Source organism: Aeromonas jandaei, from assembly GCF_037890695.1.
GTDB lineage: Bacteria > Pseudomonadota > Gammaproteobacteria > Enterobacterales > Aeromonadaceae > Aeromonas > Aeromonas jandaei.
In genome coordinates this window covers 2,671,428-3,132,800 of the sequence record NZ_CP149571.1, presented here as the reverse complement: position 1 = coordinate 3,132,800, position 461,373 = coordinate 2,671,428, and the positions used below count along the sequence as shown (strand labels likewise).

Annotated in this window: 380 protein-coding genes, 16 tRNA genes, 14 pseudogenes and 1 riboswitch (1 of these 411 cut by a window edge); of the genes and pseudogenes, 202 read left to right on the top strand and 208 right to left on the bottom strand. The window is 58.9% G+C overall.

Going from position 1 to position 461,373, the window contains the following annotated elements; all coding sequences use genetic code 11:
- Positions 1 to 598, top strand: the 3' portion of a protein-coding gene (locus tag WE862_RS14790) for an HAD-IA family hydrolase (protein WP_042030946.1). The gene continues 65 nt to the left of window position 1, outside the view; only the last 598 of its 663 coding nucleotides appear in the window; its start codon lies off the left edge, out of view; it ends in the stop codon at positions 596 to 598.
- 94 nt (positions 599 to 692) lie between these two features.
- On the opposite strand, the gene WE862_RS14785 is transcribed toward WE862_RS14790, so the two are convergent.
- Positions 693 to 1,274 (bottom strand): Maf family protein, encoded by a 582-nt coding sequence (locus WE862_RS14785; protein ID WP_042031060.1) that lies wholly within the window; start codon positions 1,272 to 1,274, stop codon positions 693 to 695.
- A 119-nt stretch (positions 1,275 to 1,393) separates the two neighbouring features.
- Here WE862_RS14785 and yceD point away from each other — a divergent pair, with 119 nt between their 5' ends.
- The 15 genes and pseudogenes from yceD (at position 1,394) to WE862_RS14710 (ending at position 13,582) form a co-directional block, all read left to right on the top strand.
- Positions 1,394 to 1,915 carry a 23S rRNA accumulation protein YceD gene (gene yceD, locus WE862_RS14780; RefSeq protein ID WP_041207910.1) on the top strand — a complete coding sequence of 174 codons (522 nt, stop codon included), beginning with the start codon at positions 1,394 to 1,396 and terminating at the stop codon, positions 1,913 to 1,915.
- A 19-nt stretch (positions 1,916 to 1,934) separates the two neighbouring features.
- Positions 1,935 to 2,102 carry a 50S ribosomal protein L32 gene (rpmF, locus tag WE862_RS14775; protein WP_005300935.1) on the top strand — a complete coding sequence of 56 codons (168 nt, stop codon included), beginning with the start codon at positions 1,935 to 1,937 and terminating at the stop codon, positions 2,100 to 2,102.
- Between the two features lie 9 nt (positions 2,103 to 2,111).
- Positions 2,112 to 3,131 carry a phosphate acyltransferase PlsX gene (plsX, locus tag WE862_RS14770; RefSeq protein ID WP_041207723.1) on the top strand — a complete coding sequence of 340 codons (1,020 nt, stop codon included), beginning with the start codon at positions 2,112 to 2,114 and terminating at the stop codon, positions 3,129 to 3,131.
- Between the two features lie 7 nt (positions 3,132 to 3,138).
- Entirely contained in the window at positions 3,139 to 4,098 is a 960-nt protein-coding gene (locus WE862_RS14765) for a beta-ketoacyl-ACP synthase III (RefSeq protein WP_042030948.1), read from the top strand.
- A gap of 71 nt (positions 4,099 to 4,169) precedes the next feature.
- Positions 4,170 to 5,105 (top strand): annotated as a pseudogene (fabD, locus tag WE862_RS14760) (ACP S-malonyltransferase).
- A 13-nt stretch (positions 5,106 to 5,118) separates the two neighbouring features.
- Complete coding sequence (fabG, locus tag WE862_RS14755; RefSeq protein ID WP_042030949.1) at positions 5,119 to 5,853, top strand: 3-oxoacyl-ACP reductase FabG; 735 nt, start codon at positions 5,119 to 5,121, stop codon at positions 5,851 to 5,853.
- Between the two features lie 157 nt (positions 5,854 to 6,010).
- On the top strand, positions 6,011 to 6,247 hold the full coding sequence (gene acpP / locus WE862_RS14750; RefSeq protein ID WP_005300909.1) for an acyl carrier protein: 237 nt from the start codon (positions 6,011 to 6,013) through the stop codon (positions 6,245 to 6,247).
- Positions 6,248 to 6,329: 82 nt separating this feature from the next.
- Positions 6,330 to 7,571 (top strand): beta-ketoacyl-ACP synthase II, encoded by a 1,242-nt coding sequence (gene fabF, locus WE862_RS14745; protein ID WP_042030950.1) that lies wholly within the window; start codon positions 6,330 to 6,332, stop codon positions 7,569 to 7,571.
- Between the two features lie 67 nt (positions 7,572 to 7,638).
- On the top strand, positions 7,639 to 8,445 hold the full coding sequence (pabC, locus tag WE862_RS14740) for an aminodeoxychorismate lyase (protein ID WP_225628392.1): 807 nt from the start codon (positions 7,639 to 7,641) through the stop codon (positions 8,443 to 8,445).
- On the top strand, positions 8,435 to 9,436 hold the full coding sequence (gene mltG, locus WE862_RS14735; RefSeq protein WP_042030953.1) for an endolytic transglycosylase MltG: 1,002 nt from the start codon (positions 8,435 to 8,437) through the stop codon (positions 9,434 to 9,436). The genes pabC and mltG overlap by 11 nt, the downstream gene beginning before the upstream one ends.
- Positions 9,436 to 10,062 carry a dTMP kinase gene (tmk, locus tag WE862_RS14730; RefSeq protein WP_042030954.1) on the top strand — a complete coding sequence of 209 codons (627 nt, stop codon included), beginning with the start codon at positions 9,436 to 9,438 and terminating at the stop codon, positions 10,060 to 10,062. Before mltG ends, tmk begins: the two co-directional genes overlap by 1 nt.
- Entirely contained in the window at positions 10,047 to 10,994 is a 948-nt protein-coding gene (gene holB, locus WE862_RS14725; RefSeq protein WP_042030955.1) for a DNA polymerase III subunit delta', read from the top strand. Before tmk ends, holB begins: the two co-directional genes overlap by 16 nt.
- A gap of 26 nt (positions 10,995 to 11,020) precedes the next feature.
- Positions 11,021 to 11,800 (top strand): TatD family hydrolase, encoded by a 780-nt coding sequence (locus tag WE862_RS14720; RefSeq protein ID WP_042030956.1) that lies wholly within the window; start codon positions 11,021 to 11,023, stop codon positions 11,798 to 11,800.
- 296 nt (positions 11,801 to 12,096) lie between these two features.
- Positions 12,097 to 13,125 (top strand): site-specific integrase, encoded by a 1,029-nt coding sequence (locus WE862_RS14715; protein WP_156128702.1) that lies wholly within the window; start codon positions 12,097 to 12,099, stop codon positions 13,123 to 13,125.
- A 172-nt stretch (positions 13,126 to 13,297) separates the two neighbouring features.
- A complete protein-coding gene (locus tag WE862_RS14710) occupies positions 13,298 to 13,582 on the top strand; it encodes a hypothetical protein (protein WP_042030958.1) in 285 nt (94 codons plus the stop codon).
- Positions 13,583 to 13,810: 228 nt separating this feature from the next.
- Here WE862_RS14710 and rsmF read toward each other — a convergent pair whose 3' ends face one another.
- From rsmF to WE862_RS14690, 4 genes are all read right to left on the bottom strand, one after another.
- A complete protein-coding gene (rsmF, locus tag WE862_RS14705) occupies positions 13,811 to 15,238 on the bottom strand; it encodes a 16S rRNA (cytosine(1407)-C(5))-methyltransferase RsmF (RefSeq protein WP_042030959.1) in 1,428 nt (475 codons plus the stop codon).
- A 132-nt stretch (positions 15,239 to 15,370) separates the two neighbouring features.
- Positions 15,371 to 17,923, bottom strand: a complete 2,553-nt coding sequence (locus WE862_RS14700) for an MlaD family protein (protein WP_042030960.1) — start codon at positions 17,921 to 17,923, stop codon at positions 15,371 to 15,373.
- Positions 17,924 to 17,978: 55 nt separating this feature from the next.
- Positions 17,979 to 18,581 (bottom strand): paraquat-inducible protein A, encoded by a 603-nt coding sequence (locus WE862_RS14695; RefSeq protein WP_033113812.1) that lies wholly within the window; start codon positions 18,579 to 18,581, stop codon positions 17,979 to 17,981.
- A complete protein-coding gene (locus tag WE862_RS14690; protein ID WP_042030961.1) occupies positions 18,565 to 19,191 on the bottom strand; it encodes a paraquat-inducible protein A in 627 nt (208 codons plus the stop codon). The genes WE862_RS14695 and WE862_RS14690 overlap by 17 nt, the downstream gene beginning before the upstream one ends.
- Before the next feature lie 147 nt (positions 19,192 to 19,338).
- Between WE862_RS14690 and prpB the strand changes: the two genes are divergently transcribed.
- From prpB to WE862_RS14675, 3 genes are read left to right on the top strand one after another with little or no spacing between them, the layout of a single operon-like run.
- The gene (gene prpB / locus WE862_RS14685; RefSeq protein WP_042030962.1) at positions 19,339 to 20,226 is read left to right on the top strand and encodes a methylisocitrate lyase; all 888 of its coding nucleotides are present in this window, start codon (positions 19,339 to 19,341) and stop codon (positions 20,224 to 20,226) included.
- A 10-nt stretch (positions 20,227 to 20,236) separates the two neighbouring features.
- On the top strand, positions 20,237 to 21,364 hold the full coding sequence (prpC, locus tag WE862_RS14680; protein ID WP_042030963.1) for a bifunctional 2-methylcitrate synthase/citrate synthase: 1,128 nt from the start codon (positions 20,237 to 20,239) through the stop codon (positions 21,362 to 21,364).
- Positions 21,365 to 21,374: 10 nt separating this feature from the next.
- Positions 21,375 to 22,820 (top strand): bifunctional 2-methylcitrate dehydratase/aconitate hydratase, encoded by a 1,446-nt coding sequence (locus tag WE862_RS14675; RefSeq protein ID WP_042030964.1) that lies wholly within the window; start codon positions 21,375 to 21,377, stop codon positions 22,818 to 22,820.
- Positions 22,821 to 23,070: 250 nt separating this feature from the next.
- Here WE862_RS14675 and WE862_RS14670 read toward each other — a convergent pair whose 3' ends face one another.
- A complete protein-coding gene (locus WE862_RS14670; RefSeq protein WP_042030965.1) occupies positions 23,071 to 23,799 on the bottom strand; it encodes an FFLEELY motif protein in 729 nt (242 codons plus the stop codon).
- A gap of 258 nt (positions 23,800 to 24,057) precedes the next feature.
- Between WE862_RS14670 and WE862_RS14665 the strand changes: the two genes are divergently transcribed.
- Both WE862_RS14665 and WE862_RS14660 read left to right on the top strand, forming a co-directional pair.
- On the top strand, positions 24,058 to 24,393 hold the full coding sequence (locus WE862_RS14665) for a polyhydroxyalkanoic acid system family protein (RefSeq protein ID WP_042030967.1): 336 nt from the start codon (positions 24,058 to 24,060) through the stop codon (positions 24,391 to 24,393).
- Positions 24,394 to 24,654: 261 nt separating this feature from the next.
- Positions 24,655 to 26,085: a wax ester/triacylglycerol synthase family O-acyltransferase gene (locus WE862_RS14660; protein WP_042030968.1), complete on the top strand. Its 1,431-nt coding sequence runs from the start codon at positions 24,655 to 24,657 to the stop codon at positions 26,083 to 26,085.
- A gap of 92 nt (positions 26,086 to 26,177) precedes the next feature.
- Here the strand turns inward: WE862_RS14660 and WE862_RS14655 are convergent, their stop codons facing one another.
- From WE862_RS14655 to WE862_RS14640, 4 genes are all read right to left on the bottom strand, one after another.
- On the bottom strand, positions 26,178 to 26,966 hold the full coding sequence (locus WE862_RS14655; RefSeq protein WP_042030969.1) for a hypothetical protein: 789 nt from the start codon (positions 26,964 to 26,966) through the stop codon (positions 26,178 to 26,180).
- A 25-nt stretch (positions 26,967 to 26,991) separates the two neighbouring features.
- On the bottom strand, positions 26,992 to 27,633 hold the full coding sequence (locus WE862_RS14650) for a TetR/AcrR family transcriptional regulator (RefSeq protein ID WP_041207755.1): 642 nt from the start codon (positions 27,631 to 27,633) through the stop codon (positions 26,992 to 26,994).
- Position 27,634: 1 nt separating this feature from the next.
- Positions 27,635 to 28,822 (bottom strand): patatin-like phospholipase family protein, encoded by a 1,188-nt coding sequence (locus tag WE862_RS14645; RefSeq protein WP_042030970.1) that lies wholly within the window; start codon positions 28,820 to 28,822, stop codon positions 27,635 to 27,637.
- A gap of 81 nt (positions 28,823 to 28,903) precedes the next feature.
- The gene (locus tag WE862_RS14640) at positions 28,904 to 29,476 is read right to left on the bottom strand and encodes a phasin family protein (RefSeq protein ID WP_042030972.1); all 573 of its coding nucleotides are present in this window, start codon (positions 29,474 to 29,476) and stop codon (positions 28,904 to 28,906) included.
- A 248-nt stretch (positions 29,477 to 29,724) separates the two neighbouring features.
- Here WE862_RS14640 and WE862_RS14635 point away from each other — a divergent pair, with 248 nt between their 5' ends.
- Positions 29,725 to 31,698: an SDR family oxidoreductase gene (locus WE862_RS14635; RefSeq protein ID WP_042030973.1), complete on the top strand. Its 1,974-nt coding sequence runs from the start codon at positions 29,725 to 29,727 to the stop codon at positions 31,696 to 31,698.
- 85 nt (positions 31,699 to 31,783) lie between these two features.
- On the opposite strand, the gene WE862_RS14630 is transcribed toward WE862_RS14635, so the two are convergent.
- Complete coding sequence (locus tag WE862_RS14630) at positions 31,784 to 32,659, bottom strand: esterase/lipase family protein (RefSeq protein WP_042030975.1); 876 nt, start codon at positions 32,657 to 32,659, stop codon at positions 31,784 to 31,786.
- 168 nt (positions 32,660 to 32,827) lie between these two features.
- On the opposite strand from WE862_RS14630, the gene WE862_RS14625 reads away from it, so the two are divergent.
- The 5 genes and pseudogenes from WE862_RS14625 (at position 32,828) to WE862_RS14605 (ending at position 37,510) form a co-directional block, all read left to right on the top strand.
- Positions 32,828 to 33,130, top strand: coding sequence for a YebG family protein (locus tag WE862_RS14625; protein WP_042030978.1), 303 nt, complete (start codon positions 32,828 to 32,830; stop codon positions 33,128 to 33,130).
- 291 nt (positions 33,131 to 33,421) lie between these two features.
- A pseudogene (locus tag WE862_RS14620) lies at positions 33,422 to 34,670 on the top strand (tyrosine-type recombinase/integrase).
- Between the two features lie 572 nt (positions 34,671 to 35,242).
- Positions 35,243 to 35,623, top strand: a complete 381-nt coding sequence (locus tag WE862_RS14615; RefSeq protein ID WP_156128703.1) for a DUF6979 family protein — start codon at positions 35,243 to 35,245, stop codon at positions 35,621 to 35,623.
- 134 nt (positions 35,624 to 35,757) lie between these two features.
- Positions 35,758 to 36,108 (top strand): DUF3653 domain-containing protein, encoded by a 351-nt coding sequence (locus tag WE862_RS14610; protein ID WP_042030980.1) that lies wholly within the window; start codon positions 35,758 to 35,760, stop codon positions 36,106 to 36,108.
- A 442-nt stretch (positions 36,109 to 36,550) separates the two neighbouring features.
- Positions 36,551 to 37,510 carry a DUF2971 domain-containing protein gene (locus tag WE862_RS14605; RefSeq protein ID WP_082035445.1) on the top strand — a complete coding sequence of 320 codons (960 nt, stop codon included), beginning with the start codon at positions 36,551 to 36,553 and terminating at the stop codon, positions 37,508 to 37,510.
- Positions 37,511 to 37,748: 238 nt separating this feature from the next.
- Here the strand turns inward: WE862_RS14605 and WE862_RS14600 are convergent, their stop codons facing one another.
- The 7 genes from WE862_RS14600 to WE862_RS14570 form a co-directional block, all read right to left on the bottom strand.
- Positions 37,749 to 38,951 (bottom strand): zonular occludens toxin family protein, encoded by a 1,203-nt coding sequence (locus WE862_RS14600; protein WP_042030982.1) that lies wholly within the window; start codon positions 38,949 to 38,951, stop codon positions 37,749 to 37,751.
- Complete coding sequence (locus tag WE862_RS14595; RefSeq protein WP_042030983.1) at positions 38,952 to 39,266, bottom strand: DUF2523 family protein; 315 nt, start codon at positions 39,264 to 39,266, stop codon at positions 38,952 to 38,954.
- 6 nt (positions 39,267 to 39,272) lie between these two features.
- Positions 39,273 to 40,433, bottom strand: a complete 1,161-nt coding sequence (locus WE862_RS14590; RefSeq protein WP_167335498.1) for a hypothetical protein — start codon at positions 40,431 to 40,433, stop codon at positions 39,273 to 39,275.
- 282 nt (positions 40,434 to 40,715) lie between these two features.
- Entirely contained in the window at positions 40,716 to 40,937 is a 222-nt protein-coding gene (locus WE862_RS14585) for a hypothetical protein (protein ID WP_042030984.1), read from the bottom strand.
- 298 nt (positions 40,938 to 41,235) lie between these two features.
- On the bottom strand, positions 41,236 to 41,556 hold the full coding sequence (locus WE862_RS14580) for a hypothetical protein (protein ID WP_031227589.1): 321 nt from the start codon (positions 41,554 to 41,556) through the stop codon (positions 41,236 to 41,238).
- A gap of 27 nt (positions 41,557 to 41,583) precedes the next feature.
- Complete coding sequence (locus WE862_RS14575) at positions 41,584 to 43,092, bottom strand: replication initiation factor domain-containing protein (protein WP_225628394.1); 1,509 nt, start codon at positions 43,090 to 43,092, stop codon at positions 41,584 to 41,586.
- A 30-nt stretch (positions 43,093 to 43,122) separates the two neighbouring features.
- On the bottom strand, positions 43,123 to 43,374 hold the full coding sequence (locus tag WE862_RS14570; RefSeq protein WP_042030985.1) for a hypothetical protein: 252 nt from the start codon (positions 43,372 to 43,374) through the stop codon (positions 43,123 to 43,125).
- Positions 43,375 to 43,498: 124 nt separating this feature from the next.
- Here WE862_RS14570 and WE862_RS14565 point away from each other — a divergent pair, with 124 nt between their 5' ends.
- The 3 genes from WE862_RS14565 (at position 43,499) to fabA (ending at position 46,554) form a co-directional block, all read left to right on the top strand.
- Positions 43,499 to 43,891: a helix-turn-helix domain-containing protein gene (locus WE862_RS14565; RefSeq protein WP_042030986.1), complete on the top strand. Its 393-nt coding sequence runs from the start codon at positions 43,499 to 43,501 to the stop codon at positions 43,889 to 43,891.
- A gap of 49 nt (positions 43,892 to 43,940) precedes the next feature.
- The gene (locus WE862_RS14560) at positions 43,941 to 45,917 is read left to right on the top strand and encodes a Lon protease family protein (RefSeq protein WP_042030987.1); all 1,977 of its coding nucleotides are present in this window, start codon (positions 43,941 to 43,943) and stop codon (positions 45,915 to 45,917) included.
- 76 nt (positions 45,918 to 45,993) lie between these two features.
- The gene (gene fabA, locus WE862_RS14555; protein WP_033113552.1) at positions 45,994 to 46,554 is read left to right on the top strand and encodes a 3-hydroxyacyl-[acyl-carrier-protein] dehydratase FabA; all 561 of its coding nucleotides are present in this window, start codon (positions 45,994 to 45,996) and stop codon (positions 46,552 to 46,554) included.
- Between the two features lie 87 nt (positions 46,555 to 46,641).
- On the opposite strand, the gene rmf is transcribed toward fabA, so the two are convergent.
- The 4 genes from rmf to rlmKL all read right to left on the bottom strand — a co-directional run bounded on the left by rmf (position 46,642) and on the right by rlmKL (position 51,371).
- The gene (rmf, locus tag WE862_RS14550) at positions 46,642 to 46,821 is read right to left on the bottom strand and encodes a ribosome modulation factor (protein WP_005315693.1); all 180 of its coding nucleotides are present in this window, start codon (positions 46,819 to 46,821) and stop codon (positions 46,642 to 46,644) included.
- A 158-nt stretch (positions 46,822 to 46,979) separates the two neighbouring features.
- Complete coding sequence (locus WE862_RS14545; RefSeq protein ID WP_042030988.1) at positions 46,980 to 48,890, bottom strand: ATP-binding cassette ATPase Uup; 1,911 nt, start codon at positions 48,888 to 48,890, stop codon at positions 46,980 to 46,982.
- Between the two features lie 73 nt (positions 48,891 to 48,963).
- Positions 48,964 to 49,194 (bottom strand): glutaredoxin family protein, encoded by a 231-nt coding sequence (locus WE862_RS14540; RefSeq protein WP_042030990.1) that lies wholly within the window; start codon positions 49,192 to 49,194, stop codon positions 48,964 to 48,966.
- Complete coding sequence (gene rlmKL, locus WE862_RS14535; protein ID WP_042030991.1) at positions 49,194 to 51,371, bottom strand: bifunctional 23S rRNA (guanine(2069)-N(7))-methyltransferase RlmK/23S rRNA (guanine(2445)-N(2))-methyltransferase RlmL; 2,178 nt, start codon at positions 51,369 to 51,371, stop codon at positions 49,194 to 49,196. Before rlmKL ends, WE862_RS14540 begins: the two co-directional genes overlap by 1 nt.
- A 249-nt stretch (positions 51,372 to 51,620) precedes the next feature.
- Here rlmKL and WE862_RS14530 point away from each other — a divergent pair, with 249 nt between their 5' ends.
- The 11 genes from WE862_RS14530 to WE862_RS14480 all read left to right on the top strand — a co-directional run bounded on the left by WE862_RS14530 (position 51,621) and on the right by WE862_RS14480 (position 62,951).
- The gene (locus WE862_RS14530) at positions 51,621 to 51,989 is read left to right on the top strand and encodes a response regulator (protein ID WP_042030992.1); all 369 of its coding nucleotides are present in this window, start codon (positions 51,621 to 51,623) and stop codon (positions 51,987 to 51,989) included.
- A gap of 16 nt (positions 51,990 to 52,005) precedes the next feature.
- Positions 52,006 to 52,326, top strand: coding sequence for an STAS domain-containing protein (locus WE862_RS14525; protein ID WP_042030994.1), 321 nt, complete (start codon positions 52,006 to 52,008; stop codon positions 52,324 to 52,326).
- A complete protein-coding gene (locus tag WE862_RS14520; RefSeq protein WP_042030995.1) occupies positions 52,313 to 54,517 on the top strand; it encodes a chemotaxis protein CheA in 2,205 nt (734 codons plus the stop codon). Before WE862_RS14525 ends, WE862_RS14520 begins: the two co-directional genes overlap by 14 nt.
- A gap of 13 nt (positions 54,518 to 54,530) precedes the next feature.
- Entirely contained in the window at positions 54,531 to 56,207 is a 1,677-nt protein-coding gene (locus tag WE862_RS14515; RefSeq protein WP_042030996.1) for a methyl-accepting chemotaxis protein, read from the top strand.
- Between the two features lie 10 nt (positions 56,208 to 56,217).
- Positions 56,218 to 56,751 (top strand): chemotaxis protein CheW, encoded by a 534-nt coding sequence (locus WE862_RS14510; protein ID WP_042030997.1) that lies wholly within the window; start codon positions 56,218 to 56,220, stop codon positions 56,749 to 56,751.
- Complete coding sequence (locus tag WE862_RS14505; RefSeq protein ID WP_052448107.1) at positions 56,751 to 57,614, top strand: CheR family methyltransferase; 864 nt, start codon at positions 56,751 to 56,753, stop codon at positions 57,612 to 57,614. Before WE862_RS14510 ends, WE862_RS14505 begins: the two co-directional genes overlap by 1 nt.
- Positions 57,611 to 58,681, top strand: a complete 1,071-nt coding sequence (locus WE862_RS14500) for a protein-glutamate methylesterase/protein-glutamine glutaminase (RefSeq protein ID WP_042030998.1) — start codon at positions 57,611 to 57,613, stop codon at positions 58,679 to 58,681. The genes WE862_RS14505 and WE862_RS14500 overlap by 4 nt, the downstream gene beginning before the upstream one ends.
- 11 nt (positions 58,682 to 58,692) lie before the next feature.
- Entirely contained in the window at positions 58,693 to 59,922 is a 1,230-nt protein-coding gene (locus WE862_RS14495) for an EAL domain-containing response regulator (RefSeq protein WP_042030999.1), read from the top strand.
- Positions 59,923 to 59,997: 75 nt separating this feature from the next.
- A complete protein-coding gene (locus WE862_RS14490) occupies positions 59,998 to 61,629 on the top strand; it encodes a methyl-accepting chemotaxis protein (protein ID WP_042031065.1) in 1,632 nt (543 codons plus the stop codon).
- 413 nt (positions 61,630 to 62,042) lie between these two features.
- On the top strand, positions 62,043 to 62,369 hold the full coding sequence (locus WE862_RS14485; RefSeq protein WP_042031000.1) for a Bor/Iss family lipoprotein: 327 nt from the start codon (positions 62,043 to 62,045) through the stop codon (positions 62,367 to 62,369).
- Between the two features lie 42 nt (positions 62,370 to 62,411).
- The gene (locus tag WE862_RS14480) at positions 62,412 to 62,951 is read left to right on the top strand and encodes a hypothetical protein (protein ID WP_042031001.1); all 540 of its coding nucleotides are present in this window, start codon (positions 62,412 to 62,414) and stop codon (positions 62,949 to 62,951) included.
- Between the two features lie 114 nt (positions 62,952 to 63,065).
- On the opposite strand, the gene WE862_RS14475 is transcribed toward WE862_RS14480, so the two are convergent.
- The 9 genes from WE862_RS14475 to WE862_RS14435 all read right to left on the bottom strand — a co-directional run bounded on the left by WE862_RS14475 (position 63,066) and on the right by WE862_RS14435 (position 76,749).
- Positions 63,066 to 63,602: a cell division protein ZapC gene (locus WE862_RS14475; protein WP_041207787.1), complete on the bottom strand. Its 537-nt coding sequence runs from the start codon at positions 63,600 to 63,602 to the stop codon at positions 63,066 to 63,068.
- Between the two features lie 89 nt (positions 63,603 to 63,691).
- Positions 63,692 to 64,702 (bottom strand): quinone-dependent dihydroorotate dehydrogenase, encoded by a 1,011-nt coding sequence (gene pyrD / locus WE862_RS14470; RefSeq protein ID WP_033113539.1) that lies wholly within the window; start codon positions 64,700 to 64,702, stop codon positions 63,692 to 63,694.
- A 74-nt stretch (positions 64,703 to 64,776) separates the two neighbouring features.
- The gene (locus WE862_RS14465) at positions 64,777 to 69,615 is read right to left on the bottom strand and encodes an NAD-glutamate dehydrogenase (RefSeq protein ID WP_042031002.1); all 4,839 of its coding nucleotides are present in this window, start codon (positions 69,613 to 69,615) and stop codon (positions 64,777 to 64,779) included.
- Positions 69,616 to 69,893: 278 nt separating this feature from the next.
- Entirely contained in the window at positions 69,894 to 70,115 is a 222-nt protein-coding gene (locus tag WE862_RS14460) for a DUF2835 domain-containing protein (protein ID WP_042031003.1), read from the bottom strand.
- Between the two features lie 93 nt (positions 70,116 to 70,208).
- Complete coding sequence (gene pepN, locus WE862_RS14455; RefSeq protein ID WP_042031004.1) at positions 70,209 to 72,833, bottom strand: aminopeptidase N; 2,625 nt, start codon at positions 72,831 to 72,833, stop codon at positions 70,209 to 70,211.
- Between the two features lie 129 nt (positions 72,834 to 72,962).
- A complete protein-coding gene (gene prc / locus WE862_RS14450; protein ID WP_033113535.1) occupies positions 72,963 to 74,978 on the bottom strand; it encodes a carboxy terminal-processing peptidase in 2,016 nt (671 codons plus the stop codon).
- Between the two features lie 8 nt (positions 74,979 to 74,986).
- Positions 74,987 to 75,625 (bottom strand): RNA chaperone ProQ, encoded by a 639-nt coding sequence (proQ, locus tag WE862_RS14445; RefSeq protein ID WP_042031005.1) that lies wholly within the window; start codon positions 75,623 to 75,625, stop codon positions 74,987 to 74,989.
- 101 nt (positions 75,626 to 75,726) lie between these two features.
- The gene (locus WE862_RS14440) at positions 75,727 to 76,185 is read right to left on the bottom strand and encodes a GAF domain-containing protein (protein WP_042031006.1); all 459 of its coding nucleotides are present in this window, start codon (positions 76,183 to 76,185) and stop codon (positions 75,727 to 75,729) included.
- Between the two features lie 102 nt (positions 76,186 to 76,287).
- Positions 76,288 to 76,749 carry a hypothetical protein gene (locus tag WE862_RS14435; RefSeq protein ID WP_042031007.1) on the bottom strand — a complete coding sequence of 154 codons (462 nt, stop codon included), beginning with the start codon at positions 76,747 to 76,749 and terminating at the stop codon, positions 76,288 to 76,290.
- Positions 76,750 to 77,032: 283 nt separating this feature from the next.
- Between WE862_RS14435 and ccoN the strand changes: the two genes are divergently transcribed.
- The 11 genes from ccoN (at position 77,033) to ttcA (ending at position 87,285) form a co-directional block, all read left to right on the top strand.
- Positions 77,033 to 78,457, top strand: coding sequence for a cytochrome-c oxidase, cbb3-type subunit I (ccoN, locus tag WE862_RS14430; protein ID WP_339058639.1), 1,425 nt, complete (start codon positions 77,033 to 77,035; stop codon positions 78,455 to 78,457).
- 16 nt (positions 78,458 to 78,473) lie between these two features.
- Entirely contained in the window at positions 78,474 to 79,088 is a 615-nt protein-coding gene (ccoO, locus tag WE862_RS14425) for a cytochrome-c oxidase, cbb3-type subunit II (protein WP_041207796.1), read from the top strand.
- 10 nt (positions 79,089 to 79,098) lie between these two features.
- Positions 79,099 to 79,281 carry a CcoQ/FixQ family Cbb3-type cytochrome c oxidase assembly chaperone gene (locus WE862_RS14420; RefSeq protein ID WP_041207797.1) on the top strand — a complete coding sequence of 61 codons (183 nt, stop codon included), beginning with the start codon at positions 79,099 to 79,101 and terminating at the stop codon, positions 79,279 to 79,281.
- A complete protein-coding gene (ccoP, locus tag WE862_RS14415) occupies positions 79,278 to 80,258 on the top strand; it encodes a cytochrome-c oxidase, cbb3-type subunit III (protein ID WP_042031009.1) in 981 nt (326 codons plus the stop codon). The genes WE862_RS14420 and ccoP overlap by 4 nt, the downstream gene beginning before the upstream one ends.
- Positions 80,259 to 80,398: 140 nt before the next feature.
- Positions 80,399 to 80,899 carry a FixH family protein gene (locus WE862_RS14410; RefSeq protein ID WP_033113527.1) on the top strand — a complete coding sequence of 167 codons (501 nt, stop codon included), beginning with the start codon at positions 80,399 to 80,401 and terminating at the stop codon, positions 80,897 to 80,899.
- A gap of 86 nt (positions 80,900 to 80,985) precedes the next feature.
- Positions 80,986 to 83,382: a heavy metal translocating P-type ATPase gene (locus tag WE862_RS14405; protein WP_042031010.1), complete on the top strand. Its 2,397-nt coding sequence runs from the start codon at positions 80,986 to 80,988 to the stop codon at positions 83,380 to 83,382.
- Between the two features lie 138 nt (positions 83,383 to 83,520).
- Positions 83,521 to 83,709: a cbb3-type cytochrome oxidase assembly protein CcoS gene (ccoS, locus tag WE862_RS14400; protein ID WP_042031066.1), complete on the top strand. Its 189-nt coding sequence runs from the start codon at positions 83,521 to 83,523 to the stop codon at positions 83,707 to 83,709.
- Positions 83,693 to 84,379, top strand: coding sequence for a sulfite exporter TauE/SafE family protein (locus WE862_RS14395; protein ID WP_042031011.1), 687 nt, complete (start codon positions 83,693 to 83,695; stop codon positions 84,377 to 84,379). Before ccoS ends, WE862_RS14395 begins: the two co-directional genes overlap by 17 nt.
- A gap of 68 nt (positions 84,380 to 84,447) precedes the next feature.
- Positions 84,448 to 85,203: an FNR family transcription factor gene (locus WE862_RS14390; RefSeq protein WP_033113524.1), complete on the top strand. Its 756-nt coding sequence runs from the start codon at positions 84,448 to 84,450 to the stop codon at positions 85,201 to 85,203.
- A gap of 151 nt (positions 85,204 to 85,354) precedes the next feature.
- A complete protein-coding gene (gene uspE / locus WE862_RS14385; RefSeq protein ID WP_042031012.1) occupies positions 85,355 to 86,302 on the top strand; it encodes a universal stress protein UspE in 948 nt (315 codons plus the stop codon).
- A gap of 74 nt (positions 86,303 to 86,376) precedes the next feature.
- Positions 86,377 to 87,285 carry a tRNA 2-thiocytidine(32) synthetase TtcA gene (gene ttcA, locus WE862_RS14380; protein WP_005336634.1) on the top strand — a complete coding sequence of 303 codons (909 nt, stop codon included), beginning with the start codon at positions 86,377 to 86,379 and terminating at the stop codon, positions 87,283 to 87,285.
- Positions 87,286 to 87,388: 103 nt separating this feature from the next.
- On the opposite strand, the gene WE862_RS14375 is transcribed toward ttcA, so the two are convergent.
- Both WE862_RS14375 and WE862_RS14370 read right to left on the bottom strand, forming a co-directional pair.
- Complete coding sequence (locus tag WE862_RS14375; protein WP_042031013.1) at positions 87,389 to 88,078, bottom strand: DUF2987 domain-containing protein; 690 nt, start codon at positions 88,076 to 88,078, stop codon at positions 87,389 to 87,391.
- Between the two features lie 16 nt (positions 88,079 to 88,094).
- Positions 88,095 to 88,833 (bottom strand): annotated as a pseudogene (locus WE862_RS14370) (hypothetical protein).
- A 191-nt stretch (positions 88,834 to 89,024) separates the two neighbouring features.
- On the opposite strand from WE862_RS14370, the gene potA reads away from it, so the two are divergent.
- The 4 genes from potA (at position 89,025) to WE862_RS14350 (ending at position 92,918) form a co-directional block, all read left to right on the top strand.
- Positions 89,025 to 90,128 (top strand): spermidine/putrescine ABC transporter ATP-binding protein PotA, encoded by a 1,104-nt coding sequence (gene potA / locus WE862_RS14365; RefSeq protein WP_082035446.1) that lies wholly within the window; start codon positions 89,025 to 89,027, stop codon positions 90,126 to 90,128.
- Entirely contained in the window at positions 90,115 to 91,002 is an 888-nt protein-coding gene (gene potB, locus WE862_RS14360; protein WP_042031015.1) for a spermidine/putrescine ABC transporter permease PotB, read from the top strand. The genes potA and potB overlap by 14 nt, the downstream gene beginning before the upstream one ends.
- Positions 90,999 to 91,769, top strand: a complete 771-nt coding sequence (gene potC / locus WE862_RS14355; protein ID WP_005336644.1) for a spermidine/putrescine ABC transporter permease PotC — start codon at positions 90,999 to 91,001, stop codon at positions 91,767 to 91,769. Before potB ends, potC begins: the two co-directional genes overlap by 4 nt.
- A gap of 81 nt (positions 91,770 to 91,850) precedes the next feature.
- Positions 91,851 to 92,918, top strand: coding sequence for an extracellular solute-binding protein (locus tag WE862_RS14350; protein WP_005345409.1), 1,068 nt, complete (start codon positions 91,851 to 91,853; stop codon positions 92,916 to 92,918).
- Positions 92,919 to 93,226: 308 nt separating this feature from the next.
- On the opposite strand, the gene WE862_RS14345 is transcribed toward WE862_RS14350, so the two are convergent.
- Positions 93,227 to 94,045: a hypothetical protein gene (locus WE862_RS14345; protein ID WP_156128706.1), complete on the bottom strand. Its 819-nt coding sequence runs from the start codon at positions 94,043 to 94,045 to the stop codon at positions 93,227 to 93,229.
- Positions 94,046 to 94,452: 407 nt separating this feature from the next.
- Between WE862_RS14345 and WE862_RS14340 the strand changes: the two genes are divergently transcribed.
- The 7 genes from WE862_RS14340 to WE862_RS14310 all read left to right on the top strand — a co-directional run bounded on the left by WE862_RS14340 (position 94,453) and on the right by WE862_RS14310 (position 101,196).
- Complete coding sequence (locus tag WE862_RS14340) at positions 94,453 to 95,070, top strand: glutathione S-transferase family protein (RefSeq protein WP_042031017.1); 618 nt, start codon at positions 94,453 to 94,455, stop codon at positions 95,068 to 95,070.
- A gap of 207 nt (positions 95,071 to 95,277) precedes the next feature.
- On the top strand, positions 95,278 to 95,697 hold the full coding sequence (gene rbsD / locus WE862_RS14335; RefSeq protein WP_042031018.1) for a D-ribose pyranase: 420 nt from the start codon (positions 95,278 to 95,280) through the stop codon (positions 95,695 to 95,697).
- A gap of 36 nt (positions 95,698 to 95,733) precedes the next feature.
- A complete protein-coding gene (gene rbsA / locus WE862_RS14330) occupies positions 95,734 to 97,263 on the top strand; it encodes a ribose ABC transporter ATP-binding protein RbsA (protein WP_042031020.1) in 1,530 nt (509 codons plus the stop codon).
- Positions 97,260 to 98,228: a ribose ABC transporter permease gene (gene rbsC / locus WE862_RS14325; RefSeq protein WP_041207818.1), complete on the top strand. Its 969-nt coding sequence runs from the start codon at positions 97,260 to 97,262 to the stop codon at positions 98,226 to 98,228. The genes rbsA and rbsC overlap by 4 nt, the downstream gene beginning before the upstream one ends.
- 35 nt (positions 98,229 to 98,263) lie before the next feature.
- Entirely contained in the window at positions 98,264 to 99,139 is an 876-nt protein-coding gene (gene rbsB / locus WE862_RS14320; protein WP_041207819.1) for a ribose ABC transporter substrate-binding protein RbsB, read from the top strand.
- A 108-nt stretch (positions 99,140 to 99,247) separates the two neighbouring features.
- Complete coding sequence (gene rbsK, locus WE862_RS14315; protein WP_042031021.1) at positions 99,248 to 100,180, top strand: ribokinase; 933 nt, start codon at positions 99,248 to 99,250, stop codon at positions 100,178 to 100,180.
- The gene (locus WE862_RS14310) at positions 100,180 to 101,196 is read left to right on the top strand and encodes a substrate-binding domain-containing protein (RefSeq protein WP_042031022.1); all 1,017 of its coding nucleotides are present in this window, start codon (positions 100,180 to 100,182) and stop codon (positions 101,194 to 101,196) included. The genes rbsK and WE862_RS14310 overlap by 1 nt, the downstream gene beginning before the upstream one ends.
- A gap of 50 nt (positions 101,197 to 101,246) precedes the next feature.
- Here WE862_RS14310 and cobB read toward each other — a convergent pair whose 3' ends face one another.
- From cobB to WE862_RS14245, 13 genes and pseudogenes are all read right to left on the bottom strand, one after another.
- Entirely contained in the window at positions 101,247 to 102,020 is a 774-nt protein-coding gene (cobB, locus tag WE862_RS14305; RefSeq protein ID WP_033113634.1) for a Sir2 family NAD+-dependent deacetylase, read from the bottom strand.
- A 60-nt stretch (positions 102,021 to 102,080) separates the two neighbouring features.
- Positions 102,081 to 102,725 (bottom strand): GNAT family N-acetyltransferase, encoded by a 645-nt coding sequence (locus tag WE862_RS14300; RefSeq protein WP_042031023.1) that lies wholly within the window; start codon positions 102,723 to 102,725, stop codon positions 102,081 to 102,083.
- A gap of 3 nt (positions 102,726 to 102,728) precedes the next feature.
- Complete coding sequence (locus WE862_RS14295; protein ID WP_042031024.1) at positions 102,729 to 103,973, bottom strand: response regulator; 1,245 nt, start codon at positions 103,971 to 103,973, stop codon at positions 102,729 to 102,731.
- Complete coding sequence (locus tag WE862_RS14290) at positions 103,960 to 107,931, bottom strand: response regulator (protein WP_082035447.1); 3,972 nt, start codon at positions 107,929 to 107,931, stop codon at positions 103,960 to 103,962. The genes WE862_RS14295 and WE862_RS14290 overlap by 14 nt, the downstream gene beginning before the upstream one ends.
- Positions 107,932 to 107,946: 15 nt before the next feature.
- The gene (ihfA, locus tag WE862_RS14285; RefSeq protein WP_005300715.1) at positions 107,947 to 108,243 is read right to left on the bottom strand and encodes an integration host factor subunit alpha; all 297 of its coding nucleotides are present in this window, start codon (positions 108,241 to 108,243) and stop codon (positions 107,947 to 107,949) included.
- Between the two features lie 3 nt (positions 108,244 to 108,246).
- A pseudogene (pheT, locus tag WE862_RS14280) lies at positions 108,247 to 110,635 on the bottom strand (phenylalanine--tRNA ligase subunit beta).
- 12 nt (positions 110,636 to 110,647) lie between these two features.
- Positions 110,648 to 111,631: a phenylalanine--tRNA ligase subunit alpha gene (gene pheS / locus WE862_RS14275; RefSeq protein ID WP_011706167.1), complete on the bottom strand. Its 984-nt coding sequence runs from the start codon at positions 111,629 to 111,631 to the stop codon at positions 110,648 to 110,650.
- Between the two features lie 684 nt (positions 111,632 to 112,315).
- Entirely contained in the window at positions 112,316 to 112,924 is a 609-nt protein-coding gene (locus tag WE862_RS14270) for a thiol:disulfide interchange protein DsbA/DsbL (protein ID WP_042031028.1), read from the bottom strand.
- A 529-nt stretch (positions 112,925 to 113,453) separates the two neighbouring features.
- Positions 113,454 to 113,810, bottom strand: coding sequence for a 50S ribosomal protein L20 (gene rplT / locus WE862_RS14265; protein ID WP_005300683.1), 357 nt, complete (start codon positions 113,808 to 113,810; stop codon positions 113,454 to 113,456).
- Between the two features lie 15 nt (positions 113,811 to 113,825).
- Positions 113,826 to 114,023 (bottom strand): 50S ribosomal protein L35, encoded by a 198-nt coding sequence (rpmI, locus tag WE862_RS14260; protein WP_005300673.1) that lies wholly within the window; start codon positions 114,021 to 114,023, stop codon positions 113,826 to 113,828.
- 86 nt (positions 114,024 to 114,109) lie between these two features.
- Positions 114,110 to 114,640 carry a translation initiation factor IF-3 gene (gene infC, locus WE862_RS14255; protein WP_156852818.1) on the bottom strand — a complete coding sequence of 177 codons (531 nt, stop codon included), beginning with the start codon at positions 114,638 to 114,640 and terminating at the stop codon, positions 114,110 to 114,112.
- 21 nt (positions 114,641 to 114,661) lie between these two features.
- Positions 114,662 to 116,590 carry a threonine--tRNA ligase gene (gene thrS, locus WE862_RS14250; protein ID WP_339058637.1) on the bottom strand — a complete coding sequence of 643 codons (1,929 nt, stop codon included), beginning with the start codon at positions 116,588 to 116,590 and terminating at the stop codon, positions 114,662 to 114,664.
- 232 nt (positions 116,591 to 116,822) lie between these two features.
- Positions 116,823 to 117,410: a tetratricopeptide repeat protein gene (locus WE862_RS14245; RefSeq protein ID WP_042031030.1), complete on the bottom strand. Its 588-nt coding sequence runs from the start codon at positions 117,408 to 117,410 to the stop codon at positions 116,823 to 116,825.
- A 174-nt stretch (positions 117,411 to 117,584) separates the two neighbouring features.
- On the opposite strand from WE862_RS14245, the gene WE862_RS14240 reads away from it, so the two are divergent.
- Positions 117,585 to 118,640: a PA0069 family radical SAM protein gene (locus WE862_RS14240; protein WP_042031031.1), complete on the top strand. Its 1,056-nt coding sequence runs from the start codon at positions 117,585 to 117,587 to the stop codon at positions 118,638 to 118,640.
- A gap of 33 nt (positions 118,641 to 118,673) precedes the next feature.
- Here WE862_RS14240 and WE862_RS14235 read toward each other — a convergent pair whose 3' ends face one another.
- Entirely contained in the window at positions 118,674 to 118,829 is a 156-nt protein-coding gene (locus WE862_RS14235; protein WP_167335499.1) for a hypothetical protein, read from the bottom strand.
- 297 nt (positions 118,830 to 119,126) lie between these two features.
- Here WE862_RS14235 and WE862_RS14230 point away from each other — a divergent pair, with 297 nt between their 5' ends.
- Positions 119,127 to 120,524 (top strand): alpha-amylase family protein, encoded by a 1,398-nt coding sequence (locus WE862_RS14230; protein ID WP_042031032.1) that lies wholly within the window; start codon positions 119,127 to 119,129, stop codon positions 120,522 to 120,524.
- Positions 120,525 to 120,634: 110 nt separating this feature from the next.
- On the opposite strand, the gene gyrA is transcribed toward WE862_RS14230, so the two are convergent.
- Positions 120,635 to 123,382 (bottom strand): DNA topoisomerase (ATP-hydrolyzing) subunit A, encoded by a 2,748-nt coding sequence (gene gyrA, locus WE862_RS14225; protein ID WP_042031033.1) that lies wholly within the window; start codon positions 123,380 to 123,382, stop codon positions 120,635 to 120,637.
- Positions 123,383 to 123,570: 188 nt separating this feature from the next.
- On the opposite strand from gyrA, the gene ubiG reads away from it, so the two are divergent.
- The 5 genes from ubiG to yfaE all read left to right on the top strand — a co-directional run bounded on the left by ubiG (position 123,571) and on the right by yfaE (position 129,397).
- The gene (gene ubiG, locus WE862_RS14220) at positions 123,571 to 124,287 is read left to right on the top strand and encodes a bifunctional 2-polyprenyl-6-hydroxyphenol methylase/3-demethylubiquinol 3-O-methyltransferase UbiG (RefSeq protein WP_041207838.1); all 717 of its coding nucleotides are present in this window, start codon (positions 123,571 to 123,573) and stop codon (positions 124,285 to 124,287) included.
- Entirely contained in the window at positions 124,287 to 124,973 is a 687-nt protein-coding gene (locus WE862_RS14215; RefSeq protein WP_042031034.1) for an HAD family hydrolase, read from the top strand. The genes ubiG and WE862_RS14215 overlap by 1 nt, the downstream gene beginning before the upstream one ends.
- 625 nt (positions 124,974 to 125,598) lie before the next feature.
- Positions 125,599 to 127,866: a class 1a ribonucleoside-diphosphate reductase subunit alpha gene (gene nrdA / locus WE862_RS14210; protein ID WP_042031035.1), complete on the top strand. Its 2,268-nt coding sequence runs from the start codon at positions 125,599 to 125,601 to the stop codon at positions 127,864 to 127,866.
- An 80-nt stretch (positions 127,867 to 127,946) separates the two neighbouring features.
- Positions 127,947 to 129,080 carry a class Ia ribonucleoside-diphosphate reductase subunit beta gene (gene nrdB, locus WE862_RS14205; RefSeq protein ID WP_042031036.1) on the top strand — a complete coding sequence of 378 codons (1,134 nt, stop codon included), beginning with the start codon at positions 127,947 to 127,949 and terminating at the stop codon, positions 129,078 to 129,080.
- Complete coding sequence (gene yfaE / locus WE862_RS14200) at positions 129,077 to 129,397, top strand: class I ribonucleotide reductase maintenance protein YfaE (protein ID WP_042031037.1); 321 nt, start codon at positions 129,077 to 129,079, stop codon at positions 129,395 to 129,397. The genes nrdB and yfaE overlap by 4 nt, the downstream gene beginning before the upstream one ends.
- 144 nt (positions 129,398 to 129,541) lie before the next feature.
- Here the strand turns inward: yfaE and mltA are convergent.
- Positions 129,542 to 130,693: pseudogene (mltA, locus tag WE862_RS14195) on the bottom strand (murein transglycosylase A).
- 149 nt (positions 130,694 to 130,842) lie between these two features.
- Between mltA and WE862_RS14190 the strand changes: the two are divergent.
- Positions 130,843 to 131,094 carry a DUF1289 domain-containing protein gene (locus tag WE862_RS14190; RefSeq protein ID WP_041207843.1) on the top strand — a complete coding sequence of 84 codons (252 nt, stop codon included), beginning with the start codon at positions 130,843 to 130,845 and terminating at the stop codon, positions 131,092 to 131,094.
- Positions 131,095 to 131,199: 105 nt separating this feature from the next.
- Here the strand turns inward: WE862_RS14190 and fruA are convergent, their stop codons facing one another.
- Genes fruA through fruB form a run of 3 tightly spaced genes read right to left on the bottom strand, consistent with a single transcriptional unit; the run spans position 131,200 to position 135,037 of the window.
- Positions 131,200 to 132,936: a PTS fructose transporter subunit IIBC gene (gene fruA, locus WE862_RS14185; RefSeq protein ID WP_042031039.1), complete on the bottom strand. Its 1,737-nt coding sequence runs from the start codon at positions 132,934 to 132,936 to the stop codon at positions 131,200 to 131,202.
- Positions 132,933 to 133,922: a 1-phosphofructokinase gene (gene pfkB / locus WE862_RS14180; RefSeq protein ID WP_042031040.1), complete on the bottom strand. Its 990-nt coding sequence runs from the start codon at positions 133,920 to 133,922 to the stop codon at positions 132,933 to 132,935. The genes fruA and pfkB overlap by 4 nt, the downstream gene beginning before the upstream one ends.
- Entirely contained in the window at positions 133,922 to 135,037 is a 1,116-nt protein-coding gene (gene fruB, locus WE862_RS14175; RefSeq protein WP_042031041.1) for a fused PTS fructose transporter subunit IIA/HPr protein, read from the bottom strand. Before fruB ends, pfkB begins: the two co-directional genes overlap by 1 nt.
- Positions 135,038 to 135,344: 307 nt before the next feature.
- Here fruB and cra point away from each other — a divergent pair, with 307 nt between their 5' ends.
- Positions 135,345 to 136,331 (top strand): catabolite repressor/activator, encoded by a 987-nt coding sequence (cra, locus tag WE862_RS14170; RefSeq protein ID WP_042031043.1) that lies wholly within the window; start codon positions 135,345 to 135,347, stop codon positions 136,329 to 136,331.
- Between the two features lie 637 nt (positions 136,332 to 136,968).
- Positions 136,969 to 138,162, top strand: a complete 1,194-nt coding sequence (locus WE862_RS14165) for an aromatic amino acid transport family protein (RefSeq protein ID WP_041207855.1) — start codon at positions 136,969 to 136,971, stop codon at positions 138,160 to 138,162.
- 206 nt (positions 138,163 to 138,368) lie between these two features.
- On the opposite strand, the gene WE862_RS14160 is transcribed toward WE862_RS14165, so the two are convergent.
- Positions 138,369 to 138,836 carry a hypothetical protein gene (locus WE862_RS14160; protein WP_042031044.1) on the bottom strand — a complete coding sequence of 156 codons (468 nt, stop codon included), beginning with the start codon at positions 138,834 to 138,836 and terminating at the stop codon, positions 138,369 to 138,371.
- A 128-nt stretch (positions 138,837 to 138,964) separates the two neighbouring features.
- Positions 138,965 to 139,834, bottom strand: a complete 870-nt coding sequence (locus tag WE862_RS14155) for a DUF4238 domain-containing protein (RefSeq protein ID WP_082035448.1) — start codon at positions 139,832 to 139,834, stop codon at positions 138,965 to 138,967.
- A gap of 334 nt (positions 139,835 to 140,168) precedes the next feature.
- Between WE862_RS14155 and WE862_RS14150 the strand changes: the two genes are divergently transcribed.
- The 3 genes from WE862_RS14150 to WE862_RS14140 all read left to right on the top strand — a co-directional run bounded on the left by WE862_RS14150 (position 140,169) and on the right by WE862_RS14140 (position 142,115).
- Entirely contained in the window at positions 140,169 to 140,834 is a 666-nt protein-coding gene (locus WE862_RS14150) for a hypothetical protein (RefSeq protein WP_042031045.1), read from the top strand.
- Positions 140,835 to 140,978: 144 nt separating this feature from the next.
- Positions 140,979 to 141,536, top strand: a complete 558-nt coding sequence (locus WE862_RS14145; protein WP_041207857.1) for a hypothetical protein — start codon at positions 140,979 to 140,981, stop codon at positions 141,534 to 141,536.
- Positions 141,537 to 141,728: 192 nt separating this feature from the next.
- On the top strand, positions 141,729 to 142,115 hold the full coding sequence (locus WE862_RS14140) for an MAPEG family protein (protein WP_042031046.1): 387 nt from the start codon (positions 141,729 to 141,731) through the stop codon (positions 142,113 to 142,115).
- 113 nt (positions 142,116 to 142,228) lie between these two features.
- Here the strand turns inward: WE862_RS14140 and WE862_RS14135 are convergent, their stop codons facing one another.
- Positions 142,229 to 143,632 carry a DEAD/DEAH box helicase gene (locus WE862_RS14135; protein ID WP_042031047.1) on the bottom strand — a complete coding sequence of 468 codons (1,404 nt, stop codon included), beginning with the start codon at positions 143,630 to 143,632 and terminating at the stop codon, positions 142,229 to 142,231.
- A gap of 364 nt (positions 143,633 to 143,996) precedes the next feature.
- On the opposite strand from WE862_RS14135, the gene WE862_RS14130 reads away from it, so the two are divergent.
- Entirely contained in the window at positions 143,997 to 144,788 is a 792-nt protein-coding gene (locus WE862_RS14130) for a substrate-binding periplasmic protein (protein WP_042031048.1), read from the top strand.
- A 91-nt stretch (positions 144,789 to 144,879) separates the two neighbouring features.
- Here WE862_RS14130 and aroC read toward each other — a convergent pair whose 3' ends face one another.
- Positions 144,880 to 145,968, bottom strand: coding sequence for a chorismate synthase (gene aroC / locus WE862_RS14125; protein ID WP_041207860.1), 1,089 nt, complete (start codon positions 145,966 to 145,968; stop codon positions 144,880 to 144,882).
- A 12-nt stretch (positions 145,969 to 145,980) separates the two neighbouring features.
- On the bottom strand, positions 145,981 to 146,916 hold the full coding sequence (prmB, locus tag WE862_RS14120; protein WP_042031069.1) for a 50S ribosomal protein L3 N(5)-glutamine methyltransferase: 936 nt from the start codon (positions 146,914 to 146,916) through the stop codon (positions 145,981 to 145,983).
- 65 nt (positions 146,917 to 146,981) lie between these two features.
- On the opposite strand from prmB, the gene smrB reads away from it, so the two are divergent.
- Together smrB and WE862_RS14110 are read left to right on the top strand one after the other, a co-directional pair.
- Positions 146,982 to 147,506, top strand: a complete 525-nt coding sequence (gene smrB, locus WE862_RS14115) for an endonuclease SmrB (protein ID WP_041207861.1) — start codon at positions 146,982 to 146,984, stop codon at positions 147,504 to 147,506.
- A gap of 57 nt (positions 147,507 to 147,563) precedes the next feature.
- A complete protein-coding gene (locus WE862_RS14110; RefSeq protein WP_042031050.1) occupies positions 147,564 to 148,859 on the top strand; it encodes a sensor domain-containing diguanylate cyclase in 1,296 nt (431 codons plus the stop codon).
- 361 nt (positions 148,860 to 149,220) lie between these two features.
- Here WE862_RS14110 and WE862_RS14105 read toward each other — a convergent pair whose 3' ends face one another.
- The 4 genes and pseudogenes from WE862_RS14105 to WE862_RS14090 all read right to left on the bottom strand — a co-directional run.
- A complete protein-coding gene (locus WE862_RS14105; protein WP_042031051.1) occupies positions 149,221 to 149,838 on the bottom strand; it encodes a histidine phosphatase family protein in 618 nt (205 codons plus the stop codon).
- Between the two features lie 31 nt (positions 149,839 to 149,869).
- Entirely contained in the window at positions 149,870 to 150,256 is a 387-nt protein-coding gene (locus WE862_RS14100) for a GFA family protein (RefSeq protein WP_082035449.1), read from the bottom strand.
- A gap of 468 nt (positions 150,257 to 150,724) precedes the next feature.
- Positions 150,725 to 152,188, bottom strand: a complete 1,464-nt coding sequence (locus tag WE862_RS14095) for a chitinase (protein WP_082035450.1) — start codon at positions 152,186 to 152,188, stop codon at positions 150,725 to 150,727.
- A 348-nt stretch (positions 152,189 to 152,536) separates the two neighbouring features.
- A pseudogene (locus WE862_RS14090) lies at positions 152,537 to 153,068 on the bottom strand (IS5 family transposase); the annotation flags it as partial.
- Between the two features lie 328 nt (positions 153,069 to 153,396).
- Between WE862_RS14090 and WE862_RS14085 the strand changes: the two are divergent.
- Positions 153,397 to 154,023 carry an ATP-dependent Clp protease proteolytic subunit gene (locus WE862_RS14085; protein WP_198493503.1) on the top strand — a complete coding sequence of 209 codons (627 nt, stop codon included), beginning with the start codon at positions 153,397 to 153,399 and terminating at the stop codon, positions 154,021 to 154,023.
- Positions 154,024 to 154,230: 207 nt separating this feature from the next.
- Here the strand turns inward: WE862_RS14085 and WE862_RS14080 are convergent, their stop codons facing one another.
- The gene (locus tag WE862_RS14080) at positions 154,231 to 155,271 is read right to left on the bottom strand and encodes an IS481 family transposase (protein ID WP_198493504.1); all 1,041 of its coding nucleotides are present in this window, start codon (positions 155,269 to 155,271) and stop codon (positions 154,231 to 154,233) included.
- A 152-nt stretch (positions 155,272 to 155,423) separates the two neighbouring features.
- A complete protein-coding gene (locus tag WE862_RS14075) occupies positions 155,424 to 156,638 on the bottom strand; it encodes a methyltransferase (protein WP_042030586.1) in 1,215 nt (404 codons plus the stop codon).
- A gap of 192 nt (positions 156,639 to 156,830) precedes the next feature.
- On the opposite strand from WE862_RS14075, the gene WE862_RS14070 reads away from it, so the two are divergent.
- Positions 156,831 to 157,409 (top strand): PhnA domain-containing protein, encoded by a 579-nt coding sequence (locus WE862_RS14070; RefSeq protein ID WP_042030587.1) that lies wholly within the window; start codon positions 156,831 to 156,833, stop codon positions 157,407 to 157,409.
- An 894-nt stretch (positions 157,410 to 158,303) separates the two neighbouring features.
- Here the strand turns inward: WE862_RS14070 and WE862_RS14065 are convergent.
- Positions 158,304 to 158,582, bottom strand: a complete 279-nt coding sequence (locus WE862_RS14065; protein WP_042030588.1) for a YcgL domain-containing protein — start codon at positions 158,580 to 158,582, stop codon at positions 158,304 to 158,306.
- A 107-nt stretch (positions 158,583 to 158,689) separates the two neighbouring features.
- Here WE862_RS14065 and minC point away from each other — a divergent pair, with 107 nt between their 5' ends.
- The 6 genes from minC to WE862_RS14035 all read left to right on the top strand — a co-directional run bounded on the left by minC (position 158,690) and on the right by WE862_RS14035 (position 162,420).
- The gene (gene minC, locus WE862_RS14060) at positions 158,690 to 159,415 is read left to right on the top strand and encodes a septum site-determining protein MinC (RefSeq protein ID WP_033112498.1); all 726 of its coding nucleotides are present in this window, start codon (positions 158,690 to 158,692) and stop codon (positions 159,413 to 159,415) included.
- 18 nt (positions 159,416 to 159,433) lie between these two features.
- The gene (minD, locus tag WE862_RS14055) at positions 159,434 to 160,246 is read left to right on the top strand and encodes a septum site-determining protein MinD (protein WP_339058636.1); all 813 of its coding nucleotides are present in this window, start codon (positions 159,434 to 159,436) and stop codon (positions 160,244 to 160,246) included.
- Between the two features lie 2 nt (positions 160,247 to 160,248).
- Entirely contained in the window at positions 160,249 to 160,518 is a 270-nt protein-coding gene (minE, locus tag WE862_RS14050; protein WP_033112500.1) for a cell division topological specificity factor MinE, read from the top strand.
- A 191-nt stretch (positions 160,519 to 160,709) separates the two neighbouring features.
- Positions 160,710 to 161,036 carry an HI1450 family dsDNA-mimic protein gene (locus WE862_RS14045; RefSeq protein WP_033112501.1) on the top strand — a complete coding sequence of 109 codons (327 nt, stop codon included), beginning with the start codon at positions 160,710 to 160,712 and terminating at the stop codon, positions 161,034 to 161,036.
- The gene (gene mtgA / locus WE862_RS14040; protein ID WP_042030590.1) at positions 161,021 to 161,818 is read left to right on the top strand and encodes a monofunctional biosynthetic peptidoglycan transglycosylase; all 798 of its coding nucleotides are present in this window, start codon (positions 161,021 to 161,023) and stop codon (positions 161,816 to 161,818) included. The genes WE862_RS14045 and mtgA overlap by 16 nt, the downstream gene beginning before the upstream one ends.
- 278 nt (positions 161,819 to 162,096) lie before the next feature.
- A complete protein-coding gene (locus WE862_RS14035; RefSeq protein ID WP_041207870.1) occupies positions 162,097 to 162,420 on the top strand; it encodes an HI1450 family dsDNA-mimic protein in 324 nt (107 codons plus the stop codon).
- Between the two features lie 43 nt (positions 162,421 to 162,463).
- Here WE862_RS14035 and WE862_RS14030 read toward each other — a convergent pair whose 3' ends face one another.
- Together WE862_RS14030 and WE862_RS14025 are read right to left on the bottom strand one after the other, a co-directional pair.
- Positions 162,464 to 162,775, bottom strand: coding sequence for a DUF1289 domain-containing protein (locus WE862_RS14030; RefSeq protein WP_042030592.1), 312 nt, complete (start codon positions 162,773 to 162,775; stop codon positions 162,464 to 162,466).
- Positions 162,776 to 163,657 (bottom strand): CvfB family protein, encoded by an 882-nt coding sequence (locus WE862_RS14025; RefSeq protein ID WP_042030593.1) that lies wholly within the window; start codon positions 163,655 to 163,657, stop codon positions 162,776 to 162,778.
- 193 nt (positions 163,658 to 163,850) lie between these two features.
- Between WE862_RS14025 and WE862_RS14020 the strand changes: the two genes are divergently transcribed.
- The 4 genes from WE862_RS14020 to WE862_RS14005 all read left to right on the top strand — a co-directional run bounded on the left by WE862_RS14020 (position 163,851) and on the right by WE862_RS14005 (position 166,218).
- Positions 163,851 to 165,065 (top strand): UPF0149 family protein, encoded by a 1,215-nt coding sequence (locus WE862_RS14020; protein ID WP_042030595.1) that lies wholly within the window; start codon positions 163,851 to 163,853, stop codon positions 165,063 to 165,065.
- 170 nt (positions 165,066 to 165,235) lie between these two features.
- A complete protein-coding gene (locus WE862_RS14015) occupies positions 165,236 to 165,700 on the top strand; it encodes a MarR family winged helix-turn-helix transcriptional regulator (protein ID WP_033112507.1) in 465 nt (154 codons plus the stop codon).
- 1 nt (position 165,701) lies between these two features.
- A complete protein-coding gene (locus WE862_RS14010; RefSeq protein WP_041207874.1) occupies positions 165,702 to 165,890 on the top strand; it encodes a DUF4250 domain-containing protein in 189 nt (62 codons plus the stop codon).
- A gap of 151 nt (positions 165,891 to 166,041) precedes the next feature.
- Entirely contained in the window at positions 166,042 to 166,218 is a 177-nt protein-coding gene (locus tag WE862_RS14005) for a hypothetical protein (protein WP_164536729.1), read from the top strand.
- A 111-nt stretch (positions 166,219 to 166,329) separates the two neighbouring features.
- Here the strand turns inward: WE862_RS14005 and WE862_RS14000 are convergent, their stop codons facing one another.
- On the bottom strand, positions 166,330 to 166,917 hold the full coding sequence (locus WE862_RS14000; protein WP_042030597.1) for an FMN-dependent NADH-azoreductase: 588 nt from the start codon (positions 166,915 to 166,917) through the stop codon (positions 166,330 to 166,332).
- A 213-nt stretch (positions 166,918 to 167,130) separates the two neighbouring features.
- Here WE862_RS14000 and WE862_RS13995 point away from each other — a divergent pair, with 213 nt between their 5' ends.
- The 4 genes from WE862_RS13995 to WE862_RS13975 all read left to right on the top strand — a co-directional run bounded on the left by WE862_RS13995 (position 167,131) and on the right by WE862_RS13975 (position 170,829).
- Positions 167,131 to 168,021, top strand: a complete 891-nt coding sequence (locus WE862_RS13995) for a DMT family transporter (protein WP_042030652.1) — start codon at positions 167,131 to 167,133, stop codon at positions 168,019 to 168,021.
- An 85-nt stretch (positions 168,022 to 168,106) separates the two neighbouring features.
- Complete coding sequence (gene purT, locus WE862_RS13990) at positions 168,107 to 169,285, top strand: formate-dependent phosphoribosylglycinamide formyltransferase (protein ID WP_339058635.1); 1,179 nt, start codon at positions 168,107 to 168,109, stop codon at positions 169,283 to 169,285.
- A 129-nt stretch (positions 169,286 to 169,414) separates the two neighbouring features.
- A complete protein-coding gene (gene hxpB, locus WE862_RS13985; RefSeq protein ID WP_042030599.1) occupies positions 169,415 to 170,074 on the top strand; it encodes a hexitol phosphatase HxpB in 660 nt (219 codons plus the stop codon).
- Between the two features lie 551 nt (positions 170,075 to 170,625).
- On the top strand, positions 170,626 to 170,829 hold the full coding sequence (locus tag WE862_RS13975) for a CPXCG motif-containing cysteine-rich protein (protein WP_033112514.1): 204 nt from the start codon (positions 170,626 to 170,628) through the stop codon (positions 170,827 to 170,829).
- Positions 170,830 to 170,890: 61 nt separating this feature from the next.
- On the opposite strand, the gene WE862_RS13970 is transcribed toward WE862_RS13975, so the two are convergent.
- The 3 genes from WE862_RS13970 to WE862_RS13960 all read right to left on the bottom strand — a co-directional run bounded on the left by WE862_RS13970 (position 170,891) and on the right by WE862_RS13960 (position 172,913).
- Entirely contained in the window at positions 170,891 to 171,274 is a 384-nt protein-coding gene (locus WE862_RS13970) for a VOC family protein (protein ID WP_042030604.1), read from the bottom strand.
- 18 nt (positions 171,275 to 171,292) lie between these two features.
- Positions 171,293 to 171,907 (bottom strand): riboflavin synthase, encoded by a 615-nt coding sequence (locus WE862_RS13965; protein WP_041207881.1) that lies wholly within the window; start codon positions 171,905 to 171,907, stop codon positions 171,293 to 171,295.
- 103 nt (positions 171,908 to 172,010) lie between these two features.
- On the bottom strand, positions 172,011 to 172,913 hold the full coding sequence (locus WE862_RS13960) for a DMT family transporter (protein WP_042030606.1): 903 nt from the start codon (positions 172,911 to 172,913) through the stop codon (positions 172,011 to 172,013).
- A 130-nt stretch (positions 172,914 to 173,043) separates the two neighbouring features.
- On the opposite strand from WE862_RS13960, the gene WE862_RS13955 reads away from it, so the two are divergent.
- The 7 genes from WE862_RS13955 to WE862_RS13925 all read left to right on the top strand — a co-directional run bounded on the left by WE862_RS13955 (position 173,044) and on the right by WE862_RS13925 (position 175,471).
- Positions 173,044 to 173,250, top strand: a complete 207-nt coding sequence (locus WE862_RS13955; protein WP_005352334.1) for a YaeP family protein — start codon at positions 173,044 to 173,046, stop codon at positions 173,248 to 173,250.
- 147 nt (positions 173,251 to 173,397) lie between these two features.
- Complete coding sequence (locus WE862_RS13950) at positions 173,398 to 174,777, top strand: MATE family efflux transporter (RefSeq protein WP_042030607.1); 1,380 nt, start codon at positions 173,398 to 173,400, stop codon at positions 174,775 to 174,777.
- Between the two features lie 218 nt (positions 174,778 to 174,995).
- A tRNA-Val gene (locus tag WE862_RS13945) sits at positions 174,996 to 175,072 on the top strand.
- A 12-nt stretch (positions 175,073 to 175,084) separates the two neighbouring features.
- Positions 175,085 to 175,161: transfer RNA gene (locus WE862_RS13940), tRNA-Val, on the top strand.
- Between the two features lie 17 nt (positions 175,162 to 175,178).
- Positions 175,179 to 175,255, top strand: a tRNA-Val gene (locus WE862_RS13935).
- Positions 175,256 to 175,281: 26 nt separating this feature from the next.
- Positions 175,282 to 175,358 (top strand) — tRNA-Val (locus WE862_RS13930).
- 36 nt (positions 175,359 to 175,394) lie between these two features.
- Positions 175,395 to 175,471 (top strand) — tRNA-Val (locus tag WE862_RS13925).
- Positions 175,472 to 175,605: 134 nt separating this feature from the next.
- Here WE862_RS13925 and WE862_RS13920 read toward each other — a convergent pair.
- The 5 genes from WE862_RS13920 to fadR form a co-directional block, all read right to left on the bottom strand.
- Positions 175,606 to 177,447, bottom strand: coding sequence for a sigma 54-interacting transcriptional regulator (locus WE862_RS13920; RefSeq protein WP_042030608.1), 1,842 nt, complete (start codon positions 177,445 to 177,447; stop codon positions 175,606 to 175,608).
- Positions 177,448 to 177,633: 186 nt separating this feature from the next.
- Positions 177,634 to 178,518, bottom strand: coding sequence for an AEC family transporter (locus WE862_RS13915; RefSeq protein WP_042030610.1), 885 nt, complete (start codon positions 178,516 to 178,518; stop codon positions 177,634 to 177,636).
- A 12-nt stretch (positions 178,519 to 178,530) separates the two neighbouring features.
- The gene (locus tag WE862_RS13910) at positions 178,531 to 179,088 is read right to left on the bottom strand and encodes a YaeQ family protein (protein ID WP_042030612.1); all 558 of its coding nucleotides are present in this window, start codon (positions 179,086 to 179,088) and stop codon (positions 178,531 to 178,533) included.
- Positions 179,089 to 179,263: 175 nt separating this feature from the next.
- Positions 179,264 to 179,404, bottom strand: a complete 141-nt coding sequence (locus WE862_RS13905) for a TIGR02808 family protein (RefSeq protein WP_071909966.1) — start codon at positions 179,402 to 179,404, stop codon at positions 179,264 to 179,266.
- A 303-nt stretch (positions 179,405 to 179,707) separates the two neighbouring features.
- Positions 179,708 to 180,421 carry a fatty acid metabolism transcriptional regulator FadR gene (gene fadR, locus WE862_RS13900; RefSeq protein ID WP_033115828.1) on the bottom strand — a complete coding sequence of 238 codons (714 nt, stop codon included), beginning with the start codon at positions 180,419 to 180,421 and terminating at the stop codon, positions 179,708 to 179,710.
- Between the two features lie 334 nt (positions 180,422 to 180,755).
- Between fadR and nhaB the strand changes: the two genes are divergently transcribed.
- On the top strand, positions 180,756 to 182,336 hold the full coding sequence (gene nhaB / locus WE862_RS13895; protein ID WP_041210759.1) for a sodium/proton antiporter NhaB: 1,581 nt from the start codon (positions 180,756 to 180,758) through the stop codon (positions 182,334 to 182,336).
- A 100-nt stretch (positions 182,337 to 182,436) separates the two neighbouring features.
- On the top strand, positions 182,437 to 182,958 hold the full coding sequence (dsbB, locus tag WE862_RS13890) for a disulfide bond formation protein DsbB (protein WP_033115823.1): 522 nt from the start codon (positions 182,437 to 182,439) through the stop codon (positions 182,956 to 182,958).
- Between the two features lie 83 nt (positions 182,959 to 183,041).
- On the opposite strand, the gene WE862_RS13885 is transcribed toward dsbB, so the two are convergent.
- The 3 genes from WE862_RS13885 to uvrB form a co-directional block, all read right to left on the bottom strand.
- Positions 183,042 to 183,689 carry a DedA family protein gene (locus tag WE862_RS13885; RefSeq protein ID WP_033115822.1) on the bottom strand — a complete coding sequence of 216 codons (648 nt, stop codon included), beginning with the start codon at positions 183,687 to 183,689 and terminating at the stop codon, positions 183,042 to 183,044.
- A 179-nt stretch (positions 183,690 to 183,868) separates the two neighbouring features.
- Positions 183,869 to 184,126, bottom strand: coding sequence for a YkvA family protein (locus WE862_RS13880; protein ID WP_042030614.1), 258 nt, complete (start codon positions 184,124 to 184,126; stop codon positions 183,869 to 183,871).
- On the bottom strand, positions 184,123 to 186,135 hold the full coding sequence (gene uvrB / locus WE862_RS13875; protein ID WP_042030616.1) for an excinuclease ABC subunit UvrB: 2,013 nt from the start codon (positions 186,133 to 186,135) through the stop codon (positions 184,123 to 184,125). The genes WE862_RS13880 and uvrB overlap by 4 nt, the downstream gene beginning before the upstream one ends.
- 133 nt (positions 186,136 to 186,268) lie before the next feature.
- Here uvrB and WE862_RS13870 point away from each other — a divergent pair.
- Together WE862_RS13870 and WE862_RS13865 are read left to right on the top strand one after the other, a co-directional pair.
- Positions 186,269 to 186,344: transfer RNA gene (locus WE862_RS13870), tRNA-Asn, on the top strand.
- A 761-nt stretch (positions 186,345 to 187,105) separates the two neighbouring features.
- Entirely contained in the window at positions 187,106 to 188,791 is a 1,686-nt protein-coding gene (locus WE862_RS13865) for an aspartate:alanine antiporter (RefSeq protein ID WP_033115819.1), read from the top strand.
- A gap of 320 nt (positions 188,792 to 189,111) precedes the next feature.
- Here WE862_RS13865 and fabB read toward each other — a convergent pair whose 3' ends face one another.
- A complete protein-coding gene (fabB, locus tag WE862_RS13860) occupies positions 189,112 to 190,323 on the bottom strand; it encodes a beta-ketoacyl-ACP synthase I (protein ID WP_042030619.1) in 1,212 nt (403 codons plus the stop codon).
- 90 nt (positions 190,324 to 190,413) lie between these two features.
- Between fabB and mnmC the strand changes: the two genes are divergently transcribed.
- Positions 190,414 to 192,432 (top strand): bifunctional tRNA (5-methylaminomethyl-2-thiouridine)(34)-methyltransferase MnmD/FAD-dependent 5-carboxymethylaminomethyl-2-thiouridine(34) oxidoreductase MnmC, encoded by a 2,019-nt coding sequence (mnmC, locus tag WE862_RS13855; protein WP_198493505.1) that lies wholly within the window; start codon positions 190,414 to 190,416, stop codon positions 192,430 to 192,432.
- Between the two features lie 72 nt (positions 192,433 to 192,504).
- On the opposite strand, the gene WE862_RS13850 is transcribed toward mnmC, so the two are convergent.
- Both WE862_RS13850 and WE862_RS13845 read right to left on the bottom strand, forming a co-directional pair.
- A complete protein-coding gene (locus WE862_RS13850) occupies positions 192,505 to 193,125 on the bottom strand; it encodes a DUF922 domain-containing protein (protein WP_042030622.1) in 621 nt (206 codons plus the stop codon).
- 182 nt (positions 193,126 to 193,307) lie between these two features.
- A complete protein-coding gene (locus WE862_RS13845) occupies positions 193,308 to 193,691 on the bottom strand; it encodes a hypothetical protein (RefSeq protein WP_225628399.1) in 384 nt (127 codons plus the stop codon).
- Between the two features lie 277 nt (positions 193,692 to 193,968).
- Here WE862_RS13845 and dcuC point away from each other — a divergent pair, with 277 nt between their 5' ends.
- The 5 genes and pseudogenes from dcuC (at position 193,969) to WE862_RS13820 (ending at position 200,392) form a co-directional block, all read left to right on the top strand.
- Entirely contained in the window at positions 193,969 to 195,321 is a 1,353-nt protein-coding gene (gene dcuC, locus WE862_RS13840) for an anaerobic C4-dicarboxylate transporter DcuC (RefSeq protein WP_033115719.1), read from the top strand.
- A gap of 89 nt (positions 195,322 to 195,410) precedes the next feature.
- Positions 195,411 to 197,057, top strand: a complete 1,647-nt coding sequence (locus WE862_RS13835; RefSeq protein ID WP_042030625.1) for a bifunctional metallophosphatase/5'-nucleotidase — start codon at positions 195,411 to 195,413, stop codon at positions 197,055 to 197,057.
- A gap of 174 nt (positions 197,058 to 197,231) precedes the next feature.
- Positions 197,232 to 198,876, top strand: a pseudogene (locus WE862_RS13830) (hypothetical protein).
- A gap of 125 nt (positions 198,877 to 199,001) precedes the next feature.
- Positions 199,002 to 199,505, top strand: coding sequence for a M48 family metallopeptidase (locus WE862_RS13825; protein WP_042030627.1), 504 nt, complete (start codon positions 199,002 to 199,004; stop codon positions 199,503 to 199,505).
- Between the two features lie 26 nt (positions 199,506 to 199,531).
- The gene (locus WE862_RS13820; protein ID WP_042030629.1) at positions 199,532 to 200,392 is read left to right on the top strand and encodes a DUF2927 domain-containing protein; all 861 of its coding nucleotides are present in this window, start codon (positions 199,532 to 199,534) and stop codon (positions 200,390 to 200,392) included.
- 127 nt (positions 200,393 to 200,519) lie between these two features.
- On the opposite strand, the gene WE862_RS13815 is transcribed toward WE862_RS13820, so the two are convergent.
- Positions 200,520 to 200,771, bottom strand: a complete 252-nt coding sequence (locus tag WE862_RS13815; RefSeq protein ID WP_033115714.1) for a DinI family protein — start codon at positions 200,769 to 200,771, stop codon at positions 200,520 to 200,522.
- 87 nt (positions 200,772 to 200,858) lie between these two features.
- The gene (locus tag WE862_RS13810) at positions 200,859 to 203,297 is read right to left on the bottom strand and encodes a DNA polymerase II (protein ID WP_404801008.1); all 2,439 of its coding nucleotides are present in this window, start codon (positions 203,295 to 203,297) and stop codon (positions 200,859 to 200,861) included.
- Between the two features lie 201 nt (positions 203,298 to 203,498).
- Here WE862_RS13810 and WE862_RS13805 point away from each other — a divergent pair, with 201 nt between their 5' ends.
- Both WE862_RS13805 and WE862_RS13800 read left to right on the top strand, forming a co-directional pair.
- On the top strand, positions 203,499 to 203,996 hold the full coding sequence (locus WE862_RS13805) for a prolyl-tRNA synthetase associated domain-containing protein (protein ID WP_198493506.1): 498 nt from the start codon (positions 203,499 to 203,501) through the stop codon (positions 203,994 to 203,996).
- Positions 203,997 to 204,566: a GNAT family N-acetyltransferase gene (locus WE862_RS13800; protein WP_042030630.1), complete on the top strand. Its 570-nt coding sequence runs from the start codon at positions 203,997 to 203,999 to the stop codon at positions 204,564 to 204,566.
- Positions 204,567 to 204,626: 60 nt separating this feature from the next.
- Here the strand turns inward: WE862_RS13800 and WE862_RS13795 are convergent, their stop codons facing one another.
- The 4 genes from WE862_RS13795 to WE862_RS13780 form a co-directional block, all read right to left on the bottom strand.
- The gene (locus tag WE862_RS13795; RefSeq protein ID WP_042030632.1) at positions 204,627 to 205,487 is read right to left on the bottom strand and encodes a PA4780 family RIO1-like protein kinase; all 861 of its coding nucleotides are present in this window, start codon (positions 205,485 to 205,487) and stop codon (positions 204,627 to 204,629) included.
- Between the two features lie 183 nt (positions 205,488 to 205,670).
- Positions 205,671 to 206,666, bottom strand: a complete 996-nt coding sequence (locus tag WE862_RS13790) for a lipid A biosynthesis acyltransferase (RefSeq protein ID WP_042030634.1) — start codon at positions 206,664 to 206,666, stop codon at positions 205,671 to 205,673.
- A gap of 172 nt (positions 206,667 to 206,838) precedes the next feature.
- The gene (gene lpxM, locus WE862_RS13785) at positions 206,839 to 207,828 is read right to left on the bottom strand and encodes a lauroyl-Kdo(2)-lipid IV(A) myristoyltransferase (protein ID WP_042030636.1); all 990 of its coding nucleotides are present in this window, start codon (positions 207,826 to 207,828) and stop codon (positions 206,839 to 206,841) included.
- Between the two features lie 196 nt (positions 207,829 to 208,024).
- Positions 208,025 to 209,017, bottom strand: coding sequence for a TDT family transporter (locus WE862_RS13780; protein ID WP_042030638.1), 993 nt, complete (start codon positions 209,015 to 209,017; stop codon positions 208,025 to 208,027).
- Positions 209,018 to 209,119: 102 nt separating this feature from the next.
- Between WE862_RS13780 and WE862_RS13775 the strand changes: the two genes are divergently transcribed.
- A complete protein-coding gene (locus WE862_RS13775) occupies positions 209,120 to 210,025 on the top strand; it encodes a LysR substrate-binding domain-containing protein (protein WP_042030640.1) in 906 nt (301 codons plus the stop codon).
- A 101-nt stretch (positions 210,026 to 210,126) separates the two neighbouring features.
- Here WE862_RS13775 and nfo read toward each other — a convergent pair whose 3' ends face one another.
- Both nfo and WE862_RS13765 read right to left on the bottom strand, forming a co-directional pair.
- The gene (gene nfo / locus WE862_RS13770) at positions 210,127 to 210,969 is read right to left on the bottom strand and encodes a deoxyribonuclease IV (protein WP_339058634.1); all 843 of its coding nucleotides are present in this window, start codon (positions 210,967 to 210,969) and stop codon (positions 210,127 to 210,129) included.
- A gap of 132 nt (positions 210,970 to 211,101) precedes the next feature.
- Positions 211,102 to 212,064 carry a GlxA family transcriptional regulator gene (locus WE862_RS13765; RefSeq protein ID WP_042030644.1) on the bottom strand — a complete coding sequence of 321 codons (963 nt, stop codon included), beginning with the start codon at positions 212,062 to 212,064 and terminating at the stop codon, positions 211,102 to 211,104.
- Positions 212,065 to 212,206: 142 nt separating this feature from the next.
- On the opposite strand from WE862_RS13765, the gene WE862_RS13760 reads away from it, so the two are divergent.
- The gene (locus tag WE862_RS13760) at positions 212,207 to 213,208 is read left to right on the top strand and encodes an SLAC1 anion channel family protein (RefSeq protein ID WP_042030645.1); all 1,002 of its coding nucleotides are present in this window, start codon (positions 212,207 to 212,209) and stop codon (positions 213,206 to 213,208) included.
- 160 nt (positions 213,209 to 213,368) lie between these two features.
- Here the strand turns inward: WE862_RS13760 and WE862_RS13755 are convergent, their stop codons facing one another.
- The 4 genes from WE862_RS13755 to WE862_RS13740 all read right to left on the bottom strand — a co-directional run bounded on the left by WE862_RS13755 (position 213,369) and on the right by WE862_RS13740 (position 217,634).
- Entirely contained in the window at positions 213,369 to 213,698 is a 330-nt protein-coding gene (locus WE862_RS13755) for a YbaB/EbfC family nucleoid-associated protein (RefSeq protein ID WP_041210739.1), read from the bottom strand.
- Positions 213,699 to 213,812: 114 nt separating this feature from the next.
- Positions 213,813 to 216,404, bottom strand: a complete 2,592-nt coding sequence (gene dnaX / locus WE862_RS13750; RefSeq protein ID WP_042030647.1) for a DNA polymerase III subunit gamma/tau — start codon at positions 216,402 to 216,404, stop codon at positions 213,813 to 213,815.
- 173 nt (positions 216,405 to 216,577) lie between these two features.
- Complete coding sequence (gene apt, locus WE862_RS13745; protein WP_033113563.1) at positions 216,578 to 217,123, bottom strand: adenine phosphoribosyltransferase; 546 nt, start codon at positions 217,121 to 217,123, stop codon at positions 216,578 to 216,580.
- A gap of 133 nt (positions 217,124 to 217,256) precedes the next feature.
- Positions 217,257 to 217,634 carry a YbaN family protein gene (locus WE862_RS13740; protein WP_041210737.1) on the bottom strand — a complete coding sequence of 126 codons (378 nt, stop codon included), beginning with the start codon at positions 217,632 to 217,634 and terminating at the stop codon, positions 217,257 to 217,259.
- Positions 217,635 to 217,757: 123 nt separating this feature from the next.
- On the opposite strand from WE862_RS13740, the gene dusC reads away from it, so the two are divergent.
- From dusC to WE862_RS13725, 3 genes are all read left to right on the top strand, one after another.
- On the top strand, positions 217,758 to 218,702 hold the full coding sequence (dusC, locus tag WE862_RS13735) for a tRNA dihydrouridine(16) synthase DusC (RefSeq protein ID WP_042030648.1): 945 nt from the start codon (positions 217,758 to 217,760) through the stop codon (positions 218,700 to 218,702).
- A gap of 97 nt (positions 218,703 to 218,799) precedes the next feature.
- Positions 218,800 to 219,168, top strand: coding sequence for a TraR/DksA family transcriptional regulator (locus tag WE862_RS13730; RefSeq protein ID WP_041210735.1), 369 nt, complete (start codon positions 218,800 to 218,802; stop codon positions 219,166 to 219,168).
- 158 nt (positions 219,169 to 219,326) lie between these two features.
- A complete protein-coding gene (locus WE862_RS13725; RefSeq protein WP_225628401.1) occupies positions 219,327 to 220,034 on the top strand; it encodes a substrate-binding periplasmic protein in 708 nt (235 codons plus the stop codon).
- 77 nt (positions 220,035 to 220,111) lie between these two features.
- Here WE862_RS13725 and yjjG read toward each other — a convergent pair whose 3' ends face one another.
- The 9 genes from yjjG to WE862_RS13680 all read right to left on the bottom strand — a co-directional run bounded on the left by yjjG (position 220,112) and on the right by WE862_RS13680 (position 223,559).
- Positions 220,112 to 220,792: a pyrimidine 5'-nucleotidase gene (gene yjjG / locus WE862_RS13720; RefSeq protein WP_042030651.1), complete on the bottom strand. Its 681-nt coding sequence runs from the start codon at positions 220,790 to 220,792 to the stop codon at positions 220,112 to 220,114.
- A gap of 14 nt (positions 220,793 to 220,806) precedes the next feature.
- Positions 220,807 to 222,306 carry a M17 family metallopeptidase gene (locus WE862_RS13715; protein WP_042030655.1) on the bottom strand — a complete coding sequence of 500 codons (1,500 nt, stop codon included), beginning with the start codon at positions 222,304 to 222,306 and terminating at the stop codon, positions 220,807 to 220,809.
- Between the two features lie 198 nt (positions 222,307 to 222,504).
- A tRNA-Met gene (locus WE862_RS13710) sits at positions 222,505 to 222,581 on the bottom strand.
- Between the two features lie 86 nt (positions 222,582 to 222,667).
- A tRNA-Met gene (locus WE862_RS13705) sits at positions 222,668 to 222,744 on the bottom strand.
- Positions 222,745 to 222,830: 86 nt separating this feature from the next.
- A tRNA-Met gene (locus WE862_RS13700) sits at positions 222,831 to 222,907 on the bottom strand.
- An 87-nt stretch (positions 222,908 to 222,994) separates the two neighbouring features.
- Positions 222,995 to 223,071, bottom strand: a tRNA-Met gene (locus WE862_RS13695).
- Between the two features lie 86 nt (positions 223,072 to 223,157).
- Positions 223,158 to 223,234, bottom strand: a tRNA-Met gene (locus tag WE862_RS13690).
- 85 nt (positions 223,235 to 223,319) lie between these two features.
- Positions 223,320 to 223,396: transfer RNA gene (locus WE862_RS13685), tRNA-Met, on the bottom strand.
- Positions 223,397 to 223,482: 86 nt separating this feature from the next.
- Positions 223,483 to 223,559: transfer RNA gene (locus WE862_RS13680), tRNA-Met, on the bottom strand.
- A 196-nt stretch (positions 223,560 to 223,755) separates the two neighbouring features.
- Here WE862_RS13680 and glgX point away from each other — a divergent pair.
- Positions 223,756 to 225,819: a glycogen debranching protein GlgX gene (gene glgX / locus WE862_RS13675; protein ID WP_042032106.1), complete on the top strand. Its 2,064-nt coding sequence runs from the start codon at positions 223,756 to 223,758 to the stop codon at positions 225,817 to 225,819.
- 78 nt (positions 225,820 to 225,897) lie between these two features.
- Here glgX and WE862_RS13670 read toward each other — a convergent pair whose 3' ends face one another.
- The 4 genes from WE862_RS13670 to WE862_RS13655 all read right to left on the bottom strand — a co-directional run bounded on the left by WE862_RS13670 (position 225,898) and on the right by WE862_RS13655 (position 229,514).
- On the bottom strand, positions 225,898 to 226,617 hold the full coding sequence (locus WE862_RS13670) for a hypothetical protein (RefSeq protein WP_042032105.1): 720 nt from the start codon (positions 226,615 to 226,617) through the stop codon (positions 225,898 to 225,900).
- 108 nt (positions 226,618 to 226,725) lie between these two features.
- Positions 226,726 to 228,363, bottom strand: a complete 1,638-nt coding sequence (locus WE862_RS13665; protein WP_041210275.1) for an ATP-dependent endonuclease — start codon at positions 228,361 to 228,363, stop codon at positions 226,726 to 226,728.
- A 77-nt stretch (positions 228,364 to 228,440) separates the two neighbouring features.
- On the bottom strand, positions 228,441 to 228,563 hold the full coding sequence (locus WE862_RS13660) for a hypothetical protein (RefSeq protein ID WP_255933577.1): 123 nt from the start codon (positions 228,561 to 228,563) through the stop codon (positions 228,441 to 228,443).
- Between the two features lie 72 nt (positions 228,564 to 228,635).
- Complete coding sequence (locus tag WE862_RS13655; RefSeq protein ID WP_156128762.1) at positions 228,636 to 229,514, bottom strand: helix-turn-helix domain-containing protein; 879 nt, start codon at positions 229,512 to 229,514, stop codon at positions 228,636 to 228,638.
- Between the two features lie 174 nt (positions 229,515 to 229,688).
- Between WE862_RS13655 and WE862_RS13650 the strand changes: the two genes are divergently transcribed.
- Together WE862_RS13650 and WE862_RS13645 are read left to right on the top strand one after the other, a co-directional pair.
- Positions 229,689 to 230,606 carry a DMT family transporter gene (locus tag WE862_RS13650; RefSeq protein WP_042032103.1) on the top strand — a complete coding sequence of 306 codons (918 nt, stop codon included), beginning with the start codon at positions 229,689 to 229,691 and terminating at the stop codon, positions 230,604 to 230,606.
- 55 nt (positions 230,607 to 230,661) lie between these two features.
- Positions 230,662 to 231,528, top strand: a complete 867-nt coding sequence (locus tag WE862_RS13645; protein WP_042032102.1) for a LysR family transcriptional regulator — start codon at positions 230,662 to 230,664, stop codon at positions 231,526 to 231,528.
- A 76-nt stretch (positions 231,529 to 231,604) separates the two neighbouring features.
- Here the strand turns inward: WE862_RS13645 and WE862_RS13640 are convergent, their stop codons facing one another.
- The 4 genes from WE862_RS13640 to WE862_RS13625 form a co-directional block, all read right to left on the bottom strand.
- A complete protein-coding gene (locus tag WE862_RS13640; protein ID WP_042032101.1) occupies positions 231,605 to 232,381 on the bottom strand; it encodes a TSUP family transporter in 777 nt (258 codons plus the stop codon).
- Between the two features lie 190 nt (positions 232,382 to 232,571).
- The gene (locus WE862_RS13635) at positions 232,572 to 233,339 is read right to left on the bottom strand and encodes a tRNA-uridine aminocarboxypropyltransferase (RefSeq protein WP_042032100.1); all 768 of its coding nucleotides are present in this window, start codon (positions 233,337 to 233,339) and stop codon (positions 232,572 to 232,574) included.
- Between the two features lie 146 nt (positions 233,340 to 233,485).
- Positions 233,486 to 234,697 carry an ROK family transcriptional regulator gene (locus WE862_RS13630; protein ID WP_042032099.1) on the bottom strand — a complete coding sequence of 404 codons (1,212 nt, stop codon included), beginning with the start codon at positions 234,695 to 234,697 and terminating at the stop codon, positions 233,486 to 233,488.
- A gap of 130 nt (positions 234,698 to 234,827) precedes the next feature.
- Positions 234,828 to 236,495, bottom strand: a complete 1,668-nt coding sequence (locus WE862_RS13625; RefSeq protein WP_033116114.1) for a methyl-accepting chemotaxis protein — start codon at positions 236,493 to 236,495, stop codon at positions 234,828 to 234,830.
- 124 nt (positions 236,496 to 236,619) lie between these two features.
- Here WE862_RS13625 and WE862_RS13620 point away from each other — a divergent pair, with 124 nt between their 5' ends.
- From WE862_RS13620 to glpC, 5 genes and pseudogenes are all read left to right on the top strand, one after another.
- Complete coding sequence (locus tag WE862_RS13620; RefSeq protein WP_082035487.1) at positions 236,620 to 237,078, top strand: YchJ family protein; 459 nt, start codon at positions 236,620 to 236,622, stop codon at positions 237,076 to 237,078.
- Positions 237,079 to 237,129: 51 nt separating this feature from the next.
- The gene (locus WE862_RS13615; RefSeq protein WP_042032097.1) at positions 237,130 to 237,915 is read left to right on the top strand and encodes a PilZ domain-containing protein; all 786 of its coding nucleotides are present in this window, start codon (positions 237,130 to 237,132) and stop codon (positions 237,913 to 237,915) included.
- A 151-nt stretch (positions 237,916 to 238,066) separates the two neighbouring features.
- Positions 238,067 to 239,753, top strand: a pseudogene (gene glpA / locus WE862_RS13610) (anaerobic glycerol-3-phosphate dehydrogenase subunit A).
- Complete coding sequence (gene glpB / locus WE862_RS13605) at positions 239,743 to 241,008, top strand: glycerol-3-phosphate dehydrogenase subunit GlpB (RefSeq protein WP_042032095.1); 1,266 nt, start codon at positions 239,743 to 239,745, stop codon at positions 241,006 to 241,008. The pseudogene glpA and the gene glpB overlap by 11 nt, the downstream one beginning before the upstream one ends.
- Positions 241,009 to 241,059: 51 nt before the next feature.
- Positions 241,060 to 242,262, top strand: a complete 1,203-nt coding sequence (gene glpC / locus WE862_RS13600; protein WP_042032094.1) for an anaerobic glycerol-3-phosphate dehydrogenase subunit GlpC — start codon at positions 241,060 to 241,062, stop codon at positions 242,260 to 242,262.
- Between the two features lie 86 nt (positions 242,263 to 242,348).
- Here the strand turns inward: glpC and WE862_RS13595 are convergent, their stop codons facing one another.
- The gene (locus WE862_RS13595) at positions 242,349 to 255,632 is read right to left on the bottom strand and encodes a retention module-containing protein (RefSeq protein ID WP_225628403.1); all 13,284 of its coding nucleotides are present in this window, start codon (positions 255,630 to 255,632) and stop codon (positions 242,349 to 242,351) included.
- 747 nt (positions 255,633 to 256,379) lie between these two features.
- On the opposite strand from WE862_RS13595, the gene nrfA reads away from it, so the two are divergent.
- The 7 genes from nrfA to nrfF all read left to right on the top strand — a co-directional run bounded on the left by nrfA (position 256,380) and on the right by nrfF (position 263,988).
- Positions 256,380 to 257,825 (top strand): ammonia-forming nitrite reductase cytochrome c552 subunit, encoded by a 1,446-nt coding sequence (nrfA, locus tag WE862_RS13590; RefSeq protein ID WP_339058633.1) that lies wholly within the window; start codon positions 256,380 to 256,382, stop codon positions 257,823 to 257,825.
- Positions 257,826 to 257,876: 51 nt separating this feature from the next.
- On the top strand, positions 257,877 to 258,473 hold the full coding sequence (gene nrfB, locus WE862_RS13585; protein WP_042032092.1) for a cytochrome c nitrite reductase pentaheme subunit: 597 nt from the start codon (positions 257,877 to 257,879) through the stop codon (positions 258,471 to 258,473).
- Positions 258,470 to 259,162: a cytochrome c nitrite reductase Fe-S protein gene (gene nrfC, locus WE862_RS13580; protein ID WP_042032091.1), complete on the top strand. Its 693-nt coding sequence runs from the start codon at positions 258,470 to 258,472 to the stop codon at positions 259,160 to 259,162. The genes nrfB and nrfC overlap by 4 nt, the downstream gene beginning before the upstream one ends.
- On the top strand, positions 259,159 to 260,115 hold the full coding sequence (nrfD, locus tag WE862_RS13575; protein WP_042032090.1) for a cytochrome c nitrite reductase subunit NrfD: 957 nt from the start codon (positions 259,159 to 259,161) through the stop codon (positions 260,113 to 260,115). The genes nrfC and nrfD overlap by 4 nt, the downstream gene beginning before the upstream one ends.
- 149 nt (positions 260,116 to 260,264) lie before the next feature.
- Entirely contained in the window at positions 260,265 to 262,229 is a 1,965-nt protein-coding gene (gene nrfE, locus WE862_RS13570) for a heme lyase NrfEFG subunit NrfE (protein ID WP_042032089.1), read from the top strand.
- The gene (locus WE862_RS13565; RefSeq protein ID WP_042032088.1) at positions 262,226 to 262,801 is read left to right on the top strand and encodes a DsbE family thiol:disulfide interchange protein; all 576 of its coding nucleotides are present in this window, start codon (positions 262,226 to 262,228) and stop codon (positions 262,799 to 262,801) included. Before nrfE ends, WE862_RS13565 begins: the two co-directional genes overlap by 4 nt.
- Positions 262,798 to 263,988 (top strand): heme lyase NrfEFG subunit NrfF, encoded by a 1,191-nt coding sequence (nrfF, locus tag WE862_RS13560; protein WP_042032087.1) that lies wholly within the window; start codon positions 262,798 to 262,800, stop codon positions 263,986 to 263,988. Before WE862_RS13565 ends, nrfF begins: the two co-directional genes overlap by 4 nt.
- A gap of 138 nt (positions 263,989 to 264,126) precedes the next feature.
- Here nrfF and phnX read toward each other — a convergent pair whose 3' ends face one another.
- Genes phnX through phnW form a run of 3 tightly spaced genes read right to left on the bottom strand, consistent with a single transcriptional unit; the run spans position 264,127 to position 267,537 of the window.
- Positions 264,127 to 264,966 (bottom strand): phosphonoacetaldehyde hydrolase, encoded by an 840-nt coding sequence (gene phnX / locus WE862_RS13555; protein ID WP_042032086.1) that lies wholly within the window; start codon positions 264,964 to 264,966, stop codon positions 264,127 to 264,129.
- Positions 264,959 to 266,398, bottom strand: coding sequence for an aspartate aminotransferase family protein (locus tag WE862_RS13550; protein WP_042032085.1), 1,440 nt, complete (start codon positions 266,396 to 266,398; stop codon positions 264,959 to 264,961). The genes phnX and WE862_RS13550 overlap by 8 nt, the downstream gene beginning before the upstream one ends.
- Positions 266,395 to 267,537 (bottom strand): 2-aminoethylphosphonate--pyruvate transaminase, encoded by a 1,143-nt coding sequence (gene phnW / locus WE862_RS13545; RefSeq protein WP_042032084.1) that lies wholly within the window; start codon positions 267,535 to 267,537, stop codon positions 266,395 to 266,397. Before phnW ends, WE862_RS13550 begins: the two co-directional genes overlap by 4 nt.
- 265 nt (positions 267,538 to 267,802) lie before the next feature.
- On the opposite strand from phnW, the gene phnR reads away from it, so the two are divergent.
- Positions 267,803 to 268,510: a phosphonate utilization transcriptional regulator PhnR gene (phnR, locus tag WE862_RS13540; RefSeq protein ID WP_042032083.1), complete on the top strand. Its 708-nt coding sequence runs from the start codon at positions 267,803 to 267,805 to the stop codon at positions 268,508 to 268,510.
- Positions 268,511 to 268,644: 134 nt separating this feature from the next.
- Positions 268,645 to 269,664, top strand: a complete 1,020-nt coding sequence (locus tag WE862_RS13535) for a putative 2-aminoethylphosphonate ABC transporter substrate-binding protein (protein ID WP_042032082.1) — start codon at positions 268,645 to 268,647, stop codon at positions 269,662 to 269,664.
- A gap of 237 nt (positions 269,665 to 269,901) precedes the next feature.
- On the opposite strand, the gene WE862_RS13530 is transcribed toward WE862_RS13535, so the two are convergent.
- Positions 269,902 to 270,285: a GNAT family N-acetyltransferase gene (locus WE862_RS13530; protein ID WP_225628431.1), complete on the bottom strand. Its 384-nt coding sequence runs from the start codon at positions 270,283 to 270,285 to the stop codon at positions 269,902 to 269,904.
- Between the two features lie 482 nt (positions 270,286 to 270,767).
- On the opposite strand from WE862_RS13530, the gene WE862_RS13525 reads away from it, so the two are divergent.
- Genes WE862_RS13525 through WE862_RS13515 form a run of 3 tightly spaced genes read left to right on the top strand, consistent with a single transcriptional unit; the run spans position 270,768 to position 275,020 of the window.
- On the top strand, positions 270,768 to 271,862 hold the full coding sequence (locus WE862_RS13525) for a putative 2-aminoethylphosphonate ABC transporter ATP-binding protein (protein ID WP_339058632.1): 1,095 nt from the start codon (positions 270,768 to 270,770) through the stop codon (positions 271,860 to 271,862).
- Complete coding sequence (locus tag WE862_RS13520) at positions 271,859 to 273,595, top strand: putative 2-aminoethylphosphonate ABC transporter permease subunit (protein ID WP_042032079.1); 1,737 nt, start codon at positions 271,859 to 271,861, stop codon at positions 273,593 to 273,595. The genes WE862_RS13525 and WE862_RS13520 overlap by 4 nt, the downstream gene beginning before the upstream one ends.
- Before the next feature lie 18 nt (positions 273,596 to 273,613).
- Positions 273,614 to 275,020 carry an FAD-dependent oxidoreductase gene (locus WE862_RS13515; RefSeq protein ID WP_042032078.1) on the top strand — a complete coding sequence of 469 codons (1,407 nt, stop codon included), beginning with the start codon at positions 273,614 to 273,616 and terminating at the stop codon, positions 275,018 to 275,020.
- Between the two features lie 369 nt (positions 275,021 to 275,389).
- Here WE862_RS13515 and WE862_RS13510 read toward each other — a convergent pair whose 3' ends face one another.
- Positions 275,390 to 276,061: a TetR/AcrR family transcriptional regulator gene (locus WE862_RS13510; RefSeq protein ID WP_156128766.1), complete on the bottom strand. Its 672-nt coding sequence runs from the start codon at positions 276,059 to 276,061 to the stop codon at positions 275,390 to 275,392.
- Between the two features lie 274 nt (positions 276,062 to 276,335).
- Between WE862_RS13510 and WE862_RS13505 the strand changes: the two genes are divergently transcribed.
- Together WE862_RS13505 and WE862_RS13500 are read left to right on the top strand one after the other, a co-directional pair.
- On the top strand, positions 276,336 to 278,276 hold the full coding sequence (locus WE862_RS13505) for an amidohydrolase (RefSeq protein WP_042032077.1): 1,941 nt from the start codon (positions 276,336 to 276,338) through the stop codon (positions 278,274 to 278,276).
- Between the two features lie 817 nt (positions 278,277 to 279,093).
- A complete protein-coding gene (locus WE862_RS13500; RefSeq protein WP_042032076.1) occupies positions 279,094 to 280,641 on the top strand; it encodes an RNA-directed DNA polymerase in 1,548 nt (515 codons plus the stop codon).
- 76 nt (positions 280,642 to 280,717) lie between these two features.
- Here the strand turns inward: WE862_RS13500 and sucD are convergent, their stop codons facing one another.
- The 8 genes from sucD to sdhC all read right to left on the bottom strand — a co-directional run bounded on the left by sucD (position 280,718) and on the right by sdhC (position 290,223).
- Positions 280,718 to 281,590, bottom strand: coding sequence for a succinate--CoA ligase subunit alpha (sucD, locus tag WE862_RS13495; RefSeq protein ID WP_005346088.1), 873 nt, complete (start codon positions 281,588 to 281,590; stop codon positions 280,718 to 280,720).
- Positions 281,590 to 282,756, bottom strand: coding sequence for an ADP-forming succinate--CoA ligase subunit beta (gene sucC, locus WE862_RS13490; RefSeq protein WP_005346090.1), 1,167 nt, complete (start codon positions 282,754 to 282,756; stop codon positions 281,590 to 281,592). Before sucC ends, sucD begins: the two co-directional genes overlap by 1 nt.
- A gap of 104 nt (positions 282,757 to 282,860) precedes the next feature.
- Positions 282,861 to 284,048: a 2-oxoglutarate dehydrogenase complex dihydrolipoyllysine-residue succinyltransferase gene (gene odhB / locus WE862_RS13485; RefSeq protein ID WP_042032075.1), complete on the bottom strand. Its 1,188-nt coding sequence runs from the start codon at positions 284,046 to 284,048 to the stop codon at positions 282,861 to 282,863.
- A 33-nt stretch (positions 284,049 to 284,081) separates the two neighbouring features.
- Entirely contained in the window at positions 284,082 to 286,892 is a 2,811-nt protein-coding gene (sucA, locus tag WE862_RS13480) for a 2-oxoglutarate dehydrogenase E1 component (protein WP_041210303.1), read from the bottom strand.
- 114 nt (positions 286,893 to 287,006) lie between these two features.
- Entirely contained in the window at positions 287,007 to 287,723 is a 717-nt protein-coding gene (locus tag WE862_RS13475) for a succinate dehydrogenase iron-sulfur subunit (RefSeq protein ID WP_041210304.1), read from the bottom strand.
- A gap of 16 nt (positions 287,724 to 287,739) precedes the next feature.
- Complete coding sequence (gene sdhA / locus WE862_RS13470; protein ID WP_042032074.1) at positions 287,740 to 289,506, bottom strand: succinate dehydrogenase flavoprotein subunit; 1,767 nt, start codon at positions 289,504 to 289,506, stop codon at positions 287,740 to 287,742.
- A 1-nt stretch (position 289,507) separates the two neighbouring features.
- Complete coding sequence (sdhD, locus tag WE862_RS13465; protein ID WP_041210306.1) at positions 289,508 to 289,852, bottom strand: succinate dehydrogenase, hydrophobic membrane anchor protein; 345 nt, start codon at positions 289,850 to 289,852, stop codon at positions 289,508 to 289,510.
- Positions 289,846 to 290,223 carry a succinate dehydrogenase cytochrome b556 subunit gene (gene sdhC / locus WE862_RS13460; protein ID WP_041210307.1) on the bottom strand — a complete coding sequence of 126 codons (378 nt, stop codon included), beginning with the start codon at positions 290,221 to 290,223 and terminating at the stop codon, positions 289,846 to 289,848. The genes sdhD and sdhC overlap by 7 nt, the downstream gene beginning before the upstream one ends.
- 64 nt (positions 290,224 to 290,287) lie before the next feature.
- On the opposite strand from sdhC, the gene WE862_RS13455 reads away from it, so the two are divergent.
- The 3 genes from WE862_RS13455 (at position 290,288) to WE862_RS13445 (ending at position 292,354) form a co-directional block, all read left to right on the top strand.
- Positions 290,288 to 290,476: a hypothetical protein gene (locus WE862_RS13455; protein WP_124242845.1), complete on the top strand. Its 189-nt coding sequence runs from the start codon at positions 290,288 to 290,290 to the stop codon at positions 290,474 to 290,476.
- A gap of 180 nt (positions 290,477 to 290,656) precedes the next feature.
- On the top strand, positions 290,657 to 291,943 hold the full coding sequence (locus WE862_RS13450; protein WP_033116137.1) for a citrate synthase: 1,287 nt from the start codon (positions 290,657 to 290,659) through the stop codon (positions 291,941 to 291,943).
- A gap of 93 nt (positions 291,944 to 292,036) precedes the next feature.
- A complete protein-coding gene (locus tag WE862_RS13445; protein ID WP_041210308.1) occupies positions 292,037 to 292,354 on the top strand; it encodes a DUF4377 domain-containing protein in 318 nt (105 codons plus the stop codon).
- Positions 292,355 to 292,425: 71 nt separating this feature from the next.
- On the opposite strand, the gene WE862_RS13440 is transcribed toward WE862_RS13445, so the two are convergent.
- Positions 292,426 to 292,866, bottom strand: coding sequence for an acetyltransferase (locus WE862_RS13440; RefSeq protein ID WP_042032073.1), 441 nt, complete (start codon positions 292,864 to 292,866; stop codon positions 292,426 to 292,428).
- Positions 292,867 to 292,924: 58 nt separating this feature from the next.
- Positions 292,925 to 293,770 carry a DUF5718 family protein gene (locus WE862_RS13435; protein WP_041210352.1) on the bottom strand — a complete coding sequence of 282 codons (846 nt, stop codon included), beginning with the start codon at positions 293,768 to 293,770 and terminating at the stop codon, positions 292,925 to 292,927.
- A gap of 506 nt (positions 293,771 to 294,276) precedes the next feature.
- On the opposite strand from WE862_RS13435, the gene WE862_RS13430 reads away from it, so the two are divergent.
- The 4 genes from WE862_RS13430 to WE862_RS13415 all read left to right on the top strand — a co-directional run bounded on the left by WE862_RS13430 (position 294,277) and on the right by WE862_RS13415 (position 297,265).
- Entirely contained in the window at positions 294,277 to 294,864 is a 588-nt protein-coding gene (locus WE862_RS13430; protein ID WP_042032072.1) for a class IV adenylate cyclase, read from the top strand.
- The gene (locus tag WE862_RS13425; RefSeq protein WP_042032071.1) at positions 294,861 to 295,253 is read left to right on the top strand and encodes an NUDIX hydrolase; all 393 of its coding nucleotides are present in this window, start codon (positions 294,861 to 294,863) and stop codon (positions 295,251 to 295,253) included. Before WE862_RS13430 ends, WE862_RS13425 begins: the two co-directional genes overlap by 4 nt.
- Positions 295,254 to 295,341: 88 nt before the next feature.
- Positions 295,342 to 295,848, top strand: a complete 507-nt coding sequence (locus tag WE862_RS13420) for a GNAT family N-acetyltransferase (protein WP_042032069.1) — start codon at positions 295,342 to 295,344, stop codon at positions 295,846 to 295,848.
- A 298-nt stretch (positions 295,849 to 296,146) separates the two neighbouring features.
- Positions 296,147 to 297,265, top strand: a complete 1,119-nt coding sequence (locus tag WE862_RS13415) for a glycerol dehydrogenase (RefSeq protein WP_198493507.1) — start codon at positions 296,147 to 296,149, stop codon at positions 297,263 to 297,265.
- 108 nt (positions 297,266 to 297,373) lie between these two features.
- Here WE862_RS13415 and pdxY read toward each other — a convergent pair whose 3' ends face one another.
- From pdxY to WE862_RS13400, 3 genes are all read right to left on the bottom strand, one after another.
- A complete protein-coding gene (gene pdxY / locus WE862_RS13410) occupies positions 297,374 to 298,237 on the bottom strand; it encodes a pyridoxal kinase PdxY (RefSeq protein ID WP_042032066.1) in 864 nt (287 codons plus the stop codon).
- Positions 298,238 to 298,401: 164 nt separating this feature from the next.
- Complete coding sequence (locus WE862_RS13405) at positions 298,402 to 299,157, bottom strand: DUF429 domain-containing protein (RefSeq protein ID WP_042032065.1); 756 nt, start codon at positions 299,155 to 299,157, stop codon at positions 298,402 to 298,404.
- Between the two features lie 76 nt (positions 299,158 to 299,233).
- Positions 299,234 to 299,797: a VC2662 family protein gene (locus WE862_RS13400; protein ID WP_042032064.1), complete on the bottom strand. Its 564-nt coding sequence runs from the start codon at positions 299,795 to 299,797 to the stop codon at positions 299,234 to 299,236.
- A 256-nt stretch (positions 299,798 to 300,053) separates the two neighbouring features.
- Here WE862_RS13400 and ybcJ point away from each other — a divergent pair, with 256 nt between their 5' ends.
- Positions 300,054 to 300,287, top strand: a complete 234-nt coding sequence (ybcJ, locus tag WE862_RS13395; RefSeq protein ID WP_033116144.1) for a ribosome-associated protein YbcJ — start codon at positions 300,054 to 300,056, stop codon at positions 300,285 to 300,287.
- A gap of 84 nt (positions 300,288 to 300,371) precedes the next feature.
- On the opposite strand, the gene WE862_RS13390 is transcribed toward ybcJ, so the two are convergent.
- The 4 genes from WE862_RS13390 to WE862_RS13375 all read right to left on the bottom strand — a co-directional run bounded on the left by WE862_RS13390 (position 300,372) and on the right by WE862_RS13375 (position 307,446).
- A complete protein-coding gene (locus WE862_RS13390; protein ID WP_041210317.1) occupies positions 300,372 to 300,845 on the bottom strand; it encodes a DUF4442 domain-containing protein in 474 nt (157 codons plus the stop codon).
- A 148-nt stretch (positions 300,846 to 300,993) separates the two neighbouring features.
- Complete coding sequence (locus tag WE862_RS13385; RefSeq protein ID WP_042032063.1) at positions 300,994 to 302,745, bottom strand: ABC transporter transmembrane domain-containing protein; 1,752 nt, start codon at positions 302,743 to 302,745, stop codon at positions 300,994 to 300,996.
- On the bottom strand, positions 302,742 to 304,478 hold the full coding sequence (locus WE862_RS13380; protein ID WP_042032062.1) for an ABC transporter transmembrane domain-containing protein: 1,737 nt from the start codon (positions 304,476 to 304,478) through the stop codon (positions 302,742 to 302,744). Before WE862_RS13380 ends, WE862_RS13385 begins: the two co-directional genes overlap by 4 nt.
- 163 nt (positions 304,479 to 304,641) lie before the next feature.
- Positions 304,642 to 307,446 carry a hybrid sensor histidine kinase/response regulator gene (locus WE862_RS13375; RefSeq protein ID WP_042032061.1) on the bottom strand — a complete coding sequence of 935 codons (2,805 nt, stop codon included), beginning with the start codon at positions 307,444 to 307,446 and terminating at the stop codon, positions 304,642 to 304,644.
- Positions 307,447 to 307,599: 153 nt separating this feature from the next.
- Here WE862_RS13375 and trxC point away from each other — a divergent pair, with 153 nt between their 5' ends.
- Together trxC and WE862_RS13365 are read left to right on the top strand one after the other, a co-directional pair.
- Positions 307,600 to 308,034, top strand: coding sequence for a thioredoxin TrxC (gene trxC, locus WE862_RS13370; protein WP_339058631.1), 435 nt, complete (start codon positions 307,600 to 307,602; stop codon positions 308,032 to 308,034).
- A 150-nt stretch (positions 308,035 to 308,184) separates the two neighbouring features.
- On the top strand, positions 308,185 to 309,567 hold the full coding sequence (locus WE862_RS13365) for an SLC13 family permease (protein WP_042032059.1): 1,383 nt from the start codon (positions 308,185 to 308,187) through the stop codon (positions 309,565 to 309,567).
- Between the two features lie 64 nt (positions 309,568 to 309,631).
- Here the strand turns inward: WE862_RS13365 and WE862_RS13360 are convergent, their stop codons facing one another.
- Together WE862_RS13360 and WE862_RS13355 are read right to left on the bottom strand one after the other, a co-directional pair.
- Entirely contained in the window at positions 309,632 to 312,106 is a 2,475-nt protein-coding gene (locus WE862_RS13360) for a glycogen/starch/alpha-glucan phosphorylase (RefSeq protein WP_042032058.1), read from the bottom strand.
- A 377-nt stretch (positions 312,107 to 312,483) separates the two neighbouring features.
- Positions 312,484 to 312,681 carry a DUF4250 domain-containing protein gene (locus WE862_RS13355; protein ID WP_042032057.1) on the bottom strand — a complete coding sequence of 66 codons (198 nt, stop codon included), beginning with the start codon at positions 312,679 to 312,681 and terminating at the stop codon, positions 312,484 to 312,486.
- Positions 312,682 to 312,911: 230 nt separating this feature from the next.
- Here WE862_RS13355 and WE862_RS13350 point away from each other — a divergent pair, with 230 nt between their 5' ends.
- Positions 312,912 to 313,397: a cell division inhibitor gene (locus tag WE862_RS13350; protein WP_042032056.1), complete on the top strand. Its 486-nt coding sequence runs from the start codon at positions 312,912 to 312,914 to the stop codon at positions 313,395 to 313,397.
- 255 nt (positions 313,398 to 313,652) lie between these two features.
- A complete protein-coding gene (locus tag WE862_RS13345) occupies positions 313,653 to 314,087 on the top strand; it encodes a YcgN family cysteine cluster protein (RefSeq protein WP_042032055.1) in 435 nt (144 codons plus the stop codon).
- 337 nt (positions 314,088 to 314,424) lie between these two features.
- Here WE862_RS13345 and pflB read toward each other — a convergent pair.
- The 4 genes and pseudogenes from pflB to WE862_RS13325 all read right to left on the bottom strand — a co-directional run bounded on the left by pflB (position 314,425) and on the right by WE862_RS13325 (position 321,391).
- Positions 314,425 to 316,708, bottom strand: a pseudogene (gene pflB, locus WE862_RS13340) (formate C-acetyltransferase).
- Between the two features lie 46 nt (positions 316,709 to 316,754).
- Complete coding sequence (gene focA, locus WE862_RS13335; protein ID WP_041210327.1) at positions 316,755 to 317,603, bottom strand: formate transporter FocA; 849 nt, start codon at positions 317,601 to 317,603, stop codon at positions 316,755 to 316,757.
- A 392-nt stretch (positions 317,604 to 317,995) separates the two neighbouring features.
- Entirely contained in the window at positions 317,996 to 319,756 is a 1,761-nt protein-coding gene (gene ycaO, locus WE862_RS13330) for a 30S ribosomal protein S12 methylthiotransferase accessory factor YcaO (protein ID WP_042032052.1), read from the bottom strand.
- A gap of 201 nt (positions 319,757 to 319,957) precedes the next feature.
- On the bottom strand, positions 319,958 to 321,391 hold the full coding sequence (locus tag WE862_RS13325) for a glycoside hydrolase family 1 protein (protein WP_021231363.1): 1,434 nt from the start codon (positions 321,389 to 321,391) through the stop codon (positions 319,958 to 319,960).
- Positions 321,392 to 321,547: 156 nt separating this feature from the next.
- Here WE862_RS13325 and WE862_RS13320 point away from each other — a divergent pair, with 156 nt between their 5' ends.
- Together WE862_RS13320 and WE862_RS13315 are read left to right on the top strand one after the other, a co-directional pair.
- Entirely contained in the window at positions 321,548 to 322,429 is an 882-nt protein-coding gene (locus tag WE862_RS13320) for a LysR family transcriptional regulator (protein WP_042032051.1), read from the top strand.
- A gap of 70 nt (positions 322,430 to 322,499) precedes the next feature.
- Positions 322,500 to 323,615 (top strand): glycosyltransferase family 9 protein, encoded by a 1,116-nt coding sequence (locus tag WE862_RS13315; protein ID WP_042032050.1) that lies wholly within the window; start codon positions 322,500 to 322,502, stop codon positions 323,613 to 323,615.
- 97 nt (positions 323,616 to 323,712) lie between these two features.
- On the opposite strand, the gene WE862_RS13310 is transcribed toward WE862_RS13315, so the two are convergent.
- Both WE862_RS13310 and metE read right to left on the bottom strand, forming a co-directional pair.
- Positions 323,713 to 324,420 (bottom strand): substrate-binding periplasmic protein, encoded by a 708-nt coding sequence (locus WE862_RS13310; RefSeq protein WP_042032111.1) that lies wholly within the window; start codon positions 324,418 to 324,420, stop codon positions 323,713 to 323,715.
- A 218-nt stretch (positions 324,421 to 324,638) separates the two neighbouring features.
- A pseudogene (gene metE / locus WE862_RS13305) lies at positions 324,639 to 326,904 on the bottom strand (5-methyltetrahydropteroyltriglutamate--homocysteine S-methyltransferase).
- 280 nt (positions 326,905 to 327,184) lie between these two features.
- Between metE and WE862_RS13300 the strand changes: the two are divergent.
- The gene (locus WE862_RS13300) at positions 327,185 to 328,093 is read left to right on the top strand and encodes a LysR substrate-binding domain-containing protein (RefSeq protein ID WP_042032048.1); all 909 of its coding nucleotides are present in this window, start codon (positions 327,185 to 327,187) and stop codon (positions 328,091 to 328,093) included.
- Between the two features lie 5 nt (positions 328,094 to 328,098).
- On the opposite strand, the gene WE862_RS13295 is transcribed toward WE862_RS13300, so the two are convergent.
- Positions 328,099 to 329,034 (bottom strand): LysR substrate-binding domain-containing protein, encoded by a 936-nt coding sequence (locus WE862_RS13295; RefSeq protein ID WP_042032047.1) that lies wholly within the window; start codon positions 329,032 to 329,034, stop codon positions 328,099 to 328,101.
- Positions 329,035 to 329,226: 192 nt separating this feature from the next.
- Between WE862_RS13295 and WE862_RS13290 the strand changes: the two genes are divergently transcribed.
- From WE862_RS13290 to WE862_RS13280, 3 genes are read left to right on the top strand one after another with little or no spacing between them, the layout of a single operon-like run.
- On the top strand, positions 329,227 to 329,964 hold the full coding sequence (locus WE862_RS13290; RefSeq protein WP_042032046.1) for an isochorismatase family protein: 738 nt from the start codon (positions 329,227 to 329,229) through the stop codon (positions 329,962 to 329,964).
- Between the two features lie 59 nt (positions 329,965 to 330,023).
- Entirely contained in the window at positions 330,024 to 330,923 is a 900-nt protein-coding gene (locus WE862_RS13285) for a pirin family protein (protein WP_042032110.1), read from the top strand.
- Positions 330,920 to 332,146, top strand: a complete 1,227-nt coding sequence (locus WE862_RS13280) for a CynX/NimT family MFS transporter (protein WP_042032045.1) — start codon at positions 330,920 to 330,922, stop codon at positions 332,144 to 332,146. The genes WE862_RS13285 and WE862_RS13280 overlap by 4 nt, the downstream gene beginning before the upstream one ends.
- Positions 332,147 to 332,174: 28 nt before the next feature.
- On the opposite strand, the gene WE862_RS13275 is transcribed toward WE862_RS13280, so the two are convergent.
- A complete protein-coding gene (locus tag WE862_RS13275) occupies positions 332,175 to 333,059 on the bottom strand; it encodes a LysR family transcriptional regulator (protein WP_042032044.1) in 885 nt (294 codons plus the stop codon).
- 101 nt (positions 333,060 to 333,160) lie between these two features.
- On the opposite strand from WE862_RS13275, the gene WE862_RS13270 reads away from it, so the two are divergent.
- The gene (locus WE862_RS13270; RefSeq protein ID WP_042032043.1) at positions 333,161 to 333,799 is read left to right on the top strand and encodes an NAD(P)-dependent oxidoreductase; all 639 of its coding nucleotides are present in this window, start codon (positions 333,161 to 333,163) and stop codon (positions 333,797 to 333,799) included.
- A gap of 53 nt (positions 333,800 to 333,852) precedes the next feature.
- Here the strand turns inward: WE862_RS13270 and WE862_RS13265 are convergent, their stop codons facing one another.
- Positions 333,853 to 334,020, bottom strand: coding sequence for a hypothetical protein (locus WE862_RS13265; protein ID WP_156128759.1), 168 nt, complete (start codon positions 334,018 to 334,020; stop codon positions 333,853 to 333,855).
- A 224-nt stretch (positions 334,021 to 334,244) separates the two neighbouring features.
- On the opposite strand from WE862_RS13265, the gene WE862_RS13260 reads away from it, so the two are divergent.
- Both WE862_RS13260 and WE862_RS13255 read left to right on the top strand, forming a co-directional pair.
- Positions 334,245 to 335,288: an isopenicillin N synthase family dioxygenase gene (locus tag WE862_RS13260; protein WP_042032042.1), complete on the top strand. Its 1,044-nt coding sequence runs from the start codon at positions 334,245 to 334,247 to the stop codon at positions 335,286 to 335,288.
- Positions 335,289 to 335,421: 133 nt separating this feature from the next.
- The gene (locus WE862_RS13255) at positions 335,422 to 336,585 is read left to right on the top strand and encodes a trans-sulfuration enzyme family protein (protein ID WP_042032041.1); all 1,164 of its coding nucleotides are present in this window, start codon (positions 335,422 to 335,424) and stop codon (positions 336,583 to 336,585) included.
- 112 nt (positions 336,586 to 336,697) lie between these two features.
- On the opposite strand, the gene WE862_RS13250 is transcribed toward WE862_RS13255, so the two are convergent.
- The 3 genes from WE862_RS13250 to WE862_RS13240 all read right to left on the bottom strand — a co-directional run bounded on the left by WE862_RS13250 (position 336,698) and on the right by WE862_RS13240 (position 339,953).
- Positions 336,698 to 338,362, bottom strand: coding sequence for an AMP-binding protein (locus WE862_RS13250; RefSeq protein WP_042032040.1), 1,665 nt, complete (start codon positions 338,360 to 338,362; stop codon positions 336,698 to 336,700).
- A 97-nt stretch (positions 338,363 to 338,459) separates the two neighbouring features.
- Positions 338,460 to 338,738 (bottom strand): YfcL family protein, encoded by a 279-nt coding sequence (locus WE862_RS13245; RefSeq protein WP_041210342.1) that lies wholly within the window; start codon positions 338,736 to 338,738, stop codon positions 338,460 to 338,462.
- Between the two features lie 99 nt (positions 338,739 to 338,837).
- Positions 338,838 to 339,953 (bottom strand): ATP-NAD kinase family protein, encoded by a 1,116-nt coding sequence (locus WE862_RS13240; RefSeq protein ID WP_042032039.1) that lies wholly within the window; start codon positions 339,951 to 339,953, stop codon positions 338,838 to 338,840.
- Between the two features lie 108 nt (positions 339,954 to 340,061).
- Between WE862_RS13240 and WE862_RS13235 the strand changes: the two genes are divergently transcribed.
- Positions 340,062 to 340,796, top strand: coding sequence for a TerC family protein (locus WE862_RS13235; protein WP_042032038.1), 735 nt, complete (start codon positions 340,062 to 340,064; stop codon positions 340,794 to 340,796).
- A gap of 78 nt (positions 340,797 to 340,874) precedes the next feature.
- Here WE862_RS13235 and WE862_RS13230 read toward each other — a convergent pair whose 3' ends face one another.
- The 11 genes from WE862_RS13230 to pspA all read right to left on the bottom strand — a co-directional run bounded on the left by WE862_RS13230 (position 340,875) and on the right by pspA (position 350,615).
- The gene (locus WE862_RS13230; protein ID WP_042032037.1) at positions 340,875 to 341,363 is read right to left on the bottom strand and encodes an OmpA family protein; all 489 of its coding nucleotides are present in this window, start codon (positions 341,361 to 341,363) and stop codon (positions 340,875 to 340,877) included.
- Between the two features lie 26 nt (positions 341,364 to 341,389).
- Positions 341,390 to 342,631, bottom strand: coding sequence for a diguanylate cyclase domain-containing protein (locus WE862_RS13225; RefSeq protein WP_042032036.1), 1,242 nt, complete (start codon positions 342,629 to 342,631; stop codon positions 341,390 to 341,392).
- A complete protein-coding gene (locus WE862_RS13220; protein WP_042032034.1) occupies positions 342,628 to 343,188 on the bottom strand; it encodes a YfiR family protein in 561 nt (186 codons plus the stop codon). The genes WE862_RS13225 and WE862_RS13220 overlap by 4 nt, the downstream gene beginning before the upstream one ends.
- Before the next feature lie 182 nt (positions 343,189 to 343,370).
- Positions 343,371 to 344,918, bottom strand: coding sequence for a transcriptional regulator TyrR (tyrR, locus tag WE862_RS13215; RefSeq protein WP_042032033.1), 1,548 nt, complete (start codon positions 344,916 to 344,918; stop codon positions 343,371 to 343,373).
- A gap of 134 nt (positions 344,919 to 345,052) precedes the next feature.
- Positions 345,053 to 345,391, bottom strand: coding sequence for a 4a-hydroxytetrahydrobiopterin dehydratase (locus WE862_RS13210; protein WP_042032032.1), 339 nt, complete (start codon positions 345,389 to 345,391; stop codon positions 345,053 to 345,055).
- A gap of 53 nt (positions 345,392 to 345,444) precedes the next feature.
- Positions 345,445 to 346,239: a phenylalanine 4-monooxygenase gene (phhA, locus tag WE862_RS13205; RefSeq protein WP_042032031.1), complete on the bottom strand. Its 795-nt coding sequence runs from the start codon at positions 346,237 to 346,239 to the stop codon at positions 345,445 to 345,447.
- 393 nt (positions 346,240 to 346,632) lie between these two features.
- Positions 346,633 to 347,667 (bottom strand): YcjF family protein, encoded by a 1,035-nt coding sequence (locus WE862_RS13200; RefSeq protein ID WP_042032030.1) that lies wholly within the window; start codon positions 347,665 to 347,667, stop codon positions 346,633 to 346,635.
- A gap of 53 nt (positions 347,668 to 347,720) precedes the next feature.
- Positions 347,721 to 349,127, bottom strand: a complete 1,407-nt coding sequence (locus WE862_RS13195; protein ID WP_042032028.1) for a YcjX family protein — start codon at positions 349,125 to 349,127, stop codon at positions 347,721 to 347,723.
- A 172-nt stretch (positions 349,128 to 349,299) separates the two neighbouring features.
- Positions 349,300 to 349,704 (bottom strand): envelope stress response membrane protein PspC, encoded by a 405-nt coding sequence (gene pspC, locus WE862_RS13190; protein ID WP_042032026.1) that lies wholly within the window; start codon positions 349,702 to 349,704, stop codon positions 349,300 to 349,302.
- Positions 349,701 to 349,937: an envelope stress response membrane protein PspB gene (gene pspB, locus WE862_RS13185; protein WP_041210358.1), complete on the bottom strand. Its 237-nt coding sequence runs from the start codon at positions 349,935 to 349,937 to the stop codon at positions 349,701 to 349,703. Before pspB ends, pspC begins: the two co-directional genes overlap by 4 nt.
- Before the next feature lie 3 nt (positions 349,938 to 349,940).
- On the bottom strand, positions 349,941 to 350,615 hold the full coding sequence (pspA, locus tag WE862_RS13180) for a phage shock protein PspA (protein WP_042032025.1): 675 nt from the start codon (positions 350,613 to 350,615) through the stop codon (positions 349,941 to 349,943).
- A 196-nt stretch (positions 350,616 to 350,811) separates the two neighbouring features.
- On the opposite strand from pspA, the gene pspF reads away from it, so the two are divergent.
- From pspF to WE862_RS13150, 6 genes are all read left to right on the top strand, one after another.
- Complete coding sequence (pspF, locus tag WE862_RS13175; RefSeq protein ID WP_042032024.1) at positions 350,812 to 351,852, top strand: phage shock protein operon transcriptional activator; 1,041 nt, start codon at positions 350,812 to 350,814, stop codon at positions 351,850 to 351,852.
- An 83-nt stretch (positions 351,853 to 351,935) separates the two neighbouring features.
- Positions 351,936 to 353,531, top strand: coding sequence for an ABC transporter substrate-binding protein SapA (gene sapA / locus WE862_RS13170; protein ID WP_042032023.1), 1,596 nt, complete (start codon positions 351,936 to 351,938; stop codon positions 353,529 to 353,531).
- Between the two features lie 2 nt (positions 353,532 to 353,533).
- Positions 353,534 to 354,493, top strand: a complete 960-nt coding sequence (locus WE862_RS13165) for an ABC transporter permease (protein WP_041210362.1) — start codon at positions 353,534 to 353,536, stop codon at positions 354,491 to 354,493.
- Between the two features lie 35 nt (positions 354,494 to 354,528).
- A complete protein-coding gene (locus WE862_RS13160; protein ID WP_033114661.1) occupies positions 354,529 to 355,422 on the top strand; it encodes an ABC transporter permease subunit in 894 nt (297 codons plus the stop codon).
- Positions 355,422 to 356,420 (top strand): oligopeptide/dipeptide ABC transporter ATP-binding protein, encoded by a 999-nt coding sequence (locus WE862_RS13155; RefSeq protein WP_041210364.1) that lies wholly within the window; start codon positions 355,422 to 355,424, stop codon positions 356,418 to 356,420. The genes WE862_RS13160 and WE862_RS13155 overlap by 1 nt, the downstream gene beginning before the upstream one ends.
- Before the next feature lie 32 nt (positions 356,421 to 356,452).
- Positions 356,453 to 357,238, top strand: a complete 786-nt coding sequence (locus WE862_RS13150) for an ATP-binding cassette domain-containing protein (protein WP_033114706.1) — start codon at positions 356,453 to 356,455, stop codon at positions 357,236 to 357,238.
- Positions 357,239 to 357,343: 105 nt separating this feature from the next.
- On the opposite strand, the gene htpG is transcribed toward WE862_RS13150, so the two are convergent.
- From htpG to dauA, 28 genes and pseudogenes are all read right to left on the bottom strand, one after another.
- Positions 357,344 to 359,257 (bottom strand): molecular chaperone HtpG, encoded by a 1,914-nt coding sequence (gene htpG / locus WE862_RS13145; RefSeq protein WP_041210365.1) that lies wholly within the window; start codon positions 359,255 to 359,257, stop codon positions 357,344 to 357,346.
- Between the two features lie 165 nt (positions 359,258 to 359,422).
- Positions 359,423 to 360,025, bottom strand: a complete 603-nt coding sequence (gene recR / locus WE862_RS13140; RefSeq protein ID WP_005346280.1) for a recombination mediator RecR — start codon at positions 360,023 to 360,025, stop codon at positions 359,423 to 359,425.
- 235 nt (positions 360,026 to 360,260) lie between these two features.
- Entirely contained in the window at positions 360,261 to 361,097 is an 837-nt protein-coding gene (locus tag WE862_RS13135; RefSeq protein WP_042032021.1) for an RHS repeat protein, read from the bottom strand.
- Between the two features lie 217 nt (positions 361,098 to 361,314).
- The gene (locus WE862_RS13130; protein ID WP_042032020.1) at positions 361,315 to 361,665 is read right to left on the bottom strand and encodes a hypothetical protein; all 351 of its coding nucleotides are present in this window, start codon (positions 361,663 to 361,665) and stop codon (positions 361,315 to 361,317) included.
- An 11-nt stretch (positions 361,666 to 361,676) separates the two neighbouring features.
- Positions 361,677 to 366,401 (bottom strand): RHS repeat-associated core domain-containing protein, encoded by a 4,725-nt coding sequence (locus tag WE862_RS13125; RefSeq protein WP_225628405.1) that lies wholly within the window; start codon positions 366,399 to 366,401, stop codon positions 361,677 to 361,679.
- Positions 366,398 to 367,126, bottom strand: a complete 729-nt coding sequence (locus WE862_RS13120; protein WP_042032019.1) for a DUF4123 domain-containing protein — start codon at positions 367,124 to 367,126, stop codon at positions 366,398 to 366,400. Before WE862_RS13120 ends, WE862_RS13125 begins: the two co-directional genes overlap by 4 nt.
- Positions 367,116 to 369,159 (bottom strand): annotated as a pseudogene (locus tag WE862_RS13115) (type VI secretion system tip protein VgrG). The gene WE862_RS13120 and the pseudogene WE862_RS13115 overlap by 11 nt, the downstream one beginning before the upstream one ends.
- A 10-nt stretch (positions 369,160 to 369,169) precedes the next feature.
- The gene (locus WE862_RS13110; RefSeq protein WP_033114654.1) at positions 369,170 to 369,457 is read right to left on the bottom strand and encodes a type VI secretion system PAAR protein; all 288 of its coding nucleotides are present in this window, start codon (positions 369,455 to 369,457) and stop codon (positions 369,170 to 369,172) included.
- A gap of 302 nt (positions 369,458 to 369,759) precedes the next feature.
- Positions 369,760 to 371,190, bottom strand: coding sequence for a VasL domain-containing protein (locus WE862_RS13105; RefSeq protein ID WP_042032016.1), 1,431 nt, complete (start codon positions 371,188 to 371,190; stop codon positions 369,760 to 369,762).
- Between the two features lie 46 nt (positions 371,191 to 371,236).
- Positions 371,237 to 374,734: a type VI secretion system membrane subunit TssM gene (gene tssM, locus WE862_RS13100; RefSeq protein ID WP_042032015.1), complete on the bottom strand. Its 3,498-nt coding sequence runs from the start codon at positions 374,732 to 374,734 to the stop codon at positions 371,237 to 371,239.
- Positions 374,735 to 374,776: 42 nt separating this feature from the next.
- Positions 374,777 to 376,219: a type VI secretion system protein TssA gene (gene tssA, locus WE862_RS13095; RefSeq protein WP_042032014.1), complete on the bottom strand. Its 1,443-nt coding sequence runs from the start codon at positions 376,217 to 376,219 to the stop codon at positions 374,777 to 374,779.
- A gap of 9 nt (positions 376,220 to 376,228) precedes the next feature.
- The gene (gene vasI / locus WE862_RS13090) at positions 376,229 to 376,834 is read right to left on the bottom strand and encodes a type VI secretion system-associated protein VasI (protein WP_042032013.1); all 606 of its coding nucleotides are present in this window, start codon (positions 376,832 to 376,834) and stop codon (positions 376,229 to 376,231) included.
- Complete coding sequence (locus WE862_RS13085) at positions 376,834 to 378,372, bottom strand: sigma-54 interaction domain-containing protein (protein ID WP_041210855.1); 1,539 nt, start codon at positions 378,370 to 378,372, stop codon at positions 376,834 to 376,836. Before WE862_RS13085 ends, vasI begins: the two co-directional genes overlap by 1 nt.
- A gap of 2 nt (positions 378,373 to 378,374) precedes the next feature.
- Positions 378,375 to 381,017 (bottom strand): type VI secretion system ATPase TssH, encoded by a 2,643-nt coding sequence (tssH, locus tag WE862_RS13080; protein WP_042032012.1) that lies wholly within the window; start codon positions 381,015 to 381,017, stop codon positions 378,375 to 378,377.
- A gap of 19 nt (positions 381,018 to 381,036) precedes the next feature.
- Positions 381,037 to 381,816: a type IVB secretion system protein IcmH/DotU gene (gene icmH, locus WE862_RS13075; protein ID WP_033114647.1), complete on the bottom strand. Its 780-nt coding sequence runs from the start codon at positions 381,814 to 381,816 to the stop codon at positions 381,037 to 381,039.
- Between the two features lie 23 nt (positions 381,817 to 381,839).
- Complete coding sequence (gene tssK / locus WE862_RS13070) at positions 381,840 to 383,174, bottom strand: type VI secretion system baseplate subunit TssK (protein ID WP_041210857.1); 1,335 nt, start codon at positions 383,172 to 383,174, stop codon at positions 381,840 to 381,842.
- A gap of 2 nt (positions 383,175 to 383,176) precedes the next feature.
- Positions 383,177 to 383,692 carry a type VI secretion system lipoprotein TssJ gene (gene tssJ / locus WE862_RS13065; RefSeq protein WP_041210858.1) on the bottom strand — a complete coding sequence of 172 codons (516 nt, stop codon included), beginning with the start codon at positions 383,690 to 383,692 and terminating at the stop codon, positions 383,177 to 383,179.
- Positions 383,692 to 384,921: a type VI secretion system-associated FHA domain protein TagH gene (gene tagH / locus WE862_RS13060; RefSeq protein ID WP_042032011.1), complete on the bottom strand. Its 1,230-nt coding sequence runs from the start codon at positions 384,919 to 384,921 to the stop codon at positions 383,692 to 383,694. The genes tssJ and tagH overlap by 1 nt, the downstream gene beginning before the upstream one ends.
- A 2-nt stretch (positions 384,922 to 384,923) precedes the next feature.
- On the bottom strand, positions 384,924 to 385,922 hold the full coding sequence (gene tssG / locus WE862_RS13055) for a type VI secretion system baseplate subunit TssG (protein WP_042032108.1): 999 nt from the start codon (positions 385,920 to 385,922) through the stop codon (positions 384,924 to 384,926).
- Positions 385,886 to 387,652, bottom strand: a complete 1,767-nt coding sequence (tssF, locus tag WE862_RS13050) for a type VI secretion system baseplate subunit TssF (RefSeq protein WP_042032010.1) — start codon at positions 387,650 to 387,652, stop codon at positions 385,886 to 385,888. The genes tssG and tssF overlap by 37 nt, the downstream gene beginning before the upstream one ends.
- 3 nt (positions 387,653 to 387,655) lie before the next feature.
- Positions 387,656 to 388,087: a type VI secretion system baseplate subunit TssE gene (gene tssE, locus WE862_RS13045; RefSeq protein ID WP_041210862.1), complete on the bottom strand. Its 432-nt coding sequence runs from the start codon at positions 388,085 to 388,087 to the stop codon at positions 387,656 to 387,658.
- A gap of 6 nt (positions 388,088 to 388,093) precedes the next feature.
- Complete coding sequence (gene tssC, locus WE862_RS13040) at positions 388,094 to 389,575, bottom strand: type VI secretion system contractile sheath large subunit (protein WP_339058630.1); 1,482 nt, start codon at positions 389,573 to 389,575, stop codon at positions 388,094 to 388,096.
- Positions 389,576 to 389,613: 38 nt separating this feature from the next.
- Positions 389,614 to 390,117 carry a type VI secretion system contractile sheath small subunit gene (gene tssB / locus WE862_RS13035; protein ID WP_033114640.1) on the bottom strand — a complete coding sequence of 168 codons (504 nt, stop codon included), beginning with the start codon at positions 390,115 to 390,117 and terminating at the stop codon, positions 389,614 to 389,616.
- A 690-nt stretch (positions 390,118 to 390,807) separates the two neighbouring features.
- A complete protein-coding gene (locus WE862_RS13030) occupies positions 390,808 to 392,181 on the bottom strand; it encodes a tetratricopeptide repeat protein (RefSeq protein WP_042032008.1) in 1,374 nt (457 codons plus the stop codon).
- Between the two features lie 126 nt (positions 392,182 to 392,307).
- Positions 392,308 to 394,249 (bottom strand): annotated as a pseudogene (locus WE862_RS13025) (type VI secretion system tip protein VgrG); the annotation flags it as partial.
- Positions 394,250 to 394,592: 343 nt separating this feature from the next.
- Positions 394,593 to 395,111, bottom strand: a complete 519-nt coding sequence (hcp1, locus tag WE862_RS13020) for a type VI secretion system effector Hcp1 (RefSeq protein WP_010634242.1) — start codon at positions 395,109 to 395,111, stop codon at positions 394,593 to 394,595.
- A 591-nt stretch (positions 395,112 to 395,702) separates the two neighbouring features.
- Positions 395,703 to 395,790, bottom strand: a tRNA-Ser gene (locus WE862_RS13015).
- A 183-nt stretch (positions 395,791 to 395,973) separates the two neighbouring features.
- A complete protein-coding gene (gene dauA, locus WE862_RS13010; RefSeq protein WP_042029899.1) occupies positions 395,974 to 397,710 on the bottom strand; it encodes a C4-dicarboxylic acid transporter DauA in 1,737 nt (578 codons plus the stop codon).
- Between the two features lie 485 nt (positions 397,711 to 398,195).
- Here dauA and WE862_RS13005 point away from each other — a divergent pair.
- The 10 genes and pseudogenes from WE862_RS13005 (at position 398,196) to WE862_RS12960 (ending at position 408,298) form a co-directional block, all read left to right on the top strand.
- Positions 398,196 to 398,271 (top strand) — tRNA-Asn (locus WE862_RS13005).
- A gap of 2 nt (positions 398,272 to 398,273) precedes the next feature.
- Positions 398,274 to 398,349, top strand: a tRNA-Asn gene (locus WE862_RS13000).
- A 276-nt stretch (positions 398,350 to 398,625) separates the two neighbouring features.
- Entirely contained in the window at positions 398,626 to 399,111 is a 486-nt protein-coding gene (locus WE862_RS12995) for a YqhA family protein (protein ID WP_042029900.1), read from the top strand.
- A 127-nt stretch (positions 399,112 to 399,238) separates the two neighbouring features.
- A pseudogene (locus WE862_RS12990) lies at positions 399,239 to 399,689 on the top strand (hypothetical protein).
- 4 nt (positions 399,690 to 399,693) lie between these two features.
- Complete coding sequence (locus tag WE862_RS12985; RefSeq protein WP_042029903.1) at positions 399,694 to 402,675, top strand: YncE family protein; 2,982 nt, start codon at positions 399,694 to 399,696, stop codon at positions 402,673 to 402,675.
- A complete protein-coding gene (locus tag WE862_RS12980; RefSeq protein ID WP_042029904.1) occupies positions 402,675 to 403,514 on the top strand; it encodes an FTR1 family iron permease in 840 nt (279 codons plus the stop codon). Before WE862_RS12985 ends, WE862_RS12980 begins: the two co-directional genes overlap by 1 nt.
- A 102-nt stretch (positions 403,515 to 403,616) precedes the next feature.
- On the top strand, positions 403,617 to 405,041 hold the full coding sequence (locus WE862_RS12975) for an FAD-dependent oxidoreductase (protein WP_042029907.1): 1,425 nt from the start codon (positions 403,617 to 403,619) through the stop codon (positions 405,039 to 405,041).
- A gap of 35 nt (positions 405,042 to 405,076) precedes the next feature.
- The gene (locus WE862_RS12970; RefSeq protein ID WP_042029909.1) at positions 405,077 to 405,637 is read left to right on the top strand and encodes a hypothetical protein; all 561 of its coding nucleotides are present in this window, start codon (positions 405,077 to 405,079) and stop codon (positions 405,635 to 405,637) included.
- A 13-nt stretch (positions 405,638 to 405,650) separates the two neighbouring features.
- Complete coding sequence (locus WE862_RS12965; protein WP_339058629.1) at positions 405,651 to 407,036, top strand: hypothetical protein; 1,386 nt, start codon at positions 405,651 to 405,653, stop codon at positions 407,034 to 407,036.
- 50 nt (positions 407,037 to 407,086) lie between these two features.
- Positions 407,087 to 408,298: a Bcr/CflA family multidrug efflux MFS transporter gene (locus WE862_RS12960; RefSeq protein ID WP_042029911.1), complete on the top strand. Its 1,212-nt coding sequence runs from the start codon at positions 407,087 to 407,089 to the stop codon at positions 408,296 to 408,298.
- 109 nt (positions 408,299 to 408,407) lie between these two features.
- Here WE862_RS12960 and WE862_RS12955 read toward each other — a convergent pair whose 3' ends face one another.
- On the bottom strand, positions 408,408 to 408,875 hold the full coding sequence (locus WE862_RS12955; protein WP_033115146.1) for a DUF4357 domain-containing protein: 468 nt from the start codon (positions 408,873 to 408,875) through the stop codon (positions 408,408 to 408,410).
- A gap of 197 nt (positions 408,876 to 409,072) precedes the next feature.
- Between WE862_RS12955 and WE862_RS12950 the strand changes: the two genes are divergently transcribed.
- The 5 genes from WE862_RS12950 to WE862_RS12930 all read left to right on the top strand — a co-directional run bounded on the left by WE862_RS12950 (position 409,073) and on the right by WE862_RS12930 (position 416,147).
- Positions 409,073 to 409,753 (top strand): ABC transporter ATP-binding protein, encoded by a 681-nt coding sequence (locus WE862_RS12950; protein ID WP_042029913.1) that lies wholly within the window; start codon positions 409,073 to 409,075, stop codon positions 409,751 to 409,753.
- Positions 409,754 to 409,783: 30 nt separating this feature from the next.
- Entirely contained in the window at positions 409,784 to 412,213 is a 2,430-nt protein-coding gene (locus WE862_RS12945; RefSeq protein WP_042029914.1) for an ABC transporter permease, read from the top strand.
- 185 nt (positions 412,214 to 412,398) lie between these two features.
- Positions 412,399 to 413,454 carry a lipocalin-like domain-containing protein gene (locus WE862_RS12940; RefSeq protein WP_198493554.1) on the top strand — a complete coding sequence of 352 codons (1,056 nt, stop codon included), beginning with the start codon at positions 412,399 to 412,401 and terminating at the stop codon, positions 413,452 to 413,454.
- A 664-nt stretch (positions 413,455 to 414,118) separates the two neighbouring features.
- Positions 414,119 to 414,886, top strand: coding sequence for an ATP-binding protein (locus WE862_RS12935; RefSeq protein ID WP_082035414.1), 768 nt, complete (start codon positions 414,119 to 414,121; stop codon positions 414,884 to 414,886).
- 43 nt (positions 414,887 to 414,929) lie between these two features.
- Positions 414,930 to 416,147 carry a DUF3644 domain-containing protein gene (locus WE862_RS12930; RefSeq protein ID WP_042029915.1) on the top strand — a complete coding sequence of 406 codons (1,218 nt, stop codon included), beginning with the start codon at positions 414,930 to 414,932 and terminating at the stop codon, positions 416,145 to 416,147.
- A 97-nt stretch (positions 416,148 to 416,244) separates the two neighbouring features.
- Here WE862_RS12930 and WE862_RS12925 read toward each other — a convergent pair whose 3' ends face one another.
- A complete protein-coding gene (locus WE862_RS12925) occupies positions 416,245 to 417,036 on the bottom strand; it encodes an alpha/beta fold hydrolase (RefSeq protein WP_042029916.1) in 792 nt (263 codons plus the stop codon).
- 112 nt (positions 417,037 to 417,148) lie between these two features.
- Here WE862_RS12925 and WE862_RS12920 point away from each other — a divergent pair, with 112 nt between their 5' ends.
- From WE862_RS12920 to WE862_RS12910, 3 genes are read left to right on the top strand one after another with little or no spacing between them, the layout of a single operon-like run.
- Positions 417,149 to 417,532: an MmcQ/YjbR family DNA-binding protein gene (locus WE862_RS12920; protein WP_042029917.1), complete on the top strand. Its 384-nt coding sequence runs from the start codon at positions 417,149 to 417,151 to the stop codon at positions 417,530 to 417,532.
- Positions 417,529 to 418,005, top strand: coding sequence for a GNAT family N-acetyltransferase (locus WE862_RS12915; protein WP_042029918.1), 477 nt, complete (start codon positions 417,529 to 417,531; stop codon positions 418,003 to 418,005). The genes WE862_RS12920 and WE862_RS12915 overlap by 4 nt, the downstream gene beginning before the upstream one ends.
- A gap of 57 nt (positions 418,006 to 418,062) precedes the next feature.
- A complete protein-coding gene (locus tag WE862_RS12910; RefSeq protein ID WP_042029919.1) occupies positions 418,063 to 418,401 on the top strand; it encodes a DUF3802 family protein in 339 nt (112 codons plus the stop codon).
- Between the two features lie 244 nt (positions 418,402 to 418,645).
- On the opposite strand, the gene msrA is transcribed toward WE862_RS12910, so the two are convergent.
- Positions 418,646 to 419,278, bottom strand: a complete 633-nt coding sequence (gene msrA, locus WE862_RS12905) for a peptide-methionine (S)-S-oxide reductase MsrA (RefSeq protein WP_041209411.1) — start codon at positions 419,276 to 419,278, stop codon at positions 418,646 to 418,648.
- A 268-nt stretch (positions 419,279 to 419,546) separates the two neighbouring features.
- Between msrA and argA the strand changes: the two genes are divergently transcribed.
- On the top strand, positions 419,547 to 420,875 hold the full coding sequence (gene argA / locus WE862_RS12900; RefSeq protein WP_033115951.1) for an amino-acid N-acetyltransferase: 1,329 nt from the start codon (positions 419,547 to 419,549) through the stop codon (positions 420,873 to 420,875).
- 107 nt (positions 420,876 to 420,982) lie between these two features.
- A riboswitch (Lysine riboswitch) is annotated at positions 420,983 to 421,207 on the top strand.
- Between the two features lie 90 nt (positions 421,208 to 421,297).
- Positions 421,298 to 422,650, top strand: coding sequence for a lysine-sensitive aspartokinase 3 (gene lysC, locus WE862_RS12895; protein WP_042029920.1), 1,353 nt, complete (start codon positions 421,298 to 421,300; stop codon positions 422,648 to 422,650).
- Positions 422,651 to 422,731: 81 nt separating this feature from the next.
- Here lysC and WE862_RS12890 read toward each other — a convergent pair whose 3' ends face one another.
- The gene (locus tag WE862_RS12890; protein WP_042029921.1) at positions 422,732 to 423,817 is read right to left on the bottom strand and encodes a hypothetical protein; all 1,086 of its coding nucleotides are present in this window, start codon (positions 423,815 to 423,817) and stop codon (positions 422,732 to 422,734) included.
- Between the two features lie 255 nt (positions 423,818 to 424,072).
- Between WE862_RS12890 and WE862_RS12885 the strand changes: the two genes are divergently transcribed.
- Positions 424,073 to 426,328, top strand: coding sequence for an LTA synthase family protein (locus WE862_RS12885; protein WP_042029922.1), 2,256 nt, complete (start codon positions 424,073 to 424,075; stop codon positions 426,326 to 426,328).
- Between the two features lie 63 nt (positions 426,329 to 426,391).
- On the opposite strand, the gene WE862_RS12880 is transcribed toward WE862_RS12885, so the two are convergent.
- Complete coding sequence (locus tag WE862_RS12880) at positions 426,392 to 427,408, bottom strand: S66 family peptidase (RefSeq protein ID WP_042029924.1); 1,017 nt, start codon at positions 427,406 to 427,408, stop codon at positions 426,392 to 426,394.
- A 284-nt stretch (positions 427,409 to 427,692) separates the two neighbouring features.
- On the opposite strand from WE862_RS12880, the gene WE862_RS12875 reads away from it, so the two are divergent.
- The 5 genes from WE862_RS12875 to cysG all read left to right on the top strand — a co-directional run bounded on the left by WE862_RS12875 (position 427,693) and on the right by cysG (position 433,217).
- Complete coding sequence (locus tag WE862_RS12875) at positions 427,693 to 428,535, top strand: patatin-like phospholipase family protein (protein WP_042029925.1); 843 nt, start codon at positions 427,693 to 427,695, stop codon at positions 428,533 to 428,535.
- Between the two features lie 196 nt (positions 428,536 to 428,731).
- Complete coding sequence (gene asrA, locus WE862_RS12870) at positions 428,732 to 429,790, top strand: anaerobic sulfite reductase subunit AsrA (protein WP_042029927.1); 1,059 nt, start codon at positions 428,732 to 428,734, stop codon at positions 429,788 to 429,790.
- Between the two features lies 1 nt (position 429,791).
- Positions 429,792 to 430,631: an anaerobic sulfite reductase subunit AsrB gene (asrB, locus tag WE862_RS12865; RefSeq protein WP_042029928.1), complete on the top strand. Its 840-nt coding sequence runs from the start codon at positions 429,792 to 429,794 to the stop codon at positions 430,629 to 430,631.
- Positions 430,632 to 430,642: 11 nt separating this feature from the next.
- A complete protein-coding gene (gene asrC / locus WE862_RS12860) occupies positions 430,643 to 431,653 on the top strand; it encodes a sulfite reductase subunit C (RefSeq protein WP_042029930.1) in 1,011 nt (336 codons plus the stop codon).
- 172 nt (positions 431,654 to 431,825) lie between these two features.
- On the top strand, positions 431,826 to 433,217 hold the full coding sequence (cysG, locus tag WE862_RS12855) for a siroheme synthase CysG (RefSeq protein WP_042029932.1): 1,392 nt from the start codon (positions 431,826 to 431,828) through the stop codon (positions 433,215 to 433,217).
- 88 nt (positions 433,218 to 433,305) lie between these two features.
- On the opposite strand, the gene WE862_RS12850 is transcribed toward cysG, so the two are convergent.
- From WE862_RS12850 to WE862_RS12810, 9 genes and pseudogenes are all read right to left on the bottom strand, one after another.
- Entirely contained in the window at positions 433,306 to 433,908 is a 603-nt protein-coding gene (locus tag WE862_RS12850; protein ID WP_042029933.1) for a hypothetical protein, read from the bottom strand.
- Between the two features lie 310 nt (positions 433,909 to 434,218).
- Positions 434,219 to 434,536: a heavy metal-binding domain-containing protein gene (locus tag WE862_RS12845; RefSeq protein WP_041209401.1), complete on the bottom strand. Its 318-nt coding sequence runs from the start codon at positions 434,534 to 434,536 to the stop codon at positions 434,219 to 434,221.
- A 157-nt stretch (positions 434,537 to 434,693) separates the two neighbouring features.
- A complete protein-coding gene (dedD, locus tag WE862_RS12840; RefSeq protein WP_042029934.1) occupies positions 434,694 to 435,494 on the bottom strand; it encodes a cell division protein DedD in 801 nt (266 codons plus the stop codon).
- Positions 435,495 to 435,556: 62 nt separating this feature from the next.
- A complete protein-coding gene (gene folC / locus WE862_RS12835) occupies positions 435,557 to 436,816 on the bottom strand; it encodes a bifunctional tetrahydrofolate synthase/dihydrofolate synthase (protein ID WP_042029935.1) in 1,260 nt (419 codons plus the stop codon).
- 2 nt (positions 436,817 to 436,818) lie between these two features.
- Positions 436,819 to 437,682: an acetyl-CoA carboxylase, carboxyltransferase subunit beta gene (accD, locus tag WE862_RS12830; RefSeq protein ID WP_041209398.1), complete on the bottom strand. Its 864-nt coding sequence runs from the start codon at positions 437,680 to 437,682 to the stop codon at positions 436,819 to 436,821.
- Positions 437,683 to 437,801: 119 nt separating this feature from the next.
- Complete coding sequence (gene truA / locus WE862_RS12825; protein WP_033115966.1) at positions 437,802 to 438,611, bottom strand: tRNA pseudouridine(38-40) synthase TruA; 810 nt, start codon at positions 438,609 to 438,611, stop codon at positions 437,802 to 437,804.
- 160 nt (positions 438,612 to 438,771) lie between these two features.
- Positions 438,772 to 440,983 (bottom strand): annotated as a pseudogene (locus WE862_RS12820) (FimV/HubP family polar landmark protein).
- 269 nt (positions 440,984 to 441,252) lie between these two features.
- Positions 441,253 to 442,269, bottom strand: coding sequence for an aspartate-semialdehyde dehydrogenase (locus tag WE862_RS12815; RefSeq protein ID WP_033115968.1), 1,017 nt, complete (start codon positions 442,267 to 442,269; stop codon positions 441,253 to 441,255).
- Between the two features lie 169 nt (positions 442,270 to 442,438).
- Positions 442,439 to 443,560: a 4-phosphoerythronate dehydrogenase gene (locus tag WE862_RS12810; protein WP_042029938.1), complete on the bottom strand. Its 1,122-nt coding sequence runs from the start codon at positions 443,558 to 443,560 to the stop codon at positions 442,439 to 442,441.
- Positions 443,561 to 443,781: 221 nt separating this feature from the next.
- Here WE862_RS12810 and WE862_RS12805 point away from each other — a divergent pair, with 221 nt between their 5' ends.
- The 3 genes from WE862_RS12805 to WE862_RS12795 all read left to right on the top strand — a co-directional run bounded on the left by WE862_RS12805 (position 443,782) and on the right by WE862_RS12795 (position 446,874).
- Complete coding sequence (locus WE862_RS12805; RefSeq protein WP_042029939.1) at positions 443,782 to 444,504, top strand: phosphatase PAP2 family protein; 723 nt, start codon at positions 443,782 to 443,784, stop codon at positions 444,502 to 444,504.
- 97 nt (positions 444,505 to 444,601) lie between these two features.
- On the top strand, positions 444,602 to 445,270 hold the full coding sequence (gene rnt, locus WE862_RS12800) for a ribonuclease T (protein WP_041209394.1): 669 nt from the start codon (positions 444,602 to 444,604) through the stop codon (positions 445,268 to 445,270).
- A 281-nt stretch (positions 445,271 to 445,551) separates the two neighbouring features.
- Positions 445,552 to 446,874 carry a Na+/H+ antiporter family protein gene (locus WE862_RS12795; RefSeq protein ID WP_042029940.1) on the top strand — a complete coding sequence of 441 codons (1,323 nt, stop codon included), beginning with the start codon at positions 445,552 to 445,554 and terminating at the stop codon, positions 446,872 to 446,874.
- Between the two features lie 79 nt (positions 446,875 to 446,953).
- Here the strand turns inward: WE862_RS12795 and WE862_RS12790 are convergent, their stop codons facing one another.
- The 7 genes from WE862_RS12790 to ydiJ form a co-directional block, all read right to left on the bottom strand.
- Positions 446,954 to 448,870: a putative bifunctional diguanylate cyclase/phosphodiesterase gene (locus WE862_RS12790; protein ID WP_042029942.1), complete on the bottom strand. Its 1,917-nt coding sequence runs from the start codon at positions 448,868 to 448,870 to the stop codon at positions 446,954 to 446,956.
- Position 448,871: 1 nt separating this feature from the next.
- Positions 448,872 to 449,123, bottom strand: a complete 252-nt coding sequence (locus WE862_RS12785) for a hypothetical protein (protein ID WP_339058628.1) — start codon at positions 449,121 to 449,123, stop codon at positions 448,872 to 448,874.
- A gap of 45 nt (positions 449,124 to 449,168) precedes the next feature.
- Positions 449,169 to 449,354, bottom strand: a complete 186-nt coding sequence (locus WE862_RS12780; RefSeq protein ID WP_339058627.1) for a hypothetical protein — start codon at positions 449,352 to 449,354, stop codon at positions 449,169 to 449,171.
- Between the two features lie 330 nt (positions 449,355 to 449,684).
- A complete protein-coding gene (locus WE862_RS12775; protein WP_041209390.1) occupies positions 449,685 to 451,580 on the bottom strand; it encodes a DEAD/DEAH box helicase in 1,896 nt (631 codons plus the stop codon).
- A gap of 156 nt (positions 451,581 to 451,736) precedes the next feature.
- Positions 451,737 to 452,222, bottom strand: a complete 486-nt coding sequence (locus WE862_RS12770) for a hotdog fold thioesterase (protein ID WP_042029945.1) — start codon at positions 452,220 to 452,222, stop codon at positions 451,737 to 451,739.
- A 108-nt stretch (positions 452,223 to 452,330) separates the two neighbouring features.
- On the bottom strand, positions 452,331 to 452,819 hold the full coding sequence (locus WE862_RS12765; RefSeq protein WP_042029946.1) for a hypothetical protein: 489 nt from the start codon (positions 452,817 to 452,819) through the stop codon (positions 452,331 to 452,333).
- Positions 452,819 to 455,875, bottom strand: a complete 3,057-nt coding sequence (gene ydiJ, locus WE862_RS12760; RefSeq protein ID WP_042029948.1) for a D-2-hydroxyglutarate dehydrogenase YdiJ — start codon at positions 455,873 to 455,875, stop codon at positions 452,819 to 452,821. Before ydiJ ends, WE862_RS12765 begins: the two co-directional genes overlap by 1 nt.
- A gap of 166 nt (positions 455,876 to 456,041) precedes the next feature.
- On the opposite strand from ydiJ, the gene WE862_RS12755 reads away from it, so the two are divergent.
- The 4 genes from WE862_RS12755 to WE862_RS12740 all read left to right on the top strand — a co-directional run bounded on the left by WE862_RS12755 (position 456,042) and on the right by WE862_RS12740 (position 461,287).
- A complete protein-coding gene (locus WE862_RS12755; protein WP_339058626.1) occupies positions 456,042 to 456,968 on the top strand; it encodes a cation diffusion facilitator family transporter in 927 nt (308 codons plus the stop codon).
- A 287-nt stretch (positions 456,969 to 457,255) separates the two neighbouring features.
- Positions 457,256 to 458,791 (top strand): TerC family protein, encoded by a 1,536-nt coding sequence (locus WE862_RS12750; protein ID WP_041209385.1) that lies wholly within the window; start codon positions 457,256 to 457,258, stop codon positions 458,789 to 458,791.
- A 240-nt stretch (positions 458,792 to 459,031) separates the two neighbouring features.
- Positions 459,032 to 460,141 (top strand): alkene reductase, encoded by a 1,110-nt coding sequence (locus WE862_RS12745; protein ID WP_042029949.1) that lies wholly within the window; start codon positions 459,032 to 459,034, stop codon positions 460,139 to 460,141.
- Between the two features lie 159 nt (positions 460,142 to 460,300).
- Positions 460,301 to 461,287, top strand: a complete 987-nt coding sequence (locus WE862_RS12740; RefSeq protein WP_042029951.1) for a zinc-binding dehydrogenase — start codon at positions 460,301 to 460,303, stop codon at positions 461,285 to 461,287.
- Positions 461,288 to 461,373: the final 86 nt, after the last annotated feature.

Genomic DNA, 461,373 nt, shown 5'->3' with positions numbered 1-461,373 from the left:
TGTTGCCTGTGTGCAGGGGGCCGCCAGAGATTGTGAGCTGGCGGTACCTGCACCAGCCCAGATCCGGCAGATCATCGGATTGAGCCTCGATGTTGCCATGTCCCGCCTGTTCCCTTTGTGTAGCGACAGTGGCACCGCCATTGATGAGCGCCAGATTGCCACACTCATCGATCGTTATCGTCATCACTATCTGCATGATGCTACCCCCAGCCCGCTGTTTGCCGGGGCAGGGGAGTTGCTGCATGACTGGCGGTTCCGAGGGCTGCAACTGGCCGTCGCTACCGGCAAATCGCGCCGTGGGCTGGATCGGGTATTGGATGAGACCGGGCTGCGCCCGTTGTTTGTGACCAGTCGTGGGGCCGATGAGGCTCGATCCAAGCCTGATCCGCTGATGCTTGAGCAGATCCTGGACGAACTGGGGCTTTCACCCCGGCAGGCCGTGATGGTCGGCGACTCTGTTCACGATATGGCGATGGCCGAGGCAATCGCCATGCCGCGCATTGGCGTCACCTGGGGTGTGGGTAGCCGCGATGCCCTCAGTCGTTACGAGCCAGTGGCAGTGGTTGACTCCATGACGGCTCTTCGCGCGCTGTTGTAAACGTCTCTCTTTGAGAGACATCAATCTGATATATAAAAATCCCGTTCAATTGACCGGGATTTTTATATTTTCTAGCTCATCTATTCGCCCACCATCAGGGCAGGGCGATGCCGTGGCACTCCAGGAGTCCGATCAGGCCGATCAGCGGCAGACCGATCAAGGTGTTAGGATCACGTCCTTCCAGCCTCTTGAACAGCACGATCCCCATCCCTTCACATTTGAAGCTGCCAGCACAATCGAGGGGCAGTTCAGCCTCTACATAGCGGCGAATGGCGGTTTCGTCGAGATCGCGAAAGTGAACTGTAAACGGTTCAATCAACTCATGAATCTCCTTGGTTGCAGCGTTAAGTACGCACAGGCCGGCGTAAAAGGTGACGCTGCGCCCCTGGGCCGCCATCAGCTGCGCTATGGCATTGTCTATGGTGCCCGGCTTGCCGAGGATGCGGCCATCGCAGACACACACCTGATCAGAACCGATGATCAGCCCGTGATCACGACTATTTGCAATGGCTTGGGCCTTTGCCCGGGCAAGTCTGGCCACCAGCTCCTGAGCGGATTCATCTGCAAGCGGGCGTTCGTCTACGCCGGGAGCCGCACATTCAAAGGGGAGGCCGAGCTTCTCCAGCAGGGCTTTGCGATAGCGAGAAGTTGAGGCGAGGATAAGATTCTGTGGCATAATCCGAATACCGATGAAAGCAAGTACCGGCATTCTAGGGACTTGTGGCGTTAAAATCATCGGCGGTAAGGACTTTTTCCTTTGACTATCCGTTGTTGGACCTATATTATTCGCGCCCTATGCAAAAGGTGAAGTTGCCCGTTAAGGTTGATCCAGTCCGTAGTGCCTTGAAGCTGCTCGATTATGTCGGGATAGTGGAAAAGTCGCAGATGCCCAGGCTGGAGGAATCAACCGCTGGCTTGCGGAGTGATATCGAGGTATCGCTGCACTTTGGCAAAGATGTCCAGAAGTTGACCGTTATGAAAGGCACTGCCCATGCCAAGGTTGACCTGGTTTGCCAACGTTGCGGAGAGACTTTCGAGCATCTCTGTGAAGCTGAATTTATCTACACTCCGCTGTTCGAAAGAACAAACGAGGAAGAACTGCCGGAAGCTTATGAGCCCATTGAGTTGGACGAAAACGGCGAGATGGACCTTCATCAAATCCTGGAGGATGAACTTATCCTCTCGTTGCCTCAGGTAGCCATGCATTCTTTGGATGCGTGTCCCCGCGGTAACATGGAGATGACTTGGGGTGAAATCGAACCTGCTGATGAGCGGCCGAATCCCTTTGCAGTTCTTGAAGAGCTTAAACGTAAGTGAATTTAGGAGTTAGCCTACAATGGCCGTACAACAGAACCGTAAAACCCGTGCCAAGCGTGGCATGCGTCGTTCCCACGATGCGCTGACCACCGCTGCCCTGACTGTTGATCAGACCAGTGGCGAAATCCATCGTCGTCACCACGTGACTGCCGATGGTTTCTACCGCGGTAAAAAGGTAATCGCTTAAGGATTGCCTTTGTCTACGCAAACTGTCGCGCTAGACATCATGGGGGGAGATATTGGCCCCTCGGAAACAGTGCCTGCCGCCGTGCAGGCACTGTCTCTTTTACCCCAGCTAAAACTGATCCTGGTCGGTGACCAACATCAGACCTCCTCTCTGCTGCAGCAACATGGCTTGCTGAATCATCCCCGCGTTCGTTTCGTACATGCATCCCAGGTGGTTGGCATGGGCGATAAACCGATCGTGGCGCTGCGTACTCTGAAAGACTCCTCCATGCGGGTGGTACTCAATCTGGTGAAAGCCGGTGAGGCCGATGCCTGCGTGAGCGCTGGCAACACAGGTGCGTTGATGGCGATGGCCAAGTGCGTGCTCAAATCTCTGCCCGGGGTCGATCGGCCGGCACTCATCAAGGCGCTGCCGACGTTGAGCGGCAAGCGCACTGTGATGCTGGATCTCGGTGCCAACGTCAGTTGCGATGCGGATACCTTGCTTCAATTTGCGGTGATGGGCTCCGTGGTGGCCGAGAAAGTCGAAGGCATCGCTTCTCCTCGTGTTGCCTTGCTCAACATCGGGGAAGAGGAGATCAAGGGCAACGATCTGGTACGTCACAGTGCCGAATTGTTGCGCCAGTGCAACGCGCTCAACTATGTCGGTTTCATTGAAGGGGATCGCATCTTCAGCGGCGAGTGCGATGTGATCGTCTGCGACGGTTTTGTTGGCAATGTCGCCCTCAAAACGGCCGAGGGGGTAGTGCGGATGATGGCTCAGCTGGCGGGATATCCCCGCAAGAAGCGCACTTTTCTTGGCCGGATCGCCGGTTTTATGTTCAAACGGCGTTTTTCATACCTGAACCCCGACCAGTATAACGGGGCAAGTCTGTTAGGATTGCGCGGCATTGTGGTAAAAAGTCATGGGCGTGCCGAGCGGCGCGCCCTGTGTAATGCGATCCTGCTGGCCGCACAAGAGGCCAAACATCAACTTCCACTGCAAATAGCAGATCGCCTTGAAGCTGTCTTTTCCGACAGGGACCTATAAGAACTCTATGCATAGCAAAATTCTGGGTACTGGCAGCTACCTGCCGAGTTCAGTGCGTACCAACGCCGATCTCGAGCAGATGGTTGAGACCAGTGACGAGTGGATCGTGGAACGCACCGGGATCCGTGAGCGCCGCATTGCCGGTGCTGATGAGACCGTTGCCACCCTCTCTTACCAGGCCGCCCTGCGGGCCCTGGATGCCGCGGGCCTGACCGCGGCCGATCTCGACATGATTGTGCTGGCCACCACCAGCGCAGAAAACGCCTTCCCGGCAGCAGCTTGCGAACTGCAAGGACTGCTGGGTGTACAGGGGATCCCTGCCTTTGACGTGGCGGCAGCCTGCGCCGGTTTTACCTATGCGCTCTCCATTGCCGATCAGTTCGTCAAATCTGGCGCGGCCCGCCATGTGCTGGTCGTCGGGGCCGATGTGTTGTCGCGCATGTGCGATCCGGAAGATCGCGGCACCATCATTATTTTTGGTGATGGGGCCGGTGCCGTGGTGATTGGCGCCAGCGAAACACCGGGCATTCTTTCCACCCATCTTCATGCCGATGGCCGTTATGGCGATCTGCTCAAGCTGCCGCAACCCCGTCGCGGGATGCCGGGCGCCGAACTCGAAGCCTACATGTACATGAAGGGCAACGATGTGTTCAAAGTGGCGGTCACCCGTTTGAGCGAGATCGTGACAGAGACGCTGACAGCTGCCGGTCTCGAGCCGAGCGAGCTTGACTGGCTGGTGCCCCATCAGGCCAACTTCCGCATCATCAGCGCCACAGCCAAGAAACTCGGCATGGGCCTCGACAAGGTAGTGTTGACCCTCGACAAGCACGGCAATACCTCTGCTGCGTCCGTCCCCATCGCCTTCGATGAAGGGGTGCGGGATGGCCGGATCAAACCGGGCCAGCTGGTCTTGCTGGAAGCCTTTGGCGGTGGTTTTGCCTGGGGCTCGGCGCTGGTTCGCCTCTGATCCAAAGCGGGATGAGCGAGTGCTGTCATCCCGCAACGATTTCATTTTTGCTTATCTAAAAGGAATCAATGATGACCCAATTTGCCATTGCCTTCCCGGGACAAGGCTCCCAAACCGTGGGCATGCTGGCCGAGCTGGCCGAGCAACATGCCGTGATCAAGGAGACCTTCGCCGAGGCGAGCCAGGTGCTGGGTTATGACCTGTTTGCCCTGGTAATGAACGGTCCGGCCGAAGAGCTGAACAAAACCTGGCGTACCCAGCCCGCACTGCTGACTGCTTCTGTCGCACTGTGGCGTCTGTGGCAACAGCAGGGTGGGGCAACGCCTTCCGTCATGGCAGGTCACAGCCTGGGTGAGTATTCCGCTCTGGTTTGCAGCGGTGCGCTGGCCTTTACCGATGCCGTTAAACTGGTCGAGCTGCGTGGTCTGGCCATGCAGGAAGCGGTACCGGAAGGGACTGGTGCCATGGCTGCCATCATCGGTCTGGACAACGACGCCATCGCTGCCAACTGCGAAAAAGCAGCAGAGGGGCAGGTGGTTTCTCCGGTCAACTTCAACTCTCCGGGCCAGGTGGTTATTGCTGGCCACAAAGAGGCCGTCGAGCGAGCTAACGTGCTGATGAAAGAGTCGGGCGCCAAGCGTGCGCTGCCGCTGCCAGTCTCTGTGCCATCCCACTGTGCGCTGATGAAACCTGCCGCAGAAAAACTGGCAGCTGCGCTGGACGGGATCGAGATCAAGGTTCCTGCCATCGCGGTCATCAATAATGTCGACGTATCCTGTGAACAGGATCCGGCTGCCATCAAGCAAGCACTGGTGCGTCAGCTGTTCAGCCCGGTTCGTTGAACCGAGACTGTCGAGCGGATGGCCAATGAGGGCGTTACCCTCGAAATCGAGATGGGGCCGGGCAAAGTATTGACCGGGCTCGCCAAGCGCATCGACAAGCGCGTGGAAGGTATTCACGCCAACGATGCAGCCTCTTTCGAGCAGGCACTGGCCCAGATCAAGTAAACAGGAGCAAGTAATGAGCTTTACCGATAAGGTTGTGTTGGTGACCGGTGCCAGTCGTGGCATCGGCCGTGCAATTGCCGAAACTTTCGCGGCCCGTGGCGCCAAAGTCGTCGGCACAGCGACCAGCGAGAGCGGTGCTGAGGCAATCAGCGCTTACTTGGGCGACAATGGTTGCGGCATGGCACTGAACGTGACCAGCCAGGAATCCATCGAAGCCGTTTTCGCTGCCATCAAGGCGCGTTTCGGCGATATCGACATCCTGATCAACAACGCCGGTATCACCCGCGACAACCTGTTGATGCGGATGAAAGATGACGAGTGGAACGAGATCATCGATACCAACCTGACCTCGCTCTACCGTCTGAGCAAACCGGTTCTGCGGGCGATGATGAAGAAACGCAATGGTCGCATCATCAGCATCGGTTCCGTCGTTGGTACCATGGGCAATGCCGGTCAGGTCAACTATGCAGCCGCCAAGGCGGGTCTGGTTGGCTTTACCAAATCGCTGGCGCGTGAAGTGGCCTCCCGTGGTATCACGGTCAACGCGGTTGCCCCCGGTTTCATCGAAACCGACATGACTCGCGCCCTGAACGAAGAGCAACGAGCCGGCATCATGAGCCAGGTTCCTGCCGCTCGTCTGGGTGATCCGAAAGAGATTGCCGCCGCTGTGGTATTCTTGGCTTCCGATGAAGCAGCCTATATCACCGGTGAAACCCTGCATGTTAATGGCGGGATGTACATGGTGTAATCAATTTGTCGTGAGTTCTGTTCAAATTTGCGATAGTACGCCGAAGTTTGGCGAATTTCGTGGTTTGACCAGCGGCAAGCTACTTGCAAACTCACGTCAATTGAATAAACTACCCCAACCAGACGCAATAGCGTATTTTTAAAGGAAAATTCAGGTCATGAGCAACATCGAAGAACGCGTAAAGAAAATCATCATTGAACAACTGGGTGTTAAAGAAGAAGACGTTAAGAACGCTGCCTCCTTCGTCGACGACCTGGGCGCTGACTCTTTGGATACCGTTGAACTGGTAATGGCGCTGGAAGAAGAATTCGATACCGAAATTCCTGATGAAGAAGCCGAGAAGATCACTACTGTTCAAGCGGCTATCGACTACATCACCGCTAATCAGGAATAAGTTCCTGTTTTGAAAGAAGCGGCCCAAGGGCCGCTTCTTTTGTATTTGTTTCCTTTCAAATCACCTCTCGGAGACTACCTCAGTGTCAAAACGCAGAGTCGTGGTGACCGGCTTGGGGATGCTTTCCCCGGTAGGCAACACAGCCGAATCCAGCTGGCAAGCCCTGCTCAACGGGCAGAGCGGCATTTCCCTTATCGACCATTTCGATGCCAGCGAGTTTGCAACCCGTTTTGCAGGTCTGGTCAAGGACTTCGATCCCGAGCAGTACGGTATCAACCGTAAAGACGCTCGCAAGATGGATCTCTTCATTCAATACGGTATTGCTGCCGGTATGCAGGCACTGGACGATTCCGGCCTCGTCATCAACGACGACAATGCCGAGCGCGTCGGTGTGGCGATCGGTTCCGGGATTGGCGGTCTGGGTCTGATTGAACAGAACCACGATAGCCTCGTCAACGGCGGCCCGCGCAAGATCAGCCCCTTCTTCGTGCCTTCCACCATCATCAATATGGTGTCCGGTCATCTCTCCATCATGAAGGGATTGCAAGGTCCGAACATCGCTGTGACCACCGCCTGCACCACAGGTACCCATGCCATCGGCATGGCTGGCCGGATGATCGCTTACGGTGATGCCGATGTGATGGTCGCCGGCGGTGCCGAGAAAGCCTCCACCCCGATGGGAATGGGCGGCTTTGCAGCTGCCAAGGCGCTCTCCAACCGCAACGACGAACCGCAGAAAGCGAGCCGTCCGTGGGATAAGGATCGCGACGGTTTCGTGCTGGGTGACGGTGCCGGTGTACTTGTACTGGAAGAGTACGAACACGCCAAGGCCCGCGGTGCCAAGATCTACGCCGAACTGGTCGGTTTTGGCATGAGTGGTGACGCCTATCACATGACTGCACCTCCTGCCGATGGCAACGGTGGCGCCCGCGCCATGCAAAATGCCATCAAGGATGCTGGCATCGCCCCCGAGCAGGTGGGTTACATCAACGCCCACGGCACTTCCACCCCCCTGGGTGACGTGGCCGAACTGCGCGGCATGAAAGCGGTGTTTGGCGAGCATGCCAAATCCCTGATGATCAGCTCGACCAAGTCGATGACTGGTCACCTGCTGGGTGCTGCCGGTGCCATCGAGGCGATCATCACTGTGCTGGCCCTGCGCGATCAGATTGCACCGCCCACCATCAACCTGGACAACCCGGATGATGAGTGCGATCTGGATCTGGTGCCCCACGTGGCCAAGCCGGGTAACTTCGAGTACGCCCTCTCCAACTCGTTTGGTTTCGGCGGTACCAATGGTTCCCTGATCTTCAAACGCGTATAATTGCCTGCGGGCAATGACAGAGGCCCGATACTGCCGGTATCGGGCCTTTTTTATCGGAGGGATCTCTTTGCTGATCAACGGATTGAAGCTCGATACCATCTCGGCCCGCGACCGTGGTCTGGCCTATGGCGATGGCCATTTCACCACCATGGCGGTAAGAGAAGGAAAGGTATTGCTGTGGCCAGCGCATCTGGCTCGACTGCAACAGACCAATAGCCGGCTGGGAATGGTTGAACCGGACTGGGAATTGTTGACTCGGGAACTCGAGACCCTGGTTGCCGGTGAACAACAGTGTGTTGCCAAGGTGATGCTGACTCGGGGGGAGGGTGGCCGCGGTTATGATGGCAGCGAGTGCCAGCTGACGACCCGTATTCTTTCGCTGGCACCTTTTCCTGCCCAGTATGCCCAGTGGCGACAAGAGGGGATCAACCTGCTGGTGTGCCGCCAGCGCATTGGTGATGCCCCCATGCTGGCCGGGCTCAAGACCCTCAACCGGTTGGAGCAGGTGCTGCTCAAGAGCGAACTTGTCAGCCGTGGTGCAGTCGAAGGAGTAGTGCTCAGCAGTCGTGGCGTGCTGGTCGAAGGGGTCAGTGCCAATCTGTTTTGGCGTCGGGGCAAGACGGTGTTTACGCCCGATCTGGCCCGTTGCGGGGTTGACGGCATCATGCGCCGTCAGGTCATGGCGATGCTGAAACAGATGAGTATTGAGTTGCGTGTGGTAGAGGCTCCGTTGGAGTCACTATGGCAGGCGGAAGAGGTGTGGCTCACCAATACCCTGATGGGGGTGGTGCCGGTCAACGGCATCGAGGATAAACAGTATCCAGCCCCGGTATTGAGCCGCCGTTTACAGGAGCGTTTGGTCATTGAAGTTTAATCGGCTTTACACCCTGCTCGCGGGGGCTGCACTGACTGTGGCCGTCGCCGGGGGCTATGTGCATTACAAATGGCAGCAGGTGGAGACGCTCACTAACAAGGGGCCGACTCGCCTCTTTACGGTGGAGAAGGGGGCTCATGCCGCTCGCCTGATCGCCGAGTTGGGTGATGGTGAACCCAGTCCGTGGGCGGTGCGCCTCTGGCTGCGCGGTCATCCCGAGCTGGTTGCCATCAAGTCAGGCACGTATGAAATCAAGGAGGGGGCCCTGCTTAAGGACACCCTCTCGCTCTTTGCTTCGGGCAAGGAGTTCCACTTCAGCCTTACCTTCGTCGAGGGTTCCCGCTTTGAGGATTGGCTGAAGCAGTTATCCAGTGCACCTTATCTGGAACGACTCACGGTCGAGTTGCCCGAGGCTGATCTGGCCAAGGAGCTGGGTATCGAGAATGGCAAGCTGGAGGGGTGGTTTTTGCCGGAAACCTATGCCTATACCACCCATGCCAGCGATCTCTCCATTTTGCGTCGTGCTCACCAGGACATGGAGACATTCCTGCAGCAGAGCTGGGACAAGCGGCAGGCCAATCTGCCTTACAAGACCCCCTATGAAGCGCTGATCATGGCCTCGATCATCGAAAAAGAGACCGGTCTGCCTGAAGAGCGGGCACAAATTGCCTCGGTGTTCGTCAATCGTCTGCGTCTCGGTATGAAGTTGCAGACCGACCCCACCGTGATTTACGGGGTGAAGGATCGCTATGACGGCAACATTCGCCGCAGCGATCTGACCGACAAGAACCCCTACAACACCTATGTGATCGATGGTCTGCCGCCGACGCCCATTGCCATGCCGGGTAAGGCATCCATCGAAGCGGCACTCAACCCCAAGTCGACCGACTATCTCTATTTTGTCGCCAAGGGCGGTGGTGCTCACTATTTCTCCAGGACCCTTGATGAACACAATCGGGCGGTTCGCGAATACATATTGAAGAAATCCTGATGTCTAAATTTATCGTTATTGAAGGTTTGGAAGGGGCAGGGAAGAGCTCTGCCGTCCGTTACGTCACCGACTATCTGCAGCACCACGGCATCGAGCGGATTGAATGTACCCGCGAGCCGGGCGGTACGCCGCTGGCCGAGCGGATGCGAGCCATCGTCAAAGAGGTGCATGACGAGCGCCTCACCATCGAGGCCGAACTGCTGCTGATGTACGCCTCCCGGGTGCAATTGGTGGAGACCCGCATCAAGCCGGCACTGGCTGATGGTGTCTGGGTGGTGGGGGATCGCCACGATCTCTCCTCCCAGGCCTATCAGGGGGGTGGCCGTGGTATCGATGCTGCCCTTATCGGTGCCATCAAGCAGGCGGTTCTCGGCAACTTCAAACCGGATCTCACTCTCTATCTCGATATCGATCCCGCACTCGGTCTGCAACGCGCCCGCCATCGTGGCGAGCTGGATCGGATCGAGCTGGAGCAGCTCAGCTTTTTCGAGCGAACCCGCACCCGTTATCTCGAACTCGCCGCCAAGGATGACTCCATTGTAGTGATCGATGCGGGGCAAACCCCGGATCAGGTAAAAGCGGCGATTGAAGCTGCGCTGGATGCACGCCTATGTATCCCTGGTTGATCCCCGACTGGCAGGCACTGAGCAAGACGGCAGCGGCCGGCAGACTGGGTCATGCCTGGTTGTTGCTCGGCGATCCCGGTCTTGGCAAGGAGCAGCTAGCTGAACGGGTGGCGCGTTTGCACCTTTGCCAACAACCTGATCGCGGAGAGCCATGCGGTCATTGCCACTCCTGCCAGCTCTTTGACAAAGGCCATCATCCGGATCTCGGCACCATCGGTCGCGAGAGCAAGACCATCGGGGTCGAAGCGATCCGCGATATTTGCAACCGACTGCAAGGCTCGGCCCAGCTAGGCCGCGGCAAGGTGGTGATCATTCCTGATGCGGAGCGGATGACCGAATCGGCAGCCAATGCGCTGCTGAAAACCCTGGAGGAGCCTGCCGGTGACAGCCTGCTGATCCTCATCGCCTCCCAGGTTTCCCGTCTGCTGCCGACCATTCTCAGCCGTTGCCACAAACACGTGTGTCAGTTGCCAAGTGAGGGTGAAACGGTGCGCTGGCTTGCTGAACAGGGACATCAGGCGACTCTGGCTCAAGTGCGGATCTGCCAGGGGGCGCCGCTGCGGGTGCTCGACTACATCGAGCAACTGCAAGATGGTGCTCGCCGTGAGCTGCTCGAGGATCTGGTCGCCCTCGCCAAGTCCCCGAGCAAGGCGACCACCTTGTGCAGCCAGCTCGGTCAGGAGACACAAGTTCGTCTGCATTGGGTGCAGCTCTTTTTGTGCGATGCCCTGAAAACTCAGGCGGGATGCGGTCACCATCAACTGGCGATGCCGGATCTGGCTACCTTGAGCCAGCAGTTCGCCGGGCTGCATTCCAGTGAAAAACTGCTGGATGCCGAGCAACAACTGGTCGCCCTGAAAGCGGCCTGTCAGCCCGGACAGCTATCCAATCCCACCATTCATCTGATGAACTGGCTCAGTCGCTGGTTATAGAACGTCATTAGCAATAAAGGTTTTGTATGTTACTCGTTGACTCCCACTGTCACCTCGATCGTCTCAGCTATGGCAGCAAACAGAGCAATATGGCTGATGTGCTGGCCAAAGCGGCAGCGCAGGAGGTGGGATACTTTCTCTGTGTCAGCGTGACGCAAGAACAATTTCCGACCATGATGACGGCCATTGCTCCTTATCCCCAGGTGTTTGCCTCCTGCGGGGTGCATCCCCTGAATCAGGAACCCGGAGTCGATGCCGAGTTGCTGCTCAAGCAAGCTGCCGACCCACGTGTGGTGGCCATTGGTGAGACCGGTCTCGATTACTTCTACTCACCCGAGAACAAGGAGGTTCAGCAAGCCTCCTTCCGTGAACATATCCGGGTTGCCCGTGCGCTGAACAAACCGCTGATCATTCATACTCGTGATGCCCAGCAAGATACTTTGCAGATCATGCGCGAAGAGGGGGCGGATCAGGTTGGCGGCGTGTTGCACTGTTTCACCGAGTCTCTCGAGATGGCAGAAGCGGCAATGGCGATGGGGTTCTATATCTCCATCTCGGGGATCGCTACGTTCAAGAATGCCACTGCGTTGCAGGAGGTAGTGAAGGTATTGCCTCTCGAACGACTGTTGGTCGAAACGGATGCGCCCTATCTTGCCCCGGTTCCACATCGGGGGAGGGAGAACGAACCCGCCTTCGTGCGCGACGTTGCCCAGTTTATTGCCGATCTGCGCCAAATACCGCTCAGCGAACTGGCCGAAGTTACCAGTCGCAACTTCTTTGAGTTGTTCAAACTCGCCCGGAAATAAGAGCTGACGCCCCGCAATGCGGGGCGTTTAACTTTCAGCAACCCGATATAGCAGTAAAGAAAGAAGCGATAAATAAAACCGTTATCTCTCACTGACACAGCATTGAATTGCCATCAGCGCAATGACCCAACCTGTAAACCGGAAATGAATACGACATCTGTTTAGAAAAAACTGAGATGCTGGATTGGGGGGTTAAACAGATACTCATAAGTATCGATAATATTCATTATCGATACTTGATGAAGCTAAAGGATCCTGTAAGATCCTCCTAAACATCATATGAATCATGATCTTCCGTGTCACATCCATCCATTTCAGGCTCAGCTCATCAGTCATTGCAAACTGTCTTTGATGCCCAGCTAAATAGCCGTGCTCGCCGCTTCCTGCGCAGTGCCAAAGCAGATTCGACCCTCAATGCCTATCAGGCGGATACCCGAATTTTTGTCTTCTGGTGTCAGTTGCATGGTCTGGATCCACTGCAAACGACCCATCACGACATCATGAACTTTCTGGCTGATCAGGCCGACGGGGTACTGGCTGACTGGGTATGGCTCAATAAAGAAGAAGGGAGAGGGGAGCTGCGTAATGGTGAACCACGCAAACCAGCAACTCTGGTGCGAAGGCTTGCCGGGATCCGCTACGCCTTCAAACAGAAAGGCATTCACCCGATGCCGACCGAGCACCCTGAAATTAAAGAGATGATGCGCGGTATTGTGCGCCTTGGTGATAACCGCAAGCGCAAAACGGGCGCCCTGACGCTGCAGCCATTGACCCAGGTACTGGATGGCATTGACACCAATAATCTGGCAGGACTTCGCGATCACACCCTGTTGCTGTTGATGTTCAGTGGTGCCTTACGCCGTTCGGAAGCAGCCCGAATTGAGGTGAGTGACCTCGATTTTGTGGGGCAGGGGATCCGCCTTCGCCTCAAACCTAGCAAGCATCAACTCCATGAGACCGAGATCGCCCTTATCCCCGGCAAGCACTATTGCCCGGTTGCAGCGATTGGCAACTGGCTCAAGAAGAGCCGGATCAATGAAGGGCCGCTCTTTCGGAGGATGAATCGCTGGGGCCAACTCACACCAGACCCTCTGGGACCGCAGGGTATCAACCTGATGATCAAGCGGCGCACCGGTCAGGCTATCGATGACCTCTATGTCAGTGGCCACAGTCTGCGTCGTGGATTTATCACCTCGGCCGTCACCGCCGGCAAACCGATGAACAAGATCATCGAGGTTACCCGTCACAAGGATATGCGCACCTTGCAAGAGTACTTTGACGATGCCCATAAATTCTCTGATCACGCGCTGGATGGACTGCTTTAACACAAATGCGTCACTGCATTTTTTATGTTAAATGATATCCTATTGATCTGATGGTATATTTGGTTGGCTTCGTAGTTAGCTGGCAGAGGGTAGGGGGAAATCCCCATCTTTTACCTCTATGCGAAGAGATGTGAGAGATAACCAGTTATAAAAACAAGTATCGCAAGGTCATATGAGCCAGGAAATCAACGAGCTTGAGGCAAAAGAGACCGCCTCGCAGAACAACGCCAAGCGCCAGCGTCAGCATGTAAAACGCAAACAAGAGAGTCATACCCGGTTGCAATGCTGGATCAGTAATCGCCATGCCGAACGGTTGGCGGCACTCGGCTTGCATCTTGAAGATAGCCAGGCATCACTCATCGAACAGGCTATCGATCTGCTCTATCACCATGAGCTGGGGAGCGAACCTCACGCAGAGAAAGTGGAGATAGCGCTGTTGGAAGAGAGTGTCGAGTAACGTGAACTTGGCTCAGAAGATATAAAAAAAGCCAGGTACGAATTCCGTGTACCTGGCATAGGGGAATTGGCTCCTTGCAGAGCCGTGCGCTAACTGGTGTTTGGTGTTCGGATTGCCTTAAGCTTAGACAAGGCTCAAGGCTTTTCAAGAACCCGATAAAATTTCAACCAGAGTGTGGGTTTTGCAGACTCGAACAGCGTCGAGTCACCTTTCCTCGTTCAGTCGAAATCAGCCAAACAGATTGTTGTCGCGCACCAGCTCCCGGGGCAGGGCATTCTTGATCCGGCTCCCCACCCATTTCCCCATACCCAGGGTATGCCCCTGATAACGGACGATCACCTCGCCAGCGCCAGCATCCTGCTCTGGCCAGACGTCCCGCCCCATCATGAATTCCCGCGCGTTGGCGCTGTCCAGTTCGACCACGCCCTTGTTCGCTTTATCACCATAGGCGAGCGCCCACTCATGGGTGAGGCGATAGCCTTTCTTGAACGTCTCGGCCAACTTGATGCCGATGCGATCGAAGCGCAGCTTGCCCTGAACCTGTTCAAACAGATGAGGAAACAGCCAGATCTCGTCATTGCGGCCAAACAGTTGACCTTGTGGCGCCACACCAAAATTGGCTTCAATCTCGCGCAGCATGGGCTCAGATTCTTTTGCTGCCAATGGCAGGAAGGGGAATTTGCCGAGCTTGCCCGGTTTGAACATGGTGTTGGGCACCGAGTGGTGCTTGCGCAATCTGGCGACGAAAAAGCCCTCACTGTCGAAGATCTGGGGCCAAACGTGCAGGTATCCTTCGGATGTGCAGGCCTGCTCTGCATGGGGGAACAGGTCGGCCAGCGAGTCAAAACTCAAGGCATCGCCAAACTTCTCCAGCAGTGACTGACAGACCTCCTGGTTCTCCTGCAAACTGAGCGTGCAGGTGGAGTAGACCAGTACGCCACCCGGTTTCAAGGCATGGAAGGCACTCTCCAGCAGCCCTTGCTGCACCGCCGCAATCTCGTCAATGCTCTCGATGCTCCAGTTGCGCAGCGCATCTTCATCCTTGCGCACGGTACCTTCACCGGAGCAGGGGGCATCGAGCAGGATGGCATCGAAGGTCTCCGGCAGCCACTGCCCAAACACCTTGGCATCAAAGTGAGTCATCCCCACATTGGTCACCCCGCAGCGCTGAATATTGGCGCTCAATACCTTGAGCCGACTGCTGGAAAACTCGTTGGCAACCAGCATCCCCTGATTGTTCATCAGGGCGGCGATCTGGGTAGTCTTGGAGCCGGGGGCGGCCGCTGCATCCAGCAGCATGCCGTCCGCTTTGATCTTGTCGCTGGCAAAGAGCGCCGTCACCGGCAGCATGGAGCTTGCTTCCTGAATGTAAAAGAGGCCGCTCAAATGCTCGGCCGTGTTGCCAAGGGGCACGCTCTCATCAGTGCGGCTCAGCCAGAAGCCGGTCTCGCACCAGGGCACGGGATCGAACTGCCAGCCTTGTGGCTGCATCTTTTCAACGAAGTCAGAGACGGCAATTTTAAGCGTGTTGACCCGGATACTGCGGCGCAGCGGTCGCCGGCAACTTGCAACGAACTCATCCATGGAGAGGTGAGCAGGCATGATGGCCGCTATATGGCGCAAAAAGTGATCGGGTAGATAAGTATTGTCGTGCACTGTGCCGTCTCGTTGACCGAAAAAGAGGGGCGACATCTTATCACAGGGCTAGGAATATTCTTAAAGTGCAGCAGGTAAAAATGAACAAGCCCGGCCAAATGCCGGGCTTGGGTAGCTACGTGAGGGGAAGGCTCATGGCTTGATGCGGGGGCTCCACTCCTGCCACTCCTTCTCGGCCTTGCCGTAGAGGGTATAGCTGTGACCGGCCTTGACGGTCGGCCCCATCTCTTTTTCCGGCGTATTGAAGGCAATGCCGCCGGCAAGCAGGCTCTGCACCGTCTCGACCTCGATAGTGCCACCGGTCAGGCCAATGTCCGCCTTGACCCCGGAGACATTCCAGAAGCGGGAGTTGGCTCGCACCAGATGGGCATACTCCTGCTCCACATTGACGTCGATCACCACCTCGCTGCCATCGCGGGCCAGTGCCACCTTGGTAACGCTGCCGACCACCATCTTGCGAAACAGCAGCGGGCTGCCAACCGAGAGGCCATTCACCGACGGGCTTTTCAGAGTGAGGGCCAAACCGGCAGGGCCGCTCTGGCTCAGAGGGAAGCTGTTCCGACCAGCCCCTTTACCGGGCTCGGCCTCAACAAAGGCCCCCTTGATCAGGGTATCGAGATGGGCGACCTCCCCCAGACCCAGCTTGGCCTGCACCAGGGTAAAGCGCGCGCCGGATTGCAGGAAACGCTCGGCGTACTGGCCATCCAGCTCTGCCTTGAAGATCACCTGACCTAGAGTCGGCTCCAGTTCAATCTGCTCAATCTTGCCGATATCGACACCGCGATAGCGGATCGGGCTGCCAACCCCCAACCCCGGGTTGTTCTCGGCCACCAGTGACAGCGTGCGGATCTTCGCCTTGGCTTGCTCCTTGTTGTCAAACAGCTGATGGCTGCTGCGGCCATTTGCCAGATAGTCGAACTCGATGGCACCGCGCAGCAGAGTGCCAAGATTGCCCACTTTTACCTGCACACCATCGACCCGAACTCGGGTGTCGATGGCCGGTTTTTTCCAGAATTGCGGCTGGCGGACGAGGAGCGGGGCATAGATGCCGTCAATCTCGAGCTCTATCTCCACTCCCTCTTTGGCGGCGCGCAGCTGTTTCACCTTGCCCGCTTCCAACCCCAGATAGAGCACCGGAGAGCCGATGCCGATGCCGTCCGCCTGATCCGCTTTGAGCAACCAGCGCTGGGGCTTGGCATCACGGGTACCGAGCAACGCCAGCTCCTGATTGGGGTAGAGGCGGTTAATTCGCTCGCCGCTGCTCGCCTGCACCAGCTTGATGCCACCACTCAGCCAGGCACTGGCCGGGCTTGCCTCGACCTTGATACCGCTCAGATCAGCATCTATTTGTAGCGGCGCAGCACGATAGAAACGGGCACGGTTCAACAGATGGGCGTAAGCGGGCTGGATCTGCAGGGCCACGCTGGCATTGCCGCGCCCATCGAGATCGAGCTGGCTGATGCGACCAACCTGCAGCCCCTTGTACCAGATGGGAGCATCCTGATTAAGACCTGCCAGATCGTCCGCTTGCAATGTCACCTTGATGCCATCTTGTGGTGCCCGATCGGTCAGCGCCATCCTGGCCACTTCCTTGCCCGCCACATAGTCAAGGCGAATGGCGGGGCCAGAGAGCAGCCGATCGGCATTCTTCACACCGGTCGGGGAGAGAGAAACGCTCTCCCATACCAGCTGACTCTTGTCGGTGATGCGATATGCCTGCTCCGGATTGATCAGTGCCGTTACCACCCGACCCTTGTCAGTAAGGTGGATGGGATCAACACGACCAATTTCGATCCCTTCGAAGAGAATAGGCATTCCCTCCTTGATGGGCAGATCGCCCGCCATGATATCGATGCGCTTGCCGCGCGCCGCTTCTGCCAGCCCCTTGTAGAGGACGAAGGTTTGCCCTTTCTCCGACTCGGGAGACGCTTTGGGGGAGTCAAAGGCGATGCCGCCGCTCAGAATTGAAGTGAGGCTGCCAGCCTCAACGCTGACACCCGCCAGACTGAAAGAGCCCTTGATGCCACTGATGTTCCAGAAGCGGGTATCGGCTTTGACCAGATGTTCAAAACGAGGCTCGATCACCAGATCCAGAATGACGTTCTGGTTGTCCTGACCCAAGCGGGTATTGATAACGCTACCCACCTCGATGCCGCGGAAATAGAGCTTGGCACCGATACCGACCGAGCCCAGCGAATCGGCGGTGAGGTGCAGCATCCGCCCCTGCGCCTGATAACCGGGGGGAGGGCCGTCGAGGGCATCAAACTTCTCCTGCAGCGGGTTGCTCTCGCGCCCCGGTTGCAAGTTGATGTAGTTACCGGAGACCAGGGTATCGAGACCGGAGATCTCGGTCAGCGATGCCTTGGGGCTCACCAGCCAGAAGTCGGATCCCTTGCGAATAAGCGGGCGGGCACGGCTGTCAATCTTGGCCAGCACCGCAATGCGGCGACCATCCTCGGCCAGCTCCAGCTCCTGCACCACCCCGATGGCAACCCCCTGATAACGGATCTGGGTCTTGCCCGGCAAGATGCCGTTACCCTGAGCAAAGTTGATCTGGATAAGCTGGCCGCGGCTCGCTATCTGTTGATAGAGAAAGCCGCCAGCCAGCAGCAGGGCGATGAGTGGTAACAACCAGACTGGCGATAGCCAGCGGCGCTTTTCGATGACGGGTTCAGCCCCGATCATAGTGACTCCTTATTGACCGGGCGCAGCCGCCCATCAGACAGAAACAGAAAATGCATCAACGGGCCGCCTTGTCCCAAAGCAGCCTGGTATCGAGCATGCGGGCCGACATCATGGTCAACACCACCACGCCCGCAAAGGCGGTGGCACCCGGGCCAGCGCGGACGCTCAGCATGACGCCGCGATCGACCAGCGCCACCATCAGCGAAATGACAAACAGATCCAGCATCGACCAGCGGCCGATAAAGTCGATCACCCGATACATCAAGAGCTGGCGCTTGCGCCGCACCGGTTTGGCCCGTTGCAGCTGCCAGCAGATCCACGCCAACCCGATTATCTTGCCCACCGGCACCAGTATGCTGGCGGTGAGCACTATGGTGGCAATCCCGCTCATCTTGCTGCGATAGAGCATCAGGATCCCGCTGAAGATGGTATCCGACTGCAATAGCCCCTTGTTGTAGAAGTGGGTGATGGGCAGCAGGTTGGCGGGGAGCAGCATAAAGGTGGCCAGCGCCAGCAAGCCCCACGACCAGGCAAGCGAATGAGGGATCCGCACCTGCAGCTTGCTGTCGCAACGCGGGCAGACGCATCCCGCCTGATAACGCACCAGCAGACCGCAGGTATGGCAGCGGCAGAGCCCCATCTCACGGGCGCTGGTCATCGCCTTTCTCCTTGAGCGGGATCCGATCCCAATAGGGGGACGGATCAAAGAGGATCAGCAAACTCATGTTGAGCAGCATCAGAATGCCGAGGCTGAGCAGCCCGCCACCCAACCTGACATCGGCGATATCGATCAGTTTGAACAGGGCAACCAGCAGGCTGACGATATAAACCTCCAGCATGGCCCAGTGACGAAACACTTCGACGGCCTTCAAGGTCGGCGCAAGGAGATGCCAGCGTTTGGCCAGACCCGATGCCAGCGCAAAGATCCCGGTCAACAGACCAATGGGGGCCAGCACGGCGCACCAGAGCACCAGGGAAGCAACCCAGAACTCCCCCTCGCCAAACAGCACAAAAATCCCGTGCAACAAGTTGGCATCTGAGTTGAGGCCAGCCAGCCGCAGATAGATGAGGGGTTCGAAAAAGGCGGAGGGGAGCAGCAGAAATCCGGTGATGGTCAGCGCCATCAATTGAGAGGGACGAAAAGCATAACGGCCATAGAGATGCTGGTGACAGCGAGGGCAGTGGGCATGACGACGCAGCGGCAGCGCCTTGCGCTGGATAAGCAAGTCGCACGCCGGACAGACGATCACGGAACCGGGCTCCATCATACAATTCAACCTGTTGAAGCAATTAGTGAAATTTACCCTAAAACCGGTTCCCTGTCTTGCCTGCCTCCTTAATGTTACGAAAGTATAATTGACGTTAACGTAAACGTGATATTAGATGGTCAAACCAGACAGATGAAAGGAGTCATGATGTCCAGTTTGCCCCCCTCGGCAGGGCTGCGTTTTCGCACCGCTCTTGCCAACGAAAAGCCACTACAGATCGTCGGCACCATCAACGCCTATATGGCGCTGATGGCCGAGCGCAGCGGCTTTCAGGCGCTCTACCTCTCGGGCGCCGGAGTCGCCAACGCCTCCTACGGCCTGCCGGATCTCGGCATGACCTCCCTCAACGATGTGCTGATCGATGCAGAGCGGATCACTGCTGCCACCCGAGTGCCGCTGCTGGTCGATATCGATACCGGCTGGGGCGGGGCATTCAACATCGCCCGCACCATTCGCGCGTTCGAGCGGGCCGGAGTCGCCGCCGTCCATATGGAAGATCAGGTCGCCCAAAAGCGCTGCGGTCATCGCCCCAACAAGGCGGTGGTCACGCTTGAGGAGATGTGTGATCGGATCAAGGCGGCAGTAGATGCTCGCGAGAATGGCGAGTTCGTCATCATGGCTCGCACCGATGCGCTGGCGGTAGAGGGGATGGAATCTGCTCTTGAGCGCACCGCCGCCTATGTGGCCGCCGGGGCCGACATGATCTTCGCCGAGGCGGTGACCGAACTGGCCCAGTACGACCAGTTCAAGCAAGCGGCCAAAGTACCGATCCTTGCCAACATGACAGAATTCGGCAAAACCGAGCTGTTTGACAAGGAGCAGCTCGCCGCCCACGGGGTCGACATGGTGCTCTATCCATTGAGTGCCAACCGCGCCGCCAATCAGGCCGCCCTCAACGTCTATCACCATATTCGCCAGGATGGCCATCAACGGGCCGTTGTGGAGACCATGCAGACCCGGGAGTCGCTCTACGACTTTCTCGGATATCACCACTACGAGCAGACACTGGATCGTCTGTTTACAGCCAAGGAATAGGAGGCAGCTTATGGGACAACAGAAACCGTTGGGTGGGGCTGGTCTGCGCGGCCAAAGCGCAGGGGAGACCAGTATCTGCACAGTAGGCAAGAGTGGCACCGGTCTTACCTATCGCGGTTACGACATCAAGGAGCTGGCCGATAGCGCCCAGTTCGAGGAGGTCGCCTATCTGCTGCTCAAGGGGGAGCTGCCGAGTAACCAGCAACTGGCTGACTACAAACGCGAGCTGCGCCGCTTGCGCACGTTGCCGGCGGCGCTGCTGGAGGTGCTGGAGCGCATTCCCGCCGATGCTCACCCCATGGATGTGCTGCGCACTGGCTGCTCCATGCTCGGCGATCTGGAGCCGGAAGATGGTTTCGAGCATGAACACGAAGTGGCGGATCGGCTGCTGGCCGCCTTTCCGGGTATTCTGATCTACTGGTACAAGTTCAGTCACGAAGGAGTTCGCATCGCCCTTGACAGCGACGAGGAGTGTATCGGCGGCCACTTTCTGGCCCTGCTACACCAGAAGGCGCCAAGCGAGCTGGAGCGTCGGGTGATGCATGTCTCCCTCATCCTCTACGCCGAGCATGAGTTCAACGCCTCCACCTTTGCCGCGCGAGTCTGCGCATCGACCCTTTCCGACATGTTCTCCTGCATCACCGCCGCCATCGGCACCCTGCGCGGCCCGCTCCATGGCGGGGCCAACGAGGCTGCCATGGCGATGATCGAAGATTGGCAAGATGAGACGCAGGCAAGGCGCGAACTGCTGGCCAAGCTGGCGGCCAAGGAGAAGATCATGGGCTTTGGCCACGCCATCTATCGCACCTCGGATCCGCGCAACGTCATCATCAAGGAGTGGTCGGCCAAACTTGCCGAGGCGGTGGGGGATGATCGTCTCTATCGCGTCTCCTGTGAGGCGGAGAAGGTGATGTGGGAGGAGAAAGAGCTCTTTCCCAACGCCGACTTCTTCCACGCCAGCGCCTATCACTACATGGGGATCCCGACCAAGCTGTTCACCCCCATCTTCGTCTGCTCACGGGTCACCGGCTGGTGCGCCCACGTGATGGAGCAGCGCGAGCACAACCGGATCATCCGCCCGAGCGCCGATTATGTCGGCCCGGCCCCCCGTCACTTTGTCTCTCTACAACAACGATAAGGAAGTCACGATGTCCGCCAACGTCGACGTCAACCACAGACCAGACCCCGATCAGGTGCTGGTCGATATTGCCGATTATGTCTGCAACCACCCCATTACCAGCAAGGCGGCTCTCGACACCGCCCGCTACTGCCTGATGGACACGCTCGGCTGTGGCCTCTTGGCCCTGCGCTTCCCCGAGTGCACCAAGCACCTTGGCCCCATCGTACCCGGTACTGTCGTGCCCCATGGTGCCCGGGTGCCCGGTACCCAGCTCTGCCTCGACCCGGTCAAGGCAGCCTGGGATATCGGTGCCATCATCCGCTGGCTCGATTACAACGACACCTGGCTGGCCGCCGAGTGGGGTCACCCCTCCGACAATCTGGGCGGTATTCTCGCCACCGCCGACTGGCTCTCCCGTACTCGCGTGGCCGAAGGCAAGGCGCCGCTCACCATGGCCGATGTGCTGGTGGCCATGGTCAAAGCCCACGAAATTCAGGGGGTGCTGGCGCTGGAGAACTCCTTCAATCGGGTAGGTCTCGATCACGTGGTACTGGTCAAGGTTGCCAGCACCGCAGTGGTAACCCATATGCTGGGGGGCAGCCGCGATCAGGTGATCGATGCGGTCTCCCAGGCCTGGGTCGATGGCCAGAGCCTGCGTACCTACCGTCATGCCCCCAATGCGGGGTCGCGCAAGAGCTGGGCGGCGGGGGATGCAACCTCTCGCGCAGTGCGCCTCGCCCTGATCACCATGAGCGGCGAAATGGGCTATCCCGGCGTACTGAGCGCGCCAAAATGGGGTTTCTACGATGTGCTGTTCAAGGGCAATCAGTTCGCCTTGCATCAGGGGTACGGCAGCTATGTGATGGAGAACGTGCTGTTCAAGATCTCCTATCCCGCCGAGTTCCATGCCCAGACCGCGGTAGAGTGCGCCATGAAGCTGCATGGGCAGGTTAAGGGGCGGCTCGACGAGATAGACCGTATCGAGCTCACCACCCATGAGTCGGCCATTCGCATCATCAGTAAGGTCGGCGCCCTCAACAACCCGGCCGATCGGGATCACTGCCTGCAGTACATGGTGGCGGTGCCGCTCATCTTCGGTCGCCTGATTGCCGAGGATTACGAGGACGATGTTGCCGCCGATCCCCGCATCGACGCGCTACGCGGCAAGATGGTGGTGCAGGAGGACAAGCGTTACAGCCGCGAATATCTGGAGGCGGACAAGCGCTCCATTGCCAACGCCATCCAGATCTTCTTCAAGGACGGTACTCACACCGCCAAGGTGGAGGTGGAGTACCCGGTCGGCCATCGTCGCCGCCGGGAGGAGGGGATCCCGCTGCTGGTGGAGAAATTCCAGCACAACCTGGCCACCCGCTTCCCGGCGAAACGAGTCAGCGACATCCTTGCTCTCTGTCAAGATGGGCCGCGGCTTGCCGCCACCCCGGTACACGCCTTTATGGATCTGCTGGTGATCTGACCGATACCTACTGGCAAACAGCGATAAACGAAAAGCGGGCCCAGCGGCCCGCTTTGTCGTCTGGCAACGGTGAGCTGCCAACCTCTCGCCCAATCAGACGTTGCTGTTTCTGTCTGTTAGCAACGATCGGGCCTTGCGTTGTTGTTGTGTCACTACCACGACAACGATCCGCTTCCCGCGAACTATTTCACTGGTGCAACAATATCTCATTTCAACTTGATTTATTTGCAACAATCTGCGTCTATCGAGCTTAAGCCAGCACGCTGCTATCACCGCTAAAGAGCGCCGTCATGATGGCCGTCTCGCGATTGGCGATGGTTTCAAGAAACTCGTTGGCACGCTCCATGTGATGACACACCTGATAGCCCCGCTCGACAAAGGAGAAAAGCTCGCCAAGCCCCGCCAGATGGGCCGGGCCCGAGACCAGCTTGAGGGTTGCCCCCAGCAGCGGTTTTCTCGCCAGCCGTTCCAGCGTCATGCCAAGCTGGCTCACCAGCGCAATCTGATGCTCCCGACGCGCCTGCTCACCCACGGCGCGATAGGCGATGGTGTAGTGTTCGGCAGTAATGGGATTGAGCCCGCCAATGCGGCGCAGCGCCACCACCATCAGGTAATCGAGCTCTTCGGAGAGGGCGTCGAGCTCGATCGCCTGTGCCAGCACCTTGTGGCCGGACTCCGGCAACAGCCGCTCTGCAGTTGGCATCACCCGCATCACGTCGGCATCGCGGCGAGCGCTGTCACCCGGCCCGTAGAGATCGGTCAGAAAGAAGCGGGCGGCCGGCCCATAACGGTCGCTATCCAGCAAATCCCTGTGGGTGCGCCCCAGTCGGTCGGCCTGCCACTGACGCAAGCAGTCCCGATCCTGCATATCTTGCGGATGGCTGCGCATCTGCTCGCGCAAAGCGGCCACCCGATTGAGCTGGCGATAGAGCTGACCAAGGGTGCTCTCGTCATCGGGGGAGTGGGATTGATGGGTCATCGACAGCTCTCTGATTGTGTGTAACAGGGCGGAGTTATAGATTCGAAATAGACAACCGAATGAAAAACAAACAGTTTTTACACCTTCTTCACTGCCAAGTGTAGCCTGAAGGCGGCCGGGAATAAATCCTGCGCCACGCCAGCCCTTGCCATGACGGCAGACACTGTTAAGTGAGTCCCATTTATGTAAATGACTCTTTCACTTGTTGTGAACATGTGTTTAATATCAACAGATATGTCATTACCCTGAGTACTCATCATGTTTCTATACGATTCGCTCGCTGGCAGTCGCGGGCTCTCAACCATCCAGATCAGCCGTCAGCACCCGCTGGGGCTGGCCGGTGCCCGGGTGGCCGCAGAAGCCATTGCCCAGGACATGTGCGAAAACTATCAACTGGATTGTGAATGGGCGGATGAAGAGGAGACCGAATTGCGGTTTCGTGGCTCGGGCGTTCATGGTTCGCTCATTCTCGATGAGGAGAATTTGCAGCTCGATGTTCATCTTGGCCTGATGCTGCTGCCGGTACGCAGTGTGCTGGAGCAGGAGATCCTCGATTATGTGGAGAATCGATTACCTTGCCCAAAACGGGTATGAAACCAATTTCACCCGCCATTTTAAATAGCGGTGAAGAGAGTAAGACATGTATTGAACAGGCTATTTCTGCTCGACTCTCTGCTTATTGTTCGGTGAATGTTTAGCAATGCATTTTGGATATTTAATATAGCCATCACTTTTCGTACTTAATATTTCGAGCCGGCCTGACCACCTCATCTTTAATTACGTTTTCCGCTCATTGCGAGATGAAGGGAGAAGGTTTCTGGCTGTCTCGACAATTTCATTTTGCAGGGAAACAGCATGCCAACGAGTGAATTTATCTCTTGCGTTGATACCGCATGGCTACGCATGGACAGACCCAACAACCTGATGCAGATCATCGGCGTTCTGATGTTTGAAGGGCAGCTTGATGAAGAGCGTCTGCGCAACGGGTTGCGCCACACCATTTCGGTACAGCCCCGCTTCCACCAGCGGGCCGTGCTGGAGGGGGGATCCTACTGCTGGCGCCATGATCCCGACTTCGATCTCGACCAGCACCTCAAGCGGGTGATCCTGCCCGGCAAGGCGGGCAAAATCGAGCTGGAGAAGCTGGTGGCCGATCTCGCCTCGACACCGCTCAACCACCAGCGTCCCCTGTGGGACATGCACCTGACCGACACCTCGCTGGGCGGTCAGGCGCTGGTGGTGCGCATCCACCACGCCATGGGGGATGGCTTCTCGCTGGTGCGGGCCATGCTCACCATGATGGACAACTCCCCGCAGCCGGTCACCCCCATCCGTCCCAAGGCGGCGCCGGAGCCCGTCGATGAGGAGGACGATGACGACACGCCCCACGGCAGCCGGCTGGTCAAGGCGGGCCTCAAGCTGACCGGCACCCTCTGGTCCAAATATGTCGAGGTGCTGACCCATCCCACCAAGGCGGTGGATTACCTCAAAGCCGGTCGCGATGTGGCCAGCGAGCTGTGCAACATTGCGACGCTGGGCGATGATTCACCCTCCCGCCTCAAGGGCAAGACAGGCAGCAGCAAACGGGTTGCCTGGTCGGAACAGATCCCGCTGCCCGACATCAAGGCGGTGGGCAAGGTGCTGGGCTGCTCGGTCAACGACCTGCTGATCGCAGCCACCGCCGGTGCGTTTCGTCACTACCTGGAAGAGAAGGGGGACGATGTCGACAACATCGAAATTCGCGCCCTGGTGCCGGTCAATATGCGATCCCCAGACGATGACGGTGCCCTTGGCAACCGCTTCGGGCTGGTGGCCCTCGATCTGCCGCTCGATATCGCCCATCCGCTGCAACGCCTCTATGCGGTACGGGATCGGATGCAGGCGCTGCGCAGCTCGCTGCAGCCGGTTGTGGTGCTCAATCTGCTCCATGGTCTTGGCATGGCGCCCAAAGCGGTACAACAGCAGGCGGTCGATCTGCTGGCGGCCAAAGCCAGCGCGGTGATCACCAATGTGCCGGGCCCGCAGCAGACCCTCTATCTGGCCGGTGCGCGCCTGCGCCAGCCGCTGTTCTGGGTACCGCAGGCCGGGGATATCGGCGTCGGCGTCTCCATCCTCTCCTACGATCACGGCGTGCAGCTGGGGCTAATCACCGACAAGAAGCTGGTACCGGACCCTGATCAGGTTGTCGACCGCTTCGCGGTGGAGTTTGAGCAACTGTTACTGCTGGTGTTGCTGGAGCCTGAGCTGCTGTTCGACCCGAACGGCCTTGATGCGCTACTGGGCTGATCCGGTACGTAAAAATCCCGATAAAAAGAGGCCAACCCGCGGGTTGGCCTCTTTGCTATCTGTTGCCTGACGCTGCTGCGTAAAGCAGGGGATTAATCCTCCAGCTCTTCGCGCGCCGCCTCCACATCGAGACGCTCCATCGCATCCATCGGCTCACACTCGGCCGCTTCGGCATAGAGGGCTTCGGCCGCTTTCAGGCGGCTTTTGCCATGCAGCATCACCTGGGCATTGGCATACTCCATCCGCGCGATGGCGGAATCGGGGATCAGTGCCAGCGCCTCCTTGAAGTGACGCTCGGACTCCTCCTTCTTGGCGCCATAGGTGAGACCGCCGATCATGGCGCCCAGCTTGTCGACGATCTCGGCATGCCATGCGCCAAAGGCGATATGGGCTTCGGCGTGGTCGGGTTCGATCTCCAGCGCCTTCTCCAGGCTTGCCTTGATCTTGTCACCAATACCCTGAGAGAGGGCTTTGGAGATGGAGATCACCTGGCTGTAACGGCCAAGGGCCAGAGCATGGAAGTACCAGGCGTTGGCATTGTCCGGCTGGCGTTTTTGCAGCTTCTCGGCATGGCTGGCCGCCCGCTCGAAGGCGGCACGCTTGGCATACTTGTCCTCCAGCAGGTAGCTGGCGTGGATCACCAGCGCCTTGTTCGCCACATTGAGACCCGCCTCACCGGCCGCTTCGCCAAGGGCGACAGCCTGGGCAAAATCCCCGGCGTGATAGGCCCGCCAGGCATCCTGTACCTGCTCATCTTCCGGCCATGGCTCGGCGTCCCCCTGATGGAGACGTTCCCAGTTATCGGCCAGCTTCTGGCCGGCATAGTCATAGGCCGCATCCGCGTAGGGGAAGGGGACAAATTCGAGTTGTGAGGTGGTCATGCTTGTTCTCCCTGTAGCATTTGAGTCAAACCTTTTCGGTGTATTGGTGGGCGAGAGCGCCCAGATGAACACGGGCATCGTCCCGCAGGTAGGGGGCGACCAGCTGCATCACCTGAAAGACGCCCAGTGCAATATCGGCGTCGCTCCGGGGGTGCAGTGCCCGCTGGTACGAGATCCAGAATGTGCCCACCAGCGCCACATTGGCAGCCAGTGAACGCAGCTGTTGGGGGCTTCCCTCCATCAGGCCGACCGTCTGCAGGTGAGTGCAGATGGTGATGGCTGTCTGCTCCTTGCGGCGCAGCAGGGCGGAGAAGCGCTGCTCGACCCGATGGTAGCCATTCATCAGGGTGGAGATATCGTAGTAGAAGAAACGGTATTTCCAGATGGCTTCAAACATCAGGTGGAGGAAGAGCCAGATATCCTCGGGCTCATCGGACGGGGCGCTGACCGCATCGAGCAAGCGCTCCATCTCCTGCTCGAACTCGTCGAACAGGGCATTGACGATCTCCTCCTTGTTGTGGAAGTGGTAGTAGAGATTTCCCTGGCTTATCTCCATCTCGGCCGCAATGGCCGAGGTGGTAACGCTGGGTTCGCCCAGCAGATTGAAGCGGGCGAGGGCAGTGGTCAGGATCCGTTCCCGGGTACGGCGTTTGGGCTTGCGATCCATGCTACTCCTTCACGTGTGGACGACGTACGCCACGGCGATAACGCCTGGCGAGCCAGTGTTGCAGCTGTTCCAGCGACTTGTCGAGGGCCGCGACGGATCCGCTGCTGGGAGCCAACAGGGTACGGTCGGGGTCGGCGAGCGCCTTCAGATTGAACTCGAAGCCATGCTTGGCCAAAATGGGTGCCAGCTCGTGGCGACGCTGCCAGAGATCACGACGGGTGTGCTGGAAGGCGTGTTCGCACAGGCGGCGACGATCCCGATAGCTGAACACATTGGTAAAAAACATCTCGCCATCGGCGGGGGATGGTTCAAACAGCAGTGCGTCGGCGTTGGGGTATTGATGGCGATAGCGATCCATCCCCACATGCATCCGCGAGTGGATGATGGCGCGGAAGGTCTGGGCCAGCACCACCGGCAAACCGCTATCCACCAGATTGGTGGGCTCTCCGGGCGCCATTCCGGCATCGAAGGGCACCAGCGGATTGATGCAGAAGACCAGATCTGCCCCCTCCTGCAGCGCCACCGAGGCGTGCAGGGTCTTGATCAGGGCGCCATCGACATAGTAACGGCCATTGATCAAGGAGGGAGGAAAGAGGCCGGGCAGCGCCGCAGAGGCCTGCACGGCCGCCGAAATGGGCACATCGTCGAGCCCCGGCCCGCCAAAGGCGACCGGATGGCCGGTATCCAGCTCGGTCGCCACCACGAACAGGCGGCGGTTTAGCTGGCGAAAATCGTTGCTGCGACCGGGACGGGAGAAGAACTGTGTCAGGATGCGATCCACCCCGCGATTGTCGAACAGCCCGGTCGGGATCGCCCTGGAGAGGCCTTGCAGCGATTCAAACAGGCTGCGTTTCCAGGGGGCCGCCAGATAGCGCATCAGACACTCCAGCGCCAGAGGCGGGATGGAGCCGAGTCGCAAAGCGTATTCACGAAAGGCGGGACGCAGCAGGGTGGCGGGATCAAACATCTCGCCGGAGTCATCGCTGAGCAGTATGCGCACCAGCTTTTCTGCCGAGATGCCGTTGGCCAGCGCCGATGCCACCACGGCACCCGAGCTGACGCCGACATAGATGTCAGCATGTTCAAGGCGCAGGCCGCTGATGCTGTCGGAGAGGGCGGCGCAGGCACCGATCTCGTAGATGCCACCGAGCGGCCCGCCACCGGCAAGGGCGATTGCTACCGTACTCATAGAGCCTCCTCCCTATCCATAGAAAACCGGCCCAGCGCTGGGCATGGGCCGGTGATGCTCACTCTTTGCCATCGAGACGGATTACGGCAGTACGCTCTCGGCCTTGGCCTTCACCTCTTTGACTGCATCTTCTGCAGCGGAGAGGAGGTCAGCAGCCTGCTCAACCACAGCCTCTTTAGCCTTGGCTACCGGAGCCTTCTTTACCGGAGCCTTCTTGACCGGCGCTTTTTTCGGGGCTGCCGGTTTGGCTTCAGCGGCAGGAGCCTCTTCGTCCTGAGCATCCAGCAGCTGCTGCACCACTTCGGTCAGCTCGGCCATGCGCTTGGAGAGCTTGTCGATGTCCTTGCGAGTCGGGATACCCAGACTGGCTACCGCGCGGGCAACGCGATCTTCGAACACCTGCTCCAGACGGCCCCAGGTACCGGCAGTCTTGTCGGCTACCGCAGCAATCTTCTCGTCGGCGCTTTGACGGGTTTTGGCTTGCAGCGCTTCACCTTCCTGCACCAGCGCTTCAAAAATCTTGCCGCCCTCTTCCTGCGCCTTGGCATAGGCGCCCAGACCGGCCAACCAGATCTGCTGGGTGGACTCTTTGATGGTGGAGGTGAGTTGGTTGTCGGTCACTGAACCTGCCAGCGCTTTAAGTTTTTTAGCCATGATCTTCTCCTTGAATAACGACAGATAAATGTAATGGCGACAACGAAACTGCAATCGGGTTGTGGCATTACTGATTTTTCAACTTCAGTCTAGGGACAAAAAATAGAGGGTTCTACCTAATAACGGAACAGGCACACTACCGAAATTAGGGTTTGCTCACGAACCGACAATCAAATTGCGGATTTCCATATGAATCGTGATATATCTAACAACCTAGTAACACCCTAATCAGTAGCAGGATTATCTTTATGAACTATTTCATTACAGGCGGTAGTGGTTTTATCGGGCGTCGATTGATCAAAAAGTTATTCCAACAGCATCCCGACTGTACCGTCTATTTTCTGATGCGCTCTTCTCATCAGGAAAAATTGCCAGAGCTGTTCTCATTCTGGAATGTGGATGAATCGCGCGCGGTCCCGGTTTTTGGCGACATGACGCAACCGCTGCTGGGGGTATCGGTCGAGATGCAGGAGCAGCTGATCGGCAAGATCGACCACTTCTTCCATCTGGCCGCCATCTATGATCTCAACGCCAAGGCGGGGATCCAGCAACAGGTCAACACCGAAGGAACCCGTCAGTCCGTGCAGCTGGCCGAACGGCTCGCGGCCCGCCAGTTCCACCACTGCAGCTCTATTGCTGCCGCCGGCCTCTTTGATGGTCTGTTTCGCGAGGATATGTTCGATGAGGCCGAGCACCTCGACATGCCTTATTTCCAGACCAAGCACGAAGCGGAAGGGATTGTGCGAAACGAGTGCACTATTCCATGGCGGGTCTACCGCCCGGGCATCGTTGTCGGTGACTCCAATACCGGCGAGATGGACAAGATCGACGGCCCTTACTACTTCTTCAAGACCATCCAGAAGCTGCGCCGTCTGCTGCCGCCCTGGATGCCGGCCATCGGGGTTGAGGGCGGACGCATCAACATAGTGCCGGTCAACTTTGTGGTCGATGCCATGGTACATATCGCCCATCAGGAGGGAGAGGAGAACAAAACCTTCCATCTGACCGACCCCAACCCGATGCGGGTGGGCGATATGCTGAGCACCTTCTCCCGCGCCGCCCATGCGCCGGAGCCTGCGATCCGCATCAACGCTTCTCTCTTTAATTTCATTCCCCGCCACCTGACCGCCATGCTGATGACCATGGCGCCGGTGCGCCGCATCCGCGATGCCGCCATCGCCGATCTGGGTCTGCCCAAGGATGTGTTCCGCCTTATCAGCTATCCCACCCGTTTCGATAGTCGCGAAACCCAGCGGGTACTGAAAGGGACCGGTATCGAAGTGCCGCCGCTGCACAGCTACGCCTGGCGGTTGTGGGACTACTGGGAGCGTCACCTCGACCCCGAACTCTTCATCGATCGCTCCCTGCGTGGCCGGGTCGAGGGCAAGGTGGTGCTGGTGACCGGAGCCACCTCCGGCATTGGCCGTGCAACCGCACGCAAGCTGGCGGGGGCGGGGGCCAACGTCGTTACCATCGCCCGCGACGAGCAGAAGATTGCCGAGACTAAAGCTGAGTTTGCCGAGCTGGGGCTGACCATCGAGATCTATCAGGGGGATCTCTCCAATCTGGCGCAGGCCGAGGAGATCACCGCTCGCATCGTGGCCGATCACGGCGGCGTCGATATTCTGGTCAACAATGCCGGCCGCTCCATCCGCCGCTCCATCGAGGACTCCTTCGATCGCTTCCACGATCTTGAACGCACCATGCAGCTCAACTACTTCGGCGCGCTCAAGGTGATCATGGGGGTGCTGCCCACCATGATCGAGAAGAAGAAAGGCCACATCATCAACATCTCCTCCATCGGGGTGTTGACCAATGCGCCGCGCTTCTCCGCCTATGTTGCCTCCAAATCTGCCCTCGATGCCTGGGTGCGGACTGCCGCCTCCGAGTTTGCCGATAAAGGGGTGAGCTTCTCCATCATCAATATGCCGCTGGTGAAAACTCCGATGGTCGCACCGACCAAGGTCTATGAGCAGGTGCCGATGATGACGCCGGAAGAGGCGGCCGATCTGGTATGCGATACCATCATCAACAAGCACGTTCGTCTGGCCACTCGCCTCGGGGTATTTGGTCAGGTGGTTCATGCTCTGGCTCCGCGTGTCGCCCAGGTCATCATGAACACCAGCTTCCGCACCTTTGCCGATCCCAAGGATGGCGACAAGTCCAAGGCCACCGCCGATCAGGTTGCCGTCTCCACCTTTATCAAGGGGATCCACTTCTAAGCCAGCACAGCTGAAAGGAAGATAAAAACAGAGCGGGCCCGAACATTCGGGCCCGCTCTTTTATTGTGAGCTGATTGCCTATGGCCTAATTGCGGGCCAGCAGAGTGAGCAGCAGCGCCGTAGTGCGGCGCGAGTAGAGCAGGGTGAGGTGACCAATCCCCGCCAGCTCGATATCTTCCATTCCCGCCAACCGTTGCCGCTCCTGCGGCATCACCACGTTATCGTGGCTGGTACGCACCGAGATCCCGGGAACGCAGAGAGGCACAGAAGCAAAGCGCTGCAACCAGCCGGAGCCCGGCTCCATCTCCCGCGCATTGGCACCCACCCCCAGCATCGCCAGCTGGCTGCCCTGATGGGGCGTTGCCAGCGTAATAAGGCTCGCGACCTTGTCGCCGCCATGGATCGCCAGATAGTCGCGGCAGACCAATCCCCCCATACTGTGGCCAATCAGCACCAGCTGGCTGGCACCGGTTGCCGCGAGCACGTCGTCAATTCGCTTGGCCAGCAGCGGCACCATCTCGTCGATATGACCAAATGGCGGCGTCAGGGTAATGGTTGCGACCACATGACCCGCAGCTTCCAGCCGGGCGCGCTGGGTACGCCAGATACCGCGGCTGCAACCATAGCCATGCACCAGCAGTACCGGTCGCTGGCCGGGAGGCAGCCTGTCTGGCGCCATCAGCAGTGGTTCGAAGGGGAGCAACCAGGTAAAGGTGTAGAGATAGGCGAGCATCTCGCGCGCCATCATCTTTACTCTCGCCGACATACCGATGGCCGGGGAGGGGTAAAAGCGGGTAAATAGCCAGCTACCGAGTACCACCAGGCAACGCAGGGTGAGCAGGGCCAGGATCACGAACAGCAGAGTGACCAGCCATGAAAAATCCAGTACCAGATGGGCGATGCTCCCAATGAGCAGCACCTCAACCATCAGCAAAATAAACAGGTGTCGTACGATCGTCATGACCCCATGATCCGGCGACACGGCCATAGAAGTCAAATGACGCTTTTCTACCCTGCAGGCCCCGTCACGCTTGCCCGATATAGTCCTTTCACATTACTGTGTCAGGTTATTTGCAATACTGTATATCCATACATATACTTGTTTCATCATCACCAGGAGGAGGCCATCATGGCTGTTGAAATCAAATATGTTGTGGTTCGTGGGGGAGTGGAAAAAATGACTTTTGCCAGCAAGAAAGAGGCGGACGCCTATGACAAACTGCTGGATACCGCCGATGAGCTGATGGCACTGCTTGCCGGCGCCCCTGTCGAGATGACCCCGGAGCAGCAGGAGAGCCTGGCGTTTTACCTCGCCGAGCAGCGTGATCAGCTGCAAAACCTGCTGCGTGGTGGCAAGGTAGCGGCCACTGGCAACAAGGAGGAAGAGCCCGCAGCCAAGCGCAAGGAGAAGGCGCTCAAACAGGTGGCATAAGCAGTTTCTTGGTGGCCTATCGGGGTAACGGCTTGAACATCATTCACTTAAATTGCATTTATAGCCGCTCACCAGGCTATTTACCCCGAGATTTTTTTAACAAAGGTGCATATTGATTGCATAAGGTATTTCAATGCCAGGTTTCTGTTTCTGGCTGGTAACCAGCCAATCACACCTTTGACAAACCGGGCCAGGCCCTGTCTTTCGGTCGATACCACCGGCCATTTCTCTTCTTTTCTTTTTTAACCAAGCAAGACCATGACTCATCAACCCATTCCCTTGCCGCCGGCCATGCCGCTTTTTGACAATCTCACTTATCTGGAAGAGGGCAATTCTCAGGTTAACCACTACCTCGCTAATCTCAGCCTCAACACAGTGCCTGATGCAGGTCTGGTCTATGAGCTGGCGGTCGACTGGCTGCTTGAACAGCGCCATAGCGAGAACAACTACAAGACCTACCGCAGCGAGCTGACCACCTTTTTGCACTGGTGCTTTTGCGAAGTCGCCATCAGTCCAAAGGCGCTAACCCGGCGCATCATGATGCGCTACCTCGACTACTGCCAGTCACCACCGGAACCGCTCATCGCCTATCGCAACGTCGCCCAGTTCGTACAGGACAAAGAGTGGGGAGAGCGGTTGCCCAATCCCCAATGGCGTCCATTTCTCGGTAAAAAGGAGCTGGGCCAGCCACTGCCATACCGCTTGAGCGAACAGGCGATGAAAACCAAGCTCGCTATCCTGTCAGCTTTCTTCCAGTTCCTCATTCAGGAGGAGTACATGGATAGAAACCCTGCACTGTTACTGCAACGGGTGAAAAAGCCCCTTGCACAGGAGGCTGACGATCAGGTGCAAGCCTTCAGCGAACTGCAATGGTCCGTACGTGCTGCAGGCTGCTGAAACACTCGCTCAAGACAACCCTGAGCAACATGAACGCAGCCGGTTTCTCGTTATCCTTATGTATGCCTGTTATCTGCGGATCTCGGAAGTGGCGGCCAGACCCGGCTTTACCCCCGTGATGGGGCAGTTTCGTCGCGACAGCAAAACCGGTGTCTGGGGTTACTACATACCGCGCAGCAAGGGGGGGAAACGCCGTACCGTCGCCGTCTCACAGGCGCTGCTCCACGCCCTCGAACGCTACCGTGCGTTTCTGGGACTCTCGCCTTTGCCGGCACCCAACGAGCAGACCCCGCTCTTTATCCGTCATAAAGCGGCCGCCCACGGCCGGGAACAGGGGGAACTGAATGCCAATCTGGGGATCCGTCAGCTGCGCGAACTGGTGCAGGCAGTGATAACCAAAGGTGCCGAACTGGCCGAGCTGGATGGCTTTTATCAGGATGGTGCCGAAATGCGGCAACTGACCCCCCATGCCATTCGCCATACCGGGATCACCCACGACATCAACCTCAACGGTCGACCACTTTCCCACGTACAAGCCGATGCGGGCCACGACAGCATCGACACCACCTCCAAATACCTGCACACCAGCCAGAGCGAACGTCATGAGAGCGCCCAGCAAAAGCCGCTCGACAGGTTGCGATAAAGACCCGGACAAGTGAGAGATAACAAGAGATGAAAATCGGAGATAGGACTACCAAGATGCCGTAATTTTTACGGCATATTCCTGTCAATCGGCGCGAGCGCAATGGCTGCCCACAGCGAAAAGGGGAGTCCAATACACATATTGCTCAAGCCTTTTGATAGTGAACACTTGTCTCAAAATACAGCATTTGTGGTTTCAGAATATAGACCAAGGGGAGGGGGTTGGGTGATTGCTATTTCGTGGTAACCGAGAGAAATGGCTTGGCGCTTCAGCACAAAAGTAGATGGCCATTTCATCACCTTGTTATCTCTAATCTCACCCCGAGCAGTAATCCCCAGACACCATGCCCACGCAAACCACAGGGGAGGGATGTTATCACCTGATTGCTCCATAAACTGACGAATGCATCAAACTCTTTTATAAACAATGTTTACGGAGGTTGCATTTCTATAGATAATGGATGTCATGCCTTAAGCATTCAGTATTGAGGTGTCTATTGTGATGCCGATAAATCTAGTTATCGGCATCACAGAATAAAGGGGCTCTCAGCCCCTTTATTTCGTGGAGTTCCAATGGACTATGGAAAAGTGGCCGTTGCTGCCGCAAGAATGTGTGAGAACGACACTCTAAACCCTTGTGATGCTTGGTTTTTAGCTGTGCAAGGCGCAAGCCTATCATCTCAGAAAAAGAGTTGCCCCAGAGGTGCGTTTTTGGGGCTCTGTAGTGAAGGTCTGGTTCGTGGTGTCAGTAAAGGCAGCTATTCACGCTCAGTTCTCAACAGAGGTTATGCTGTCACGGCTGTTGAAATCCTCCAAACGCTTGATGGTCAAAGACTGGATCGAAATGGGCTTTGGGATGCGGTGATGGCTAAGACGGAAAAACAGATCAGGCACAACAACCAGATGGACGTTGTTTTGGCTCTTTGGGATAAGCAACTGATTGATCTTACGTAATGTGGGGCCTCCGGCCCCTTTGTTCTATCTATAGGCCTGACTGCGCATAATGCGACGTTTTGTTAAATCCCCATCTGAAACCTGCCGATAAGCCAACCCACGCAATTTTGCTGGTTTATCAGGTATTTAGTTGGATGGAACGAGAGTTGACCAAAAACTTCATTTTTCGTTGGTTTGAGTGCGGTTTATCAATTGAAGAGACGGCCAATCTTTGTTTTGTTTCTGTGAGGCAGGTCATATATTGGGATAAGGGCAAAGAGATCCCACCTGCTTATAAGCGGCTAATGCGTATGGCTTCAGGTAGGGAGTTGCCCACTATCTGGAAGGAATGGGAAGGCTGGCGTATGAAGAATGATTGCCTTGTCTCCCCGATAGGGGTCACCTATGACAGGCGAAGACTGGAAGCCATAGCCATCATCCAAGCGGAGAGATCAGAGCGACAGATGGCCGCGTTCTACTGGAGAAAAAAGCTTGGCGTAAACTGATAGGAGAGGGGGAGTAGCCCCCTCTCATAACATCACTCTGGCTCTTCACATTCATAGCAACAAGGCATAGCGAGCTCCATAACCGCCTGAATCTCATCTGTCATCGAAACTCGATCAGGAAACGTATCGCTCAGTTGTCCACTGGTAAACAGCCGATTCCCCAGCTTGTAAGCCCCGCTATTGGGTTTGCTACCTACAATCAAGTTCCCATAGTGACGCTCACAGTGCTTTATGCATCCAGCCGCAACTGCGATGTCAATCGCTGCAGCGCGAGATTGTTCGTAATGATCTTGGAGTCTTGAACCCATAGAACCTCCCAATGTTGTTCATTTTTCATACTCACACGAGTAATGCAAACACGCAACAGAACTATGGAATAGATGATTCTGAATTCCCCCCGTATTACTATACGGGGGATCCAACAACATAAGCCATTCAAAATATGACCGTATTGTATAAATACTACACATCAAGCTTCGATCTATTCGAACACCTAGATAACCCAGCAATTAAATTAGCAACAACAAAATCCCTAAACGATCCGTTTGAGTCACAACTAACGGATGGGCTTGCAAACATATTGACTGAAAGATTTATTAATAAAAATGGGAAGAAACATCCTAAAAGCACATTAAATCAAAGCTACAAAGAAATAAGTAACAAATTAGGTATTGTATCCCTAACTGAAACTCACAGAAATATATTAATGTGGGCACATTATGCAAGCTCACATCATGGTGTATGCATTGGATATAAAGATGATTTTTTCAACATACAAGATAGGGATAGCCTAGCACTATCCGATACATTAAAGACTATTGATCTAATGCCTCAGAGAGTAAAATATGACTCAAAAAGGTTCGATGAAGATGCATGGGATAATAGCAATCACAGTGCTTTAGAAATGATAGTTTCGGCGCTCAGTACCAAAAGTGATGAATGGATGTATGAAAAAGAACACCGATGCATTGTACCATTGGTTTGGGCAGATAGATTTGTTTTATTAAAAAAAGATGATAAGAATCTAAAAAAATATATTGACGAGAATGTTTCTTTAGGTAATTTCATTGAGGTCATGGATAAATCTCATTTCAACTTTAAAGTTGACCCAACAGATAAATGCTTGTTTAAAAATCGTTTAGCAAAATTCGATGGTGTAATGATGCTAAAAAACATCAGTATTGACTCAATACAATCTATATACCTAGGCAGCTTATACGGTATTTCCGAAACAAGTAAAGTTATTAAATATCTCAAGTCCGATACACAACGCTATGGTCACATAAAACTATATAAATATGAAATTAATGAAAATGATTTTGCGCTCGATATAATCCCGCTGAACGATGGAAAAAAGTTAGACAAAAAAATAAATGATAGAGCATTGATCTATAAGCTATAAAAAGCCAATCGTGGCGCTATGGCGTTCACCTCCCTCAGTGCCGGAGACTCCTAAAAGCCGGTTTGGCAGGGAAGGGGGGGGGCTCCAGTCTCTGGGATAGATGGGCGTGTCCCGCCGCGAAGCATTTGGTGGTCAAATGGACAGCAGAGGGCGGCTTATAGGGGCTACCGCCCCTGTTCTTTGTGACGTTGATATCTGTATTTAACATAAACAATGCAGTGACGCAGTTGGATATTATTTATGTCCGATCATCGTTAGATTTCATCTTGCTATCAGCACCCGCAAAGAGGGCGGCGTTATATTTCCGGCGTATAACGTCACCCTCTGGATCACAGTACACGTCCACAGGCTGGCCCTGATACTTGACCACAGCATGGCAGCCGCTCACCGCATCGACGCTGGCCAGCTCCTCTGGCCAATCGTCTACATCCAAGGGCGCAACTTCGTCCCCCTTGCGCAGGGCAAAGCAATACTCGACCCGATAAGAGCCAAGGTTGTCTTTAATCAGGATATGGCAACTGATGATCAGGCGGTGACCTGCAAACGGCCCTACAGAAAGAACCCCGCCACCAGACGCAGCAGGAACGCCGCTAGGACGTACCCCAGCAGCGGGCGAAGCACCCACCGCCCCAGAAGTCGCAGCAGTGGCAGGAGAGGGCGTAGGGGCCTTGCTAGGCTTATCAATATATTCCGGCTTGATGAGGCCAAAATAGAGACAGAATCCAATAACAGCCAGAAAAAACAGAATTTTAGGATCACGCAGAATCGAGCTACCCGCGATTGTATCCGTGACTTGGCCTGTTGTAGTTGAGTCGTAGAGCTTGAAAACATAGTTGGGCACCTTGTTGAATGGCTTGGCCTGCAATACATCGGACATGGACGCGCCGCTGTTGTCTGCCAGATGCAAGACCGTTTTGTAACGCTTCCCAAAGCCCAATATCTTCATGTTGGTGTGTCTGATCGCCGTCTCTGATGCAGCCCTGATCACGGCGTGAACCTTCTTGATGTTCGGGGTGGTAAAGACGAAATCCCAGTTGTGGTGACGGTGCATATCAAAGGCAACGTCTATGGTTTCCGGTCGCCCGTCAGCCTTGGCGACTTCCGGCCCACCCGGATAATCGAGTCGGTCTAGGTCGCTCTGGCGCCATGCAGGCGGAAAGATCCGCTGCACTTCATCGACCAGAAAGAACACCCCCTTCGGTGCCCAGTGGTAGAAGCGGGCCAAGTGGTCGCGGCCCTCTTGGGCTTCCGTGTCGATGTAAGTCACCTTGAACTCATCGGGCACAGCCTTACCCAGTACCTCTTTGCAGCGTTCGGCGGTGAACCCGCGAACGTTGGTGATGATGTGGCGGCCTGCCTTGATGGCGGGGATCACATCGGTGTGAATGGCGCCGGATGATTTGTAAGAGCCTGGCGCCCCGTGGTGGATCTTGATGGACATTTACCACCCCATGATGTTCATCAGGAAGCGGGTAACAAAGGCTTGCGTCAGGATGGCCAGCCCCTTATCCAGATGGATATAGAGCAGCATCGAGCGAAAGTCGGCGGGGAGGGCATTGAAGGACTGGGAGATCATTTCACTAAAGTGAACTTTCACCAAAATCTGCTTGGCCACGTCCCACGAGAAGGAGAGCATAAACAACTTGAACTCAACCCATTGCACAGCCATTCGCACCGCAAACCATGCAGCAAACTGCACCGCCAGTTGATAGATATCGTTGAAGAATGAATTAAAGAAGTCACCGAGCCATTCCATGACTTATTACCTCTTGAATACAATTGCGAAAGCAATGAAGTAGAAAATAAACATCATCAGTGCGGCGATGATTTCCCAATACTCTTTAGCAGGTGGACAAACGCGATAATCTTTTCCACCATAAGTAAATAATTCGAAACACTCCATATACCCAGCAGAGCCGGACAAGTTGAAGTTAAAGATCTCTTTCACCTCTTTGCCTATATCGGCATATTTGTCGGTAAGGGACTTGTTGAGTTTATCCAGCTCTTTTTGCTGGCTCTGTGCATCAAAAAAGCAGCCGTCCCCCTCACAGCGCCCCTTGTAGGTCACTTGCTTGACGGCCAAGGGGTTAGCCTCAGATCCGGGCATTTTCCCATAATCGATGTCGCTGCCACCGTCACCGCCACCAGTACCAATTCCGCCTTTCTGGATGGCTTCGGCAATCGTGCGTAAATTGCGATTCATCTCGATGCTGTTATTTCTTAAATCCGGTGCCGTATTCCAGTAGAAGTTATTGAAGTTACTGTTTAGCGTGTGGATCTTCTCTTTAATCGAGCTGATGTCATACGAATAGCTGTTCAAGAGGGCGTACATATTGGCCCCCATATTGTTCTGGGCAAAGTCAGGGCCAAACATATCCTGATGAAACTGCTTCAATTCGCCATGAATATTGGAATTATCCCCACCAGACGAACCACCAGAGCCGGAGCCCGAACCCGAGCCACCCGCTTTCATGGCGATTTGTTGAAGATAGTTTTCCGAGCGAGAGGAGAACAATTCAATCCCCTCCAGCTTGGAATTGGCAAAGCGCTGGAAATCGGACATCTCCTGTAATAAATCCTTGGCGCGTTCTGTGGCATTAACAATGCGCGATGTATCGCCGCTGATCTCGTTTACCCGCTTATTTAGCATGTCGTTATTTTGGGTAAGCGCACCAATATTTTTACCAAGGTTTTTATTGAGCTTGGCAATTGTGGCTGAAACAGAGGTTCCCGTTGCATCACCAATCACCGGTTCAAAGAAATCCCAATCCTTGGGCAAACCACCATTTTCCGAATTATTGCCCTCATCCGGTGTATTGCCGCTGCCGTCAGAATCGCCGTTACCACTGCCATTTTCAGTCCAATTACAGGCCGTTCCGGTGGTCTCTACTGGCCCCTTGGTATTGGCTAAAGGCAATTCCACACACACGCCCTTGCAATCAACTAAACAACCACCCAGTTGTGATGAATCGAATTTAAGGCAGACAGGTAACCGAGTGGCAATCGTAACGTTTCCCAACTGGACACCGACAGGGCAACCAGCAATAGCAAACGCCAGCGATGGAAATAACAGTAAAAGCCAAGCTAAGCGCACACAGCCCCCAATATAAAAAAGGCGACCGGAGCCGCCTTAAATAGAGAAGGATGATCGCCATCCCTCGACAAAGAACAAAAACCAGAGTGTCCCGATAAGCAGGGACATGGTTTAGGCTTTACGGATCAGGGAAATAACGATACCTGTAGCGGCCACCATGGCGACAACCAGCAACACCTTGGGAGAGGTTGAAGCAACGTCAGCTTGAGCCGCTTCCATCGCTTTACCTGCTGCATCTGCAAGACTGGTTCCCTCAGCCATTGCCGCATTTGCGGTCAAACCAAATACAGCCGCAATGCAAGCATTACGGAACAAGCCTGATACTTTTTTCATTATTTTATCCTCGTTTTGCACCAACAATTACACGGGCAATAGCGCCCAGTTTTACGCCTAAGACCCAGATAGCAAGGCCAGAGCCAAAGGCTATTCCCACGGTGGATATATCGAACTGGAACCAGTTTGATATATCCGTGAGTCTGGAATGCTCCTGAGCAGTCAGGAGCACGTAATGACAGGCATCCCCCTCGGATAAACGGGCATATCCTTCGGCGGTGATATCAAGACAAAGCATGGTCGCGCCCTCGTCGTCGCTCGCTGCGCGCTCTCGCTCCTCCTCCTCGCGGCGCGGTGGTTAAACCGGTTTTTTGCTGGCTTGGTAGCCGACAACAACGTTGCGGGTCGGGTTCTGCGGGTCGGCTTCCAGCACCAGATCAATCGCCACCAGTTTCGGGCAATCGGCCATCTCCTTGATGGTGGCGGCATCGTTGCGAAGGGCCAGTTGGCGGACTTCATAACCCCAAGAGGTGATATTGCACTCGGGTTTATTGACGTTATTTGCCGGAGCCAGATATTCCACCTGAGCGAAATCATACGGCACCGGAGAGCCAGATTTACGGGAAACACCAAAGCCGTGAGTAACGCGAGTTACCAAAATACCAGTGAGCAGGGACATATTATTTACCTCGTTGAAGAACCATTATCAGGTCGAAATTAGATTATGCTCTCCCGATATAATCTCGGGAGGTAACGGCATTCTTAACCGCGCGGGAATATCATCTTCTCCCAGATGCGCTGTTAATTGGTTAACAATCACCGCAGGGGACAGCCCCTCGATATTTGCTAGCCAATTAACAAGGCGGCCCGCCATCCGAGACATATTAAAAACAGCGTTGTCCCGACTGGTCTTGAATTTGTTTTTAAAGGTGGTCACACGAACCGGAGTAATATCGGCCTGTTTGACTTCATCCAGCCATTTTGAAAATTGCGGATACATCCCCGCAAAATACGGGTCGGGATTGATCAGCACATCGAGCGGGATAATCCGGTCTTTATTATGCAACTCGCCTTCGGCGCGTACCCAGTTGGGATATTCTGCCGACTGCATCTGTTTACCTTTCTCATATATCCGAGCGCACTTACCGTTGATCCGGCTGCCCACATAGAAGGAGCAACCCTTGGTCGGCGCCATGCCGTACCGCTTGGCGATACCCTTGGAGACTTCGGCAATCACAAACTCGCCCGATTCGATTTTCATCCATGACGGAGCACGGCCCCGTTCTGGATGAAACTCGCCAGCCTCGGCGCCGGCAATCGCTCCCTGATAGGAGATCACCTCGCCGCTGTAGTCATCGAGCGCCAAATCCACCCGAGTGATACGGACGGCTGGAATGTGAGAGATAACATTATGCAGAGCTTGGAAATCGAGGGCCGCACAACCCACGCCGGAAAAACTGACCATGCAGCCATGGTTGGCCGCACCCCAGCCAATCAGGCCGCAGGGCAGACCATCACAGAGCAGGTCGGCCGAGTTGGCGTAACCGTGCAAACCGGAACGGCGAGGGCGCATAGAGAAACGCGGGGCAGGGATGGGCACCCCGATCTTGTTATTGAGTTCTTCCAGCCACAACTCGATCTCGGCGCAGCACAGGGCATCGAGAAACTGCACCCCGTAGCTGTCGATCAAGTCGTTGTAGGCTTCCCAATACTTGGCACCCTCGACCACCTCAAACTGGGAGAACTCCAGCAGGGTAGAGCAGACGGCTTTCAGCTCCTTGCGCATGTCTGCGCGGGACTTATAGCCGGAGTGGAGCGCCTGCTCCATCATTTCGGTCATAGAGGGAGTGCATACAGGGGAGGGCGCCTTGACCAAGGGCAAGGGCGCGGCCTTGTCACAGAGGCGCTCTGTAACCTTGTCGAAGCGGGCGAGGGGATTGAACCCGCTGGGTCGCTTCCACAGATAGCGCAGGCCCTCGACAGCAGGAGCCGCGAACGCAGCCTGGATGGCTTTGTTCTGGGTGTCAAAGCGCGGAATGGCTTTGAGCAGTGCGCCTTGCTTGGCAAGCTCGGTCATCCGGCGCAGTTCGTCCGGTGCCCATGTGAAGGACAGATAATCGATCAGGGTTTTGTTGCCGATAACGCTATTTATCGGCATCAAGTCGTTGGGAATGGTCATGGCATGACCCAGCAAGCCAGAAGTAGAGGTGATCATGAGCGCACCCCGTCAATCAGCATCACAGCGTTATGACCAGTCATCGAAAAAGACTCCCTGATCATAGAAACCTTGCCATGTGTCCTCAGTGACCTCGACCAGTTCAAAGACGGTATCGGGGTACGTCATGGACAGATAGATCCGCAGTTCGTGCAGGTCGCGGAACATCTCGACCTGACCCGCGATGCAGGCGGAGTAATCGCCAGTCGGTTCAGCCTGCCAATAGACCTTTCGCTCAATGAGAGCAGGCAGATCAAGGTTTTGTGGGCTAAAGTGGGTCATGGTTCATGCATTCAAATGATTTGTTGAATGGATTCAATCATACGAATTGTTGAATGGGAACAAGCCGTTTTTTGCCAAAATCGGTATGATGAGCTGATTGTCTAACCACTCAGGAGACAAAAAGATGGACTCCAATACGCTGATTCAGGCCTACATGAGGGCCAAAAAGTACAGCCAATTGCAGGAAGTCGCGGCAGACTTGGGATTTACCACTTCCTATATCTCTGCGGTGAACAAAGGAAAGTCGCAACTCACTGATGCGACTGCAAAAAAGATTGCCGAGGAGATCGGCTTGGACGTGCAAGAAGTGCTGCTAAATCTGGCCGCCGTCAGGGAGACCAATCCAGAGCTAAAGCGCGCTTGGTATGACATTTTAGCGAAGTACACAAAAGGTACAGGCGCGGCTGTAGCCCTTGTGGCTGCTATGTTCCTGACCCCTAGCCACGGGACAGACATGACTGCGCATAATGTATATTATGTTAAATTCAATATGTTGTTTTCTGTTCCCACTAAGTGAACTGTGTATAATGGCAACAATTGATCCTCTCTCCGACCGGATGTCTTAAGTGGCTGAATTAACATCAGAACAATTAAAACCTACTTTTGCGATTGAACAGTTTCCAACCCTCAGCGAGTTAGAACCCATTCCGTTTGCTGCGCTGCAACCCAGAGCCATTTCTGCCATCAAACGGTTAGCCAGTTTTGATGGCGACTGCCCAGTCATGCTGCTCAACGGGTTCCCCGGCGCCGATTACGAAGATGTCTGCCGTACCCTCATTGCTGCCTCCAACGGCAAGGATGGCGATCTGTTCGACCTCTGCTACACCGAGAACCTCAACAACCCCTTCAAACCGATCTGGCTGCGCCTGCAACCAGGGACTGGTATCGAGTTCTGCGAGATGGTTGGTGAATTGCTCAAGCTGATGAGCCACCACCTCGATGCCGAGCGTCTGGTAACCCGCATAATGCGCAAGCAGAACAACGATCCCAAGATCGATGACTTCCTCTCCGATCTGTCTGCCCATGTCGCGCTGGGTCTGGAGTTCCAGCATCCGGTGCTGATCAATCTGCTCATTCACCACGAAGAGCAGGAAGCGCCGGTGATCTACGGCCGTGACCTCAACTGGGATACTCTGTTTGGCTCCATCAACTACCAGACCGAGCAAGGCTCAGTCTATGCCAACCAGCACCTATTGGAGCCCGGCTTGCTACGTCAGGCCAACGGCGGTTATCTGATCCTGCAACTGGATGAACTTCTTGATCAGCCCCATCTCTGGTTCAAGCTCAAAAACGCCATGCAAAAAGGCGAGCTTGACTGGAACGCCTATCAGGAAGGCAAGACGCTGACCCCTTTCTTCACGCCGGAAGCGACCCCCATCAAGCTCAAGCTCATTCTGGTGGGTGATCGTCTCGATGTGGCCGAGTTCCAGATGCTGGATCGGGATATGTCCGAGCGCATCTTCCTGCGCGCTGACTTGGTCTCTGAAGTGAACATCGAAGAAGATCTGCAGGAGTTTTTGCAATATCTCGCCTGGCTGCGCGAGCGTTGGGAACTGCTGGACTTCACTCCTGCCGCCCTCGCCGCGCTATGCCGGCACGCCAGCCGTCTGTGCGATCATCAGGAGTGGCTCTCCCTCTCCGAGGTGCAGCTCTCCGCCATCATGCGGATGGCTGATAGTCTGGCACGCGAACTGGAAGCTGACGTCGTCACCGACGAGCATATCCGTGGCGCGCTTGAGGAGCAGGATTACCGCCTCAACTATCTGGTCGAACAGTCCGATCAGGGGGTTATCGATGGGCAGATCCTGCTGCAGACCGATGGTGAAGAGATTGGCCAAATTAATGGTCTCTCAGTTATTCAGGTCTCCGGTCACCCATATGACTTCGGTGAACCGGTACGCCTGACCGCCACCGTTCACCTCGGTGATGGCGATGTGGCGGATATCGAACGCAAGGCGGAGCTAGCTGGTCATATCCATGCCAAGGCGATGATGATCATTCACGGCTACCTCTCCAACAAGTTTGGTGCCGAGAACCCCTCTCCTCTCTCCGCCAATCTGGTGTTCGAGCAGTCCTATCACGAAATTGATGGCGACAGCGCCTCGCTGACCGGTCTGTGTGCCCTGCTCTCAGCCCTCGCCCGCCAGCCCATTTATCAGCACTTTGCGGTAACGGGGGCGGTCGACCAGTTTGGCAATGTACAAGCCGTTGGCGGCGTCAACGAGAAGATCGAGGGCTTCTTCCGGGTGTGCAAGATCCACGGTCTGACTGGCAAGCAAGGCATCCTGCTGCCCGGCACCAACGCCCAGCAACTCAACCTCTCTGATGAGGTGATCGCCGCTGTCGAAGCGGGCCAGTTCCATATCCACCCGGTGGATCATGTGGAAGAGGCTATCGAGCTCTTGACTGGCTGTGTGGCGGGTGAGCCTGACATGCCCGACACCCTGTTTGGCCGCATTCAGGAGCGACTGGATGAGCTGAACGGCAGTACGGCGAAAGTCGGGCTGCTGCGCGCCCTTCTTGATCGGCTGTTTGGCCGCTAATGAAGTGATCGGAGTTGTTTAGCGCACATCTGTACGCTAAATTGGCGCAGCTTTACTCATTTGAAGGAAACTCAGCGTGACCGTAGACAATTCGACCCTGGAAGCCCGCCTTTCCCTGTGTGAACAGGGCAAGAACTCTTTTACCCGTGAAGAGCTGCTGGCTTGCAGCCGTGGCGAACTCTTTGGTGAGGGTAACAGTCAGCTGCCCGCCCCTAACATGTTGATGATGGATCGCATCGTCAAGATCAATGACAACGGTGGCGAGCACGGCAAGGGCGAGATCCTGGCAGAGCTCGACATTACCCCCGATCTCTGGTTCTTCGATTGCCACTTCCCGGGTGATCCCGTGATGCCGGGCTGTCTCGGTCTGGATGCCATGTGGCAGCTAGTTGGCTTCTTCCTCGGCTGGAAAGGCGGCCCGGGCAAAGGCCGTGCGCTGGGTGTCGGTGAAGTGAAATTTACCGGCCAGATCCTGCCGACCGCCAAGAAAGTGACCTACAAGATCACCTTCAAGCGGGTCATCAATCGCAAACTGGTGATGGGCATTGCCGATGGTGTCGTTGAAGTTGACGGTCGCCCCATCTACAGCGCAACTGACCTGAAAGTGGGCCTGTTCCAGGACACCACCGCATTCTGATTGATGCGACTCTGAATGTAGCGAAAGCCACAACGCAAAGGGGCCACGACGGCCCCTTTCCTTTTGTAATGAGTGTAATGAAGTAACTTACTTCATGAAGAGGCCTGAGCCCCGCCCTTCCATGGCATCTCGCCAACCACCAAGCCAGTGCCCACGGGCATCCAGACATTGATACGGACACGCTTCTTTCTGTTTGCCGACCACGCCAGCCTGATAACCACGAGCACGAGCTCTTTCCAGACGGTCCCGTTTCTGTCTCTTCATCATCTACGACCCTCTTCGTGGAACAAAAAAAGCGACCAATTCTTCATCGGTCGCTTTCATCTTTACCCCAGCAGGGAGGGAGGGTCAAACAAAAATTTCCATGCTAACCCCCCTCTGTGACATAAGGCACTGAACTCAATTAAATTTAAATTACAGGAAACTTATTCCTGATTTTTGAGTCCTTCCAGCTCTTCCCAACGAGCAAATGCCTCCTCCAGCGCTGTCTCGGCAGCACTCAATGCGGCCAGTTTGGGCTGGGTCTGCTCGCTTGGCAGGGAGAAGAAACCGGGCTGGTTGATCTCTCCTTGCAGCGCGTCAAGTTCAGCTTCCAGCAGCTCAAGACGCGCCGGCAGACCATCCAGTTCAAGCTGCAGCTTGTAGGAGAGTTTTTTGCCTTTCTTCGGCGTTTCGCTCACTGTGGCTACCGGCTCGGGAGCCTTGACCGGTATGCTCTTGGCCTGTTGCTGATCGCGCTGCTGCTCACGGGTCGCCATCATGTCGGCATAGCCGCCCACGTAGTCACTGATGCGGCCATCCCCCTCAAACAGCCAGCAACCGGTTACCGTATTGTCGATAAAGCGACGGTCATGACTTACCAGCAGCAGAGTGCCCGGATAGTCCGCCAGCAGCTCTTCCAGCAGCTCCAGAGTCTCGACGTCGAGGTCGTTGGTCGGTTCATCGAGGATCAGCAGGTTGCTGGGTTTAAGGAACAGCTTGGCCAGCAGCAGACGGTTTTTCTCACCGCCAGAGAGCGCCTTGACCGGCGTTCTGGCCCGCTTGGGCTCGAACAGGAAGTCCTGCAGGTAGCCGAGAATATGGCGGGAGCGACCGCGCACCATCACCTCCTGCTTGCCCTCCCCGACGTTATCCACCACCGTCTGCTCGGGATCGAGCTGTTCACGGTACTGATCGAAGTAGGCCACTTCCAGATTGGTGCCCTGACGTACCGAGCCACGAGTGGCATCTAGCTGGCCCAGCAACAGCTTGATCAGGGTCGACTTGCCGCAACCATTGGGGCCGACCAGCGCAATCTTGTCGCCACGCAGCACCTGCAAATCCAGCCCCTCGAACAAGGTGCGCTCACCAAAGTCGAGCCCCAATCCTTCAGCTTCAAATACCAGCTTGCCAGAGCGGCTCGCCTCATCGAGTTGCAGCTTGGCTTTACCCTGCAGCTCGCGACGCTGGGTACGCTCCATGCGCATCGCCTTGAGGGCGCGCACTCGCCCCTCGTTACGGGTGCGGCGCGCCTTGATCCCCTGGCGTACCCACACCTCTTCCTGGGCAAGCTTGCGATCAAACTCGGCATTTTTCAGCTCTTCGACCCGCAACCACTCCTCTTTCCCCTGCTGGTACTCGTCATAGTTACCCGGCCAGGAGGTGATCACGCCGCGATCCAGATCGATGATCCGGGTCGCCAGCTTGTGGATAAACTCACGGTCGTGGGAGATAAACACGATGGCACCACGGAAATCCTTGAGGAACTCTTCCAGCCAGTTGATGGCCTCGATATCCAGGTGGTTGGTCGGTTCGTCCAACAGCAGCAGATCGGGATCGCATGCCAATGCACGGGCCAGCGCCACCTTGCGCAGCCAGCCACCGGAGAGACTGTCGAGGGTCACGTCAGGATCAAGACCAAGCAGGGTCAACACCTGATTGATGCGGGTCTCGTACTGCCAGCCATTCTGATAATCAAGCTGCTCCTGCAGCTGGCTCATCTTGCGAATGTTGGCATCGGACGGGTCACTCGCCAGCGCCATGGAGACGTGGTGATACTGCTTGAGCAGCTCACCGACTCCGGCCAGCCCTTCGGCGGCGTAGTCAAACACGGTGAGCTCGCTCGAGGTGGGCGGATCCTGCTCAAGGCGAGTCACTTTCAGATCCTGCTGCAACACCAGACGGCCATCATCGAGGGGCAATTCGCCAGCAATCACCTTCATCAGGGTGGACTTGCCCGCCCCGTTGCGGCCCACCAGACAGAGGCGCTCGCCTCGCTCGATGGTCAGCTCGGCCTTGTCGAGCAACGGAAAATCACTGAACGACAGACACGCGCCGTGCAATGTTAAAAGAGCCATGTTCGTTCCTTATCTCATATGAAAAAACGGGCAACAGACTGGGTCTGCCCCCGTTTCATCGTCAAATCACAAATCAACCCTGACGAGCGAGCCAGCCCTTGAGCTCCACCAGCGTGAAGGGCCAGCCCAGCTCGCGGCCCGCCTCGTCCCGCAGCACCGGGATACGCACCCGATAGGCCTCAAGCCAGCCGGCATCGTCCATGATGTCGCAGCGGCGGGTCACATCGCTTGCCCCCGCCTCCTCCACCAGCGCCCACGCCTGTTCGCACAGGTGGCAACCGTCGGTGTGAAACAGGGTCAGCATCAGGCCTCAGCCCCACTATCGGCATGGGTGATGATCCAGCAGTTGTGAATGTGCTGGTTGCGCTCGAAATCCTTCGGCCGGGTTTTGCCAGTGATGTTCTGCGCCTTGAGACCAATGGCCTCGAGACCGGCCAAATCCATCTTGAAGTGGCGCTTGTTGTTGGAGAAGACCAGGGTGCCACCCGCAGCCAGCAACCGCTTCAGGTGCTGCATCAGCAGCAGGTGATCGCGCTGTACATCGAAGCTCTCGTCCATCCGCTTGGAGTTGGAGAAGGTGGGCGGATCGATAAAGATGAGGTCGTACTGCTCGTCCGCTTCCGACAGCCACTTCAGGCAGTCGGCCTGGACAAACTTGTGCTGACGGCCCACCAGCGAGTTGAGGCGCATGTTGTCCTGTGCCCAGTTGAGGTAGGTGCGCGACATATCCACTGTGGTGGTTTCGCTGGCACCGCCAAGACCCGCGTGCACGGTGGCACTGCCGGTGTAGGCAAACAGGTTCAGGAAGCGCTTGCCCTTGGCCATCTGACCCAGCATGCGGCGGGTCTGACGGTGGTCAAGGAACAGACCGGTATCGAGGTAGTCGTAGAGGTTGACCCACAGACGGGCACCATACTCCTGCACTTCCATTCGGTGCTGCTCTTCGGAGAGCTTCTGGTACTGCTGCTTGCCTTCCTGACGCTCGCGCACTTTCAGGATCACCTTCTCGCCGTCCATCCCGGTCACCTTGATGGCGGCCTGCACCATATCGAGCAGACGTTGACGGGTCTTCTGGGCGGGGATGTCCTTGGGCGCCGCGTACTCCTGCACCACCAAGTAGTCCTGATAGCGGTCGATGGCGGCGTTGTACTCAGGCAGGTCGGCGTCGTAGAGACGGTAGCAGTCGAGATTCTCTTTCTTGGCCCACTTCTCGAGCGCTTTCAGATTTTTGCGCAGACGGTTGGCAAAGTCCTGCGCCACCTCTTTTTGCGAGGCGACTGCATCGAGCGCGATCTGGTAGTTACGCAGCTGACACTCGAGGGCACCGTTGAACAGGCGATATTGCTTGTCCGCGCGCAGGCGCAGACAGCTGAGCAGCTCGGGAGATGCAGATAGAATGGAAACTCTCCACCCTTGGAAGCTGCGACGCAGGGCATCGCCGAGGGCTTGATGCACTTCCAGCAGGGCCGGAAATTCGCCAAGACGCTCGCCGTAGGGCGGGTTGGAGATCAGCATACCGACCTGACGGGCCTCCCCTTCCACAGCAGGCATAGGCAGCGGGTTTTCCAGCTTGGTGACATCGGCCTGCTTGAAGGTGATGAGATGGGCGACACCGGCGGCTTTGGCGTTATCACGGGCTTTGAGCAGCACGCGCGGATCGGCATCACAACCGAACAGTTTCACCTCGCAGCGCTGCATGCCGCGTTTGGCACGTACTTGTGCTTCCATCATCAGGCTTTGCCACAGCTCGCTATCATGCTGCAGCCAGCGATCAAAACCGAAGCGCTCACGGCGCAGGGCCGGCGCCATGTCGGCTGCGATAAAGGCCGCTTCAATCAGCAGCGTACCGGAACCACACATCGGGTCCATCATGGGCTCGCCGGCCCAACCGCTACGAGCAATCATGGCGACCGCCAGGTTCTCTTTGAGCGGTGCTTCACCTGTGCCCTGACGATAGAAACGCTGATGCAGCGCCGGGCCTGACAAGTCCAGCGTGATATTGGCCTTGCCTTTGCCCAGATGCGCCATTATGCGAATATCCGGGGATTTTTTGTCCACGTCCGGGCGCACATGACCGCGCTTGGTAAAGCGATCGACGATGGCATCCTTGATCTTCAACGCGCCATATTGGGTATTGCGAATGGAGGCGTTGGTACCGGTAAAGTCCACCGCAATGGTGGCGGTGCCGGAGAAGTGCTCTTCCCAGGGGATGGTATGCGCGCCCAGATAGAGATCCAGATCGTCGTTCATCTGGAATTCGGAGAGCACCAGTACGATGCGGGAAGCCAGACGGCTCCAGAGACAGGCCTTGTAGCCCACCGCCAGTTCGCCTTTGAAGTGGACGCCAGCCACGGTCTCACGGACCTGCTCTGCACCCAGATTGGTCAGCTCGTCGGCCAACAGGTTTTCCAGCCCCTTGGGGCAGGTTGCAAAAAATTCTTTCATCACGCTCACGGGGAACCCATAAAAATAGTCCCGCATTATACCTCATCAGGTCACTCTGAGCATGCAAAAGTGGCTGACAATGACAGGAGATACGGTGCAACAAGCGTCTATTGAACCCTTTCCGTAGAAGCTTAAAAACCGCCAGTCTCCCCCTTCCCCGATTTTTCTCCTGCACACGTCGATCCAGTTTTAAAAAATCCACACACATCAACTTATTGGACAACAATTAGGAGGTCTCGCCCATGTCACCCGGATATCTATAACGCCTGTGAACGAGTCACTTTTATGACCAAAACCATCCTTGTTGTGGAAGACTCCGCCAGCATCAGAGCCACCATTACCATGACGCTGCAAAGCGCCGGTTTTAGCGTGATCGAAGCGGATGATGGCAACGCGGCCCTCTCCCGCCTCGATGGCCAGCGGGTACATCTCATCATCTCCGATCTCAACATGCCGGGCATGGACGGAATGACACTGCTGCGCCATCTCAAGGCACAGACAACCACCCGCTATATCCCGTTCATCATGCTGACGACGGAAAACTCGCCCGAGATACGCCAGGAGGGGTTCGATGCCGGCGCCCGTGTCTGGCTGACCAAGCCATTCGAGCCGTTAAAGCTTATCGATGATGTCTACAAGGTGGTGCAACCATGATACGGGAGCACAAGGTATGAGTTTTGAACTGGATATTATGCACGCGCCCCCAACTGCCATTCTCACGGGGGAGTTCACCATCATGACGGTGGCAGAGCTGCAAGACGATCTCTTCAGTCTGCTCAACTTTCCTGTTGCTTTGCTGGATTTGAGCCAGCTTGAAGCGCTCGATAGCTGCGGTGCCCAACTTGTCGCCCTCCTCCAGCAAGAGGCCAATAGCCAGGGCAAGCGGCTGCGGATCAAGACGGGAGATGGCAGTGAAGCCGAACTGGCGCTGGGCCAGCTCGGGTTGCTTTCATCCCTGACCAGAGCGGAGGGGCCAGATGGACGTCAATAAAGCGCGCACTCTCTTTTTCGAGGAGGCCTACGAGCAGTGTGATCATCTGGAGCAGGCGCTCCTTGATCGCGAAAGCTACCCGGCCAATCCCGAAACCTACAATTTGATGTTTCGTACCGCCCATACCATCAAGGGGTCAGCCAGCATGCTGGGCCTCACCATGCTGGTACGCTTCGCCCACGCCATGGAGAACATGCTGGCACGGCTTCGCAGCGGCGAGTTACAGCTCGATGAGCATCTGATCAACCTGCTGCTGGCCTGCAACGATCAGCTGCGCGATCTGCTGCAGGGGGCCGAGCACAACCCCGAGCTGCCGCAAACCGAAACCCAACAGATCCTGGCCCTGCTTTCCCAACTGCAGGGCCATCAAAGTTTGCCAACCCAACCGGTCGTAGTGCCGCCACAAAACGTACTCCCTTCACAGGATCTCAAGCGCTGGCATCTCTCTGTGCGATTTTATCCCGCGCTCTATCAAGATGGCTTCGACCTGCTGGCCTTTATCCGCTATCTCGGCAATCTGGGAGAGATCGTCTTCATCGAACCGGTCTGGCACGAATGGCCCCCCCTTCAGTTGCTCGACCCAACCGAATGTTTCCTTGGCTATGAAATTGGCCTGCGCAGTGCTGAATCCCCCGAGCGGATCCGCAGTACCTTCGACTTTGTCGCTCATGCCAGCATCATCTGCCTGCTGTCGCCTCATCAGGATCTCGCCGGGTTTGCGGCGCAAGGTGAACGACTGGCCCAGTGGCGCAATGAAGCGCTGACGGCCCAGCTTGCCCGCTGGGAGGCGGCCGACGTCCTGACCCGTGAAGAAGCGGCCGCCATTGAACGGGGCGACTATCGCCGCGGCCAAACCAGCGAAACAGACAACGCATCCGCCGCCCCTTCAGCATCAGTGTCACAACCTGCGCAGCCAGAGCCGGAACAGCCGGTAACACCTCAGCCCAAGCCCGCCCCGCTGCGCAGTGAGGGACACTACATTCGCATTGAGGCGGCGAAGCTCGACCGGCTGATCAACCGGGTCGGCGAACTGGTGATCGCCACCTCAGCGACAACCCTGCAGGCCAGATTGCGAGGAGATGCCGAGCTGGTCGAGTCGGTGGCAGCGGTCAATACCCTGGTCGAGGGGATCCGCGATGACGCCCTTACCCTGCGCATGGTGCCCATCAACGAGATCTTCAACCGCTTTCCGAGGTTGGTGCACGAACTCTCCCAGCAGACCGGCAAGAACATCAGCCTGCACATCAACAACGCCGAAACCGATATCGACAAATCCATGGTCGAGAAGCTGACCGATCCCCTGATGCATCTGGTGCGCAATGCGGTCGATCACGGCATCGAGGATGAGGCGCAGCGCCTTGAGGCTGGCAAGGCGGCTGGCGGCGTGATCACCCTGAACGCTTATCACGACGCAGGCGCCGTAGTGGTTGAAGTGAGCGACGATGGTCGCGGCATCGATCGCGACAAGATCCTGGCCAAGGCCCAGACGATGGGCATGGCTCAGGAGGGAAAAGTCCTGAGCGAGCAGGAGATATTCCAGTTCCTTTTCCAACCCGGCTTCTCAACCGCCAGCGGTGTCAGTGATCTCTCGGGTCGCGGTGTCGGGCTCGATGTGGTCAAACGCAATCTGGAGTCCCTGCGGGGCGAGACCACCATCGAGAGCCATCCTGGCCGCGGCACAACCTTCCGCCTGCGGCTCCCGTTAACCCTCGCCATCATCGACGGTTTTCGCATTGAGGTGGATCACTCCTCTCTGGTGATCCCCCTCGACATGATGCTCGAGTGCATTGATCTGCCGCCGGATGCCCTCGATACCCCCTCGCGCCAGATCAATATCCGCGGCGAGTGGGTGCCCTTTATCGTGCTGCGCGAACTGTTTGCCCTTCCCCCCACCGACGAGCCAGAGTTTGTCGTTATCGTCGACTATGCCGACAACCGCGCCGGCATTGTGGTGGATCGCCTGATTGGCGAAGTGCAGGCGGTGATCAAACCACTCGGAGAGCTGTTCAGGACGCTGCGATATGTCAGCGGTTCAACCATTTTGGGCAATGGCCAACCGGCCCTCATTCTTGATGTACCACAGCTTATCGAGTTGGCCAGACGACGGGAGTTGCACTTGATCCATCAGCATGCCGATGCCCTCTCCGGCAACCGAACCTTATTGACCACATACTGTTATCAACCGCTTTAACGGAGTCAAAACCATGGACTGGTTTCACAACTTGCAAGTCAGAACAAAACTGGTGCTCTCGTTTTCCATCTTGATGGTGCTGCTAATCGCCTTGACGGCGACCAGCTACAGCTCCACCCGCACCATGGCACAACTGGTTGTCAACATGCATGCCAACCAGCTTTTACCCATCAAAGACATAGCAACGAGTAATGTCTACGCCGTTTATCAGAATCGCGCCCTCTATCGCTACATTGGCGAACTGGATCCAGACCTGAGGGAACAGGCGTTAACCAATATGGGCAAGTTCGAGAAGCGGATGTTTGACTTCCTGGCCAGTTACCGCAAAACCTACCTGACCCAACGCGAAATCGACCTGCTATCCCGCTTTGATGAGGCGTGGGCTGTCTACAAAGGGTATCAGGGGGACATTCTCAAGCTATCCCAGACTCAGGGGGTTGATGCAGATGCCGATCGCAAGGCATACCGCATGATGAGTGAGAAAGGGCGTCCAGCCTTTGATGCCGCAGATGCCATTCTGCGCGAGCTGGTCGATGTAAACACTGCCCTTGCCAAGAGCTCGCTCGACGAAAGCCAAAATATCTATCAGGAAAATCTGCAATTTCTCCTCGTGATCTCCAGCACAGCCTTTGTTATCTGTCTCATCCTGGCCATGCTGGTCACCCGCAGCATCTTGCGCCAGTTGGGTGGCGATCCCTCCTATACCGTGCAGGTGGTTTCCCGTGTTGCCGCCGGGGATCTCTCGACTCCGGTCAAGCTGCGCAGCGATGACACCACTAGCTTGCTCTACGCCATCAAGAGCATGGCCCACCGCCTCTCCGATATTCTCAACGAGGTAGGTGCCATGTCAGAAGCCATCGGCTCGGCCTCTGAACAGGTCGCAGCTACCGCCAACTCGCTGTCACAAACCTCCTCCGAACTGGCCTCCAGCGTCGAGCAGACCAGCGCCTCCGTCGAGGAGATGGCGGCCACCGTCAGCCAGAACGCCGACAATGCCAAGGTCACCGAGAACATCTCCACCAAGGCGGCCAGCAGTGCAACCGAAAGCGGCAAGGCGGTGGGCGAGATGGTTCACGCCATGAAGGAGATCGCCTCACGCATCACCATCATCAACGACATCGCCAACAAGACCGATCTGCTGGCCATCAACGCTGCCATTGAGGCGGCGCGCGCCGGCGAACACGGCAAGGGCTTTGCCACCGTGGCAGCTGAAGTACGCAAACTGGCGGAGCGCTCGCAAAATGCCGCCAAGGAGATTGGCGAGCTGGCTGGCCGTTCGGTCAGCGTCGCCGAACAGGCTGGCACCCTGCTGCGGGAGATGCTGCCGGGGATCGATCAGACTGCCACTCTGGTGCAGGAGATCGCTTCGGCCTCCCGTGAGCAGCGGGCCAGCGTCTCCCAGATCAATATTGCGGTGACCCAGATCAGTGATGGCATGCAGGCCTCTGCCGCCTCGGCCGAGGAGCTGAGTTCGACCTCGGAAGAGCTCAGCTCCACCGCTTTGCAACTGCAGGAGCTGATGCAGCAGTTCACCCTGCGCGGTGGCAACAACCGTCAGCCCACCCAGTTTCATGCTGCCGGTTACAGTGCCAGACCGGTCATCCCTAAAAAGAGCACGCTGAACCCGTACCTGCACCATGACGACGATCTGGAGCGGGAAGTAGACGATGGCAAGTTCAGCAACTATTAGGAGCAGCCCAATGCGCACAACACATGCCCCTGATACTGTCACCTCCCACTTCCACTGCGTGACCTTCATGCTGGGAGGGGAGCTCTACGGGGTCGATATCGGCTGCATCCGCGAGATCATCGAGTTCGAGGGGATGACGCCGGTGCCCATGATGCCGCGCTTTGTCAGGGGGATCATCAACCTGCGGGGCGCCGTGGTGCCGGTCATCGACCTCTCGATCCGCTTTGGCCGGGGGCAGACCCCAATCCAGCCCACCACCTGTGTCGCAATCCTTTCACTGCCCAACAGCAATGGTGAAGAGCAGGAGATCGGCATGCTGCTCGACTCCGTCTGCGAGGTGCTGGAGATTGCCACCGACACCATAGAGCCGGCCCCGACCTTTGGCGCCCATATTCGTGGCGACTTCATTCAGGGGGTGGTCACCATCGCCCAGCAGTTCGCCATTCTGCTCGACATGCACAAAGCGCTCTCCATCGCCGAGCTGAGCGCCATGGCCGAGACCACTACCAGCCAGCTCTTCAACAGCGAGCAAGGGGGCTATTAGTGGCGGCATCCCTCACCTCCCCGGATCAGGGGCCGGTGCTAACCCAAAAAGAGTTCGAACTGTTCCGGCGCTTTATCTTCACCGCCGCCGGCATCGATCTCGCCCCCTGCAAGCGGGCGCTGGTGCAATCCCGCCTGGCCAAGCGGCTGCGGGCGCTCAATCTTACCAGCTACTACGGCTACTGGGAGCGGATCAACCAGCCACAGAATGTGCAGGAGCGGCAGCTCGCCATCAATCTGCTCTCTACCAACGAAACCTATTTTTTCCGCGAGGCACAGCACTTCAGCTGGCTGAAGCACCATGCCGAACAACTGCACGCTAGCCGCCATCAACCACTGCGGGTCTGGTCTGCCGCCTGCTCCACCGGTGAGGAGGCCTACTCCGCCGCCATGGTGCTGGCCGAACAGCTCGGCATCAACGAGCGCTGGCGGATCTACGGCACCGACATCAATACCCGGGTGATCCCCTTTGCCCAGCGTGCCATCTATGCCGTGGAGCGGGCCCAGCATGTCCCGCCCCACCTCTGGATGCGCTATTTCCAACGCGGTCACGACGAATATGCGGGCAAGGTGCGGGTGAGACCCGAGCTGGCCAGAAAAGTGTCATTCTCCAACCTCAACCTGCTCACCTGCGGCAACTTTATCGAGCGGGAGTTCGACGTCATCTTTCTGCGCAATGTGCTTATCTACTTCAACGAAGAGACCAAAGGCCAGGTGCTCTCCCAATTGTGTGAGCTGCTCAGGCCCGGTGGTTATCTGCTGGTCGGCCATTCGGAGATCATCCGTCAGCAGGATCTGCCACTGGTGCAGGAGGCCCCTTCGCGCTATCGCTGCCAACCTCAGCTTTTCAAGGATGAAACATGACCATACGGGTATTGATCGTGGACGACTCGGCACTGGTGCGGGAAGTGCTGACCCAGATGCTGGGCAAGGCTACCGATATCGAAATAATTGGGGCGGCATTCGATCCCATCTTCGCCATGCAGCAGATGAAGAAGTGTTGGCCGGATGTGATCATTCTCGATATCGAGATGCCCCGCATGGATGGCCTCACCTTTCTGCGCAAGATCATGAGCGAGCGCCCGACGCCGGTCATCATCTGCTCTTCCCTGACCGAAGAGGGGGCCACCATTACCCTGGATGCCATGGCTGCCGGCGCCATCTCCATCATCACCAAGCCCGCTGTCGGCATTAAAAACTTCCTGCAGCAATCGGCCAACGAGCTGATCCAGGAGATCCGTACCGCCGTCAACGCCAAGCTGCGCAACCTGCTGCCAGACCACCAGCAACCCGGCTTTACTCCCCCTCCCAAGCGCACCGCCGATGCCATGCTCTCGCCCCCGCCGGAGCGGGTCAAATTTCGCACTACCGACCGGATCATCGCCCTTGGCACCTCCACCGGCGGCACCCAGGCCCTTGAATATCTGCTGACCAGACTGCCGGTCACCTGCCCGGGGCTTGCCATCGTGCAGCATATGCCGGGGCGCTTTACCGCCTCGTTTGCGGAGCGCTTGAACGGCCTTTCGAAGATCGAAGTCAAAGAGGCGGCCACCGGCGATCGCCTGCTGCCCGGCGTAGCGCTGATCGCACCCGGTGGCAAACATCTGCTGATCCAGCGCAGCGGCACCCAATATCTGGCTGAGGTGAAAGAGGGTCCCCCCGTCTCTCGTCACTGTCCCTCGGTCGATGTGCTGTTTCGCTCGGTAGCGGTTAGTGCCGGTCATAACGCCCTTGGCGTCATCATGACCGGCATGGGGGATGATGGCGCCCGCGGTATGCGTGAACTACATGACACCGGAGCTCGCACCATCGCGCAGGATGAGGCGAGTTGCGTGGTCTTTGGCATGCCCAAGGAGGCAATTGCCCACGGCGGGATCGATGAAGTGATGTCCCTTGCCCAGATAACCCAGACGCTTGGCCGTCCCGATTGAGAGGAACCACCATGTCCCTAGAACAATGGCAGGGCCGCAATGCCCTGGTGGTCGATGACTCCCGTACCCAGCAGTATGAGGTGACCTGTCTGCTGCAAGATCTTGGCTTTGGCCAGATCCATCTCGCCAGCGATGGTCAGGATGCCCTCAACAAGCTGCAGCAACTGGAGCATGTCGATCTGCTGCTGACCGATCTCAACATGCCGGGAATGGATGGGGTCGAGCTCATCAGTCAACTGGAGAAGCACACCGGCTATCAGATGTTTGTCGCCGTGATGAGCGCCGTGGATCGGGATGTACTGGATGTTATCCACTCCATCGCCGATGCCGGCACGCTGGAGGTGATCGGCGTACTGGCCAAACCGCTCAGAACCCAGGATCTGCGCAACATGTTGCAGCACTGCGATCCGCGGGTTCATCGGGAAAACAACAAATGGATGCAGCTCACCTTCACCAGCGACGATGTCCGCCATGCTCTGGAGCAAGGCCAGCTGGTTCCCTTTTTGCAGCCCAAGATCAACATGAACGATGCCAGCCTCTATGGCTTTGAGGCGCTGGTGCGCTGGCATCACCCAGAACATGGCACCCTGCCTCCGGTCTGTTTCGTTCATCATCTGGAAGAGGGGCCGCTGGCGCTCGATTTTTTCTACGCCTTTCTGCAAGCCACCTGCGAGGCACTCAACAAGCTCACCCTGCAGGCCGGCCAGCTCAGTTGCTCCATCAACCTGCCGGTCTCACTGCTGACGACCGACAAGCTGGTGGAAACCATGGTAGAGGTCGTGCAGGGCCATCGCCTGCCCTGTCAGGCGATTATCATCGAAGTCACCGAGACCACCTTCATGTCCAACCTCGCCGTGTCGCTCGGTACCCTCGCCCGCCTGCGACTGCGTGGCTTCGGTGTGGCAATGGACGATTACGGCACCGGCTACTCCTCGATGAAACAGCTGTCCCGCTGCCCGTTTACCGAAATCAAGATAGACAAGGAGTTTGTCCACGATGCCCATACCAGCCCCAAGAAGCTGGCCATCCTCACCTCCGCCATTGTGATGAGCCAAAAACTGGGGCTCAAAACCGTCGCTGAGGGAGTTGAGAGCGAAGAGGATTGGGATCAGCTGGCCTTGCTGGGGTGTGATTTAGCCCAGGGCTATTACATCAGTCGCCCGCTGCCGGTTGAACAGATTGCACACTGGTTCGGCGAATGGCAGGCAAAAAACGCTATTTATCCGGCAGACCAACCCTGATTGGGAAAATAACTTAAATTTAAGGTGTCGTGTAATTTCGGCATGGAATGCAAATACATCAGCATGAGGCTCTATATGATAAATCTGATCCGTCTTGTATCGATAAAAATGCGACTGATGCTCGCCTTTTTGCTAGTCAACCTGATCCTGATCGGGGTGGGATTTTACGGCAAACAAAATACCTCGACCGTCAACGACATGTTGAATGACATGTATCTCAACATGCTGATCCCGATAAAGGATCTATCCAACGCCAATATGCAGGCTATTTATCACAACCGATCGCTGTTTGATTATGTGATTGAGCCGACCAAACCGGGTATGGATGCCATCGCCAGTAAAATGGATGGCTACGAGCAGAAGATGAACGAGCTGCTCAACAAATATCGCGCGACCGAGCTGACCGAGCCGGAAAAAGTGGCGCTGGCCGATTTTGATCGCGCCTGGCCCCTCTACAAAGAAGCAGCCAAAAAGGCGATGGTAGCCAGCTATGCCAATGATAACGACACCGCGGTCAAATTGATGAAGGGTGAAGCGGCGGCGACCTTTCAGGTCGCTGATGACCTGCTCAGCAAGCTGGTGGATATCAATCAGGGGCTGGCTAAACAAGCCTATGACGATAGCGATGTGATCGTTGCCGATATCTCCACTGCAACCTACACCATCATCACAATATCAGTCGCCCTCTCGGTAGTGCTTGGCTGGCTGCTTAGTCAGAGCATCAACCTGCCGCTTGGCAACATCATGGACGAATTGAAACAATTGGCCGCCGGTTATCTCACTGGCAGTGATAATCGTGACGGGCAAGACGAGATCACTCAGATGCAGATCTCCATGGGTAACGCCCGCCGTAGCTTGCGCAACATCGTATCCACCATGCAGCATGCCGCCGAAGGGCTCAGCGCCAGCTCCTCCCAGCTGGTTGCCGCAGCGCAGCAAGTCAATACCAGCTCCCAGCAGCAATCGCTGGCGACCGCCAACACAGCGGCATCGGTTGAAGAGCTGACTACCTCGGTCTCCCAGCTCTCCTCCTTTGCCAATCAGGCCAACAGCGTGGTAATGGAGTCCGGTGAAATCGCTCACGCCGGTGAGGAGCAGGTCAAGCGGGCGTCACAGGAGGTGGTGCGCGTTACCAATGCGGTCAACGATTCCGCCAAGCAGGTGCAGGGATTGTTTGATGACATCACTCGCATCAGCCAGATCTCGGTGATGATCCAGGGGGTCGCCGATCAGACCAACCTGCTGGCGCTCAACGCGGCTATCGAGGCCGCCCGGGCTGGCGACATGGGCCGCGGCTTTGCGGTCGTTGCCGATGAGGTGCGTACTCTGGCAGCCCGCACCACGCAGGCCACCCAGGAGATCAACGAGATGCTCCAGTCAATCCAGCAGGGTGCAACCGGCGCGGTCAAGGGAATGAACGCCTGCTCCGACAGCATGGGCACGGTACGCGAGACTACCGACAACTCCAGCCACACCATGGCGCAGGTCGATCAGAGCTCCCGCAAGGTGGTGGGCCTTATTCAGGAGATCAGCTCCATGCTGCATGAACAGGCGGCGGCCAGCCAGCTGATCGCCCAATCGGTCGAGGAGATCACCCAGATGTCGCTGGAAAACGTCTCGGCCGCCGAGAGCGTCAACCACGATGCCTCCCAGCTGACCGAGATCATCAAACAGCTCGACGAGGGGATCCGCTTCTTCAAGGTTTAAAGCAGGCTCAATACAGGATCAGATGCAAAGTGGCGGTACCTCCCGCCACTTTTTATTTCCCGCCAACATTACTTCCAAAATGTTCAATCTCAACGTCCATGGACATGTAATCAATTTGCAACTGTCTACAAAAGGAAGTTGGGTCATACTTGCTTCAAACTACAACGTGGTAGCTTTACAGCGCCCCAAAATGAGACGCATATGGAACGCAAAATCAATCTTCGAGATTCCAATCACTACGGAAATCGACCCAGTAGATTTACAGCTCCTAAACTCGCAAAGAGTTCGTAAAAGTTTACGATACAATTGCTTACAATATCCATGTCAGTCTTGGGTGGCCACATGGTCACTATAAATGGTATGAAACCTCACCTACTCAAATTCCCTATCGCCCCGATGCCTGACAGGTTGCCATGATTTTAAAAAACAAAGTTGTCATTATTATCGTTCTTGCCGCCTTCAATTCTGGCTGTGCCACGCAAGCGGTTGATGTCAATGCAACACAAGTGTTTTCTTTTGGTAAAGGACGTGGGGTTGAGTCGAAAGAGATCACTAGTCATTTTTTCTTTACCGATATCGATATTGGATTAAACGACACCATTGATGCGGCATCCATTTGCCATGGTGTTGAAAATATCGTTCGGGTCGAGACCAGCGTCAGCTTTTGGGACTCTATATACCGAGGTTTAACCTTTGGTTTGTATACCCCCCGCTCGGCCAGAGTCTATTGTGCTGCATAATTGGATGGTTTTTGCCTTTCCAACATGATGGGATCACACGTTATGAGACGATTGCTGTTGTTGATATCACTCTATGTGGCAGGTGCAAGCGCAACCCCCAGGCTGGAACTCCCTTATTACGACTGGGGCCGTTGCCCGTTTGAAGGATGTACCTACCAAACGTGGCTCACCAAGCAGGAGATCATAGCCAGGGCATCGCCCTCTCCTGCAGCCAAAGTGTTATTCAAGGTACCACGTGGCCAGCAAGTGCAAGGGCTGACTGGCGTGGTCATTACCGAAAAGACCGGGCGCATTAATATATTGAAACCAATCACCCTGGGTTACAACGACAAAAACGAAGGCCCGCTACTACCGATGCATGCGGGTGAACAGCTTGAGATCATTGGCTGGGTAGGTGAAGGTGCAGGATTGTTTTGGTACCAGGGAAAGACCTACACCCTGGACTACGACCACACTCGTACCGAGATTGAATATGGCTCAGGGCCAAAAACCCATTGGTGGGTGAAAATACGAGACAAGAAAGGCCATGAAGGATGGGTCCTGGAGTCTGACAACTTCGCCCATATGGATCGCTTTGAGTGATAATTTTTGACTAACTTGGACGGAAGATCGCCAAGCAATAATGGATATCGGCTTGTTAGACCTTACAAAACATGAATAATGACCATGAAATAACGCAGCCCGAAAGGGCTGCCATCAGCTGACCTGACGATATTGCTCGGTCAGGACAATACGAGGGGTCATCCGATTATTCATCACCTTGATAACGCCAAAACGGGACAAGGTTTTGCTGGTTGTCAGTACAAAATCCTGGGTCAGGTTCATGCAGACACTGGCCTGATCACCCGCTTCAATGACCATAAATTCCCCTCTGCCGTGGGGCGTATTCATCCAGACCAGATCGCCATTTTGTGGCGATATAACCGGGTGCTGTTCACCAAAAAACCAGCTTTGTGGCATCAGGGGTTTATAAAAACGGCTCACTGCGATGGCATTAAGTACCAACTGAACCTGATGAGGAATACTCCACGCCAGTTCTGCCGCTTTATCCATCAATTGATAATAGAGTGCCGCATCATCGACACAAAAAGGCTGGGTGGTAAATGAACTGGGTACCAATTGCCGCCCTTTATATTCGGTGGCAAATAGCATGTTATCAGACAGGTCCAACATCAGACGGTCATTCTGGGCATCATAGTGCCATTGCCAGCTATCGGTCGGTTGGATAAGCATGCGGGAGCCCTTACTTGATAATTACCAGTTGACTTTATTCCATATGCAGGAAATCAGCAACGTCAAATAAAGGGCTCCCGAACTATTTCTTAAATATTGGTCACAATCTCTTTGACCAGACCCGGTCCTTTATAAATAAAACCGCTATAAATTTGTACCAGACTGGCTCCGGCAGCCAATTTCTCCCGCGCCGCCATGGCACTATCAATACCACCAACCCCGATAATTGGCAGAGCCCCATCAAGCGCTTTGGCCAGATGACGGATCACCTCGGTACTCTTGTGCTGCAGCGGACGACCACTCAGGCCACCTGCTTCACCGGCATGAGGCATGTCGTAAATCATCTCGCGCTCTAGGGTGGTATTGGTGGCGATGACCCCATCGATACCATTACGAACCAGCGAAGCGGCAACCTGATCTATTTCCTCGAAGCTCAAATCCGGCGCAATTTTTACCGCCAGCGGCACATATTTTTTATATTGGGCGGCCAGTTCCTGCTGGCGGGTTTTCAGCGCGGCGAGCAATTCATCGAGCGCCTCGCCATATTGCAGTGAACGCAAACCCGGGGTGTTGGGGGATGAGATATTGACGGCGATATAACCGGCATGGTCATACACCTTGTCCATGCAGAAGAGGTAATCATCCTTGCCCTGCTCGATGGGGGTATCTTTGTTTTTGCCGATATTGATGCCAATTACCCCCTGATATTTGGCCTCTTTGACCCGCGCGACCAGATGGTCAACCCCCTTGTTGTTGAATCCCATCCGGTTGATGATCCCCTCAGCCGGAATAACCCGGAACAGGCGCGGTTTGTCATTGCCGCTTTGCGGTCTGGGGGTAACGGTACCTACCTCGATAAAGCCAAATCCCATGGCCCCCAATGCATCAATACACTCCCCATCTTTATCCAGACCGGCCGCCAACCCCACCGGATTGGCAAAAGAAAGCCCCATGACAGTGACGGGGCGTTTCGGCAAATTCTGGCGGAAGAAACAATCGAGTGGCGTACCAAGAAGGCGGGGCAAATATTTCATGGAGAGATCGTGAGCCTGTTCCGGATTGAGTTTGAACAGGAAATGCCTGGCGATGGGGTACAACATCTTTGCTCCTTAAAGAAAGCCCCGGCAACTGGCCGGGGCTTTGGGTGTTATGCCGCTGTTATGCTTTCAGGCAATTACAGTGATCGGCAATTCAACTGGAGCAGGTTCAACTCTCGCAAGGCCACCGAGAACTTGGCGAACTCGTGAGTGCTGGTGGTCTTGAAGTCGGCCAACATATGGGTCCAACGGGACAAGAGTTGTTCATGCTCCGAAATCCAGTCGGCCAGTATGGTAGCGCATTCTCCCTGATCTTTGCACCCTTCCAGTACCACGGAAGTGAGACTGCGCTGCTGCCAGTCCAGATCTTCGCGGAAGGAGGCCCGCGCCATCGCCTGCCAGTGGTTGCCCACCGGCTGATGGTTGATCTGGTCGAGGAACCAGTGCAGATCCAGCTTGGCGCCAAGGCGGTAGTAGACATTGGCGGCGCGCAGAATGTCGGTCTTGTGCTCCGCGGCAATCTGGGCCAGATCCAGAGTCGAGAAGAGGCTGCTCATATGGGCGACCTGACGGGCGATGACCTCCGGCACCTGTTTCTCCACCAGCTTCTGCACTGCCAGCTTGTGCTCGGCTACTTCGCTCTCATCCATGACCTCATAGAGGTGCTGGCTTAGGGTTTCGAAGGCCGGACGGAAGAAGGCGATGTTCTCGCTGATGCTCCAGCTGCGGTTGCGGGCACGCAGGAACCAGCGGGTGGCGCGGCGCACAATGCGGCGGCTGTAGAACATAAGCTCGAGCTGGGTCTCTGCCCCCACCAGGTTGTCGCACCCTTCGATGTCGCGCCACAGCCGGTTCATGCCAAACACCTCGCGGGCCATGGCAAAGCAGCAGGCCACTTCGGCGACCGAGGCTCCGGTCTCGTCCTTCATCCGGCTGGCGAAGTTGAGCCCCATGTCGTTGACCAGCATGTTGGCGACCCGGGTCGCAATAATCTCGCCCCGCAGCGGATGCTGGGCCAGTGCCGCACCGAACTGCTGCTGCAGTTTGGGCGGGAAGCTGGTGACCAGCATGTTGGCCAAGAACGGCTCGTCGGTCACTTCCGGGCAGTTGAGCTGCTCTTTCAGAACCATCTTGCCGTACGCCACCAGCACCGCCAGCTCGGGTCGGGTCAACCCCTGCCCTGCCGCCATCCGCTCGGAGAGTTCCTCATCGGATGGCAGGAACTCCAGCGCACGGTCGAGCTTGCCTTCCCGCTCCAGCCCCTGAATAAAGCGCTGCTGCTCTTTGAGCTGCTCACTACCACGGAAGCTGGTGACCGAGATGGACTGGGACTGGCGATAGGCGTTGGTGATGACAATCTGCGCCACATCGTCGGTCATATCAAAGAGCATCTGGTTACGCTGCTTGAGGGTCATATCCCCGGCTGCCACCAACTGGTTCAGCAGGATCTTGATGTTCACCTCGTTATCGGAGCAGTCCACGCCGCCCACGTTGTCGGTAAAATCGGTATTGATGCGACCGCCCTGACTGGCGTACTCCACCCGGCCAAGCTGGGTAAAGCCGAGGTTGCCGCCCTCACCCACGATGCGGGCACGCAGATCGCGACCATTGACCCGCAGAGCATCGTTGCTGCGATCACCTACCTCGGCGTCACTCTCGCGGGCACTCTTCACGTAGGTGCCGATACCGCCGTTCCACAGCAGGTCGACATTCAGGCAAAGCAGCGCTTTGATCAGCTCGTTCGGCGCCATGCTGGCCTTGTCGGTACCGAGCAGGGTCTGCATCTCGGGAGTGAGCTTGATGGACTTGGCCGAGCGCAGGAAGATGCCGCCCCCTGCCGAGATCAGGCTCTTGTCGTAGTCATCCCAGGTCGATGTTGGCAGCTCGAACAGGCGCTTGCGCTCGACAAAGCTCTTTGCCGAATCCGGGTTGGGGTCGACGAAGATGTGCATGTGGTTGAAGGCGCCCACCAGTCGGGTGTGCTCGGAGAGCAGCATACCGTTACCAAACACGTCGCCCGCCATGTCGCCGATCCCGACGCAGGTAAAATCAGTGGTCTGGCAGTTGATACCCAGCTCACGGAAGTGGCGCTTGACCGACTCCCAGGCGCCGCGGGCGGTGATGCCCATCTTCTTGTGGTCATAACCGACCGAACCGCCGGAGGCGAACGCGTCACCCAGCCAGTGACCATACTCCAGGCTGATTTCGTTGGCGATATCGGAGAAGGTAGCCGTCCCCTTGTCGGCGGCCACCACCAGGTAGTAGTCATCCTCGTCGTGACGCACCACATCCTTGGGCGGGATCACCTCGCCGGCGATGATGTTGTCGGTCACATCGAGCAGACCGCGGATAAACAGGCGATAGCAGGCCTTGCCCTCTTCTTGGATCACGGCGCGGGGCGCTCCCGCCGGCATCTGCTTGCAGTAGAAGCCACCCTTGGCCCCCACCGGCACGATGACGGTGTTCTTCACCTGCTGGGCTTTGACCAGACCCAGCACTTCAGTGCGGAAGTCTTCTTTGCGATCGGACCAGCGCAGGCCACCACGGGCTACCTTGCCCCAGCGCAGGTGTACCCCTTCCACCCGCGGTGAGTAAACAAAGATCTCGAATTTCGGCAGCGGCAGCGGCATGTCGGTGATGCTGGACGGCGCCAGCTTGAAGGAGATGTAGGGCTTGATGTTGCCCGCCTTGTCCAGCTGGTAGTAGTTGGTGCGCAGGGTAGCGTCGATCATCTCCACGTAGCGGCGAATGATACGATCGTCATCGAGGTTGGCCACCTGATCCAGCTTGGCGGCGAGCTCTTCGTGCAGTCTGGCCCCGGTTTCCGCATTGCGGGGCATGGCCGGATTGAGACGCTGCTCGAACAGCCCAAACAGCAGGCCGGCGATATCGGGATAGCGGGTCAGGGTCTCTTCGATATAGGACTGGCTGAAGGAGACGCCGGTCTGGCGCATGTATTTGGCATAGGCGCGCAGCACCGAGACCTGACGGCCAGTGAGACCCGCCCCCAGTACCAACCGGTTGAAGCCATCATCTTCCAGCTGCTTGTTCCAGATGGCCGCGAAGGCTTCCTGGAAGCGCTGCTGGCTCTGCTCCAGATCGAACGGCTGATCGCTGTGCAACAGCATGGAGAAGTCGAGGATCCAGAATAGCTCGCCCGCCGGAGTGCGCACCTGATAGGGGGTCTCGCCGATGACGCGCAGCCCCATGTTCTCCAGCATCGGCAACACATCGGAGAGGTGGATAGGTTCGGTGCGGTGGAACAGCTTGAGGCGTACCCGGCGATCGTTCTCCTCTTCCTGAGCGCGGTAGAACAACATGCCAAGTGGCTCGGCTTCGCTCAGGTTGTCCAGCGCCATGATGTCGGCCACGGCAGAGCCCGGCAGCACATCTTCCTTGTAAGCGCGGGGGAAGGCGGTGCTGAAACGACGACGCAGTTCGTTGCCGCGCGCTTCGCCATAGTGGGAGAGCAGCACGGAGTCGAGTCTGTCGTCCCAGCTGCGGGCCGCTTCAATCAGGTTGTTCTGTACTTCGTTCACATCCACATCCACGTTGTTGTTGTTAACCCGCACTATGTAGTGAGTCCGTGCCAGCACGCCCTCGGTGAAGTAGACGTTGAACTCCACCTCTTCGCTGCTGCCGAAATATTGTTGCAGGATCTGCTGGGTCTTGATCCGCAGCGCGGTGTTGTAGCGCTCCTTGGTGACATAAACCATGCAGGAGAAGAAGCGACCATAGACATCGCGGCGCACAAACAGGCGCAGCATGTCCCGCTCCTGCATCTCCAGCACACCCAGACCGGTAGCCAGCAGCTCCTCTTCGCGGGCCTGGATCAGCTCGTCACGGGGATAGGTTTCCAGCACGTTCAGCAGCGCCTTGTAGGCGTGGGAGCCCTTCTCATGGCCGGAGGAGGCCATGATGCGCTCGAGACGGTGGCTGATGAGCGGGATCTGGGTTGCACTGGTGTTGTAGATGGAGGAGGCATACAGACCGATAAAGCGATCTTCCCCCACCACCTTGCCATGCTCGTCGAAGCGCTTGATGCCGATGTAATCCACATAAGCCGGGCGATGAACCCGGGATTTGCTGTTGGATTTGGTGAGGATCAGCAGATCCTGACTCAGCGCTGCGTGACGGGCGCTGGCCGGCATATTGCCAAGACGCTGCCCCTCATCCTTGATGGAGTTCTTCATCAGTCCGAGGCTGGAACTGGCCTGCGGCAGGATCTCGTGATCCCCCTCCACCGCCTTGACGTCGTAGCGGCGATAGCCCATCAGGGTGAAGTTATGGGCAGCTACCCATTTGAGAAACGCGATGCAGGAGTGGACCTCCTCCTGGCTCACCGGATGGTTGCGCTTGGGCAGCTCGTCGATGATTTCATTGAGCTTGGCCAGCATCGGCTGCCAATCGCCGACCGCCAGCGCAACTTCGCCAGCCACGGATTTGAGCTCGGCAGCCAGCGCTTCCATCTGCACTTCGCTGGTAAGGTGATCGATTTCGATGAGGAAGGCGGTCTCGACCGATGTCTGCCCGTCGGTATTGTCGAGATCCAGAATGGCGCTGATCTTACCTTCTTCGCCGCGGATCAGGTGCAGCGGCTGGTGCAGCATCATGTGGGCGGTGATATTGAGACGCTTGAGCGCCATCCGGATGGAGTCCACCAGGAAGGGTGAATCCTGCAGGATCACCTCGACGATAGTGTGGGGGGACTGCCAGCCATGGCGGGTCAGCTCGGGGTTGTAGACCCGGATATAGGGTTCGGTGCCTCTACGCTGATTGAGGGCATTCCAGAGGCTAAGCGCCGCGCCGTAGAGATCGCTGTCGTTGCGATCATGCATGTCGGAGCTCGCCATGTTGCCGTAAAACTTGGCCACGAAGCATTCGACCAGAGAGGCACTCTTCTTGGGCAGTTTTTGATGGATCAGGCCGAGAACGTTTTCGAGCAGAACTGAGGTAGGGGCGTCTTTCAATGCCATTTTTATATTCCTTATCGGACGACATTAACCACCGACGCAGAGGCAACCACCCTGGTTACCCGCTGGTGCAGAGTTGTTGCGAAGTGTAATGGCTTGGATCAAGGAAGGCGAGAGAAGATGCTAACGGACTGTTAAAAACAAGGTGCGGATCACGGCTTAAACTGTGAGATATTTTGCCAACAGGCAAAAAAACAGAAATTCCCACTGCCTTTGTGCCACTTTTCCGGATAGATAGTGAGCATAATCAGATAATCAGTCGGTAAACTGTTCGTTTTTTGTTAACTTATGCGTTCGAGGCTGATAAAGCGATAATCGTCCTGCGTTTTGAGGCGAAAATAGCCATGTACCCCGCTGATAGCGACAAAAGGCCGGATTTTCTCGATGCCAAGCTCGATGGTCAGCCCCTGTTCACTGCGCACTACCAGCCGTCTGGCGTGCCCCTGATACATCAACATCACCTCGTCACTGCTCAGCGACAGCCGAAAGGTAAATTGCTTCACGTTTACTCCCGATAAATGCCCTGTTTACCCCGCTGGCAAGCAGAGAGGATCAAATAACGGGGCAAAGGATGACACTCCCCTGCCCCGCCGATGTTACTGCTGCAGCGCCTTGCTCACTTTTTCGAACAGATCCCGCGCCAACCCCTCGAGGTTGGCCAGGCGGGTCAGCTCAGCACGGATCAGTACCTTGCGCCCCTCATCGAGTCGCTTGAACTGGATAAGCGGGGTGATGAGGCGGGAAGCGACCTGCGGGTTGACCTCGTTGAGCTCGATCAGCAGATCGGTCAGGAAGCGATAGCCGCGACCATCGATGGCGTGGAACTGCACCTGGTTGTTCATGGCAAAGCTGCCGACCAGCGCACGCAGACGGTTCGGGTTGCGAATACTGAAGGTAGGGTGAGCCATCGCCTGCTGCACCTCGCTCAGCACATCTTCCGCCGGCTTGCTACCCACCAGACGCAGCCAGTTATCCAGCACCAGACCATCCCTGGCCCACTTGCCTTCGAAATCGGCAAGCAGCTCGGAGCGGCACGGCAACAGATAGCTGTTTGCTACCTGCAACGCAGCCAGAGTGTCGGTCATGTTGTCGGCGGCGGCATATTGCTGGCGCACCAGCAGGTCGGCACTGCCAGCATCGAGGGCCGCCAGATAGCCGAGCACCACGCTCTTGAGCGCGCGTTTGGCCATGTCGGCATGCACCACCTGATAACCCGGCAGATGAAGGCTCTCGTAGGTCACCAGCAACTGGGCGCCAAAGGCTTGCGCCAGCGAGGTGGTTATCTCGTTGCGCACCTGATGGATGGCATCAATATCCGCCACCTCGAACAGTTCGGCCAGGGTCGCTTCACCCGGCAGGGTCAGGATCTCCGCCTTGAGCGCCGGATCGAGTTCGGCATCTTCCAGAATGGCGATAAAGGCTGCCAGCAGGGTTTGGGAGAGCTCAACCCCCTGTCCGTGTTGCACCCTAGCCACCCCGTCGATAACCGCCTTGTTGATCAGCATCTGCGCCGCATCCCAGCGGGCAAATTCGTTGCGGGCATGGCGCATCAGGAAGGCCAGCGCCTCATCGCTGTAATCAAAGTGCAGCTTGACCGGTGCGGAGAAGTCCCGCAGCAGGGAGGGAACCGGCTTGACCGGCACCTGATCGAACACGAAGGTCTGCTCTGCTTCCAGCACGTCGAGCACGTTGCCGATGGCCTTGCCCTGATACTGCAGCGCAATAACGGCACCCTGCTCGTCATAGAGTTCGATATCGAGTGGAATGTGCAGCGGCAGCTTTTGCGGTTGATCCTGAGTCGGCGGGGTGTGCTGGCTCACATGCAGACGGTAAACACCGCTCGCGGCATCGTACTCGTCGGTCACGGTGAGTTCCGGGGTGCCGGACTGGCTGTACCAGCGGCGGAAACGGCCGAGATCGACCCCGGAGGCATCCTCCATCGCCTGCACGAAATCATCGCAGGTGGCCGCCGAGCCATCATGACGCTCGAAGTAGAGGCGCATACCCGCCTGGAAGGCGGTCTCACCCAGCAGGGTATGCATCATGCGGATCACTTCCGACCCTTTCTCATAGACGGTCAGGGTGTAGAAGTTGTTCATCTCGATCACCACATCCGGACGGATGGGGTGCGCCATGGGGCCCGCGTCTTCGGCAAACTGCGGCCCGCGCATGGTGCGCACGTTGTCGATGCGGTTGACACCACGAGAGCCCAGATCGGAGGAGAACTCCTGATCCCGGAACACCGTCAGCCCCTCTTTCAGGCTGAGCTGGAACCAGTCACGGCAGGTAACGCGATTGCCGGTCCAGTTATGGAAATATTCGTGACCGATCACCCGTTCGATATCGTTGTAGTCGTTGTCGGTGGCGGTCGCCGGGTTGGCCAGTACGAAACGGGAGTTGAAGATATTCAGCCCCTTGTTCTCCATGGCGCCCATGTTGAAGAAGTCGACCGCCACGATCATGTAGATGTCGAGATCATACTCGAGACCAAAGCGCTGCTCGTCCCAGCGCATGGAGTTGATGAGGCTCTCCATGGCGAAACCGGCGCGATCCAGATTGCCTTTGTCGACGAAGATCTCGAGAGCCACCTTGCGACCGCTTTTGGTGACGTAATGGTTACGCTCCACGTCGAAATCACCGGCCACCAGGGCAAACAGGTAGCTGGGCTTGGGGAACGGATCCTGCCACTGCACGAAATGGCGGCCGTCGCCCAGATCGCCGCTATCTACCTTGTTGCCGTTGGAGAGCAGGAAGGGATATTTGGCTTTGTCAGCGGTGATGCGGGTGCTGTAGCGGGCCAGAATGTCGGGGCGATCCAGATAGTAGGTAATGCGGCGAAAGCCCTCCGCTTCACACTGGGTACAGTAGGCATCACCCGATTTGTAGAGCCCTTCCAGCGCGGTGTTGGCGGCCGGATCCAGCAGGGTCACGATGGTCAGCACGCACTCGGCGGGCAGATTGAAGATGGTCAGGGAGCTTTCGCCCTGCTCGTAGTGTTCGCAGGGGATGCCATCGATGGCGATGCTCTCTAGCGTCAGCTGCTCACCATCCAGTACCAGCGGCGCATTGTGCTCGCCGTTGCGGCGGATGCGGGTAATGGCAGTGACCCGGGTCTGTGGCTCCTGCAGCTGGAAATCGAGGTCGATGGTGTCGATCCAGTAGAGCGGTGCCTGATAGTCCTGACGATATTTGGCCGTCATGGCCTGGGAGTGATCGTTCATTATTGTCTGCTTCCACGCTTGTTAAAGGCGAGAAAGAGGCTGTCACAACCAACTGGCAGGGTCAAACAATTTGCAGCAGACAAAAAGAAAGGGCGACTTGCGTCGCCCTTGCTCGTTATCTCAGTCAGATCAGCTGCGTTTGCCGGTCTTGGCCAGATCTGCCGTAATATTGGCCGCTTCGACCAGATATTCGTCAGGGGCCTCAAAATCGGCAGGCAGTTCATCCAGGCTCTTCACCGGTGGTTTGCCAAGGCGAGCCAGTCGCTCATTGGTACGCTTGAGCGCTTTCTCATCCTGCTTGGCCTGCTCTGCCAGACGTACCGCTTCATTGAGGGAGACTGACTTCTTGTCCTTCTCCTCCTTGTAGTCGGCAATGTCCTGCATCACGTAGGCAAACTCGGGATCCTTGGCGATGCGTGCATCGTGGGCCGACTTCAGCTTGGGCAGCAGGCTGGCAAAGTTGCCGAGCTTGTCATACTTGGCCGATGCGATCTTGTCCCAAGGCAGAGCATTGAACTCGCGGCTCTCACCCGTCTCTTCCGGTGCAACCGGTGTCGGGAAGCTGATATCCGGTGCAACCCCCTTGTTCTGGGTACTGCCACCGTTGATCCGGTAGAACTTGGCGATGGTGTACTGCACGTGACCCAGTGGCTGCTCGTAGAAGTCGTAGACCTTGGCGAGGCTGCGATGCTGCTGCACCGTCCCCTTGCCGAACGAGTTTTCACCGAGAATCAGGGCACGGCCGTAATCCTGCATGGCTGCAGCGAAGATCTCGGACGCCGACGCGCTGTAGCGATCGATCAGCACAGTCATGGGGCCACCGTAATAGACGTTGCCATCATCGTCGCCGTTGACCGTGATACGACCCATGTGATCACGGATCTGAACCACCGGGCCACTGCCGAAGAAGAGGCCGCTCAGGGCTGACGCTTCGGTCAGGGCACCCCCACCATTACCGCGCAGATCGATGATGAGGCCGTCGATCTTCTGCTTGTTGAGGGTGGAGAGCTCCTTGATCACATCATCATGCAGATTGACGTAGAAACTCGGGATCTCGATGACACCGATCTTCTTGCCTTCAGCCGTAATCACCTTGGACTTGGCCGCGCGATCTTCGAGGCGCACCTTGTCGCGGGTCAGGTCGATCAGCTCGGTCTTGGCGGTTGCCCCCTTGCCACGCTGGATCTCCAGCTTGACCTTGCTCCCCTTGGGCCCCTTGATGAGCTCGACCACGTCATCAAGACGCCAGCCGATCACATCGACAATCTTGCCATCGTCCTGCCCTACCCCGGTGATCTTGTCATCAGGCTTGAGGCGGTTGGACTTGGCAGCCGGGCCGCCGGGAACCAGTGAGCGAATGACGGTGAAATCATCCTCTGCCTGCAACACGGCACCAATCCCCTCGAGCGAGAGGTTCATCTCGGTATTGAAACGATCGGCACTGCGCGGAGAGAGATAACTGGTGTGCGGTTCGATGGCACGAGCGAAGGAGTTCATGAAGAGCTGGAACACATCCTCGCTCTCGGTCTGGGACATCCGCTTGATGGCGTTGTTGTAACGCTTGCCAAGCAGCTCCTTGATCTCGGGCCACTCCTTGCCGCTGAGCTTGAGGCTCAGGGCATCGAACTTGACCCGCTGACGCCACAACTCATTGAGTTCAGCCTCATCTTTTGGCCAAGCCGCCCCTTCCCGATCAAACACATAGTTGTCGTTCTGGGTGAAATCAAAAGGAGTATCGAGCAGTTTGAGGGCGTATTCGTACCGCTCATAACGTCGCTGCTGACTCAGGTTGAACATCTCGTAGGCGGGCGCCAGACGGCCTCTTTCAAGGTCGGTGTCAAAACCGTTACGGTACTTTTCAAAACGGCTGATATCAGAGGCCAAAAACAGATTGCGGCTGTAATCCAGGTTCTCCAGATACTTGTCGAAGATCACGGAGGAGAAGGCATCATCCAGCTTGAACTGTTTGTAGTGCGAGCGGGTAAACAGATTGGTAATTCGCTTGCTGGCCGTAGCATGTTGGCTCTCTTGAGCCAACACAGGCAAATCACTCTCCTTGAGCACCGGCTCGATGGCCTGTGCAAGCCCGACAAACGCCAGGCTACAGGCAACGAGGGAAAAACGAATTACGCCATGCTTCAACATTTGTCTCCTTAGAGAACCAAGTGCTCTGATTTGACCCGCAGCATCATGCCGGTCTGCAGTTGGACCTGTACATCATCTTTGGTCACTTCCTTGATGGTGGCCGCAACCGGGGATTTACCCATAACAACGCGCACACCCTGACCCACTTTCAGCGTAGCGGCATCCACTTTTACCAGCGGAGCTTCAGCGACCGGTGCTTTCTCCTGCGCTTTCGGCTTGGTAGCTACATCAGCTTTTTCGGTTTTGCGGGGAGCAGGACGACGCGGCTTCTTGGCCTTTTCATCCTTCTCTTTGGTATTGGTGCGACGGCTGGCAAAGACGCGCTCTTTGCTCTCTTTCAGAGCCTGCTTGGCGTGCTCGATGTGCTCTTCGGTCAGCAGTTCGCCCGGGTTACCATCCAGATCAACGCGAGCCTGACCGGCTTTGAGCCCATGCAGGTAGCGCCAGCTGGAGGTGTATTGACGCAGTGCGGAACGCAGCATGGTCTTGGAGACTCTGGCATCGTCAGCAAGACGCTCGGCCAAATCCTGGAAGATGCCAATCTTGAGCGGCTTGGCCTCTCCTTCAGCAACGAAGCAGGCCGGGAATTTCTCGACCAGGTAGGCAACGATCTCTTTACTGTTCTTCAGCTTCTCAGTGTTTTCCATGTATAACCTTGGCTTTCAATAAACGCACGGGCACTTCCCGAGCACAACAAAGGCCCCATTATAGAGAGCTTGGGGCCTTTTGCGAACCATCTAGCAATGACTTAAAGCATGCTTTCCAAAATTTGCACCGTTTCTTCAAGACCAATCCGGTCTTCCTGGTCGAAACGGTTAAAAATCGGACTGTCGATATCCAGCACCCCGATGATCTCGTGACCCCGACGCAGCGGAATCACAATTTCAGCGTTGCTGGCACCATCGCAGGCAATATGTCCCTCGAACTGGTGCACATCATCCACCAACTGGGTCATGCCTTGGGCAACAGCCGTACCGCAGACACCACGGCCAACCGGGATCCGGACACAGGCAGGCTTGCCCTGGAAGGGGCCAAGCACCAGGGTATCCCTTTGCAACAGATAAAAACCGACCCAGTTGATACCAGTTAACTCCTGATTGAGCAAGGCGGAGAGGTTGGCGAGTTTGGCGATCAGATCTGGCTCCCCTTCCAGCAGCGCCTGCGCTTGCCGGTTGAGAGTACGATAAAAGGCGTTCTTGTCACTCATGATTAAATGCACTTCACTCCCTGTAGACTGAAGGGAAGGTAACCTCTGAGACAAAAATTTCAAATATTTTTTCCAGAGTCCCCCTTCCCTGCCACGACATCACTATTCCCGAGCGACTGAAAGTGCCAGCTGTTGGCGCTGGCCATTGCTCCACTCAATATTGAGCAACCAGACCATCATGGGGGATGTGCAGCTTCCTACCAGCGCATTTGCCTGCCAGCCATTGCCACTTGATTCAAAATTGACAGGGATGGTCCCCATAAACATATCTCGCCCCTCGAGCCAGGCTTTGATCGGTTTAATCCCGGGCTCCCCGCCCTCCAATCGAATAATAAAATCGCGTTCGGCGCGAACAGGTAATTGTGAAATAGCAATTGCCATCGACTTTTCACCAATTAACAGGTCACAACTGCTGTGGGAAAGATCACAAATTTGATCTTTTTTTGGTTCGGAATTTTGTGAGTTATCGGCTGCAAACCAGGTGCGATAGCTCACCAACGCCACCAGAACGGCCAGCACTAGCACAAGATGCATTACTTTCTGTGCAGTCAGTCTCTCTTTCATCAAAAACACCCTGTAAAGATGTAATAAAAATGGTCTTTTTTTGATCTCGCACAAGGTAAAACAAGCGTGTCAACGAGACCGGGCGGAGCCAAATATATCACTGTTTATACTGTTATTTTACCTGTCAGTTCAGTATCATTCCCATGGAGTTTTCATTTAGCCATCTTTTACTTTTCCTTTCGTTAACAGATGTTAACGAGTGGTTGAAGATAGCGCGATGAAGTCCGTCCGGTTTGCCGGACAAAAAACCAAACAACAGCAGCATCGGAAGCGGAATATAACGATGAGCCATACAACTAACCATCCTGAGTACAACTACACCGTTGTTCGCCAGTTTACCGTCATGACGATTGTCTGGGGAATTGTCGGCATGTCGGTTGGCGTACTGATCGCAGCCCAGCTTATCTGGCCTGCTCTTAACTTCGACACTCCGTGGCTGACCTACAGTCGTCTGCGGCCCCTCCATACCAACGCGGTGATTTTTGCCTTTGGCGTCAGCGCTCTGATGGCAACGTCGTTCTACGTTGTTCAGCGCACCTGCCAAACCCGGCTGTTTGGTGGCCCGCTGGCAACCTTCGTCTTCTGGGGCTGGCAAGCCATCATCCTGTCGGCTGCCATCTCCCTGCCGCTGGGTTACACCTCCGCCAAGGAGTATGCCGAGCTGGAGTGGCCGATTGACCTGGCCATCACTGTGGTGTGGGTCGCCTACGCCATTGTCTTCTTCGGCACGCTGATGAAGCGCACCACTTCCCACATCTATGTGGCGAACTGGTTCTTCGGCGCCTTCATCATCACGGTCGCCGTGCTGCACATCGTCAACAACATGGAAGTGCCGCTCAGCGCCATGAAGTCCTACTCCATGTACTCCGGCGCCATGGACGCCATGGTGCAGTGGTGGTACGGCCACAACGCGGTAGGCTTCCTGCTGACTGCTGGCTTCCTCGGGATGATGTACTACTTCGTGCCCAAGCAAGCGGGACGTCCGGTTTACTCCTACCGTCTCTCCATTGTCCACTTCTGGGCGCTGATCTCCCTCTATATCTGGGCCGGTTCGCACCACCTGCACTACACTGCGCTGCCTGACTGGGCCCAGTCGCTGGGCATGGTCATGTCCCTGATCCTGTTCGTGCCCTCCTGGGGTGGCATGATCAACGGCATCATGACCCTCTCCGGTGCCTGGCACAAGCTGCGTTATGACCCCATCCTGCGCTTCCTGATCGTCTCCCTGTCGTTCTACGGCATGTCGACTTTCGAAGGCCCGATGATGGCGATCAAGACTGTCAACGCCCTCTCCCACTACACCGACTGGACCGTAGGTCACGTTCACTCCGGCGCGCTGGGCTGGGTAGCCATGGTCTCCATCGGTGCGGTTTACCACCTGATCCCGAACCTGTTCGGTCAGGGCCGCATGTATAGCATCAAGCTCATCAACGTCCACTTCTGGCTGGCGACTGTGGGCACCGTGCTCTACATCGTTGCCATGTGGATTTCCGGCGTGATGCAAGGCCTGATGTGGCGTGCAGTCAACGAAGACGGCACTCTGACCTACAGCTTCGTAGAAGCGCTGCAGGCCTCCTATCCCTTCTACTTCGTGCGCTTCCTGGGTGGCTGCTTCTTCGTCACCGGTATGCTGCTGTTGGCCTACAACGCCTATCGCACCATCACTGCGCCCAAAGGTTCCCTGGAACCTGTCGCCCAGCCAGCATGATTGAAGAGGTCCAAGAATGAGCAACAATAACCGTCACGAGATCCTTGAAAAGAACGTTCCTCTGCTGGTGGTGGCCATTATCTTCGCCATCAGCCTGGGGGGCCTGGTTGAAATTACCCCGCTCTTCTTCCAGAAGCAGACCACCGAGCCGGTTGAGGGCCTCAAGCCCTATACCGCACTGCAGATGGAAGGACGCGATATCTTCATTCGCGAAGGCTGCACCAACTGCCATAGCCAGATGATCCGTCCGTTCCGTGCCGAAACCGAGCGTTACGGTCACTACTCGGTTGCCGGCGAGAGCGTGTGGGAGCACCCCTTCCTGTGGGGCTCCAAGCGCACCGGCCCGGATCTGGCCCGCGTAGGTGGTCGCTACTCCGATGCATGGCACCATGCTCACCTCATCAACCCGCGTGATGTGGTTCCCGAGTCCAACATGCCTGCCTATCCCTGGCTCGATACCAACGTGCTGACCGGTGAGATGACTGGCAAAAAACTGGCGCTGTTCCGCGATCACTTCGGTGTGCCATATACCGATGCGGATATTCAGGGTGCAGGGGAAGCAGTTAAAGGCAAGACCGAGCTGGAAGCCCTCATCGCCTATCTCCAATCACTGGGTCATGCCCTGAAATAAGGAGCCTGAGATGGATTACGGCACATTTCGCGGTCTGTATACCCTGCTGTTGATGGCCATCATGATTGGCATCATCGTCTGGGCCTACAGCAAACGCCGCAAGACCTCTTTTGATGAGGCCGCCAATCTGGTGTTTGCCGATGATGAGCAAGCCGGTGCTGATAAAAAGAACGCAGGAGCGAAACAAGAATGAGCACTCTGTTTAGTATTTTCGTAACCGTCATCACCCTGGGGACCATCTTTGGCTGCTTCTTGCTGCTGATGTGGTGCCTCAAGGACAAGATGGGCGTGGAAGAAGGTAAGCCGATGGGCCACTCCTTCGATGGTATCGAGGAGATCAACAACCCGTTGCCGAAGTGGTGGACCTACATGTTCCTCTTCTTCATCGTCACCGGTCTGGTCTATCTGGTCGCCTTCCCGGGTCTGGGTAACTTCAAAGGCCTGCTGGGCTGGCAAAGTTCCAACCAGGACGTGCGCTCGCTGGCCGAATCCAAGGCGGCAACCGAATCAGCCAAGGCTGAAGGTCGCGCCGTGGAGTACGACCGTGAGGTCGCCAAGGCTGACGAGATCTATGGCGCCAAGTTCCGTGAACTGACCTATGAGGCTGATGGCAAGACCTACCGCGCCATCACCGAAATCGCCAAGGATCCGGAAGCCCTGAAAGTGGGTCAGCGTCTGTTCCTGCAGAACTGCTCCCAGTGCCACGGCTCTGATGCCCGCGGCGGTCGCGGTTTCCCGAACCTGACCGACAGCGAATGGCAATGGGGCGGCCAGCCAGATCAAATCAAGACCACCATCATGGGCGGTCGTCAGGGGATCATGGCTGCCTGGGGTGAAATCCTCGGCAAAGACGGTGTGCAAGAGGTGGCTTCCTATGTGCTGAGCCTCTCCGGTCGCAAGGTCGATCTGGTCGAAGCCAAGAAGGGCGAAGCGCGCTTCACCATCTGTGCTGCGTGCCACGGCCCCGACGCCAAGGGCGGTATCGCCGTTGGTGCACCGGACCTGACCAACAACACCTGGCTCTACGGCGGTTCCCGCGAAGTGGTGGTGCAGACCATCACCCACGGTCGCCACGGTGTGATGCCGGCCTGGAAAGACATCTTGGGTGAAGACAAGGTACACCTGCTGGCTTCCTACGTTTACAGCCTGTCCCATCAGCCTGCTAAATAAAGGTCGCTCACATAAGTCGTAACATGTGATAAACACGTGATTACACAGCAAAAAGCCTCGACTCATCGAGGCTTTTTGTTATCTTGTGTTGCAGAAAAGCTTTCTTACTCGTTAATCATTCGTTTCACGGCAGTAGCATCATGACCCAACCTGTATTCAAACCCTGGTATCGCCAATTCTGGCCCTGGTTTATCATCGCCCTCCCCACTGCCGCCGTTGTCGGCAGCATTTCTACCGCCATCATTGCCAGCAAGGATGGGGTCAATCTGGTGGCCGAGGACTATTACAAACAAGGGAAAGAGATCAATCAGGATCTGAGCAAGTTCGATCGCTCCGAGGCCCTCAATATCCGTTTCGCCCTTGAGGTCAACAGCCACGAGCTGACCCTCAAGCCCGTCAGCGGTGACATCCCGCCGGGTCAGGCCCTCTATCTGTCGCTCTTCCACCCCACTCTGGCGGGACTGGACAGCGAACACATGATCACCGCCGATGCGAGCGGCACCTATCGCCTCCACTTCGACAAACCGCTCACCGGTAAATGGCACATCCGGGTGGATGCGTTCAACCACGAATGGCGCCTGCAAGAGACGGTACAACTGCCCACCCAGGCACCTGTCGAACTTGATCCGAAAGGACGCTAAGTCATGACCGGCTGTTCTCACTGTGGTGAGCTGGTCCTCGCCAGCAACCGTGCTGCTTGCATTCTGCATTTAGGGGAACATAAATCATGACCCCTTGCTTTCACTGTGGCGAGCCGGTTCCCGCCAATAGCGGCTATTCCCTCGAGATAAAGGGGATCGTCAGGCCCATGTGCTGCCCCGGCTGTCAGGCCGTGGCAGAGACCATCATGGAGTGCGGTCTTGCCAGCTATTACGACCACCGCACCGCCCCCGGCATCAAGGGGGAACTGGTGCCCGAGGAGCTCGCCGCCCTCACCCACTACGATCTGGCGGAGGTGCAGCAGGAGTTTGTCACTGACAGCGGCACGGGTCGCGAAACAACGCGCGAAATCCAGCTGACGGTAGAGGGATTGACCTGCGCCGCCTGCGCCTGGCTTATCGAGCGGCATCTGATGACGTTAAGCGGTCTGCGCTACATCAACGTCAACACCACGACTCATCGCGCCCGTATCAAATGGGATCCGGCCCAGCTCTCCCTGAGCGACATCCTCAAGGGCTTCGCCAAGATTGGCTATCGCGCCTACCCCTTCCAGACCCATCAACAGGAAGCGCTCTACGCCAAAGAGGTGCGCAGCTACATGTTCCGGCTGGCATTGGCAGGGCTGGGGTCGATGCAGGTGATGATGTGCGCCGTCGCGCTCTACATGGATCTCTTTATCAGCGTCGAAGATGAGTTCATGGTCTACTTCAAGTGGATAAGCCTGCTGCTCTCCACCCCCATCATGATCTACTCGGCCCAGCCTTTTTACATCAACGCCTGGCGCAGCCTGAAGCAGGGACACCTGTCGATGGATGTCTCGGTATCGCTGGCACTGATCGGGGCGTTTATCGCCTCCATGTGGGCCACAGTGTTCAATACCGGTGAGGTCTACTACGACTCCATCACCATGTTCGTCTTCTTCCTGCTGCTTGGCCGTTTTCTTGAGCTGAGGGCCCGGCGCAAAGCCTCCGAATCAAGCTCCAACCTGGCACGGCTGGTGCCCATCATGGCGACCCTGATCGACCAGGATGGCGAGCGTGAAGTGGCAGCCAAGACCCTGCAAGTCGGCGATCGGGTGCGGGTACTGGCAGGGGCGACGCTGCCCGCGGATGGCGTCATCGTGGCGGGAGAGGCAAGTCTCAACGAGGCGATGCTGACTGGCGAGCAACTGCCGCTGTTCAAGCAGTGCGGCGATCTGGTCTATGCCGGCACCATCAACACCGATGCGCCGCTACAGATCCGGGTGACCCACCGCATCGAAGAGTCGCGCATCTCCCAGATCATGCGCCTGCAGGATCATGCCCTCGATGACAAACCGGCCATCGCCCAGATGGCGGATCAGCTGTCCCGCCACTTTATTCTGGTGCTGCTTATCATCGCCGCGGCGGTCTGGACCTTCTGGCACTTCCACCAACCGGAACAGGCATTCTGGATCGCGCTGGCCGTGCTGGTGGCCACCTGCCCCTGCGCGCTCTCGCTGGCAACGCCGACCGCGCTGACCTCGGCGACCGCTAATCTGACCCGCAACGGCATCCTGCTGCGCCGCGGCCATGTGCTGGATATATTGACCAAGGCCAACCGGATCGTGATGGACAAGACTGGCACGCTCACCACCGGTGAGATCCGCCTGTCCACAACCACATCGCTCGGCACGCTCGATGCAGACCGCTGCTTGAGTATCGCCCGGGCGCTGGAGGCCCAGTCCGAGCACCCCATCGCCCGTGCTTTCAGGCTACCCGCCGATGAAGTGGGGCAGTTGCCGCAAGCAAGCGAGATCACACCAGTCATCGGTCACGGCATCACCGGGCTGGTAGACGGCGTTCGCTATCGTATCGGCAGCGCCCGCTGGCTTGGCATGGAGAGTAACGACAATCCCGAGCATGGTCTTGCCATCTACCTTGCCGACGAACAGCAACTGCTCGCCCGTTTCGAGCTGGATGACACCTTGCGCCCGGATGCCAAAGCGTTGATCGATGCGTTCAAGGCTGCCGGTCTGCAGACGACTATTCTGACCGGTGACAGCTCTTCCCAGGCTGACGAGATTGCCCGAACCCTTGGGGTCGACGAGCTGGTCAAGGGGGTTACGCCGGATGGCAAGCTGGCGTATCTCAAAGCCCGTGAAGCAGAGGGTGAGATCAGCATCATGGTGGGTGATGGCATCAACGATGCCCCCGTGCTGGCCGGAGCGCACGCCTCCTTTGCCATGGCGGGCGGCACTGACCTGGCCAAAAACAGCGCCGATGCCATTCTGCTGGCCGATGATCTCAGTCGTCTGCTCGATGCCAGAAGGCTCGCGCTGCGCACCCGCAAGATCATCATCGAGAACTTTACCTGGTCCATCGGTTACAACCTGCTGGTACTGCCACTGGCAGCCTGTGGCTGGCTGCCTCCCTATCTGGCGGCTGCGGGCATGTCGCTCAGTTCACTCATCGTGGTGACCAACTCGATGCGGCTCAACAGATAAGCAAACTGTAAGAAAATAGCTGAAATAGTGGCCTGCCTCCGATGCAGGCCACATTTTTGACCGATAGCGGCTGGCCCTCCTCCCGAACGGGGTTACCATGGAGGAAGCTTGCCACGGATGAATGCCAAGGTACTTCTCATGAACATAATTTTTGTCCTGATCCCCATCGCCATTCTCTTCGTCGTCATCGCCGGCGTGGTCTTTTTCTGGGCCATTCGCTCCGAACAATTTGAAGATCTCGATCGCCAGGGTTCCAACATTCTGTTCGATGAAGATGAACCCCAACAAAAAGTAGTCAAGCCCTCCTCCCATGACTCACAATCTTGATCTGCTGGGTGCCCTGCTGGTAGGACTGGCAGGCTCGGCTCACTGCATCGGCATGTGCGGTGGTGTCTCCGCCGCCCTCTCCATGGCCATCCCGGCCGACAAGCAGCACTTCAGCGGACGCCTTGGCTACCTGCTCAACTACAACCTGGGGCGGATCCTCAGCTATGTGCTGGCAGGCGCGCTGGTGGGCGGCCTGCTCGCTACCACCAGTGAACTGGGCGCAGGCAAACATGCCATCGAAGGGCTGCGGCTGGTAGCCGCATTGCTGATGATCGCCCTTGGTCTCTATCTGGCCGGCTGGTGGCAGGGGATCCTGCTGCTGGAGCGCCTCGGCGCCAAACTCTGGCCCCATATCAAACCCCTTGCCGGCAAGTTTATCCCCTTCACCTCGCCGCTGCAGGCACTCCCTTTTGGCATGGTCTGGGGTTGGCTCCCCTGCGGGCTGGTCTACTCTATGCTGACCTGGAGCGCGGCTGCCGGTTCTGCCGCTGGCGGGGCGCTGATCATGCTCTTTTTTGGTCTCGGCACCCTGCCAACCTTGTTCGCGCTGGGTGGGCTTGCCGATCGCCTCAGATACTGGTTAACCCTGCGCAGTTTGCGCCTTGGCGGCGCGCTGTTACTCATTTTGTTCGGGGTTCATACCCTGTGGGTTGGCATAGCCGCCTTTTGAAACCCTATCCAAAACGGATGAGTTGGTGGTAAACTTGTTTGATATAAATCAATTATTCGTATGAGCCTATGATCCCGGAAAAGAAACCTGGCAGACGTATCCAGAGCGGTGGCTGTGCAATTCATTGCCAGGATTGCAGCATCAGTCAGCTCTGTATCCCCTTCACCCTGAACGACAACGAGCTTGATCAGCTCGATAGCATCATCGAGCGTAAAAAGCCGATCCAGAAGGGTGAGGAGCTGTTCAAGGCCGGTGATGAGTTCAAGTCGCTCTACGCCATTCGTTCCGGGACTATCAAGTCCTACACCATCACCGAACAGGGCGATGAGCAGATCACAGCCTTCCACCTTGCTGGTGATTTGGTCGGGTTTGACGCCATCAACAAGCAGGCTCACCCCTCCTTTGCTCAGGCGCTGGAAACGGCCATGGTGTGCGAGATCCCCTTTGAAGTACTGGATGATCTCTCCGGCAAGATGCCCAAACTGCGCCAGCAGATCATGCGTCTGATGAGCAGTGAAATCATGGGCGATCAGGAGATGATCCTGCTGCTCTCCAAGAAGAATGCTGAAGAGCGCCTCGCCGCCTTCCTGCACAACCTCTCGGTGCGCTTCTCCGAACGCGGTTTCTCTGCCAAAGAGTTCCGTCTGGCTATGACCCGTGGCGATATCGGCAACTATCTGGGTCTGACCGTCGAGACCATCAGCCGTCTGCTCGGCCGCTTCCAGAAGTCCGGTCTCATCAGCGTCAAAGGCAAGTACATCACCGTGCTGGATCAGGTCGCGCTGGGTATGATGGCCGGAGCTACCCGTCCGCCCTGCGGCTGATTTTTCCCCTTACAACCCCGCTTTTATTCCGCTTTCCCGGCCGGATCCTTTCCTCTGGAATGTGATCCGGTACGTTCCAGCTCCCCTCCTCCTGCGCTAAGCTGTAATGACTAAGATTCTGCCGTCATTGGACTTTTCCAAGGAGGAGAAGATGGTCAAATATCAGAATATTCTGGTAGTTATCAATCCAGAAGAGGAGCGTCAAATCGCCCTCGAACGGGCCGTCAAGATCGCCGAGCTGGACGACAATGCCCGCCTGACCCTGCTGCTCACCATCTATGACTTCTCGTATGAAATGACCGCCATGCTCTCCGTCGAGGAGCGCGAAGAGATGCGTAACGGCGTCATCTCCCAACGGCGAGAGTGGCTGGACGAAATACTCACCCCCTACCGCTCGCAAGGGATTGCTTGCGAAGTCAAAGTGATCTGGCACAACCGCCCCTTCGAATCCGTCATTCAAGAGGTGCTGGAACAACGTCACGATCTGGTGGTCAAGGCCACCCACCATCACAGCTTCTTGCAAACCTTCATCTTTACGCCGACCGACTGGCATCTGCTGCGCAAATGTCCCTGTCCGGTGCTGCTGGTAAAAGAGGGGCACTGGAAACGGGGCGGCAATATCATCGCCGCCATCAACTGCTCCAGCGACGATCCGGATCAGAAGCTGCTCAACGAGCGGATCACCCAGGAAGGTGGCGATATCGCCGAGCTGCTCGGCTCCAGTCTCTATCTGGTCAACACCTATCCGGGTACCCCGGTCAATGTGGCCATCGAGCTGCCGGAGTTTGATCCCAACGCTTACAACGAGGCTATCCGCAAACACCACGAGACCCTGCTGCTGAGCCATGCCGACAAGTTCGGTATCGGCCATCTCTGGACCCGGGTAGCAGAAGGATTGCCAGAAGAGGTGCTGCCGGACATGGCCGAAGAGCTCGACGCTAATCTGATGATCATGGGCTGCGTCGGCCGCACCGGTCTCTCGGCCGCCTTGCTCGGCAATACCGCTGAACATGTGATCGACCGTCTCTCCTGCGACCTGCTGATCCTCAAACCGGCCGACTACAGCTGCCCGGTCGACAGCCGTCGCAATCAATCATAAGGTGCCTGGCACCTTGCCCTCCCCCGGGACATGGCTATAATAACGCGCTTATTTGTGTCCCGGGTTTTACGAGCATGCTAGAAGAGCTGAACGCCAAAGAAAAATACAGTTTCAACAAACTGCAAAAGCGCCTGCGGCGCAACGTAGGTCAGGCCATTGCCGACTTCAACATGATTGAAGAGGGCGACAAGGTCATGGTCTGCCTCTCCGGCGGCAAGGACAGCTTCGGTATGCTCGACATACTGATGAGCCTCAAAGCCAGTGCCCCCATCCATTTCGATCTGGTTGCCGTCAACCTGGATCAGAAGCAGCCCGGCTTCCCCGAGCACGTGCTGCCCGAGTATCTGGACTCCCTCGGCATCGAGTACAAGATTGTCGAAGAGGATACCTACTCCATCGTCAAGGAGAAGGTACCGGAAGGCAAAACCACCTGCTCCCTCTGCTCACGGCTGCGCCGCGGTATTCTCTACCGCACCGCTCAGGAGCTGGGTTGCACCAAGATTGCCCTTGGCCATCACCGCGACGACATCCTCGAGACCCTGTTCCTCAACATGTTCTACGGTGGCAAGCTCAAGTCCATGCCGCCCAAGCTGGTGAGCGACGATGGCAAGAACGTGGTTATCCGCCCGCTGGCCTACTGCAAAGAGAAGGACCTGATCCGCTACGCCGATGTCAAAGCCTTCCCCATCATTCCGTGCAACCTGTGCGGCTCGCAGGAGAACCTGCAGCGTCAGGCCATCAAGCAGATGATGCAGGATTGGGATCGCCGCTTCCCGGGTCGTATCGAGACCATGTTCACCGCCATTCAGGACGTGATCCCGAGCCACCTGCTCGACCACAAGCTGTTTGACTTCAAGAGCATCAACCGCGACTCCGGCATCATCGATGGCGGCGACAAGGCGTTTGATCCGCCCGAGATGCCAAAAGCCCCGCTGCTGGACATCGACGAAATGGACATGCTGGATGTGATTGAAGTGCGCTAAGCCGCGCTCACAGGGCCAACGCCACACAATAAAAAAGGAGCGATAATCGCTCCTTTTTTGCTTTCTTGATCTGCCTGCTACGAATGTAACAGCAGCGTTGGCATCAGCCCTTGTGCAGCCAGGGGGTCAGTCGCAGCACCTCGCCCTGCAGACGCAAGGTACCGCCCGCAAATGCACTCAGCTGCGCATTGCTCAAGAGCAACTGGCCATGCTGCCACGCAACGGGCTCCTGTCGGGCCCCATCGACAAGGTAGGCAGTCCCTTGCGGCTCGACCAGTGCGATCCGGATCCCCTCCATCTTCGGCAAGAAGTACTTGCCGACCATGCCGGCCATCTTGTCCAGCAGCTGCTGCAGCTGCTGCTGACGCTTGGCAAGCTCAGCCAGTGGCATGTCGGGAACGGCCGGTGCATCGGCCATCACCTGCACCGTCATATCGCAGGTCGCGTGCGGCTCTTTCAGGGTGACCGCAACCACCGCCTTGTCGAGATTGAGATCGTCATCGAACGGCAGACGCAGCTCGCTGTCGATCGTCACCTCCCCCTTCACATCCTTGTCTTGCGTCGAGACCCGGGCAGAGTCGAGCGCACAGCGCTTGCCATTTTGCGGATCGGTCAGATAAAACCCCAGTCTGGCATGGCCAAACTCGCCCTTGGCGAAGGTCTTCATCTGGCTGTAGAAGGCGCCATATTGCAGCTCCAGCACAGGTTGCTCTGCCATCGCCAGTGTCGGCAGCAGCAGGCTGGCCAGCAGGGTACGACGTACGGTAGAGATCACTCCATATCGACAGGTCATTCAGCGTCCTTTTGCATCATGCATTGAAATGGTTGGGTCACTTCAGCCACCTCGTTAACCTCTACCGCCACCCCGCAGAGATCCCGATAGAGGATCCCCTTGCAGTTGAAGTAGAGCGGTGCCACCCAGATAAGACCCAACCCCATCGGGATCAGGGCCACAAAGAAGAGTGCAGCCATCACGCCGTGAAACAGCACCAGGCTCGGCCAGCCGCGCAAGAAGATCTTGAGCGAGACCACAATGGCCTGCGGCGGCGTCATGCCGCGCTCCAGCACCAGCGGCACGGTAAAGAGCAGCCCCATGCCGATCAGTGCGGAAGGAATAAACGAGAACATCACCGGCAACCCAATCAGCTCGAACAACGGGCCAAACAGGCTGGTGAGCAGACTGCCGAGCAGACTCAGCATGCCAAGGCGCACAAAGTGGCGGAAGAAGTCGAACACCTGGCTCGCCCGGGCGTGCACTCCGACCGACTGCTGCAAACCGAGCATGTCGAGGGCACTGGTCATGGGGGCCATGATGACGGTGATCAGCAGGCTCAGGACCATCGCCACATTCATCTGGCTGTCATCGCCGATATAGGGCACCAGCACCATGTTGCTGAGCAGGATCCAGATCGCCGTGACGCCGACAATCGCCAGCAGCAGGCCAAATCCGGTACGGCGGGTCTGTTGCCACCCCTCTTGAATGACCCCTTTCAGGTCCAGGCGATAACCCTTGTTCAAAGATTGCTCGAGCGAGCCGCCAATACGCATTCTGTTACTCAATTGACTATCCAACATCGAAAACGACCAAATCAGGTGGCACATTATAGCGACTTGGCCTGCTATTCGTAGTCGTTTTTCCTGACCACTTGCGGCCAAAAAGCCTTTAATTTCATGGATTGGCTGCATAGAATGCGGCCCTCTTTCAACATGATGGCCACTGGCTGGGGTGAGACTGGCGGATGATGAACAATCCACAGGTAATTGTCGCGCTGAACAAGATCAGCAAACTTTATGACGGCAAGGCGATATTGAGCGACCTTGACCTTGAGATCTATGACGGTGAGTTTCTCACCCTGCTGGGCCCCTCCGGCTGTGGCAAGACCACCTTGCTGCGCCTCTTGGCCGGGCTAGAATCGGTCGACGGTGGCACCATCCATCTGGCCGGTGACGAGATCACCCATATCCCCGCCGAACACAGGCACATCAACACCGTGTTCCAGAGCTATGCGCTCTTCCCCCATATGACGGTGTTTGAAAACGTCGCCTTTGGCCTCGAGATGCAGAAGGTGCCTGCCAGCGAGATCCGCCAGCGGGTCGAGGAGACCCTCGCCATGGTACAGCTCACCGAGCTGGCCAACCGCCGCCCGGATCAGCTCTCCGGCGGCCAGCAGCAACGGGTCGCCATCGCCCGCGCCGTGGTCAACAAGCCCCGCCTGCTGCTGCTCGATGAATCCCTCTCGGCGCTCGACTACAAGCTGCGCAAGCAGATGCAGAGCGAGCTCAAGGCGCTGCAGCGCCGCCTCGGCATCACCTTTGTCTTCGTCACCCATGATCAGGAAGAGGCGCTCACCATGTCTGATCGCATCCTGGTGATGGAGGGAGGCAAGATCATCCAGCGCGGCACCCCGCGCGATATCTACGAATCGCCAGCCAACCTGTTCGTGGCCCGCTTTATCGGCGAGATCAATGTGATGGATGGCAAGCTGATCAATCAGCGCGAGCCCGGTATCTGGCAGGCTGAGGTGGAGGGGCGCGAATGCCTGCTCCATACTACCTTGCCGTTCCAGCCAGACGACAAGGTACTGGTGCTGCTGCGCCCGGAAGATCTGCGCATTCTCGATCAGGATGACGATCAACGCGGCGCACTGCGCGGCAATATCCGCGAGCGCAACTACAAGGGGGCGACGCTGGATTCGGTGATCGAGCTCGAAAGTGGCAAACAGCTGCTTATCTCCGAGTTCTTCGACGAGGATGACCCCGATTTTGACTACCGTCTGGGTCAGGAGGTGGCGATCCACTGGGTCGACAGCTGGGAGGTGGTGCTGCCCTATGAGCCTCACTAATCTGCGGGTAGCGCACAGCTTTGCCCACAACGGCTTTCGCAACGGGGCCATCGCGCTGATCCTCGGCTGGCTGACGCTGTTTGTCTTTTTGCCCAACCTGATGATCATCGGCGTCAGCTTCCTGACCCGTGACGAGTCCGATCTTATCGCGCCGCTCTTTACCCTGAGCAACTATGGCCGCCTGCTGGACCCCCTCTATTTCGAGGTGCTGCTCCACTCCCTCTGGCTGGCGCTGCTCGCCACCGCCATCTGCTTGCTGGTGGGTTACCCCTTTGCCTGGCTGCTGGCCCATCTGCCGGCACGCATCCGCCCGCTGCTGCTGTTTCTGGTGGTGGTGCCGTTCTGGACCAACTCCCTGATCCGCACCTATGCGCTGAAAGTGCTGCTCGGCACCCGGGGGCTGATCAATGGCTGGCTGCTGGATCTGGGGCTTATCGAGCGGCCGCTGCAGATGATGTATACCGAGGTGGCCGTCATCATCGGGCTGGTCTATGTGCTGCTCCCCTTTATGGTGCTGCCGCTCTACTCCAGTATCGAGAAGCTGGATGGCCGTTTGCTGGAGGCGGCGCGAGATCTTGGCGCCAACGGCTGGCAGCGGCTGGTGCGGATCATCTTGCCCCTCACCCTGCCCGGCATCATCGCCGGTTGTCTGCTGGTGTTCCTGCCCGCCATGGGGATGTTCTATGTCTCCGACTTGCTGGGCGGCGCCAAGCACCTGCTGATCGGCAACCTGATCAAGACCCAGTTCCTCAACAGCCGTGACTGGCCCTTCGGCGCCGCCATCAGCGTTATGCTGACGGTGCTGATGGCACTGTTGGTCTACTTCTACTGGCGGGCAGGCAAGCTACTCAGCAAGAAGGGGGAGCTGGCATGATGCGCGCATTAAAAGCTCTGTTTCTGCTGCTGGTGTTTGGCTATCTCTATGTGCCCATCGGGGTGCTGATCGCCAACTCCTTCAACCTGTCGAAATATGGTATCGACTGGCGCGGCTTTACCCTTGGCTGGTATGAGAAGCTGTTTGCCAGCGCCAGCCTGATGCAGGCGGCCCAGCACTCCCTGACCATCGCCGCCCTCACCGCCACCGCAGCGACCCTGATCGGCACCCTTACCGCCGTGGCGCTGTTTCGCTACCGTTTTCGCGGCAAGCAGTACGTGAGCGGTATGCTGTTCGTGGTGATGATGTCCCCCGATATCGTGATGGCCATCTCCCTGCTGACCCTGTTTGTGGTGACCGGCATTGCGCTGGGCTTCTGGTCGCTGCTGATCGCCCACATCACCTTCTGCCTACCGTTCGTGGTGATCACCGTCTACTCGCGGCTGTGCGGTTTTGATGTGCGGATGCTGGAAGCCGCGCGGGATCTGGGGGCTGGCGAGTGGATCATCCTGCGCCGCATCATACTGCCGCTGGCGCTGCCGGCGGTGATGGCGGGCTGGCTGCTCTCCTTTACCCTGTCGCTGGACGACGTGGTGGTGAGCTCCTTTGTTACCGGCCCGGCCTACGAGATCCTGCCGCTCAAGATCTACTCCATGGTCAAGGTAGGGGTCTCTCCCGAGGTCAACGCCCTAGCCACCCTGATGCTGGTCGCCTCCCTCGGGATGGTGCTGCTGGCGCAACTGTTACTGCGCAAACGGCAGGGGTGACCCTGCCCGTTTCGTCCCCGCCACCTTTGGCGAACTCTGTCACGGTGGGCCGCAAGGCCCCATAACCCCAAGGAGTTGTTGATGACAATCCAACACAAGGCCGGCGCCCTGCTGGCAGCCGCCCTCACCCTCACCACCCCGCTGCTGAGCCAGAGCGCTCACGCGGCCGATGACAAGGTGGTCTACTTCTACAACTGGTCGGAATATGTGCCGGACGGCCTGCTGGAGCAGTTCCAGCAAGAGACCGGCATCAAGGTGATCTACTCCACCTACGAATCCAACGAGACCCTCTACGCCAAGCTGAAAACCCATGGCGACGGCTATGACGTGGTGGTGCCCAGTACCTACTTCATCTCGAAAATGGCCAAAGAGGGAATGTTGCAGCCGCTGGATCGCGCCCAACTGCCCAACTTCAAGCACCTCGACCCCACCCTGCTCAACCACGAGTACGACCCGGACAACCGCTACTCCATCCCCTATATCTGGGGTGCAACCGGGATCGGCACCAACACCGACATCATCGAGCAGCCGGTGACCAGCTGGAAGCAGCTCTGGGCGCCGGAGTGGAAAGAGAGCCTGCTGCTGATGGACGATGCCCGCGAGGTGTTCCATATCGCGCTGGTGCAACTCGGCTACAGCCCCAACACCCAGGACAAGGCACAGATCGCCGAAGCGTTCGAATACCTGAAAAAGCTGATGCCCAACGTCAAGGCGTTCAACTCCGACAACCCGGCCGACCCCTTTATCGCCGGTGAGGTCAATATCGGCATGTTGTGGAACGGCTCGGCCTACGGCGCCCAGCGCGAATACCCCTCCATCCAGATGACCTACCCCGAAGAAGGGGCGGTACTGTGGATGGATAACCTCGCCATCCCGGCCAAGGCCAAGCATGTGAAAGAGGCCCACGCCCTGATCAACTTCCTGATGCGCCCCGATGTGGCCGCCAAGGTGGCCGAGGCAATTGGCTACCCCACTCCGGTCAAGGATGCCATTCCCCTGCTCACCCCGGCGTTTCGCAACAACCCCATGGTCTTCCCGAGCGACGAGATCAAGCGCAAAGGAGAGTTCCAGTCCGATGTGGGAGATGCCTCCCGCCTCTACGAGCAGTACTTCCTGCAGTTGAAAGCCATGGTGGCCAAGGCCGGTTAAGTAGGCGGTTAATCGGCCCTGACGAGCTTAATGGATAAAGGGGGCAATATTTGCCCCCTTCTCTTTTTAACCACCAGCCTCGTTGCTCTGCACAGCAATCTTTGACACCGAAAGGCACGGGGAGCCTCTGTTAACGGAAAAAATATATGGACACCCACCTATTTAATCCAGAGCAACAAGATTCAGAACGCCCCCCAAAATATATAAAACAAACAGGTCTATTTATGTGATAGCTTCATAGTAAATTTGAAATAATAAATATCTGGCGATGTTTTTTTCAAATATAACCCCTATCCTTTTAGGTAAAACTATGGCCACCGTTTCTTCCTCATGACATATTGACGTTCATCCCATAGCCATTCAAGAAACTCGTGCATTTGTGGAAATACAGGTTCTGGAGTATTTAATTTGTACGCGAGGTGGCTCAACTCTGATGTAAGTTTTTTCAACGGAGTCAGGATTTGAACAACATGCAATACAGCATATTTAACCGCCTGATCATGCAACCCTGGCAATGCCAATGCATCTTTCGTAGAAATAGGTTTCTTATCTAAACCATGCATGATTGTGATAGTAATGTCATCAATAGCTGATGCGATCAAATTTGAACTACCGAGTATCTTATTTTTTTGAGCTTTAGGGACATTTTTTTCCAAGATTGCAGTTACTATTTGTCCCCAGTGTTCGAGCGGATCGATACCAACGTTGGAGGAGGTAAGCGCGTCCAGATTATGGTATCTAGTAGTCTGAGCAAAGTCACTTAACAAGCAAATTATTTCTTTTTTGATCGGGTCAAGAGCATTTCTCTCAGGAAATTCCATACCTCTCGTGCCCGCAATTTTTACGCACTGATCATATAACTCTTCAATATTATGACCATAATTTTTTAATTGCTTCTTTGATGGCATGGAAAGGTTGTTCGCCGTTATGTGCTCAATTATAACAATGGCTTTCAGTAGCCTTTCCAACCCTATAGATAGATTGAATAATGACGAATAAAATCCACCCTTGTTGTGGACATGGGCAGAACGCAGAGCGGTTAATCCACTCCCTAAACATGAACTTATAAGATATCCTTCTTGCTCAAGGAGCAAATATGATGGAGGGAATTTCGCTCGATACGTCATTTATTACCACCTAATAGCTATTATGTGACAACAAGGGTCAAGATGGGCAGTCTATCAAAAGAATGTCAGTCTTGGTGAGTAAAAACTACATCAAGCAAAACTAGGGCCTTACCTACCCGTTTTTTATATCTCATAAGAGAAAAAACTGGGAGCACCATGTTCCCTCAAGTTATTTTAATACTAACAACCCTCTCTCTGGTGGTATCGACTCAACCAAGCTTCAGACCAGTTGGTTCGTACTATTGTCCAGAACCGATTAATTCTGTGCTTTTTCATCACTCCTTAGGGGTGTAGATTGGTTAAGGGGGCAAGCGTTGCCCCCTCTCTTTTTTCATGACTGCCCGTGGTGCTCCGCGAAGCAATCTTTCGCCAATATCGCGGGTGGCCTGAGCCAATCAGGAGTATTCATGTCCGATCTGACCCTCTATTTCGCTCCCGGCACTTGTGCCATGGCCGTGCAGATTGCCCTGCTGGAAGCGAATGCCCCGTTCCAACCCCGTCTCGTCAACCTCGCCGCAGGGGAGCAGCGTGACCCTGCGTATCTTGCCATCAACCCCAAAGGGCGGGTGCCTGCCCTTGTCACCGAGCAGGGCACCCTGACCGAGACCCCGGCACTGCTGCTCTATGTGGCGCAGCGCTTCCCCGATGCCAGGCTGGCGCCGCTGGACAATCCGTTCCTGCTGGCCCGCATGCAGGAGGTCAACAGTTTCCTCGCCTCCACCGTGCATGTCTCCCACGCCCACGGTCGCCGTGGCAGCCGCTGGGCCGATGACGAGCAGGCCATTGCCGCCATGCAGCAGAAAGTCGCCAGCAATATGCGCGATGGCTTTGCCCAGATTGAGCAGCACTATCTGGCAGGCCCCTGGGTGCTGGGCGACCAGTTCAGCGTGGCGGACATCTATCTGTTCGTGGTCGCGGGCTGGCTGAAAAGCGATGGAGTAGAGATCAGTGAATTCCCCAAAGTGGCCGATCATTATCGCCGAATGCTGACCCGTCCGGCGGTCAACAAAGCCCTCTCCAACTAAGTAAAAAATCAATAGAAAGGGTGCCGAGGCTCTGCTGGCACCCTTCTTTCTCTTTCCTCCCCCGCCTTTGAGATCGTTTTCACATTTCCGTGGTTTTGCCGTGGCCCTTCCATCCTAAAAAGCCTATCTTTGCGCCATAACGCAACCGGTTGCGTAACCGGTTGCCTGATAAGAAACTGCGATGGCGAAAGCCTGATGAGGTGCTGTATGAAACGAGGCGTACTGCTCAATGCTCCCCTGAGTGCTCTGGTGGCACAGATGGGTCACACCGACGAGATCACTGTCTGCGATGCAGGCTTGCCCATTCCGGCAGGGCCGGAGCGGATCGATCTGGCGTTGATGGCGGGCACCCCCAGCCTCGAAACCGTGCTGAGCGCCCTGCTCACCGATCTGGTGGTGGAGAAGGTGATCATGGCGACCGAGATCAAGCAGATCAGCCCCGCCGCCCATCAGGCGCTGGTCGATCAGCTTGAGGCCCACGCAGCCGCCCAGGGCAACCCCATCGCCATCGAATACTGCCTGCACGAGGAGTTCAAAACCCGCTCCCGCCAGAGCAAGGCGATCGTGCGCAGCGGCGAGGTGACCCCCTACGCCAACCTGATCCTCTGCGCCGGTGTGGCGTTCTGACATTTTTCAAAGAAGGCCTCTTCAAGGAAGCTGCAAATGAGCACAACCTCTCCCCTCTCCCCCATTCTGGAGCTGACCGGGATCGTCAAAACCTTCCCCGGTGTGCGCGCCCTCGATGAAGCGGGTCTGCGGGTCTACCCGGGCCAGGTGATGGCCCTGCTCGGTGAAAATGGCGCCGGCAAATCCACCCTGATGAAGGTGCTGACCGGCATCTATCAGGCCGATGCGGGCAGCGTCAGCTATCGCGGTCAACCGGTTCACTTCAAGGGGCCGCGCGACTCTCAGGATCAGGGGATCAGCATCATCCATCAGGAGCTGAACCTGCTGCCGGAGCTGTCGATTGCCGCCAACATCTTCCTCGGTCGCGAACCCCGTACCCGTTTTGGCAGCATCGACCACAAACAGCTGCGCGAGCGGGCAAGCGGCCTGCTGGCGCGACTTGGCGTCAAGCATGGGCCGGATACCCGGCTCGGGGATCTCTCCATCGGCGAACAGCAGATGGTGGAAATCGCCAAGGCGCTGTCGTTCGATGCCAGCGTCATCATCATGGACGAACCCACCGATGCGTTGACCGATACCGAGACCGAGCAGCTGTTCAAGGTTATCCGCGAGCTGCGTGAGCAGGGTTGCGGCATCGTCTATATCTCCCACCGCCTCAAGGAGATCTTCGAGATCTGCGATCGGGTCACTGTGCTGCGCGATGGCAAGTGGATCGGCGAGAAGGCGGTGAGCGATCTGGATGAGGACAAGATCATCGAGATGATGGTGGGTCGCCGGCTGGAAGAGCAGTACCCGCGTCTTGAGCGCGAGCTCGGCCCCGTCAGCCTGCAGGTGAAGGATCTGGCCGGTCCCGGCGTGCGCGGGGTGAGCTTCTCCCTGCGTCAGGGGGAAATTCTGGGCTTCAGCGGCCTGATGGGTTCCGGCCGTACCGAGCTGATGAAGCTTATCTACGGCGCCAGCCCCATCAGCGCCGGTGAAGTGGCAGTGGACGGTCATGCTCTGGTGCCCAAAAGCCCGGCCGATGGTCTGGCCGCCGGCATCGCCTATATCTCAGAAGATCGCAAAGGTGATGGCCTGGTGTTGGAGCTGTCGGTGCGCGAAAACATGAGTCTGTGCGCCCTCGACGAGTTCATCAGCAACGGCAAGATTGACGGCAAGGCCGAACGGCAGGCGGTGAGCGACTATGTGCGCCTCTTTAACATCAAGACCCCGAGTCAGAATCAGCTGATAAAGCTGCTCTCCGGCGGCAACCAGCAGAAGGTGGCCATCGCCAAGGGGCTGCTGACCCGGCCCAAGGTGCTGATCCTCGACGAGCCGACCCGCGGCGTCGACGTGGGGGCGAAAAAGGAAATTTATCAGCTGATCAACCAGTTCAAGAAGGAGGGGATGAGCATCATTCTGGTCTCCTCCGAGATGCCGGAAGTGCTCGGCATGAGCGATCGCATCATGGTGATGCACGAAGGGCGCATCAGCGCAGAGTTCAACACCCGCGATGCCAATCAGGAGAAGCTGATGGCGGCGGCAGTCGGTAAACAGTGGCAAGCAGAGCAAGAGGCAGCACAATGACAACCCAAACCCTTCCCCGCCGCGGCATCATGAACAAGGCCTGGTGGATCGAGAACAAATCCCTGGTCGCCCTGCTGGTGCTGATTGGTGTCGTCTCCGCGCTCAATCCCAACTTCTTCAGCGTCGACAACCTGCTCAACATCCTGCGCCAGACCTCGGTCAACGCCATCATGGCGGTCGGCATGACGCTGGTTATCCTCACCGCCGGTATCGATCTGTCGGTCGGCTCGGTGCTGGCCCTGTGCGGTGCGCTGGCGGCGACTATGGTAGCGATGGAGCTGCCGATCTGGCTGGTGGTGCCCCTCACCCTGGGTGCCGGCGCCCTGCTTGGCGGCGTCAGCGGCCTCATCATTGCCAAGGGCAAGGTGCAAGCCTTTATCGCCACCCTGGTCACCATGACCGCCCTGCGCGGCATCACCATGGTCTATACCGAGGGTCGCCCCATCTCCACCGGTTTCAGTGATGGCGCCGACCACTTCGCCTGGCTCGGTACCGGCTATCTGCTCGGTCTGCCGGTGCCCATCTGGCTGATGGCCATCGTCTTCCTGCTCGCCTGGTTCATGCTCAACCATACCCGTCTCGGTCGCTACATCTACGCCCTGGGCGGTAACGAGTCTGCCACCCGTCTCTCCGGTATCAATGTGGATCGGGTGAAGCTGGCGGTGTATGGTCTGTGCGGCGCGCTCTCGGCACTGGCAGGGCTTATCGTCACCTCCCGTCTCTCCTCTGCCCAGCCGACCGCCGGCATGGGTTACGAGCTGGACGCCATCGCCGCCGTAGTACTGGGTGGTACCAGCCTGATGGGCGGCAAGGGCCGCATCATGGGCACCCTGATTGGTGCGCTGATCATCGGCTTCCTGAACAACGCCCTCAACCTGCTCGATGTCAGCTCCTATTACCAGATGATCGCCAAGGCCAGCGTGATCTTGCTTGCCGTGATGGTCGACAACAAAAGTACCCGATAACAACGTAAAACACGCCACACACAAGGAATGAAATGATGAAAAAGCTCAATACCCTGCTCGCTGCCGCCATCATGTCCGTGCTGGGCACCGCCCAGGCTGCTGACCATACCCTGGCGATGGTGGTCTCCACCCTCAACAACCCCTTCTTCGTCACTATGAAGGAGGGTGCCGAAGCCAAGGCCAAGGAGCTTGGCTACGAGCTGGTGGTGCTGGACTCCCAGAATGACCCGGCCAAAGAGCTCTCCAACATGGAAGATCTCACCGTGCGCAAGGTCAACGCCATCCTGATCAACCCGACCGACTCCGAAGCGGTGGGCAACGCCATCCGTCTGGCCAACCGCGCCAACATCCCGGTACTGACTCTGGACCGCGGCGCCGCGCAGGGTGAGGTCAAGGCTCACATCGCCTCTGACAACGTGGCGGGCGGCAAGCTGGCCGGTGACTTCATCACCGAAAAACTGGGTACCGGTGCCAAGGTCATTCAGCTGGAAGGGATTGCCGGTACCTCCGCCGCCCGCGACCGTGGCGAAGGTTTTGCCCTGGCCGTGGCGGCCAACAAGCTGCAGGTGCTGGCTTCCCAGCCGGCCGACTTTGACCGCACCAAGGGTCTGAACGTCATGGAAAACCTGCTGGCGGCCCATCCGACCGTTCAAGCAGTGTTCGCCCAGAACGACGAGATGGCATTGGGTGCCATCCGCGCGGTGCAGGCTGCCGGTAAAGAGGTGATGATCGTCGGTTTCGACGGCACTGATGATGGCAAAGCCGCCGTTGCCAAGGGTAAACTGGCCGCCACCGTGGCCCAGCAGCCCGCGCTGATCGGTGCCATCGGCGTCGAGACTGCCGACAAGGTGCTCAAGGGGCAGCCGGTCGAGAAATCCATTCCGGTACCGCTGCAAGTAGTCAGCAAGTAAGTGCTCGAGGGGAGGTTCGCCTCCCCTTTTCCCTCTCGTTCAGGTGTCTCCCGGCTTGAGCTCACTCAATCACTGTGTTCAAGCCAAGATGCATCAGGAGTAGTCAACATGAATCGTCTCGTCGTTCTGGGCAGTGTCAATGCAGACCACGTGCTGCGCGTTCCCCACTTTCCTCGCCCGGGTGAAACCCTGACCGGTCACAGCTATCAGGTGGTGCCCGGTGGCAAGGGGGCTAATCAGGCGGTTGCTGCCGCCCGCCTCGGCGCCACCGTCTCCTTTATCGCCCGCATCGGTGATGACGCCATCGGCCACCAGATGAAGAGCGGTTTTGCCAAAGACGGTATTGACGTGAGCGCCGTCGAGCTCGATCCCAAGCTCCCGACCGGTATCGCCATCATCTATGTGAGCGATGAGGGGGAAAACAGTATCGGTATCTCCGCCGAAGCGAACGGGGCCATCACCCCTGCCGTGGTGAAAAACCACGAAGCGATGATCGCCGACGCCCACACCCTGCTGTTGCAGCTGGAAGTGCCGCTCGAGAGCGTCCATGAAGCTGCACGGCTGGCTCGCGCCCACGGCACCCGGGTAGTGCTCAACCCCGCCCCCGCTCGCCCGCTCTCTAGCGAGCTGTTGGCGCTGGTCGACCTTATCACCCCCAACCAGACCGAGGCCGAGCTGCTGACCGGCGTAAAAGTCACCGACGAAACGAGCGCCCGCGAGGCGGCCGCCCGCTTCCACCAGATGGGCATTGCGGACGTGATGATCACCCTGGGCGCACAAGGGGTCTATTGCAGCAACGCACAGCAGCAACAACTCATCCCGGGCTTTCGGGTCAAGGCGGTGGATACCACAGCCGCGGGCGATACCTTCAACGGCGCCCTGTTGGCGGCGGAACTGGCCGGTGCCGATTTCCACAGCGCGGTGCGCTTTGCCCACGGGGCGGCGGCGCTCTCCGTCACCCGATTCGGTGCCCAGAGCTCCATCCCGAGCAAGCAGGAGGTCGACGCCTTCCTGCTTGAGCAGACTGCGCAGGGGCACTGATGGCCAATATCAAGGAGGTGGCGGCGCTGGCCCAGGTCTCCACCACCACCGTTTCCCATGTCATCAACGAGACCCGCTTCGTCGCCGAGGAGACCCGCGAACGGGTCTTTGCGGCCATGCGCGAGCTCAACTATGCCCCGAGTCTGGTGGCTCGCAGCCTCAAGGTGAAGGAGACCAACAGTATCGGCATGCTGGTCACCACCTCCAGCAACCCCTTCTTTGCCGAGGTGGTGCGCGGGGTGGAGCGCTACTGCTTCGAGCAGGGCTACAACCTGATGCTGGGCAACACCGAGGGGCAAGCCGAAACCGCCCTCTCCTACCTCAAGATGATGCTGCGCAAGCGGGTCGATGGCCTGCTGATCATGTGCAGCGAAGGACAGCAAGAGGTGTTCAACCAGCTCGACTGGCTCAAGAGCCTGCCGGTGGTGGTGATGGATTGGGGGCTGGTCAGTGAGGATGTGGATCTCATCGCCGACAACTCCTTCCACGGCGGTTATCTCGCGACCCGCCACCTGATTGAGCTGGGCCACACCTCCATCGGTTGCATCACAGGCCCACACAGCCGCGCCCCCGCCAACCAGCGGCAGGCAGGCTTCGAGCAGGCGCTGCAGGAGGCAGGTCTCACGATCAATCAAGAGTGGATTCAGGAGGGAGACTTTGACTGCGCCAGCGGCCATCAGGCGATGACCCGTCTGTTGGCATTGCCCGAGCGGCCCACCGCGCTGTTCGTGTGCAACGACATGATGGCAATGGGGGCCATCAGTGCCGCTCATCAGGCGGGTCTGGTCATCCCGCGGGATATCTCCATCGTCGGCTATGACAATGTGGCGCTGGCTGAATTTATGTCGCCGCCGCTCACCACCGTCAACCAGCCCAAAGAGGAGCTGGGACGCCTCGCCGTCACCCGCCTGCTGGCTCGCATCAACGGCGAAGCGGTGGCTGACCACCTGATCACAGTTGACCCGGATTTAGTGATCAGGCAATCCTGCGCCCCCCGGCCGTCGGCGCAAAAGTAGATAGCAATAAAAAAGGCGACTCACAGTCGCCTTTCTCTTTGCCGCCGCCTCTAGCGATCGCGCATCTCCATCCAGTTATGCCCCTCGATCTGTCTTGGCTGATGGATGCCACACACTTCAAGCAACTCATCCACGTAGGCCGGCACCAGCAGAGAGGCAGGCCCGTAGCGTTTTTCATCAAACTGGCTGCCCACCTCGCTAGGCTCGAGATTGAGCTCTATGGTGTGAGCACCATTCAACCCCGCCTCGTGCACAAAACCGGCAGCCGGATAGACAGCGCCCGAAGTGCCGATGGAGATAAAGAGATCACACTGGGCCAGCGCACTGTAGATGCGATCAAGCCCGATCGGCATCTCGCCAAACCAGACCACGTGGGGGCGCAGCGGCTGGGGGAACTGGCAGCAGGAGCAGAACTCCTCTTGATGAAGATCGCCACGCCACTCGATCACCTGACCGGACTCGGGACAGCGGGCCTTGAGCAGTTCGCCATGCATGTGGATAAGGTTCTTGCTCCCTGCACTCTCGTGCAGGTTGTCGATATTCTGGGTCACCAGGGTCACGGTGCCGGGAAAAAGACGCTCGAGGCGAGCCAGCGCATAGTGGGCGGGATTGGGGTGTACCTGAGGTTGCTGGAGCTGTTTGCGGCGGGAGTTGTAAAAGCGCTGCACCAGTTCCGGATCTCTGGCATACCCTTCCGGCGTTGCCACATCCTCGACGCGGTGCTCCTCCCACAAACCATCGCAGGCGCGGAAGGTCTTGATCCCCGACTCGGCAGAGATCCCCGCTCCGGTGAGGATCACGATATTTTTGATTGTCTGCCCCATAACATGCTCCGTCTCTCCCTGCGCATTAGGTGTGACCTTAGCACAGGGTAAAAAGTGGCTCTATTCGCCCTTGGTCTTAGTAATGGCGTGGACAACCTCTGCTGGCAGCCACTCGTCCAGCACGCTCAAATCGAGGCGCGCAAAGACCATCTCGCGACCGGTCACCAGAGTCAGCGGCAGCCCCAACCGCTTTAGCATCAGCAACATGGGGCGATTCTGGGCCAGCACTTCGGCCGTCCACTCGGCAATGCCCCCGGCTCTGGCCAGCAGCGCCAATGCCAGCAAGATCCGCCGCCCCGCCCCGCGATGCTGAAAGTGATCCGCCACGATGCAGGAAAACTCAGCCCGATCAGGATGAAGGCGGCGACGAATGGATTGGGCCTGTGCCAGCGGACGTCCCGCCATATCCGTCAGCAACAGGGCAATCTGCTGCTCCGGGTTGTAGTCGAGAAAGTGTGATACCAGCTCTGGCGAGGGGGTTCTCTTGGCCCGCATGAAACGCAGATAGATGCTCTGGGCGCTGAGATCCTCATAGGCGGCCAGCATCTGCGCCGGCTCTATCCCGAGCTGCTCGCGCAGCAGACAGGCTTCCCCGGAGAGGTTCATCTCAATCGGCAGGGCCGAGCGGGCCACCGGATAAGGCCACCCCTCCAGCCCTTTGGCCAGACGCTCCCGCTGCATGGGCCAGCAGAGATAGCGGGGCATAGGTTACCAGCGCCCCGCGATACCGCGCTCTTGCCACATCTCGACATCAAGCAGGTTGTAGGGGTCATCCAGATAGATGTCGACTCCGAGTTCCCGCACCCGCGCCATAAAGCGGCCAAGCAGCGAATCGGCGCTCAACGACTCGATATCGGAGAGCATCCCCTGCCCCAGCAGCAAGGATTGCAGCGGCAGCCGCTCCAGCAGATCGAACGGCAGATGCTGGTTGTTGTCGAGCAGGAGCGCCAGCTTGCTCCCCGCCAGACTGGCCTGCAACACCAGCGCAAAACGATCAGGATTGCTGAGCAGGTGATCACGGCGATGGATAAGCAGCGTCAGCTCGGACGGGGTTCGCGACTGCTCCGCCAGCCACTCCTTGAGCCGCTCCCAACGAGGGGGCAAGCCGCTTACGGCCAGCCAGACCGGTGCTGAAGTGGTGGGGCTTGAGAGCAGGCCCAGTTGTCCCAGTACCTGACCCTGCCAGGTCGTGATGGTGCGGCGCTGACCGCTCAGTCGGCGCTGGCGCAGCGGGCCAAGATAGAGACCGCGCAGCAACCTGAGCAGTTCGTCGCAATCGAGCGGTTTGGCCAGCGCCGCCAGAATATTGAAGCCGGCATCGTGCAGCAGGCGGCGAGCACCGTCGATCAGGGTCTGCTCATGGGCGGAGAGCAAAATGATCGGCAACCCGTCTGACTGCAACTGTGGCTGGCCCATCAGCAGGCTGATGGCATCCTGATCCACCAGACTGAGATCGCAGATGAGCAGACGAGTGCTTCCCTCACCCAGCGCAGCAAGGCAGGCTTGCTCATCCTGCACCCAGTGACAGGTCAGCCCCAGTCCGGCGATGGTTTGCTGCAACTGCATCCCCTGAAACGGGTGATCTTCCAGCAGCAGGATCCGGCTGGCAGCAAGCCAGTTGCTCCACGCCTGGTAGCTGGACAGCAGGCCCCCTTGCCAATCCTCTTCGATGGCGTAGATACCGTTATGCAGCTGGAGCTGGGGAAAGTAATCCGCCGTACGATGCGAGTCGGGATCATAGAGTGCGATGGCGCCTGCCGAGAAGAGCCCCTCCCACTGCCAGCAGGCATCAGGCTGGGTACGGTGCAGCGCCACGTAATTTGGCAGCGTCGCCTGCTTGGCCATCTCGTATGAGGCGCAATCGAGAGCATAGAGCGCAATAGGACGAAAACCGGCCAACCCGGGATCTTCCGAGTTAAGCAGCGCCAGCAGTTCTTCATCAGTGATGATCATCTTCAGCCCTCTTGGTCAAATGCTGGCTGACCCCATCCAGCGCCCGGGTTAACCTGACAGCCAATTCGCTGTGCTTCGATTGCTGCCACTCGTCAATGACAGTGACGATGGCGGTTGCTCCTACCATTCTGGCGGCCCCTTTCAATTTGTGTAAAGCGGCATTCACCCCTTGCTCATCCTTATTTGCCTGACACTGCTCCAGAGCCGCCAGATCGGCTCTGGTTGTATCCATATAGAGCTGTGCCAGCTCTTTTGAGAGCAGCGATGAAGCAGCTGCAGGCTCGGCAATCATCCCCTCTTTCTTGCCAAGCTGGTGCAGCATGGCGGCCAGCTCCCTTAACGCGACAGGCTTGTCGAGATGCCCGTTGCAACCGCACGATTGCAGTTCGATAGCCGCCTGTTCACTGAGATCTGCAGTAATCACATAGGCAGGCAGATTGCGCCAACGAGGCGAGCCACGCAGCTTGCGGCAGAGATCGGCGCCATTCATAACCGGCATCTGCAGATCGGTCAACACCAGATCCACCTCGTGATCGGCCAGCACATCGAGTGCCAGCTGGCCATTGGCAGCGGTCAACACCTCGGCCCCCAGCTGTCCCAGCTGCAGCTTGATCAGCTCCCGATTGACATCGTGATCTTCTACCAGCAGCACCCGCATACCAAGACCGGGGCGGGTTGCCGAAGAGGGCTCTGCGACATTCAGCCTGGGTTGCAACAGATTGATGACGGTACCGGGCACCCAGGGCTCCCCCTGCCACTCCCAGTAATAGAATCCCTTCTCGTCGACCTGAGCCTGCAACCTGTGGTTTGCCGTGCCAGATACCTCAACCCCGAATCTTGCCAACCAGGGGGCGAATTGCTTCACCTCATCGGGAGGCAGTGAGAGCGCCAGCTCTCGCACCTTGGGCTGCCAATGGTGCGCCTGTTTGAGCAGTTTGAGCGGCAACTCGCAGAAGAAGCGGCTGCCGCATCCCGCTCTGGGTTCGACATCGATGAGCCCCCCCATCTGCTCGATAAGCTGCTTGCAGATGGCAAGCCCGAGGCCGGTCCCCGGCGCCCTCAGCTGCCCCGCCACCGCGAACTGTTCAAACGGCATGAAGAGGGTTGGTCGCATCTCGTCGGTAATACCCGGCCCCTGATCATCCACGCCAAAACGCAGGGTCGAGCCCACGCTCTCGGCCCAGAGCACCACCTCGCCACGATGGCTGAACTTGATCGCATTGGAGAGCAGGTTGTGCAGTACCTGCTGGATGCGATGGGGATCGAGGGTCTGCAAGGCGGGCATCGCCGGATCAAGCTGCAAACGCAATTGCAGCTGCTTGGCTCTGGCTTTGGTCCAGTGCACCGCCGCCACGTGTTCGCACAGCTCGGTGAAATCGGTCGGCTGGGGCGAGAGCGACAATTTGCTGTTCTCATTGCGGCTGAAATCGAGCACATCGTTGAGCAGGCCGAGCAACTCGTCCCCGGCCTGACGGATCCGGGCCAACGCAGAGCCCTGCTCCTGGGAGAGCGGGGTGCTGGCGAGCCACTCCAGCAGACCGAGAATGGCGTTCATCGGAGTGCGGATCTCGTGGCTGATGGCCGCCAGAAAACGTCCCTTGGCCTGCACAGCCTGCTGTGCCTCTTCATGAGAGAGTTGCAAAGCCTGCTCCTGTTCAACCCGCGCCGTCACATCCTGCATGACCGCATAGATGCGCCACCCCTGTGGCTGGCTGCGACCACGCCCAGAGAGCTGCAACCAGCGCAGACCCTGCTCGGGATGGTGATAGCGCAGGGTACAGACGAAGGGCTTGCCCTCATGCAGCATGGCGAACATGGTACTGCGCGCCAGTTGCAAATCTTCGCGCTCCAGCAGGTCAAGCACCCGAGCCGGTTCACGGCGGATCTGCTGGCTGGCCAGCCCCAACAACTCGTAGCAGCCACGGCTGATAAACTCGATGGTGCCCACGTTCTCTTGAAGCAGGAGGAATTGCAGCACCACCCCGGGCACGGTATTGGTCAAAGCACGCAGCCGTCGCTCAGCCTGACGCAGGATGCGGGCCTGCTGGCGCAGGGCGCTGATATCGGACAAGGCGATAAGATCGGTCGCTGGCGCCTGCTTCTCCAGTCGCAGCGGATGCTGCACATAGGCAAACACCTGCTCGCCAAGACTCAGCTCCCCTTCACTCTTTTGTGATTGCACCTCGGGCAGCAGCAGTTCCGTGCCGTAACGCAGTGAAAGCCGGTGCCCCTGCTTGTTGGATTTGATCACCCTTCCCTGCTCGTTGCGCAGATAGACGGGAACAGGAAGGGCCTGAAACATGGTTTCGCGCAGCTCACTTTCGATTGCCAGCGCTTTTTCAGCCGCCTGCCGCTGGGCGACCTCGCGAGCCAGCTGCTGGCGCGAACGCCAGATCACCCCGATCACGATGCCACTGATCAGCAGGGCCAGCGCGATGGAGCCAAACCAGGCGCTATAACTGACCCCTGATTGCTGCATCACCACCAGACGGCGCCACCGCTGGTTAAGTTCGTCGATCTGGGTATTGGTCAGGGCCATCAGGTTTCTGTCTATCACGCCGGCCAGCTCGGTCTGATCCTTGCGAATGGCAAAGCCGAGTCCGAATCTGTCATCCAGCTCCTTGATCTGAAGCCCTTCCAGCAGATGGGTGCGCTGCGGATATTGCAACTGGTACAGCTCGCTCAGCATGGCGTCAGCCTTGCCTTGCTGCAGCAACGTGATCCCCTGGCTCAGGTCATCGGTGCGGACCCATTCCTGATCACCCAGCTGCGCCAGCAGAGAGGGATCGTAGAGCGATTCCGGCACCAGGATCCGCTGTTTACCCAGCTGGGAGAATTTGTCTGCGCTGATGGCGTGCTTGCTGATCAGAGCAAAACGGTTGATGGAGATCATCCGGCTAAAAGTAAAGTCATCGGCAAGCTCGGGAGACTCCGGCAAACCGGCCATCATGTCGGCCTCACCGTTGCGCAGCTTCTCTATCGCCTCGGCCTTGGTAGCTGCCGGTACCAGCATATATTTGAGGCCACTCTCCTGAGTTACCCAGTTCAGGATATCTGCGCTCCAACCTTTTGCTTCTCCCTGATCGTTGATGCCACTGTAGGGCATCAGCTGCGGGTTCATCACCAGACGCACAACCCGCCTTCTGCCAGAAAGCCAGGCTTGTTCGGCGTCATTGAAATGGAGCCGGTTGATATAGAGCGCCCCCTGATCCATATAGCGGCTCAGGTCGGTATAGAGAGTACCGGCGGGCATATAACGAATGAGGGTATCGACAAACTTGGCCAGCTCGGGATCGTTGCGCATCATCAGGCGATAGCTGACCACCCGCTCATCACCAAGCAGACGGCGCAGACGCAGACCATCGGCAGGATATTCGCGCATCAGGTAGCGCAGCTGGAGATAGTCCCCCAGATAGGCGGAGTTCTTCTCTCCCTCAAGAGCTGAATAGATACTCTCCCCTCTCCTCAGGGTTCTGAGCTCAGCCCCCGGATGCAATTCACGCAAAATTGCGCTGGTATCCGTAGCGGAAGAGACCAGAAACGTTGCCTGACGAAGATCACCCCGATAGAGAATGGCCGCATCCGTCTCCATCATGGGACGGCTTACCAACAGGCCGGTCTCCTCTCTACCCAGGGTGCCGATATGGGGGATAATGTCGCATGCGCCACGCTGCAAGGCGGCGCGGGCAGCCTGCCAGTCGGCCATCTCGGAGAGCTTCAATGGCACAGGCAACATATCGGCAAGACGGAGCAGGCGATCTTTTAGCAAGCCACCATCAGGGGTGACATAAGGCGGGGGAAGTGCAGCGGGGTAGCACACCTTGAGCTCTTTGATGGAGCGAAGATAGGCCTGAGTCGCCGGATCGAGGGGAAGCATCATGGCCTGCAGTGGCATGGCCAGCATGGCTCCCAGCAATAATAGAGATTTTTTTATCATCGATAAGTAAAAGCCAGGCATCTGCCTGGCTTTTTATCACTCGTTGGGTTCAACATTTTCTACCCTGGCCTTGAGTTTCTGGCCAGGCCGGAAGGTCACCACGCGACGGGCACTGATAGGAATATCTTCGCCTGTCTTGGGGTTACGTCCGGGACGCTGATTCTTCTCACGAAGGTCAAAGTTACCGAAGCCTGAGATTTTGACTTGTTCACCACGCTCAAGCGCTTGTCTGATCTCTTCAAAGAAGGCTTCCACCATATCTTTGGCTTCACGCTTGCTCATCCCGAGCTGGGTGAACAGGTGCTCTGCAATGTCGGCTTTGGTAAGCGCCATAGATCAATCCCTCAAGGATGCATTCAACTCTTCACCAAGGGCCCGCACGACATTGTCTACGGTCTCGGCAATCTCTTTCTCCTCCAGGGTGCGCTGGGTATCTTGCAATACAAGACTGATGGCCAGGCTCTTCTTGTCCTCAGCCATACCAGCACCCTGGTATACGTCAAACAAGTTTATTCCAACTACCTGATTTCCGCCAACTTTTTTAATTACTGCCAGAACATCCCCTGCCAGAACCTGACGATCAACCACCACGGCGATGTCACGACGGTTAGCAGGGAACTTGGATACTTCGGCAGCAACCGGTACTTTGGCCGGGGTCAGCTTGTCCAGCTCCAGTTCGAACATGACGGCGCGGCTCTTCAGACCCAACTTCTTCTCGAGGCTCGGGTGGATCACGCCAATGTGACCAATCACCACCCCATTGCGCAGAATGGCGGCGCTCTGACCCGGGTGCAGGGCACTGTGTTCGGCACGCTCGAAGGTAAAGGTGGCCCCTTCGGTGGTCAGATCCAGCACCGCTTCAAGATCCCCTTTTAAATCAAAGAAGTCGGCTGCGCGGGTTTTGATGTCCCAGTGCTCGTCGCTCTGGTTGCCAGTGATGATACCGGCCAGCATCGGCTCCTGACGGATGCCGTTCTCGGCGCTTTCATCCTTGATGAAGCGCAGACCCTGCTCGAACAGGCGCACCCGCGGCTGCTGACGGTTCTGGTTGTAAACGACAGCCTGCACCAGACCCGGGAACAGAGAGACGCGCATGGCGGACATCTCGACCGAAATCGGGTTGGGCAGCACGATGGCATCGCTCTGCGGGAACAGGGTTTGCTGGGTCTTGGGATCAACGAAGCTGTAGGTGATCGCTTCCTGGAAACCGCGATCAACCAACAGGTCACGCACGCGCTTCAAGGTCACCTGCCCTTCTGCCTGCTCTACCATCGCCAGAGATGCGGCGGGTTTCAGATTCGGGATGTTGTTGTAGCCGTAGATGCGGGCCACTTCCTCGATGAGGTCTTCCTCGATGGCGATGTCAAAACGCCAGGAGGGGGCCAGCGCAGTCCAGCCGTCAGCGTCAACGGTTACCTGCATGCCCAGACGGGTCAGGATCTCGACCACCTGAGCATCTGCCACGCTGATACCGATCACCTTGTCGAGCTTGGTGCGACGCAGTTTGATGGGTGCCGCTTTCGGCAGATGAGCATCGGATTTGACCTCGATGACCGGACCCGCTTCACCGCCGCAGATGTCCAGCAGCAGGCGGGTAGCACGATCCATCACCTTGGCCTGCAGCTCGGGATCCACCCCGCGCTCGAAGCGGTGGGAAGAATCGGTGTGCAGACCGTAGGCACGGGCACGGCCGGTGATGGAGAGCGGTGCGAAGAAGGCGCACTCCAGCAGGATGTCGGTAGTGGTCTCGGAGACACCGGTGCGATCGCCACCGAAGATACCGGCCATGCAGGCAGGGACCTTTGGCATCGGCAATCACCAGAGTAGTCTCTTTGAGCTTCACCTCGTTGCCATCGAGCAGGGTCATCGGCTCATCAGCGTGGGCACGGCGCACCACCAGTTCCCCTTCCAACGTTGCCAGATCGAAGGCGTGCATCGGCTGGCCGTATTCCAGCAGCAGGTAGTTGGTGATGTCGACGATGGCATCGATGGAACGAATGCCGCCACGACGCAGCTTCTCCTGCATCCAGAGCGGGCTCTGGGTCTGCAGGTTCAGCCCCTTGATGACTCGGCCCAGATAACGGGGGCAATCGGCAGACGCTTCAACCCGGATCGGGAAGGTAGCGTCGATGGTGGCAACCGCAGGCGCCCAGGTCGGCTCGACCACGTCAACGCTGTTGAGCACGCCGATTTCACGGGCAAGACCTGCGATACCGAGGCAATCGGCACGGTTCGGGGTCAGATCCACATCGATGCTGACATCGTTGAGCGCGAGGTATTCGCGGATATCGGTCCCGATGGGCGCATCCAGCGGCAGCTCGATGATGCCATCGGCTTCGACGTCGATACCCAGTTCACTGAAAGAGCAGAGCATGCCGTGAGACGGCTGGCCACGCAGCTTGGCTTTCTTGATGGTGAAATCACCCGGCAGGGTCGCCCCTACTTTGGCCACACACACTTTCAGGCCCTGACGGCAGTTTGGCGCGCCGCAGACGATGTCCAGCAGCTCGGCTTCGCCCACGTTAACCTTGGTCACCCGCAGTTTGTCGGCATCCGGATGCTGGGCGCACTCGACCACTTCACCCACAACCACATTGTTGAACTGGCCAGCAACCGCTTCCACGGCGTCCACTTCCAGACCGGCCATGGTGATCTGCTCGGCCAGTGCATTGTCACTCAACTCGGTGCGGACCCACTCCATCACCCAGGATTTACTGAATTTCATGTTCTCTCGCCCTTACTTGAACTGCTTGAGGAAGCGCAGGTCGTTTTCGAAGAAGGCACGCAGGTCGTTGACCCCGTAACGCAGCATGGTCAGGCGCTCAACGCCCATGCCGAAGGCAAAGCCGGAGTATTTTTCCGGATCGATACCGACCGAACGCAGTACGTTCGGGTGCACCATGCCGCAACCCAGCACTTCCAGCCACTTGCCATTCTTGCCCATCACGTCTACTTCGGCGCTCGGTTCGGTGAACGGGAAGTAGGAAGGACGGAAGCGAATGGTCAGGTCTTCCTCGAAGTAGTTGCGCAGGAAATCGTGCAGAATGCCCTTCAGCTCGGTAAAGCTGGCATGCTCGTCAACCAGCAGACCTTCAACCTGATGGAACATCGGGGTGTGGGTCATGTCGTAGTCGTTACGATAAACGCGGCCCGGCGCGATGATGCGGATCGGCGGCTGCTGGTGTTCCATGGTGCGGATCTGCACACCAGAGGTGTGGGTACGCAGCATCAGATCAGGATTGAAGTAGAAGGTATCGTGATCGGTACGCGCCGGATGGTGAGCCGGAATATTCAGCGCATCGAAGTTGTGGAAGCCATCTTCAATCTCGGGACCACGGGCAACCTTGAAGCCCATCTCGCCAAACAGGCGCTCGATACGCTCGATGGTGCGGGTCACCGGGTGCAGACCGCCATTCTCAATGCGGCGGCCCGGCAGGCTGACGTCGATGGTCTCGGCAGCCAGCTTCTGATTCAGCACAGCGATTTCGAGGGCTTCACGACGCTCGTTCAGGGCATCCTGAACCTGCTGTTTGGCCTGGTTGATCACGGCGCCCGCAGCGGGACGCTCTTCGGCAGACAAGGCACCCAGGCCCTTCATCTGCTCGGTAAAAAAGCCCTTTTTACCCAGATATTTGACCCGGATTTCGTCGAGGGCGGCGATGTCGCTTACGCCCTCAATTTCGGCTCTGGCTTGGCCGACTACTTCTTCAAGCTGTTGCATGTCTTCCTCGTCACCACTCCCGGTACAGGAGCCTTTAGGCTAAATAAGGTCAAGAGGGGAATAATACAAAAAAAGCCCCTTCGCTGACCATAGTTAAGGCACCCTTTTCTCCCTAGAAATCATTTTGTTATATCAAGTGAGTCTCGAGTTACCCCTACCCTTGTTCAAATAGTGTTATCAATAACAAGCTTGTTGGCATACATTGACCCTATGAAGTTGTGTTGTATAGGCCCATCCGACCTTATGAGCATGAGCGTGGAAGCCAACGGATCGCCGTCAAACACAAAGAAATACAAAGGTTCCACATATCAGGTTGAGTTCCTCCTACCCTCCACGTTAACGACATATGGTATGCGGTCTTGTATCACGACGCTGGCGCGAGGCACTGCTGATGTCTCCATAGGACGAACCAGGGTGATAGATACTATACAACCCGACAGTTAACACAATAATCGCTTATAAAGCGCATCAATCCCCCCTCCCCTGTTTGGCTACGGCAATACAATCACGGGAAAGACCTGCTATAAACCACAAAATATCAACGTTGATTATCTGTCGGAGACGCTATGAGATCTACCTCCAATAAAAAGAGATGATGCCGATAACTCAACATCATCTCTTGTATTACTTTATTTAAAATAACAAAGTGAATTAATAACTCTCGTTATATCCGAGGGAATTAAATTATGCATCCTTTGCCAAAAGATATTTTATCAATTGGGTGAACTGCTCTTGTGAGTTGATAGACTCAATCTTTATCATATACTTGCCGTTGACAATAAATGTCGGGGTACTACGAATATTATATTTTTCTGTGTTATGATCGAACTGGCTTACCATGGACGAAACTGCAAAGCTATCAACCGTGGTATCAAATGCCTCTACCTGTACGCCATTCTCTACAAAGAGCTTTTTAATATCATCACGATTTTGTGGAGCTTGGCGCTGTACCTGGATTTTATGAAAGAGTGATGGAGTTAACTTGCTTTCAACATTAAGTAGTGTTGAGGTTGCATAAGCCCGTTGCATCTCCTGGGCCATATCGCGCCCAAAAAAAGCGACCGGATTCTTCTTGATAGCTACCTCTTTGGGGAGATCATGTTGTAACTGCTCAACGATGGGTTCAAATTTCGCACATGGCGGGCAGTAGTAAGAGAAAAACTCCAATACCTCTGGTTGAGCAGTAGCTGTTTGCTTGAGGACATCATAGTTGACCCCCTCTTTGAACTCTGGAGCCGCATTAGCGCAGGGAAGCATAAAGATAGCAGCAAGGATCAAAAGAATTTTTTTCATAACACTTCCAGTTGATAGTCAGACAAAAACTCCATTATAGGGATTCCGACCTTGCTAAAAGCTGAACAAACATCATCTCTTGTACAAGAATACTATTGCATACGAGGATAATAAATTTTCAATTTAAAAATAAATATATCCCTGTTGCAATCTATATATAAAATATATTCTTACCTCAATGTTATTTTATTAAAAATTTATAGTCGCAATATAACACCGAGCTCCCGCAGAATATGGAACTTGCACACCTAGCAGTTATTAAATAATGAAAGGAATAGTTTAGATATAAACTATATATAACTAGAATCGGCACCAAAATAAACATTGGTGGACAATCGCAAAGACAGCGTAACTATAGGTTTCGGAAAACTATTGCGTTAGAAAAAACAGATGAAACTTGATTTGTAACTCTGAATTAAGAATATCAATCTTGATTTAATTTGTTAGGAAGTATATAAGTACTGAAATTAAATATTACACCAACAAAAAAGGAGGCCTGAGCCTCCTTTATTTTTATAACAGAGCTGGATTAGACCAGAGCTGCTTTAGCTTTTTCAACCAGGGCGGTGAAAGCCAGCTTGTCGTGAACGGCGATATCGGACAGGATCTTGCGATCAATCTCGATAGAAGCCTTCTTCAGACCGTTGATCAGACGGCTGTAGGACAGACCGTTCTGACGGGCAGCAGCGTTGATACGCGCAATCCACAGTTGACGGAACTGACGCTTTTTCTGGCGACGGTCACGGTAGGCATACTGACCAGCTTTGGTTACCGCTTGTACCGCTACGCGGTAAACACGGGAACGGGCGCCGTAGTAACCCTTGGCGGCTTTCATTACTTTCTTGTGACGAGCACGAGCAGTCACACCACGTTTAACTCTTGGCATTTTTCACATCCCCCCTTATGCGTACGGCAGACAAGCGACAACACGTTTGTGGTCGGCAGCGGAAACAAAGAACTTCGGTCCCAGCTGACGCTTACGCTTACTGCTCTTCTTGGTCAGGATGTGACGCAGGTGGTTGTGCTTGCACTTGAAGCGACCTGAGCCAGTCTTCTTGAAGCGCTTTGCGGCGCCCCGGTTGGTTTTCATCTTCGGCATTTCATACTCCGCATTGTGAGTGACAACAAAATCGCAAGGCGAACCGACTCATGGAGCGAGCCCCATGAGTCAATTTCTTGTGGGCCTTAAGATTTCTTCTTAGGTGCGAGAACCATCACAGCTTGACGGCCTTCGACTTTCGGGAACGATTCGACTACGGCCAACTCTTCCAGATCGTTCTTGACGCGCTCCAGAACCTTGATACCAAGTTCCTGGTGTGCCATTTCACGACCACGGAAGCGCAGGGTGACCTTAGCCTTGTCCCCGTCTTCCAGAAAGCGAACCAGGTTGCGTAGTTTTACCTGATAGTCGCCTTCGTCAGTGCCAGGACGGAATTTGATTTCCTTAACCTGGACGACTTTCTGCTTTTTCTTCTGTTCTTTGGTGGTTTTGCTCTTTTCGTAGAGGAATTTGCCGTAATCCATGATCCGGCAAACGGGCGGCTCAGCGTTCGGACTGATCTCGACCAGGTCCACTTCGGCCTCAGCGGCCAAGTTCAGTGCTTCCTGGATAGAGACGATGCCAAGTGCTTCGCCATCCAGACCAGCCAAACGAACTTCTTTCAGACGGATCTCTTCATTGATCCGGTGAGCGCGGGCTTGCGGTTGCTTGCCCAGTTTTTTTCCGCCTTTTATAGCTTATTCCTCCACTTTCTTTTGTCCGCGGGTCTGAACTTCCTGGGTCAACAGAGCAATGAACTCTTCAACAGGATAAGTGCCCAAGTCAGCCCCTTTACGAGTACGTACTGCAATCTGGCCGGCTTCAACTTCTTTATCGCCACAGACCAGCATGAAAGGTACTCGCTTCAAAGTATGCTCGCGGATTTTAAAGCCAATCTTCTCATTTCTCAAGTCCGCTTTTGCACGAAGGCCCGCATCATTCAATGCTTTGGCTACTTTCACTGCATATTCGGCCTGATTGTCGGTGATATTCATGACCACTGCCTGGGTCGGAGCCAGCCAGGCCGGGAACAGGCCTGCGTACTCTTCAGTCAGGATACCGATAAAGCGCTCGATGGAGCCCAGAATCGCACGGTGGATCATGACTGGCACGTGGCGCTCGTTGTTTTCACCTACATAGGTGGCGCCCAGACGGCCCGGCAGGGCAAAGTCGAGCTGCACGGTACCACACTGCCACGCACGATCAAGACAATCGTGCAGGGTAAATTCGATCTTCGGACCGTAGAAGGCACCTTCACCCGGTTGCAGATCGTATTTAAGACCGTTGAGCTCCAGCGCTTCCGCCAGTGCCTGCTCGGCACGATCCCACATTTCGTCGGAGCCGATACGCTGTTCCGGACGAGTGGAGAGCTTGACCACGATGTTCTCGAAGCCAAAGGTGCCGTAGACGTCATAGACCATACGAATACAGCCGGAGACCTCTTCCATGATCTGCTCTTCAGTACAGAAGATGTGCGCGTCATCCTGAGTGAAGCCGCGCACCCGCATCAGACCGTGCAGGGAACCTGACGGTTCGTTGCGGTGGCAAGAGCCAAACTCGGCCATACGCAGCGGCAGATCACGGTAGGATTTCAGACCCTGGTTGAAGATCTGGACGTGACCCGGGCAGTTCATCGGCTTGATGGCGTACTCGCGGTTCTCGGACTGGGTGGTGAACATGGCCTGGGCATATTTCTCCCAGTGACCTGAACGCTCCCACAGAACGCGGTCCATCATGAACGGACCTTTCACCTCCTGATAGTCGTACTCTTTGAGCTTGCCGCGGATGAAGGTTTCCAGCTCGCGGAAGATGGTCCAGCCATCGTTGTGCCAGAACACCATGCCCGGCGCTTCTTCCTGCATATGATACAGGTCGAGCTGCTTGCCGATCTTGCGGTGGTCGCGCTTGGCGGCCTCTTCCAGACGCTGCAGATAGGCCTTGAGCTGCTTCTTGTCAGCCCAGGCAGTACCGTAGATACGCTGCAGCATCTTGTTGTTGGAGTCGCCACGCCAGTAGGCGCCGGACATCTTCAGCAACTTGAAGTGGTGGCAGTGACGCATGTTGGGCACGTGCGGGCCACGACACATGTCGATGTACTCTTCGTGATGATAAAGACCGGGCTTGTCATCACGGGCAATGTTCTGATCCAGGATTTCGACCTTGTAGGTCTCGCCACGGGCAGCGAACACGTCTCGCGCTTCCTGCCAGGAGACCTTCTTCTTGATAACGTCGTAATCCTTGGCTACCAGCGCCAGCATGCGCTCTTCCAGGGCAGCCAGATCTTCATCGGTCAGGGTACGGTCAAGATCAACGTCATAGTAGAAGCCGTTGTCGATGACGGAGCCGATGGCCATCTTGGTCTGGGGCCAGAGTTGCTTGATAGCGTGACCCAGCAAGTGGGCGCAGGAGTGGCGCAGAATGTCCAGACCTTCTTCGTCTTTGGCAGTGATGATGGCCAGCGAGGCATCGGCTTCGATCAGCTCGCACGCATCCACCAGTTCACCGTTTACCCGACCGGCAATGCACGCCTTGGCGAGACCGGGACCGATGTCCGCAGCCACATCCATGACGGAAACAGAGTGGGCAAATTGACGTTGGCTGCCGTCAGGCAGAGTAATGATTGGCATTATATGTTTCCTTATACAGTGGTGACCCCTACCAAAGGTCACATGCGGGATGGAAAAGAGATTCAAAAAGGTGATGTTCTGGTTCTCCACAGCACTTTGCGAAGACGGCCCGCCACCCGAACGAAAGATTCAAGGTGACAAACCAAGCCAAAACGGCCCCATGCTACCAGAAGTAACCGTGGCTGTATCGGGTTTGATGAGATTTTCTACAGTTAAATGAGACGCTTGCCGACTATTCACCAAGCAGCGGCTGCCAGTTGAAGTCAAAATCGCTGGCGCCTTCCTCGGCCAGGGCCAGTTGCTGCAGCACGTGCAGCGCCAGTTTGTTGCCCTTTTGCGCCGCCTGATAGAGCCACTGCTTCCCCTGCGAGAGATCGACACGCCCGCTCGCCCCCATCAGATGGAGCACCCCGACTTTCAGCATCGCCGGCACATCGCCATTGCGGGCGGCAAGATCCATCCAGTGAAAGGCTTCGCGCAGATCACGCTTCACCCCGGCGCCACGCAAATAGGCATCCGCCAACCGGTACTGGCCAAAGGGATCGCCCGCCTGCGCCGACTGACGATAGAGCGTGATGGCCCGATTGATATCCTGCTCACTCCCCTGCCCCACTTCATGGCTCCAGCCCATCAGCGCCTGCGCCCTTGGTTGCCCTTGTTCGGCCAGCGGTGACCAGATCCGGGTTGCCTCATCAAAATGGCCGGTTCGCCAGGCACGGTTGGCCGATGCCAGCTCCTGCTCCGTGGTGAGCGGAACAAGCCGCCAGATAACCAGGGCGATCAGCGCAATGAACAGCCAGCGAGTCGTGGTTGGGCTCATATCGATTTCCGTGATCCAGTTCGCACTTTGTTTATGTAAACGAAATGTAGCCGCCGGATCAAGCCAGAGATGCCCTGTCGATGCAATTTAAAGTCGGGTAGTAAGAAAGAGACTTGTCTTTGGTGAGCGATGATCACAGAATAACTGTATACGCATACAGTAAAGATGAAATTCATGGCCGGACGAGGCAGCAACCACAATATCGACCACCGTTTCAGCGGCCCGCGGATCGAGACGGTCGACGATGGCTGGCACTCTTCCGATTGGGATGCCGCCTTCACAGCCTCTGCCCCCGGCACAGAAGTACGCGAAATAGAGGCCCGCAGCATTATCAGTTACAACAGCTCGCCGGATGTGCCCTTTGGCCGCTCCATCAACCCCTATCAGGGGTGCGAACACGGCTGCATCTACTGCTATGCAAGGCCCAGCCACGCCTATCTGGAGCTCTCCCCCGGCCTCGATTTCGAAACCAAACTGTTTGCCAAGCTCAATGCAGCCGAGTTGCTGCGCCGGGAGTTTGCCAAACCGGCGTATCAGCCACAGAGCATCGTCATCGGCGCCAATACCGACCCCTACCAGCCTGTTGAGCAGCGCTATCGTCTCACCCGTCAACTGCTGGAAGTGATGCTGGCCCATCGCCATCCAGTGGGGCTTATAACCAAAAGCGCCATGATATTGCGCGATCTCGACCTGCTGAGCGAACTCGCCAGAGAAGGGCTCTGTCAGGTGATGGTGTCGGTGACGACCTTGAACGAGACCCTGCGGCGACAACTGGAGCCCCGAGCAAGCACGGGCGCCGGGCGCTTGAAAGTGGTCGAGAAGCTGGCCAGCGCCGGGGTACGGGTTGGTGTGCTGGCAGCCCCGATGATCCCGCGGCTCAATGAACCCGAGCTGGAGCAGATCATCAAATCGGCGGCCAACGCTGGCGCCTGTTGCGCCGATTATATCCTGCTGCGCTTGCCTCACGAGCTGGCCCCGCTGTTCAGTGACTGGCTGGATGAGCACTATCCCGGCCAGAAGGAGGCAATTCTGAACCAGCTGCGGGCCAGCCGCGGTGGCGGGCTCAACAGTGCAGCCTTTGGCACGCGGATGCGTGGTGAGGGACACTTTGCCGACCTGTTGTCCCAGCGCTTTCGCCTGATCAGCAAGCGGCTGGGTCTTGGCAAGCGCCATGTTCAATTAAGAGAGGATCTCTTTATCCGCCCGGGCGAGCAGCTGACACTCTTCTAAAAAGCCAAGGGCTGCGATGTAACATGCAAGCCTTCAGGATGCGCGCTCATCCCTGCCCTGCTCCAACAGTTCTGCCGGGAGTCGTGACGGCTCATGGGCCACTTCCAGCGACTCTTCACCACGGGTTGGCAACTCTGCTTCACCCCATACCCGACTCCACCAGATCTCCCAGGTTATCCAACTGGTCATATGCAGCTCCTGTGCGGTCAATGTGAACCACGCTGAGTGTGATGTCAGGATGCATCACTCGCCGGACAAGATAACGCGCTGTGATGACAAGCCAGTGACAAACAAATTACTAAAAAACGTCACCTCGGCAGCATAGCAACCAGAACCATTGAAATCTGAAACTGCTCACAACTTCAGCGAACTCACCTTGAAATCCATCACAAATCCACCGGAATGCGATTGCGATTGACCCTGGTTGTGCCAAAGCTGCTCTGCCCATTTCAGGCATAGTGACAACAACAAGAAAGGGAAATAACAATGAAACACACAGCGGGAATGCTGGCGATCGCAGGTACGCTGATCGCCCCCTTGGCGCACGCCGATGTCATACTGCACGCCTTCAACTGGAAGTACAGTGAAGTGACTGCCAAAGCTGATCTCATCAAGAGTGCCGGCTATAAACAGGTGCTCATCTCACCGCCACTGAAGTCTTCGGGCAACGAGTGGTGGGCCCGTTACCAACCCCAGGATCTGCGCCTTGTCGACTCCCCCCTTGGCAACAAGCAGGATCTCGAGCAGCTGATCGCCGCCATGAAGGCGCGGGGCATCGCCGTCTACGCCGATGTGGTGCTCAACCACATGGCCAACGAAAGCTGGAAGCGCAGCGATCTCAACTATCCCGGCAACGAGCTGCTGCAGAGCTACGCCAGCAACCCCGGCTACTTCGAGCGGCAGAAACTGTTTGGCGATCTGGGGCAAAACTTCCTCTCCGGTCAGGATTTTCATCCGGAAGGGTGCATCACCGACTGGAACAATCCGGGCCATGTCCAGTACTGGCGGCTGTGCGGCGGACCCGGTGACAAGGGCTTGCCGGATCTTGACCCCAACAACTGGGTGGTGAGCCAACAGCAGGCCTACCTGCAGGCACTCAAGGGGATGGGGATCAAAGGCTTTCGGGTCGATGCGGTCAAGCACATGAGTGATTACCAGATCAACGCCATCTTCACTCCCGAAATCAAACAGGGGATGCACGTCTTTGGCGAGGTGATCACCACGGGGGGCGCCGGCAACAGCGACTATGAAAACTTCCTCAAGCCCTACCTCGACAGTAGCGGTCAGGGCGCCTACGACTTCCCGCTCTTTGCTTCCCTGCGCGGCGCCTTCAGTTACGGTGGCAGCATGAACCTGCTGGCCGATCCGAGTGCTTATGGTCAGGCACTGCCTGGCAGCCGTGCGGTCACCTTCGCGGTCACCCACGACATCCCCACCAATGACGGCTTCCGCTACCAGATCCTGAACCAGACAGACGAGTCGCTGGCCTATGCCTACCTGCTCGGGCGCGATGGTGGCTCGCCACTGGTCTACTCCGATCATGGCGAAACCCGAGACAAGGATGGCTTGCGCTGGCAGGACTACTACCTGCGCGCCGATCTCAAGGGGATGATCCGCTTCCACAATGCGGTTCAGGGCCAACCGATGCAGCTGATCGGCAGCGACAACTGTTTCGTACTGTTCAAACGCGGCAAACAGGGGCTGGTTGGTATCAACAAATGCGGGCAGGAGCAGGAGTACTGGCTCGATACCGCCAAGTACGAGATGAACTGGTATCGCAACTACCGGGATGTGCTCGATCAGAATGCGGTGGTCAAGGTGCAGAGCCAGTGGGTACGGCTGGCGATCCCTGCTCGCAGCGCCAGAATGTGGCTGCAGGAGTAATGATGATGCCCCGGCATCTCGGGCCAAAGTGAAGAAAACATCCAAACGAAGAAAATAAAAGAGCGACCGCAAGGTCGCTCTTTTTATCTGCTGCAGCAAGGGGGGAACGATTACTCGTCGCCCGCCTCGCCATCAACGGAACCGGCGGCGTCTGCTGCGGAATCAGTGCCTTCGGACACCTCACCCTCAGCAACCACTGCATCGTTCTCGTCTTCATCGCTTTCGGCGATGCGCTGCAAACCGACGACGGTTTCGTCTTCACCGGTACGGATCAGACGCACACCACCGGTGTTGCGACCGATAATGCTCACCTCGGCCACACGGGTACGCACCAGAGTGCCGCCGTTGGTGATCAGCATGATCTGATCGGTCTCTTCAACCTGGATGGCATCGATGACCTTGCCGTTGCGATCGTCCACCTTGATGGAGATAACGCCCTGGGTACCACGGCTCTTGGTCGGGTACTCATCGAGTGCGGTACGCTTGCCGTAACCGTTCTCGGTAGCGGTGAGGATGGCACCTTCGCCGCGCGGAACGATAAGGGAAACCACCTTGTCGCCAGCAGCCAGCTTGATACCACGGACACCGGCGGCGGTACGGCCCATCGGACGCACGCCCTTGAAGGTACCCTTGCTTTCAGTGCCTTCGCCGTTATCGCTGCCATCATCGTCGTTGCCGGCATCGTCGTCGGTTTCGACCTCATCGCTGGCATCCGCATCGGCGCGACCGCTGCCCTCATTGAAGCGAACAACCTTGCCCGCATCGGAGAAGAGCATGATCTCGTTGCTGCCGTCGGTGATATCCACCCCGATCAGCTCATCACCCTCTTTGAGGTTGATGGCACGGATACCGGAGGAGAGCGGACGGCTGAAGTCGGAGAGGCTGGTCTTCTTCACGGTACCGTTGGCGGTCGCGAAGAAGACGTACTTCTCGGCATCATACTCCTTGACCGGCAGAATGGCGGTGATGCGCTCACCCTCTTCCAGCGGCAGCAGGTTGATGATGGGACGACCACGGGCGCCACGGGACGCTTCCGGCAGCTGATAAACCTTGAGCCAGTAGACCTTGCCGCGGGTAGAGAAGCACAGAATGGTGTCGTGGGTGTTGGCCACCAGCAGACGCTCAACGAAGTCCTCTTCCTTGATCCGGGTCGCGGACTTGCCTTTGCCGCCACGGCGCTGAGCTTCGTAATCGGAGAGCGGCTGATACTTCACGTAACCCTGGTGGGACAGAGTCACCACCACGTCTTCCGGAGTGATCAGGTCTTCGATGTTGATCTCGGCACTGGACATGCTGATTTCGGTACGACGCTCGTCGCCATACTGGTCGCGCACGGCCAGCAGCTCATCGCGGATCACTTCCATCAGACGAACCGGGCTCGCCAGGATGTGCAGCAGCTCGGCGATGAGATCCAGCAGCTCCTGATACTCTTCCAGGATCTTTTCGTGCTCAAGGCCGGTCAGCTTGTGCAGACGCAGGTCAAGGATGGCCTGTGCCTGCTGCTCGGTCAGGTAGTAGTAACCGTCGCGAATGCCAAACTCGGGCTCCAGCCACTCGGGGCGCGCCGCATCGTCACCGGCTTTTTCCAGCATGGCAGCGACGTTGCCGAGCTCCCAGCCCTTGGCAACCAGGCCCGCTTTCGCGTCAGCCGGGGTGGCACTGTGACGGATCAGTTCGATAACCGGGTCGATGTTGGCCAGCGCAACCGCCAGACCTTCAAGGATGTGCGCCCGATCCCGCGCCTTGCGCAGTTCGAACACGGTCCGGCGGGTCACCACTTCGCGGCGGTGCAGCAGGAACGCATCCAGGATCTCTTTAAGGTTCATCACCTTGGGTTGGTTGTTATCGAGCGCCACCATGTTGATGCCGAACGTGGTCTGCATCTGGGTGTGCTTGTAGAGATTGTTCAGCACAATCTCGCCGGACTCGCCACGCTTGATCTCGATAACGATGCGCATACCGTCCTTGTCGGACTCGTCGCGCAGGGCACTGATGCCCTCGATCTTTTTGTCTTTGACCAGCTCGGCGATCTTCTCGATCAGACGCGCCTTGTTCACCTGATAGGGAATTTCGTGAACGATGATGGTCTCGCGACTGGTCTTCTCGTCCACTTCCACTTCAGCCTTGGCCCGCACATAGATGGAGCCACGACCGGTACGGTACGCCTGCACGATACCGGAACGACCGTTGATAATGCCACCAGTGGGGAAATCCGGGCCGGTGATGTAGGTCATCAGCTCGTCAATGGTGAGGTCGCCGTTTTCGATCAGCGCCAGGCAGCCGTTGACAATCTCGGTGAGGTTGTGAGGCGGAATGTTGGTCGCCATGCCCACCGCAATACCGGAGGAGCCGTTGACCAGCAGATTGGGAACCTTGGTGGGCATGACAGCCGGGATCATCTCGGTGCCGTCATAGTTCGGCACCCAGTCCACGGTCTCTTTGTCCAGATCGGCCAGCAGCTCGTGGGAGATGCGTGCCATCCGCACTTCGGTGTAACGCATGGCCGCGGCGCTGTCGCCATCGACCGAACCGAAGTTGCCCTGACCATCGACCAGCATGTAGCGCATGGAGAAATCCTGCGCCATCCGGACGATGGTGTCATACACAGCGCTATCGCCGTGCGGGTGATATTTACCGATTACGTCACCGACCACACGGGCCGATTTTTTATAGGGCTTGTTCCAGTCGTTCCCCAGCTCGTTCATTGCATACAGAACGCGGCGGTGAACCGGTTTCAAGCCATCACGCACATCCGGCAGAGCTCGTCCTACGATCACGCTCATGGCGTAATCAAGATAGGAACTCTTGAGCTCTTCTTCGATGTTGACCGGCGTGATCTCTCTGGCCAGATCGCTCATAGAAAGCCTTAATCCCTAATTAGTTGTTCTTTGGCTTAAACAGCGCGACATGGTAACACACCAAGGCGGATTCCTTAAGCCACAAATCGGGCTGGTTTGACAAAGTCCGTCCGTTATAATGCCCGCCAGGACAATAGATTGCGCGCGAGTCACCCGCTCTGCGCGCCCTGCCACAGGATCTTCGATAAATGAACAGTGACGCCAATGTCGACCTGACCGAAATCGCCAAATTTGAAGCCATCGCCTCTCGCTGGTGGGACATGGAGGGCGAGTTCAAGCCCCTGCACCAGATCAATCCGGTGCGCCTTGACTGGATAACCAACAAGAGCGGCGGCCTGTTTGGCAAGCGCGTGCTCGACATCGGCTGCGGCGGCGGCATCCTCGCCGAGAGCATGGCGCGCCGCGGGGCACAGGTGACCGGTATCGACATGGGTAAGGAGCCCCTTGGCGTCGCCCGCCTGCACGCCCTGGAGCAGGGGGTCGAGCTCGAGTACCGCCAGATCACTGCCGAAGCACACGCTGAAGAAGCACCTGGCCAGTATGACGTGGTCACCTGCATGGAGATGCTCGAGCACGTACCTGATCCTGCCTCGGTACTGCGCGCCATCGCGACCCTGGTACGCCCGGGTGGCCGGGTGTTCGTCTCCACCATCAATCGCAATCCCAAATCCTATCTGATGATGATACTCGGCGCCGAGTACCTGATGAAGATGGTGCCCAAGGGGACTCACGACCATAAAAAGTTCATCATGCCCGCCGAACTGTGTCGCATGGGTGAAGCCGCAGGCCTGTTGGTGCGCGACATGAGCGGCGTCCACTATGCGCCACTCTCCAACAGCTTCCGGCTCGGTCGCAACGTCGACGTCAACTATATGGTGGAGTTCATCCGCCCGGAGCACGGCTGATGAGTACCTCACACCCGCAGCCCCTTGGCTGCGTGCTGTTCGATCTGGACGGCACCCTGCTCGACACGGCGCCGGATCTGGGCGCCGCCGTCAATCACGTGCTGATAAGCGAAGGCTTTGCGCCGCTTTCTGACGAGATCATCCGCCAGACCACCTCCCACGGCGCCCTCGGGCTGCTCAGGGCGGGGCTCGGCGATGATCTGCTGGAAGAGCTGGGTGCCACCCGCCTGCGCAATGCCCTGCTCGACTACTACGCAGCCAATCTCTGCGTTGGCACCCGCCCCTATGAGGGGATGGTGGATCTAATCGAGTGGCTCGACGAGAAGCAGCTGCCCTGGGGCATCGTCACCAACAAGCCGGCCTTTCTCACCGAGCCGCTGCTGGCGGCGCTGCCAGCGCTCGCCAGCTGCGGCGTCACCGTCAGCGCCGATACCCTGCCGGTTCGCAAGCCCGACCCTGCCCCCATGTATTTTGCCTGCGAGAAGCTGGGGGTCGAAGCGAGCCACTGCCTCTATGTGGGGGATCATGTGCGCGACATCGAAGCGGGCCGCAACGCCGGCATGCGCACTGCGGTTGCTGGCTGGGGCTATCTCAACGATAACGAGAATCCCGCAGAGTGGGGCGCCGACCTGCACTTTGATACCGTGCAGGCGCTGCATCACTGGCTGCGCTACGAGCTGGGCTGAAGCTGCCAGTCGTAACGTCGCAAGATTGGGGCATCAGGGGTTGATGCCCTTTTTTACGACCCTCTCCTGTCCCCGACAGCTAACGAGAAGAGAGCGTAGGTGGATCACCAAGGCAACTTTAACCGTCGTAAAGAGTCCATATGACAACCTTGCTCCCGTTTCACTGAGGCAACTGTCAGCAAGCAGACCGAGAAAGTGCGCTTCACATTTTGCAGTGACAACCGAGCGCTGGACAGCTTTTGTCCCTTGTTGGGCAAGGGATAATCAGCAGGCGTTTGCTAGTAAAAAGGCCCCCTTTTCGCAAGCAAAAAAAGTTATTTAAATTTTCCATCTTCGATCGTGAGGCTTGCATTTGACGAAGCGGACGAATGAAAACCCGCTCACTGTGAGCAACCACTAACAGAGACAACAACACCCACAATTTATCCACAGCAAGCCAGTTATCCACACATTGCAATGCGCAGTCGACCTCACTATCTTGTAGCTCGATATCAAAATAACACTATATCTTGTGATTCATCGCACAATAGTTACCCAACAACTGCACCGGCCCGTCCTCCTGTGACCGCCAGCAGCCGGGTGGCGTGCGATGGTTTTTCGGGAATCAACTAAAGGTCATCAGCCAATGAACTTGTTTGTGACGAAGCGTAACGGACACAAAGAACCCATCGATCTGGATAAAATTCACCGCGTGCTGGACTGGGCCGCCGAGGGTCTCGACAACGTGTCGGTCTCCCAGGTAGAGCTCAAGTCCCACATCCAGTTCTATGACGGTATCCGTACCGCCGACATTCACGAAACCATCATCAAGGCAACGGCTGACCTCATCTCCGAGCAGACCCCGGACTACCAGTACATGGCTGCCCGTCTGGCCATCTTCCACCTGCGCAAGAAGGCCTACGGCCAGTTCGAACCGCCCCACCTCTACCAGCACGTGGCTCGTCTGGTCGACATGGGCAAGTACGACAAACACCTGCTGGAAGATTACACCCAGGCCGAATTCGAAGAGCTGAACGCGCACATGGATCACTGGCGCGACATGAACTTCTCCTACGCGGCGGTCAAGCAGCTGGAAGGCAAGTATCTGGTACAAAACCGCGTCACCGGCGAGATCTACGAGAGCCCGCAGTTCCTCTACATCCTGGTAGCGGCCTGCCTCTTCTCCAAGTATCCGAAAGATACCCGTCTGGACTACATCAAGCGCTTCTATGATGCGATCTCGACCTTCAAGATCTCCCTGCCGACCCCGATCATGAGCGGCGTGCGCACCCCAACCCGTCAGTTCAGCTCCTGCGTACTGATCGAGTGCGACGACAGCCTGGACTCCATCAACGCCACCGCCAGCTCCATCGTGCGTTACGTCTCCCAGCGCGCCGGTATCGGCATCAACGCTGGTCGCATCCGCGGTCTGGGCAGCCCGATCCGTGGCGGCGAAGCGTTCCACACCGGTTGCATCCCCTTCTACAAATACTTCCAGACTGCCGTGAAGTGCTGCTCTCAGGGCGGCGTGCGCGGCGGTGCGGCCACCCTGTTCTATCCGCTGTGGCACACCGAAGTGGAAAGCCTGCTGGTACTGAAGAACAACCGCGGCGTCGAAGAGAACCGTGTCCGTCACATGGACTACGGCGTGCAGATCAACAAGCTGATGTATCAGCGCCTCATCAAGGGCGGTGACATCACCCTGTTCTCCCCGTCCGATGCGCCGGGCCTGTACGATGCCTTCTTTGCCGATCAGGACAAGTTTGAAGAGCTCTACGTCAAGTACGAGCAGGATCCGGCCATTCGCAAGAAGACCCTCAAGGCAGTCGATCTCTTCTCCCTGATGATGCAGGAGCGTGCCGGTACCGGTCGCATCTACATCCAGAACGTCGATCACTGCAACACCCACAGCCCGTTTGATCCGAGCGTGGCGCCGGTACGCCAGTCCAACCTCTGCCTCGAGATTGCGCTGCCGACCAAGCCGCTCAACAACATCGACGACGAGAACGGCGAGATCGCCCTGTGCACCCTCTCCGCCTTCAACCTGGGTGCCATCGACAAGCTGGAAGATCTGGAAGAGATGGCCGATCTGGCCGTGCGTGCCCTCGATGCCCTGCTCGACTATCAGGACTACCCGATTGCCGCCGCCAAGCGTGGCAGCATGGGTCGTCGCACTCTGGGGATCGGCGTCATCAACTACGCCTACTACCTGGCCAAGAACGGTGCCCGTTACTCTGATGGCTCCGGTCTGGCGCTGACTCACCGCACCTTCGAGGCGATCCAGTACTATCTGCTGAAAGCCTCCGTGCAGCTGGCCCGCGAATTCGGCCCCTGCCCGCTGTTTGGCGAGACCACCTATGCCCAGGGCATTCTGCCGATCGACACCTACAAGAAGGATCTGGATGCGCTGTGCAACGAGCAGCTGCATCTGGATTGGGAAAGCCTGCGCGAAGAGATCAAATCCGTGGGTTTGCGCAACTCCACCCTGACCGCCCTGATGCCGAGCGAGACCTCCAGCCAGATCTCCAACGCCACCAACGGTATCGAGCCGCCGCGTGGTCTGGTGTCGGTCAAGGCCTCCAAGGACGGCATTCTCAAACAGGTGGTGCCCGAGTATGATCGCCTGAAAGATCAATACGAACTGCTCTGGAAGCAACCGAGCGTCGACGGCTACCTGCAGCTGGTCGGTATCATGCAGAAGTTTGTGGATCAGGCGATCTCCGCCAACACCAACTACGACCCGGCCCGTTTCGAAGGCAACAAGGTGCCGATGAAGCAGCTGCTGAAGGACTTGCTGACCGCCTACAAATACGGCCTCAAGACCCTCTACTATCACAACACCCGTGATGGTGCGGACGATGCCCAGACCGATCTGCAAGATGACGGTTGCGCTGGCGGGGCTTGCAAAATCTAAGTCACGGCAAGATCTGATAACCGGGCGGGAGCGACAAGCTCCCGCTCTCCTGTTTTCTCCATACAGACATTCTGGTAACCATGGCCTATTCAACTTTCTGCCAAACCCAAAACGACCAGCTCAAAGAGCCGATGTTTTTTGGCCAATCGGTCAACGTAGCCCGTTATGACCAGCAAAAGCACGAAGTGTTCGAGCGGCTGATCGAAAAACAACTCTCCTTCTTCTGGCGCCCGGAAGAGGTGGATGTCTCCCGTGATCGCATCGACTATCAGGCCCTGCCGCCCCACGAGCAGCACATCTTCATCTCCAACCTGAAGTACCAGACTCTGCTGGACTCCATTCAGGGTCGCAGCCCCAACGTGGCGCTGCTGCCGCTGGTCTCCATTCCGGAGCTGGAAACCTGGATCGAGACCTGGGCGTTCTCCGAGACCATCCACTCTCGCTCCTACACCCATATCATCCGCAACATCGTCAACACCCCCGCCCAGGTGTTCGACGACATCGTGACCAACGAGCAGATCCTCAAGCGCGCCGGCTCCATCAGCCACTTCTACGACGACCTGATCGAAGCGACCGCCCTCTACAACCTGCACGGTGAAGGAACCCACACCGTTGCTGGCCGCGAGGTAACCATCACCTTGCGTGAGCTGAAGAAGAAGCTCTATCTCTGCCTGATGAGCGTCAACGCGCTGGAAGCGATCCGCTTCTACGTCAGCTTCGCCTGCTCCTTTGCCTTCGCCGAGCGCGAGCTGATGGAGGGCAACGCCAAGATCATCAAGATGATCGCCCGCGATGAGGCACTCCACCTGACCGGTACCCAGCACATGCTGAACCTGATGCGCAGCGGTCAGGACGACCCCGAGATGGCCGAGATCGCCGCCGAGTGCGAACAGGCCTGCTTCGAGCTGTTCAAAGAAGCCGCCATTCAGGAGAAAGAGTGGGCCGAGTACCTGTTCCAGGGCGGCTCCATGATCGGCCTGAACAAGGACATCCTCTGCCAGTACGTGGAGTACATCACCAACCTGCGGATGGCCGCCGTCGGTCTGCAACCAGCCTTTGCCGGCACCAAGCAGAACCCGATCCCCTGGATCAACACCTGGCTCTCCTCCGACAACGTGCAGGTCGCCCCGCAAGAGGTAGAGGTAAGCTCCTATCTGGTGGGTCAGATCGACAGCGAAGTGAATGCTGAAGACCTGGGTGATTTCGAGCTGTGAGTGACGCCTTCCGCACGCTGACCCCTGCCCCGCACTCGCCTGCCGAACAGCAGGCGGTTCAGGCACCACGGGTACATACCCGGGATGGCGTGCTGCACGCTCATCCCGGCGAAAGCGTGCTGGAAACCCTGGAACGCCACGGCCATCGGGTCGAGTTCCAGTGCCGCAGCGGCTATTGCGGTGCCTGCCGCACCCCGCTCATCGCGGGCAAGGTGCACTATCCCAATGTGCCGCTCGCCTTTGTCTCCCAAGGGGAGTGTCTCCCCTGCTGCTGCAAGCCGGTCGGCGCCATCAAGCTGGATATTCAGAAACGCTGATCCCGTTTGCCGCACCTCGTGCACGCAGCCAAAGAGACCAAAACAAAAAGCCGCCGGATTGCTCCGGCGGCTTTTTTAGATCCATCTCGATGCCTAATCGATACCTAAGTGGGCTGCTGGCTGCTCAACCTGCCAGCACTGACATTACAACCAGGGCGCGGCAGTCGGCCCGTGGTGCAGACCCAGCTTCCAGACCCGGCCGAAGTGCTTGTAGTGACCCGCTGCGACACCGGCCTTCTCGCCCATGCCGTGATAAAGGTCGAGGTGGCCCTTCTTCACCGCGCCGCCCACATCCAGCGCAATCAACAGCCGCAGCTGGTGTTTGCCGGTTCAGTTGCCCTCTTTGTCGAGCAACGGCACTTCGGCGAGGATCGGGGTGCCCATCGGCAGCAGGGTCTTGTCGGCAGCAACGGCCGCCATCGGCAGTAACGGAATACCGGCCGCACCGATCACATCGTTGGTCGGGCGGCGCTCGAAGAAGACATAAGAGGGATTCTGCTCCACCAGCTCCTTGACGCTCTCCTCCGGCTGGCGGCTCGCCCAATCCTTAATGGCCTTCATCGACATCTGCTCCTTGGGCACTTCGCCGCGGTCGATCAGCACCCGGCCGATACTCACGTAACCGTGACCATTCTTGCCGCTGTAACCCAGATATTGCAGCCGATCCTCATCGCCATAGTGCACAAAGCCGGACCCCTGCACATCCATCAGGAAGTTGTCGATAAGGGATTTGCTGTAACCCAGCTCCAGCCCGCGGTTGGCCAGCGCCCCCTGATGGATCTGGGCCCGGGTCGGACAACGGCTGCCACAGTTGGGCATGGCATAGATAGGATATTTGTACTTGGCATCGGGGCGACGACGCACCTCCAGCACCGGCGAGTAGTAGCCGGTGAAGAGCACGTTACCCATCCGATCCGCCCCGCCCAGTTGGGCCAGGCTGATGCCGTACCGGGTGATGTCGGCAGGGTTGCCGCCGTTGGCCACCCAGCGGGAGAGCTTGTGATAGAGCTCGCCATAACGGCGGTTCATCTTGCCGGAGCGCTCCAGCACCAACCGGCTCTGCGGGCCAAACTTGCTGTAATCGGCTCGCGCACGGCTATTGACCCGCTCAACCCTGACCAGCTCCCCCGGCAAGGTGCCGTCCAGATACTGCTTGCCCAGATTTACCGGCACCTCGCAGTTCAGGAAACATCTGTTGTCGGTCTGTTTTTTGGGCACCTGAGCTTGTTCAGAGTTGCCTGCACAACCGGCCAGACCCAGCACCACGGCGGTCAGCCAGTACGCGTGTTTATTCATATGTCCTCATATAACGCCAATAGCCATGCTCGGCGGGGAAGATGCCAAATTTGCAGGGGGAAAGCAAACGACATCAATCACTTGAAGAGGGATTTCGCCAAAGGTGACAGCTGGGTTATAACAAGGTGACAGGATGTGCGAGGTGATGGATGGAACAGCTCGAGATCTTCCCGCTGCAGAGTCCCTGCATCGGGGTCTGCGAAGTGAACAACAAGGGCTACTGCAAAGGGTGTTTGCGCAGCCGCGAAGAGCGTTTCAACTGGCTCGCCATGACCCCCGCCCAGCAGCAGGATGTAATGCGTCTGTGCCGTGCCCGCAAGGCGCGGGTTGAAGCCGCCCGCCGCAAAGCACAGGAAGGAGCTCAACCCGAGCAGCCAGAACAATCTGGCTGGGATTTTTAACCTCTGCCTACCAGTAATCCTCCTCATAGCTCATCAATTCCCCAGCAAAACAAAAAGCGGCCCGCAGGCCGCTCTTGGTTATGACGTGTTGCCGGGTGGCAAGGCTTATGCCGTGGCCAGTTTGGCCTGCTCTTCGCCGCGCTTGAGCATGGCGTAGGAGACACCGGTCAGCAGCGAGCCTGCCGCAATCGCCACGATATACATCATGACATTGCTGATGGCGTGCGGGATGAACAGCACGAACAGACCGCCGTGGGGGGCCATCAGTTCGCAGCCGAACAGCATGGAGAGCGCACCGGTCAGGGCGCCGCCGACCATGCAGGCCGGGATGACCCGCATCGGATCCTTGGCGGCAAACGGAATGGCCCCCTCGGAGATAAAGCACAGACCCAGCACGAAGGAGGCTTTGCCCGCTTCCTGCTCCGCCTTGATGAACTTGGTGCGGGCCAGGAAGGTGGCGATCCCCATCCCCAGCGCCGGCACCATACCGGCGGCCATTACCGCAGCCATCGGGGCGTAGGTTTTGGAGGCCAGCAGGCCAACACCGAAGGCATAGGCCGCCTTGTTGACCGGGCCGCCCATGTCGAAGCACATCATGGCGCCGATGATGACACCAAGCAGCACGGCGTTGGCAGAGCCCATGTTGTTGAGGAAGGTGGTCATGGCATTCATGATGCCGGCGACCGGGCCACCGACGACGTAGATCATCACCAGACCGGTAAAGAGGCTGGCAAACAGCGGAATGATAAGGATCGGCTTGAGTGCTTCCAGGGTCACCGGCAGGCGCACCTTGTCACTCAGGTACTTGGCGCTGTAACCGGCCAGGAAACCGGCCACGATGCCGCCAAGGAAACCGGCGCCCAGCGAGCTTGCCAGCATACCGCCGATCATGCCGGGGGCGAGACCCGGGCGGTCAGCGATGGAGTAGGCAATGTAACCGGCCAGCACCGGGATCATCAGGGCAAAGGCGGAGCCACCACCGATCTTCATCAGAGCGGCGGCCAGAGTGCCTTCCACCTTGAACGCTTCGATACCGAACACAAACGAGAGCGCGATGATAAGACCGCCCGCCACCACCATCGGCAGCATGAAGGAGACGCCGGTCAGCAGGTGCTTGTAGGGGCCTGCTTTTTCCTCTTTCTTGGGTTGGCTGACGCCGCTGTGGCGATAGGTTTTCGCCTCGTTCCACGCCTTGTCGAGCTCGGCACGGGTTTTCTTGAGCGCCGCGCCTGTACTGGTGCGATAGACCGGCTTGCCGTCGAAACGGGCCATGTCCACCTCGATATCGGTGGCGAGGAACACCAGATCGGCGGATGCAATCTCCTCGGCGGTCAGGGCGTTCTGGGCACCGACCGAGCCTTGAGTCTCGACTCGGATCTGATAACCCAGCTGTTTGGCCATGGTCTCCAGCGCTTCTGCCGACATAAAGGTGTGGGCCACCCCGGTCGGGCAGGCAGTCACCGCCACGATGCGCTTGCCAGCGGCGGCCGGTTTGGCGGCAGCATTGGCAACGGCGGAGGCGGCTTGATGGCGATAGACACTGGCGCCGCTGGTGGCTGCCTCCAGCAAGGCGGCCGGATCCTGCAGGGCGAGATCCATACTCCCCTGATAGACCCGCTTGCCATCATAGGCAGCGAGATCCACCGGAGCGCTGGCGACGACCAGCACCAGGTCGGCCACAGCAATCTGCTCTTTTGAGGGGATCTGGCGCGGTTGCACGCTGGAGCCGACGTCGAGGGTGAGTTCCCAGCCAGCCAGTTTGGCCTGCTGTTCTATCCGTTTTGCAGCGAGAAAGCTGGTGGCAATGCCCGCCGGGCAAGCCGTAACCAAGATTGCTTTCATTGGGCATCTCCTGAGTTTTCCATTGAGGGGGTATGGCATTGAACCGGTGCCAGCGCATCCAGACGCTCTACGCGCACCTGTTCAAGCAAGGGGTTGAGCACATTGATATCGTCAAAGCCGACTGCGACCTGACTGACCGCCAAGGCCGAGACGGCGGTGGCCAGCCGCAGGGTCTGCTCCGGCGTCCAACCAAGGCTGAGACCATGGGCGAGACCAGCCACCAGCGAATCGCCAGCACCCACGGTGCTGACCACCTGCATCCGCGGCGGAATAGCCTGCCAGACGGCATCCGGGGCAAACCAGATGAGGCCATCGGCACCGTTGGAGATCACCACATGGGCGATACCCTGAGCCTGTAACTCGCGGGCGCAAGCGGCCTGCTCGCTCAGGGTCTTGATGGGACGACCGGCCCACTGGCTCAGCTCCTCCAGATTGGGTTTGACCAGGGTCGGCGCCGCCTTGATCCCTTCGCTTAACGCCGCGCCGCTGCAATCGAAGATCACCTGCTTGCCCTTGGCCTTGAGCAGACGGATCAGATGGGCGCAGTAATCGGGGGCCACCCCTTTGGGCAGGCTGCCCGCCAGCACGAACCACTCAGCATGCGCAGCCAATTGGTCGATGGCCAGTTCCAGCGCGCTCACCTCCCCGTGCTGGATGGTGAGCCCCGGCAGGTTGAGATCGGTGACCCGACCGGATTGCTCGGAGATCTTGACGTTGATGCGGGTGCTGCCCGCGACACGGACAAAGTGATCATCCAGCGCCCGCTCTGCAAACAGGGAGACAAAGCTCTGTTCATTGTCAGCGCCCAGCCAGCCGGTCACGCCTACCTCGCGGCCCAAATCCTTGAGCACCATGGCGACGTTGATCCCCTTGCCCGCCGCACGCAGGTTGGCCTCGCTCACCAGATTGACCTCGCCAAGGCTCATCGCCTCGAGACGGGTGGTGAGATCCAGGGCGGGGTTGAGGGTAATGGTGACAATCTTCATCAATGCGCCCCCTCGCCCAGACCAGCGGCGATCGCCTCACCGATCCCCTTGAGAGCCGCTTCGGCATCTGCCCCTTCGGCGCGAAATACCAGCCGGTGCCCGCACTTGACCCCAAGGCCGATCACCTTCATCAGGCTCTTGGCGGAGACTGCCTCGCCGCTGCCATCCAGATTGGCAACCCGGATGTCGGATGCAAACTCTTTGGCCACCTTGACCAGCATGGCACCGGGACGAGCGTGCAGGCCGTGGGGGTTGATGATGGTGAAGGTTTCGGAAAGACCGCTCGCAGGCCCCGCCTGCAACATAGCCAGCCCCTCGCTGCCCGCCAGCGTCGCCAGCTGACCGGCGGCCGCCAGTTTGGCCAGATTCTCCAGTTGCGGCAGATGGCCGCTATCTGCGGCGCACAGCAGTAGCATGGCGCTGACCGGCAGCTCCCCTGCGCGAAGTTCGCTGCTCGGGGTGGCCAACACCCAGCCAGTCTGGGCCGATGCTGTTTGCTGAACATGGGCACGGGCCAGCCAGATGCCCTCGCCCAGATAGGCAGGGTCGCTAGCCAGCAGTGCGCTTACCATGGCGGCATCGCCCCAACCGGCGGATTTGGCGCGGGCAGCGGCGCCCAGCAGCAGCTGGTCGCGATCATCGGCCGGGAAGTCAGCCAGGGTCAGGTATTGCACCTCTTTGGCGGCAGTGGCGCCGGTCAGGATATTGATGATGGTGTCGGCATCGGTGGCCTCTTTGAGCTGGGCAGCCGCCTGCTCGTCACCCAGCACATGGGTGAGCTGGCGCAAAATGCCCAGATGCTCGTCTGACTTGGCGGCGATACCGATGGCGACATAGGCAATCTGCCCCTCGTCCCACTCGATGCCGTTGGGGAACTGGGCCACCATGACGCCGGTGCTCTTCACCAGATGACGGGTGTCGGTGGTACCGTGAGGAATGGCGATGCCGCTGCCAAGGTAGGTGGCATGCTGCGCTTCACGGGCCAGCATGCCATCGACATAGCCCGCCTCCACCAGACCGGCCTCGGTCAGTTTTCCTGCCAACAGGGTAATCGCCTCGGCCTTGGTCGCCACCGACTGCCCCAGCAAGATCTGCTCTCGCACCAACTTCAACATAGCCACTCTCCATCAGGTCCCGGCATCGCCGGGTCAACACAATTGAACATTCGGTTTGCCTGCCAGCTGACGATAGTCGGGATACCTCGAAATGTGATCCTGACCGGGTTTTACCACCCTGCTCTGCATCTCTGCGAAGCGGCGCTGCTGACAAGCTGAATCGTTTCACTTACACTCAGACTGAATCGTTTCAGCGAATTGATCAAGTACCCACAAAGAGCGGTTTTCAATGATATGATCCCGCGCACACTTTTCGGTGCCCTTACCAGGCAGTGCCCGTGGGCCTAGCAACTCAAACAGAGCCAATATGATGAAACTGGATGAAATCGCCGCCCTCGCCGGTGTCTCGCGCACCACGGCCAGCTATGTGATCAACGGCAAGGCCGACCAATACCGCATCAGTCAGGCCACCCGCGACAAGGTGATGGCCGTCGTCACCGCCCACAACTACCAGCCGGACAGCCGCGCCGCCTCCCTGCGCGGCGGCCAGACCAAAACCCTCGGCTTTATCCTGCCCGACCTTGAGAACGCCAGTTACGCCAAGCTGGCCAAACGGCTGGAACAGGGGGCGCGGGCGCATGGCTATCAGCTGCTGATCGTCTGCTCGGAGGATGAGCCCGCCACCGAAAAAGAGCTGGCCCAGATGCTGGTGAGCCGCCATGTGGATGCCCTGCTGGTGGCCAGCTGCCTGCCGCCGGATGATCCCTTCTATGGCAACCAGCAGGCGCAAGGGGTGCAGATCCTCGCCATCGACCGGAGCATGGCGGCCGATCGTTTCGTCACCGTCGCCAGTGAAAATGAGAAGGCGAGCCATGACCTCACCGCCTCCCTGCTCACCCCAGCCATTCGCCATATCGCCTTGATCACTGCACTGCCGGCACTCACGATCAGTAAGGAGCGAAAAGCAGGCTTCGAGCAGGCCATCGCCAGCCACAGTGCGACCTGCCACCTCTGTGAAGGGGCCCACTTCTCGCGCACCGAGGGGTATAGCCTGATCAAACATCTGCACCAGCAGCTGGGCCAGCTGCCCGAGGCGCTGATCACCACCTCCTACATCCTGATGGAGGGGGTACTGGACTACCTGCTGGAACAAGAGACCGATATGAGCCAGCTTGCCATGGCCACCTTCGGCGACGATCGGCTGCTCGACTTCCTCCCCTTTGGCATCAACTCCCTGCCCCAGCAGCACGACGCGCTGGCGAGCCAAGCGCTGGAGCTGGCACTCAAGGCGGTCAATGGCGACTACCAGAGCGGGCTGCACTATGTAAGCCGCACCCTCAAGCGCCGTCGCTAAGCCGCCTGCGGCAACCGCTCACAACCGCACTGGCTGCCGGTACAAACTGCCTGCATGAGCAGCCAGAATTGACAGCCTGTGCGGCTTTTCTTCTCAACGCCCACCTTTGCACTCGCCATTTTGACCAGCGGAAGATCGGCCAACCGGCCGACAGGGCTTCCCCCCTGCTCAGGGCCCGTTTATCGCCCCATCGGCTCGCTATAAATTGAATTTATGGCTTTTGGCCATATGACCCTATTTTTACTTATGCCGAACCATCCGGGCCGCTAGCGCCCCCTTTGTGCCCTCTGCCGCCCCTTCCAAGCGCCTGTAGCAACCCCCTCCGATCCCGAGGGCCGGTTCAACCGGATTGGCATCGCGCCCTCAAGGCGCACATTTTTTCGGCGCATAGCGCTGGGTGTCACTTTTTATTTCCACTTAAAAGCCTTCCACAGCACAAGATCCGCTTTTTAGGGGTTGTCTCCGCTATTTCGATCCGTTAACGTGGCAACCATCTTTTACAACCGACAGGTTTCAGGTACAGATGTTTCCACGCCGATATTGCTAGCCTCCGGCTTTTCCCCCGGAGGCGCCTCCCGACACAGCCAACTGGCTCTCTCTTGTTTGCAACATCTCCGCTCACTTTCGGATGGATAACATGAACACCAAGACTCTGGGTTGTACCCTGTTGATTGCCGGCACCACCATAGGCGCCGGTATGCTGGCCCTGCCGCTGGCCTCCTCGTCCCTCGGCGGCCCCGCCACCCTGCTGCTGATGATTGGCCTGTGGGCCCTGATGGCCTTTACCGCCATGCTGCAGGTGGAGGCCAGCCTCAATACTGGCAAGTGGTACCTGCACCAACTGGCGGATCACCTGCTCGGCCCCTGGGGCAAGCGCATCGCCTCCTTCTGCATCCTGATGTTGTTCTACGCCCTCGCCTCCGCCTACATCAGCGGTGGCAGCAGCCTGCTGGCACAGGCGCTGGCCGATGCCGGCATCACCCTGAGCCAGGAGCAGGCCGCCTGGGCCTTTACCCTGTTGTTTGGCGGCATGGTCTGTGTCGGCACCCGCTCGGTGGATTACCTCAACCGGCTGATGTTCACCGTCAAGCTGGTGATCATGGTGGGCGTGCTGGCGCTGCTGCTGCCGCGCGCCCAGGGCGAACACCTGCTCGCCATGCCGCTCGGGGAAGGGCTGCTGCTGGCAGGCCTGCCGGTCATCTTCACCTCGTTCGGCTTTCACGGTTCGATCCCGAGCGTGATGCTCTACCTCGGCGATTGCCCCAAGCAACTGCGCCGGGTCTTTGTCTGGGGCTCCGCCCTGCCGCTGATCCTCTACGTACTGTGGCAGGTGGCCATTCTGGGACTGCTCGGTCAATCCTCCCTGCTGGCCAATGGCGGCGCGCTCGACAGCCTGCTCGCCAGCGTCGGCAAGCTGGTGAGCTGGCCCGCCTTCAATCAGGCCATGCACCTGTTCGCCGATCTGGCGCTCGCCACCTCCTTCCTCGGGGTGACGCTGGGGCTGTTCGACTTTATGGCCAAGGTGACCCGCCGCAAGGACAACTGGCAGGGCCGCAGCCAGACCGGCCTTATCACCTTTGTACCGCCGCTGCTGTTTGCCCTCTACTTCCCGCAGGGCTTTATCATGGCCCTCGGCTACGCCGCCATTGCGCTGGCCATCCTCGCGGTACTGCTGCCGGTGGCGCTGGTGTGGCAGAGCCGCAAACAGGCCCCCGCCCACCACTACCGCGCCCCGGGTGGCGTGGTGGCGCTGGGAGTGGCCGGCGCCATGGGTGTGCTGATTGTCGGCGTCCAGATCAGCGTCAGCATGGGACTGCTGCCCGCGCTGTAATCCCCGATATTGAGTACCCCAAATAGCAAAACCCCGCCAATCTGATTGGCGGGGTTTTATTTAGTTCAAAGTTTTAGATTAGGCAGTGCTACACAAACTTAATTTATAATAAATCATCAATAAGCAGGACTATTCGAAAATAAATCCATACAGCTCCATACATGTAAACTAAACCTATATATGAATTATCTCAGCCCCATTAAAAATCAAGTCATTGGGAAAATGCTATTTTCCATCTTGATATTTGAAAGCGATGAAATAAACTCATCATATAACCTCCCTATGTTTATAACATGACTTTCAAGCTCATGAATTTCAATATAATGTTCATCATTAACACTTGAGGTTATCGCTTCTACAGAATCTCCCCCTTGAAAAATCAAAAGCATTAGAGGACTATGTGCTATTGTATTCCTCACTTCAAGCAACTTCCTGATAGCCTTTAAATTTTCAATTAATACTATTTTATTTGAGTCAGAGCAATCTTGCGCGTTAACAAGATTAATCAACAAATCAATTCGCTTTGACAAATTGTCCTTTTTTACATGGTTATAAATGACATCTGTCGTCCATTGCTTTATACATTTTTGAACTGCCATTTCTATAGAACCAAAGGTTAAAAATAGCTCTCCGATTAAAGGGGCCCATTTTTCATTGTTTACCAAGCTAACCATATTTACTCCTCCCAACTAATTTCAGCACATTGATTGCACATGAACAAATTAAATTAAAAAAATATAATTAAGCGCTACATGCACATTATTAGTCAATATGTCTTATATTTACCAATAACCTAAACAAGTCACTCATGTAAACTCTTCTTATCTTGAAGATTGATGCGATTCGAACGTATGTTATGACTGAATATCAAAAGTTCATTATCAACTAAAATAACTTCCTCTGATTTCGAATAAAAATACCTATCCGTAGAGTAAATTACTTTGAAATTTGTTAATCCAATTAACTCTTTAGATGCTTTAAACGTCCCCTCATTAATCCTCTCGTTTTTTGCTATCAAAATTGCTTTACTTGAAATAGGCACACAAATTTCTATCCGTGGTGTATTTAAACCAAAATAAAATCCAGGTCTACCCTCTGGATGACTCAGAATAAAAGGATTATCTGAGGTCAAGACATTAGCGTTCTCATCATCTACGATGTAGAGCTGATAATACTTATTTGATAAACACTTCTGAACGGTGTCGATCATTTTTAGCTCTATTCCTATGAGGTCTGTTTTAGAATAGTCAAAATCGTCTATATTTGATATATGAACATCATTGCTAATGCTTTCTACGATCCTTTTAACACTCAACATAGGCACTTCTAATGATTTTCTAAATGAAGGTACACGCAAGTAAAGAGTTGCTAAGAGTAAAATCAGATGTTTCATATCTTCTTTAGGCGGCAAACATGAATACTCAGCAATATAATTTAGCACCTTACCAATCTTAGGCTCTATTTGTTCAGCGTAAAAATCCTCTACAATTAATGAGTTATTATGTTCAACTGTGTAGTAATCCCGTTGCGCACATGCATCATTAGGTGTTGTGGAAAATGAATTTCCTTTATTTTTTGGTACAGCCCAGAATAATGATGAATTATCCCCGCCATTTGTAAATCCCTTCAAATAGCATTTCGGGATATAGTGATGTTTTGCCTTTCTACCCATACAGCCCCCAATCAGTACAAAAAAACCTGAAATCAAATTTAATGAATTATATTGACCCTATAGGAAATTATAAACCCACTAATATTTACAAATACTTCATTAGACACTGAGTAAACCTCACTCGGTCTTGAAACAGTAATAAACTTGATTTCTATGGTATCAAAAACACGCCCAACTAGTGAGTTAAATGTTATTAATTCATTTTTAATTTGATGCTACATAAAAATCTGCTTTAGGAAGGAATGTATTGTGGATATGCAGTCACTCTAGTAAAGCAAAGATAAGAGATGGCACTTCAGCTACGCTTTCCCATAAATTGACCAAGGAGCAAGGTATGAAGTGGGCTGGCTGGTGGTTGCTGTGTTGTCTGAACCCGATTGCCCAGGGCGCGCCTCTGTCGCTGGCGGCGCCCGTGGAATATATCCCCCTGCTGCGCCCCTTCTATGAGGAGTGGTTTGGCAAGGCCGGGGTCGATTTCACCTTTATCCCCTGCACCAGCGCCCGCTGCAAAAAGCTGCTTGATTCCGATAGCACCATCGATGGGGATATCGCCCGGATCAAGGGCTTTGAGCAGACCCACCCGCATATGATCCCGGTTGGCACGGCGATTGGCGAAGTGACCATCTATGCCCAGAGCAAGCAGGACGCCAGCTGGCCCCCCGCCAGTCAGGAGCTGATTGGCTGCCTGCGCGGTATTCAGTGGTGCAGCCGCTATCTCGACAGTCGGCGCATCGTCTGGTTCAACGATGAGAAGCAGGGTCTCGCCCTGCTCCAGCGCGGCAGAACCGACTGGGTGATCCGGCTGCTGCCCACCAATCAATCCCCCCTTGCCGCACCATGGAAACGGGTCTCCGATATCGAGGTCTATCTCTACCTCAACAAGAGCCGCCAGGCCGATATCGCCGCCCTTGTCCAATCCCAGCAGCAGCTGATAGCGAGCGGCCGCTGGCAGCAGATGCAGGAGCGCTACTTCTCGGCTCTGCTGACCCCCGTCCGCTGATCAGGGCACCACCGAACAAACCGCCAAGAACCGTGTTTTATACAATCTTTTTTGCCAGCAAAACCTGAACGGACAGTTCAAAACCCGTTCATGCCCGCTCGCTACACTGCCCCCTCGTTTATCGCTTTCAGGAGTTTGAAAACAATGATGTTGCATCTCACGAAGAGTTCCCTTGCCCTTGTTTTGCTGGCAGCCAGCGGCGCCCTCAGCGCGGCCGAAATCACCAACAACAATATCACCGAGGCCGACATCAAGGCGGCGCAGGATGCCTGGGGCGCGGCGCTCATCAAGATCAGCGATGACTATCGGGCCGGCGGCATTGAGCGCGCCAAAGCCACCGCCGAGGCGGTACTCGACAGCGCGTATGGCTACCAGCAGGGGCCGGTGCTGTTCAAACCCACCCTCGCCGGTGGCGAGCAGACCTTTCGCACCACCCGCGAGGGGGCGCTGGCCTATTTTGTCGGCAACAACAGCGCCTATCCGGCAGACAGCGGCTTTGCCCTGAAAAACTGGCAGAGCTACCGCTATGACAATGCCGCCGTCTATATCAACGGCAACATGGCGCTGACCATGGGCAAGGTGCATCTGGTGGATCGCGACAACAAGGAGACCACGGTAGACAAGAGCTGGGGATTCAAAAAGGGGGATGATGGCAAGGTGCGCATCGTGCTGCACCACTCCTCTCTCCCCTACGGCGCCTGACTGGCGAAGTGCAGCTGACAGAGCACGCCACCTAAAACCCGACAACAAGCCCTGCCAGACCGGCGGGGCTTTTTTATCCGGCAAGGGTGCTCAGGACGCCATGGCCGAGCCCTCTTTACTGCTACCCTCAAGGGCAAGCCATTGAGCACACAACAGATCCATGCTCATTCATCACTTCGGGAGCTCTACACCATGACCATACTGCCCATCTATGCGGCCCTGCTTGCCCTGCTCTTTGTCCTGCTCAGCGTGCGCACCATTCGCACTCGTCACCGCCAGAAAGTGGCGCTCGGCCATGGCGATGATCCCGCCATGCTGCGGGCCATGCGGGTGCACGCCAACTTTGCCGAATATGTCCCCCTCGCCCTGCTGCTCATCTATTTCGTCGAAACCGGCAGCCATGCCCCCTGGCTGGTTCATCTGCTGGGGAGTGCCCTGCTGATTGGTCGCCTCTGTCACGCCTTCGGCATGAGCCGCACGCCGGAGAATTTCCGCTATCGGGTAGTGGGGATGGGGCTGACCTTCACCGTCATTTTGCTGAGTGCGGCCTGTCTCCTGATCACCGCCCTGCTCTCCTGACCAGAGCGGGTCAACCAAACGCGGAGCCGCAGAAGCAGAAATAGAAAAGCCCTGCCGATATGGCAGGGCTTTTCGTTTAACCGTTCAGAGCGGGAGAGTGGCTCTCCTTGCCCTTACTGGTTGTGGCTGGCGCGACGGGGACGACGGGCCTGAGCCGGCTTGGCGGCGCCATCAGCCGGACGCTGACCACCCTGGGGCTTGGGCTTGCCGCCGTTGCCGGAGCGGTTAGCGCCTGCATTGCCACCGTTGTTGCCGGAGCGAGCGGCCCCCTGACGTTGGCCTTGACCTTGCGGACGCGGCGCACGGCGCTGCTCGCTCGGATCACGGGGCTCTTTGCGCAGCGGCGCGCCGATACCACGGGCGATGTTGTCGAGGGTCTCGCGGGACGCTTCGAAGCCGGGCACCTGCTCGCAGGGGATGTTCTGCTTGGTCAGACGCTCGATGGCTTTGATCAGTTTCCCTTCATCGGCCGCAACCAGGGAGATGGCGTGACCGGCAGCACCGGCACGACCGGTACGACCGATACGGTGCACGTAATCTTCCGCCACGTTCGGCAGCTCGAAGTTCACTACCTGCGGCAGCTTGTCGATATCGAGGCCACGGGCCGCGATGTCGGTCGCCACCATCACGCGCACGCTGCCATCCTTGAAACCGGCCAGCGCGCGGGTACGGGCACCCTGGCTCTTGTTGCCGTGAATGGCGGCGGCACTGATGCCGTCTTTTTCAAGCTTCTCGGCAACGCGGTTGGCGATGTGCTTGGTGCGGGTAAAGACCAGCACCTGCTGCCAGTTGTTGCTGGAGATGAGGTGGCTCAGCAGGGCAATCTTGTTGGCCTTGTCGCACGGGTGCACCAGCTGCTCGATACGCTCGGCGGTGCTGTTGCGCGGGGCGACTTCGATCACTGCCGGGTTGTCCAGCAGGCCAGTGGCCAGCTCGCGAATTTCATCGGCGAAGGTGGCGGAGAAGAGCAGGTTCTGGCGCTTCTTCGGCAGCAGGGTCAGGATGCGGCGGATGTCGCGGATAAAGCCCATGTCGAGCATGCGATCCGCTTCGTCCAGTACCAGGATCTCCACCTCGTCAAACTTGACGGCATTCTGGTTGTAGAGATCGATCAGACGGCCCGGACAGGCCACCAGCACGTCCAGACCACGGCGGGTCGCCATCATCTGCGGGTTGATGCTCACGCCACCAAATACCACATGGCTGCGCAGGGGCAGATGCTTGCCGTAGTTGCGCACGCTCTCGCCCACCTGGGCGGCCAGCTCGCGCGTCGGGGTCACTACCAGCGCACGGACGCGGTTCGGAGAGACCTTGCGCTTGCTCTCCATCAGACGTTGCAGCATCGGCAGGGTAAAGCCTGCGGTCTTGCCGGTCCCTGTTTGGGCCGCCGCCATCAGATCGCGGCCAGCCAGAACGGCGGGGATCGCTTGCTGCTGAATGGGAGACGGGGTGTCGTAGCCTTGTTCGGCAACGGCACGCAACAAGGGTTCGGCCAGACCGAGGGAAGTAAAACTCATAGTTACCTGCTAGGGATAGGGGCGCCGACAATCCGGGATGGGGCTCCTCTGCTGAGCCGATGCCATCTCGCCAGACTCGGGCCTGTTGAGAACACAACGATTTCCCCGGGGAGCAGAGCAAAGGGGAAAGAATAGGGGCGCAGTCTAGCGGAGTTATTGAGGAGAAACGAGAAAAATGTGATGTTCCTCCCAGCACGAGGAGAAAATCCCGCCTTCCCTGCCCCAATTGCTCCCGTTTATCCGATCTTTTACTACTGCCCTATTAACATCAGACACAATAAAAACACTCTGTTGTCAGCAAGGCACTGAGATCAAAAAGATCAGGGATGATGAGGTTTATATGAAGAGGCAATCAGGCTTTCCCATGAGATGGCCACTCTGGCTTGCCCTGCTGCTGTTGTGGGCGATGCCGGCACAAGCCGACAAGCAGGTTCTCACCGTGGCCTGGAGCCACTGGCCCCCCTTCAGTCAGCTCAACAATAAAGGGGAACTGGCCGGGCTCGATATCAGCCTGACCCGCCAAATCCTCACCAAGGCGGGTTTCACCCCCAAATTTCGTGAAATTCCCTGGGCCCGGGCACTCCATCTGGTGGAGCATGGCCAACTTGATATAGCGATGGGTGCGCTGGCGCTGCCGGAGCGCGAGCAATACGCCCGCTTCTCCGCCCCCTATCGCCACAGCGCCTACGTGCTGCTCAGCAACGATCCCATTCCCGGCCAGCAGGATCGCTGGGCCGGTTACCCGACCCTCTCTGCGCTGTGCAACGCCAAGGGGCTCAAGATCGGCAAGCTGCGCGGCACCCGACCGATGCAGCAGTTGGAAAACTGCCCGGCACTCAAGGAGGTAACCGAGTACAACGCCGACGACCGGCTGATCGATCTGCTGCTTGCCCGCCGCCTCGACGGTGTCATCATGGAGTGGCAATACGCCCGTTATCGCCTCGACCAGCTCGGCGCCAGCGGCTTTATCAGCTGCCAGTTGCTGCTCCACCACCAGCCGGTCAGCCTGATGTTTGCCAAAGAGAGCATCAGCGATGAGCAGCTCGTCAGCATCGACAAGGCGATCGCCACCCTGCCCAAAACCGATCGCAACTTTCCGCCCCCCACATGCCGCCTGAGCGCCGCCCCCGATGGCGATGAGCCCCCGCTGCATTAACCCGAACAGACAAAACAAAAAGGCGACCCAAAGGTCGCCTTTTTCACGCTGGCCAATCAAGCGTTGATCAGCCAGTTGGTCGTTATGCCGATCAGCGCAGTTGCGGCGTCTGGGTCAATACGCCCTGATTCTGGGCGCGGTGACGCAACAGATGATCCATCAGTACCAGCGCCAGCATCGCCTCGGCGATGGGCACGGCACGGATGCCGACGCACGGATCGTGGCGCCCCTTGGTGATCATCTCGGTAGCCTCACCCTCTGTGGTGATGGTCTTGCCCGGCACAGTGATGCTGGAGGTAGGCTTTAAGCCTAAGCTCACCACGATATCCTGCCCGGATGAGATGCCGCCCAGAATGCCGCCCGCATGGTTGCTGGCAAAGCCGGCCGGAGTCATCTCGTCACGGTGCTCGGAGCCTTTTTGCTCCACCACCGCAAAGCCGTCACCGATCTCCACCCCTTTAACCGCATTGATGCCCATCATGGCGTGGGCGATGTCGGCATCGAGGCGGTCAAACACCGGCTCACCGAGGCCCACCGGCACATTGCGCGCGATGACCTGCACCTTGGCACCAATGCTGTTGCCCTCTTTCTTCAGGTCACGCATGTATTGATCGAGCGCTTCCAGCTTGCCCGCATCGGGGAAGAAGAAGGGATTCTGCTCGATCTGCGCGGCATCAAACGCCTCGGCCTTGATGGGGCCAAGCTGGGAGAGAAAACCGGTGATCTCGATACCGTGCACCTGTTTGAGGTACTTCTTGGCAATGGCACCCGCTGCCACCCGCATCGCGGTTTCGCGGGCGGAGGAGCGACCGCCGCCACGATAGTCGCGCTGACCATACTTCTGGTGGTAGGTGTAGTCAGCATGGCCCGGGCGGAACAGATCCTTGATGTCGGAGTAGTCCTTGGAGCGCTGATCGGTATTCTCGATCAAGAGCCCAATGGAAGTACCGGTGGTCCTGCCCTCAAACACCCCGGATAGGATCTTTACCTCATCCGGCTCGCGGCGCGGCGTGGTGTAACGGGAGGTGCCGGGCTTGCGCCGATCGAGATCCCCCTGCAGATCCGCTTCGCTGATTTCCAGCCCCGGCGGGCAGCCATCGACCACGGCGCCCAGCGCCAGACCGTGGCTCTCGCCAAAGGTGGTTACCCGAAAGAGTTGGCCAAAACTGTTCCCTGCCATAGGCGCTCCTGCTTAGTTCTTGTAGATGGCAAAATGATCCTGATACTGCACCAGCTCGTTGCGCGTCATCACGAACACACCGTGGCCGCCGTTCTCGAACTCTACCCAGGTAAAGGGGATCTCGGGGAACTGGGATTCCAGATGGATCATGCTGTTGCCCACCTCGACCACCAGCACGCCGTCATCCTTGAGGAAGTCGGCCGCATTGGCCAGCAGGCGCTTGGTGAGCTTGAGGCCATCGCTGCCGGAGGCGAGCGCCAGCTCCGGCTCGTGACGGAACTCGTCCGGCAGATCCGACATATCTTCGGAATCCACGTAGGGCGGGTTGGAGACGATGAGATCGTACTTGTCGCCCTCCGGCAGATCGCGGAACAGATCGGAGCGGATCGGGATAACCTGCTGCTCCAGCCCGTGATCGTTGATGTTGCGCTCGGCCACATTCAGGGCATCGACGCTGATGTCGATGGCGTCAACCTCGGCGTCCGGGAACTCATGAGCCATGATGATGGCGATGCAACCGGAGCCAGTGCAGAGATCCATGATCCGGGTCGGCTCCTGTTTGAGGAACGGCGCGAAGCGGTTGGCCACCATCTCGGCGATGGGAGAACGGGGAATGAGTACCCGCTCGTCAACGTAGAACTCCCAACCGGCATACCAGGCCTTGTTGGTGAGATAGGGCGCGGGAACACGCTCCTGCACCCGGCGCACGATCAGTTCGGCAATCCGGTGACGCTCGCTGCTGGTGAGACGGGAGTGGCGCATCGCCGGATCCACGTCCGGCGGCAGATGCAACGCGGGCAGTACCAGCTGCACAGCCTCATCCCAGGCGTTGTCGGTACCATGTCCGTAGAAGATACCGGCGTCGTTGAAACGACTCATGGCCCAGCGCAACATGTCCTGGATGGTGTGCATCTCGGCAACCACCTCATCGATAAATATCTTGTCCAAATCCACCTCCAAGTCGAGTAATATCCGGCCCGAGAATTTTATACAGCGAGCAAGACGAGTACCTGATGAAAAAAACGCCCTCACCGACAGACGAGGAAACCCAGCTGTTCCGCGATGCGATAAAAGGTACCCGGAAAATCAAGCAAGATACCATAAGGGCCGAGTTACGCCCGGTCAAGCAGAAACGCGAAATGCGCGAAAGCCGCGAATCCCTTGGGGTTGACCACTATTTCAGCGATGAGTATCAGCCCCATCTCGAGGACGATGGCCCGACCCGTTACGTGCGCGAAGATGTGTCGAAATTCGAGCTGAAAAAGCTCAAGCGGGGCAGTTATCCGCCGGAGATCTACCTCGATCTGCACGGCATGAACCAGCATCAGGCCAAACAGGAGCTGGCGGCCCTGCTCACCCTCTGCCAAAAAGAGAACATTCACGTCGCCTCGGTGATGCACGGCATCGGCAAACATATCCTCAAACAGCGCATTCCGAGCTGGCTGGCCCAGCACCCCAACGTACGTGCCTTCCATCAGGCTCCGCGCGAATGGGGCGGCGACAGCGCCATTCTGGTCTTGCTGGATATCGAGGAGTAGCTCGTAAAATAGGCAACCTATACTGAATATCAATACGTTATTGACAGTGGAGGTTGCATGTTTACACGAGGCTCCCATGCCGACATCAAGTCATCCCTCGACGCCATCGGTGCCGCCGTGGCGGTATTCAGCCTCGACAAGGATGACCACTTTGTTCTGGTATCAGCCAACGACACCTTCGCCAAAGCCTTCGAGATCGAGGTGCTTGGCTGCATTGGCAAACGGCTCAACGAAATGTTTCCCCGTTACATCACCAGCAGCATCGAGCAGCCGATGCACGAGTGCGTGAGCCAGCAGACCGGGGTGGAGAGCGAACTGCCCATCGATACCCTGTCGCGCACCAGCTGGTGGCGCTTTGTCCTCTCCCCCATTATTCCCGAGCAGGCACGGATCAACCGGATCATCGTCACCGCCATCGACATCACCGCCAAGAAGCAGCTGGAAGATGCGCTCACCACCAGCCGCCGCCGTTTTGAAGCTGTGGTCAACTCCGCCTATGACGGCATCATCAGCGTCAGCAGCGAATCGCGGATCGAACTTATCAATACCGCCGCCTGCGAGATGTTCGGCATCGACGAGAGCTATCTTGGCAAACGGCTGGAGACCCTGCTGCCGCAACGGTTTCGCGCCAACCATGACAGCTACTTCAAGGCGTTCAGTAACTCCCCCATCAATTCACGCCCCATGCATGCCCGCGCCTCCGTGGTAGGGCTGCGCCGCGATGGCAGCGAATTTCCGCTGGAGGTGACCATCGCCAAGATCAATATGGGTCAGACCACCGAGATGACCGCCATCCTGCGCGACATCTCCGAACGGGCGCGACTGGTGGAAGAGCTGAAAGTCGCCGCCACGACGGATCCCCTGACCGGTATTGCCAACCGGCGCCGTTTCGATGAGCTGGTCAACGCCGAGATGCAACGCTGCCAGCGCTTTGGTCACACCATGAGCCTGCTGCTGATCGACATCGATCACTTCAAGGAGGTCAACGACAACTTTGGCCACCAGCAGGGGGATCAGGCGATCCTGAGTCTAGTCAACCGGATCGGCAAACAGCTGCGCGAGGTGGACATGCTGGGACGCTGGGGCGGCGAGGAGTTTATCGTGCTGCTGCCGGAGACCTCGCTGGAATTGGCCTGGGCCAGCGCCGAGCGGATCAGACTGGCGGTGGAGTCGGTACGCCATGCGCTATCCGGGGCGCTTGAGGTCTCACTCACCATCAGCATCGGGATAAGCGCCAGCAAAGGCCCCCTCGACAGCGTGGAGAAGATGGTCAGACGAGCCGACACCGCCCTCTATATAGCCAAGAAACAGGGGCGCAATTGCTGTCGCAAGGAGGAGCCGGAGCCGACCTGATGGCTCGGCCCCTCCTTCAGTCACGACGGCTTGCCCCTCGACCAACCGCAAAGAACCATTCATTAGTTATTTCAACCAGTTCGGAGCCACGCCACCTTGAGTGGCGTGGTGCTTTTTACCCGCCCCCATACATAGATTGTTTCACTGGCGTGACAGAGTTAACCATCGCTTTTGCACAGGTGAAATAATGGAGCACTGCTACCGCGGCAGGTCTCTTTTTGCGATAGCGCTTTGCCGCGACAATGCCCCCCTCCGATCACCCTCAGATAGCGGTCAAGCAGACTCCGAATGACCAGCAAACACGATGCAAAGTGAGCACAACAGGATTAATGATGATCGGGAGTCACAACGGTCGGTTCACTCATAGTCCACCGGTTGAGGGAGGTCTGCAAAATGGCAGAGGTTTATCCGGCGCCAAAGGTACCGGAAAATGCACCGTCAGCATGCCGCCGTTGGCCAACTGCCAATCGAAAAAATCATCAAATCCGGCACTTGTCACGGCACGGATCACCTTGGCGACGACCCCGTGTGCGACCAGCAGCACCCGCTCCCCTTGCGCGTTCGAGGTCAGTTCTAGCAGCCCTTGCGACACCCGGGCAACTACCTCATTCAGCGTTTCACCGCCGGGAGGAGCCTCTGCCCAACGCCGGGTAATATTGCGCGCCCACAGCTCGGGATAACGCGATTTCGCCTCTGCTTGGGTCACCCCCTCAAACAGGCCGACATGCCGCTCACGAAAGGCTGGCGCAAGCTCCACTGGCAAATCCAACTGGCGAGCGAAGATCGCAGCGCTCTCTCTGGTTCGCTGCAGCGGCGAAGCCAGCAGCCGATCGAACGGGGCCTGAGTAGTCGCTATCTCGCCTGCCAATCGGGCAATGTGCCTCTGGCCACTCTCATTAAGCCCGATATCCAGCGCGCCCTGATACCGTCCTTCCGCATTGGCTTGCGTCTCGCCATGGCGGATAACGACCAGCTCCATGCCAACCTCCTTTGTTGGGGCTACCCTGGTTTTACTTCCCTTTGCGATAACGGGGATGCTCGTCCTGGATCGGCAACCAGGGCAGCTGGCTGTCGGTATGGATGTGGTAGGTTGGCGCAACAGCATCCGGATTATCGAGGGAGGCGATGGCCAACGTGAGATACTCAGGGTACTGGGTGCTGCGATACGTGAGGGTGGAGCCACACTCGACGCAAAATCCCCGGCGGATAAAGTCTGAAGACGCATACTCGGTCGGTCTGCCGCAAAGCCATTCTACCTGTGCGGCGCGAAAGTCCATCCAGGCCCCGACCGGTGCCCCCGTGGTGCGCTGGCAATCCCGACAGTGACAAAAATCGGCCGCAAAAGGTGCAGTCAACACCTCATAACGGATCACCCCGCAATGACAACCGCCCTTCATCTTGCCCCCTTTGTTGCAATTTTGCATAAGCCAAAGAGCTTACCAATATAAACCGATCGTTCACATCAATTTTCTCAATGGAATAAGCGACAAAGTGTCGAGATAAAGCTGAGTGATATAGCAAGACCTCACCATTTCGGTGATAAATGACAATTTACTAATAGAGAAGATGGCCCCTTATTCGCAACGAGATGATTCATTTAATGATGGAAAAGGAATTAGGCCGTAACGCACACGCTTGTCAGAATGTTTCTGCTTATGGGACTGACAAACCCGCATATAAAATTGTTGTTTTTAAACTTTAACCAAACACTACTTAATATAAATTTCAAAATAAAATTTAACCTTATCAGTTAGAACAAAAGAACCATTAAGAATACAAGATAATATTCAGTGATGCACTGTTGGTAATTAACGAGGAGAAGGAGTTACCCTCCCTCTCCTCTTTGGGAGTTAAATTACACCATCTTATTTGGCAGGCACCACAACCCAGGGGCCACCCTTGGTTGGATCATCACCCTGCGTCCACCATTTGGCCTGATAGACGGCGCCCTTGTAGCTCACCTTGCTGCCAGCGGTATAGACCTTGGTCGCTTCCCAGGCCGGGTTGCCACCGATGGGCGGTTCGCTCGGATCGACCGGCGGCGGGGTCAGTTTGTCTACGACCCGCACTTTCGGCCAGTTGGCGTGGGAGCCGTAGAAGTTGGTCACGCACTTCTGGTAATCGCCCGGCACCAGCGCCGAGTAGGCGGTCTGGAAGCCTACCAGCTCACACTCGAAGGAGTAACCGCCCGGGCGATCCGGATAGTATTTCCAGTTGCCATCCCAGTTGGTGTAGAGCACGTCGGTGGCGCCGTTGAGGTTGAGGCTGCCATAAGGCGTCTGCTGCCAGCAGGTATTCTTCTCATCGGCCTTGACCGGGATCTGGTAGTGATTGGCCAGCCCTTCCCAATAGCGAATGCGGTTGACCGGCTGCCCCTTGTCCTTGTTCTGTTCGCCACACTCGATGCCGCCATTGATGACGTTGATGGTGGTGCCAAAGCCGTAGCCGATGCCGGCATCCACTTCCCGTTTGGAGGGTACCCAGGTGCGGTCAATCACGTGCAGCATGGCCGGCTTGGGCGCCTGTGGCGTCAGGAAGAACCAGATGGCCGAGGCGAGGTTGAGCCAGGAGTCCGCCACCAGCCCCGGGTTGTTGAGCAGCACGGAGGCATCGCCATCGAACATCGCCTCGGAGAAGGCGCCGTAGTTGAAGTGGTAGGAGAGCTGCTTGGCACCACGCCCGAAGTAGCCTTGTCCGGTACTGCAGGGCCACTTCTTGTTTTGCCAGTCGTTCTGACCGCAGCCAGTGGTGTAGCCGGTCTGTCCCTCTGACCAGCCCATCTCGCGCACATGCACCAGCGCCTGCTGCCACTCTTCCAGCCCCAACGGGTTGTCGGAGACATTGTCCTTGGAGATATGGCCCCCCGTCTCCTGAGAGAAGTGGGCAAAGGCGGTCACGATGGATTTTTTACAGATCGCATCTGAATCACGCCCGTCAGTATATTCCCCGCAAAATGCTGGAAATTTACCGATAGCACGCAAGAACCGGACATAGGTGTATTCCGGCGCTGCCATCTGGGTTAAATAATCCCATTCCGACTGGGGAAATACCCGTTCAACCCGTTTTACGTTGTCAGGGTTGCTTGCCAGCCCGGGTTCAATTGCATCGACTATTTTATTGGATCGGGTCGCCAACGCCTTGGCCCAAATTGCATACATGGGATTGGCTGTCTTGGCTTTTTCCACGGCAGCCACATCAGAGGCAGCAATAACATATCCACCGGGGTTCTGCGGATCGGGTTGAATATTCATGGCTGCGCTCATTGCACTATAACTTGGCAATGCGCAGGCAGCCGCAATCAACCAGGCACAACGCTTGGGTTTGAACATAAATCACAGTCCTTGTTTGAATATAGGGCACTACAAGAGTAGGTGTTTTATTAACTAAATTCACGATGAGAATTAAGAAATAAAACAGATTTGTGAGCCATTTCACTTTGTGATATCCCGCTCAGCTGAAACAAAGAAAAAGAATCCAAACGAACACAAAAAAGCGTGATCTATCGCCCATTTTAGGAACAACAGAGACAGTCAGGTAATCTCTTATCAATTCATTATTCGGGATGGAAAAAATGACTCACACGCTCAGCTTATCAGCCATCATCAATGCTCAAGAGTAAAGCGTTGTTGCCCGAATCAGCCAGCAAGTCATGACTGACTAGCCCCAGATGCCCCCTATAGCACCTCGACATCATGAGCATTTTCCTGCGAGATTTCCGCCGCCACGATATCGTGAGTCACCGGGTCTACAGGCAGATGCAACTTGCGCCAGACACGCTACTTTTCGGCGCCATGTTTTCTGACTTTCCACTCGTATTCACCAAACGCTTTCAGGCCGGCCGAGTAGATAACCAGGTCGGCGATGCGTCCCTTTGAGTGCTGCCGATCAGCCACTGTCATAGTGCGGGCCCGCTTGCTGACGCAACTGTAATCGGGGACACAAGCGGTACGTTCATCAACTCGAGCAGAGAGAGTCGAGTAGCCCCTGATTTGCCCGCAAAGTGAGACTGAACATCCCCTTGAGCATCAGAAGGTAGAAATGGTCTGGTCAATGTAAAGCTGACCGCGCCCATGTTGTCCGTGATGGTCATGGTGTAACCAGTTATCCATGACCTCGGCATCAATCCAGAAGGTGATAGAGCCACGGTTAACCAAGGGCCTGTTGTATTGGCCAGTCGGTGATGGGTTGAAGCGGTATGTCGATCGTCATATAGGGAATATGCACAAAGTTACCAGCAGAAGAATTCCGCGAAGATATTTTCGCAAAGGTCATTGTAACAAAGTTGTTTCATCAGCCCAGTTGGCTCAGATTGAAGGGGAACTTACGTGGGTGTTACCGACAAGAAATGACGCACACAATATGACCTATTTGAGCAAACCAACCCCATCAGGCCTTATGGTTCTAATGCTCCTTACATCTCGTAGGACAGTGAGATAAGTGATTTATTTTTGGATGCTGTGGTAATGTTATATTACTAACGTAAGTTTAGATGAGTTAATTGTTAATATTATACCTACAGCAGAGGCATTGGTTATAAATGATGAATAAGTTTTCATTGCCAATTGTATCAATGTTCGCGTCTTGCGCCATCGCAGCACCAGATCCCAGTACGACTGCGAAAATATTTTATAGTGCAGATATGGAAGTACCGACCGTCTCAGCGCTAATCAATGCCATTGACGACATAAACAATAAAGATGAGATAACCAAAATCTACTTATATATTAATAGCTATGGTGGTGATATGGATTCTGGGTTGATGGCCGCAGCCGCGATCAGAAGCTCCAAGAAGCCGGTGACCACTATCGCTATGTCGACGATTGGTTCTTCTGCCACGCTCATGCTCTGTGCAGCTAAAGACCGCCGAGCCTTGCCTGAAGGTAGCATTTATCTTCATCCTTCTTACACCCATTATGAAGGGGATGTGCGCCCCAACAATATCAGAGAGTTGAGTCAGGAAGTGACCCGGTTCAATGACATGTTTAGGAAAACATATCAACGCTGTACAAACCTAAGCCATGAACGGATTGAAAACATTTTATATAGTGAATCCAATAGAGTCACTTTTACCCCTGATGAAGCAATAGATATAGGGCTGATATCCAAAATCGACCAAACTATTATTGATACACCCCATGCCTTCTATATAACGGCATCGCATTGATGCTCTGGTTATTAGGGGCTCATGACTGAAGTGCTGTGCTGATCGAGATATAAAAATCACTAATCAGTAGTTCACGTTTGTTGCTGACTAACCTGTGCAGATCTAGTTATCCCTATATTCAGACACAAAAAATGACTGGCAAGGAGATCTTGCCAGTCTGTACAGATCTAGTTATCACCTGACACCGGCCTCAAACCGGTGTCTTGTTTACGCTACTTTAGTGCGCACTTCCTTCGGTATCAATTTCAGACCCTTCCTGAACATGCTGTAGGGGGTTTGCCCCTCCATCATCCTGCCTTGATGTGGCCGCTGGGTGTTGTCGTGCTCTAGGTAGCTATCCAGGTCTGTCTGCATCTGCTCTACCGACTCATACCAGGTCGTTCTCCCCTTGATACGGAAGTGTTCATCCAACAAGGTTCGATGTAGCCGCTCGATAAAGCCGTTGCTCTGTGGCCTGCGTACCTTGGTTGTCCGGTGCTCAATCCCCTCCAGTTGCAGGAACAGCTCGTAGGGATGGTGGTCAGGTCGTCCACAGAACTCGCGCCCGTTGTCCGACAGGATGGTATAGACCCGTGCCTCGTGGGCCTCGAAAAACGGCAGCACCGTTTCATTGAGTACATGAACCGAGGTCACCGGCAGCTTGCTGGTGTAGAGCCGCCCCCAAGCGTGGCGACTGTAGCAGTCCAGCACGGTTTGCAGATACACCTTGCCAACCCCCTTGAGCGCGCCGACGAAGAAGGTGTCGACCGCCACCAGTTCTCCGGTGTAGTGAACCTCAATCTGGCGTTCGCGAAACTCGGGGCTAAAGCGCTCTAACAGGCGAATCTGCTCGTCATTGAGCTCAATGGTCTGCTCCCGGTGCGTTTTCTCGAGGCGCAATAAGCGGTCGTGTTTGGAGAGCAAGTCGTGACGTTGCCACACGCCACGCACACGACCCGCACTGACATTGATGCCCTGCAGAGCCAGCTCTTGTGCAACCCGCAGCGGGCCATGAGTTGGTCTGGTGAGGGAGTAATCGAGGATGGCCTGTTCAATCTCGGGAGCGACCAGATTGGGATGAGCCCCTTTACAGCCGGGCAGTTTATCGAGCAAGCCCTCGGCGCCATAGGTCTGGTAATTACGGCGAATTTCGTAGAACTGCTGACGACTATAGCCGATGAGCTTGCAGGCTTTGCTGACGTTATTGGGCTCTTTGGCAAGCTCTAGCAGGCTGAGTTTGCGACGTGCTACTTTCTCGTTGGTGGTCATACGGTGACTCCAGATAACACGGTAGGGGTACCGTTTTGTTATCCGGTTTGAAGCCGTATGACCACTCCCTTTTGTGGGCAACTGTCAGGTGAATACCATCTCCATACAGCCAGTCATTTGCAATATCGGTAACCAGAGGGTGGCTTATCGGTTCAGGCTTGTGCTTTCACCGCGCGGATCAGGATGTTGCGCGGCGTCATCGGTTTGGCGCAGAACTCTCCCACCTCGACCCAATAACCCTGCTCTTGCAGGAACAAGGCTCTATCAAGGGCAAGCCAGATCTCGAGGGGACGGCGAAACAGGTGACGCACCAGCTCCATCCTAGCGACAGCGCCAAAACGCGCCTCCCCTTTGGCCACAAAGGCGTCGTAGTCCAGTCCGCTCGGCAACGGGATCCCCTTGCGCTCGGCAGCCCAGTCGCAAAATGCCGCGAAACTGCCGGTCAGCAGGCTCTTTTGCATATTGGGCACCGGCAGATACTCATCGACCCCGCGCACTTCCCGTTGCAGGCAATCAAAGGCGAGCCGCCACACCACCTCCTGCTCACGCAAGCGGGTGATCCGCGCGCCGCCGGTCACCGTCTCCTGCAACGGCAGTTTGAGATCGGCCTTGGCCAGACGTAGTGCACTACCCTGAGCGGCTTGAGAGAGCGGACGGTAATCCGGAGTGCGGATCAAATGGTAACAGCAGGGGGAGATGGTCACCCCACGGGCACTGCGCTCGGCCACTTGCGCCAACAGATGAGTATGCAACTCGCCACAGGCATGCAGCGCCATGGCGTGGTGCTCGGGCGCAATAAGCTCGGCAGACTCGGGAGCAAAGGCATCGGCGCAGCAGAAGGTCATGGTGGCGCCATCCCGCTCGGCCAGCTGACGACCCTCTTCACAGAGCTGCTCTTGCAATTCGAGGCTCAATACCGACGCGTGACGATGACGTGACACCAGTCGCCCAAGATGCCCTTTGCCGGCACACCACTCCAGATAAGGTCCCTGATGTGCGGGCAGGCAGGCAGTGAACGCCTCGATTTGCGCCTGCTTGCGCCCCGGCATGTGCAGCGCCATCTCCTTGCTGCAACTGATAGGCTCGGGGGTAAAAGGCTCAAGCTGACTGAGTTGCAGCAACACCTCGCCATCGGCAATCCAGGGGGAGAGCAACGAACCAAGGGCCGCCATGTCGCCATCAAGTTCAGCCAGTTGCTCCAGCGTGAGAGCATCGAGCTGTGCCACCAGCGCCGGTGCCTCGTTGGCAAAGGGCATGGTCAGGTGGTGATAGGGCTGATATTGCCACCAGCGCCGATGGCGGATCAGCAGCTGATCCAGTTGTTGAAAGCGTTGCGCCAGCACAGGAGCCTCTATCCGGTAGTCCAAAGGAGGCTCATTCTAGCGATCCCGCTTCAAATTGCACTCCTGCTGCGCAGTAAAGTGCCGCTCAAGGGAGTAGCCTGACCCGGCTTGCTACCCGACCTGACAAAATGCGGGGTTTTATGCTATATTCCGCCCCCTCTTTGATGCGCCCCGCCCGATGCGGGTCGTTTTACTACCAACCAGGGGATCAATAACATGACCATCAACGCCATCCTGCAAGCGCGCGCAGGCGCCAAGTGTGAACTGTGCGGCGCCGAGCAGGCCCTGACCGCTTTCGTGGTACCCCACTCCCCCGCCAGCGATGATGATCACAGCGTGGCCATCTGCGATACCTGCCGTGGCCAGCTGGAGCAGCCGGAGACCATGGTTGTCAACCACTGGCGCTGCCTGGGCGACAGCATGTGGAGCCAGGTACCGGCCGTTCAGGTCATGGCATGGCGCCAGCTGAAAGGCCTCTCCGCCCAAGGCGAAGTGTGGGCTCAGGACATGCTGGACATGATGTACATGGAAGAAGAGACCAAGGCCTGGGCCGAAGCGGGCATGGCTTCCGAAGATGACGACAGCGTGCCGACCGTTGACTCCAACGGTGCCGTGCTGCAAGAGGGCGACTCCGTCACCCTGATCAAGGATCTGGACGTCAAGGGCGCCGGCTTTACCGCCAAGCGCGGCACCCTGGTCAAGGGCATCCGCCTGACCAACAACCCGCTGCATATCGAAGGCAAGGTCAACGGTGTGCAGATCGTGCTGGTCGCCGCCTACCTGAAAAAGGCGTAATACTGCTCGGCCACTTGTGCCGACGACAATAAAAGGATGGCCTGGCGCCATCCTTTTTTATTTGCCGCAGCTTTATGAGCCGCGCTGTTATCAGCAGCACAGAAGTAATTTTTTAGCCATCGCCAAACCGCCTATTTTCGCCAATACCACATGTTGCAAGCCAGCCATACACCTGACCCATATTTGTACTTTGTGGTGTGCAGTTATGTGACTCTCTCCCCTTTATCCTGCACCACACATCCCCAGAACCCTCAGCTGCGCCGGTTTGATTACACCAACCTATTCACTCTTATTGTCACGCTGGCCTTGACCACTATTGGCTACTAACAGCAAGGCTTTGCTCGCCTGTCCGTATAGGTTCCCAAGCTGGATGCTCTCGTCCAACAGGCCTCTTATCAGATGGCGGCAATATATTGGTGGCCAAGCTCTTTTTCCTCGATGGCTGGCAAGCGCGTCTCGCAAGGCTGCTCGAGCAGGAAATTGGCTAGAAACAGCTGGGCTATTTTGTGAGCAAGGACAAAAATTGACTAAATGCAGGCCGTAGAGGCTTGACTTTATATTTTAAAAAAGAAGGGGAAACGAGGTAAGGCGATAAGAAAATAATGGTGTAAATAACCCTCCCCCAATCGATGGAACAGCTCGGAAAAAATTGGCACAAGTGTTGTGCTCGCTGTTGTGCTCGCCAAAAGTAACTCCGTGGACAAGCAGGCAATATATCGGGCAGATGACCAATATTGTCCGGTTAAGCCCCCCATTAATTTGTCATCCGTTGTTCAGGCACTGAACATAAGCGATGAATCGCAAGGTAGAAAATGGCGATAACCGGATAAAAAAACAGCCCCGTCACACGCTCTGTTGCGACGGGGCCATCTTGATGGTTTCAGGCGGGAGAGGTCACGCCCCCCTTTTCTGGCGGGCCTTGTGCTCTTCCAGCAGGTTCTCCGGCGGGGGCGGCACCTGCAGGTAGAATCCCTGCATGGTCAACGCCTCCATCACCTTGCCTACATCGGCCAGCCCGAGGGGTTTGGCCGGGTCCAGTTTGGTCATCAGCACCAGTTCGGGACGACCAAAAACAGCCATCAAGGGGGCCGGTACGCGGGAAAAGTCCTCTCTTCTTTCAACAAAAAGGTAGGTCTCGGCTTTTTTGCGACTTTTATAGACTGCACACAACATGGAAATTGATATAATCCGACGAGTTTATTGCCTCTGATGGGGGCAAACTATAACATCAGGAATTGAATAACAATAACGGATTAGCATCTCTGCCTCGGGGAAGATTCATGGTTGAGCGCGATAACGAATTGAAAGGGACCACCTTCACTATTTCTGTGTTGCATATCAGCGATGGCGAGCCAGAGCGGATCCGTCAGTTGTTGGCGGAAAAAGTGGCTCAGGCGCCCTACTTCTTTAATTGCGCACCGCTGGTGATCAATGTTTCCCGACTGGAACAGATCCCCGACTTCGAACAGCTCAAGGAGCTGGTGGAGTCGGAAGAGTTCGTGCTGGTCGGCATCACGGGCGCGCGAAGTGAAGAGATGAAGACGGCGGCCAAGGCGGTGGGCCTTGCCGTAATGGCCTCGGGCAAGAGTCGCAAGAGCGATCCCCAACCTGAGCCAGAGCCGGTGGTGGCACCTGCCGCCCCCGTTACGCCCCCTGAGCCGGAGCCGGCCCCCCTCATCCCGACCCGGGTGCATGTGGGCCCGGTGCGCTCCGGCCAGCAGATTTATGCTGCCGGCACCTCGCTTGTGGTGCTGGGTTCCGTCAGTCCGGGGGCCGAAGTGCTCGCCGATGACAGCATTCATATATATGGCACCCTGCGTGGCAGAGCCATAGCCGGCGCCCGCGGCAATACCCGGGCCCGGATCTATTGCCAGCAATTACAGGCCGAGCTGCTCTCCATCGCTGGCACATTCCAGCTCAGCGATGCATTGCCGGCAGGCCTCATCCAGCAACCGGTTCATATCCGGCTGGATAATGAACAACTCCGTATAGACCGTATCAAATAGAGTTACAAGGAAGCGAGAATGGCGCGAATCATAGTCGTTACATCGGGTAAAGGTGGCGTTGGCAAGACCACAACCAGCGCGGCCCTGAGTACCGGTTTAGCCCAGCGTGGCCACAAAACTGTGGTCATCGATTTTGACATCGGTCTGCGAAACCTGAACCTCATCATGGGCTGCGAGCGTCGCGTGGTGTATGACTTTGTCAACGTCATCAACGGTGAGGCCAACCTCAATCAGGCCCTCATCAAGGACAAGCGCAGCGAGAACCTCTATATCCTGCCGGCGTCCCAGACCCGTGACAAAGATGCCCTGACCAAAGAGGGTGTCGAAAAGGTGCTGGAGCAACTGGCCGAGATGAAGTTTGACTACATCGTCTGCGACTCTCCGGCGGGGATCGAAGCGGGCGCCCTGATGGCCCTCTACTTTGCCGACGAGGCGATCGTCACCACCAACCCGGAAGTCTCTTCCGTGCGTGACTCCGACCGGATCCTCGGCATCCTCTCCTCCAAATCCCGTCGTGCCGAGCGTGGTGAAGACCCCATCAAGGAGCACCTGCTGCTGACTCGCTACTGCCCGACCCGCGTCAATCGCGGCGACATGCTGAGCGTGCAGGGCGTGCAGGAGATCCTGGCCATCCCGCTGCTCGGGGTGATCCCGGAGTCACAGGCCGTGCTGCGTGCCTCCAACTCGGGCGAGCCGGTCATTCTGGACAAGGAGTCCGATGCCGGTCAGGCCTATGATGATGCGGTCTCCCGTCTGCTCGGTGATACCAAGGAATTTCGTTTTCTGGAAGAAGAAAAGAAGGGCTTCTTTAGCCGACTGTTCGGGAGTTAAACATGTCATTATTGGATTATTTTCGTTCCAACAAGAAACAGAACACCGCACAACTGGCCAAGGAGCGGTTGCAGATCATCGTTGCTCACGAGCGTTCATCCAGAGGGGGGCCGGATTACCTGCCCCAGCTCAAGCAGGATATCCTCGACGTGATCCGTAAATACGTCAACATCGATCCGGACAAGATCACCGTCCAGATGGATCAGAAGAGTGACGAGCTCTCCGTTCTCGAGCTCAACATCACCTTCGCCGATGACAACAAGAAGGGATGAGCTGACGCCATATGCGTGACCCCTTCCCTCAATGAAGACCGGATCCCCTGGCTGGATCCGGTTTTTTATTGCCTCAACCTGGCGAAGCGCCTGCAACCGGCTCGCCAAGGGGTCTGGCGACAGCTAGAATAGCGCCGCCTTCGCTTGCATCGGCCAGCGAGGCTTCTTCTCTTTTTTCTGGAACAGAACTTATGTCCTTGAATGACGAAATGCACAGCGTCGAAGAGCTGCTCGACACCGCCCTTGAACTCTTTATGGAGCTGGCCTCCGACAACCTGCCGGAGCAGGAGATCATCCGCTTCAATCAGGAGTTCAACGATCGCGGCCTGCTGGCAGAGACCGATCCGGCCGACGACTGGGAAGCGGATGTGGGTTTTGCCGTGAGCGATGCCGAGTACGCCGAGATCTGGGTTGGCCTTGGCAACGAGCAAGAAGAGTACGAGCACCTGTTTGCCCGCATGCTGCTCTCCCGCCGTGTTGACGAGAAGTTCTGCCACATCGAATGGCTGCCCCAATAATTCCGGATCCCGATGATCCGAGCCAGTATGTCTGGGAGTCTGACTCTGACGCCCGGCAGATGGCGCCTGAACCCCCGGCCCCCTCATTGGGGCGCCGGGTGTTGAAGTGGGTTGGCAAGGCCTTGCTGGCCGGGCTTGTCTGCTCGGTCGTCTCCGTCTTGCTGCTGCGCTTTATCGATCCCCCCATGTGGAGCTGGCGCATCGAGCGCGCCCTCTTTCCGCCTGCCAAAGTGGCACAAGTGCGCCATGAGTGGGTGGATCTGGAGTCCATCTCCAAAGAGCTGCAACTGGCGGTGATTGCCGCCGAAGATCAGCGCTTTGCCGACCACAACGGCTTTGACATGGATGCCATCAATGCGGCGCTCAAGCATAACCAGCACAGCGAACGGGTACGGGGTGCCAGTACGCTGAGCCAGCAGACCGCCAAGAATCTCTTTATGTGGAGTGATCGCAGTTTCCTGCGCAAAGGGCTGGAAGCCTGGTTTACCCTGCTGATGGAGCTGGGCTGGGACAAATCCCGCATCCTCGAGATGTATCTGAACATCGTGGAGTTTGGCCCGGGTATCTATGGCGCTGAAGCCGCAGCCAACTACTACTTCGGCAAACCGGCCAGCCGGCTGACCCGCTACGAGGCCTCCCTGCTGGCAGCTGCCCTGCCCAATCCCTGGCGCTATCGGGTCAAGCCCCCTTCGCCCTATGTGCAAAAGCGGGCGGTCTGGATCCGCCGCCAGATGGGGCAACTGGGTCAGGTGACCCTTAACCGAGTCTATCAGGCCAATTGATCATCAGGCGCCACCGGATTTTACCGGTGGCTCCTGCCCCGCCTCTGCCGGCTCCTGATTGAGAGGCAGAGAGTGCCACCACCAGCTCTCCCGTCGTCGCTTGATCTGCTGTCGTCTTGTCCGTAACCGCATCGCGTCGCCCCCACGCCTATTCACATGCTACTTAACCATACCCCCGATATGACCGGTTGGACAGGTCGTACCCCGCGGCGCACTGGTCTGGCCGCCACCGCCAATAATTGTTACAGTAGCGGCCTCGATGTATCTGGAGTGATTTCATGGAACAGCGTACCCCGGATCAGCTGGTCGAATGGGCCTATGATCAGTTTCTTGAGCAGGCCGCAGACATGCTTGCCCCCGAACAAATCGTCGATATCACCCTGGAGTTTGAACAGCGTGGCGCCGTGGAGGCGACCCTGCCCAATGCCGACTGGTCGGCAGAGCTGGGTGAGCCGGTCGATATGGAGCGCTGGGTCGAAGTGTGGGTGGGTCTGCTGGATCATCAGGAGGAGTTCGAGGTGATCTTCGCCACCTTCCTCCTGCCCCGCCTGATCACGGAAAATCAGGTTTATGTGCGCTGGCACCGCCAGCAACAGGCATAAAAAAGGCGCCATCGGCGCCTTTCTTTTTTCTGGCTTCCCATGCTCAGGGCTGCGCCGCGATAGCCTTGGCCAGACAGCGACGGCACCAGCAGGCACTAGCCTCCGTCATCGGCAAAGCCGGCAACTGACTGCACCAGCACTGCTCGATGGTCATCCCGGCAGAGACGGCGCAATATGCCGGTTCACCACAGCCCGGGCAACGGTGGGTGCTCTTGGTGCCATCCAGCTCGGCCATCACTGCCAGCTGGGCATCGCTCTCCATCGCCGACCAGTGACCGATCTCGGTCAGGGTGCGACCACAGCCAAGGCAGAGGCCATCCTTTGCCTTGCACAGCCCGATGCAGGGACTCGGCACTTACTCCTGCTCCCCGCTCTGGGCAGCCGCTCCCGTCTCGGTCAGGGTGATGGCATTGTCTTCAATGACGATCTTGCCCTGCTTGTAGAGGCCGCCGATCGCCTTCTTGAAGGTGCCCTTGCTCATGGCAAAAAGCTTGTAGATAAGCTCGGGTTCGCTCTTGTCACCCACTGCCAGACTGCCACCCTGCTTTTTCATCCGGGCCAGAATGCGCTCGCCGGCATCGTCCACCTTGGCCATGCCCGGCTTTTGCAGGGTCAGATCCAGCTTGCCATCGTCGCGCACCTGCTTGACCCAGGCGGTCTGCGGACGGCCCGTCATCACCCGGCCAAACACTTCGTTGCGAAACAGCATGCCGGGGTACTGGCCGTTGACGATCACCTTGATACCGAGGGGAGAGTGTTCACCGGGCAGAGCGGTCACCTCGTCTCCCGCCTTGAAGGGGGGCTTGGCGGTGCTCAGGAAGCGCTCGAGGCGGCTGGTACCCACCATGCGCCCCTCGTTGTCCAGCATCAAACGCACCAGATAGACGTGACCCACCTGCATCGGCTTGTTCTGCTCACGGCTTGGCACGAACAGATCCTTTTTCATGCCCCAGTCGAGGAAGGCACCGATCTTGTTGGCGTTGACCACCTTCAGACCGGCAAACTCGTCCACCATGGCGAAGGGCTTGTCGGTGGTGATGACCGGCTCGCTGTCGGCATCCAGATAGAGGAATACCTGTACGCTCTCCCCCTCCTTGATCCCCTCGGGAAGCTGGCGCTTGGGCAGCAGCAGCTCGCCGTATTCGTCGGCTGCCAGCCAGGCGCCGCGATCTTCGAGTTCAACGACGGTGAGGATGTTCATCTTGCCAATCTGTATCATGGTGCTCTCTTTTTTCATTACCCGGACGGGCCGGCTGGATCACGGCCCCTATGGCCGCGCATGTTACCCCAAGAGGGGTGATCCGGCCTAGTCCCCTCGCCTCACTCTGACCGGCCGATGGCGATATAATCGCCATTCAACCGTCCCTTTGCTGCAAATACCCCCACATTTAGGTAGACTTCGCGGCTGCTCAAATCCAGAGGAACTGTCGATGAACCCATCCACTCGTACCCGTCATCTCAATCAATGGATCCAGACCCACAGCCAGCAGGCGATGACTTATCCCGCTCTGCACGGTTTTTTGTGTGCCCGTCTGGTCGGGCCGGATGCCCCTGACTGGCAGGCCCCGCTGGCCGGTCTGTTGCCCCATGACGCCGAGCTGGATGAAAAGAGTGGCGAGGCCCTCACCCATCTGATCGCCGAACTGGAAGCGCAGGCAGATGAAGCCCAGCTGGCCCTGCCGAGCCAATGCCGCCTCCCTACCGACAACCCGCAGCAGGTCTTTGAACAGAGCCACCCCCTCGGGCAGTGGTGCTACGGCTTTAGTCAGGGCTTTGCCACCTGGCCCAAGCCAAAGGATTTGAACGACCCGACTACCCAGTATCGTTTCAGTCTGGCCGCCGAGCTGAGCCTGTTTCGCGACAAACAGATGGCGCAGATGCTCTATAGCGCCGCCGCCAGCGAACTCCCCTTTGTCGAGTTCTGCAAACGCCAGCGCCAGAACATGAAGACCGCCCTCAATCAACTGCTCCAGCTCGATCAGTATCAGGCCGCGCCGAGCGCCGATGTAGCCCTCGACAGCGAGCAGGCCCAGCAGTGGCAACGCTGGTTCGAGCTGGCGGATGACTGCCGGGATCATCAGGCCCGCCTCGGCTGGTTCGAGAAGATTATCGCCGATGCCAACCCGCTGTTTGATGCCAGCTTCTGGCAGCAGCTGGGTGGCCACGGCTGGAGCGTGCCGGAAGTGCGTCCCTTGCTGGCGGCCCGCGCCGGTCGCGCCGACTGCCTGTTGCGCCTTGGCAAGCTGGACGAAGCCAGGGAGGAGTATCTGGCACTGCTGGCCATCTGTATTCCCGATGAGCTGGGTTGCCGCTACAACCTCTCCTCCCTCTATGCCCTGCAGGGCGACTGGCAGGCGCTGGCCGAGCTGCTGGTGCGTTTCGACGAGGCCTCCAGCTGGTTGCTCTACAACCGCGCCCTGATGATGTTTGCCCGCGAAGGGGCGGATGCCGCCCGACCCCATCTGCTGGCCGCCATCAATGCCAACCCGCACGTTCCGGCCTGTCTGCTCGGTCAGCGCAAGCTGCCAAAGCAGGAGCCGATGAGCTGGCAGGCGGGCAGCCGCGATGAAGCTGCCCTCTACACCATGCACACCCGCGAGGCCTGGCTCAAGCAGAGCGCCCTGCTCTGGCTGCGCAAGGGCTGACCACTTCCGGATTAAAATCCCGGCGAACTGACCCGGTTTTTGTCTGATGGCGTGCGTCACCGCACATTTCATCGCAACCGGGTCAGACAAACTCGCTTGAGTTTCGTATCATCAATGTCAAAGTATCAAAAGAAACTGCATCTGATGCAGCCGTCACAGCAGGGTGTAATATGTCAAAAATCATAGCGTTACTCGCTCACTACCCGCCCTATCAGTTGGTACATGCCGCCGAAATGCTACGGGATACCTTCGAGCAGTTTTACGAACAGCGTTACCAGCTGACCGTCCCCCAGTGGCGTCTGATGATGGTGCTCGGCCCCAACTACCCCATCAGCCAGAAAGAGCTGGTCGAGGCGAGTGGCATGGACAAGGTGCGCATCTCCCGCGAGATCCGCCGTCTGGCCGAAAAAGGCATCATCTTCACCGAAAACAGCGAGCAGGATAAGCGCATCAGCCTGGTCTCCCTGACCGATAGCGGCCTCGCCCTGTTCCAGCAGCTCAAGAGCGAAGCGGGCAGCTGGCAGCATACCCTGACCGACTACCTGCCCAGTGAATCCCGCGAGGCGATCCGCCAGCATCTGCACAGCGTCAGCGCGGCCATCGAACAGCTGCACTCCCTCGACAAGGAGAAATAGGATGGATCTGAAGAAATTTGCCACCATGGACGTCAACATGCTGCTGAGCCTGATCAACATGCAGCTGCGTGATCGTTACGATGATCTGGAAGACCTCTGCAAGGCGCAGGATCTCGATCAGGCGGCACTGGAAGCACGGCTGGCCAGCGGTGATTTTCACTACCAGCCAGAGCAAAAACAGTTCAGATAGGGATCGGGATCACAACGTCAGCAGCCACAGTGGCACCGGGGCCAAAACCTGATATGGTCACTCAAGCCTCGGCAGTGCGATGAACGGATACATCACACTGTCATACGAGAGCGCTACTCTTGCGCCAGTGAGCAAACCCAAGGATGATCCCATGACGTTGAACCGCGAACATTTCCTGATCACGCTCTGCATGCTGCTGATGATCAGCCTCTTCACCCCGCAGATCCCGCAAAGCGTCGAACAGTGGCTCACTGCGCTGATGGTTGGCTCGCTCGCGGCTGTGGTGTTGATGCTGATACGGGGTTGCCGCCGCTTTATGCTGGAGTAGCCTCTGCACCTGCCAGCGGTTCCCGCACGCAACAAGCGTGAAAAAACAAACGCAGCCTGATGGCTGCGTTGTTGTTTATGGCGGAGCGGATAGCCCTTGCTGGCAGGCGGCTTAGATAGCCAGCGTCTCGAGCTGCGCCTTGGCGGCTTCAATCCCCTTGCTCTGGGCATCCGGGCCCATGCCCATCCCCTCGGCGTAGATGAAATCCACCTCCTTGATACCGATGAAGCCCAGCACGGTGCGCATGTAGGGGGTCACCAGATCGGTGGCGCTGCCGACGTGCATGCCGCCGCGGGGGCTGATCACCAGCGCGCGGGTGTTCTCCACCAGACCGACCGGGCCGGTTTCGGTGTAACGGAAGGTGACGCCGGCACGAGCAACCAGATCGATCCAGTTCTTCAGCTGGGTCGGGATGTTGAAGTTGTACATGGGAGCGGCAATCACCACCAGATCGCTCGCCTTGAGCTCTGCGATCAGCTCGTCGGACTGGGCGATCACCGCCAGTTGACGCTCATTGAGGTTGTCACCACCGCGCAGGCCGGAGGCCAGCTCGCCATCCAGCACCGGCAGGTTGAGGGCCGCCAGATCACGCACGGTAACGGCATCATCCTGATGGTCAGCCAGGAAGCCGTCGATCAGGGCGTTGGATTGGGAATATTGACCCAGGATGCTGGATTTGAGAACGAGGATATTGGCCATGGTGAAACTCCATTTGGTTGTCGGTTGAACAGCTGCACTGTCGATGGAGGTCACTCTAAACATTGCGCTTCTTTGCTGATAGCGAAAATAGATGCTCAACTTGTTCAAAAATTTTGATATTGGTTGATTGCGCGGCAACGGGCGCATCAACCCTTGGCAGAACAAACGATTGCCGCTATGATCCGCCGCACTTTTTTCAGTGACCCGGATCCCATGGCCCACTCGCGCAGCCACTCCCCTTTCGCCGGTGCAGTCTGGATGATGGTGGCAGGCCTCTGTTTCGCCGCCGTCAACAGCCTGAGCCAGTATGTCAGCTTCAAGCTTGGCCTCCCCTCGACCCAGGTTGCCTTTCACCAATACCTGATCGCCCTGATCTGCCTGCTGCCCTGGCTGATCCGCCATGGTTTGCGCCAATCCCTGATGACCAACCAGCTGCGCCTGCATCTGCTGCGGGTCGCGCTGGCGGTGATCGGCATCCAGTTCTGGCTCTGGGCGCTGGCCGAACCCGTTCCCATCTGGCAGGGTATCGCCCTGCTGATGACGTCACCGCTGTTTGCCACGCTGGGATCCGCCCTCTTTCTCAAAGAGCAGGTGAGCCGCGCCCGCATCGTGGCCACTCTCTCCGGCTTTGTCGGCGCCATGCTGATCCTCGCCCCCTGGAATGATGATTTCAGCTGGGCCTCTCTGCTGCCGGTGGCGGCGGCGCTGTTCTGGGCTGGCTACTCCCTGCTGGTGCGCTATCAGGCGGCGAGCGAATCGTCCCACACCATCGTCGTCTACCTGCTTATTTTCAGTACCCCGTTCAACGCCATGCTGGCGCTGCCGGAGTGGCAGTGGCCAACGGAAAGCCAGTGGCTGCTGGTGGCCGCCTCCGGCGTGTTGTCGGCTCTGGCCCAGATGTCCATCGCCCGCGCCTACAGCGTGGCGGAGGCCTCCTTCATCCAGCCCTTTGATTTTGCCAAGCTGCCGATGAACGTACTGGCAGGCTGGCTGGTGTTTGGCTGGGCGCCGCCCGGCCGACTGTGGCTTGGCGCCGCCATCATCATTGGCGCCATCACGTTGCTGACCCATCTGGAGCAGCGCGCCCGACCATCCGTTTCCTGAGGTACGCCATGCGTGCCTCTTTTTTTGCCCGCTATTCGTGCGATAGCGATCATCAACAATGACCAACGACATCAGGAGAGATCGTATGTTTGGAACCGCAACCCGCCCCGGCGCCACCCGCGCCCTGCTGCTGGGCTCCGGCGAACTCGGCAAGGAAGTGGCCATCGAGTTGCAGCGCTTCGGCATCGAAGTGATCGCCGCCGACCGCTATGCCAATGCCCCCGCCATGCAGGTGGCCCATGCCGCCCGGGTGCTGGATATGCTCGATGGCGCCGCCCTGCGCGAGCTGGTCGCCGAGATCAAACCCGACCTCATCATCCCCGAGATCGAGGCCATCGCCACCGATACGCTGGCAGCCCTTGAGCAGGAGGGGGTCAAGGTTGTGCCCAATGCCCGCGCCACCCAGCTCACCATGAACCGGGAAGGGATCCGCCGTCTCGCCGCAGAGACCCTGGGCCTGCCCACCTCCCCCTACCGCTTTGCCCAGAGCAAGGAGGAGTTTGTCGCCGCCGTCGAGGCTATCGGCCTGCCCTGCGTGGTGAAGCCGGTGATGAGCTCGTCCGGCAAGGGACAGAGCGTGCTGCGCGATCTCGCCAAGCTCGATGAGAGCTGGGCCTACGCCCAGGAGGGTGGCCGCGCCGGTCGTGGCAAGGTGATCGTCGAGGGCTTCGTTCCCTTCGAGTACGAGATCACCCTGCTCACAGTTCGCGCCGTCGATGGCATTCACTTCTGCGAGCCTATCGGCCACCGTCAGGAAGATGGCGACTACCGCGAATCCTGGCAGCCACAGGTGATGAGCGAACTGGCGCTGGCCCGCTCCAAAGAGGTAGCGGCCAAGGTGGTTGAGGCCCTCGGTGGTTACGGCCTGTTCGGGGTCGAGCTCTTCATCAAGGGCGACGAGGTGTGGTTCAGCGAAGTCTCGCCCCGCCCCCACGACACCGGCATGGTGACCCTGATCTCGCAAGATGTCTCCGAGTTCGCCCTGCATGTGCGCGCCATTCTGGGGCTGCCGGTCGGCACCATCACCCAGTACGGGCCGAGCGCCTCTGCCGTGGTGCTGCGCGAAGGGCACAGTCAGGATATCCGCTATCAGGGGATTGGCGAGGCGCTTGCCAAGGTGCCGGGTGCCCAGCTGCGACTGTTTGGCAAACCGGAGATCGCCGGTCGCCGCCGTCTCGGCGTGGCACTGGCCCGGGGTGAAGATTGCCGCGAGGCGGTCGAGCAGGCCAAAGCCGTTGCCGCAAGCGTCGAGGTCATTTTCTAGACGCTGCTTTTTCGCCGCACCGAAACAAACGTTTGCCGGTGTGATCGGGCGCAAGGGGCATGGCAATGCCCCTTTTGCATTTGCCCGTCAGGCTTATAATCCCCTCTTCAAATTTGTCAGGAGTACAAGATGTTAGCTGCCGTGATCTTCGATATGGATGGTGTTCTGATCGACTCGGAACCCTTTTGGCAACGGGCCCAGATCGCCGTGTTCTCCGAACTGGGTCACCCCCACACCGTCGAGGATTGTGAGTCGACCATCGGTGTGCGCATCGATCAGCTGGTCGCCCACTGGTATCGCCTGCGCCCGTGGAGCGGCCCGAGCCAGGACGAGGTGGTGCAGCGCATTCTGGATCGGGTCAACGCCCTGATCCTCTCCGAAGGTCAGGCCAAGGCCGGCGTGCTGGAGGCACTCGACCTTATCGAAGCGCGCGGCCTGAAAGTGGGTCTGGCCACCTCCTCCCCCTTTGCCATGGTGGAAGCGGTGCTCGGCAAGCTCGGCATTCGCGATCGCTTTATGGCGGTTCACTCCGCCGAGGTGGAGCGTTTCGGCAAACCGCACCCGGATGTCTATATCCACGCCGCCGAAAAGCTGGGGGTTGAGCCGGTGCACTGCCTTGCCATCGAAGACAGCTTCACCGGCCTGCTGGCGGCCAAGGCAGCCTCGATGAAGGCGCTGATCGTGCCGGATCCGGCTTTAGTGGGAGACCCGCGTCTGGCTATCGCCAACTACCAGCTAAGCTCGCTCGCAGAGCTGAATGCTGACACCCTGGCCAGCTGGGTCAAGTAAAGGACAAGCTGGCACTGATCGTTCCCATGTACCCGGCATTGGTGGGTGACCCACGCTTGGTCATCGCCAACTATCAGCTGAGCTCGCTGGCCGAACTCAATAGCGAGATGCTGGCCAACTGGGCCAAGTAATCTGCCAGCGACAAACCGTTCGTATCCTTCACGGGGCCGCAGGCATATCTGCCTGCAGCCCCGTTTTTATGGATGAATAGAAGCCAAAGGATAGATATCCGCCCAGCACTGAAATGGGGAAAACCGGCCGGATGCACAGCGCCCCTCCCGGATGGCCAAATGGCCTTTTTGGCCAGTAAAAACCGCCGTTCAGGCCCTTCTATTACCAACCAGTAGTTGGCAATAACAGCTACAAATCGCCGATTAGAAACCAACTTTCGGGCCATTTTTGCCCCGGCAGCGCCTGCTGATCCCCTTTTCCGAGCCGGGTTTGATCCCTGTCATACCGCCTTCATAAACGTGCGCTTGCTCGCGGTTAGCCCGCGCCTGCGCAGCTAGAATCAAGGGAGACAGGCGGCCCGCGGGCCCGAGGAGGTTATCATGATCGAGTACACCAGCAAGCGCATCGTCTGCCCCCACTGCGGCCACCATACCCGGGTCGAGCTGGATGCCAGTCAGGGGGATCAGGAGTTCTACGAAGATTGCATGGCCTGCTGCAATCCGATCCACCTGCGGTTGCATCGGGATGAGGAGCGCGACCGTCTGCAACTCTTCGTGGATGCTGACGACGAGCAGATGTTTTAAGAGCGGCCGGATAGCAAAAGGGGCGTGACTCGCGAGAGTGACGCCCCTTTTCGTTTCGTTGTCACCGGTAGATGCTGCCCTGCCGCGATTTCGCTCTGGCCCAGAGCGTCTCGTCATCGAGATCGGTCTGGATCAGCTCGATGGGCACCCCGGCATCATTGATCACCGCCACCCGATAATCGTCGATCGGCTCGTAGGGCTCCAGGATCACCTCTTCCCCCTCGATGGCTGCCGCAAGATCATCCACCTTGAAGGCGACGTGAGGCACGGTTCTCAGCAGCTCGTGCAGCGGCGAATCGTCGTTAAAGTAGTGCCACTGAACCCGAAACCGCCCCGGGTTATCCTCGGTATACATCCCCACCTTTTCGCTGTGGATGCCATGGGGCAAGGGCTCGGCGCTGGGGATGCCGAAGTGGTGAAAGGTATAGTTCAGGCCCGGTTTCATCTGCGCTTTTTCCTGACATCAGGCCATTCGGCTGGCCAACACCCGTTCCACCGTATCGACGATGGCCTGGGTCTGGGGATCGATCTCGATATTGGTCGGCCAGCCGGCGCGCACCCAGCCGAGGTTGGTGCGAGCCAGCGTCTCGGGGATCAGATGGACGCAGAACTCCCGCTCGCGCACCTCGCCGATGGTCAGGCTGATGCCGTCGATGCCGATATACCCCTTGGTCAGCACATATTTCATCAGCTCGGGGGCGAGGCGATACCACACCTGACGGTTGTTGGGGGTGTCGATCACCGAGGTCACTTCCGCCATCCCGATAATGTGGCCGGACATGGCGTGACCGCCGATCTCGTCCCCAAAACGGGCGGCCCGCTCCACGTTGACCTTGTCCCCCACCTGCAGCTTGCCGAGGTTGGTGAGGCGCAGGGTCTCCTGCATCAGATCGAAGCTGACCAGATCCCCTGCAATCCGGGTCACGGTGAGACAGCAGCCGTTGTGGGCGACCGAGGCACCAAGAGCCAGCCCTTCCCCCCACTCCCGGCTGGGCATGCGGATCACGTGGGTACGAAATGAAGCACTCTCTTCGATGGCGACCAGCTCGGCCACACCTTGCACAATTCCGGTAAACATCATCACCTCTTTGTTTCTGGTAACACGCTCTGTTTTTTATCGCGGCCTGTGGCCGCTTCTTTTACATAATCCGTTTTTTACACAATTCGTTTCATACAAGCCGTCACACCTGCTCCGGCGCCTCTGACAGGGCCTGCAGGCTAGCCCGGCGCTGGGAATAGATGACCACTATGCCAGCCAGCACGATGAGCAGACACCCCGCCATACTACTGAGGGTCGGCATTTCACCAAACATCAGATAGCCGCAGAGGGTAGAAAAAAAGATCTGGAAATAGAAGAAGGGTGCCAGAGTAGAGGCCTGCGCATACTGCATCGCCTTGATGAGACAGTATTGGGAGAGCAGGGTCACCACCGGCAGCGCCAGCAGATAGGGCCAGTCGGCAAGCGCCGGAAAGCGCCACAGCGCGGGCTGCCAGCAGAGCGTCACCATTGCCACCATCCCCAGCATGAAGCAGGTGACGATCAGGATATCGAGGGTGGTCAGGCGTGGATCCACCAGCTTGGTGATGAGGTTGTAGCCGGTGTTGGCCAGCACAATGACCAGTGGCAGCAGGTAGTAGAGGTTCGCGTCCCCCCCGTCGGGATGGGTCACCACCAGCACGCCAAACAGCCCCAGCAACACGGCCGCTACCTTGGCCCGGGTCAGACGCTCCCTGAAAAAGATGACACCGGCCACCACAAAGGCCAGCGAACCGAGCTGGCAGATGATGGTGTAGACGTTGAGCGGCACATGGGCCAGCGCAATCACCGAGACCAGCGCACAGACCAGAAACAGCAGCGAGCGCAGCAATAGCCAGCGATCCACCGCCAGCAGCGCCGACACGGTGCGCCTTGGCAACAACAGCAGCAGACCGAGGAAAGGAACAAAGAAGCGAAACCAGACCATCTCCATCACGGAGTAGCCATGGAGTACCAGATATTTGTCCGCGCCATCCTTGAGCGTCAGGGCGAGAAGAGCAAACAGCGTCAGGAAGATCGCCAGTGAATTGCGCGAAGAGAGCAGCATCAAAGAGGCCGAAACAGGAAAAGGGGGTAACCAAACTAACGGGCTTGCCGCAAATTACAACCGCGAGACTGACAAAATGGGAGCAAAACCGCTATATTTGCTCGCCTTTTTACTTTCAAGGAAGCAAATCATGATGGTTTATGAGTGCTGTGAAGCGATCCGTATCGCCTATAACCAGATTGGCTCCGGCGAGCAGGGCTATGTGCCCAAGGCCATCGCCGCCACTATCCGCGCCCTCAACGCGGTCGCCGCCGATGAGCGGGTGCCCGCCGAACTGCGTGAACAGGCCGCCTATGCGGCAGCCAACCTGCTGATCAGCGATCACGAAGACGCCTGATCCCGCTGCCGGGGCGGCAACTATTTCGTCCTGGATGAATTTCAGGCTAAAATGCCTCCCCCACCCTTTGCATGCCTACCCGGGTGTGCAAAGGCTCTTCCCGATTTCCGCTCTTTCTCTATCTATCTGATCCACTCGGAGGTGTCAGTGCAACGTTATTGGTCCGAGGCGAAGCAGCTCGTCCGTCTAGCCAGCCCCATACTGGTCGCCCAAGTGGCCCAGGTCGCCATGAACTTCGTCGATACCGTGATGGCGGGTCAGGTGAGTGCGGTCGATCTGGCCGCCGTGTCGGTGGCCTCCAGCTTCTGGCTACCGGTGATCCTGCTGGTGCAGGGGATCATCATGGCGCTCACCCCCATCGTCTCCCAGCTAAACGGCGCCCGTAAGCGAGACGAGGTACGTCCCGCAGTGCATCAGGGCTTCTGGCTGGCGCTCATCGTCACCCCGCTGGCAATGATTGCGCTCTATTACAGCCCGCTGGCGCTGCAGCTCATGGATGTGGAGCCGGTGATGGCCGCCAAGACCACAGGCTACCTGCACGCCATCCTGTGGGGCCTGCCCGCCTTCGTGATGTTCCAGGTGCTGCGCAACTTCAGTGAAGGGCTCTCCCACACCATGCCCACCATGGTGATCGGCTTTGTCGGGCTGGCGGTCAATATCCCCGCCAACTACATCTTCATCCACGGTCACTTCGGCATGCCCAAGCTCGGCGGGGTCGGCTGTGGCGTCGCTACCGCCATCGTGCTGTGGGCCATGCTGCTGGCGATGATCCTCTACGTGAAGCTCTCCCGTCACTTCACCGAGATCCGTCTCTTCTCCCAACTGGCTCGCCCCAACGGCAGCCGGATCTGGCGGCTGTTTCGCTTGGGCTTCCCCATCGCCATGGCCATCTTCTGCGAGGTGACCCTGTTTGCCGTAGTGGCCCTGATGCTGGCCCCCTTCGGTGCCGAGACGGTGGCGAGCCACCAGATTGCGCTGAACTTCTCCAGCCTGGTCTTTATGCTGCCCCTCTCCATCGGGGTGGGTGTCACCATCCGGGTCGGTCACAGCATCGGCGAAGGTCAGCCGCATCACGCCCGGGTGGCAGCCCGCACAGGCCTGCTGCTGGGGGTCAGTGTCGCGGCACTTACCGCTGCATTTACTGTGCTGCTACGGGAGCAGATCTCCTCCATCTATACCGATGATCTGCAGGTGATCGCCCTTGCGTCCACCTTGCTGTTCTTCGCTGCCATCTATCAACTCTCCGACTCGGTGCAGGTGGTCGCGGCGGCTGCGCTGCGCGGTTACAAGGATACCCAGGCGATCTTCTACGTCACCATCGTTGCTTACTGGGGCCTGGGGCTGCCGACCGGCATGATCCTGGGTCTCACCGACTGGATAGTACCGCGGATGGGGCCACAGGGCTTCTGGATTGGCTTTATCGTCGGTCTCACCAGTGCCGCGCTGATGCTGGGGGCTCGCCTGCGCCATATCTATGGCCGCTTCGCGACGCCGGAGGCGTGCACCACCCTGTCGCGGGCCCAGTAAAAGCGGCAACTCGCCTGCAAAATCAACAGGCTGCGCAAGAACTGGGCAAACAGTCTCCTTTGTGCATTCGGCCTGTTGACAGCCTTGGGGGGCATGGGTAGTATGCCGACCACGCCAGCAGTGCTGGCGTAGTGAAACGGGTTTGTTGCTCGGTTGGTCAGAGCATCACCTTGGCATGGTGAAGATTGTGTCGTTGGTTCGAATTCATTTCATCTAGTGGGTTTATAGCTCAGTTGGTTAGAGCACTACCTTGACATGGTAGGGGTCGTTGGTTCGAATCCAATTAAACCCACCACTTTTCTGTGATGCGTCCTTAGCTCAGCTGGTTAGAGCACCACCTTGACATGGTGGGGGTCGGTGGTTCGAATCCACTAGGACGCACCATCACAGATTGCTGTTATGCGTCCTTAGCTCAGCTGGTTAGAGCATCACCTTGACATGGTGGGGGTCGGTGGTTCGAATCCACTAGGACGCACCATAACAGTTTGAAAGAAATGTAGATGTGGGTTTATAGCTCAGTTGGTTAGAGCACTACCTTGACATGGTAGGGGTCGTTGGTTCGAATCCAATTAAACCCACCACTCACCTGCAGAACAGAAAGTCGCATTGCGCACCCTGCGTCCTTAGCTCAGCTGGTTAGAGCATCACCTTGACATGGTGGGGGTCGGTGGTTCGAATCCACTAGGACGCACCAAATTTTAAAAGCCCGCTCATCGAGCGGGCTTTTTGCATTCTCTCCCCCAGCCTTCTTGCGCTTTTTTTGCTGCGCCAACAAAAAGCCCGCATCACCAATTGCATGACACGGGCTGAATCGACACCGCCAGACCATCAGGCCTGCACGGCAATATCGTACTTCTTTATCTTGCGATAGAGGGTGGCGATCCCGATACCCAATGCCTGCGCCGCCAGCTTCTTGTTGCCAAGTCGCAGCAAGGTCTCCTCGATCATCTGCTTCTCCATGCTCTCCAGCCCGCTCTCTCCCGGAGCGGGATCCTGCAACTTCTCCGGCATCACCGCCATTGGGCCTTGTGCGGCCACCGGTTCGCCCGGGATGGCGCTCAGGGGCACGATGGGGATGGTCTGGGTGACCACCGGATGGGGCTCCTGATTGCGGATGATGTTGGGCGGCAGCAGGCTGCTGTCGATCACCTCACCCGCCTGACTGACGTTGACCAGATATTCGATGAGGTTGCTCAGTTCGCGCACGTTGCCCGGCCAGCGATACCCCTTGAGCAGCGCCATCACCTCCGGCGTCAGGCCAGGGTAGACGGTGCCGATCCGGCTGGTGTGCTGGTTGAGGAAGTAGTGGGTCAGCAGCTCCACATCCCCTTCCCGCTCGCGCAACGGCGGCAGGTTGAGGGGGATGACGTTGATGCGATAGAAGAGATCCTCGCGAAACTTCCCCTCGGCAATGTACTGATCGAGATGCTGGTGAGTGGCAGCGATGATGCGAATATCCACCGGCACCGGCCGGCTGGCGCCGATGGGTGTCACCTCCCGCAGCTCCAGCACCCGCAGCAACTTGGCCTGCATAGTGAGCGGCATGTCGCCGATCTCGTCGAGGAACAGGGTGCCCTGATGGGCTGCCTGAATAAGCCCCTGCTTGCCACCGCTGGAGGCACCGGTGAAGGATCCCTTCACATAGCCAAACAGCTCGCTCTCCAGCAGCTGCTCGGGGATGGCGGCACAGTTGATGGCGATAAAGGGTTTGTCATGGCGCGGGCTCAGGCGATGAACCGCGCGGGCCACCACCTCCTTGCCGGTACCACTCTCCCCACAAATGAGCACGCTCGACGGGCTCTGGGCAATGCGCTGCAGCAACCGTTTGAGGTTGCGCATCGGCTTGCTCTCGCCGATCAGCAGGTCGATGCGCACATCGGGGTCAGGCTCGCGCACCTGCCCGGAGTGGGACTGGTGAAAAGCCATCAGGAAGAGCTGCTGCCCCTGCACATGGTGCAGCTGACCGATGATCAACTCCTGGCGATCGCCCAGGGTGAAAATGTGCTGGATATGACCGCTGATCTCCTGCCTGGCAAAGGTGAGCGGGCGGATCCCCACCTCACGCCCCTGCAATTGCTCCGGCTGGCAGCCCAGATGATGCAGCGCCGCTTCGTTGGCAAAGCGCACCTGATTTTTCTCGTCGAGCAGCAGGCAGCCCTGATCCATGTGGGTCATCAGATCGAGGAACACCTTGTTGACCCCGTCCGACAGGCCGCGCGAGTCGAGCAGCTTGGCCACAAAGATGGTGGAGATGTGGCGCACATAGTCACACACATCCTGCAGATTGTTGTTGAGACGGGCCTGCTGCTCGGCGCTGAAGGCGACCAGGCTGATCACCCCGATGCACCCCTCATCCACCATGATGGGCACCCCGAGGAATGCGCGCTCACGACAGCTCTCCTTGCAGCTGCACCCCTCGCAGACCGGATCATCGCTGGTGTGGGTAACGATCTTTTCCCGCTGATTGTCGATGACATAGCGCAGCAGGCGGGAGTCACCCTCCAACTGGCGGCCGAAAAACTTGCCATAGGGGCCAGTGCCCGCCACCCGCACCATATCGGCATCGACGATCTCGACCTCAAGTTGCAGCACACTCGCCAGCATCTTGGCAAAACGCAAGATGGTGGGCTGGATCTGCATCAACAGACACTGGTTGCTCACGGATCTCATCCATCATTCCTTTTTGTTCTTGTTGTTCTCCCTCTAAAGGGAGCCATGCTGGCCAGATACTAAGGGATATCCGTCAGCACAACTTCGGGGGGGATCACGAAAAGGGAAAATGAATGACGGGGAAAATGAGCACAAAGATGAAGATAAAAACCAACAAAAACAAAAATATAGAAGATGTGAGCAAGATCAGGTCGGCAGGTGCAGCGCCAGCCACACTGACAGCGGGATCACCACCACCGAGAGAGCATTGCCGCCGAGCACGATACTGGCCACCTTCTCCGGCTGGCAGTGGTACTGCTCGCAAAGCATGTAATTAAGCACCGCAGGTGGCAGAGAGACCGACAACATCAGGAGCGGGATCCACTCCCCCTTGAGAGGCAACAACCATATCGCGAGCAGCAGAGACAGACCGCCCGCCAGCAAATAGAGCAGGTTGCATTTGAGCGCCAGCCCCAGATGATCCAGCTCCCCTTCCGTCAATCTTATGCCCAGCGCAAAAAGCATCAGCGGCACCGAGATCTGCCCGACCAGCGAGGCGGTGGTCACCACATATTCCGGCAGCGCAATATGCAGATTGGCCACCAGCAATCCGGCCAGCGCGGCCCAGAGCACAGGGCTGCGCAGCCAGAGCCAGCGGGAGGTGTTGGCCGAGAGGATAAACATGCCGACCGAGAAGTGCAGCAGGTTGGAGAGCACAAAGAGGATAACGATGGCCCCCAGTTGCTGCTCGCCAAAGGCCAGCACCATCAGGGGAATGCCGAGGTTGCCGGTATTGCGGAACATAGCGGGCAAAATGAGCGCCGCCCGTTCAATCCCCTTGAGCCTGAGTAGCGTGAGCAGCAGACCGGGCAGCAGGATCACCAGCGCGCCGGCCGCGATGAGCGGCAGATGCTCCCCCAGCGCCAGCGGATACTTGACCAGGGCGGAGAAAACCAGCGCCGGGGTAAACAGCTCGATATTGGCACGATTGACATAACCGAGCGCCGCCTCTGGCCGCAATCGGCCATAAAGAGCGCCAAGCCCGACCACAGCAAACACGGGGATGACGATATTGAGCAGGGCGCCGAGCACAGGGAGATCCCGTTACAGTTCTCGGGCAGGCTTGCCCATCAACAGCTGCGGATCGAGGGTTACCTCTTTGCTGCCGTTACTGATCCAGAGCTGTCCTTCCGAGATGGTGCAGGTGAGCTGCATGGTGCGCTCCACCATCTCGGTGAGCGGCAAGGTCTGGCTCTCGGAGAGCTCGATGATGCTGAGGTTGTCGTGCAGGCCAAGTTTGCCCTGATTCTGCTTCCACCAGACGCTGGTGCCGCGGCCGCCATAGAGATAGAGCACCACTTCGCGGGCGCGGTTGCAGGCCTTTTTCAGCCGCTTCTCGTCGGGCTGACCCAGCTCAATCCAGAGCTCGATCTCGTCCGAGTAGTTCTTGCGCCAGAGCTCGGGCTCGTCATCGGCGCTGAGTCCCTTGGTGAACTCCAGCCGCTCGGCGGCGTGCCAGGCAAAGGCCGCCAACCGGATCATCATTCGTTCGTCGGTTTCAGAGGGGTGGCGCGCCAGCGTGAGGGAGAAATCCTGATAGAGGTTGCGATCCATATCAGACAAGCTGATCTGGGCCTTGAATACGGTTGCCTTGAGAGCCATAGAAAACCTTGAATACCCTGTGACAAGTGGGGGTAGAAAATATGGCCGTCAGTGTAATCAAAATCAGTGGCAGGTTCGAACCTTTCTGCCCTCAGGCCTGGATTTAAGTGCCTTAAAAGACAGAAAAAACAAATGCCAGTCCGAAGACTGGCATTTGGCGGTATCAAGAAGCGACTCACTTCTCGGCGGACTGGACTCCGAACGCATTGAGCAGCGCACAGCAGGTGACTGCCACGGCTACGAATCCGCTCAGAAAGATAAAGGGCATGGCCCCGTATCCCAGCACAGTCCAGATGGTGTGTTCAAGAAGACTCATTGTGTGTCCTTCATCCAGTGAAAGGTGTGTTCCTTTTGGCGGATGTAGGCTCCGCTCTCGTGAGGCCATTTGACCTCAATGTGAGTATGAGTCCAATGCCACCAAAGTAATAAATGCAGGGTGCATTTGAGCTGGATCAACTTTTTCGGCCAAATATCCATCCAGATCAAGCGATTAGATGGCCATTATCGGGCCAGACCAGCCCTCACCCTGTGTGCCTTGTGACATAAAACGGCTGGCGGCGTGACTCAATGGCATAAAAAAACGCGCCCGGTGGCGCGTTTTTGAGTGTCCGGCTGACGATCAGTTGTCACACAGATCGTTGGGCATGTCCTGACGCAAGCGGGTCCAGAGTTTGCCTGACTCGATACCGTACTGACGCACTGTCATAAAGACGGCTTCATGGTTTTTGGTCTCGGCCAGACCAAGCAGCGTCTTGTAGTAGGCATCTGCGGTCTCGCGGGCCTGCTTGTCGGAGAAGTAGTAGCTACCGACCCGGCTATACAACCCTTTAAAACCGTTCAGGATCAGCGCGTAGATCGGGTTGCCGGAAGCAAATGCCAGCTGGTGATGCAACCGGTAGTCGAACTCGGCATAGGCTTGCGGGTTGTTCTCGACCCCATCGGCACCACGCAGGATCTCGGCGGCCTGCTCCGGATTGTGACGTATCGCCCCGCGAATAAAGATGGTGCAGATGTGGGTACGGGCAGAAAGCAACTGGGCTATCAGATCCGGCACCTTGTCCTGATCGAGACGAGCCAGCGTCTCCAGAATATTGAGACCCGAGGTTTCCCAGAAGTTGTTCACCTTGGTCGGTTTGCCATGCTGGATGGTCAGCCAGCCATCACGGGCCAGTCGCTGCAGCACTTCACGCAAGGTCGTCCGCGTCACCCCGATCAACTCGGACAACTCACGCTCGGCGGGCAGAATGGATCCGGGAGGAAAGCGATTGTTCCAGATGGACTCGATGATGTATTCCTCGGCAAACCCTGCTGGGCTCTGCGCTTTTATAACCATGAATTGACTCTGTTGTAATGCGTAAAAAGGCTGACGAATGATATCAAAGCGATGATGGCTGGCAAGCAGAAGGTCAGTCCTCTGCTCACATCGGGACAAATATTGTTGATAACTTGTATTCAATCACATCCCTTGTAGTGGGAAGCCGCTCAATGTGTGGTTATTAAACCACCATCAAGACCGCTTCCGGCCTGCTCTTATTTATAATCGGCCCGCTTTTTGATTAAAATCACGTGACATTAACTCGTGAAAGGTCAACATCCGGACGTACTGGTCGCTCCATCATTGACTGCATGGATGCAAGATCCCAACAACAACCCAGAGACCCAACATCATGCCAATAAGCCTCGGGCAGGCATTTGCCAAGAACTTCCTCGGCAATGCCCCACACTGGTATAAAAGCGCCATTCTGCTGTTTCTGGTGATCAATCCGATCGCCTTCTATCTCGACCCCTTCAGCGCGGGCTGGTTACTGGTGGTGGAATTTATCTTCACTCTCGCCATGGCCCTCAAGTGCTACCCCCTGCAACCCGGCGGTCTGCTGGCCATCGAGGCGGTGCTCATCGGCATGACCTCTGCCGAACAGGTCAAACACGAGCTGGTCGCCAATATCGAAGTGCTGCTGTTGTTGGTCTTTATGGTTGCCGGCATCTACTTCATGAAGCAGTTGTTGCTTTTCGTCTTTACCAAGCTGCTGATCGGGGTGCGCTCCAAGATCCTGCTCTCCCTCTCCTTCTGTCTGGTCTCCGCCTTCCTGTCGGCGTTTCTCGACGCCCTGACCGTGATTGCGGTGGTGATCAGCGTGGCGACCGGCTTCTACGCCATCTACCACAAGGTCTCCTCCGGCAAGGAGTTCGGCAATCCCCACGACCATACCCAGGATCAGGAGGTACCCGAGCTCAACCGTCAGGATCTCGACAACTTCCGCGCCTTTTTACGCAGCCTGATGATGCATGCCGCCATCGGTACCGCTCTTGGCGGCGTCTGTACCCTGGTGGGCGAACCGCAGAACCTCATCATTGGCGAGCAGGCTGGCTGGCACTTTGGCGAGTTTGCGGTGCGCATGGCCCCCGTCACCCTCCCCGTCTTTATCTGCGGTCTGCTGACCTGCGTGGTGGTCGAGCGGTTCCGCTGGTTTGGTTACGGCACCCTGCTGCCGGACAACGTGCGCGCCATCATGGAGGAGTACAACCGTTATGAAGAGGCGAAGCGCAGCCCGCAGGACAAGGCCAAGCTGATTGTCCAGGCGCTGATCGCCGTCTGGCTCATCATCGGTCTCGCCCTTCATCTGGCGGCGGTAGGCCTCATCGGCCTTTCGGTCATCGTGCTGGCCACCTCGCTCACCGGCATCACCGAAGAGCATGCACTGGGCAAGGCGTTTGAAGAGGCACTGCCCTTCACCGCGCTGCTGGCGGTCTTCTTCAGCGTGGTGGCGGTGATCATCGATCAGCAGCTGTTCAAGCCGGTGATCCAGTGGGTGCTCTCGGCCGAACCCGAGCAGCAGCTGGCCCTCTTCTATATGGCAAACGGTCTGCTCTCCATGGTCAGTGACAACGTCTTTGTCGGCACCGTCTATATCAACGAGGTGAAAACCGCCCTGCTCAACGGCGCCATCAGTCGCGAGCAGTTCGATCTGCTGGCCGTGGCCATCAACACCGGCACCAACCTGCCGTCAGTCGCCACCCCCAACGGTCAGGCAGCCTTCCTTTTCATGCTGACCTCGGCGCTGGCACCGCTGCTTCGTCTCTCCTACGGCCGCATGGTGTGGATGGCGCTGCCCTACACCCTGGTGCTGGGACTGGTCGGCTTCTTTGCGGTCGAGTTGCTGCTCGGCCCCGCCACCCAGTGGTTCTATCAGCAGGGATGGCTGGTGCTGTCAGAGGGTGCCGCCGCCGTGGCGCCCGCACTCCACTGAACTCGTTGTATCTAATCGAGAAGGGTCCCTGCGGACCCTTTTCTTTTACTGTCCGCTCTGCTCTAATTCAGCCACTATTTTTTTCCGAGAGATCAATCAGATGATCGAGTTTCTGCGCCGTTTGGCAGCCAATCGACTGGCGTGGGGGCTACTCGCTGCCTCCGCTCTGTTCCTTGAGCTGTGTGCCCTCTTCTTCCAGCATGTGCTCGGGCTTCACCCCTGCGTCATGTGCGTCTACGAACGGCTCGCCACCCTGGGTGTGCTCACGGCCGGTCTTGTTGGTCTCATCGCTCCTCAGAAGTGGTATCTGCGCTGGAGCGCCATGCTGCTGTGGGGATACAGCGCCTTCCGTGGCTTCCAGCTGGCCCTCAAGCACGTCGACTATCAGATGAACCCCTCCCCGTTCAACGTCTGCAGCCCGTTTGCCGACTTCCCGAGCTGGGCCCCCCTCGATCAGTGGATCCCCTGGCTCTTCTTCCCGGATGGCGATTGCGCCGAGATCAGCTGGCGTTTCTTTGACTTCTCCATGCCCCAGTGGCTGGTCGCCATCTTCGCCGCCTACCTGCTGGTCTTCGTGGTGGTAGCCATCGGCAATCTGGTGAAAGGACGCTGCTGCAACTGACGTTTGCATGGGCGTAGAGATCGTTAACAACAAAAAGGGGGAGCCATAATGGCTCCCCCTTTCTCATGCTTTCTGACCGCTGGTTACGCCTTGGCGGCGCCCATCTTGGCCTTGATCGCCCCGATGACCATTGGCAGCAGCGAGATGCCGATGATACCGAAGATAAGCAGGGTAAAGTTCTGGCGCACCACCGGCAGATTGCCGAAGAAGTGGCCCGCATAGACGAACGACAGCACCCACAGCAGACCACCAACCAGATTGAAGGCGAGGAAGCGCGGATAGGTCATGGCCCCCATGCCGGCCACGAAGGGGGCGAAGGTACGTACGATGGGCAGGAAGCGGGTAATGATGATGGTCTTGCCACCATGTTTGGCATAGAAGGCGTGGGTCTTCTCCAGATAGTCGCGGCGGAAGATTTTTGAATCCGGGTTGCGGAACAGCTGCTCGCCAAAGAAGTGACCTATGGTGTAGTTGACCACGTTGCCCAGCACAGCCGCGATGATCAGCACGGCCGCCAGGGTATGGACATCCAGCACGCTGCCCACGGTGAGCGCACCGGCGGCAAACAGCAGAGAGTCACCAGGCAGGAAGGGGGTCACCACCAGTCCGGTCTCGCAGAAGATGATGAGAAACAGGATGGCGTAAACCCAGATGCCGTAGTTTTCAAACAGCTCTTTCAAGTGCACGTCAACGTGCAGAATAAAGTCGATTGCAAAGAGGATCAGATCCATTTTTCCATACTCGTAAAGTGAACGGCGTGGAGTCTACGCCAATGCCAGTCGGCCCACAATCGCTGGGCCAGCCTCTTTTTAAGCCCGTTAACCCCTCAGCCAAATGAAACCGTTTTTCCTGCTGTACCGCTCGTCCTGACTTATCCAGCAAGCGGGAAAATGGTGGCGGAGAGTGTGACTTACTGCTTTACCTCCAGCTCGTGGCGCACCTGTGGCGGCAGGCAACGCTCCCAACCCCACAGCAGAATAAGCAGCAGGGTCGCATCGTCGAGCCAGCCAAAAAGCGGGATCATGTCCGGCACCAGATCTACCGGACTGATGCCGTAAAGCAGGATAAGAATCACCAGCCCCTTGGCCCACCAGGGGGTACCGGGATGGCGAAAGCCCTGATAGAGGCGGCGAACTCGCTGCCAGAGCAACCCGCGTCTGGTACTCATGACTCGATCAGCTCGCTGCGCAGCCGCTGGATCTGATCCCGCAGTGCGGCCGCCTGTTCGAACTCCAGATCCCGCGCATGCTGAAACATCTGCTCCTCCATTCGCTTAATCTCTTTGGCAATCTCGCTGGCAGAGCGGGCATGGTACTCCCCTTGCGGCTCGGCGGCCTTGCGGCTCCCCTTGCCCGGTTTGCCGGTGGGACGACTGCCCCCCATGTCCATCACATCACCCACCGATTTGTTGAGCCCCTTGGGCACGATGCCGTGCTTGAGGTTGTGGGCATGCTGCAAGGCACGGCGCCGCTCGGTCTCCTCGATCGCCACCTGCATGGAGTTGGTGATGGTATCGCCGTAGAGGATGACCTTGCCATTGAGGTTGCGCGCCGCCCGGCCTATGGTCTGGATAAGCGAGCGGGTGGAGCGCAGGAAGCCCTCCTTGTCCGCATCGAGAATCGCCACCAGCGACACTTCCGGCATGTCAAGACCTTCCCGCAACAGGTTGATCCCCACCAGTACGTCAAACTTGCCGAGGCGCAGATCGCGGATGATCTCCACCCGCTCCACGGTATCGATGTCGGAGTGCAGGTAGCGCACCTTGACCCCGTGCTCCGCCAGATATTCGGTCAGATCCTCAGCCATTCGCTTGGTCAGGGTAGTGACCAGCACCCGCTCCTCCACCGCGACCCGCTTGCGGATCTCGGAGAGCAGATCGTCCACCTGGGTGCTGACTGGCCGTACTTCCACCTCGGGATCGAGCAGGCCGGTAGGACGCACCACCTGCTGCACCACATCGCCGCCGGACTTCTCCAGCTCGTAGGGGCCGGGGGTCGCCGAGACAAACACCGTCTGCGGCATCAGCGCCTCAAATTCGTCGAACTTGAGCGGCCGGTTGTCGAGCGCCGAGGGAAGCCGGAAACCGTACTCCACCAGAGTCTCCTTGCGGGAGCGGTCCCCTTTGAACATGGCACCGATCTGCGGCACCGTGACGTGGGACTCGTCGATGATGAGCAGGCCATCCCCCGGCAGGTAGTCAAACAGGGTGGGCGGCGGCTCGCCCGGCGCGCGACCGGAGAGGTAGCGACTGTAGTTCTCGATGCCGGAGCAGTAGCCCAGCTCCTGCATCATCTCCATATCGAACTGGGTGCGCTGGCTGATGCGCTGCTCCTCCACCAACTTGTTGAGTGACATCAGCTGCTCGCGACGCCCTCTTAGCTCCTCCTTGATGTGCTCGATGGCGCCGAGGATGGTCTCGCGCGGGGTGGCATAGTGGGTCTTGGGATAGATGGTGTAGCGCACCACCGTCTGCTCAATGGCGCCGGTCAGCGGGTCGAACAGGGAGAGCCGCTCCACCTCTTCATCAAACAGCTCTACCCGCAGGGCAAGCTTGTCCGATTCGGCGGGGTAGATGTCGATCACCTCGCCGCGTACCCGGAAGGTGCCACGCTGGAAAGCCATGTCGTTGCGGGTGTACTGCAGCTCGGCGAGCCGGCGCAGGATATCCCGCTGGTTGATCACATCCCCCACTTTCAGATGCAGCATCATGCTGAGGTAGGCCTGCGGATCCCCCAGGCCATAGATGGCCGACACCGAGGCGACGATCACCACGTCGCGCCGCTCCAGCAGCGCCTTGGTGGCCGACAATCGCATCTGCTCGATGTGATCGTTGATGGAGGCATCCTTCTCGATGAAGGTATCGGTGGTCGGCACATAGGCTTCGGGCTGGTAGTAGTCGTAATAGGAGACGAAATACTCCACCGCATTGTCGGGGAAGAACTCCTTCATCTCGCCGTAGAGCTGGGCGGCCAGGGTCTTGTTGGGGGCCAGGATCATGGTCGGGCGATTGAGGGTGGCGATGACGTTGGCCATGGTGAAGGTCTTGCCTGAACCGGTCACCCCGAGCAGGGTCTGGTGGGCCAGCCCTGACTCGATGCCATCGAGCAGCCTGGCTATTGCAGCGGGCTGATCCCCGGCGGGTTGAAACTGGCTGGCTAGTTTGAACAGTTTGCTCATGAAGACTCCCGACACAAAACAGCAAGTAGCGCAGTGTAACCGAGTGCTCCCCGGCGGTACACTCGCTTGCGGTGGTGCGAACGGCTTGACCCTCTCCGGCGCCTTCTGTATGATGCCCCTCCTTGCCTGATGTTCCCCCGTAGTTCAGTCGGTAGAACGGCGGACTGTTAATCCGTATGTCACTGGTTCAAGTCCAGTCGGGGGAGCCAATTCCTCACCATATCGGTGCAAGTTATCCACTTTAGTGCCCTCCCCAGCTTTTTTTAATGCACAAGATCCCGTTTGCGGATCCGTTTCCCGTTTCCTCCCGCGCTCCCCCTTGCAGAGTTTTCTTCTGCCATATCTAACTATTTGATTTTTATAGCAAGTTTTTTTCTGCGGTATTTTTTGAACAGCACTTGCAGCCCAGTCGTGACGCGGCTTTCCGGCCGATGAACAAGATTCATAAACAGGGTTATCCACAGATTCTGTGGGTAACTGCCGCAATCCCTGTCGGGACGCGGGATAGCTGGCAACCCCGGCTTTTCAGGAGCGGTTTTGCCGCGAAACCTGATTTTATGCTGTTTTTACGCATCTCTGGTCAGTGGCGCAAAAGGGGTCTTTTGAACCTTTCTCGAGATATCTTTTTGCCAGGCCAGTCAGGCTGGGCGAACGGGCAAATCATCCCCTGTTTCACCTCGAGCCCCCCTCTGATCCCGCTGGTTGAATCTTCTGAAACTGATCTCGATCAAGCGTAGTGGCAGCAGAATCTAAAGTTTTTACCTCTGCCATCCCCCAAGCCAGGCCACCAGCATTTTTCACTAATTGACACTGGGGGACACAGCAATAAGCTCCCTCTTTTTCCCCCTTGCCCCCCTATCGCCTCGAAATAGTGCGAGATCCCTTTCGATTAATCGGCCCCTTGCGCTTCTTTATTGGGGATAGATCCGGCACAATATCGGCCCCACTTTTTTCCTCGGTTTTTCCGGGCATGACCATAGACTTTGTGACACTGCTACATCAAAGCGACTCCCTGCTGCTCTTCGTGGTGCTGGCTTTTGGCCTGCTGCTTGGCAAGGTACGGATTGGCAACTTTCAGATTGGCAACACCATAGGTGTGCTGTTTACCGCCCTGCTGTTTGGCCAGATGGGCTTCGAGTTCACCGCCACGACCGAGAACGTCGGCTTCATGCTCTTCATCTTCTGCGTGGGGATCGAAGCGGGGCCCCACTTCTTCAGCGTCTTCCTGCGCGATGGCATCCACTACATCACCCTGACTCTGGTGATCCTGCTGACCGCCCTCTTCCTGACGGTAGGGCTGGCCAAGTTCTTCAATCTGGGGCCCGGGATGGCGGCCGGCATTCTGGCGGGGTCGCTCACCTCGACCCCTGCGCTGGTCGGTGCCCAGGATGCCCTGCGTAGCGGTCTGCTCAACCTGCCCCATCAGACCGATATGCAGGCGGTGCTCGACAACATGGGTATCGGCTACGCCCTGACCTATCTGGTGGGCCTGGTTGGCCTGATGCTGGTCGTGCGCTACCTGCCGTCGCTGGCACGGCTCGATCTCAACACCGAGGCGCAAAAAATTGCCCGTGAGCGGGGTCTCTCCGACAGCGACAGTCGCAAGACCTACCTGCCCATCATCCGCGCCTATCGGGTTGGCCCCGAACTGGCAGCCTGGATTGGCGGCCGCACCTTGCGCGAGACCGGCATCTACCCCCACACCGGCTGCTATGTGGAGCGGATCCGCCGCAACGGCATTCTCGCCAGTCCCGATGGCGATGCCGTCATTCAGGAAGGGGACGAGATCGCGCTGGTGGGCTATCCCGAGAGCCACGAGAAGCTGGACGTCAACTACCGCAACGGTAAAGAGGTGTTTGATCGCAACCTGCTCGACCTGCAGATCGTCACCGAAGAGATCGTGGTAAAGAACGACTCCGTGGTGGGTCGTCATCTGGTGGAACTCAACCTGACCGAGAAGGGATGCTTCCTCAACCGGGTGGTGCGCTCGCAAATCGAGATGCCGTTCGATCGCAACATCATGCTGCAAAAAGGCGACGTGCTGCAGATCAGCGGCGAAAAACAGCGGGTCAAACTGCTGGCCAACAAGATCGGCTTTATCAGTATCCACAGCCAGACCACGGATCTGGTGGCCTTCACCACCTTCTTCGTGCTGGGGCTGCTGATCGGTTCCGTCTCACTGGTGTTCGGCCAGATTGAATTTGGCCTCGGCAACGCGGTCGGTCTGCTGCTGGCAGGCATTCTGATGGGGTATCTGCGGGCCAACCACCCGACGGTCGGCTACGTGCCCCCGGGCGCCCTGCGACTGGCCAAGGATCTTGGTCTGGCGGTCTTTATGGTGAGCACCGGTCTCAAGGCGGGTGGCGGCATTCTGGACCACCTGAGCGAAGTGGGTGCCGTGGTGCTCTTCTCCGGTATGCTGGTCACCACCCTGCCGGTACTGGTCGGCTACCTGTTCGGGGTCTGGGTATTGAAGATGAACCCGGCACTGCTGCTCGGCGCCATCACAGGTGCCCGTACCTGCGCCCCCGCCATGGATGTGGTCAACGAGGCCGCCAACAGCTCCATTCCGGCGCTTGGCTACGCAGGGACCTATGCGGTGGCCAACGTGATGCTGACGCTGGCAGGCTCCTTTATCATCGGCTTCTGGTTCTAGCACCCATCAAGTTACCGCTAACAAAGAAGGGAGCCTCCGGCTCCCTTCTTGCTATCTGCCTTTCTCCCAAGATGCGGAGCAGGCTCATTGGTGTGATCTCACCTGACACCAACCACCTGCGCTGAACTCTGCCCCCTACCCTACAATGGTTGACGCTCTGCTCTGCTCTGCTCTGCTCTGCTCTGCTCTGCTCTGCTCTGCTCTGCTCTGCTCTGCTCTGCTCTGCTCTGCTCTGCTCTGCTCTGCTCTGCAATGAGTGATGGCAGATCACGAAAACAAAAAAAGCGCCCTGAGGCGCTTTTTTCATATCAACCGGATGATCAGGCTTTGAACTTGCTGAACACCAGGGAGGCGTTGGTACCGCCAAAGCCGAAGCTGTTGGACATGACGGTGTTGAGCTCGGCCTCTTCGTACTCGCGCACGATGGGCAGACCTTCCGCTTTCTCGTCCAGAGTCTCGATGTTGATGCTGGGAGCGATAAAGCCGTGCTCCATCATCAGCAGGGAGTAGACAGCCTCGTGCACGCCGGCAGCGCCCAGCGCATGACCGGTCATTGCCTTGGTGGCAGAGATCTTGGGACCGTTGGCGCCAAACAGCGTCTGGATGGCTTCCAGCTCCTTGGTATCGCCAACCGGGGTGGAGGTACCATGGGTGTTGATGTAATCAACCTTGCCGACACCCTGCATTGCCATCTTCATGCAACGCACAGCGCCTTCACCACTCGGGGCAACCATGTCGTAGCCATCAGAAGTAGCACCGTAGCCAGTCAGCTCGGCATAGATGTGAGCACCACGGGCCAGAGCGTGTTCCAGCTCCTCAACCACCAGGATGCCGCCGCCACCGGAGATAACGAAACCATCGCGGTTCGCATCATAGGTACGGGACGCTTTTTCCGGCGTGTCGTTGTACTTGGTAGAGAGCGCGCCCATGGCGTCAAACTGGATGGTAGAGGACCAGTCCAGCTCTTCACCGCCACCAGCGAAGACCACATCCTGTTTGCCAAGCTGGATCAGCTCCAGCGCGTGACCGATGCAGTGGGCAGAGGTTGCGCAGGCGGAGCTGATGGAGTAGTTGACCCCCTTGATCTGGTACGGGGTCGCCAGACAGGCAGAGGTGGTTGAAGACATGGTACGCGGCACCATGTAAGGGCCCACACGCTTGACCCCTTTCTCACGGGCGATGTCCACAGACTCCGAGGTGTTCTTGCCGGAAGCACCACCTGAACCGACCACCAGGCCGGTACGCTCGTTGGAGACCTGCTCTTGCGCCAGACCGGCATCTTCAATGGCCTGCTGCATGGAGAGGTAGGCGTAGGCCGCAGCGTCACCCATGAAACGCATGACTTTACGGTCGATCAGTTCAGACGGCTCGAGTTTGATATTACCCCAGACACGGCTGCGCAGGTTGTGCTGCTCGAACTGCTCGGAATAGGTGATGCCGGATTTACCTGCTTTCAGGGAGGCCAGCACTTCTTCCTTGTTGTTGCCGATACTGGAGATGACGCCGATACCGGTGATCACTGCTCTTCTCATTAATTCATCTCGTCTGGAAAAACTGGCGCCAAGTCTACCCGCTTTCGGCTGCCAAACTGGTCTGCTTTCACGTAGAATGCCCGCGTTTTTGTGACGCGAGCCGAGGAAAACGTGAGTCAAACATCCTTACATCATGCCCGATTGGACTGGAACGAGGCGGGAACTCCAGTCTCCAGTGAGTTCGGGGATGTGTACTTTTCCAATGATAACGGTCTAGCTGAAACGCGCTATGTCTTTTTGCAGCAAAACCGGCTGCCAGCGCGATTTTTGCACCACGATCGTGACACTTTCGTGATAGGTGAGACAGGTTTCGGCACAGGTCTTAACTTTCTGGCGACAATGGCAGCCTTTCTGGAACAGGCGCCCCAAACCGGCAACGGCTCCCGCCTTCACTTCATTAGTTTTGAAAAATACCCCCTGACCCAGGGCGATCTGCGCAAGGCGTTGGCCGCCTGGCCCGAACTCTCTTCCTTGAGCCAGGATCTCATCGCGCAGTGGCCCATCCCGGTGTCCGGCTGCCATCGCCTTATCTTTGCCGATGGCCGGATCCGGCTCGATCTCTGGTTGGGCGATATCAAGGACATGACGCCGCAACTGCCCCACCACGCAGATGGATTGGTGGATGCCTGGTATCTGGATGGCTTTTCCCCCGCCAAGAACCCCGAGATGTGGACGCAAGCGTTGTTCGACGGTCTGGCTCGCCTTGCCCGTCCTGCCGCCACTATCGCCACCTTCACCTGTGCCGGCTTCGTACGCCGCGGCCTGATTGCTGCAGGCTTTGCCATGAAGAAGGTGAAAGGGCACGGTAGCAAGCGGGAGATGCTGGCGGGGGATCGCACCGACAAGCAGCCGCAACATACCATTGCCCCCTGGTATGCCCGCCCGGCAGGCAGGGATGGCGAGGTGCTGATCATTGGCGGCGGCATCGCCTCGGCCATGACGGCGCTCTCGCTGGTAGAGCGTGGCCGCAAGGTGACCCTGCTCTGTGAAGATGACGAGCCAGCCAACGGCGCCTCAGGCAACCGGCAGGGAGCCCTCTATCCACTGCTTAACGGCGAGCACGATGCGCTGTCACGCTTCTATTCGCTCGCCTTTGGCTATGCCCGTCACCGCCTGCTGGCACTGGCCGAGCGCCATCCCGTCGCCTTTGCCCTGTGCGGGGTAACCCAGCTCGGTTATGACGACAAATCGGCAGCCAAGCTGGCGAAAATGAGTCAGGGCCCCTTCCCGTCCGAGCTGATGCAACCGCTCTCGACCGCGGAAGTAGAACAGGTCGTCGGCCTGCCCTGCGGCCACAGCGGCGTCAGCTACCCGCAGGGAGGCTGGCTCTGCCCGGCGGATCTCACCCGCGCAGCGATCAAAGAAGCACAAGCCAGCGGGCTGCTTGAGGTGGTGTTCAACACCGAGGTGGTTGCCATTGCCGAACAGGTGGATGGCTGGCTGGTCGAGAGCCGTGACGGACGCCGCTGGCAAGCCCCCAATCTGGTGGTTGCCGCCGGACACAAGCTGCCTGCGCTCATCCCCTTTGCCGAGCTGCCGCTCTATCCGGTGCGTGGTCAGGTGAGCCATGTGCCGACCTCGGCCAGCCTGAGCCAGCTCAATACCGTGCTCTGCTACGATGGCTATCTCACTCCGGCCCATAAGGATCACCACTGCATCGGTGCCAGCTATGGCCGCAACCAGACCGATCTTGCGTTTCGCGCTGAAGAGCAGCGCCAGAACCAGGCGCGGCTGCAAGCCTGCCTGCCACAGCAGAGCTGGCCCGGCGAGGTGGATGTCAGCGGCAATGAGGCTCGGGTAGGCGTGCGCTGCGCCAGTCGGGATCACCTGCCGGTGGTGGGGCCAGTCGCCAGATTGGCAAGCCTAGCGGATCACTACGCCGGGCTGCACACCAATCAGCAAGGTGCCGCCCCCCTACCGTGCCACCCCGGCCTCTATGTGCTGGGGGCGCTGGGCTCACGGGGTCTCTGCTCGGCGCCACTTTGTGGCGAGCTGCTTGCCAGCGAGATCTGCGGTGATCCGCTGCCGCTGGCAGCCGATCTGCTGGAAGCGCTCCACCCGGCCCGCTACTGGGTACGCAAGCTGCTCAAGGGCAAAGCGCTGGCATAATGCCAACGACCCGAAACGACAAGGCCGCCCACAGGGGCGGCCTTTCTCGTATGCCTATCTTGATTAGCTCGACTACTTGGGCCAGTGGACTCCAAGTTGCTCGCCATAACGGGTTTGTCGCTGAAAATCGGCAATCCGGCTGCGGATCTTCACCAACTCTCCCTGCCCCGCCGCCCAGGCTGCATAACGCAGTGCCTGACAGTCGCTGTGGGCAGGCAAGTCAGCAATGGCGCCGCCAACCTGATTGGCACCTTGTTGAACCATCTCCTTGAAGCGGGACTCATAGTCGAACATGCTGGCCAGCAAGCGAGCCCAGCGCTGGCGCGCCGGATCGGCCGCGTTGTTCTTCCCTTCACCACTACTTTCACTCTGGCGCCAGCGAGGTAACTCAACCGTCGCACGGGTGGTGACGGTGACTCTGCTCAGCTGACAGAGCCCCTGCAGCTGATCGGTCTCCAGTTGCCAATCGAGCTGGTAACTCGCCTTGCCAAGCACGGGGTTGCCGTTCACCTTGGGGGCACTCTGGGCGATGGCCCGGGCCAGTTGATCTGGCTGGGTTGCACTGACCTCATAAAAACGAACATTGATACGGGACTCGGGGACCACTTGCGGCCTGATTGGCTGCGCCTGACTCGCCAGGGGCAACAGCAGCGCCGCAACCCCCACTACCACTCCATAGAACTTGCTGACCATGCCAGACTACCTTCCTTGATTGCACGGGCGAAGTACCGACCTTGGGGAAACGCGCCGCCACACAGATAACGTCTATAGCCTATGTGTGCCAAAGATATGGCGCAACACAATGATGGGTCAGAAATCAGAGCCCGCTCACAGGTTCCGTGAGCAGAGTATGGCACAAGGCCAAATCTGTATTTTTATTGGGCAGAACGACTGATGCGCAGCCAGTTGAGGTGGTAGTTTTTCACATTGATGTCGTGACCATCTATCTGAATGAACTGATCATTTTTAAGACGGTTGGCAAAAAAGTCCTGATCTGCCCCCTCTTTCAGCCACAGCTCGCAAAGCCCCCGTTTTCCCTCCCCGGGATAGAACCGGGGGATCACCAGCACCGCCACACCGTCCACCCGGATGCCATTGCGATTCATACACTCCCCCTCACTCATGCGCGATGCCAGCGCGGCATAACGGGGAACCTGCCCTCTGGCCACCACCACCACACCGTAGGAGTGGGCAGCCATCAATCGCCGCATGGCGACCGCCTGATGGGGGCCGGTCTGATGAAATCCATCGTTCTTCATGGCAACGGCCGGCAGCGGCAGCAACATCCAGCAAAGGAGACATATCCAGCGTTTAACACCTGACAAACGACGAAAAACCATACAAAAGCCTCAAAAGAAAACCTGAGGGCGGCAAGGCTATTACGTCAAAAATTCAGGGTAAAGCACCTTTACCCTTCTTTAATTCTGCAAAACTGGCCAAACGTTGATTAGGTTCACACTGCATCGAGTTTCATATCGCCAAATTACCTCTATAGGAATAGACTCCGAACCCCTCTTGTTTAATGGAATGGAATAGATGCTGGAACTCATCATCGGCACCCTGGTCACTCTGGTGGTCGGGCGCGCCATCTTCAAAGGATACTCAGCGACAGGCGTGTTGCTGAGCGGCGGCTTGCTGCTGCTGGTCGTCACGGCCCTGATGGGCAAGCCGGTGCTGCCGAGCAAGGTGACAAGCACCGGTTATATCGCCACCGATATCTTCGAATATGTCCGCTTCCTGCTCAACGATCGTGGCGGCGGACTGGGGATGCTGATCATGGTGCTGTGCGGCTTCGCCGGCTACATGAGCCACATCGGTGCCAACACCATTCTGGTCAAGCTGGCCAGCAAACCGCTCGGCATCATCAAATCCCCCTATATCCTGCTGGTTGCCGCCTATCTGGTGGCCTGTGCCATGTCGCTGGCGGTCAGCTCCGCCACCGGTCTGGGCGTGCTGCTGATGGCAACCCTGTTCCCGCTGATGGTCAACATGGGGATCTCCCGTGGCGCCGCGGCCGCCGTGTGCGCCTCGCCGGCCGCCATCATTCTGGCTCCGACCTCCGGTGACGTGGTGATGGCCGCCCAGGCTGCCAACATGCCGCTGCTGGACTTTGCCTTCAAGCTGACCCTGCCCATCTCGCTGGTCGCCATCGCCTGTATGGCGGTGACCCACTTCTTCTGGCAGCGCTACCTCGATCAGAAATCCGGCGAGCACAACGAGCCGGTGGCACCGAGCGACCTCATCACTACGGCGCCCGGCTTCTACGCCATTCTCCCCTTCACCCCCATCATCGGGGTGCTGGTGTTTGACGGCAAATGGGGCCCGCAGCTCGATATCGTCACCATCATCGTCATGTGCATGGTACTGGCCAGCCTGCTGGAGCTGGTACGCCTGCGCAACGGCAAAGAGCTGCTGGATGGTCTGCAGGTCTGTTGGCGCAACATGGCCGACGCCTTTGCCGGCGTGGTGATGCTGCTGGTCGGTGCAGGTGTCTTCGCTCAGGGTCTGATGACCATCGGCTTTATCGACACCCTGCTGGCCCACGCCCAGGATCTGGGCTCGGGCGGCATGATCATGATGCTGTCACTGGTGGTGATCACCACCCTGGCCGCCTTCACGACCGGCTCGGGCAACGCCCCCTTCTACGCCTTCGTGGAGCTGATCCCCAATCTGGCCACCAGCCTTGGCATCAACCCGGCCTATCTGGTGATCCCCATGCTGCAAGCCTCCAACCTGGGCCGCACCATTTCACCGGTCTCCGGTGTCGTGGTCGCCTGTGCGGGGATGGGCAAACTCTCGCCGTTCGAAGTGGTCAAACGCACTTCGCTGCCAGTGGCCGTCGGCCTGCTGGTGGTGATCGTCGCTACCCAGATCATGGTTCCGGCCTGATCGCTGACCAGCCCGGTCTGCGCCGGGCTGGTATCTCTCCCCCCCTTTGCAGTAGACTCTGTGCTCTTTTTCCCCAAAGGAGGACCGAGATGAGTATTACGGTTCAACTTGCCCACTTCAGTGACTGCCACTCCCATTTCGATGGTGCGCCGATAAGCTTCACCCCCGCCGGAGAGTCCCAGTGGCGCACCCAGTGTGGCGGTTATGCCCGGATCCTGACCCGCCTGACCCAACTGCGCGCGCAAGCGGTTGCAGCAGGTCGCGGCTGCCTTATTCTGCACGGCGGCGACTCCTTTCAGGGCTCCCTCTATTTCAACCGGTTCAAGGGGCGGGCCAACGCCGACCTGCTCGCCATGCTGGCCCCCGATGCCATGGTGATCGGCAACCATGAATTCGATCTGGGTAATGGCCAGTTGGTGGAGTTTCTGCGCCAGCTCGATTTTCCGGTGCTCGCAGCCAATCTGGACAACAGTCAGGAGCCGGCCGATACGCCTCTTCGCCTGTGGGATATTCCCCACCTCTACGACGCCCATCAGCCCTGGCATCGCCGGGTCATCGATGGCGTCCCCTTTGCCCTGCTCGGGATCACGCTGGCCCAGATGGCGGCCATCGCCAATCCGGATCCGCACACCCGCTTCCACGGGGTGAACGAGACCCTGACCCGGGTAATTCGCGAGATAAAGGGCGAAGGGATCCACCATATCGTGCTGCTGAGCCACCTCGGGCTGGATCAGGACAAGCTGCTGGCCGAACGCTTCCCCGAGCTCAGTCTCATTGTTGGCGGTCATACCCACAGCCTGCTGGGGGATCTCGCGCCGCTGGGCCTGCCAAGCGAAGGGGATTATCCCCTGATGCACAATGGCGTAGCCATCATGCATGCGGGCCACAGTGCCCTCTGCCTTGGCGTCTGCGAGCTCACCTTCGATGAAGCTGGCCGCGTGGCAGATAGCCACGGCCAGCTGGAGTGGCTCCCCTGGCAACCCTGGCCGTTCGGCTCCCCCCCGCCAGCCGGACTCACTTTCTGCGAGCCGGATGCCAGGCTGGAGCAGCATCTGGCCAAACGCTACCGGCCGGAGATCGAGACCATGACCCAGCGCATCGTCACCAGACTCGATACCCCGCTCCCCCATCAGCGCCTGCCGGATGCCAACCTGCCTCACGGCAGCCATGTCGCACCGCTGGTAGCCCATGCCATGCTGATGGCGGCCCGGGAACAGGTGGGCGAGGTCGATTTTGCCCTGCACAACGCCGGTGGCGTGCGCTGCTCGCTGGAGCCGGGCCCCTTGAGCGAGGCCGATATCGCCGGTCGCCTGCTCCCCTTTGCCATTCCCCTCACCCTCTATCGGGTACACGGCCACGAGTTGGCGGAAGCGCTGGAGAATGCCATCGACAACGCCACCAATAATGGCGTGGTCGGCAATGGCAACGGCAGCTTCCCCTACACCGCCGGGGTGCGCTTCACCTACCAGGCCGATCGGCCCAAAGGTCAGCGTATTACCCATCTGGAGTGGGAGCCTGAACCAGACTGCTGGCAACCGGTGGCGTCCGACCAGGTCTATCGCGGGGTATCGAGCGCCTACACCGCCTCCGGCAAGGAGGGCTACACTGCGCTGACTCGTACCCTGACCCAGCACAATCAGGAGCTTGGCATCACGCTAGCCGATGCCTTTATCCGCTGGGCCCGCCATCAGCCGGAGCTGCGGGCCATGCCACCGCGAGTCGAGTACCTGCCGTAAAGGCCCCTCGATGTGCCTGTCTGCATCCATATCGGGCAGATAGGCACTTTTCGTCTCTGAAACCGCTCTTTTTCGACAATATTTGCCCCGGATGGGCCTGTACCATTGCATCATCCGCGCGGGCTCGGCAAGATAGGCCCGCTTTCAAGACCAGCTGCAGGAACAGGCTACTTCATGAATCACTCCATCCGTTTCACTCCCCCCCGCGTCAATCCGGCCATCAAACCCACAGCCATCTTGCTGACCGCGTTGCTGGCGCTGCTCTTCTGCCTGCGCAACCCGCTCGTTCATGCCATGGCGCCGGGGTTTGACGCCTCGCTCTTTGCCGTTATGGGCAAAATGTGGAGTGAAGGGGGGGTGCTCTATCGCGACATGATCGATATCAAGGGGCCGATGATCTTCGCCCTCGATGCGCTGGGGTATGGTCTGGGGGGATTTGTCGGGATCTGGGCACTGGAGTGGGTGCTCTGCTGGCTCGGGCTGATGGCCAGCTGGCAGGCGTTCTCCCAGCTTGGCCTCTCGGTCAGGGCGCGCCTTGGCGCCATGTTGGCACTGCTGGCCCTCTACGGTACCCGTTACTACTACGGCAACATGACCGAGGACTGGCACCTTCCACCTCGCCCTCATCGCCCAGTGGGCCTTCATTACCCTGTTGCTGGACAAGGGATTTCGCTGGTGGCCGGCGCTGGTGGCGGCCCTCACCTTTGCCATCGTCGCCTGGATGCGCACCAACAACGGCGCCTTCTGGGGTGCCTGGTATCTGGTGCTGTTCTGCCACTGGTGCCTGCACGAGAAGTGGCGTGACGCCATCCTGCTGCTTGTCTCCAGCCTGCTCGGTCTGGCGCTGATTGGCGGCCCCCTCTACGGCTACTTCCAGCAGCACGATCTGCTGGCGGCCTTCAAATACTACGCCTTCGACATCTTCTTCGAGGGGAGCTACGGCAACGGCTTCTCCCCCATGGTGGGTGCCGTCGGCTTGCTGCGCACCGGTCTGGTGATGCTGCTGCCCCCCTTCATCCTGCTGATGCTGAGCCGCCGTCAGGAGTGGTATCTGCCCGCCCTGCTGGCAACCCTCTTTGGCGTGCTGTTTACCCTGATCGCCAACTCGGTCTCCGGCCATGTGTTTGATCACTACGATGTGCTCTATCTGCAGCTGGCTCTGCTGCCGCTGGCGGTACTGCTTGATCGCAGCGAGCAGAAGGCCGATGCCCTCGGCCTGCTCTGCATCTCGCTGGTGGTGCTGACTGCCAGCTGGCTGCTGGCCCAGCAGCTGGTCTTCGGCTGGAGCACCAAGGAGTGGTCCCTCGAGCGGGTTAACGAGGTGCTCGGCACCAGTCTGCTGTGGGCCCTGCCGGTACTCATTCTGGTGCCCCTGTGGCGCGCCTGGGATGTGCGCAGCGCCACCCCCTGGCTCGCCACCCTGGCCATGCTGCTGCTGATGATCAACAACGCTTGGGAAGGAACGATCAAGGGTCGCCCCTTCAACCCGGCGGCGCAGGTACGGGTCGATCGCATCAAGGCCGAGACCAGCCCAAGCGACAAGATCTGGGTCGATGGTATCCAGCCGCAATATTATCTCTGGGCCGATCGTCAGCCGGCCTCTGCCTATCTCTTCTTTGCCAACGTCAACCCGCCCTATGACGTGCGGGCTCGCGTGCTGGCGGACATCCAGCGCCAGAACCCCAAGTTCATCATCGCCAAGCCGGAGCGGGTCAGCGAGGAGCTGAAAAAGCCGAGTTCGCCCTCCCATCTCGCCTTCTATCAATACCTGACCAGCCACTATGAAGAGGTGGATCCGGGTCTCTATCGTCGCCGCTAACCAGCGCAGAGACGCAAAGGGCGGCCATTTGGCCGCCCTTTTTCCATCCCCTCACTCCTCACCGGTAGGCAAGCAGGCCCGCGATGACTACAATGGCCCACTTTTGGATGTAACGGGTGACAGACATGGCGGAACTGACCTATCTCGGGGGCTATCCCGAAGCGCTCAAGGCACAGGTGCAACAGCTGATCGCGGCAGGCAAACTTGGCGACATGCTGGCCAAGCGCTATCCAGATAGCCATCAGATCCAGAGTGACAAGGCGCTGCTCGCCTACACCATGGAGCTGAAAAACCGCTACCTCAAAAGCTCGGCCCCCCTGTCAAAGGTGGTGTTTGACGGCAAGATCAACGTCATCAAGGACGCCCTCGGCCTGCACACCTACATCAGCCGGGTACAGGGCAACAAGCTCAAGGCCAAGAACGAGATCCGCATCGCCGCCCTGTTCAAGGAGGCACCCGCCCCCTTTCTCAAGATGATCGTCGCGCATGAGCTGGCCCATATCAAAGAGAAGGATCACAACAAGAGCTTCTACCAGCTCTGCCAGTATATGGAGCCCGACTATCATCAACTGGAGTTTGATCTGAGGCTATGGCTCACCTGGCGCGATATCGACAAGGCCAATCGCTAGGTTGACGGTGGTTTCAAGGAGGAAACATGTCATTTGCCGCTATCCCCTTTAGCGCCCCGCACGTTATTGCCAATGTGGTCATTGCCAATGTGTGCCGCGCAGCCCGTCCCCGAGGCATGTCACACGGGCTGCTGGCCCTGCTCACACTCTGCTCTTTCTTCTCACAAGGAGCAGAGCGCTGGCAGAGCGACAGCTATCTCACCGAGAGTTTTATGGCCATCGCCATGGAGCGGGAGTATCACGAAACCGCTCACCCGCGCTTCACCCGCTGGCAGCAACCGGTGCGCTTGCAGCTCATCAACGAGTCGGGGGACAAGCCGCTGCAGGCGGAGGTGGTCAAGGTACAAGCCGCCCACCTCGCCCGCATCACCGGCCACCCTATCAGCATGGTGACCAGCAAACCCAACCTCACCCTCATCATGACCGACTACCAGCGGATGAAGGGTTGGGCCAAGCGCACCATGGGCAACGCACCTTCGGTCAATGCCGCGCTAAAGGAGGGGCTCTGCATTGGCCACTTCGCGACCAACAAGCAGCACGAGATCAGCAGTGCCACCATCATCATTCCGGTGGACTACAGCCGTGCCAAGGGGCGCTTTCTCGACTGCGTAGTGGAGGAGTTTACCCAGGTGATGGGGCTGCCCAACGACTCGGACAAGGTGTTTCCCTCCATCTTCAATGACAACAGCATCGACAGCTTTCTGACCGGTCTCGACTATGTGCTGCTCAAGCTCGCCTACCACCCTGCCCTCAAGGCGGGGATGAGCAGCGACGAGGTTCGGGCGGCCCTGCCGCTTGCCATCAAGGATCTGCGCGCCAAAGGCGAGATCAGCGAGGCAGACCGCCGCGTTCAGCAACAGAGCCTCAAAAGCTGGGCCGGGCTCTGAGTTTCAGCCCGCGTCAAGCATCAACTCGGGAAGCATCCGCTTCGGCTCGCCCTTCGTCCGGCACCAAAACAAAAACGCAGCCTATGGGCTGCGTTTTTGCTGTCAAATCCACCAGTGGCAAGCCTCTTTAGGAAGCCAGACTCTCTTCCGGCATCCAGCTGTCTGCGTTTTCCCACACCTCCTGCACCATAGCCTCAGCAAGCTCCTTGTCCTCCTTGCTGGCGCGGCTGACAGTCAGGGACATGCTGCTGCCCGGGGCGACGCGGACATGGAGATCGGGGAACTTCTCGCCCAGCTGCTTGAGCAGCTCCTGGCGCAGCGCTTCCATGGTGGAGGTCGGGATCTGATGTTTTTTGTCGATGATGATTTCCAGACGCATAGGATACTTCTCCATGATGAATAACTGTATTTTTATACAGTATTTTTGAAAAGTAAAGTACCCAACAGAGAAAGAGGCAAATGACCCCTAAAAAAGATCGAGCTGCTGGCCGCAGATCCGCTCGAACGACTCGCCGACAAAGGGGAGGATCGCATCGGCAATGGGTTTGAGCTGCTTGTCGATATAGTGTTCGTAATCGATGGGGGTGCGCCGGTACTCCAGCGGTTCTGGGCCATTAAGGGTCATCAGATAGGCGATGGAGCCCCGATGCTGGTAGCGCTGGGGCAGGCCGCGGCGCAGGTTCTCCTCGTCCGCCAGGCGCGCCGCCCGCACATGGGGTGGCACATTCTTCTGATACTCCTCGAGTTTTTGGCGCAGCCGCTTGCGATAAACCAACAGCTCGTCGTGCTGGCCGGCCCGGGTCTCGTCCACCATGGTGCGCACATAGCTGCCGGGATCCTGGTCGTGAAACACCATTTCGTAGAGGCGGGTCTGAAACGCCTTGGCAAGGGGCGTCCAGTCGGTGCGCACCGATTCGAGCCCCTTGAACACCAGTTGCTCCTCTGCCCCCGCCTCCTTGCCAGCCACCAGCCCCGCGTAGCGCTTCTTGCTCCCCTTCTCCAGCCCGCGGATGGTGGGCATCAGGAAGCGGCGATAGTGGGTCTCGTACTGGATCTCCAGATAGCTCGGCAGGTTGAACTCGCGCTTGATCAGCGCAGCCCAGTTGTCGTTGATCATCTTTGCCAGCCGCCGGCCAATCTCGTCCGCCTGTGCGGGACTGGTCTCCTTGCCAAGGTGCACGAAGGTGGAGTCGGTGTCGCCATAGATCACCTCGAAGCCCTCCCCTTCGATCCACTCCCGGGTCTGCTGCATGATGCCGTGACCGCGCAAGGTAATGGAGGAAGCAAGCCTCGGGTCGTAGAAGCGGCAGCCCCCCGAGCCCAATACCCCGTAGAAGGAGTTCATGATGATCTTGATGGCCTGGGAGAGCGCCTTGTTGCTGGCGGCCTTGGCCCGATCCCGCGCCGCCCACAGGGTGGCGATGAGATCCGGCAGGAAGTGCCGCTCGCGGGAGAACAGGGCGCCGCGAAAGCCCGGAATGGCTTGGTCTGGATGCTGCAGCCCCTCGATGAGCCCCATGGGGTCGATGCAGAAGGTGCGGATGATGCTGGGATAGAGGCTCTTGAAATCGAGCACCAGCACGTGGCGATAGAGGCCGGGTTTGGAGTCCATCACATAGCCGCCGGGGCTCGCCAGCCCGCCGTCGGCCGGCAGATTGGGGGCCACGTAGCCGCCACGATGCAGCCGCGGCAGGTAGAGGTTGGTAAACGCCGCCACCGAGCCCCCTACCCGGTCCAGCTCAAGGCCGGTGAGGGAGGCACGCTCGATGGCAAAGGGGATGAGGTGGCAATAGTCGAAGATCTCCCACACCAGCTTGCAATCTTCCAGGTTGTAGCGGGCCAGCGCTTCCTTGTCGGAGTGAAACAGCTCGGTGATCTTCTCGCCCCGGTTGGCCACATCCTCGATATCCTTGCCACGGCCAAGCAGTTCGCTCGCCACCGCATCCAGGCTGTAGCTCGGAAACTGCCAGGTGGCGCTTTTCAGGGTGTCGATGCCGTCCAGCACCATGCGCCCGGGGATAATAACGCTGCCAGTCTGGGGGTCGTTGCGCGATGATCGCCAGAAACAGAGCTCGTGGCCGCGCCCCAGCCGCAACCGCCGCTTGTTGAGCTCGGCGCGGCGCAGCAGCAGGCGAAAGTCGAAGTTGACCACGTTCCAGCCGATGACCAGATCGGGGTCTTGCCGCACAAACCAGCGCTCCAGCGCACTCAGCAGGGCGCTCTCGTCCGCCACCCATTCGACCTGGGTACCCCAGCTGTCGGCGTCGGCCTCCGGCGTACCGATCATGATGACCCGCGCATCCTCTTCGCTGTAGAGCCCCACCGAGAAGAGCGCCCCATCCATGGCACACTCCACGTCCAGCGACACCCAGGAGAGGGTCGGCGTCACCGCCTGCGGTGCGCAGCGCGCCTCGTTCACCTCCCAGTAGCCGTGCTTGCCCCCTTTCTTGAGGGTACGCCCCTCGAAGCGCACGCCGGCGGTAATGAAACGCTCCATCAGGTAGCGCTCCGGCAGCCGGATATCCGCCTCGAAGTGCTCCAGCCCGCGGATGAGCAGCAGCTCGATGGCGCGGTGAAAGGCGCTCAAGGTGGCAAAGTAGCAGCCCACCACGGCGCGGCCGTCGAAGGTGTGCATCGGCAGGCGGCGAAACCGCCCGCTCACCCCGGCCCCCTTGAACAGCTCGGCGGCTTCTTCCATATGGCTCTGTGGCAGGAAGAAGACCGGCTCCTGCCCCGGCACTACCACCCGCACCGGTCCCTGCTCGCTCCAGAGCCACATCACGATCTCGGTGCGTTCCGGCTGCTCGCCACGACCGCGCACATCCCGCCCGTGACGGGTCAGAATAAAGCCGTCGCGTGGCGGAGTAACGGGTGGGATGGACGGTTGGTCAGTCATGCAAGTCATCGGAATCAACATGGAGATGGGAGTATTGTACGTTCATACAGTGCTTTGCTGCAATTGCCACGCCAGCCGCCATGGCCTAACCAAGCTGCGAGAGGAGCCGCAAACTGGTAAGCTCGCCAGAGTGGCCGCTAATGCCGGTGGCGGCTTTATTCGCCACGCGATTCATCCAACACTCCACTTTTCACCCGATATCAGGAGGCCATGGTGGCGCTTTACTCTCTGCTGGATCAGCTGACCATTCCCTATCAGCGCATCGATCACGCCCCCGTCTTCACCTGCGAGGAGGCCAGCCGGCTGCTGCCCGACCTGCCTGCCGCCAAGAGCAAGAATCTCTTTTTGCGTGACCCGAAAAGCGAGCGGCTGTTTCTGGTGGTAGCACCGGAGGAGAGCCGGGTCGATCTCAAGGCGCTGGCTGCCGCCCTTGGCGTCAAGCGGCTGAGTTTTGGCTCGCCAGAGCGGCTCGAGGCCGTGCTTGGCCTCACCCCGGGTTCGGTCACCCTGCTCGCCATAGTGCGCGACAGGGAAAAAGCGGTTGAGCTGGTGGTGGATGAGGCCATCTGGCAGGCCGAACAGGTGCAGTGCCATCCGCTGGTCAACACCGCTACCCTGATCATCCGCCTCGACGACGTGCGCCGTCTGCTGGCCCACCTCAGCCGGGAGGCCACCGTCATGCGGCTGCCGGTCGTGGCCGCAGATTGAATGGCAGGTGCAACTCCCACTGCACGTGAGCAGCCAGTGCCGACCCGCTATGAATGCCGCCCGGCTCGGCTGACTGATGCTGCCGCCTATCGCAACTATGTGGCCGAGTGTGCCGAAGCCGGATTGCCCCTCTATCAGGTCGCGCAATTTGATCCTGACAGCTGGCTAGAAGCGCTGCTGGATCATGCCAGAGGGCATAACCTGCCCAGCGGCTATCCGACCACCACCACCTATTTTGCCCTCGATGCCGGAGAGATCCTCGCCACCTTGCGCCTGCGCCACGGTGACAATGAGGCCAGCCAACAGTGGCTGGGCCACATCGGTTACGAAACCCGTCCCTCCCGTCGTGGCGAAGGGGCTGCGAGCTTGCTGCTTGGCTGGGTACAGCAACACATTTTGAGCAAGCCGGTATTGGTCAGCTGTGACGAACAGAACCAGGCCTCCTGCAGGGTGATTGCGAAAGCAGGCGGAGTATGGCTGGCGCGACGCTTCCATCCGGGAGATCGCTGCTGGTTGGCGGTGTACCGGATATTCCCTCTGCCCCATCCGATAGAACACGCCCCAACATAACCAGCCGATAGCAATAAAAAGAGCGCCCGAGGGCGCTCTGGTGGCGAGAGTGACAAACCCTCAGTAGCTGTCTTCCTGCTCTGCCTTAATCCGTGCCTGACGGGCATAAGCCTCCTCTTCGGCACTGGCGATCTCGTCAAGCACGGCATCGAGATCAATGGCCTCCCGGCTCTCCTCGAACTGACCGGTCAGCTCGCTCTGGGGCGTGAGCTTGCCGTCCTCGTAAAGCGCCCACATCTCTCTGGCGTAGTTCGTTTTGAGCAGCTCGGGGGCATACATGCCGTAGTAGTTGCGCATGTTGTTGACGTCACGCTCCAGCATGGCTCTGGCCTGATTATTGGCGGCCGCATCCACCACCTGCGGCAGATCGATGATCACGGGGCCCTGCTCATCCACCAGCACGTTGAACTCGGAAAGATCGCCGTGAATAAGACCGGCGCAGAGCATGCGTACCACATACCCAATCACCTTGGCGTGATCCGCCAGCGCCTGCTCATGGCTGAGAGCCACGTCGTTGAGGCGGGGTGCCACATTGCCATCGGCATCGGTGACCAGCTCCATCAACAACACGCCGTCGAGACAGACATAGGGCTTGGGCACTCGCACGCCAGCTGCCGCCAGCTTGAACAGGGCATCCACCTCGGTGCTCTGCCACACCTCTTCGTGCTGCTTGCGACCGTACTTGGATCCCTTCTCCATGGCGCGGGCACTGCGGCTGTTGCGCACCCGGCGCCCCTCCTGATAGACCACCGCCTGCTTGAAGCTGCGCTTGGACGCCTCCTTGTATACCTTGGCGCAGCGAGTTTCGTCACCGCAGCGTACCACGTAGACATCGGCCTCTTTGCCGCTCATCAACCGGCTGATGACCTCGTCGACCAGGCCGTCATCAACCAAGGGTTGGATTCGATTTGGAACTTTCATGACCGCCCTTTCACTCTCTCTGCCCGTTGCAAAATTGTCTGTTGCACGTCCACCTGCCCATTTTTCTGTCCGGACACTCAGTTATCCACTGCCTGCCCGCTGTTTGTCCATCTCCCGGCACTGAAAATTCCCCTCCGGGCGTGCCACGGCAACAAAAATGGCCCGCAAGCGGGCCAGTTCAACTCAGGGCTCGGGGGGCAATCCCTGGCGGATCCGCTGGATCCCCGCCTCATAGAGGCCATCCGGCCCCTCCTGATGCTCCTGAGTTTCGAAAATCTTGAGAAACCACATGTACTGCTCGGGGTGGCGAGTCACCTGCTGTTCCACCATGCGGTTCATGGCGACCACATCCGCCATCGCATCCGCAGTGGGGTAAGGATCGAACGGCGGTTCAATCTCCAGCAGATAGCAGCCGGCATCCTCGTCATAGCTGGCGAAGATGGGCACCGCCTTGGCGCCGGTCAGCTTCACCAGCTTGGGTAGCGCCGGCAGGGTCGCTTTGGGATGGCCAAAGAAGGGGGCGAAGACGCTCGCCTCCCGACCATGATCCTGATCCGGCAGGTAGAAGAAGCTGGCCCCGCCGCGCACGGACTTGATCGCCGGCTTGATGCCGACACTGCGCTCATACACCTTGCCCCCCTTGGCCCGCTCGCGGTTGATATACCAGTCGAACACCTCATCCTTGGCGCTCTTCATCATGGTGCACATGCTCATCCCCTGTAGCGGGAAGTAGCGCCCCAGCATGTCCACTGCCCAGGTGTGGGGAACGACCAGAATAACCGGTCGGCCAGCGGCCTGCTCCGCCTCGATATGCTCCCAGCCGCTCACCTTGATGTTGCGCAGCAGGTGCGCCGGACTGCGCCAGGTCAGCTCGCCAAAGCCCATAAAGGTCTTGAGGCCGACCCGGATTGATTTGAGCAGCAGGGCTGCGCGGGCCGCCTCATCCAGCTCTGGAAAACAGATCTTGAGGTTGGTATCGGCGATATAGGCCTGCTTTTTCGAAAAACGCAGCAGAGTGGGCGCCACCAGATTGGCAAAGCCGTCCCGCACGCGTGCCGGGATGAATGCAAGCAGTGAGAGAAACCCCAGCGCACACCAGCTACCCCACCATTTGGGGTGGAGCAGACGGGGATGAAATGTGGTGTCAAATACCGGATCTAATGGGGACATGTCAGCCATCAAGTCATGAAAAACAAAAGGTTATTGTAGTTATCCTGACATTTTTTTCTACCCTGTGCCCCTTGGCTCCCATTCGCAGAGGTGATGGCCATCCCACTCGGGATCAAAAAATGGCCCTCTCGGGGCCATTTTTATCGAGCTGGCGCAACGGCTGCCGGCAGACTGTGCGCACTCAGGCGTAAGGAGAGAGACCCTGACGAATGCGCTGGATGCCAGCCTCATAGAGGCCATCGAGCCCCTCCTGATCCTCGCGGGTATCGAAGATCTTGAGGAACCACATGTATTGGCCGGGATGACGGGTCAGCTGCCGCTGCACCATGTCGTTCATCCGGCAGGTATCGGCCATCACATCGGCGGTTGGATAGTTGTCGAACGGTGCCTCAATCTCCAGCCGATAGCAGTGATTCTCTTCGTCATAGCAGGCCAGCAGCGGCACCGCCTTGGCACCGCTCACCTCCACCAGCCGTGACAGCGCCGGCAAGGTGGCTTTCGAGTGGCCAAAGAAGGGGGCGAAGATACTCTTCTCGCGACCATGATCCTGATCCGGCAGATAGAAGAAGCTGCGACCACTCTTGATGGTACGGATCACCGCCTTGATGCCGGCGCTGCGCTCATAGACGCGGCAACCATTCTTGGCCCGCGCCCGGTTGAGGTGCCAGTCAAAGACCGGGTTGCGCGCCCGCTTCATCATGGTGCACATGGGCACCCCACGGCGGGTAAAGCAGTAACCGGCGGCATCCACCGGCCAGGTATGGGGGACCACCAGGATCACCGGCCGACCGGCCGCCTGCTCCGCTTCGATATGCTCCCAGCCACTCACCTGCATCCGGCTCATCAGATAACGCTCGCTGCGCATGGTGAACTCGCCGAAGCCAAGCAGGCTCTTGAGCCCCACCCGGATCGAGGTCAATGCGATTGCGTCGCGCTCGGCCGGACTCTTGTGCGGAAAGCAGATCTCCAGATTGGTTCTGGCGATATAGAGCTGTTTTTTCGAGATGCGAAACACCAGCGGGGCCAGCCCCTCGGCCAGCCGGTCACGCAGACGCACCGGAACAAACGCAAGCACCATCAACACACCGAGTGCCAGCCAGCTGAACCAGTAACGGGGGTGAAGGAAACGAACTTCAAAAGCGGGGTTGAACAGGGGATCTTGGGGGGACATGATTCACGGTTTACGTCAAAAAGGTGGTGTATTGTAGTCGCCCTGACAGGTAATACCAGTTAAATCCGCTATATCGCGCACGATAGGAAGATTCGTACGACAGAAGTGGCGAAAAGGTAAAAAAATGCCCCGCATGGCGGGGCATTTTGTTTGCTCATTAACCAGTTGAGCAACGCGCTACTGGCTGGTGCTTTGCTTAGCGATGACCACCCTGATGGGCTACACCGCTGGTTACCGCGACATCACGCTGCGGCAGAAAAAACATCAGGTAACGCAGTGCCACATAACCGACGATGACGGTGGCGACTCCCAGCTCGAAGTGGGCCAGCAGGCGGACCTGCTCGACATAGTGAGCGCTCTGCTCAAACCCTTCCACCAGATGAGCCACTTTGAACAGGGCGGTGGCACCGATCACCAGCGGGAAGGTGAAGGCGGCATAACCCGGTGAGAAGGGCAGACGCAGCAGTTTGATGAAGGCCAGATAGATGATGCCGGTCATCAGGATCGCGATACCGAACAGCACGGCCACCAGCAGCAGGGAGGGATCCTGGCTGACTGTCAGGTAGCCGGCCAGTGACAGGCTGGCCGGAGCCGCCAGAATGGCGATGGTCGGCTTGGCCGCATCCGGTACTTCGTGGCTGAAGATGAGGCGATAGAGCATCAGCGGCAGCATCAGACCGTAGCAGATGACCCCGAACCAGAGCAGCACATTGGCAAGCGGCGCAAACTGACCGCCCGGGAAGGCGACGTCAGCCACGATAATCCCGACCGGCGGCACGAACCAGCTCGGCACCATGTGGTGGATCTCGAACTCTTTGGCGCGATGCCAAATGAAGGTGGCGAGGAACAACAGGTGAACCGCGACAGCAAACAGCCAGAGAGCCTCACCCGCTTGCGGAGCAAGCATCCCCAGCGCCTTGGAGACCACCATGGTGCCCATGGCATAGGTCGGCACCACGCTACCGACTACCGGGTGTGCCAGATCCTGCATCAGCAGGTTCGGGTGGAACAAAAACTTGAAGGTAAGGATCACCAGCAGCACGGCGGCAATAGCGGCGCCCAGCAGTTGCATCCGTCCATCGAAGTGACCTGCATTCTCCCAACACCAACCGAGACTGGCGATGCCCAGCGCCAGACCCGCCATGGGGGTTGGAGCGGCAGCCAGGGATTTACGGGTTCTTGCGATCATGATGACACCTTTATATTGATGACGATGGCAATAGGATAATCGCAACGTATCGTTTACGATATCTAAATGAATTGAATTACTCATTCAGGAATGCCAAACAAAATGAAAGTGACCCTGCAACAGCTGAAAGTGTTCGCCACCATAGCCCGCTACGGCAATCTCGGGCTTGCCGCCAACGAGCTCTGCCTGAGCAAGGGGGCTGTCTCCCAGTCGCTGCAGGAGCTGGAGCGCCAGCTGGCAACGCCCCTGTTTGACCGCATCCATCCCAGATTGCAGCTCAACAACGAGGGGCGCCTGCTGCAACCGGCCGCCGAAGAGCTGTTGACCCGGCTGCAGGATATCGAAAACCTGTTTCGTGCCGATGCCGAGCCGAGCGGCCAGCTGCGTCTTGGCGCCAGCCAGACCATCGGCAACTACCTGCTCCCCACTCTGCTCGCCACCAGCAAGCAGGAGCTGGGGCTCCCCCCCAAGGTGACCATCAACAATACCCATCTGCTCTGCCACGCACTCGCCAACTTCGAGCTGGATATGGCGCTGATCGAGGGGGAAAACCACCATCCCGATCTCGTCACCGAACCCTGGCTGCAGGACGAAATGCTGGTGATCGCTCACCCTGCTCACCCGCTGGCCAACCAGGTGGATCTCTCCCTCTCCCGACTGGGTGGTGAGACCTGGGTACTGCGTGAACCCCAATCCGGCAGCCGCGAGCAGTTTATCCGCCAGATCCAGCCCGGCCTGCCCAACTGGCAAGCTGGCCTTGAGCTCAACACCCTGGAATCCGTGATGCTGGCGGTGGAGAAGGGGCTCGGCATCTCTTTCATCTCCCGCCTTGCCGCCTCGGATCGTCTGGCTGATGGCCGGCTGGTCGCCCTGCCCCTCACCCGCCGCTTCCCGCGCCAGCTCTCCCTTATCTGGCACAAGCAGAAGTACCACTCCGCTTCCCTGCGCCACTTTATCCACTTCTGCCGGGCTCAGCTGAACGATACCGAGGTGATTAGCGCGGAGTAACGCACGGTCAGAGCTCCGATGGCAGACCAATATGCCAAGGGTGGAAAGCAAAAAGCAGAGAGGGAGCCACGGCTCCCTCTCTTTTATTTGCTCGCTGAGCCTCACTTCGCCAGGCTGCGCAACCAGCTGATCTCCTCGCCCCAGATGGACTCGTCGATGGTTTCCAGGATCAGCGGAATGCGATCGAAGCGATCATCGTTCATGATGTGGTGGAATACCGCCTCCCCCAGATTCCCCTCGCGCAGGCTGTGGTGGCGATCGACCCGGCTGCCGAAGGTACACTTGGCGCCGTTGATATGCATCCCCTTGAGGTAGCGGAAACCGACGATCCGATCGAACTCGGCAAAAACGGCGGCGCAAGAGTCCGCCGTGCGCAGATCGTAACCCGCCGCAAAGGCGTGGCAGGTATCGAAGCAGATCCCGACCCGGCTCTTGTCCTCCACCCCCTCGATGATGGTGGCGAGGTGCTCGAACGACCAGCCGAGGTTGTGCCCCTGCCCGGCGGTATTTTCGATGACCGCCGTTACCCCTTCACTGCGCTCCAGCGCCCAGTTGATGGATTCACTCACCAGCTTGAGGCTGGCCGCCTCGGGGATCTGCTTGAGATGGCTGCCGGGGTGAAAATTGAGGTAACAGAGCCCCAGCTGCTCGCAGCGCTTCATCTCGTCGAGAAACGCATCACGGGATTTGGCGAGGCCATCGGGATCGGGGTGACCCAGATTGATGAGGTAGCTGTCGTGGGGCAGGATCTGCTCCGGCAGAAAACCGGCCTTGTCGCAGGCCGCCTTGAAGGCACGGATGGTGGCATCCGACAAGGGGGCTGCCTGCCACTGACGCTGATTCTTGGTAAAAAGCGCAAATGCGTTGGCCCCGATGGCCTGGGCGCGGGCGATGCAGTTTTCCACCCCGCCAGATGCGCTGACGTGGGCTCCAATATATTTCATAACGTCTCCTCAGTGAGGCGACATTATGCCGTCTCTCCCGATAGATGCCAAAATGCTGTGACACTTTGCAACGCCCTTCCCGACCCTCTCCCTCGGAAAATGAACACAATAGCGAGGCGATAATCCGCTCTGTTATTCAGTGATGCTGGCAAACCGCTGGCGATAGTCGCTGGGCGTGGCGCTGAACCGGCGGACAAATGCCCGGCGGAAGCTGTCCAGACTGTCGTAACCCACCTTCCCCGCCAGCCGCTTCAGGGGCAGCTCGGTCTCCTCCAGCAGACGGCGAGCCAGATCCAGCCGTGCCAGCTCCACGAACTCCCCCGGTGTCTGCCCCACTTCGCTTTTGAATACCCTGGCAAAGTTGCGCTCGCTCATGCCAACCAGCCCGGCCAGCGCAGCCACGGAGAGCGGCTTATCAAGGTTGCTTTGGATATGTTCGATGGTGCTGTTGATGATCGACCGCTCCGACGACTGAGCGGCCAGATAGTGGCTGAACTGGGCCTGCCCTCCCGGTCGCTTGAAGAACATCACCAGCTCGCGCGCCACTTTCAGGGCAAGCTCTTTGCCGTGATCCTCCTCCACCATTGCCAGCGCGAGATCCATCCCGGCTGTCACACCGGCAGAGGTGTAGATGTTGCCATCCTTGATGTAGATGCTGTCCGATTCCAGCCGGATACCCGGATAGCAACGTGCCAACCGGGCGCTGGATCGCCAATGGGTCGTCACCCTGCGTCCTTCAAGCAGGCCGGCTGCCGCCAGCAAGAAAGCGCCACTGCAGACAGAACCGATGCGTCTGACCCGGGTGGATTGCTCCCGCAGCCACGCAAGCAACTCGCTGTCGGGGTTCAGCTCCTCGATGTAGGGGCTGCCAGCAATCAACAAGGTGTCGATCCGCCCCTTGTGCTCCCGATAAGAGGCCGATGAGTGCAATGGCAAGCCATTGCTTGCCTTGAGCAAACCGGCCTGCGTGCTGATCACCTCGATCCGGTAGGCCCGCGGTTGCCCCAGCTGACGCGCAGCCTCGGCAAATACATCGGCGGGGCCTATCACATCCAGAAACTGGACTCGGGAAAACGCCATTATGGTGATGCGCATGGACTCTCTTGCTCCTGGTTGCTGTTTCTGTCGAACACCTGTCTGTAATTGTCTCACCTATACGATTTCGGACATTCCAATTTTGTCTGACAATGCTTCTCACAGCAACAACACCAGACAGCAACAACAGGAACAATCAACGATGAACACCACCAACACGCTCACCTTATCAACCACCGAGCTCGAGGTTTTACCCAAATCTTCCCTGCGCAATCTGCCGGTTAATCTGTTCGCCTCGGTCATGGGTCTCTCCGGCCTCAGTCTGGCCTGGCGGCAGGCATACCATTATGTGGGCGGCACTCTACTGCCGGCAGAGGCGATCGGGGCGTTTGCCGTACTGATCTTCGCCATGCTGACCCTGGCCTACGGGATCAAATGTGTACGCTATCCCGCGCTTTGCCGCACCGAATTCAACCATCCGGTAACCGGCAACTTTTTTGGCACCATTACCATCAGCATGATGCTGGTCTCGGCGGTGGTCGGCAGCCACTTTCCTCTGGCAGGCGAGATCCTCTGGAGCGCCGGCAGCCTGCTGACCCTGCTGCTCAGCGCCCTGCTGGTCTCCCGCCTGTTCAAGGGAGAGCAGGATCCGCAGCATGCTCTGCCGGTCTGGTTGATCCCGGGCGTCGCATCGCTCGATATCGCGGTCACTGGCTCCCATATGCCCATGGCGTGGGCAAGCGAGCTCAACCTGGCGGGTCTGGCCATCGGCGGCTTGCTGGCACTGGTCTTTATCATCATGATCTTCCAGCGTCTTATCCAGCAGGCACCGCTGGCAACCGGCATGACACCGAGCATGATGATTCTGGTCGCACCGTTTGCCGTGGGTTTCCTGGCCTATACCAACTACCTTGGCACCATTGATCGCTTCGCCGGCGTGCTCTACTACTTCGCTCTGTTTCTGTTCGCGGTGGTTTCGTTCAAGGTGTTCCACACAAAGATGCGTTTTGCCATCTCCTGGTGGGCCATCAGCTTCCCGATGGCAGCCCTGAGCAATGCCGCGCTGAAATATGGTTACGCTCAGGAGGGGTTGCCGCTGCAGTTGATCGCCATCGCTATCCTGCTCTTCTTGAGCCTGGCACTGGCCGTGCTGACCGTGAAAACCCTGTCATCCCTGCTCAAAGGACAACTGCTGGCAGGTTGAGGAGGAGTGTAATAACGCGGCGACTTATCCACTCGCTATTAGACCCAAACAGACAAAACAAAAGAGCCCCACGCTGGTGGGGCTCTTTTGTTGAAGGCTGGGAGACCCTGCTATGACAGGCTCCCGGATCATACACAACACAAAGGCTGTATTCTGACCATCAGAAGGGCATTTTAAAACCTGGCGGCAATTGCATGCCACCGGTCAGTTCGCCCATCTTGGTCTTGTTCTGCTCTTCCACACGACGCACGGCATCGTTGCAAGCGGCGGCAACCAGATCTTCCAGCAGCTCCTTGTCATCTTCCATCAGGGAGGGATCGATCTCGATGCGACGTACGCTGTGGCTGCCCGTCATGGTGACCTTGACCATGCCGGCACCGGCTTCACCGGTCACTTCCATCTGGGCAAGCTGCTCTTGCATCTTCTGCATACGCTCTTGCATCTGCTGGGCCTGTTTCATCAGGTTACCCATTCCACCTTTACCAAACATATGTCGTCTCTCGTCTTGAAATCCGGCATCCAGCGCCGGGCTGTGGGTTTGTCTGTCCTAGATGGGGACAGCCAAACTGCTTTTCAACCGGGAGCCAGCTCCCGGCCACGGAATTTAGCGGTTGAGGGGCTCGATGCTCTCGTGATGGAGCACGGCACCAAACCGCTGAACTAAAAACTGTACGTTGGGATCCTGCTCCAGATCCCGGGTCACCTGTTCGCGCACCCCCAGATAGAGGCGATGCTCGATCTCAAGAGGGGTCTCCTTGTCAGGCACCACACCGAGCGTTACCTCGACCTGTACCGGTTGCCCCAGCGCAGGCCCGATGATCTCGGCCAGATCGGCGCGCGCCTTGTCGCTCACCAGGTGGCGCTGCTCGGGTTTGAGGGTCAGCAACACCTTGCCCCCCTCCCGCGTCATCACCGAGTTGATGGCGAGCTGGCGCAGCCGACCGCCCACCTGAGTGTGAGCAATCAGCTCGGCCCAGGAGTCACCGCAACCATTGAGCAGTGAGGAAGGGATAAGGCGGGTCGCCTCCCCCTCTTGCGGCACCTCATCGCTCTCGAGCTCGTCCCAATCGATGGTCTCCATCACTGGCTGGGCAGGCTCGCTCTGCGCCACAGGGGCAGCCGCCACCGTCGTGGTCATCGGCTGGGTCGCAGGAGCAGGCGTCACTGCAGGCGCTGTGGCACTGTGCTCGCCAGGTCGATAGCTAGGCTGCCCAGCCAAATCCCAGGGGGGCAGATCGGTTGGCTGCGCGGGCTGGGTAGCGGGGGCCGCTGTACGATTTGGCGCACTGCGGGCAGGCTCAGGCACGGGCGAGGCCATAAAGCTCTGGCTGAGATACTCCTCGTAGTCCCCGTTATCACCCGCCTCGTCATAATTTTCAGCGTAGAGATCCACCGGCGGCTGCTCGCCAAACTGGCCCATGGCGGGGCCACCCGGGGTGGCTGTTTGGCTGATAGCAGGCGACGGCGCACTCTGTGGCAGAGGTGCTGGCGCAGAGGCAGCAGCCTGACGCGGCGGCGCAACCGGCACCGCTCGAGGAGCAGGAGCAGCGGCGCTGCTCTCCCCACGCTGGCGGCTACGCAGCATATTACGTTTGCCAAGCAGGCTTTGCATGCTCGATACCGCCGACACAGGTTCGGCCGCTTCGGAAGCAGATGCAGCCGGAACGCTATCCATCTGTACAGACGTCATCTGTGCAGGCGCCATCTCTGCAGCGGCCATCTGCGTAGTGTCGGTTGGTACCGATGGGTTCGGGTTTGCAACAGCCCCCTCTCCCCAGCTCGCAGTATCAACCGCCATGCCGCTATTGGCGCCAGAGAGCGGGGCCGACTCGGCCTGATAACCCATACCGGCCGCCTCGCGCAACAACTCATCCTGCTGGCTGAAGAGTTGGGCGGCTTGCGCCTCCTCTTCACCGCTCTCCTCATCCTGACCGGTTACCGTGGCCGTCGTGGCATCGGCAGAAGCCATCTGCGCAGGGGGTGGAATATGAGTTGCAGGCTCAGCGGCCGGGCGCTTTCCCGGCAGCGTCGGGGCTGCCCCCATTCCAGCGCTGGCCGAGCCAGTCATGGATGGGGGAAGCGCCGTCAGCGTAGCGGGGTGCAATACCTCGCGACGTGGCGAGAAGGCGAGCATCCGCAGGCAGGTCATCTCCAGCGCGGTACGGCCATCAGGTGCCCAGGGCAGATCTTTGCGGCCACCCAGCACAATCTGGTAGCAGAGCTGCACCTCTTCCGGACTCATCGCCTTGGCCAGTTGCAGCAGGGAGTCGGCATCCGCCCCCTGCTCCTGCACGCTGGCAGGCAGCAGCTGCGCCATGGCGATGCGATGGAGCAAGCCTTCCAGCTCAGCGTGGAGCTGGTCAAAATCGGGGCCAAGGGTGGCGATCTCGCTGATCTTGGCCATGGTCGCCGGCGCATCCTGCCTCAGGATGGCTTCCAGCAGCTGGTGCAGATGACGGTGATCGAGCGTGCCCAACATTGTCAGCACGCTGTCGAGGCGGACGCTGCCGTTACCGTGCGCCAGCGCCTGATCGGTCAGGCTCAGGGCATCGCGCATACTGCCGTCAGCCGCTTTGGCCAAGGCCAGCAGAGCGCGCGGTTCGAAGGGCTGCCCCTCCTGATCCAGCACCCATTCGAGCTGCTTGGCGATCTGAGTCTGATCCAGACTCTTCAGATGAAACTGCAGGCAGCGCGAGAGAATGGTGATCGGTAGCTTCTGCGGATCCGTGGTGGCCAGCAGAAACTTCACATAGGGGGGCGGCTCTTCCAGGGTTTTCAGCAGCGCGTTGAAGCTGTGACGCGACAACATGTGCACTTCATCGATGAGATAGACCTTGAAGCGACCACGGGCCGGACGGTATTGCACGTTGTCGAGCAGCTCGCGGGTATCTTCCACCTTGGTGCGGGACGCCGCATCGATCTCCAGCAGGTCGACAAAGTTGCCCTGATCGATCTCGCGGCAGGTATCGCAGACGCCACACGGATGGCTGCTGATCCCCTGCTCGCAGTTGAGGCTCTTGGCCAGAATACGGGCGATGGTGGTTTTGCCGACGCCGCGGGTGCCGCTCAGCAGATAGGCGTGATGCAGCCGTCCCTGATCCAGGGCGTTGGTCAGGGCAGTCAGCACATGTTGCTGACCAACCACTTGTTCAAACGTATGGGGGCGCCATTTACGCGCCAGAACCTGATAGCTCATAAATCCATCATGCAGGGAAGACAGGGCATTGAGGCGGGATGCTAACACAAATGGACGGGAGGCTGTATCGGCTATCGGTCAGAGCGGGAGGGATCGCTTGAATTTCAAACCGATGCCCGCACGGGCACCGGTTTGGAGGCTGGCAACAGGCTGACGATAGCAGCCTGTTGGGCTTATTCGCCCGGCAGTTCAACCAGAGAGACCACCTTGACGCCAGCGGCGGTCAGGCGGGCATCACCACCGAGAGACGGCAGGGAGATGATGAATGCGGCATCAGCCACAGTACCGCCAGCGCGACGGATCAGCTTGACGGTGGCATCAACGGTGCCGCCAGTGGCGAGCAGATCGTCCACTACCAGTACCTTGTCACCGGGCACGATGGCGTCGGTGTGCAGTTGCAGGGTGTCGGTGCCGTATTCGAGAGCATAGGACTCCTCGATGACAGCGCGGGGCAATTTGCCCGGCTTGCGGACCGGCACGAAGCCCAGACCCATGGCGTAAGCAACCGGCGCGCCAAAGATGAAGCCGCGAGCCTCGGTACCAACAATCTTGGTGATCCCTTGATCACGATAGTGATTGGCCAGCAGATCGATGGTGGCTTTGAACGCCTCGGCATTTTCGATCAGGCTGGTAATGTCGCGAAACAGGATACCCGGCTTCGGATAGTCGGGAATGGTCTTGATGCTCGCTTCGATAAATTTCAGGGTTTCCGGATTCATGGTTTGACCGTTTGTTTTTCGACCCAGATGGCCGTTTTATCTTAGTCTTCCCGCCAGCGGGAAATAAAAAAGCCTGTCACGCAAGAATGACAGGCCGACTCCATAGCATTATTGCCGCAATAGCTTAGGGACTTCACTTCTCCATTGCAACTGGCTCCAGCACCGGCAGGCGCATTAACCAGGTGAGCAGGATCACCATTATGAGAAGCAACAACCCCCTGACCCATAGCAGCGGTACCACCGCCAGCGACACCGAGAAGGTAAGCAGAATGAAGATAATGGCGCGCCGCCGTGCATGGCGGCGAATACCGCGATACTGCTGCCAGTCTGCAATGGGTGGGCCAAACCAGGGATGGCTTAGCAGCCAGTGGTGAAAACGGGGGGACGAGCGAGCAAACAGGGCGGCCGCCAGCAGCATGAAGGGGGTAGTCGGCAGCAGTGGCAACACGATGCCGACAATGCCGGTCACAAAGGCCAGCCACCCCAAGATCATCAGACACCAGCGCTGCATTGCCACCTCTCATCTCTGTTTTTACCTGTCTAGCCTAACAGAGTTTGGCTGATAGCTGACAGCGGGGCACAACCCCACTACAATCTGCCCTCTTTTTTCTCCTTATCTCTTCGGAAAGCAGTTATGCGCGTTATTTTGGCCCCCATGCAGGGGGTACTGGATCACCTGATGCGGGAGGTACTGACCTCCGTCAACGATTACGATCTCTGCGTAAGCGAATTTATCCGGGTCGTTGATCAGCTGCTGCCCGCCAAGGTGTTCTATCGCCTCTGCCCCGAACTGCTGCAAGATGGCAAAACCCGTGCAGGAACCCCGGTGCGGGTCCAGCTGCTGGGCCAACATCCCGAGTGGCTGGCCGAGAACGCCGTGCGCGCTATCGAGCTTGGCTCCCCCGGGGTCGATCTCAACTTCGGCTGCCCCGCCCCCACGGTCAACAAGAGCAAGGGCGGCGCGGTGCTGCTCAAAGAGCCCGAGACCATCCATCGCATCGTCAAGGCGGTGCGCGAAGCGGTGCCCGCCCATCTGCCGGTGAGCGCCAAAATTCGCCTTGGTTACGATGACAAGGATCTCTATCTGGAAAACGCTCATGCCGTTCATCAAGGCGGCGCCAACGAGCTGGCCGTTCATGCCCGCACCAAGCGAGAAGGGTACAAGGCGCCCGCCCACTGGGAGTACGTGGATGCCATTCGCCGCGCCTTGCCGATCCCCGTTACGGCCAACGGCGAGATCTGGGATCATCAGGATGCCCTGACCTGTGCCAAAGTCTCCGGCTGCGACTCCCTGATGGTGGGGCGCGGCGCCATCTCCCTGCCCAATCTGGCCAACGTGATGAAAACCGGCTGCCCCCACATGAGCTGGGCCGAGGTACTGCAATTGATGGTGAGCTACACCGAGCAGGATCTGGCCAGCGAAAAGGCCGACTACTACCCCAGCCGGATCAAACAGTGGTTCAGCTATCTCAAGCGGGAATACCCGGAAGCAGATCTGCTGTTTCAGGATATCCGGGTACTCAAAGAGACGGATCCCATCCGCGATGCCTTGCTGCAAGCGGCCAAAAGCCACGGCTAACCGTCGTTAACTTGACTCATATCATCTTGATAAAGTTATCGGATCCCTATACTGCCCCGAATCTGTCGTCTGTCCTGTGGGGGATAATGTGTGTGAAATGACGCAAGCACAGTTGACTGTCTGGCGTAATCGCCTGCTGTCCGACTGGGCCCAGGTACGAGAAACGCTGATCGGTCAGCTGAAAGCCTGTCGCCGTGACGAGTGGGCCGAAAAGCTGGATCACTGTGAACAGGATCAACTGGTCGAGCTGACCAGTCGGCTGGATCTGCCCAAAGTGGAGCAGAGCGTGGCGCATCTCAAACGGATCGATGCTGCACTCTGCCAGATGGATCTCGGCCTCTACGGCCTCTGCTCCGACTGCGAAGAGCCACTGGCCATCGAATCGCTGGAGCAGGATCCGACCCTGCAACGCTGCCCGCGCTGCGAAGCCCGCTATCGCAAGGGATTCCACGCCCACGAGCTCTGAAAGATGCACCAACCGGTGCATCCTCTCTTTACTGCCTCACTGGTGACACTGCCATTCCTGTCCAATACTCGACTATATGAGCCGGTTCGAGGGGATGAGTCGTGTACAGACTCTTGTTGTTATGGTGTTTATGCTGTCAGGCCGCCGCACAGGAGTCTTTGATCGTTGGCTGGGGCGACTGGCAGCCGTTCAGCTATCGCAATGAACAGCATCAGCTGCAAGGGCTGGATATCGAACTGCTCAATGCCATCCTGCAGCGGGCTGACTATCAGGCTCGCTTCATCGAAATGCCCTGGACAAGGGTGCTGCACGAATTGGAATTTGGCACGGTACAACTGGCCATGTCCGCCAACATCACCACCGAGCGTCAGCAATATGCCCGCTTCAGCCATGCCTATCGGGAAGAGGAGACGGTCATCATCATCCGCAAGGAGGATGAAGAGCGCTGGCGCAACATCACCACTCTGGAACAGCTGATCAATACTCCCGATTTTCATATCGGTCTGCTCAAGGGGTTTGACTACGGCGAGGCGTTTCGCCGCCTTGTCGCCAATCCCAAGGTGAAACCTCGGCTACAGGAGCGATTCACCCTGGAGCAACTGCTCAAGATGCTTAACGGTGGGAGGATCCAGGGGTTTATCCTCGATCCGAACAGCCTGCAGGAGTGGGAGCATCAGGGCATCACCCTGAAGAAGCTCCATATCCTGCTGCATATCGAGCGCACTCCGGTTCACCTGATGCTCAGCAAGAAGAGCACATCGCAAGCCCAGCTGGATCGGCTCAATCAGGCGATCGACCAACTCAAGCAAAGCCCCGAATATCAGCAGATCCTGACCCGCTATACCTCTGGGCTGCTCGCAGAATAACAACGGGAGAGCCGATGGCTCTCCCGTTCTCTACACAGATTCCGTCAAATAACCTATCAGGAACCACTTCAACTGCACTACTGACCAAGCACAATTCCAGCCAGATGGGAGAAGTGATGGATCTCGTGAGTAGCATTACACTCACCACTCTGCTTGCCCGGGTTATACCAGCAGGTGGCCAACCCCTGCGCAGCCGCACCGGCAATATCGGTTTTGGGATTGTCGCCCACCATCAGCACTCTGGCCGGATCCGGAGCCCCCATCAGCGAGAGGGTATGCTGAAAAATGGCGGGATCTGGCTTGGTAACCCGGATTTCATCTGAAATCACCAGGGGGGCGAACCACTCGCTCCAGCCCAGCTTGCCAAGCCGGCCTCGCTGGGGAACGCTGAAACCGTTGGTGATGATGCCCATCTTCACCTTATCCTTCAGCAGCTGTAGCGTCTCCACTACCCCATCAAGGGGCATGCTCAAGGCAACGATCTGCGCCAGAAAGGTGTTGTTCATCACCATGGGGTCAACATTGACCTGCTCGGCAAAAAGGGAGAAGCGGGTCTCTTGCAGCGCTGTAGCATCGATTTCGCCATTGTTGTACTGCTGCCACAAACCGTGGTTAAGGGTGTGATAGGCCGCCATGCCAGCCTCATCCACCTGTACGCCATAGTGGCGAAGGGTTTGCTCCAGCGCCTGTGTCACCGGGAAATCGAGCAGGGTCTCATCCAGATCGAACAGCACCCAGTCATAGCTTGTCTTGTTCACAAAAATCCTTGTCATCAGTCAGGTTGTTCCATGCTGTGGCGCCCCGTTCTGCCTAGCGGACTGGCCAGCAGATCCAATGTCAGACGCACGCCAAAGCCTGTTACTTCACTTGAAACCACCCCGTTGCCTCCCTTGTTGCGAAAACCGCTAAGGTCAAAATGCAGCCAGGGAGTCTGCTCGGGGACGAAATGGGAGAGAAAACGGGCCGCATCGATATGATCCGGGGAGCTGCCCGGCGCGCACTGCAGCAGATCGGCCCATTCACTCTCGATGTTGTCGTCATAATCCTCATCGAGTGGAAACGGCCAAACCCGCTCGCCGCTACGCTGCCCCATATTGACCAGCGATACCAGCCATTCGCTGCGGTTGGTAAAGACGCCGCTGTAACGGCTGCCCAGCGCCCGTTTGCAAGCACCGGTCAGGGTGGCGTAGTCGATCAGCAGATCCGGGGTATCCTGCGCCGCCATCGCCAGCGTATCAGCCAGCACCATCCGCCCCTCCGCATCGGTATCAACCACTTCGATGGTGGTACCGTTGATAGCCGTGACGACCTCCCCGGGCCGATAGGCATGAGGGCCGATATGGTTCTCGGCAATAGCCAGCCAGCAGTGAACTTCATAGGGTAGCTGGGCTCTGCTGATGGCATAGAGGGTGCCGAGGGCCACCGCGCTGCCTCCCATGTCGAGATGCATGCCATACATGCTGCCGGAGATCTTGAGGTTGTAGCCGCCGGAGTCGTGGCAAATGCCCTTGCCTACCAGCGCAATGCGGCGCACCGGCTTGGGGGGGTAGTAGCTGAGCTTGACCATAGCGCCCTGATTGTCTTCCGAGCCGCGGGCCACGGCCAAGAAGGCACCAGCCCCCAGCTCGGCCAACTGGCCCTGATCATAATGGAGGCAGTGCCACCCCTCCTCCTGCGCCAACTGACTGAGAAACTCGCGATAGTTGGCTGCGGTCAGCTCGGAAGCGGGCAGCACCGCCAGATGACGGGCCAGCCCGTTGCCGCCCGCTTCGCTGTAGATCCGGGCCAGATCCAGCACCACCGCCGGGGACACAACTATCTGCTGATAGCTCCAGCTGCTTTCACTGCGGCTCTTGCTGGTGGGCAGCGGCATATTGGCTGCGAGCAGGGAGGAGAGCACCAGCTCGGCCAGCACTCCCCGCTCGGAGACAGAAAAGCCCTCTAGGTGAAGACCAACCCGCTCGGCTTTTAAGCCAGACAGCGGCGCAATCCAGCTTCGTACCTGCTTGTAGAGGCGGTGATCCCGCTCCACGCTGCCCGCCACACAGACGACCAGCAGCAGGCTGTTGCCCTGCATCAGGGTAAAGGGGGCTTTTTTGCCCAGCGCCAGCAGGGTGTTGACACCCGATAGCTGGGGATGAGCCAGGATCGCCTCCTTCTGCTCTTCGGCGATCAGCAATATCTGTACAGGAAGCGCCTGCTCGAGGGCCTGGACGAGAGTGGCATCCTGGCAATCGATAGCGGGAGGAAGATAGGTAAAGGGAGTGATCACAGGCATGTACCTCATCCGTGAAGAGATACCTGATCATACCTAACAAACAGGCGGGACGACCAGTTTTGCCCTGAAAAACCAGCACAAACAACATCTTCACCACACAAGAGTGATATTGCGCAATGTCTGTAGAATATTGCGAAAGAGAAAAATGGGTATGATGAAAAGCAGCTGAACAAGGAAAAACAGAGAGGAAGTTGGTTGCGGGGGCCGGATTTGAACCGACGACCTTCGGGTTATGAGCCCGACGAGCTACCGAGCTGCTCCACCCCGCGTCCGAATTGTCACCCCAGACCGAGCAGAAGTCTGTGGCGTTTGTCTGCCTTCGATGGTTCATACCATCGCAGGCTGACGAAAAAGTTGGTTGCGGGGGCCGGATTTGAACCGACGACCTTCGGGTTATGAGCCCGACGAGCTACCGAGCTGCTCCACCCCGCGTCCGAATTGTCACCCCAGACCGAGCAGAAGTCTGTGGCGCTTGTCAGCCTTCGATGGTTCACACCATCGCAGGCTGACGAAAAAGTTGGTTGCGGGGGCCGGATTTGAACCGACGACCTTCGGGTTATGAGCCCGACGAGCTACCGAGCTGCTCCACCCCGCGTCCGAATTGTTACCCCAGACCGAGCAGAAGTCTGTGGCGTTTGTCTGCCCTCGATTGTGTATCGCAATCGCAAGCTGACGAAAAAGTTGGTTGCGGGGGCCGGATTTGAACCGACGACCTTCGGGTTATGAGCCCGACGAGCTACCGAGCTGCTCCACCCCGCGTCCGAATTGTCACCCCAGACCGAGCAGAAGTCTGTGGCGTTTGTCTGCCTTCGATGGTTCACACCATCGCAGGCTGACGAAAGAGTTGGTTGCGGGGGCCGGATTTGAACCGACGACCTTCGGGTTATGAGCCCGACGAGCTACCGAGCTGCTCCACCCCGCGTCCGAATTGTCACCCCAGACCGAGCAGAAGTCTGTGGCGTTTGTCTGCCTTCGATTCTTTGCACAATCGCAGGCTGACGAAAAGTTGGTTGCGGGGGCCGGATTTGAACCGACGACCTTCGGGTTATGAGCCCGACGAGCTACCGAGCTGCTCCACCCCGCGTCCGAATTGCCACCCCAGACCGAGCAGAAGTCTGTGGCGTTTGTCTGCCTTCGATTCTTTGCACAATCGCAGGCTGACGAAAAAATTGGTTGCGGGGGCCGGATTTGAACCGACGACCTTCGGGTTATGAGCCCGACGAGCTACCGAGCTGCTCCACCCCGCGTCCGAGGTGGCCAATAATAGGCGCCAGCGCACAGATTGCAAGTAAATATATCAAAAAAAGTTTATTCGTAGATTTATACGACAAAGAGTGCGGTCTTTATCAGCATCATGCTGTTTTTTCAGGCAAACGGATCAGGGAAAGGCATCCGGCACTACACTCAATAAGCTGAACACTCCTCATTTTGGGTAGGTATGATATGCGCATCTCCGCCGGACATTGCCGTCAGTTGGGGGCTACACCCGACAGTCACGGCGTCAACTTCGCGATCTGGGCACGCCTGGCCAGCCGGGTAGAACTCCTGCTCTTCTCCAGTGCAGAAGACTGCACCCCGGAGGTGATCCCGCTCTCGCCCCGCTTCAACCGTACCGCCTATTACTGGCATATCCATATTGAAGGCCTGCCCATCGGGCAGCGTTACGCCTATCGCATTCAGGGCCCATGGCGCCCCTATTGCGGTACCCGCTTCGATGGGGAAAAGGTGCTGCTCGATCCCTATGGCCGCAGCATCGAGCTCGGCCCCAACTACGATCGCTGGGCTGCTGCACTCCCGGGCAGCAACATTGCCAGCTGTGCCAAGAACCGGGTGGTTGATACCCGCCACTATAACTGGGAGGGTGACAAGCTACCGGCCCACTCCCTCTCGCGCTCGGTGATCTACGAACTCCATTTGGGAGGCTTTACCAACTCACCAAGCTCCGGGGTTGCGCCTGAACTGCGCGGCACCTATCTGGGTCTCATCGAGAAGATCCCCTATCTGCAATCCCTCGGCGTCACCGCCGTCGAGTTGCTGCCGGTGTTCCAGTTTGATCCGCAGGATTCGCCCAAAGGGCTCTCCAACTACTGGGGTTACAGCCCCATGTCCTTTTTTGCCCCCCACGCCCAGTACGCCTGCGGCGACGATCCGCTGACCGAGTTTCGCGACATGGTCAAGGCACTGCACAAGGCCAACATCGAGGTGATCCTCGATGTGGTCTACAACCACACGGCGGAAGGGGGCAACGATGGCCCCACCTTCTCGTTTCGCGGCATCGACAATGAGGCATACTACATCCTCGACAACAACCAGCAGGACACCAACTACTCGGGCTGCGGCAACACCTTCAACGGCGCCCACCCGGTAGTGCTGCGGATGATCATGGACAGCCTGCACTTCTGGCGGCAGGAGATGCACGTCGATGGCTTCCGGTTTGATCTGGCCGCCATTCTGTCGCGGGATGAATCGGGCCAGCCGCAGGCCAACGCCCCCACCCTGCGTACCATAGATACAGATCCCAACATCGCCGACATCAAACTCATTGCCGAAGCCTGGGATGCGGGGGGACTCTATCAGGTGGGGTCACTCGCCGGCGCGCGCTGGCGTGAATGGAACGGTCAGTTCCGCGACGATGTACGCCGTTTTCTGAGGGGGGACGATAACAGCGTGACCGCCTTTGTCGAGCGGCTCTGCGGCAGCCCCGATATCTACCACTATCACCATGCCGACCCCGAGAAGAGCATCAACTTCGTCACCTGCCATGACGGCTTTACCCTGTGGGACTGGGCCAGCTACAACCACAAGCACAACGAAGCCAACGGCGAGCAGAACCGCGATGGCTGCGATCACAACTTCAGCTGGAACCACGGCCACGAAGGGGTAACGGAAGATCCCCAGATCAACGCCCTGCGCATGCGGCAGGCCAAGAACATGATGGTGGCTACCCTGCTCTCGGTGGGCTCCCCCATGCTGCTGATGGGCGATGAACTGCTGCGCACCCAGCATGGCAACAACAATGGCTACTGTCAGGACAACCCGACCTGCTGGATGGATTGGCAACCTAACGCCCGCAGTCAGGAGATGTTCCGCTTCATGAAGGAGCTGATCCAGTATCGCAAACATTTGTTCCAGCGCCCCGAGCAGGAGAGCATGCCGTTGTCGCTCACCGAGATCCTGCGCCACAGCGAGATCTGCTGGCACGGCGTCAACGCCATGCAGCCGGACTTCAGCCCCCACTCCCACGCCATCGCCATGTCGGCCCTCTCGAGCGAAACCCGGCTGGCACTCTACGTGCTGTTCAACGCCTACTGGGAGCCCCTCACCTTCAACCTGCCAAGCCCCCCCAAGGGCGTCGGCGGCTACTGGCGACGGATCCTCGATACCGCCCTCCCCTCGCCGCAGGATATCTGCACCTTCGGTATGCCGCTGGAGGGGCTGACCCGCGAATATCTGGCCCAGCCGCGCAGCAGTTGCCTCTTTATCTGCGGGGCTGACGACTTCTACTGATGCCGTCTCTTGCAAACAAAAGCCCCCGGACAAATCCGGGGGCTTTCTATTTCAGAGCTCACAGTAAACCCGTTTGCGTCACACCAGCTGATGAAGCACGCTGGTGGCGGCGATCTGGGCGATGAGCAGACCACACAACGAAGTTGAAACCACAACCGGCGCAGTGTCACGCTGCAGATAGAGCGGGCTGAACCAGAGCAGCAGGGAGGCCACCAGCAATGCAGCCTGGGTCACCACCGCCGGGATCAGGGCATCGAGATTGGCCTCACCCCCTTGCCAGCCCACCAGCACGCCCAACCAGATAAGGCTGGCCATCGCCCCCACCAGACCAGCCAGTGGCAGCAGGGTATTGAATGCCTGCAGGCGGTGACGTGCTCGCAGCAGCATCAGGTGGGCAAAGGCCGCACCCAGCATCGCCATCTGCAGCAGACCGCTCACCCAGCCCTGCAGTTGCAGCAGGCCCGCGCCATAAACTGCGAGCGGCAACGCCGGCAGCCAGAGCAGGGAAGATGGGATGGAACGTTTCCCCTCCAGCCTAGATTGGGCAAGCGAAAGGCCCACGCCCAGCACCAGCGCAGCACCGCCGCTCCAGATCAGCCAGCTGGCCGCCTTGGCCTCTACCGCCAGCATCAGCGAGAGGGCGGTAATGACCCAGATGGAGAAGAGTTGCTGGCTGATGCGCGAGCGCTGGCCCGGACAGAGATCACCGCGCCAGAGCACGATGCCAAGGGCAACAAGCGCTCCCAGCGCCATCAGGCCGGTCAGGGGAAAAAGCCAGAAAGGGAGTTGGACGAACATGGCGCCTCCAGCAAAGGGTGTCGAAATGCGCCGTGGTGGCGCCAGAGAGGGGCCGAGTATACCCAAACCCGGCGCCATCCCCAACGCCTGACATCACAAGTGGCGGCCTTAACGCTGACCGCGGGCCAGCGCCACCACCCGGGCAAACATCTGGCGGATCACCGGCGGTATATGCTCAGCGCCGAGCCGCTCCGCCTCTTCGACCACCGCCAGCGCCATGCCCGGCTTGCTGCGATGATGGATCGCCTTGTTGATGATATGGCTGGCACTCCACATGGCGCGGCCACCCACGCCGGCTTCACGCCGGAACACCCCCTCAAAGCCGTTGTTGTAGAGGTAGTGCTCGATATCGACCGCAGGCAGCTGGGTCAGCCGATCCCGCTCTCTGTCGCCTTTGAGCTGACCGCGGGCCGAAGCGGCATACTTGACTCCCGCCTCGTCGCCATCGGCCAGCAGATGCCACTCGATGCCAAAGTCGCGCGCCACCTTGATCAGCGGTGACTGGCCACACTGGGCAAACTCGATGATCCGCACCCCCTCGGCCCGCAGGCTGTAGCCACAGATCTGGGCCAGCTCCGAGAGCAGCCAGATTTCGGTCTCCCCCTCCACCAACAGCCAGCAACGGGCAAACAGCGACATGGGACGGTTGATCCGCACATGGAAGGCAATCTTGCGCAGATCGTCGCTGCTGTAGCGCTCGCCACCCAGCTGGTGGCAGAGGATATCCTGCTGGCGCCGCACCAGCCGGCGCACCTGATTGAGCGGCAGGGAGGAGAGCAAGTCCCCCGAGTTTGTGGTGAGCAGCTTCTGGCCCGGCAACTGCTCCAGCAGCCCCCACGCCAACGCCAGCATGGTCGGATGAAGCCGGCTTTCGGGATCTTCGAGGATCATGATGGGGCGAGCCCCCTCCTCCAGCTCGCGGTTGCCACGTGCCTGCAGCAGGGTCGCCGCCATCCCCGCCATCGCCAGCTGCAGGGCGCGGTTGTCCGCCTGACGCAGCAGGGTGTGCAGGTTGCCCGGATTGCGCAGTGTCATGGGGCGATTGATGATGTCGCGCTGGCTGCGCGGCTTGTTCTTGATGGGCGCCAGCGCGTTGAAGTAGTGATCCATCAGCTGGCGCACCGCCTGCAACGCCTCCTTGAGCTCGGGCTCGCCAATGCGCTGGGGCTCGTCAATGAGCTTGTCGGCCAACTCGTTCAGACGATGCTCTGAGAGATCGCCCCACTGCAACGTCTCCACCCCGTTGCGGGCGGTGCGGGCATCGCGCAGGCGAAAGACCGGGTTCATGGTGATGAGCATGCAGACCAGCTCGTGAGCATTGGCGATGGGCAGGCTCTTGCCCACCCCGTCGAGAAAGTCGTGCAGGGTCGCGACCGTGCCATCCTCCAGCAACTCGGCGCTGGCGCGGTAGTGAATGCGGTTGAACTTGTCCTTGTGCAGTACCCAGGCGGGGCAAAGCCGGGCCAGACGGCGGGAGTGCTGGCACATCTGGGGTCGGTGCTCACAGAAGGTGAGCACCAGTTGCAGATGGCGCGCCGGGGCAAGCTCGGGATCTTCCGGCCGGTGGAAATCCTCGGCGCCAAACTGATAGGGCTCGGCATTTTGCCCCAGCAGACACCAGAGGGCGCGCAGCAGGCTCGATTTCCCCCAGGTGTTTTCACCGATCAGCACTGTGGTATGGTCAAGCCCGAGCGACAACCGATTGATACCGCGAAATCCTTTAACTTCAATACGTTCCAGATACATCCAGCCATGTCCACGTCACTCTGATGGAGCAATAGTGGCAAAGTTGCCGGAAAAATCCTATCTGGCAGCGCCCTTTTTCAGCGGGAACTGTGAGGAATGGCAGGTTCGGGCGGGGTTGGCTCGGTCAGGCGCCCCTGCGGGGCATTCCAGTGGTTGAACCAGAGGTGGCGGGTACGGATCTGGCGCTTGCGATGATTCAATGGCGGCTCCTGTTTGTGGCACTGCGAAATGACGGGGTGAGCGAACTCACCGGAACGCATTGAGTCTCGCGGTTAACTGTGACAGGAGGATGACAAGCGGGCACGCCACTGCCCCGGCGTCAGACCAAACGCCTCGCGAAAGCGGTTGCCAAAGTGGGCCTGGGAGGAGAAACCGCACTGGCTGGCGATCGTCGCCAGCGGTTCAACACCTGCCAGCAGCTGTTTGGCCCGCTTGAGGCGCAGCTCCAGCAGGTAGCGATGTGGCGGGCAGCCGAGGCTCTGACTGAACATGCGGGCGAAGTGATACTCGCTCAAACCCGCCTGCTGCGCCAGCTGGGCCAGCGTTACCGGCTCGGCCAGATGAGCATGAAGGTACTCCTGCACCCGCCGGATCGCCACCGGAGCCAGCCCGCCACGCACCGTCGGCAGCGCCGGCGCCGCCTCGGTATGGTGGCGATAGGCGTGGAGGATCAGCATCCAGGCACCGTGAGAGAGCGCCAGGCGGTCGATGCCGTGCTGCCACTCAAGCTGCATCAGCTGACTCTGCACCAGCAATGCCGCCTTCGGATCGTCGATAAAGGTCTTGTCCAGCAGTTGCAGGTGGCGCCCCTCACGGTCGCACACCTCCTCGGCGATGCGGGTCAGGTGGGCCGGGGTGAAGTAGAGGTGGAAGAAGCGAAACTCCTCGCGCACCAGCCATTCGGATCGGTGGTGATCCGGCATGATGCACACCTTGCCGGTGCCGCCACAACCGCCCGGCCCGTCGAGCCGCTCGGTCTGCTCGCCCCCCTGCAGATAGACGCTCAGGGTGTGGTGGCCCGGCTTGTGGTAGCGGGTCTGATCGTAGCAGTTGCGCCAGCTGGCCACGCCAAGCCCGGGCTCCAGCCAGCAGGAGTCCTCCAGCCGGGCGCCGGTGCTGACCAGTGCGTCGAATACCCCTGCCGTTTTCATCTGACCCTGCCTCTCCCTGACGATCCCGGCAAGCCTATCCTGCCGTCCGCTCATCTTACCGGCTGATGCCCGGGATGACAGCGGCGCAGGAACAAAAACCGCAAGATGGTGCAAGCCAGCAACCCCTGCTCGCCCCATGCTGGAATACAAACCTACCAAGTTATGGAACAACCGATGAACCTTCTGCTCTATCTCGCCACCGTCCTTATCTGGGGCAGCACCTGGATCGCCATCGCCTGGCAGCTTGGCCCCATACCCATCGAGGTGTCGGTGCTCTACCGCTTCTTGCTGGCGGCGGTGGCACTGTTTGCCCTGCTCACCGCCAGCGGCCGCTTTCCGCGCCTGCCGTGGCATGGCCAGCGCTACGCGGCACTGCTCGGCGCCCTGCTTTTTTCCACCAACTTTCTCTGTTTCTACCACGCGACCCGCTATATCCCGAGCGGCATGTCGGCGGTGATCTTCGCCAGTGCCAGCATCTTCAACGGCCTCAACCTCTGGCTGTTCGAGGGCAAACGCCCGGGCCTGCGCTGGCTGCAAGGGTCGCTACTGGGGCTCTTTGGCACCCTGCTGCTGTTCTGGCCGGTGCTGGCGGATGCGCAACTGGGTGCAAACGGCTGGAAGGGACTGCTGTTCGCCTGTGGCGGCACCCTCTGCTTTTCGCTGGGCAATCTGGTCTCGGCCCGCGGCCAGCGCCACGGCTACCACGTGTTGCAGATGGTGCCCTGGGGCATGGTTTACGGCGTTGTGCTGTTGCTGGGCTGGGTTACATTGCTCGGTCAGCAGCTGGTGGTGCCGACCGACAGCCACTATCTGGCGGCCATGGTCTATCTCGCCCTGTTTGGCTCGGTCATCGCCTTTACCGCCTACCTGACCCTGGTGGGGCGCATCGGGGCCAGCAAGGCCTCCTACGCGACCGTGCTCTTTCCGCTGGTGGCACTCACCCTTTCGACCTTCTATGAGGGATTTGTCTGGCAGCCGGTGTCGGTGGTCGGGGTGGTGGTGAGCCTCATCGGCAATCTGGTGATCTTCGCACCGCCCTTGAAGAGCTGGCGCATTGGCCCGTTCAAGGCGGCAAACGACACTTGCTCCTGAAGCGACCAGCCCCTAAGGTAACGCAGATCCAATCTGTCGATGGCAAGGGGGCGAGATGTTACTGGAAGGGCTGGAGACGCTGAGCCTGCTGGCAAGTGAAGGAACCATGGCCAAGGTGGCCAGCCGCCTCTATATCAGCCAGTCGGCGGTGAGCAAGCGCATTGCCCAGCTGGAGCAGCGCCTTGGCAAGAAGCTGATCGAGCCGGAGGGGCGCCAGATCCGGCTCACCCCGCAGGCGCTGGAGCTGCTGGAGCGGGTAGCGCCGAGCCTGGCCGAGATGAAAGGAGTGCTGGCCGACAGCCAGGATCTGGCGGATCACAGCCCCCTCCCCATCGCCTGCTCCGAGACCCTGCTGGCCGGTTATCTCGCCCACTTCATGCGCGGCTATCTGGGCCGCGACCCGCATCTCGCCCTCTCCACCCACCACACCCCGGTCATTCTGGCGCGGGTGCGCAGCGGCGATGCCCTGCTCGGCATCTGCGCCGGTCGCCTCCCGCCCGGCCATGGCCTTGGCGCCGAGCAGCTGCTGGAGGAGCCCTTCTATCTGGTGGGAGAGGCGCAGCAGAGCCTGCCCCCTGCCGCTCAGGGCGGCGGGCGCAAGATCCTCACCATGGATCTGGAGAACCCTGCCAATCGCTATCTGCGCGAGCCCCTCGCCACCCTCGGCCTGGAGCCCGCCATGGAGCTCGACTCCTATCTGGCGCTGATCGAGCTGGCCAAGGCCGGTATCGGCCCGGTGCTGCTGCCTGCCGGTCTGCTGGAGCTGGTGGGGGAGCAGGGAGAAACGGCCCGCCTGCTGCCGGCACTCGCCCGCCCGCTCCATCTGGTCTACCGGCCAAACAGTCTCAAGCGCGAGCGCATTGCCAAACTGGTCAATGCCTTGCGCAAACACTTCAGCCATTACAGCGACACACCGCGCTAACGCTGTAAACCAGCAGATATGACAACGGGGCCCGAGGGCCCCGTTAACAATTGCGATGCGGCAAGCAAGGCGCACATCAGATCCAGGCAAACAGCTCGGGATACTGGCTCCACACCAGCTTGGCGGACATCAGCAGGGAGACGGTCACCAGCAGCGGCTTGATCAACTTCACCCCTTTTTTCAGCACCATCTTGGAGCCAAAGCGGGCGCCGATGAACTGCCCCAACGCCATGCAGAAGCCGACACTCCACACCACCTTGCCACCGAGAGCAAAGAACAGCAGGGAGGCGATATTCGAGGTGAAGTTGAGCAGCTTGGTGTGGGCGGTGGCCCGCGCCATGCCAAAGCCTGCCAGCGCCACGAAACCGATGGCAAAGAATGAACCGATCCCCGGCCCGAAGAAGCCGTCATAGAAGCCGACCCCGCCCCCCACCAGCAGCGCAAACAGCATGGGGGTCAGGCGGCGGGAGCTCTCGGCATCGCTCACCCGCGGCGAGAAGAAGAAGTAGCAGGCAAAGGCCATCAACAGGAAGGGGAGCAAGCGCTCCAGCACGGCGGCGTCGATGGTCTGCACCGCCAACGTGCCCACAGCGGCACCGATAAAGGTGCAGATCACCGCGGGCCAGATCATGGCCCACTCCAGCAATCCTCTGCGGGCGTAGAACCAGGTGGCGGAGAAGGAGCCGAAACTGCTCTGCAGCTTGTTGGTGCCAAGCACCAGCGCGGGGGGCATGCCGGTAGCCAGCAGGGCCGGCACCGTCAACAGGCCGCCGCCACCGGCAATGGCATCGATAAAGCCGGCGATGAGCGCCACGCCAAACAGGGCAAACAGGGTAACCAGTTCCAATTCCATCCATAGACCTCACGGGATTGGGTTGCCCGACACAGGGGCAACCGGGGGGAGAATAAACACGCCGGGCAGAGGGGCTGCACTGACTGCCGGTTATCCTAACGGGCCAAAGTCCATGAATCTAACGAAACAGTGGCAGCCAATTGATTCCTGATTTTCACTAATTTGGGCTCTCGCACCCCTGCCCCTCGGCTCAGGCGGCGCTTTGTGGCGCCGGTGACTCCGCTTCCGATCCCTTGATGGCGCTCAGGGCCGCCAGCAGCGGCGCCTCGTCATCCCCGGGGAAACGGCTGACCCGACCGGCCATGTAGCGACGGCTGAACAGATTGAACCAGTGCTGCAGCGCCTGCCCGGCCCTGAGCTCCCCCGCCACTTCCAGCACACAGGCGGCCACCTCGGCGGTGCAGAGGTGCTCCTCGCTGTTGGCGACCCGCATGCCGTAAGTGGAGAGCGCATCGGGCTTGATCGCCAGCACCGGAAAACCGTCGAGATAGGGGCTCTTGTTGAACATCTTGCGCGCCTCCGGCCAGGTGCCGTCAAGCAGGATAAAGAGCGGTTTTTTACCCGGCGCCAGCGTCACCTCGCCGGTCAGGCGGGCCGGCTCCTTTTCGCAGGCGGGAAAGACCACATAGGGTTGCCAAACGGGATCGGCCAGCAGGGCCAGCAACTCGGGATGGGGTTTGGTGCGCGACCAGAGAAAGGCCCAGGTGCTATCCGGCAACACATCGGCGATGAGACGGCCGGTGTTGGAGGGCTTCATCGGCTCGCTATCGTACATCAGCAGGCAAAAGCCCGCCTCCGCTTTGAGCTCGGGGCGCCACTCACAGGCACACCAGTCCTCACGCAGCTGACAGGCTGGACAACGGGCCAACGTGCCGCCACGGGCGAGAAACGGTCGAGTAGAGATACTCTTGCGCCAGGCCCGCAGGCGGTTGACGGCGTGATCAGGAACAGGCTTCATCTTGCGTCACAAACAGAGGGAGATCATCAACGGCGGCGCCAACGGCCCGCCACAAAGGGGCTGGATTGTACCCAGTTGCGCGGCGATGGAACAGCATTCACTGCCCCTTTCGCCAAACGCCTTGCCCACTGCCCTGCAAAAAGGGTTCAGGATTCCTGACAGGTGCGCAGCAGCTCCAGCAGCAGGCTGCCGTCGCGCAGCGCCTTGTGCACCTGCACCGAGGTAGGCTTGGTGGGATCTTCGTAGAAGTGGGTGGATTCGATCTGCAGCCGCACCAGATATTCGGCCGGCAACTGACTCGCCAGAGACTGATGCAACATGGGGAACAGTAGCCGATCGGCACGGGTGATCTCGCCCCCCAGCAGCAGCTTGCCCGGATTGAGCAAACAGATGAGATTGGAGAGCACCCGCGACAGGCGCCCCGCCGCCTGATGGAGAATGTCCTGACAGAGGCTGTTGCCCGCCAGCGCCAGCTCGCACAGCTCGCGAATGGTGACACTCTCGGGCAGATCGTGCTCCTGCATCCGCTCGCGCAGATCCCGGTATTGCGCCTCCAGCGCCTGATTGGTCACCAGAGTGCAGGCGCAGCCAAAGCCGCCGCAGTAGCAGCGCTGGCCATAGGGTTCGAGCTGCAAATGGCTGAGATCGCCAAGTAGCGCATTTTCGCTCTCGATAAGCTGGCCATTGACCACCATGCCGACCCCGATGTCGTTGTGAACGAACACCAGCACCGCATCGGCACAATTCTTGGCGGCTCCCCACTCGCGCTCGGCCTGGATCCAGGTGCGCACGTCGCCACTCACCAGCACCGGCACCGCAAAGGCCTCCTGCAAAGTCGGCCCCAGCGGCCAGTTGCGCAGATCGTAGAAGGGGAAGTGTTTGACCATGCCGGAGTGGCGCTCTACCTGACCTGGCAGACAAAGGGCAATGCAGGCAAGGTTGAGGGCCTTTTTCGGCAAGAAGCTGCGAATGGCGTGAACCAGGCTATCCAGCAGTTCGCCGCGCTCGGTCTCGGTAAAAATATGGCGATGGCGCGCCAGCGAACGACCGGTGAAGTCGAACAGCGCCATGTCTACATAACCACGCCCCAGACGCATGGAGAGAAACTGGAAGCGGCGCTCGTTGATGCGCAGCAAGGTCTGGCGACGGCCACGCCCCACCGAACTTTCACCACAGGTGACCACCAGCCCGCTGTCAAGCAGCTCGCGGGTGATCTTGGTAATGCTGGCGGGAGAGAGACCTGTCAAACGGGAGAGATCGGTGCGCGACAACTCCTTGTGCTCTTCCAGGCTGGCATAAACCAGGCCGTAGTTGAGCTGGCGGATCAAGTCGATACTACCTTTCACGATCTCATTCATAGGCTATGGGGCAAACGCAGACACAGAGGGCGGCAATTTTCACACATTATTGGTCAATCCCCAAATAAAGTGCGGCCTGAACCGGGGTTCAGACCGCATCTTGTGGCACTCGTCACCTGACAAGGCAGGATCAATAGCGGAACTGGGAGACCAGCTTGCGCAATTTGTCGCCGGTATTGGCCAGATCACGGGTGGTGCTGTTGGACTCGACCGCAGCGCTGGTCAGCTCGCTGACAATCTGCTGGATGGCCACCAGATTCTTGTTGATCTCCTCGGAGACCGCGTGCTGCTCCTCGGCGGCCGTGGCGATCTGGATGTTCATGTCGTTGATAGTGCTGACCGCCATCACCATGCTGTCGAGGGAGCTGGCGATATGGCTCGCCTCCTGCACCGTCTCCTGGCTGCGCTCCTCGCTCGCCTGCATTACATCCACCGCCTGCTTCACTCCGCCCTGCAGACGCTGGAGCATCTCGTTGATCTCCTTGGTGCTCTGCTGGGTACGACCGGCAAGGGATCGCACCTCGTCTGCCACCACCGCAAAGCCGCGGCCCTGCTCGCCAGCCCTTGCCGCTTCGATGGCCGCGTTCAGCGCCAGCAGGTTGGTCTGCTCGGCGATGCCGCGAATGACCTCCACCACAGAGCCGATCTTGCCGGTCTCCTGCGCCAGCTGCTCGATAACGCCGGAGGCGGTATGTACCTCGCCCACCAGCCGGTTGATGCTATTGATGGCGGTGCTGACTACGCCGCGTGCCGCGTCGGATTCGCGGGCCGCATCGCTGGTAGCACTGGCGGCATTGGAGGCGCTGGCCGCCACCTCCTGCGCGGTCGAGCTCATCTCGGTCACTGCGGTGACCACCTGATCGGTCTCCCGGCTATGGCCGTGCATCTGCTGGTCGTAGTGCTCGCTCAGGTGATGCAGCTTGTCGACGGCGCTGAAGAGGTGGTTGCTGGTCTCCCCAACCTGACTCACCACCGACTGGATCCGCTCAACGAAGCGGTTGAAGGCGCTGGCCAGCTGACCAATCTCATCCTTGCTCTGCACCTTGAGGCGCTGGGTCAGATCCCCCTCGCCGTTGGCGATATCGTTCAATGCCAGCACCGCATCTGCCAGCGGTTTGCTGACCCGGTTGCCAACGATAACGGTTGCCACCAGAGTGACACCCAAAATCACCAGGATCACCAGCACCCCGACCTGCAGCGAGCTGTTCATCTTGCTCTCCCGCTCGGCACGCAGGGTGGCCAGTTCGTTGTCGATATCATCGATATAAAAACCGGTCCCTATGATCCACTGGTATTTGTCCAGCACCAGGGTAAAGGCCAGCTTGGGCGCATCACGGCCGATGGAGGGCTTGGCGGTCCAGTATTCGGTAAAGCCATCCCCCTGACGGGCCGACTTGAGGATCTCCTGAATAAGGAACTTGCCCTTGGCATCCTTGTCATTCCAGCGGTTTTTCCCCTCCAGTTCAGTGCGAACCGGTAGCAATATGGTGTTGCCCTCAAAGTCATAGACAAAGAAATAACCGTCGCTGCTGTAGCGCAGCGGTCTGAGCAACTCTTTGACCTTTTGCCGATTCTCCGGTGAATCAGGCAAGGAGTAGACAGCGTTGATGGCAGTCTGAGCCATCATGATGTAACTGCTGAGCAGCGCCTTGCGATCCTTGATCGCCTTCTCCCGCGCCACCACCAGATCAGACTCCAGATCGCTTCTGGAGAGCATGTAGTTGCTGAGATTGACCGCCAGTGCCATCAGCAGCACGGGGAGCGCTCCGAGTAACAGGATTTTCTGCTTTAACGTCATTTTTCACATCCTTGCAGCTGTTTTTATTGGAATTCCTTGCCCAATCATCAGTATAGGTGCTGGCAGTTCGCGGCTCGCTTTCGTTACAATTCCCTTAAAATAAATCGGCCAATTAGCGAAAAACATGACTCTTTGCCCTTGCGGTTCCAACCTTTATCTCGAACTGTGCTGCGGATCACTCCACGGTGGAGCCCCCGCTCTCACCCCAGAACAGCTGATGCGCTCGCGCTACAGCGCCTTCGTGCTGGGTCTGGGGGATTATCTGGTGCATAGCTGGCACCCCGACTATCTGGGAGAGCTGACCGCAGAACTGCTCTCACAGACCGATACCCAATGGGATGGCCTCGAGATCATCGCCAGCCAGGGCGGCCCCGACGACATACTCGGCATGGTGGAGTTCAAAGCCTGGTTCGTGGAAGGCGAAACTCGTCACTGCCTGCATGAACGTTCCCGCTTCGTACGTCATGAGGGGCGCTGGGTCTACACCGACGGCGAGATAGATCCCGTCCCGCTCCGCATTGGGCGCAATGATCCCTGCCCCTGTGGCAGCGGCAAGAAGTTCAAGAAGTGTTGCGGCAATTGAGGCTGACTACTTAAATGAATCTGTAACGCGGGAGCATCGGGACCATGATCCATGACACAACAGACTCAGCAGTCACCCTTCAAGTCGATCAAGGATCGCATCAAGGCCAATAAGGAGAAGGGCATCTCCATCCAGGGGCCCGATGTCATGGATTATCTCTATCCTGCCAGCAAGGTGGGGATCGAGGTGATCACTCCGACCGGTCAGCTGCGCTCCCTGCCTGCCGTGCTGATCGGCGCCGACAAGGCGCGTATCATCTATTTCAGCCTGCCCGCCACCACCCCGGCGGATGCCGCCCTCTACTGCCAGCCGGGTTACCGCCTCACGGCGGCCATCATCTGCGAGCGGGGGGTGGGAGCCATGCTCTGCTTCGAGGGCTTTATCGAGCAGTTCAACAAGCAGCCCCAACTCTTCACCATGCGCCAGCCAGAGAGCATGACCCTGTTCAAGATCCGCAAGGAGATCCGCTACCCAATCAGTTGCACAGGAGTCGCTCTTTTTGCCCAGCACCCGCTCAACATCCATCTGGTGGACTTTTCACTGGCAGGTTGTGCCTTCAGCACCCACCATCAGGCGCCGACCATTCCCCTCAACCACTCGCTTGAGCTGCGTCTCGATGCCTCTAGCGCCAACGGGATGCCCTACCAGCTGACCGGCACAGTGCGCAACCAGCGCCAGATCAACAACTACCCAGTCTACGGCATGCAGTTCGACGCAGCAGGCTTGCAGCAAAGCGAAACCTTTTTGAAGCACCTCGAATTCAATGGCCATCAGATGGTCGTTCGCACTCAAGCTGGCACCGTTGCGAACATCGCCATGGGCCACTCTGCCCCCTGAAAGGGGCTATTGTCAGGCCGATCCCGATCACACTTCTGAGCATTAACGGTCGAAAATGTTCGATCACGCTCATTTATTTGGTCTGAATCAAACATTTTACTCACGGTTAACGTCAAACTTCTCATCAATGTGAGTAGCGAGACCGGCACCAATGCAAAGAATAACTACACAAGTCGTCATCATAGGCGGCGGGGCCACCGGGGCAGGCATCATGCGCGATTGCGCACTGCGCGGCATTGACTGCATTCTGCTCGAACGGGACGATATCGCCGCCGGCACCACGGGGCGCAACCATGGCCTGCTCCACTCGGGAGCACGCTACGCGGTGACGGATCAGGAGTCCGCCCGCGAGTGCATTCAGGAAAACCGCATCCTCAAGCGGATTGCCAGCCACTGTGTCGAGGACACTGGCGGCCTCTTCCTCACCCTGCCGGAAGATGACATCAATTTCCAAACCACCTTCATGGATGCCTGCGCCCGCGCCGGGATCGAAACCCGTCAGCTCGATCCCCGCGAAGCCTTGCGTATGGAGCCCAACGCCAACCCGGCGATGATCGGCGCCATCCACGTGCCGGATGGTACGGTCGACCCGTTCCGCCTCGCCGCCGCCAATGTGCTGGACGCCAAAGAGCACGGCGCGCGCATCTTTACCCACTGCAAGGTGCTGGGACTCCTGCGCACTCAGGATCGGGTACACGGGGTCAAAGCGCTCAACACCCGCACCGGCGAAGCGTTCGAGGTGGAGTGTCAGGAGGTGATCAACGCCGCCGGCATCTGGGGTCAGCAAATTTGCGAATACGCCGATCTCGGCATCCGCATGTTCCCGGCCAAGGGATCCCTGCTCATCATGGATTACCGCATCAACCAGCTGGTGCTCAACCGCGCCCGCAAACCGGCGGATGCGGACATTCTGGTGCCGGGCGATACCATCTCCCTTATCGGCACCACCTCCAGTCGCATCGATTACAACAAGATTGACCAGCTCACCGTCGAACCCGAGGAGGTGGAGGTGCTGCTGCGCGAGGGGATCAAGCTTGCCCCCATCATGGCGCGCACCCGTCTGCTGCGCGCCTACGCCGGCGTTCGCCCGCTGGTAGCGGTGGATGGCGACGAGAGCGGCCGCAATATCAGCCGCGGCATCGTGCTGCTCGATCACGCCGAGCGCGACGGTCTCAAGGGTTTCAACACCATCACCGGCGGCAAGCTGATGACCTACCGCCTGATGGCCGAGTGGGCCACCGATCTGCTGGCCAAAAAACTCGGCAACAGCAAGCCCTGCCGCACAGCCGAGCTCAATCTGCCCGGCTCGCGGGATCCGGAGAAGGTCTCCGCCCCGGGGCTCTCGGTGCCTGCCGAAGGGTCGGCCCAGTACCGCCACGGCGAGCGGGTTATCGCCTTCTTCCGTGACAATCCGAAAGCCAACGCCCTCATCTGCGAGTGCGAGATGGTCACCGCCGGTGAAATCGAATACGCCCTGCGCGAGCTCGATGTGGACAACCTCATCGACCTGCGCCGCCGCACCCGTCTGGGGATGGGGCCCTGTCAGGGCGAGCTCTGCGCCTACCGCGCCGCCGGCCTGATGCAGGAGTATGGCAAGGCAGACGGCCGTCAGGCCTGCGTCATGCTGCGTCAGTTCCTGGAAGAGCGCTACAAGGGCACCCGCCCGGTGCTGTGGGGCGATGCCCTGCGCGAGGCCGAGTTTACCTACTGGATCTACGAGGGGCTGTTTGGCCTGGGCGAGTGGACGCACGCCGCAGCTGGTTGCCGATGCGCCACGCGCCCCCGGGCAGCACAATGCCACTCACGCCACTGAGAAGGAGAGCCGTCATGAAGTTTGACAATATCGTTATCGGCGGCGGCATGGCGGGCCTCTCGGCCGCCCTGCGTCTGGTGGAAGCGGGCCAGAAGACCCTGCTGATGGCCTCCGGCCAGAGTGCCCTGCACTTCTCCTCCGGCTCGGTCGATCTGCTGGAGAGCGAGGGGGATCCTCGCGCTGCCCTGCCCGCCTTTATGGCGGCCCATCCGGATCACCCCTACAGCAAAGTAGGAATGCAGAATATCGAGGCGAGTCTGGCCGATCTGCAGCGCCACTGCGCCGAGCAGGGGCTGCCGCTGGTGCGCCACGAGACCAATCACCAGCGCCTGACCCCCATCGGTACCCTCAAACGTACCTGGCTCTCCCCCGATACTTGCGCCTGCGTCACCGATGCACCGATCCCGGACGTGCTACTGCTGGCCACCCTCGAGGGCTTTCGCGACTTTCATCCGGCACTGGCGGCGGCCAATCTGGCGACCCATCCGCGTTTTGCCCACTGCCGCATTCTGACTGGCGAAATCCGCCTGCCCCAGCTGGCCGAATTCAGCCGCAATCCCCATGAGTTTCGCTCTGCCGACATCGCGCGCCTGTGTGACAAGCACCATCTGGTGGCCGATCTGACCAGCGAGATCAGTCGAATGGTGCAGGAGAGCGGCGTGCCCGACTGCCGCCATATCGTGCTACCCGCCTGCCTGTCGCTGGGGCTGGTTGGCCCGCGTCTGGCGGAGCTGGAGCAACGTACCGGCTGCACCATCAAGGAGGTGGCGACCATGCCGCCATCGCTGATCGGGATGCGGATGCAGGAGGCGCTCAAGCGCCGCTTCATGGCCCTTGGCGGCACCTTCCTCACCAGCGAGCGGGTGCTGGGCGCCCGTTACGAGGGCGATCGGGTGGTCGGCGTACACACCCAGAATGGCGATGACCAGCTGTTTGAAGCCGACAACTTCGTGCTCGCCTCCGGCAGCTTCTTCAGCCGCGGGCTGGAGTCCCGTCTGCGCGGCATTCGCGAACCCATCTTCGATGCCGATGTGCTGAGTCTGGAGGAGCGCGACGCCTGGGCCGGTCGCCGCCTGTTCGACCACCACCCCTTTATGGGCTTCGGGGTCAAGACCGACGACAAGCTCAGAGTGCTGCGCGGTGGCAAGCCGCTCGCCAACCTCTACGGCGCAGGCAGCGTGCTGGCGCACTATGACCCCATCAAGGAGGGATCTGGTTCTGGTGTCGCGGTTGCTACCGGCTGGCAGGCCGCCGGCCATATTCTGGGCGCCGCCCAATGATTTATTTGTCCCATATCCCGTGCCTTCACACCCTACGGGAGGAGAACTGACATGCTACTGGATCATGCCAATCAAACTTTCGATCAGTGCATCAAATGCACCGTCTGTACCGCCTACTGTCCGGTGGCCAAAGCCAATCCCGCCTACCCCGGCCCCAAACAGGCGGGCCCGGATGGGGAGCGGCTGCGGATCAAGAGCCCGGAGCTGTTTGACAGCGCCCTCAAGCACTGCACCAACTGCAAACGCTGCGAAGTGGCCTGCCCGAGCGGAGTACGCATCGGCGACATCATCGCCAAGGCCAAAGACAAGTACAGCGGCTTCAAACCGGGGATCCGCGAGTTCGTGCTCTCCCACACCGATCTGATGGGCAGCATGTCTACCCTGATGGCGCCGGTGGTCAACTTCACCACCGGCCTCAAGCCGATGAAGCTGGTGCTGGACAAGGCGCTGGGAGTTTCCTCCCACCGCGACCTGCCCAAATACTCCCAGGGCACCTTCCGCGGCTGGTACAAGAAGCAAAAAGAAGCTCAGGCCAGTTATGAGCGCCAAATCGCCTACTTCCACGGCTGCTACGTCAACTACAACCACCCGCAGCTTGGCAAGGAGCTGGTGCAGGTGCTCAACGCCATGAATATCGGCGTGCAGCTGCTGGAGCGGGAGAAGTGCTGCGGCGTGCCACTGATTGCCAACGGCTTCATGGACAAGGCCAAGCAGCAGGCGGCCTTCAACATCAAGCAGATGGAGAACTCCCTGCTGGGCAACGAGATGCCGCTGCTGGCCACCTCCTCCACCTGCGGCTTTACCCTGCGCGATGAATATCCCCACCTGCTGGAGCAGGACAACCACAAGGTGCGGGATCGCATCTCGCTGGTGACCCGCTTCCTGTGGAACGAGTTCTACAAGGGCAACAAACCGGCGATGAAACCGCTCAATCTGCACATCGCCTACCACACCCCCTGCCACATGGAGAAGATGGGGGGCGTCATCTATACCCTCGAACTGCTGCGCGCCATTCCCGGGGTCAAGGTGACCGTGCTGGAGTCCCAGTGCTGCGGTATCGCCGGCACCTACGGCTTCAAGTCGGAGAACTACCAGACCAGCCAGACCATCGGCGAGGGGCTATTCGATCAGATCAACCGCCTGGCCCCCGACCTGGTGATCACCGATTGCGAAACCTGCAAATGGCAGATCGAGATGAGCACGGCGTTTCGCTGCGAACATCCCATCCACCTGCTGGCTCAGGCACTGGCCTGATCGGCTGATAACAAAAAACAATCCACGCAGAGATAAACAAAGAGCCGGCAATTGCCGGCTCTTCCTTTTACGTTTCTCGCCCGCTATCAGGGATGCTGGATGATCAGGCTGTGGTTATCCAGCATGCTCTGCAGGATGTCGTGGGACGAAGTGCTGGTGAGATTCCAGCTGTTCAGATCCACATCCTTCAGGGTGATCTGCTGGGTCACCTGACCACCACTGGCCGAGGTCACCGAGAGATTCACATCGCTCAGACCATTGCTGCCGCTCGTCACCGACGCCGAGAGGTTGCTTAGCAAACTTTCGACGCTGGCTCCCGGGCCACCCCGCAGCAGGTCAGCCAGATCGATACGGTCCCCCTGTTCCGGATGGAAGTCGGTGATGGTATCGATAGCGGGTTGCCCCTGACTCCCCTCATCCCCCTTCTGCCAGACAAAGAGATCGCTGCCGGCACCGCCGGTGAGGATATCGTTGCCTTTGCCGCCATTGAGAACATCGTTCCCAAGCCCTCCCACCAGACGATCATCGCCTGAAGAGCCAAAGAGGATGTCGTCATGCTCGGACCCCAACAGCTCATGACCGCTCTGGCTGTGGATAGTCAGGGTATCGAGTGGCGTGCTGATGGTGGAACCGCCGACACTCGACTCGGCGGAAATCCCCAGTACATGATCCCCATCGCTCAGGCCGTTGAAGTAGAGCGGTACCGAGTGATCCGCCGGGATCAGCCAGTCACCGTTGCTCTCCTGATGCCCCACGGTCAGGCCATGTTCATCCTGTACCTTAGCATTACCCAATCCGCTGATGCGAATGGATAGCTCACCGGTCGCCGGATTGACCACGCTGGCCTGCAGACTCAGGGGCACCAGCGCCCCCTGCAGGGCATGGATCTCGTGCTGGGTCAGCGTCAGGCTCGGCATGTCCGGCTCGGGCGTGACATTGATGGTCACCTGATCGGTGTCGCTCAGCGGGCCACCTGCACCGCTGTTGCCCTGATCCGAGGTAGTGACGGTCAGGGTATCCTCTCCCCAGAAATCTTTGGCCGGTTCATAGTGCAGGCTGCTTGCCAGCAACTGGTTGAGATCGGCCAGCGACCCCACCAGGGTGATCTCGCTAGTATTCGCCCCCTGCACCATCACGGCGCCGGTTGCGCCCAGCAGGGTCAGCACACCATGCTCGACCCGCAGCACCATGGAGACAGGTGCGCTGCCGGCATCCACATCCTTCACGCTGATGCCGGATAGCGACAGAGAGCCATCCTCTTTGACCGTCATGCTGCCCGGCAGCTGATTGACCGGCGCATCATTGACCGGCAGTACCTCGATGGGTACCACATCGGTGTCGCTGAGAGCCCCGCCGCTACCGGTATTGCCAAGATCATTGGTCACCATGGTGAGCTGATCCTGGCCATTGAAGTCCTGTGTCCCCTGATAGGTCACCCCGCCCGCCAGCAGCGCATTGATGGCGGCAAGCGAGCCGCTCAGCACCAGCGAGCCCGTGCCACTGCCGGTCACAGTCACGCCGCTGCCGGCCGCCAGGGTCAATGTGCCGTGACCAACCGAGAGGCGCACCTCGATGGGACTGTTGCCCGCATCCACATCTTTGACCTGCAAGCCATCAATGCGGTAAGGCATATCCTCTTCGGCAACCAGCGGCGCTGTGGGCAGCTGATTGATCGGCGCATCGTTGACCGGTTGCACCTCGATGGGCAGCACATCGGTATCGCTGAGAGCCCCGCCACTACCGGTGTTCCCCTGATCGTTGGTGACCATGGTCAGGGCGTCATTGCCGTAGAAATCACTGTTCCCCTGATAGGTGACCCCGCCCGAGAGCAAGGCATTGAGATCGGCCAGCGTGCCGGTCAACACCAGAGAGCCGGTGCCGTTGCCGACCACCGTCACGCCGCTGCCAGTTGGCAGCGTCAGGGTGCCATGTTCCACCGACAGGGTGATCTTGATGGGGCTGCTGCCCGCGTCCACATCTTTCACCTGCAAGCCGTGGATAACGAAGGGCTGATCTTCCTGCGCGACTTGTGGGGTCGTTGGCAATACGTTGATTGGCGCATCGTTGACCGGGCTCACATCCACATGAATGGTGCCATTGACTTCAGGGCCAAGGGCACCGTTGTCGAGGCTCTGAGCAATGATCTTGAGATCCAGCGCGCCGTTGGCATCATTGGTTACCAGCTCGACAGCACCCAGCTTGCCACCCTCGGTGGTGACCTGCCAGCGACCGCCCCCCAGATCAACAACCGTCCCCGCCACGCCATTTGGCAAGCGGATCTCGGCACCATCAGGAACACCTTCTATGGTGACCCGCACCTGCTCCGGCTTGTTCTCATGCACATTACCCGCATTGCCGCCGGTTGGTTGGTTATCCCTGGTCTCCAGCCCCAGATCCAGCTTGATCACATCCCCTTCGGTGCCACTCGCCTGCCCTTGAATATCGGCAATGAGGGCATCCCCCACCGGATTGACTGTCACGGTGAAGCTGCCGCTGGTTTCAAGGGGAATGGTGAGCCCCTTGTCGAGGGTAAAGGCGCTGAGTGACAGATCCACGCTGCCGCTGAAATCGGCCGGCGGGATCAGGGTCAGCTTGGCAAAATCGGTACCTACCGGGATCTGCCAGACACCGCCGCCATTGTTGACGGCAGGGGCCGAAAGAGTAAAACCATCCGGTACCCCCTTGATCTGCAACGCCACTATCTTCTCGGAATCATCGTTATCGATAAGGGCTGCACCAAAGCCAGCCAGGCTGATGGCACCATCTTCGTTGCCCGATACATCGTGCAGCGTGAGCGCTGCGGGATCGTTGGCCGGTCTTACCTCAAAGCCGACCTGCCCGCTCCAGCTACCGCTGTCGGTCACCTGCTGACCACCGACCAGCGCGGTATCGACGATATCGACCTTGATGTCGAGCGGTACCTGACCGCTGAAGTGCTCTTTGGGCACAAACACCAAGTCCTTGAGGTCAGCCACATCGTTGACCACCAGGGTGTTGACCGGCTTGCCGCTGCCATCGATGAAGTAACCATATTTCGCATCCACCGTGATGGTGACCCGCTCCACGGTTTCGAGGCCGCCGCCCGCGATGGAGGGGCTGATGTCGGCAAGTTTCACCGACAAGTCGAGGTGGATCTCGCTATCTTCCAGATTGTCCGGCTGTCCGTCATGGTTGGTATCCAGCACGGTCAGTGTCAGTTCCGGGTGCTCGCCACGGCCACCATTCACATCGACCACGGGGGCCACATCGACCCGTACCGTGCTGCTGTCGACCTTGATATCGCCACTGGCGGTATCCGTGTTGACCACCTTCACCTCGATATTGAGCGAGCCGGCAAAGTCTTGCGGCAAGCCGAGGGTCAGCCCTTCCAGACCAGCCAATGACGGCGGCACCTTGATGACATACTCACCGGTCGAGATGTTGTACTCGGCCCCGCTGATGGTGACGCCCGCCGGCAATCCCTTAAGGACTATGGTCACCTCGTCGCTGCCCTGATCGGCGGCGCCGATATGGATCACCCCCTTGAGCTGCTGACCAAAATCGACCCGGATATCCTCCTTACCCACCAACACCGCGTTGTCGTCGATATCGACGGTCGCCGCAGCTTCCTTGTTAGTCGTCGGCGTCGCCTCGAAGGTCGCTTCCGTGTCAAGGCTCACCTTGACATGGGCACTGGCATCGCCATCGTCTCCCCGGTCAATCACCATGGCATCGATACGGATCGGTTGAACCTTGCCGACAAACCCGTCCGGCGCATGCAGCTTGAAGCTACCGAGGTTGCCCGCCGGTACGATCCAGCTACCGTTACCGTTGTTGATGCCGCCGATCACCACAAACTGATCGCCTGCGCCGCCGTTCAGCACCGGCAAGTTAATCACCAGATAGTCGATCTCCTCCACGCTGGAGGGATCGAGATCAGTAAAGAGGAAACGCCCTGCCAGATCGATATCGGTACCGCCCTGCCCCACGAGTGCGCCGCCGGTCTGGGTCAGCTCGCCATCGGGCTCCACCACCGCCTGAATATCGACGTTCAGATTGCCATCGATCACCTTCTCGGCCACCGCGCCCGAATCCACATCGTGCTGGGTCACGGTGACGTGGCTCTGGATAGTGGTATTCCGATCGCTATCCTCCGGCGCCTTCACCAACAATTGGCCCCCGTTGAGCAGGCTGTCGAGCTGGGAGGCAGTCAGGGTGACCTTGCCACCCACCACGGTCAGCTGGCTCTCCACACCGCCGGCACGCAGCCAGATCTGGTAGCCATCTTCCACCCCGGAGAGACTCAGCGCCGTTACCTTTTCAGCGCCATCTGTAAGGGTCGGATGCCAGTCCAGTACGGTAAACTCATCTTCCAGACCGTGGCTGGCCTTGCTGTAGTCGGTCGCATCGATCTCCGGCTCCACCTTGATATGCAGCGGCACCTCGAAGCTCTTGCTGTCACCGTCGTTTTCGGTCACCACCACCCTGGCAACGAGATGCAGATCCGCCGTGCTGTTGTGGGGTGGCTGGATAAGCAGATTGCCAAAATCGGAGACATTGACCTGATAGGTCGGTCTGCCGCTGGCATCGAGTCCGGCAAAAGTGAGGGTCAGCTCCTTGCCGCTGGCATCAAATACCCGAGCCCCTTCCGGCAGCCCTTGCAGCACCACGTTGAGGCTCTCGGAGGTATCGTGCGGGGTATCGACCCACTCGCCCGAGGTGAGGGTAAAGTTGAGCGGCGCCCGCCCATCTTCACCCACTGTGATGGCATAGCCTGTCCCTTCGGCCTCCCAGCCGGTATTGCCAAGCTCGAAGTGAGGCTGATCCACCACCCCCACCAGATCCACATGAATGGTCTGGGAGCCGGTCTCCTTCTCGTTCACCACGATGTGGGTCTGGCCATTGGCATCGGTCAGGGTGGCGCTGTCTTTGACCACGCCCTTGATGGTCAGATCGAAATCGACGTTGCTGTTTTTGGGCGGCAGTAGCTTGAGCTCATTGATGCGATCAAAGGGCACCTCGTAATACCCGGCTGCATTCTGGCTGACGGCAACGTCCCCCAGCAGCAGCGTCGCCCCGGCGGGCAGGCCGCTGATGCGCACAAAGAGCTGCTCGGAGCCATCGGTGGTGTCACCCAGATGGGCCAGGCCAATCTTGCTGCCCAGATCGAGCAAGGTATCCTCTTTGCCCTGAATATCGCGCACGGTGAGTTTGGCGTCATCCGCCTGCGGATTGACGTTGATCACCAGCTCAATCTTGTCTCCCTGCGCCGTACCCTGACCCGGAGCCACCAGACCCTGCTCCGTGCTGATCGGGGTCACCGACAGCTTGATGTCACCACTGAAATCCTTGGCCGGAACCACGGTCACCTTGTTGATATTGGCTGCAGATACGGTATAGAGCCCGCTGGCGTTTGGCTTGAGTTCAACCCCGTTGAGCATGAGCGTGCCCTTGCCCTCCTCCCATTTGATCTGGTAGTTCAGGGTTTCGGAGCCATCCCCATCGGTGAGGTTAGCTTGCACATTGAGCTTGATACCGCTGCTGTCCTCGTTGGTGTCGTAGTGCTGGTTGGTGTGACCTGCATCCCACACCGGCTTGTCGGCCACGCCGCGTACCGTGATGACAAGATTGCCGGTGACTGCAGCAGGGGCATCCCCCTCGGTCACCCCCACCTGCAACTGCACCTGGAAGTGCAGCGGCTGGCCCTTGTTGCTCCAGGTAGACCAGTTGGCATCCGGCACAAAAGTCACCCCCTGGGTGCTGTAGTGCACGTTATCGCTGGTCACCATGGCCGCTGGCGGGACGATAAACCACTTGCCATCCGCTGTGGTGGCAAGGGCAACCCCGTTGTAATAGAAGGTGCCATGCGTATTGGCTGGCGCCTGAATAAGGAGCTGATCTATATGCTCGCCCCGGTCGAAATCGCCGATATCAAGCTGCATGTTGATGGGAATACCGGCGCGTGGATCCTGAGCCCCCTGATCTTCGTTGCCGGTTGCCGCAGTGACGGTGAAGCTCACCGGCTCATCCCGCAGATTAAGGGTCAGGGTGCTGTCGGCGCGGTCACCGTCGCCATCCACCAGATGGGCGATGATGACCTGACTCAGCTGGGCATTATCGTGATCAAAGCCGCTGGCCGGCGTGAAATGGTAGCTGCCATCCGCCGAGATGGTGAGAGAGCCCATCACCTGCTTGCCATCCGGACTCATCACATCCCGGGTGAGGGAGCCATTGACGGCATAGGTCTGGCCATTGATGGTGATCGACTCCACCCGGGCGCCATCAGCCCCTTCGTTGGCGGCTGGCAGCAGATCACCGCTGACGGTGGCACTCCCCTCGTTCAGGGAATGAGCCAGCACAGTGCCGATAGGCATATCGTCCTGTACCGTCACGGTCACGCTGACATTGGGGCTACGATCGCCATCGTGATCGGTGACAAAGAGCGGCACCTCAATGGCAAGATCATCTTTACCCTGAATACCGTGATCGAGCTGCCCCACCAGATAGACGCTGTAACTGCCGTTCACATCGAGGTGGATCCAGAAAACCGACTTGCCACCCTCTGCTGTAGCCAGATACCAACCAGGGCTGTGAGCGGCCAGCGTCACCGACTGACCGTTGGAGGTCAGGTGGTTAGCCTGGTTGAAGGCGGCCACGTCGAGTTCAAGGGAAGCGACCCGATCCGAACCGGCGCTGATGGTCACCTTGCCGCTGGCCGTTTCCCCCCGATCTGAGGGCATAGTGCCCGGATGCTGGCTGGCGGAGCCATCGAGAGCAGACTCCTTCACTGTGACCGAGTCAATGGCGGAGATAATAGGATTCACACCATCCGTCACCGTGATGGTGGTTGAGCCCTGGCTCTGGCTGCCATCGCTGTCGGTGACCTGTACCGGCAGTGTCAGATCAAGCTTGTTATCAACGCCGTGATCCAGGTTGGTATGCACCGTTACCTGATAGTCGATGGTCGCGGTGGTATGAGCGCCTATTGTCGCCGGCACCAGCCCCAGAGTCACCGTCATCACCACCACGCCGCCAGCCGTGACCGCCTGGAAGGTATGACCATCCGTGCCAACTGCTTTCCAGGTCAAGGCCTCGCCATTGTGGGTGATGGCCTTGCCGCTGGCATCCATCACCTGACCTGCAAAAGCCAGACGCACATCGACCACTGGGTCGGAATCGGCGGTGATGGTGATCTTGCCGGTGGCATTCTGATCGTCCGCAGTCTGGTTGTTAGCGGCGCCATCGAAACGCCCTTCGCTGAGGGTTACACCAGTCAGGGTAAGGATCGGTTTCTCTCCTTCCCCAATCTGGATATTGAGGGTGCCGCTGGTGCTATCGTTGTTGCCGCCCGCCTTGTCGTAGTCGTTGACGATCACCTTGATGGGCAGCTCGGTCACGGCGTTGGCGCCCTGATGGATCCCCTGATAGAGGGTCACCTGATAGTCAAAACCGTTCTTGCCCGCCTGATCCAGCGAGCCAACCAGCCGCACCTCAAACACCTCGACGCGCTGGCCATCGACCATCACATAGCCCTTGAGCAGTTGGCTACCCGGGATGGTGGGATCCCCATCAACCAGCTGGTACTGCACCGGCTGGCCGAGTGCGGTGAGTGCCGGCTGCTGGCCGGCATCGGCAAAGGCCACTTCGACCACCCGATCCGACCCGGCTTGCACGTCAAAGTGACCGGTTTGGCTCAGGCTGTTGCTGCCGGTGAGGTCCCCCTCATCCAGGGACACGCCTTTGCCCGGGATAAAGCTCGGTGCCTTGCCATCCGCGATGGTTAGCGGCAGCGTGGTACCGATGCGATCGCCATCCTTGTCGGCCAGGGTGACCGCCAACGGCAGGTTGAGAGATTCGCTCCCCTTGTGATCCAGCTCGCCCATGAGGGTGACCTTGGCGGTGACGCTCCAGTTGCCGTTCTGCTCGATAAGGCTCAGCTCGGCGCGCAGGATCTCGCGACCATCTGCCGTGGTACCGACCAGCTGGCCATTGGCATCTAGGGAGAAGGTGACTGGATTGCCGTGACTGGTCAGCCCGGTCAGGGAGCCCTGAATGGCGGCGATATCAAAGCCAAGGGAGTTGGGGTCGAGGGCATCGCTGCCGTGGGTCACCGTGAAGCTCATGGTGCTGACCGCAGCGGCCTCTCCTTGCGCCATCTCGGTGATGGCGGTGCCGCTGACGGCAGAGATGGTCGGGTTGACCCCATCACCTATCGCCACGGTAATGGTGGAGGAGACCTTGCCGCCATCGCTGTCGAGCAAGGTAAAGCCCGCCTTGAGCAGGCTGTCGGCACTGCCCTGATCCAGTGGTTGATGGAGGGTGAAACTGTATTTGCCATCGTTGCCGAGGGTCAGCTCAAACACCAGTTTGCCATCGGGGGTACGCCCCTCGATAAGATGATCGGCTACCGTGATGGTCACGGCCTGCTTGCCCGAGGTGAACCCTTGCAGCCCCGGCTGATTGGCATCGAAGGTGATGCTGGCCAGCGGATCGCTGCCCGCGGTGATAGTCAGATCACCATTAAGAGTCTGGCCCTGCTGCCAGTCGCTATCTTCGGTGAGCGTCAGGGATACAGGAGCGACCTGCGGCAAGGCGCCATCGGTAATGGTGATCTTGAGGGTGCCGAGGTTGCTCTTGTCCCCGTCAAAATCAGAGCCCTGTACTTTCAGGCCAAGGTTGAGGCTGTTGGTCGCTTCCGGCTCGTCAAACACGCCGGTCAGGGAGACGCTGTATTTGCCATCCAGCCCGATGGTGACGGTGAGGATCGCCTTGCCCTGCCAATCCTTGACGATCAGCTGGTTGCCCTGCACCTCATAACTGGTGGGATGCCCCTGACTGGTGAGCCCCGCCAACGCCGGCTGGCTCGCCTCAAAGTTGAGGGAGACCAGTCGATCGCTACCCACCGTCACCGGCAGTTGGCCATCGATGCTCTGGGTGCCGCCTTCTTGCAGCGAAACGCCCTTGTCCAAACCGAGTTCAGGGTCAAGGCTGTCCGTCACCATGATGGTGGTGGAACCTTGGCTCTGGCTGCCATCGCTGTCAGTGACCTGTACCGGCAAGGTCAGGTTGCGCTTGTCATCACCCCAGTGATCCAGGTTGGTATGCACCGTTACCTGATAGTCGATGGTCGCGGTGTTATGGGCACCAATGGTCGCAGGCACCTGCACCAAAGTAATCGTCATCACCACCACGCCGCCAGCAGTGACAGCCTGGAAGATGTGACCATCCGTGCCAACCGCTTTCCAGGTCAAGGCTTCGCCATTATGGGTAATGGGTTTGCCGCTGGCATCCATAACCTGACCGGAGAGGGTCAGTCGCACATCTGTCACCGGATCCGAGTCAGCTTTGATGATGATCTTGCCGCTCGCCTGCTGGTCATCCACCGCCGAGTTGGCGCCATCAAAGCGCCCTTCGCTGAGGGTTACACCCGTCAGAGTGAGGGTCGGTTTATCTCCTTCCCCAATCTGGATATTAAGGGTGCCGCTGGAGCTGTCGTTGTTGCCGCCCGCCTTGTCGTAGTCGTTGACGATCACCTTGATGGGCAGCTCGGTCACGGCGTTGGCGCCCTGATGGATCCCCTGATAGAGGGTCACCTGATAGTCAAAACCGTTCTTGCCCGCCTGGTCCAGCGTGCCAACCAGCCGCACCTCAAACACCTCGACGCGCTGGCCATCGACCATCACATAGCCCTTGAGCAGTTGGCTACCCGGGATGGTGGGATCCCCATCAACCAGCTGGTACTGCACCGGCTGGCCGAGTGCGGTGAGTGCCGGCTGCTGGCCGGCATCGGCAAAGGCCACTTCGACCACCCGATCCGACCCGGCTTGCACGTCAAAGTGACCGGTTTGGCTCAGGCTGTTGCTGCCGGTGAGATCCCCCTCATCCAGGGACACGCCTTTGCCCGGGATAAAGCTCGGTGCCTTGCCATCCGCGATGGTGAGCGGCAGCGTGGTACCGATGCGATCGCCATCCTTGTCGGCCAGGGTGACCGCCAACGGCAGGTTGAGAGATTCGCTCCCCTTGTGATCCAGTTCCCCCGTGAGGCTCACCTTGGCGTTCACACTCCAGTTGCCGTTGTTGTCGACCAGATTCAGTTCGGCGCGCAGGATCTCGCGACCATCTGCCGTGGAGCCAACCAGCTGGCCGTTGGCATCGAGGGAGAAACTAATCGGGCTGCCATGGCTGGTGAGCCCAGTTAGGGTGCTCTGGATGGTGGCGATATCAAAACCGAGAGATGCGGGATCAAGGGCATCGCTGCCGTGGGTCACCGTGAAACTCATGTTGCTGACCGCGGCCGCCTCCCCTTGCGCCATCTCGGTGATGGCGGTGCCGCTGACGGCGGAGATGGTCGGGTTGGCGCCATCACCTATCGCCACGGTAATGGTGGAGGAGACCTTGTCACCATCGCTGTCGAGCAGGGTAAAACCCGCCTTAAGGAGGCTGTCGGCACTGCCCTGATCCAGCGGTTGATGGAGGGTAAAGCTGTATTTGCCATCGTTGCCAAGGGTCAGCTCAAACACCAGCGTGCCATCGGGGGTACGCCCCTCGATAAGATGATCAGCCACCGTGATGGTCACGGCCTGCTTGCCCGAGGTGAACCCTTGCAGCCCCGGCTGGTTGGCATCGAAGGTGATGCTGGCCAGCGGATCGCTGCCCGCGGTGATGGTCAAATCACCGTTAAGGGTCTGCTCCTGCTGCCAGTTGCTATCTTCCGTGAGCGTCAGGGAGACAGGATCGACCTGCGGCAAGGCACCATCGGTAATGGTGATATTGAGGGTGCCTAGGTTGCTCTTGTCGCCGTCAAAATCGGTGCCCTGTACCTTCAGGCCTAGGTTGAGGCTGTTGGTCGCTTCCGGTTCGTCAAACACGCCAGTCAGGGAGACGCGGTATTTGCCATCCAGCCCGATGGCGACGGTAAGGATCGTATTGCCCTGCCAATCCTTGACGGTCAGCTGGTTGCCCTGCACCTCATAACTGGTGGGATGCCCCTGGCTGGTGAGCCCAGCGAGCGCTGGTTGGCTCGCCTCAAAGTTGAGGGAGACCAGACGATCGCTGCCCACCGTGACCGGCAGTTGACCATCGATGCGCTGGTTGCCCCCTTCTTGCAGCGAAACGCCCTTGTCGAGACCAAGCGAAGGATCACTGCCGTCGTTGATGGTCAGAGCCAGGTCGGCACTGGTGACATCGCCATCGATCTCTTTGGCACTCACCTGCAACCCCAGCGAGAGGCTGTCACTACTCTGATGATCGAGCGGGCCGGTAAGGGTGATCACCACCCGACCGCCCACATCGCTCCCCTGCTGTTCAGCCAGCAGCTGGGCGCGCAATACCTCTACCCGCTGACCATTGCCATCGAGGTAGTAGCCCAGCAGGGTGCGATCATCGGTAAATTCAAACGTCAGCGGATGGCCATCGCTGGCAAGACCCGAGCCGTTGAGGGTAGCCAGGGTGCCACTCTGATTGCTGAACACCAGCGAATCCACCAGCAGGGGATCGGCGGTGTGCTTGACCAGAAAGCTGCTCTCCCCGACTACGGCGGCGCCATTGGTAAAGGCATCCTCGGTCAGGGTGATGGCCGGGATCTCGAAGCTCGGTGGATTGCTGTCCACCAGATTGATCACCAGCGGCGCTTTCACCAGATCACCGTCGCTGTCGCGGTACTCGAGGTTGAACGGCAGACTCAAGGTTTCCTGAGTGTTAAGCAGAGTCTGCCCCTTGCTCTCGGGGTGATCCAGGCTCTGGTTCCAGACGATGCGATAGCTGCCGTTATTGTTGAGGGTCAGGGTAAAGACAGTGACACCACCGGCAGTGGCGGTCAGGGTCTGGCCGCCCCAGACGTAATCGAGTGCCACACCCTGACTGGTAAGATTCAGCCCTTCAAGGCCACTCTGGTCAGCGGCGAAGGTGACCTGCAGGTTGCCATCAACCCCGGCGCCGGTATTGAGGCTGCCGGTCGCAGTGACTGGGCCATTGGCCAGTCCGGCTTCGGAGAGGGTCAAGGTCTCGCTCTTGCCGATCAGCGGCGCACCGTCCAAAGCAGAATTACCCGCCAGATCGGTGACGCTGGCACGCACTTCGAAAGATTGCGTGATGCCGGAGAGATCAAGACCTGATACCTGCCAGCGGCCATCCGCCCCCACCACTGCAGAGGTGGTAAGCAGGATCTGCCCATCGCTGCCTAGCAGGGTGATGGTCACCTTCTGTCCCGCCTCGACATTGGCGGTGGTACCACTCAGGGTGGCATTGTCGCTGCCAAAGAGTTCCACAGCATAGAGATCATCGATATCGATGGCGGCCTGGGTATCAACCTCAATAGTGAGGGTATCGCTGGCTCGGTTGCCGGCGATATCCACCGAGTCGACCCGAAAATCATAAGCTCCGTCTGCCAGCGTATCGGGCAGCTGATATTGCCAGTTGCCATTGCCATCGACGGTCAGCACAGCGAGCACGCTGCCACCAAGGGAGAGGGTGACTGTGGCTCCGGGCTCCCCCTTGCCCTGCAGCAGCGGGGTATTGTCGCGGGTCAGATCATCGCTCTGGCTGGCACCGGTGTCGCTCTCATCGGCAAGATCCAGGGTAATGGTGGTGATGGTATCGAGCAGGGTCTGGCCCAGATCACTGGCACGGTTGCCGGCAGCATCCTGGGTATCGGCCTGAATGGTGAGGGGGCCATCCACCAGCTTGCCGGTGACGTCGCCAAAATTGGCCTCCCAGACCAGACCGGGCAGCACCACTGTGGTGACGGTGAGCCGGTTGCCTGCCTGGTCAATCAGGGTCACGGTGACCGGCTGACCGACCTCTACATCTAGCACGGTACCGCGGATGATAACGCCAGCCGCCTCGTCAGCGTTGATGATGTTGTCGCTGGTCTGCGGCTCCGTGATGGTGATGGCGGCAAAGAAGTCGCGTACTTCGGCAAAACGCAGCTCGTCGTTGGCGACAGGTGCATTGTGATCCGTATCGAAACCGGCCTCGGCCAGAGTGGCGTCATTGGTGCGATCGACCACCACAAAGCCGCCGGAGCTGGAACCCGCAACGCCACCAATATTGCCGGCAGCTGGCGCGGCGTTGCCTGCGGCGGTCTCGGCAAAGAGTTTGGTCGGGTCAACCCCCTGGCGAATGGCCTCCTGCAGGGAAGCGAGCTCCTGATCAGGCTGCGCCTCGCTGCCATCGGCCGGAACAGAATTGGCCGGTTCAGGTTGTTGTCCGGTTGGCTGCGAATCGGCATCAGCCAGTGCAAACTGCCCCCCCTGCGCGGCTTGCAGCCGATAACCGGGATGGAGCGCCATCCCCACGGTTGCTCGTACGACAGCTCCATCTGCACTGATGACAAACACGGAGCCCTCTATGCGGGTCACCACCGTGGACTTTTCAATTTGCAACTCAGCCATACAACCTCCGGCACAACCTGATTAAAAATATTTTTATCAGCACATCGACCTGGTCAATGATTATACAGAAACCAAGATAATCAGTCTTTTCTCTATTTTCGACAAAAGGCAGCGCAAAACAGCCATTTCATACAATAAAAACCATATTAGCCTGCTTTTTTACACGACAATTTTCGACGCAATATTGCTGAAACCCTTTGCTGACGGGCCCATTCAAGAAAAACTGTATTTTTGGCGACCTAGCTTTGCAATCCTCGACGAACATGGAATTCAAGCGAGCCCCAGTGGCAAACGGGCAGTGAAAATGAGCTCAGCCAAACAGCAGCGCTTATCGATAATAAAGTGAATAAAAATTTAAGGTCGCGCATAGCCATTTCTCTTGCCGAGCGACGAAGAAGAGATGGCCATAGTGCCAAGGAGTGAGCTGACCTCCACAACGCTCTTTACTCGGCTTCGTAAAATCCGCTGATTTTTCTTGGCAAGACCGTCACAACAGCCTGACTTTTCGTAAAATTCTACCCAGATCTCATTTCCGTATTTTGCTCGTGCCGTCAATTGATCTGGCGCAACTCCCCTCTCGATAATTCATCATTTTGTTTACCGGTTTGATAACGTTGCTCTCTGAAAATGCATAAATCCGGTTTATTCACCGGTAATAACAACAGGCCTGCCACCCCGCTCGGGGTGTCGATCTCCGCATCACAAAAGGGAGCCGGTCAGGCCAGACAAGGACAATGATGGGGAGTGATGATGGTGAGTTCACACAACAGACAGAGCAGACTGGGCCTTGCCGCCCTGCTGCTGACCACCTGCCTTGGCACCAGCGGCTTGGCACAGGCCGCTGACGAGGCACAAAGCAAGGGCAAGATAGAGGCGCGCAGCGAACTGTTCGCCAAGGATCACGCCGACCAGTTCAGCAGCTGGAAAGCCACCAGCGAGAGCCGCGAGCGCACCGATGCGCTGGCCGAGGATCCCAACATGGTGGTGCTCTGGGCCGGCTACCCCTTCTCCAAGGATTACAACAAACCGCGGGGCCACTTCTATGCGCTGACCGACGTGCGGGAAACCCTGCGCACCGGCGCCCCCAAAACTGCCGAAGATCGTTCGCTGCCCATGGCCTGCTGGAGCTGTAAAGGCCCGGACGTGGCCCGCGTCATCGACGAGAAGGGTGAGGATGGCTACTTCAAGGGGATGTGGGCCAAGGGTGGCCCCGAGATCGTCAACACCATCGGCTGCGCCGACTGCCACGACACCGCCTCGCAAGAGTTCAAAGAGGGCAAACCCGCCCTGCACCTCTCCCGTCCCTATGCCGACCGGGCCATGACCGCCATCGGCAAGCCGTTCAAGGAGCAGGGGCGCTTTGATCAGCAGTCCCAGGTGTGCGGCCAGTGCCACGTGGAGTACTACTTCAGCGGCCCGACCAAGGCGGTGAAATTCCCCTGGGACAAGGGTACCAGCGTCGAGCAGATGGAAGCCTACTATGACGAGCTGGGCTTCGCCGACTGGACTCACGCCCTCTCCAAAGCCCCGATGCTGAAAGCCCAGCACCCCGAATACGAGACCTGGCGCGCCGGCATTCACGGTCAGAACAACGTCGCCTGCGTCGACTGCCACATGCCCAAGGTGCAAAACGATCAGGGCAAGGTCTACACCGATCACAAGGTGGGCAACCCCTTCGATCGCTTCGATCAAACCTGCCGCAACTGCCACACCCAGAGCAAGGAGATGCTGCAAGGGATCGTCAAACAGCGTAAAGATGCGGTGCACGAGCTCAAGCTGAAAGTCGAGCAGCAACTGGTTCACACCCACTTTGAAGCCAAGGCAGCCTGGGATGCCGGTGCCACCGAGGCCGAGATGAAGGATATCCTGCAAGACATCCGTCACGCCCAGTGGCGCTGGGACTATGCCATCGCCTCCCACGGGGTGCAGATGCACGCCCCGGAAGTGGCGCTCAAGGTGCTCGGCACCGCGCTGGACAAGGCGGCCGACGCCCGCACCAAGCTGGCACGCCTGCTGGCTGCCAAGGGAATAACCCACGAGATCGCCATTCCCGACATTTCCAGCAAGGAGAAGGCCCAAGCTGCTCTTGGCATGGATATGAAGCAGTTCAACAGCGACAAGGCGCAGTTCCTCAAGACCACAGTCCCCGCCTGGGATGCCGAGGCCAAAGCGGCCGGACGGCTGGCACAGTAACGGCGCCTGCGGGCCCGGCCAGCTCGGGCCCGCAGTGGATGGAGGCTTCCTATGGGTGATTTAACGATGGATTTCTTACGACTGATGCTGATGGCAGCCATGCTGCTCACCAGCCTGCAGGGCCAAGCCGCCGATACGGCAAGCGCGCCAGCGGCCCTCCCTGCTACCCACGACGTGACGTTTTTGCGCAATCCCGACAAGGCCTGTACCGACTGCCACAAGGAGCAGAGCGATGGGATGCACGGCAAGCATGGTCAGGCGACCAACCCCAACAATCTGGCGCCGATCACCTGCACCAACTGCCATGGTCAGCCCTCTCCCAAACACCGGGAAGGGGTCAAGGACGTGATGCGCTTTAGCGACAGCTTCAATAACAAGCAGAGCACCGAGAGCTACCCCATCGCCGAGCAGAACGGGGTCTGCATGAGCTGTCACGAGCCCAAAGAGCTTCGCGAGGCACTCTGGGCCCACGACGTGCACGCCACCAAGCTCACCTGTACCAGCTGCCACCAACTGCACCCGGCCAAGGAGCCCATGGTGGAGATCCCGGAAAAGTCCCGCATCAAGCTATGCGTCGACTGCCACAGCAAGCAGCATGAGGCCGTCAAGGCCAAGGCGAACACCACCTCGGGCAAGGAGGCACAATGAGCTGCTCTCGCCGTCACTTCATGGCGGGGATGAGCGCGGGGGCCCTCATCATGATGACGGGGGCTGCTCGTGCCAACACCCGCTCCCTTGCCGCCACCCTCGCCCACAGCCAGACCATCGACGGGATCCGCTACGGCATGATCCACGACGAGACGGCCTGCATCGGCTGTACCGCCTGCATGGATGCCTGCCGGGAGGTGAATCAGGTGCCAGAAGGGGTCTCGCGCCTCGAGATCATCCGCTCCGGCCCTATCGGTGAATTCCCCGATGCCGAGTACCACTTCTTTCGCAAGTCCTGCCAGCACTGCGACAACGCCCCCTGCGTACACGTCTGCCCGACCGGTGCCTCCCATATCCGCAAGGAGGATGGCATCGTCGACGTCACCCCGGATCTCTGCGTCGGCTGCATGTACTGTCTGGCCGCCTGCCCCTATCAGGTGCGCTTTATCAACCCGGTCACCCGAGTGGCGGACAAGTGCGACTTTTGCCGCAAGACCAACCTGGCGGCGGGCAAGGAGCCAGCCTGCGTGGAATCCTGCCCCACCAAGGCGCTGGTGTTCGGCAATCTGGATGACCCGGACAGCCACATCGCCAAACGACTGGTGAAGGAGACCACCTATCGCTACAAGCAGGCACTCGGCACTTCGCCCAAGATGTACCGCGTGCCCAAAGGGGAGATAAAGTCATGACCATGCAAGAGGCGTTTCACTTCCCTTCACTCGTCTGGGACTGGCCCATCGCCATCTATCTGTTCCTGCTCGGCATCTCCGCCGGGGCAACCACCCTCTCGGTGCTGCTGCGCCGCAAGGGGGCCGGCAGCGAGAGCGGCATCATCAAAGCGACCGCCATTCTGGCGCCAGCGAGCGTGATATTGGGGCTGCTGATCCTTATCTTCCATCTGGCCCGCCCCTGGACCTTCTGGAAGCTGATGTTCCACTACCAGTTCGACTCCGTGATGTCGATGGGAGTCATACTGTTTCAGGTCTACATGGCGGTGCTGTTCGCCTGGCTGGCGGTGGTGTTTCGCTCCGAGATTGAGACCTTGCGTCGTCACCTGCTGCAAGAGAAGTTCGCCTTTGTGGATGGGCTGATTGGCTGGCTCGCCCGCTTCGAACAACTGCTGGCGCCGCTGTTGCTGCTGCTCGCCGTGCTCTTGGGGGCCTACACCGGCTTTCTGCTCTCGGCGCTCAAGACCTATCCGCTGTTGAACAACCCGGTGCTGCCGGTGCTGTTCCTCATCTCCGGCGTCAGCTCCGGCATCGCCTCCACCATCTTGCTGGCGGTCACCCTGTTCAAGGAGAACCATCACAGCCAGGGGGTGAGCTTTGTCCACCGCTTCGAGCGGCCGGTGCTGGCGGTGGAGGTGCTGCTGCTGGTCTGCTTCTTTACCGGCCTCTACTTCGGTGGCGGCCAGAAGGAGGCAGCAATGTGGGCCGCCATCGGCAGCGGCTTCTGGGCTCAGGTGTTCTGGCTCGGGGTGGTGGGCATCGGCATGCTGCTGCCCCAGTTGCTGGCCCTGCTGGCCCCCGCACCGCTGCGGGCCAGAAACAGCTATCTGGTGCTGGTCTGCAGCCTGACCCTGGTGGGGATCCTGCTGCTGCGCTACTTCGTGCTCTATGCCGGCCAGATGACAGTCGTATAACGGTATGATCACCAGCGCCAGCCACCCTCGGGTGACTGGCGCTTATTTGTTGCGATGAGTTGTTGCCAAGAATGTGGATGTTATCCCCCAGCGCCGGTACGGTGCAGACGCTGCGGCATAACATAGACGAATGATTGACTGGAGGTTGTGTGCTGGCGGAGCTCGGCTATCTCTCACTGTTGCTGGCGACCGGGCTCGCCCTGCTGCAAGGCACCTTGCCCTGGCTGGGGCTGCGGCTCGCCTCACGCCCGCTGCTCGGCTGCGCAACACCGCTGGCTCTCCTGGTTGCGCTCCTGTTGTTGGCCGCCCTGCTGCTGCTCGCCAGCTGTTTTGGCCTCGATGACTTCACCCTGGTCTATGTGGCCCAGCACGCCAACAGCGCCCTGCCCCTTGGCTTCAAGCTGGCGGCTGTGTGGGGCGGTCACGAGGGCTCCATGCTGTTCTTCGTCTTTGCGCTGGGGCTGTGGGGCGCCCTGGTGGCCCTTTGCTCCAGGCGGGTCGATCCGCTGATCACAGCCCGGGCACTGGCCATCATGGGGCTGATCGTCGGGCTGTTCGGCCTCTATACCCTGATCTTCTCCAGCCCGTTTGACCGCCAGTTCCCGGGGCCGCTGGAGGGGCGCGATCTCAACCCCATGCTGCAGGACATCGGCCTCATCATCCACCCGCCCCTGCTCTATCTCGGTTATGTCGGCTTTGCGGTCAACTTCGCCTTCGCCATGGCGGCGCTGCACTCGGGCAGGCTCGATGGCGCCGTGGCCCACTGGAGCCGCCCTTGGGCGCTCGGCTCCTGGGTGTTTCTCACCGCCGGCATCGTGCTGGGCTCCTGGTGGGCCTACTACGAGCTCGGCTGGGGTGGCTGGTGGTTCTGGGATCCGGTGGAAAATGCCTCCCTCTTGCCCTGGCTGCTCGGCACCGCCCTGCTGCACGCCCTGATTGTCTGCGAGAAGCGCGGCGCCTACGGCCACGCCGTGCTGTTGCTCTCCATCTTCACCTTCACCTTGAGCCTGCTCGGCACCTTCGTGGTGCGCTCCGGGATACTCACCTCGGTGCACGCCTTTGCGGTGGACCCCAGCCGCGGCCTCACCCTCTTGTTGCTGCTCGGCTTGCTATTGACCTGCGCCCTCACCCTGTTTGCCCTGCGGGCAGACATTCGCGCACCCTATGCCCGCTTTGGCTTCTGGTCAAAGGAGGGACTGCTCGGCGCCGCCATCCTGCTGCTCTGCGTGGCCTGCGCCAGCGTGCTGCTCGGCACCTTCTACCCCATGGTGTTCCAGTCACTTCATCTGGGCTCGCTCTCGGTGGGCGCCCCCTATTTCAATACCATCTTCGTGCCGCTGGCCCTCTGCCTGATGGGGCTGATGACCCAACTGCCACGCCTGCGCTGGCAGCATCTGGCAGCCCAGCGCCGCATCAAGGTGCTGCTCCCATGCCTGTTCGGCCTGCTGGGGGGCACCTTGCTGAGCCTCGCCTATCCCGAGCCGCTGCGGGGCGGCTGGCTGGGGCTCGCGGCCAACGTGCTGAGCCTCTGGCTGATGACCAGCCTGCTGCTCCCACTCTTGCAACCGACGTCGCTGCGCGAGCTCACCCTCAATCGGTTCGGTAGCCTGCTGGCCCACCTCGGGGTAGCGGTGTGTGCCCTAGGCATCGCGCAGGTGAGTCACCACAGTCAGGAGGGGGGCGCGGTACTCGCCACAGGACAGCCCTATCGGCTCGGCGCCTTCGAGTTTCGCTATGAGGGGAGCGAGCCGATCATCGGCCCCAACTATACCGCCGAGCGCATCACTCTCAGCGTGCATAAGAGCGGTAAAGAGGTGGCACGGCTGACGCCGGAGCGGCGCCACTACAGCGTGCGCACCATGAACATGAACGAGCCCGGCATCGCGTGGGGGCTATTTGGCGATCTCTACGTGGTGCTTGGCGAGAAGATGGGACCCGGCGCCTATGCCATGCGGCTGCACTACAAGCCGCTGGTGCGCTGGATCTGGCTCGGCGGCCTGTTAATGATGGCAGGCGGCGCCCTGCGCCTGCTCGCCCGCCGGCCGCTGCTGGCCCCTAGTCGCAGTCCGGTGCGATCTTCACCTCGCCCTCTGCTCAATCAGGAGTCCTTATGAACGCCCGTCTGCGCCTGTTCGTGCCGCTGGTGCTCACCTTGGGGCTCGGCGCCCTGCTCTGGCTCGGCCTTGGCAACAACCCCTACAGCCAGGATGAGGCCGTCGCAGGGCGTACCCTGCCCGCGTGGCAGAGTGACAATCTATTTGGCGGTGCTCCCATCCACACCGCGGCGCTCAAGGGGGAGCCCTTTGTGCTCAACATCTGGGCAAGCTGGTGCCCCAACTGCCGCGCCGAACATCCGCTGCTCAAGGAGCTGGCCAGCGCCGTGCCCCTCTATGGCCTCAACTACCGGGACAAGGGGGACACCGCCCGCGCCTGGCTCACCGAGGCGGGCAACCCCTATCGCGCGGTGTTGGCCGACCCCGACGGCCGACTCGCGCTGGAGCTTGGCGTCTATGGCACACCGGAGACCTATCTCTTTGCCGGCGACAGCACCCTGCTGACCCGTCATACCGGCCTGCTCACCCGGGAGATCTGGCAACGCCAGTTTGCCCCCCTGCTTGCAAAGGCCCGCAGCAACAGCGCCAGCCAGCCCGACGTGGAGAGACAAGTGCAGGAGAGCAAGCCATGAGCCGTCTCGGCCACGCCCTGATCGCGCCACTCTTGCTGGCCTTGAGCCTCGGGGCCCTTGCCAGCGGGGTCGATACCTATCAGTTTCGCCACCCCGAGCTGCAAAATCGGGCGCAAGAGCTGGCCCGCGCCCTGCGCTGCCCCCAGTGCCAGAACCAGAATCTGGTGGAATCCAACTCCCCCATCGCCCGGGATCTGCGACTCGAGGTCTACCGCTGGGTAGACGAGGGGCAGTCTGATGAACAGGTGATCGCACGCATGACGGAACGCTTCGGTGATTTCGTCCGCTACGATCCCCCCTTCAAGAGCAGCACGGCACTGCTGTGGTGCGGCCCCGTCCTCTTGCTGTTGCTGGCGATCCATCGCCTGCGCAGGAGCCTGCATCGCAGGCTGCGGGCCCGTATTCCGCTCGTTGGCAAACGGGCTGAAGGTGCGCCTGCCCACGATCCGCGGGCCGAGCTGAACCGGCTGATCATGGCCGAGCAGCAGGTAGGATTTGCCTCCACTAGCCGCCTCTATCGGGAGCTGGAGCTGGCCCGCCTCGCCAACACCACCCCACCTGCCGAACAGGCCCTGCGCGAGCGGCTGGCAAGGGAGCCCTCTGTCCGCCCGCGGAGCTGGCTGCTGTTATGGATACTCATTGGTGCCCTGCTGCTGGCGCTGGTGGCCGGTATTTATGCCGGCAACGGCCGCTATCAGGCGTGGCAGGCTTATCAGTCGCGCCCCGATCCGCTGGCGGGATTGAGCCCGCGGGATCTGCAGGACAAGGAGCTGGGCGCCCTGCACCAGCGCCTGCAAGCCAACCCTGCCGATCTCGACGGCTGGGCGGCGCTCGGCCAGCTCTATCTCTATCGGAACGAGTACGACAACGCCCTGCTCTCCTACCAGCGTCTCGCTCTGCTGGAAGGGGGCGCCAGCGCTGCGACTCAAGCCGCTCAGGCGACCGTGCTCTACTACCGGGCGGGCCAGCAGCTGACTCCCGAGGCAACCCGCCTGCTGGAGAGCGCCCTCAAGCAGGACAAGGGCGAAGTGAGCGCCCTGATGCTGCTTGCCTCCGATCACTTCCTGCATGGTCGCTACAGCCAGGCCATTGCGTTGTGGCAGCAACTGCTCGATGAGGAGCGACCCCGCATCAACCGGGCCGCGCTGATCGAGGCAATTCAGACCGCGCGGATGATGGGTGGCTAGCCCGACAGATCCATTGCTTCTTTTCAAGACGTGGCCTTCTTCCTGCCAAGCCCTGCGCAATACCAATCAATGCAAAACACCCCCATGCGGGGGTGTTTTGTTATTGGCTCACCTTGGCAGGTTTATCTCGACACCCGCTTAAGGTCTCTCGCCAGCGGCCAGACGGCGGTTGATATCGGCGATAACCGGGGCGATGTCGGCAAGGGTATCAATCACATAGTGTGCCCCCGCCGCCCGCAGTTTGGCCTCGGCCGGTGCGCGCCGGGCGGCGATCTCCGCCTCGCTCATGGCGGCAAACTCGTCCCAGGTGGCGCCAAACTCGTTGCCGGAAACCGACAATCCCACCGTCCACATGCCAGCATTCAACCCTTCGCTGATACCCGGCACGGCGTCATCCACCTTGATGCAACGATGCACCGCGCTCAATCCCAGCTCAATCACGTTGGCCAGCGCCATCCAGGGGCCGGGGCGACCACCGGCTTTGAGGTCATCGGTAGCAACCCAGTGATCCGGCCGGTAGCCGTGATCGGCCGCAGCAGGTACCAACGCCTCCATCACCGGACGGGGATAACCGGAGCAGGAGCCGATGCGCAGCCCCTGCCCCCGCAGTGCATCCAGCACCGGCAACACGCCAGGGATGGGGTCGGCGAAGCGGGTCACGGCAGCAATCTGCAGCGGCATAAAGGTGTGATAGAGGTGGTCCACCTCGGCATGGCTCATAGGGTGGCCAAAGCGGGCCTGCCAGCGCGCATCCACCGAGGGCAGACGGCCCAGCGCGGCGATATGATCCCACTTGCCAAGGCCCATGGGCTGGCGCGCCTCATCCAGGGTCACGGGGAAGTCATAGGCGCGGGCGAAGGCCTCGACGAAGATGGAGGTGGGGGCGAAGGAGCCGAAATCGACGACGGTGCCGGCCCAGTCGAGGATCAGCGCCTCCACGTCGGTTGTAGGGTCTACAGCAATCTGCAAGTCAGTCATGGTGGTGTTCCTGTTTCGGTGAAAGTGCGATCTCGCCAAGGGCGCGATCGAGAATGGTGATGGCGCGCACCAGATCGGCGCGAGCGATATTGAGTGGGGGCGATAGCTGGATAACATTGCCCTGGGAGACCTTGAAGCTGAGCCCCAGCTCCAGACAGCGGTAGAGCAGGCGCTCGGCGGCCTGGCTGTTGCGGGTGCGACTCTGATGATCGACCACCAGATCGAGCGCCCAGAGCAAACCGATACCGCGCACCTGCCCGATCAACGGGTGACGCTCGGCAAGCGCCGCTAGCTCTGCCGCCATAAAGCGGCCATCCTCCTGCGCTTTTGCCAGCAACCCCTCTTCACGGATGGTAGTGATGGTGGCGAGCGCCGCCGCGCCGCCGATAGGGCTCTTCTCGTGGGTGTAGTGACCGAGCGAAATAGCTGCAGCCTGATTGAAACGGTCGCGGGTGATGAGAGCTGCAAACGGCACCACCCCGCCCCCCAATCCCTTGCCCAGACAGATGATGTCGGGCTCGATGCCGAATTCCTCGAAACTGAACCAATGGCCGGTGCGACCCAGGGCATTGGGGATCTCGTCGACGATCAGCAGCACCTTGTGGCGATCACAGATCTCCCGCACCCGCTGCCAGTAGGCCTTCGAGGGCACCTGCACATCGGTGTTGCGGATGGGTTCGGCGATAAAGGCGCCGATCCCCCCCTCCTTCTCGATGACGTACTCCAGATAATCGGCGTAGTGCAGGTCATCCCCCTCCCCGCGATACCAGACACCGCGATAGCGGGTGGGCGGCGGGATGCGCTCCACGCCGGCCATCAGCGGGCCCATGCCAGCGCGAAAACAGGCCTCGCCGCCGACCGAGATGGCATCGAGGGAGGCGCCGTGAAAGGCATCCCACAGGGATACCACCTTGCTGTTGCCAGTGATGAAACGGGCGAGCTTCAGGGCAATCCCCACTACCTCGCTGCCGCCGGGGGCGAACAGCACCCTGTTGAGATCGCCGGGGGCCAGTTCGGCCAGGGTGCGGGCACAGTCGATAGCAACCTGATGGGTGTAGCGGCGGGGTGCGAACGGCAGATCGGCGAGTTGCTGCTGCACCGCGGCCACCACTCTGGGGTAGCCGTGGCCCAGCTGATGGACGCTGTTGCCGTGGAAATCGAGGTAACGCGCGCCCGATACACTGGTCAGCCAGCTCCCCTGCGCGCGCTCAATCAGATCGAGACAGGGGGTGGAGAGCGCCTGATGGAGAAAGTAGCGGCTATCCTCCGCCAAACCCGCCTGCACCGCCTCGCTCTGACCTGCCAACCAGCGCGCCCGCCCCTCACCAAGGTTGATATCCCCTTCGCTGTCGGCGCGGCCGCTGCCGTGCAGCTTATGGTCATGCAAATCGCGGCCACGCAGATCGCAACCCTGAGGCGCCATGCTGGTCATCGTGCGTCCCCTTGCCAGTAGCAGGCGCTGGCCATGGCGGCGAGCAGGCAGCGCACCCGCTCCGGGGTCACATCGCCGATATTGCCGATACGGAAGCAGTCGGCCTGGGAGACCTTGCCCGGATAGATGACAAAGCCCTGCGCCTTGAGCCGCTGGTAAAAGTCGGCGAAGCGGTAGTCAGGGTGGGCCGGAGAGTAGAAGGCGGTGATGATGGGAGATTGCCACTGTTCTGGCAGCAACGGCGCAAAGCCGAGGGCCGCCATCCCTGTCACCAAGGTGCGCTGATTCTCGCTGTAACGCTTATGGCGGGCAGCAATGCCCCCCTCTTCGTCCAGCTCGCGCAGGGCTTGGGCGAAGGCGAGCACGGTATGGGTGGGCGAGGTAAAGCGCCACTTGCCCCCCTGCTGCTCCATGGTCTGCCACTGGGCGTGCAGGTCGAGGGAGACAGAGCGGGCGCGTCCGGCGCAGGCCGCCAGCGCGGCGCGGCGAGCGATGACGAAGCCAAAGCCCGGCACTCCCTGAATGCACTTGTTGGCAGAGCTGATGAGAAACTCGATGCCAAGGCGCCCCATATCGATGGGGATGCCACCAAAGCTGCTCATGGCATCGATGATAAGACGAATACCGTGGAGCTGGCAGAGCGCAGCCACCTCGTCGAGCGGGTTGAGCATTCCGGTGGTGGTCTCGCAGTGCACCATGGCCAAGTGGGTGATCTCGGGGTGGCGCACCAGCATCGCCTCGATGGCGGCGGGTTCGGGGCGGGTGGTCTCACCGCAGTCGAGCTCATGGTGGCGCAGGCCAAGACAGCGGGCCATCTCCCCCATGCGGGCACCATAGGCACCGTTGTTGATGATCAGCAGGCACTCATCGCTACCGATCACCGAGCCCAGTACGCTCTCCACCACATAGCTGCCGCTCCCTTGCAGCAGCACGGCGCTGTAGTCACTTTCATATTCAGGGCCAGTTGCAAGCCGCACCAGCTCGCGGCGGATGGGCTCCACCACACCCTGGTTGTAGTCCGCATCCCAGGTACAGCTGTCTTGCAGCATGGCGGCGCGCACCGTCGCGGTGGTCGAGAGGGGGCCCGGGGTCAGCAGCAGGTAATCGACGGCGGCAGGGGCCGCAGGAATATGGGTCATGACTTCGCTCCTTTTGGTATATACCAGAATGAGCACATTGTGGGTAACTGCCCCGCCAAGGTCAAAGGGGTGGCGCTACGTGCAACAAAAAATTCATTTTCAGCGCAGGGATCGCGATAATCTAGGAGGCCTGAACAACAGGGGCGATTCTGGTATCTACCAACACATGTTGATGTTGCCGTGTAAGGACTGGGCAGATGACCTGCCCTGTGCCCAGCCCGGTGCCCAACTCATTGCACAACTTATTGCAAAACCAGGGATTTTCATGAGCAAACCGCAATATCTTCAGATCAAGGATGCCCTCGCCAACCAGATCCTGGCGGGGGGTCTGGCCCCCAACGACAAGCTCCCCTCCGAGCGGCTGCTGGGGGAACTCTATGGCACCACAAGGGTCACCATTCGCGAGGCACTGGTGCAGCTGGAGGCAAACGGCCTTATCTATCGGGAGGATCGCCGCGGCTGGTTCGTCACCCCGCCGCGCTTTCGCTTGAACCCCAGACACACCTCCAACTTTCACCAGATTGTGCGGGAGCAAGGGGGTGAACCACGCACCGAGCTGCTGGAGAAAAGCCGCCAGGCGGTGCCACCCGCGTTGATGGCGCAACTGCAGCTCAAGCCGTTCGACAGCCTGTTTTTGCTAAAACGGCTGCGCTATGCCAACGGGCGTGCCATCTGCTACTGCGAGAACCACTGCCTGCCAGAGCGAGTACCGGGCCTGCTGGAGCTGGATCTCAACGGCAGTCTGACCGAGATCTACCAGGCCCATTATGATCTCCACTACGCCCGCATGCAGGTTCGCTTCTTCCCCACCGCCCTGCCGGACGAGGTAGCCAAGGCGCTGGGGGCCACCGCCGGTCTGCCCGCCCTGCGCCTCGAGCGACTCAACTTCGATCAGCATGGCCGGGTGCTCGACTTCGATCTGGAGTACTGGCGCCACGACAGTCTGGAGATCGAGGTGGATACCCAGGATTAGTCACGGGCAGATCAGGAACGGCAAATCGCACACGGCAAAACGTCACGGGGCTGTCACGGTCACGTCATAAAGATCCCCTAGCCTCTCTCTCGACCAATCTGGTCTACACCAAGCCAATTTAACTGGAGAAGAGGATGAAACAGGGAACCCATCTGCTGGCCGCCACCGTGCTGGCTGCCACGACAGCCCCGGCACTGGCCGCAACCGACCTCACCGTCTATACCGCCTTCGAACCGGAGCAGCTCAGCGAGCTGAAAACCGCGTTCGAGCGCCAGCATCCGGATATCAACATCAAGTGGGTGCGTGACTCCACCGGCGTGGTCACCGCCCGCTTGCTGGCAGAAAAAGCCCAGCCCAAAGCGGATGTGGTATGGGGACTGGCCGCCACCAGCCTGATGCAGCTCGATCAGCAGCAGATGCTCAATGCCTATGCACCGAAAGGGCTGGATAAGCTCGACAGCCGCTTTCGCGACAGCAAGGCCGAGCCGCACTGGATCGGTCTGGACGCCTTCTTCAGTGCCATCTGCTTCAACAAGGTAGAGGCAGAAAAACAGGGGATCCCGGCGCCCACCAGCTGGGCCGACCTCACCAAGCCGATCTACAAGGGCAAGGTGATCATGCCCAACCCCAGCTCCTCCGGCACCGGTTACCTGAGCGTCGCTGGCTGGCTGCAGACTATGGGCGAGAAGCAGGGCTGGCAATTTATGAACGGCCTGCACCAGAACATCGACCGTTACACCCACTCGGGCTCAGCCCCCTGCAAGCTGGCCGCCAGCGGCGAGACGGTGATCGGTATCTCCTTCGACTTCCCGGCTACCAGCCTCAAGGCCAAGGGTGCCCCCATCGAGGTGGTGTTCCCGAAAGAGGGGTCGGGCTGGGATATGGAAGCCGCCGCCATCATCAAGGGCACCCCCAAGCTGGAGGCCGCCAAACAGCTGCTCGACTTTGCCGCCACCGAACAGGCCAATGCCCTCTACAACAAGTCGTTCGCAGTGGTCGCCATCCCGGATGTGGCACAGCCCAGAGCCGGCTATCCCGCCAACATCAAGGGCCAGATGATCGACAACGACTTTGGCTGGGCTGCCCGCGAGCGCAACACTATCCTGGCCCAGTGGAGCGCTAGCTTCGACGGCAAAACCGAAGCCAAGCAGTAAGCGTGAACTGAAGTCGCTTGCACACACCAAGCACAATCTATTGCCGACACTCGGCTCAGATTAAATGGTGAGTTAACAATTACGACTTAACACTTATTAAAGCCCATTCAGATTTTGAGTGGGCTTTTTATGTGAAGCGATCTAACGAAACGAGATATTTATGTCACCGTTAATTTTAGATACATCTCATTTGTTGAGTTACGCAGATGATAACATTTCATTTATAGCACAACAGGATTAAATGTTTTTCTCATAAATGAATAAATTCCCTTTGGGATGAGCGACTGAGTTGACTCTTTTATATCCAGATTTTTCATAAATATGAATCCCTCTCAGATTGTAATCAAACACGTCCAGCCATATTCTTTTCTTATTGAAATGAGCCAAGCAGTACTTTTCCATTTCCAGCAAGGCTGACTGACCTAATCCGCTACCTTTTTTGGTGATCACAATCCTGCGGAACTCAATGCCTTGTTCATCACACACCAAAATAATAAACCCGATACACTCGCCCGCCTCGATAACAGTGAGATAGTGCGTATTGTCCTGATGATAGGCAAGCATATGCTCTTCATGTGTATACGCTTGAATATATTTATTATTCTCTGACGAAACCTCCATGTTGTGAAAAGAGACAAGTTCAGATATCAATGAAGGACGTAAATGCATTTTATTACCTATCAAATTTTAATATTATAAAGCAAGCCATGAGGAGATTAAATAATTCAGCCGCAACCAAGAATTTTTCCATGGTTGTATGAGTATGTCAATGAGGAAAAATGCATAGCTGGCATTCATTCTGGTTATGAGCCTAAAGTTATAATTACCTGAAAAGCATGGTCTTATTTATCTGCGCTAGTTGAACATCATCGCTATCTATCAAGTTCATCAGAAAGCTATAAAAACGGAAAGGCTTGCTCTCGTCTCAAATAAATGAAAAAATTTAATTTCCTGAATGATTCAAGGAAAATCCGGACAATAATATCCCCCCTGAATTCCATCCCGTCGTCATCTGACTGTCATCAAGCTGTCATCCCCCGATCACCTGACTGTCACACTTCACCCGCAAACTGGTATATACCAAATCAGTAGCGAGTCGAACCATGACCCAGCCCTATCTGGACATTCAACATCTCAACAAGCAGTTCGGTGCTTTTCAGGCCCTCAAGGGGATCTCTCTGACCATTGAGCCGGGGGAGTTTATCTGCTTTCTCGGCCCCTCCGGCTGCGGCAAGACCACCCTGCTCAGAGCCATCGCCGGGCTGGATCTGCCGGACAGCGGCGAGATCTGGCAAGGGGGGCGTAACATCTCCCGCCTGCCGCCCCAGCAGCGCGATTTTGGCATCGTGTTTCAGTCCTATGCCCTCTTCCCCAACCTGACGGTGGCCCAGAATATCGCCTTCGGCCTTGAGAATCAGGGGCTGGCACGGGATCTCATCAAGGAGCGGGTGAACCACTGGCTGGGGCTGGTGGATCTCACTGCCCAGTCCCACAAATACCCGAGCCAGATCTCCGGCGGCCAGCAGCAGCGGGTGGCGCTGGCCCGGGCCTTGGCCCTCTCCCCCGGCCTGCTGCTGCTGGACGAACCGCTCAGCGCGCTGGATGCACTGGTACGCACCCATCTGCGCAGCGAGATCCGCGCCCTGCAGCAGCGCCTTGGCATCACCACCATCATGGTGACCCACGATCAGGAAGAGGCGCTGACCATGGCCGACCGCATCGTGGTGATGGAAGGCGGCCGCATCGTGCAGGTGGGCACCCCGCAGGAGATCTACCACCAGCCTGCCAGCCGCTTTGTGGCAAGCTTTGTCGGCACCATGAACTTCCTCGACACCCTGGTGCTGAGCCCCACTCAAGTGCGCCTTAACGAACAACCGCTGCAACTCGCCAACCGGGCCGTTGCCGGCAGTAAATTGCAGGTGGCGATCCGCCCCGAGGCGATCACCCTGAGTGCGCCGAACGAACCGTATCTTGGCCAACACGGCATCGACGCTCAGATTGATCAGGTGGAGTTTCTCGGCGCCGCTCAGCGCCTGATCTGCACCGCCGACACCTATCTGGGCCCGCAGCAAATTCTGGTGGAGCGCTCGACCCACGAGCTGCCCCGCCATGAACAGGGTGGCTGGCGCAGCGGCATGCGCTGCTCGCTGCACTGGCCCGCCGCGGCGATGCAACTGTTTGAAGGAGATCGCCCATGACAGCCCCCTTTGCGACCTCCTCCCTGTTGCCGCCAGCGACAACCCGGCAAGACGGCCGCTGGCAGCGACTTTGTCGCGGCTGGAGCCGGGATCAGTTGCTGCAACTGCTCCTGCTTGCGCTCGGAATCTCCCTGCTCACCGGCGGTCTGCTGCTGCCGCTGCTCACCATGCTGCAAAAGAGCCTGCAGGATGAGAACGGCCTCTGGGTGGGCCTTGCCAACTTCAGCGCCTACTTCGACTCCCCTCATCTGGGGCGCACCATCGGCAATACCCTCTGGCTCGGGGTGCTGATCACCGCGCTCGTGGTAACCATCGCCTTTGGCTACGCCTATGCCCTCACCCGCACCTGCATGCCGGGCAAGCCCCTGTTTCGCCTCATCGGCCTTATCCCGCTATTGATGCCCTCCCTGTTGCCCGCCATCAGTCTGGTCTACTGGTTTGGCAATCAGGGGATCGCCAAGGGGCTGCTCGGCGGCGAGAGCATCTACGGCCCCATCGGCATCGTCATTGGTCTGGGCTTCTGGTGCTTCCCCCACGCCCTGATGATCCTTATCACGGCGCTCGGTCAGAGCGATGCCCGCCTCTATGAAGCCTCCCGGGTGCTCGGCAGCAGCGGCTGGCGCACCTTTGTCACCGTCACCCTGCCTACCGCCCGTTATGGCCTGCTCAGCGCCGCCATCGCCGTCTTCACCCTCACCATCTGCGACTTCGGGGTGGCCAAGGTGATTGGCGGCCAGTACAGCGTGCTGGCCACTGATATCTACCGGCAGGTGATCGGGATGCAGAACTTCTCCCTCGGCGCCGTTGCCAGCGTCACCCTGCTGCTGCCGGCGCTCTTGAGCTTTGCCCTGGAGCACAGGGTGCGCAGCAAGATGCAGGAGCAGAGCAGCACCAAGGCGGTGCCCTATAGCCCCAAGCCCCATCGGCTGCGGGATCTGCTGGCGCTCGGCTGGTGCACGCTCTGGGCCCTGCTGTTTCTGGCTCTGGTGGGGATGGCGGTTTACGGCTCGCTGGTACAGTTCTGGCCTTACAACCTCGGGCTGACGCTGGATCACTACGCCTTTGACAGCAACAGCGTCTATGGCTGGCAGCCCTTTACCAACACCTTGCAGCTGGGCCTCTATACCGCGCTGATCGGCACCGTGCTGGTGATGGTACTGGCCTGGGCACAGGAGAAGGGGCGCCACTTCGCGCCGCTGCGCAAGCTGCTGCATCTGCTCGCCATGCTGTCGCTGGCAGTACCCGGCATGGTGCTGGGGCTCGGTTACATCTTCTTTTTCAACGGCAATCCGCTCTTTGGCAGCCTCTACGGCACTCTACCGCTGATGGTGCTCTCCTGCGTCATCCACTACTACACGGTGGGCCATATGACGGCGCTCACCAGCCTCAAGCAACTGCCCAAGGAGCTGGAGCTGGTAGCCATCTCATTGCGCATTCCGCTCTGGAAGGCGTTCTGGCGGGTCACCCTGCCCGCCTCCCTGCCCGCGCTCTTGGAGATCTTTATCTATCTGTTCGTCAACGCCATGACCACCACCTCGGCGGTGATCTTCCTCTATTCGAGCGACAGCGTGCTCGCCTCCATCGCCGTGCTCAATATGGAGGATTCCGGCGATACCGCCGCGGCCGCCGCCATGGCCACCCTGATCCTGCTGGCCGCCACCACCGTCAAGCTGCTCCAGCTCTTTTTAAGTCGCGCCCTGCTGGATCGCACCCAGCGCTGGCGCCGCCAATAACCTTATCGAGGAGTCATCATGTCCACTCTCCCCTTCTGGCTGGCCGAGGCGCTCGCCGCCGAACAGCCCGCGCCCCCCATCCCCCTGGTCGGCCACCACGAGGTCGATGTCTGCATCGTCGGTGGCGGCTTTACCGGGCTGTGGAGCGCCATTGCCCTTAAACAGGCCGAACCTGCCTTACGTATCATGGTGCTGGAGAAAGATCGCTGCGGCAGCGGCGCCTCCGGGCGCAACGGCGGCTGTTTGCTCACCTGGTCGGCCAAATACCTGACGTTAAAGCGCCTCTTTGGCGAAGAGCAGGCTGCCTGGCTGGTGCAAAGATCCGAGCAGGCGGTGCACGAGATCGCCCGCTTCTGCGAAACGCACAACATAGAGGCTGAGCTGAGGGTCGAGGGCACCTGCTACACCGCCACCAGCGAGGCGCAGCGCGGCCTGATGGAGCCGGTATTGCGGGAACTCAAGCAAGCCGACCTTAACCAGTGGCAGGCAATTGAAGAGGGTGAACTGGCGAGCCAGAGCGGCTCCCACGTCCATCTGGAGGGGCTCTACAGCCCCCACGCCGGTTCGGTACAACCGGCACTGTTGGTGCGTGGCCTGCTGCGGGTGGCGCGGGAGCTGGGGGTCGAGGTCTATGAGCACTCTCCCATGCAGCGCCTTGAGGCGGGCCAGCCTGCGCGGGTGCAAACGCCGCAAGGTGAGGTGCGTGCCCGCAAGGTGGTGCTGGCCCTCAACAGCGCCATGGTGCAGCACTTTCGCGAGTTTCGCCGCAGTATCGTGCTGGTCTCCTCCGATATGGTGATAACCGACCCCGCGCCGGATGCACTGGCCGCCCAGCAGCTTGCGCACGGCCGCTCTGTGGTGGATGGCCGCACCTTTGTCCATTACTACCGCTCCACCCCGCAAGGGCGGCTGATGCTGGGCAAGGGGGGCAACACCTTCGCCTTTGCCAACCGCCATCTGGCCGAGTTCGATGCGCCGAGCCGTTATCTTGCCCCCCTCACCCGCACCCTGCGCCGCTTCTTTCCGGCGCTCAAAGAGGTGCCCATCGCCGCCAGCTGGTGCGGCGCCTCCGACCGCTCAGTGGATGGCCTCCCCTTCTTCGGCCATTGGCGAGGGCAGCCCAATATCGTCTATGGCCTCGGCTATTCCGGCAACGGGGTGGCGCAGAGCTGGATGGGCGGTCAAGTACTGGCGGCCTTGGTGCGCGATGAAGTGCGGGAGGAGGACAAGCCCTGGCGCGACTGCGCGCTGGTCAGCGGCCCGCGCGGCTACTTTCCGCCCGAGCCGTTTCGCTGGCTGGGCGCCATGGCGGTGCGCAACGCCATCCGGCGCAAGGAGCGGGCGGAAGATGAGAACCGCCCGGTGCCCTGGTATGACAAACAGCTGGCCAAACTTGCCGATGCCGCTGGCAAGGCAGACAAGTAAGCGCGGTAATACCAATTCCGCACGCTTCTGCCCCATCTGACTACAACGAGCAAAGCGCCGCCCCGAGAGTCGGCGCTTTGCTATTGGCGCCATAGGCCATCAGATCCCGCGCGGCGAAAACCTGCGATCAGCTCCGCGCTGCATTGCCCGGCTCGGAGGGCATGGACAAGGCGCGGCACATACTGTGCTCGACTTGCCACCAATAGCACTGTTTCACCAGCGAAACATCATCAATAAACATCATTTCACTTGCGCAACAATCAGCCTGACACGGCGCCGCCTTGCTGGGATATCGCGCCAGAGAGAGCCACGCCGAAGAGTCCCGCCGATCAGGGCAAAGAGAGCCAGCCCACGATGCTTGCACGCGGTTTATCGCCGCCACTTGTCGGCCGCCGGTTCTTCCGAACCCAGCAGCAGCGCCGGCCTTGCCTGCCACACCCGCTCGGGGTCGGGCTCGGCAATCGCGGCGGCGATCAGCTGCTCGCTCCAGTGGCGATGCAGCAGCCACATCTGCTGGCCGAGATCCCCGTCGGCCCGGGTGCACTGCTTGGTGACATCGGCGGTGCGATAGAAATAGCGCACCAGCGTCGTGAGTTCGGGCTCCGGCCAGCGGCAGCCAAAGTCACGCAGCAGGGATGACCAGAAATCAATCTGACCCCGTTCGTGCTGCTGCTCCAGCGCATGCAGCTCGGGGATGAGATCCATCGCATGCCAGAGGGCGCCATAGCCGACAAAGCGGCGCTCCAGCGCCTCCAGTGCCTCGTCGAGCAGCACCAGCGCCTGCGGCCAGCTGGTCGCCTGAATGCGGATCGCCTGCTGCGCCTCGCAGACCGCCGCCAGCCACCCCATGGCAAGGCGGCCGATGATCGCCTCCTTGTTGGGATAGAGGTGGTAGAGCGACTTGATCCCCACCCCCGCCCGATCGGCGATGGCATTGGTATTGAGAGCAGTAAAACCCTGCTCCTGCAACAGGCTCAGGGTCGCCTCCTCGATGCGGCTGGCCACCGCCTGACTGCGCTGCTGTTTGGGTTGACGGCGCATGGCAACCCCCCGGGGTAACGGCCCCTCGGTCACTGACTCCTCTGACATCACTCCTCCCTGTTGTTGGCCCATCGGCAAGGCGTTCTCGCGGTACATCTTGCTACCTCAGCAAAGCGGGCACTGCGCCCCGCTCACCGCCGATTGATGTGACATGGTAAACAAAACGTTAAATATTTGCAGCAATTGCTGGCATTTTTTGACCAAGCAGCCATAAAGAGATCGCACAATGTGCAGTAAACACTGCACAAAACCCGACCCTCAAGGAGATCACTGCATGGATTGCAAGGCACCACACCCCGCCCGTTCCCGCACTTTTCTGCTGCTCGCCCCGCTGCTGGCCGCCACGCTGGCGGGTTGCCAGCAGGGGCAACCACCCACCGCCGCGCGCACTCTTTATCTCAACGGCAAGATCCACACTCAGGATGGTCAGCGCCAGGTGGCAGAGGCCATGGTGGTGAGCGGCGGCCAGTTTCTCTATGTGGGCAACCGGCAGGGTGCCGAGGTGTTTAGTACGCCCGACACTCAGGTTGTCGACTTGCAGGGCAAGATGGTGCTGCCGGGGCTGCACGACAACCATATCCACCTGCTGGGCACGGTGGCGCTCGATATGTGCGATCTCGACGGCCAGCCGGTCGATCTCGGCGAGCTGGCGGCCAAGGTGAAGAGCTGCCTGCCGCGCTACGCCCCCAAGGCTGGCGACTGGCTGGTGATCAACCAGTGGTCTCCCTACGAGGGCAACGCCCCCACCACCGCCTATAAAACCGTGCTGGCGGCTCTCGATGCTGCCGCCCCCGACAATCCGGTGGTGCTGGCCGGGGTCGATGGCCACGCCAGCGCCTACAACTCGCGGGCACTGGCGCTGGCGACCGATAAGAGCGGCAAACAGGTTGGCTTCACCGCCGCCACCCTGGCGCCGGGCGGCCTCTTTGCCCCCTTCAAACCCTATGTGGATCTCGATAGCGGCGTTATTCGCGAGGGGGCCCGCAGCGCCATCCCCTCCCCCGATAGCGGCCTGCTCAGCGCCCGCGACGAGCAGGCGGCGAACCAGTATCGCCAGATCCTGCCCGCCATCTCGACCCTGATGGCCTCGCGCGGCATCACCAGCATTCAGGATGCCTGCGCCACCGACTTTATCCGCGATCGCCTGCGGGAGATGGAAGATAAGGGGCTGCTCAATATGCGGGTCACCGCCGCCACCTGTTTTCACGAGGATGACTACAGCGGCAAGCTCGATATCGGCGGCCATCTGGCCAAGGCCAACCGGGTGCGCGACCAGTTTGCCGGCGATCCCCTGATCAAGGCCGATGCGGTCAAGATCTTCCTCGACGGGGTACTGGAGGGGGACCCTTTCAGCACGCCCCCCTTCCTGCCCAACGCCGGCATGCTGGCCAACTACCAGACCCCCCACCTCACCGCGGATCAGGGTGGCGAGCAGGTCACCATCACCGCCAACAGCGAGGATGCCGGCAGCAAGGGGCTGGTCAACTACCGCGCCGCCGATCTGAACCGCTACGTGGGGGCGCTCGACAAGGCGGGCTTTAGCATCCATATGCACAGCATCGGCGATCGCACTACCCGCATGGCCCTCGATGCGCTGGAGGCGGCCCGCGCCAGCAACGGCGATCACGGCACTCCTCACACCCTCGCCCATCTGCAGGTGGTGCATCCGGACGATCAGCAACGGCTCGGCCAGCTTGGCCTCTACCTCACCTTCACCTACGCCTGGACCAACCCCCAGCCCGAATATGACATGCTGGTCACCCCCTTTATCCAGCCGACCCGCAAGGGGCAATCCCTGCATGAAGCGATGTACGATCCCAAGGGGTATCTCAAGCAGGCGCTCTATCCGGTGGCCAGCTCGCGCAAGGCGGGGGCCATTCTGGTGGCCGGCAGCGATGCGCCGGTCGATAGCCGCGATCCGCGCCCCTTCGCCAATATGGCCGCCGGGGTCAACCATGCTCCCCAGAGCGGCGATGACTTTCGGGCGAGCCAGCGCATCACCCTCGACCAGATGCTGGATGCCTACACCATCAACGGCGCCCGCGCGGTGCGCCAGCAGGCCGTCAGCGGCTCCATCGAAGCGGGCAAATCGGCCGACTTTATCGTGCTGGATCGGGATCTCTACCAGCTGGTCGCCGCCGGCAAACCGGAGCAGATCGCCGATACCAAAGTCACCCGCACCGTCTTTCGCGGGCAGACGGTCTTTAGCCAGTAAGTTCAGCCGAAATGGCGAGTGTGAGGATAGCGTCAGCGGCGATCTGAGCATATGCCGCAAGCAAAACGCCTCTAAAAGCAAAATGCCGACCTTTGGGTCGGCATTTTTAGTTCGGGGAGTGATAGCAAGCCCTGATGGCAAGGTGCGCTATGCAAGGGTCAATAAGCGGGAGCTAACCTGAGTTCGGCTTGGTACTTTTCCTCAAATGGGAGGGGCATTGGCCACCAGCGTGACCGGCGGGTTGCCCCAAGCGGCGGCAAGATTAATTCACCAGCGAAACAGCGCTAGCCAACTTGGTTGCAACAGCGTAACAATCTGGAGTTACTCGATTCTGGCCGCAGGCGAAGGCTGTGGCATACGAAGCCCCCCGATCATCCGAACAGGCTTCGCTATTCGGCCCCACGGGTTGCCACTCAGGGTGATAGCGTAATTTGTAGGTTGGCGCAGAGCGTAGCGAAGCCCAACAGGCGAGCATGATTACCCCAACCAGAACGGGATAAACAAGGATATGACGAAGCCGTAAACAGATTGACAGGCATATTTCACGGTAAACGCTGGGCTTCACTCTGTTCAGCACCAACCAACCTTTTTTAGCCAAATATACGAGATTCCGCGTCTACCCGCTCAGATCAAGTCCAAACGGCGCACGGCTAATTTATAGTTCCATCACAATTTTTTGATCTATATGGTACCGTACGAGAAGTAGTTAAGTTACCATCAATGGCAATATAAACCACATTCTTAACTTTATTATTTCTATTGAATTCCCCATTGTAAATGACAAATTATATACATAAAACATATTAACGAGATACTTATGAAGAAAGTGTATGAATTATCGAGCAAAGCTGCCCTTAAATATTTTCTAAAGAATGACTCCTATTCCACTTTAGAACTACCTGCCTACATTGATTTCTCAGTATTACTAAAGAAAATCAACTGTGAAATTGATTTAAATAATATTAGCTACACTCCTGACAATGCAACACTAATGGGACGGGAAATAAACTACCAAGTGCTTGTTAGTAAAGATGGATTATATAGCTGGCGTAGAATAACCCTTATAAATCCTTTTTATTACGTTTACTTCTGCAAAAAAATAACTTCTCCAGAAAATTGGGCAAAAATACAAGATAAGTTTAGAACGTTCGAAAAAAACAAATCATTTCTGTGTTCAAGTATCCCAATCAATAAAGCTAATGAATCCAATATCGCCACTACAATACTAAATTGGTGGGGAGACTTTGAACAAAAAAGCATTTCATTATCTTTAGAATATGAATTTATGTTTAGTACGGATATATCGAATTTTTATCCTTCTATATACACACATAGCTTCGAATGGGTTTTTATTGAAAAAAATAAAGCGAAAGAGAAAAATAAAAATGAGACCAATCCAGGTAAAATAATTGATCAACATATTCAAATGATGATGAATAACCAAACAAACGGTATTCCGCTGGGCAGTACATTAATGGATACATTTGCTGAGTTAATACTTGGAGAGATTGATCTACGTTTAAGTGAAAAAGCGCAGGAATTAGGCATTCATAATTATAAGGTTGTACGTTATCGCGATGATTATAGAATATTTTCAAATAGTAAAGATGATTTGGATAAAATATCAAAACAACTGGTTTTCATCTTAGGTGAGTTTGGTTTAGATCTCAATTCAAAGAAGACTGACTTACATGATGACATAATGTATCACTCCATAAAACCGGCAAAGAAAGATTATATTGCAGAGAAAAGCGGCAACTCACTACAAAAAATGTTGTATTTAATTTATCTTTTTTCATTAAAACATCCAAACTCAAAGACAACAGTCAGATATTTGAATGATTTTTTAGGGAAGCTATTTAAACGAAAACGAATTATTAACAGTGGCAGTCAGTTAGAAGCGATGCTAGGTATTATTTCGAGCATTATGGCTAAGAATCCAACAACCTATCCTGTTGGAACTGCAATATTTGTAAAAATATTATGCTTTTTATTTGACGATGACCAACCAAAACTAATTAAACTTGAACAGCTATATAGCAAACTTAGCAGGCAGCCTAACACGGAAATGCTAGAAATATGGTTCCAACGAGTTCGTGAAAAAATAAATGCAAATGAAAATATCACGTATGCAACCGCACTTTGCCAACGTATAAATGATGAACTTAAAAATAAAAAAACATTTACTATTGATGGATTGTGGGATTTAGATTGGATTCCTGGTAAATCTACAAATAAGAACAAAGCGAAGATATTATCTATACTCAAAAAAACCAACATTGTTAATGTTGACATTTTTAATGAGATGGACACTGACATTGCACCCGATGAAGTCAACCTCTTTGACCAAGAACACAGCGCATAAGTCATAATATTTTTATACCTATAAAAAAGCCGCCCATCGGGCGGCTTTTTTATTAGAGATAACGGGCTAACAGGAATTACCAGCCGGTCACTTCACGCAGGGCCTTGCCGATATCGGCCAGGGAGCGGACGGTTTTCACGCCAGCATCTTCCAGCGCGGCAAACTTCTCGGCGGCGGTACCCTTGCCACCGGAGATGATGGCGCCAGCGTGGCCCATCCGCTTGCCGGGAGGGGCAGTAACACCGGCGATATAGGAGACCACCGGCTTGGTGACGTGGGCCTTGATATAGGCGGCCGCGTCTTCTTCGGCGTTGCCGCCGATCTCGCCGATCATCACGATCGCTTCGGTCTGCGGGTCGTTCTGGAACATCTCCAGAATGTCGATAAAGTTGGAGCCCGGGATGGGGTCGCCACCGATACCGACGCAGGTGGACTGGCCAAAGCCCTCGTCAGTGGTCTGCTTGACCGCTTCGTAGGTCAGGGTGCCGGAGCGGGAGACGATGCCCACCTTGCCCGGCTTGTGAATGTGGCCCGGCATGATGCCGATCTTGCACTCACCCGGGGTGATCACACCCGGGCAGTTGGGGCCGATCATCCGCACGCCGGTCTCTTGCAGCTTCACTTTGACGTCCAGCATATCCAGCGTCGGGATGCCTTCGGTGATGGTGACGATGAGCTTGATGCCCGCGTCGATCGCTTCCAGGATCGCGTCCTTGCAGAACGGTGCCGGAACATAGATGACGGTGGCGGTGGCGCCGGTCGCTTCGACTGCGTCACGGACGGTGTTGAACACCGGCAGGCCCAGATGGGTGGTGCCACCCTTGCCCGGGGAGACGCCGCCGACCAGCTGGGTGCCGTAGGAGAGCGCCTGCTCGGAGTGGAAAGTACCCTGACCGCCGGTAAAGCCCTGGCAGATGACTCGGGTGTCCTTGTTGATCAGTACGCTCATCAGTTGGCCTCCGCTGCTTTGACGACTTGCTGCGCGGCATCGGTCAGACTCTTGGCCGCAATGATGTTGAGGCCGCTCTCGGCCAGCTTGATACCACCCAGCTCGGCGTTGTTGCCTTCCAGACGGACCACGACGGGCACCTTGACCCCCACTTCCTTGACCGCACCGATAATGCCTTCCGCGATCATGTCGCAGCGCACGATGCCGCCAAAGATGTTGACCAGCACCGCTTTGACGTTGCTGTCGGAGAGGATGATCTTGAACGCCTCGGTTACGCGCTCCTTGGTGGCGCCGCCGCCGACGTCAAGGAAGTTGGCCGGCTTGCCGCCGTGCAGGTTGACGATATCCATGGTGCCCATGGCCAGACCTGCGCCGTTGACCATGCAGCCGATGTTGCCATCGAGGGCCACATAGTTCAGCTCCCACTGGGCAGCGTGCGCTTCGCGGGGGTCATCCTGCGACGGATCGTGCATCTCGCGCAGCTTGGGCTGACGATAGAGGGCGTTGGCGTCGATGTTGATCTTGCCATCCAGGCAGTGCAGGTTGCCCTGCGCGGTGATCACCAGCGGGTTGATCTCCAGCAGCGCGAAATCGCAATCCAGGAACATCTGGCCCAGACCCATGAAGATCTTGGTGAACTGTTTGATCTGATCGCCGACCAGACCCAGTTTGAAGGCCAGCTCGCGGGCCTGATAGGGCTGCGGGCCAACCAGCGGGTCCAGGGTCGCCTTGTGGATCAGATGGGGGGTTTCGTGGGCGATCTTCTCGATGTCCACACCACCTTCGGTCGAGGCCATGAAGACCACGCGACGGGAACCACGGTCAACCACGGCGCCCAGGTAGAGCTCTTTGGCGATGTCGGTGCAGGATTCAACCAGGATCTTGGTGACCGGCTGGCCGTTGGCGTCAGTCTGGTAGGTCACCAGATTCTTGCCCAGCCAGTTTTGGGCAAAAGCACGGATCTCATCCTTGCTCTTGGCCACTTTCACGCCGCCCGCTTTACCGCGGCCACCGGCGTGTACCTGGCATTTGACGACCCAGGTATTGCCGCCAATCTTGTCGGCCGCTTCGGCCGCTTCCTGCGGGGTAGCACAGGCATAACCTTCGGAGACCGGCAGGCCATACTCGGCAAACAGCTGTTTTGCCTGATATTCATGCAGATTCATAGATGCTCTATCCGTGTTGTAGGTATTTCCGTCCGGGGCTCGTGTTTCTCAATCCCCTGTGAGTGGGGGCCTCGGGGGCCCCTCGTTATCTTTCAGTTGGTTGCTCAGACGTCCAGCAGCAGGCGGGTCGGATCTTCCAGCAGCTCCTTGACGGAGACCAGGAAGCCTACCGATTCGCGCCCGTCGATGAGACGGTGATCGTAGGAGAGGGCCAGGTACATCATCGGCAGGATCTCGACCTTGCCGTCAACGGCCATCGGGCGATCCTGGATCTTGTGCATGCCCAGAATGGCGCTCTGGGGCGGGTTGATGATCGGGGTGGACATCAGGGAGCCGAACACACCACCGTTGGTGATAGTGAAGTTGCCGCCAGTCAGCTCATCCACGGTCAGTTTGCCGTCGCGGCCCTTGCCGGCCAGATCCTTGATGGCCTTCTCGATGTCGGCCAGGCTCATGTTGTCGCAGTCACGCAGTACCGGGGTCACCAGACCACGGGGGGTGGAGACGGCGATGCTGACGTCGAAGTAGTTGTGGTAGACGATGTCGTCACCATCCAGCCCGGCGTTCACTTCCGGATAGCGCTTGAGGGACTCCACTACCGCCTTCACGTAGAAGGACATGAAGCCGAGCTTGATGCCGTGCTTCTTCTCGAAGATCTCGCCGTACTGCTTGCGCAGATCCATGATGGGCTTCATGTTGACCTCGTTGAAGGTGGTCAGCATGGCGGTGGTGTTTTTCGCTTCCAGCAGACGCTCGGCGATGCGTTTGCGCAGACGGGTCATCGGCACCCGCTTCTCGCTGCGACCGGCCAGAGCGGCAACCGGCGCGACCGGCGCAGCAGTAACCGGAGCGGCTGCGGCAGGCTTGCTCAGCGCCTTGATGTAGGCTTCCACATCATCCTTGGTGATGCGACCGCCCTTGCCGGTGCCGGTCAGTTTGGCCACGTCGATGTCGTGCTCGCCAATGAGACGGCGCACGGAGGGGCTCAGGCCATCGGCGCCATCATCGGCAACCGCTTCGGCCGGCTTCTCCTTGGTCTCTTCACCAGCTACGGCAGCCGCCTTGATGGTGGCGATCAGCTGGCGGGAGAGGACGGTTGCCCCCTCTGCCTGCAGGATGTCGCCCAGCACGCCAGCTTGCGGTGCCGGCACTTCCAGCACCACCTTGTCGGTTTCGATGTCGACCAGCACTTCATCACGGGCAACCAGATCACCCGGCTTCTTGTGCCAGGTGGCAATGGTGGCATCCGCCACTGATTCCGGCAGGTCCGGTACCTTGATCTCGATAGTCATCTAATCAGTTCCTTGTTACTTCTTGTTCAGGGCTTAGGCCAGAGTAAGGGCATCTTCCACCAAGGCTTTCTGCTGCTTGGCGTGGACGGACATGTAACCAACCGCCGGTGAGGCGGACGCCGGACGACCGGCATAACGCAGGGTGGCTCCGGTCGGCAGCACCTCATCGTAGTTGTGACGGGTGCAGTACCAGGCGCCCTGGTTTTGCGGCTCTTCCTGACACCAGACAAAATCGGTGACGTGGCTGTAATCGGCCAGAATGGCGCGCACTTCCTCTTCCGGGAAGGGGTAGAGCTGTTCGATCCGCACGATCGCCACATCCTTCTGCTCCGCCTTGCGACGGGCTTCGAGCAGATCGTAATAGACCTTGCCGGAGCAGAAGACCACCCGCTTGACCGCTTTCGGATCCAGCGCGTCGATCTCGCCAATGGCGTTCTGGAAGGTGCCTTCCGCCAGATCTTCGAGCTTGCTCACCGCCAGCGGATGGCGCAGCAGGGATTTGGGCGTCATCACGATAAGCGGACGGCGCATCGGGCGCACGACCTGACGGCGCAGCATATGGAATACCTGAGCCGGGGTAGAGGGGACGCACACCTGCATGTTGTGCTGGGCGCACATCTGCAGATAACGCTCCAGACGGGCGGAGGAGTGCTCCGGCCCCTGCCCCTCGTAACCGTGCGGCAGCAGCATGGTCAGGCCGCACATCCGGCCCCACTTCTGCTCGCCGGAGGAGAGGAACTGGTCGACCACCACCTGAGCGCAGTTGGCGAAGTCACCGAACTGGGCTTCCCAGATGGTGAGGCCGGCCGGCTCGGCGCTGGCGTAGCCATATTCAAAGGCCAGTACCGCGTTCTCGGTCAGTACCGAGTCGTAAATCTCGAACGGACCCTGCTCGTCGTGCAGGTTGCACAGCGGGGTGTAGGTGCTGGCATCGGTCTGGTTGTGCAGCACGGCGTGGCGGTGGAAGAAGGTGCCACGGCCGGAGTCTTCACCGGTAAAGCGGATGCGGGAACCCTTGTCCACCAGAGTGGCGTAGGCCAGGGTCTCGGCAAAGCCCCAATCCACCAGCTTCTCGCCGGCAGCCATCAGACGGCGGTCTTCGTAAATCTTCTCGACCTGACGCTGCAGCACGTGGGTAGCCGGATACTGGCTCACCCGCTCGCCGAGGGCTTTGAGGTGATCCATCGGCACTGTGCTGTCATAGGCCATGTTCCAGTCGTGGCCAAGATAAGGCGTCCAGTCGACGGAGTGCAGCTCCATCGGCCGCCACTCCTTGCTCACCCGCTCGCCGCGATCGAGCGCTTCGCGATACTCGTTGACCAGGGTGGTCGCTTGCTCCTGGGCAATGCTCCCCTCGGCCACCAGCTGATCGGCGTAGATCTTGCGCGGGGTTGGGTGCTGCTTGATCTTCTGGTACATCAAGGGCTGGGTCGCGTTCGGCTCGTCGGCCTCGTTGTGGCCGTGACGACGGTAGCAAACCAGCTCGATCACCACGTCGCGCTTGAAGGTGTTGCGATAATCCAGCGCAATCTGGGTCACCAGCACCACGGCTTCCGGATCGTCACCATTGACGTGCAGCACCGGCGCCTGCACCGCCTTGGCGATGTCGGTGCAATATTCGGTGGAGCGCAGGTCACGGTGATAGGAGGTGGTGAAACCGACCTGGTTGTTGATGACGATGCGCACCGTCCCGCCCACGCCGTAAGCGCGGGTCAGAGACATGTTGAAGGTCTCGGCCACCACGCCCTGACCGGCCATGGCCGAGTCACCGTGGATGGTGATGGGCAGCACGCTGGAACCATCCTTGTCACCGCGACGATCCATGCGGGCACGTACCGAGCCGATGACCACAGGGTTGACGATCTCGAGGTGAGACGGGTTGAAGGCAAGCGCCAGATGGACGTTACCGCCCGGGGTGGCGAAGTCGGAGGAGAAGCCCATGTGGTACTTCACGTCGCCCGTGCCCCAGGATTCGCCGTGCTTGCCGGCAAACTCGTCGAACAGGTCCTGAGCACGTTTGCCCAGCACGTTGATCAGTACGTTGAGGCGACCGCGGTGGGCCATACCGATAACGGCCTCTTTGCAGCCCTGCTCACCGGCGCGACGGATCAGCTCTTTCAGCATGGGGATCATGGCGTCGCCACCTTCCAGCGAGAAGCGCTTGGCTCCCGGGAACTTGGCGCCCAGATATTTTTCCAGCCCTTCGGCGGCGGTCAGGTTGTCGAGGAAACGGGTCTTCTCTTCGAGGGTGTAGCTCCCCTTCCCTTCAATGGATTCGAGACGCTGTTGCAGCCAGCGCTTCTCCTCGGTCGAGGTGAGGTGCATGTAGTCGGCGCCGATGGAGCCGCAGTAGGTCTTCTTCAGCGAGGCGTAGAGATCGGAGAGCACCATGGTCTCGCGACCGATGGCGTAGGAGCCCACATTGAAGGTGGCCTCCATATCTGCGCCCTGCAGGTTGTGGAATGCCGGATCCAGTTCGGCGACGGTATCGCGCTGCCACAGACCGAGCGGGTCCAAATTGGCATTCTGGTGACCACGGAAACGGAACGCGTTGATCAGTTGCAGTACCCGCACCTGCTTGGCATCCACTTGCGGATCGGAGACAGGCGCGCTGTAACGGGAGGGATCCTTGGCCAGACGACGGAAATAATCGCGGACCTGGGAGTGGGGTTGTTCAACCGCATGGCCATTGACCTGGGGCAGCTCGCTAAACAGGCTGCGCCACTCATCGGATACGGAGTCAGGATTTTCCAGGAAGGATTCGTACAAATCCTCAATGTAGCTTGCATTCGCACCAGCCAGGTGAGATGACTCCAACCAGGCCTTCATCACGCCGTTATGCATTTCTATCCCTTGTACTTCTTGTTACTGCTACGCAGCTTGTAGGGTTCAAACAGCCATCCTGCCACGGGTGGGATGGCTGTCCGGAAGCAGGGCCGACCTTGGCCGGCCCGAATACTAAACAGCCCGATTGAGCAACATCGACTTGATCTGGCCAATCGCCTTGGTCGGGTTCAAGCCTTTCGGACAGACGTTCACGCAGTTCATGATGCCGTGGCAACGGAACACGCTGAAGGCGTCATCCAGATTACCCAGTCGCTCGGTGGTCGCGGTGTCGCGGCTGTCAGCCAGCCAGCGGTAGGCGGCAAGCAGCCCGGCCGGACCGATGAACTTGTCGGGGTTCCACCAGAAGGAGGGGCACGAAGTGGAGCAGCAGGCACAGAGAATGCACTCGTACAGGCCATCCAGCTTGGCGCGCTCTTCGGGGGATTGCAGGTGCTCACGCACGGGCGGCAATTTGTCTTCATTGATGAGGAAGGGTTTGACCTTCTCCCACTGGGTGTAGAACTGGGTCATGTCGATCACCAGATCCCGGATCACCGGCAGGCCGGGCAAGGGGCGGATAACCACGTTATTGCCCTTCTTCAGCAGATCGGAAAGCGGGGTGATGCAGGCAAGACCGTTCTTGCCATTCATGTTGATGCCGTCAGATCCACAGACCCCTTCGCGGCAGGAGCGGCGGAAGGCGAGTGTGGGATCCAGCTCTTTCAACTGGATCAGTGCATCGAGCACCATCATGTCGGAACCTTCAGGAATATCAAGACGATATTCCTTCATATGGGGGACGTTATCAACATCCGGATTGTATCTGTAGACAGAGAAAGTGACGTTCATAGGGCTGGCTCCGCAATCAGTAAGTCCGGACCTTGGGCGGGAACGCCTCACGGGTCTTGGGTGACATGTTGACAGCGCGACGGGTCATGGACTCGGTGTCCGGATGATAGAGGCTGTGGCACAGCCAGTTCTCATCGTCGCGATCCGGGAAGTCGAAGCGGCAGTGAGCACCGCGACTCTCGGTACGGAAGTTGGCGGCAACCGCCGTGGCAAACGCCGTCTCCATCAGGTTGTCCAGCTCCAGACACTCGATGCGCTGGGTGTTGAACTCTTTGGAGGTGTCATCCAGACGGGCTGACTTGAGGCGCTCGCGGATAACCTTGAGCTCGGCCAGCCCTTCTGCCATCGCCGCACCTTCGCGGAATACGGAGAAGTTGTTCTGCATGCAGCGCTGCAGGTCTTTGCGGATCTGCACCGGGTCTTCGCCGTTGCGGGTATTTTCCCAGCGGTTGAAGCGGGCCAGTGCAGCATCCAGATCCGACTCGGAGGCATCGCGGCCGTGATCCATCTCGCCCAGGGTGTTGACCAGATGCATGCCGGCAGCACGACCGAACACCACCAGATCCAGCAGGGAGTTGCCGCCCAGACGGTTGGCACCGTGCACCGAGACGCAGGCAATTTCGCCCACCGCAAACAGACCGACCACCGGCACGTCGTTGCCGTTGTTGTCCTGGGTCAGACACTGGCCATTCACGTTGGTCGGCACGCCGCCCATCATGTAGTGGCAGGTCGGGATGATCGGGATCGGCTCTTTGACCGGGTCCACGTGGGCGAAGGTGCGAGAGAGCTCGCAGATGCCCGGCAGACGGGATTCCAGCACCTCTTTGCCGAGGTGATCCAGCTTGAGCTTGATGTGCGGGCCCCAGGGACCGTCGCAACCACGACCTTCGCGGATCTCGATCATGATGGAGCGGGCCACCACGTCGCGACCGGCCAGATCCTTGGCGTTGGGGGCATAACGCTCCATGAAGCGCTCGCCATCTTTATTGAGCAGATAGCCGCCTTCACCGCGGCAACCTTCGGTCACCAGCACCCCTGCCCCGGCGATACCGGTCGGGTGGAACTGCCACATCTCCATGTCCTGCACGCCGACCCCGGCACGCAGCGCCATACCGACGCCGTCACCGGTGTTGATGTGGGCGTTGGTGGTGGACTGATAGATGCGACCGGCACCGCCAGTGGCCAGCACAGTAGCCTTGGCCTTGAAGTAGACGACTTCACCGCTCTCCATATCGATGGCGGTACAACCCACCACGTGGCCATCCTGGTTCTTCACCAGATCCAGCGCATACCACTCGGAGAAGACGGTGGTCTTGTTCTTGACGTTCTGCTGATAGAGGGTGTGCAGCAGGGCGTGGCCGGTACGGTCGGCCGCAGCCGCAGTACGGGCAGCCTGCTCGCCACCGAAATTCTTGGACTGACCGCCAAACGGACGTTGGTAGACAGTGCCGTTGTCGAAACGGGAGAAGGGCAAGCCCATGTTCTCCAGCTCATAGATGGCTTCGGGGCCGGTCTTGCACATGTACTCGATGGCTTCCTGATCACCGATGTAATCGGAGCCTTTTACGGTGTCATACATGTGCCACTGCCAGTTGTCATCGTGGGCATTGCCCAGCGCAACCGTAATCCCGCCTTGGGCGGAGACAGTGTGAGAACGGGTCGGGAAGACCTTGGACAACAGAGCGCAGCTCTTGCCGGACTGGGCAATCTGCAGCGCGGCGCGCATGCCGGCACCACCGGCACCAATCACGACCGCATCAAATTCACGAGTTGGAATAGTCACCTTACACACCCCACAGCACGACGAAACCCGTCATCAGATAGACAAACAGCACCACGACCAGCGCGAACTGCAGCGCACCGCGCAATCCCACTGGCTTGATATAGTCGGTCAGCACCTGCCACAGACCGATCCAGGCATGGATCAGTACGCACAGCAGAGCCAACAGGGTGAAGACCTTGGTGAAGGTGTTGGCGAAAAAGCCGGTCCACACCTCGTAGGTGATGTCGTTGAACGCGACAAAACCGACCAGATAGAGGACATAACAGCTCATGATGAGGGCGGTGGCGCGGATCAGGATGTAATCGTGTACGCCGCTGCGCCCGAAGGTTGCAGAATTGGTTACCATACAAGCACTCCCGCCAATACTGCCAGAACCGCGGTGATCACGAAGGCCACACGGGCGCTCTGATTGCCGGATTCCAGCTCTTCCCAATAGCCCATATCCATGACCAGATGACGCAAGCCGCCCACAATGTGGTATGCCAGCGCAGTCAGGATCCCCCACAGCACGAGTTTGACCAGGAAGTTGTCCATGATGGCAACCACGGTTTCAAACCCTTCGGGAGAGGCGAGTGAAGTACCAAGCATCCACAGCAAGATGCCCAGTGCAACAAAGGTGATTACCCCTGATACACGGTGCAGGATGGATGCAATGGCAGTGACAGGAAAGCTGATCGTCTGTAGGTCGAGGTTGACCGGTCTCTGTTTCTTTTTCACGCTTGCCCACTCAGCTCCATTGAGCACGTTAGTTATTGTTTTAACTCGTTTCTGAGGGCACGGGATGGTGATTGTTGGTTATTTGTTACCAAAACACTCTGAAAAAGCCAAAAATCCGGTTTTCGGTTTCACATCAGGCTTTGCCAAAGCGTTTCAAACACCCGCAGCCATGACCCACGTGGCGCAGTATATCGGCGGGCTTAACCGAAGACAATCAAATAGCTACAAAGAAAACACAAAACCGCAAACCTGATCGCATATTTTATTTAACATTTAATTAATGGCCATCCAGCAAAATTGACATTGATAGGGAACTCTGTTTCAAATAAGGCGCTCCAGCCACCTCGGTATGGGTAACAACCTTTGCCAGCGTCATAAAAGTCGTAATAGAGTAGGACTGGAACCAAATTATAAAGAGCAAAGGAGACGTGCTATGGCTGATAAGATAGCCACCCTACACCTGCCCGGGAAAGATCCGGTTGAATTGCCGATCCTCTCCGGAACAGTCGGACCGGATGTCATTGATGTCAGAAAACTGGGTGCACAAGGGTATTTCACCTTTGACCCGGGCTTCATGGCGACCGGTTCTTGCAAGTCCGCCATTACCTATATCGACGGGGATCAGGGTGTCTTGCTGCACCGTGGTTACCCCATCGCCCAGTTGGCCAAAGAGTCCAACTACCTCGAAGTCTGCTACATCCTGCTCTACGGCGAGGCGCCGACCAAGGCCCAGTTCGCCGAATTCCAGCGCACCGTAACCCGTCACACCATGGTGCACGAGCAGATTGCCTTCTTCTTCCGCGGCTTCCGTCGTGACTCCCACCCCATGGCCATCATGTGTGGCGTGGTGGGTGCCCTCTCCGCTTTCTATCACGACGCCCTCGATATCAATAACGAACAGCATCGCGAGATCTGCGCCTTCCGCCTGCTCTCCAAGATGCCGACCCTGGCCGCCATGTGCTTCAAGTACTCCATCGGCCAGCCGTTCATGCAACCGCGCAACGCCCTCTCCTACGCCGGCAACTTCCTGCACATGATGTTTGCGGTGCCGACCGAAGAGTACAAGGTCAACCCGGTGGTCGAACGCGCCATGGATCGCATCTTCACCCTGCACGCTGATCACGAGCAGAATGCCTCTACCTCGACCGTTCGTCTGGCTGGCTCCTCCGGCGCCAACCCGTTTGCCTGTATCGCGGCCGGTATCGCCTCCCTGTGGGGTCCGGCTCACGGTGGTGCCAACGAGGCCTGCCTGCGCATGCTGGAGGAGATCGGCTCGGTGGATCGCATCCCCGAATACATCGCCCGTGCCAAGGACAAGAACGACTCGTTCCGTCTGATGGGCTTCGGTCACCGGGTCTACAAGAACTACGACCCCCGTGCCCAGGTGATGCGCGAGACCTGCCACGAGGTGCTCAAGGAGCTGCAGATCAAGGATCCGCTGCTCGACGTTGCCATGGAGCTGGAGCGCATTGCGCTCTCCGACCCCTACTTCGTCGACAAGAAGCTCTACCCGAACGTGGACTTCTACTCCGGCATCATCATGAAGGCGATCGGCATCCCGATGAACATGTTCACCGTGATCTTCGCCATCTCCCGCACCATCGGCTGGATCGCCCACTGGAACGAGTTCCACTCCGATCCAGATGGCAAGATCGGTCGTCCGCGCCAGCTCTACATCGGTGAGCCGCTGCGCAAGTTCGTCCCGATCGACGAACGCTAAGCGCTTGAGTCGACATGGTTTGTTACAAAGGCGGTCATTGACCGCCTTTTTATTTGTCGCTCTAATGCCCCTTTCAATTCGAAGGAGTCCACCATGAAACCTCTGCTTGTCAGCGCCGCCCTGCTGCTCACCGCCTGTCAGGGCACCACGGCCCCACAGGGTGAGACCCTCTACATCAACAGCCAGCTGGTCGATTGTGTCGGGGTCGGGCCGATGCAGTGCATGCAGGTGCGCAGCGACGAGCAGCAGCCCTGGACGCTCTTCTATCAGCAGATCGAGGGTTTCCAGTTCGAACCGGGCTACCGGTATCAGCTCACCGTGAGCAAGGAGCAGCTCACCAACGTGCCAGCGGATGCCCCTTCCTTGCGCTACCAGCTGATCAAGGTGGTCAGCAAGGTCGCCAGCAAGTAACGGCAGGATCAAAAACGGGGGATGGCGCAGGCCATCCCCCGTTTGTTATCAATCTTGCTTCACTGGAGCGACTATCGCGGCGGCAACGCCATATGGAGCAAGGGATAGGGTTTACCCTGGCCATCCAGCGGCGAGCGGCCCGTCACGGCGAACCCCATCTTTTGGTAGAAACCCACCGCCTGCTCATTCTGCTCGTTGACGTCAACCAGCGTCGCGCCGCACTGGCTGATGGCATGTTCCACCAGCCGCCGACCCACGCCACTGCCGCGCACCGCCGGCGCCACAAACAGCATCTCTATCTTGCCATCGCATAGCCCGCAAAAACCGGCAATGCCCCCCTCCTCCGTCCGGGCACAGTGCAGTGTCACCGCATCGAAGTAGTGCTCCAGAATAAGCGGTTTGAGCGCGAGGATCTCGGCCTCGGGCAGGAAGTGGTGGGTCGCCCGCACCGAGGCCTCCCACAGCGCGATCAGGGCCGGATAATCGGCCCGCGTTGCAGTATCAATCTTCATCAATGACTCTTTGTTGCAGCCCGCAGGATGGCAATTGCCGCCCCGCGGGCCAATCTGATTAGCGCGCCTGCACCGCCTGCAGCAGCACCGACACATCGGCACCAAAACTGCGGGTACGGATCGCCTCGCGGATCTCCGCTTCGCTGTATCGGCTGCCCGGATAGACCACCACACAGGAGGTGTCACCGGGCTTGAGGAAGTGGGTCTCGCCAAACGGGGTATAACGGGTGGCACCGATGCTGATGAGCGCGTGGGGAGGATGCCCCGCCTGCGCCAGCAGCCCCTGAATGTGCTCCGCCGGCCCTTCATCCTGTTGATGGTTGAACTTGTCGATGGCCCAGTCGAGCAGCTTGCCGTGGAAGTAGCTGTAGTCGATGGCGGCGCTGTCTACCCCGTAGGCGTGCAGCTCGCCATCGCGCTCCAGATAGCAGGCGATGCGATAGTCATCGAGCTCGCAGCCGGCGGCAAAACCGGAAAGCGGCAGCAGGTTGGCCGCCAACCCCTTGCTCTCTTCGCCCCAGTTCTTCTTCTCGCTGATCTTCTTGGCGTTGGGACGACGGATGGAGCAGTCGTTATAGGCACCAAAGGCACGGGGATGGATCGCCACCACCTGCTTGTCGGCATACTCCAGCTCGCACCAGAGCGCCACTTCCGGCTCAATCTGCACCTTCTCGTCACCGCTGACCGCCGCTTCCGGCAGGAAGATGGCGTTATTGCTCAGCGGAAACACCCCGAGCTGACCCGGATGACCCGGCACGAAGAAGGGGAACAGCGCCTTGGGCGCGGTGGTATCACGCACCACGACCGCCACGAAATCCGACGCTTCACCCGCCTGCTCCAGATGACCGGCGAAATTGCCCGCTACCCCGAGTCCGATAAACTTGCTCTCTGCTGTCACTTGCATCTTGCTCACCTGCATCTTGCCAACGCAAGGTAGCAGGCTCGTCGCCCACTACCGCTAAAGTGGCAAGATTAAACCACAAGGCCCCCGCCTTCGCCCAGTCCGGCCCTGCGGCTGTGTGCGCCAGCCCGCTTTTTTGGCCCCGACTGGCGACGCCTTGCGCCATTTCTGTCACCTCATCCACCTCGTCCGCCACCCGGGCCGGTCATCTTGTCGCCAGCAGCAACAGATCTGCCTTGCCGCAAGCGGCCAACGCCCCGGAGAAGCGAAAAACAGGGTGCAACAACCGAAAGCCGGGCTCACCAATCGATATAAACAAAAACGAGGTCATTAAGCCAAAAAGCATAAATTCTACTTATAGCAACTAGTGTGGACCCTCTCTGCCCCGCAGGCTGCCCGCCAAGCCCCCAGCGGCCATCTTCCGATCTCTTTCTCCCTTTCTTCTCTTTGGCCTGCGCACCAACTTTGCTAGGCTGCCTGCCACACAGACTCACAGAGGGATCTTCTTGATGTCACAGGCACACTTTCAGGGCCGCTTCGAAGTCGAGTTCAAATATCGGCTGGCGGATCGCCCCGCCTTCCTCAAGGCGCTGCTCGCCCTCAATCCGCAGGTGATGCTGGAAGATAATCTGGAGCGGGATCGCTACTTCGACACCCCGGACGATGCCCTTGCCCGCGCAGGCAAGAGTCTGGCGATCCGCACCATGGAGCCCTCGGGCATCCAACTCTGGATCGTCAAGGGGCCCGAGACGGATCGCTGTGAAGCGGTCAATATCAGCGATGCCGACAAGGCTGCCAGCATGCTTTTGACCATGGACTACCGGCAGAGCCTCGAGATCACCAAACAGCGCAGCATCTACTTCCTGGGCCCGTTTCACCTCACCCTGGATCACCTGGCCGGGATTGGCGATTTTGCCGAGCTGGCCATCATGACCGATGACGAGGCACGCCTGCCTGAATTTCGCCAGCAACTGCTCGCGTTGGCTGCGCGGCTGGGGCTCTCTCCCGAGATGGAGGAGCCCCACTCCTACCGCACACTTTGCACTAGGCACATGCAGGCAACACCCACCACACAACCAGAGGATGCAACCCGATGATCGACAAACTCGCCTGGCTCACCTTTAAAGATCAGCAACTGCTCTGCGCCCGCTCCCACGGCAAGGCTATCTACTATATCCCCGGCGGCAAGCGGGAACCGGGTGAGAGCGACGAAGCGGCCCTGATCCGCGAGATTGACGAGGAGCTGGCCGTCACCCTGCAACCCGATACCCTGCGCTTTGCCTGCGAGTTCAGCGCCCAGGCCGATGGCAAACCGGCCGGGGTCGAGGTGCGGCTGCGCTGCTACACCGGCCAGGCCAGCGGCACCCCGGTTGCCTCGGCCGAGATTGCCGAGCTGCGCTGGCTCGACAGCAGCCATCTCGACGAGCTCTCCCCCGTCTCCCGCCTGCTCTTTGGCTGGCTCAAGGAGCAGGGGCTGATCCGCTAACTGGCCGCAGCCTCCTTGCATCACGGCCCGAGCACACTGTGGCTGAACCGCAGGCAAGATGCCGCTCACACAACGAAAAGGATGTCGGATGAAGATTATTGACGTACCCGCAATCGAGGATCAGCTGCCCGCCCTCATCGCCCTGCTGCAGGATTGTGTCGACAGCGGTGCCTCGGTCGGTTTTTTACCGCCCCTCCGTGTTGAGGATGGGGCTAAATACTGGCAAGGGGTGGCAGCAGATCTGGCATCAGGGGGCCGAAAACTGTGGCTTGCCCTTGAGCAGCAAGCCGTTGTGGGCGCCGTGCAGCTCTCACTCTGTGGCAAGGCCAATGGCCGCCACCGGGCCGAGGTGGAAAAACTGATGGTACTGCAAGCGGCGAGAGGCAAAGGTATTGGCCGTGCGTTGATGCAAGCTATGGAGCAAGGCGCCCATGCCGCAGGTCGTTCGCTGCTGGTGCTGGATACTCGCGCCGGTGACGTGGCCTCGCACCTCTATCGTCAACTCGGCTATCAGGAGGCTGGCCAGATCCCCCATTTTGCCCTCGGTGCCGACGGCAAGCTGGCTGCGACAGTTATCTTCTACAAGATGCTCTGAATACTCCCCCCGCTTCTCTTATCAAAACAGCAGGGCCGAACTGACCGGCCCTGCTTGTGGCAGCGTGACTTTTTGTTGCAGCAATAGGCTTGCGACAGACAGCAAAGGAACAGCCATTGACCCAGCCCCCCTCAACCCCCGCCATCACTCGCGCAAAAATATAACAAAACCAAAAAAATGATTAATTAAGGGATAATACGAGCCCCATTTCTTGTTCATCTCTTGCTTCAGCAGGCGTATCGTGTGAGACCCATTTGATAATCAAATCTATGTTGTTCACTGCCTTGAGGAATAATGGATGCCTACTTTGCCCCGTACTGTCACCTCCCCCAAAAAGTTCATCATCGGCCAACACCTTCTCCCGCAACTCCATGAGCACGTTAAAGATTTTGGTGACAATGCGCTGCTCATCAGCGACGAGTTCATTCTTGAGCGGGTGCAAGAGGAGGCCCTGGCGGGGATCCTGCAGGCTGGCCTCAGTGGAGTGGTCGACAAGTTTCGCTACGAATGCACTGAACAGGAGATCCAGCGTCTGACCCACCTTGCCGAGCAATATGGCGCGAACGTGATTGTCGGGATCGGCGGCGGCAAGACGCTGGATGTCGCCAAGGCCGTGGCCTTCTATCTGCGTCGTCCGGTTGTGTTGTTCCCGACGATTGCCTCCACGGATGCCCCCTGTACGGCACTGGCAGTCATCTACAACCAGGCGGGCGAATTTGAGCGCTATCTGTTCCTGCCGCAAAATCCGGACGTGGTGCTGGCTGACACAGCCCTCATTGCTGCCGCCCCTCCCCGCTTCTTTTCCGCAGGTGTCGGCGATGCCCTGGCCACCTATTTCGAAGCGCGCGCCTGCTATCGGGCCGACGGGCTCAATCTGGTTGGCAAGCGTCCTTCGCGTACCGGGCTGGGTCTGGCAAAGCTCTGTTATGAGCTGCTGGGGGAAAATATCGAACTGGCGATGGATGCGATACGCCACCATGTCTCCACTCCGGCGCTGGAGCAGGTCATCGAAGCCACCATCTACCTCAGCGGGGTCGGCGCAGAAGCCGGTGGGCTGGCTGCTGCCCATGCCGTGAACAATGGCATGTCACTGATCGCTGAACTTCATCGTGCCCAGCATGGCGAGAAGGTGGTCTTCGGCCTGCTGACCCAGCTGGTGCTTGAGCGCGCCCCGCAACATGAACTTGATGAGGTGTTGCGCATCATCGACTGTGCAGGCCTGCCGATGACGCTGCAAGAGCTTGGGCTCACCCACTTTGATGAAAGCGAGTGGCGCAAGGTGGCGCAGCTGGCCTGCGATCCTCTCGATACCATGGGCAACATGCCGATGACAGTCAGTGAACAGGATGTCTATGCCGCCATGGTAGCGGCCAATGCCATGGCAGAGCGTTATCGCCTCCGCCATCCCCGCGCCTGATTGATTTGCCGCACCCGATGCGGCAAACAGCAAAAAGGCTTGCCCATTGGCAAGCCTTTTTCATCTGCAATCCATCTCTTGTCGGGATAGACGAACGTCTGCGCTGACTCAGGGCAGTTTCACCGCCCGCACGTCAACCTCAGGCAGGGCAAAGGCCTCTTGCGCGGCGATGAGTTGCAGCTCGTAAGCCTGCTGGCGCCAGGTCTCTTGCAGCACGGCGTCCACCGCCGCATTGGTGCGCTCAAAGGCGCTCACCGCATCGTGGCCGGTCAGCAGGTTGGCCAGCATCAGGGCGCTGATAAGATCGCCGACTCCGACCGGCTGGCGAGCAAAGTCATAGAGCGGGCGGGCAATCAGGTAATCCCCATCCGGGGTGGCCAGCAGCATCTCGAAGCGGCTTGGGTCTTGCGCCGCGCGGCCCAGATGCTTGACCAGTACCAGCTTGACGCCACGGGCCAGCAGCTGATGGGCGGCGGCGCGGGTCTGCGCCAGATCCGCCAGATGGGTATCGCAGAGGGTCTCCAGCTCCAGCAGGTTGGGGGCCATCATGTCGGCCACCGGCAGCGCCTGCTCGGTCAGAAAACGGGTGACGCCGGGGGCGACGATGCACCCCTTCTCGGGATGCCCCATCACCGGATCGCAGAAGTAGATGGCGTCTGGATTGGCCGCCTTGACAGCGTTGACCACCTTGAGGATCTCGTCCCCCTGCTCGGCTGAACCCAGGTAGCCGCTCAGCACCGCATCGCACTGGCCCAGCACCCCGATATTGCCCAGCCCTTCGGCCAGCGCGCTGATGTGTCCCGCCGGCATCGCCATCCCCTGCCAGCCCTGTGCGTACTGGGTATGGTTGGAAAACTGCACCGTATTGACAGGCCACACGTCGACCCCCAGACGGCGCATGGGGAAGACGGCAGCGCTGTTGCCGGCACAGCCGAACACCACGTGGGACTGAATAGAGATAACGGATTTCATCGGGATCACCACAACAAAGGATCAGCAAAGGGGGCAATATATCGGATGAAGATATTGGATTGCCACCCTGTCACGGCACGAACCGGCATTTTCCTGATTAAACGCAGGCTTTTGGCCTGAAGCCATGCCATTCGGCACTGCTTTGCATTCGTTGTTTCTGCTCGCTATGGACGGGCGAAGTGGTAGACCCACCCCTCATCCGGCGCCATTCCGACTGGCGGAGTCAACAGGGCGGGCAGTTGGGCAACCCGGCCACCAGCGGCATATTGCAGCGCCATCAGGGCGCACAGCGCCGCATCGTAGCGATCCGTATCCGGCACCACATCGGCAGGCAGCAGCGCCGCCAGCTCGGGTCTGGCAGGGGATGCCTTGCCCGCAACCTTGGCCAGCGCCGGATAGACCTCCAGCACGGCGCGACAGGCCTGCGAGGCGACAGTCGGCACCAGTTGCAGATCAGCCAAATTGGGCAGCATGGAGAGCGCCAGGGTGGCGTTGTTGCCGAGCCGATCGAAGGTGGCCGACAGCGGCTTCTTGCCATATTGCTGATGCAACCAGCGCTCGCAGTCGCGATAAGCGTAGGGGTTATCTATCTCACGCTCGGGCACGGCGCAGGAGAGCGGCCGGCCGTTAAGCAGGTCGCGCAAGGCGCGGGGAAAGGCAAGCGGCGCATCGATACCGAGCGCCAGTTGCGGGCAGGCCGCGACCTGCGCAAGCAAGGCTTCGTCCTGCAGGGCCGGACGCAGCAAGGCGGCCAGATCCGGCGCGACCCGTGAGCTCAGGCGAAACAGCGGCGACACCCCGAGCCAGTGCAGGCGGTTGGAGTCGGCCTGCCAGCCCACCACGGCCACCGCCTGGGCGCTACCCTGCCAGCCCCGCACATCCCAGCCAATTCCGATTGCACTCATCAGCCCTGCCGTCATCTGTTACCTCTGTGTCACGGATAGAAGAGGCACAGGGTAATCAGCCAAGACGCTTAACGCAAAGCGAACTGCCTACTCAGAACGATTTCTGGAAGTTCACCAGTGGCAAAATGGGGAAAACGCCGTTGGCGGCATAGTTGGCCAATCCGATCTGCAAGCCGTCGAGGTGTTTGGTGGCATTGATAAAGCCGATCTGGAAGGTGGTGCGCTCGGCATAGTTGACCAGCCCGACGTTGGCGAGCGCATTGCCTTTGGCGATATTGACCGCCCCCCAGTTGAGCCCCTGTACGTTGTTGGTCAGGTTGACCAGTCCGAGATTGATGCCGGTATCCTGCCCCTCATGCCAGTTGACGGCATTGATGGCCACCCCGCCAAACTGGTGGCGCACCCGGCCGGCACCGAGAAAGATCCCGAGCTGCAGGCCACTGAACCGATCCACATCGGAGAGGGCAAACACCGGCAGATCGATCCCCTTCACCTGACCGGTACGACCGTACAGCAGAGAGGCGCGCGCCCCTTCCACCTGATGGGAGGCGGGCAGATTGACCCCGGGCAGGGAAAACTGTACCGGCGTACTGGCTTGCGCTACGCCGCACAGGGTGAGGGCGCCGCAGGCCAGCAGCAGTCGGGAGAGTGTCATGGAATGCTCCTTGCAGTTGCATCAGCAGGAAAAGGAGCATGCTAACAGCCGGGGAGTACCGAGGGGACAGCGTGAGGGACGCGCTGCGTCATCAGGCGTCCCAGCCAGCCGCCAAATGCGGGGTGGCACGCAAAAAGGCCGCCTGTGTCCGGCCATTTTTCACGGCCATCGGCCCCCTTCCCTTTCCTTGCCGGGGTGAACTGCCTAAAATAGCCGCCCTGCCACGTCCGGCATTCATCCAGTTAGAGGATTTCCCATGGAGACGTTTCTGCTCGAAGGTCACCCCTTCGTTGCCTTGTGTGACCTTATCAAGCATCAGGGTTGGGCCGATTGTGGCGGCGCGGCCAAGGCGCTCGTCGCCGAAGGGCTGGTCGAAGTGGACGGTCAGGTAGAGACCCGCAAGCGCTGCAAGATCGTGGCCGAGCAGGTGGTCAACTTCAACGGCATGAAGGTCGTGGTCAAAGAGGGGATGAGCCCGGAGATCGAGTGATCGGCCACGGCTGATTGCCACCGCTCCGCCAGATCTGCTGGCGGAGCGTTTGAGCAGCCCGCACGGGCGTATCTCTTGAGCGCGTCAGCTGGCCTTGATCGAGAGGGTCAATACGAAACGCGCCATCGCCTCATCCCCGTTCAGTGACGGACAGGTGGCCACCACCTGGATGGGGCGATTGATGCGCTGCCCAGTGGCCAGCGATTCATCGATCATGGCGTCGATCTCCTCCCCCGCTGCGCAGTCAAACTGCACATCCCCCTCGGGCCGCTTCAAAAACTCCCCCTGTACATCCTTGAAGGCGAAGTGCACCTTCTTGCGTCGCTGCCGCCCCTTCTCCATCACCAGCAGACCGCCCACCAGATCGGCGCCGGTCGCCAGCGCGCCAAAATACATGCTGCCCAGATGGTTGCGGGTTCGCCAGCCAAGGGGAATGCGAATGCGCAGCGCCTTGGCGTTCATCTCTTCGATGATCGGGGCACAAAAACCGATAACGGGAATGTAGCGCCAGGCAAAGAGCCGCAGCGCAAGGTTGGCCTTCAAACGTTGCAAATCCATATGCGAACTGATCCGATGAGTTGATGTAAACAACATGTTGCCTGCATCGCCGTCATTCAACAAGCACAGGGATCACGGTTATGACCATTTGCCCGACACAAAAAAGAGGGAACCGCACCGGTTCCCTCTTTTTGCATTTGCCGGTCGATCAGGCCCGCTTCTCTTCGAGCCAGGCCCCCTGACTCTGCATCTCGAACAGCTGGGCATAGTGACCGCCGAGGGCCATCAACTCGCCATGGCTGCCCCTCTCGTTCACCTGACCGCGAGAGAGCAGCAGGATCTCGTCCGCATCGACGATGGTCGAGAGGCGGTGGGCGATGGCGATGGTGGTACGGCCACGACGCGCCGCCGCCAGCGCCGAAGAGAGGGCCAACTCGGTCTGGGAGTCCACACTGGCAGTGGCCTCGTCCAGAATGAGGATACGCGGATCCCCCACCAGCGCGCGGGCAAAGGAGAGCAGCTGGCGCTGGCCAGCGGAGAGGTTCTTGCCCCCCTCCTCCATCAGGGTGTTCAAGCCCTCCGGCAGGCTGCGCACAAACTCGGCCAGCTGTACCTCGGTCAGCGCCTGCCACAGCCGCGCCTCGTCGATGCCGTCGCGGCCGAGTCGCAGGTTCTCGGCCAGAGTGCCGACAAAGATAAAGGGATCCTGCTGCACCAACCCTATGCTGCGGCGCACCGCCGAGAGCGACAGGCTCGCCATCGGGTGATCATCGAAGCGGATGGTGCCCAGATCCAGCGGATAGAAGCCCATCAGCAGGCTGATGATGGTGGACTTGCCGCTGCCGGTATGCCCCACCAGCGCCAGCATCTGGCCCGGTGTGGCGGTAAAGCTTATGTCGCGCAGCACCTGCTGCTCGCCATCGTAGGAGAAGCTCACCCGCTCGAAACTGACCCTTCCTTCCAGCGGGCGCAGCTCGCCGTCGGTGCTCTCGCGGGTTTCATCGAGTAGGGCAAAGACCCGCTCCCCCGCCACCATCGCCTGTTGCAGCTGGTTGAGCTGGTTGGTCATCTCGATAAGCGGCTCAATCATCCGCCCCAGATAGCTGATAAAGGCGTAGAGCACCCCCACCTGAATGGCACCCGCGCTACTCAGCCCCTCGCGGGCAAACAGTGCCAACAGACCGATCAGCACCATCATGTAGAAAAGATCGATAAGCGGGCGCAGCAGGATACCGTTGATCTTGAGGCTCTTGAGGCGCGCCGCCCAGTGCTGCTGGTTCACCTCGGCAAAGGCGTTGGCAAAATGGCGCTCCTGCACCATGGCCTGAATGACCGGCATCCCCTGTAGCGACTCGTTGAGACGACTGTTGATGTCGGAGAGCAGGCTGCGGGTCGCCCGCACTACAGGCACGCTCAGTTTCTGGTAAAGCCACATCACTCCGCCCACCGCCGGCAACAGGCAGGCACACACCAGCATCAGCCGCAGATCCAGAAGCGCCATGGAAATGAGAATGCCGCACAAGAGCACCACCTTCTGCACCAGCAGCCCAATTACCTGCACGTAGAGGTTCATGATCGCCTCGGTGTCATTGGTGATGCGGGAAATCAGCGAGCCGGAGCGATGCTGGTCAAAGTAGCGGGCCGGCAAGCGGATCGCGGTGGCAAATACCTGCTCGCGCAAGGTTTGCACCACCGCTTGGGCGATGCGGTTAAAGCGCAGGGATTGCAGGTAGAAACCCGCGGCAGAGAGCACCTGCAAACCGAGATAGCCGGCCGCAATGGCTGCAATGGCGGGCCACACCAGCTGGCGCGGTGTCAAATAGTCATCGATGAACAGTTTGATGAGCAGGGGGCCCGCCACTTCGGCACCGGTGGCCAACAGCAAGCAGAGCCCGGCTTGGATCAGCCAGCGCGGATAACGGGCACAGTAGGCGAGCAGCCGTTTGATGGTCGGGTTCACAGGCTCTCCTCCACTGCTTCTTCGAGACGCTGGTAACGCACCATATCTGCATACCAGCCGTTGTGAGCCATCAGGGCGCCGTGGCGGCCACGCTCACTGACTGCCCCCTGCTCCAGTACCAGAATTTCATCGGCCTGCTCCACCGCCGTCATCCGGTGGCTGACCAGAATGAGGGTGCGCTTGTGCGCCTTGAGAGCGTGCAGGATCTGCTGCTCGGTGTGGGCATCCACCGCAGAGAGCGCATCATCGAGCACCAGAATGGGCGCCTCCAGCAGCAGAGCACGGGCGATGGCGAGCCGCTGCTTCTGGCCGCCGGAGAGGGTCACCCCCTTCTCCCCCACTTCGGTCTCGTAGCCCTTGGGGAAACGGCTGATGTCGTCATGGACGCAGGCGATCCGCGCCACCCGCTCCACCTCCTCGCGGCTGGCATCAGGCCGACCAAGGGCGATGTTGGCAGCGATGGTGGTGGAAAACAGAAATGGCTCCTGCGGCACATAGGCGAACTGGCTGCGCAGCTCACCCAGCGCAAGTTGCGAGATGGGAATATCCCCCATGCGGATCTCTCCCGCAGTGGGATTGGCCAGCCGCATCAGCAGTTTGAGCAGGGAACTTTTACCTGCACCGGTACGCCCGACAATCCCCAGCATACCGCCAGCTTGCAGGGTGAAATCCACACTCTGCAACAGGGTACGCTGCTCAAGCTGGTACCCCACATCGCGGGCTTGCAACGGGAAGGGCGAGACCAACGCAAGCGGGTGAGCCGGCTCTTCGATATCGCTTCGCTCGCCGAGCAGACTTTCAATCCGCGAATAGGCGGCGCTGCCGCGCTCTATGATATTGAACAACCAAGCGATGGCGAACATGGGCCAGATCAGCTGGCCGAGGTACATGGTGAAGCTGGTGAGCTCCCCCAGGGTCAGCTCGTCACGGAGTACCAGCGCACTGCCACCCGCTACCGCCAGAAAATAGGAGCAACCGATGCAGAGATAGATGACGGGATCGAACTTGGCATCGATGCGGGCCACCGCCATGTTGCGTTCCCCGGCCTGCCGGGTCAGTTCGGCAAAACCTTGATCCTCAAGAGATTCAACGGCGTAGGACTTCAGCACTCGCACACCGGAGAGCGCCTCCTGGGTTTTGTTGTTGAGTTTGGAGAAAGCCCCCTGCGCTGATTTGAACTGCTTGTAGATCTGCTTGCCAAAGCGGTTCATGAAAAAAGCCATCACCGGCAGTGGCAACAGGGAGAGCAGAGTCAGTTGCCAGGAGTACTGGCTGCACATGATGGAGAGCACCAGCACCCCGACCATGATGGAGTCCACCAGGGTCAAGACCCCTTCCCCGGCAGTCATCTCCACCGCCTGAATATCGTTGGTGGCATGGGCCATCAGATCGCCGGTACGGTGGCGCTGGTAGAAATCGGGGCTCATCCTGGTGAAATGGCTGAACAGACGGTTGCGCAGCACAAAGGCTAGCCGGTACGAGGCGCCAAACAGCATGACTCGCCAGGCATAACGCAGCATGTAGATGAGTAAACCGAGGCCAAACAGTCCGGCCAGATAGCCCGTCAGCGTTGCGCTATCGAGGGATCCCCTGGTAATGCCGTCCACCACCCAGCCAACCACTTTGGGCGGAATGACGGTCAACAAGGCCACCACCATCAGCAGAGAGATGGCAATCAGATACCGCCGCCACTGCTCCCTGAAAAACCAGCTCAATCGTATAAATACGCTCACACCACCAACCTTTGCCCTTTTAACTGCCATAACGCACAGATGCAGACAACATTCTCACGGGTCGACATCAGAAAAGAAAACAATCGCCTCCGGCTGGAGGCGATTTGAATCGAAGGGTCATCATATCCCGAACCAGGGAGTATGAGAATAATTACTATTTAATTCACTGAGAGGGACGATCATCACCTGTTGCATAGGGGCTATACGAATTTTCGTGCTGCTCACCGGTCAGAAGAAAGTGGGATACCTCCTCTCTGGTCTGGCTGAATACCTGTTGCAGTTGCTCAAGGTCTGCTTCGCTCAGCACCTCGTTTTGCCGCAGCCGCCACTCCAGCTCCCCAGCGACCACCTGCAAACGGGCTGCGGAGATATTGGCCGACACCCCCTTGAGAGTGTGCAGCAGTTTGCTGGCAACATCAGGTTGCTGACGGCGCAAGGCTGAACGGATCTCCCACAGGTCATCCTTGTGCTCCGACATGAAGAGCTTGAAGAGGATCTGCAGCGCCTCCTTGTCCTGCTCCAGCCGTTTCAATGCATCTTGCAGGTCGAGCACCCCCATCATGTCGGGCGGTTTCACCTCCAGCATGCCGCTCTGCTCCAGCTCTTGTGGTTTTACCCACTGCAGCAGGTTGTTGTAAAGATCGAGCTTGCTGACCGGTTTGGTGACATAACCATTCATCCCGACCCCCAGACAACGCTCCTTGTCCCCAGGCATGGCACTGGCGGTCAGCGCAATGATAGGGACGTCGTGCTTGTCGACCATCTTGCGGATCTGGCGGGTAGCATCGAGACCATCGAGCACCGGCATCTGCAGATCCATCAGGATGACATCAAACGGCTGCTCGGCAACGCGCTCTACAGCTTCGCGGCCATTGTTGACCACGGTCACAACTGCATCCACCCGGCGCAGATATTCGATAATGAGTTGCTGGTTAACCCGGTTGTCTTCGGCAAGCAACACCCGGGTTCCCTGCAGCAGAGATTTGAAATGCTGCTGATCACCTTGCGCTTCCGCTTGTCGCAAGTGGTGTTCATAAGAGCTGCCGTTGAGCAGCTCATCCACCTTGGCCAGCAGGGAGTTTTCGGTCATCGGCTTGGGCAGGAAATGGGTCAGCCCGATGCTTTCCATCTTGCCGTGCAGACCATCTCTGGACCAGGCACTGATCATCAGAATAGGAATACGGCGCCATTGGCTGTGCTGATACATCTCGAGGGCCAGATCCAACCCATCCTCCTGCCCCATCCGCCAGTCGAGAATAGCCAGCTTCAGGCTCTGCCCCTCTTCCCGCAACACCTGACGAGCACGGGAAAGCGAATTGACTGCAAGCACTCTGACGCCGGCGCGGGTCAGGATATCTTTGGCCAGATCCAGCACCAGCTCGTTGTCATCCATCACCAGCACCAGCGGTTGATGTTCGAAGAAAACTTTACGACCGGCCACGCCATAAACAGCCTGAGTCATGGGAATATCAAACTGGAACAGCGAACCGACCCCGGGTTTGCTCTGCACCGAGATCCGCCCGCCCATCAGTTCCACCAGGCGCTGGGAGATATTTAGGCCAAGGCCGGAACCCCCATATTTTCTGGTATTGCTGGCATCAATCTGGGTAAACGCCTGAAACAAATGAGCCTGCTTATCCTCCGCAATCCCGATACCGGTATCACGGATACTGAAGCGGATCCGCATGGGGTGCGCACTGGCCAAACTAATCGATACTTCCACCTCACCGCGCTCGGTAAACTTGATAGCGTTATTGACCAAGTTGACCAGCACCTGCCCCAGACGCAGGGGATCACCACGCAGGAAAACCGGCACATCGGAAGATTTGCAGATGATCACTTCGACATGTTTGCGTTCAGCCAGATCGGCAAACATGCCCGCCAGCGAATCCAGCTGCTCGCTGAGATCGAAATCGATCTCTTCCAGCGTCAGCTTGCCTGATTCCACCTTGGTCAAATCGAGAATGTCGTTGATCAGCAGCAGCAAGGTATCTGAAGAGGATTTTATCTTGCCAAGATAATCACGCTGTTGTTGATCCAGCTCGGTTTGCAGCGCCAGCGAACTGAAACCGATGATGGCATTCATGGGCGTACGGATCTCGTGGCTCATGTTGGCCAGAAAATCGCTTTTGGCCTGCGCCAGCAGACCGGTCTGGTGAGAGAGCTCACTCAGCTTCTGATTTCGCCGCCACAGGGTATAGGCCACCAGACCAAAGCAAATCAAAGCCCCCCCGAGCACCATCAGATAGAAGCGGTTCATCAGTTTGGCGGCACACTCAAGCCGATCAAGCTTCCAGCGCACCAGAGTATCAACCACATGCATGTCGATCAGCCTGTTACGCAATGTGTGATACGCAACCACTTGGCGGCTCAGATCTGCACTCAACTGAACCAGAGCTATAACGTCTGGCTGATCGCGATAGCGGGTTGTCAATTGTTGCTGCTGCAGGGTCAGCTGCTCCTGCTCCTCTTTACTCCAGCTTTTTTGCAGGAATGACCCCAATTGTGCCAGCTCCTTGAGATTGCTCTGCAAGGTGTCGTCTGCCTGTGGCAGTGCCAGTACCTTGTGCAGTTGCAGCTGGAATGGCTGCTGAATGTACTCTATCGCCATCTCCATGGCATGGAGTTGGGCCAGCTCCATCAGATAGGAGTCCATATCCTGCAACAGAGTCTGGGAAAGGGGAAAAGAGATGAGCAGTGGATCACTGCGAACCATACGCACAAAGCTATCCAGATTTGCAGATAACTGGCTGAGGCGCTGCTGGACGTTGGTGTCATTGGCCTGCTCCCGTCCAAGCAAATAGACGGTATCCGAATTAATCCGGTTCAGCACAACCTCTGCTGCGGTACTCATATCCTCAGCTTGCTGCTGCTGACTGAGCAACTGCCAGCAGTATCCCGAAAACGCGAGCAGCAAGGCCACAACCAGCCCAAGCAGCACACGGTTTTTCCGTGATCCTTTGTTCATCCCGTCTCGACTCTCAACTGTGGTCGCTGAATTATCCTGCAGGGTAATGAACCCCGGGAGCATGATCCACTCCTGCCGGTCATTGTGTTACCGTGACGCGGCGCTGATTGGGCAGCAAATCTCCCCACCAGAATACATCTACAGGAGCCAATTATGTCATTTGTCACTACTTATTGTAGCCACTGCTTTACCAGAAACCGCCTGCCTGATGACCATATCGACCATTCAGCCAAGTGCGGCCACTGCAAAGCCGCGCTTTTTGGCCAGACCCCGACTCTCGGTCGTGACAACCAGTTCGATATTCTCATCAGCTCCGACATTCCGGTTGTCGTCGATTTCTGGGCCAGCTGGTGCGGCCCTTGCCAACAATTTGCCCCCGTATTTCACGAAGTGGCCAACGAAATGGAACCACAAATGCGCTTTGTCAAAGTGGATACCGAGCAGCAAACCAGCATCGCTGCACGCTACGCCATTCGTAGCATCCCCACGCTGATGGTCTTCAAACAGGGCAAGATGGTGGCGCAAGTCAACGGTTCACTGCCCAAGAGCATGTTCAAGCAGTGGCTGGAGCAATTCGTCAACGTTTGATGGATGTTGCGCACATGTTTAATTTCGCGCCGATTAATCAATCACTCTGTGAGTAGTGACTGATTTTCGACACACAGGCCTGTTTCCCCCAGGTGAAGAGATGTAGTCTCGGCAACACAAAAACAACCATAAATTAACCGAGAGAACATTATGCACACATCTGCTGTACCCTCAGCCTCATCTCGCTGGCTGGATGTCAAATCAGGGATAGTTATCCTGGATGTCCTGCTGCTCTGCGCCATGCTCGCCTGGCTACCGTTTGACCCCATGGTCAACAAAGGGCTGGGTATTCTGGTATTCATCGCCATCCTCTGGCTGACTGAAGCCCTCCATGTCACCATCACCGCACTGCTGGTGCCCTTGCTCGCGACCGTGCTCGGGGTCTTTGACATGAGCAAGTCACTCACCGACTTCGCCAACCCGATCCTCTTCCTCTTTTTCGGTGGCTTCGCACTGGCTGCCGCCCTCTCCAAACAGGGACTGGACACCCTGATGGCTGGCAAGGTGATGCATCTGGCCAACGGGCACCTTGGCTGGGGCGTCATTTTGCTCTTCACCATTACCGCCGCCATGTCCATGTGGATCAGCAACACCGCCACCACCGCCATGATGCTGCCGTTGGCGATCGGCATGCTGACCCGCCTTGATAGCAAAAAGAATCGTGCCACCTTCGTGTTCGTCCTGCTTGGTATCGCCTACAGCGCCAGCATCGGTGGTATCGGCACCCTGGTGGGCAGCCCACCCAACGCGATTGCAGCAGCCCAGATGGGGATCGGCTTCACCGACTGGATGAAGTTCGGCATTCCGGTCGTAATTATCCTGATGCCTTGCGGCATTGCCCTGCTCTATCTGGTCACTCGCCCGCAGCTCAACCACAAGGTTGAACTGCAGGATGTCACCATCAACTGGACCCGCGAGCGCAAAGTTACCCTTGCTATCTTCCTGACCACTGTGGTGCTGTGGATCGGTTCGCAACCTATCTCCAACGCCTTTGGCGGGATACCTCAACTCGATACCCTGATCGCCATGGGGGCCATCGTTGCCATCGTGGTCAGCCGCGTCGCCAGCTGGGATGATGTGAACAAGAACACCGACTGGGGCGTGTTGATGCTGTTTGGCGGCGGCCTGACCCTGAGCGCTATCCTCAAGGCCACTGGTACCAGCGCCTTTCTGGCGGAACATCTGTCGGCTGTCCTCTCTCACGCCAACATTTTCGTGATCCTGCTGCTGCTTGCCGCTTTCGTGGTCTTCCTGACCGAGCTGGTCTCCAATACCGCGACCGCGGCGCTGCTGATCCCGCTCTTTGCCGGTGTGGCTGAAGCGCTGGGCGTCTCTCCCGTCGTCATGGCGGTTCTCATCGCTATCGGTGCCTCTTGCGCCTTTATGCTGCCAGTCGCAACGCCGCCCAATGCCATCGTCTTTGCCAGCGGCCATATCCGCCAGCAAGAGATGATGAAAGCCGGTATGTCATTGAATCTGGTCTTCACTGTGCTGCTGGCGATGCTGGCTTTCTTTGTTGGCGATATTCTCTGATAACAGCTAGCCTCCCAGATAAACAAAACCCCCGCATTGCGGGGGTTTTTATTGCCGTGAACCGTTAGTTGACGGAGCAGCGTTTCAGGTTCCAGATCCGCTCTACATAGTCTTGAATGGAACGGTCGGAGTTGAACTTGCCCATAGTGGCCGAGTTGATGATGGCCTTCTTCGCCCACAGCGCCGGATCGCGATACCAAGTATCGATCAGCTTGTGCGCATCGGAGTAGGACTGGAAGTCCGCCAGTGTCAGGTAAGGGTCACCCCCTTCCAGCAAGGAGCGCTTGATGGAAGCCAGCTCACCCGGACGACCCGGAGTGAAGTAGTCGGTATCAAACCAGTCCAGCACAGCTTTCAGCTCTGAGTTCGCATAGTAGAAGTCATACGGGTTGTAACCGCGGCCTTTCAGGGCCTTCACCTCGTCCACGTTCAGACCGAAGATGGCGCAGTTTTCAGCACCGGCCTCTTCCGCGATCTCGATGTTGGCGCCGTCCAGCGTACCGATGGTGATGGCACCGTTAAGAGCCATCTTCATGTTGCCGGTACCGGACGCTTCATAGCCTGCAGTGGAGATCTGCTCGGAGACGTCAGCTGCCGGGATCAGCTTCTCGGCCAGGCTCACGCGGTAGTTCGGCATGAACACCACTTTCAACTTGCCCTGAATGCGGGCGTCATTGTTGACCCGATCCGCCAACTTGTTGATGGCATAGATGATGTCTTTGGCCAGCTTGTAACCCGGCGCCGCTTTGGAGCCGAAAATGAACACGCGCGGATACATGTCATAGTCCGGGTTGGCCAGCAGACGACGATAGAGCGCCATGATGTGGATAAGGTTCAGCTGCTGACGCTTGTACTCGTGCAGACGCTTGATCTGGACATCGAAAATCGCCTCGGCGCTCACATCAATGCCGGTTTCCGCCTTGATGACCTTGACCAGCTTCTCTTTGTTGTGCCGCTTGATGGTCATAAACTGCTTCTGAAACGCTTTGTCGTCGGCAAACTTCACGACACCACGCAGCTTGTCCAGCTGCAGCGGCCACTCCTTGCCCACCACCTCGTTATAGAGTGCAGCCAGTTCCGGGTTGCACGCCAGCAGCCAGCGACGCGGCGTCACGCCGTTGGTCACGTTGCACATTTTTTCTGGCCACAGCTCGGCATACTCGGGGAAGAGATCTTCCTTGACCAGCTTGGAGTGGATCTCCGCAACGCCGTTCACTTTGGAAGAGCCGATGACGCAGAGGTTGCCCATGCGCACCTTGCGTACACTCCCCTCTTCGATGATGGAGAGTTTGGCTTTAATGGCATCGTTACCGGGCCACTTGGGTTCGACCAGCTCGTTCAGGAAACGGGCGTTGATCTCATAAATGATCTCGAGATGGCGTGGCAACACCTTCTCGAACAGGCTGACAGACCACTTCTCCAGCGCTTCCGGCAGCAGGGTGTGGTTGGTGTAGGAGAACACCTGATAGCTGATCTCCCAGGCGGCCGCCCAGTCCAGCCCCTCTTCATCCACCAGCACTCGCATCAGTTCGGGAATGGCGATAGTGGGGTGAGTATCGTTGAGCTGGATAGCGATCTGGGCCGCGAAATTGCTGAAGTCGCTCTCATGCACCCGCTTGTAGCGGCGCATGATGTCCTTGATGGAGCAGGCGCAGAAAAAGTACTGCTGGATCAGACGCAGCTCTTTACCAGCATCGGTCTCATCGTTCGGATAGAGCACCTTGGAGATGGTTTCGGCCTGTGCTTTCTCTGCCTGGGAGTCAATGTAACCACCGGCGTTGAACACGTCCCAGTCAAAAAACTCGGAGGCTCGGGATTCCCACAGACGCAGGATGTTGACGGTACTGCCGCCAAAACCGACGACCGGAATATCCCAAGGCACCCCTTTGATCTTGCGACCCGCGTGCCACACCTTCTTCAGACCGCCGTTATCACCGAAAACGGTCTCGACATAGCCATAGAGGGGGACTTCCTGTACCGACTCCGGACGGCAAATCTCCCAAGGGTTGCCATATTCACGCCAGGAGTCCGGACGCTCAATCTGGCGGCCATCCTGGATCTCCTGACGGAACAGACCGTGTTCGTAGTGGATACCGTAGCCCACTGCCGGGTAGTTCAGGGTTGCCAGCGAGTCGATGAAGCAGGCTGCCAGACGACCCAGGCCACCATTGCCGAGCGCCATATCGGGCTCCTGTTCACACAGGTCGGTCAGATCCAGACCGAGTTCGCTCAGCGCCTCTTCACAAATCTTGTAAAGAGAGAGGTTGTGCAGGTTGTTGGAGGTCAAACGCCCCATCAGGAATTCAGCAGAGAGATAGTGAATAGCACGAGTATCTTTCTTGAAGTGAGTCTGCTGAGTGCGGGTCAGGCGCTCGTAAACCTGTTCGTTGACCGCCGCTGCGGTGGCTTTCCACCATGCATCGTGAGAGGCTTTCTGTTCGCTTGTTCCCAAGGTAGAACGCAGGTGACGCACGATACTCGCCTTGAGCTGATCTTTATCCAGTTGGAGATCCTGGTCTGTCTTCTTCTTGGTAGCCATAAACCATATTCCTTCGTTACAAATAAAATTGTTATCCCGAGGATCGGGACCGGCGCTGTTGTTATCTCAAAATATGTACCGGCGTGAGAATACTAACGAAAGCCGCACAATTAAAAGTTAACGCAAGTCACACTTTAACCGATGAAAACCGCCCCGAAAGCGTGAAAACCCTTTCCTTTGACTCGTTGCCATTCATAAAAAATAACCACCTTTATCAATAGGTTATGTTTAAAGTTAAAATAAAATAACGTGAATAGGTTTTCAACGATTGCCAGGCTTTGAAAATCCTTGAAAATAGGCACTGAAACGGCGCATTGAAAGCGATTTCAATGCGCCGATATATGCTACAAGGCAAATATGAAACCTGCATTGCACCATCAGGTGTGTGCCTTGAACTGATTGCTCAAAGGATCATAGTGATATCCAATCTGGCCCAACCGCACCGCCAGCTGCTCCTCACTCATGTTGTAATAGGCCAGCAACTCCTCCAGCCCATCACATTCAAGCCGCAATTTCTCATTGATGATGCCCAGCAAAATGTTGGCATCCAGACGCTGCAAAGTGCTGATATCCATCTCGGCTCCTCCTCTTGACGACCTGTATAACCATGGGTGGTACACCAGCGTTTGTCCATAGAACAAAAAAACACCACCCTTAGATAGATTATTCATCCATTTAAAATCAATCAGTTACAGAAGCTTTACATCGTAGAGATCACATATTTCTTTAAAAACAGCTTGTCAGGTACCCAGAACAGAACTACTGTATGTGCATACAGCTTGTATTTTCATACAGGATAAAGAATATGAACCAGACTCTGCACTCTCCCTCTGTCGCAATGAGCAGCACCATCAGCCGTCCATGGCCAACAAGGATCCTTTGTAAAGCGGGATCGGCCACAGCCAACGTGCGTATTCACTCTGACGAACAGTTTCTGGATGAATTGACCCGCATCGGTAACAACCATACCGGATGGATCCTGTTGATCGCCCCACCCGGCCGCCCTGCAGCCAACCGCTTGCAAGAGCGTGGTATAGACCCGAAACGGGTGCTGATCGTACACAGCCCGAAGATCAAGAACTGGCAACAGACACTGGAGCGCAGCCTTTGTCAGGGGCATTGTGCAGCGGTCTTTACCTGGCTGCCCGAACAGATCGAGCTGGATCACGCAAAATTGCAGCGTCTTGGCCAGCAGTCAGGCATATTGGCCTGCTTCTTTGGCGCCAAACGTATTGCTGTGAACGGTAAACGATTGAGTTATGGCGAACAGGATATCTATCTCAATCACTGAGCCAGGGTCGAGCTCCTCTTGATAGCACCTTCTTCACCCCCACTCGAGTGAAGTTGATAGGCACTCAAAGAGTCTGGAAAGAGATGGTTAAAGCAGACGGTACAATGAACATGACGCCAACTCAGGCACCTTATGGCTCCAGGCAATATATCGAGTTCACTCATATTTTCTCACCATTGGTACGCTCATCTTGAAATGCCGGGGGACAAGGGGTATAACCACGCGTTTTATCAGGTGTATTAAGTGAGCGGTATGATGCAAGCCCCCTTTTGGCAGACCAAGAGTCTGCAGCAGATGACTGAATCCGAATGGGAATCCCTCTGCGATGGTTGCGGCAAATGCTGCCTCAACAAGCTGATCGATGAAGATACCGAAGAGCTGGTGTTCACCAACGTAGCCTGCAACCTGCTCAACACCAAAACCTGCCAGTGCTCCGACTATATGAACCGCTTCAAGAAAGAACCGGATTGCCTGCAGATCACCCACGACAAGATTGCCGAGTATGACTGGCTCCCCTCCACTTGCGCTTACCGCCTGCTTGCCGAAGGGCACCCCTTGCCAGAGTGGCATCCCCTGCTGACCGGTAGCCGTTCAGCCATGCATCAAGCGGGACAATCCGTCCGTGGCAAGGTGATCCACGAAGATGAGGCGGGTGAATGGATTGACCACATCATCACCTGGGCCAGCTAACGCGCTCAATCTGCAATATCTGACACAACAAGGGCTGCACATGGTGCGGCCCTTGTTGTTTCTGCCAGACATGCTGCCCATCCGGGTAGAGTATTCACGTTGATTTGACGGGCATGATGCACATGCCCGCCCCTCACAATCAGACTCATGCCAAGCAGAGGCAGAGGCAGAGGCAGAGGCAGAGGCAGAGGCAGAGGCAGAGGCAGAGGCAGAGGCAGAGGCAGAGGCAGAGGCAGAGGCAGAGGCAGAGGCAGACTAACAAAACCCTCCAATCCGGCAAGATGGGGACATAAAAAAACCGGCGCCTTGGCGCCGGTTTTTGCTCACTGCGACTCGATTACAGAGCGGCGGTGAAGGTACGGGTGATGACGTCTTGCTGTTGCTCTTTGGTCAAAGAGTTGAAGCGAACGGCATAACCGGATACGCGGATGGTCAACTGCGGATATTTCTCCGGGTTTTCCATGGCGTCCAGCAGCATTTCACGGTTCATCACGTTAACGTTCAGGTGCTGACCACCCTCTACGTTGGATTCGTGGTGGAAGTAACCGTCCATCAGGCCAGCCAAGTTGGCTTTCTGGGCTTCCATATCTTTACCCAGTGCGTTCGGTACGATGGAGAAGGTATAGGAGATACCATCTTTAGCGTAAGCGAACGGCAGCTTGGCAACGGAAGTCAGGGATGCAACAGCACCTTTCTGGTCACGACCGTGCATCGGGTTTGCACCCGGGCCGAACGGAGCACCGGCACGACGGCCATCCGGGGTGTTACCGGTCTTCTTGCCATATACCACGTTGGAGGTGATGGTCAGAACAGACTGGGTAGCAACAGCACCACGGTAGGTGTTCAGCTTCTGAATCTTCTTCATGAAGCGCTCAACCAGGTCACAGGCGATGTCATCGACGCGAGCGTCGTTGTTACCGAACTGCGGGTATTCGCCTTCGATTTCGAAGTCGATGGCAACGCCATCTTCGTCACGAATCGGCTTGACCTTGGCGTACTTGATGGCAGACAGGGAGTCAGCGGCTACGGACAGACCAGCGATACCACACGCCATGGTGCGATATACGTCACGGTCGTGCAGCGCCATCAGAGAGGCTTCGTAGCTGTACTTGTCGTGCATGTAGTGGATGATGTTCAGCGCAGCAACGTATTGCTTGGCCAGCCAATCCATGAAGTGGTCCAGACGATCCATCACGTCGTTATAGTCGAGGTACTCGGACTTGACCATCTCGGTTTTCGGACCGACCTGGATCTTGAGCTTCTCGTCCATACCACCGTTGATTGCATACAGCATGGTCTTGGCCAGGTTGGCACGAGCACCGAAGAACTGCATCTGCTTACCAACGATCATCGGGGATACACAGCAAGCGATGGCGTAGTCATCGTTGTTGAAATCCGGACGCATCAGATCGTCGTTCTCGTACTGAACGGAAGAGGTCTCGATGGATACCTTGGCACAGTACTTCTTGAAACCGACCGGCAGCTTCTCGGAACCACAGGATGGTCAGGTTCGGCTCAGGGGACGGGCCCATGGTGTACAGGGTGTTCAGCATACGGAAGCTGTTCTTGGTGACCAGAGTACGGCCATCAACGCCCATGCCAGCCAGGGTCTCGGTCGCCCACATCGGGTCGCCGGAGAACAGTGAATCGTATTCCGGAGTACGCAGGAAGCGAACCATACGCAGCTTCATGACCATGTGGTCCATCAGCTCCTGGGCTTCTTGCTCGGTGATCAGGCCTTTTTGCAGGTCACGCTCGATGTAGATATCCAGGAAGCTGGAGGTACGACCGAAGGACATGGCTGCACCGTTCTGGGACTTGACTGCCGCCAGGTAGGCGAAGTAGGTCCACTGTACGGCTTCTTTGGCGTTCTTGGCCGGTACGGAGATATCGCAACCGTACTTGGCAGCCATCACCTTCATCTGTGCCAGGGCACGGTGCTGCTCGGAGATCTCTTCGCGCAGACGGATGGTGGCTTCCAGGTTGACGCCGTTTTCCAGGTCAGCTTGCAGGGACTTGAACTGGGCCAGTTTGTCGGCCATCAGGAAGTCAACACCGTACAGAGCAACACGACGGTAGTCACCGATGATACGGCCACGGCCGTAGGCATCCGGCAGACCGGTGATAACACCAGACTTGCGGCAGTTCAGGATGTCTTTGGTGTAAACGTCAAACACGCCCTGGTTGTGAGTCTTGCGGTATTCGGTGAAGATCTTCTCGACCATCGGATCCAGTTGACGACCGTACACTTCGCAAGAAGTTTTAACCATCTTGATACCGCCGTTGGCGATGATGGCGCGCTTCAGCGGCTTGTCAGTCTGCAGACCAACGATCTGCTCCAGGCTCTGATCGATATAACCGGCATCGTGTGCGGTAATGGTGGAGGGCAGGTCAGTATCAAAATCGACCGGCGCGTGAGTGCGGTTCTCGATTTTGATCCCTTCCATGACCTTGTCCCACAGCTTGGTGGTCGCTTCGGTCGCGCCAGCCAGGAAGGACTCGTCACCTTCATACGGGGTGTAGTTCTTCTGGATGAAGTCACGGGTGTTGACAGAGGTCTGCCATTCACCGGCCGCGAAGCCTTCCCATGCTTTTTGGAACTGTTCGTTAAGTTCTGCCATTTTTCATTACCTCACACGGTATTGATGTAGTATCCCGCAATCATCCTTAATGATGACGACGGAAGATAAACCAGTAAGTCAGACCAACCATCACGCCACCACCGATGATATTGCCGATGGTAACAGGGATGAGGTTGTGTAGGACGAAGTTGGATACGGTCAGGTCAGCAAAGGTTGCCGGATCCTGGCCGATGGCCTGCCAAAACTCCGGGCCAGCCACGCTATGGATAGCGATGCCAACCGGAATCATAAACATGTTTGCGATGCTGTGCTCGAAACCTGAGGCAACGAACATGGCAACCGGCAGCAGCATAACCACTACCTTGTCAGTCGCACTGCGGGCACCAAATGCCATCCATGCAGCCAGACATACCATCAGGTTACAGAGGATACCCAAGGCCACCGCTTCGAAGAAGGTGTGGTGAATTTTGTGCTGAGCCACTTTCAGGGCATTCAGACCCCACTGGCCGTCCGCTGCCGTGTACTCGGCAGAAACGATGATCAGCGCCACCATCAGCAGACCGCCAATCAGGTTGCCGAAGTAGACCAGCCCCCAGTTCTTGAGCAGTTGGGCCCAGCTGATCCGGTTGGCCGCTTTGGCTACCAGCGTCAGGGTGGTGGAGGTGAACAGCTCGGCACCGAGCAGCACACAGAGGATAAGTCCGAGAGAGAAGCAGAGACCGCCGACCAGCTTGGCCATACCCCAAGGCATGGAACCGGTTCCGGTAGTCACTGTGATGTAGAAGATAAATGCGATGGCGATGAAAGCGCCTGCGGTAATGGCCAGTGGAATGACCTTGTATGCCGGCTTGGTAGCCTTGGCGTAGGTGATGTCTTCAGCCAGTGCAGCGATGGCTTCGGGCTTGAGACAATCGAATGGGGATTCAGCTTTCAATTATGATCTACCTGAATGTTTTGCCTGTTGAAATCATAACAAAGGGCCAAATGGCCAAAATTGACATCGATCAAATTTATCAGTGTGCGATTGTAATTTTACTACAAATATTTGAGCCGCATGGCTACGCCAGTTTACACCAGGTTTCAGCTGAAACAGAAGTGTTGGATTTTTAATGTAATGATTTTAAAGAATTTATAGTTCGCCACATAAACCATGCATTGGCAAGATATCTTTGCAGTTCCCAAGCATGCCCCCTACTCTGCCTGCAACCCCCTTAGAGGTATTTTTTGTTTTTTATTTCATCTTTGAATAACAACGACATCGCTTATCTGCATCAAACAGAAGGGGCCAACCGGCCCCTCCTTTACTCGCACATTGTCAATGTATCTTTATGACCACTGATGGGCACGCTTGGCCTTTTGCAGCTTCTCGTAAGCCGCCAGCAGCTTCTGGTGCAGCGGGAATTGGGAAAGCGACAAGTCAGCCGCCTCCAGCCCGTGGAAACGCGCTTCGCCACTGGCGTTGGCCCAGGCCTGTGCCAGCGTATCCTCACCATACATACGGGTAAAGACGCCACGATACTGCTCGGGGTCGCGCTCCTCGTCGAGGAAAAGCTCGACGCAGGCGCGCAGGGCACGATAGTAGCTGGCACGCTCGGCCGGGAACACCGACTGGTTGAACTCCATGGTCCAATCGATGAGATCCAGCGCAGTCTCCAGCTCACCGGCAGCCAGCGCCAGCATGGCTTTCAGCTCGCCAACACGCAGGGTGTGCAGCGCGGTGCCCTTGGCGGCAGCGATGCCCAGCAGCTCACGCACGCGGGTACGCTCGTCGTGCCCCTCTTCGTCCAGTTGATCAAACAACGCCATATACTGCTCGGCATCCCAATCAAGTGATGGCAGCGCCAGGATGGTCTCGCGCAGATGGGCCCCCATGGTGTTGTTGGCCAGCAGCAGATCTTCGGCCGGATAGATGTCGGACATGCCGGGCACCAGGATGCGGCAGGCGTAGACGCCCAGGTGCTCGTAATCGGCGATATAGACCGGCTGCTCCAGCTCGTGGAAGATGCCGATCAGGTGGTCGAACTCCTCCTGCGAGGTGCCGCGGAAATCCCAATCAGCAAACTCGAAGTCGGCCTCTTCCTTGAACAGATCCCAACTGATAAGGCCGGAAGAGTCGATGAAGTGGGTCTCGAGGTTGTGGTGATCCGCCACCTGCTCGTTGTCGAATGATGGCGGCACAAACACGTCGAGATCCTTGAGACCACGGCCCTGCAGCAACTCGGTCACGGTACGTTCGAAGGCCACTTCAAAGCGCGGATGGGCGCCGAAGGAGGCAAAGCAGGTACCGTTGCTCGGGTTGAGCAGCACCACGCAGATGACCGGATAGCGGCCGCCCAGAGAGGCATCGAAGCTGTAAATCGGGAAACCTTCCGCTTCCAGTGCCGCGATAGAGGCGGCAATCCCCGGATAACGGGCAATCACGTCGTTCGGGATCAGCGGCAGGCTCAGCGCCTCGGCGATGATCCTGTTCTTCACGTGGCGCTCGAATACCTCGGAGAGCGCCTGAGTACGCGCTTCAGTCTTGGTGTTGCCGGCGCTCATGCCGTTGGAGACATAGAGGTTGCCGATGATGTTCATCGGGATGTAGACAGTCTCGTGATCGGACTGGCGCTCGAACGGCAGGGCGACGATGCCGCGCTCCTCGTTGCCAGATTGCAGATCCACCAGCATCTCGGCGGTCACTTCGCCATCCGGGTTGTAGAACTTGCGGGTGAAGCTGTCGAGCAGACCGGCTGGCAGTTGCTCCCCCTCGATGGGGAACCACTTCTCGTTCGGGTAGTGAACGAAATCGCCGTTGGCTACCTGCTCGCCAAGATAGAAGTCGGCGAAGAAGTAGTTGGTGGAGAGACGCTCGAAATACTCACCCAGAGCGGAGGCAAGTGCCGCCTTCTTGCTGGCACCCTTGCCATTGGTAAAGCAGAGTGAGCACTCCTTGTCCCGGATGTGCACCGACCAGACGTTCGGCACGGGGTTGAGCCAGGAGGCCTCTTCAATATCAAAGCCCAGAGCTTGCAGCTTGGTCTGGAAGCATTCGATGGAGTCTTCCAGCGCCGCGTCCTTGCCGGGAATAAAAGTGTGGTCAGTCATCACGATATCCTGATTTTTATTGGCTCATGTTTGGCCGCAGATAATAGCAGGGGTCGCCAGCTTTGGCAGGACAAAAATCAGCAAACGCCAAGCAATGCGCCCCACTTCCGGCCCCCTCTCCCCTCTCGGCCAAAGATGGCAACCAAAGCAAACGGGCCCGGGGATTGCCCGGGCCCGCTTGTTACGCGACGCGATAAACCGTCAGAGCTGCTTGCCCTGGCTGGCGATCACCTGGCTGTACCAGTGGAAACTCGCCTTCTTGATCCGGCGAAGGGAGCCCCCCTGCTCGTCACGCTCCACATAGACGAAGCCGTAACGCTTCTGGTAGCCGTTGAGCCAGCTCAGGATGTCGGTGAACGACCAGGCACAGTAGCCGAGCAATTCCACCCCGTCCTGCATCGCCTCCTGGCACGCCTTGACGTGGCTGCGCAGATAATCGATGCGGTACTCATCGTTCACCTTGTCGCCCGCCTCCAGCTTGTCGAACTCGCCAAGGCCGTTCTCGGTGATCATCAGCGGCAAACCGTAACGGGAAGAGAGGCGACGCAGCGCGATGCGCATCCCGGTCGGGTCGATGGCCCAATCCCAGTTGCTGGTCTCAAGGTGCGGATTGGGCGCCGTCTTGTAGAGGCCGGGAATGCCGCTCGATGGCGTGGTGCCCTTCTTGCCGGTGGTGTTGATGCGCTGCAGGGTCTGACCGCCCAAGGGGTTATCGGTGTAGGTCAGGGTGTAGTAGTAGTTGACGCCAATGTAGTCGGGCGTCCCTTCGCGCAGCAACTCCATATCGCCCGGCAGGATCTCGGGCGCCTCGCCATTTTCCCGCAAGTAAGCGAGCGCCGCCTGCGGATAACGGCCAAAGCAGTAGGCATCCAGCCACCAGAGGTTGTTGAACTCCTCGGCGTTCTCATAGGCCAGCATATCTTTCGGGTCGCACGACGCCGGATAGGCAGGGGAATAGGCAAAGCTCGGGCCAATCAAGCCGTTCGGCACATGCTGGCGAAACGCCTTGATGACCCGGGCATTGGCCAGAAACGCGATGTGGTTGGCGGCGAAGAAGCGCTTGCGATCCTGCACGGCGGGCGGATGGGTGCCGAGCTGATAGGCGTTGGTCAGGTTGTAGTTCTGCTCGTTAAGCGACACCCAGTACTTCACCTTGCCGGCAAAGCGCTGATAGAGGGTCACGCAGTAGCGCTCGAAATCCTCGATAATGCGTCGGTCTTCCCAACCGCCGTACTCATCCTGCAGCGCCTGCGGCAGATCCCAGTGGTAGAGGGTCAGCACCGGCTCGATCTGGTGGGCCAAGAGGGTGTCGATCAGCTTCTCGTAGAAGGCCAGACCTGCCTCGTTCACCTCCCCCCGACCTGTGGGGTAGATGCGCGGCCAGCTCACCGAGAAGCGGTAAGCCTTGAGCCCCATCTCGGCCATCAGTGCCACGTCCTCCTCCATGCGGTGGTAGTGATCCACCGCCACATCGCCGTTGCTCCCCTCAAAGGTCTTGCCCGGCAATTTGGTGAAGAGATCCCACACCGAGGGTCCCTTGCCATCGGCATTCCAACCCCCCTCCACCTGATAGGCGGCGGAGGCGGCGCCCCACAGAAAATCGCTCGGGAAGTCGTTGAACTTGTGGTGATGCATCTGGTGTTGCTCCTTCTGCGGCGGTGGTCCAGGCCACCTAGATTGCGCCGGCTGGCGGCACCCAATTGAATTGGCAATAGCATCGAACAGTTCTAGAATTCCGTCCAATGACAAATGTGACCATTCAATATTCCCGCAAGGAATGAAGGAGCTACTGTGGAGCTACGGGATCTGAAGGCCTTCGTCACCTTGGGCGAAGTGCTGCATTTCGGTCAGGCAGCGGTACGCCAGCATGTCACCCAGTCGGCACTGAGCAAGCAGATAAGGCGGCTGGAGGAGGAGCTGGGCGGCGAACTGTTCGAGCGCAACGCCAGCACCACCCGCCTCACTGTGCTGGGGCGAGCCCTTTATGAGGATGCCCGCACCCTGGTTATCCAAAGCGAGCAGCTCTCGCGCACCGCCCGCGATGTGCTGGCGGGCAACGTAGGCACCCTGCGTATCGGTTTTGGCGTCGCTACCAAGATCCTGGTGCCTGCGGTCATCGCCCGCTTTCGCGCCGAGCGACCGCAGGTGACCATTGAGCTCAACGATCTCTCCACCCACCACCAGTTGCTGGCGTTAAGCGAGGGCAAGCTGGATCTCGGTTTTTGCCGCCTGCCCGCCCCCAAGGGGTGGCACGCCATGTCGGTCGAACGAGCCCATTTTGTTGCCGTGCTGCCCGCCAGCTATAGGGAGGTGAGAGAGTTGGCCGATCTGGTGGACAAGCCGTTGGCTATCCTGCGCCGGGACAAGGCTCCGTCGTTTTACGATCACCTGATGAACTATCTGGCCCAGAGCGGATTGCGCTTTCAGGGGATCCAGTACGTCAATGACTTTGCAGCGGGCGTCGCCACCGCCGCCGCAGAGATCGCCTGGACCCTGGTGCCCTCCTCCACCACCATAGAGCACCCGGATGTGATCACCCTGCCTTTAACGGAGAGCGAGGCATGCTGGGCGATTGGCCTCATCCGTCCGCCAAATAGTCACTCGCCACTGGCTGACGCCTTCTGGCAGACGGTTACCGATCACATAACAGGGGAAAATCCCCTTCCTGATTAAAAAATTAATAATTTCTTAAGAATCCCTGTGTCTATTTAGGGGGCATTCTTCTCAGCCCGAGTACGCCCCCATGAAAAAAGTCAGAGACATACTGCGCCGCTTCGACGGTCAGCGTCGCCAATGGACATCCGGCATCGAGCGCTCGCTCCTCGCCTGGCTGGCCCGAGGCTCCCTGCTCCCACCCGGTGAAGCGCCCCCTCGCCGCATTCTTGTGGTACGCAGCAACAACCGGATTGGCAACAACCTCTTTTTGCTCCCCTTCCTGCAGCAAGTACAAAAGACCCACCCCGGCGCCGAGATCGAGCTGGTTTGCAGCAAGGGGCCACTGCTCCCCCTGTTTACTGCCCTCAACCTGCACCGCATTCATCTGATCAGATTGCAGGGGAAAGGGTTGATCAGCGCCCTGCCCGCCCTTTGGCAACTGCGCCAACAGCGTTACGACCGGGTCTATGTGCCGTTTGCCTCCAGCACCGACCACCTGCTGGCCGCCTGGGTGCGCGGCTGCGAAAAACGGGGATTTGACGATGCCAAGGGGGATGCGATCTTCGCCCGTCCGGAACCCATCGAAGAAGATCGCCACTACGCCTACCGCCCGCTGCGCCTGCTGGGTGTGGATGCAGGCCCCGAGCAGCAGATAGCGTTGGGGCTGCCCATGGCGACCCGCCATCCCCAGCTGGCGGAGCTGGCCAGAGCACACCCGGGGCAACCGCTTATCGGCTTTTTTACCGGCGCCCGCAAAGGCAAGGGGCTCTCCCCCATCCAATGGCAACGACTGCTGGCCCAATTGCGCCGGCAAGCTCCCGACGCTGTGATGCTCCAGTTCAACGACCCGGCAGCGCCACTGCCTCTGGTCGGCGATGCCACCCTCTCGCTCACCAGTCTGTGCGAATTTGCAGCCGTCACCGCCGGACTTTCCCTCTTTGTCAGCTGCGATACCGGGCCGCTGCATCTGGCCGCCGCCAGTGGTGTCCCTTGTCTTGGCCTCTTTACCCAGACAGATCCGCGCCACTACGGCTGCCTCGGAGCCCAGCATCACAATCTGGTGGTGACTGATCGCAACCAGATCACCCTCGACCGCCAGTGGCTAAACAGGGTGCTGGAGCGTGAGCGCCCATCACTGCCGTCCGCGCCACTGTTAATCAAACAATCCGCCCCCCAGCCACTCAATCTGCAGCAAGCGTGCTAATCCCGGTGCTTGTCGTGGATGCAGCGAAGAGGGAAGGCTTGCGCCTTCCCTCTTTCGTTTCTAGCCCCCAGGTTGCAACGACTTGTGTCATCAGGGTTCAACGATAGCGGGCTTCAATGCGCGCCAGTTCGCCACTTTGTCGCAACTGCTGCAAAGCCCTGTTGAACTCGGTGAGCCGGGTATTGAAGCGGGAGTGTTTGCCGATGCAGAGATTGAACGGAGTCGAGTCAAGCACGAGTGGAACTTCAACCACCTGATTGGCCAGCCCCAGCTTGTTGAGTTTGAAGCGTGCGACAAGTGGGTCTGTCACCATCAGATCCCCCCGACCCGCAGCCAGCATTTTGAAGACGTTATCAACATTGATGGTCTGATGAACGGTGAAGCTGGCCAGGTTCTCCTTGCCCCAGCCATTGCCCAGATAGTCGAGAAAGGTGAACGCCTTGAGATCCCCCAGACGCTTGGCTTGCAGGAACGCCTGCATATGGGAATGAGCACGCGGCGTAAATATCGTCAGGGTCGTCGTCGTGACCGGCTCTTCCACAACCAGGGTATAGCTGCGCCGCTCGCGGGTGGCAACGGTCACAAAACCATCGGCCTGCGCCAGACGCACCATCTTCTGCGCCCGTTGCCACGGATAGCCCTCATGGCGCACCCGCAGCCCCATCTGCGCTGCCACCCGATCCATCACATCGATCATCAGCCCGCGCATCTTACCCTGTTCGTCACGCCACGAATATGGGGCAAAGTCGTCAAAATAGACCAGCTTCAACTCGGCCGCTGGCGCCGCCCAGACACTCTGCCACATCAGCAATCCCCACAGGATTGCGATCCTCATACCAACCCCCATGGCCGCGACTCCATCCACTTCTGCCACCTCTGAGCCTAGTGCAAAGCGGGCTGTGGCAAGGATCAGGAGCAAGTGAAAAAGTGGCCAACGAAAAGAGAGAGGGGAAGCAGTGGCTTCCCCTCTCTCTTTTCGTTTTTCAGCACGCCACCTTATCGATGGCGGTCACGGCTTGCCGGTTACGCTAGCTCGGCCCGCAGCGCCCTGGTGGCATCGACCATCACCTTGAGAGCGGCCTCGGTCTCTTCCCAGCCGCGGGTCTTGAGGCCGCAATCCGGGTTGACCCAGAGCCGCTCGGCCGGGATCTGTTTGGCGGCCTTGCGCAGCAACCCCTCAATCCAGCTCTGGCTCGGCACGTTCGGCGAGTGGATGTCGTAAACGCCCGGGCCAATCTCGTTGGGGTAGTTGAAGCGTTCGAACGCTTCGAGCAGCTGCATCTGGCTGCGGCTGGTCTCTATGGTGATCACGTCCGCATCCAGCGCCGCCACCGCCTCGATGATGAGGTTGAAGTCGCTGTAGCACATGTGGGTGTGGATCTGGGTGCTGTCCGCCACCGGGCTGGCACTCAGACGGAAGGCCCGCACTGCCCAGTCGAGATAGGCCTGATGATCCTGCTTGCGCAGGGGCAAACCTTCGCGGATCGCCGGTTCGTCGATCTGGATGATCTTGATGCCAGCGGCTTCCAGATCTGCTACCTCGTCGCGAATGGCCAGCCCGATTTGCAGGGCAGACTGTTCGCGGCTCACGTCTTCCCGCGGGAAGTGACCAGCAGAGGATGGTCACGGGGCCAGTCAGCATCCCCTTGACCGGCTTGTCGGTCAGGCTTTGGGCAAACTTTGTCCACGCCAGGGTCATGGGGGTCGGGCGGTCGATGTCGCGGGTGATCACCGGCGGCTTGACGCAGCGGGAGCCATAGCTCTGTACCCAACCGAAGCGGGTGATGGCAAAGCCATCCAGCAGCTCACCGAAATACTCCACCATGTCGTTGCGCTCGGCCTCGCCATGTACCAGCACGTCCAGCCCGATGGCCTCCTGACGCGCGATGGCATCGCGGATCTCCGCCTTAATGCCCGCCTCGTAGGCGCGGTTATCGATACGACCGGCGCGCCAATCCTGCCGCAATACCCGGATCTGCGAGGTCTGCGGGAAGGAGCCGATGGTGGTGGTGGGCAGCAGCGGCAGCTTGAGCTCCGAGCGCTGCAGCTCGGCCCTGACCGGATAGGGGCTGTGGCGATCAAAATCGCTGTTGGTGAGGCTGGCGAGCCGTGACTGCACCGCCTTCTTGTGCACCCGGCTGTCAGACTCCCGATCGACGATGGGCTGGCTGTAGGCGGTGATCTTGTCGAGCTCGCCCCCATCCAGATACTCTCTGAGCAGCCCCAACTCGAAACATTTTTGCAGGGCGAAGGCGAACCAGCTGCGGGTCTGGGGATCCAGCTCCTGCTCCAGGGTCAAATCCACCGGGCTGTGCAGCAATGAGCAGGATGAGGCAACCCAGAGCCGCTCGCCGAGTCTGGCTTTCAGCGATTTCAGGGTCGGCGCCAGCTTGGCCAGATTGGCACGCCAGACGTTGCGGCCGTTGATCACTCCGGCGGAGATGACCCACTGGGCGGGCAGATGCGGCACCAGGGTCTCCAGCTGTTCGGGGGCGGCCACCAGATCCAGATGCAGGCCATCCACCTTGAGGCTGGTGATGATGTCGCGCTGATGGGCCACCGAGCCGAAATAGGTGGTGAGCAGCAGCTTGCAGGAACCGGCCAGACGTTCATAGGCATTGAGATAGGCCAGACGCCACTCGTCCGGCAAGTCCAGCGTCAGCGCCGGTTCGTCGATCTGCACCCACTCCACCCCTTGGGCGGCCAACTTGGCCAGGATCTCCTGATAGACGATCAGCAGGCGTTCGAGCAGTTCAAGGCGCGAGAAGCCGCTCTCTTTCTCCTTGCCAAGCCACAGGTAAGAGACGGGCCCCAGCAACACCGCCTTGACCGGCAGCCCCAGCGCCTTGGCCTCTTCGACCTCGTCAAACAGCTGGCTCCAGCCCAGCTTGAAGCGCTGATCACGGCTAAATTCCGGCACCAGATAGTGATAGTTGGTGTTGAACCATTTGGTCATCTCGGCGGCGGCCGCTGCCGGGCCGGTCGGCGCACGGCCGCGGGCGACCCGAAACAGGGTGTCGAGATCGGTCTCGCCATGACGGTGACGGGCAGGCACCGCATCCACCAGCAGGCTGGTACCGAGCACCTGATCGTACCAGGCAAAGTCGCCCACCGGCAGCAGATTGACCCCGGCGCCGTGCTGGGCCTGCCAGTGGCGCTCACGCAGCGTCTTGCCCACGGCAACGAGTTCGGCCTGAGTGGTCTCGCCACGCCAGTAGGATTCGAGGGCAAATTTCAGCTCGCGCTTGGCGCCGATACGGGGGAAGCCCAGGGTGTGTGCTCGTGTCATAGGTTCATTTCCTTATGCTCATTCATCTGATGGGAAACTGGATGATTTAGCCATCCAGATGTTTACACATCCAAAATGACAAGATAAGGTGACGCTGGCTATTGAATCCTCTTCAACTGGCTCTCAAATAATCCTCAACTGACCGCCGAACAGGTTCACCGCGAGGATACAGAGGCCCGTTCTTGCATGTATTAAGAAGCGCAACAGCAAGACGGCAGGAGGCCAAGCCACCCCCGACAGCCGCATCAGCGCCATACGCAATCTCACAAGGAGCCATCTTATGGCAGTGCCAAGCAATGCAGGGATAGAGATAAAACACTTGAAAACATTGACCGCGCTGGCCGAGCAGGGCTCGCTGGCCGGTGCGGCGCTGACCCTCAACCTCACCCAGTCCGCCCTGTCCCACCAGCTCAAAGAGCTGGAGACCCGTCTCAATCTGGAGCTTTACCTGCGCAAGAGCCGCCCGCTGGTGCTGACCGCAGCGGGCAGCCAGCTGCTCGCCCTCGCCCGTCAGGTGTTGCCCGCCCTGGCCCAGACCGAGAAGCAGCTGCAGGCCCTACAGAGCGGCGATGCGGGCAGGCTGCATCTGGCGCTCGATTGCCACAGCTGCATCCAGTGGCTGCTGCCGCTGTTGCCGGAATTTCGCCGCCAGTGGCCTGGGGTGGATCTGGAGGTGGAGTCGGTGCCGGGTTTTGATGCCATCAATGCCCTGCTCGGCGGTCAACTCGATCTGCTGCTCACCTCCGATGTGCAGGCCCGCGGCGATCTCCACTTCGAGCCGCTGTTCGCCTTCGATCTGACTCTGGTGATGGCGCCGGATCATCCCCTCTGCCACCAGAGTCGCATCGAGCCGAGCGATCTGGGGCCGGAGGTGCTGCTGGTCTATCCGGTGGAGCGCAGCCGCATGGATATCTTCAACCGCTTTTTGCAGCCCGCCGGGGTGGAGCCCGCCCGCAGCAAGCCGGTGGACAACACCTCTGTGATGCTGCAGATGGCCGCCGCCGGACTCGGCGTTGCCGCCCTGCCGCGCTGGGCCAGCGAGGAGTTTGTCAGACAGGGGATGCTCTGCGCCCGCCCTCTCGGCAGCGGTATTCGTCGCCATATGTATGGCGCGGTGCGGGCCGCCGATCGGGATCAAGCCTGCCTGCAGAGCCTGTTCGAGCGCATTCGCACCAAGATGGAGGGATAACCCCTTCAGCGGGGCTGGCCGACCTCTGCCAGCAGTGCAGGCAACTTTGCCTTGATAAAGTCGATGAGGGTTCTGACCGCCGGTGACAGGCCGCGCCGCGCTGGGTAGAGCATCACCAGCTTGCCATCTTTGGGACGCCACTCGGGCAACAGTTGTTGCAGCCGCCCATCCGCCAGCTCATTCACGCAGGCGTAAAGTGGCAAGCCCACCATTCCTAGCCCCGCCAGCGCCGCCTGCTTGAGGGTTTGCATATTGTCGCTGCGCAGCAGCACATTGACCGCCACCTCCTCACTCTCCCCACTATCGTGCCGCAGCCGCAACAGATCGGCCTGACGCTCCAGCGAGCTGAAGAGCAGGGCATCCTCTCCCTCCAGCTGGCGCGGATGCATCAATGCACCGTGGCGAGAGAGCCACGTCGGGGTCGCCAGCACGCCCCACTGCACCGTACAGAGCGGCACCTGCACCAGACTGGAGGGGGGCTGCTCGAAGGCCACCCCACGGATCACCACATCCAATCCCTCCTCCAGCAGATCCACCTGCCGGTTGCTGGCTTGCACGGCGAGCCTCACCTTGGGGTATTGCGCCATAAAAGCGGGCAGCAAGCGGGCAAGCAGCGCATCGGCGATGGTAATGGGCACGCTGATCCGCACCAGACCGCTCGGCTCCTGCTGCCGTTGCCGCACAGCCGCCTCTCCGGCCTGCGCCTCGGCCAGCATCGCCTGACAGTGGCGATAGAGCACCTCACCGGCATCGGTCAGGCTGAGCTGGCGTGAGGTACGCTGCAGCAGCCGGGTATCCAGCCGTTCCTCCAGCAGCCGGATCCGGCGCGAGATCCGCGACTTGGGTACGCCAAGCGCCCGCGCGGCGGCGGTGAATCCCTGCCGCTGTACCACATGGGTGAAGAGATAGAGATCATTCAAATCAAGTTCCAGTGGTGTCATCGGGCAGCCTTGGTCAGAGGGAGGTGCATTTACATCGTTCCATTGATGGAACGATAAGAACCTATTTCACCAGATTGTCGCCATTTTTGCAGCCATCATAATGGCCCTGTCCCCATCAGACGGTTGCTGCGCGGGCAATCCGCCCCACCAGCAATGGCCGTTTGACTGTTCCGATATCACAAGGAGTTCACCATGAAACTGCGACAAATCTGCTCTGCCACCCTGCTCGGTCTGGCGACCCTGACCGCCACGCTGGCCACCACAGCGACACCGGCCATGGCCGCCGAGGCTGCCAGCCATCCGACCGTATCACCCAACCGCTATCTGGAGATGCTCTCCCGAGACAATGCGGTACTGCTACTGGTCGACCATCAGGTCGGTTTGCTGAGCGGCGTGCGCGACACCACGGTGGGCGAGCTCAAGCACAACGTGGTGGCGCTGGCCAACGCCGCCCGCGCCCTCGGCGTGCCGGTGATCGTGACCGCTACCATGCCCGATGGCATGTGGGGCCCAACCATGCCCGAACTAACCAGTGCCCTGCCGGATGTGAAGGTGATCAACCGTACCGTCATCAACGCCTGGGACGATCCCGCCGTGCGCGCCGCCATTGAGAAGACCGGCCGCAAACAGCTGATCATCGCCGGGGTATCCCTCGAGATCTGCGCCAGCTTCCCGGCCCTCTCTGCCAAGGCTGCCGGCTATGATGCCCGGGTGGTGCTCGATGCCTCCGGCACCTTCAACGAGGCCAAGCGCACCACTGGGCTGCAACGCTTGCTGGGGGCCGGTATCCCGGTCACCGACTACGCCTCCGCCACGGTCGAGATGCTGCGCAGCAACGTCGATCCCAAGGCGCACGATGTCTACAGCGCCCTCGACATGCCTTTCGCCACCCTGGTGTGGCAGATGCAAGAGGGTGCCAAGAAGTCGTAACTCGCCCCGCCTTCGGTCAGATGACCGAAGGCTTTTTTTATCTTCTGGAGGATCCATTGATGACCAGACGCCTGATTCTCTCCGCCCCCGTCAAGGGCCAACCGCTGCGCATTGGCAGCGGCTTTGCAGCCCGCCATTTTGGCGAACATTTTTTCAACGGTCTGATAGACCCCGTGGTGATGGTGGATCACTTCCAGATGACCGCCCCCACCTTCGAGCCCCACCCCCATGCCGGGATCTCTGCCGTCACCTATCTGTTCGAGGATTCGACGAGCCCCCACGTCAACTACGACTCCCTCGGCAATCAGGGCCCCATCGAACCGGGAGCGCTGCATTGGCTGGCGGCCGGGCGCGGGGCCGTGCATACCGAGCAGCCGGAGGGGGCATCGCCCTATGTCCACGCCCTGCAGATCTTCGTCAACCTGCCTGCCCGTCAGAAGATGGCGTCGCCTTTTGCCGTCCACGCAGCCGCTGCCACCATCCCCGAATTTCATGGCGAAGGGGTGCGAGTACGGGTGGTCGCAGGCCACAGCAACGGGATAACGGCGCCACACTCGGGAGCACTGCCCCAACCCTTTACCCTGCTCGATGGCCATTGCGCGCCCGGTAGCCGATTCACCCATCTGCTGGCGGCAGGCTGGAATGCGATGATCTATCCCCTGACCGGGTCACTGACTTTGCAGTCTGAGGGAGAGCGGCACCTCATCCCGGCAGGTCACGGGATGGCAGTCAGCCTCTCTGCCGATGGAGGCGAGGCGGTGGCACTGCAACTTGAGGCCACCGAGCCCTGCCACTTCGTGGTGCTCTCAGGCCAGGCACTCAATGAACCCCTGGTCAAACATGGCCCCTTCGTGATGAACAGCCACGACGCCATTGCAGATCGGCTGCATGCCTATCAGCGCGGCGAATTTGGCCAGCTCAACGATGAGTGGCTGCACTACGGCCAATCTCAGCCATGAACACGCTCGCAGGCCACCAGCCACAAGGCACGCGCTGGCCTCTGATCTTCCTCGCCATTTTCGCCGGTGCCAGCGGCGCCCTTTGCCTCGGCAAAGTGCCCGCCGTGCTCGGCATATTGCGCAGCGAGCTGGGGCTGACACTGGTTGAAGCCAGCTATCTCGCCTCGGCTTTCAATACGCTGGCGATCCTCTTCAGCCTCTTTCTCGGCCTGTTGCTGACTCGCTGGAGTGGGCGGCAAACCGGGGTTGTCGGGCTGCTGGTTATCGTGGCAGGCGGGGCGTTGGCACTGCCTGCCACCGGGCTGGCCATGATGCTGCTGTCGCGCATTGTCGAGGGGATTGGCTTTTTGCTGGTCTCGGTGGCCATGCCCGCCTTTATCGTGGCGGTGACCCGGGAGGAGGATAAACGACTGGCCCTGAGTCTGTGGGCGGTCAACCTGCCCCTTGGTGCGGCGGCCGGCATGCTGCTCACCCCCTGGCTCACGGCGCAAGGTGGCTGGCGCCTGGCCTGGTTGCTCCTGATGACTCTGCAACTCTCGGCCCTGCTGCTTCTGCTGGCCAGTCGTTCGGCAGACAAGTTGCAGGTCGGGGCCCCCCAAAACTCGTTCAACTCGGGCCACCCGCTGCGCCAACTCACGGTGCTCCGGCAGAAGGCACTCTGGCGCAACGGGTTGGCGTTCATGCTCTACAGCCTGATGCTCTGGGCGCTCTTTGTCTGGCTGCCAACCATGTTGCAAGGCAGCCCCGGGATTGGCCAAAGCCAGATCGCCCAGCTTTCGGCGCTGGCGGTGGTCGCCAATATTCCCGGCAACCTGATGGGGGCATGGCTGCTGCGCAGGGGCGTGGCGCGAGATCGGCTCATCTGTTGGGCACTGGGCCTGATGGCGCTGTGTGGCATGCTCGCCTTCTGGCCCGGCCTGTCGCCATGGTGGTCCTATGGATTGTGCCTCGTCCTCTCCCTGGCGGGTGGCATGGCACCGCCGGCGATCCTCTCGTCTGCGCAGGGAGTGAGTCAGGGGCCGGTGCAACTGGCCATCGTGCAGGGATTTTTTGTCCAGCTCGCCAACCTAGGTCAGCTGCTTGGCCCCCTGTTGCTGGCGGCCCTGATGACGGACAACGGCCAATGGGGGAACGCTCGCTGGCTCTTTCTGGGCAGCTTGCTGCTGACAATCGGACTCTATCTGTGGCGCCGCCCGCCTGTTGGCGGGCAAGAGCCCAACTGACAGATAGGCCAAGCCGCATCGATATGTGTCAGGAGGCGCCTGCGAAGTAGCTGCGCAGCGCCTCCACCACCCGCCGCACCTTCTCCGGGATCTCCCGCTGCGGCGTGATGGCGTGGATCTCCATCGGCGCCACCCGAAAACCGGGCAACAGTTCGAGCAGACGCCCCTGCGCCAGATCCTCGCCAATCTCCCCCTCCGGTTGCAGCGAGATCCCCTGCCCTGCCAGCGCAAACTGGCGCAGGGGCAACACGTTGTTGCAGAGCACCTTGGCCTTGAACCTCACCCTGTGTTCGCCCCCCTTCTCGTCAAGCAGCAGCAAACCGTTGCCCAGCATGTCGCCACAGAGCCAATCGTGGGCGGCCAGATCGGCGGGCGTGCGCGGTGTCCCCTTGCGCGCCAGATAGGTGGGGGCGGCGCAGAGCAGCATCCGGGTTTGCCCCAGTTTGCGGGCCACCAGAGTCGAGTCGGGCAAGGTGCCGACCCGCAATGCCACGTCAATCCGCTCGGCAATCAGATCCCGCTTTTCGTCATCGGCAATTATCTGGATGGTGAGGCCGGGGTGGGCCTGCAACAGCGGGGACAATGCCAGCGCCAGCGGCTGGCCCGCCATCCCCACCGGGGCGGTGATCCGAACTTCACCGAGCAGGGCGTCGCGCACCTCGGAGAGGCGCAGTTCGGTCTCGCTCAGGGTCTGCTGCAACGCCCGACACCCTTGCCACACCACCTCTCCCGCCTCGGTCAGACTGAGGCGACGGGTGGAGCGATGGAGCAGGGGTAGCCCGAGCAGGCTCTCCAGCTGGCTGATATGCTGACTGACGGCAGAGGGGGTCATGCCGAGGGATTTGGCCGCCCCTGTCATGCTGCCCGCCTCCACCACGGCGGCGAAGATGGCGTAACGTCTGAGCTGTTCCATTATTAAATCCAGCTTATAAGTGAATACATTTTTGAGGTGATTATTAAATCATAAATGGCGGCGTAGGATAGCCCCATTCCAACAGTGAAGGAGAGTTCCCCATGAAGATTGCCCTGATCGGTGCCAGCGGTTTTGTCGGTTCAGCCATCCTGAACGAGGCCGTCAGCCGCGGCCATCACGTCACCGCCATCGTCCGCGATGTCAGCAAGGTGGCCGCCCATCCACAGGTCACCGCCGTGGCGGTGGATGCCCAAAACCCGCAGGCATTGGCCGAGGTGCTCAAGGGGCACGATCGGGTGATCAGCGCCTACAACCCGGGCTGGACCACACCGGATATCTACGACCAGTACCTCAAGGGCGCCGACGCGATTGTCGCAGCAGCCAAAGCAGCCAACAGCTGGTTGCTGGTAGTAGGTGGCGCCGGCAGTCTGGAGGTCGCCCCCGGCGTGCAACTGGTGGATACCCCGGAGTTTCCGGCCGAGTGGAAACAGGGGGCGCTGGCGGCCCGCGACGGTCTCACCGCCCTGCGTCGTGAAACCGCCCTCGACTGGCGCTTTGTCTCTCCCCCGGTGTTCCTGGAGCCGGGCGAGAAGCGCGGCGGCTATCGGATTGGTGGCGATCAGGTGCTCTTTAGCGGCGAACAGCCTGCCGGGATCACCGCCGGTGATCTGGCCGACGGCGTGCTGAACGAGGTGGAAAAACCCGCTCACCAGCGCCAGCGCTTTACCCTGGGTTACTGAGAGCCCACAGTCGGTTAAGGCCAGAATACGCGGTCACTCGCCCGTGCACCCGGTCAGGTGAACACCCGCTCAACCATAAGGGAGGCATCCGCCTCCCTGCTGTTTTGGCCATTTTCTGTTTTGGTCATTTTTACCGCGGTCAGCTTGCCTCTGGTTATCACTCTCCCTCCCATCATTTCCCATTCCGCCCTTAATGGCTGCGCAAAAAGCAGCCAGCCCATTACACACCGAATTCCATTTCGAATTTTGTATATAACTAAGAATAATTTGTTGTTTCCGTCTTATAACGCCGAACAGTAGCATCCCCTTCATTCCAGATGGCGCCACACCGCATCGCATACCGCCACACTGTCGCGCCATCCCGTTTGCCGCTCATCAAGCCTGCCCGCACCAGAGGCAGCAGAAGAGATGGCGCCAGAGATAACGAAAGAGTGAGGAGGTGCACATGGAACATTCACCACTGCCGATCATCGATCTGGCTGCCCTCAACGGGGCACCCGACCTGCATCGCCCTATGTTGGCCAGGCTGGCCGCGGCCGCCCGCGACGTCGGCTTTTTCTATCTGACAGGGCATGGCCTGAGTGACGCCGAGCAGCGAGAGACTCTGGTGCTGGCAGAGCGCTTCTTTGCCCTGCCGGAGCAGGAGAAGCTGGCGGTGCAGATGGTCAACAGCCCCCACTTTCGCGGCTACAACCGGGTCGGTGCCGAGCTGACTCGCCAGCGGCCGGATCTGCGGGAGCAGTTCGATATCATGAACGAGGCGCAAGCCCTGCCTGCGGCCCTGATCCGTGAACCCTGGCAGCGGCTGATCGGCCCCAACCAGTGGCCGGCCGCCTTGCCCGAGATGAAAGCCCATCTGCTGGCGTGGCAGGATCGGCTGAGCGATATCACCCTCACCCTGCTGTCCGCTTTTGCCGAGGTGCTGGAGCAACCGGCCAACGTGTTTGACGCCAGCATTCGCGGCGCCCCCTATCAGCACATGAAGCTCATTCACTACCCGGGGCAAGAGGCGGGCGGCAGCAGTCAGGGGGTGGGCGCCCACAAGGATCCCGGCTACCTGACGTTGGTGATGCAGGACAATCATTCGGGGCTTGAGGTCGAGACGGCCGACGGCTGGATCTCCGCGCCCCCCCTGCCGGGAGCGCTGGTGGTCAATATCGGCGAGCTGCTGGAGCTGGCCTCCAACGGCTATCTAAAGGCGACCCTGCATCGGGTGGTAAGCCCGCCGCCCGGCGTCTCGCGTCTCTCCTGCGCCTTCTTTATGGCGGCGCGGCTCGATGCCACCGTGCCGCTGCTCAGCCTCTCCCCCGCGCTGGCCGCGCAGGCACAAGGGCCGGAGAGTGACCCGACCAACCCGCTCTTCTATCAGGTGGGGGAGAACGTGCTCAAGGGGAGGCTGCGCTCCCATCCGGATGTGGCGGCGCGTCACTATGGGCCGGTAGAACCCGCTCGCCTCCCGCGCACAGAGAGCGAAGCGATACCGGCCTAAGCAGCGCAAAGATCCACAGGTGGGTATATGCATAAGCCACAAGCAGCATGCACATACCCGCGCTGACAAAAACAACAAGCAACGAACAACAAAACAAGTCATGGCCAGAGCCTGGCCCTCACGGAGCAACACGATGAAATTCAAGACCATGAGCGTACACAGCGGCCAGCGGATCGACCCCCAGACCGGCGCCCTCACCACCCCGCTCTACCAGAGCAGCACCTTCAGCTACTTCAACGCCCAGGCGGGCAAGGAGCGCTTTGCAGGTCAAGCCCCCGGTTTTATCTACAGCCGCTTTGGCAATCCCACCACCGCCGAGCTGGAGCAGAAACTGGCGGCGCTGGAAGGGGCCGACGAGGCGCTGGTGGTGGCGAGCGGCATGGCGGCAGTGAGCGCCATCATGTATGCGCTGGCCGACAGCGGTGATGAAGTGGCCTATATCGGCCCGCTCTACGGCGGCACCGATGCCTTCCTCAAGCAAACCTTCAGCCGCGCCGGCATCAAGGTCACCGCGTATGAGAGCGACCGGGATCTGCTGGCTAACATCCGCCCCGCCACCAAGGTGGTACTGTTCGAAACCCTGACCAACCCCACCCTCAAGGTGGTGGATCCGCGACTGGTGGTGGAAGCGGCCCGCAAGGTGGGCGCCATCACAGTGTGTGACAACACCTTCCTTACCCCCTACCTGCTGCGCCCGCTGGAGCTCGGGGTCGATGTGGTGATGCACAGCGGCACCAAATATCTGGGCGGCCACGGCGACATCATCGCCGGGGTGGTGGCGGGCTCCCACGCCCTGATGAAGTCGATCCGCACTGTGGCCCTCAAACATATCGGCTCCCCCATCGGCCCGCAGGAGGCCTACCTGCTGCAGCGCGGGGTCAAGACCCTGCCGCTACGGATGGATGCCCATCTGCACAATGCCCAAAAAGTGGCCGAGTTTCTGGCCGCCCATCCGGCGGTGAAGAAGGTGATCTACCCGGGGCTTGCCAGCCATCCGGGCCACGATGCCCTCGGCGCCTTCGCCAGCGGCTTTGGTGGCATGGTGAGCATTGAACTTGAAGGAGGGTTTGCACGCTGTGCCACCCTGCTCGATAACCTGCAACTGTTCGTGCAGGCGGTAAGTCTGGGCGATCTGGAGAGTCTTGCCTGCCACCCGGCCAGTACCACTCACGCCGCCATGGACGAGGCAAGTCGCCTCGCCGCCGGGGTCAATGACGACCTCATCCGCTTCAGCATCGGGGTGGAAGATGCGGACGATCTGATTGCCGATCTGGCTGCCGCACTGGCGCAGATCTAACCGGGCGCGCTTTTTACTCGCCGACAAAACAGCGGCGAGTGAATAACCCCCAGAAACAACAACGGCCCATCAAGGGCCGTTGTTGTTTGTCGCGATGTGGAAAATGGGGGATTTACTCCTCCCACACCACCACTTGCGATGAGGGCCAGCGCTCCCCGACATGGGCATATTTTTGCTCCAGCAGATGACGCTTGATCTTCATGGTGGGAGTCAGCACGCCGTTCTCGATATTCCAGGGGGTTTTCACCACCAGAATGCCGCGGATCTTGGCGTGGGACTCCAGTTGGTCGTTGACCCGCACCCGGGCTGCCTCCAGTCTGGCCACGACCTCATCCCGGTTTCCTTTGGCTGCGCTCTCGGCCAGCTGCACCAGCGCGACAGGCTGGGGCATGCCGTAACCAATCACGCAGAGCTGCTCGATGATGGGCTCCTGCCCCAGCATCCCTTCGATGGGCACCGGCGCCACATACTTGCCCTTGGCGGTCTTGAACACATCCTTCATCCGGCCGGTGATGGTGAGGTAACCCTCCTTGTCCAGCTTGCCCATGTCGCCGGTGTGGAGCCACCCCTCGGCATCAATGGCCTCGGCACTGTGCTCGGGATCCTTGTAATAACCCACCATCATCCCCTCGCAGCGACAGAGGATCTCCCCCTCGTCGGAGATCTTGATGGTCACCCCGGGCCCCGCCTTGCCGACGGTACCGATCTTGTCGGCGCGAAACGGGTAGTTGATGGTCGAAAACGCGTGGTTCTCGGTCATGCCCCACGCTTCGGTCACCTTGAGACCGATGCTCAGGTACCACTCAAGCAGCGCAGGGGAGACAGGCGCAGAACCGCAGCCCAATACCCGTGCCTGATCCAGCCCCAACCCCTTTTTCAGCTTGCTCTTGATAAGGCTGGAGACCAGCGGGATCTTGAGCAGCAGTTCGAGTTTCTTCTGGGGCAGCTTCTCGTGGATCTTGATGCGGAACATGGCCCACAGTCGCGGTACCGAGATAAATACGGTAGGACGGCAGCGCTTGACGTCCTCGACGAAGGTGTCGAGGGATTCGGGGAAGGCGATGGTGGCGCCGCCAAACAGGCTGCCGCCGTAGATGTAGACCCGCTCGGTGATGTGGGCGAGCGGCAGGTAGGAGAAACCGCGATCAGCCTGGGTCAGGTTCACCGTCTCCACCAGCTTCTCGCACGACCACGCATAACGTTCGACGGTCAGCATGGCCCCTTTCGGCTTGCCGGTACTGCCGGAGGTATAGACCAAGCTCAGCAGGGAATCAGGCTCCTGCACCGGGCTGTCGGGAATGGGCTCGTGTGTTTCCAGCAGATCATCCCACTGGTAGCTGGCCGGCATGGTGTCATAGGGGAAGGCGATGCGCAGCAGATCGGCAGGCACCCCCGCCTCCTGACTCTTCCAGTCATCGAGCTTGCCAACGAAGATCGCCTTGGCCTCGCTGTGGCGCAGCACATATTCGATGGTATCGACGTTGGCGGTCGGGTAGATGGGCACGCTCACGTACTGCCCCATCTGCATCGCCAGATCGGCGATAAACCACTGGGCGCAATTCTTGGAGAGCAGCGCCACTTTATCGCCGGCAACCAGCCCCAGATGACGCAGGGCCGTCACCATGCGCCGCGCTTCATCGGCCACTTCACCCCAGGTGAAATCGACATATTCGCGGTTGATGGTTTGACGCAGATAGGTTCGATCAGGACACTGCCGCTCCCAGTGATAGAGCATCTCGAGCGGCAGTTTTTTGGCAATACGTGAGGCTGAAGCCATAGTTTAATCCCTGAAACAAAAGGCGAAACTTATTATTAACCTTTCACTAACTTCAGGGAAGAATAAACTCAAACTTCAGTTTGAAATGTGTATCCGATCAAGCTTCTGCCTGTTGTTGCAAACGAATCCACATCGCTTGCACCAGCTGCTCGTCCTGCTCGGAGAGCTCGCCTTGCAAAATCGCCTCGTTGAGGCTGCGCAACACATAGCTTTTGACATCCCGCACCAGGGTCTTGCCCTCCAGCTCGGCACGGGCGACCGCCAGCGAAATATGGCCTCGCAGGTAACCACCGGCAAAGAGTTCATCTTCGCTCGCAGTAGCAACCATGCCGTCGATCAGTCCCAACAACTTGTGCTCAAAATCGTGAATCGTCATGTAACGCAGCCTCATTTGCGGCAAATAATTCGGGGGTATGGAACCGCAATCCGGTTGATTGCAGCTCTCTGGCGCCAGGCCAGCAGCATCCATGGCGTCCTATTCCGGGCTGGCCACCGGGTAGATGACCTGATCCTTGTATCCCGTGGTTATGCGCAGATAACCACTCAACGCCCGGTTCAATTCAGGCTCATCGGTATCGACCAGGAGTGGTCTCCCCTGCAGGGAAGCCAGCTTGCTCTTGGTTGCCAGCACCTGGATGTTCTCCAGCCCGACACTCCGAATCACCTCAGGACTCAATTGCTGATTTCCGCGCCCGAACAGATGTCCCTGTCCGCCAATCAGGGTAATGATCAGCCGGCAGCGACGGCCACGGATCCGGGTCAGGATCTCGGCGGCGCTGAGATCCTGCCCGATAAGCCTGCCATTTTCCACCAAATCCACACCAAGCAGCGTATTTTCCAGACCCAGCTCAGCCATGCAGGCTGCCACCGTGCTGCCAGAGCCCATCAGATAGAGGGTATCTGGCTCCATCTGCTCGACCACGCCGGCTGCCAGATCCGCCAGCACCAGCTCTTCGGACTCCCGCCCCCCCTGCTTGACCGCCTGCACGTACCGCAGATCGCCGGGCACCAGCAGCTGGCCATAGTGACGAGCCCGCACCTTGCCTGCGCGAAACGCCTCTTCGTCGATATCGCGCACCTCGGCGTCGATAAGACTGAGCAGTTCACCGGCGATCATCCGCGCCGCCACCCGCCCGCTGGCGGTCGGGGTCACCCCGTAGACGCCGGAGTGGATCTTGCAGCCAGCCGGGATCCCCAGCACATGGCAGGACTCCCCCACCGCCGCGCAGATGTCCCGCGCCGTACCATCGCCACCGGCAAACAGCAGCAGATCGACGCCCGCATCCCGCATCCGCTCTGCCGCATAGCGGGTATCGGCGGCAGAGGTACGCTCCCCGGCCGGTTGATAGACGATGCGGTGCGGCAAGCCCAGTTCACGCACCACCTGCTCCCCCATGTTGCCAGCCACCGTCAGCAGCTCGAACGGCGCAGTCACTTCACACAGCGGCAGCAGAGCCTGACGGGTGCGCTCTTGTGCTTTGGGCACGGCGCCGCGAGCCAGCGCCTCGGCCACTACGCCGTCACTCCCCTTGAGCGCCACTGCGCCGCCAATTCCGGCGACCGGATTTATGATGAGCCCTAATCGAAACATGCACTCCTCCCTTGCGATGGCGACCATTTTTATCTTTTCGCCCCACTGGGACAAGCGGTTCCCCCCTGCTAAAATGTTCCGCTTCTTTTTTTCAACCAAGGTTCAATCATGCTGGAATGGGTTCTGGATCCCTCTGCCTGGGTAGCGCTCGCCACCCTGACCCTGCTCGAAATCGTGCTGGGCATCGATAACATCATCTTTATCTCCATTCTGGTCGGCCGTCTGCCCGAGGCGCAGCGCCAGCGCGCCCGCATTCTGGGTCTGGCCCTCGCCATGGGTACCCGCATCCTGCTGCTGCTCTCACTGGCCTGGGTCATGCGTCTCACGGCTCCGCTCTTTACCGTGCTGGGCGAAGCCATCTCGGGCCGCGATCTCATCCTGCTGCTGGGGGGGCTGTTCCTCATCGCCAAGAGTACCCACGAGATCCACGCCACCCTGGAAGGGGCCGCCGAGCCGGAGAGTGTCAGCAAAGCGGCCTCCGGTTTTATCAGCACCCTGATCCAGATCGCCATTCTCGACATCGTCTTTAGTCTGGATTCGGTGATCACCGCCGTCGGCATGGCTGATCACGTTCCTGTCATGGTGCTGGCCATCATGATCGCCGTCTTCATCATGATGTTTGCCGCCAAGGCGATCGGCGATTTCGTCGATAACCACCCCACCATCAAGATGCTGGCCCTCTCCTTCCTCACCCTGGTCGGCTTCGCCCTGATGGCGGAGGGGATGGATCTGCACATTCCGAAGGGTTACATCTACTTCGCCATGGCCTTCTCGCTGGTGGTGGAGATGATCAACATCCGCCTGCGCAAACACACCGACGCCAACGAGCAGAGCGAATCATAAGCTCGCCGGCCGGATCAAAAAGAGCGCCTCTTTGGCGCTCTTTTGCTATGCACACGGCACGCTTGGCAGGACAGTCGCTTACTGGTTGGCAATAACGATGGCCACCCGGCGATTTTCGGCCCGTCCGGCGGCACTCTTGTTGTCCGCCACCGGCGCAGTTTCGCCGCGACCACGGACCTCCAGGTTGGCAGGCTTCATCCCGACCGAGACAAGCACATCCGCCACCGACTGAGCCCGCTTCAGGGAGAGTTGCTGGTTGTAGCTGCTCTCGCCGGTGTTGTCGGTGTGACCGTCAACCCGCGCCTTGTCGAGCCCTACCCCAAGCAGGGCTTTGCCCAGCTTTTCCACGGTCTGACGGGTTTGGGGATTGAGCTCCCCGACGTTGTTGGCAAACAACACCCGGTTGGCCAGATCCAGCGTCCAACCCTCGTCGGTCAGATAAAAACCTTGCTCCTTCAATACCGCCAGCTGTTCAGGGGTGAGCCCCTTCGGGGCACTCTGACAACCTGCCAGCAGAGAGAAGATCAACCCCAGCAGCAAGGTCTTGAGGGAGAGGGATATTTTCATTGTTATGTCTCCTTAACGACATCAATTCACGCCGGTTCGGTGGCATCCACCTCCTCGCGACGCGCTCGTTTTGCCAAATACATGGCTTTGTCTGCCAGCTCGCACAGCTCGCTGGCACTGACCCCGGATTGATGAATGGCATAACCGATGCTGATCCCAGCCACCAGTTGCTGCCCATCCCGCAATACCACGGTTTCACTCATCGCCTGCTGAATGCGGTTGATCACCTCCTCCACATCCTGTTGCAGATGCACAGGGCTCAGCAGGATGGCGAACTCATCCCCCCCCAGACGGCACACCAGATCCTGAGGCCGCAGCTGATGCTCCACCCGCCTTGCCAGGGTTATCAGCACATCGTCACCGGCGTTGTGGCCCAGGGTATCGTTAATCTGTTTGAAGCGATCGCAATCGAGGTAAAGCAGCGCAAAGTCCCCCTCACCCTGTTCAGCCTCGGTGATGGCCTGTGCCAGCCTGGCGTCAAACAGGACCCTATTGGGCAGTCCGGTCAACACATCGTGGGTGGCCTGATGAAGCAGACTGGCATTTTCCCGCGCCTGATGGGCTTGCCACGCCTGCAACTCATCCAGCAGGGAGTTGAAGTCATCCCCCAGCTCGTTGAGCTCGACAATACCGGCGGGCGGTGCCCGCATCCCCAAAGTTCGCTGGCGGCGCACCGAGTGGGCTACCCGGGCCAGCTCGCGCAAGGGACCGATAATGGAGACCTGCATCCGCCCCGCCACGTAAAGGGCCCCCATGGCGCTCAAGAGCAGGCAGATCAGCATCACCAGCAGCACCGCAATCAGGAAGATCAGCAGCGACTCGCCATGGCCGATCAGCTCGACCTCGCCGATCTTTTCACTGCCACGCAGCATGGGCTCGCGCACCGGCCCGGGCAGGATCAACTGGGCAAGATAACCCTCCAGCTCGGCGATCGGGGTGTTCATGGTGCGCGACCAGCTGGTCAGCAACTTGCCATCGGGCAGATAGATGCGCGCCTCGGCCACCTCCTCGCGCTCGGCTATGGCCCGCAGCGCCTCACCCGCCGCCTCTTCGTCCTGAAACACCACAGCCGCTTCCGTGGTGTAGCTGATGGCGCGTGCCACCAGCTCCAGATTGTGGTCGGCGTAAAAACGCATCACCAGCAGGGCGGTCAGGGTCAGCAGGATCCCCGCCACGCAAGCCGAGGTAAAGGCGGTCACCAGATGGGTGCGCCCCAGACTCTGGCGCAGGGTCAGCCGCACGTCATGGCGATCGGACGATGGCGTCATGGCACACCCCGATCAGCCATGGCCAGCTTGAGCACGGCCGGGTGCACCCGCACACCACTGAGCGCCAGCGCATCCAGATTCACTTTGAAACGCAGCCGCCCGCTACGGCTGTCCGGCTGCAGACAGAAGACGGGACTGCTGCTGCACTCCGGGTTCTGCTCACTGATGCTGAGCACGGGATGCCCCTTCAAACGGGAGAAGAGCGCCAGCCGGGTTGACTCGTCCATCACCCCCAGATAGAGCACATGGCACTGGCCGGCAATGGCCGGATCCGTCACCTCATAGCGATTGACCTGCACCGGCCGGCCATTGCCCTGCCGGGTAATGGTGGAGAGCACACCGGCATATTCAGTGGGCGCGGCGATGCACAGATGCAGCACCGGCGGCTCCTTTGGCCAGCGGGTGTAGCTCAGAATATCGAGCACCAGCTCCTTGACCGCATTGGCCCGGCTCTCTGCAGTGGTCTGCGCGTCGGCAAGCGCGGCACGGGAGCAAGCCAGCCCGGGCAACAGCACCAGCAGCGCAACGACGAGTCGGAATGAGAAGTGTGACGACATGATCAGGGGATAGGCGCCTCTACAACACCGCAGCAGTGCGGTTCGGGTACATGAACTCAGATAGTAAGTGGCCGGACAACAGCCTGACAAGCCTTGACGTGAGACTCAGCTGACAGAGCTGTAAATAAAAACAGAGAGCCCGTTTTGCAACGGGCTCTCTGTTTATCTCAACAGACAGGGTATCACTTTTTGCTGATCCCGTACTCCCGCAATTTGTTGGCGATGGCGGTGTGCGACACACCCAGTCGTTTGGCAAGCTGGCGGGTCGAGGGAAACGCAGGATAGAGCCGGGCCAGCAGCTGGCTCTCGAAGCGCTTCACCGCATCGTCAAGGTTGCCCTCGAACCACTCGTCGATAAGCGGCGCGCTATCGGCCGCTACCGGCAGATCGATCTGCTCGGGGCCAAGCTCGTCCCCCTCCAGCAGCGTCATGGCGCGATAGAGGCAGTTGCGCAGCTGGCGTACGTTGCCCGGCCAACGATAAGCGGTCAGATAGTCGGCCATGTTGCGGGTAAAGCGCGGGCGTGGACGCTGCAATTCGCTGGCAAAGCGCGAGACAAACTGCTGGGCCAGCACCATGACATCCGCCTTGCGCTCACGCAGCGGCGGCAGCGCCAGACTCAACACGTTGAGACGGTAGTAGAGATCCTCGCGGAAGGAGCCATCGTTGACCAGATCGAGCAGCTGTTTCTGGGTAGTGCAGATAAAGCGCACATTGACCTTCACCTCCTGCTCGTCACCGACCCGGCGGAACACGCCATCCTGCAGCACCCGCAAGAACTTGGTCTGCAGATGGGGCGACATGTCGCCAATCTCGTCCAGCATCAGGGTGCCGCCGCTCGCCAGCTCCAGCACCCCGCGCTTGCCCTCGGTATTGTTGCCAAAGGCGCCGGGGGCATAGCCGAACAGCTCGCTCTCGGCCACGTTATCGGGCATGGCGGCGCAGTTGAGGGCCATGAAGGGGTGGCTGGATCGCAGGCTGGCAGCGTGACAGGCACGGGCCAGCAGCTCCTTGCCGGTACCGGTCTCGCCGACGATGAGCAGCGGCGCGTCCTGCATCGCCAGCTTGCGCGCCTGCGCCAGCACCTCTTTCATCTTGGGGCTCTCGCCCTGCAGATGCTCGAACCCCTCCGCCTCCACCGCGTGGAGCGCGCTGAAGTGCAGACCGACCCGGCGGGCCGATTTGAGGACCACCACAGCCCCCGCCAGTGCTTGCTTCCCCTTCTGTTCATCGACAAAGAGCGGCAGCAGATCCGCCAGATACTCTTCGCCATTGAAGCTCAGTTTGCAGGTTTGCGGCCGGATGTCGCTCGCTTCCAGCCAGCGGCTGAAGGAGAAGCCCTTGACCAGCGAGCCGAGCGCCACACCGCGCACCTCCTCCACCGGCAAGCCGAGGGTGGTGAGGGCCGACTGGTTGGCCTGGGTCACCTTGCCCTTGGCATCGAGCGAGAAGACCAGATCCGGCAGCGCCTTGAGCAGCGCCTCAATCTCGTGGTGCTCCCGCTCGGAGGGCATGTAGGGGATGGTCTTGACGTCATAGACGCCGGGAATGCGGCGGATCTCCGGCATCAGATGCTGAAAATCGCTGAACTCCAGCTCGGGAAAGTTGAGATAGATGATGCCTGAGGTATCGATTTCGATGCCGCGCAGATCGATATTGTGCTCCACCAGGCGGTCGAGCAGTTCCCGGGTCAGGCCCAGGCGGTCTTCACAGCTGACTTCAAGACGCATTCGGGACACACTTCCTAGCTAACTCTATGAATGAGCGGATAATACAGACTCGATCCCCCCAGTGCGAGCGCTAGCCCACAAAAATGCGGGCCTGCCCCGCTTTCGCCGGGCAGGCCCGAGTCAGTTGTTGCCGCTTATTTGAGTAGCTGGTCGGTACGCGCCGCCATGATGAAGTCGTTGCGGTGCAGCCCACCGATCTTGTGAGTCCACCAGCTGACCGTTACCTTGCCCCACTCGGTCAAAATGGCCGGATGGTGGAACTCCGCCTCTGCCAGCTCGCCCAAGCGGTTGGTAAACGCCAGCGCCTCCTTGAAGTTGCGAAAGGCAAATTCCCGCCGCAGCTGCAACGCCCCCGCCACCACCAGCGGCTGCCAGTCGGGGATAAGCTGCATCAACTCGCGCAGCTCCTCATCGCTCACCTTGGGGGCATCGGCACGGCACGCTTCACACTGCTGGCTGGCCAGTTCGGACATGGGTCTCTCCTCTGTTCTGAATGTGCAATATCTGATGTGAAATAACGGATAACTCAACTCGCCTGCTTGCCTGCAACCGGCTCAAAGCGCGGCGTATGCAGGCCAAGCTGGCGTGCCTGCGCCACCCCGTTCATGATCTCCGCCTCCCCCAGCCGGTAGAGGGCATCGAGCTCGGGCAGCACAAAATAGGTGGGCTGCATGATGTCGATGCGATAGGGGGTGCGCAGCACCTCCAGCAGATCGAAGGGTTGCAGCAGCGGCTTGCCGGAAAGGGCATAGGCCGTCTCGCCGATGGAGGAGAGAATGCCGCCGCCATAGATACGCAGTCCGTCCGCCGTGGCCAGGAGGCCAAACTCCACGGTAAACCAGTAGAGGCGGGCCAGAAAGACCCGCTCCTCCTTGCTCGCCTGCTGGCCAAGCTGGCCATAGAGGTGGGTAAAGTGGGCAAAAGCAGGGTTGGTCAGCATGGCGCAGTGGCCGAAGATCTCGTGAAAGATATCGGGCTCCTGCAGGTAGTCGAGCTCGTCGCGGCGCCGGATAAAGGTGGCGACCGGGAACTGGCGGTTGGCCAGCAGGGCAAAGAAGCGGTCAAACGAGATAAGCGCCGGCACAGCCGCCACCGACCAGCCGGTGGTCGCCAGCAATACCTCGTTGAGCTCCGCCAGCTGGGGGATGCGATCTCGCGGCAACGTCAGTCTTTCAAGGCCCGCCAGATACTCGTCACACGCTTTGCCTGCAAGCGCCGCCAGCTGGCGTTCGATCAGGATCTGCCAGGTGCCGTGCTCTTCAGCCGAGTAGTGGATCATCCCCCGGGCATCCGGCTGGTGAGCGGTATAAAGGGTTGCCATAAGCGGTTCCATCCTCTGCGCCGGGTGGGGCGCCTTGCCATTGGGTTACAGGATCACTGTAACGAACCGGCAACAAAAAAAGCAGCCGACCCGGTGGTCGGCTGCTGGCGAGAGATGTAAATAAAATGTGACATTCACGCCTGATGGCGAGCTGACTCATTCAGAGTGAGCCAAACCCTTGGTACCCCTTGTAAGCCTCATCCCTGAAAGAAACGGGATAAAAGCGGAGCAAGCCCGTTGCCCGGTTTAGGCCGTGATAGCCCATCTACACGGCGCGGATTGTTGCAAAAAACATCTGAAAAAGTGGATGAGCGTTTCGCTAGTAAAACAATGTAGATCCTCGGCATGCCCTGCCCCCATCAGGATGCGCCAACCCCCGGCCCCGATCCGGGGTTAGCTCGTCCCCTTGAGATAACCGGCCAGCTGACCCACCAGCCGCTTGCGCAGCTCGCCCAGTTTGGGCTTCTCGTCAGCACACCAGGGCAGCGGACGGCACGCCTCTATGGTACGCAGGCCAAGGCGAGCGGTGAGCAGGCCCGCCCCCACCCCTTGCGCCGCGCGGGCAGAGAGCTTGGCGGTAAGCTCAGCCCCCAGCAAGTCCATCCCCACCTCGGTCACCAGCTCGGTGGCACCGGCGTAAAGCATGTTGCGAAACACCTGACGGATGAGGCGTATGCGGCTCCAGTAGCCAAGCTCGATGGCATAGACATCGGCGATATCCTCGATCATCCGCAGGTTGCGCCACAGCATCAGCATCATGTCGACGGTGGCGAGCGGGCTCAGGGCCACCAGCACGGCGGCCTCCCCCGACCACTTGGCCACCCGCGCCTGCGCCAGCTTGTCGCGCTCGGCGAGTACCAGCTGGCTATAGAGGGTCAGCACCTCCCGATCGCTGTGGCTCTCATCGAGCTGGGCCAGCCAGGTCTGATACCCTTCACGCCCCTTGTCGCCACTTTTGACCGCCAACCCTTCGCAGAAGGCTTGGCCCTGGCCAACCCCCTGATGGGCCAGCAGATCTTCTGCCCGCGAGCGCACATCCTGACGCCGCTTGAGGGTGCGCAGTCGCAGCCACTCGCGCCCCACCACGCTGGCGGTACCCGCCGCCACCAGCGCCGAAGCCGCCAGCCAGGCGCTGCCCCAGAGCGGAGTGGTGAGAAATTGATCGTAAAGGAAGGCGCCATACTGGCCCAACGAGAGCAGACCGACCGCCCCCAGCCCCCACGCCAGCAGCCGATGGCGGCGGCGCGGTTTGATGACGAGGGCGCTTTCCACCTCGGTGAAATCGTCCAGCTCGTCGAGGCGCTCGAAACTCGCCTCCTCCAGCCGCTGGGCCGGCGCGGGCGGGCGCTCGTCACTGGCCGCCGTCAAGGCAGGCTCAAGGATCACCTTACCCTGCAGCGGTGGCCGCTCTTTTATCTGATCGTTCATCGCATTGTTCTCCTGTGTGCAGCCTTCGACTCAGGTGCCAAGACCGCACTCCGTTATTCGAGGTGATCCCCGAGCAGAAACTCCAGCGCCGCATCGAGCCGGATATGGGGCAGCGCCTGATGGGGGCTCATGGGCATGGGGCGAAACGCCTGAAAATCAAAGCCCTGATTGTTCCACCACTGCGCAGGCGGAATATGGGGCGGCACCTCCCCCGGGAAGAGCAGCTGCGGCTCACCGGCGAGGCTGGTGCCGCGGATGGCGGGGAACTCGCGGCCATTGGCCACCCCCTTGCCCACCTCGGTCGCCTTGATGGCGGCGAGCGCCAGACACTCGGTGGTGATCCCCTCGAAACGGGCCTGGCCACGGCCGCTGCGCACCAGATGCTGCAGCAGGGAGACCATGGGCCCATGCTGCTCGGGGGTAACGTGATCAGCCTTGCTCGCCACAAACAGCAGCTTGTCGATACGAGGCGAGAAGAGTCGCCGCCACCAGTTGCTCTTGCCGTAGGCAAAGCTCTCCATGATGCGGGCGATGGCCTGCTGCATGTCGCCAAAGCTGGCCGCCCCGGCGTTGAGGGGCTGCAGGCAGTCCACCAGCACGATCTGGCGATCGAAGCCGGCAAAGTGCTGCTCATAAAAACCCTGCACCAGATGCTGCTTGTACTGCTCGAAGCGTTGCCTGAGGGTGGCGTAGAGGGTGCCATCGGCGGGCTCGCCGGCAGGCATCTCCCACACCCAGGGGACAAATTGCAGCATGGGGGCACCGGCATACTCCCCCGGCAAGACGAAGCGGCCGGGCTGGATCAGGTGCAGCCCCAGCTCCTGTTTGCAGGCGTGCAGATAGGCGGTGTAGCGCTCGGCCAGCTCAGCCACCGGTCGCTCGGCAAAAGGTTGCGTTGCCTGCCACCCGGGGGTCAGCCAGCTGGCGGCGAGCACCTGCAGCTCGGGGCGGCGCAGCTGCTCGCGCACCTGTTCGCTCCACTGCTCGTAGCTCATCTCAAGGAGCGGCAAGTCGAGCAGCCACTCCCCGGGGTAATCCACCAGATCCACGTAGAGGGTCGAGATCTCCCCCAGATGTTTGCGCAGCGGATGGCGGGTGCGATAGCGAATTTCGAGGCGCACCTCCGCCACGCCGCGGGTGGGTTCTGGCCAGGCCGGCGGATCGCCAAACAGGGAGTCGAGGCCACGCTCGTAGGCAAAGGTGGGGATGTGGGCATTTTGCTGCGGTACCCGGCGGGCACCGAGGATGCGCCCCTGACGCAGGGCATCCCACAGGGGCAGGCGGCCATCGATGGCCGCGTGTTCCAGCTGGTTGACCAGCGCCGTGATAAACGCCGTCTTGCCGCTGCGAGAGAGGCCGGTAACCGCCAGCCGGATATGGCGATCCCGCACCCGGTTCACCACGTCGTTCGCCTTGCTCTGCAGGCGAGTCAACTTCTGTTCCAGTTTATTGAGTATCAAGGCTTGACCCGTTCTCCCTTGGTGGTTGCATCCGGCGTGATTGGCCGTGCGACAAGGCAAACTGGCTATCCGTATCTGGATGGTCAATCAGCCTGAGTGGCGTCGATGATGGGGCATCACTGAAGGCACCACCATCGACATTAAGAGCTTCTGCAGGCACTTTCGGCAGGCATTACAGCTTGCGAAATTCCCGCTGCAGGGTGAACTCGCGGGAGGTCACCAGCTTCTCGATACGTTGAACTCGAGGCTCCAGCGCGTCCAGTTCCTGCGCGACACGGCTCAGCGCCTGCTGGGGGGTGACCCCCGCCTGCCAGCTGCGAGCCTTCATCCGCACCTCGGCAAAATCGGCATCCTCGTGGGAATAGAGGGTGACCGGCTTTTTGTCGAGCAAGAACCAGGCGGCAATGTAAGCGGTGAAGGTGATGAACCCGGCGAAGATAAGACCGCTGATGGCGAGCAGCCGCACGATCCAGGTCTCTACCCCGAAATATTCTGCCAAACCGGCGCAAACTCCGGCAATCTTGCCCTGCCGGGGATCGCGATAGAGGTTGCGCCCCTCACGATTTGCACTGCTCATACCTTGTTCCTCCAACCGGGCACTTCCGCATCAAGGATCGATTCCAGCGCACCGACTCGCTCCTGCATCTTTTCGGTACGGGCCAGCAACCCTTGCAGCTGTTCCCGCTCGCTATCAGCAAGACCGGCGCCGATGCGCCCCTTGGCCCGGTAGTGCAGCACCAGCCAGATGGGTGCCACCACCACCATGAAGACCACCATGGGAACCATCAATACACCCAGCAGACTCTCCATCGCTTACTCTCCCTGCTGGCCGTCACGCTGACCCAGCTTTTGGCGCATCGCCTCCAGCTCGCGGCTTATCTGATCGTCCACTTCCAGTTCGGCAAACTGCTGCGCCAGCGCCTTGTCGGACTGACCCAGCTCGGCGCGCGCTTCCATCTCGTCGATGCGACGCTCCATCCGCTCAAACTTGCTCACCACCGCCTGACTGTCACCACGGGCAACCTGGCTCTGCACGTTGAGACGGCTGCTGGCCGCTTCGCTGCGAATGGCCATCGCTTTTTGGCGGGCACGGGCGTCTTCCAGCTTGGCTTCCAGCTGGCGGATCTCCTCACCCAGCTTCTCGATGCCGCTGTCGACCGCCTGCTGCTCGCGATAGAGGGTCTCTGACAACTCGCTCTGTTTCTTCTTCTCGATAAGGGCGGCGCGGGCCAGATCTTCACGCCCCTTGGTCAGGGCCAGTTCGGCCTTGGCCTGCCACTCGTCGACCCGCTCCTGATGACGGGCGACCTGACGGCCAATCTCTTTCTGGTTGGCGAGGAAGCGGGCCAGATTGGAGCGCTCCTTGACCAGCTCGTCCTCCATCTCCTGGATGATCAGGCGCACCATCTTCTGGGGATCTTCTGCCTTGTCGAGCAGGGCCGTCAGGTTGGAATTGATGATGTCGGCCAGACGGGAAAAAATACTCATGATTGCACTCCTGTTAATGGCATGGCGTTGTTTCTCCATTGACAATGGCAACTTGTGTGCCAATCTGGAGCGAAATTTAACTTGTTGATTTATATGGGGCTGCTTTGCCCCGTTTCAATAGATGCCATGCAGGTGGTGATAAAAATCACCAACTTTTGGTAAGATTGACCAGCTTTAACAACCAACAGGGATCACTATGACCACGGCCACGGAAAGCCTGCTGGGGGAATCCAACGCATTCCTCGAGATCATCGAGCAGGCCTCACGGCTCGCCCCGCTGCGCAAACCCGTGCTGATCATCGGTGAGCGGGGTACGGGCAAGGAGCTCATCGCCCACCGCCTACATTATCTCTCGGCGCGCTGGGATCAAAGCTTTGTCACCATCAACTGCGCCACCTTAAGCGAGAGCCTTCTGGAGACCGAGCTGTTCGGTCACGAGGCGGGCGCCTTTACCGGCGCAGCCAAGCGCCATCAAGGCCGCTTCGAGCGGGCCGATGGCGGCACCCTCTTCCTCGACGAGCTGGCCACCACCAGCGCCCGGGTACAGGAGAAGCTGCTGCGGGTCATCGAGTATGGTGAGTTCGAGCGAGTGGGCGGGGCCAAGCCCCTCAAGGTGGATGTGCGTCTGGTCTGCGCGACCAACGAAGATCTCCCGGCACTGGCCGACAAGGGGCTGTTTCGCCACGATCTGCTGGACCGACTCGCGTTTGATGTGATTACCCTCCCCCCCTTGCGGGAGCGGCGGGAAGATATCCTGATGCTGGCGGAGCACTTCGCCCACAGCATGACCCGGGAGCTGGGCTATCCGCTCTTTGCCGGTTTCTCGCGTAAAGCAACCCAGCTGCTGCAGGATTACCCCTGGCCTGGCAACGTGCGGGAGCTGAAAAACGTGGTGGAGCGCAGCATCTACCGCCAGGGCAACCCCCAGTTGCCGCTGGCCGAGCTGGTGATCAATCCGTTTGATTCCCCCTGGCGGCCCGTAGCCGCTCGCAGTCAGGAGAGTAAAAGCGAGCCGCAAGGTGCGACAACCGGGGCGTTGCCGCTCGATCTCAAGCAGGCGGTGGCGGAGTTCGAGATTAATTTACTCAAGCAGGCGATGCAGCAATCCCAGTATAATCAGCGCAAAGCCGCCCAACTGCTGGCCTTAAGCTATCACCAGTTTCGTGGCATGCTACGCAAGTATCAGCTGCAGGATGGCGACAACGATACGGAACAAGACCAGAAAGAGTCCGACTGACACCGGCACCAACAAAGCCAGCACAGTGCTGGCGCATTCATATAAAAACAGATGCGTATCAAAAACATGGTTCAACAATGAGAATGCTCACACCCTTGCTGCTCGGTCTGCTGGTTCTGCTCACCGGCTGCAACAAGCAATCCGAAGCTTCCAAGACCGGACTCATCTACTGCGCTGAGGGCTCTCCCCTCTCCTTCAACCCCCATGTCTCCAACACCGGGGTTACGCTGGATGCCAGCGCTCGTCCGCTCTACGACCGCCTGCTGGAGGTCAACCCCAATACTCTGGCACTGGAGCCGGCGCTCGCCACCAACTGGCATGTGAGCGAGGATGGCCTCACCTATACCCTGACTCTGCGCAAGGGGGTGAGTTTCCACCACACCCCCTGGTTCAAGCCAAGCCGCACCCTCAATGCCGATGACGTGGTCTTTACCTACGCCCGTCAACTCGACGAGCACCACCCCTATCACAACGTCTCCGGCGGCGACTATCCCTTCTTCTACAGCCTGGGGCAGGATCAGCTGATCAAGCGGGTCTACAAGAAGGGGCCGCAGCAAGTGGTGTTCGAGTTGAACCAGCCCAACGCCTCCTTCCTCGCGACCCTGGCCAGCGACTATGCGGTGATCCTCTCCGCCGAATACGCCGAGCAGATGCTCAAGGCGGGAACCCCGGCGCTGCTCGATACCCGCCCCATCGGCACCGGCCCCTTCAGCTTCAAGGAGTATCGCCACAACGAGTTTATCCGCTATCTGCGCCATCCCGGCTACTGGAACGGCCCTGCCCAGATCGAGCAACTGGTCTATGACATCACCCCGCGCTCGTCGAAGCGGCTGGCCAAACTGCTGACCGGCGAGTGTGACGTGATGAGCACGCCGGCCGCCAGCCAGCTCTCGGTGATCAAGCAGCATCCCGACCTCAGCCTCTCTGTTCAATCGGGGATGAACGTGGCATTTTTGGCCCTCAATACCCGCAAGCCGCCGTTCAACAACGTCAAGGTGCGTCAGGCCATCGCCAGCACCATCAATATCGACAACCTGTTGCAGGCGGTCTATTTCGATACCGGTCTGCCGGCCAACAGCCTGCTGCCACCGCTCTCGTGGGGCTATAACCCCAGCCTGCCGATGCGCAAGCCAGATCTGGCGCTGGCCCGCAAGCTGCTCAAGGAAGCAGGGCTCGAGAAGGGATTCGAGATGCAGGTACTGGTGCAGCCGGACGCCCGCCCCTACAACCCGGATGCGCTCAAGACCGCCCAGCTGATGCGAAGCGATCTGGCCAAGGTGGGCATCAAGCTCAAAATCGTCCAGCAGGCGTGGCCCGTCATCGAGAAACGCCTGGCCGCCGGTCAGTACGACAGCCTGCTCTCCGGCTGGATTGCCGACAACGCCGACCCTGACAACTTCTTCCGCCAGCTGCTGAGCTGCTCGGCGGTCGAGCGGGGCAACAACTACAGCCGCTGGTGCAGCCCGGCCTTCGATCAGCTGCTGGACGATGCGGTCACCACGCCCCAGCTGGCCTTCCGGCTGCGCAACTACTACTACGCCCAGACCCTGCTCAACGAGCAGCTGCCCCTCATTCCGTTGGCCCATGCCCTGCGCACCCAGGTCAGCCGCAGTGACATCGAGGGGCTGATCCTGATGCCCTTTGGCGGCACCTCCTTCAATCAGGCTCACCGGGAGTAAGCATGCTTTTATACACCTTGCGTCGCATCAACCTGCTGCTCATTACCCTGCTGGCCCTGACCTTTGTCGCCTACCTGCTGGACTATCGCCTGCTCGGCCATCAGCTGAGTTTCTGGAGCGGCTATCCCGACTTTCTGCGCCATATTCTGGCCGGCGATCTCGGCCTTTCCAGCGTCTCCGGCCTGCCGGTGCTGGACGAAATTCGCCACTACTTCCCGGCGACCCTGATCCTCTGTCTGGCCGCTTTCACCGTCTCGCTGCTGGTGGGGATCCCGCTCGGTACCCTGGCCGCCCTGTCACAGGGCAAGCCGCTGGATCTCTCCATCATGACCGCCGGCCTTATCGGCTATGCGGTGCCTGTGTTCTGGCTGGCGCTGCTGGTGGTGATGCTATTTTCGCTGGATCTCGGCTGGTTGCCGGCGTCGGGCCAGATCAGCCTGCTCTATGATGTGCCCCCCATTACCGGGATCGCCGTCATCGACGTGTTGCTGAGTCAGGAGCCCTGGCGTCAGGCGGCGCTGCACGATGCCCTGCGCCACCTCATCCTCCCCTCGCTGGTGCTGGCTGTGGTGCCAACGACCGAGGTGATCCGCCATGTGCGCAGCTCGCTCATCGACGTGATGAAGCAGAACTACATCAGGGCGGCAGCGAGCCGTGGCCTCTCCAAGTGGCAGATCGTCTGGCGCCATGGCCTGAAAAACGCCCTGCCCCCGGTACTGCCTTTGCTCGGTCTGCAACTGGGCAGCGTGCTCACCTCCGCCATGATCACCGAGGTGGTGTTCGAGTGGCATGGCATCGGCCGCTGGCTGGTCAGCAGCATCGCCCTGCAGGATTATGCCGCCATTCGCGGCGCGACCCTGGTCATCGCCAGTTTCGTCATCCTGATCAGTGTCAGCACCGAGCTGCTCACCACCCTTATCTATCCGGCACGGCGCAAAGAGCTCTATGCCAAACAAGATTGAACGCGCTCATGGCGTGACCAGGAGCCAGGTACCCTATGCAAGATAAATCGAACATCTATCCCGAGCTCAAGATCCTCTCGCCGCTGGAGCAGACGTGGGCCTCCTACAGCCGCAATCCGCTTGCCATGGCAGGACTGTGGGGCTTTTTGCTGCTGCTGATCATCACCCTGTTCGGCCCGCTGGTGGTGCCCTACGGCATCGATGAGCAGCACGCCGAGCATCTGCTGCTGGCCCCCTCCTGGGCCAACAACGGCAATATCGACTTCTTCCTCGGCACCGACGATCTGGGACGGGATATCCTCTCCCGGCTGGTGGTCGGCGCGCGGCTCACCTTCGGCTGCGCCCTCATCGTGGTGGTGATCGCCATGGTGGTCGGTTCTGCCATCGGCATCCTTGGCGGCATGAGCAAGGGGCTCAAATCGAGCGTGCTGCACCACCTGCTCGATACCCTGCTCTCCATCCCCTCCCTGCTGATGGCCATCATCATGGTTGCCATCATGGGCCCGGGCCTTGGCAACACCCTGATCGCCATCACCCTAGCGTTGATCCCGCCGTTTATCCGGGCTACCTACAACGCAGTGCATGCCGAGATGCAGAAGGAGTACATCATCGCCAGCCGACTCGATGGTTCGCCCCCCTTGCGGATCATGCGGCTGGCCATTTTGCCCAATATCGTCGAGACCCTGGTGGCCCAGACCACCCGCACCCTCTCGGCCGCCATCCTCGATATCTCCGCGGTCGGTTTTCTCGGCCTTGGCGCCCAGACGCCCCAGTCGGAGTGGGGCGCCATGCTGGCTGACTCGAGCGATCTTATCTATCTCGCCCCCTGGACCGTCACCCTGCCCGGCATCGCCATTCTGTTCAGCGTGCTGGTGACCAACCTGGTTGGTGAGGGCATCCGCGAAGCACTCAAAGAGGGGAATGACTGATGCCGTTGCTAGATATTCGCAATCTCACCATCGAGATCGACACGCCGCAGGGCAAGGTGAAGGCGGTAGACAAGGTGAGCCTCACCCTCAACGAGGGGGAGATCCGCGGACTGGTCGGCGAATCCGGCTCGGGCAAGAGCCTGATCGCCAAAGTGATCGTCGGCATCGAAAAGGATAACTGGACAGTGCGCGCCGACCGGATGCGCTTCAATGACATGGATCTGCTGACCATGGCGCCCCGCGAGCGGCGCCGCATCATGGGCCGCGAGATCGCCATGATCTTTCAGGATCCCATCAGCTGTCTTGACCCCTCCGAGGAGATTGGCACCCAGCTGGAAGAGGCGATCCCGACCGATTCCTTCGAGGGGCAGTTCTGGCAGCGCTTCCAGTGGCGCAAGAAGCGGGCGATTGCCCTGCTGCACAGGGTCGGGGTCAAGGATCACCGCAAGGTGATGCGCGCCTATCCCCATGAGCTGTCTGATGGCATGTGCCAGAAAGTGATGATCGCCATGGCGATTGCCAATCAGCCGCGCCTGCTGGTGGCTGACGAACCTACCAGCGCCATGGAGTCCACCACCCATTCGCAGATCCTGCGGCTACTGGACAAGATGAACAAGCTGGGCAACACCACCATCCTGATCATCAGCAACGACATCGCCGCCATCGCCAACCTGACCGATACCATCAACGTGATGTACTGTGGCCAGATGGTGGAGGTGGGCACCCGCGAGCAGATCCTCGAGACACCGCATCACCCCTATACCGATGCTCTGCTCAAGTCGATCCCCGACTTTGACAAGCTGGTGCGCCACAAGTCGCGCCTCGAAACCCTGCCTGGCGTCATCCCGCCGCTGCAGCATCTGCCTATCGGCTGCCGGCTCGGCCCGCGCTGCCCCTATGCCCAGAAGCAGTGCGTGCAGACCCCGGTGATGAACAAGGTGAAGGGACACCAGTTCAGCTGCCACTTCCCGCTGAACATGGAGGAGCCGAAAAAATGATGACCAGCAACGCCCCCGCCAGAGAGGCGCATGTGATTGAGCCCTCCCTGCTGCAAGTGAGGGGCCTGAGCAAAACCTACCAGAACCGTACCGGCCTGTTCCGTCGTCAGGCGGTGGAGGCAATCAAGCCCCTCTCGTTTGATCTTGAAGTGGGCCAGACCCTGGCCATCGTCGGTGAAGCAGGCTCAGGCAAGAGCACCCTGGCACGTATTCTGGCCGGGATGATTGAGCCCACCAGCGGTGACATCGCCATCGACGGCCAGCTGATGGTGCATGGCGATTACCAGACTCGCTGCAAGCTGCTGCGGATGATTTTTCAGGATCCCAATACCTCGCTGAACCGCAAGATCCGGGTTGGCCAGATCCTGGAGACGCCGCTGCGCCTCAACACCGAAATGACCGAAGAGGAGCGCCGTGAAAAGGTGGTGCAGACCCTGCGCATGGTTGGCATGCTGCCCGATCACGCCCTCTTCTACCCGCAGATGCTCTCCTCCGGTCAGCAGCAGCGGGTGGCACTGGCCCGGGCGCTTATCCTCAACCCCAAAATCGTGGTGGCCGACGAAGCACTCACTACCCTGGATATCTCGGTACGCTCCCAGATCATCAACCTGCTGCTGGAGATGCAGGAGACCATGGGGCTGAGCTATGTGCTGGTGGCCAACGATCTGGGTATCGTCAGCCATATCAGCGATGAGGTGCTGGTAATGCATGAAGGGCGCGTGGTGGAGCGCGGCAAGACCCTCAAGGTGTTTGCCGATCCCCAGCACGAAGTGACCCGCCGTCTCATCCAGAACTACAACAACGAATATCGCAAATAGAGAGGTGCTGGCCGCCTCCCTTGCCACTGTGTTTCGCCGTTCTCACACGGCAGGATCAAAAAAGCCCACTGCATGCAGTGGGCTTTTTGTTATCGGAGTCGCGGCTTAGGCTTGCAGCAACAGGCGGTTGATGCGGGAGACGAAGCTCGCCGGATCGTTCAGCCCGCCCTGTTCGGCCAGCTGGGCCTGTTCGTGCAGCAGGGTGACCCACTCGCCAAACAGCGCTTCATCCTGAATGGTGTCGAGCTTCTTCACCAGCGCATGGTCGGGGTTGAGCTCCAGAATGTACTTCTGCTCCGGTACCGGCTGACCGGCCGCACGCATCAGCTTGATCATCTGGGTGCTCATGCCGTAGGCGTCGGTGACGATGCAGGAGGGGGAGTCGGTCAGACGGTGGGTGACACGCACCTCTTTCACCGCTTCACCGAGGCTCTTCTTGACCCGCTCAACCAGACCGGCGTTGGCTTTTTCAGCCTCTTCCTGCGCCTGCTTGGAGGCTTCATCTTCCAGATCGCCGAGATCCAGTTCGCCACGGGTGACGGAGATAAGCTGCTTGCCGTCGAACTCGGTCAGGTGGCTCATCAGCCACTCATCGACGCGCTCCCACATCAGCAGCACTTCGACACCCTTCTTGCGGAAGATCTCGAGGTGCGGGCTATTCTTGGCTGCGGCATAAGAATCGGCGGTGATGTAGTAAATCTTCTGCTGACCTTCCTTCATGCGGCCAACGTAATCCTCAAGAGAGACGGTCTGGGCTTCGCCTTCACCAGCGGTGCTGGCAAAGCGCAGCAGTTTGGCGATCTCTTCGCGGTTGGCGTAATCCTCGGCCGGGCCCTCTTTGAGCACGTTACCGAACTCGCTCCAGAACTTGGCATACTTCTCGGCATCGTCTTTCGCCAGCTTGGAGAGCATGGTCAGGACGCGCTTGGAGCAAGCCTTGCGCAGAGAGGCGGTCACCTTGTTGTCCTGCAGGATCTCACGGCTGACGTTGAGCGGCAGATCGTTGGAGTCCAGCACCCCTTTGACGAAGCGCAGGTAGGTCGGCATAAACTGCTCGGCGTCGTCCATGATGAAGACGCGCTGTACGTAGAGCTTCAGACCGTGCTTCTGCTCGCGGTTGTAGAGGTCGAACGGTGCGCGGGCCGGCACGTAGAGCAGGCTGGTGTACTCCTGCGCCCCTTCCACCCGGTTGTGACCCCAGAGCAGCGGATCTTCAAAGTCGTGAGCAACGTGCTTGTAGAACTCCTGATACTCCTCGTCCTTGATATCTTTCGGGTTGCGGGTCCACAGTGCAGTCGCGCGGTTGACCTGCTCCCACTCGCCTGGGGTGCCGACGATGGTTTCACCATCCTCTTCGCGATCCGGCGTACCCTCTTTGTACATTTCCACCGGCACGCTGATGTGGTCGGAGTATTTGCTCACCACTGAGCGCAGACGCCAGTCGTCGAGGAACTCGTCCTCTTCAGCACGCAGGTGCAGGATAACGTCGGTACCGCGACCCTCTTTGGTCACGTCAGCCACGGTGAAGGAGCCTTCGCCTTCCGATTCCCACTGTACGCCCTGCTCCGGAGCAGTACCGGCGGCGCGGGAAACTACGGTCACCTTGTCGGCAACAATAAAGGCGGAGTAGAAACCGACCCCGAACTGACCGATCAGCTGGGAGTCACGTCCCTGATCGCCGGAGAGGTTTTTGAAGAATTCTGCGGTGCCGGACTTGGCGATGGTACCCAGGTGCTCGATCACCTGATCTCGGGTCATACCGATCCCGTTATCGGAGATAGTCAGGGTACGCTTCTCTTTGTCCACCACCAGGCGCACACGCAACTGGCCGTCGTTTTCGAACAAAGAGGCATCGGAAAGCGCCTTGAAGCGCAGCTTGTCCGCCGCATCGGAGGCGTTGGAGATCAGCTCGCGCAGGAATACTTCTTTGTTGGAGTAGAGGCTGTGAGCCATCAGGCTCAGCAGTTGTTTGACTTCAGTTTGAAAGCCGTGGGTTTCGGCATGAACACTTTGGGTCATGGACCAATCCTCAGAAACATCGGGTTGAACATACGCCCAACCTAGATGGGGACAGCGATCCAAATATCAAGAGGGCGAATGTGCAATCCTGCTCATTCGCCCCCTTTTTCCATTCAACTGCCGATTTTCTGATCAGGCCGTAATGGCACAATCCTATCCAGCACCTTATTTGAGGCGCTGACGCCCCATCAGGGAGTGGGAGAGCGTGGTGCCATCCACCAGCTCCAGCTCGCCCCCCACCGGCACCCCGTGGGCGATGCGGCTCACCTCCACCCCTGCAGCACGGGCCATATCGGCGATATACCAGGCGGTGGCATCCCCCTCGATGGTGGGGTTGGTGGCGAGGATCAGTTCGCTGATCGCCTCATCTTTCAGGCGACGCTCCAGAATATCGAGCCCCAGCTCCTCCGGACCGATGCCGTCCAGCGGCGACAGATGGCCCATCAACACGAAGTAGCGACCGGAAAACTGGCCGGTCTGCTCGATGGCGGCCACGTCCGCTGGGCTCTCCACCACGCAGAGCAGACCGTTCTCTTCCCGCTTGGGATTGGCGCAAATATCGCAGCGATCGTTCTCGGTAAAGGTGCGGCAGTGGCTGCAGTGGCCAATCTCGGTCAGGGCGCGGGAGAGCAGCTGGGCCAACCGCAAGCCACCGCTGCGCTCGCGCTCAAGCAGGGTAAAGGCCATCCGCTGTGCCGATTTGGGCCCTACCCCTGGCAGTACCTGTAGGGCTTTCATCATCTCGTCGAGCAGGGGACTGAATTTCATAACACACCTCACACTGGCCAACCCGCACCACTATCTGGATATCCGCGGGTCAGCTGAACTGGATAACGCAACTGGCGCAGGACTATACCCGAGCACGCCGCCCATCGCCATCGGCTTGCCTACAACTTCTTCGCTAACCGCCCTGTCGCATCAACCAGACAGTCTTCACAGAAGTACTGACAACCCAATTTTTGGCTCAATTGGTTGCCCGCCGGATCATGCAGGAACCGCTCGGTCAGTTCACCACGCACCTCCAGCGGTAGTGCGGCTCCCCTTGCACGCTGTCATTAATCTGCAGCAGATTGCCGGTGCGGTCGTAGCCATAGCGCCGTTCACGGGCGACCTGTTTGCCCCGTTGCAGCCGCAGCGCAATCAGGCGCCCTTGCTCGTCATATTCGTATTGCTGGGTCAGCGCCCCCTGGCTGCGGCGCATCTCCAATCCACCCACCATCTGGTGGCGAGTCAGCTCGGCGCCGTTCAGATCAATCCCGCTTAGCTCCCCATTCAGATAGTGGTAAGCCAGCTTGTTGCCATCAGGCAGCTGCCAGTGGGCCAACCGCCCCATGGCATCATGCTTGAAATAGCTGGAAGCCCAACCCTGATGCTCGGCCAGCAGATTGCCTGCTGCATCGTATTCAAAGGTGAGTGGCCAGGCGCCATCATCCACCTGGGTCAACTGACCGTACTGGTCAGAGCTGAACTGGATTTCACGGCCATCGGACAAGGTTTTTTTAAGCAGCCGTCCCATGGAGTCTCGCTCATAACGGGTGACCAGCTCGGTCTCCTGCTTGCCGAACTCGACCTTCTCGCTCAAATGACCGTTGAGGTCGTAGCGGTAAGCGGTGGTGCGACCATCAAAGCCGGTTTCCCGCGCGACCAGGCCATTGGGGAAGTAGTGAATGCGGTGCTGCTCGCCATGCTCGTTCTCAATCTCGCTCAAGAAGAGCTTGGCATTGTCGTAACGATACGTGAGCTCACTGCCATCGGGGTTGATGCGGCAACTCACCTGATGTAGGCAGGGATGATATTCGTAGCGGGTCTCGCGGCCCAGCTCATCCCACTCGGCCGTCACCTTGCCGTAGAAAGGAAGTAAACAAATAAAAAGGTCAGGACATTACGCTATCCTGACCTTTAGACATCTACATATTGAAGAGGGCTAGATGAATTAATAAAAATTCAATCCAGTGTCCCACTATAAGGACACCTATACAGATTTTATCCATATCACAATTCTAATCTAGCATCAAATCTCAGCCGTGAGTGATGTTATGTCATCTATTCCATGAGTGTTACTTATATGTACCAACCGCTTCGGCTTGAGAGATAAAATAATCTTGCAAACAACCCTGAATTTCATCCTTTCCATAAAACAATTTGAACTCATCAACAATACCGTTAGGGAAATGAGACCCATCCACTGTACCAAAAATAACAGACGCGGTATCTGCAATTACCAACTTGAAAAAAGAAAAAATAGCATCCCTTTCTTCATCGTCTAGTTTTGAGATTATATCGCTCGCTTTATGATAAGCATCGCAACCCGTAGATGACTTTGCACTCAATAATTTTTTATATCTAGGTAAATTGTCAAAAAACAACTCTTCGAAAATTGCATCAACAACTGCCTTATCATTCCCCATGATTATTCACCCTATTTTTTAAATCTAATTTCAATGTACATGGATTTATTCAGCTCAATAAGTTTGCGAAGCTGATCATTAGGAACGTCTGGATATACCCGACGTAACTCTTTAATATCTCTCGCCACGACATCCCTTGCTGAGTCAAATGGCTTTCCTGTAGTCGAGTTATTCATGCTTCTAGATACGACCCCAACATTTTCCTTGGCTACTGTATGCCCCACCTTTGGCACTAAAATAGATGGCGCAGTCTTAGGATCATAACCTTCTATCAAGTCTTTCATGATCGCTTTTTGACCGACATGATGAGCATCCAATCCTAAATTTTGTCCTATGACTGAAGATCTCTGGTCCGAATAGCTACCTACATCCCATACCTTACCAATGCGATTATCGGCATCCGGACATTGCCCCGGCACATTGCTTAACCCCAGCGGATCCACCCAACCAATCGGGTTGGGGGCATACTGGTAGTTGTTCAGCCCGCCTGCCAAGCCTATCGGGTCGGGTGTGATAAATCTACCCGTTTCAGGCTGGTAGTAACGGTGCCGGTTGTAGTGAAGGCCGGTCTCGGCATCAAAATATTGCCCTTGAAAACGCAGCGGCGTCGCTACTTCCGTTATCTCTTCCCGCCACACATTGCCATAGGCGCGATAGCGCACCTGCCAGGCGGTCGCCCCATTGTCGCGGGTCAGCGCCAGCGGGGTACCTAGGTGGTCAAGTTGATAATGGAATACCTCGGTATCCGTCCCTTCCCCTTCCAGCTGCACCAATGGCTTGAAGCTGCCCGGTTCATAAATAAAGCTGCGGTATTGCTCGTCGGTACGACGTTTATCATTACCAAGCTGATAACTGCTTTCGGCAATCAGGTTATTGGCTTGCCACACGAATTCGGTGACCTGCTCGCAGTTTGCTCTACTCACCGTCTTGCGAATGCGGCGGCCAAAGGCGTCATAGTCATAATTGGCCGTGGTGCCATCCGGCAGTTCAGCCCTGACCAACTGATGCTGGCAGTCATAGTGATAACGGGTAACCAGTGACTGGCCTTTGCCGCGGCTCTCGATCGCCAGTCGGCCAAATTCGTCATACTCAAAATGGCGATCGCCACTCAACAGCAGCCGGTTACCCTGGGTACGCGCCCCCTCAAACTTACCACCCAGCGTCTGGCTCAACAGGTTGCCCGCCGGATCGTGCAGGAACCGCTCGGTCAGTTCACCACGCACCTCCAGCAAGCGGTCCAGCGGGTCGTAGCGGTAGTGTTGCTCCCCTTGCACGCTGTCATTGATCTGCAGCAGATTGCCGGTGCGGTCGTAGCCATAGCGCCGTTCACGGGCGACCTGTTTGCCCCGTTGCAGCCGCAGCGCCGTCAGGCGCCCTTGCTCGTCATATTCGTATTGTTGGGTCAGCGCCCCCTGGCTGCGGCGCATCTCTAATCCACTAACCATCTGGTGGCGAGTCAGCTCGGCGCCGTTCAGATCAATCCCGCTTAGCTCGCCATTGAGGTAGTGGTAAGCCAGCTTGTTGCCATCAGGCAGCTGCCAGTGGGCCAACCGCCCCATGGCATCATGCTTGAAATAGCTGGAAGCCCAACCCTGATGCTCGGCCAGCAGATTGCCTGCTGCATTGTATTCAAAGGTGAGTGGCCAGGCGCCATCATCCACCTGGGTCAACTGACCGTACTGGTCATAGCTGAACTGGATTTCACGGCCATCGGGCAAGGTTTTTTTAAGCAGCCGTCCCATGGAGTCTCGCTCATAACGGGTGACCAGCTCGGTCTCCTGCTTGCCGAACTCGACCTTCTCGCTCAAATGACCGTTGAGGTCGTAGCGGTAAGCGGTGGTGCGACCATCAAAGCCGGTTTCCCGCGCGACCAGGCCATTGGGGAAGTAGTGAATGCGGTGCTGCTCGCCATGCTCGTTCTCAATCTCGCTCAAGAAGAGCTTGGCATTGTCGTAGCGATACTTAAGCTCACTGCCATCGGGGTTGATGCGGCGGCTCACCAGATGCAGGCCGGGGTGATATTCGTAACGGGTCTCGCGGCCCAGCTCATCCCACTCGGCCGTCACCTTGCCGTAGGCGTTATATTCGAAACGGCGGATGCCACCACCAGGCAGATGTACGGCTTGCAAGCGATCTGCCGCATTCCATTCATAACGGGTAATCGCGCCACGCGGGTCGCGCCGTACAATCTGGCGGCCCCGCTCGTCATAGCGCCAGCGAGTCACGCCACCGTTGGCACCCTTCTCCTCAATCAGCTGCCCAAGGCGGTTCCAGCCCAGTTCGATGCGGCTGCCATCGGGTTGCACCACGGTGCTGAGCTTGCCTTGCGCGTTATAGCTGTAGCGAGTCTCCCGCCCCAGGGGATCCCGTCTTGCAATCACATCCCCTTGCTCGTTGCGTTCAAAACGCCACTCACGATCCCCCTGCACCACCTTGCGAACCCGACCATCCCAATAGTGATAGGCGGTCTGACTGCCATCGGGAGCAATCTCGCACTCCAGCAAGCCCGCTTCGTCATAGTGGTAACGGGTTTCGCCCCCCAGTGCATCGCGGGCCAGCACTTTCTGACCCTTGTCGTTATAGACAAACTCGCTGACCGCGCCGTCGGGATCTTGCTGACGGATCAGCCGGGCGTTGCTGTCATGCTGGTACACCTCCTGACTGCCATCAGCATTGCTGACCGTCACTTCACCCTTGTCATCATCCCAGGTGTAACTGACATCAAAACGGGCCACATCACTCCAGTGGCGAACCGCGCGCGCCAGCTTCCCTTCCCGCTCCCATTCCCAGAAGAACCCTGCGCCGCCCGCCAGTCGGCGCTCCAGGATCACCCCATCGGGACGATAGCGGTAACGTTCACACTCACCGGCCCCGTTTTCAGCTACCACCAAGTGCCCTGCATCGTCATAGTAATAACGTTGCAAGGTCGCTTCTGACTGCCAGTTAATACCGTCAAAATGCTGTAATTCGACAGCGGTCAGATATGCCTTTTGATAAACAATACGAAGAGCCAGACCGCCCTCGTTCTCTATCCAGCAGGGGCGCCCCTGCTCATCGGCACGGATAGTGAGCCGGTTGCCATAAAGGTCTGACATGGCCGTCAAACGGCCTGTCTTGCCATGCCAGGTGAAATGCAGGAAGGGCGATCCCGCCTTGGCTACTATCACCTCGTCAGGCTCATCCCCCAGATAAACGGCCGCCTCTGACAACTGGTTGGTGATCATGGGTCTGGTTGCCGAAGGCATCGGCAACTCGATGGCAAGAGACTCCTGATCCCACCAGGTCAAGCTATCACCGTGACGTTCGAGCCGATGGGCCAGCGCATGACTCCACCCCGCCCCCATGCCACAGGAACGCTCAACAGCTGACGTGCGATAGAGGCGACCAAAGGTAAACGGCAGCATGCCCGGCAGATGGGCATCCTCCAGCGCCAGCAACTCCTCGCCGGTGACCATGGACACAGGGCAGTTGTTCTTGCAGGTTTTGGCTTCAGTCTGGCTGGCATGACCAGCGGCGTTGGTTGAGGGGCTGGAGGAGTCTGGTGTACTACCAACCTGCTCGATGGTGGTGCGCGACTTGTGCCTGCGGCTCTCTGCTGTCGCGTTTTCTACAAGCGTCGGAGCTTCTCTGTCGATCAGCTTCAGATCGGCTTTTTTAAGCGGATTCAACGGCGCCACACCCGTCACCAACACCGGCTTGGCTACATCTATATGAGCGACCAAGTTGTGCTTTTTTGACATGGCGATTAATGTTGCCGCCAGCTTGGCCATCCGAGCCTGCTGCTTGACCGCTCTAGTCATGGTGGTCGCCACTTTGGCACTATAGCGAACGGCTATTCCGGCACCGCCGGTCAAGACGATCCCAACCAGAACATCAAACAGTACAGTGACCACCGCCTGGGTACCAAACTCCACCAGCTCATCCGGTGGGAGCATCTTTAACCAGCTCACAAGTGCATTAACATAGAGATAGATCAACGCCTCATCTTGCAGCACCAACATGGCGCTCTCGATCTTCTCTGCTCCCGCTTGTGCCACATCGGCCGCATTTACCCCGAATTTCAGCAGCTTTTCGGCATTACCCATTGGATCAGCCAATAAATCATACAGACCGGTTAGATCGTCCCATACCGAGGCAAGCGCACCACCAATCCCACGCAACACTCCTGCGGCAACTGCAACGCCACCACCGCCATTACGTTGATAATTAACCCATGCAGGTTGATGGGTCGAGGCCCACTCGCGCTCCAGCCAGGCAGCCAAATCAGCCTGCACTGTCTGATATGAGCTAAATAATCCATCAAAATCACTCTTCTTCACATTGGGATAGAAGGTCACCCTGTAGGATTGCCCTGGCTTGAGACTCCCAATTTCGGCCACGCCCTTGGCATCGAGCGCTCCCTTTCTTTCCTCTTTAACAGGGATAAACGTTCCCTTTTCCATCTTCCCCGATTCCACTAGGTAGGGGGTATTACCGATAGGAATAAAACGCACTGATTCGAACATATGTACTAGTCGCAAAGTACCGCTCAACGGGCATTGCGTCACCACGGATTGCGCCTTCTTGCTGCTCGAGGAGGCTTTTATCGTCTTGTCACCAACCTTGATGGTCTGTTCCATGTCCATACCCAGCATGTCGCCAAGAAAGAAACTCTCGGCATCCTTGCGGTACTCAGTCAGGGCATTGCGATAATCGGCGATCACCTGGGTGAAAACGGCCTGGCCGGCATTACTCATGCTTGAACCTCATTGAGCAGCGCAGCTTCCAGCGCTGGAAATAAATTGATATCAGGGGATGGGCAGCGGGAAATGAAACGGGCAACTTTGCACCTGAGATTGGCCTCGGGGAAAGACCAGTAAAGCTGGCCATTCTCATCTGCCAGCTGTTGCATCAGGTTGTTGATAAGGGGACCTGTATCTTGCCCAGCTAATACTGCTGCGATAGCTGGAGGAAGTTCCCACCAGGGAAATGGACGTACAGCACATGGCTCCGATGGTTCCCATGAAAATGCATTGCCCTGACACCACATCGCATCCAGTTGCGGCAACAGCGTTGTCATATCATCACCAAGCTGCGCAGCGATGGCAGACATATACACGCCATCCCAATAGCGAAAGAACACGGCTTCACCCTGATGCCAGATCTGGGTCAATCCCTGAAAATGGCCATAGAGAGTACCGACTGGTTGCTGGGTCGCCAGAATAAATCCCCAATCACGTGAATGAGTCGTCTCAGCCCATTCGATAAAAGGACTCTTCTTATCCAGTGCGACCAAATAGGGCATCACAGGGAGCCAGTCGTGATAGGGAGTGCCGAGATAGAGTCCGCGCGGTGTATGACGGCCATCAAGCTGGTAGTAGTGCTGCAAGGGCGCCGCATCGCTGGCCCCAGCCAGTACGGCATAGAGTGGGCTAGTTTGCTCCGCCACCCACTCTGCAAGCGACATAGCCTCAGATTTCACAGCCGCCCTCCTTGCACTTCTCACACTCCTCACAGAAAGGTGCGGCACTCTTCATGGTCGCAAGCTGGGCAGGACTGAGCGGCACTTTGGGTATGGGGGGAACACTCACCCCCAAGGGGCCCAGGGGGGATTTGCCGGCCCACCCCGACCCCGAACCGGCACTGCCACCCGAGTTCATCTTGATGGAGCCACCGCTTAGCGTGACGCCACCGGAGTCGAGCTTCACAAAGCTGCCGCCCACCTTGAGGGTCAACTCGGCGCCGGCCTCCATCACGATCTTTATGCCAGCCTTGTGATGCACCTCCTGACCAGCATCAACCAGCAGGGATTGACCCAGCTTCTGGTGCATGGAGGCATCCACCGTCAGCGAATAGTCCGCCTTGATCTGGTCACGCTTCTCACCCTCCACCGTCAGGTGATCGTTGGCCTTGATACGGGTCACCCGTTCGTTGTCGATGTCGGTGTGCTGGTCATGTTTGATGTGCCAAGCGGCATCGTTTTCAATCAGCACGTTCAGGTCTTTCTGACCGTGGATATAAATCTCTTCCTGTCCCGCCTGGTCTTCAAAACGCAGCTCGTTAAAGCCCTCGCCCTTGTGGGTTTCGGTACGCAGCACGGTGCGGGTCTTGTTGGCGGGCAGCTCGTAAGGCGGCCGGTTGGTGGCGTGGTAGGTGCGACCGGTGACGATAGGCTGGTCGGGGTCTCCTTCCAAAAAGCTCACGATGACCTCGTGGCCGATGCGCGGAATGGCCATCATACCGTACTGGCCACCGGCCCAGCCCTGACTCACTCGCACCCAGCAGGAGCTCTGGTCGTTACTTGAGCCGTAGCGGTCCCACGGGAACTGCAGTTTCACCCGGCCGTGCTCGTCGCAGTAAATCTCCTCGCCCTCGGGGCCGACTACGATGGCGATTTGCGGGCCATCAACCATCGGCTTGTGGGGTGCCTCGGGGCTGCCGATGCGGGCGCGCCAGGTGGTACTCGCTTTCACCACACCAAATTCGTTGTGGTAGACAGTCGGGCCGCTGCCGCCCTCCTCTTCCAGCGCTTGGGGCTGCTCACCGGTGTGGCGGATATGGACAATTTGCCAGTCGGTGTTGAGGCTGCCGTTCGGATGTTCGGTGAGTGAGAAGTGCTGGCCCGGCAGCAGCGCCGCGCTGTTGGACTTGCCACTGCCCACTACCGCGTCATTGCGCAGCGCATCGAGCCGATGCTGGGCAAAGGCCTTGCCGCTGCCGTCCTGCTTGTAGCGGCCCGGGTAGTCGAAGTGCTGGTAGGTATCCCGTTGATGCTCAAGTTCGCTACCCTGCTTCTTGTGGGAGAGACCATAGGCTGGCGTCTTGAAGCTGTAGTCTTTGAGCTCCACATCAGAGGGGCGTACCGCCTCGCGGTAGTGGAACTGGCGCACGTAAGGGCCTTGTTCCAGCGAGCGGTTGCCGAGGTTGAAGAAGAGCTCAGCCGGCTGTCAGGGCTGCCGCGTCGTCGGCAAACACAATGCGGTGTTTGCCTGCTTCAAATTCGTGGAAGTAGAACAAGCCCTCTTCGGCTGCAAGGCGGTTCACAAAATCGAGGTCAGTTTCCCGATACTGGACGCAGTATTCGCGCTGGGAGTGCTCATTCTTGAGCGCAAAGGCGTAATCGGTGATGCCGTGCTCTTGCAGCAAGATGCTGAGGATTTCGTCGGGCTTCTGGGCCTGGAAGATGCGGGAGTTCTGGCGCAGCCCCAGCCGCCACAGGGCAGGTTTCACCTCAATGCGGTAACGGGTGCGGCGAAAGCCGCTGTCCCCTTGGGCAAACTCGCTCACTACCCCGCACACCCGGCGTTGCAGCTCGCCGTTGTACCACACCATCAGCTCACACGGCTGGTCCAGCACGGCGCCAAAGTCGACATCGGGCTGGCTGCTGGCCAGCTCAAGGCGCAGGTTGAACGGCCGGTTCAGCCCCTCGTCCAGCTGGAAACGCGCCACTACGAAGGTGCTCTCGGGCAGCGCCCCCACCTTGACGGTAAATTGCAATCCGGTGCTTTGTGCCATGATCTGCTCCTTATCCTGCCTGTCCGCTGCCGGATCCAATCACGACGCCACCGCAATCAACCGCAGTACCGGTGACGGCGATGGGTTTGCCGTTGACCAGCACCGAGCCGACCCCACCGGCAATGGCGCGGGGATGAGGCGGGTTGTTGGGCTTGTCATGAGGCTCCAGCGGATCGCCCTGACGGGCTACCGGTTTGCCATCGAGGAACACATCGGGACTGGCCGCGCTGACCGGCGAGGGGTGAAAACCGTCGTGGTCGGTGCCAATGTCACCGAGCAGTGCGATAGTCGGGCACATAGTGATTCTCCATATGAGCGGGGATAACGGGTCTGCGCCCTATCCCCACGCCCCTCACACAACAGCAACAGGCTGCAGCGGCAAGCACGGGGCAAAACAGGCTGCGTCGTGGCAGCACAGAGTGTGCCACTCCAAACATTCAATATTTTTTAAATAAAATCAGTGCATTACACACTGACAGCCGATGCGGCAAGCGATTGGGCTGCAAGGTATTGCGCAGAAATGGCAACCTGACTACAAAAGGTTGCCTTTCTGGTATATCTCACTTTTTTATGCGCAATATATTGCGCACAACAACACTATCAGCTGCCAAGTTCGCCCTGCTGCAGCTGATAAAGGCGGATATTGAGCGCTTTCAGATCGCTCTCCAGCCCCTTCAATTCGGCGGCGGTGATGGGCTCCTGCGAAGCCTTCTTCGCCTCCAGCTCGCTCAGACGCAGACTGAACGGCGTCTCCTGCATCAGGTTTTTCTGCACCTCATAGAGCTGGGACTTGAGATAGGAGATGGTCACCGTCTTGCGTTGGCGCTCCAGCTCCTGCAGCTGGTCGATCAGCGCATCGACACCGGCACGGGCATCAAGGTAGGTGGGAATGGTGTTGTTATTGCTCCCCTGCCCCACCAGCGCGTTTTGCCACTGCTTGTCCAGCGCCTTGACCGCCAGCGAGTCGGGATAGAGCATCTGCAACGAGTTGCGCAGCCCTTCGCCATAGCGATACCAGTAGAGCGGCGAAGTCTGTTCCAGCCGATCCAGCTGGGCCTGATAGCGCGCCACCAGCTCGCTCTCCATCCCTTGCACCGCCTGCTCCCCCAGCACGATGCGCGCCTGACGGATATCGTCATAGCTGAGCACGCGCGGCAACTCGGCGGCCGGCTGTTGCAGGCGCTGCATCGCAATCACCTTCTCCTGCTGCTGGTGCTGCCAGCCCAGCCATGCCATGACCGGCAGAGCGCAGCTGAGCAGGCCACAGCCAAACCAGAACCAGGCCGGACGCTGTTTGCGATGCTGCTCGATCTTGAGCACAGTCGGCTTGACCTGTCCCTTCTCCCGCCCCACCAGAATGCTGCCCTGCGGCAGAGCGGGGGCAACCGATGCCATCGGCGTTCCGTGCTCGTGATCCATATCCGATTTGAAGAACACCATCGGCGGGATCTGCATATCCTCCTTGAGACCCGGCTCATCGGAGACGATGACGATCTCGGTCTCGTCAAAGAGGTGGGTATAGCCCTCGATAAAGTGGATCAGGTTCTCAACCCGGGGAATGCGGCTCAGACCCGCGTTGTGCAGCTTTTCGCTGATAAGTTGCAGCGCCCGCTCGCAGCGGTAGATCAGTCGCTTGTCCTCATGGCTGATCTGGTACTGGCGAATCACGTCGCTGATGCGGGCGATAAACCAGTCCAGCATCTCGATGCGGGCCCGCTCCTGATGTACCGGCGGCCAGAAGCTATCCCACTGGGTGACGATGAGGTTGGCAAGAAACTCGCACCCTTCGGTAAAACCGCTCAGCCCCTGAATACGGGAACGGGCCAGGGTGAAGTAGATGGCAGTCTGCAGATCGACGCCATGTTTTTCGAAGATCTGGCTGGCGAGATGGTGGATCAACGCCCAGTCCACTTCGGGACGTGAGGCGTGACTGAGCTTGTTGATCTCGGCGCGCAGCGCTTCGTACTCCGGCAACATTCTGGGGTCACGCCCCACTTTGAGCGCCTGCTGGCCTTGTTGATTCTGTGACATATCGGCTTCCAACGGATGAAGGGGGCACAGGGTGCCCCCGACCTAATCAATAGAGGGATTCGGGCAATCTGAACTGGCTGAACAGGCCGCCGGTGAAGGGGTTCTGGGCGCTGTCGGTATAAACCCGATAGGTCATGGCCCCCTGATCCACCGGGAAGCGCACATCGAAGGTGGCGTCACTCACCTGGGTCAGCTCGCCCTTGTCCATCAGGCGGAACATGGCCCAGGGCCCGACGAAGCCTTCACTGCGCGGCGAGCGCTCGCGAGCTGCCGGCACCAGCGTGATCTTGCTCTCGGCTCCGTCACGCATGGTATTGGGCCACACCAGCGGCACCTTGGTGCGACGACCGTGGGCATACTCCAGCAACTGGCCATCAAGATTCAGCACGCTACGCCGCTTGTTGGCGGTCAGCTCTATGGGCTCGAGGGCAAACTGCACCTCCAGATTGCCTTGCGGGCTGAAGAAGATCTGGCGGATGCGCGCCGCACGATCCAGCTGCTTGACCAGCTCGGCCTGAATGGGTGAGCTCAGTTCACCCTCCATCAACCCGCCCTCTACCATCGGCTTGAGGTTGACCTGATAGAAGCTGTCCAGCGTGCCACCCGGGGCAAAGAAGCGCTCCATCTCGGAGAGCGGTACATCCTTGGCAGAGCTCGGATTGAACGGATAGCGATCCGCCAACTGGCTGTTGAACGGGGTCAGCACCTTCTCCTGCCACTCCTGATTGAGGGAGGACATGGCCAAGTCGATCACCAGACGGGAAGTCTGCTCGGAGAGCTGGCCAACCCAGCGGTTGAGCGGCTCGGGCAGACCACGAGCATACTGCTCGAGGGCAAATACGGGGTCGGCGTACTTGTTGGTCAGGCGCAGTTGCACCGCCTTCAGGGCAGATTGACCCGGCTCGGTCGCGTTAACGATGAGCTCCAGATAGTGCTGCAGATCAACCAGCTTCTGGTTCACCTCGGAGATGAGCGGCCCCTGTTCGCCACGGCCGCTGAGCGCCGCATTGGTCGTCATAAAGGGACGTCCGATCCGTGCCGTAATGGCCTGACCCGGATCCCCCTCCACATCGGAGATCTTGCGAATGCGGGTGTTGTCATCCAGCGAGGCGAGTACCCGCTGGAACGGCTGATCGTTGCCGGTGATGGCCGAGAGCACATCGAGTGCCTGCTCCGGGCTCTCCAGGGGCTGCACATCCAGATTGGTCAGCAGTTTCTGCCACTGGTTGACGTAGTCGGTGACATAACGATCGTTGACCTGACGGGTGATCTCCTTGCGATCGGCCTCGCTCAACTGGCTCAGCTTGCGCTGGCCAAGAACCCAGGCATCCATGGCGGTCAGATCGAGCAGCGCCTTGTCCTGCTTGAGGAAGAAGTCGCTGAAACCGGGCCAGGTTAGCAGGCGCGGCACCTGACCGGCGCTCTCGTTGCGCAGGGTAAACACGGTGTCGAAGGTGGGGCCCACCTCGTCACGCACGTTGAGATCCGGCGGCAGCACATCGCCCGCCTTCACCACCAGATTCTGGTAGACCCGCTGATACATGGGCAGTTTGCCCAGTTCGCGCTGGGCGCCGTAAACCGGCTCCTTGAAGGGCGCAAAGGCGGTAATGGCGGCCTGATCACGGGCGGCGCGAGCAGCGTGCCAGTCGGTATGATCGAGGGCGTAGTTGAGGTGACCCATCAACTGCTCCTGCAACGCCCCCTGCCCCGGGAACGCCTTCTGCCAGCGGCTGGCCATGTACTGGGCCACCAGCTCCTTGTTGCGACCGGAGGCGTCATCCAGCATCCGCATCACCCGCAGGATGGCGAGCTTCTCCTCGCTACCCGCCGGCGCCCGGTCGAGATCTTCCAGCAGACCCTGCATCTGGGCTGGCAGGAAACGCTGACTCAGCAGTTGCAGGTAAGAGCCTTCCACATAAGGGCCGATCTCGTCCCCCTGATAGAGGCCAAGATCGGCCACCACAGGCATCCGCTCACGGTAGTTGCCAAAGGAGAAGGTCGCCTCGCGAATAAGGTTGAGACGCGGCAGCTGGCTCACGCCAAACGCCTCTTCATCGGCCACCTCGTTGGTGGCCATAAAGGCCTGCGCCTTGGTCAGCACGTTACGACCGGCCTCCTCGTTGACCCGGTAGAAGTAGTGCCAGCCACCGATGAGGGCTGCCGAGAAGAGCGACAAACAGCTGAGGCCGACTGCCATACGACGGCGGCGATAGAGGGTATGCAGCCGGTTCTCGCCCGCCAGATGGGCCTCGGGGAAGATGATGGAGGAGAAGAGCTTGCGCACGAAATAGGTGTTGGACTCCCCGCGCAGCGCAGAGTGAATGGGCTCTGGCAGGTTGTAGCGGCGGGAGGCCGCCTGGGCAAACGCATCGAACGGCACCCCCTGCTGATAGACGGAGCTGACATAGACACCGCGCACCAGCAGCGGCTTGCTCTCCTCGATGGCCAGGGTCTCGGCAAGCAGCTCGGTCACATACTCCTTGAGGCCCGCCAGCTGGCGAACAAAGGAGAAGAGCGCACTGCGGCGGCTGGCATCCAGCCCGGCCAGCATCAGTGCCGGCAGGTTGCGGTTGAGGTTGTCGACCCACTCGTCCCAGAAGAGGGAGAGATCATCCTGCCACCCCTTGCCCTGACGCTCGTCCGGCTTGAAGGTCACCCCCAGCACCGCCTCGCGGGCCTCTTTGTCGAGCTGCTCATAAACCACGTCAAACCCGCGCAGCAGGTCGAGCTTGGTAAAAGTCACATAGAGCGGCAAGCGGGTATTCATGGTGGCCGACAGCTCCTGCAGACGGGAGCGCATCAGCTGGGCATAGGCCTTGCGTTCGGCCACGCTGGCATGGGATAGCCAGGCCAGATCCACCGTCAGCACCAGTCCGTTGAGGGGCTGGCGACGGCGATGTTCATTGAGCCAGCCGAGCAGGTGCAGCCAGAGCCGCTCATGCTTGCGCGCCAGCGGCTCCTGCTCACCATCGGGTTGGGACAGAAGCTCGCCAGCGGGATCCAGCATCACCGCCTGCTCTCCCAGCCAGCAATCAACCAGCTGATCCTGCGCCACTTCACGCAGCTCGGTGTCGAGTCTCGGGTTGAGCTTGTTAGCCGGGTTGGCGCGGTGGATCAGGCTGCTCTTGCCGCTGCCGGGCAGACCCAATACCAGATACCAGGGCATGGCATAGAGCGCCCCCTTGCCCAGATGCTCGCCAAGGGTTGCCAGCCAGCGGTCAAGAAAGAGCGCCTGGCGATCGAGGATCCCCTTGACCGGATCCTGCTCCAGTACCAGCTCATGGTTCCGCTCGGCCTTGAGTTGCTGCATCTTGCGCCATACGCGCCAGGAGACAACCCCCAGCAGCAGCCAGAGCCAGAGCAGGGTGAACACCACCCGCCCCCACAGCGGCTCGAAGGGACGAGCGTCGCGGATCTCGATGCGGGGGCCCAGCCACCACACCAGGATCAGGGCGACAACCCAGAGCACCGCACCGAGCAGAGGCCAGGAGGGTTTCAGTTTCGGCAGCTGTTGCTGCAGAAAGGTAAAGATGGTTTTGAACATAAGATTGTGATTCAACTCCGACTCAATGACTCATTTCGACACTCATTGCGCCAAGGCGGTCGCATGACGTTCCAGACGGCTCACCAGCCCCGGTTCCCATTGCGACAGTCCCAGACGGGTGGCTTCTTGCCACAAGTGCTGGTAGTGCTGGCGAGCCAGCGAATTCATGCCTTCCTGTTCCAATAACTCCGCCTGCACCAGTTGTGCATGGAAGCGGGCTCTGGGCTCTTTCAGTTGCGCCATCCGCTCATCGAGCAGGGCGAGCGCCGCAGCCACCCCCTGCTCGCCATGGCGCAGAGCCACCTCTTCGGCCAGAGAGCAACCCCCTTGCCCGTCACTGCTCCCCCCCTTGGCTGGTTGCAACCAGCGGCTGCACTCGGCCGACAGAAAGGGGGTGCCATCGCTGAAGGTGAGCTCCCGCAGCGCCGGCAGACGCTGCAAGAAGGTCTCCAGCTCCTGCATGATGGCCTGCGCCACCGTGGCAAAGCCGAGCTTCTGCGCCACCATGGCCGAGAGCATGTGCCCCTCGAACCAGTAGGGCGCCAGCGTCAGACTCTGTTCGATCCGCTGCCAGAGCCCCTGATCGGCGGCATTCATCGCGGCGCGATACTCATCCACCATGTCAACCGACATGGGCGCAAGCTGGGTCTTGTTACCCTGCGCCGTCATGGGAGGGGTCGTGATACCGGCCCAGATAGCGTGGCGACGCAGGCGATAGCCCACTGCGGCCTCCGGCTGACGCTCAATGAGGAGCTCCGCCACCTTGAGCTGGGTCTGGCGCCATGCCCGATCGTTGGAGCTGTCGATCTCCACCGGCGGACGCTGGCCCGCACTCCCCTGCGCTGCACTCGAGGTGGTAACGGGAATGCCGGACACAGCGGCACCTAGCGCCACGGTCGCGCTGCTTTGCGGCGTGCCAGCCTCATCGGCCTGCGCCTGTGCCACCTGCTGGCGCTGGGCCCGTTTCAGACCCATCACCAGCGGGTCGAGCAACTCGCCCTTGTCCGGGCAAAGCGCCAGCCACGCCGCCTCCAGCTGTTCGGCGCGAGCCAGCAAACCGGCCAGCTCCGCCGCCGAGGCGCTCTCCGATACCCGTGGCAATACCCCTTCAAAACGCTTGACGATCTGCACCATCAATCGCTGTTTCTGGGTGGCATTGCCGGGCCAGGCGAGCGACCAGTAGTCGCGGATCCAGCACTCCAGCAGCAGGATTGCCGTCCCCATGGGGGTCGCCTTGGCCGGATGCTGCAGGCAGCGCAGCAACTGGGCCAGCACCCGCATATCCTTGGTTTTGCTCTCCAGCAGCACGAGGCACGCCTCGGCTACCGCATTGAGATCGACCTGGCTGTGGGCCAGCGAGCCCAGCTTGACCAGCTCGGTCTCGACATAATCCCAGCGCGGCTCGTCAGCAGGCACGGCCCCCTTCACCAGCTCGACAGAGAGAGGGGTCAGCAGGCGGCCACACCAGGGGTGTTGATAGCTCATTGCGCCCCCTTACCAGCGGCACTGCTGGCGCACGGGCTGCAGTGCCTCCTTGAGACCGCTGAGATCCACCCGCAGGATGGCGCCATTGTCGGCCTGCACCTGCAGTTCACGAGCCCCGATCCAGCGCTTGAGCTCCTCGATGGCGGGCAAGCCACGGCCATACTCGAGCAGCAGCCCCTGATCCCGGACAAACCAGCTCTGCGACTGGCGACTTGGCTCACCATCCAGAGCTATCTGCACCCGCTCCCCCACCCAGGGGTTATCAAGCCGCAGCCGGATATGGGTGATGCTGTTGACGCAACCGATGGCCAAAGTGGCACCGCGCAGGGCAGGACGGGTCAGGGTGACGCTGCCGCCCGCTTCATCCAGCAGTGGCAGAAAAGGGGGGCTGTCAGGCTGACGCCCCTGCTCCTGGGTCAGGATCGCCTGCCAGGCAGGGGAGCGGGAGACCGCCCCCTCTTCACTCCCGGCCGCCCCCTTTCCAATAGCGTCATAGCAGGCCAGACGCACCAAGGGCGACGGTTCGCGCCGGCACGCCTGCAATTGGGCCAACTCCGGGGATGGCTGCGCCGCACTGCTGGCCAGCAGCAACGGCACCAATGCGAGCAGGCTCATCAGCTCACCTCCAGTTTCTGGCACTTGTGATCCAGGGTGCGCTTGGGAATATTGAGGCTCTCCGCCACCAGCATCCGGTTGCCCTGGAAGTAGCGCAGGCGTGCCTCGATCACCGAGGCTTCGTACTGCTGCATGGCGCGGCGCAAATCGCGGATGTGGTTGTAGTCATCCAGTGCGCCGGGCAGCTCGACGCAAACCCGCTCGCGCAGCTCTGGCGGCAGAGCCTCCAGCCCCACCTCCTCACCATGGCTGGTATGGGCACAGGCGACCTCCAGCAGGTTGCGCAGCTCGCGCACATTGCCCGGGAAGTCATAGGTTTGCAGCTGCTTCAAAAACTTGCGCTGCAACCCTGCCAGCGCCTTGCCATCCTGAGCGGCAAACTGGGCCATGAAGTGCTGGCAGAGCAGCGGCACATCTTCCATATGTTCGCGCAACGGGGCGATCAGCAGCAGGCACTGGCAAAGGCGGTGGTAGAGGTCGGCACGGAACTGCCCCTCCTCCACATGGCGAGTGAGCGGCTGATGGGTGGCGGCGATGAGACGAAAGTCAGACTGACGCTCCTGCTCGGCGCCAAGTGGCCGGTAGCTGCGGGTTTCCAGTACCCTGAGCAGCTTGGCCTGCATGGCGGCTGGCATGTCACCCACTTCATCCAGAAAGAGGGTGCCACCATTGGCCTGTTCGACCAACCCGCTCTTGTTGCTGAGCGCGCCGGAGAAGGCCCCCTTCTGATAACCAAACAGCTCGCTCTCGATGAGGTTCTCCGGAATGGCGGCACAGTTGATGGCCACAAAGGGCTTGTGAGCCCGGTCGGAGCATTGGTGCACCAGCCGCGCGACCACCTCCTTGCCACTGCCGGTCTCCCCCTGAATGAGGACGGTCAGCTTGTGGCGGCCCGCCTGAGCGATCTGCTCGCGCAGACCGCAGATCACCGCCGACTGGCCGATCAACTGCTCGCCCAGCAGTTTCTCGTGCTGGCGCAGACGATCCTCTTCACCTTTTATCTGGCGCAGGGAGTCGCGCAGCACGCTCTGATCCCGGCGGCTGCGCCCCAGATCGCGAATAAGGGTGAGCTGGTTGCAAAAGACCTGCGCCAGACTGGCAAGCTCGGGCCCCTCGGCCCACTCCTGCAATACCTCACCCCGATCGAGCAGGGCCAGCACGGCAAACGGCTTGCCCTTGCCATCCATCAACGGGAACGCATGCAGCCCGCACTGCTGGCCCAGATTGGCCAGCAGTGCGCGAAAACCGGCGTGCTCGATGCGGGCACCGCCATAGAGGGAGTCCCAGGTGCGGGACTGCGCCTTGTGCAGCACATAGGCGAGCGGATGGGAGAAGTCATCCACCGCCAGCCCCAGCGCCACCTCCTGCCCCTTGACCCAGCCTTTGCATTCGAGCTGGCGACCGCTCACATCCAGCATGCCAAGCAGGATCCCTTTTGGCTGAAAGCTGGCATGGAGGGTCGAGCTCCACCAGTGGCAAAGGTGGGCTTCGTCGCGCTGCTCGGTGAGCGCGAGGGCGAATGCGAGGGCTTGTTCCATGGTCAGCCCTCCACCTCGGCCACGAACTGGTGATCGACCACAGAGAAGCGAACCCGGTTGATGGGCTCACCGGCCGAGAGACGCTGCAGCAGTTGCAGGGAGACCGGCGGCAGCAGGGCGCCATCGATCACCGATTCGAGCATGCGTGCACCGTTCTCGCTGCGGTTGGCCCGCAGCAGGATCTCTTCGGCCACCTCGCCATCGAGCTCCACCTCGGCACCAAAGCGCTCCTTGAGCAGCTTGACCAGCCGGTTGAGCTTGCCACCCACGATCTGCACCAGGGTGTCGTGACCGAGCGGCAGATAGGGGATCACCTCCATCCGCGCCAGCAGGGCTGGCTTGAAGAAGGCAGCGAGCTCCGGATAGAGGGCATCCAGCAGCACATCGGGCTGCTCGGCGTGCTCGACGATGGTCTGGAAACCGAGGTTGGAGGTGAGGAAGAAGACCACGTTCTTGCAGTCGATGATCCGCCCTTCCCCATCAGCCAGCTCGCCCTTGTCGAACGCCTGATAGAAGAGGTTGAGCACATCCGGGTGCGCTTTTTCCACCTCATCCAGCAGCACCACCGAGTAGGGTTTCTGGCGAATGGCTTCGGTCAATACGCCACCCTCGCCAAAGCCGACATAGCCGGGAGGCGAGCCGATCAGACGGGAAACCGTGTGTTTCTCCTGATACTCGGACATGTTGATGGTGGTCAGATACTGGCGGCCGCCGAACATCAGCTCGGCAATCTGCAGCACGGTTTCGGTCTTGCCAACCCCGCTCGGGCCCACCAGCAGGAAGGCCCCCAGCGGACGGCCGGGACGACGCAGATCGGCGCGCGCAGTCAGCAGGTGCTTGTGCAGGTGGGCCACCGCCACATCCTGCCCCTTGATGAGATCGCCAAGGTACTCCGGCAGGCGGGTCACCACATCGAGCTCCCCCTGGGAGATACGATTGAGCGGCACTCCGGTCCACTCGGCGATGACGGCGGCAATCTGGGTTTTGTCGACATGAGCGGAGACCAGCACCTCTCCCTGCTGCAGGTCGGCCAGCTCGCTCTCGAGGGTGGCCAGCTGCTCGGCAGCCGCTTGCGGATCGAGCGGCGCATCGGCGAGATCCAGTGCCTCTCTGGCCAGCATCTCATCCTGCTGATCTGCCAGAAGAGCGGCGCGCAGCTCGATAATCCGGTGAACCAGCCCCTGCTGCTGCTGCCAGCGGGACTCCTGCTCCGCCAGCGATTCGCGGCAACGCAGTTGCTCTTCCTGCAGCTCGGCGAGGCGCTCTTCGTTGTCACCCAACCCGATCAGGCGCTGGCGCTCCAGCTGGCGGATCTCCAGCTCACGCTGGCGCAGCTCGTTTTGCAGATGGCTGACGGCGCGCGGCGGGGTGGTGAGGTTGATGGCAACCCGGGCACAGGCGGTATCGAGCACGTCGATCGCCTTGTCCGGCAACTGACGGCCGGAGATGTAGCGGGCAGAGAGCTGGGCCGCAGCTTGCAGTGCCTCCTCGTCGATCAGTACCCCGTGGGCCTTCTCGTAGATGCTGCGCAGGCCGCGCAGGATCACCGTCGCCTCATCGGCATTGGGTTCGCTCACCTTGACCAGCTGGAAGCGACGGGAGAGCGCCGCATCCTTCTCGACATACTTCTTGTACTCGCTCCAGGTGGTGGCGGCAATGGTGCGCAGCTCGCCACGGGCCAGCGCCGGCTTGATCAGGTTGGAGACATCCATGCCGCCGGCCTGGTTTCCGGCACCGATCAGGGTATGTGCCTCGTCGATAAAGAGGATGACCGGACGCACCGACTCCTTGACCTCCTGCATCACCCCCTTGAAGCGCTTCTCGAACTCCCCCTTGACCGAGGCGCCCGCCTGCATGGCACCGAGATCCAGCGTCATCAACTCGACCCCGCGCAGTTTCTCGGGCACCTGACCCGCCACGATGCGCAGGGCCAGCCCCTCGATCAGGGCGCTTTTACCGACGCCCGCCTCGCCCACCACGATGGGGTTGTTTTTGCGGCGACGGGAGAGGATGTCGATCATCAGATCGATCTCGTGATCCCGGCAGAGTACGGGATCAAGCGAACCCTGACGGGCCTGCTCGGTCACATTGACGGTAAAGCGGGCCAGCAGGGTAGCGTCGGTCGGCAGTGCTGCCGGTGCCGTGTTGCCATTGGCCGGATTGGTCACCGGCGTCTCGGCAGACTCCTTGACCCACTCGTCGAACTGCTGGCGCAGCAGCTCGCGATTGACGTTGGCCAGCAAACGGGTCACCGAACCGGACAAATAGCGCTGCGGGGTCATCAACAGCACCAGCAGCATGACGCCGCTGCGCAGCTGGGCATGCAGCATCTCGGCGGAGGCGAGCAGCCAGCTGTCTTGCAGCCACTCGACCAGCAGCGGCGAAAAAGAGGGATAACCCTGGCCATAGCCGTTGTCGGCAGCGGACGGTTGCAGCAGGGTTTTGAGCTCCTCCACTTCCACGTCGGCGCGTTTGAAGATGAGACGGACATCGCTGAGCGGCGTATCCAGCATCTTGAGCAGCAGATGCTCGATGCGGATCTCGGCTCCCTGATGGTTGACACAGAGGGCCGCGGCCTCCTCCAGCATGTGACGGCAGATAGGGTTGAGTCTTTCCACCAGTACTGGCAGTTCTATACGGATCAAGGCGTGCTCTCCTTAGTACTTATTTTAATAATTCGCCCAGTTGACGCAGTACGTCCTGGGTCTGGTTATTGAGTTGGTGGTGATAGAGGCCAAAGATGATGGCCAGGATCAGCGCCCCTCCCATGAACAGGGTGCGCAGGGAGACCTGCTTGCGCAGCTGGTAGCGGGCCGCCTGCCGACCGAGGTCGAGGTGAAACACGCTGGGTGCCTCGCCGCTGCTCTCGGGGGCAAGCTGTTTGTGCAGCTGGCGGACGATGCGCTCGAACTCCTCGCGCCCCTGGCTCATCACCTTGTAACGCCCCTCGAAACCGAGGCAGAGGCAGAGATAGATGAACTCCAGAATGTCGCGGTAGCGCTCCGGATCCTCCTGCAGACGGGCCAGCAGGACGAATACCTTCTCGCCGCCCCAGGTCTCGTTGTGGAAACGGGTCAACAGCGAATGTTCCGACCACTCGCTCTGGCTGCCCCAGTCACGGCCCATCACGGCCTCATCGATGAAGGTGCAGAGGATGTAGCGAAACGAGAGGACGACGCCATTCTCGTAACCCTGAGCCATCAACTCCTGCTCGATGGCCTGGATCTCGGTCACCACCTGCTGATAGAGCTCGGGCACCCGATCGTAACGGGACAGCAGGCGCACCCGCTGCACCAGCCCCAGCAGGGGGGTCACCGCATCGATCATCGGGTTGATGCTCTGGCCACGCAGGCGGAACCAGTAGTCCGAATCCATGTCCAGCTGCTCGGCATGATCGAACAGCAGATCGCTGAGTTGCTCGTTCTTGATAATGTCCGTGGTCATCTCTGCATGTTTCCTTGGTGCGATCACTGGCTACGAATGGCCCAGAGCTGCATGTCGAGCTCGGGGAAATCGCCGGCGATATGGAAGGCGAGCGTGTTGCCCACAGCCAGCATCTGCCAGGCAGGGCTCTGACGGTCGAGCTGGAAGTAGCTGTAACCGGCATGGTAGGGCAGCTGGCGCGGCGCCACCGGCAGTGGCAGCAGCGGAATCCCCGGCAGTTGCAGGCTGATGAGCTCGCGGATCTTGTCGCTGGAGGCCACCTTGGTCTGCTGCAGCAGCTGTTTGCGCAGCTGCTCCTGAGGCATGCGGGCACGCACTGCCAGCACGAAGTCGGCGCTCTGCATCAGCTCGCTCTCGCTTACCATGGCCACCATGATGCCGTACTGGTGCTTGCGCAGCTGGATGGAGACGGCGCGCGGCGACAGCACGGTACTGAGTGCCTGACGCAGGGCCAGCATCACCGGCTCGAAGCTCACCTGCTGATCGTCGTGACGATAGGCGGGGAACTCGGGCGGCAGACGGGACTCGTCGGTAAAGGTCATCAGCTCACCGCACAGCTGCACCAGCGCCTCATGCAGCCGCTCGGGGTGCAGGGTGCCAAGACGCGCCAGATGGGAGAGCTGAGGCTGGGCGCGGTTGAGCAGCTGCAGCATCATGAACTCGGCCACATCGGCAACCCCCTGCTGACCCGGCGCCGCGATGCGCTGGGAGAGGCTGCGAGCCCGTTCGGCCACAAGGCCAGCCGACTCGCCGAGGAAGCGCTTGAGAGTCGGGATGGCGGATACGCTGATGCTGCAGGGCATGAAGTTGGGATCAAGCACCAGACCGCCGTCCGGACGTTTGTCCAGAATGCGGGCGATAGCCAGGGAGGCGTAGGCACTGCGGTCCTCCCGCTCCAGCATCAGGCGCAGGCTGACCCGCCCCACTTCGAGGGAGACTACGTCCCCCCCTTCGCTGTGCAGGTCGCGCACATCGTGGCGATGGGCCTGCAGTCGGGTAGCGACCTGACCGCCCTGCCCCACCTCGTTGACCCCGCTCACCGAGAGCGGCAGCGCCAGATAGACCTTCTGGTTGGCGACCGAAGCGTCGGTGATCTCCAGCGGAGTCGGCAGCATATCGTCGTTCGGGATGTTGAACACGGTACCGTCCGGCAGGATGCCGGTGGCCCCCACCAGCGCGATGCGGCCAAAGCCGAGGTAATCCTCATTGATGGCGAGCGACTGCAAGCCATAGAAGTAGTCGCTGAGCGCGCTCAGGCGAGCGTGCAGCGCGTAATCCGAATGTCTCTGTTGTTGCTGGAAGTGCTGGGGCTTGATAAAGAGCCCTTCACGCCAGATAACCCGATTTCGACTCGACATGGTTATTCTTCTTCTTTTTGTAGTTCCACTTCATCCAGGCGCAGGTGCACCAGGATTTGATAGGCCATTCCCTTGCTCTTGATCTTGATGACCTTGCGCCACTCGGCGCTGTCCGGGTCGGCGTAACGTGCAATCACGCCGATGTAACGGGTCTTCTCGTCGAGCTTGACGGGGGGCAGGTATTTGAACTGGCCGGGCAGCAGGGTGTACTCCTGATGATCGAGGTAGTTCTTGCCAAGGGCCTTCTCCACATCTGCCGTCACCTGGTCGTAGTCGGTGGCAAGCAGCTTGGAATCTTCCGCCAGCAGCACCACCTGAAACTCGATAGGTGCTGCCTCCCCGCTCTCGTTGGGGTTGACGTCAGGCTCGGCGACCAGACTCAGCCCCAGGGTAGAGGGCTGATCATTGTTGCTCCCCACCTGGATATCGGGGTTCATGGCCACGTCAGCCATCTTGCCCATGGTGGTACAACCGGCGAGGGTCAGCAGAGCCGCCCCCAGCATCAGCGCACGTATCATCAAATCAGTCCCTGTTGCTGACGCACGGCCTGGTCATATGCCTGGGCGTAAACCTGATGGAACAGCTTGTCGAACCCTTGCTGGCGGGCAGAGGTGAGCTCGCGGTAGTAGTGCTGGTACATGTTCCAGGCCCACCCTTCATCAGCCATGCCCGGCGCGCCGCTGCGGCGGTATTGCTCAAACCGGCCGAGCAGGGCTTCCGGCGAGAAGGCCTGCAGGATGCTGTCAAGCGCCGCACTAATGGCCTGCTGGTTTGCCACGTGGTGAATGCGCACGTTTTGCAGGCTCTCGGCCACCGCGGCCGGCGCGCTCAGGTGCACCGGGCTCTTCTGCTCGGCAAACAGCACCGCCAGGGTCTCGTCATAACCAAGGCCAAGGCGCAGCGGGTTATCCTCGATGGGGCGCAAGTGCTTGTCGGCCAGCGCCGCCTGATCGTTTTGCAGCTGGAGCAGTCCCTCCACCATGGCCCGCATGGTCTTGCCCATCTCTTCAAGCATGTCGTGCGCCTGACGGGTATCTTCCAGTTGCAGGTTCTGACCCAGACCGCGCATCAGCGGCGTCAGGGCAACGTGATCAACTCCCTCCTGCGGCATGAAATCGGGATGGTTCTCGATGGTGGGCATATCCAGAAATTCTTGGTTCATGGTGTTCTCGACAGCAGAAAAAGGGGCAAGGGAGAGGGAGTCCATCTCCGGTTGAGGGTGCAGCTCGGCCTGCATGCGGCTCTCGGCCAGCGGATTGATGGCGCGCTCCTGTTGCAGGGCCAGCAAGGGGTCGACAGCGAGATGGCGCGGATCCGCCACAGCGGCTGTTGGCTCCTCGCCCGCCAGCCACTCGTCAAGCTGCTCGGCCGGATGGGTTCCCAGCACCTGATGCAGGCTCTGCTCCGGCGTAATGGCCCCCAGATAGGCGCGCAGGCGGAACGGGCCGACGATGAGCTCATCCCCCTGCTCCAGATGCACCTTGCGGGCCCGTCCGATGGGCGAGGTGGCACCGTTGATATAGGTCTGGCCGCTCAGATCGCACAGACAAAAGCGTCCGTCGTTGAGCTCGACCCGGGCGTGAGCGGGCAGCACGGCCCCCAACCGATCCTTCAGTTGCCAGTCATCCTGCTCGGAAGCACCCAAGGTGCCGCCCATCTCGTCGAAGCGGTACTGCACCTGCTGGCGACCATCGAGCTGCTCGCTGTTGAGCACCACCAGGGAAAGTTGCTGATTAAACTCGTCCACATTCACTCCTGCACACATATGGTCACAAACGGCTCGCTCGGTGGCTGGCCGAGAAAGGTACTCCACCCCAGACGGGAGCTCTGCTCTTCACCGAGTCGCAGCCCCTTCGCCTGCTCCTGGCCGAAGCCAAGACGCAGATCCCAGGCCAGCTGATCGCGCAAGATGAAGGAGACAAAGGTCACCAGCGACTGGAAGTGCTCCCCGTTCGGAAGAAATCCGAGAAACTGGCTGAAACTCAGGTTGTTGATCTTCAACAAAAACTTGCCGGCGCAATCATTCACCTTGTCGCCGATGACAAAATCCCCGCCCAGAGTCGCGCAAGCGCCCCCCAGACGGTTTTGCTGATCCGGATGGATCGGCACCTTGCGCCACTGCCAGGCACTCACCTCTACCTCGGCCAGATCGAAACAGTGGGCCACCAGACCGGCTACCACCTCGGGCGAACGACTGGGGCTCGCCAGCATGCCCGCATAGGAAAGCATCTTGGCCCGGTTGACCGGCAGGCTCTGGCAGACGGCCTCATTGCCAAGCCCCACCAGTGCAAACATCAGGCGGGAGAAGCCATCCTCACCGTTGTCCTGAAAACGGACGTGATAGCGATACTTGCGCCAGATCCGGTGCAGCAGGGTCAGCAGACGGTGATGAAAGAAGTCGAGAAAGAGGCCGAGCTTCTGCTCCCCCTGGGCGTACTCCCACGCCAGCGAGTCGAGGTAGTAGCCGGGCATCGGCGACTGGCTGCCGTGCAGGCCAAGAAACGCAACCTCAAGCTCGTGGCGGCCCCGCTCATCGCGACCAAACTGCAGCACATCGCTGGTCGGGAAGCCGAGGGAGGCTGTCGCCTTGAAACGGATCTTCTCGTCACCCGGCAGGTGGTCGAGACCACGCTCCTGATCCGCCCCCTCCAGCCGGTTGAGCAGCTCGACCAGCTGGAAGAAATTGAAGCGCGGTGCCTCCCCCGCGCAGGTCACATCAGGGAGTGCTGACCGATCTGGACTGGCCATTGATAGCGCTCCTTGTTATCGAGATTGACCACCTCAAGCAGGTGGAAGGCGTTGACGCTGGCATAGAGCGAGAAGAAGTGGGCCAGCACGGTACTGAAGAGATACAGCTCCCCTTCGCTGCCAAAGGCGGACTGGCGAATGGAGAGCACCGACTTGAGCCCCCGCACCGGCATGCCGCGTACCAGCCGGTCCACCGGCGTGGTTTCGATCTCCTCAATCCCCGCCAGCCGTTTGCGCGAGGCCTGTTCCGCCTGCTTGTCATGCAGTGCCGGAAAGTCGTAGGTGCGCAGCACCTGAACCAGCGCATCGCGCCGCAGCAGAGAGACATAGTTGAGCGACAGGTTGGAAATCAGGGTCCAGTGCAGGCTGCCATCGAGAGCCGGACGCAACGGCCGGGTCGGCCGGATCAGGTTGCGGAAGGTGGCAAACGAGGGGGAGCTGCCGGTCGGCACGCAGACGCTGCCGACTTTGAGGCGGGCGGCACGGGAGCGGTTGGTACAGGTGAGCGTCACCGAGATGGATTCGTCCAGATCGTGGGCGATGGTCTCGTCCCCACGCATAAACGAGAGGCTGTGCTCAAAGCCATCGCCGCTCACCGACTCCTTGACCCGCACCCGGTAGTAGAGTGCCAGCCGCTGTTTGGCCCGCTCAATCTGGTGCTGGAAACTTTCAAACGGCTGATAGATGCGCGGGGTGCCGCGCGAGCGACCCAGATTGCCCTCGACCCACCCCTCGACCTTGTCGACCGAGAAGATTTCGAAGCTGTCGGCATGGCGATAGCTCGCCTTGAGGGGGTATTCCGCCTGACGGCCATTGAGATTGACCGGCTCGCTGTCGTGCTGGAACAGGTTGATGGCTGGCACGCAGTTGAGCATGAAAGAGTCGGGACGGATCTTGAGCTCCGCCGGCAACGGCCGGTCGAAGCAGAAATGGATCTTGAACTCGCTGACCGGCAACGGCTGCTTTGGCCACTCGCCGCCCGAGAGCTCGAAGAAGAGGAAACTTTCCGGAAAGCAGAAATACTCCTGCAGGATCCGGTAACCGGAATAGACATTGTTCGGATAGGGCAACAGCGCATCATCGCGCTCGAAACCGACCGGTTTCAGTGCCTTGGCCTCCTGACGGAACCGCTTGCCGTCGACCTCCAGCTCGATATGGGAGAGCTGGTTGGAGAGCCAGAAATAGAGTTCATAGGCGGTGTAGCTATCGCCGCCAAGAAAGAGACGCAGCTTGTCGAGTTGCAGCTCGCTCAGGGGAAGCGGTGCATGCAGGGCGATATCCAGCGAGATGGTGGAGAGATCGTTGCCGCTTTGCGCCGAGATATGCTGGATGTCTGCCGGATAGACCCAGGCATCGTGACAGGTCTGGAAGTGGCAGGTCACGCCATCTTGCGGCAGGCTGTCGAGCTGGCATCCCTGACTCACCAGCGCCGGCTGGGCAATGGCCCCCGGAATGACCGAGAACTGCATGATGGTCATGCTGGGTACGGGACGCAGGTAGTTGGGCCAGAGCATATTGAGCAGACCGTGGGTCAGCTCGGGAAACTCATCCTCAATCTTGGCGCGCAGGTTACCCGTGAGAAAGGCGAACCCTTCCAGCAGGCGCTCCACGTCCGGATCGCTATTTTGCTCCGACAGAAAGCGGGTGAGTTCGGGATAGGCAGTGGCAAATTCGCGCCCTTGCAGGCGCAAAAAAGCCAGTTCATCCCTGAAGTAATGTTCCAGCGACATTGATCAGACCATGCGGTAGTGACGGTGACTGTCCATATGGACGTTGAACGAGGTAACGTGATCGATATGTTCCAGCCTGACGTGGGCGGTCACCATAAACGACATCTCGAGCGGGCTCGACTGATAGTCGGGTGAACGTACATCCACATGCACGATCCGCGGTTCATACCGACGGATGCATTGCCGGATCGCCTCCCGGATCCGTCCCTTGATATCAGCGCTCCCCTGGGTGGCATCGTTGAGATCGATGACCCCCAGATCGGGCGCGCTGCGGCAGTTGCCGGGACGGGTGTTGAGGATCTGATCGAGTTGCCGTTTCACGGAATCGACCAGCACCTCCACTTCCGAACGGGGGGAGGAGCCATGCCCCTCCCCCCGGATGCGATCAAACAGACTGGCCGTATTTCCTCTATCCCAGGAAGAGAGATACGGCATCGGTCATTATTCCTTGTCCAGTCGACCTACCAGAGAGAGCTCGAAGCTCGCCCCCATGTACTTGAAGTGCGGGCGCACGGCCATGGCGACCTGATACCAGCCCGGCTCGCCTTCCACATCCAGCACCTTGATCTGGGCTGCACGCAGGGGACGACGGCTGCGCACGTCTGCCGGCGGGTTCTCCTGATCGGCAACGTACTGCTTGATCCAGCCATTCAGCTCGCGCTCCAGATCCTGACGCTCCTTCCAGGAGCCGATCTGCTCGCGCTGCAGCACTTTGATGTAGTGCGCCAGGCGGTTGATGATGAACATGTAGGGCAGCTGGGTACCCAGTTTGTAGTTGGTCTCCGCCTCTTTACCCTCTTTGGTGTTGGGGAACACCTTGGGCTTTTGTACCGAGTTGGCAGAGAAGAAGGCGGCGTTGTCGCTGTCCTTGCGCATGGTCAGGGTGATGAAACCCTCTTCGGAGAGCTCATACTCGCGACGGTCGGTGATGAGCACCTCGGTCGGGATCTTCGCCTGCAGCTGGCCCATCGCCTCATAGACGTGCACCGGCAGATCGTGGATGGCACCACCGCTCTGCGGGCCGATGATGTTCGGGCACCAGCGGTACTTGGCGAAGCTGTCGGTCAGGGAAGTGCCCATCAGATAGGCAGTGTTGCCCCACAGGTAGTGGTCGTGATCCGAGCTGATATCTTCCTTGTAGTTGAAGCCCTTGATGGGGTTCTCGGTCGGATCGTAGGGCAGACGGGCCAGGAAACGCGGCGCAGTCAGACCCAGATAGCGGGAATCTTCCGATTCACGCAGGGAACGCCATTTGGTGTAGGCCGGTTCTTCGAACACCGATTTCAGATCCTTGATGGAGGGCAGATCGGTGAAGCTGTCAACGCCGAAGAAGGCGGGGGCGACAGAGGAGATGAAGGGGGCGTGGGCCATGGCACCGACGGCACTGACATACTGCATCAGTTTGATGTCAGGGGAGCTGTGGGTAAAGGCGTAGTCACCGATCACGGCACCGATCGGCTGACCGCCGAACTGACCGTAGCCGGTTGAATAGACATGCTTGTAGAGACCGGACTGGGTGATCTCGGGAGAGAACTCGAAATCTTCCAGCAGCTCTTCCTTGGTAGCGTGCAGCACCTGGATCTTGATGTTCTCGCGAAAATCGGTGCGATCCACCAGCAGCTTGAGGGAGCGCCAGGAGGACTCCATCTCCTGCAGCTCTTTGGCGTGCAGGATGACGTCCATCTGCTTGCTCAGCTTCTTGTCGAGCTCGACAATCATGCTGTCAACCAGCGCCTTGTTGACCGGCTCTGCAGTGGAACCGCTATCCAGAATATTGGCGATCAGGGCTGCAACGCCCTGCTTGGCGACGCTGTAACCCTCATCCACCGGCGTGATGCGAGCCTGCGCCATGATTTCGTCCAGCAGGGAGGACGAGGAGGCGACGGCTGCCCCCGCTTGAACCTGTTCTTCGACCAAAGACATGTTTTTTCCTTTCTCGTTCAGTCAATCCAACCCGGCGATCACTCGGCAGGCTTAATCAAATCCAGCTCCTTGAGCAGCTGCTCGCGGGCTTCATCACTGGACAGCAGATCCTGCAGGCGGTTGCGGAAGGCAGGGATATTCCCCAGCGGCCCTTTCAGGGCAACCAGCGCTTCGCGCAGTTCAAGCAGTTTGCGCAGCTCGGGAACCTGCTGGGCAACGCTGTCCGGGGTGAAATCTTCCAGAGACTGGATCTTGATCGAAACCGGCATCTCGTCCTGGCTGTTCTCTTCCAGGCGATTGGGAACGGAAAACTTCAGTTCCAGCGCGGATTCTTTCATGACTGAAGAGAAATTATTCTTGTCGATGGAGACGGTCTGGCGCTCCTCGATAGGGGTTTCTTCGGTACGCCCTTTCATATTACCAACCACCATCATGGTCAGCGGAAGTTCTATTTCCGCCTGCTGACCACCGGTTGCCGGTACATATTTGATATTGATACGCTCTTTGGGCGCAACAGTGGCGCCGTCAATTCCTTTTCCCATGCTCTAAATACCAAGTTAAGGGCCAACAAGGCCACAAAGCTTATAGTCAATGCTTTATCCGGCAACTGTAAAAAATGACAGTTGACGGTGCCATCGCTATTTTCGGTGGCAATAGCATCGACCAAGGATGCGTTTTCGATATATCTCAAGCAATTGCTCTAATAATCAAAAACACAATATCCATCTTGTTATCTATACAACCCGATACGCCTCAACTCTTTGTTTGAGGTCATTTTGGCTTAAGAGCCATTTGCGCCGCATGGTATATGTCCATATATTGTCAAGTCAATGATTCATTTCTAACAGCCAAGCAAAAAACAAATTCAATGCAAAGTATTAACAAACAAAATCAATAACTTACCAGCAAACACCGATATGTTTATTACACGAATTTATTACGATAAGAAAATAACAACCTCCACTCAAAAAAGCCAACCGCAATAGCTGAATTTGCCGTCAGAAAACTCCCAAAAAAATGACAAAAAAAGAGGTGGACGACAGCATCTGTCGCTCACCTCTTCAAGAAAATCAGCGTATCTTGCTCACATCATCCAGCACAATCAATGAGCAGAAATCAGCGTTCAGACAATCAATAAGAGCACACCAAGGCTGCTCACTGATAATTGAATTCATAAACACCATTATCAGGAAGAGTGGGATACGCCAACTCCTCCATCAACATATTGCTTATCAACTGTCCAGTTGTTTACCTTTGGCAAGACGATCAAACCAGTGCTGCGCCAATTTTTGACCCGCGCTTTTCTCCTTTTCGGTCATCTCCTTTTCCAGTTCATTTCTCGCCTGGGTTGCCTCCTTGTTACCGTCGGTGGCAGCCAGCAAATACCATGCATAAGCATGCAGTCTGTTGCGTGGGGCACCCAGTCCCTGATCCCGCATCATCCCCATGCGATATTGCGCCTCCCGATGTCCGGCATTGGCCGCAAGCCGGTACTGTTTCAGGGCGAGACCATAATCCTCCTTCCCCCCCTGACCGAGACGCAGCATCTCGCCATAGGCGTATTGAGCATCGAGTTCACCCTGTTTGCTGGCCAGCGCGAACCCCTCACGGGCCAACTCCAACTCCCCCCGCTCTTGCTGCAAAGTGGCCAGCTCGACCTGTGCCTTGCTGATCCCCCCTTGCGCCGCCAGCGACAACCAGTGCTCCCGCGACGATGCATCGCTCTGCTGCAGGCTAAGCTGGTACTCCGCTTCATGAGCGCCGTTACCTGCTGCCAACTCCAGCCAGTAGCGTCCCAGTGCCGGATCGGCTGCGACCTGTTCACCCGCCAGATAGGCCATGCCAAGCCAGAGCTGGGCTGGTGCAGAACCGGCATTGGCGGCGCGTTGATAGGCCTCGAATGCCGTTCTGGGGCTTGCCTCGGTGGCAAGGACATAGAGAGCATCAGGGTGCTGCTGGGCTGCCGCTTTCTCGAACCAGCGCATGGCAATATCGGGACGTTTGACCACCCCCTTTCCCTGTTGATAACGCAGCGCAAGCTGATACTGGGCATCGCGGTTGCCTTGCTCGGCTGACTTTTCCAACCACTCGATGGCATCCTGATCGGCACCCGGCTGGCTGGCATACCATTCACCCAGGATCAACTGGGCACCAGCGTGATCCTGCCTGGCCGCCCGTTCAAACCAGTCGAGACAGTCACTTGCCAGCTTGCCCTGATGTTCGCTGCGACAGGCAAGCCCCAACTGATAGCTGGCTTCACGATTGCCCAGTCGGGATGCCCGTTGCCACCACTGTTCTGCCAGTTGCGGGCTTTTCGGCTCGCCCAATCCCAGCTGATACCAGTGGCCAACCTGCAGAGCGGCAGCTCCGCGAACCTTGTTATCGGCAGCCAGAGGGCCACTCTGACCTGCCGCCTGCTGCATCCAGTGCATGGCTTGCGGATAGTCGGGCTGTGCCGCCAGCCGTTTGGCGAGTTCATACTGCGCTTTGCCATTGCCCTGTTTTGCCTCTTTAGCAAGCTCGGCATCACTCACAGACGAGTTTGTCGTGGCACAACCGGCGAGCAGAGCGACCGCCAGCACGCACCATAAATTTTTTTTATTCATTTTGCTTTTTTGCATAAGTAAAAATAACGAACGAAGGGCGCCGGGCAATGACGATATGAAATCATCACCACCCGCAACACCCGTAAATGAGAAGATGGATGCCGCGCAGCATCAGCACCTCTAGCGAGGTTCCGGCACGACGGCTTTGGGTAACAGAGGTGCCTGGGTCGAACACCCGGAGCCAGAGCCGGCAGCACCGCCCGAGTTCATCTTGATGGTAGGGCCAACCAGGGTGACCCCGCCCCCATCGACCTTAATAAAGCAGCCTCCGACCTTGACGCTGATCTCTGACCCAGCCTCCAGCACCACCTTGGCACCGGCCTTGACGTGCATCTCCTGCCCCGCCTGAGCAAGCCAGCTTTGCCCCAGCTTCTGGTGCATGGAGGTATCGACCGTCAGCGAATAGTCCGCCTTGATCTGGTCACGCTTCTCACCCTCCACCGTCAGGTGGTCGTTGGCCTTGATACGGGTCACCCGATCAAAGTCGATGTCGGTGTGTTGGTCGTGCTTGATATGCCAAGCCACATCGTTTTCGATAAGGGCGTTCAGGTCTTTCTGACCATGGATATAAATCTCTTCCTGCCCCGCCTGGTCTTCAAAACGCAGCTCGTTAAAACCCTCGCCCTTGTGGGTTTCGGTGCGCAGCACGGTGCGCGTCTTGTTGGCGGGTAACTCATACGGCGGCCGGTTGGTGGCGTGGTAGGTGCGACCGGTGACGATAGGCTGGTCGGGGTCACCTTCCAAAAAGCTCACGATGACCTCGTGACCAATGCGCGGAATCGCCATCATGCCGTACTGACCGCCGGCCCAGCCCTGGCTCACTCGCACCCAGCAGGAGCTCTGGTCGTTGGAGCTGCCATATCTGTCCCACGGGAATTGCAGCTTCACCCGGCCATGCTCGTCGCAGTAAATCTCCTCCCCCTCGGGGCCGACCACGATGGCAATTTGCGGGCCATCCACCATCGGCTTGTAGGGCGCCTCGGGGCTGCCGATGCGGGCCCGCCAGGTGGTGCTCGCCTTCACTACGCCAAATTCGTTGTGGTAGACGGTCGGGCCGCTGCCACCCTCTTCCTCCAGCGCTTGCGGTTGCTCACCGGTGTGGCGGATATGGACGATTTGCCAGTCGGTGTTGAGGCTGCCGTTGGGGTGTTCGGTCAATGAAAAGTGCTGGCCCGGCAACAAGGCGGCGCTGTTGGATTTGCCGCTGCCCGCCACTGCGTCATTGCGCAGCGCATCGAGCCGGTGCTGGGCAAACGCCTTGCCGCTCGGGTCCTGCTTGTAGCGGCCCGGATAGTCAAAATGCTGGTAAGTGTCCCGTTGATGCTCCAGCTCTGCCCCCTGCTTTTTGTGGGAGAGGCCATAGGCAGGGGTCTTGAAGCTGTAGTCCTTGAGCTCCACATCCGAGGGGCGCACCGCCTCGCGGTAGTGGAATTGGCGCACATAGGGCCCTTGTTCCAGCGAGCGGTTGCCAAGGTTGAAGAAGAGCTCGGGGCCTTGAGTCAATGCTGCCGCGTCGTCGGCAAACACAATGCGGTGCTTGCCTGCTTCGAATTCGTGGAAGTAGAACAAGCCCTCTTCGGCAGCAAGGCGGTTCACGAAATCGAGGTCGGTCTCGCGATATTGGACGCAGTACTCGCGCTGGGCATGCTCATTCTTGAGCGCAAAGGCGTAATCGGTGATGCCGTGCTCTTGCAGCAAGATGCTGAGGATTTCATCGGGCTTCTGGGCCTGAAAGATGCGAGAGTTCTGGCGCAGACCCAACCGCCACAGGGCAGGTTTCACCTCAAGGCTATAGCGGGTACGGCGAAAGCCGCTGTCCCCTTGGGCAAATTCGCTCACTACCCCGCACACCCGGCGTTGCAGCTCGCCGTTGTACCACACCATGAGCTCACACGGCTGGCTCCAGCACGGCGCCAAAGTCGACATCGGGCTGGCTGCTGGCCAGCTCAAGGCGCAGGTTGAACGGCCGGTTCAGCCCCTCGTCCAGCTGGAAACTCGCCACCACGAAGGTGCTCTCGGGCAGCGCCCCCACCTTGACGGTAAATTGCAATCCGGTTTGATTAGCCATGGCTCTCCCCTCTTGTCACGGCCACGCGATGTCTGCGCCCCTCTTCAAGACCCCAGCCGCCAAACCACGCTACCGCCCTCTCCGGTGCCACAACGGGCAACCAAGATAGCGGCGAACACGGATTACGGGCGGATTGGGTCTGCATCACAGGACACCCTTTAGTGCTTTGCCATCCCTCCGCGCTCACCAGCAGGGCATCAAACCCCGGCAGGGGGATGGCAAAACAGAAAAGCTCCGGCTAACTGAGCGGGCCGGAGAAATACGGGCTAAGAGGGCCGGTTTGGCAACCGGCCCATAAGACACATAACTACTTGCAAGGAATACCAAAGTAACAAAACGAGGATTAGGCCTCGATGGGCGCACGCCAGTCGTCCGCACCGGAAGTACCGGCAACGGTGTGTTCCCAGTCAATTTTGCGGTAAGCCATGGAGACCTGGATAAGCTGGGTGAAGTCAGACTTCGCCGGATCCTGGCAGTGGGGCATCTGGCAGTCGATGTCAACGATGGTGGCATCGGTCAGCACGGTGGAGAAGAAGTGCTCCTGCTTGCCTTCAACGGAGGTGCGGTACCACTTCAGGGTCACTTTCGGCAGCATCTCACCGGAAGCCAGCGCGTTGTACATCAGCGGCACGGCTTTGTTCAGGGCAACGGTAAACTTGAACGGCTTGTGGACACGCTGACCAGCAGGCTGACCGGATTGCGGGTCGGTCGGGACAGTCACAACGTGCTGGAACTCTTGTACCAACATCTCGTCTTCGTGACCTTGTACGAAGATGTTGCCGACGGAATCAGAGGTGAAGGCACCGGCGGTGATATTGCCCTGGGTTTTACCTTCGATGCTGATATAACATGGAGTTGGCATGTGTATGCTCCTAAATAGATTGGTTAAATGAGATAGCACTCGACCAGACTATTAGCAGCGACCATGCCATTTATTTTTCACATAAAAAACAATGTGTTACAAACACCCACTCGTCACTCACCTCCCCACCAACGCAACTAGTTGCTCAGACAACAGATCACACCACACAAACTTGCATGCAAGAGATTTAAAACTACATGCAAGGCAACATTTTGCCCACAGCAGAACTTATATCTACCAAGTCGCACCAGATATAGCGCATATCCGTCATCCCTTGATGTGATGTTCATCAGTCTGGGCCATATGGCTATTTCAGCTACGGTCTCAGGCTGGCGACTCGCCGCGAGCCATTGTACTGCCCACCCCCATCAGGATTTTAGAGATATGAGATTTTGTCGGCGGGAAGAACAATAAATAGGGAAAATGACGGGAGCGTCTCATGTCAGTCCATATGGCCTGAGCGGATAGAAATGACCAACACGGCACACAACTGAATAGGCATGAAAAAGAAGCAAAGCAGAACTGTAAAAACCAAACACAGGCGCAGTGAAAAGCAAAAAGCCCTGACGTTTCCATCAGGGCTTTGCAATTTGGCGGTGAGGGAGGGATTCGAACCCTCGATACGTTGCCGTATACACACTTTCCAGGCGTGCTCCTTCAGCCACTCGGACACCTCACCAAATTTTGGTCTGTTGTTTAACGTGTTCAGCCAACACGGTGTTCGCTGCGCCGTTGCGCTGGAACGGGGCGTAATGTACGGGATACGAGGGCATGTGGTCAATGCAATTTTTTACTTTTTGCGTTCGTTTGCTCAATATACGAACCAACTGACCAAAAACATGCCGTTTCGTATCCCTTTTATTCAATTTACCGCCGCTTCGTGCAAATGTTCTCCTTTGAGCGCCTCTTCCAGCGAGCCGTAAAACTCCAGCTTGCCGGGTTGCGGACGAACCTTGGCGCGCGCCAGCGTCTTGAGCGGCTGGAACTGCAACTCGGCGACGCGCAGTTCGATACCGGCCGCGGCCATCTGCTTGCCAAACTGCAAGAAAGCGGAGAGGCCACCGGCATCCAGAATCGAGACAGCCTCCATCTGCAACACCAGCATGCGGTGCCCTTTCACCTCGGCGGCCAGTTCGGCAAACACCCGCTCCGCAGCAGCAAAGAAGAGCGGCCCATTGATCTTGTAAACCAGCGCATCGGCCGGCACTTCGTGGGCATAGCGTTTGTGCTCGGCCAGATTGTGCAGCTTGGTCATCTTGGCGATCTCGCGCATAAAGAGCAGGGAGGCGAGGATCACCCCGAAGGTGATGGCAATGACCATGTCGAAGATGACGGTCAGCGACAGACAGACCAGCAGCACCAGTACATCCGCCTTGGGAGCACGACGGATCAGTTCAACCACCTTGTGCGCCTCACTCATGTTCCAGGCGACGATGAGCAGCAGCGCAGCCATGGCCGACAGTGGCAGCCAGGAGAGCCAGGGTGCCAGCACCAGAATGGCAGCGAGTACCACCAGCGCATGGATCACGCCAGAGAGGGGCGAGGTCGCGCCGGCACGCACGTTGGCCGCCGAGCGGGCGATGGCTGCAGTCGCGGTGATGCCGCCAAAGAAGGGAGCAAAAATGTTGCCAAGCCCCTGCCCCAGCAGTTCGGCATTGGAGCTGTGCTTGCGGCCGGTCATGCCGTCCAGTACCACGGCGCAGAGCAGCGACTCGATGGCACCCAGCATCGCCATGGAGAAAGCGGCGGGCAACAGACGTTCAAGGGCGGCCAGATCCCAGGTCACCGGGGCACCATCCGGCCCGGGCAGTGCCCATGGCATCACCAGGGTCGGCGCAATCGGCGGGATCCCCATCCCTTGCGTGCCATCTGCCAGTGTGTAGCTGAATTTGCTGCCGATGGTGGCCACATCCACCCCAAAGTAATGGAGACCAAATCCCAAACCAACCCCCACCAGCACGGCAGGCAGATGACCCGGAACCGGCAGCCGGAGCCGCGGCCACAGCAGAAGCACGGCCAACGTTGCGACCCCCACCAGGGTATCCCCCCACTGCCAGCTGGGCATGGCGCTGGCCAGTGCTTCGACCTTGCCCAGATAGGTTTCCGGCATATGAGGGACGCTCAGGCCGAAGAAATCCTTGATCTGCAAGGTGGCGATCACAATAGCGATACCACCGGTAAACCCCAGCGTTACTGAGGGGGGGATGTATTCAATAAGGCGGCCGAGACGGGCCAGACCCATCGCCACCAGAAAGAGGCCGGAGATGAGAGTCGCCATCAACAGGCCACCTACCCCGAACTGCTGGGCAACCGGGTAGAGGATCACCACGAAGGCAGCGGTCGGGCCCGAGATGGAGTAGCGAGAGCCACCAGTCACCGCAATCACGATACCGGCGATGATGGCGGTATAGAGGCCATGCTGCGGAGGAACACCACTGGCAATGGCGAGCGCCATGGCCAGTGGAATGGCGATGATGCCCACCGTCACACCGGCGATCAGGTCACGGCCAAAACGGGCCATGCTATAGGGCTCATCAATACAGGACTGGCGCAAGGCTATGGCGAGCTTCACGCTATTTAAAGAGGCTTGCTTGTGCATGTATACGTAATACCAAGAAGAGGGAGATAAAGGCCGGAGGGATCCGGCGCCCGATCATCATCAAGGGCCGGCAGAGCTGTCGACGCGGCGATGGTATCCTGCGTAACCTTACTCCAGCAGCGCCACTATTTCGATGGGCAGGATCAATGAATACCACAATCCGGCATCATTTGACTCATTTCCAGCCAAATCCCCGAACTTTATCGATTCGACCACCCTTTTTCGCGCCACGTTTGCCACCACAATGGCTTTTCGCCCCCTTGCACGTTGCCGACATGTTCGCCACATGATTGCCACAGAGCCCAAGGTAGCATGTCGATGAATGACATCAACGGTTATGGGCAAGGGACTGATTGTGCTGAAAATAAACCGCAAAGCGCAACTTTTGGGCAAACAGTCCGAAAATCCGATTTTCGGGGAGTTCGCGGGTTGACACCCGTCTTTCTGGTCATTAATATTCGCCCCGTCTCAACGAGACAGGCAATTCCTCCTTAGTTCAGTCGGTAGAACGGCGGACTGTTAATCCGTATGTCACTGGTTCAAGTCCAGTAGGAGGAGCCAATTCCCTCGTAGTTCAGTCGGTAGAACGGCGGACTGTTAATCCGTATGTCACAGGTTCAAGTCCTGTCGAGGGAGCCACATTCTAAAGCCCAGCCTTTTGGCTGGGCTTTTTCGTATCTCTCTTGCAGGTTTTAGCATTAATTATCAGCAGAGCCGCTTTGTTCCTGGCTGTATGCGCCGAGCTCGGAAACACTCTCTACATCCCTATATAAAGAGCATGACAGCTGCTCTGCCCTCAACACCGCCCTGTCATTATCGAATCAAGCAGATAAAAGCAGCCGTCATCAACACAGAGCGCTGTCTTCGGATGCAGTTCACGTCATAATCACCCTGTTTCCTTATCTTGGAGTTTTTATGCGCCAGTTCAATCTCATGCTCAATGGCAGCAAGATGATGATGTACCCCTTCTACGTCTGCATCCTGCTCTGTGTCGCCCTGCTGATGGTCAAGTTCTTCATGCAGCTCTATTCACTCTGCGTCAATATCATCGAGATCCCCTACATGGATCTCATCACCGGCGTGCTGACGCTGGTGGACTTTGTGCTGGTGGCCCAGATGCTGATCCTGGTGGCGGTCTGCGGCTACGTGCAGTTCATCCAGACCCAGGAGCAGCGCGAAGCGCTTGGCAACAACTGGCTCAGCAAGATCAACTTTGCTTCCCTCAAGCTCATCGTCATCAACTCCCTGGTCACCATTGCCGGGGTGGAGGTGCTCAAAGCCTTCCTCGAAGACGGCATTACCAACGAAGTGGAGATGAAGTGGTCTGTAGTAGTGTTTCTCGCCTTCTCGATGGCGGCGCTGATTTATGCGATCACTGAGCGAATGGCTGAACACAAATAGCGTTGGATCTTAACTGGCGCGATTCAGCTTATATTCATCAGCAATACAATTGATAACTCTTTTCATTACGCTTACCCCGATATAAACTTGCTCCCCCCGGGCCGATTGCCCGGGTGTTGGAGCTGTTATGACAACCCTTTCCCTCGCCCCCCGACAATTCTGGCAGTGGCTGGCCTATCACCATCAGGCTGCCGAGGGCTCCCTCTACCTGATGTTCTTCTCCGGCATGCTGCTGTGGGAGCCACTGACCCCGCTCTGGCCGCTGGCGCGCTGGAATCTGTTTTTGCATATGATGCTCTCGCTCACCCTGTTCCCACTGCTGTTTGGCGTCTTCTGGCTCTCCCATCGCAACTTGTTGAACCGCAGCAACAAACCTTTTTTGCGCACCACGGGGCGGATTATCGAAGCCCTGCTGTTGGTCTGTCTGGCCAGCGGCCTGCTACTGGTGCTGCACGGCACTCCGGGCGATGCCATGGGCAACCTCGCCAGCTGGGCCCACTGGCTGAGCGCACTGCTGCTCACTCCTCTGGTGATGCGCCACGCCTGGCGCTGGGCCGATCTTGAAATGGCGCTCCTGATCTTATGTTGAAGTTGTTGTTATCCCTGATGTTGACCGCCCTGCTGCTGGGGACCGCCTCGGCCCAGGAGATAGGCGCAGCCATGATTGCCTATGACGAGGGGAACGCTCCGCGCCTGGTCACCGCCAACCTGAGCGCTGGCTCGGTCACCCTGCTTGAGCGCGATAGCGGCAAGCGGCTAAAAGAGGTGCAGCTGGGGGGCGATCTACGCCAGCTTGCCCGCGCCGATGATGGCACCCTGCTGGTCACCGACTACAGCGGCGATCGCCTGCTGCTGCTGGATGATGATCTCGATCTAGAAAAGGCGATCCCCACCGGCCATAGACCCTACGGGGTCATCTTCGATGCCAAGCGGCAGTGGTTCTGGGTCACGCTGTTCGAATCCGCTCGCCTGCAGGCCTACGACACCGCGGGCAAGCTGCAACTGGATGCGGCCACTGCCGAGACACCCCGCGGGCTGGCATTGACCGACGATGATCGCCTGCTGCTAACCCACGCCATGACCGGCCAGCTCGCCATCTATGATCTCGCCAGGCTTGGCCACGGCGCCAAGGGCTCCTCGCTTCCCAAGCCAAAGCTCATCACCCTGGCTGAAACCCACAGCGTGCCTCCTAGTGGAAAAACGAGCGACTCCCAGGGCTTGCCGCGCCTGCTCGATGGCATCGCCCTCTCCCCCGATGGCAGCGAGGCCTGGTTGCCACATGTGCTGTGGAGCTTCGATCACCCCTTCCAGTTTCAGAGCACCGTCTTTCCGGCAGTCTCCATCATCGATCTCGATGAGGAGAAAGAGCGGGTCGATGAAAGAAAACAGCTCTTTTTGCAGATCAATCTGCCAAGCGTCGGCAACCGCAGCCAAATTGTCTCCAACCCGTTCGCTGCGCGCTTCGCCGCCGATGGCAAGCGGGTCTATCTGACCCTAGCGGGCTCGGAAGATCTGCTGGTGTTTGACCTGTCGCGCAGCGGCAAGCAGAACAGCAACCGCCACCGCCGCAAAAAGTTTCAGGGGGGCGCCAAGGCGACCCAGCTCTTGCGTCACCTGCCGGGCCAGAATCCGCGGGATCTGCTGATCGACGGTGACCATATTCTGGTGCACAACGCCATGGGGCAGGATCTCACCCGCCTCAATAGCGGCGGCAGCGGCCCGTTTGCCCGGGTCACGGTTGATGCGCCCCACTTCGCCAAGCTGGTGGAGATGGATCCCCGCCCCGAACCACTCAAGCGCGGCGAGCGGCTGTTCAACCTGGGCAACACTGCGGCTAATAGCCGCTTCCCCATGGCGGGGGACAACTGGATGAGCTGCAACTCCTGCCATCTGGACGGGTTCAACTTCACCAACCGCTATCTGATGGCGGCCCATCGCCAGCAGAGCAGCGACAACGCCATCAACGGCCACGCCAACCTTGCCAATATGGTGGCCGGGGACTTTATCGGCGAATACCTGCGCATGACCCAGCAGACCCAGGGCGGCATGGGCCATGACATCCGCGATGGGGCCGAGGCGGTTGATCCCGCGAGGCCCCAACCGGAAGTGAAGGCGATGATGGAGGAGTTGCACGCCTTCGTCACCGCCGATGACAACCTCCCCTATCTCGCCAACTGGCTGCGACTCGATGCTCCGCACACGGATCCCGCCAAGGCGCCAACCACTCATCCGAAGGCGTGGCTCAACTCCGCCTCCTGCCAGAACTGCCACAGCCAAGCGTTCAAAGACTGGAGCGAGAGCAACCACCGGCTGATGGGCAACTCCCACCCCTACTACAAGGTGGTGCAGGCATTGGCCCGCGAAACCGAAGGGGAAGCGTTCGGCCAGTGGTGTCAGGGCTGCCACATGCCCCAGCAGGTAATGAACGGTCAGCAGGATCTGCCCAAGGGCTCCCACATGTTCGAGCGGGGCGGTGCCTCGCTGATCGCGGCCCACAAGGCGGGCGAACCTGTGGTTGAAGAAGGGACCGGCTGCGTGCTCTGCCATCGCATCACCAAGGTAGAAGATGCGGGCGGCAACAGCGCCTTTACCGTGAATTTGAAAGACCGCGAGAGCTATGTGTTCGAGGATGCCGCGGGCGGCAGCCTCCAGCACTGGCTGGCTGAGCGACAGATCAACGCCCGTCCGGCGGCCCACAAAGCCTCCTATCAGAAGGATTTCTACCGCGATGCCGCCCTGTGCAAGTCGTGCCACAACGAGTTTGCCCCGGGCACCGGCGCCAATATCGTCAACACCTGGGACGAGTGGGAAAAATCCAGCTTCGCCAACGCCGAAGATCCTGCCAAGCGGCGCACCTGTATCGACTGCCACATGAACCCGGAGCCGGGTAATGGCGGCGCGCCGGTGGCGGGCCAGTCCACCGAAAACGGCACCATGAAAGCCCGGCTCTATCGCCACAACTTTACCGGCGCCCAGCACCAGCTGGTGGGGCTGCGCAATCCCGACCTTGAACAAGAGAGTCTGGCCCTGCTGCGCTCCAGCGCTACCCTTTCGGCCCGTATCGAACAGGCTGCCGATAGTCAGCAGCTGGTGGTGCGGGTCGCCAATACCGGCGCGGGCCATGCCCTGCCCACCGGGGTGGCCGATTTCCGTGAACTCTGGCTGGAGCTGACCGTCACCGACGCCAGTGGCAAGCTGGTGCTTGCCAGCGGCCAGCCGGTGGATGGTGCCGTCCCTGAGGATGCGCGACTGTTTCGCAAAGTATTCGGTGATGCCGAGGGCAAGCCGGTGGGGCTCAAGTTCTGGCGCTACGCCAAACTGCTGGAAGATACCCGCATTCCGGCCGATGGCTGGCGCGATGAAGTCTGGCCGCTGCCCGCAGAAGCCCAAGGGCCCTTCAAGGCCGATATCAAACTCAATTTCCGCACCTACCCCAAGTGGGTCAATGATGCGGTGCGCGCCGCCGAGCCGAGCTTGCCGGAGCCACCCATAGTGCAACTCAATCGGCTGCAACTGACCCTGCAGCCTCTCTCCATCACGCCCGCTACGGAGCCTCAATCCTGATGTTTGCAAGTTTTCTGATTACCCTGCGCGAGGGGCTGGAAGCCTTCCTGCTGGTCGGCATCTGCCTCTCCTACCTCGCCAAGCTGGGGGCAAGTCGCTACAACAAGTTCATCTATCTGGGGGTGGGGCTTGGCCTTATCGCCTCCCTTGTCGTTGCCTTCCTGTTCCAGGTGGTGGTGAGCCAGTTCGAGAGCGAGCGCTACAACCACCTGCTGATGGCGGGGATCCTCATCTTCGCCACCTTGGTGCTCACCTATATGGCGATCTGGATGCAAAAGCAGGCCAAATCCCAGGTGGGAGCCATGACGGCGCGCATCGATGCAGCCATCGATGGCGGCAACCTGTTTGGTCTGGTGCTGCTCGCCTTTCTGGCGGTGATGCGCGAAGGGTTTGAAACCGTGCTCTTCTTCTCCGCCCTGCTCTACTCCGGCCAAGGGGTGGATCTGCAATCCGGCCTGATGGGTGCACTGGCGGGGCTGCTGGTCTCCATCGCGCTGGTATGGGGGCTGCTGCGCTCCACTCGCAAGGTGGCGCTGGCTCCCTTCTTCCGCTGGACTGGGCTGCTGATCATCATCATCGCCGCAGGCTTGCTCTCGTCCGCCGTCAACATGTTGCAGGCGGCAGATATCATCACCTTCTGGACCACGCCGGTGTTCGACATCAGCCACATTCTCGACGATCAGGGGGTATTTGGTACCTTCTTGCGCGCTCTGTTTGGCTACAATGCCTCACCCGCTGGCTTGCAGCTGCTGACCTGGGCCCTCTATCTGGCGATCTTCGTTACCCTCTGGCAACGCAGCTACCGCCCGCAGGTGAGTGCAGCGACTGGGAAGGGCTGAGCACGCACTCTCTGTGGCAACAAGGCCACGGGGTAACAACACCATTCGGGAGCCGCGCCCTGGTGCGGTTCCCTTATCTATCAAGCAGTTTCGGAAAACGTCATGAGCGATAACAACAAGAAGCACATTGCCGTGCTGGGCGCCGGCCCTGCCGGTTTGATGGCCGCCTGGCGCCTGCGCCGCGCCGGTTTTGCAGTCACCCTGTTCGAGCAGGAGCCGGTGGTCGGCGGCATGTGCGCCACCCAGACCTTCAAGGGGTGCGATGGGGAGTATCGCTTTGACTACGGCGGCCACCGCTTTATCACCAAGAACCCCGAGCTGCTCGCCTTTATCGACGAGCTGATGGGGGACGACCTGCTCCACGCCGAGCGCAAGAGCGTGATCCGCTTTGGCGGGCGCACCTATGACTACCCATTGAACCTGCCCAACTTGCTCAAAACGGCGCCGCTCGCCCTGATGGCCGGTGCGGTGAAAGACTTGCTGCTGTTGCCCTTTGCCAAGAAGCCGGATGATTTTGCCAAGGCGAGCTTTGCCGAGTGGATCCAGAGCCACTTTGGCCGCACCCTCTACCGCCAGTTCTTCGAGGGTTACACCGGCAAACTGTGGGGCATCAACCCGGACAAGCTCTCCGCTGACTGGGCCGGCCAGCGTATCAGCCTCATCGATCTCAAAGACGTGGCGCGTCGCCTGCTGCCAAGACGCAACGGGAGTATCTCGGTGCGCACCTATGCCCGCAAATACCGCTACCCGAAATATGGCTTCGGCCAGATATTCACCACCCTGGGGGAGCGGCTGGTGGCAGAGGGCGTTGAGCTGAAAACCGGCGCCACCATCACACGCCTTGAGCAGGCCGATGGCCGCATCGAACGTGTTTATTGGAAACAAGATGACATTGAGCAGAGCGAGCGCTTTGATCTGGTGATCTCCACCCTGCCGCTGCCGCTCACCTGCCAGCATCTGGGCTTGCCGTGCGATCTGCACTACCGGTCGCTTCGCTTCGTCAATATGCCGCTCAAACAAGAGAACCTGTCGGACAACACCTGGCAGTACCTCTCCGACCCCCATATTCTGGCGACCCGCTTGCAGGAGCCGCGCCGCCGCAGCCCCTTTATGGCGCCCCAGGGCCAGACATCGGTGATGCTGGAGATCCCCTGCAATCCGGGGGATGCCACCTGGCAGGCACCGCTCTCTGATCTGCGCGGTCGGGTCACCGCTGATCTGGCGAGCCTCGGCGTTGATACCCAGAAGCTTGGCGATGAGACCTTCGAAGCCCGCAGCGAGTACGCCTATCCGCTGATGGATCTCGGCTATCAGGCCCGTCGCAACGAAGCGATCAAGGCGCTGATGCCCATGACCAACCTCATCATGACCGGCCGTCAGGGGACATTCCGCTATATCTTCACCGACACCGCCATGGAGATGGGGATGATGGCCGCCGACATGGTGATCGACGGGGTGGACAGACGCCACGCCATCTTTAACCATCGCAACGAAAATACCGTGATTGAAACCCAGAGCGTGGCCTGAGTGCCAACCTCTTGGCATTAAGTAAGGAGAACAGGATGACTATCCGCCCGGGTTTACTCGCCCTCACCCTGCTGCTGGCCCTGAGCGGGCAGGCGCAGGCTTACTCCTACGCCGCCGCCGGCAAGGAGCCGCTAATCGACGCCCGCGAGGCACTGCTGGGCGCCGCCACTGACGGCAAGGATGCCAGCGCCACCTTGAGCGAGATTGCCGAGGAGCTGACCTATCTGGAACAGCACCACAAGGTGGAGCTGCAAGCGCCACTGGCCGCCGCCATCAAGGCCAAAGACGCCGCGGCTACCGCGGCCCTGCTCAACCGCGCCTACAAGGCGGAGATCGAGCGCCGCCTCGAAGGGGCCAGCCAGAATCTTGGCGACTACCAGACCGCCAAGGTGCTGGTGGTCAAGAGCAAGCGCTTCCTCGACTTGATCCTCCCCTCCCTCAGTGAAGGGGATCGCAAGGCAGCCGAACAGGCGCTGGCCAGGGTGCTGGATGCCATCGGCAACCCGGGGGTATTCGGGGTGGGCGCCAAGCCCGCCGACGCCGTCTCCTTTGCCGCAGCGGAAAAAGCGCTGATGGCCGTGCTGGCACCGCTTTGATGGCCTCTCATCGATGATGACGGCCCCCCTCATCCCCAACCCTTCTCCCGCAAGGGGAGAAGGGGGGCGTCACCACGGCCGATTATGCTTCGCTAATCGACCCTACTTACTGCTCCTGTTACTGATCCTGCTGCAACTGGCCTGGCTTGGCTGGCTGCTGGCCTTCCCGGTGGCCCTCGATTCCGACGATGCCCTCAATTTCGCCCATGGGGTAACGCGCTTTAGCGTGCTGGAGTTCTCTCCCCACTTTCCGGGTTACCCCGCCTTTATCTGGCTGGCGCGGCTGACCAATCTGGCGGTGGACGATCCGGCCCGCGCGGTGCAGTGGGCAAGCCTGCTGGGCACAGCCCTGCTGGCACCGCTCGCCGCTATGCTGGCGGTGAGATTGTGGCAACGGCCAAGCCTGCTCGCCCCCGTCTGGCTGCTGGTGCTGGCCCTGCCGCTCACCCCGACGCTGGCGCTCTCCGGCCTTTCGGATGAACCCGCGCTCGCCGCCTGGCTCGGAGCGCTGCTGGCCTTGCAGCAGCGCAGATTCGCACTGGCGGGTCTGCTGCTCGGCCTGATGCTGGCGCTGCGCCCCTCCTATTTTGTGCTGGCGCTGCTGCCCCTGTGGCTCGGGCTGGCACAGCAGGGTAACCGCGTCAGGTTGGTGCTCCCCATCGCACTGGTTGGGCTTATCAGCCTGCTCTTTGTCTGGCAGGCCGATGGCTGGGCCTATTTCAGCGAGGGACGGCGCTTTACCGACGGTCACTTTACCCTGTGGGGCAACACGGCGGCGGCCCACGGCGATCGACTGCTGAGCTGGGCGCGTACCTTCAACGATCAGCTCACCCCGCTCTGGCCCCTGTTGATGGGGACTTTGCTGGTGCTACCACTTTGGCAACGCTCAAAAGGCCAAGCTGCAACCCTCCCCCCGCTCTGGACGCTCTACTGGCTCGCCCTGCTGCTCTGGATCCTGTTTGGCCAGAATCCCGACAATCCCCGCCATCTGGCCCCCATCACCCTGCTCGGTATTGTGCTGCTGGCAGGCTGGCTGCCGCGCCGTGGCGAGGGGCTGGTCGCGGTGGCCGGATTGCTGCTGCTCGGCGCGACCTTCACCCTGCCACGTCCGCCCGCCATGGTGCAGGCAGCAAGGGTGGCAGAAACAACGTGCCCGGCGCTGGTGACCCAGTGGGGGGTAAGATTGCTGCGGGAGACCACAGCACTGCCGGTAACCGATGGCTGGTACAAGGGGGATGCGGCGCTGGCGCTCTCTCAAGGTGCCTGCCGTTTGAGCCGCCGGGCCATTGAGCCTGCTGAAATGCAGGCTGGCAGCAGACTGATCTGGTTTGCCCCCCGATTTCAGGCCGAACCGGGCCTCTGGCTCGCCATACCGGATCCCCCGCAGGCACAAAACTGATAGACTGCCTTTTCGCCCTTTTTTTCATCCATCCCACAACTGGATACCCTATGCCCCAAACCGCTCCGACCCGGGCCTCCGCCCTCTCCCCCCGTTTTCTCTTTATCCTGCTGGGTGCGCTGGCGGGCCTGACCCCGCTCGCGGTTGATATGTATCTGCCGGCTATTCCGGCCATTGCCCGGGATCTGGCCACCAGCATCGACGGTGCCCAGCTCACTATCAGCGCCTTTTTGGGCGGCTTTGCCATCGGCCAGCTCTTTTACGGCCCGCTCGCCGACAGCTATGGCCGCAAGCCGGTGATCCTGGCGGGGCTGGTGATGTTTGCCATCGCCTCGGTCGGTTGTGCCATGGCGGACTCCCTGCCTGAATTGCTGGCCTATCGGATGCTGCAGGCGGCGGGCGGCGCTGCGGGGTCGGTAGTGGTCAATGCCCTGCTGCGCGATCTGTTTGAGAAGGATGCCTTTTCCCGCGCCATGTCGTTCGTCATTCTGGTGATGACGCTGGCTCCGCTGGTGGCACCTGTGGTGGGGGGTTACATCAGTGCCCATGCCAGCTGGCGGGTGATCTTCTGGCTGCTGGTGGGGATCAGCCTGCTGATCTGTCTGGTGATGCAGTGGAAAATCGAGGAGACCCTGAAACCCGAGCACCGTCAGCCGCTCAAGATCGGCCAGATCCTCAAGAACTACTGGGGTGTGCTCTCCCATCGCGGTGCCATGGGCTATGTGTTGTGCGGCTCCCTCTCAAGCTCCGGCATGTTCGCCTTCTTAAGCGGCTCACCCTACGTCTATATCGAGTATTTCAAGGTGCCGACCGAGCATTACGGCTGGCTGTTTGGCCTCAATATCCTGCTAATGATGGTGGTGACCTTCGCCAACAGCCGACTGGTGAAAGGGGTGGGCGCCGAGCGGATGCTGCAATACGGCCTGCTGGTACTGCCCTGCGCGGGCGCCCTGCTGGTCTACAACGCCTGGAGCCAGACTGGCGGCCTGTGGGGCATCGTCATTCCGGTGGTACTGTTTGTCGGTCATATCAGTCTGGTGGGCGCCAACGCTATGACCGGCCTGATGGGCCACTTCCCGCAAGCGGCGGGCACCGCCTCGGCACTGGCCGGCACCCTGCGCTTTGGCATCGGCGCGCTGGTCGGCATTCTGGTCAACCTCAACCCGCCCCACTCGCCACTGCCGATGGCCATTGCCATCGCCTGCTGCGGGGTCGGTTCAGCCCTCAGCTACTGGCTGCTCACCGGCCACAAGGCACACTGATCCCTCTGCTGGATATAAAAAAGAGCGCCCCCTCTCTTGCGACAGGGGGCGCTCTTTTTTGGGGGGAGAGATGCGGTATCAAGCGCCCCTCAATCCCCTCCGATATGCGTCACTTCTTGCCAAAACCGGACTGTTTCAGGGTATAACCCGCGCTGTTTTGCCAGGCATCCAGACCGCTTCGGTTGTTGCCTGCTACCAGGCTCGCGGCCAGACTCGGGCTGTTGAACAGCTGATCGGCAGTAAAGAGAAAGCCCCCTTCGCTGCGGGGCACCAGAATGCCCTTCTCCAGCAGCTCCAGTCGCAGCTCGATCACCGCCTCGCGCAGAGAGGCGGCATCCTCGCCATTGGCAGTGGAACCGGCCAGCACCATAAAGCCCGGATTTTGCCGCTTGCCCACCGGATAACCGTGAGCTTCGGCCCCCTTGCCGTTGAAGTGGTAGAGCTCACGCTCCCCGGGACGATTGTCGGAGAGCGCCTTTTGCAGGGTCATCAGCTCGTTGTAGATCTCGATGGGGACGACGGCCGCCTGCTTGTTCCCCTTGCTATCGATGATAAAACTGACTTGCTTGTGTAACATCCTTGCTCATCCTGTGACCCATGGAAGCCCCTATTCTAACCACCACAGGCGAGCCGGATCCAGCGAGGATCCACTGCTCTTTTGCCGACTTGATCACTAACTGGCACTCTTGAACAGTCGTAAGGCGTGTTGATCATTGTCGGCCGTGCTAGCGTACCAAGCATGATGAAAGCCATTGACCATCAAACGGTTATCCCATGCTGACCCTGCGCAACCTCTGCAAGAGCTTCGATAACGGCAGTGAACGACTGCCGCTGTTCCACCATCTCGATCTCGCCCTTCCCGCTGGCGAGATCACCCTGCTGCTGGGTCAAAGCGGCTGCGGCAAATCGACCCTGCTCAATCTGATCGCCGGGCTGATTGCACCGGACGAAGGGGAGATCTGGCTGGGGGAGACCCGGATCGACACCCGCTCCCCCGACGAGCGGGCGCGCCTGCGGGGCCGCCATTTCGGTATCGTCTATCAGGATTTCAACCTGCTGCCGACCCTGACGGTGGCCGAGAATCTGGCCCTGCCGCTGGCCATCAACGGGCTGCCACCGGATGAGGCCAGGATTGACCAGTTGCTGCAACGGCTCGATATGAGCCACAAGCGCCATGCCTGGCCGGAGCAGCTCTCCGGCGGTCAGCGTCAGCGGGTGGCGCTGGCCCGCGCCCTGATCCATCAGCCCCAGTGGCTGCTCGCCGACGAGCCCACCGGCAGCCTCGATGAGCACAATGCCGAACAGGTGATGGCGTTGATGGTGGCGGCGGTACGGGGCACAGGTGCAGGCTTGCTGCTGGTGAGCCACAACCCCGCCTATGCCGCGCTGGCAGACAGAGTGCTGCGCCTTGAAGGGGGCCAACTTATCGAGCTCAAGGGGCCCCGTCATGACTAAACAGCAACTGCGTCTGTCGGGGGCACGCTGATGCTGCCACTCAAAGCGCTGCTGCGCCTCTATCGCAGCCACCCTTGGTTGCTGCTGATGAGTCTGGCCGGGCTGGTTTTGGGGGTGTCACTGGTAGTGGCCATCGAGCTGCTCAATCACAGTGCCCGCACCAATTTTGTCGCCGCCCGCAGCCAGCTGGCAGGGGAAGCCAACTACCGGCTGGCCCCCGCTGGTGGGCTGGATGAACAGCTTTATGTACAACTGGTGACCAGCCAGCCCGCCCTCGATGCCATGCCCCAGCTCCATGGCTGGCTCAAGGATGAAGAGGGGCGCAGCCTTCAACTGCTTGGGATGGATCTCTTCAACCCCGGCCCCCTGCGCCAGCTGTTTGGCGCCCGCCCCACGAACCAACCCGAGTTCTCCTTAACCCGTGCCGACAACATCTGGCTGGCGGCCCCCGAAGCGGAGCGCCTTGGCTGGCAAGCGGGCCAGAGCCGCCGCTTTGTGCTGGGCGGCAGTGATGGCGCCAGCACCCGAACCCTGACCCTGACGCTGGCGGGCACGTTCGAACCGGGCGCCGTGCCCATGGAGCGGCTACTGATAACCGATATCGGCCTCGCCCAGCCCCTGCTGGATAAGGCGGGTCGGCTCGATCGCATCGTTTTCAAGCTAAGCGACGCCGAGGCTCGCACCCTGCAGGCCACCCTGCAAACCGATTACCCGAACCAGCCCCTGTGGCTTGAGCCCATCAGCCCGGCGCTCGATGCCAGCCAGCTTGGCGATGCGCTGGCCCTCAATCTGACGGCGCTGTCATTGCTCGCCATGGCGGTGGGATTGTTTCTGGTGTTCAACGCCCAGCGATTTGTCCAGAGCGTGCGCCGCCCCCAGCTGGCCCAGTTGATCATTCTGGGGATGGGGCCGAGCCGGGTGCTCCACTGGCTCATTTTGGAGCTACTTATTCTTGCCACCATCGGCACCCTGCTCGGGGTGCTGCTCGGCAGCCTGTTGGCGCTGGCGCTGATGGGGCAACTGACCCAGGCGCTGGCCGATCTCTATGGGCCCAACCCCATCGATCTGTTGCGCCTCTCCCCTGTCAGCCTGCTCAAGGCGCTGTTGATCGGGCTGCTCGGCACGCTGGCCGCCAACCTGCCCGGCTGGTGGCAACTGCTGCGCCAATCCCCCCTCGAACTGTGTGCCGGAAGCAGCCGCCCCCCCGTGCATCCGTGGCGACGGCGCGTGCTGGCCATCGCCATCTTGCTGCTGTGCGCTCTGTGCCTATGGTTGCCGCAAACGGGTCTGAGTGGCGCCCTGTTTATCGCCGGCGGCTGGCTGCTGGCCATGGCGCTCTGGCTGCCCGATGCCCTGCGCGGCCTGCTTGGCTGGTTGCGACGGCGCGCGGGCGGCCCGCTCACCGCCCGGCTCGGGGTGGCCGAGACCCTCTATCACCTCGATCGCACCGCCATCGCTGTGATGGCGTTGCAGCTGGCCATCGCGGCGGCCATCGGCATCGGGGTCATGGTGTCGAGTTTTCGCTCCAGCGTGGAGATCTGGCTCGGCCAGCGTCTGGCCGCCGATCTCTATGTCACCGCCCCCAAGGGGGTGGCGGGCAACAAGGGCACCTTGAGCGATACAACCCTTAAGGCCCTGCTCGCCAATCCGCTGGTGAGCGCTGCCTCGCGCCGCTCGGTGCATCCTGCCCGCTGGCAGGGGCAGCCCATCGAGTGGGCGCAGATGGACTTTATCCCCCAGCTTAAAGCGGCCTATCCGCTGCTGGCCGGACGCTGGCCGACCCGCCTCGACGAGGTGCTGGCGAGCGAACCGTTGACGGTGCGCCTCGGGGTCAAGGTAGGCCAGAGGTTGGCGATCAGTGGCGAGCAGGGGCCAAGGCAGTTCACCGTCACCGGTGTCTATCGGGACTACGGCAGCGACAAGGGGCAGATCCTGCATGCCTTCGAGGCGGGAGCAGTGCAATCCCTCGCACTCTTTAGCAACGACCCCGAGCAGCTGGCCGACCGCCTGCGCGAGCGCTTTGGCGAGCAGCTCAATCTGCTCTCCGCCCCCGCCATTCACAGCGCGGCGCTCAAGGTGTTTGACCAGACCTTTGTAGTGACCGAGCTATTGAAACTGCTGATCCTCGGCATCGCCTTTGTCGGCATTGGCTCGGCCTTTATGGTGCTGGGGCTGGCGCGCCGTGGTGAGCTGCAGACCTTGCAAAGTCTGGGCCTGAGCCCCCGCTACTGCCGCCAGCTGCTGGTGTGGCAAGGGGCGGGATTGGGGCTGCTTACCGCCCTGCTGGCCCTGCCGGTGGGGTATGGCCTCGCCTGGGTGCTGATCGAGGTGGTCAACCCGCGCGCCTTTGGCTGGCGCCTCGCCTTCGAGGCCGCCCCCCTTCATGCGGTCACCGCCCTCTTGCTGGCGCCGCTGTGCGGGGCACTGGCCTCCTGGTATGCAGCAAGGAGAGTGGTATGACATATCGGTTAGCGCACTGGCTCAGCCATGGCTTGAAGCTCCCATTGACCACTTCCCTCTCTCCGCCCCTTCTTCAGCGCAGAGAAGAGCACAGAGCAGCAATGAACCATCCCCTCTCCCTTCGGGAGAGGGCCAGGGTGAGGGGGATCTTCTCCTCCTTACGGCCCCTGTGGCTCGCCGCCCTCTTGCTCCCGCTGATTGCCATGAGCGGCAGCGCGCAGGCCAGCGATCTGGGCGCACTGCTCGGCGGCGGCAACGACAGCTTTAAAAAGGTGCTGCCGGGGCAAACCATCCAATTGCCGGAGGATCACGCCGCCCACCCCGATTACCGCACCGAGTGGTGGTATCTCACCGGCAACCTCAAGGATGAACAGGGGCGTGAATATGGCATGCAGTGGACCCTGTTTAGGCAGGGGATCGAGCAAGAACTCCGCACCGGCAACCCCTGGCTCACCCCCCAGCTCTGGCTGGCCCAGTTTGCCATCACGGATCTCGACCGTGGCAGCCACCAGCAAGATGAACGGGCCAGTCGGCAGGGACCGGGACTGGCGGGAGCCAGCGGCGGCCAATATTGGCTCAGAGAGTGGCGGCTTGCCTCGCAAGGGGCTGCGCTATTTCCCGCCACCCTCAAGGTGCAGAGCAAGATTGGCGAGCTGAACCTCACCGTCACTGCCGCCAAACCGCTGGTGCTGCAAGGCAAGGCCGGTTACAGCGAGAAGAGCCCGGGCAACGCCTCCTTTTACTACTCCTACCCTCGCCTGCATTTGAGCGGCACCCTGACTCGTGATGGCGAGACCCGCACCGTGACCGGCCAAGGGTGGTTTGATCACGAGTGGAGCAGCTCGGTATTGGCGGAGTGGCAATCGGGCTGGGACTGGTTTTCGCTGCAACTGGCCGATGGCCGCGAGCTGATGCTGTTTCGCCTACGCACCAAATCGGGACGCCGTGCTAATCCCGAAAACCAGCCTGAGAACCGTTACGGCATTTTGATTGAGCGGAATGGCAGCAGCCGGGTGCTCGCCCCCGACGCGATTCGCCTTACGCCAGGCAACACCTGGCGCGGCCCCAAGGGGCAGAATTACCCCGTAGAGTGGCAGCTAAGCGCCGCCGGGATGAACCTCACCATCAAAGCCCGTCAGCCCAATCAGGCCATGACCGGCCGCTTTGACTACTGGGAGGGTGCGGTAACGGTGGAGGGAGATGCCAAGGGGGTCGGCTATCTGGAGATGACCGGCTACTGAACACCTTGGGCAAACGTGGCCGGTCTGCTCGATGACCTAAAAACAAATCACCCTTATAACAGGGCATAACCGTGATATTGCCCAGCCATTTCTGTCACTTGGCGCCAGTCGTCGAGGATGTCTTATCTGTTTATTTATTGAACACCACTTACCCACTCAACCCGCTGCCAACTTGGCTCAAGCCTGATCCTCGCCAAAAAACCTTTCAAAATCCGAGCGATAACTAACTTTTCACTCACTTAAATTGGTCGCCGTTTGATATCTTACCCATGCGGCACCCGCAGCCCCAAAAGCAGCCGAGGTAAGCCGATGTTTGATCAACATCCAATCTGTTTAAAGCAGCACTCGGGGAGCTGTAACCCCGTGCGGTAGCTATCTCGTTTATCACTATCACATATGTCTAAGTAGCAAATTCAAGCTACACCACACCTGAGCCTTGCCATATAAGGAGCTCCAGTCATCTAGAAGTTCGGTTGAAAACAATAATAACCAGACCATGACTGACTTTTTACTGACTGTGCAAAATCGGCTTTTCACACACTAATTATTAATATTCATTTTTCAACTAAAATATTTTAATCACCGTTATAAATAAACGCCAACCAAGCATTGAATACAATTTACTTTTCATCACATTTATCTGGTTGCAGATTGAGGTATAAAATTGCTAATTAATAAAAATTGGAGCCTTCAAACTACATTTGAGATAGTAAATGAAAAATATTATCCAGGTGGTATGCAAAGCGGCCCTCAACGAAATAGATTGATAGAAACTTGGGGACAACTGGTTGGTAAATCAAGGGCATTGAGTGAGCTTGATTATTTAATCGTTGAATATGGCTCAATCAATAAAATGTCCAAGTCCGTACGGATGTCCTCAAGGACTATAAAAAATTTGAGATCCTTATTTGAGTTACTACCTGATGAGTTTGAAAATTCAATCCAATCTAAAATTCATAGATTTAGTGAAGGTAAGCATTGCGGATTAGAAGAAGACTTACGCAATGAATTTAAAGAGATAAAGGGCCAAAATCCAACCAAGTCAATTCAGAACATCGTCGATGAGTATATACTGGCATTTCTCAATAGTTCGGGTGGTAGTATTTTTTGGGGAATCCAAGATGATGGCGTAGTAAAATGTATAAAGTTAGACAATCGACTAAAAGATGAAATAAACAAAGCCATTAACCTTAAAATAAACACCATTGAACCATCAATTGACCCCACTAGAATAAATATAATTTTTCATGATGTTACCGGCGTAGATTGTGGTTATGTTCTTGAAGTGCGTATACCTAAATCAAACTTATCTGGCTTACATTTCAACTCATCTGGTAATACTTGGGTAAGGGTTAATGGATGTAAGCAAAAACTACAAGGTGTTGCATTACAAGATTATATTATTCAAAGATTACAGAATGACATTAAATAGACATATCAATGTTTTGAAAAATTTCTAATACCGGAGTATGTAAATGACTAGAGAAGATAAACGGATATTATTATTGGAATTTTTCAGAGAAAGAGAAGAAAATCATGAGTCTTTTTCAGTTACACAAGCGGCAGCTGCAACAGGTTACAATGCTAAAAGCATAATCAAATATATAAATGAAAAATTAAAGGGCCAGTTTATTTTCAAGTTTGACAGTAATAATTTCATTTCTAAAGGCCTGACCAAGATATCAAACAATGACTTTATTAGGCTTATGTCCCAAAGTACCTCTTCAAAAGAGATAACGCCACAGGAAAGAATGTACCAGCAACTAATCAAGAGGAGTTTAGATGCATTCATTCTTGCTTTAGAAGTTTATAATAGGCCTAGTCTGTGCAATCGAGTTGAAGCATTCACTATTTTAATGGTCAATGCATGGGAGCTTTTTTTAAAGGCTGAGATATTAGATATATTAGGTGAAGATAAAGTTTTTTACAAAAATGGAAAAAGCATATCAATATCCGACGCACTTCCTCTGAGAATTCAAAATAGTGACCCTGTAAAGAAAAACATCGAGACATTAATTTTATTACGAGACCAAGCAACTCACTTACTCATTCCAGAATTGCAACCTCAACTTTCAAGGTTATTTCAATCTAATGTATTAAATTATCAAGAAAGATATAAAAATCAAATGGGAAATTCCCCTCTTGCAGGACAAAGTGTTGGAATGCTTAGTTTGGTTATAGATGGCCCTATACCTGAAATAGGTATTATTAAAGAGAACTATGGGACATTAACAGCAACAGAGGTTGAAAAATTCATCAATGCCTTTGAAAGTACGAATAGAGAACTCAATTCAGACAAATTCTCTATCAACATAGAATACAAACTTGCCCTCGTCAAAAACCCAAATAAATCCGACCTAACATTAAGCTGTGGAGATCAAGGACAGAAAGCAATAATAATCACCCAAGCAAAAGATCTAAACGATACACACCCATACTTCACCGATGATGCAATATTGGCTATAAACACTAAACAGAAAACTAACAAAATAAATAGACATTCCTTTCAAGCAATTGTTTTTAAACATAAGATAAAACAAAACACGAACTCTGAAATGTACAACTTTACTGATCGAGCAAGATATTCAGAGAAATTCATAACATGGGTAGTAAAAAACATCACGGAGCATAAAAACTGGTTGCAGATAGCATTGGATGAATATAATAAAAATAGGAAAGGTAAAAATAAATAAGCGTATAAATTGAACCATGCTCTCCACTGCCAGTGATTAACTGGCAGTAGTCTTTTTTACTATTATACAGACGTCAAAAAACTGAATGGATAACTGATTACGTCCTCCCGCCCCCCAGCGATTGAATAAATGCCAGCGTACGGCGATTGAACTGCTCCGGCTGCTCCACATTGCAGACATGGCCGCACTGTTCAATGACCGCCAGCGAGGAGCTGGCATCGCGGGCCACCTGTTCGCGCACCGGTGCCAGAAACATATGATCCTCCTCCCCCATCACATAGAGGGTGGGAATGGGCAGGGAGCGTTCGCGAAAATAACGCATCAGCGGATTGACCTCGGTGGCGAGGCGGAACCAGCGTTTGAACTCTTTCTGGCAGAGCTTGCGGGCCTCGCGCACAAAGAGGTTGCGCGACTCCTGATGGTGCTGGCGCGGCATGATGATGAAGGCAAACAGCCGATAGAGCCACATATAGGGCAGGAAGTGCTGGCCGAGTCGGCCCAGTTGCACCAGCACCCGCGAGCGGATATCGAGCCGCAAAATGGCGCCCCCCAGTACCATGCTCTTGACCCGCTCCGGGCAGAGCTCGGCCAGATGACGAATAAGGATGGTGCCAAGGGAGATGCCGACAAAGTGGGCGCGGCGGATATTGAGATGATCGAGCAGCCGAACGATATCCTCGGTCACCGCCCGAAAGCTGTAGTGGCCCTGGATCACCTGCTGTAGCTTGTTGGACTGACCATGGCCGCGCAAGTCCAGCAACAGCACGTTGAAGTGCTCGCGATAGGCGCGCAGCTGCTTGAACCAGATGGAGGAGCTACCACCGGCGCCGTGGACAAACACCACCCAATCCCGCTCGGGACCCAGTTCGAAAGTCTTGTGATACAACATCAATAGGCTCCCTCGGTGATGGGGGGTATACTCGGCAGCGCATAGTAACAGATGCCTTCCCCTGATTGATATGCAACCGCACTGATCGGATCACCCACAGCGAGACCAGACCATGGAGTTAACCCCTTTACGCCACTTTCTGCTCTCGTTGCCGGGCAGTCAGGAAGATACCCCGTTTGGCCCGGAGATCCTGGTCTACCGCATCGCCGGCAAGATGTTTGCGCTGGTGGATTGGCAAGCTGACCCCCTCACCATCAACCTCAAATGCGAACCCGAGCTGGCGCTGTTGCTGCGCGAACTTCACCCCGAGGTGAAACCGGGCTGGCATATGAACAAGCAACACTGGAACACAGTGACCCTGAACAGCACCTTGCCCGATGATCTCTGGCAGGGCTGGGTGCACCACTCCTATGAGCGGGTCATTGCCGGTTTGCCGAAATCCAGACGGCCCATGGCCCCCGCACGCAATGCAGCTGATCAGGGTGCTTCGGCATGACGCCTCTCCTCTTTATCGCCCCCCTTGGCGAGCAGCATATTCCATCGCTGGTCACCCTGTTCGAGCAGGCAATCCGCCACACCGGCCCCCAGCACTACAGCCCGGAGCAGGTGGAGCAGTGGGCCCTCGGTTCACAACATCCTGGCTTTGTCAGCCAGCTGCGCGAGCATCATGGCTGGGTTGCCATGCTGGGTGACGCGCCTGCCGGTTTTGTCACCCTGAGCGCCGATGGCCACCTCAGCCTGCTCTACGTCGGTGCGGCCCATCAGCGGCAGGGGCTGGGCAATCTGCTGCTCACCACGGCGCTGGCAGGTGCCCGCGCCCTTGGCATCAGCGCCATCACAACCGAGGCCAGCGCCTTCAGTTATGAGCTATTTTTACGGCATGGCTTTACCTTGACCGGCGTGGAAAGCGTGGAGCGCGGCGGAGTCAGTTTTACCCGCCACCGCCTGCACTGCTGCTTGCCAAGCTAGATCAAGCCACTAAAATACGCTTAATTTTCGTATTGTTACTGTATTGAGGCAGCAACCATGGTGGTAGAGAGTGAAGGCTATATCTCGCTGATCGAGTATCTGGTGGAGAGTTTGGGACTGTTTGAGGCCCAGCAACAGAACGCGGGTGGCGAGCAGACCATCGAGGATCTCGTCAGTAGCCGGGTGGCCAGCAACCTGATGGCCATCTGCGAGCAGAACCCTCAGCTGGCACCCAAGGTGCGCTTTACCATCATGCAGGAGGCGGACGCCGTGGTCGCCGATCTGGAAGAGGTGCTCTCCGCCGTCTGGCTGCGCGCGCCGACCCCGGAGCAGAAAGCCTTCCTCATCGAGTTCATCGATCTTATCAAGAATCTCTTCGACAGCGCGATCGCCTGACCGATCGCCCCTCCCGAGCTAAAACAAGCAGATATGAAAAGGGCCGCCTTGATGGGCAGCCCTGCTTGCTATCATTTTCAACCCGCCAGTGCGTTCATTCATCAAGCGGTTATCAAGGCAAGAAATGTGTCTGGACTTCGCATCCGATCCCTGGACGCTACCTAGTTAGTCCCGACTGGTCGCAATAAGTTCCCTCCTCCGACCATTTATTTTCACTTTTTTACGGAATCGACTACAAACCTGTTCAGCGGTTCAGGCTGGGCGGCAAACAGACTCCAATGCCACCCAATCCGCAGTAGCCATCCGGGTTCTTCTCCAGATATTGCTGGTGATAATCCTCGGCGTAGTAGAAGGGTGCCAACGGCAGGATGCGGGTGGTGATGGCCCGGCTGTCACCGCTTGCCGCCATGGCCTGCTGGTAAGCCGCCAGACTCTGCTGGGCGATGACCTGCTGGCTCTCGTCACCATAGAAGATGACCGAGCGGTACTGGGTACCAATGTCCCCGCCCTGACGCATACCCTGCGCCGGATCGTGCTGCTCCCAGAACAATTTGAGCAGATCGCCATAGCTGATCACCGCCGGATCAAACACCACCTGCACCGTCTCGGCATGGCCGGTCAGGCCGCTGCACACCTCCTTGTAGGTGGGATTGGGGGTGACGCCGCCCTGATAACCTGCCGCGGTGGAGTAGACCCCGGGCTGCTGCCAGAACAGGCGCTCCACGCCCCAGAAGCAGCCCATGCCAAACCAGGCGATCGCCATGTTCTCGGGCCAGGGCCCCTGAGTCGGATGGCCGTTTACTGCATGCTGCTGGCCAATCACCATGGCCTCGCTGCGCCCCGGCAACGCCTCTGCCGGCGAAATAATCTGTTCCATCAAGCCACTCCTTGTAAAAACCGGTGCCAATGCACGATGACGAAAAGGAGCATCGAAGATAACAGTTTGTGGCACCGGATCAACCGGCGCCTCCCGCCCCCTTCCTCCTCTTCACTCCCCTGCGCCTCTCCTGCCACTTTGGCAAGTTACGTCCGGGCAAGGCATCCGGTTGGCCAACAAACCCAGCCAAATCAATATTTAGTCTTGATTTGTGAATTTATTTTCATATATTGAGCCAATCGCTGTTTTTTTATGGAAGAAATATCAAGTGCGTGAACGCGAACCCAGTCTGGTCAATGCCTTCCGGCAATCTACTCCCTATGTCAATGTCCATCGGGGCGCCACCTTTGTGCTGATGATGGGGGGGGAAGCCGTCTGCCACCCCAACTTTGCCAATATCGTCAGCGATATCGCCCTGCTGCAGACTCTGGGCATACGGCTGGTGCTGGTGTTTGGTTCACGTCCGCAAAACGATGAAGCGTTGGCCCGCGCCGGCATCGAGGCCCAGTACCACAAGCGGATCCGGGTCACCGATGACGAGAGCTTCGCCATCATCAAACAGGTGTGTGGCGGCCTGCAATATGACATCACTGCCCAGCTCTCCATGGGGCTCGCCAACACTCCGATGCAGGGTGCGCGGATCAGCGTGGTGAGCGGCAACTTCGTCACCGCCCAGCCGCTGGGGGTGGATGATGGCATCGACTTTTGCCACAGCGGCCGGGTGCGCCGCATCGATGTGGAGGGGATCACCCGCCAGCTCGATCAGAAGAGTCTGGTGCTCATCTCCCCCATCGGCTGCTCGGTCACCGGCGAGAGCTTTAACCTGAGCTCGGAAGAGGTGGCTCGCCGGGTGGCGGTCGATCTCAAGGCGGACAAGCTTATCTGCTTCAGCAGCACCCAGGGGGTGATGGACAGACACGGCGAAGCTATCTCCGAGCTCTTCCCCGAGCAGGCCGAAGAGCTGCTGGTGGAGCTGGAGCAGGCGGGAGAAGAGATGTCCGGCACCGCCCGTTATCTGCGCGCGGCGATTGCCTCCTGCCGCGGCGGGGTGCCCCGCTCCCATCTGGTGAGTTATCAGGATGATGGCGCCATGCTGCAGGAACTGTTCAGCCGCGACGGCCTCGGTACCCAGATTGTGCGGGAGAGCGCCGAGCAGGCCCGTGCCGCCACCATCGAGGACATCGGCGGCATTCTCGATCTCATTCGCCCGCTGGAGGAGGAAGGCATTCTGGTGCGCCGCTCCCGCGAGCAGCTGGAGATGGAGATCGACAAGTTCACCATCATCGAGCGCGATGGCCTCATCATCGGCTGCGCGGCCCTCTACTGCTTTATGGAAGAGGCGATGGCGGAGATGGCCTGCGTCGCCATCCATCCCGACTATCGCAACTCCAATCGGGGGGATCAGCTGGTGGCCAAGGTGGCCGAGCGGGCCAAGCGGCTCGGCATCCGCCGCCTGTTCGTGCTCACCACCCGCTCCATCCACTGGTTCCGGGAGCGGGGGTTCGAACCGCTGGAAGTGGAGGATCTGCCGGTTGAGCGCCAGCGCCTCTACAACTGGCAGCGTCGCTCCAAGGTTTTGTCAAAAACCATTGTGTAAGCCATTGATTCTGCGTTGAGTTAGCTGACATTTTGAACTTTTTTACAAACTCGATTGACAGTCCAATCCAACGCAAGGTATTTCTAAATGCACTCCACCGCCATGGTGGAGCCAGAAGAGGAGCGCTGCCCAGGCAGCCCGAGAGAGGACGCCAGAGTCCGGTGAACTTGGGTCAGGGGGAGCAGCGCCGAGACATCTGAGGAGACTGGAAACCTCAGTGTCGGCTGCGGGGGCTGAATCCCCCGGGTTGTCATCGGTAGTGGTCATCCCCCACCGCGCCCTGTCAGGGGCGGGTACGGGATGGGCTCTGCGGGTGGAGTGCTTCTGGCCGGGATCGCTTCGCACATTCCTGCCATTTTCAGCCTCCTCCTCTCTTTTTTGCCCGATGGATCCGGATTTTTAAATTAAGACAGGAGTAAGCAATGAGCCCGATCAATGTCGCCAAGTTTGGCGGAACCAGTGTCGCCAACGCCGCGGCCATGAACAACTGCGCCGATATCGTGCTGGCCAATCCCGCTACCCGCATCGTGGTGCTGAGCGCCAGCGCCGGCGTCACCAATCTGCTGGTGGCACTGGCTCAGGGCGAGCTGGACGACGCAGGCCGCGAAGCCCAACTGGCCAAGCTGGCCGACATTCAGCAGGCCATTCTGGCCGACCTTGGTCACCCCGCCGAGGTGACGGCCCTGATCCACGATCAGCTCAGCGAAATCCGCACCATGGCGCAGCAGGCCAGCCAGCAGACCGATGCCGAACTGGCTGATCGCCTCATCGCCTGCGGCGAACTGATGTCGACCCGCCTCTTTACCGAGTTGCTGCGCCAGCGCGGCGTCAATGCCCACTGGCAGGATGTACGCCAGCTGATGCGCACCGACAGCCGCTTTGGCAAGGCCACCGTCGACCTGAACGCGACTCGCGATCTCTGCCAGCAGACGCTGGGCCCGGTGCTCGGCGACACCCTCGTCATCACCCAGGGCTTTATCGGTGCCGATGGCGATGGTCGCACCACCACGCTTGGCCGTGGCGGCTCCGACTACAGCGCGGCCCTGCTCGCCGAGGCGCTCGATGCCACCAGTATCGAGATCTGGACCGATGTACCAGGCATCTACACCACGGATCCGCGCCTCGTCACCCGGGCCCGCCCCATTCCCGAAATCAGCTTTGTCGAGGCGGCAGAGATGGCCACCTTCGGCGCCAAGGTGCTCCACCCGGCCACATTGCAACCGGCGGTGCGCCAGAACATTCCGGTCTTTGTCGGCTCAAGCAGGGAGCCGCAGGCAGGGGGAACCTGGATCCGCTCCACCACGGACACCAGCCCGCTGTTTCGCGCCGTGGCCCTGCGTCGCCAGCAGGTGTTGGTCACCCTGCACAGCCTCAACATGTTCCATGCCTATGGCTTTCTGGCCGAGGTGTTCGGCATTCTGGCCCGTCATCGCATCTCGGTAGACCTCATCACCACCTCGGAGGTGAGCGTGTCGCTCACCCTGGATCACACCGGCAGCCAGAGCAATGGCGAACCTGTGCTCAGCGACAAGGTGCTGGCTGAACTCAGCCAGCTCTGCAAAGTCGAGGTGGAGAACGAGCTGGCTCTGGTGGCGCTCATCGGCAACCGGATGAGCGAGGTCAACGGGGTGGGTAGCCGGGTATTCGATGCCCTGCGCGATCACAACATCCGGATGATCTGCTATGGCGCCAGCGCTCACAACCTCTGCTTCCTGGTCAAAGAGGGCGAAGCGGGCCAGATCGTCAACCGCCTCCATCAGGAGCTGCTGGACTAACCCTCACAGCGGACAAATACGACCATGTAAAAGGGCACCCGCAAGGTGCCCTTTTCATTTCTGTTTCGCTGAGGCGTTGGCTCAGGCGCAGGTAGTCACCGGCAACTGGCACGCCATCACCTCGCGGCGCTGGCGTTGCAATCTGGCCAGCAGCTCGCTCTGGCCGAGCCCCACCTCCTCGCTGGAGAGATTGTCGACCAGCTGTTCGTAGTGGTCGGTCACCGCCTGCTCCAGCCAGTCGAGACGACGCAGGGTGAGCGGGCTGCAGCTTCGGCCACTGAGATCGTCGGCCACATCGAGCCGGTGGCTGCGATACATATCCCGCCACCAGTTGGCGGCGAGCGCCTCGTCGCTTGCCAGCGCGGCACTCCACTCCCCTTGCAGGCTCTGCAACCGGGCCAGCACGGGTGCGCTGGCGCCTTCCCGTATCAGGTGGTGGATCTCCCGTTTCACCCATTTCAGACAGAGCTCGCGCCAGTAGCGGAACTGCGGCAAGGGATCGGCCTCATCGAGCCAGAGCCCGGAGAGGGTGCGGGTCTCCAGCCGCTCCGGCACATGAAATTGCGGGTCGACCAGCCCGTTGGAGTTGTACTCGAAACGGGGATCAAAGGGCCACATGTAACCAAAATCGAACACGCTGATATGTTCGCCATCATCGAGCAGGTTGCCCGGGCTCGGATCCCAGTCGAACCAGCCCCAGCGGGCCAGCTCCCCCTGCACCTCCAGCATCTGCGCCAGATTGCGCTCGTTGAGCTGATGCACCGGCACGCCCCGCAGCCAGGGCGAGACCAGAATGCCAGCCCGGGCCGAACCAAAGCTGGTACAGACCACGTGGGAGAGCACGGTGGGATGCAACTCGCGCAGCGCTTCGATTTCGCGCCGCCGCTCCAGTTCGGTGAGGAAAGCGGTCTTGCCATCGAGGTTGGCGACCAGCGAATCGTTGCGGCGCCGCTTGAGGCACCAGTGATGGCCATCGATCTTGAGATGAAACACCTCGGCGGTAAGACCGTGACGATAGACCTTGATCACCGACGGATGGGAATCCTTGAGTTTGACCAGCTGCGCCACGGGAAGCGGACAGTCACGTTCGCGCCCGACCCGGATCTCCTCCTTGCTCTCGAGCATACGCAGCAATCTGGCTTGCCGTGCCATCACCTTGGGATTCATACATGTACCTCCTGTCGCTACTGAGAGACTAAACAGCACCTCTCTCGCAGACCAGCAGCAAACGTTCATGATGACGCTTTCATCACATATTCCGGACAACCTCTCGATCGGGATCACAATATGCAGGGCCGAAGTGCAACCAAAAATTCATCAGGCGGTCATTAAATTGACATCCATGAACCGGCCACGCACCATCGGGTCAAATAGTATGCAGATGATCTGCATCTCTCTCACTTGCTCAAAGGATGAGCTGATATGAATCGCCCTTTCTCAGGCCGTCGCCGTGCCCTGAGTCTCTCCCGCCTGCTGCTGATCCTGCTCGGTGGCCTGCTCATCGTCACCCTGCTGCTGCCCCTCATCAATCCCGGCAGCTGGCTTGGCCGTGCCCAACCTCTGGTACTGGGGCCCGCCGACAACCCGCTGGCCACCCTCACCCGCCACGCTCTGCTCTATAAAAGCGACAGCCGCGGCCTCTATCTGGTGGTGCGCAGCCAGTGGCAACTGCGAGGGCCACTCCAGCCGGGGGACAAGGTGCGGGTGGAGCTGCTCAATGACAAGGGGGAGCGGATCGACGAGCTGAGCCAGCCGGTGGAGAAGCGTCAGGTGTGCCGCAACAACCGCTGCACCCTGGATCTCAACAGCACCTTGCGCGCCCCCGACGATGCACTGGCCAGCCGTTACCAGCTGCGGATCGGCCTGCTGCTGGCAGACCGCCCCGAGAGCGGCGACTTCAGCCAGATCCTGCAGACCCTGCCGGAGCAGGGCTTCAACCTCACCTACCTGATGGTGAGCCTGACGCTGGTGCTGGCGCTGAGCGCCGCCGTGCTGAAGGCGGTGCTGCCAAGTCTGCGCCGCAGCCTGCGCTGGCGCATCATCGGCAGCCTGCTGCTCGGCAACCTCACCTTCGTGCTGCTGCACGGCTTCGTGGTGTTCAAACTGGGGGAGTTTCTGCTCTGGTCAGGCTTTCGCCCGGAGCACTACTACCTCGCCTGGGGCAGTATGGTGCTGGGCTGGAGCCTCTGCGCGCTGGCCGGATTCAACCTCTATATGGGGCTGGTCTTTACCGCCCTCTCCGGCATAGGACTGCTGGCCAACTTCATGAAGATCGCCATCTATGGCGTGCCGCTCGGCGGCGATGATCTCGGCAACCTGATGGCGCTGCTGCGGATCCTGCAGGATCAGCACCCCGTCGTGCCGTTGCTTGGCGGCGCTATGGCGATCTTCCTCTGCTGGCGCTTTGCCCTCTCCCGCTGGATCCTGCGCACCGCCGCCGCCACCGTGGCCTTCTTTGCCCTTTGCGTGTTTGCCACCCAGACCAGCAACAAGCTGCTGGGGGCCAACGTGCGCTACGTGGATCGGGCGGTCAACTACCACAGGGACATCATCCGCTCCGGCCCCGGCCTCTATCTGTTCAATCTGGTGGACGAGATGCTGGAGCAGGGCAGCGTGTTTCGCTACCCGCTGCAGATCAACGAATTCACCCCCCGGCTGAGCCAACCGCCAGAGGGGGCGGCGCCGCGCTGGGATCTGGTGATCGTGCTGCAATATGAGTCGCTGATGCTCGACTGGCAGGGGCGGCTCTGCGCCCCCGCGCCCACCCTGAACCTGCCCGCCACCATCCAGCAGTGGCACAAGACCATCCACTCACCCACTACCGGCGGCATGACGGTGCTGGCGGAGTTCGAGATGAACACCGGTCTGCCGGTGGGGCTGCTCAAGCAGGGTGTGGTGCCCTACTACTACCTTTCTGATCAGGTGCCGGGACTGGCCCGCAGCGCCAACCAGAGTGGCTACCAGACCCTGTTCGTCCACCCCTATGTGGAGAAATTCTGGGGCCGTGCCAAGGCAATCCCGGCGCTCGGCTATCAGGAGCGCTGGTTCGACAGCCGTTTTTCCACCCTCGAGCACAAGGGGCTCTATATCTCGGACGATGCCCTCGTCGATCACCTGCTCAAGCGCAGCGAACAGGATGACAAACCGCTCTTTGCCTACGCGGTCACCATGCAGGGCCATGGCCCCTTCGATGGCCCCCGCTATCAGGCACAGGAGCGCAACGGCGCCTGTCCGAACGAGAGCGAGAGTGACAGACAGCTGCTCAACACCTATTACACCGGGGTGGTGGATGCCATGGCCTCGCTGGAGCGGCTGCTCAAGAGTCTCGATCAGTCTGGCAAACGCTATCTGGTCATCGCCTTTGGCGATCACCAGCCGTTTTTGATGTCCGCCGGAAAGGGCATTCACGGCGACAAACCGGCGCGCGATGCCACTTATCAGATCCCCATGATGGCTTTCACCCGCGCCGATGATCCCCTCAATCTGGCGACCCAGTTTGCGCCGGTGCGCCAGCTCTACCAGATGGGGCAAGCCACTCGACAGCTGCTGGCCGGCAACCTCACCCCGATCAATGACGGCCCCCTGCTCCATCCGGTGCTGGGCGAAGAGAAGGGATTCGACGTCTCGCCGCTGGTGCCGCAGATCCGTGCCAGCTTCCGGGCCGATGCCCTGCCCTGACAATTCCATCCCCCAACAACAGACAAGGCCGCATCAGCGGCCTTGTCTGTTTCCTGCGCTCCGTCAGGTGCTCTGCCACCAGGGCTCAAGCAAGGTGAGCTGCTGGCGGTCGAGATCCAGCTCCGCCTCGACGCCCAGCGGCAACGTCTGCATGGGGTGGGTATGGGCGCAGTCAAACTCCGCCAGAATGGGGAAGTGCGGCGCCCCCACCACCTCCAGCAGGATGTCGAGCGGGCGCTTGCCGCTGCCCTGATCGTTGAACAGCTCGTGCTTGCCGAGGATAAGGCCGCCGATCCGATCAAACACCCCGCACAACTTGAGATGGGCAAAAGAGCGCTCCAGCGTCTCGGCAGATTTCAGGCTGTCCTCCAGCAGCAGAATGTCGCCGCGCTCGATGGCCGGCATATAGGGGGAGCCCCAGATCCCCGCCATGGTATTGAGGTTGCCGCCTATCAGCCGCCCCGCTACCCGACCTGTCCCCACCGAGATCCGCCGGTTGGGCTGGCACTGCTTGGCCCGGGTCTGATTTTCCCAATCGAGCCGTTCATCGCTCCACTTTGCCGGGGTGGGCAACGTGCAGGGAACGCCAGCCTCGTCGGCCAGCACAATCTGTAAAAAACTGGCGAGCGTCTCGTCCACCAGCGGCGGCAACTCGCCGAACGAGGCCACCAGCGCCGGGCCATAAAAGGTGACCAAACCAATCTGGGCATGGATGCCGAGCAGCAGCGCCGTCACATCGGAGTAGCCGACGATGATCTTGGGATCGCGCTTGAGTGCAGCAAAATCGAGATAAGGGAGCAGGGAGTTGGAGTTGCTGCCGCCAATCACCGACATGATGCAGCGCACCTCGGGGTCACAGATAAGGGCGTTGAGCTCCTCGGCCCGCGCGGCGATGGAGCCGGAGCGCCAGTGATCCCGCTGGCCGGTGAGGCTGCCCGCCTTGAGCCGGAAGCCTTGCTCTTCGAGAAAGGCTTTTGCGCGGGCAAAACGGGTGGGGGCCCAGGCGGTTGCCGCGCTGGAGGGGGAGAAAAAAGCGATGGTGTCGCCGCGCTGGAGTGGCGGGGCAAGGAGTCTTGTCATCAGGCACACCTCCCGGGGCTCATAAAGCGTGAAAACAGAGCCCTGACTATCTCTTATCGCCCCTGTTGGCACAACGCCTGGTCATTGATTGTTTAGAATTTAAAAACGATACATTCATTATTAACAGATATTCTAAACAAAATCCCCTTCATAGAATGACCTCATTGCGATAGCCAACCCAGGTTGGCAGTCAGAATGGTCAGCCCGAGTATCCGAACACCACAGCGCTCGCCATTCACTTTCCATCCGCTTGTCATTCGTTTGCCGATAACGAGGTGCTTGTCATGAATAGAACCGCATCCCCCACTGCTCTGGTTGTTGAAGGTGGCGCCATGCGCGGCATATTTGCCAGCGGCGTGCTGGATGCGTTTATCGAACGTGACTACCGCCCCTTTGACTTCGCCATCGGCGTCTCTGCGGGGGCCACCAACTTGCTGGCCTATCTCGCCAGCCAGCATGGCCGCAGCCACGACATTCTGACCGAGCTGGCCTGCACCCCGGAGTTTCTCGACCCGCTGCGCTTTGCCAAGGGGGGCAATCTGGTGGATATCCACTGGCTCTGGCACACCAGCTGCCGCAAATACCCCCTCGATATCCATCGCTATCGGGAGAGCGGCATCCCCTTCTATGCGGTGGTGACCAATGCCCTGACCGGCAAGGCGGAGTACATCCGGGTCAAACCGGAGAACATGGATGAGGTGCTGCCCGCCAGCTGCGCCATTCCCCTCGCCTCCCGCGAGTTTCCCGAGGTGCACGGTGTGCCGATGACCGATGGTGGCGTCGCCGACTCCATCCCGGTAATCGAGGCCTACCGCCGCGGCGCTCGCCAGATGACGGTGATCCTCTCCGAGCCGCTGGGCTACCGGCTCAAACCGATGCCCTTCCCCTGGATGATCCGCACCCTGCTCAAGACCCGCCCCGCGCTGGCGCAGGCACTGGAGCAGCGGGATCGCAGCTACAACGAGGCGCTCGATTTCATCGCCAATCCGCCGGCTGATTGCCAGATTGAGGTGATCGCCCCGGCAGACTACTTCCCCGTTTCCCGTTTCACCCGCGATATCAACAAGCTGGAGATGGGGTACGTAATGGGCAAGTGCGCAGGCTATCAGGCCGCCTTGCTCAATTGATAACCGCTTTACAGGCATGACCCGACCTGCCGCGACGCTCGCGCCGCCAACACAATAACAATCGGGTCAGTTGAACAAGATGAGTCATAAACCGGACAGCGGCGAGAGCAGCGTAGCTCTCCCGGCCAGTCAATACCGGGACAGACACGCCCCTTGCAACGCCAAGGTATGTCACCCCAAGACAAGGTGTTTATTTATGTCGTTTCTTCTCACCCAGCCCGCGCTGGCGCAGCTGTTCGAGCGGCTGCTACCCGATTACCGGATCATGGCCCCTGCGGCCGAATATCGGGGCGGTCGCTTCTCCGACACCGACAACGTCACCTACCACAGCATCCGCCATCCGGCCGATCTGGTGTGGCAGGAGAAGTCCCACTTCTCCCCGAAAGAGGTGGTGCTCCCCATCACCCAGACCCTGTTCCATTTCGACAATCTGGAGTTGCGCGAATCAAAGGTGGAAGCCAAGCCCACCCTGCTGTTCTTGCGCAGCTGCGATATCCACGCCCTGCGCCGGCTGGATCAGGTCTATCTCAAGAACGGCCAGAACAGCGACGTCTACTACGCCCGGCTGCGCAGCAAGCTCAAGCTGGTACTGCTGGAGTGCCGCGAGAGCTTCGAGAACTGCTTCTGCGTCTCCATGGGCAGCAATGAGACCCGGGATTACGCCGCCGCCATTCGGCTGAGCGTTGAGGGTGCCCGCATCGAGGTGAAGGATCCCGAACTGCTCGGCTACTTTGCCGAGCTGGGCGAGCCCGACGACTTCACCCCGGAATTTGTCCAGAGCAACCCGGTCAAGGTGCGCACGCCGGACAGCGTCTGTGACGATCCCAAGCGTATTCGTCAGATCCTCACCGCCCATCCGGTCTGGGCCGAGTACGACAGCCGTTGCATCGGCTGTGGCCGCTGCACCACCTCCTGCCCGACCTGCAGCTGCTACAGCGTGCACGACCTCACCTATGCGGAGAACCCCAAGCAGGGCGAGCGCCGTCGCCAGTGGGCCAGCTGCATGGTGGATGGCTTCAGCGACATGGCCGGTGGCCACGGTTTTCGCGCCAAACATGGCGAGCGCCTGCGTTATCGCGCCCTGCACAAGGTCAACGACTACAAGGCCCGTCAGGGGGAGGAGCACATGTGCGTCGGCTGTGGCCGCTGCGACGATCGCTGCCCTCACTACATCTCCTTTAGCAACATCATCAACAAGATGACCGATGTGGTCGAACAGACCATCACAGCCGACCACGCGCAGGGGGCGAACTGATATGTGCCAGTGCCAACAAACCGCAACAGCAGAACAGCAGCAGGACGTGGTCGAAAACCGCCTGCTGCCCAAGGCCTACACCATTCTGGCCATCGAGCGCCACACCGAACTGGAGTGGAATTTCCGGGTCTCCCGCGACTTTGATGTCCACTACGGCCAGTTTGTGGAGATCTCCCTGCCCACCGTGGGTGAAGCGCCCATCTCGGTCTCCGACTATGGCGATGGCTATGTGGATCTGCTGATCCGCAAAGTCGGCAAGGTGACCGATGCGCTGTTTGCCCTCGATGTGGGCGACAAGGTGTGGATGCGCGGCGTCCATGGCAACGGCTACCCGCTGGAGGCCTATCACAACCAGCACCTCATCGTGGTGGCGGGTGGCACCGGCGTCGCGCCGGTCAAGGGGCTGCTGCGTCGCTTCAGCAAACACCCGGAGCAGGTGAAGTCCCTTGACATGATCCTCGGCTTCAAGAACGAGCAGGCGGTGCTCTATCGCCACGAGATGCCGCTCTGGGCCGAGCGCCAGAACCTCATCGTCACGCTGGATGAGGGTGAGGAGAGCGAGCAGTTTCGCATCGGCCGGGTCACCGACTACATCGACCAGCTGGATCTCTCGGATAGCGAGGATATCCAGGCCATCGTGGTCGGCCCTCCCGTCATGATCCGTTTCGTGGTGCTCGCCCTGCTTGAGCGCGGCATCCCCAAGGATCGCATCTGGGTCGACTACGAACGCCGCATGGCTTGCGCCGTCGGCAAGTGTGGCCACTGCCGGATGGGCGACACCTATATCTGCGTGGATGGACCGGTCTTTCGTTTTGACCAGGCCCAGCATCTGATCGACTGAGGGAGAACACCATGAGTCTCGATATCGACATCATCAAGGCCCGCGCCAAGAACGAATACCGCCTCTCCAAGGTGCGCGGCGAAGCGATGATCAGCGTGCGTATTCCCGGCGGGATCATGCCCGCCCACCTGCTGGCGGTGGCCCAGCAGATCGCCGAACAGTACGGCAACGGCCTGATCCACCTCACCACCCGCCAGAAGCTGGCGATGCCCGGCATCAAGTATCAGGACATGGACAAGGTCAATGCCGCCCTCGAGCCCTTTATCAGGGAGATTGAGGTGGAGACCTGCGGCATCGAGGTGGATGACCCCACAGCCGGTTACCAGAGCATCGGCGGGCGCAACATCGTCGCCTGTCAGGGCAACACCATCTGCCAGAAGGGCAATATCGACTGCACCGGGCTGGCCCAGCGGATGGAGAAACACCTCTACCCCAACCCCTATCACCTCAAGATGGTGATCGCAGGCTGCCCCAACGACTGCGCCAAGGCCAACATGGCCGACTTCGGCATCCTTGGCATCGCCAAAATCCACTTCAATGCCGAGCGCTGCATCGGCTGCGGCGCCTGCGTCAAGGCATGCAGCCACCACGCCGTGGATTGTCTCGCCATCAAACACGGCAAGGCGGTCAAGGAGGAGAGCAAGTGCATCGGCTGTGGCGAGTGCGTGCTGGCCTGCCCGACCCTCGCCTGGCAGCGGGATCCCAAGCAGCTCTACATGGTCAAGCTGGGGGGCCGCACCAGCAAGAAGACCCCTCGTACCGGCAAGCTGTTCCTCAACTGGGTCACTGAAGAGGTGCTGCACGCGGTGATCAAGAACCTGTTCGAGTTCGAGGCCGAGATGCTGGATGGCAAGCCCATCTACCTGCACATGGGTCACCTGATCGATCGGGCCGGTTATCACAAGTTCAAGGAGCGGGTGCTGCGCGGCGTCACCCTCAACCCGGAAGCCATGGTCGCTGACCGCATCTTCTGGGCCGAAGATCAGTACGTCGCCAACATGCATGTCAAAGCGGTGCAATAGGAAAAACCTCGTTTGGGGAAGCTGATCATAGTGGCCGACAACCGGTGGGGATCTGTCGTTGGCCCGGGCGTGGATCACGCTTCCCCCTTTTTCCTCTCACTGCGTTTCTACTCCTTCTCCTCTTTTCGTCCTGCGCAGCCCTTTGCTGCCGGACCCGTATCCGGAGCCCGTTATGGACTTTCTCCCTCTCTTCTGTCAGCTGCAAAACAAGCCGGTGCTTATCGTCGGCGGCGGTGAGGTGGCGGTGCGCAAGGCGCGCCTGCTGATCGATGCCAAGGCGAAGATCACCATCAATGCCCCGCATCTGGAACCCCAGCTGATGAGCTGGGCCGAGCGGGGACTGCTGACCGTCTGCGCCGCCGACTTTCACCCCGAGCTGCTCGATGGCAAATGGCTGGTGATCGCAGCCACCAACCAGCCCGGGGTCAACCAGCAGGTTTTCAACGAAGCGAATCAGCGCCAGATCTTCTGCAACGTGGTGGACTCTCCGGCCCACTGCAGCGCCATCATGCCCGCCATCATCGACCGCTCACCGCTGATGGTAGCCATCTCCAGCGCAGGTTCGGCGCCGGTTCTAAGCCGCCAGCTGCGGGAAAAGCTCGAAGCCATGTTGCCGCAGCACCTCGGCCAGCTCGCGGCGCTGGCGGGCAAGCTGCGCGAGCGGGTCAAGGCCATACCGGACAAGCTGGCTCGCCGCCGCTTCTGGGAGCGGCTCTTTAGCCATGAGCGACTGGCATGCCAGCTGGCCCGCGGCCAGCAACAGGCTGCCGAGCAGAGCGTCGCCGAGCTGCTCAATGAGCCGGTGCAGAGCAAAGGAAGCGTCACCCTGGTGGGCGCCGGCCCCGGCGATGCGGGGCTGCTCACCCTGAGCGGTCTGCAACAGCTGCAGCAGGCGGATGTGGTGGTCTATGACCGGCTGGTGTCGCAGGAGGTGCTGGCGCTGGTTCGCCGGGATGCCGAGCGGATCTTTGTCGGCAAGGAGGCGGGCCGTCACTGCGTACCCCAACAGGCGATCAACCAGCTGTTGCTGGATCAGGCTCGTCTTGGCAAACAGGTGGTGCGGCTCAAGGGGGGCGATCCCTTTATCTTTGGCCGGGGTGGCGAGGAGCTCGAGACCCTGGCCGAGGCGGGGATCCCCTTCTCGGTGGTGCCGGGCATCACGGCAGCGTCGGGCTGCGCCGCTTACAGCGGCATTCCCCTCACCCACCGCGACCACGCCCAGCGGGTGCAGTTCATCACAGGCCACGACAAGGAGGGCAATATCACTCAGGAGTGGTCGGCGCTGGCGGCTCCCCGCCAGACCCTGGTCTTCTACATGGGATTGGCCCATGCCGGCCGCATTCAGGACGAGCTGCAGACCCACGGCCTACCCGGTCACACCCCGGTAGCGTTGGTGGAACAGGGCACCCGCCTGCAGCAGCGGGTGGTACGCGGCGAACTGCAACAGCTGGCGCTGCTGGCCACTCAGGTCGACAGTCCAAGCCTGATCATCATCGGTTCGGTGGTGACCCTGGCTGACAAACTGGATTGGTACGGCGAAGCCAATACCCTGGCCGGAGTGTAACCACTCATAGCGCCCCCCTTCAGCAGACCAGTAAAAAAGCGACGCAGGCAATGGCCTGCGTCGCTTTTGTCGAAATTGGCAAACGGATTTATTCGAAGGAGATAGGACCGGTCGAGCCTGCGTCATTGTCCTGCCATTGGCTTTCGCTGCGTACTCGCGGATCGCCCTGCAGGGTATAGAGGATCATCCCCTGACGGAATTGCAGCGCCCCATCGGCACGATTGGCCCTGACCTTGACGTCGTTGACCCAAACCTGCTCCTTGCCATCCACCCGGATCACAGCAACGGTTTGGCCACTCCCGCTGTTTTTGGCGACCCACTTGCCCTGATAGGGGGAGTTGCCCTGCGCCATCGGCAGAGAGGTTGCCTTGCCTGCCGACCAGGATTGCACGGTGCAGATGCCATTGGCTCGCTTGTCGTGCTTGATGGCGTAATCAATGGTGGGTTCACTGTCGGGAGAGTCAGAGGTAATGCCGATCATGATCTTGCCGCTCTGGGCAGAATAAGCAGTCGGAGCATCAGTCTTCAGGGTGGCCTTCTTGCCATTGATATAAACACTCCCTCCCTGCGACTTGACCTTGATGTTCATCGGGCAGTCAGCGGTAAAGTTCGGTACCGCAGCCGCCGCGCTGCCAGCATAAGCAGCGATGGCCAGAGTGATGACAGTCAACAGAGCAGATTTTTTGTGCATCTTGATACGCCTTCAAGCAATAGTGGTTCAAGAAAAGTGACTTCATCCGTGAGAAGTGTCGTCCTGATGGCAACAACTCTAGTCCAGCCGATGAGGGCAACCCAGTTAAAAAAAATAAAACCCGCACCGATAGGTTATGAAAAAATATAAATAAATAAAATCAATACCTTAATATCAAATTCATCTTTACCATTTCCCACTCTTGCTCCTCTTTTGCCAAACGCCACGCATAAAAAAGCCGATAACCCGGTTATCGGCTTGTTCGTTCAATACGCAGGTTCAGCGCACAGCTATGCAGCACATCGCTATATCAAACCACCACGGCGGTGCCGCTGATGCTGACCATCAGCATGCTGCCGTTCTGCCCCACCACCTCGTAGTCGATATCGATGCCGACCACCGCATTGGCTCCCAGCGCAGAGGCGCGCTCCTTGAGTTCATCAAAGGCAATCTCGCGGGCACGGGCCAGCTCTTTTTCGTAAGCGCCGGAGCGGCCGCCGATAATGTCGCGGATCCCGGCAAAGAGATCCTTGAAAATATTGGCGCCAAGGATGGCTTCGCCCACCACGATGCCGCGGTATTCACGAATGCTCTTGCCTTCCAGAGTGGGGGTTGTCGAGAGGATCATCTTGAACTCCTATGGGTGACAGAGGGCTCAGACTAACCCAACTCCCCGCAAATCCCAACCGGGTGGTGGCCTTTGCGACGCGGGACTTAAAAATAGCGACAGCCAGATAAAACAACACCGCGACGGGCGCGGTGTTGTGATGCGAGAGCAATGACAATCAGGGATTGTAAGCGACGACCGAGCCGCTCAGCCCCGTCATCTGGGAGATCTGTCCCTGGATACCCTGCAGCTTGGCTTTGGAGACATCCGGCCCGATAAAGACCCGGTTGATCTGCCCCTGCACCGGCGTGCGCGGCGAGGTATGGGCAGAGTAACCGGCTGCACGCAGCTTGCTCACCAGAGCGTTGACACTGTCGACGTTCTTGAACGCGCCGAGCTGGAGGATCCAGCTCCCCTGCGCCTGTGCCGCAGCGGGTGCAGGCGTGGTCGGCTGGCTCATCTTGCTCTCGATAAGGTCATCGAGGGACTTGATCTGGCCTGCCTGCTGTTTGGCTGGCGCAGGAGTCGGCGCCTTGGCTACTTCGGCCGGCTTGGTCGGAACCGGTTTTGGTGCCGGCTTGGGTTGTTCAACCGGCGCCTTGGCGACCACTTCCGGCTTGGGTTGCGGCTTGGCAGGCGCGGCTTGCTGCACCGGCTGCTGGGCAACCTGCGCACCGGCCTGCTGGGCAGCACTCCCCTGATTGCCGAGGGTCATGGGGTCGGCGACCTCTTCCACCTGCCACTGCTGGGCGGCCGAGGCTTGCTGCTGGCTGGCCAGATGCTCGGCAGGCAGCGTGCTTGCCGCAGATACCTGCAACGCGGGCTTGGCCGGCTCAAGATCGGGACGCAGCGGAATTTTGGCAAACGCCTCCTCCTTTTGCGCCAGCTTGTGACCATCCAGCAGGTCCGGCAGGAAAATAACGACCAGGGCCACCAGAATAACGGTGCCCACCAGACGGTTTTGAAACTTCGAGGCCAAGTTGACTCCTACTTCCTTTACTTGATCCAATTCATGGCATGCCCCCGACAAAGAGGGGCTGGCTAGCTGGCGAACCCCGCCAGCACATCGGCGACAGTGTAAAACGAACCAAACACAATGACCATATCGTCAGGACTCGATAAGGCCAAGGCAGCCTGATAGGCAGCCTCGACGCTGTCAAAGGTCGTCGCCGGCCCCTGTCCGGAGCCAAGCGCCTGTGCCAACTGGTCCGCACTTGCCGCCCGCGGGCCGGTCAGGCTGGCCAGATACCACTCGCCGATCAGACCATCGAGCTCGGCAAGCGACCCCGCCATATCCTTGTCCTTGAGCATGCCCACCACGGCGCGGCGCACACCCGCGCAGGGCATCTTGCGCAGCTGGGCGGCCAGATAGGCGGCCGAATGGGGGTTATGGGCCACATCGACGATGACCAGCGGCGCGCTTTGCAGCTGCTGCATCCGGCCAGCCAGCCGGGCATTGGCAAGCCCGTCGCGAATGGCAGACTCCGGCAACGGCAAGCCGAGAGATTCCAGCGCCGCAAGCACGGTCACCGCATTCATCAGCGGCAGGGCCGGTTTGGGCAGGCCGCACCACTGGCGAAGACCGTGGTAATCCCAGCAGCTCTCGTGCTCATCGCCACGAAAATCGATACCGACCTGACGCAGGTTGGCGCCGATACGCGCCGCCTCGCTCGCGATGGTCAGAGGAGGATTGGGCTCGCCGCTGATGGCAGGTTTGCCGGCGCGATACACCCCGGCTTTCTCCACCGCCACCGCCTCGCGGGTATCACCCAGCCAGTCACAGTGGTCGAGGGCAATGGAGGTGATCATGGCGACATCGGACTCCACCACATTGGTGGCATCGAGCCGACCACCCAAGCCCACTTCCAGCAGCAGCACATCCGGCGCGGCGCGGCAGAAGAGCCACAAACCGGCCAGGGTCGCAAACTCGAAGAAGGTGAGCGCTATCTCGCCGCGCGCCGCTTCCACTTCGGCAAAGGCGGCGCAGTGATCGCTATCTGCCAGCTCCTGACCGTTGACCCGCACTCGCTCGGTAAAGCGCAACAGATGGGGCGAGGAGTAGACGCCGACCTGGTAGCCAGCGGCCATCAGGATGCTGGCTGCCATGGCGCAGCTGGAGCCCTTGCCGTTGGTACCCGCCACCGTGATCACCTTGAACGGCAATCGGGTGAGCCCCATGCGCCGAGCAACCGTGCCGACCCGCTCCAGCCCCATATCGATAGAGACCGGATGGATCTGCTCCAAATAAGAAAGCCAGTCGACAAGCGACCGGCTTTGGGATTGATGCATGTTTGAACTCATCTTCACTCTGCGATGACGTGAGTATTCATCAGTTTGGCGAGCAGGCTGGCCAGACGGTTACGCATTTCGCGGCGGTCGATGATGAGATCGATGGCGCCCTTCTCCAGCAGGAATTCGGAGCGCTGGAACCCTTCCGGCAGCTTCTCGCGAACGGTCTGCTCGATAACGCGCGGGCCGGCAAAACCGATCAGCGCCTTGGGCTCGCCCACGTTGATGTCGCCCAGCATGGCCAGACTGGCGGAGACGCCACCCATGGTGGGGTCGGTCAGCACTGAGATATAGGGCAGACCGGCTTTGGACAGACGATCCAGTGCGGCACTGGTCTTGGCCATCTGCATCAGGGAGAACAGCGCCTCCTGCATACGGGCACCGCCGGAGGCGGAGAAGCAGACCAGACCACGACCTTCCTTGATGCTCTCCTCAACGGCGCGCACGAAGCGGGCACCGACCACGGAGGACATGGAGCCACCAATAAAGGAGAACTCGAACGAACAGGCGACAACCGGTACCCCTTTGAGGGTCCCTTTCATCACCACCAGCGCATCTTTCTCCCCCGTCTCTTTCTGAGCGGCAGACAAACGATCCTTGTAGCGCTTGGAATCCTTGAATTTCAAGACATCATGAGGCTCCAGCTCGGCACCGACTTCGGTGCGGCCCTGCTCGTCGAGAAAACTCTCGAGACGGGCGCGAGCGCTGATGCGCATATGATGATCACACTTGGGGCACACTTCGAGATTGCGCTCCAACTCTGCCCGGTAGAGCACCTGTTCACAAGCACTGCACTTGGTCCACACCCCTTCCGGAATGTTGTGACGACGAGGGGCAGTGATCTTGCTCTTGGGAAGAATCTTCTCAAGCCAGCTCATGGAATTCCTTAATGCTTTTGTGCCTGACAAAACGCATCGAGCCTTGTCTGTTCAATGACTTAATAGCTCGATGGCAACAAATGACGGGTCATTAAACCACAATTTTTCGGGCGCAGTTACTAAAAACTGGTCGTACCCGGTGCCGAGTCCGGCAGCCACAACGGGCCAAGCGGTACCCGGGGCAGAGCCAGTTCAGCCGGGTAATCCACATCGACCAGATAGAGGCCACCCGCTTTGGCGGTTGGCCCGGCCAGATTGCGATCCCGGGCGGCCAGCACCTCGGCTACCCACTCCACCGGTTTGAGCCCCTGCCCCACCAGCAGCAGCGAGCCGGTGATGTTGCGCACCATATGGTGCAAAAAGGCATTGGCCCGGATATCGAGCACGATATAGGGGCCCTGACGGCTGACGCAGAGGTGCGTCACATTGCGCCACGGCGTCTTGGACTGGCAACCGACGGCCCGGAACGAGCTGAAATCCTGCTCACCCAGCAGGCACTGCCCGGCCTGATGCATCAACTCGGCATCAATCGCCTCGTGATAATGGCTGACGCCGCTGCCGAGAATGGCTGGCCGGTAGTTGTGGTTGTAGATGACATAGCGGTAGCGACGGGCGGTAGCGCTGAAACGGGCGTGGAACTCCTCGTCCACCTCCTTGACCCAGCGCACGGCGATGTCGGGCGGCAGGTTGGAGTTGAGACCCAGAGTCCAGGCCCCTTCGGCACGCTTGGCATCGGTATCGAAGTGGATCACCTGACCGGTGGCATGGACACCGGCATCGGTGCGTCCTGCGCACTGGATGGAGACCGGATGATTGGCGATCCGGCTGAGGGCTTTCTCCAGCTCCTCCTGCACACTGATCACTTCTCGCTGACGCTGCCAGCCGAAATACCGGCTGCCGTCATATTCAATACCTAGGGCAATTCGCATGGATAAGGGGGTCTTTTGGTAAAGCAGTGAAAGAAACGGGGCGGATTATACGCATCTCGCGGCAAAAATCCCAAAATCCGCGCAAGATCCGGCCACGGCAACAAGTAAAAAGGGCAGCCGCTGGCTGCCCTTGTCGTTCAAGTTCATCGGGATGATGTGATTATCCCAGTCGCTTGAGCAGTTTTTCCGCTTCGGCGCGCTGATGGTCACTCCCCTGCTCTACCGCTTCTTGCAGCAGCTCGCGGGCACTGTCCTTGTCGTCGATCTCAAGGTAGGCGCGTGCCAGATCCAGCTTGGCGCCAACACCGCCATCATCGGCATCCACATCAAATCCGGTAGACTCCGGCAGCACTTCGGGGAAACCGTCCAGCCCCACATCCAGCGAGAAGCCCTGATAGGGTTCCGGCTCCGATGTGGTGGCATCCGCTTCGGCCAGCAGCTTGTCGATCTCGACGTAACCGCTCTCCTGTGCCTGCTCGCGGGGTTGCAGATCTGCAGGGTGCGACTCGACCTCGGTAAAGGCATCTTCGAAATCGGAGAGCGCCATTTCGTTGGGATCCCACTCCAGATCTGCTTCAGCCTCTTTCCTGGCCTTGACCGGCTCAGGCTCCAGACCCAGCTCGGCCAGCATCTCGTCGGCACTGGCATCCCCATCCAGACTCAGGTCGATGGCATGCTCATCCTCAATCTCGACAACAGGCTCCTCAAAGGCACCTTCGAAATCGCTGAGATCGAAACTGGCGAGGTCATCATCGGCAGGTTCAGCATGCGCCGGCGCACTCAATTCCGGCTCGATGTCGGCAGAAAGATCAGCGTCCAGCTCGGCGAAGAGCGCAGCCTGCAGCTCCTCTTCGCTCATGATCTCGTTGGCGCCTTTGGGCTTGGGATTGAACTCGCTGGCCAGATCCATGGCTGGCTCATTGGCAAGCGCTATCGGCTCGTCATGGGCAAGATCAAGATCCGGCACCAGATCGGGGTCACGGCTGGTAGCAGCAGGCATCCGTTCGGGCTCAAAGCCCTGCAGATCCATCTCGCCCTCGTCGCTGAACACCAGCTCGACATCCGGCTTCGGCGCCGGCTCAACCGGCATGAAGCCATCCGGGGTGTTGAGGTCAGGCAGCGGACGCTCCGGCTCGTTGTCGGTGATATCGACGCTAAGCAGATCATCAAACTCGCTGTGATCCTGATCCATCATCATTGCGGTGGATTCAGAGAGGCTCTTCTCCTGCTCTTCCAGCTCACGACGGGCCCGGGCGCGCAGCCAGAGGGTCACCAGCGCCAGCACCAGCAACACCGGCAGCAAAATGATCATCGCCAGATTGAGCGGTGAGGAGAGCAAGTCCATCAGCCAGTTCTGCTTGTGCTCGGGCTCGGCCACCACGGGCGGCACCGGCTTGGCCTTGAGCTCGGCAATCTCTTTCTCCAGCGCAGTCTGATCCTGCAGCTGAGCCTTGAGGGTCTCCACCTCTTCGGTCAGGGATTGCAGACGCAGCTTGAGCCTGTGGTTCATCTCGGTCACCTGGGCGAGCTGGGCATTGGCATCTTCCAGCGCCAGGGTCATCTCGGTGGCCGGTTTGCCAACCGGTTTGTCCAGATCGGAGGGCAGCGGAGCAGGCGCGGGTCCCGCTTGCCGCACTCGGGGCCGGGGCAACGGCCTCTTTCGCCGGAGCCTCGTTGACCTTGGCCACTTCCTTGGCGTCAGCCACCTTGGTCTCGGCAGCCGGTTTCGGCTCGGTCACAGGTGCAGGAATGGGTGCCGCCTTGACGGCAGGCAACGGAGCTGGCGCCGCCTTCGCGGGCTCTGCCTTGACCACTTCAGGCTTGGCAGGCGCGGCTTTTGCTGCGACCGGTTTAGCCGTATGAGCCTGTTTATTGGCCAGATATTTGGGGCTCAGCCCTTTCCAGCTGGCATTGTCGCTGCGGAACTTGGCGCGGGCCTCGGCATCTGTGATGACGCTCGCCTCGGCAGCGGTGGGCAGCTGGATGCGCGAGCCCACCAGAATATGGTTGATATTGCCATCGGCAAAACTGCGGGGGTTTTTCTCGTAGATCGCGACCATGGTCTGATAGACGCTGACGCGGCTGGAGGGACGGTACTTGCTTGCCAGACTCCAGAGGGTATCGGTAGGACGAATCGGGCCATAGCTGGCGGGATTGGCGGTTGCCACCTGACGGACGATGGGCTGGGCGGTTGCCCGAACCGGCTGCGCGACGGGCTGGGCCAGCGGCTGGCTGTTGACAGCGGGTGGTGCGGGCTCGTCAGGGCCTTTCAGTTCGACAAAAAACGGCTCCCGTGAGGGATCTGCAGCCTGAACGGTGCCCAGCAGACCCAATGCGAGTAGCGTTGCCAATGTTATGCGGGAATGTCCCATATTCGTTCCTTCGTATGACGGCCCTATCACATTGAAAAATCTGGATAGTTACCCCAAAACAGTCGGTTCAATATAAATCAGGCTCGCCTTGCAAGCCAGCAGTCCGACACATTTAGCACCCAACTTGCCTCTGAGTGTAGAAAAAAACTTAATCAGTTGATATCGCAAAAGAATCTTGCAACACCGCAGTGCGGGGCCGGTCACACACCACACTATTTGCTCAGAGGGAGCGCAGCCGTCCTGCGGCGCTCCCTCTTGGCCATACGGCCTTACAGGTAGTCGCGAACCAGCAGTTCGGCAATCTGGACGCTGTTGGTGGCAGCGCCCTTACGAACGTTATCGGCCACGATCCACATATTTACACCATTGGGATGAGAAATATCCTGACGGATGCGGCCAACCAGCACTTCATCCTTGCCGGTTGCATCGCGTACCGGGGTCGGATAGTCCCCTTCCTCTTCAAACAGGGTCACGCCCGGTGCTGCACGCAGCAGATCCTTTACCTGCTCGGCATCGAGCGGCTGGTGCAGCTCGACATGCACCGCTTCAGAGTGGCCGTAGAAGACCGGCACCCGCACGCAAGTCGGATTCACGGCAATGCTGGCATCGCCCAGGATCTTCTGGGTCTCCCACACCATCTTCATCTCTTCCCGGGTGTAGCCGTTGTCGGTGAAGCTGTCGATCTGCGGGATCAGGTTGAACGCGATCTGCTGGGGATAGAGAGTCGGCTCGACCGGGCGACCATTGAGCAGCTGGGCGGTCTGGCCTGCCAGTTCACTCACCCCCTCCTTGCCGGAGCCTGAGACGGACTGATAGGTGGCGACGTTGATACGGGCGATGCCCACCTCGTCATGCAGCGGCTTCAGGGCCACCAGCATCTGGATGGTGGAGCAGTTGGGATTGGCGATGATGTTGCGATTGCGAAAATCGGCCAGCGCATCCGGGTTGACTTCCGGGATCACCAGCGGAATATCTTCGTCGTAACGGAAGCAGGAGGTGTTATCGATGACGATGCAGCCATGCTCGGCAGCAATCGGTGCCCACTTGGCAGAGACCTCGGCACCGGCAGAGAAGAGGGCAATCTGCACCTGGCTCCAGTCAAACTCCTCGACATCGAGGATCTCGAGATTCTTGCCATCAAAGCGCACGGTTTCACCGGCGCTGCGGCTGGAAGCCAGCGGATAGAGCGTAGCGACCGGAAACTCGCGCTCTTCCAGGATCTCGATCATGGCCTGGCCCACGGCGCCACTTGCGCCCAATACCGCGACATTAAACTGCTGGCTCATTCTGTTCTCCTCTAATAAAACGGCTATGGCGCCTGCTGGCGCCATGGTCGGCGGGGCTCCGATATACGGGGCATCCTCACCTGATATGGCCAATCCGAGGCAGAGCAAACCTGCCTCGGATCGGTAAAAACGGGGTCATAAGTAGTGCGGACGTAGCGTCCCACCCACCTTATGAGTGTGAAATATCAAATCCGGCGGCGCCCAGCATGTCACAGGCAAACTCACCCTTGATTTGCAGGGAGGAGAGCTCGCGGCGCTCCGGATAATGTTTGCGCTGCTCATCAAAGCTACCCGGGATACCCAGCCGGGCGCGAAAACGGGCATCGTCGCGGCGCACATCGTAGATAAGGTGAACCAGCTGTTTGATCAATGCCTGATCCGGCGCCCGTCCGGGCACCACCGCCTGCACATCGGCAACCGGCAGCAGCGTACGCAGATCCTGACGGGGCTCGCGCCCCAGCTGGCGGCAGAGCGCCTCATAGAGCATCCAGGTACCGCGCGCCTTCCCCTCCAGGCTGTAGCCCGCAATATGGGGGGTGGCAATCTCGGTATGGGGCACCAGCTGTGCAAGCGGCTCAGGCTCGTTCTCCCAGACATCCATCACCAACCGCAATGGCTTGTCGCTCAACTGACGCGCCAGCAGAGCTTGGTTATCCCACACCTCGCCACGGGATGCGTTGATGAGGATCTGCCCGGCGGGGCGCGCAGCTATCAGCCCGGCATCCAGCAGATGGTAGGTCGCATCCGGCCCGTCACGGGTAATGGGCACATGGAAGCTGACGATATCGGCGCCAAGGGCAGTCTGATAGTCGACAAAATCCGCTTCTGGATTATCCCGCGCCTTGGGGGGATCACAGCGCAGCACCCGCATACCGAGGGCTTCGGCCTTGCCGGCCACGCACTCGCCGGTATTGCCGGCCCCAATCACCGCCAGCGTCATGGTTGCGAGATCAAGCTCGTAGCGCTCGGCCAGCACCAGCAGGGCGGAGAGCACATAGTCCCCCACCGAATATTTGTTGCAGCCGGGGGCGCTATAAAAAGGGATATTGCGGCTAGCCAGCAAAGCCTTGTCGACATGATCGGTGCCGATGGTCGCGGTACCGACAAAAGCCAGTTTGTGGCTGGTCGCCAGCAGGTCGGCGTTCACCCTGGTCACCGAACGCACCAGCAGCACATCGGCGTCCTGCAGATCGTTGGCCTGCATCTGCCGCCCAGGCAGGGCAACCACGTCTCCAAACTCGGCAAACAGCTCCACGGCGTGGGGCATATTCTCATCTACGACTATTTTCATCGGGTTCTCTTTGCAGGCAACCGCCATGGACGCGCCATTCTAGCCCAAAGCCCGCCAATATTTCAGCCTGACATGCACATGGCTGCTGCAGAGAATGAGTAATTGATGAACGAACAGCCAAATGTGTAAGCAGAGGTAAACTGAAGGGCAGGTCTGCTTTGCCGCCAAGCCACGCAGTGGCACAATGGCGCTCTTTTTTCAGACCCTTGCCGATAGAGATCATGCCGCCCCATAGCCCTTCCCTCTCCCGCAGTCAGGTGCTCGCGTTTACCACCCTCTTGATCCTGCCCCTGCTGCTGCTTGCCATCCTCCCCTGGCAACCATTTCTGACCGGCTCGCTGCAATCGGGCTGGCTCTGGTGGCCTTATGCCCTCACCCGCATGGTCGATATTCCCGGAATTGGGATCAGCGCCGCACTGCTATTGCTGCTGACCAGGCAGAAACTGCAGCTCGATCGCTCATCCCTGCTGGCTCTGGCCGGCGCGCTGCTGGTGCTGCTCGCCGGAGACTGGCTCATCAAAAGCATCATCAAGCATCTGACCGAGGAGCCCAGACCCTACCTGCTCTGGTTGGAGAGCCAATCCCTGATCCCCGCTATCAAGAGCTTCTACGCTGCCAGCACCGAAGTGCGCAGCGAGCAGGTACACGCCGCCAGCCAGTTGCTGGCACTGCCCCAGTGGCTCGGCAATCACTGGCAAAAGGAGGTGAACTACGCCTTCCCCTCCGGCCACAGCATCGCCGCCATGAGCCTGGCCCAGTTCTTTGGCCTCATCTGGCTGGCTCGCGCACCGGCAGGAGTCTGGCTGCTGCCGCTCTGGGCCCTCGGGATAGGACTGTCGCGCATGGTGATCGGCATGCACTGGCCAACCGATGTGCTGGCCAGCGCCATTCTCGGCAGCATCACGGCGCTTCTGGCCGCGCGCTGGTGGTTGCACAGATATTGAGCCATCGCTTGTACCGCAAGGCTCCCTCTTGCGGGATGGGGACAAGCCTGCGCTTTTTTGCCATAATGCCGCCTCATTTTATGCTGACCGAGATCCCATGACCGACGCAGTTCATACCCTCAAGGGCCGTTTTCGTGGTTTTTACCCCGTCGTCATCGATGTTGAAACAGCCGGCTTCAACGCCAAAACCGATGCCCTGCTCGAAATCGCGGCTTATACCCTGAAAATGGATGAGCAGGGATGGCTCCTGCCCGATCAGATTTTCCATTTTCATGTGGAGCCTTTCGAAGGTGCCAATCTGGAGCGTGCCGCTCTGGAGTTCACCGGTATCGATCCCTTCAACCCGCTGCGCGGAGCTGTCTCTGAAAAAGAGGCGCTGACCGAGATCTTCAAGGGGATCCGCAAGGGGATGAAGGAGAGCGACTGCAGCCGCGCTATTATCGTGGCCCACAACGCCACCTTCGATCACGGCTTCGTGATGGCGGCAGCCGAGCGGGCCGGCCTCAAGCGCAATCCGTTCCATCCGTTCGCCACCTTCGATACCGCCGCCCTCTCCGGGCTGGCGCTGGGCCAGACCGTGCTGGCCAAGGCGTGCCAGAGCGCCCGCATTCCGTTTGACAACAAAGAGGCTCACTCTGCTCTCTATGATACCGAGCGGACCACCGACCTCTTCTGCCATATCGTCAACCGCTGGAAGAGCATGGGCGGCTGGCCACCAGTCGGGCCGGATAGCGACTCCGCCTCCGGAGATGAGGATCTGGAATAAGTTGCAAAGGCTGCCATAGGCAGCCTTTCTTTATGTGCTTTGACTCTATTTTGCTCTATTACCCCTTCCCCGCCTGCTTTCTCCCCCTGGCGATTCCCGCACGATTGCAAGATGGGGGTCATGATGCACGAAGGGCAAATACCATCCCCGATCAACTTTGTTTCAGATGACCTTGGTCAGATGCCCGTTTTGACCGATTTTTTTCTCGACATTTGTCACATTTTTCGCAAACTAACTCCCCTTCACATGACAGACAGCAATAACAAACATAAGGAAATCAAATGAATCCAGTTGTTATCGCAGTCGGACTGATGCTGGTGCTCAGTCTGCTGCGGATCAATGTGGTGGTCTCACTTGCGCTGGGCGCCATTGCTGGCGGCCTGGTCGGCGGGCTCTCCCTGACCGATACCCTGACTACCTTCAGCGGCGGCCTGGGTGGCGGCGCCGAGATTGCCCTCTCCTACGCCATGCTGGGGGCCTTTGCCGTCGCCATCTCCCGCTCCGGGATCACCGACCTGCTGGCCAGCAAGGTGATCAGCCAGCTGGGCAAGGATGCCAGCAGCAGCCGCATTTTGTGGGTCAAGACCCTGCTGCTCTCATCCGTTCTGGCAGTGTCCATCTCCTCGCAAAACATCATCCCGGTGCATATCGCCTTTATTCCGATCCTGATCCCGCCTCTCCTCCACGTGATGGCGCAGATGCAGATCGACCGTCGTCAGGTGGCCTGCGTCATCACCTTCGGCCTGACCGCCACCTATATGGTGCTGCCGGTCGGCTTTGGCGGCATCTTCCTGAACAATATTCTGGCCAAGAACCTTATCGATAACGGGGTGCCGATCACCTCCAGCCAGATCCCGCTGGCCATGGCCATCCCGGGCTGTGGCATGGTGCTGGGTCTGCTGATTGCGGTCTTCTTCAGTTATCGCAAGCCGCGCCAGTATGACCTGGCCAAGATCCTGGAAGCCGAACCGGAAACCGTCGAGCTCAATCTCAACCATATCTGGGTTGCTCTGCTGGCTATCGGCGTCGCACTTGGTCTCCAGCTGATGACCAACAGCATAGTGCTGGGGGCATTGGCCGGGTTCGTCATCTTCACCTGCGGTGGTGTCATCAAGTTTCGCGAGAGCCAGGATGCCTTCACCCAGGGGGTACGCATGATGTCGCTGATCGGCTTCATCATGATCTCCGCCGCCGGCTTTGCTGCCGTCATGAAGGCGACTCACGGCGTCGAGAGCCTGGTTCAGGTCGTTTCCAGCTCTATCGGTCAGCACAAAGGCATTGCCGCCTTCCTGATGCTGCTGGTGGGCCTGCTCATCACCATGGGGATTGGCTCCTCCTTCTCCACCGTGCCCATTATCGCCACCATCTATGTGCCGCTCTGCCTGCAGCTGGGTTTCTCTCCCATGGCGATCATCGCGCTGGTCGGTACCGCCGGTGCTCTGGGGGACGCAGGCTCGCCTGCTTCGGACTCCACCCTCGGCCCCACATCAGGCCTCAACGCCGATGGCCAGCACGACCATATCTGGGACAGCGTGGTACCCACCTTCATCCACTACAATATCCCGCTGGTTATCTTCGGTTGGATTGCCGCCATGGTGCTCTGACCTGAAAATGGCACTGTCTAGATAGCAAAGGCGGCCTGTCGGCCGCCTTTTTGTTGCTGATGGCAAGTTGTTTGCTGCTCTACCCGAGCGCCACTTCCTGCATGATGGCGCGATTGACAAAGTAGCGGTGGCAGAACTGGAGAAAGTCCTGCAAGGTCAACGGCCTTGAGTAGAAGTAACCCTGGATCTCGTCCACTCCTATGCTCAACACCGCCTTGAGTTCGTCGTTGTTTTCCACCCCTTCGGCCACGACGCGCACCCCCAGCTGATGAGAGAGCGAGGTGATAGCCTCAACAAAGAGTGCCTGCCGGGTATCGTTGTCGATGGCGGTAATAAAGGAGCGGTCAATCTTGAGCTTGTCGAAATAGAGCTCACGCAGATATGAGAATGATGACCAGCCGGTTCCAAAATCATCGAGTGCCACCCGCACCCCGATGTGGCGCAGTGAGGCGATGATCTGCTTGCTCAGCTCGATATCATCCAGCGCTATGGTCTCGGTCAATTCCACGATCAACTGCTGTAACCCGAGCGGACCGACACTCATCCTCTCCTCGACATTGGCAGCCAGCCCCATATTGAACATGGAGCTGGAGAGGTTGACCGAGATCTCCAGCAGCTCCACCAGATCGCTCGGGAAGATGGAAAGGTCACGCTGCAAACGGTGGAAAATCCAGAGCCCCAGCGCCTCTCCCAGACCGTTTTCCTCTGCCAGCGCGATGATATCGAGCGGCGGAATAAAACCATATTCCGGATGATGCCAGCGGATCAGCACCTCGGCTCCCAGCCGGACAGCACTCTGACCACGCACTATCGGCTGATAGTAGAGGCAGAGCTGCTGGCACTCGGGGCTCTGGATCAATTCACGCAGCTCGGTCGAGAGGCGGCGGTTGCGCAGGTAGTGTTGATGCATGGCTCGGGAGAAGACCACTGAACGATGAAGCCGCTGGCGCTTGGCACTATCGAGGGCGATATCGGCAAACAGCAGCATCTCTTCCGGAGTATGTACCGGACGAGCGTATTGGCTCACCCCCATAAAGACCCTGACCCGGTGCGCCGGATCTGCCGCAAAGGCCAGATCGGCCAACTCGGTGCGCAGCTGCTCCAGAAAGGGGAAACGCAGATAGGTCGGCATAGCGCCGGAGATAATGATGGCAAACTCGTCACTGCCGGTGCGGGCCACAAAAATACCGGTCGCCGCCACGCTATGAATCCGTTCGGCCAGCTGTTTAAGCAGTCCATCCCCTATCTCATATCCCAGGCTGTCGTTCACTTCACGAAAGTGGCCCAGATCCACCAGGCAGACAGTGATACTGCTGCCGCCGCCACGATAGGCAGCCCGCAACTTCAGGTGCTTGATAAGCGCCGCCCGATTGGGGAGACGGGTCAGGGGATCATTCCACGCCAGAAACTGCTGGTGACGTACTTCGCGAAACAACATCACCAGCATCACCATAGTTGCCGACATCAGAAAGGCGAGAATGGCAAAGTTCTGGGTACGCGACTCATTGAGCAGCTCGCGCTGGGCAATGGCAGAGGGGCCGGTAAAATTCTTCACCATGACATCGCGGATTGCCGCCAGATCCTGAGTAAGATCCACAGAGAAACGGGCCAGACGCGCCGAATCACGCTGTCCACTGACGACATCCTGCTCATATTCCTCAAACAGGCTCATCAGTTTGCCAGCTGCTTTATCTGCCCCGAAACGGGCCCTGACCGGCTTTGCTTCTTCACCGTGGAGGAAAACATCAAGTCGGTTCCAGGCGATGTCAAACCGCTTGTTCATCTCCTCCTGGCTCACTGAGCCGGCGCGATAAAGCTGGAGCGATTCGCCAAAACCGTGAACTTCCAGCTCCAACTGTGCCAACGCCCACGCTGACAACTGGGTATAGCGAGTAACAGCATTGAATGCGCGGTCATAGTTCCAAACCGACCAGATGGCGACCCCCAAAAAGGCAGTCACCATCAGGATCAGGCTGACAAACTTGCCGCGCAGCATGTTACTTGCTCTCTAGCCCAATCAGCTGCCACACCATGCGGCTGTGATAGAGCTCCTTGTTCAGGTCGGGGTAATCGGAGAGCGGGTAGATAATCCAGAGAGGTCCTTTGTTGCGCAGGGTCAGCGGCTTGCCATCCTGCTTCTCGGCAACCAGCACAGGATACTTGTCACCATCCTCGACAGGCACGGCAGCCCAGTAATCATTGACGGCCACCGCCTTCACTTCGCTACTCTTTAGGCCGTATTTCTTCACCAGCTCCCGCAGCAACACCCCGCGGTAAGTGTGACTACCTTCGGTTCAGGGCGTTTTGGTGGTCACTTCGCTTTGCGGCAGTGCCTCAAACTCGGCCCGGGTCAGACTAATCTGCCCCTTGCCATTGCAACACCCATCACCCTTAATCGTCAGAAACGCATCGTCTGCCAACACCACGCTTGATACGAGACACCCGGACAACAACAGCACTCTGCCAAACCATCCAGTCATGATGAACCTCCATGTCATTGTGTTCAGTTTATTAATCGTACTCTCTTCTGCCATATGCAAACGAAAGAGAGGGGATACCGACTAAAGTCGCAGCCACACAACACAACCAGAGGCACACCTTATTGACTACGACCTCAATGTCCTGAGACAGGATGACACCACTCCCCTATGACTCACAACCGTTTAACAAAAAAATAATGCCCTTTTGGCTCTCATTTCTATCACCGAAGTTGGTTGTGCACCCTCTATTCGCTATAGCTAAGCGCCATCAGGAAAAATCATAAAAAAAGGCCGCTCAATGAGCGGCCTTCTGGCATTACCAATCAGGTATTAGCTGTCGCGGCGCTTGCCACCGAACTTGCGACCCTTGTCGAAACCGCCTTCACGGCGATCCTTGTTGAAGGGACGGTCACCCTGCGGACGGCGATCCTTGTTGAAAGGACGGTCGCCACGGAACGGACGATCACCGCGCGGCGGACGGCTGCTGGTGTTGCCACCGGCCGGTACTTCGGTGTAGCGAGTGATCTGCAGCGGACGCTGGCAAACACGGGCTTTCTTGATCACTTCCAGCACATCGGCGCTCATGCCCTTGGGCAGGTCGACGGTAGAGAAGTCATCAGCGATGTCGATGTTGCCGATGAAACGGCTCTCGATGTTCGCTTCGTTGGCGATGGCGCCCACGATCTGGCCCGGCTTGACGCCGTGATGGGCACCCACGTCTACGCGGTAGCGCTCCATCTCAACGTCCGGATTGTCTTTGAGCGGACGCGGCTCTAGGGACGGCATACGACGGGCCGGACGATCGCCACGGTCACCGAAGTCACGACCGCCGCGGTCATTGAAGTCACGACGCTCGAAGCCACCGCGATCGTTGCTGTTGTTGAACAGCGGATCCGGGATGGAGTCATCCAGCAGCAGCGGTTGGTCGCCCTGTACCAGCTTGGCCAGTGCGGCAGCCAGTTCCAGCGGATCGGCAGAATCTTCTTCGATCAGCTCGTTTACCAGGTTGTGGTAGATCTCGAGCTCTTCACCCATCATGGTTTCGCGGATGCGCTCTTTGAACTTGGCCAGACGGTGCTGGTTGATGTCCTCGGTGCTCGGCATCTTCATCGGCTCGATGGCCTGACGGGTTGCGTGCTCGATGGCGCGCAGCATGCGGCGCTCGCGAGGAGCCACGAACAGGATGGCCTCGCCCTTGCGACCGGCACGACCGGTACGGCCGATACGGTGAACGTAGGATTCGGTGTCGTACGGAATGTCGTAGTTCACTACGTGAGTGATGCGCTCAACGTCCAGACCACGGGCAACTACGTCGGTGGCGATCAGGATGTCCAGCTGGCCCTGACGCAGCTTGTCAACGGTACGCTCACGCAGCTTCTGCGGAATGTCGCCGTGCAGCGCTTCACAGGCGTGGCCACGAGCGGCCAGCTTGCCAGCCAGCTCTTCAGCGGCGTTCTTGGTACGCACGAACACCAGCAGAGCTTCGTAGGGCTCGACTTCCAGCAGACGGGTCATGGCGTCCAGCTTGTGCAGACCGGTCACCTGCCAGTAACGCTGACGAATGGTGGTAGCGGTAGCAGTCTTGGAAGCGATCTTGATCTCTTTGGGCTGCTTCAGGTGCTTCTGAGCCACACGACGGATCTGCTCCGGCATGGTGGCGGAGAAGAGCGCAACCTGACGACCGGCTGGGCACTGATCCATGATCCAGTCCACGTCGTCGATGAAGCCCATACGCAGCATTTCGTCCGCTTCGTCCAGCACCAGAGCTTTCAGACCGGAGAGATCCAGGTTCTTGCGACGGATCAGATCCATCACGCGGCCCGGAGTACCGACGACAACCTGAGCACCACGACGCAGAGCGCGGGTCTGGGTTTCGTAGGAGGCGCCACCGTAGATGGGCAGCACGTGGAAATCAGGCATGTGGTGGGCATAGCGTTGGCACGCTTCAGCCACCTGCAGAGCCAGTTCGCGAGTCGGCGCCAGCACCAGGATCTGGGTGTTGCGGTTACCAGCTTCCAGACGAGACAACAGAGGCAAGGCAAAAGCAGCGGTCTTCCCTGTACCGGTTTGCGCCTGCCCCAGCAGATCGTGGCCCGCCATCAGGTGGGGAATTGCTGCGGCCTGGATGGGGGACGGGCGCTCATAGCCCACGTCCTGCAGCGCTTTCAATACAGGCGCGGCCAGTCCAAGCTCACTAAAAAGGGGCAGTTGTTCGGTATCAGACATAGATTCTTCCAGATTAAGGCAGGCGGCTAACACCGCGGAATAGCAAAAAGGCGGCGATTATAGCGCCACTTTGTTCTGCTGTCTTGAAAAATGTGATAAGCCTCTCAAGACGTTGGCAATTATAGAGGGATCTTGCGAGTTAAGCTTGCTTATTTTTCACTCATGATGCGTTATTGCAGATCGTTCCTCTCCGGAGTCCTTGCCCCGCTTGTGCTTGAGCACCGCCATGGTCAACCGGCTGGTGCACAATAAACGACCACGTTCATCGCGAATTTCTATCTGCCACACCTGAGTCGTCGCCCCCAGATGCAGTGGCGAGCAGCGCCCCGTTACCACCCCTTCCCGCTTGGCTCGCAGATGATTGGCGTTCACCTCCAGACCCACACAATAACTGTCAGGCCCGACCGCCATGTTGGCTGCGAGCGATCCCAGCGTCTCCGCCAGCACCACAGAGGCACCACCGTGCAGCATACCAAGGGGCTGGTGAGTACGGTGATCCACCGGCATGGTAGCCTCCAGCCAGTCGGGGCCAAAGGCGGTATAGATGATGTCGAGGTGGGCCATCAGGGTATTGCGGGAGCTGGCGTTGAGCCCTTCAAGACTCATGGGTCTGCGCCAGATGGAGGATGATTCCTGACTCATGAAAAGAGCACTCCTTCAATTGCATGGGGAAAATGGAGCATCACTGCATTGCACAACAAGCCTGCCCCGGCCAGCAGCCGGGGCAGGAAAAAACCTGAAACCTCCCCCTTACCACGGGTAGGTGACGCCGGGCCACTCGGCCCAGGGCATCTCCCGACCCGGCAAGCGAGGCTCTGACCACTGCCACACGTTGGCGAGCCAGTCGCGCAGCAGCCCTTCCAACTCTTCATCACTGATAGGGGCCTCAGTTACCTTCCAGAAAAAGAGCTCCGCCTCCACTTCTGGCAGTACCGAGGGGTAGAGATAAACCCCGCCCCAGAATTGCGGCTCCCGATCCGGACTCCAGAGGCCATAGGCAAAGGAGCGCTTGGCCAGAAACTCCGACTGCTGCCACTCCAGATCTCCTTCGTGCTGACTCAGGCTGAAATTGGCGGAGGGCCAGAGATCGTTTGGCCGAAACAGCTGATGGAGTTGCTCGCGCTCGCGCAGGATGGCGACAAACTCCACCACCGCCTGAGCGGGGGTGGCGGGCAATAACAAGAAACGCGGGTGCCGATAGGCTTTCGGCACCCGAAACCGCTTGGGAAATCGCAGCATCAGAGCAGCTCCAGCAAGGCTTGCAGCGGATGTTTGATCTTCTCTCCCTCCATCCGTTTGACCTGACTGCGGCAGGAATAACCGGTAGCCAGACAGCGATCCTGTGGCAAGCGGGCCAGCGGTTCGGCCCAGCTCAACCCATAAATGCCCTTGGAGTTCTCCACCTGTTTGACATCGTGGCCATAGGTGCCCGCCATGCCGCAGCAACCGACCGGGACCGGTTGCAGTTTGGCGCCAAAGCGGCCAAACAGGGTGCCCCAGTCGCCGTGGGTCGAGGGCTTGGCAGTCTTCTCGGTGCAGTGGGCAAAGAGATACCAAGGCTCGGTTGTCTGATCTTCACGTTTCGGCAGCACGTCGGCCGGAAGCGAGAGCAGCCACTCCTGCGGCAACATAACCTGAAAATCACCGCGCGCCGGCCCCAGCGCCTTGACGTACTCGTCGCGATAGCAGAGCACCATGGCCGGATCCACCCCCACCATGGGGATGCCGAGCGCCGCAATCTTGTTGAGGAACTGGGCGCTGCTCGCCGCGGTGCGGGCAAAGGCGCGCAGGAACCCCTTGATATGCTGTGGCTTGCCGTTGGGCTTGAAGGGCAGCAAATAGGGCTGGAACCCGAGCTTGCCGGCGAGTTTCACCAGATCCCGCACCACGGGGGCATCGTAATAACTGGTGAAGGGATCCTGCACGATCAGCACCACCTTCTGGCGCTGCTCGGGAGTCATGGCCTCCAGACCCGTCAGGTCGAAGTAACGGGCGCGGTTATCGCGCAGCTCCTCAGCCAGAGTCGGCACGCTCAAGAGCGGCACATCGACCATGCCGATGCCCTTTTCGGCCGCCTTCTGGGCCCACTCTTTTTCGAGGAAGAAGTTGACCAGCTTCGGCGCTTTGGCAAGCAGCGGCGCATAGCTCTCAACGGTGCCGACGAAGTAATCCTTGGGGGCGCGCAGGTAGCGGCCGTGGTAGAGCTGCATAAAGCGGGCGCGAAAATCGGGCACATCCACCTTGATCGGGCACTGACTGGTGCACGCCTTGCAGGCCAGACAGCCCGCCATCGCCTCCATCACCTCGTGGGAGAAGTCATACTCGCCGCGCTGTTTGGCCCAGCTGTTGCGCACCTTGTCCACCAGCTGTTTGAAGCGCACGCCGCCGGAGTGAAGTGCCACCTCTTCCGCCAACGGGTCGAAGCCCTGCTCCGCCAGCTGACGCAGCCATTCGCGCATCAGTCCCGCCCGCCCCTTGGGGGAGTGGCGGCGATCGCGGCTGATCTTGACCGAGGGACACATGGGGGAGTCAGTTTCGAAGGTGAAGCAGAGACCGTTGCCGTTGCAATCGAGGGCCCGGGTATAACTCTCGCGCACCGCCACCGGGATCTGGCGGTCAAACTTGCCGCGCTTGGGCCCATCCACCGATACCAGCTCGGCATCGCTGCCATAGGGGATACAGATCTTGCCCGGGTTGATGCGGTTGGCCGGGTCGAACGCCCCCTTGACCCGCTGCAGCTCTTCCCACAGCTCGCCAAAGAAGGCGGGGCTGTACTCGGAGCGAAAACCCTTGCCGTGCTCGCCCCACATCAAGCCGCCATATTTGGCGGTGAGGGCCACCACCTGATCGGAGATGCGCCGCAGCAGCACCTCCTGTTCGGGGTCGCACAAATCGAGCGCCGGGCGCACGTGCAGCACACCGGCATCGACGTGGCCGAACATGCCGTAGTCAAGGCCATGGGCGTCAAGCAGGGCGCGAAATTCCATGATGAAATCGGCCAACGACTCTGGCGGCACCGCGGTATCTTCGGTGAAGGCCACCGGCTTCTTGCGCCCTTCGGCGTTGCCGAGCAGCCCCACCGACTTCTTGCGCATAGCGTAGATGGTCTCGATGCTCGGCAGGTGATCACACACCTGATAGCCGATGATCCCGGCTTCACCGTTGGCCAGCAGATCATCGATACGGCGGCAGAGCTCTACCACCTTGGCCTTGTGTTCTGCCTCGTCGGTATCGGCAAACTCGACAATATTGAGCCCCTGCAGATCCTTGCCGGGCACATCCTGAATAAGCTCTTTGACCGAATGCCAGATGATGTCGGCGCGGGCCAGCCCGAGCACCCGGGAATCCACCGTCTCCACCGAGAGAGCCTGCGCCTGCACCATAAAGGGGGCATTGCGCAGGGCGGAGGGGAAGCTGTCGTACTTGACGTTGACCAAGGTGCGATAGCGCGGGATGGGAGTGATATTTAGTTTGGCTTCGGTGATAAAGCCGAGAGACCCTTCAGATCCGCACAGCACCCGGCTCACATCCAGCGTGTCGGTATCGGGTTGATAGAGGTGCTTGAGATCGTAGCCGGTCAGAAAGCGGTTGAGCTTGGGGAAGGTCGCCTCGATGTCGGCGCGGCGCTCCTTGCCGATACGATAGAGGGTGCGATAGATCTCCCCTTCCCGATTCTCCAGCGCCAGCTTGTCGGCCAGTCGCTCACCGGTCAGCGGCTCGGTCGCCATCAGGTCACCATTCTCCAGCACCGCTTTGAGACCCAGCACGTGATCCGAGGTTTTGCCGTAAACCAGCGAGCCCTGCCCCGAGGCGTCGGTGTTGATCATGCCACCCAGGGTGGCGCGGTTGGAGGTGGAGAGATCAGGCGAGAAGAAGTAGCCGTGGGGTTTCAAGTAGGCGTTGAGCTGGTCTTTCACCACCCCGGCCTGAGCGCGCACCCACCCCTCTTCCAGATTAATTTCCATGATCTGGTTCATATGACGGGAGAGATCGACGATAATGCCGCCGCCCAATGACTGACCGTTGGTGCCGGTACCGCCACCGCGAGGGAAAAAACTCAGAGTGTGGTACGCCGGCTCCGCCGCCAGCTTGAGCATCACTGCTATGTCGTCCGCACTGCGCGGATAGAGAACCGCCTGAGGTACTACCTGATAGACGCTGTTGTCCGTCGCCATCGCCAACCGGCTTGCATAAGACTTTTCGATATCACCACGAAAGGCGCTGCGCCCTAGCAACTCTAGGAACGACAGGGTTGTGGGTGACAAACTGTCCTGGTAATCGAGTCTCGGGATCATGAATCCTTGTTCCCTTATTTGCTTGATGCCGGCACCCCGGCGACTACGACTGACCCATCGCCCGTCAATGGCAATCAGGCCAGTCCGCTCACATGTGAGCGGGCAGTATATCAGCTCGAAAACCGCTTGCGCGTAGCAATATTAACCATTTGAAAGGAGGACTTTTATGGCTCACCACAGCCATGTTATCAGTACGCTGGTCACCACAGAGAAGCAGGCGCTCACCCTGTCGCTGTTTGGCTGCATCACTTTCGCCATCTTCGGCATCGGCTATGGCCTGTTCGTTGGCTCCAACGCCATCATGCTCGATGGTATCTTTACCCTGTTCAGCATGGGCATGACAGGCCTTGGTCTGGTTACCGCCTACCTCGTTACCCGCCCCTCCGATGACCGCTTCCAGTATGGCTATGCGCACTTCGAGCCCATCGCCAACGTCATCAACGGCTCCATTATTCTGCTGCTCTGTCTGGCGGCACTCTACAACGGCCTCACCACCCTGTTTGAAGGGGGACGGGAGATCGATCTCGGTCATGCCCTCATCTATGCCGTTGTCTCCACCTTCTTCTGCGCCATCCTCTACCGGATTGAAGCCCAGGTCGCCGAGCAGGTTGACTCCGAACTGGTGCGGGTAGACTCCAAGGAGTGGCTGGTGGATACCCTGCTCAGCGCCACCCTGCTTATCGGTTTCGTGGTCGCCATCGGCCTCGATGCCATCGGCTACGGCCAATACAACCGCTATATCGACCCGGTGCTGGTCTCGTTGCTGGCCCTCTGCGCCACCCTCATTCCCATCAAGGTGCTCGGTCGCAACCTGCGGGAAGTGCTGAAAATCGCCCCCAGAGGGGATGTTTCCCAGCTGGTCGAGAACGAAGTCGAGGCGCTGCGCCAGCGTCACGGCGTCGAGTGCTACAGCCATCTGGCGAAAAGCGGTCGCCGCTTCGATCTCGAACTCAACATTCTGGTCGCCCCGGGTCAGGAGTGGCCCGTCGAGCGGCAGGATGCCCTGCGTCAGGAGCTCTGGCCCCGCCTCGGCGATACCCTGGGCGATGCCTGGCTCTCGGTCTGTTTCACCCGCGAAAAGCGCTGGTTGTAACCCGATAACCGGTGGAGGCTGGCTGCCAGCCTCCACCGGCTGCGTCACATCCCGACACCGCCCACTTGCCAAATTGGCGCCAGCCGCTATCATCAGGGCTCATTTTTAACCCGAGGTTTTATTGCCCATCATGGACAATCCCCGAAGTTGCCCTTCGTTTCTTCCCGTCAAAAGCTATCTGTTTCTGCTTAACCAGCGCCTCTGAATAACGCCATTGCCTTGCTGTCGCTGCGGCTTTCGCTAGCCCTGTTCACTGTTCGCTCTGTCTGTTTTTTTGAGGTCACATAATGGAATTGCTGCTGGATCCCCATATCTGGATCGGTCTTTTTACCCTGATCATTCTCGAGATCGTGCTCGGGATCGACAACCTGGTCTTCATCGCCATTCTGGTGAAAAAGCTGCCCCCCGCCCAGCGGGACAAGGCGCGCGTACTCGGCCTTGGCCTCGCCCTGCTGATGCGGCTGGTGCTCTTGAGCGTGATGTCGTGGCTGGTCACCCTCACCACCCCCATTTTGCATATCTGGGATCACCCCTTCTCCGGTCGCGATCTGATCCTGATGGGGGGCGGTATCTTCCTGCTGTTCAAGGCCACCTCCGAGCTGCACGAGCGGCTGGAGGCCAAACCCCACGATGATGGCCCGGTCGGCGCCTACGCCAGCTTCGGCGTGGTGATCGCCCAAATTCTGGTGCTGGACGCGGTCTTCTCGCTGGACTCCATCATTACCGCGGTCGGCATGGTGGAACACCTCGGCGTGATGATGGCCGCGGTGACCATCGCCATGGTGGTGATGGTGCTCGCCTCCAAGCCGCTGACCCGCTTCGTCAACGCCCACCCGACCGTGGTGGTGCTCTGCCTGAGCTTCCTGCTGATGATCGGTTTCAGCCTGGTGGCGGAGGGCTTCGGCTTCCATATTCCGAAGGGCTACCTCTACGCGGCCATCGGCTTCTCGGTGCTAATCGAGTTTTTCAACCAGCTGGCCCAGCACAGCGCCATGCGCCACGAAGCCAAACAGCCGCTGCGCGAGCGTACCACCGCCGCCATCTTCAAGCTGATGGGGAGCAAGGCGTATCAGGACCGACCGGATGACGATCTGGATGCCCCGGCCGCCGCACCGGTGAGCTTTGGCGAGGAGGAGCGCTACATGGTGACCGGCGTGCTGTCGCTGGCCGAGCGCTCCATCCGCACCATCATGACGCCACGCTCCGAGATGGCCTGGATCGACATCAACGACACCAGCGAGGATATCCGCATCCTGCTGCAACGCGAACCCCACAGCCTGTTCCCGGTCTGTGACGGGGATCTGGACGAGGTGATCGGCGTGGTCAAGGCGCGCGACCTGCTGTTTGCCCTCAACGAAGGGCAATCCTTAAGCGCGCTGGCCAAGCAGAACGACCCCATTATCGTGCCGCAGACCATCAACGTGATTAAGCTGCTGGCGGAGCTGCGCAAGGCGAAGGGGAGCCTCATTCTGGTGGCCGACGAGTTCGGCGTGATCCAGGGACTGGTCACCACCCACGACCTGCTGGAGGCGATCGTCGGCGAACTGCCGGATGAAGACGAAACCCCGGACATGATCCGCGATGGCGAAGGGTGGCTCATCAATGGCAGCACCAACATCCACCATGTGGAGCAGGTGCTGGAGCACGAGGGGTTGGTGAGCGAGAGTGACGAGTACGTGACCCTGGCCGGCATGCTGCTCTCCCACTTCGGCACCCTGCCCACCCCGGGCCAGCAGCTGCAACTGCAGGCGCTCAACTTCGAGGTGCTGGAGGTGAGCGAGCGGCGCATCGAGCGGGTACGGGTGATGCCGGTCGCCGGTTAATCCTGCGTAAAACCACCATGAGAAGAGGGCCTGTGAGCCCTCTTTTTTATTCGCCTTTCATTTGCATGTGATGCACCGATTGCGGCGCCCGCTCGACCCCGCCAGCCATCCGGCGCGACGTTTATCCTCTGCCAGCCACGATTGCTGCATTCAGTGCAATTCAATGGTGCAATTACCCCTCTTTGTTGCAACGCTATTGGCGGCTAGAGTCAACCTCACTCCCACCATGAGGAACTCAAGATGAGCCACGATCACCTGTTTTGCCCGCAGCGACTGGGTCAGCTGCACCTTGCCAACCGCATCGTCATGCCCCCCATGACCCGCTCCCGTGCCAGTCAGCCGGGTGATGTGGCCAACGCCATGATGGCCAGCTACTACGCCCAGCGCGCCGGTGCCGGCCTTATCATCAGCGAGGGCACCCAGATCGATCCCATGGGTAAGGGCTACGCCTGGACGCCGGGTATCTACAGCGCCGATCAGATCGCAGGCTGGAAGCTGGTGACCGACGCCGTTCATGCCAAACATGGCACCATCTTCGCCCAGCTCTGGCACGTGGGTCGGGTCACCCATCCCGACAACATCGGCGGCGCCCAGCCCATCTCGGCCTCGGCCCTGCCCGCGGTCGGCGTCAAGGTGTTTGTCGATAACGGCAGCGATGCCCCCGGTTTTGTCGAGACCGTCACCCCGCGCGCCATGACCCAGGCCGATATCGATGCGGTGGTGGGCCAGTTCCGTCAGGCGGCTCGCAACGCCATCAGCGCCGGTTTTGACGGCATCGAGCTGCACGCCGCCAACGGCTATCTCATCAACCAGTTCCTCGACTCCGAGTCCAACGCCCGCACCGACGGCTACGGCGGTTCGCTGGAGAACCGGCTGCGCTTCCTCAAAGAGGTGACCGAAGCGGTCTGCAGCGAGATCGGCGCTGACCGGGTCGGGGTGCGTCTTGCGCCGCTCACCACCCTCAACGGCACCGTCGATGCCAACCCGCAGGAGACCTATCTGGCCGCCGCCCGCCTGCTGGGCCAACTCAACGTGGTCTACCTGCACATCGCCGAAGCGGACTGGGACGATGCCCCCCTGATGCCGGAGAACTTCAAGCAGGGTCTGCGCGATGCCTTCCCCAACACCCTGATCTATGCCGGCAAATATGACGGCGAGCGGGCGCGCGCCGCCCTCAAGGCGGGTTGGGCCGACATGATTGGCTTTGGCCGTCCCTTCGTCGCCAACCCGGATCTGCCGGAGCGGCTGCACCACGGCTATCCGCTGGCCCCCCACGATCCGGCCACCCTGTTTGGCGGCGGCGAGAAGGGGCTGACCGACTACCCGACCTATCAGGCCGATGACGCATAAAACCGGCCGTTGCTTGCCAATGGCCAGCAAACCACGTTAAGCAGGCCCCACAGGTTGGGGCCTGCCGTATTGTTGCGCAATTGCAACAGTGGAAGTTTTACTGTCTTGCTGTTGCAATAATCTCATCAAGCTCTCCCCACTGTTTCGCAAGGAGTCATCATGAATCACACCCAAGCCTGGTGCTGGCATGCCCCGGGTGAACCGGAGCAACTCACCCTCGCCGACCTCCCGCTCTCCCCCCTTGGCCCCGATGAGGTACTGGTGGCCAACCGGGTCATCGCCTTCAATCCGGTAGACTGGAAGCTGATCGAATATGGTCACTCCCACTGGCAGGATGGTCAGGTGCCCGGCGTCGATGGCATGGGCACGATCGTGGCGCTCGGCGCCAACGTCAGTCATCTGCGTCTCGGCGCCCGGGTCGCCTACCACACCGATCTGCGCCACCACGGCAGCTTTGCCCGCCACACTCGGGTACCGGCGCGCGCCCTGCTGCCGGTCCCCGATGCCCTGAGTGATGAGGCGGCCGCCGCCCTGCCCTGTCCCGGTCTCACCGCCTGGCAGGCACTGGCCAAGCTGCCGCGCCTGCACGGGGAAGCGCTGCTCATCACCGGCGCCGGCAGCAGCGTCGGCCGCTTTGCGGTGCAGCTCGCCCTCCAGCAAGGAGCGCGGGTCTTCGCCAGCGCCAGCCCACGCCACCATCAGTGGCTCAAACAGATCGGGGTGCAGGGGGTGGCCGATTATCGGGATCCCGCCTGGCTTGCCACCTTGCAGGCCGCCAACGGCAACGAGCCGTTCGAGGGGATCATCGATCTGGTCTCGAGCCAACAGGCAGAGAGCCTGCTGCCCGCCCTTGGCTACTACGGCCATATGGTGACTGTGCTGGGGCGTATTCCGCACAACCCGCTGCCCGCCTTTAGCCATTGCCACTCGTTGCACGAGATTGCGCTGGGCGCCCAGCACGCCTTTGGCTCGGACAAGCAGTGGAGCCGACTGGTCGCCGCCGGTGTCAACATGATGGAGCAGATGGCGAGCGGCGAGCTGACCCTGCCGCCGCTGGTGGTGGGCGACTTTGAGGAACTGCCCGCCCTGCTCGAGCGCTTCAAGCGCGAAGGACAGGGCGAGAAGTTTCTGGTGCGAGTGGCATAGCGCGGGCGTCATCCACCAGCAGCAGAAACGCTCGCAACTGAAAATAAGAGAGGCCCGTGATAGCGGGCCTCTTTGCATCCGGGATT

What these genes read in the sequence shown, in the direction of transcription:
- WE862_RS12965 (WP_339058629.1), top strand. Translation starts at nt 405,651, where the DNA reads ATGATGACGGCCCCCCTCATCCCCAACCCTTCTCCCGCAAGGGGAGAA.
- apt (WP_033113563.1), bottom strand. Translation starts at nt 217,123, where the DNA reads ATGAATCCGGAAACCCTGAAATTTATCGAAGCGAGCATCAAGACCATT.
- WE862_RS14495 (WP_042030999.1), top strand. Translation starts at nt 58,693, where the DNA reads ATGTCCCTAGAACAATGGCAGGGCCGCAATGCCCTGGTGGTCGATGAC.
- WE862_RS14160 (WP_042031044.1), bottom strand. Translation starts at nt 138,836, where the DNA reads ATGGTTAGCTTGGTAAACAATGAAAAATGGGCCCCTTTAATCGGAGAG.
- cra (WP_042031043.1), top strand. Translation starts at nt 135,345, where the DNA reads ATGATGAAACTGGATGAAATCGCCGCCCTCGCCGGTGTCTCGCGCACC.
- WE862_RS13525 (WP_339058632.1), top strand. Translation starts at nt 270,768, where the DNA reads ATGACCCAGCCCTATCTGGACATTCAACATCTCAACAAGCAGTTCGGT.
- WE862_RS14670 (WP_042030965.1), bottom strand. Translation starts at nt 23,799, where the DNA reads ATGACCCATCAATCCCACTCCCCCGATGACGAGAGCACCCTTGGTCAG.
- WE862_RS14465 (WP_042031002.1), bottom strand. Translation starts at nt 69,615, where the DNA reads ATGGCATTGAAAGACGCCCCTACCTCAGTTCTGCTCGAAAACGTTCTC.
- WE862_RS14165 (WP_041207855.1), top strand. Translation starts at nt 136,969, where the DNA reads ATGAACACCAAGACTCTGGGTTGTACCCTGTTGATTGCCGGCACCACC.
- WE862_RS13835 (WP_042030625.1), top strand. Translation starts at nt 195,411, where the DNA reads ATGAGTATTACGGTTCAACTTGCCCACTTCAGTGACTGCCACTCCCAT.
- WE862_RS13265 (WP_156128759.1), bottom strand. Translation starts at nt 334,020, where the DNA reads ATGGGCTGGCTGCTTTTTGCGCAGCCATTAAGGGCGGAATGGGAAATG.
- WE862_RS12755 (WP_339058626.1), top strand. Translation starts at nt 456,042, where the DNA reads ATGGCTCACCACAGCCATGTTATCAGTACGCTGGTCACCACAGAGAAG.
- fabG (WP_042030949.1), top strand. Translation starts at nt 5,119, where the DNA reads ATGAGCTTTACCGATAAGGTTGTGTTGGTGACCGGTGCCAGTCGTGGC.
- pyrD (WP_033113539.1), bottom strand. Translation starts at nt 64,702, where the DNA reads ATGTTGTACCCCATCGCCAGGCATTTCCTGTTCAAACTCAATCCGGAA.
- WE862_RS12775 (WP_041209390.1), bottom strand. Translation starts at nt 451,580, where the DNA reads ATGTCTGATACCGAACAACTGCCCCTTTTTAGTGAGCTTGGACTGGCC.
- WE862_RS12795 (WP_042029940.1), top strand. Translation starts at nt 445,552, where the DNA reads ATGAATCCAGTTGTTATCGCAGTCGGACTGATGCTGGTGCTCAGTCTG.
- WE862_RS14625 (WP_042030978.1), top strand. Translation starts at nt 32,828, where the DNA reads ATGGCTGTTGAAATCAAATATGTTGTGGTTCGTGGGGGAGTGGAAAAA.
- WE862_RS13880 (WP_042030614.1), bottom strand. Translation starts at nt 184,126, where the DNA reads ATGAGTACCAGACGCGGGTTGCTCTGGCAGCGAGTTCGCCGCCTCTAT.
- WE862_RS13865 (WP_033115819.1), top strand. Translation starts at nt 187,106, where the DNA reads ATGACCATAGACTTTGTGACACTGCTACATCAAAGCGACTCCCTGCTG.
- nfo (WP_339058634.1), bottom strand. Translation starts at nt 210,969, where the DNA reads ATGAAATATATTGGAGCCCACGTCAGCGCATCTGGCGGGGTGGAAAAC.
- WE862_RS13975 (WP_033112514.1), top strand. Translation starts at nt 170,626, where the DNA reads ATGATCGAGTACACCAGCAAGCGCATCGTCTGCCCCCACTGCGGCCAC.
- cysG (WP_042029932.1), top strand. Translation starts at nt 431,826, where the DNA reads ATGGACTTTCTCCCTCTCTTCTGTCAGCTGCAAAACAAGCCGGTGCTT.
- tssM (WP_042032015.1), bottom strand. Translation starts at nt 374,734, where the DNA reads ATGTTCAAAACCATCTTTACCTTTCTGCAGCAACAGCTGCCGAAACTG.
- WE862_RS14785 (WP_042031060.1), bottom strand. Translation starts at nt 1,274, where the DNA reads ATGCCACAGAATCTTATCCTCGCCTCAACTTCTCGCTATCGCAAAGCC.
- rpmI (WP_005300673.1), bottom strand. Translation starts at nt 114,023, where the DNA reads ATGCCGAAGATGAAAACCAACCGGGGCGCCGCAAAGCGCTTCAAGAAG.
- phnR (WP_042032083.1), top strand. Translation starts at nt 267,803, where the DNA reads ATGAGCAAACCGCAATATCTTCAGATCAAGGATGCCCTCGCCAACCAG.
- WE862_RS13670 (WP_042032105.1), bottom strand. Translation starts at nt 226,617, where the DNA reads ATGTTCGTCCAACTCCCTTTCTGGCTTTTTCCCCTGACCGGCCTGATG.
- ccoO (WP_041207796.1), top strand. Translation starts at nt 78,474, where the DNA reads ATGAGCAACAATAACCGTCACGAGATCCTTGAAAAGAACGTTCCTCTG.
- WE862_RS13270 (WP_042032043.1), top strand. Translation starts at nt 333,161, where the DNA reads ATGAAGATTGCCCTGATCGGTGCCAGCGGTTTTGTCGGTTCAGCCATC.
- WE862_RS13475 (WP_041210304.1), bottom strand. Translation starts at nt 287,723, where the DNA reads ATGAACGTCACTTTCTCTGTCTACAGATACAATCCGGATGTTGATAAC.
- WE862_RS14695 (WP_033113812.1), bottom strand. Translation starts at nt 18,581, where the DNA reads ATGACCAGCGCCCGTGAGATGGGGCTCTGCCGCTGCCATACCTGCGGT.
- WE862_RS14630 (WP_042030975.1), bottom strand. Translation starts at nt 32,659, where the DNA reads ATGACGATCGTACGACACCTGTTTATTTTGCTGATGGTTGAGGTGCTG.
- minD (WP_339058636.1), top strand. Translation starts at nt 159,434, where the DNA reads ATGGCGCGAATCATAGTCGTTACATCGGGTAAAGGTGGCGTTGGCAAG.
- WE862_RS13280 (WP_042032045.1), top strand. Translation starts at nt 330,920, where the DNA reads ATGAACACGCTCGCAGGCCACCAGCCACAAGGCACGCGCTGGCCTCTG.
- WE862_RS13620 (WP_082035487.1), top strand. Translation starts at nt 236,620, where the DNA reads ATGACTCTTTGCCCTTGCGGTTCCAACCTTTATCTCGAACTGTGCTGC.
- dusC (WP_042030648.1), top strand. Translation starts at nt 217,758, where the DNA reads ATGCGCGTTATTTTGGCCCCCATGCAGGGGGTACTGGATCACCTGATG.
- WE862_RS14140 (WP_042031046.1), top strand. Translation starts at nt 141,729, where the DNA reads ATGACCATACTGCCCATCTATGCGGCCCTGCTTGCCCTGCTCTTTGTC.
- nrfD (WP_042032090.1), top strand. Translation starts at nt 259,159, where the DNA reads ATGACCATGCAAGAGGCGTTTCACTTCCCTTCACTCGTCTGGGACTGG.
- WE862_RS12815 (WP_033115968.1), bottom strand. Translation starts at nt 442,269, where the DNA reads ATGAGCCAGCAGTTTAATGTCGCGGTATTGGGCGCAAGTGGCGCCGTG.
- rbsD (WP_042031018.1), top strand. Translation starts at nt 95,278, where the DNA reads ATGAAACGAGGCGTACTGCTCAATGCTCCCCTGAGTGCTCTGGTGGCA.
- ccoS (WP_042031066.1), top strand. Translation starts at nt 83,521, where the DNA reads ATGAACATAATTTTTGTCCTGATCCCCATCGCCATTCTCTTCGTCGTC.
- WE862_RS13160 (WP_033114661.1), top strand. Translation starts at nt 354,529, where the DNA reads ATGCAAGATAAATCGAACATCTATCCCGAGCTCAAGATCCTCTCGCCG.
- potA (WP_082035446.1), top strand. Translation starts at nt 89,025, where the DNA reads ATGATGAACAATCCACAGGTAATTGTCGCGCTGAACAAGATCAGCAAA.
- trxC (WP_339058631.1), top strand. Translation starts at nt 307,600, where the DNA reads ATGTCATTTGTCACTACTTATTGTAGCCACTGCTTTACCAGAAACCGC.
- WE862_RS13955 (WP_005352334.1), top strand. Translation starts at nt 173,044, where the DNA reads ATGATGGTTTATGAGTGCTGTGAAGCGATCCGTATCGCCTATAACCAG.
- WE862_RS14395 (WP_042031011.1), top strand. Translation starts at nt 83,693, where the DNA reads ATGACTCACAATCTTGATCTGCTGGGTGCCCTGCTGGTAGGACTGGCA.
- WE862_RS13105 (WP_042032016.1), bottom strand. Translation starts at nt 371,190, where the DNA reads ATGTCACAGAATCAACAAGGCCAGCAGGCGCTCAAAGTGGGGCGTGAC.
- WE862_RS13200 (WP_042032030.1), bottom strand. Translation starts at nt 347,667, where the DNA reads ATGAACGATCAGATAAAAGAGCGGCCACCGCTGCAGGGTAAGGTGATC.
- WE862_RS14605 (WP_082035445.1), top strand. Translation starts at nt 36,551, where the DNA reads ATGACCGTATTGTATAAATACTACACATCAAGCTTCGATCTATTCGAA.
- sucD (WP_005346088.1), bottom strand. Translation starts at nt 281,590, where the DNA reads ATGAGCGTACTGATCAACAAGGACACCCGAGTCATCTGCCAGGGCTTT.
- truA (WP_033115966.1), bottom strand. Translation starts at nt 438,611, where the DNA reads ATGCGAATTGCCCTAGGTATTGAATATGACGGCAGCCGGTATTTCGGC.
- asrA (WP_042029927.1), top strand. Translation starts at nt 428,732, where the DNA reads ATGTCGTTTCTTCTCACCCAGCCCGCGCTGGCGCAGCTGTTCGAGCGG.
- WE862_RS14610 (WP_042030980.1), top strand. Translation starts at nt 35,758, where the DNA reads ATGGAACGAGAGTTGACCAAAAACTTCATTTTTCGTTGGTTTGAGTGC.
- glgX (WP_042032106.1), top strand. Translation starts at nt 223,756, where the DNA reads ATGCGCATCTCCGCCGGACATTGCCGTCAGTTGGGGGCTACACCCGAC.
- acpP (WP_005300909.1), top strand. Translation starts at nt 6,011, where the DNA reads ATGAGCAACATCGAAGAACGCGTAAAGAAAATCATCATTGAACAACTG.
- WE862_RS12970 (WP_042029909.1), top strand. Translation starts at nt 405,077, where the DNA reads ATGACTATCCGCCCGGGTTTACTCGCCCTCACCCTGCTGCTGGCCCTG.
- WE862_RS13595 (WP_225628403.1), bottom strand. Translation starts at nt 255,632, where the DNA reads ATGGCTGAGTTGCAAATTGAAAAGTCCACGGTGGTGACCCGCATAGAG.
- pepN (WP_042031004.1), bottom strand. Translation starts at nt 72,833, where the DNA reads ATGAACGATCACTCCCAGGCCATGACGGCCAAATATCGTCAGGACTAT.
- WE862_RS13295 (WP_042032047.1), bottom strand. Translation starts at nt 329,034, where the DNA reads ATGACACCACTGGAACTTGATTTGAATGATCTCTATCTCTTCACCCAT.
- WE862_RS14080 (WP_198493504.1), bottom strand. Translation starts at nt 155,271, where the DNA reads ATGACCACCAACGAGAAAGTAGCACGTCGCAAACTCAGCCTGCTAGAG.
- WE862_RS13615 (WP_042032097.1), top strand. Translation starts at nt 237,130, where the DNA reads ATGACACAACAGACTCAGCAGTCACCCTTCAAGTCGATCAAGGATCGC.
- WE862_RS13510 (WP_156128766.1), bottom strand. Translation starts at nt 276,061, where the DNA reads ATGCGCCGTCAACCCAAACAGCAGCGCAGTCAGGCGGTGGCCAGCCGC.
- WE862_RS13780 (WP_042030638.1), bottom strand. Translation starts at nt 209,017, where the DNA reads ATGATCGCAAGAACCCGTAAATCCCTGGCTGCCGCTCCAACCCCCATG.
- WE862_RS14485 (WP_042031000.1), top strand. Translation starts at nt 62,043, where the DNA reads ATGATTTTAAAAAACAAAGTTGTCATTATTATCGTTCTTGCCGCCTTC.
- WE862_RS12960 (WP_042029911.1), top strand. Translation starts at nt 407,087, where the DNA reads ATGCCCCAAACCGCTCCGACCCGGGCCTCCGCCCTCTCCCCCCGTTTT.
- WE862_RS13815 (WP_033115714.1), bottom strand. Translation starts at nt 200,771, where the DNA reads ATGCGTCTGGAAATCATCATCGACAAAAAACATCAGATCCCGACCTCC.
- WE862_RS14065 (WP_042030588.1), bottom strand. Translation starts at nt 158,582, where the DNA reads ATGTTGTGTGCAGTCTATAAAAGTCGCAAAAAAGCCGAGACCTACCTT.
- hcp1 (WP_010634242.1), bottom strand. Translation starts at nt 395,111, where the DNA reads ATGCCAACTCCATGTTATATCAGCATCGAAGGTAAAACCCAGGGCAAT.
- WE862_RS13910 (WP_042030612.1), bottom strand. Translation starts at nt 179,088, where the DNA reads ATGGCTCTCAAGGCAACCGTATTCAAGGCCCAGATCAGCTTGTCTGAT.
- WE862_RS14215 (WP_042031034.1), top strand. Translation starts at nt 124,287, where the DNA reads ATGAGTACCTCACACCCGCAGCCCCTTGGCTGCGTGCTGTTCGATCTG.
- WE862_RS13625 (WP_033116114.1), bottom strand. Translation starts at nt 236,495, where the DNA reads ATGACGTTAAAGCAGAAAATCCTGTTACTCGGAGCGCTCCCCGTGCTG.
- glpC (WP_042032094.1), top strand. Translation starts at nt 241,060, where the DNA reads ATGCTACTGGATCATGCCAATCAAACTTTCGATCAGTGCATCAAATGC.
- cobB (WP_033113634.1), bottom strand. Translation starts at nt 102,020, where the DNA reads ATGGGGCAGACAATCAAAAATATCGTGATCCTCACCGGAGCGGGGATC.
- smrB (WP_041207861.1), top strand. Translation starts at nt 146,982, where the DNA reads ATGAAAAAAACGCCCTCACCGACAGACGAGGAAACCCAGCTGTTCCGC.
- WE862_RS13455 (WP_124242845.1), top strand. Translation starts at nt 290,288, where the DNA reads ATGGTGATTGTTGGTTATTTGTTACCAAAACACTCTGAAAAAGCCAAA.
- WE862_RS14720 (WP_042030956.1), top strand. Translation starts at nt 11,021, where the DNA reads ATGTTACTCGTTGACTCCCACTGTCACCTCGATCGTCTCAGCTATGGC.
- WE862_RS14615 (WP_156128703.1), top strand. Translation starts at nt 35,243, where the DNA reads ATGGACTATGGAAAAGTGGCCGTTGCTGCCGCAAGAATGTGTGAGAAC.
- WE862_RS14540 (WP_042030990.1), bottom strand. Translation starts at nt 49,194, where the DNA reads ATGCTGACCCTGTTTCACACCGACGGTTGCCACCTGTGCGAACAGGCG.
- rbsB (WP_041207819.1), top strand. Translation starts at nt 98,264, where the DNA reads ATGAAAAAGCTCAATACCCTGCTCGCTGCCGCCATCATGTCCGTGCTG.
- WE862_RS12915 (WP_042029918.1), top strand. Translation starts at nt 417,529, where the DNA reads ATGACGCCTCTCCTCTTTATCGCCCCCCTTGGCGAGCAGCATATTCCA.
- WE862_RS13155 (WP_041210364.1), top strand. Translation starts at nt 355,422, where the DNA reads ATGCCGTTGCTAGATATTCGCAATCTCACCATCGAGATCGACACGCCG.
- WE862_RS12850 (WP_042029933.1), bottom strand. Translation starts at nt 433,908, where the DNA reads ATGCACAAAAAATCTGCTCTGTTGACTGTCATCACTCTGGCCATCGCT.
- WE862_RS14475 (WP_041207787.1), bottom strand. Translation starts at nt 63,602, where the DNA reads ATGCTTATCCAACCGACCGATAGCTGGCAATGGCACTATGATGCCCAG.
- WE862_RS13360 (WP_042032058.1), bottom strand. Translation starts at nt 312,106, where the DNA reads ATGGCTACCAAGAAGAAGACAGACCAGGATCTCCAACTGGATAAAGAT.
- WE862_RS12770 (WP_042029945.1), bottom strand. Translation starts at nt 452,222, where the DNA reads ATGAGTCAGGAATCATCCTCCATCTGGCGCAGACCCATGAGTCTTGAA.
- WE862_RS12880 (WP_042029924.1), bottom strand. Translation starts at nt 427,408, where the DNA reads ATGACAAGACTCCTTGCCCCGCCACTCCAGCGCGGCGACACCATCGCT.
- WE862_RS13665 (WP_041210275.1), bottom strand. Translation starts at nt 228,363, where the DNA reads ATGTATCTGGAACGTATTGAAGTTAAAGGATTTCGCGGTATCAATCGG.
- WE862_RS14190 (WP_041207843.1), top strand. Translation starts at nt 130,843, where the DNA reads ATGGAACAGCTCGAGATCTTCCCGCTGCAGAGTCCCTGCATCGGGGTC.
- htpG (WP_041210365.1), bottom strand. Translation starts at nt 359,257, where the DNA reads ATGACCCAAAGTGTTCATGCCGAAACCCACGGCTTTCAAACTGAAGTC.
- WE862_RS13230 (WP_042032037.1), bottom strand. Translation starts at nt 341,363, where the DNA reads ATGAAAATATCCCTCTCCCTCAAGACCTTGCTGCTGGGGTTGATCTTC.
- WE862_RS13310 (WP_042032111.1), bottom strand. Translation starts at nt 324,420, where the DNA reads ATGTGGCAGAGTGTCTGGGCGGCGCCAGCGGCCGAGTTGAAGCTGGTC.
- dcuC (WP_033115719.1), top strand. Translation starts at nt 193,969, where the DNA reads ATGCTGGAACTCATCATCGGCACCCTGGTCACTCTGGTGGTCGGGCGC.
- WE862_RS14000 (WP_042030597.1), bottom strand. Translation starts at nt 166,917, where the DNA reads ATGGCCAATATCCTCGTTCTCAAATCCAGCATCCTGGGTCAATATTCC.
- WE862_RS13635 (WP_042032100.1), bottom strand. Translation starts at nt 233,339, where the DNA reads ATGAAGCCTGTTCCTGATCACGCCGTCAACCGCCTGCGGGCCTGGCGC.
- WE862_RS13650 (WP_042032103.1), top strand. Translation starts at nt 229,689, where the DNA reads ATGAACCTTCTGCTCTATCTCGCCACCGTCCTTATCTGGGGCAGCACC.
- phnX (WP_042032086.1), bottom strand. Translation starts at nt 264,966, where the DNA reads ATGACTGACTTGCAGATTGCTGTAGACCCTACAACCGACGTGGAGGCG.
- yceD (WP_041207910.1), top strand. Translation starts at nt 1,394, where the DNA reads ATGCAAAAGGTGAAGTTGCCCGTTAAGGTTGATCCAGTCCGTAGTGCC.
- WE862_RS13645 (WP_042032102.1), top strand. Translation starts at nt 230,662, where the DNA reads ATGTTACTGGAAGGGCTGGAGACGCTGAGCCTGCTGGCAAGTGAAGGA.
- WE862_RS13845 (WP_225628399.1), bottom strand. Translation starts at nt 193,691, where the DNA reads ATGAAGAACGATGGATTTCATCAGACCGGCCCCCATCAGGCGGTCGCC.
- WE862_RS14085 (WP_198493503.1), top strand. Translation starts at nt 153,397, where the DNA reads ATGATGAATAAGTTTTCATTGCCAATTGTATCAATGTTCGCGTCTTGC.
- WE862_RS12955 (WP_033115146.1), bottom strand. Translation starts at nt 408,875, where the DNA reads ATGTTACACAAGCAAGTCAGTTTTATCATCGATAGCAAGGGGAACAAG.
- WE862_RS14300 (WP_042031023.1), bottom strand. Translation starts at nt 102,725, where the DNA reads ATGCCCCGCTATCTCTGCTGGCCCATGCAGCGGGAGCGTCTGGCCAAA.
- nrfA (WP_339058633.1), top strand. Translation starts at nt 256,380, where the DNA reads ATGATGGTGAGTTCACACAACAGACAGAGCAGACTGGGCCTTGCCGCC.
- rnt (WP_041209394.1), top strand. Translation starts at nt 444,602, where the DNA reads ATGACCGACGCAGTTCATACCCTCAAGGGCCGTTTTCGTGGTTTTTAC.
- minC (WP_033112498.1), top strand. Translation starts at nt 158,690, where the DNA reads ATGGTTGAGCGCGATAACGAATTGAAAGGGACCACCTTCACTATTTCT.
- WE862_RS13765 (WP_042030644.1), bottom strand. Translation starts at nt 212,064, where the DNA reads ATGCGCATCACCATAATGGCGTTTTCCCGAGTCCAGTTTCTGGATGTG.
- sucC (WP_005346090.1), bottom strand. Translation starts at nt 282,756, where the DNA reads ATGAATCTGCATGAATATCAGGCAAAACAGCTGTTTGCCGAGTATGGC.
- WE862_RS13375 (WP_042032061.1), bottom strand. Translation starts at nt 307,446, where the DNA reads ATGAACAAAGGATCACGGAAAAACCGTGTGCTGCTTGGGCTGGTTGTG.
- WE862_RS13225 (WP_042032036.1), bottom strand. Translation starts at nt 342,631, where the DNA reads ATGACGCCATCGTCCGATCGCCATGACGTGCGGCTGACCCTGCGCCAG.
- asrB (WP_042029928.1), top strand. Translation starts at nt 429,792, where the DNA reads ATGTGCCAGTGCCAACAAACCGCAACAGCAGAACAGCAGCAGGACGTG.
- WE862_RS13445 (WP_041210308.1), top strand. Translation starts at nt 292,037, where the DNA reads ATGAAACCTCTGCTTGTCAGCGCCGCCCTGCTGCTCACCGCCTGTCAG.
- WE862_RS14035 (WP_041207870.1), top strand. Translation starts at nt 162,097, where the DNA reads ATGGAACAGCGTACCCCGGATCAGCTGGTCGAATGGGCCTATGATCAG.
- WE862_RS14635 (WP_042030973.1), top strand. Translation starts at nt 29,725, where the DNA reads ATGAACTATTTCATTACAGGCGGTAGTGGTTTTATCGGGCGTCGATTG.
- WE862_RS13520 (WP_042032079.1), top strand. Translation starts at nt 271,859, where the DNA reads ATGACAGCCCCCTTTGCGACCTCCTCCCTGTTGCCGCCAGCGACAACC.
- nrfB (WP_042032092.1), top strand. Translation starts at nt 257,877, where the DNA reads ATGGGTGATTTAACGATGGATTTCTTACGACTGATGCTGATGGCAGCC.
- rpmF (WP_005300935.1), top strand. Translation starts at nt 1,935, where the DNA reads ATGGCCGTACAACAGAACCGTAAAACCCGTGCCAAGCGTGGCATGCGT.
- WE862_RS13655 (WP_156128762.1), bottom strand. Translation starts at nt 229,514, where the DNA reads ATGAAAACGGCAGGGGTATTCGACGCACTGGTCAGCACCGGCGCCCGG.
- uvrB (WP_042030616.1), bottom strand. Translation starts at nt 186,135, where the DNA reads ATGAGCAAACTGTTCAAACTAGCCAGCCAGTTTCAACCCGCCGGGGAT.
- WE862_RS14020 (WP_042030595.1), top strand. Translation starts at nt 163,851, where the DNA reads ATGAACCCATCCACTCGTACCCGTCATCTCAATCAATGGATCCAGACC.
- WE862_RS14290 (WP_082035447.1), bottom strand. Translation starts at nt 107,931, where the DNA reads ATGCCTGGCTTTTACTTATCGATGATAAAAAAATCTCTATTATTGCTG.
- recR (WP_005346280.1), bottom strand. Translation starts at nt 360,025, where the DNA reads ATGAAATTCAGTCCCCTGCTCGACGAGATGATGAAAGCCCTACAGGTA.
- WE862_RS13820 (WP_042030629.1), top strand. Translation starts at nt 199,532, where the DNA reads ATGTCATTTGCCGCTATCCCCTTTAGCGCCCCGCACGTTATTGCCAAT.
- folC (WP_042029935.1), bottom strand. Translation starts at nt 436,816, where the DNA reads ATGAGTTCAAACATGCATCAATCCCAAAGCCGGTCGCTTGTCGACTGG.
- WE862_RS13740 (WP_041210737.1), bottom strand. Translation starts at nt 217,634, where the DNA reads ATGCAGCGCTGGTGTCTGATGATCTTGGGGTGGCTGGCCTTTGTGACC.
- WE862_RS13220 (WP_042032034.1), bottom strand. Translation starts at nt 343,188, where the DNA reads ATGTCGTCACACTTCTCATTCCGACTCGTCGTTGCGCTGCTGGTGCTG.
- potB (WP_042031015.1), top strand. Translation starts at nt 90,115, where the DNA reads ATGAGCCTCACTAATCTGCGGGTAGCGCACAGCTTTGCCCACAACGGC.
- prpB (WP_042030962.1), top strand. Translation starts at nt 19,339, where the DNA reads ATGTCCAGTTTGCCCCCCTCGGCAGGGCTGCGTTTTCGCACCGCTCTT.
- pheS (WP_011706167.1), bottom strand. Translation starts at nt 111,631, where the DNA reads ATGCAACAGCTTGAAGAAGTAGTCGGCCAAGCCAGAGCCGAAATTGAG.
- WE862_RS14245 (WP_042031030.1), bottom strand. Translation starts at nt 117,410, where the DNA reads ATGAGCCCAACCACGACTCGCTGGCTGTTCATTGCGCTGATCGCCCTG.
- WE862_RS13440 (WP_042032073.1), bottom strand. Translation starts at nt 292,866, where the DNA reads ATGAAGATTGATACTGCAACGCGGGCCGATTATCCGGCCCTGATCGCG.
- WE862_RS13920 (WP_042030608.1), bottom strand. Translation starts at nt 177,447, where the DNA reads ATGAGATCCGTGAGCAACCAGTGTCTGTTGATGCAGATCCAGCCCACC.
- msrA (WP_041209411.1), bottom strand. Translation starts at nt 419,278, where the DNA reads ATGGAACAGATTATTTCGCCGGCAGAGGCGTTGCCGGGGCGCAGCGAG.
- WE862_RS13260 (WP_042032042.1), top strand. Translation starts at nt 334,245, where the DNA reads ATGGAACATTCACCACTGCCGATCATCGATCTGGCTGCCCTCAACGGG.
- WE862_RS13760 (WP_042030645.1), top strand. Translation starts at nt 212,207, where the DNA reads ATGAACACCACCAACACGCTCACCTTATCAACCACCGAGCTCGAGGTT.
- WE862_RS12930 (WP_042029915.1), top strand. Translation starts at nt 414,930, where the DNA reads ATGACTAGAGAAGATAAACGGATATTATTATTGGAATTTTTCAGAGAA.
- WE862_RS13995 (WP_042030652.1), top strand. Translation starts at nt 167,131, where the DNA reads ATGGCCCACTCGCGCAGCCACTCCCCTTTCGCCGGTGCAGTCTGGATG.
- WE862_RS13415 (WP_198493507.1), top strand. Translation starts at nt 296,147, where the DNA reads ATGCCTACTTTGCCCCGTACTGTCACCTCCCCCAAAAAGTTCATCATC.
- WE862_RS13245 (WP_041210342.1), bottom strand. Translation starts at nt 338,738, where the DNA reads ATGACGATTCACGATTTTGAGCACAAGTTGTTGGGACTGATCGACGGC.
- WE862_RS13630 (WP_042032099.1), bottom strand. Translation starts at nt 234,697, where the DNA reads ATGAATGAGATCGTGAAAGGTAGTATCGACTTGATCCGCCAGCTCAAC.
- WE862_RS12920 (WP_042029917.1), top strand. Translation starts at nt 417,149, where the DNA reads ATGGAGTTAACCCCTTTACGCCACTTTCTGCTCTCGTTGCCGGGCAGT.
- WE862_RS14500 (WP_042030998.1), top strand. Translation starts at nt 57,611, where the DNA reads ATGACCATACGGGTATTGATCGTGGACGACTCGGCACTGGTGCGGGAA.
- rplT (WP_005300683.1), bottom strand. Translation starts at nt 113,810, where the DNA reads ATGCCAAGAGTTAAACGTGGTGTGACTGCTCGTGCTCGTCACAAGAAA.
- WE862_RS12805 (WP_042029939.1), top strand. Translation starts at nt 443,782, where the DNA reads ATGCCGCCCCATAGCCCTTCCCTCTCCCGCAGTCAGGTGCTCGCGTTT.
- tssF (WP_042032010.1), bottom strand. Translation starts at nt 387,652, where the DNA reads ATGTCGCTGGAACATTACTTCAGGGATGAACTGGCTTTTTTGCGCCTG.
- WE862_RS14580 (WP_031227589.1), bottom strand. Translation starts at nt 41,556, where the DNA reads ATGTCCCTGCTCACTGGTATTTTGGTAACTCGCGTTACTCACGGCTTT.
- nrfC (WP_042032091.1), top strand. Translation starts at nt 258,470, where the DNA reads ATGAGCTGCTCTCGCCGTCACTTCATGGCGGGGATGAGCGCGGGGGCC.
- WE862_RS14545 (WP_042030988.1), bottom strand. Translation starts at nt 48,890, where the DNA reads ATGGCTCTTTTAACATTGCACGGCGCGTGTCTGTCGTTCAGTGATTTT.
- WE862_RS14655 (WP_042030969.1), bottom strand. Translation starts at nt 26,966, where the DNA reads ATGACCACCTCACAACTCGAATTTGTCCCCTTCCCCTACGCGGATGCG.
- WE862_RS14645 (WP_042030970.1), bottom strand. Translation starts at nt 28,822, where the DNA reads ATGAGTACGGTAGCAATCGCCCTTGCCGGTGGCGGGCCGCTCGGTGGC.
- WE862_RS14340 (WP_042031017.1), top strand. Translation starts at nt 94,453, where the DNA reads ATGTCCGATCTGACCCTCTATTTCGCTCCCGGCACTTGTGCCATGGCC.
- WE862_RS14510 (WP_042030997.1), top strand. Translation starts at nt 56,218, where the DNA reads ATGCGCACAACACATGCCCCTGATACTGTCACCTCCCACTTCCACTGC.
- WE862_RS14650 (WP_041207755.1), bottom strand. Translation starts at nt 27,633, where the DNA reads ATGGATCGCAAGCCCAAACGCCGTACCCGGGAACGGATCCTGACCACT.
- WE862_RS13800 (WP_042030630.1), top strand. Translation starts at nt 203,997, where the DNA reads ATGGCAGGTGCAACTCCCACTGCACGTGAGCAGCCAGTGCCGACCCGC.
- WE862_RS12790 (WP_042029942.1), bottom strand. Translation starts at nt 448,870, where the DNA reads ATGCTGCGCGGCAAGTTTGTCAGCCTGATCCTGATGGTGACTGCCTTT.
- dsbB (WP_033115823.1), top strand. Translation starts at nt 182,437, where the DNA reads ATGATCGAGTTTCTGCGCCGTTTGGCAGCCAATCGACTGGCGTGGGGG.
- holB (WP_042030955.1), top strand. Translation starts at nt 10,047, where the DNA reads ATGTATCCCTGGTTGATCCCCGACTGGCAGGCACTGAGCAAGACGGCA.
- WE862_RS13730 (WP_041210735.1), top strand. Translation starts at nt 218,800, where the DNA reads ATGACGCAAGCACAGTTGACTGTCTGGCGTAATCGCCTGCTGTCCGAC.
- WE862_RS14405 (WP_042031010.1), top strand. Translation starts at nt 80,986, where the DNA reads ATGACCCCTTGCTTTCACTGTGGCGAGCCGGTTCCCGCCAATAGCGGC.
- WE862_RS14600 (WP_042030982.1), bottom strand. Translation starts at nt 38,951, where the DNA reads ATGTCCATCAAGATCCACCACGGGGCGCCAGGCTCTTACAAATCATCC.
- pfkB (WP_042031040.1), bottom strand. Translation starts at nt 133,922, where the DNA reads ATGAAGATTGTCACCATTACCCTCAACCCCGCCCTGGATCTCACCACC.
- WE862_RS12950 (WP_042029913.1), top strand. Translation starts at nt 409,073, where the DNA reads ATGCTGACCCTGCGCAACCTCTGCAAGAGCTTCGATAACGGCAGTGAA.
- WE862_RS13850 (WP_042030622.1), bottom strand. Translation starts at nt 193,125, where the DNA reads ATGGTCAGCAAGTTCTATGGAGTGGTAGTGGGGGTTGCGGCGCTGCTG.
- thrS (WP_339058637.1), bottom strand. Translation starts at nt 116,590, where the DNA reads ATGCCAATCATTACTCTGCCTGACGGCAGCCAACGTCAATTTGCCCAC.
- phnW (WP_042032084.1), bottom strand. Translation starts at nt 267,537, where the DNA reads ATGACCCATATTCCTGCGGCCCCTGCCGCCGTCGATTACCTGCTGCTG.
- WE862_RS14150 (WP_042031045.1), top strand. Translation starts at nt 140,169, where the DNA reads ATGAAGTGGGCTGGCTGGTGGTTGCTGTGTTGTCTGAACCCGATTGCC.
- WE862_RS13960 (WP_042030606.1), bottom strand. Translation starts at nt 172,913, where the DNA reads ATGCTGCTCTCTTCGCGCAATTCACTGGCGATCTTCCTGACGCTGTTT.
- WE862_RS13905 (WP_071909966.1), bottom strand. Translation starts at nt 179,404, where the DNA reads ATGAGTCTTCTTGAACACACCATCTGGACTGTGCTGGGATACGGGGCC.
- WE862_RS14100 (WP_082035449.1), bottom strand. Translation starts at nt 150,256, where the DNA reads ATGAAGGGCGGTTGTCATTGCGGGGTGATCCGTTATGAGGTGTTGACT.
- rmf (WP_005315693.1), bottom strand. Translation starts at nt 46,821, where the DNA reads ATGATGAAGAGACAGAAACGGGACCGTCTGGAAAGAGCTCGTGCTCGT.
- WE862_RS14420 (WP_041207797.1), top strand. Translation starts at nt 79,099, where the DNA reads ATGGATTACGGCACATTTCGCGGTCTGTATACCCTGCTGTTGATGGCC.
- WE862_RS14350 (WP_005345409.1), top strand. Translation starts at nt 91,851, where the DNA reads ATGACAATCCAACACAAGGCCGGCGCCCTGCTGGCAGCCGCCCTCACC.
- WE862_RS13210 (WP_042032032.1), bottom strand. Translation starts at nt 345,391, where the DNA reads ATGTCCGAACTGGCCAGCCAGCAGTGTGAAGCGTGCCGTGCCGATGCC.
- WE862_RS12945 (WP_042029914.1), top strand. Translation starts at nt 409,784, where the DNA reads ATGCTGCCACTCAAAGCGCTGCTGCGCCTCTATCGCAGCCACCCTTGG.
- gyrA (WP_042031033.1), bottom strand. Translation starts at nt 123,382, where the DNA reads ATGAGCGATCTGGCCAGAGAGATCACGCCGGTCAACATCGAAGAAGAG.
- WE862_RS13500 (WP_042032076.1), top strand. Translation starts at nt 279,094, where the DNA reads ATGAAGAAAGTGTATGAATTATCGAGCAAAGCTGCCCTTAAATATTTT.
- WE862_RS14110 (WP_042031050.1), top strand. Translation starts at nt 147,564, where the DNA reads ATGTTTACACGAGGCTCCCATGCCGACATCAAGTCATCCCTCGACGCC.
- WE862_RS14230 (WP_042031032.1), top strand. Translation starts at nt 119,127, where the DNA reads ATGAAACACACAGCGGGAATGCTGGCGATCGCAGGTACGCTGATCGCC.
- WE862_RS14310 (WP_042031022.1), top strand. Translation starts at nt 100,180, where the DNA reads ATGGCCAATATCAAGGAGGTGGCGGCGCTGGCCCAGGTCTCCACCACC.
- WE862_RS14640 (WP_042030972.1), bottom strand. Translation starts at nt 29,476, where the DNA reads ATGGCTAAAAAACTTAAAGCGCTGGCAGGTTCAGTGACCGACAACCAA.
- WE862_RS14700 (WP_042030960.1), bottom strand. Translation starts at nt 17,923, where the DNA reads ATGATCGGGGCTGAACCCGTCATCGAAAAGCGCCGCTGGCTATCGCCA.
- WE862_RS13405 (WP_042032065.1), bottom strand. Translation starts at nt 299,157, where the DNA reads ATGACGGCAGGGCTGATGAGTGCAATCGGAATTGGCTGGGATGTGCGG.
- WE862_RS13795 (WP_042030632.1), bottom strand. Translation starts at nt 205,487, where the DNA reads ATGAAAGTTCCAAATCGAATCCAACCCTTGGTTGATGACGGCCTGGTC.
- WE862_RS13300 (WP_042032048.1), top strand. Translation starts at nt 327,185, where the DNA reads ATGGCAGTGCCAAGCAATGCAGGGATAGAGATAAAACACTTGAAAACA.
- WE862_RS13435 (WP_041210352.1), bottom strand. Translation starts at nt 293,770, where the DNA reads ATGCAAGTGACAGCAGAGAGCAAGTTTATCGGACTCGGGGTAGCGGGC.
- WE862_RS13640 (WP_042032101.1), bottom strand. Translation starts at nt 232,381, where the DNA reads ATGGAATTGGAACTGGTTACCCTGTTTGCCCTGTTTGGCGTGGCGCTC.
- tssJ (WP_041210858.1), bottom strand. Translation starts at nt 383,692, where the DNA reads ATGATACGTGCGCTGATGCTGGGGGCGGCTCTGCTGACCCTCGCCGGT.
- WE862_RS14105 (WP_042031051.1), bottom strand. Translation starts at nt 149,838, where the DNA reads ATGGAGCTGGTCGTTATCCGCCATGGCGAGACGCAAGCCAATGCGGAA.
- WE862_RS14575 (WP_225628394.1), bottom strand. Translation starts at nt 43,092, where the DNA reads ATGATCACCTCTACTTCTGGCTTGCTGGGTCATGCCATGACCATTCCC.
- fadR (WP_033115828.1), bottom strand. Translation starts at nt 180,421, where the DNA reads ATGGTTATAAAAGCGCAGAGCCCAGCAGGGTTTGCCGAGGAATACATC.
- WE862_RS14525 (WP_042030994.1), top strand. Translation starts at nt 52,006, where the DNA reads ATGAGTTTTGAACTGGATATTATGCACGCGCCCCCAACTGCCATTCTC.
- WE862_RS13085 (WP_041210855.1), bottom strand. Translation starts at nt 378,372, where the DNA reads ATGGAACAAGCCCTCGCATTCGCCCTCGCGCTCACCGAGCAGCGCGAC.
- WE862_RS13755 (WP_041210739.1), bottom strand. Translation starts at nt 213,698, where the DNA reads ATGTTTGGTAAAGGTGGAATGGGTAACCTGATGAAACAGGCCCAGCAG.
- minE (WP_033112500.1), top strand. Translation starts at nt 160,249, where the DNA reads ATGTCATTATTGGATTATTTTCGTTCCAACAAGAAACAGAACACCGCA.
- tmk (WP_042030954.1), top strand. Translation starts at nt 9,436, where the DNA reads ATGTCTAAATTTATCGTTATTGAAGGTTTGGAAGGGGCAGGGAAGAGC.
- WE862_RS14675 (WP_042030964.1), top strand. Translation starts at nt 21,375, where the DNA reads ATGTCCGCCAACGTCGACGTCAACCACAGACCAGACCCCGATCAGGTG.
- WE862_RS14130 (WP_042031048.1), top strand. Translation starts at nt 143,997, where the DNA reads ATGAGATGGCCACTCTGGCTTGCCCTGCTGCTGTTGTGGGCGATGCCG.
- prpC (WP_042030963.1), top strand. Translation starts at nt 20,237, where the DNA reads ATGGGACAACAGAAACCGTTGGGTGGGGCTGGTCTGCGCGGCCAAAGC.
- WE862_RS13365 (WP_042032059.1), top strand. Translation starts at nt 308,185, where the DNA reads ATGCACACATCTGCTGTACCCTCAGCCTCATCTCGCTGGCTGGATGTC.
- tssG (WP_042032108.1), bottom strand. Translation starts at nt 385,922, where the DNA reads ATGGCCAGTCCAGATCGGTCAGCACTCCCTGATGTGACCTGCGCGGGG.
- WE862_RS12745 (WP_042029949.1), top strand. Translation starts at nt 459,032, where the DNA reads ATGAGCCACGATCACCTGTTTTGCCCGCAGCGACTGGGTCAGCTGCAC.
- tssK (WP_041210857.1), bottom strand. Translation starts at nt 383,174, where the DNA reads ATGTCGAGTCGAAATCGGGTTATCTGGCGTGAAGGGCTCTTTATCAAG.
- WE862_RS13825 (WP_042030627.1), top strand. Translation starts at nt 199,002, where the DNA reads ATGGCGGAACTGACCTATCTCGGGGGCTATCCCGAAGCGCTCAAGGCA.
- WE862_RS13315 (WP_042032050.1), top strand. Translation starts at nt 322,500, where the DNA reads ATGAAAAAAGTCAGAGACATACTGCGCCGCTTCGACGGTCAGCGTCGC.
- WE862_RS14665 (WP_042030967.1), top strand. Translation starts at nt 24,058, where the DNA reads ATGTTTCTATACGATTCGCTCGCTGGCAGTCGCGGGCTCTCAACCATC.
- tyrR (WP_042032033.1), bottom strand. Translation starts at nt 344,918, where the DNA reads ATGCGTCTTGAAGTCAGCTGTGAAGACCGCCTGGGCCTGACCCGGGAA.
- WE862_RS12910 (WP_042029919.1), top strand. Translation starts at nt 418,063, where the DNA reads ATGGTGGTAGAGAGTGAAGGCTATATCTCGCTGATCGAGTATCTGGTG.
- tssC (WP_339058630.1), bottom strand. Translation starts at nt 389,575, where the DNA reads ATGTCTTTGGTCGAAGAACAGGTTCAAGCGGGGGCAGCCGTCGCCTCC.
- WE862_RS13290 (WP_042032046.1), top strand. Translation starts at nt 329,227, where the DNA reads ATGAAACTGCGACAAATCTGCTCTGCCACCCTGCTCGGTCTGGCGACC.
- hxpB (WP_042030599.1), top strand. Translation starts at nt 169,415, where the DNA reads ATGTTAGCTGCCGTGATCTTCGATATGGATGGTGTTCTGATCGACTCG.
- ybcJ (WP_033116144.1), top strand. Translation starts at nt 300,054, where the DNA reads ATGGAGACGTTTCTGCTCGAAGGTCACCCCTTCGTTGCCTTGTGTGAC.
- WE862_RS13810 (WP_404801008.1), bottom strand. Translation starts at nt 203,297, where the DNA reads ATGACTTGCATGACTGACCAACCGTCCATCCCACCCGTTACTCCGCCA.
- WE862_RS13535 (WP_042032082.1), top strand. Translation starts at nt 268,645, where the DNA reads ATGAAACAGGGAACCCATCTGCTGGCCGCCACCGTGCTGGCTGCCACG.
- prc (WP_033113535.1), bottom strand. Translation starts at nt 74,978, where the DNA reads ATGTTGAAGCATGGCGTAATTCGTTTTTCCCTCGTTGCCTGTAGCCTG.
- WE862_RS13350 (WP_042032056.1), top strand. Translation starts at nt 312,912, where the DNA reads ATGAACCAGACTCTGCACTCTCCCTCTGTCGCAATGAGCAGCACCATC.
- tssA (WP_042032014.1), bottom strand. Translation starts at nt 376,219, where the DNA reads ATGAGCTATCAACACCCCTGGTGTGGCCGCCTGCTGACCCCTCTCTCT.
- WE862_RS13530 (WP_225628431.1), bottom strand. Translation starts at nt 270,285, where the DNA reads ATGGAGGTTTCGTCAGAGAATAATAAATATATTCAAGCGTATACACAT.
- WE862_RS12780 (WP_339058627.1), bottom strand. Translation starts at nt 449,354, where the DNA reads ATGACTGGATGGTTTGGCAGAGTGCTGTTGTTGTCCGGGTGTCTCGTA.
- WE862_RS13430 (WP_042032072.1), top strand. Translation starts at nt 294,277, where the DNA reads ATGTCACAGGCACACTTTCAGGGCCGCTTCGAAGTCGAGTTCAAATAT.
- sdhD (WP_041210306.1), bottom strand. Translation starts at nt 289,852, where the DNA reads ATGGTAACCAATTCTGCAACCTTCGGGCGCAGCGGCGTACACGATTAC.
- WE862_RS13565 (WP_042032088.1), top strand. Translation starts at nt 262,226, where the DNA reads ATGAACGCCCGTCTGCGCCTGTTCGTGCCGCTGGTGCTCACCTTGGGG.
- aroC (WP_041207860.1), bottom strand. Translation starts at nt 145,968, where the DNA reads ATGGCAGGGAACAGTTTTGGCCAACTCTTTCGGGTAACCACCTTTGGC.
- tssE (WP_041210862.1), bottom strand. Translation starts at nt 388,087, where the DNA reads ATGCCGTATCTCTCTTCCTGGGATAGAGGAAATACGGCCAGTCTGTTT.
- WE862_RS13255 (WP_042032041.1), top strand. Translation starts at nt 335,422, where the DNA reads ATGAAATTCAAGACCATGAGCGTACACAGCGGCCAGCGGATCGACCCC.
- mtgA (WP_042030590.1), top strand. Translation starts at nt 161,021, where the DNA reads ATGGCTGCCCCAATAATTCCGGATCCCGATGATCCGAGCCAGTATGTC.
- rbsA (WP_042031020.1), top strand. Translation starts at nt 95,734, where the DNA reads ATGAGCACAACCTCTCCCCTCTCCCCCATTCTGGAGCTGACCGGGATC.
- nhaB (WP_041210759.1), top strand. Translation starts at nt 180,756, where the DNA reads ATGCCAATAAGCCTCGGGCAGGCATTTGCCAAGAACTTCCTCGGCAAT.
- WE862_RS14530 (WP_042030992.1), top strand. Translation starts at nt 51,621, where the DNA reads ATGACCAAAACCATCCTTGTTGTGGAAGACTCCGCCAGCATCAGAGCC.
- WE862_RS14440 (WP_042031006.1), bottom strand. Translation starts at nt 76,185, where the DNA reads ATGAGTGACAAGAACGCCTTTTATCGTACTCTCAACCGGCAAGCGCAG.
- WE862_RS13790 (WP_042030634.1), bottom strand. Translation starts at nt 206,666, where the DNA reads ATGGCTGACATGTCCCCATTAGATCCGGTATTTGACACCACATTTCAT.
- WE862_RS14010 (WP_041207874.1), top strand. Translation starts at nt 165,702, where the DNA reads ATGGATCTGAAGAAATTTGCCACCATGGACGTCAACATGCTGCTGAGC.
- WE862_RS13775 (WP_042030640.1), top strand. Translation starts at nt 209,120, where the DNA reads ATGAAAGTGACCCTGCAACAGCTGAAAGTGTTCGCCACCATAGCCCGC.
- lpxM (WP_042030636.1), bottom strand. Translation starts at nt 207,828, where the DNA reads ATGTCCCCCCAAGATCCCCTGTTCAACCCCGCTTTTGAAGTTCGTTTC.
- fruB (WP_042031041.1), bottom strand. Translation starts at nt 135,037, where the DNA reads ATGTTGAAGTTGGTGCGAGAGCAGATCTTGCTGGGGCAGTCGGTGGCG.
- WE862_RS14435 (WP_042031007.1), bottom strand. Translation starts at nt 76,749, where the DNA reads ATGAAAGAGAGACTGACTGCACAGAAAGTAATGCATCTTGTGCTAGTG.
- rbsC (WP_041207818.1), top strand. Translation starts at nt 97,260, where the DNA reads ATGACAACCCAAACCCTTCCCCGCCGCGGCATCATGAACAAGGCCTGG.
- WE862_RS12750 (WP_041209385.1), top strand. Translation starts at nt 457,256, where the DNA reads ATGGAATTGCTGCTGGATCCCCATATCTGGATCGGTCTTTTTACCCTG.
- WE862_RS13805 (WP_198493506.1), top strand. Translation starts at nt 203,499, where the DNA reads ATGGTGGCGCTTTACTCTCTGCTGGATCAGCTGACCATTCCCTATCAG.
- ccoN (WP_339058639.1), top strand. Translation starts at nt 77,033, where the DNA reads ATGAGCCATACAACTAACCATCCTGAGTACAACTACACCGTTGTTCGC.
- WE862_RS14595 (WP_042030983.1), bottom strand. Translation starts at nt 39,266, where the DNA reads ATGGAATGGCTCGGTGACTTCTTTAATTCATTCTTCAACGATATCTAT.
- WE862_RS13970 (WP_042030604.1), bottom strand. Translation starts at nt 171,274, where the DNA reads ATGAAACCGGGCCTGAACTATACCTTTCACCACTTCGGCATCCCCAGC.
- WE862_RS14480 (WP_042031001.1), top strand. Translation starts at nt 62,412, where the DNA reads ATGAGACGATTGCTGTTGTTGATATCACTCTATGTGGCAGGTGCAAGC.
- rbsK (WP_042031021.1), top strand. Translation starts at nt 99,248, where the DNA reads ATGAATCGTCTCGTCGTTCTGGGCAGTGTCAATGCAGACCACGTGCTG.
- potC (WP_005336644.1), top strand. Translation starts at nt 90,999, where the DNA reads ATGATGCGCGCATTAAAAGCTCTGTTTCTGCTGCTGGTGTTTGGCTAT.
- WE862_RS13250 (WP_042032040.1), bottom strand. Translation starts at nt 338,362, where the DNA reads ATGGCTTCAGCCTCACGTATTGCCAAAAAACTGCCGCTCGAGATGCTC.
- WE862_RS14375 (WP_042031013.1), bottom strand. Translation starts at nt 88,078, where the DNA reads ATGACCTGTCGATATGGAGTGATCTCTACCGTACGTCGTACCCTGCTG.
- WE862_RS14235 (WP_167335499.1), bottom strand. Translation starts at nt 118,829, where the DNA reads ATGACCAGTTGGATAACCTGGGAGATCTGGTGGAGTCGGGTATGGGGT.
- pspF (WP_042032024.1), top strand. Translation starts at nt 350,812, where the DNA reads ATGACCACGGCCACGGAAAGCCTGCTGGGGGAATCCAACGCATTCCTC.
- WE862_RS12985 (WP_042029903.1), top strand. Translation starts at nt 399,694, where the DNA reads ATGTTGAAGTTGTTGTTATCCCTGATGTTGACCGCCCTGCTGCTGGGG.
- WE862_RS13030 (WP_042032008.1), bottom strand. Translation starts at nt 392,181, where the DNA reads ATGAATAAAAAAAATTTATGGTGCGTGCTGGCGGTCGCTCTGCTCGCC.
- WE862_RS13165 (WP_041210362.1), top strand. Translation starts at nt 353,534, where the DNA reads ATGCTTTTATACACCTTGCGTCGCATCAACCTGCTGCTCATTACCCTG.
- WE862_RS12740 (WP_042029951.1), top strand. Translation starts at nt 460,301, where the DNA reads ATGAATCACACCCAAGCCTGGTGCTGGCATGCCCCGGGTGAACCGGAG.
- WE862_RS14765 (WP_042030948.1), top strand. Translation starts at nt 3,139, where the DNA reads ATGCATAGCAAAATTCTGGGTACTGGCAGCTACCTGCCGAGTTCAGTG.
- pdxY (WP_042032066.1), bottom strand. Translation starts at nt 298,237, where the DNA reads ATGAAATCCGTTATCTCTATTCAGTCCCACGTGGTGTTCGGCTGTGCC.
- accD (WP_041209398.1), bottom strand. Translation starts at nt 437,682, where the DNA reads ATGAGCTGGCTTGAGAAGATTCTTCCCAAGAGCAAGATCACTGCCCCT.
- ihfA (WP_005300715.1), bottom strand. Translation starts at nt 108,243, where the DNA reads ATGGCGCTTACCAAAGCCGACATTGCAGAGCACCTGTTCACCCAGCTC.
- uspE (WP_042031012.1), top strand. Translation starts at nt 85,355, where the DNA reads ATGGTCAAATATCAGAATATTCTGGTAGTTATCAATCCAGAAGAGGAG.
- WE862_RS14295 (WP_042031024.1), bottom strand. Translation starts at nt 103,973, where the DNA reads ATGATCATCACTGATGAAGAACTGCTGGCGCTGCTTAACTCGGAAGAT.
- WE862_RS14145 (WP_041207857.1), top strand. Translation starts at nt 140,979, where the DNA reads ATGATGTTGCATCTCACGAAGAGTTCCCTTGCCCTTGTTTTGCTGGCA.
- WE862_RS14045 (WP_033112501.1), top strand. Translation starts at nt 160,710, where the DNA reads ATGTCCTTGAATGACGAAATGCACAGCGTCGAAGAGCTGCTCGACACC.
- WE862_RS12845 (WP_041209401.1), bottom strand. Translation starts at nt 434,536, where the DNA reads ATGATCCTCTCGACAACCCCCACTCTGGAAGGCAAGAGCATTCGTGAA.
- WE862_RS13285 (WP_042032110.1), top strand. Translation starts at nt 330,024, where the DNA reads ATGACCAGACGCCTGATTCTCTCCGCCCCCGTCAAGGGCCAACCGCTG.
- phhA (WP_042032031.1), bottom strand. Translation starts at nt 346,239, where the DNA reads ATGGCAACCCTTTATACCGCTCACCAGCCGGATGCCCGGGGGATGATC.
- proQ (WP_042031005.1), bottom strand. Translation starts at nt 75,625, where the DNA reads ATGGAAAACACTGAGAAGCTGAAGAACAGTAAAGAGATCGTTGCCTAC.
- WE862_RS14515 (WP_042030996.1), top strand. Translation starts at nt 54,531, where the DNA reads ATGGACTGGTTTCACAACTTGCAAGTCAGAACAAAACTGGTGCTCTCG.
- WE862_RS14410 (WP_033113527.1), top strand. Translation starts at nt 80,399, where the DNA reads ATGACCCAACCTGTATTCAAACCCTGGTATCGCCAATTCTGGCCCTGG.
- WE862_RS12925 (WP_042029916.1), bottom strand. Translation starts at nt 417,036, where the DNA reads ATGTTGTATCACAAGACTTTCGAACTGGGTCCCGAGCGGGATTGGGTG.
- WE862_RS13275 (WP_042032044.1), bottom strand. Translation starts at nt 333,059, where the DNA reads ATGGAACAGCTCAGACGTTACGCCATCTTCGCCGCCGTGGTGGAGGCG.
- icmH (WP_033114647.1), bottom strand. Translation starts at nt 381,816, where the DNA reads ATGACCACGGACATTATCAAGAACGAGCAACTCAGCGATCTGCTGTTC.
- pspB (WP_041210358.1), bottom strand. Translation starts at nt 349,937, where the DNA reads ATGGAGAGTCTGCTGGGTGTATTGATGGTTCCCATGGTGGTCTTCATG.
- WE862_RS14005 (WP_164536729.1), top strand. Translation starts at nt 166,042, where the DNA reads ATGACGTTGAACCGCGAACATTTCCTGATCACGCTCTGCATGCTGCTG.
- WE862_RS14565 (WP_042030986.1), top strand. Translation starts at nt 43,499, where the DNA reads ATGGACTCCAATACGCTGATTCAGGCCTACATGAGGGCCAAAAAGTAC.
- WE862_RS12810 (WP_042029938.1), bottom strand. Translation starts at nt 443,560, where the DNA reads ATGAAAATAGTCGTAGATGAGAATATGCCCCACGCCGTGGAGCTGTTT.
- WE862_RS14490 (WP_042031065.1), top strand. Translation starts at nt 59,998, where the DNA reads ATGATAAATCTGATCCGTCTTGTATCGATAAAAATGCGACTGATGCTC.
- dnaX (WP_042030647.1), bottom strand. Translation starts at nt 216,404, where the DNA reads ATGAGCTATCAGGTTCTGGCGCGTAAATGGCGCCCCCATACGTTTGAA.
- vasI (WP_042032013.1), bottom strand. Translation starts at nt 376,834, where the DNA reads ATGAGCCTGCTCGCATTGGTGCCGTTGCTGCTGGCCAGCAGTGCGGCG.
- nrfF (WP_042032087.1), top strand. Translation starts at nt 262,798, where the DNA reads ATGAGCCGTCTCGGCCACGCCCTGATCGCGCCACTCTTGCTGGCCTTG.
- WE862_RS14690 (WP_042030961.1), bottom strand. Translation starts at nt 19,191, where the DNA reads ATGATGGAGCCCGGTTCCGTGATCGTCTGTCCGGCGTGCGACTTGCTT.
- WE862_RS12980 (WP_042029904.1), top strand. Translation starts at nt 402,675, where the DNA reads ATGTTTGCAAGTTTTCTGATTACCCTGCGCGAGGGGCTGGAAGCCTTC.
- WE862_RS14015 (WP_033112507.1), top strand. Translation starts at nt 165,236, where the DNA reads ATGTCAAAAATCATAGCGTTACTCGCTCACTACCCGCCCTATCAGTTG.
- WE862_RS14095 (WP_082035450.1), bottom strand. Translation starts at nt 152,188, where the DNA reads ATGTTCAAACCCAAGCGTTGTGCCTGGTTGATTGCGGCTGCCTGCGCA.
- WE862_RS12975 (WP_042029907.1), top strand. Translation starts at nt 403,617, where the DNA reads ATGAGCGATAACAACAAGAAGCACATTGCCGTGCTGGGCGCCGGCCCT.
- WE862_RS13125 (WP_225628405.1), bottom strand. Translation starts at nt 366,401, where the DNA reads ATGAGTAATGCCGGCCAGGCCGTTTTCACCCAGGTGATCGCCGATTAT.
- WE862_RS13885 (WP_033115822.1), bottom strand. Translation starts at nt 183,689, where the DNA reads ATGGATCTGATCCTCTTTGCAATCGACTTTATTCTGCACGTTGACGTG.
- WE862_RS13425 (WP_042032071.1), top strand. Translation starts at nt 294,861, where the DNA reads ATGATCGACAAACTCGCCTGGCTCACCTTTAAAGATCAGCAACTGCTC.
- pspA (WP_042032025.1), bottom strand. Translation starts at nt 350,615, where the DNA reads ATGAGTATTTTTTCCCGTCTGGCCGACATCATCAATTCCAACCTGACG.
- tssB (WP_033114640.1), bottom strand. Translation starts at nt 390,117, where the DNA reads ATGGGAAAAGGAATTGACGGCGCCACTGTTGCGCCCAAAGAGCGTATC.
- WE862_RS13400 (WP_042032064.1), bottom strand. Translation starts at nt 299,797, where the DNA reads ATGACACTCTCCCGACTGCTGCTGGCCTGCGGCGCCCTCACCCTGTGC.
- WE862_RS13450 (WP_033116137.1), top strand. Translation starts at nt 290,657, where the DNA reads ATGGCTGATAAGATAGCCACCCTACACCTGCCCGGGAAAGATCCGGTT.
- WE862_RS13110 (WP_033114654.1), bottom strand. Translation starts at nt 369,457, where the DNA reads ATGTGCCCGACTATCGCACTGCTCGGTGACATTGGCACCGACCACGAC.
- fruA (WP_042031039.1), bottom strand. Translation starts at nt 132,936, where the DNA reads ATGAAAGCAATCTTGGTTACGGCTTGCCCGGCGGGCATTGCCACCAGC.
- WE862_RS13515 (WP_042032078.1), top strand. Translation starts at nt 273,614, where the DNA reads ATGTCCACTCTCCCCTTCTGGCTGGCCGAGGCGCTCGCCGCCGAACAG.
- WE862_RS14135 (WP_042031047.1), bottom strand. Translation starts at nt 143,632, where the DNA reads ATGAGTTTTACTTCCCTCGGTCTGGCCGAACCCTTGTTGCGTGCCGTT.
- WE862_RS14390 (WP_033113524.1), top strand. Translation starts at nt 84,448, where the DNA reads ATGATCCCGGAAAAGAAACCTGGCAGACGTATCCAGAGCGGTGGCTGT.
- WE862_RS13505 (WP_042032077.1), top strand. Translation starts at nt 276,336, where the DNA reads ATGGATTGCAAGGCACCACACCCCGCCCGTTCCCGCACTTTTCTGCTG.
- WE862_RS14660 (WP_042030968.1), top strand. Translation starts at nt 24,655, where the DNA reads ATGCCAACGAGTGAATTTATCTCTTGCGTTGATACCGCATGGCTACGC.
- WE862_RS12995 (WP_042029900.1), top strand. Translation starts at nt 398,626, where the DNA reads ATGCGCCAGTTCAATCTCATGCTCAATGGCAGCAAGATGATGATGTAC.
- odhB (WP_042032075.1), bottom strand. Translation starts at nt 284,048, where the DNA reads ATGACTATCGAGATCAAGGTACCGGACCTGCCGGAATCAGTGGCGGAT.
- WE862_RS13390 (WP_041210317.1), bottom strand. Translation starts at nt 300,845, where the DNA reads ATGGATTTGCAACGTTTGAAGGCCAACCTTGCGCTGCGGCTCTTTGCC.
- ycaO (WP_042032052.1), bottom strand. Translation starts at nt 319,756, where the DNA reads ATGACTGACCACACTTTTATTCCCGGCAAGGACGCGGCGCTGGAAGAC.
- WE862_RS12885 (WP_042029922.1), top strand. Translation starts at nt 424,073, where the DNA reads ATGAATCGCCCTTTCTCAGGCCGTCGCCGTGCCCTGAGTCTCTCCCGC.
- WE862_RS14155 (WP_082035448.1), bottom strand. Translation starts at nt 139,834, where the DNA reads ATGGGTAGAAAGGCAAAACATCACTATATCCCGAAATGCTATTTGAAG.
- WE862_RS14025 (WP_042030593.1), bottom strand. Translation starts at nt 163,657, where the DNA reads ATGAAAAAAGAGAGCACCATGATACAGATTGGCAAGATGAACATCCTC.
- WE862_RS14585 (WP_042030984.1), bottom strand. Translation starts at nt 40,937, where the DNA reads ATGAAAAAAGTATCAGGCTTGTTCCGTAATGCTTGCATTGCGGCTGTA.
- WE862_RS14520 (WP_042030995.1), top strand. Translation starts at nt 52,313, where the DNA reads ATGGACGTCAATAAAGCGCGCACTCTCTTTTTCGAGGAGGCCTACGAG.
- purT (WP_339058635.1), top strand. Translation starts at nt 168,107, where the DNA reads ATGTTTGGAACCGCAACCCGCCCCGGCGCCACCCGCGCCCTGCTGCTG.
- WE862_RS13235 (WP_042032038.1), top strand. Translation starts at nt 340,062, where the DNA reads ATGCTGGAATGGGTTCTGGATCCCTCTGCCTGGGTAGCGCTCGCCACC.
- ubiG (WP_041207838.1), top strand. Translation starts at nt 123,571, where the DNA reads ATGAACAGTGACGCCAATGTCGACCTGACCGAAATCGCCAAATTTGAA.
- WE862_RS14240 (WP_042031031.1), top strand. Translation starts at nt 117,585, where the DNA reads ATGGCCGGACGAGGCAGCAACCACAATATCGACCACCGTTTCAGCGGC.
- nrdB (WP_042031036.1), top strand. Translation starts at nt 127,947, where the DNA reads ATGGCCTATTCAACTTTCTGCCAAACCCAAAACGACCAGCTCAAAGAG.
- WE862_RS13130 (WP_042032020.1), bottom strand. Translation starts at nt 361,665, where the DNA reads ATGGGGAATGATAAGGCAGTTGTTGATGCAATTTTCGAAGAGTTGTTT.
- sapA (WP_042032023.1), top strand. Translation starts at nt 351,936, where the DNA reads ATGCTCACACCCTTGCTGCTCGGTCTGCTGGTTCTGCTCACCGGCTGC.
- WE862_RS13420 (WP_042032069.1), top strand. Translation starts at nt 295,342, where the DNA reads ATGAAGATTATTGACGTACCCGCAATCGAGGATCAGCTGCCCGCCCTC.
- ccoP (WP_042031009.1), top strand. Translation starts at nt 79,278, where the DNA reads ATGAGCACTCTGTTTAGTATTTTCGTAACCGTCATCACCCTGGGGACC.
- WE862_RS13550 (WP_042032085.1), bottom strand. Translation starts at nt 266,398, where the DNA reads ATGACCAGCATGGCGCCTCAGGGTTGCGATCTGCGTGGCCGCGATTTG.
- asrC (WP_042029930.1), top strand. Translation starts at nt 430,643, where the DNA reads ATGAGTCTCGATATCGACATCATCAAGGCCCGCGCCAAGAACGAATAC.
- ttcA (WP_005336634.1), top strand. Translation starts at nt 86,377, where the DNA reads ATGCTAGAAGAGCTGAACGCCAAAGAAAAATACAGTTTCAACAAACTG.
- WE862_RS14070 (WP_042030587.1), top strand. Translation starts at nt 156,831, where the DNA reads ATGACCATCAACGCCATCCTGCAAGCGCGCGCAGGCGCCAAGTGTGAA.
- ydiJ (WP_042029948.1), bottom strand. Translation starts at nt 455,875, where the DNA reads ATGATCCCGAGACTCGATTACCAGGACAGTTTGTCACCCACAACCCTG.
- nrdA (WP_042031035.1), top strand. Translation starts at nt 125,599, where the DNA reads ATGAACTTGTTTGTGACGAAGCGTAACGGACACAAAGAACCCATCGAT.
- WE862_RS13325 (WP_021231363.1), bottom strand. Translation starts at nt 321,391, where the DNA reads ATGCATCACCACAAGTTCAACGACTTCCCGAGCGATTTTCTGTGGGGC.
- sucA (WP_041210303.1), bottom strand. Translation starts at nt 286,892, where the DNA reads ATGCATAACGGCGTGATGAAGGCCTGGTTGGAGTCATCTCACCTGGCT.
- WE862_RS12890 (WP_042029921.1), bottom strand. Translation starts at nt 423,817, where the DNA reads ATGAATCCCAAGGTGATGGCACGGCAAGCCAGATTGCTGCGTATGCTC.
- WE862_RS14570 (WP_042030985.1), bottom strand. Translation starts at nt 43,374, where the DNA reads ATGACCCACTTTAGCCCACAAAACCTTGATCTGCCTGCTCTCATTGAG.
- dauA (WP_042029899.1), bottom strand. Translation starts at nt 397,710, where the DNA reads ATGCACAAGCAAGCCTCTTTAAATAGCGTGAAGCTCGCCATAGCCTTG.
- fabB (WP_042030619.1), bottom strand. Translation starts at nt 190,323, where the DNA reads ATGAGAAGAGCAGTGATCACCGGTATCGGCGTCATCTCCAGTATCGGC.
- lysC (WP_042029920.1), top strand. Translation starts at nt 421,298, where the DNA reads ATGAGCCCGATCAATGTCGCCAAGTTTGGCGGAACCAGTGTCGCCAAC.
- WE862_RS13355 (WP_042032057.1), bottom strand. Translation starts at nt 312,681, where the DNA reads ATGGATATCAGCACTTTGCAGCGTCTGGATGCCAACATTTTGCTGGGC.
- pspC (WP_042032026.1), bottom strand. Translation starts at nt 349,704, where the DNA reads ATGAGCAGTGCAAATCGTGAGGGGCGCAACCTCTATCGCGATCCCCGG.
- WE862_RS12875 (WP_042029925.1), top strand. Translation starts at nt 427,693, where the DNA reads ATGAATAGAACCGCATCCCCCACTGCTCTGGTTGTTGAAGGTGGCGCC.
- WE862_RS13240 (WP_042032039.1), bottom strand. Translation starts at nt 339,953, where the DNA reads ATGTTTCGATTAGGGCTCATCATAAATCCGGTCGCCGGAATTGGCGGC.
- WE862_RS13965 (WP_041207881.1), bottom strand. Translation starts at nt 171,907, where the DNA reads ATGTTTACCGGAATTGTGCAAGGTGTGGCCGAGCTGGTCGCCATCGAA.
- WE862_RS14270 (WP_042031028.1), bottom strand. Translation starts at nt 112,924, where the DNA reads ATGAAAAAAATTCTTTTGATCCTTGCTGCTATCTTTATGCTTCCCTGC.
- WE862_RS14345 (WP_156128706.1), bottom strand. Translation starts at nt 94,045, where the DNA reads ATGACGTATCGAGCGAAATTCCCTCCATCATATTTGCTCCTTGAGCAA.
- WE862_RS14710 (WP_042030958.1), top strand. Translation starts at nt 13,298, where the DNA reads ATGAGCCAGGAAATCAACGAGCTTGAGGCAAAAGAGACCGCCTCGCAG.
- WE862_RS12765 (WP_042029946.1), bottom strand. Translation starts at nt 452,819, where the DNA reads ATGCTGCGATTTCCCAAGCGGTTTCGGGTGCCGAAAGCCTATCGGCAC.
- rlmKL (WP_042030991.1), bottom strand. Translation starts at nt 51,371, where the DNA reads ATGCGGGACTATTTTTATGGGTTCCCCGTGAGCGTGATGAAAGAATTT.
- glpB (WP_042032095.1), top strand. Translation starts at nt 239,743, where the DNA reads ATGAAGTTTGACAATATCGTTATCGGCGGCGGCATGGCGGGCCTCTCG.
- WE862_RS13345 (WP_042032055.1), top strand. Translation starts at nt 313,653, where the DNA reads ATGCAAGCCCCCTTTTGGCAGACCAAGAGTCTGCAGCAGATGACTGAA.